We start from the raw sequence: 461,373 nt of genomic DNA, 5'->3' as shown, positions 1-461,373 counted from the left end.
CTCAAGAACGATCCCGCTTTCGCGGCGAGTCCGCGTGCACGACTATCGTTCTTCTTCGAGCGCAGCCCGTGGTACACCGTGCAGAAGGTCGGCGCGTATCCGGTGCTGCGCCTGGACGACGCGGCGGTGAAGACCTTGCCCACCGCCACGTCGGCACACACAGGAAGCTAGGATCTGGCGCCGGTCGCGCGCATCAAGCCACCACCTCGAAAGGACGCATCATCTCGTTGGCCTCGTGCTCGGCGAGATGGCAGTGCCAGGCGTAGCGCCCGGCGTATCCATCGAAGGTGGCGACAATGCGCGTGATCATGCCCGGGTAGACCTGCACCACGTCCTTCCATCCGCGCTCGTGCACGGGCGGCTCCTGTGCCGGCCCCACGTAGCGGATGGTCTTCTTCGCCACGTACTCGTCCACGTCGAAGGGCCGGCGGTCGAGGATCTGGAAGCGCACCAGGTGCAGGTGGACCGGATGCGTGTCCTCGGTGAGGTTCACCAGGTTCCACGACTCCGTCGCGCCCAGCTTCACCGATTCCGTCACCGGATCGTGCCAGCGCTTGCCGTTGAGCAACATCAACATCGGCGTGGCCACGCAGTCACTGTATTCGTCGAGCGTGAGCTCGCGCGACTTCGATGCCGATGCCTCGGTCACGCGTGGCAGGTCGCGGAGCACATCGGGAACGCGGCTGTCGTCGCGTACCTGCCCTTGTCCCACGGCGAAACGCATCAGTGGCAAGGCATCGTTCATCAGTTCCACCGCGCCGCCGCGCAGCGCCGAGAAATCCACGACGACATCCAGCCGTTCACCGGGCGCCATGAAGACCGACGTCATGGTGGCCGGCGCGGCGAGCAAACCCTGGTCGGAACCGATGACCTGGAACGGACGTCCATCGCGGAAGCGCAGGTGATAGAAGCGCCCGTTCGCCGCGTTCAGCACGCGCAACCGATAACGGCGCGGCTGGACGTCCGCGCGAGGAAGGATGGCGCCATTGACCAGCGTCAGGTTGCCGAATACTTCCGGCACCCAGGGCGCGTTGGCGTCCCCCGAATCGGGATAGTAGAGACTGCCGTCGGTACGCAGCAGCCGGTCGGCCAGCACCAGCGGCAACTCCTGTTCGCCGGATGGCAATCCCAGCGAAAGCTCGTGCTCGTCGCGCAGCAGGTACAGACCCATCAACCCGGCGTACATGTTGAGCCGGTTGATACCCATCGCATGGTCGTGATACCAGAGCGTGGCGGCGTCCTGCGTGTTGGGGTAATGGTGCCGGCGCGACTTCCCGGGCACATACCAGTCCTCCGGATAACCATCGTCCTTGCGTGGAACCTTCGCACCGTGGAGATGCACGATGGCGCGTACTTCGGGTTTGTCGGCCTCCGCGCCACAGATGGCGTGGTCCACCGGCAGGAAGTGACGCGCCGGCAGCGCGTTTTCCCACACCACGTCGAAAGGCTGTCCCTTGCGAGCCTCGATGGTGGGTCCCGGATAATGACCTCCATAGGTCCACAGCGTGGTCGGCGGCAAGTCGCGATGCAGTACCTGCGCCGTCTCGGCCATGCGCACCCGCAACGGCCTGGTGGCATCCGCGCGCAACACCGGCGGCATGGGCAACACGTCGACGAAAGGCGCGAGCCGGGCTGGATCGACGAGCCCCGGCATACGCGTGGCATCGCCCATGGCGTGCATGCAAAGGCTGTTGCCCACCTGCCCCGCCGTCGCCTGCATCGCGCGCATGTCGTGCGCGAACAGCCGCGACGGGATCCAACCCGCCGCGGCCATCCATCCCGCCGTCGTCAGGAATCGACGGCGATCAACCATGCCCACCGTTCCCGAAAGGCCAGTATGGCCAGCCACCCGGATGCTTCGGCTGGCCCGTCGACTCGTCGAGAATCAGCTTGCGTTCGAACAGGCGCGGCAGGAAGAAATCGAACATGCCATCGAGACGGCCGGCCTGCGCGTCGGTCGATCCGCCGCCGATGCGCCGGCTGTCGAGCCAGTTGTCCTCGATGAAACGCGTGATCGAGCTCTGGTCGGTCACCGAATGGTCGACCATGTTCTCGCGAGCCCACGGCGAGATCACGAGCAGCGGCAGACGCGGCCCGAAGCCGCAACGGCCCTGCGCCGGCGTTTTACCGTCGAGACCGGGCAAGGTGCCGCGGCCGTTGCACACGCCCGCGCCGTCGAGCGCGTCGGTGCTTCCCTTCGAGCCGTTCATGCGCGGTGGCTGCTGGTGGTCGTACCAGCCATCGGAATCGTCGTACGCGATGACGACCGCCGTGTCGCGCCACTCGCCGCTTTGCTGGAGGGCGTTCATCACGTGGACGACGAAGGCTTGCTCGTCGATGGGATCGGAGTAACCGGCGTGACCGTCCTGGTAGGCGGGCGCCTTGAGGAAGCTCACCGCCGGCAGGTTGCCCGTGTCGAGCGCGTCGTAGAAATCCTCGATGTCGTACTGGTGGTTTGCCTGGTCGGTCTTGCCGATGGCCGCGATGGAGGAAGGACGTTCATGCGTCAGGTTGGCCGTCGAGGGGTAATACTGGAACGGCGCATGGTGCGGGCTGTAATCGTTGGAGCTGGCATGGGTCACGGTCGACAAGGTGCGGCGCGTGCAGCCGGTGCTGCCGTCGGGATTGCTGCGAGTCAGGTCGAAGCCGCCCTGGAACCAGCCCCAGGTGATGTCGCGCTCGTTGAGCAGGTCGCCGATGTTGCGGCCGCCCATGGTCGCCTGGTTGGCCGTGGGCGAGGAGCAGACGTCGCCGAGCGGATCGGGGTCGCCGATCATCGTCAGCCCGCCGTTGCCGTCGTCGGTCTCGGCACCGGTTCCGTTGAGCGTGGCGACGACGCCGTTGGTCTGGCCCGCGATCAGGTTGATCGCGCCCGGCGAGGACGGGCCGAAACCGGTGCCATAGCTGTTGTCGCTCATGGCGAAGTTCTGCGCGTAGTTCCACAACGCGGTCACGGTGTTGCCGTCGTAGTAGCCCATCACCTGGCCCTTGCCTTCCTGCGTGGCGTCACCGCCCGGCAGGGCTTCGCCGCGACCGGTGTACAGCGGGAAGAGATCCATCTTGCCGCCGTCGAAGGCGCGTTGCTCGGAGGTATAGCCGTGGTCCTGGTCGGCCGTGGCGGCCTGGGCGCGGGCGAGGCGGAAGGGGTTGATGGCGGCGTCGCCGTTGCCGGCGTTGGCGGCCGTCGGATTGGCGGTGAGCAAGGCGTGGCTGAGGCCGTTCACCGGCGGTGTGAACGGCCGCGCGTAAAAGGCCGGCTCGCCGGCCGGGTTGGCGGCGAAGGGGTAGGTACCGAAGTAGTGATCGAAAGAAACGTTCTCCTGGAAGATCACCACCAGGTGCTTGATCGGCGTCGCGGTACGCGGATCCTTGTCGCCGTGACCGCCGTGACCGCCGTGACCGCCATGGCCGAAGCCAAGAGCGCTCGACGCGGCCTCGGCGGGCACGTTGACGGCCTGCTGCGCCGCGACGATCGACGCGGCGGAAAGGGTGAGCACGCAGGCGATGCCCGCGGCCAGTGACTTGCGCATGACAGATGCTCCTCGGATGGATCGACCGATTGCTGATCCGCATCCCCTGTCATGCGGTCGCCGCAGCGTAGGAAGCCCGTGTGACAGTCCGGGGACATTCGCCGCGAGTTATTGCGAAATATGGGGAACCATGACTTTCGTCACAGTCGGCCCTGCACCGGGGCCGCAGCGGATATGCTGGGGAGCAACGGTGCCGGGGGCACCGTCATCGACACCATGAAAGAGGGAAATCCATGACCAAGCAGTATCTGAAGCCGCTCGCGCTGGCCCTGGCCGTCGCGCTCGCCGGCACGGCGTGCAGCAAGCACAACGATGCCGACACGGCGGTGCCCGGTGGCAACCAGCCCGCGTCGCCCAGCAGCGCCGCCCCTGCCGCCTCCAGCACCACCGCGGCGGCCAAGCCTGCCGGTCCCACCTTCAACATCGCCGACCTGGACACCGGGATCGACGCCTGCAACGACTTCAACGGCTTCGTCAACGCCAAGTGGGTCGCGGCCAATCCGATTCCCGAGGACCGCACCCGCTGGGGCGCCTTCGACCAGCTCGCCGAGAACAGCCTCAACACGCAGCACGATATCGTCGATGCCATGGACAAGGGCGCGGCCAATGCCAAGGCCGGCTCGATCGAACAGAAGATCGGCCTGCTCTACCGCTCGGGCATGAACGAAGACGCCATCGAGAAGGCCGGCGTCGAGCCGCTGAAGCCGGAACTGGCCAGGATCGACGCCCTGAAGACGTCGCAGGACATCGTCGACTTCCTGGATACCAGCTTCAACGACGGCAATGGCTACGTGTTCGGCTTCGGCGCGGGCGCCGACTTCCAGAACGCGAAGATGCAGATCGGCTACGCCCAGCAGGACGGCCTCGGCCTTCCCACGAAGGATTACTACACCGATCCGAAGCAAGCCGAGAACCGCAAGGCTTACCTCGCCTATATCGCCAAGACCCTGACCCTCGCCGGCGTGCCGGAAGACCAGGCGAAGAAACAAGCCGACGACGTGATGAAGTTCGAGACCCAGCTCGCCGCCGCGTCGCTCGCGCCGGTGGAACTGCGCGCGCCGGAAAACCAGTACCACTTCGTTTCCGTCGCCGAAGCCAACAAGGTGACGCCGCATTTCGACTGGCAGAAGTTCTTCGCCGCCCAGGGCGTGACCGTCGACAAGGGCTTCTCGCTGTCGCAGCCGAAGTTCTTCAAGGAGTTCGACAAGATGCTGGCCAGCACGCCGGTATCGACCTGGCAGGCCTACCTGCGCTTCCACGCCATCGACAGCGCGTCCCCGTACCTGTCCAAGACGTTCCAGGACAACAAGTTCGACTTCTACGGCAAGACCCTCTCCGGCCAGCCTCAGCAGAAGCCTCGCTGGAAGCGCGTGCTGGGCTCGGTCAACTCGTCGATGGGCGAGGCGCTTGGCCAGCTCTACGTGGCCAAGGTGTTCCAGCCGGAAGCCAAGCAGCGTGCGAACGAGCTGGTCGACAACGTGCGCAACGCGCTCAAGGCACGCATCGAGAAGCTCGACTGGATGAGCGACGAGACCAAGCAGAAGGCGATCCAGAAGTGGAACACCTTCCTGCCCAAGATCGGCTATCCGGACAAGTGGCGCGACTGGTCGGGCCTGGACGTGAACGGTGAGAACTACTACGGCAACGTGGAAGCCGCGAGCAAGTTCAACTACCACTACGACATCGCCAAGATCGGCCAGCCGACCGACCGCCTGGAATGGGGCATGACCCCGCAGACGGTCAACGCCTACTACAACCCGACCGACAACACGATCAACTTCCCGGCCGCCATCCTGCAGCCGCCGTTCTTCGACGCCCACGGCGACGACGCGATCAACTACGGCGGCATCGGCGCGGTGATCGGCCACGAGGCCAGCCACGGCTTCGACGACGAAGGCAGCCAGTTCGACGGTGACGGCAACAACAAGAACTGGTGGACCAAGGAAGACCGCGCGAAGTTCGACGAGCGCGCCGGCAAGCTCGTGGCCCAGTTCAACGAGTACGCGCCGATCAAGGACCACCCGGACCTGCACGTCAACGGCAAGCTCACGCTGGGCGAGAACATCGCCGACCTGGGCGGCCTGAACGTGGCGTACGACGCGCTCCAGGAAGCCCTGAAGAAGAACCCGCAGGAAGCCCAGGAAAAGATCGACGGCTACACGCAGGACCAGCGTTTCTTCCTGAACTGGGCACGCGTGTGGCGCAGCAACGTCCGCGAGAAGCAGGCGATGCTCTACCTCAACGTCGACCCGCACGCTCCCGCGTCGCTGCGCGCCATCGGCGCACCGTCGAACATGGAAGCCTTCGCCTCGGCTTTCCAGTGCAAGCCGGACGCGAAGATGATCCGTGCCGCCGACAAGCAAGTGAAGATCTGGTAACGGCGACACACCGTCGCTGATGGTGCCCAAGGCGCCGCACGAAAGTGCGGCGCCTTTTTCTTTGGAGCCGAATCGCTCTGGTGGGAGCCGACCCTGTCGGCGATCCCGCGGCAGCGGGCCGGGTCGAGGCAAGCACCCATCGCCGACAGGGTCGGCTCCCACCACCAAAGGTCCTTCCCACCAGAGCCTGTCGGGTTTGCCCTAATCTAATTGCAAATCGTTCTCATTAAACTTACGATATGCATCCAGACGGGTCCCGTACCCGCGTGCGTCTCGTTCCAGGGAACGACCAGAACCCGACACAGCGCGCCTGTAAGGCCGCGCGAAGTTGGCGCGTGCGCGAACGAAGGCCGTTCCACATTCGTCTTCAGACACGCAAGGGAATCTCATGGCCTTCATCAAGAGCCGCAAGCACGCCGCCCCCGCGGTGCGTACCGTCGGTGCCGCCGTACTGATCAGCCTCGCCCAGGGCGCCGCCGCCAGCGACGTACCCGCCGACATCGCGGCACCGCCACAGCAGGCCAAGGTCAACGATGCGCAGGCCCTGCCCGGCATGCAGGTGGATGCCGACCGCGGAAGCGACTACCGCGTCGACAAGGTCTCCTCGCCGAAATTCACCCAGTCCCTGCTCGATACCACGCAGACCATCCAGGTGATCGGCAAGGCGCTCATCCAGCAGCAAGGCGCCACCACGCTGACCGAGGCGCTGCGCAACAGCCCGGGCGTGGGCACGTTCTTCGTCGGCGAGAACGGCGCGACCAACACCGGCGATTCGATCTACATGCGCGGCTTCGATACCTCCGGCAGTATCTTCGTCGACGGCGTGCGCGACATCGGCACCGTCTCGCGCGACGTGTTCAACATCGAACAGGTGGAAGTGACCAAGGGCCCGGACGGTACCGAATACGGCCGCACCGCGCCCACCGGCGCCGTGAACCTGGTGACCAAGCAACCGCTGCTCGGGAACGGCATTTCCGGCTCGGTACAGGCCGGCAGCGGCCAGCGCCGCCGCGCCACCGCGGACTGGAACCAGTCGATGGGTAACGATGCCGCATTCCGCCTCAACGTGATGGGCCAGGACAGCGGTGTCTACGGCCGCGACCAGGTGGAAACCAATCGCTGGGGCGTGGCGCCGTCGCTGGCCTTTGGCCTGGGCACGCCGACCCGCGTCTACCTCGACTACCTGCACATCAAGCAGAACAACGTGCCGGATGGCGGTGTGCCGACCATCGGCCTTCCCGGCTACAGCAGTCCCGACGGCCGCGCCTTCCTCAACGACGCGGGCAAGGTCGATCCCGACAACTTCTACGGCACTGGCCAGGACCACGACCATGTCACGCAGGACATGTTCACGGTCATCGTCGAGCACGACTTCAACGAGAACCTTGCGCTGCACAACACCGCGCGTTGGGGGCGCACCACGCAGGATTACCTGCTCACCTCGTTCATGGGCTCCGCGGCCAACCTGCGCACGCCCGATCCGACCGACCCGTCCACGTGGACCATCGCGCGCAGCACGCCGACGTTCAAGCACCAGTCCAATCGCATCGTCACCAACCAGACCAATCTCACGGCCACGATCGAATCGGGCGCTGTGACGCAGAACATCAGCACCGGCATCGAACTGACGCAGGAGCAGGCGCGCACGATCGGCCTGGGCGCCCTCGGTGGCAGCACCTGGCCGGCCGCCAATCTCTACCGTCCGTTCTCCGACGTCGGCGGCCTGAATTACGGTGAGACCGGAGCCCACAGCGAAGGCAAGACCAACACCGCCGCGGCGTACTTCTTCGATACGCTGAAGTTCGGCGAGCACTGGCAGGTGAATGCCGGCGTGCGCCTCGATCACTACAAGACCGACTTCGACAGCCTCGTGGTCTGCGGTGCCCGCGGTGGCCCTGTGTGCGGACCGCGCCCTGCCGGAAGCATCGTTCCCGGCGTCAACGCGAGCACCAGCGACAACCTGGTCAACTACAAGATCGGCGTGCTGTACAAGCCGGCGGCGAACGGCAGCATCTACGTGAACTTCGCGCAGTCGCAGGAGCCGCCGGGCGGCAACACGCTCACGCTGTCTTCCTCCGCGAACAGCGCCGACAACCCCAACTTCGATCCGCAGAAAGCCCGCACCGCGGAAATCGGCACGAAGTGGGACCTGCTCGGGGAGAAACTGCTCCTCACCGCCGCCCTGTATCGCACCACGGTCACCAACGAACTGACCCAGGACCCGACCGACCTCCTGTACTACCAGATCGGCAAGAAGCGCGTGCAGGGCATCGAAATCTCCGCGCTCGGCAAGCTCACGGAGGATTGGGCGGTCAGCGCCGGCTTCACCACGATGGATGCCACCGTCGAGAAGGGCATGGGTGTCACGGCCAACGGTTCCGACGACCTCGCCTACACGCCGAAGAGGGCGTTCACCGCCTGGACCACCTATCACCTGCCCTTCAACCTCACTATCGGCGGAGGAGCGCGTTACTCCGGCGAATTGCAGCGCGGTACCGATGGCGCGATCGGCACGCCGGCCTACACCCGCGCTTACTGGGTATTCGACGCGATGGCGAGCTACCCGGTGAACCGCCATCTCGATATCCAGCTCAACGTCTACAACCTCTTCGACAAGGAATACGTCGCGGCAATCAACAAGAGCGGCTACCGTTACACTCCGGGGACACCGCGTTCGGCCATGTTGACCGCCAACGTGCGATTCTGATCGACCGGAGGAAGGCCGCCATGCTGATGCACATCCCCGAAGTCCTGGGCAAGGATCAGGTCGCCGGGATGCGCGCGGCACTGGATGCCGCCGAGTGGACCGACGGACGGCAGACCGTTGGTCCGCAAGGCGCGAAGGTAAAACGCAACCTGCAACTGCCCGACGCGTCGCCACTGCGCCGCGAACTGGGCGAGGTGGTGGTGGCGGCTTTGAACCGCCACCCGCTTTATCACGCCGCCACGCTGCCGTTGCGTACCCTGTCGCCGCGCTTCAACCGCTACGAAGGAGGCGGCGAATACGGCTTCCACATCGATGGTGCCGTCATGTCGACCGGCACCGGCGAAACACACACGCGGAGCGACATCTCCTGCACGCTGTTCCTCAGCGAGCCGGAGGAATACGAGGGCGGCGAACTGATCGTCAGCGACACCTATGGCGAGCACGAGGTGAAGTTGCCCGCGGGCGATGCGATCGTCTATCCGTCGTCCAGCCTGCACCGGGTCGCCGCGGTCACGCGTGGCGCACGTATCGCGTCGTTTTTCTGGGTGCAGAGCATGGTGCGCGACGATGGTGCCCGGCGTCTGCTGCTGGAGATGGACACGGCCATCCGCACGCTCTCCGCCAGCGGCGCCGATCAGGCGTCTATCCTGCAATTGACAGGCGTTTACCACAACTTGTTGCGGCGCTGGGCCGAGACCTGAGCCTCCGTTTCACGACAAGGTAGGCACGAGAGCCTCGCGGGCGGATAATTGGCGCCCCCTCGATGTCTCGGCCTCCCAAACGCATGTTCCAACCCGGTCAACGCTGGATCTCCACCGCCGAGCCTGAGCTCGGCCTCGGCACCATTCTCCGCGTCGAAGGACGCAGCGTGCAGGTGCTTTTCGCCAAGTCGGGCGTCCTGCGCCCTTACGCGGCGGACAGCGCTCCCCTCATCCGCGCGGAGTTCCGGGCCGGCCAACGCGTTTCCGGCAAGGGCATCGCCTTCCTGGTGGAACGCATCGAGGAACGCGAAGGCCTGCTCGTCTACCGCGGCGAAGGCCGGGAACTCGAGGAAGGACAGCTCGACGATGAACAGGCCTTGTCGCAAGCCGACGACCGCCTGATCGGCGGCCGCACCGATCCCAACGACCGCTTCGACCTGCGCCTGGAGGCCCTGCGACGGCGCGCCGATGCCCGCCGTTCCGCGGCATGGGGCCTGGAGTCGGCCCGTATCGGCCTGGTTCCGCACCAGTTGCGGGTGGCCGGCATCGCTTCCGCGCGCCGTCCTCCCCGTGTGCTGCTCGCCGACGAGGTGGGTCTGGGCAAAACGATCGAGGCCGGCATGATCCTGGCCAGGCAGCTCGCCGCCGGCCGCGCCGGCCGCGTGCTCGTACTGCTGCCCGAGACCCTGGTCTACCAGTGGTTCGTGGAACTGCTGCGCCGTTTCAACCTTTCGTTCTCCATCTTCGACGAAGAGCGCTGCGAAGCCATCGAAACGGCCAGCGACGGGCGCAATCCCTTTGAAGACGAACAGCTGGTCATTTCCGACTTCGCCTTCCTCGAATCGTCGCCGCGCCGTGCCGCGCAGCTCGTGGAGGCGGGTTGGGACCTGATCGTGGTCGACGAGGCGCATCACCTGGAATGGACGCCGGAAGGCGCCAGCCCGCGTTATCGCCTCGTCGAAGAGCTGGCTTCGGCCACTCCCGGCGTGATCCTGCTCACCGCCACGCCGGAGCAGCTGGGCCGCGCCGGTCATTTCGCCCGCCTGCGCCTGCTCGATCCGCAACGCTACGCGAACCTCGACGCCTACCTGGCCGAATCGGCGGGCTACGGCCCGTTGTCCGACGCCGCCAGCGCGCTGGCGGAAGGCCAGGCGTTGAACGGCGAACAGCGGGCGCTGCTTGCCACCCGCTTCAAGGGCGACCGCGAACTGCTTGGCCTGCTCGACCGCGCGGATGCGACGGACGAGCTTCTCGCCGCCCTGATCGATCGCCATGGCACGGGCCGCGCGATGTTCCGCAACCGTCGCGCCGGCATCGGTGGCTTTCCCCGGCGCACCCCCGAGTTGCTCGCCATCGATCCGGGCACGCTCGACCCGGGCCGCCGCGACGCCCTGCTCGCGGAGTTCCGCTCCGATATCCAGCAACCGCCCGCGGCCCTGGAATTCGATTACGCCGACGACCCGCGCCTCGCCGCGCTGATCGGCCTGCTCGAAGCCCATCCGGCCGACAAGTTCCTGCTGATCTGCCGAAGCCAGGCCAAGGTGATGGCGATCGAGGATGCGTTGCGCACGAAGAGCGGCGTCGGCGTGGCCCGTTTCCATGAAGGCCTGGGCATCGTCCAGCGGGATCGCAACGCGGCCTTCTTCGCTCAACCCGACGGCGCGCGCCTGCTGCTCTGCTCGGAAATCGGTTCGGAAGGCCGCAATTTCCAGTTCGCGCACCGGCTCGTCATGTGGGACCTGCCTCTGGACCCGGACCTCCTCGAACAGCGCATCGGCCGCCTCGACCGTATCGGCCAGAAACACGACATCGTCATCCACGTTCCCGTCGTGGAGCAGAGCGCGCAGCACGTGCTGGCCCGCTGGTATGACGAAGGCCTGGACGCGTTCCGCAGCAGCCCTGCCGACGGCCGTGAACTGCTCCGCCGCTTCGGCACACTGCTCGCCACCCTTGCCGACGAGCACGCGCGCGAGGATGACGACCGCGACCAGGAACTGGATGCGCTTATCGCCGAGACCCGCGGTGCCCACGAAGAACTGTCGGCCCTGATCCACGCCGGCCGCGACCATCTGCTCGAACTCGCCGCCAGCCGCGATCCGCATGCCGACGACCTCGCCGGCAGTTTCGCCGCCGACGACAGCGATCCCACGCGCGATACCTTCATCCAGCGCCTGTTCGAAACCTACGGCGTCCATACCGAGGAACTGGCACCGGACATCGTGTTGCTCGATCCGCAATACCTCTCCACCGACGGTCTCCCGGGCTTCGCCGACGGCCCGGTTTCGGTGACCTTCTCCCGCGACCTCGCGCTCGCGCGCGAAGAACTTCCCCTGCTGCGCCTGGACCACCCGATGGTGTTGGCTGCGGTGGACCTGCTCGTCTCCGGCGAGGATGGCAACGCCGCCTTCCTCGTCGACGATGCCCTGCCCGTGCGAACCGCGTTGCTGCAAACGGTGTTCGTGCTGGAAATCGTGGCCGAACGCACGCTCGACGCCGGCCGTTTCCTGCCGGCGACACCTCTCATGCTGACCGTGGACACGAAGCTCAGCGAACGCGCGCAGTTCCGCCCCAGCGATGTCGCCCTTCGCCGCGCGTCGGACCGCAACATCGAGGTGCCGCGCTACCGAAAGTTCCTGTCCAAGCTCGTTCCGCCGATGCTCGAACGCGCGCAGGACCTCGCGGAAGCGCGCGCCGAAGTGCTCAAGGCCGAGGCGCTCGGGGCGGCACGGCACGAGCTCGATGCGGAACATGCCCGTCTCGTCGCGCTGCATGCCGTGAACCCGTCGATCAAGGACGAGGAAGTGGATGCCATCGCCGCCGAACGCGACGCGCTGCTCGCCGCCATCCCCGAGGCGAGACTGCGCCTGGACGCCGTCCGCTTCGTGGTCAGCCCTGATTTCCTGGCGCTACGCTGACACCTAGAACCGGGGGCGTGGCGGCGGCCTGACGCCCCACGCCCAGAGCAGTACGAGACCCGCCGCGAGGCCGCCCAGATGGGCGAAATGAGCCACCCCGGACAACGTGCCGGTCACGCCGAACACCAGTTCGGCGACGCCGTAAAGGGTGACGAAAAGCCAGGCGGGAATTCCGATCGGAATCGGGATCAGCATCAGCTTCTCGCGCGGAAACAACATCGCGAACGCGCCGAGCAAGCCGAACACGGCACCGGATGCTCCCACGGTCGGGTACATGCGGTCCGGCTCGAACAGGTACACCACCGCCAGTTGCGCCACCGCGGCGGCGACCAGGCACACGAAGTAGTAGATCGTGAAGCGGCGCGCGCCCATCACCCGTTCGATCAGGCCGCCGAACATGTACAGGGCGTACATGTTCAACACGATGTGCATCACATTGCCGTGCATGAAGCCGTAGGTGACCAGCTGCCACGGGCGAAAACCGATGCCGGCGATGTCGCCCCCGCCGAGGTCCACGGCGATGTCGTGTCCGAACGGCCACAACGCGAACCAGCGCGTCAGTGCCAGGGTGTCCTGGTCCTTCAACAGATATTGCAGGGCGAACACGAGCACGTTCGCGATCAGCAGGTTCCGGGTCACCGGCGGCAGGTTGGTCGGCATCGGCGCGGCGTCAGGCGGCGAACGGCGTGGGCTGGAGGATCTCGATCCAGTACTGGTCGGGATCGCGGATGAAGGCGATATGGCGCATCCTTCCATCGCTCAGGCGTTTCTGGAAGGTGACGCCGAGCGCCTCGAAGCGTGCGCATGCCGCTTCGACATCCGGGACGCTGACGCACAAATGGCCGAACCCACGCGGCTCGCTGTTGCCGTTGTGGTACGCGAAGCCGGGATCGTTCTCGGTGCCATGGTTGTGCGTCAATTCGAGCACGCCCGGCTGTCGAAGCACCCATTCCTTGCGGGCTTCGTCGTCATCGGGGATCGTGCCCTGGTCGGCGACCAGGACGAGGTAGACGATGGTGAACGCCGCCTCCGCGAACACGCTCTTGTACACGGGAGTGAATCCCAGCACGCGCGTGTAGAAGTCCAGCGACACGTCGAGGTCGCGCACGCGGATCATCGTATGGTTGAAGACATAGCCATGGGTCGCCGCATCGGGCGTGGCGGTGACGCCGGGGAGCGACGTGAGGTCGGAGAGCGGCATGGGGCGATTCCTTGGGACAGGTCCCAAGGGTGGCTGCGCCGGCCCCGCAATTCAAGCGTGGAGGCCGCGGTGTCAGGCGTTCCGCTTGGCCTGGCGGTCGAACGACAGCAGGAACAACACCGCCGCGAGGGCGGCATAGGCCGCGACGAACTGCCCCACGAGTGACTGCGACGCCGCATCCAGCGACCACGGCAGGTAGACCGAACCGATCGGCTGCACCGAGTGGATCAGGCCGCACGCCGTCAACACGCCGCCCAGGGCCACGATGCCTGACGCCTTGCGTACGTGCCCGTCGATCATCGCCACGACGAAACTGGCCCAGATCATCGAGGTGATGATGAAGCCATTGCCGAGGATGACGATCACGGCCATGGCCGAGACGCCCTGCGTAGCATCGGCGTACAACGCAGCGAAATGCGCCGGATCCACGATCGAGGGATCGCCCAGCTTGATCGCGACCATGCGCGCGATCGCGGGGAAGAAGCTGAAGACCACGGCGCCGGCATAGCGCAACGGCGTCGCTTCGAAGGCTTGCGTGGTGATGCCGATCGAGACGAAGACGAGGATCGGCGCCAGCACCGCCACGGGCAGCAATTCGACGAGATTGGAGAGATAACCGAACACACCGCCCAGACCGATGACCAGGCCCGTGACCAGCGTGTATCCCGTGCGCGCGCCCATCGCCTTGTATGCGGGCTGTCCGATGTATGGGGTGGTTTGCGCCACACCGCCGCAGATGCCCGCGACCAGCGTGGCGAGCGCTTCGACCAGCAGGATGTCGCGCGTCGGGTAATCGTCACCCGCCGCGCGGGCGCTCTCGGTGACGTTGATGCCACCGACCACCATCAACAGGCCGAACGGCAGGATCAACGGCAGGTATGGCAGCGTCGCTGGAAGACCCTCGACGAAGCCCAGGCTCGGCCATGGGAAACCAAGGCGCCATTGCCACGCCGCCGGCGCGTGGTAGCCCGTCCCGAGCAGGCCCACCGGGCCGAAGCCGTAGTAAAGGAGCACGCCGATCAGGAACGCCGCCAGCACGCCGGGAATGCCGAAGGGCAGTCGCCGCTTCGCGATCAGGCCGTACAACACGATGCCCAGCCCGGCGAAACCCACCACCGGCACGCGCATGATCTCCACCAGCGGCAGGAAGCCCATGAGCACAAGGGCGATACCCGCGATCGATCCGAGCAATCCCGCCCGCGGCACCGTGCGCTGTACCCAGGCGCCGAAGAAGGAGAGGACGAACTTGAGCAGGCCCATGACCACCAGCGACGCCATGCCTAGCCGCCACGTAGCCTCCCCCGCGGCCATCGCGTCCATGCCCGCCTGCCGGTAGCCAGCGAAAGCGGGGCCAAGCACCAGCAAGGCCATGCCTATGCTGGTCGGTGCGTCGATGCCCAGTGGCATCGCGGTGACATCCTGCCGCCCCGTGCGCGCGGCCAGGCGGTGCGCCATCCATGTGTAGGCGAGGTTGCCGAGCAGTACGCCCAGCGCCGTGCCGGGAAACATGCGGCGGAAGACCAGGTCAGCCGGCATGCCGAAGATGCCGATCAGCGCCGTGGCCATGAAAGCCAGCAGCGAGAGATTGTCGACGACCAGCCCCAGGACACCGTTGAGGTCGCCGCCGCCGAAACGGCGCCGGGAAGCCGTGGGCGCGGCCATCAGAACGACACGTCCGCAGGCTGGGTCACACGCAGGACCGACTGATCGCCGGTCTTCGCCTTCCACGCGGCGCGGATCGCATCCACGGCCGCGCGTTGCGCGGGGGTGTCGGCGTGGAGAAGGACGACGATCTTCGAGCGCAGGCGCTCCGTACGCGATTGGTTCACACCCTGCCATTGCCCGTAGGCATCGATGACGGTCAGGCCACTCGGGAAACGCGGCGTCACTTCCTTGTCGAGGAACGCTCGCCACGCAGCTTCGTCCACGCCTTCCTGGCCGCCGGCCGGCCCGAGGCCGAAGTAGAGCTCGGTGCGCACCCATCCCTGCGCGCTTCCGGGGTGCGCCGCATCGCCACTGAGCGTGGCGCTGGCCGCGCTTCGATGCGCCGGCATGGAGCAACCCGCCGATGCGAGCAACGAGGTGGCCAGGAACAACCCTGCGAACAACTTCATGCGAATCCCCAGGAATGACATCGAACGGACGTCCATACGGCCAGGCGTCCGGCTATCGGCACAGCGTACACCAGGCTGGCTCGGCTTCGTCCTTGCGTTGGGCTTGTGCGTCGCAATAGAGCTGGGGTGGGTTGGAGAGGAAGAGCAACGCTCGCCACGGGCGATGTGCCGCATGCCGCTCGCCGTGCCGCTGGTCCCTTGCCGCACCCGGGTGGGAAGCGGGCTGGCCCGCGATGCCGCCATCTTTCCGCTGGCGAAGGAAGCTTTGCGATGGCCGGGCGAGGCTTGTCACCGCTCGCTCGGTTGCGATGCACGGCCTCATTCGCTTGAAACAGGGTGGCGAATCGCGGGCCAGCCCGCTTCCCACCCGGATGAGGGTTTCACACGAAATGGCATTCCATCACGGCGCGATGGGCGCGACGGGGCGCCAGCCATAGAACATGGCCGCGCAGCGGCTTTCCTTTCCCAAGGGACGGCACCGCCTGTCGCGCCGAGGGGGGCGCCCGGTAGCTCCCCCGCCACGCGCACAACGAATGCGAGGGCGAAGCCGAGCCGTGCGTGAAACTGGCCCGCTGCCGCGGGATCGCCGACAGGGTCGGCTCCCACCAGGCGGGCACGGTCGGCTGTTACCGGGAGGACAAAAAAAGAGCCCGGCTTTCGCCGGGCTCCTTTTTTTACAGCTACTACCGATCTTGCAAGGATTACTGCTGAACCTGCAGTTCCGTGCGACGGTTGCGAGCGCGGCCTTCGGCCGTGTCGTTCGTGTCGATCGGGTTGTTCTCGCCGTGGCCGATCGGGCCTTCCAGACGATCCGCACCGATGCCGTGCGAGGTCAGGTAGTCGAACACGATCTTCGCGCGACGCTCGGACAGGCCCTGGTTGTAAGCGTCCTTACCGACGTTATCGGTGTAACCGGCAACCGTGACCTTGACCTGCGGGTAACGCTGCAGGGTATCGACAGCCTGGTCGAGCACGCCCAGCGACTCCGTGGTCGGCTCCTGCAGGGTCGGACCGATGTTCGTCTCGCCCTTCTTCGGACGGTCGAACTTGAAGTTGACGCCGCGCAGGTCGATGACGACCTTCTGCGGGCAACCATCCGGACCGACGATCGTGCCTGCCGGGGTGGCCGGGCACTTGTCGTCGCAATCGTTCACGCCATCGCCATCGCTGTCGAGGGTCGAGCAATCCGGAGCGGCGGGAGCCGGAGCGGCGGCCGGAGCCGGAGCTGCCGGCGGCTCGCCAAAGCGCGAGACGATCGAGAAGCCGAGGAACCAGTCACCGTAGCCGTTCTCGCTGTCGGTGGTCTTGTCGTCCCAGTCGTAGCGATAGCCGGCTTCCACGCGGAAGTCGGAGCTGTCGGTGATGGTCTTGGACACGCCGACGCCGAGCTCGGCAGCCGGGGACCAGCCATTGTCCGACGGGTTGTGGTGGTACGAACCCATCACGCCGGCCAGCAGGTACGGACGCCAGCTGTCCCACGCACCAGCGTAGAAGCGGGCGGCAACGCCGTAGCTGTTGTTCGACCAATGACCAACGCCATCGTTATCGCGCTTGGTGCGATCAGCGAAGATGTCGATCGACGCGTTGTTCGAGATGAACTTGCCGAAGCCCAGGCCGTAGTAAACCTGGCGGCTGTTCGTGTTGCGATCGGTGTCGTTGTAGTAACCGCCTACCGTCGGGGCGATGTACCAGCGGCCGTCATAGCCGTTACCCGCCGTGTCGGCGGATTCCTGCGCGTGAACGGCACCCACGCCGCCCAGGGCCAAGCCGATCAGCAAAAACAAGCCCTTACGTTTCATCGGTGTCTCCTCATTATTGGTATTCGCGTCCGCGCTCCACCCCAGACGGAAATCGCGCGTAGAACTCTGTCGAATCCGGGGACTTCGGCCGTCCCTCGCTTTCATACCCCTTCAACGGGCGGCGGCAGTTTAGCAAAAATCAAACAATTGAGCACCTGCTAAAAACCGCCGTTCATACTTGAGTCACAGCCATTATCAAGCCGTGAAGAGTGTCATGAACTCGTGAATGGGCATGGCGTCGAGTTTTTCGGCCGAGGAAGTGACCGCGAGGATGCGCCCGACCCGTTCCGCCGGTAGCTCCGCACGCAGGGCGGCCTCGAACTTCTTCAGCAGCACGGGAATGCCCTCGGCGCGGCGCTTGCGGTGGCCGATCGGGAAATCGATCGAGACTTTTTCGGTATACGAGCCGTCCTTGAAGAACACCTGGACCGAATTGCCGATATAGCGCTTTTCCGGATCGAAGTAATCCTTGGTGAATTGCGGATTCTCCACCACGGTCATTTTGTCGCGCAGTGCGTCGATACGGGGGTCCGCGGCGACGGCATCGTTGTAATCATCCGCCGTGAGACGGCCAAAGATGAGGGGCACGGCCACCATGTACTGGATGCAATGGTCGCGGTCGGCGTAGTTCGCCAGGGGCCCGGTCTTGTCGATAATCCGACAACCTGCCTCCTGGGTCTCGATCACCACCTTTTCCACCTCGTCCAGGCGGCCGGCCACCTGGGCGTGCAGCGCCATGGCGCACTCGACGGCGGTCTGCGCGTGGAACTCGGCAGGGAAGCTGATCTTGAACAGCACGTTCTCCATCACGTAGCTGCCGAAGGGCCGCTCGAACTCGAACGCGTTGCCTTTGAAGGCCACGTCGTAGAAGCCCCAGGTCTTCGCCGTCAGCGCGGAGGGGTAACCCACCACGTCGCGGTAGACGGCGTTGATCGCGTGGGTGACCGCGCGACGGCAGGCGTCACCGGCGGCCCAGCTCTTGCGCGGGCCCGTGTTCGGGGCGTGGCGGTAGGTGCGCAGCGCGCCGTTGTCGATCCAGCTGTGGGAGACCGCCGTGGTGATCCGCTCCTTGTCGCCGCCGAGCATGGCCGTGGCGACCGCCGTGGAAGCGAGGCGAACCAGGATCACGTGGTCCTGGCCCACGCGGTTGAAGCTGTTCTTGAGCGCGTAGCAGCCCTGGATCTCGTGCGCCTTGATGGCATAGCCGAGCACGTCGCGCACGGTGAGGGGCTTGCCGCCCTCCTTCATCGCCTTGCGGGACAGGTAGTCGGCCACTGACAGGATGGCGCCCAGATTGTCCGAGGGGTGACCCCATTCGGCGGCCAGCCACGTGTCGTTGAAGTCGAGGTAGCGGATCTGGGTGCCGATGGCGAAAGCCGCCTGGACCGGGTCCAGTTCGTGCGAGGTGAACGGAACGCGCGTGCCACCCGGCAACTCGGCGCCCGGGACGACCGGGCCCAGGTGCTTGACGCAATCGGGGAACTTCATCGCGAGAGCCGAGCACGCCAGAGAGTCCAGGAGCATGTAGCGCGCGGTGTCGTAGGCCTCCTGCGAGTCGACCGTGTAGTCGGCCACGTAGTTGGCGATGTCCACCAGCGGCTGGTCCGGATCGGGACGCGTGGCGGAACGGATGTCGTGTGCGCTCATGGACTTCACTCGCGAGGGGTTGGGAAAGCCGGCGATTTTAACCGGTGAGCCCCCATGCATGTCTTGCCGCGCTGCATCCCAACCGCCACAATGCGGCCCACTACAACCCAAAGGGGAGTAGTTCCACGGGGGCGACATGGCTCCGGTGCGCGACGATCGTCAATACGGGCGCCCCACGCGCCCCGGTCTTCGCGGCGGCTTCGCGCCGGGAACGAGACTTTTGCGGTGACGACGGGCGCGCGTACCCGTCGCTGCCGCATTGGTCCACTCAGCGCGCGAAGGGTCTCACCGCATGGATTTCCTCACTCCCGAATTCTTTTCCGGCCTCGCCGCCATCATCTTGCTCGACCTGGTGCTGGCGGGCGACAACGCCATCGTGATCGCACTGGCGGCGCGCAACCTGCCCCGCCACCTCCAGAAGAAGGCCGTGTTCTGGGGCACGTTCGGCGCCATCGCCTTGCGCATCGCCCTTACCTTCGCCGTGATCTGGCTGCTGAAGCTCCCGGGCCTGATGCTGGCGGGCGGCGTCCTGCTTTTGCCCATCGCCTGGAAGCTGCTCAAGCACGAAGAGCACGATCCGAACATCACCCCGGCCTCCAATTTCTGGGCCGCGATACGCACCATCGTCATCGCCGACGCCCTGATGGGCCTCGACAACGTGCTGGCGATCGCCGGCGCGGCCAAGGGCCACATGGGCCTGGTGGTGCTGGGCCTGGCCATCAGCGTGCCGCTGGTGGTCTGGGGCTCGACGCTCATCCTGAAGCTGATCGAGCGCTTCCCGGTCGTCGTCTACATCGGCGCCGGCGCCATCGCCTGGACCGCCGCACGCATGATCGCCCACGACCACCTGGTCGCCCCGTGGTTCGATGCCCGCCCCTGGGCGCCGTGGCTGCTCGACGTGATCCTGGTCGCGGGCATCTGCGGTGGCGGTTGGCTGTGGGCACGCCGCGCCCAACGAAAGGCGCTCGCCTGAGCGGATGGATGGCCCTTCCCACCCTGACGCGGCAAGTGGCGCTCCGCTCGATCACCAAGAAAACAGGCCGCCTTGCGGCGGCCTCAGGATTCCCCCCGGCAAGGCGGCCGGCATCACGCCGGCTCGCCATCCGGATGGTCAGAAGCGGAAACGGACGTAGGCGGCCGGTCCGTTGAGCTTCATGTCGAGATCGAGGTCGTAGTTGCGCTTGTCCTGGTGCAACTTGATCTTCGTGTACGCGTACTCCGCGCCGAAGCCGACGTTCTGCCACGGGAACCACTCCACGCCCAGCGCGGCGTCCCAGATGTGGCCGTTGAGCGATCCGCCGTTCTTCTTCACGCCGGACGCGTTGAAGTACATGCGCCACTGGTCGTTGAACGCGTGCCGCCAGCCGAGCTGGAGGTTCGGTGCCCAGGCGTTGGTGTCGCTCGCGGAACCGTCCTGGAAGGTCTGGCCGGCCACCGTGGCGCTGCCGTAGATGCTCGCGCGCACCTTGTAGTACGCGGCACCGACGCCCACGCCAAAGACGTCGTCGCCCGTACCGAACCACCACTTATAGGCGGCGCTGCCGAAGGTGAACTTCAGGTCGCCCTTCACGCGGGCGCTCGCGGAGATGGGGTTGCCGAGGAAGTTGATCTGCTCGGAAAGCGTCTTCGAATGCGAGCGGTCGACCTCGTAGTAGTCGAAGGCGAAGCCCTGGTGCTCGCCGATCAGGAAGTCCAGGCGGACACGAGGCACGGTCTTGTGCTTCTTGAAATCGAGATCGTCTTCGAGGTTCACGTCGCCGCTGGTGTTGAAGATGCCGGTATTCGCGCCGATCGTCGTGTCGTTGTTGGTGTAGTAGCCGCCCACCCAGACGCTGATGTTGTCCAGCGCCGGCGACTGCGATTTCTTGCTGCTGTCCTGCGCATGCGCAGCGGCACCGAGGACGGCGAACGAAGCGATGGCCAGGCCCGCGGCAGCCTTGGCGTAACGATGTGGACGTGTGCGCATGTAAAAAAACTCCCTGCAAAGTTTGTGTGTTCTAACCCCCGTGAAATCTTAACGATTCATGATGTGTGCGTCGCGTGCACGGGAACCTGCGCGTGTTCGAAACGCGTTCAGGTCGGAGTGAAACCGGTGTGAACCTATAACGTGATCGGGACGCGCACCGTGATCGTCGTGTCAGGCGTGTCGCCCGTCACGCCAACGCCCAGGGTCACGTTCAACGTTTCCCTGTCGTTGAAGCGGTAAGAGCCACCGACCAGGAGGGAACCGAGCGTCACCCGGGCGGAACCCGGCAACGGATGATCGTTCTGCGTGGTCCGAGCCACGAAAGCCTGGTCGTAACCGATGCTGATGGACGCCTTCTCGTTCAGCGACAGGCCCATGCCGATGCTGATATCGGCGATGTCGCCCGCTTTTACGTCACCGAGGAACTGCTTGCCCGCGAGAAGTACGTTACGGCTGACGTTCTTCCGCTCGAAGTTGTGCAGGTAACTCAGGTTACCGAAGAACACCACGGGGTCGGATGGATATAACCACGTGACGCCCAGCTGCGCCGAATAGAAACCGGAGCCTGTCGGATTGCGCAGGGGAAGTCCCGTCCCGGTGAAGTTCTCCACGCAGCGCGTCACGCAGTCGCTGGTGACCTCGAAGGGATCGCGGCCCGTTCGCGACTTGGCGCGGAACCAGCCGACGTAATACGGCTTGTCCGCGCCGCCGTCGTTGATCTGGTAACGCAATGTGGCCTCGATATCGCCCAGGCCCTTACCGCTGGTGGTGAAGAGGCGATCCTGCGCGGTGCCGGTGAAGATCTCGCGACTGATGGTATCCGTATGCGTATCGACGTACGGAATGCGCACTTCCAGTTCCATGCGGTTGGTGAGGCCGTAGCGGAATGCCACGGCGCCCGTCTGTGTCGTGGTCTTCACCTGACGCACGTCGACCAGCCCGATCAGGATCGCGGGAATCACGGTATAGCCCACCAGCGCCACGCGATCGCTCGACGAGTAACCGTACTGATAAGAAGGCTCGACGATCAGCTTGCCCTTGGGCGTGAGCACGCCGGGCTGGTCGAAAATGGGCGCGACCTCGGGCGGGCGCTCGTCCGTTTCCGGCCGACGCCCCACCGGTTGCGTGGCGACCACCTGTCCGGAACCCGCGGCCGGAGGCGCGCCGGGCGGCGGTGCGCCCGGGGTTTCCTGCCCCGGCGCGGCCTGTGCGCGAGGATCGGCGAGCGCGGCCGAACCGCCGCGCGCCGCGTCCAGCGCGTTGAGGCCGACCGCCTTGCGCAGGTCGTTGTAATTCGTTTCCTGGACGGCCAACTCGCGCTTCATCTGCTCGAGCTCGGCGAGCTGCTCCGCCATGCGGGTACGCATGGCGTCGATGCGCCTGCCCTGCGCGTCGATCTTCTCCCGCAAGGCCGGATCGACGGTGGCTTCTTGCGCCAGGCATGCGCCGATCCACATCGGAAGTACCGCGAATGCCAGGGCACCCGCGCACGTTTTTGCCTGCATCACCCTGCCATTGCGATACATGCGTCAGTTCCCCCGGAATTTGATCACCGCGTCATTGACCGACTCCGCCATGCGGATGCTTTCGAGCATCCGCGCACTGTTGACCGACGCGTCGATGGTGGTGGTGGCCGTGATGGCCTGGTTATCGAGCGAGTTCTGCACGACGAGCCCCGGCAGCGCCGAGTTCGGCAATGCGGCCGAGACGGTCGCCAGCGTTGTCGCCGCTGCGTTCGAGGTCGCCGGTGTCGTAGCCGGCGTCGCGGCGGCCGTGGGCGCGGCGGCCGCCGCGTTCTGCGCCGCCGTCGTGGGCACGGCGTCCGCCACGCCTCCGGCGCCGTTGGTGACGACCGTGGTGCGCAAGGCGTCCTGCAAGGCCGCCGCCTGGTCCCGGGTGATGTTCGCGATGTCCGGAACGGTGATGGTCGTGCGCATCGCCTCCATGCCGTTGATCAGCACGGTGCGCTGCAGCGCGAAGGAAGCGCGAAGGTTGTCGCCGAAGTCGAAACCACCGCGGATACGGTCCAGCCGCACGTCGGAAACACTGCGGTCCGCGGGAAACTCGGCCGCGCAGACGGTGGAGCAGGCACCGCCAAGGATGGCGGCGGCGATCAGTGTTCGGGTTTTCATATGTCCCCCGGTCCGCGCTTTGGCATCACCAGTGGCTCCAGCCCGTTGCGCTGTATGCCGTCTCCGATGGGTGCCGCGGGAGCGACCGCCCAGTCGCGTGGACTGTTGAAGATGGCGCGGTCGCGCTGGTTATGGATGACGAAGACGACACCGTTGTTCCACATGGCGTCGAATCGCCGCTTGGACATGGCGCGTGTACCTCGGGCCGGATCGCCCACCAGCACGCGGCCGTTCTTGTAACCCTTCACCACGACGAAGTGGTGATAGCCGCGCTCGTTGATGAGCACGATCGCCGGAACCCCTTCGTTATCGAGCTTCTCCAGTGGCAGCTCGAAGCCATCCGCCTCGAAGCCGCGCGAAGCGAGGAACCGCTTGATGTCCAGCAGCGAAAATCCTTCCCTGCCGATCTTCGTCCGGTCGCCATGGGTGAACATCATGTCGAACGCGGACTGCTCGTCGACGGGGTAACCGTACTGGTAGGTCAGCAAGGTGGCGACGGCGGCGGAGCCGCAACTGAAGTCGTATTTCTGCCGGATCGTGTTGCGGAAGCGGGCTTCCTTCAGACTCGTCATGCGCACGGGATACGACGTGCCGGGGCTTGTCTGCACCTCCGCCTTCATCGCCGGCGCGGCGGGTGCCGCGAGGACGAGCAAGAATGCGAGGGCGCAGGCGGACTTCATGGATTCATCCGCACGTTGACGATGGTGGAATTCTGGATCAGCACGTTGTTGCCGGAGTTCTGGATGACCGTCGGCAATCCCGCGGCGTTGTCGAACGCGCTGCCCGAAATGATGTTGCCGCCGCTGACCGTGTTCTTGGCCTCGGTCTCGCTCATCGTGCCGTTGAGCGTCTGCTGGTTGATGTTGTTCGTGGTTTCGCTGCCGCCGGTCATGGCCTGCAGCCGATCGATCGACGTGGCCTGGCCGAACGTTGCAGGCGGTGGCTGATTCGCGGGTGGCGTCGCGCATGCCGCCCCGACGGTACAGGCCAGGGCCACGCAAGCGAGCGCACGGCGCGCCCGATGTTCGTGTTGCTGCCGCATGGGTGTTCTCCTGAAGGTGCGGGGGCTTCCCTTCGGATGACCACGGAGCGCCGGAGCGCCCCGTGGTTCCCTTTGCTACCGGTCCAACCGTTACGGAGCCGAACCCACGCTGAGGTTGGCCTGGACATTCACGCCCTGCTGGATCAACGACGCCGCACCGCTGTTCTGCGCGAAGTTGGAGATGCCAGCCGCCGCCGCGCCCGCGCTTCCCATGTTGTTGGACATGTCGAACGCACCCGCATCGGCATAGGCCGTGCCGCCCGCGCCACCGGCGCCACCGTCGGCACCCGTGCCCGCGCCACCCGTGCCCGACGCGCCCGCGCCGCCCGCACCGCCTTCGCCACCGGCCGCCATCGCCGTGCCGCCGGCGCCGCCGGTGCCGGTTCCGCCCGTGGCCGTTCCGGTCGCGTCGCCGGAGGTTCCCGCGCCGCCCGTGCTGGCGCTCGCGCCACCCGTGCTGGCCGTGGATCCACCCGTCGCCGTGTCGGCACCCGCGCCGCGCGCGTTTGCCCGGCCGCCGTCGCCGTTGGCGTTGCCGCCATCGCCGGAGCCGTCGCCGCCGGCGGAGGCGGTCAACGCGCCCGCGTCGCCACTGGAAGCGGAACCGTCGCCGCCGACCGCGCCGCGCGCACGCGCATTGCCGCCGTCACCACCGGATCCACCCGTGCCGCCGTAGCCGACCGCGCCGTAGCCGTCGCCACCGCTTCCGCCGCGTCCGCCGTTGGCGTTGCCCAGGTTGCGGGCGACGTTGCCGATGCCGCTCACGCCGACGTTGCTGACGCTTCCATTGAGCGCTGTGTAAGACACGGCGTTGGTGGTGTTGAACGATCCGGACGTGGTGTCGGTCCGGCTGTGGGTCGAGCTGTCCGTATAAGTGGAGCTATCGGAATACTGCACGGCAATCGATCTGCGCTGCGCGCTGGCACCCGAGGATCCGGTCTGGGTGTCGTCGGCCATGGCCGGCAAGGCAAATCCGATGGCGAGGCAGATCGCCGTGGCAATAAGAGTCTTACGCATGGGAGAGTCTCCTGTGAGCGACGCGGAACCCCTGTTTTTTCGGGATGACCGGACGTCCTGCCAACGCACCGGGTGAAAGAAAGGAGCAAGTTGCGTGCCTTCGGCGGGTGCGGTCGCAAGAACCTGCTCCCATGCGGATTTAGCGTCATCCAGACGCTGAACGGACGGCCAGGCGTGTAAAGGCGGCGATACATGCCGTAACGCCATTGCGGCGGCCCGGGGCGCTGCTGCGCCCGCCCTTGCCGTGGGCGCCGGTTACGACGATCATTCGAACGATCGTTTGAACCGGAGCCTCCCGTGGCCTACCCGCATCTGCTCGCCCCGCTGAACCTGGGTTTCACCACCTTGCGCAACCGTGTCCTCATGGGCTCGATGCATACGGGGTTGGAGGACAAGGCCGCGGATTACGAGAAGCTCGCCGCGTTCTTCGCCGAGCGTGCGCGTGGCGGCGTGGGCCTTATCGTCACGGGAGGCATCGCGCCGAACATCGCGGGCTGGGTGAAGCCGATGTCGGGAACGATGTCGATGCCCTGGCATGTCGGACGGCATCGCAAGGTCACGCGCGCGGTGCACGCGGAGGGCGGCAAGATCTGCATGCAGATCCTGCATGCGGGACGCTACGCCTACCACCCCCTCTCGGTGGCGCCGTCGCGGATCAAGTCGCCGATCACCCCGTTCACCCCTCGCGCGCTCTCCTCCCGGGGCGTGGAACGCAGCATCGACGCCTTCGTACGGAGCGCGAAACTGGCGCGCGACGCCGGCTACGATGGCGTCGAGGTGATGGGTTCGGAGGGTTACCTGATCAACCAGTTCCTCGCGCCGCGCACCAACAAGCGCACCGACCAGTGGGGTGGCTCGGCCGAAAACCGCATGCGTTTCCCGATCGAGATCGTGCGCCGCATGCGTGAGGCGGTAGGCAGGGATTTCATCATCGTCTACCGGCTGTCCATGCTCGACCTGGTCGACGAATCGCAGTCGTGGACCGACATCGTCGCCCTGGGCAAGGCGATCGAGGCGGCGGGTGCCACCATCATCAACACAGGCATCGGCTGGCACGAGGCGCGCGTCCCCACCATCGTCACCAGCGTGCCGCGCGGCGCCTTCACCTGGGTGACGCGACGCATGAAGGGCGAAGTCGGTATTCCCCTGGTAACCACCAACCGGATCAACATGCCGGACGTCGCCGAACGGATCCTGGCCAATGGCGACGCCGACATGGTCTCCATGGCGCGTCCGCTGCTAGCCGATCCGGAATGGGTGAACAAGGCGCGCGCGGCGCGGCCCGAAGCCATCAACACCTGCATCGCCTGCAACCAGGCGTGCCTCGACCACGTGTTCGAGAACCGCCATGCATCGTGCCTGGTGAATCCCCGCGCGTGTCACGAGACCGAGCTGAAGATCGTGCCCGCCGCGGCGAAGAAGCGCGTGGCGGTGGTGGGTGCCGGCCCGGCGGGCCTCGCCGCCGCGACCACGCTCGCCGAGCGCGGCCACGCGGTGACGCTCTTCGACCGGGCGAGTGAGATCGGCGGGCAGTTCAACATGGCACGACGCATCCCCGGCAAGGAGGAATTCAGCGAGACGTTGCGCTATTTCGACTACCGGCTCGATGCCACCGGCGTGCAGCGTCGGCTCGGCGCGGCGGCGACCGCGGATGGCCTCGCCGATGGCACCTTCGATGCCGTGATCCTCGCGACGGGCGTGCTGCCACGTGCACTGACGATTCCCGGAGCCGATCATCCGAAGGTGCTGAGCTACCTCGACGTGCTGCAAGGCAACGCGGCCGTCGGCAAAAAGGTCGCGATCATCGGCGCCGGGGGCATCGGCTTCGACGTGGCCGAGTTCCTCAGTGAAGCCGCGCCCTCCCCCACTACCGATATCGGCCGGTGGACGAAGGAGTGGGGCGTGGACATGAGCATGGCGACACCGGGCGGCCTGATGCCCGCGCGGCCGGAAAAACCGGAGCGGCAGATCTGGCTGCTACAACGGACCGCCGGTCGGCCCGGGGGCCGGCTCAACAAGACCTCGGGCTGGGTGCATCGCGCGACACTGAAGAACAAGCGCGTGCAGATGCTCGGCGGGGTGGTATACGAGCGCATCGACGACGAAGGGCTGCATGTCTTGATCGACGGACAGCCACAGGTGCTGGACGTCGATCATGTGATCGTCTGCGCGGGGCAGGAGCCGAACCGCGCGTTGCATGAAGCCCTGCTCGCGCGCGGCGTCGACGTGCACCTGGTCGGCGGCGCGGACGTCGCCGCCGAACTGGACGCGAAGCGGGCCATCGACAAGGCCACGCGCTTGGCCGCGGCGTTGTAACCCTTGTGGAAGCCGGCTCTGGTGAGAGCCCGGCTTTGGTGAGAGCCGGCTTTGGTGAGAGCCGGCTTTGGTGGGAGCCGACCCTGTCGGCGATGGGTGCTTGCGTCGACCTGGCCCGCTGCCGCGGGATCGCCGACAAAGTCGGCTCCCACCAGGTCTCTAGACCGCTAGACCGCGATACACCCTAAGGACCCTAAGGACTCCTGAGGACCCTAGGGCTCTCGGACTCTCGGACCCCAGGGCTCTCGGGATTACCGCTTCTCGATCGGCGTATACGCCAGGTCTTCCGGACCCGTGTAGTTCGCGCTCGGACGGATGATCTTGCCGTCCTGGCGCTGCTCGATCACGTGGGCGCTCCAGCCGGAGGTGCGCGCGATCACGAACAGCGGCGTGAACATCGCCGTCGGCACGCCCATCATGTGATACGCCGATGCCGAGTACCAATCGAGGTTCGGGAACATCTTCTTCAGCTCCCACATCAGCTTCTCGATCTTCTCCGACACTTCGAACAGGCGCGGGTTGCCACCGTCGGTGCAGAGCTTTCGCGCCACTTCCTTGATGATCTCGTTGCGCGGGTCGGAGACGGTATACACCGGATGACCGAAACCGATGATGATCTCCTTGCGCTCGACGCGTGCGCGAATATCCGCTTCCGCCTCGGCCGAGTCGCGATAGCGCGCGATGATCTCCATCGCCACCTCGTTGGCGCCGCCATGCTTCGGACCGCGCAGCGCACCGATCGCGCCGGTGATCGCCGAATAGATGTCCGAGCCGGTACCGGCGATGACGCGCGCCGCGAAGGTGCTGGCGTTGAACTCGTGCTCGGCGTAAAGCACCAGCGAGCGGTCCAGTGCATGCGAATGCAGGTCGCTCGGCTTGCGTCCGTGCAGCAGGTGCAGGAAGTGCGCCGCGATCGATTCGTCCTCGGTCTCGGTCTCGATCCGCTTGCCGTTATGGCTGAAGTGGTACCAGTACAGCAGCATCGAGCCGAAGCTGGCCATCAGGCGATCGGCGATGTCGCGCGCACCGGTGAGGTTATGGTCGTCCTTCTCCGGCAACACCGTGCCGAGCACCGAGGCGCCGGTACGCATCACATCCATCGGGTGCGTCGCCGCGGGCAGGAGTTCGAGGGCGCTCTTGACCGGCGCCGGCAGGCCACGCAGCCGCTTGAGCTTGGCGCGGTAGGCATTCAACTCCATCCAGTTCGGCAGCACGCCGTGCACCAGCAGGTAAGCCACTTCCTCGAACGAGCCCTTCGCCGCGAGATCGTGGATGTCGTAGCCGCGGTAATGCAAGTCGTTGCCGCTGCGGCCGACCGTGCACAGCGCGGTGTTGCCGGCCGGCACGCCGGAGAGGGCGACCGATTTCTTCGCCTTGGGCTGGGTGGTGGTGTCGCTCATTGCGTAACTCCTTAACCCTTCTTGGAGAACAGTTCGTCGAGGTGACGTTCGTAAGCGTGGTAACCGATGCGGTCGTAGAGTTCTTCGCGCGTCTGCATCGTGTCGATGACATTGCGCTGGTGACCGTCGCGGCGGATGGCGTTGTAGACGTTCTCGGCGGCCTTGTTCATGGCGCGGAACGCGGATAGCGGATAGAGCACGATGCCCACGCCGACGCTGCCCAGCTCCTGCGTGCTGAACAGCGGAGTCTGGCCGAACTCGGTGATGTTGGCGAGGATGGGCACCTTCACCGCGTCGACGAAACGCTTGTACGTCGGCAGATCGTAGGCTGCCTCGGCGAAAATCGCATCGGCACCGGCCTCGACGCAGGCAATGGCACGCTCGATCGCGGCATCCACGCCGAGCACGGCGATGGCATCGGTGCGGGCGATCAGGAAGAAGTCGGGATCCGTCCTGGCGTCGGCGGCGGCCTTGACGCGATCGGCCATTTCCTCGGTGGTGACGATTTCCTTGCCCGGCCGGTGACCGCAGCGCTTGGCGCCGACCTGGTCCTCGATATGGCAAGCGGCGGCGCCGAACTTGACCAGGCTTTTCACCGTGCGGGCGATGTTGAACGCGCTGGGACCGAAGCCGGTGTCGATGTCGACCATCAACGGCAGGTCGCAGACATCGGTGATGCGGCGGACATCGGTGAGCACGTCGTCGAGCGTGTTGATGCCCAGGTCCGGCAGGCCCAGCGAGCCCGCGGCGACACCCCCACCGGAGAGGTAGATGGCACGGAACCCGGCACGCTTGGCCAGCAGCGCATGATTGGCGTTGATCGCACCGATCACCTGCAGCGGCTGTTCGGCCGCGAGCGCGGCGCGGAAACGGGCGCCGGCCGAGGGTTGCTGTGCCATGGAACTCTCCGAAGCAAAGAGAGTCATTTTAGCGCACCGCCGCGACGAGGCCTTGCTGCGTCGCGGGAGAAGCGGCGCGGCTGCTCACACGGTGGGAGCCAAGCTGGTGGGAGCCGACCTTGTCGGCGATCCCGCGGCAGCGGGCAAGGTCAAGGCAAGCACCATCGCCTACAGGGTCGGCTCCCACCCTATGGTTTATTCCTAACTATGGCCATTCCTGCCATGGACCATTCCTGCTGGACGTGGCTCCATTCCTCAAGTCCGCTTCTGCCCGCAGTGCGGGCCGCGGGCGATGGCCTGGCGAATTTCCTCCAGGGCGCCCGGGTCATCCAGGGTGGACAGGTCGCCGGGGTCGGTGTCCTGCATCAGCGCCTGCAGCGCACGGCGCAGGAGCTTGCCCGAGCGGGTCTTTGGCAGCGCGCCGACCACGTAGACGCAGGCGGGCCGCGCCACGCCACCCAGCAATTCCACCACGCGCCGCTCCATCGCCTGCGCCACGTCGCGCGGATCGTCCGTGACGCCTTGCTTCAGCGTGGCGAAGACAGCGGGTACCTGCCCTTTCAGTTCGTCGGCGATCCCAACCACCGCCACTTCGGCAACCGCACCGAGGGTCGCCACCGATTCCTCGATCTCGCGCGTGCCCAGGCGATGCCCTGCGACGTTGATCACGTCGTCCGTTCGGCCGAGGATGAAGAAATAGCCATCGGCGTCACGCACCGCCCAATCCAGCGAGCTATACAGCAGCTCCTTGAAATGGCCGAAGTAGCTGCGCCGGTAGCGCTCGTCGTCTCGCCATATCGTCGTGAGGCAGCCCGGTGGCAAAGGCGGTTCGATCACCAGCACGCCTTTTTCGCCTGCCGGCTTTTCTTCGCCGGTGGCCTCGTCGATCACGCGCATGCGATATCCGAACGTCGGAAAGCCGGGCGAACCGGGCTTCACCGGCTTGAGGTCCAGTCCCGGCATCAGGGACAAGGCCGGCCAGCCCGTTTCGGTCTGCCAGTAATTGTCCACCACGGTCTTGCCGGTGCCGGTGGTGAGCCAGTCGTAGGTGGGCTGGTCGAGCGGCTCGCCCGCGAGGAAGATCCATTTCAACGACGAGAGGTCGTATTTCCCCAACCATGCCGCATCCTGCTTCTTCAGCACGCGGATGCCGGTGGGCGAGGAAAACATGGTGCGTGCCTTGTACTTCTCGCAAAGACGCCACCAGATGCCGGGATCGGGGCCGGTGGGAAGTCCTTCGTACAGGATGGCGGTGCATCCACCGATGAGAGGACCGTACACGTTGTACGAGTGCCCCACGGCCCAGCCTACGTCCGAGGTGCACAGGATGGTCTGTCCCGGCTGCAGGTCGAAGATCGCCGTCATCGAGACGGCGAGCGCCACCGCATAGCCCCCCACATCTCGCTGTACGCCTTTCGGCCGGCCCGTGGTGCCCGAGGTGTAGAGCAGGTAGCTGGGCTCGTTCGATTCCAGCCACTCGACGGGAACCTGCGCATGGAGGTGCTTCTCACGCAGCGGCGCATGGTCGACGTCGCGTTCCGTCACCCATGCCATGCCGGGATCGAGCCCACGCCGGACGACGAGCACATGCGCCGGAGGCGCCTTCGCCTCGCGCAGCGCCGCGTCCACCAGGGGTTTGTACGGAATGATCTTGCCGCCACGCATGCCCGCGTCGGCGCAGACCAGAAGTTTCGGTTCCGCATCGTCGATGCGCAGGGCGAGGTTGTGTGCGGCGAAGCCGCCGAAGACGACGGAATGGATCGCGCCGATGCGCGCGCAGGCGAGCATCGCGAACACCGCCTCGGCGATGTTGGGCATGTAAATGACGACGCGGTCGCCCTTGCCCACGCCCAGTTCGACGAGGATGGCCGCGAAGGCATTCACCTCGCGATGCAGTTCCCGATAACTGATTTCCCGGGTGACGCCTGTTTCGGTGGACACCGCGACGATGGCTAGCTGGTCGCCGCGTGCATCGAGATGTCGATCGACCGCGTTATGGCAGAGGTTGGTGGTTCCACCGACGAACCAGTGGCGGAACGGCGGGTTGGACTGGTCGAGGATGCATTGCGGCGGTGTTTGCCAATCGATCAACCGCGCCTGCTCGCCCCAGAACGCCTCCGGTTCGTCGACCGAGCGTCGCCAGGATGCCTCGTAGCCCATGGATGCGCCTCCGGGAAGTGGTTCGTCCTTGAGGGTAGGACAGCGGTCGGGGTGGCGCCTCTGGACCTTGGTCGAAGAGCATCGCCGACAGGGTCGGCTCCCACCAAAGCTGGAAGCCGTGCATGCTTTCCCACCAAAGCCGGCAGCCGTGCATGCTTTCCCACCAGGGCTGGAAGCCGTGCATGCTCTGGTGGGAGCCGACCCTGTCGGCGATTCAATCCCGCGAGGCGTCGCCTACTTGCCCTGCCCCGGCCGCGCCACGCCGTACATCTCCCACGCGATCTTCTTCAACAGCGCCTGACGGTCGTCGCCCTCGGTGTAGAGGTCGAAATGCGTCTTGCCGGGAAGGAAGCGGATATCGCTCTTCGCGTGCAGCCCATCGAGGGTTTCCTTGAGCAATTTCGCAGCGCCATCGAGGTAGAAGGTATCGGCCGTGCCGACGATGACGTGGATCTTGCCGTCGAGGTCCGGCTTCAACGCCGGCCACTGCGTGCGCAGGCGCTGGGCGATGTCGTAATGGTCGCGCCAGTACGCGGCGACGGCGGGGTCCACCGTACCGGTGACGCGGTTGAACAGCTGCTGGGGCCGGCCGTCCTTGCCACGTGGCGAGAACACCCATTCGAACGACGCGAACTGGCCGCCGTAGGCGCCCAGTACCTCTTCCAGCTTGACGAAGGTTTCGAGGGAAGCGATGACCTTCCCCTTGTCGCGCACCAGCGGAATGGGCGTGCCGTCCGGCTTCTTGTAGGCGTTGCCATTCACCGCATAGATGTCGACGCCGGTGAAATCGCGGAAGTCACTGGCATCGGGCGAGGTCGACCAGGTGCCGCCGAATTCCTTGGGGTAACGCGTCTGCAACCACAGCGTCGCCCAGCCACCAGACGAGTGTCCGGTGAGGAAACGCCCGCTGGGCTTGCCATCCATGCGGTAGCGTCCTTCGAGCCACGGGATGTATTCGGTGGTGAGTGCCTGGCCCCACGGCCCGTTGTTCACCGAGTCGGCGAACTCATGCGTGCCGGTGGGGCCCGATTCGTCGAGCAGCACCCAGATCATCGGCGGCATCTCTTTTTTGGACATCGCCAGCCAAAGGTAGGCGATCGTCCCCGCGTAACGGTCGAAGCCTCCCGTGAAGCCGTGGGTGAGGAAGACGGTCGGATAGCGCGTCGTACCTTTGGGATCGTAGCCCGGCGGCGTGACCACCCAGGCGCGGACCGACAAGGGACGGCCCGCGAAGGCTGTCAGCAGGGGGCTCTGCAAGACATCCGCATGGGCATGCTTGCGTGCCTCCGGCAGGGCGTCGCGAACCACCTGCGGCGCCATCGGCGGCAGGACCCAGGGATCCCGCGGCGGCACGGCCTTGCTCAGTTTCAGGGCCGGCAGGCTGCCACCCGGCGTGAGCTTCACCGGCGTCACGTCGCTGATGAGGTCGCCGGCATGGCGGCCGCCGTAGTTGTAGTCGTTATCCACGTCGAGCACGGCCTGGAAGAGGTAATCCCCCGGCGGCAACGTCGAGAACCCGGCGGGGAACGCCTCGCCGTCGGTGTCCAGGTCGACCGACTGGCCTGGCGCGATCCACGTCACCTCACGCGCGGCCACGGACACGGCCTTGGGTTCGAACGGATTGGTATCGACAGCCTCGAGCTTGCCGTCCTTCGCCGCCGAGGCGGGCGCGGCAAACAGGATCAGGCGTCCCGAGGTGCCTTTGTCGCTGGCACCGTCGAGCGTGACGCGGACGATGCGGTGCGCCAATGGCGCGTCGTCGGCATCGGCGGCAAAGCCCGCCGTGGCGAACGCCAGGGCAAGGATGGCGCGGGCGGATAGAGCTTTCATCGAACGACCCCTTCTCGAGCCGCGGGCGCGCGGCGTGGCAACATCGCCGATCCTGACACGAGACGAGGAGCAAACGGAATGGATACCGAGTGGATCAGCCGACATGCCCTGTCGCTTTGGGCGGCCCTGCTCGTTCTTGCCCTGGGCGGTGCGGACGTGGTGTGGCGTCGCGCCATGCGCCGTCGCGAAGGCCACGATGCGGCCGCCCGTGCGTTGCTGCGGCCCGCCACCGCCGTGGCCGTGGTGGTGGCGATGCTGGTGATCGCCACCGCGATCGCGGTCGAGGTGCGTGAGGCGGCGGGCCTGACCGTGTTCGATGCCGAACTCGCGGCGGCCCTGCGCGATAACATGCCTGCGGCCGTGCTGCGTGCGGTGGCCCTGGTCACTCACGCCGGCGACCCCCTCGTGGTCGGCATCGCGACTTTCGTCATCTTCCTCGCGCTGCTGTGGCGCCGTCATTTCCGCCTCGCGGCAAGCTGGATCACGACGCTGGTGGGCACCGCCGTGATCAACAGCGCGCTGAAGGCCTGGTTCCAGCGCGAACGGCCGCTGCACGATCATGGCTTCATCGTCGAACACAGCTATAGCTTCCCCAGCGGACATGCGTCGGGGTCGATGGTGTTCTACGGCATGCTCGCCTACGTGGCGCTCGTGCTTTGCCCGCCCCGCTGGCACCGGACCATCGTGGTGGCCGCGGTGAGCATGATCACCATCGTCGGGATCAGCCGCATCCTCCTGCAGGTGCATTATTTCAGCGACGTGATGGCGGGGTACGCGACCGGGCTGGCGTGGGTGACGTTGTGCGCCGGCAGCGCGGAATATTTCCGGCTCCGCGAGGGGCGCAAGAGCCTGGCGTGATTTCATGCGGTCGTGACGGCGCGAATGGTTGTTTTGGAGCATGAACCCCTGCCCTTACTTCGCCATCGTCATGAACGCCGGATCGGGCAAGCAGGACGCCGGGGCCGCGCGCGCCGAGATCGCCTCGATCCTCGACGCGGCGGGCCGCCCGCATCGCTTCTTCCTCATCGATGGAACCCGCGACATCAAGGACCTCGTCCGTGATGCCGCCGCGCATGCGAAGCGGGAACGCGGAGCCATCGTGGCCGCCGGCGGCGATGGGACGATCAATTGCGTGGCGGGAACGGCCTGGGCCGAGTCGCTGCCCATGGGTGTCCTGCCGCAGGGCACGTTCAACTTCGTCGGCCGTACGCACGGCATTCCCACGGACACCCGCGGCGCCGCGGAAGCACTGCTCAGGGCGACGCCCGCCGATACCCAGATCGGCATGGTCAACGATCATGTGTTCCTGGTGAACGCCAGCCTCGGTCTCTACCCTCAGGTGCTGGAAGACCGGGAAACGTGGAAACAGCGTTTCGGCAGGCATCGCATCGTGGCGTTGTGGTCGGGACTGGCGACGATGATGCGCGGCTACCGTCCCCTGCGCATCGAGGTCAGCGACGGCGAACGCACGCGTCAGTTGCGCACGCCCACGCTGTTCGTGGGCAATAACGCGCTGCAACTCGAAAAGATCGGCCTGCCTGAAGCGGCCGCTGTGATGCGCAACGATGGCACGCTTGCCGGCCTCGTATTGAAACCGATCGGCAGGCTCACCATGCTCGGCCTGATCCTGCATGGCGCGCTCGGCAAACTCGGTGAGGCGGAAAACGCCGTGAGTTTCGGCTTCCGGGAAATCACCGTGACGCCGAAACACCATCGCCATGCGATCAAGGTGGCCATCGACGGGGAGATCGTCAGGCTCATGCCACCACTGGTCTTCCGCGCCGCGCCACGACCGCTGTCCCTGCTCACCGACCGCACGCGCAAGCCGGGCGAGGATCCGGGATGAGCCTGATCGCGCAGATATCCGATCCGCACTTCGGCACGGAACGGCCCGGGGCGGTAGCGGCGCTCCACGAAGCCATCGTCGCGTTGCGGCCGGACCTGGTTATCCTCTCGGGTGACGTGACCCAACGCGCGCGCCGCGCGCAGTTCGCGGCGGCACGACGTTTCGTAGACGGCTACGACCGCCCCACGCTGACGATTCCCGGCAACCACGACGTGCCCTTGTTCAATCTCTTCGCGCGCATCATCGACCCGTTCGGAGCGTTTCGCCGTGCCTTCGGCGACAACCTGGAACCGGAGTTCGAGAACGGCGATGTGCTGGTTGTCGGCGTGAACACCGTTCGTCCGTCACGGCACAAGAATGGCGTGGTGTCCGACGAGCAGATCGAGCGCGTGTGCCGACGGCTGGCGCAGGCGCGCGAGGAACAACTGCGGATCGTGGTCACGCACCAGCCCGTGCACGTGATCCGCGAGAAGGACATCGCCAACCTGCTCATCAACCACGAACGGGCAATCGCCGCCTGGGCCGCCGCGGGCGCCGATCTCATCCTCGGCGGCCATATCCACCTGCCCTACGTGCGTCCGCTTGGTACGGAGACACGTCGCCTCGCCAGCGAATTGTGGTCGGTGCAGGCGGGCACGGCGGTGTCACGGCGCATCCGTGAAGGGATCAGCAATTCGTTCCATGTGATACGCCACGAGGCGTCGCGGGATCGCGGTGCCTGCGTGGTGGAGCAGTGGGATTATGACGAGGGGGAACGACGCTTCACCGCTGGGGTGACGACGCCGATCCGGCTGGGGCGATTTGGCCAGCACCCATCGCCGACGGGGTCGGCTCCCACCTGACCTTCGACCCACCCGGTTCCCTCTATCCGGTGGGAGCCGACCTGTCGGCGATGCTCTTACACATACTGCATCTTCCGCGACATGCCCCCGTCGACAGTGAAGTTCTCCCCCGTGATGAACCCCGCCTGCGACGACAGCAGAAACACCGCGAGCGCCGCGACATCGGGTGGCACGCCCGCCCGGCCCACCGGGTGCTGCGCATGGTCCGCGGCGGACAATTTCGGTTTACGCCGCTGCGACGGCTTCTTCCAGTCGTCCACGACGATCCATCCCGGATTGATCGCGTTCACGCGTACCGGTCCCGCGCTGATCGCCAGCGCATGGGTGAAGGCCACGATGCCACCCTTGCTCGCGGCATAGGCTTCGGTGTCCGGTTCGGATTGATGCGCTCGCGAAGAGGCGATGTTGACGATCGCGCCGTTGCTCTTCTTCAATGCGGGCAGCGCATGCTTGCAGCACAGGAAGACGCCGCCGAGATTGGTGTCGATACGGCGTTTCCACTCGTTCCATGCGAGGTCTTCGACGGGTCCCGTATGCGCCTCGGCGATACCGGCATTGTTCACGAGCCCGTCGATGCGGCCGAAACGTCGCAGCGCGCCGCCGACGAAGCGCTTCACGCTGGCCTCCTTCGACACATCCAGGACGACGAAGGCGGCACGGTCGCCCGCGTTCCACTCCTCGAGGCAGGCCTTGCCCGCTTCCGCGTCGAGATCGCCGATGACGACGCTGCCTCCGGCATCCAGCACCGCCTCGGCGATGCCCTTGCCGATGCCTTGCGCACCACCGGTGACGAGGACCACTCTACCCGGCCACTCGACGGCCGCGGACGCGGGGAACGGAGAGGACGGTCTGGGAGCGGGCATCGCGTTTCTCCTTCACGGTAGGCGCTGATCGTCCGCGCTTCCCCGTGCAGGTGGCGTCATGCGGAGCGGTAGTAATCCATCTCACGGTAGCGCCGCGCATACAAGCCGAACGCCAACGCGGCCACGGCGGCGAACGCGGCGAAGAAGAACATCTGGAACGCGGTGGTGCCGATGCCGGTGCCTGCGATGCCGGCGAGCACCGCCTCGTTGCGCACACCCGCGTTGGCCAGCAGCACCCACAGGTTGCCCACCGTGACGCTGAGCGTCCAGAAGCTCATCAACGTGCCCTTCATCGATGGCGGCGCCTGGCTATAGGCGAATTCCAGTCCTGTCGCGGACACAAGCACTTCGCCCATCGTGAGGAACACGTAGGGGAGGATCTGCCAGGCGACGAAGACCGGATCGCCACCGTCGATCGCGAGCTGGATGGCACCGACGATCACCCACGCGACGGCCGAGAGCGCGATGCCTGTCGTCATGCGGCGCAAGGCGGTCGGTTCGATACCCGCGCGCCTCAGGAAGGGAAACAGGACGAGGTTGTTGAACGGGATCAGCAGCAGCACCAGGGCGGGATTGATCGCCTGCATCTGCGCGGGATGGAGCCAATCCGGCATGGTCATCGCGTCCGCCTGGAGTACCCACGTGGACGCCTTCTGGTCGAACAAGGACCAGAACGGCGTTACGAGCGCGAACACCAGGAGTACGCGCAGCACCGCCCCGACACCGTCGATCGCTTCATCGGGATGGGCACCCCGCGCGCGCTCCAGTTGCATGCGCGTGCCGATGCCGATGCCGCCGAGCAGGCAGACAAAGGCGAGGCACAGGGCGGCGACGATGCCCATCGCGGGCGCGAGCGCCAGCGATACGAGCGCGAGGCAGGCGGCAACCACCGCCATCGCCAATCCCGGCCTTCCCTGCCCTGGCGCACGCGCCAGCAAGGCGGTGCGAACGACCTTGGTGAATCCGTGCGGATCGTTGCCCGTCGGCGGCAACATCACGTAATGACGGCGGCCACGCCAGAAAACCAGCGTGGCGACGAACATCAAGGCGCCGGGAATGCCGAAGGCCACCGCGGCGCCGTACCGGTGCAGAAAGAAAGGCATCAGCAGCGAGGCCAGGAACGACCCCACGTTGATCATCCAGTAGAAGGCGTCGAACACCACCTTGGCCAGATGCCGGTTGCTTTCGTCGAACTGGTCGCCGACGAAGGCGGCCACGCACGGCTTGATACCGCCGGCGCCCAGGGCGATCAGGGCCAGCCCGGTATAGAAACCGGCCACGCTGTGCTCGAACAGCGCAAGGCACAGGTGGCCGACGCAGTACACCAGGCTGAGCCATAACACGGTGTGGTACTTGCCGAGCCAGCGGTCGGCCAGCCAGCCACCGAGCAGCGGAAAGAAGTACACGCCGATCACGAAGGTATGGAACACATCCTTCGCCGCACCCGGCCGATCCGCCTCGGGCAGGTACATGAGCAGCGAGGTGACGAGGAAGGGCGTGAGGATGTTGCGCATCCCGTAGAAGCTGAAGCGCTCGCAGCCTTCGTTGCCGACGATGTACGGGATCTGCCGGGGCAGGCGCGCGCGGGGAGCGGCGTCGATGTCGAGAGTGGTCATGGCGTGGCCCCGGAGCGGTCTGAAACGGTGGAATCCTAAACGAAACGATCAGGACAACCGCGCTAACCTTGCCCCATGAACCCGACCCCAGACCCCACTCGACCGATCCCCACCGGCCTTATCGGCTATGGCACGGCGGGCGCCTACTTCCACGCCCCCTTGATCGCGGCGGCCGAAGGCCTCCGCCTGGCGGCCATCGGCAGCCGCCGTTCCGACGACATCCTGCGCGACTTTCCGGAGGCGAAGGCGTACGAAAATCCTCAAGACCTGATCGCCGATCCGGCGATCGAACTGGTGGTGATCGCCACACCGAATGAAAGCCATGCCTCGCTAGCCCGCGCCGCGCTGGAAGCAGGCAAGCATGTGGTCGTCGATAAGCCGTTCACCCTGAACGCCGCCGAGGCGGAGGCGCTGATCGCCCTCGCCTCGGAGCGTGGCCGCAAACTTTCCGTGTTCCAGAACCGGCGCTGGGACAACGACTTCCTCACCGTGCGCCGCCTCGTCGAGGACGGCCGGCTGGGCGAGGTCGCTTATTACGAAGCGCACTTCGACCGGTTCCGGCCGGAGATCAAGCAGGGCTGGCGCGAGACGGAGGTGCCGGGTTCAGGGCTCCTCTACGACCTCGGCGCCCACCTCATCGACCAGGCCCTGGTGCTGTTCGGATACCCACTTGCGGTCACCGCCGACGTCACGCGGCAACGTGCGGCCGCGCGAGCCGACGACTACTTCCACGTCGTGCTCGATTACGGCCGCCGCCGGGCTGTACTGCACGCGTCCGTGCTCGTGCGCGATCCCGGTCCACGTTATCTCGTGCACGGCGACGGCGGCAGCTTCGTCAAGTACGGCATCGACGGCCAGGAGGCGGCGCTACGCGCGGGCCGGCGGCCGGGCGGCGAAGGCTGGGGCGAGGACGACGCGGCGTCGTTCGGTCGATTCACCGATGCCGACGGCACCGTCATCACCATAGAAACATTGCCCGGACGCTATACGGCGTTCTACGACGGCGTGGCGGCGGCAATCCGCGATGGCTCGTCATTGCCGGTGGAAGCGCGTGAGGCTCGCGATGTGATCCGTGTGATCGAGGCGGCGCAAGTGAGCGCGCGGGAGCGGCGCACGGTGCCGCTATGAGGTGGCTATCCCTCGCCCGTCGCCACCGCGCGCGAAGGATCGCTCACCCACCCGCTCCACGACGGCGCGTACAAGCGTGAGCCGCACAGGCCCGCGTACTCCATCGCCAGCAGGTTATGGCACGCGGTGACGCCGGAGCCGCACATATGCACGACGTCTTCCGCGGGATGAGGTGCGATGGCCGCCCTGAAAGCCCGCGCAAGATCTTCCGGCGAACGGAAGCGGCCGTCGCCGTCGAGGTTCTCTGAGAACGGCCGGTTGCGGGCGCCGGGCACGTGGCCGGCCACCGGGTCCAGCGGCTCTACTTCCCCCCGGTAGCGCGGGGCGGCGCGCGCATCGAGCAACAGCAGGCGGCCACTGGCGATGCCCTCGGCCAACGCTTCCGCGTTCACCGTGCCGGATTCGTCGAACACCGCATGCACCGCCGTCGGCTCGCGCAGCGGCACCACGTTGTCAGTGGGCAACCCCGCCGCCAACCAGGCGGGCCAGCCGCCGTCGAGCACCGCCACGTTGTCGATGCCGGCCAGACGCGCCAGCCACCAGAAGCGCGCCGCCGCGAGGGATCCGCCCGCGGCGTCGTACACGACCACCTGCAGGTCGGGCCGCCATCCGGCACGCGAAAGCCATGCGGAGAAGGACGCGGCCGACGGCAAGGGATGCCGTCCGCGGCCGTTGGACGGGGTCGCCATGTCGGCGAGGTCGCGGTCGAGGTCGGCACGCACCGCATCCGGCACATGCGACAGCGCATAGTCCTGGTCGCCCTTGCCGGGATCACGGCCGCCGGGCTGATTGAGGTCGAAGCGCGCGTCGACGAAGAGCACGTCGTGCGCCGGCAGGTGGGCGGCCGTGGCCGCGTCGATCAGCGTGCGCGAGATCAGCATGGATGACCCATCCGTTTCAGGAGGTTGAGCAGGATGGCCGCCGTGACGCCCCATATGCGGTACCCCGCATGGAGGAACTCGACCATGTCGCGGCGATGGCCGCGGAATTCCATCGTGTAGCGGCGCAGGTTCGCAGGCTCGAGAAAGAAGGCGAACGGCACTTCGAACACTTCGGCGACCTCGCCCGGATCCGGCTTGAGTTCCGCGTTGGCGGCGACACGCGCGACCACGGGCGTGACCGAGTAGCCACTGATCGTCTCGAACGATTCGAGGAAACCCAGCGGCGTGACCATCGCGGCGTCCAGGCCGATTTCCTCGCGGCTCTCGCGCAGCGCGGCGGCCACCACGTCGGCATCGTCCGGTTCGACACGGCCGCCGGGAAAAGCCACCTGCCCCGCATGCTGCTGCAGGGTATCGGTACGCACGGTGAGCAGGACGTTCTGCTCGCGGTCGTCGCGGATGCCGATCAACACCGCCGCCGGCCGCCTTGGCGCATGGCCGATCAACTCGGCCATGTCGTCGTGGTTCCAGCCGCGGGGTCCCGGAGGTGCTTCCAGGGGAAGCAGCGCGCCACGAAGCCTCGCCAGCATGTCGTCCATCATCCGCCCTGCCGGCGAGGCAGGACCTCGTCCATGATCCAGAGCTTCTGCGCGTCGTTCAGGCTCGACCAACGCGCGATCTCGTCGCCCGTGCGCAGGCAGCCCATGCAGAGGCCGCGGGCGTCGAGCCGGCAGACGCCCGTGCAGGGCGTCAAGGGGAGATTGGGAGACGTCGGAGCGATGGCCATACCGTCGGCCATTCTAGCGCGAGCGGCGTGGCGCCGCTGCCAGGGCTTACTGGCGGATATCGACCAGTTCGATCTCGAAGACCAGGGCTTCGTTCGGTCCGATGCGCGGCAGCTCGCCACGTTCACCGTAAGCCAGCGCGGGCGGGATCACGACCTTCCAGCGATCGCCCACGCGCATGCGCGGGATCACGTCCTGCCAGCCGGGAATCACCCGGTTCACGGTGAAGGTGACGGGCTTGCCGTGCGCGTAGGAACTGTCGAACTCCGTGCCATCGATCAAGGCGCCGCGGTAGTTGACCACCACGGTGCTGGTGACCTGGGCCTGCGGACCGCGCCCCTTGGCGAGCACGGCGTACTGGATGCCTGAGGGTAAGGTGACCACGCCCGGGCGCGTGCGGTTGCGGGCCAGGAAATCGGCGCTGCGTTTTGCATTGGCCAGGGCCACGCGGCGGAATTCCACCGCCGAGTCACGTTGCACCTTGGCATCGAAATTCACCAGTTGTTGCTGCATCACATCGATGGACACGCCTGGCGGACGCTTGGCGTAACCATCCTGCAAGGCCTTCACCAGCACGGCGATGTCGACGTCGGGCTGCGCGCTGTTCGCGAACTGCGTGCCGATCTGGTAACCGATGGCATACGACAACTTGGTCTTGTCGATCGCCGGGGCACCCGATGCCGGTGCCGTGGGCGCCGACTGCGCCCACGCCGCCCCGGCGGGTAATGACAGTGCGACGAACATGACCAGGAAACGCAAAGGTGACATCCCGTTCTCCGTGAACCCGGAACCGTGGGCGTGCGTGGAGGATAGTCCATGAGACGCCAATCCGGGGGCAAAGGTTCCCCTGCCTGCTACCATCCGCCTCCTCGTCCCGCCGCCAGGAACCGACATGGCCTTCCGCACCCTCACCACCGCCGACCGCGGCGCCGTCCGCACCATCACCGTCGATCGACCGGACAAGCTCAACGCGTTGAACCGCGAGACCATCGGCGAGCTGACCCTGGCCTTCCGCCAGGCGGCGCAGGACGACGCGGTGCGCGTGGTGGTGCTGGCGGGCGCCGGCGAGAAGGCCTTCGTGGCCGGCGCGGATATTTCCGAGATGACCTCCTGGTCGCCGGTGAAGGCGCAGGCCGCTTCCCGCGCCGGGCAGGAACTCATGCTGACGATCGAGCGCCTCGGCAAGCCCGTGATCGCCCGCATCCAGGGGTACGCGCTGGGCGGTGGCATGGAACTCGCGATGGCATGCCACCTGCGCGTCGCCAGCGACAAGGCGCGGTTCGGCCAGCCCGAGATCGGGCTCGGCCTGATTCCCGGTTTCGGCGGCACGCAGCGACTGACTCGCCTGGCGGGACGCGGCGCGGCACTGGAACTGTGCCTGCTGGGCCAGCAGGTGGATGCCGCGCGCGCCGAACGGCTGGGCATCGTCACTCGTGTCGTCGCCGCCGAGGAACTGGACGCGACGGTGGACGCGATGGCCGATCAATTGGCGATCGCGGCGCCGCTGGCGCTCAAGGGCATCCTCGATGCCGTGATCGAAGGTGGGGAATGCGCCATCGACCAGGGCCTGGCGTTTGAGACGCAAGGCTTCGCCATCGCCTTTTCCACCGAGGACATGCGCGAGGGCACGTCGGCCTTCCTCGAGCGGCGCAAGGCTTCGTTCAAGGGCGTGTAACCGTCGACCTCAGTGCGATGCGCCGCGGTAGTTCAGTTCCCCGGCCGTCACCCGCACGTCCAGACGATTCTCCGGCGGAGCCAGCTGACACGTGGCATACGGCGTGAACACGCAAGGCGGATTGCGCGCCTCGTTGAAATCGATCACCAGCTTGCCGTCTCGTGCCAGCGGGGTGTCGAGGAAGCGTGCCGCGCCGTATGTCTCCTTACCGCTGGTGAGATCGGCGAAGACGAAGAACAACGCGTCCGGCGTTTCCTGGACCGGATACAACTCGAACGTCTTGCCTTCGCGCACGAACACGGCCTTGCCCGGCACCTTCTCCTTCTCGATCGTGCCCAGTACCGTGCCCATCTCCAGTTCCATCGGCGGATCGAACGGCACCCAGTCGGCGACGACCCGCCAGGTCGGATCGATCGGGAAATAGTCCAGCCCCTGGAAGCGCGTGCGCGTTTCCGCGTTCTCGTCCTTGACGCGCAAGGCTTTCCGGCCGTCACGCGCGATCACGAAGAAATGCGCGGAACCAAAGCGTACTTCGGTGGCGGCCTGGCCCGGCGACGCGTCGTCCACCAGAACAGCGCGCTCCACGTCCCTGCCGTCGACAAGGACGCCACTGCCCTCGGCCGGTTCGAACACGGCGGCGCCCTGCCCGTCGAGCGTGACTACACCCAGCCGTTCCGGGCCGACGTTCAGCACGATATCGTTATCCGGCCCGCTGCCGATGCGGTTCGGCCCGGGTTGCAGCCATTCGAGCCCGACAAGGCTGAGCCATCCGCCTGGCGCCGTGAGCAGGGCCAGGCGTTCGGTGCGCGCTCGTTCGACGGATGCGGTTTCGGAAGGAGAAAGCATGCAAGAACCTCGGCGTATGGACGGCTAGCCGTCCGATCGTTGGAAACTACCGGCCGCGCAGGAAGAGACGATCCAACTCGCCCAGCGACAACTGCACCCAGGTCGGACGACCGTGGTTGCACTGGCCGGAGCGCTCGGTGGCTTCCATCTCGCGCAGCAGCGCGTTCATTTCGGGTATGCCGAGACGGCGTCCGGCGCGAACGGAACCGTGGCAAGCCATGGTGGAAAGCAGTTCGTTCTCCAACTCTTCAAGGCGCCGTGAACTGCCGTGCTGGGCCAGCTCGGCCAGTACGTCGCGGGTGAGCTGGCTCACGTCGGCCCCTTCCAGCAGGGAAGGAATGCGACGCACCACGACGCCGGCCGGGCCGCTGCGCGACAACTCCAGACCCCACTCACCGAGTGCATCGGCGTGTTCCTCCGCTGCCGCCGCCTCCTTCGCGCTGACCGCGATCGACAGCGGCACGAGCAGCATCTGCGAACGCAGGTTCGCGGTGACACGCCCGTTCTTGAGCTTTTCGTAAGTGATGCGCTCGTGCGCGGCGTGCATGTCGACCAGCACGAGGCCGTGCTCGTTCTCGGCCAAGACGTAGATGTTCTTCAATTGCGCGATGGCGTAGCCCAGCGGCGGGACGTCCCCACCCTGCTCGGCCTCGTTGCCGGACGGCGGCGTCCATGTGGTCGAGGGACGTGGCGGCGCGATCGATCCGAACAGCGTGGCGTAGTCGGCCAACGGCTCATCGCGCACGCCGAGGCTCAACCGCGATTGGCTCGATGCCTGCGGCCATGCCGGCATCGATGGCGACGGCGGCAACCGGTTTTCGTAGAGCGCGCCGCCGGCCGCCGCCATGAGCGGGACGGACGACTCGGCAACCGGCGCGGACACGCCGGCGCGGGTCTGCGCAAGGGCTTCGTGCAGCGTACGGAAGAGGAAATCGTGGATCAGGCGCTGCTCGCGGAAACGAACCTCGTTCTTGGCGGGATGCACGTTGACGTCGACGCCCGCGGGATCGAGTTCCAGAAACAGCACGAACACGGGATGGCGCCCATGGAACAGCACGTCGGCATAAGCCTGGCGCACCGCGTGCGCGACCACGCGATCGCGCACGAGGCGGCCGTTCACGTAGAAGTATTGCTGGTCGGCCTGCGAGCGCGAGGCGGTGGGCAAGCCGACCCACCCGGACAGGCGCATGCCGGCGGCTTCGTGTTCCACACGCAGCGCCTGTCCCGGGAATTCCGGGCCGAGCACTTCGGCCACGCGTGCCAGCGCGGCGTTCTCGTCGCGCGCGGGCTTGAGCAGGCGCACGGTCTTGCCGTTGTGGCTCAGGCGGATATCCACGCCCTCGCGCGCCAGCGCCAACGACTTCAACAGATCGTCGATATGCGCGAACTCCGTGCGCTCGGCGCGGAGGAACTTGCGCCGAGCGGGCACGTTGTAGAAGAGGTCGCGCACCTCGATGGTCGTGCCAGGTGGGTGCTGCGCGGGGCGAGCGTCCTGCAGGCGCCCACCGTCGACGTCGATGCGCCAGGCGGCGTCTTCGCCATGCAGGCGGGAGGTCAGGGAGAAACGCGCCACCGAGGACACCGACGCCAATGCTTCACCACGGAAGCCCATGCTGGCCACCCGCTCCAGGTCGTCAAAGCTGCCGATCTTGCTGGTGGCGTGCGATGCCACCGCCAACGCCAGTTCGTCGCGTGGAATGCCGCCACCATCATCGCGCACGCGAATCAGCCGGACCCCGCCCTGCTCGATGTCGACCTCGATGCGGCGCGCACCGGCGTCGATGCTGTTCTCGACGAGTTCCTTCACCACCGAAGCGGGCCGCTCGATGACTTCACCCGCCGCGATCTGGTTGATCAGTTCGGGCGGAAGGGGACGGATAGGCATGGGACACGACCTGACGGACTTTCAGGCCGAAAGGATAGCCCAAGCGGGTGCACGGCCGCTTCAGCCCGAAGGAATCACCATCACGGTGCCGATGCGCACGTTGTTGTCCGTCATCTTGTTGGCAAGCTTCAACGCGCCCACCGAGACCCCGTACTGCTGGGCGATGCCGGTCAGCGTCTCGCCACGGTTGACGCGGTGCACGTCGCGGACGTTTTCATCCGCGCGGGCGGTGACTTTCTTCGCCGGCGGGGTCGTATCGGCGGCCGCGAGCTGCCTGTCGTCCGCCTTCGCGGCCGCCTTCTTCGGCGCCGGCGCACGCGTCGCCGACTTCACCGCGCTGGAGGCGATGGCATCGGCGTCGGAGCCGACCGCGGGCGCGGCCGGAGCCGAAGCCGCCGCCGAGGCGACCGACGTGCCGTTGCGGCGGGCCGCCTGAGCGGCGAACCACGTACCCGGCGGGGGCATCGACTCGAAATAGTTGCGTACGCCGCCCAAGACGGCGGTGGCGAGTTCCCGGCGATGCCCATCGTCGCGCAGGCGCCGCTCCTCGGAAGGATTGGTGATGAAGGCGGTCTCGACCAGGATCGAAGGCACGTCCGGCGATCTCAACACCACGAAGTTGGCCCGCTCCACGTAGCCGCGGTGGGTGGGACCGAGGCGGCCCAGCGCCTTGAGGACGTTGCCGGCGATCGATTCGCTGGCCTGCATGGCGTAGCCCTGCTGCAGGTCGAGCAGCACGGCGGCAAGGGTATCGTCCTTGTCGTCGAGCGACACGCCGCCGACCAGGTCGGCCCGGTTTTCGCGATCGGCCAGCCAGCGCGCCGCTTCGGAGGTCTTGCCTCGCGGGGAAAGCACCCAGACCGACGAACCCTTGGCGTCGCTGTTCTTGAATGCGTCCGCGTGGATCGAGACGAACATGTCCGCGTTATGCTCGCGCGCGATCTGGTAGCGCCGCTTCAACGGAATGAAGTAGTCGCCGTTACGCGTGAGGACAGCCTGCATCCCCGGTTGGCGATTGATCTGGTCGGCGAGTTCGCGCGCCACCTGCAAGGTGACATCCTTCTCGCGCAGGCCGGTCGCGCCGCGCGCGCCGGGGTCCTCACCACCGTGCCCGGCATCGATGGCGACCACCACCTTGCGCTCGCTGGCCAGCATCGGCGGCTTGCCGGCGGGAACCGTCTTGCCGCGCGAAGCGCGCGGCGACGTCGCGACGGCCGCTTCCGCCGGCGCATCCGCCACGGAAGGCGCGTCGTCGGTCACCGGGTTGTCGCCGGGATCGCTCTGCCCGCCAGGGTAGAGGTCGAGCACGAGGCGGTACCCGTAATCACCCGCCGGCTTGAGCAGGAAGCTCTTCGGCTTGGCCTTCGGATCGACCGTGGCGACCATGCGCGCACTGCCGCCTTGTTTGCCGGCGGTCATCGACTTGAAGAGGCCTTGCCCACCAGGCGCGGTGAAGTCACCCGCCACGCTGCTCCCGGAGACGTCGAGGACGACACTTCCGGGGGTATCGCCCTGGGACATCTTGTAGGTGGCGGGACCAGACAGGTCGAAGACCACGCGCGTGTATTCCGGACCGGCCCAGACGCGCGCGGCCTTGATATCCGCCGCGATCGAGGCGGCAGGGGCCAGCGTCGCGACAGCGATCACGCACGCAAGGAGGCCAAGTTTGATAGTGATTCCCCTCATACGGCCGGATTGAACTGCAAGCGCCCGCCGAATGCAAGACGTTTTCCCTTGTTAATCCATAACCTGCGAAACCTTCGTCAACGGGCGTACAGGAATGCGGTGCAACCGACGACCGGAGATGCAGGTGGGATCCGCCTTGTGTGCCGATGCAGAAGCTGTTGAAACACAAGGTGTTGCGTGCCCGTCAGGCGCGGAGGGCGCGCAGGATTCGCTGTCCTGCGGAGGATCGCGCCACGACAAGGACGGCTCGCCCCCGCCCTTCATGGCGGAAGCTCATCTCCAGGTCCACGGGAGGCAAGGCACCCGCCCCGCGCTCAGGCCATTCCACGAGCACGATGGCTCCCGGCTCGGCCAGGCTGTCCAGGCCCAGCCATTCCAGTTCGCCTGGATCGGCGATGCGATAGAGGTCCAGGTGGAAAGCGCGGCGTTCGCCGATGTCGTAACCCTCCACCAGGCTGTAGGTCGGGCTCTTCACCCGCTCGCCGACCCCCATGGCGCGGAGGAAGGCGCGCGCGAAGGTGGTTTTGCCGGCACCGAGGTCACCATGGAGATAGGCGACCAGACCATCCGGTACAACCTGGGCGAGGCGACGCCCCAACGCCATCGTTGCCTCCTCGTCGGCGAGGTTCCATTCGAGGGCGCTCATGCGTCGAGTCCGTTGACGAGGCGGCGGAGCGGGTCGAGCAGGTCGCCGGCGAGAAGTCCACGCTCACCCGCCCTCGCCGCCACGTCCGCCGCGCGCGCATGCAGGCCGACGCCAAGGCAGGCCGCCTCGTAGGTATCGCAGCCCTGCCCTATGAGTCCGGCGATGATGCCGGTCAGCGTATCGCCCATGCCGCCGCTGGCCATGCCGGGGTTGCCCCAGGGACAGACCGCCACTTCGCCGTCGGGCGAGACGACCAGGCTGCCGTTGCCCTTCAGGACGACGACCGCGCCGTAGCGCCTCGCGATGTCGCGCGCGGCGGCGAAGCGGTCCGCCTGCACGTCCGCGGTCGAAATCCCGAGCAGGCGACCGGCTTCTCCCGGATGCGGCGTCAGCACGATGCGCTCAGGCAGCCGGCGCGGCTCTGCGTGTAGCAGGTTGAGGCCGTCGGCATCGAGCACCGTGGGCAGGCCGGCATCGAGCGCGGTCGTCCACAGCGCGTGCCCCCACGCGGCCTGCCCCAGCCCAGGGCCGAGCGCGAGCACGGACGCCTTGTCCAGCATCGGCTGCAAGGCCTGCGGTCCGTCGACACCGTGCGCCATCAGTTCCGGGCGCGCGGCATTCATCGCCAGCACATTCTCTTCGCGGGTGGCCACGCTGACCAGGCCCGCACCGGTGCGCAGCGCCGCCTCGGCCGCCATGCGCACGGCACCGCCCGTGCCGTGGTCGCCGCCGATGGCGAGGACGTGGCCGTTGGCGCCCTTGTGCGAATCGCGCGGCCGGCGAGGCAAGGCACCGGGCTCGAGCAGATGCGCATCCGGCGTCTCGAGGACACTCGGGGGCAGGTCGAGGTCGAACAACTCCAGTTCACCGGCCACTTCCGCGCGATAGGTATGCAGCCCGCGCTTGTGCACGATGAAACTCGCCGTCGCGGTGGCATGTACGGCGACGCCCGGGCATGCGCCGGTATCCGCCGAGAGACCGGAGGGCACGTCCAGTGCGAGCACCGGCAGGCCCGACGCATTGATCGCTTCGATAGCGCCGGCCGCGTCGCCAGCGGGAGCTCGATTCAGGCCCGTGCCGTAGATGGCATCCACGATCACGTCGGCGGGCGGAAGCGCGCTCCACCCGGTGAGCGCATGGACGGCGCCACCCAGCGCTTCAAAGGCCTCGCGGGCGTGGGAGGCGTCCCCTGCCCTCGGCGGATCGAGCGCCACGAGATCCACGGACAGGCCGGAAGCCAGCGCGTCCCTGGCGACCAGATAGCCGTCGCCACCATTGTTTCCGGCGCCACACACCACGCGCAGGCGCCGCGCGGCAGGCCAGCGCCGCCGCAGCATGGCGAAGGCGGCAGCCGCCGCGCGCGTCATCAGTTCAAAGCCCGGGATGCCCAGCTCGTCGATCGCGCGTCGGTCGATCGTGCGGGACTGCACGGATGTGAAGAGGGCGATACCGGGATGAGGTGCGGTCATCGGCCGATTATAGGAGCCCCCGGTAGAATGGAGGCATGTCCAACTCCCCATCCATCGACTATGCAAGCCTCGCCGCCCAGATCAAGCGATGGGCGCGCGAGCTTGGCTTCGCGGACGTGGGCGTCGCGGGTATCGACCTGGGCGACGACGAGGCCTATCTGGAACGCTGGCTGGCCGAGGGACACCATGGGGAGATGGATTACATGGCACGCCACGGCACGCGGCGCAGCCGTCCTGCCGAACTGGAGCCGGGCACGCTTCGCGTGATCTCCGTGCGCATGGACTATGTGCCGCCAGGCACGCCGAATGCCTGGGACGTCATCCACGACCGCGAGCAGGCCTATGTCGCGCGTTACGCCCTCGGCCGCGACTATCACAAGGTGATGCGCAACCGCCTGCAGAAGCTCGCCGCGAAGATCGAAGAGTGTGTCGGCGATTTTCGCTATCGCGCGTACGTCGATTCCGCACCGGTGCTGGAAAAAGCGATCGCGCGCAACGCCGGGCTTGGCTGGATCGGCAAGCACACGGTACTGATCAACAAGCGCGCGGGCTCCTACTTCTTCCTCGGCGAACTCTATACCGACCTGCCGCTACCGGTGGACGAGCCGGCCAGCGCCCATTGCGGCAGTTGCCGACGCTGCATCGACGTCTGTCCGACGCAGGCTATCGTCGGTCCGTATCGCCTGGACGCGCGCAGATGCATTTCCTACCTCACCATCGAACTCAAGGGCAGCATTCCCGTCGAGTTGCGCGAGCCCATGGGCAACCGTGTTTTCGGTTGCGACGACTGCCAGTTGGTCTGCCCATGGAACAAGTTCGCCCAGGAAGCGACCGAGCCTGATTTCGCGCCACGCCATAGCCTCGACGGGCCCCGGCTGGTCGATCTGTTCGCATGGAGCGAGCAGGAATTCCTCTCGCGCACCGAAGGCATGGCCATCCGCCGCACGGGTTACGAAGGCTGGTTGCGCAATATCGCCGTGGGGCTTGGCAATTCGCCCACGAGCGACGAGGTCATCGCCGCGCTCGAGGCGCGCGCCGGCGATCCGTCACCGGTCGTGCGCGAGCATGTGGCCTGGGCGCGGGAGCGGCATGGTGGCTGACGCGGATGAATGAACCCGCTTCCTGAGTCATTTCACTGGCCTCATAGCCCGGGACCGGACGGACCCATTGCCCCGACCGGTAGCCGGGTCCGTTCGATCAGACCATCCCGCCGGACTTCCGTACGATCAACATCGCCATTTCGAGCGACTGCTCGTAGTTGAGCCGCGGATCGACCATGGAACGGTAGGCGCGATCGAGGTCGCCTTCGACGAGGTCGCGGGCACCGCCAAGGCACTCCGTGACATCTTCACCCGTGAGCTCGAGATGCACGCCGCCGAGACGCGTGCCGGCCGCGGCGTGGATGTCGAACGCCTGATCGAGCTCGCCGGCGATGTTGGCGAAGCGCCGGGTCTTGTAACCGTTGCTGGTGCTTTCCGTGTTGCCATGCATTGGGTCGGCTACCCACAGCACGCGACGCCCCTCGCGCTTGACCGCCTCGAGCAGCGGCTGCAGGTGCGTGCCGATCTTGTCGTTGCCCATGCGATGGATGAGGGTCAGGCGACCCGGCTCCTCGTTCGGGTTGAGGACATCGATCAGGCGCAGCAGATCGTCCGCCTGGACCGTCGGGCCGACCTTCACCGCGATGGGATTGCGGATGCCACGGAAGTATTCCGTATGTGCGCCATCGAGCGCGGCGGTGCGCATGCCTATCCAGGGGAAATGCGTGGACAGGTTGAACCAGCCATCCTGACGCGGCACCCGGCGAGTGAGCGCTTCCTCGTAATGCAGCAGGAGCGCTTCGTGCGACGTGTAGAAGTCCACGCGCGAGTAGCTGGAGATCGACTGCCCCGCGAGAGTCTCCATGAAACGCAGCGAATCGCCGATGCTGGCGACCATCCGCTTGTATTCCGCCGCGAGCGGCGAATGCTCCACCCAGGCCAGATCCCAGTATTCGGGATGGTGCAGGTCGGCGAAGCCACCATCGATCAACGCGCGAACGAAGTTCATCGTCATCGCGGAACGCGCATGCGCCTTGATGAAACGCTGCGGATCGGCGCGGCGCGCCTCGGGCGTGAATTCCGGGCTGTTGACCAGATCGCCACGGAAAGCCGGCAGCGTCACACCGTCACGGGTCTCGGTATCGGCCGAACGCGGTTTGGCGTACTGGCCGGCGAAACGACCGACACGCAGCACGGGCTTCTTCAAACCGTGCACGAGCACGAGGCTCATCTGCAGCAGCACCTTGAGCCGATTGGAAATGATCGGGCTGTTGCAGTCCGCGAAGCTCTCCGCGCAATCGCCGCCCTGGAGCAGGAAGCGCTCACCGTCCTGCGCTTCGGCGATACGTTCCTTCAGCGCCAGGATCTCCCACGAGGTGACCAGCGGCGGCAATTCGCCGAGCTGGGCCAGTGCGCGGTTGAGCTCGTCGAGGTCTTCGTACGTCGGCTGCTGAAGGGCGGTCCTCGACCGCCACGAGCCCGGCGTCCAGTCGATGGACGGGGGAACTACGGCTTTGAGGGAGTGCTGCATGGGTAATGCCTACGTGGAAGCGCCCCGGGAGGCGCGGAAAGTCAACGAACGCCGCGGCGCAGGGACAGGAGAGCCCAGACGACGAGAACGACGAACCAGAACAGGGTCCATCCCGGCATCGGCAGGCCGAGGATCGGCTCGATCTTCGCGCACTCGCCCGAGCCAGTGAATGCCAGCTTCAGCATCTTCATGAACGGGAACGCGTCGAACAGATAGCCCAGTCCAGGGCCGCAAGCGGGAACCTCGCTGGCAGGAAGGGACTGCAGCCACAGGTGGCGCCCCGCCGTGGCGATGCCCCACAGTCCACCGAGCGTGACGAGGACCGCGTAGGTGGCGCGACCGCCGCGCTTCACCGGCGCATGCAATCCGCCGATGAGGAAGAACAGGCCCATGAAGCACACGGCGATACGCTGGAAGATGCACAGCGGACATGGATCCAGGTGCATCACGTACTGCGAGTACAACGCGAAGCCCATGAGGCCCGCGCAGACGACGAACGCAGCGAGATAACGTATGCGGAACGACCAATTACGAGGGTTCATGTGGGGATGGTGCGATGCGGGACACCCACGTTAACCCTTTGTGTAGGTACTTGTCAGTAGGCGCGCGCAGTTTCATTGGTAACCATGTCAATCACTTGTGTGAGGTACACGGCAGAACCGTCGGCCGCCACCCTCGTCGCTCCGGTTACACCGTCGCTCCGTGTGAGCCGCCCTCACCCGGGTGGGAAGCGGACTGGTCCGCGAGTCCTCGAACTTTCCGCTGGCGAAGGAGGCTTTGCGGTGATCGGGCGAGGCTTTCCACCACCCGCCCAAATGCAATGCATGGCCTCGTTCGCTCGAAACAGGGTGACGGATCGCGGGCCAGCCCGCTTCCCACCCGGGTGCGGCAAGTGGCGAGCGACACGGCGAGCGGCACGCGGCACATCGCACGCGGCGAGCGTTGCTCTTTCCCACCAACCCACCGCAGTGTCGAGAGAGCTGCCGGGCACCACCCTCGACGCGACTTGTGGAACCGAGGAGGGGCGGGCGGAAAAGGCCCGTAGGGGATCGGCCAGGGATGGCCGATCGTTTCCGCTGAGCCAGGGGGTGATCTCAACCGATCGATGCAACACCGTAGTCTGATCAAGACGGAGGTGGGCATCATGAGCAGAGCAGTCAGGCTTTGGCGTCATTTGTCGACGGCGGACCGTGAACGGATCTGGGCGGACTGGCGGGCCGGCGTGTCGCCCGCGGCCATCGGCCGGTCGCTGGATCGGCACCCTGAGACGATTCACTACGTGTTGAAGAAGCACGGCGGATTCGCCCCACCGCCTCGGAAGCGGGCGGCCCAGGCGCTTCAGTTGGCGGATCGCGAAGAGATTTCCCGCGGCTTGTGTCAGGGCCATTCCCTGCGCCGGATCGCCCAGAGCCTGGGGCGAGCCCCCTCCAGCATCAGCCGTGAGGTGAGACGTAACGGAGGCCGTGAGGCCTATCGCGCGGCGAATGCCGACCAGCGAGCCTGGGCGCAGGCCAAACGACCCAAGGCGTGCCTGCTGGCCCGCCACGGCGCCCTTCGTCGCGTGGTCGCCCACAAGCTGGCCCATCGCTGGGCACCCCAGCAGATCAGCGGATGGCTTGCCCGACGCTATCCAGACAACGACAGTATGCGGGTGTCCCACGAAACCATTTATCGAAGCCTGTTCATCCAGGCCCGCGGCGTGCTTAAAAAGCAGCTCCTGGCGCATCTGCGCACCCAGCGATCGGTCCGTTACCCGCAGGCGCAGGGGCGTCACGGCAAGGGCCGCAAGGGCGGCCCTAACCTGATTGCCCAGGCCCTGACGATCAGCCAGCGCCCCGCCGAAGCGAATGACCGGGCGGTACCCGGTCACTGGGAAGGCGACCTGCTAGCCGGCACGATCCACTCGCATATCGTCACGCTCGTGGAGCGGCGATCACGCTTCGTGATGCTGATCAAAATTCCCGCTCGCGACAGTGCGACCGTCGTGGATGCCGTGGCTAAACACATCCGCCGGCTGCCGGCCGAGCTGAAGCGCTCGCTGACCTGGGATCGCGGTCCGGAGATGTACCAGCACCAGCGTTTCAAACTGGCCACCGACCTGCAGATCTATTTCTGCGACCCGCATAGTCCCTGGCAACGCGGATCCAACGAAAACACCAACGGCTTGCTTCGCCAGTACTTCCCCAAGGGCCAGGATCTAAGCCATTACACCCAGGCCCAGCTCAACGCCGTGGCCAAGGAACTTAACCAGCGACCGCGGCAGACGCTGGACTTCCAGACCCCTGCCGAGGTACTCAATCAAACCGTTGCATCGACCGGTTGAGATCGCCGGAGGGCGAATCGGAAACCCCCGCCCGACCGTGCGAGCCCGAAGGGGCGTCAGCCATCAAACACGGCCGCGCAGCGGCATCCTTTCCCAAGGGACGGCACCGCCTGTCGCGCCGAGGGTGGCGCCCGGCAGCTCCCCCGCCAGCGCACAACGAATGCGAGGGCGAAGCCGAGCCGAAAGCTCCCACCATCCCACGGCACAAAGCAAAAAAAACCCCGGCAGGTTTCCCGGCCGGGGTTTCTTTCGATCAAGCCTGGAAGGGCTTAGTCGGCGTCGACTGCTTCGCCCGCGGTCGGGCGGTCCACCAGCTCGACATACGCCATCGGGGCGTTGTCGCCCGGGCGGAAGCCGCACTTGAGGATGCGCAGGTAGCCGCCGGGACGCTCGCGGTAACGAGGACCCAGCTCGACGAAAAGCTTACCGACGGCCTGCTTGTCGCGCAGGCGCGAGAAAGCGAGACGGCGGTTGGCGACACCATCGGTCTTGGCGAGCGTGATGAGCGGCTCGGCGACGCGACGGAGTTCCTTCGCCTTGGGAAGGGTGGTGCGAATAAGCTCGTGCTTGATCAGCGACGAAGCCATGTTCTTGAACATCGCTTCGCGGTGGCTGCTCGTGCGGTTGAGCTTGCGACCGGATTTCTGGTGGCGCATGGCGTTTACTCTCTGAGTCTATTGTTATGAAAAGCCGGTCAGGATGAGCCGACTTTCCGCGGTTACCCGCTGATGCAAGGCAATAGGAACGCCTCGCTATAAGAGCACGGCCTCTTTGGACCGCTTTGGAATCCCGGTGGAAGTGCGCGAGGCATCCGCCGGGTGGTGCAAAGGATCGGGGCGACCGAAAACCGATCGCCCCGTGAAACATCAGCCCAACTGCATACCGTGGGAAAGACCCGGCGGCGGCCAGTTTTCGAGCTTCATGCCGAGAGCGAGACCACGCCCGCCCAGCACGTCCTTGATTTCCGTCAGCGACTTCTTGCCCAGGTTCGGCGTCTTCAGCAGCTCGACCTCGGTCTTCTGGACCAGGTCGCCGATGTAGTAGATGCTTTCGGCCTTGAGGCAGTTCGCGGAGCGGACCGTCAGTTCGAGATCGTCGATCGGACGCAGGAGGAGCGGATCGAACCCGCCCTTCTCCGCCTTGGTCGAATCGCTCTCGCGGCGCGAGAAATCGCCGAAAACCGACAGCTGATCGTTGATGATTTCAGCAGCCTTGCGGACCGCGTCTTCAGCACCGATCGTGCCGTTCGTCTCGATATCGAGCACGAGCTTGTCGAGGTTGGTGCGCTGCTCGACACGAGCCGCGTCCACTTCGTAAGCCACGCGCAGGACCGGCGCGAACGACGCGTCCAGCTGCAGACGGCCGATCGGCCGCGTCTCGTCATCCGGATGCTGGCGCGAGCTGGCCGGCTGGTAGCCGACGCCACGACGCACCTTCAGGCGCATGTTCAGTGCCACGTCCTTGGTGAGGTGGCAGATCACGTGCTCCGGGTTGACGATTTCAACGGAATGATCGACCGCGATATCGCCTGCGGTGACCACGCCCTTGCCCTTCTTCGACAGCGTCAGGGTGACTTCATCACCGCTGTGCTGACGGATGGCGACATCCTTGAGGTTCAGCAGGACTTCGATCACGTCCTCCTGCAGGCCTTCCAAGGTGGTGTACTCGTGCAGCACGCCGTCGATTTCGACCTCGACGATCGCGCTGCCCGGAATCGAAGAGAGCAGCACGCGACGCAGCGCGTTGCCCAGGGTGTGACCGAAGCCACGCTCGAGCGGCTCGACCACTACCTTCGCGCGGTTCGCTCCAAGCTGCTCGACGCTGAGGCCACGAGGCCGCAGCACACTAGTTGACGAAACTGCCATGCAAGGCTCCGGTGGATTACTTCGAGTAAAGCTCGACGATCAGGGCTTCGTTGATATCGGCCGGCAGATCACCACGATCCGGAACGGCCTTGAACGTGCCTGCGAACTTCTTGCTGTCGACCTCGACCCACGACGGACGAAGATCCATCGTGTCGTAGATCGTCGCCGCTTCCTGCACGCGCAACTGCGTGCGGGCCTTCTCCGTCAGCGAGACCTCATCGCCCGGACGGACGTGGTACGAAGGCACATTGACCTTCTTACCGTTGACCGTGACGGACTTGTGGGCCACGAGCTGGCGAGCCTGGGCGCGGGTGACCGCGAAACCCATGCGGTAGACGACATTGTCGAGACGGCTTTCCAGGAGGCGAAGCAGGTTTTCACCCGTATTGCCCTTCTGGGTCGAAGCCTTGGTGTAGTAGTTGCTGAACTGACGCTCAAGCACACCGTAGATGCGCTTGACCTTCTGCTTCTCACGCAACTGAACAGCGTAGTCGGACAGGCGGGCGCGCTTGTTTGCGCCGTGCTGGCCGGGCTTGTTTTCGAGCTTGCACTTGGAATCGAGCGCGCGGGCGGGGCTCTTCAGACCGAGGTCGGCACCCTCACGACGCGCAAGTTTGCAGGTAGCTCCACGATAACGGGCCATGGGTATGCTCCTTAGACGCGACGCTTCTTGGGGGGACGGCAGCCGTTATGCGGAATCGGCGTGACGTCGATAATGTTGAGCACCTTGTAGCCCAACGCGTTCAGAGAGCGCACAGCCGACTCGCGGCCCGGGCCGGGGCCCTTGATGCGCACTTCCACGGTCTTCACACCGTAGTCGCCAGCGGCGCGGCCAGCCTTTTCGGCGGCGACCTGCGCTGCGAACGGGGTCGACTTACGGGAACCGCGGAAACCCGCGCCGCCCGCCGTCGCCCACGACAGGGCATTGCCCTGGCGATCGGTGATCGTGACGATGGTGTTGTTGAAAGAAGCCTGCACGTGGGCCACGGCATCCGTGACGACGCGCTTGATCTTCTTCTTGGTTTTAACCGGCTTAGCCATGATCGGTATCCGTTACTTCTTGATCGGACGACGCGGACCCTTACGGGTACGGGCGTTGGTACGCGTGCGCTGGCCGCGCACCGGCAGGCCACGACGGTGGCGCAGGCCACGGTAGCAACCAAGATCCATGAGGCGCTTGACCGCCATGCCGATTTCGCGACGAAGGTCGCCCTCGACCGTGTACTTGGCGATCTCGGCGCGGATCTTCTCGACCTCGCCTTCGCTGAGCGACTTGATGGGAGTGGTCGCAACCACGCCCGCGTCGACGCAAACCTGCTTCGCCCGCGAACGGCCGATTCCGTAAATGCTCTGCAAACCAACCCAGACATGCTTCTGGACCGGCAAATTGACACCCGCGATGCGCGCCATGATGTACTGTCTCCGATGCGTTTCGTGCGCGGTAAACGCGCAATTCTAACCGTAATTAACCTAAACGGGAAGTCCTGCGGCGCTGGGCGCCAAGGCCTCCCCTACTTGGGGCCTCCGTCGCGTCTCAGCTGCGACGGAGATTGGACTTCTTAAGCAGACTCTCGTACTGGTGACTGACGAGATGGGCCTGGACCTGAGCCGTAAAGTCCATCACCACCACCACCACGATCAGCAGCGAAGTGCCGCCGAAATAGAACGGGACGTGCCAGGCGTTCTGCATGAACGTGGGCACCAGGCAGACCAGCACGATGTAGAGCGCGCCAACACCGGTAAGCCGGGTCATGACGCCATCGATATAGTCCGCCGTGGCACGACCCGGGCGGATGCCCGGAATCAACGCGCCCGAACGCTTGAGGTTATCGGCCGTTTCCTGCGAATTGAACACGATCGCCGTATAGAAGAAGGCGAAACCGATCACCAGCACCGCGAACACGATGTCGTGGACCGGCTCACCCGGGCTCAGCGCCGTGGTCAGCCATTGCAGCCAACGGGACTGGTGGGCAGAGCCGAACCAGGTCGCCGCGGTCGCGGGGAAGAGCAGCAGACTGGTCGCGAAGATCGGCGGAATGACGCCCGCCATGTTGATCTTCAGCGGCAGGTGCGAGGTCTGGCGCTGGAACTGACGCTGACTGCCCTGCTTCGCGTAATTCACGGTGATACGCCGCTGGGCGCGCTCCATGAACACCACGAACGCCGTGACCGCCAGGATCACCACGGTGACCATCAGCAGCTTCAGGACCGACAGCTCGCCGTTGTTCGCCATGGACAGCGTGTGCACGATGGCACCCGGCAGGCCTGCGACGATACCCGCGAAGATCAGCATCGAGATACCGTTACCGATACCGCGCTCCGTGATCTGCTCACCCAGCCACATCAGGAACATCGTGCCGGCGGTGAGGCCGACGACCGAAGCCATGACGAAGCCGGCACCCGGCATGTAGACCACCGGTGCGCCGCCCGTGGCGACCTGCTTCTGCAGGGCCACCGCGATGCCGAACGCCTGGAAGGCCGCGAGACCCACCGTGCCAAAGCGCGTATAGGTGGTCATCTTGCGACGACCCGCCTCGCCTTCCTTGCGCAGTGCCATGAGCGACGGAACGACCGAGCCCATCATCTGCACCACGATCGACGCCGAGATATACGGCACCACACCGAGCGCGAATACCGAGAAGCGGGACAGCGAGCCACCCGAGAACATGTTGACCATGTTCAACAGGCCACCACCACCCTCGACCAGGCTCGTCATCGCCTCGGGGTTCACGCCCGGAACGGGAATGAACGAGCCGAGGCGGAAGACGATCAGCGCACCGATCAGGAAAAAGATGCGCTGACGCAGTTCCGTCAGTTTGCCCAGCGAGCCGAGCGTTGTGCCCTGCGCTGCAGCCACCTGATTACTCCACGCTGCCGCCGGCGGCTTCGATGGCCGCCTTGGCGCCGGCCGTCGCAAGCACACCGGAGAGCTTCACCGCGCGGGTGATTTCGCCCTTCAGGACGATCTTGACCTTCTTCGCGCGGCTGGTCACGAGACCGGCGGCGTGCAGGGCGATCAGATCGATGGTGTCGGACTTGATCGACGCCAGCTGGTACAGCATGACCTGTTCCGTATCGGCCTTCTTCAGCGAACGGAAGCCGACCTTCGGCAAACGACGCTGCAGCGGCATCTGGCCGCCTTCGAAACCGACGCGGTGCGTATTGCCGGCACGGGCGTGCTGACCCTTGTGACCACGGCCGGCGGTCTTGCCGAGGCCGGAGCCGATACCACGCGCTACGCGGGTACGGGTCTTGCGGGCGCCCTTGCCGGGCCTGAGTTCATTAAGACGCATGACGTTTACTCCTCGACCCGGACCAGGTAGTAGACCGTGTTGATAAGGCCACGGACCTGGGGGCTATCCTTCAGTTCGCGCACATCGTTGAGCTTGCTCAGGCCAAGGGCCTTCACGCTCAGACGATGACGACCCTGTACACCGCGAAGACCCTTGACGAGGCGGACGCGGACGGTGCCGGTGTTTTCGATGTTCTTAGCCATTGCCGAGGACCTCTTCGATCGTCTTGCCACGCTTGGCGGCAATGCGCTTCGGCGATGCAACGGCCTGGAGGCCCTTGATCGTGGCGCGGACGAGGTTGATCGGATTGCGCGAGCCGACGGCCTTCGCAAGCACGTCCTTCACACCGACCACTTCGAGGACGGCGCGCATGGCACCGCCGGCGATGACGCCGGTACCCTGCGAGGCGGGCTGCATGTAGACGCGGGCCGCACCGTGGTTCGCCTTGATGGCGTACCAGAGCGTGCCATTGTTCAGTTCGATCGACACCATGTTGCGGCGAGCGCGCTCCATCGCCTTGGAAATGGCGACCGGCACTTCGCGCGCCTTGCCATAACCAAAGCCGACGCGACCTTCGCCATCGCCGACCACGGTCAGCGCGGTGAAGCTCATCTGGCGGCCACCCTTGACGGTCTTGGCCACGCGGTTGACGGCGATAAGCTTTTCAAGCATGCCGTCCGAATTTTCGCGATCTGTCGAGGACATCTCTCTTTCCTGTCTGCCCGGACGCACCGGGACTTCTGTTTACGGCTTGGTCGCCGCTTGGAGTTGTAGTTACAGCGGGCGACACCGGCCCCGGGGAGCCGATGCCGTGGCCTGACGCCTCTTAGAACTTGAGGCCGGCCTCACGCGCCGCGTCGGCGAGAGCCTTGATGCGACCGTGATAACGAAAACCCGAGCGATCGAAGGCAACGGCTTCGATACCGGCGGCCTTGGCGCGCTCGGCAACGACGCGGCCCACCGTGACGGCGGCCTCGATGTTCTTCTTGCTCTTGAGACCTTCGGCGACCGACTTCTGCACGGTCGAGGCGGCTGCCACGACGGTGCCGTTCGGCGCGAAGACCTGGGCATAGATGTGCTGACCAGTGCGGTGCACGCTCAGGCGGGCGACGGCGAGCTCACGGATGTGAGCGCGGGTCGACTTGGCGCGGCGCAGGCGGGATACGTTCTTGTTCATCGTCTTGACTCCAGAAAGCGGATAGGCCGATTAGGCCTTCTTGGCTTCCTTCAGGATGATCGTTTCGCCCGCGTAACGGACGCCCTTGCCCTTGTAGGGTTCCGGCGAACGGAATGCGCGGATCTTCGCGGCCACCTGGCCGACGAGCTGCTTGTCGGCGCCCTTGATCAGGACTTCCGTCTGCGACGGGACTTCGATGGTGATGCCTTCCGGCGCCTCGAAGACCACCGGGTGCGAGTAACCCAGCGAAAGGTTGATCGACTTGCCGGTGAGCTGGGCACGGTAACCCACGCCGACCAGCTCGAGCTTCTTCTCGAAGCCGTTGGCCACGCCGTGGATCATGTTGGCGACGATCGCGCGGGCGGTACCGCCGAACTTGTCGTCGGCACCCTCGGCGAGAACGACGTTCGCGACGCCATTCTCCTGCTGGAACGAAACGCCCGGCAGTTCGTGGGTGGTCAGGGTGCCCTTCGGGCCCTTGACGGTGACGGTGCCGTTGGCGATCGAGAGTTCGACGCCCTTCGGCAGGGTGATGGGCTGCTTGGCTACACGTGACATGTCGGGACTCCTTACGCCACCTGGCCGATGACTTCGCCGCCCAGACCCTTGGCACGGGCCTGCGCGTCGGTCAGGAGACCGGCGGAAGTCGAGATGATCGAGATACCCAGGCCACCGAGGACCTTCGGCAGCTCGTCCTTGCCGCGGTAGACGCGGAGACCGGAACGGCTGACACGGGAGATGGTTTCGATGGCCGGACGGCCTTCAAAGTACTTCAGCTTGATCTCGAGGACCGGCTTGCCAGCTTCGTCAGCGGCACGGGCGTCGAGGATGTAGCCTTCGTTCTGCAGAAGCTTGGCCAGGGCCAGCTTCATCTTCGACGACGGCATACGGACAACCGACTTGCCAGAGGCCTGGCCATTACGGATGCGCGTAAACAGATCGGCGATGGGATCAGTCATGCTCATAAGAAAACCCTTGAGAGTGCACCGATATCCGAATTACCGGAAATCTTTAAATTGTAAAGCCGACAGAGGTCGGTCTGCGTTGCGCAGACCGACGACTATAACAGCTTGTCCCGCCAATGGCGAGTTTTTTACCAGCTAGCCTTGCGCAAGCCCGGCACGTCGCCACGCATGGTGGCTTCGCGGAGCTTGTTGCGGCCCAGGCCGAACTTGCTGTAGACGCCACGCGGGCGGCCGGTCAGGGCGCAGCGGTTACGCTGGCGCACCGGGCTGGCATCGCGCGGAAGCTTCTGCAGCTTGGTCTGGGCTTCCATCTTTTCGTCGTACGACGCAGTGGCGCTCAGGACGATCGCCTTCAGTTCGGCGCGCTTGGCGGCGAACTTCTTCACGATCTTGGTGCGCTTGAGGTCGCGCTCGACCATCGAGGTCTTGGCCATGTTCTACCTGTGATCAGTTGCGGAACGGGAAGCTGAAGGCTTCCAGCAGCGCCTTGGCTTCTTCGTCGGTCTTGGCGGTGGTGGTGATGGAGATATCCATGCCACGCAGCGCGTCGACCTGATCGAAGTCGATTTCCGGGAAAATGATCTGTTCCTTGATGCCGAAGTTGTAGTTACCACGGCCATCGAAGGCACGGCCCGAGACACCACGGAAGTCGCGCGTACGCGGCAGCGAGATGTTGATCAGGCGGTCCAGGAATTCCCACATCTGGGCACGACGAAGCGTGACCTTGCAACCGATCGGCCAACCATCGCGGATCTTGAACGAAGCGACCGACACGCGGGCCTTCGTCGTGATCGGCTTCTGGCCGGCGATCTTGGTCATATCGGCCACGGCGTTCTCGAGGATCTTCTTGTTACCGGCGGCTTCGCCGACGCCCATGTTGAGCGTGATCTTCGTGATGCGGGGCACTTCCATGACGTTCTGGTAACCGAAGCGCTCAGTGAGCTTCTGCATTACCGACTCTTTGTAAAACGATTCAAGGCGGGTCATGACTTCGATTCCTTACGCGTCGACCACTTCGCCCGAACGGAACACGCGCACCTTGCGCCCGTCCTCGAGCGTCTTGGTGCCCACGCGCTCGCCCTTGTTCGTGGCGGAGTTGAAGAGCTGGACGTTAGAGATATGGATCGAGGCCTCACGTTCGACGATACCGCCGGGCTGGTTGGCCTGCGGATTCGGCTTGGTGTGGCGCTTGACCAGGTTCACGTTCGAGACGACCACGCGGTCGCCGTCGACGCGCAGCACGTCGCCGCGCTGTCCCTTGTTCTTGCCGGTGATGACGACGACGTTATCACCCTTGCGGATACGGTTCATGGTCTGGCCTCCGCTCAGAGCACTTCGGGCGCGAGCGAGACGATCTTCATGAACTTCTCGCTGCGCAGCTCGCGGGTAACCGGCCCGAAGATACGGGTTCCGATCGGCTCGAGCTTGTTGTTGAGGATGACGGCCGCGTTACCGTCGAAACGGATAACGGAACCATCGGCGCGGCGCACACCCTTGGCGGTACGAACCACCACGGCGTTGTACACCTCACCCTTCTTGACCTTGCCGCGGGGAATGGCGTCCTTGACGGTCACCTTGATGACATCACCGACGCTGGCATAACGGCGCTTCGAGCCGCCCAGCACCTTGATGCACATCAGTTCCTTCGCGCCGCTGTTATCGGCCGCGGAAAGCATGCTCTGTACCTGAATCATCGCAGCTCTCCTTAGACTTCAGCGCGCGTGACGATTTCGACCACGCGGTGATGTTTGGTCTTCGACAGCGGACGGCATTCCGCGATGCGGACGAGGTCACCCTCGTTCGCGCCCGTTTCGTCGTGCGCATGGAGCTTCGTGGAACGGCGGATGATCTTGCCGAGCAGCGGGTGCTGCACCTGGCGCTCGATCAACACCGTTACCGTGTTAGCCATCTTGTTGCTGATGACACGACCCGTGAGGGTGCGCGCCGTCTTCGTGTTATCGCTCATGTCCGCCGTCCTTACTTCTTCACGCCGAGCACGAACTTCGTGCGGGCGATGTCACGCCGAACGCGGCGCAGCTGGTGCGGCTGGGTGAGCTGTCCGGAGCCCTTCTGCATGCGCAGGTTGAACTGCTCCTTGCGAAGGTCCAGCAGGTGCTGCTTCAGCTCTTCCGCCGACTTCTCTTTGATTTCTTTGCTGGCCATTACATCACCGCCCTGGAGACGAACTGGGTCTGGACGGAGAGCTTGGCTGCCGCCAGACGGAACGCTTCGCGTGCCGTCGTCTCGTCGACACCTTCGATTTCATAAAGCATGCGGCCCGGCTGGATCAGAGCGACCCAGAACTCGACGCCACCCTTACCGGCACCCATTCGAACTTCGATGGGCTTGCGGGTGATCGGCTTGTCCGGGAACACGCGGATCCAGAGCTTGCCGCCACGCTTTACGTAGCGCGTGATGCAACGACGGGCCGCTTCGATCTGACGCGCGGTCAACTGACCATGCGTCGTCGCCTTGAGGCCGTACTCGCCAAAGCTCACGAGGTTGGAATTGAATGCCAGGCCGTCATTACGACCCTTATGCATCTTGCGGTACTTGGTACGCTTCGGTTGCAACATGGCAACGCTCCTTACTTGGCAGCGCGCTCACGCTCGCGGCGGTTTTCACCACCCTCGCGGCGCGACGACTGCTGAGGCTGCTGTTCTTCCTTCGACTCGGCCGTAGCGGCCGCCAGATCGAAGATCTCGCCCTTGTAGACCCAAACCTTGACACCGATGATGCCGTACTGGGTCTTGGCCTCGGCGGTGCCGTAGTCGATGTCCGCGCGCAGGGTATGCAGCGGAACGCGACCTTCGCGAGCCCACTCGGAGCGCGCGATCTCGGCACCGTTCAAACGGCCGGAGACGTTGATCTTGATGCCGAGGGCACCGAGGCGCATCGCGTTGCCGACCGAGCGCTTCATCGCGCGGCGGAACATGATGCGACGCTCGAGCTGCTGGGCGATCGACTCGGCGACAAGCTGGGCGTCGAGTTCCGGCTTACGGACTTCACTGACGTTGATGTGCGTCGGAACGCCCATCATGTCCGTGACTTCCTTGCGCAGCTTCTCGATGTCCTCGCCCTTCTTGCCGATCACCACGCCCGGGCGGGCGGTGTAGATCGTCACGCGGGCGGTCTTGGCCGGGCGCTCGATCTGGATCTTCGAGATGCCGGCGGCGGCGAGCTTCTTGCGCAGCATTTCGCGGACCTTGAGATCGGCCGCGAGATACTGGGCGTACTCACCCTTGTTTGCGTACCACTTCGAGTTCCAGTCCTTGGCAATGCCGAGGCGGATACCGGTGGGATGAACTTTATGACCCATCGTGTCTTACCCCAGTCAGTTGCCGACAACCACAGTGATGTGGCTGGTGCGCTTCAGGATGCGCGAACCGCGACCTTTGGCGCGGGCGTACATACGCTTCATCGCCGGACCTTCGTCGACGAAGATGCGGGCCACCTTCAGCTCGTCCACGTCGGCACCGAGATTGTTCTCGGCGTTGGCGACGGCGGAGAGCAGCACCTTGCGAACAAGGTGTGCGGCTTTCTTGTTGGTGAAGGCGAGCACGTCGCTGGCTCGGCCCACGGGCATACCGCGGACCAGGTCAGCCACCAGGCGTGCCTTCTGCGCCGAGATGCGGGCGCTGCGCAGGATCGCTTTGGCTTCGGTGCTCATCACTTGCCCTTCTTATCGCCTGCGTGGCCCTTGTACGTACGGGTCACCGCGAACTCGCCGAGCTTGTGCCCGACCATGTTCTCGTTGATCAGGACGGGCACGTGCTGGCGGCCGTTGTGGATGGCGATGGTCAGACCGACCATCTCCGGCAGAATCATCGAACGACGCGACCAGGTCTTGATCGGACGCTTGTTGTTGGCGGAAACGGCGGCTTCCACCTTCTTTACGAGGTGCAGGTCAACGAACGGACCTTTCTTTAGAGAGCGCGGCATGATCGTTTCCTATTACTTGCGACGACGCACGATGAACTGCTGGGTGCGCTTGTTGTTGCGCGTCTTGTAACCCTTGGTCGGCGTACCCCACGGGCTGACCGGATGACGGCCGCCGGAGGTCTTGCCTTCACCACCGCCATGCGGATGGTCGACCGGGTTCATCACGACACCGCGAACGGTCGGACGGATACCCGCCCAGCGCTTCTTACCGGCCTTGCCAAGCTTGCGCAGGCTGTGCTCGGAGTTGCCGACTTCACCGATGGTGGCGCGGCATTCGACCGGCACACGGCGCATTTCGCCGGAACGAAGGCGCAGCGTGGCGTAACCCTGCTCGCGGGCGACCAGCTGGACCGAGGCGCCGGCGGAACGCGCGATCTGCGCACCCTTGCCTGGCTTCATCTCGATGCAGTGGACCGTGGAACCGACCGGAATCGAACGAAGCGGCAGGCAGTTGCCCGGCTTGATCGGCGAGTCGGAACCCGACACGAGACGGTCGCCCACCGCCACGCCCTTCGGCGCGATGATGTAGCGGCGCTCGCCGTCGGCGTAGCACAGCAGCGCGATGTGCGCGGTGCGGTTCGGATCGTATTCCAGACGCTCGACGACGGCGGCGATGCCTTCCTTGTCACGCTTGAAATCGATGATGCGGTAAGCCTGCTTGTGACCGCCGCCGCGATGACGCGTGGTGATGCGACCGTAGTGGTTGCGTCCACCCGTCTTCGACTGCGATTCGGTCAGGGGCGCGTAAGGTGCGCCCTTGTGCAGACCTTCGGTCCGCACGCTGACTGCGTCGCGGCGGCCCGGGGAGGTCGGCTTGTGAGTGATCAGTGCCATCTCAATTCAACTCCTGGCTCAGGCCTTGGCCGACACGTCGATCGTGTGACCGTCGGCGAGGCGCACGTAGGCCTTACGCTTGCCCTGGCGGTTGCCAGTGCGAAAGCGGAACGACTTGACCTTGCCCTTGGTGTTCACGAGGTTCACGTCCACGACCTTGACGTCGAAGAGGTGTTCCACGGCTGCACGGACATCGGCCTTGGTCGCCTCGGGCGCCACGACGAAAACGTACTGGTTGTTCTCAGCAAGGCGAGCCGACTTCTCGGAGATGTGCGGCGCGCGAAGCGTGTTGAGCGTGCGTTCGGTGCTCATGCGAGCCACTCCTCGACCTTCTTGACCGCGTCCACCGTCATGACGACGAAGTCGCTGCCGACCATGCTGACCGGATTAAGGGCCAACACGTCGACGACGTGGATGTACGGAATGTTGCGGGCGGACAGGTACAGCGCCTCGGTGGCGTCTTCCGACACCAGCAGCACGCGACCCTTGACTTCGAGCTCGGCGAGCTTGGCGATCATGCCCTTGGTGCTCGGGGCTTCCATCGACAGCTCGGAGACGACCTTCAGGCGACCCTGGCGGTTCAGCTCGGCGACGATCGAACGAATCGCGACGCGGTAAGCCTTGCGGTTGACCTTCTGCTCGAAGCTGCGCGGCTTGGCCGCGAACGTCACACCACCACCGACGAAGATCGGAGCGCGGTAGTCGCCGTGGCGAGCACCGCCACCCTTCTGCTTCTTGAACTTCTTGGTCGTACCGGACATCTGGCCGCGAGACAGCTGGGCCTTCGTACCGGCACGGCCAGCCGCCTGATAGGCGGTGACGACCTGGTGGACGAGGGCCTTCTTGTACTCGCCGCCGAACACATCGTCCGACACGGTGAGCGCCTTGGCGCCAATAACGTTGAGTTCCATGGCGTCTCTCCTCAGCCCTTGGTCGTCGGACGAATCACGACGTCACCGCCCGGCGCGCCGGGGACCGCGCCCTTGACAGCGATCAGGTGGCGCTCGGCATCGACCGTGACAACTTCGAGACCCTGCTGGGTGCGATTGACCGCGCCCATGTGGCCCGACATCTTCTTACCAGGAAACACGCGGCCCGGCGTCTGGCGCTGGCCGATCGAGCCCGGGGCGCGATGCGACAGCGAGTTACCGTGCGTGGCGTCGCCCATCTTGAAGTGGTGACGCTTGATGGTGCCCTGGAAACCCTTACCCTTCGACACGCCGGAGACGTCGACCGTCTGACCGACGGTGAAGACGTCACCCGCCGAGATCTCGGTGCCGATCACGTACTTGCCTGCGTCTTCCGCGCTGACGCGGAACTCCCACAGACCGCGGCCCGGCTCGACCTTGGCGTTGGCGTAATGGCCCTTCAGCGGAGCCGTCAGCAACGAGGCGCGCTTGGCACCCGTCGTGACCTGCACGGCGCTGTAGCCGTCATTTTCTTCGGTCTTCACCTGCGTCACGCGATTCGGGGTCGCTTCAATCAGCGTCACCGGAATCGAGCGGCCGTCTTCGGTGAAGAGCCGGCTCATGCCGCACTTGCGGCCAACCAGTCCGATACTCATCTTCGTATCCTTTTATCCGCTCAGCCGAGCTTGATCTGCACGTCAACGCCAGCCGCGAGATCGAGCTTCATGAGCGCGTCCACGGTCTTGTCGTTGGGGTCGACGATGTCCAGAACGCGCTTGTGAGTACGGGTCTCGTACTGGTCGCGGGCATCTTTGTCGACGTGCGGCGACACCAGAATGGTGTAGCGCTCAATCTTGGTCGGCAGCGGGATCGGGCCGAGGACCGTAGCGCCAGTGCGCTTGGCCGTCTCGACGATTTCGCTGGCCGAACGGTCGATCAGACGATGATCGAACGCCTTGAGCCGGATGCGAATCTTTTGGTTCGCCATAAAACCGTGTCCTGTTATCGAAAGAACGTTCTTGTGATTCGGAGGGGCTTCTCGCCACCCCGCACAACCCTGGTGCTACTTACGGGTACCGCAACGGGCCGCCCTGGAACGGTTCAGAACCGCCCGGAACGACCCGAAAAAGTCAGGCAGGCCGAGTTATCGGCCTGCCTAGACAGAAAAGTATAGAATACGCAACGAGATAGGTCAACAGAGCTTACGCCCCGTGGCCCGTTGGCACCCTACTCGGCATCCCTGCCTGCGAACTCGAAGCACATTCCGTGCGCCTCATTTCGCGGTGTCCGGTCATCCACTGATGGTGACCGGGAGGTATAGCCCAGCGACTATAACCTATCGTCCGACCGATGGGAAGCCCCCAAGGAAGGACCGACATGGGATGGGCCGCTCCTTACCCGGGCGGGATCATGCAGGGCCGCCCCGCCCTACCGTTGCTTGAGCGGCACATAGTCTCCGTAGCGTTTTTCCGTGCGGTCCACCCGGGCGCACAACTGTTTACCGCACAGGCGAACATCGGCCTGGTTGTAAGCCTGGAGCAGCCCGGCCTCCATCTGCTGCTGCGCGATGACCTGCTTGTAGTGCCATCCGAGGTAACCGCCCACCGAGAGCACCGATAGAAGAATCGCCAGCACCCCCGCCACCAGCCAGGTCGCCTTGTTCACGAAGCCCGCCAGCTTACGCTGTATCCGAACCATCGCATCCGTGCTCGCCTGCATGCCGCGCTGATGCTCGGCCGCGTCCCGGGCCACTTCCGCGAGCGGTTCGTTCAAGCCCGTTCGCATGGTCCGCGCGGCATCCGCCGAGATCGCGCCCAGGGTCACATCCGCGGCTTGGCGCATGATACCGGGCAACGCCTGCACGGTCCGTTCTTGTTGCTCGGTGGCATGCCGATGGCGCGTATCCATCGACTCGCTCATGCGCGACAGCCGCTCCACCATCATCGCCATCTGCATGGCGGCGCTCCTTGTGCCTTCTTCGCGCATCGCCATTCCTTACAGTCGCATCACCGGACCGCTGATCTCCCGGACCTGCGAAACCTGCTGCTCCTGCGCCTGCTGCACCTGCGCTTCCAGGGCCGCGATGCGGTCCTCCATGTCCACCTGCCGCGCCGCCTCCATGTGGAATTCCCGTGCGGCATCGGTCTGGCCGATCTGTCGAAGCGCTTCCATGAACCCCTGATCGTCCTGCTCCAGGGCTTTGCATAGATAGTCGAACATTTCGTCCGTATCGGCGGTCGCCGCCAGTGGCGGCATGGCGGCGCACTCCTGCTGCTCACCCAGCATGTGCCAGGGCGCCGACAGATCCAGCGGCACACCGCGGGGCAAATCGTCCAACGGACGATGATGCAGGTCGCGCATGTAGTTATGAGCGAACACCGCCGCCGGCTGGTTGCCCTCCTTGTCCCAGAAGTTGCCGATGCCGTGTGCGCGGCCCACGGCACCGACCTCGCCGACCGGCGACAGGCCTCCCTGCTTGTGGCGCTGGTAATCGGCATGATCCATGTAGTCCAGGCTGCGACCGATCGAGTCGGCGAGCGTCGATACCGGATCGTGGTACATGCGGTGGTTGACGACGCGATCCTCCGCGGCCCGGACATCCAGGCCCAACCCCTCGGCCATGGACCGGGCGCCATAGGTGTTGAAGGTTTCCGCGTGTATGCCCGCCGATTCGGGCATGGCCGCTTGCAGTTGCGCGAGGGCACCGCCGAGGGAGTGGCCGGTGATGCTGATGTCACTTACGGGGATATGACTCTTCTCGGCGTGATGCAAAGCCCAGCGCATCGTTTGAGCCGCTTCAGGCCATTGAGTGGGCGCACCCATCATCCCCATGCCCAGGTCGGCGGTTATGTCATGAATGCTGGAAGGATCGGTGCCTTTGTTCGCGATGATAAGCTGGCCGGTCGTCTCGTCTTGCAACACGGCGCCGCGGTAGTTGGTCGGAGATGGCGGGGAAACGTAGAGCACAGTGTAGAGACGGCTATCGCTCTCGATATCGGTCTTTGCCGTCAGCGGCGCATAAACCGCATGAGAGAGAAATGCATATTGTTCGGAAGGAAGAGACATATCCATTTCCTTGGATAGAAGTTACTGCTAGTCGCCGCTAGAAGCAGTAGGCGGGTTTGGTGCGGCGTCTGTCGTCACGGACTTGACGAAATTGCTCTGGCTGAAGACGCCCCGCACGCGCGGACGCAGCAACGCCGAGTCCTCGGACACATGAACAGTGATGGGGACTCGACTGTAATGGGACACGTTCGGCATCGGCCATCTGCCGTAGCAACTCTGCGGATCATCATCAGCCTGGAACGGGCAAATGGCTTTGTATTCGGTGCCGGGAGCCAAGTCCTCGCGAAGACCCCAGTGCCCTAGCGCGTCCCTCCCCGTAAAGGTGTCACGAACCAGGAAGTAAGGGGCAGCAAGCTCCCAATTGCAGGCGACTTCGTTGTACCTGTCCAGGTAGACGTTGAAACGGGCCTGCTTCGGGTCCCGACTTTCATTCGGAACGTCGAACGTTCCATGGGGATAGACAAAGCTGCCGCCACCCCGAAGCGGATCGAAGTAACCACATCCGCGCTGTTGGTTCTGATAGAGCGCCTTCATGATGACGATGTAGCGCTTGGCATCATCAGGATGATCGAACGTCACCGTGACGTGCAGCGCCTCCTTCGGATGCGGATTCAGAGGCGGCGGGCTGAGATCTTTTTTCTCGGCACGCGCGGCCAAGGCGGGAAACAACAGCAGCGGAAGCAGTGTCCATGCGCGTAGGTTCATGAGGACAGCTTAGCGATACCGCATGAGGACATCTTTAGAAGAATCCTCAAAATCCTGTGCTTTTGTCATGCGCGCCAATCGAAATAGGGCAAACGAACAGTGGCCTTCAACGTGATGACACAGCGCTCGAACCAACTCTCGTCAACGCACGAAAGAGCGGCGAGTGTCGCCCTCGGGGCCGTTAGTGCAGGCGAGTGATCCAGGCGGATCAGGCCCGCAGGGGCCAACCATGGATGGTTGGCCTTCTTCGCGAGACAGGATGTCGAGTCGAAGAGCCCCGACTGGTTCACGACCCGGCCGCAGGCCATTGAAATACGGCCGCGCCAGCGGCCCTTCCTTGAGGGGTCGCCGGAGGCGTGGCCCCGAGGGCGGCACTCGCCGGCTCTTGCCGCGACCACGCACCCCGCGATGCCGAAGGCAGCCCGACCCACCATTCACAAGAACAAAAAAAAGCGGAGGCTTTCGCCTCCGCTTTTCGATAACCGGACGGGTCACCCCGCCCCGGTGATCCTTCTTACTTGTTGATCTTCGAGACGACGCCAGCGCCGACGGTGCGGCCGCCTTCGCGGATCGCGAAGCGCAGGCCTTCGTCCATCGCGATCGGAGCCTGCAGCGCCACGGTGATCTTCACGTTGTCACCCGGCATCACCATCTCCACGCCTTCCGGCAGCGTGATCGAACCGGTCACGTCCGTCGTGCGGAAGTAAAACTGCGGGCGATAGTTGCTGAAGAACGGCGTGTGACGGCCACCCTCGTCCTTCGACAGGATGTACACCTCACCCTCGAAGTCCGTGTGCGGCTTCACCGAACCCGGCTTGGCCAGCACCTGGCCACGCTGGACGTCTTCACGCTTCAGACCGCGAACCAGCACGCCGACGTTGTCACCGGCCTGACCCTGGTCCAGCAGCTTACGGAACATCTCCACGCCCGTCACCACCGTCTTCAGGGTGTCCTTCAGGCCAACCACTTCGGCCTCGTCACCCACCTTCACGATGCCGCGCTCGACGCGACCGGTCAGCACCGTGCCGCGGCCCGAGATCGAGAACACGTCTTCCACCGGCAGCAGGAACGGCTTGTCGATGTCGCGCTCCGGCTCCGGAATCCAGCTGTCCAGCGCATCGACCAGCTTGATGATCGACGGCACGCCGATCTCCGACTGGTCGCCGTCCAGCGCCAGACGCGCCGAACCGTGGACGATCGGCGTATCGTCGCCCGGGAACTCGTACTTCGACAGCAGCTCGCGCACTTCCATCTCGACCAGCTCGAGCAGTTCGGCGTCGTCCACCATGTCGGCCTTGTTCAGGAACACGACGATGTACGGCACGCCCACCTGGCGCGACAGCAGGATGTGCTCGCGCGTCTGCGGCATCGGGCCGTCAGCGGCCGAGCACACCAGGATCGCGCCATCCATCTGCGCCGCACCCGTGATCATGTTCTTCACGTAGTCGGCGTGGCCCGGGCAATCGACGTGGCCGTAGTGGCGCTTCGGCGATTCGTATTCCACGTGCGCGGTCGAGATCGTGATGCCGCGCGCCTTCTCTTCCGGCGCCGCGTCGATCGAACCGTAGTCCTTGAACTCGCCACCGAAACGCTCGGCACCGATCTTCGTCAGCGCGGCCGTCAGCGTGGTCTTGCCGTGATCGACGTGACCGATGGTGCCGACGTTGACGTGCGGCTTCTTGCGCTCGAACTTACCCTTTGCCATGACTCTAAACCTCTAAAAGAACGTTGTATGTTTAAAGAAGAAGTCCTTATCAGGACTTCTTCATGACCTCGTCTGCGATATTCTTCGGTGCCGGCTCGTAATGGTCGAATTCCATCGTGAACATCGCACGGCCCTGGCTCAGCGAGCGGATCGTGGTGGCGTAGCCGAACATCTCGCCGAGCGGAACCATCGCGTCGATGGTCTTGCCCGACGGTGTGTCGTCCTGGCCTCTCAGGACGCCGCGACGGCGGCTCAGGTCGCCCATGATGTCACCGACGTAATCTTCCGGCGTCACGACCTCGACCTTCATGATCGGCTCGAGCAGAACCGGCTGCGCCTTGGCGAAGCCCTGCTTGAACGCCATCGATGCGGCGAGCTTGAACGCCATTTCGGACGAGTCGACGTCGTGGTAGGAACCGAAGACGAGCTTGACCTTCGTATTCACGACCGGGAAGCCAGCCAACGGACCCGAGGTGATCGTCTCGCGCAGGCCCTTCTCGACCGACGGGATGAATTCCTTCGGAATCACGCCACCCGTGATGTCGTTGATGAAGAGGAAGTCGTCCTTGATCTGGGCGGCCAGCTTCTCATCCGCGCGATCCTCCGGCTTGATCGGAGACAGTTCGATCACGACGTGACCGTACTGACCCTTACCACCCGACTGCTTGGCGTGCTTGTAGTCCGACTTGACGTCCGACGCCTGGATCGTTTCGCGGTAAGCCACCTGGGGCTTGCCGACGTTGGCTTCGACGTTGAACTCGCGACGCATGCGGTCCACCAGGATGTCCAGGTGAAGCTCGCCCATGCCCGAGATGATCGTCTGACCCGACTCTTCGTCCGTACGGACACGGAAGGACGGATCTTCCGCAGCCAGACGGCCGAGGGCGATACCCATCTTTTCCTGATCCGACTTGGTCTTCGGTTCGACCGCCATCGAGATCACCGGCTCGGGGAACGACATGCGCTCGAGCGTGATGATGTGATCCTGCGCGCACAGCGTGTCACCCGTCGTGACGTCCTTCAGGCCGACCGCCGCGGCGATATCGCCGGCGCGGACTTCCTTGAGTTCGTGACGCTCGTTGGCGTGCATCTGCAGGATGCGGCCGATGCGCTCTTTCTTCGACTTGACCGGGTTGTACACCTGGTCACCGGCGTTCAGCGTGCCCGAATAGACACGGAAGAACGTCAGCGAGCCGACGAAGGGGTCGGTCATGATCTTGAACGCGAGCGCGGAGAACGGCGCGTCGTCCTTGGCCGGCCGGGTGGCCGACTTCTCGTTTTCGTCGATGCCTTCGACCGCCGGACGGTCCAGGGGCGACGGAAGCAGGTTGACGACGGCATCGAGCATCGCCTGGACGCCCTTGTTCTTGAAGGCGGTACCGCAGTACACCGGGATGATTTCACTGCGAAGCGTACGAGCACGAAGGCAATCGATGATCTCTTCCTCGGTAAGGACACCGTCCTCGAGGTACTTATTCATCATCTCTTCGTTCGACTCAGCAGCGGCCTCAAGCATGAAGGCGCGAGCATCCTCAGCCTTCTTCTGCAGTTCCGCCGGAATCTCGACGTATTCGAACTTCATCCCCTGGGATTCCATGTCCCACTTGATCGCCTTCATCTTGAGGAGATCGACCACGCCTTCGAAATTGTCTTCGGCGCCGATCGGCACCTGCATCGGCACGGGATTGGCACCGAGACGAGCCTTCAACTGGCCAACGACCTTGTCGAAGTTCGCACCCGTGCGGTCCATCTTGTTGACGAACGCCAGACGCGGCACCTTGTACCGGTTGGCCTGACGCCACACGGTTTCCGACTGCGGCTGCACGCCACCCACGGCGCAGAGCACGAACACCGCACCGTCGAGAACGCGGAGCGAACGCTCCACTTCGATGGTGAAGTCGACGTGTCCCGGGGTGTCGATGATGTTGAAGCGATGCTCGGGCAGCGAACGGTCCATGCCCTTCCAGAACGCCGTGGTGGCGGCGGAAGTGATGGTGATGCCGCGCTCCTGCTCCTGCTCCATCCAGTCCATCGTAGCGGCACCGTCATGCACCTCGCCAATCTTATGACTGACACCGGTGTAGAACAGGATGCGCTCCGTGGTCGTGGTCTTGCCGGCATCGATGTGAGCCATGATGCCGAAATTGCGGTAGCGCTCGATGGGCGTAGTGCGTGCCACGGTCTTTCCTCAATCTAAAGCTGTAATTACCAGCGGTAATGCGAGAAGGCCTTGTTGGCCTCCGCCATGCGGTGCGTTTCTTCGCGCTTCTTGACAGCGCCGCCACGGGATTCCGAGGCTTCGAGCAGTTCGGCGGCCAGCTTGCGCGGCATGGACGTTTCGCCGCGCTTGCGCGCCGCGTCGATCACCCAACGCATGGCGAGGGCCATACGACGACCCGGACGGACTTCGACCGGCACCTGGTACGTGGCACCGCCGACTCGGCGGGACTTCACCTCGACGGCCGGGGCGATATTGCCCAGGGCCTTCTCGACGAGCTGCACCGGCTCGGCGTTCTTCTCGCCGATGTGCTGCAGGGCGCCGTAGACGATGGATTCAGCGACGGACTTCTTGCCGGACTTCATCACCATATTGATGAAACGGGCAATCAGCTGGCTTCCGTGCTTCGGGTCCGGGAGGACCACACGGGCGGGATGGGAACCTTTACGCGACATAATTCTTGTCCTCTACTCAGCTCTTCGGGCGCTTGGCGCCGTACTTCGAGCGCGACTTGCGACGCTTGGTCACGCCGGCGCAGTCGAGACTGCCGCGAACCGTGTGGTAACGCACACCGGGGAGATCCTTGACGCGACCGCCGCGGATCAGGACCACCGAGTGCTCCTGCAGATTGTGACCTTCGCCACCGATGTAGCTGATGACTTCGAAACCGTTGGTCAGGCGCACCTTGGCAACCTTACGCAGCGCCGAGTTCGGCTTCTTCGGAGTGGTCGTATAAACGCGCGTGCACACCCCGCGGCGCTGCGGGCTGCTCTGCAGGGCCGGCGAGGCGCTCTTGTACGCCTTCGGGCTGCGGGATTTGCGCACCAACTGGTTGACTGTCGTCATGCGAAGCTATTCCTGAGAAACATAAAGGCAGACCGATAGATCGGCCCGCCAGAGAAGCGTTGTTGACGTGCGCCGCCCGCGAAGCGGGTCAGCGCCCATCGTCCCTGATTCCGAACACGAGGCGCATCCTTGCGCCTCATTTCGTATGTACGAGCAAAACCCGGTTACGGGCCTTACTCGGCGCTATCGTTGGACCCGGCGGGAGCCTCTTCGAACGTGACAGCCGGTGCCGAAGAACCCGAGAGGGTTTCCAGCTCCGAGGCCGTCAGTCCGCCCTGGCTACGACGCGAAGCGTGGTATGCCAGACCCGTACCCGCAGGGATTAGCCGCCCAACAATAACATTTTCCTTCAGGCCACGCAACGTATCCCGGGTGCCACGGACCGCCGCCTCGGTGAGGACGCGGGTGGTTTCCTGGAACGAAGCCGCCGAGATGAACGACTCGGTGGCCAGCGAAGCCTTGGTGATGCCGAGCAGGACCGATTCGAACTCGGACGGACGCTCACCCCGCTTCTCGGCGCGCTCGTTCTCCTCGTTGATGCGGACACGCTCGACCTGCTCACCGCGCAGATAGGTGCTGTCACCCGGCTCGGTGATCTCGACCTTGCGCAGCATCTGGCGAATGATCGCTTCGATGTGCTTGTCGTTGATCTTCACGCCCTGCAGGCGGTAGACGTCCTGAATCTCCTTGACCAGGTACGAGGCCAGCGGCTCGACACCCAGCAGGCGCAGGATGTCATGCGGATTCGGCTCGCCGTCGACGACGGTTTCGCCCTTCTCCACGTGCTCGCCCTCGAACACGATGACCTGGCGCCACTTGGGAATCAGCTCCTCGTGCTCGTTGCCGTCCACGTCCTTGATGATCAGGCGCTGCTTGCCCTTGGTGTCCTTGCCGAAGCTGACGATACCCGAGCGCTCCGCGAGGATCGCCGGCTCCTTCGGCTTGCGGGCTTCGAACAGGTCGGCGACGCGCGGCAGACCACCCGTGATATCGCGGGTCTTCGAGGTTTCCTGCGGGATACGGGCGACGACGTCACCCACGCCCACTTCGGCACCGTTCTGGATCGAGACGATCGCGCCGGCCGGCAGGAAGTACTGGGCCGCGATGTCCGTACCCGGCAGCTTGAGCTCGCGGCCCTTGCTGTCTTCCAGGCGGACGATCGGGCGCAGGTCCTTCGCCTGCGTGCCGCGACGCTTCGGATCCGTGACCACCGCCGACTCGAGGCCGGTCAGTTCGTCGGTCTGCGACTGCACGGTCACGCCATCGATGAAGTCGATGAAACGGACCACGCCGGCCACTTCCGTGACGATCGGGTGGGTATGCGGATCCCAGTTCGCCACCGTCTGGCCGGCCTTGACCGGGTCGCCGTCCTTCACCGCGATGGTCGCGCCGTAAGGCACCTTGTAACGCTCGCGCTCGCGACCGTTGGCGTCGATGACGCTCACTTCGCCCGAACGCGAGACAGCGACCAGGTGACCCTGCGAGTGCTCGACCGACTTCAGGTTGTTGAACTTCAGCGCGCCAGTCGTGCGGACCGTCACGTTGTCCACCGCGGCCGCACGGGACGCCGCACCACCGATGTGGAACGTACGCATCGTCAGCTGGGTACCCGGCTCGCCGATCGACTGAGCGGCGACCACACCCACGGCCTCGCCCATGTTGACCAGGTGACCGCGAGCGAGGTCGCGGCCGTAGCACAGGGCGCACACGCCGTGGCTGGCACGGCAGGTGATCGGCGAACGGACCTTGATCAGCTGCACGCCGGCCTTGTCGAGCTGGTCGACCAGGTACTCGTCCAGCAGCGTGTCGCGGGTCACGATCGGCTGGTCGTCATCGCCAGGGGCGTAGACGTCCTCGACCACGACGCGACCGAGCACGCGCTCGCGCAACGGCTCGACCACGTCACCGCCTTCGACGATCGGCGACATCAGCACGCCATCTTCCGTGCCGCAATCGTGCTCGGTGATGACGACGTCCTGGGCCACGTCGACGAGGCGACGGGTCAGGTAACCGGAGTTCGCGGTCTTCAGCGCGGTATCCGCGAGGCCCTTACGGGCACCGTGGGTCGAGTTGAAGTACTGCAGGACGTTCAGGCCTTCGCGGAAGTTCGCCTTGATGGGCGTCTCGATGATCGAGCCGTCCGGGCGGGCCATCAGGCCGCGCATGCCTGCCAGCTGACGAATCTGCGCCGCGCTACCACGCGCGCCGGAGTCCGCCATGATGTACAGCGAGTTCATCGACTTCTGGTTGACCGTGTTGCCGTCGGCGTCCTGCACCTTCTCGGTGCCGATACCGTCGATCATCGCCTTGGCGACGAGTTCGTTGGTACGCGACCAGATGTCGACCACCTTGTTGTAGCGCTCGCCGGCGGTCACCAGGCCCGACTGGTACTGCTCCTGGATCTCGACGACTTCCTTCTCGGCTTCCTCGAGGATGCCCTTCTTCTCGGCCGGGATCTTCATGTCGTCGATACCGATGGAGATACCGGCGCGCGTCGCGAAACGGAAGCCGGTGTACATCAGCTTGTCGGCGAACACGACAGATTCCTTCAGGCCGAGCAGACGGTAGCTCTGGTTGATCAGGCGCGAGATGTTCTTCTTGGTCAGCTCGGTGTTGACCAGCGCGAAGGGCAAGCCCTCCGGGATGATCTCGGCGAGCAGGGCGCGACCCACCGTGGTGTCGACCAGGACGAGGCGCTCGACGCGCTCGCCATCGACGGTTTCCACGCTGCGCACGCGCACCTTCACCTTCGCGTGCAACTCGACCGCACGGTTGTCGTACGCACGACGCACTTCGCCGACGTTCGCGAACACCATGCCGGTGCCCTTCGCGTTGATCAGCTCGCGGGTCATGTAGTACAGGCCGAGCACGACATCCTGCGACGGCACGATGATCGGCTCGCCGTTCGCCGGCGACAGGATGTTGTTCGAGGACATCATCAGGGCGCGGGCTTCGAGCTGCGCCTCGATCGACAGCGGCACGTGCACGGCCATCTGGTCACCGTCGAAGTCGGCGTTGAACGCCGTACACACGAGCGGATGCAGCTGGATCGCCTTGCCTTCGATGAGGACCGGCTCGAACGCCTGGATACCCAGGCGATGCAGGGTCGGCGCGCGGTTGAGCATGACCGGGTGCTCGCGGATCACGTCCTCGAGGATGTCCCAGACCTGCGCTTCCTCGCGCTCGACGAGCTTCTTCGCGGCCTTGATCGTGGTGGCTTCGCCACGGGCCTGAAGCTTGGCGAAGATGAAGGGCTTGAACAGCTCGAGCGCCATCTTCTTCGGCAGGCCGCACTGGTGCAGGCGCAGCGTCGGGCCGACCACGATGACCGAACGGCCCGAGTAGTCGACGCGCTTGCCGAGCAGGTTCTGGCGGAAGCGGCCCTGCTTGCCCTTGATCATGTCCGCGAGCGACTTCAGCGCGCGCTTGTTCGTGCCGGTGATGGCACGGCCACGGCGGCCGTTGTCGAGCAGCGCATCGACCGATTCCTGCAGCATGCGCTTCTCGTTGCGCACGATGATGTCGGGCGCGGCGAGTTCGAGCAGACGCTTCAGGCGGTTGTTGCGGTTGATGACGCGGCGGTACAGGTCGTTGAGGTCGGAGGTCGCGAAGCGGCCGCCGTCCAGCGGAACGAGCGGACGCAGGTCGGGCGGCAGCACCGGCAGAACGGTCATGACCATCCATTCCGGCTTGTTGCCCGACTCGAGGAACGCCTCGATCAGCTTCACGCGCTTGGTGAGGCGCTTCAGCTTGGTCTCGGAATTCGTCGACGAGATCTCTTCCTTGAGGCGGATGACTTCGCCCGGCAGGTCGAGGCTCTTCAGCAGCTCGTAGACGGCCTCGGCACCCATGCGGGCGTCGAATTCGTCACCGTGCTCCTCGGTGGCTTCCAGGTACTGGTCTTCGCTGAGCAGCTGGCCGCGCTCGAGCGCGGTCAAGCCCGGATCGATCACCACGAAGGCCTCGAAGTACAGGATGCGCTCGATGTCACGCAGGGTCATGTCCAGCATGAGGCCGATGCGCGAAGGCAGCGACTTCAGGAACCAGATGTGCGCGGTCGGGCTGGCCAGCTCGATGTGGCCCATGCGCTCGCGACGGACCTTGGCCAGGGTGACCTCGGTGCCGCACTTCTCGCAGACCACGCCGCGATGCTTCATGCGCTTGTACTTGCCGCACAGGCATTCGTAGTCCTTGATGGGACCGAAAATGGCCGCGCAGAACAGACCGTCACGCTCAGGCTTGAACGTGCGGTAGTTGATGGTTTCCGGCTTCTTCACTTCGCCGTACGACCACGAGCGGATCAACTCCGGCGAAGCCAGAGCGATCTTGATCGCGTCGAAATCCAGCGTCTGTCGCTGCTGGTTGAACAGATTGAGCAGGTCTTTCATGCGTAATCTCCGGTAGCCGCGACGATCACTTGATCTCTTCGAGTTCGATGTCGATGCCGAGCGAGCGGATTTCCTTCACGAGTACGTTGAAGGATTCCGGCATGCCCGCGGCCATTTCGTGGTTGCCGTCCACAATGTTCTTGTACATCTGGTTGCGGCCCTGGACGTCGTCCGACTTGACGGTCAGCATTTCCTGCAGGGTGTACGCGGCGCCATACGCTTCCAGCGCCCAGACTTCCATTTCGCCGAAGCGCTGGCCACCGAACTGCGCCTTGCCGCCCAGCGGTTGCTGAGTAACGAGCGAGTACGGTCCCGTCGAACGCGCGTGCATCTTGTCGTCGACGAGGTGGTTCAGCTTCAGCATGTGCATGTAGCCGACGGTGACCGGGCGATCGAACGCCTCGCCGGTACGGCCGTCGAAGAGCACCGTCTGTCCGGATTCCGGCAGGTCGGCGAGCTTGAGCATGTGCTTGATCTCGGACTCCTCGGCACCGTCGAACACCGGCGTCGCCATCGGCACGCCGTCGCAGAGGTTGTTCGCCAGGGAGACGATCTCGTGGTCGGACATCGACTTGAGGTCGACGTGACGCACCGCGCCTTCCGCACCCGCGTTGCCGTGGTTGTAGACCTCGTCGAGGAACTCGCGCAGCTTGGCGGGCTTCTCGTTGGCCTGGATCATCGCCTCGATCTTGTGGCCGAGACCCTTCGCCGCCCAGCCGAGGTGAACCTCGAGGATCTGGCCGATGTTCATACGCGAAGGCACGCCCAGCGGGTTCAGCACGATGTCGACCGGACGGCCGTCGGCGGAGAACGGCATGTCCTCGACCGGAACGATCATCGACACGACACCCTTGTTACCGTGGCGGCCGGCCATCTTGTCGCCCGGCTGGATGCGGCGCTTGACGGCCAGGTAGACCTTGACCATCTTGAGCACGCCCGGCGCGAGGTCGTCGCCCTGGGTGATCTTGCCCTGCTTCTCCTTGAAGCGCTTGTCGAAGTTCTCCTTGTGGCGCTTGACCTGTTCGGCCGCACGCTCGAGGAACTCGGACACTTCCTCTTCCTTGACGTTGATCTTGAACCAGTCGTCCTTCTTCAGGCCGTCCAGGTAGGCGTCGTCGATCGTGGTACCGCGCTTGAGGCCACCCGGGCCGCTCATCGCGGTCTTGCCGACCAGCTGCGAGCGCATGCGGGCGTAGATCGCGCCCTCGAGGATGCGGAACTGGTCGTCGAGATCCTTGCGGATCCGCTTCAGTTCGGTCTCTTCGATCTGCTTGGCGCGCTTGTCCTTCTCGATACCGTCGCGGGTGAAGACCTGCACGTCGATGACATTGCCGTCCATGCCGGGGGGCACGCGCAGCGAGCTGTCCTTCACGTCCGAGGCCTTCTCGCCGAAGATCGCGCGAAGCAGCTTCTCTTCCGGCGTGAGCTGGCTCTCGCCCTTCGGCGTGACCTTGCCGACGAGGATGTCGCCCGCCTTCACCTCCGCACCGATGTACACGATGCCGGATTCGTCGAGACGCGCGAGCGCCTGCTCACCGACGTTCGGGATGTCCGCGGTGATTTCCTCGGCGCCGAGCTTGGTGTCGCGGGCGATGCACGTCAGTTCCTCGATGTGGATCGAGGTGTAACGGTCTTCCTGCACCACGCGCTCGGAGATCAGGATCGAGTCTTCGAAGTTGTAGCCGTTCCACGGCATGAACGCGACGAGCATGTTCTGGCCGAGCGCGAGTTCGCCGAGGTCGGTCGAGGAACCGTCCGCCAGCGTGTCGCCCACCGCCACCACGTCACCGACGTTCACCAGCGGACGCTGGTTGAGGTTGGTGTTCTGGTTGGAACGGGTGTACTTGGTCAGCGTGTAGATATCGACACCGGCATCGTCGTCGCCGACTTCGGCTTCGTTGACGCGCACGACGATACGGGCCGCGTCGACCTGGTCGATCACGCCACCACGACGGGCCGACACGGTCACGCCCGAGTCACGCGCCACGGCGCGCTCGATGCCCGTGCCGACGAGCGGCTTCTGGCTGCGCAGGGTCGGAACGGCCTGGCGCTGCATGTTCGCGCCCATGAGCGCGCGGTTGGCGTCGTCGTGCTCGAGGAACGGAACGAGCGCCGCGGCGACCGACACGGTCTGCATCGGCGAGACGTCCATGTAGTTGATCTCGGCCGACGGACGCAGCTCGGATTCACCACGGAAACGGCAGGAGACGAAGTCCTCGATGAACTTGCCTTCCTTCGTCAGCGGCGAGTTCGCCTGCGCGATGACGTGATCGCCTTCCTCGATCGCGGAAAGGTAATCGACCTTGTCGGTGACCTTGCCGTTCTCGACCTTGCGGTACGGCGTCTCGAGGAAGCCATAGGCGTTGGTGCGGGCGTACACGGCCAGCGAGTTGATCAGGCCGATGTTCGGGCCTTCCGGCGTTTCGATGGTGCAGACGCGGCCGTAATGGGTCGGGTGCACGTCGCGCACTTCGAAGCCGGCGCGCTCACGGGTCAGGCCGCCCGGTCCGAGCGCCGACACGCGGCGCTTGTGGGTCACTTCGGACAGCGGGTTGTTCTGGTCCATGAACTGCGAGAGCTGCGACGAGCCGAAGAACTCCTTCACCGCCGCCGCGACCGGCTTGGCGTTGATCAGTTCCTGCGGCGTCAGGCCCTCGGATTCGGCCAGCGACAGGCGCTCGCGAACCGCGCGCTCGACGCGGACGAGACCGATGCGGAAAGTGTTCTCCGCCATTTCACCGACCGAACGCACGCGACGGTTACCCAGGTGGTCGATATCGTCGACCGTGCCGGTACCGTTGCGGATGTCGATCAGCACGCGCAGCACGTCGAGGACGTCGGAGGTTTCACCCTGCTCCGCGACCAGGCGCTGGCACTCGTCTTCCTTGCGCTCGGCAAAGTACTTGTGGTCGTAAAGCACGCCCGGGCCGACGACGTCCTTGCGGCCGACGCGACGGTTGAACTTCATGCGGCCGACGGCCGAGAGGTCGTAGCGGTCGAAGGTGAAGAACAGGTTGAAGAACAGGTTCTGCGCGGCGTCCTTGGTCGGCGGCTCGCCCGGACGCATCATCCGGTAGATTTCGACCAGGGCCTCGAGTTGCGTGCGCGTGTTGTCGATGCGCAGCGTGTTCGAGATGTACGCGCCCCGATCGAGATCGTTCACGTACAGCGTCGGCACCGTCTCGATGCCAGCCTTGCGGAAGCGCTCGAGGTGTTCGGCGGTCAGTTCGTCGTTGGCCGCGGCGATGATCTCGCCGGTGTCCTTGTCGACCATGTCGATCGCGACGATGCGGCCGACCGGGTAGTCGTCCGGCACTTCGAGCGTGGTGATCTTTTCGTTGGCGAGCTGGCGAACGTGGCGCGCAGTGATGCGCTTGCCGGCTTCGACCAGCACCTTGCCATCGATCACGAGATCGAACGAGAGCGTTTCACCGCGCAGGCGCTCGGCGACGAGGTCGAGGGTGACACCGCCCTTCTTGCCCAGGTGGAACACGTTGTGCTCGAAGAAGATCTGCAGCATCTCTTCGTTCGTGTAGCCGAGCGCGCGCAGCAGCACGGTCACCGGCAGCTTGCGGCGACGGTCGATACGGGTGAACAGCGCGTCCTTCGGGTCGAACTCGAAGTCGAGCCACGAGCCACGGTAGGGGATCACGCGGGCGGAGAACAGCAACTTGCCCGAGCTGTGCGTCTTGCCGCGATCGTGGTCGAAGAACACGCCCGGCGAACGGTGCAGCTGCGAGACGATGACGCGCTCGGTGCCGTTGATGATGAAGGTGCCGGTCTCGGTCATGAGCGGAATCTCGCCCATGTAGACCTCCTGCTCCTTCACGTACTTCACGGCCTTCTTGGACGCCGGGCTGTCCTTGTCGTAGATGACCAGGCGAACGGTCGTGCGCAGCGGCGCGCCGAACGTCATGCCGCGGTTGCGGCACTCGCGCTCGTCGAACGCCGGCTCGCCGAGCCGGTAATCCACGTATTCGAGGGCGGCGTTGCCGGAATAGCTGGAAATCGGGAACACCGACTTCAGCGCGGCGTGCAGGCCCTTGTCTTCACGCTGCTTGGGGTTGACCTGCTCCTGCAGGAATTCCTTGTACGAGTCGGTCTGGATCGTCAGCAGGTTAGGCACGCCCAGCACGGGCGGACGCTTGCCGAAATCCTTACGGATGCGCTTCTTCTCGGTAAACGAGTAGGTCATGGTGGGTACCGCCTCGGTTCAGTAATGGGTCGATCAAAATCGGATGAATCGAAAATCGGAGATCGAGACTCGTACCGCAGGGCATCGCTGCCCTCGACTCCCGATGTCCCATTTCCGACGGGTCGGACATGGAGCATGGAACGTGTAACCCGGCCTGAGTAACGGCCAAAGCCCGGGGGCTTACGCCCCCAGGCTCACTTGACGCATATCGAACTACTGGCGCGCAAGGCGCCGATTACTTGAGTTCGACCGTGGCGCCAGCAGCTTCGAGATCCTTCTTGAACTTCGCGGCGTCTTCCTTCGAGGCGGCTTCCTTCACGACGCCACCGGCCTCGGTGAGGTCCTTGGCTTCCTTCAGGCCCAGGCCGGTGATGGCGCGGACAGCCTTGATGACGTCGACCTTCTTGTCGCCGGCGGACTTCAGGATCACGTCGAACTCGGTCTGCTCTTCAGCAGCCGGGCCGGCAGCGGCCGGGCCGGCAACGGCAACCGGGGCGGCAGCCGAGACGCCGAAGGTGTCTTCGATCGACTTCACCAGTTCCATGATTTCCATCAGGGACTTGGCCTTGATGGCTTCGACGATCTGTTCGGTGGTCAGGGTGGACATTGTTTCGTACCTTTTAAATGGTTTCGATGAGAAAAGTCGGCGAACTTAGGCGGGCTCGGCTTCGGCCGGGGCTTCTGCGGCGACATCGCCACCACCCTGCTTGTCGGCCACCGCCTTGACGGCGCGTGCGAACATCGCAGCCGGTTCGGACAGGACGCGAGCCAGCATCGACAGAGCTTCTTCGCGGGTCGGCAACGACGCGAGCACGTCGACGTGGGCGGCCGGAAGGAGCTTGCCTTCCACCGACACGACCTTCGCGATCAGCTTGTCGTTGGTCTTCGCGAATTCCTTGATCACGCGCCCGGCAGCACCGGGCTCTTCGAGCGAGAACGCATACAGCAGCGGACCGACCAGGGCGTCCTTGACGACCTCGAATTCGGTACCGGCCACGGCGCGCGCGGCGAGCGTGTTCTTGACAACTTTCAAGAAAACGCCCGACTCGCGAGCCTTCTTACGCATCGCGGTCATCTGAGAGACCGTGGTGCCTGCGTACTCGGCGGCGACCAAGGAGTGAGCCTTCGCGGCGACTTCTGCCAGCTCGGCGACTACTTCTTGCTTCTGGGACAGGTTAAGGGCCACATTGCGCTCCTCTTGTGAACTCCGCTCACGACTCCTGCCGCTTGCGGTCCTGGGCGACATCATCCTGACGTCGGGGACGGGAACGTCCCGGGTGGTGGCCTTTCCAGATTCGAAACGAATGCCAGAAGGGGCTACACCATCTACGCAGGCTGGATCCGGAGAGGCATCCGATTAAGCGAACCCGCTACCGACGACGGCGTTTCCTTGCCAACACGAGCTCCCTGCTCGTCGCCGTCGCGCGCTGTTCGCGCCTACGGTCTTTGACGGCTGCCCCGGTATCACAACCGGGGCCGCCCTCAAAAACGTGCCCCCGCCGGCCTGCCGGCGAGGGTCGTAACACTTACTTGGTCGAGGTGTTCACGGTCGAGGTATCGACCGGCACGCCCACGCCCATGGTGCTCGACAGCGACACCTTCTGGATGTACTGACCCTTCGCCGCGGCCGGCTTGGCCTTCAGCAGATCGGCGATCAGCGCATTCAGGTTGTCCGCCAGCTGGGCGGCTTCGAAGCTCGCCTTGCCGATGGTGGCGTGGATGATGCCGCCCTTGTCGTTGCGGAACTTGACCTGGCCGGCCTTGGCGTTCTTGACGGCCGTGGCGACGTCGGCGGTGACCGAGCCGTCCTTCGGGTTCGGCATCAGGCCACGCGGACCAAGCACCTGGCCCAGCTTACCGACGACGCGCATGGCGTCCGGCGTCGCGATGACGCGGCCATAGTTGAGGTCGCCCGCCTGCATCTTCTCGGCGAGGTCGTCCATACCGACGGCGTCGGCGCCGGCCGCGAGGGCGGCGTCGGCCTTTTCACCGGCCGGAACGAACACGGCGACGCGAACGGTCTTGCCGGTGCCATGCGGCAGCAGCGACGAGCCGCGCACACCCTGGTCCGACTTCTTCGCGTCGATGCCCAGACGGACCGACACATCGACCGACTCGGCGAACTTCGCCTTGGCGTTGTCCTTGACGATCTTCAGCGCCTCGTCGAGACCGTAGGTCTTGCCGGGCTGAACGGCGGCCGTGGCGGCCTTCATACGCTTCGTGAGCTTTGCCATGTCTTAACCCTCCACTACCAGACCCATGGAACGCGCGCTACCGGCGATCGTACGCACGGCGGCATCCAGATCGGCAGCCGTGAGATCCGGCTCCTTCTGCTTCGCGATCTCTTCGAGCTGGGCGCGGGTGACCTTGCCCACCTTGTCGGTGTTCGGCTTCGGCGAACCCTTCGCGACGCCCGTGATCTTCTTGAGGAGGATCGAGGCCGGCGGAGTCTTCGTGATGAAGGTGAAGGTACGGTCCGAGTAGGCCGTGATCACGACCGGGATCGGGAGACCCGGCTCGAGCTTCTGCGTGGCGGCATTGAACGCCTTGCAGAACTCCATGATGTTCAGGCCGCGCTGACCGAGCGCAGGACCCACCGGCGGCGAGGGATTCGCCTGACCTGCCTTCACCTGCAACTTGATGTAACCAATGACTTTCTTTGCCATTTAACTTTCCTCGCGAGTGCTGGCGCCTTGCGGCTCCTCGCTGTAGACCATCCGTGGAAGTGGTAGGGCCGCACCTGCGAACCCCTGAAACACGGACACGCCGGAGCGCAAGGCTCCAGCGTGAACCGGGCATTATAGGCGTCCGGCGCGGGTTAAGCAAACCCCATGCCGAATGGACTGGCCTCGACCAGTCAGAAGACCGTCAGGCCTTCTCCACCTGGCCGAACTCGAGTTCGACCGGGGTAGAACGACCGAAAATGAGCACCGCGACGCGCAGGCGGCTCTTCTCGTAATTGACTTCCTCGACCACGCCGTTGAAGTCGTTGAACGGACCGTCGGTGACGCGGACCATCTCGCCCGGCTCGAAGAGGACCTTCGGACGCGGCTTCTCGACACCCTCGCGAACGCGACTCAGGATGGCCTCGGCCTCGCTGTCGCGGATCGGGTGGGGACGGTCGGCGGTACCGCCAATGAAACCCATGACCTTCGGGGTTTCCTTGACCAGGTGCCAGCACTCGTCATCGATACGCGGCGTCTTGCCGCTGGTATCGGTCTCGATCTGGACCAGGACATAACCGGGGAAGAACTTGCGCTCACTGCGACGCTTCTGGCCGCCGCGCATCTCGATGACTTCCTCGGTCGGAACCAGGATCTCACCGAATTTTTCTTCCATGCCCTCGCGCTTGACGCGCTCATCGAGGGCCTTGCGAACCTGCTGCTCGAATCCCGAATAGGCGTGAACCACGTACCAGCGCTTGCTCATGCCTTACCTCAATGTCCGAGTTTCAACAGCCAATCGAGCACGAGCGACTTCAACAACCAGTCGATCAGCCCCATCAACAGCGAAAGAATGACGACGACCACCATGATGATACCGGTGGTCTTCAGCGTTTCGTCGCGCGACGGCCAGACGACCTTGCGCAACTCGAACTGCGATTCGGCGATAAAGCCGCGCAGCTTACGACCCGGCACCGTGAAGGCACCGATCGCCAGGGCGGCCGCGACAGCGACGAGCACACCGGCGACGCGCGCGATCGACGGCACATTCGGGTTATCGCTGAAATAGTAGAAACCGACGATGCCGGCGGCGAGCACGACCAGCGCAAGCGCCAGCTTGCCGATATCGGCCGGGCTCAAACCCTTGGCTTCTTGTGCCTTCGTATTCATGCGCACTCAAGAGTGGCACGCCAGGAGGGACTCGAACCCCCAACCTGCGGTTTTGGAGACCGCTGCTCTGCCAATTGAGCTACTGGCGTACAAATAAAACAGTGGAACCGCGAAAGCGGGCGGTCTACGACCCACCCGCCCCGCGACCGGGTGCCGGCCCCGAAGGACCGGCATCGCTTGTCTTCTTACTTGTTGATCTTCGAGACGACGCCAGCGCCGACGGTGCGGCCGCCTTCGCGGATCGCGAAGCGCAGGCCTTCGTCCATCGCGATCGGAGCCTGCAGCGCCACGGTGATCTTCACGTTGTCACCCGGCATCACCATCTCCACGCCTTCCGGCAGCGTGATCGAACCGGTCACGTCCGTCGTGCGGAAGTAAAACTGCGGGCGATAGTTGCTGAAGAACGGCGTGTGACGGCCACCCTCGTCCTTCGACAGGATGTACACCTCACCCTCGAAGTCCGTGTGCGGCTTCACCGAACCCGGCTTGGCCAGCACCTGGCCACGCTGGACGTCTTCACGCTTCAGACCGCGAACCAGCACGCCGACGTTGTCACCGGCCTGACCCTGGTCCAGCAGCTTACGGAACATCTCCACGCCCGTCACCACCGTCTTCAGGGTGTCCTTCAGGCCAACCACTTCGGCCTCGTCACCCACCTTCACGATGCCGCGCTCGACGCGACCGGTCAGCACCGTGCCGCGGCCCGAGATCGAGAACACGTCTTCCACCGGCAGCAGGAACGGCTTGTCGATGTCGCGCTCCGGCTCCGGAATCCAGCTGTCCAGCGCATCGACCAGCTTGATGATCGACGGCACGCCGATCTCCGACTGGTCGCCGTCCAGCGCCAGACGCGCCGAACCGTGGACGATCGGCGTATCGTCGCCCGGGAACTCGTACTTCGACAGCAGCTCGCGCACTTCCATCTCGACCAGCTCGAGCAGTTCGGCGTCGTCCACCATGTCGGCCTTGTTCAGGAACACGACGATGTACGGCACGCCCACCTGGCGCGACAGCAGAATGTGCTCGCGCGTCTGCGGCATCGGGCCGTCAGCGGCCGAGCACACCAGGATCGCGCCGTCCATCTGCGCCGCACCCGTGATCATGTTCTTCACGTAGTCGGCGTGGCCCGGGCAATCGACGTGGCCGTAGTGGCGCTTCGGCGATTCGTATTCCACGTGCGCGGTCGAGATCGTGATACCGCGCGCCTTCTCTTCCGGCGCCGCGTCGATCGAACCGTAGTCCTTGAACTCGCCGCCGAAGCGCTCGGCACCGATCTTCGTCAGCGCGGCCGTCAGCGTGGTCTTGCCGTGATCGACGTGACCGATGGTGCCGACGTTGACGTGCGGCTTCTTACGTTCGAACTTACCCTTTGCCATGAGCGCTAAACTCCGCTGGAGCCAATGAGATAGTAAAAAAGGAACCGCCGCGGACGACGAAGATGGTGCTCATGACTGGAATCGAACCAGCGACCTCTTCCTTACCAAGGAAGTGCTCTACCGACTGAGCTACATGAGCACGTGACGCAGCGCGCGTGAGAACAATGGAGCGGGAGACGGGAATCGAACCCGCACAATCAGCTTGGAAGGCTGAAGTTCTACCATTGAACTACTCCCGCACTACGCGGAACTCGTCTGGTGGAGGAAGGTGGATTCGAACCACCGAAGGCGTAAGCCAGCAGATTTACAGTCTGCCCCCGTTGGCCGCTTGGGTATTCCTCCAACAAAGAACGCCTATTGTCGCGAGCGTCCCGGAAACTGTCAACAACTTCCGCACGCTGAAATCACATGCGGCAGCGGCTTCCGAACGCCGCGACACCCCGCTGGACGGGTGCCTGGCGAGGGGGCCGCGCAGTGTAGCGGTGGGTTCGGGGGAAGTGAAGCGTTTGTGCGGAATGAATCGCCGACAGGGTCGGCTCCCACCAGGTTGGCGCCATCTGGTGGGCCGCTCGGACTGCTGTGGTGGGAGCCGATCCTATCGGCGATTCAAGCCTCGCGGGTCGCGCGGACCAGCGGCTCCATCGCGCGCGACATCTCCATCAGTTTCAGCGCGTACTCCTGCAGGCGCCGGTCCTTCTCCTCGACCGGCGTCCACGGCGGTACCGGCGTGGGCCTGCCGCCGTCAGGCTTGTCCAGGGCCACGAAAACCATCACGCAACTGGTGGCGAGGCGCTCTTCCCCGCTGCGGAGGTCGCGCGCGAGCACATCCACCGAGAGATGCATGCTCGAAGTGCCGGTGTGGATCAGCCGAGCCCGTACCGTGACCAGATCACCGATCAGGATGGGCGCGAGGAACTGGATGCCACTGACCGACGCGGTGACGCAGTAGGCGCCACTCCAGCCGACGGCGCAGGCGTAGCCCGCCTGATCGAGCCACTTCATCGCCATGCCGCCATGCACCTTTCCGCCGAAATTCACATCGGTGGGTTGGGCCAGGAAACGGAACTCGACTTCGCGCTGGGTGCCGGACATGCCCTTACCTATCTGGGAAAAGATCACATTATGACGTTCGCGCGGCTTGTAGGCCTGCCCGGGGCAGCATAGATTCCGTGGCATAGCCCACTGGAGCGCTCTATGGTCCTTCGCAGCGTCGCCTCGCGGCTCGCCCTGGGCGTTCTCCTGGGCTCGGCGATCGTCCTGATCGTCACGGGCGGGCTGATGCTGTCGCATACCCGGGAGCAGATCCTCAAGCAGACGGAACGCGAAGCCGCTGCCGTCTCAGGCTGGGCTGCGACGCGGATAAAAGGCCGCATCGATGGCGTGGCAAAGGTCTCCCAGGTGCTCGCCGGCATCCTCGGGACGCGCCGCGACGAGGCACCGGCGCTGATCCGGGACACCCTCGCGGTCAATCCGGAACTGGTCGATATCACTGCCGCCTTCATCCCGCACAACGCCGACGCCCCACGCGACGAGGACGCGCCCGTGGCCCGCCGCGCGGCGGACGGCAAGCTGAGCATGGGCAGCCGCCTCGGCGATCCCGAGTTGTACTGGCGGGCGCCCTGGTTCGTCCGCGGCCTCAATTGCGAACGCGGCTGCTGGCAGGCGCCGTTCCATTCGGTCGACCGAAGCGACCCGCTGGTAGGCTATTCCGTCGCCATCCCCGGCAAGACCCGGTCCGTGATCGGCGTGGCGGACGCCACCATCAGCCTCGGCTGGCTTCAGCAACTGCTGGGGGAGCTGAACAAGCCGGAGCACGCTTCAGCCTTCGTCATCGATGCCAGCGGCGAATTCCTCGCCCATGACTGGACCTCCTACATTGGCACGCGCGGCAGCAAGCCACTGCTCGCGGCCATCGCCGAGCGGCGCAATCCCGCCCGGATCACGCCTGAAATGGGTGGCCGCGTGAGCGAACCGGTGTGGGTCTATTTCGTGCCGATACCCGGCACGAGCTGGACCTTCGGGCTGACCATGCCAGAGCGGCAGGTCCTGGCAGACCTCCGGCAGACCTATTCGGTCGATATCCTCCTGGGCGTGCTCGCGCTGGCCGGCGTGTCCCTCATCGCGCTGATCATCACGCGGCGGCTCATGGCCCCGCTCGTGGTGCTCTCCGATCGCGTCGAGGACGTCGCGCGCGGCGAACTCGACTTCGCCCTGCCCCACGTGCGGCGCAACGACGAGGTGGGCCGGCTCACGCGGGCCTTCGACCAGATGCGCCACCAGCTGGCCGGCCATATCGACTCCGCCAAGCGCATCGCCCGCGAACAGGAGCGCATGACCAGCGAACTGGAGATCGCCCGGCAGATCCAGCTGGCCCTGATCCCCGAACCCCACTGGCTGGCGGCCGACGGCCGGATCGAGCTGCATGCCGCGCTGCGCCCGGCGAGCGCGGTGGGCGGCGACCTGTATACCTATTTCACCCTCGGGGCGCGGCATGTCTGCGTGATGGTGGGCGATGTCTCGGACAAGGGCATCCCAGCCGCGCTGTTCATGGCGCGCACGATCACCCTGGCGCGCACCCTCGCCACCCACGCCCGCTCGCCCAGCGACATCCTGGGCGCGTTGAACCGCGAATTATGCAAGGGCAACGATACCTGCATGTTCGTCACCCTCCTCTGCGGGGTCGTCGAGACCGAAACCGGCTTGCTCAGCCTGGCCAGCGCCGGACATGAACAGCCGGTACTGCATGCCGGGGGCAGCGCCATCCTGGTGGACGTCGAAACCGGGCCGGCGCTCGGCCTGGACCGCGAAGCGCGCTACCCTGTAAGGGTACTAACGCTGCTTGGGGGCGATACCTTGCTCATGTACACCGATGGCGTCAGCGAGGCGCACGCAGGCAACCAGCGCCTTTACGGGACGCATGCCATTCTCGACAGCGTCGCGCGCATCGAGGAAGGCGCGGCGCCGGAAGCCTACATCGAGCGCGTCCTTGGCGATGTCGACGCCTATGTCGACGGCGCACCAGCCTACGACGACATCGCGCTGCTCGCGCTCACCTGGCACGACAGCGGCGCCGAGGGAGTCCGCCTCGATGCGGTTGCGCATTCCTAACCGGCTCGAGGACGTTTTCCACGCCCTGGACCGGGCCGAAGGCACGCTGGACCGCGCCGAGGTGGATCCGGCCTGTCGTGCCGACGTACGGCTGGTGCTCGAGGAACTGCTGGTGAACACCGTTCGCCACGGCTACCCCGATGGCCGGGACGGCAGCATCGAGATCACGCTCCGGATCGAGGCCGATGCGGTCCACCTCGAATTGCGCGACGATGCCATGGCGTTCGACCCGCTGCAGCACGAGCCCCCGCATCTTCCCGGCGACATCGCGCGTCGCGAAATCGGCGGTCTCGGGCTGCACCTCGCGCGCAGCATCGCCAGCGACTTCCACTATGCACGCGACGCACACGGAAACCGTGTCGTCATCCGCTTCGACCCCTTCGACGAGCCCGCCACATGACCCTCATCGTCCGCAGCGAAAGCCCGACCACCGACCGCAGCACGGTGTGGCTGGAAGGCCGCCTCGACGCCGCGACGTTCGCCGCCTTCGACGAGGCGATGCGTGACATCACGCCACTGGTCGACAACGGCGGAACGCTCGTGGTCGACCTCTCCGCGCTGGAATACATCAGCAGCGCAGGGCTACGCAGCCTTGCGCAACTGCGCAAGCAGATGCACGACCGCGATGGCCGCACGCTTCTGCTCAACCCGCAGCCGCAGGTCAAGAAGGTCTTCGAGATCGTGAAAGCGGTACCTGTCGCCGAGGTCTTCGCCAACGTGGCGGAACTCGACCAGTACCTGGACCACATGCAGCGGCAGATGACCGCGCCGGGAGGCTGAAGGCGCCGCCTCAGCCCCTGCTGCCATCGATCAGGCTCGCCCGCAACGTCTCCAGCTGATGCTTGAGTCCGATCAATTCGTCGACCTCGCAGCCGGTCGCGCAGAACACCTCTTCCGGCACGTGGCCGGCCTTCGCGCGCAGCGCCCTGCCTTCGTCCGTCAGGGTGACGATGACCTGCCGCTCGTCCTGTGTGCCGCGCGTACGCTGCACCAACCCCGCCGACTGCAGCCGTTTCAGCAACGGAGTGAGCGTGGCGGAGTCGAGGTACAGGTGCCCGCCCAGTTCCGAGACGGTGATCCCGTCGCGCTCCCATAACACCAGCATGACCAGGTACTGCGGGTAGGTGAGGTCGAGCTTAGCCAGCAACTGCCGGTAGAGCTTGCCCATGGCCAGGTTCGCCGAATACAGCGCGAAGCAGAGCTGCCCGTCGAGGGTGCGCGGGGGTTCGAGGCCTTCTGGCAGGGAATTCTTGCTCATGGTGGGAAAATAGGGGCGCCGATATTAGATTGCAAGCGATTGAATTGCGTTTGCTAAGCAAGGATCACGGGGCGGATATGATCCGTCCATCCCTGGGGAGGCGAGCCGCGATGATTCAGGATGTCTGGAGTGCTCTCTGGAACCCCGTGCTGGATGTCATCTTCATCATCGACGACATCATCAAGCTCATTCCCTATCCCTTGCTGTTCCTGATCGGCGTCCTCTCGGTGCAGGCTTGCTTCGCGATCGATGTCGCGCATGCCACTCGCCAGTTGCTCCACGGCGCCTTTCTCGACCTTCACGGCATTCTGTGGACCATGGGCATCGCTAGCGGCCTCGTCGCCTGGGCGGCCGCTAGCAAGGCACTCGATGCTCGCTCGGAGGGCCAGTCCCGTCGCCGGTCGCACCATGGCCCGCTGCCGCGGGATCGCCGCTGAAGCGGCTCCCACAGGGCTGCCACGGGGCCCCAGCCCTCTAGCGGGAACGCTCGTCAGACGTTGAAGCGGAAGTGCAGGATGTCGCCTTCCTTGACGAGGTATTCCTTGCCTTCCAGGCGCAGGCGGCCGGCTTCCTTCGCGCCCTGCTCGCCCTTGAACTTGATGAAGTCGTCGTAGGCGACCGTTTCGGCACGGATGAAGCCGCGCTCGAAATCGGTGTGAATGACGGCGGCGGCCTGCGGGGCGGTGGAACCGGCGCGGACCTGCCAGGCGCGGACTTCCTTCTCGCCGGCGGTGAAGTAGGTCTGCAAGCCGAGCAGCTTGTAGCCTGCGCGGATCACGCGGTTGAGGCCCGGCTCGTCGAGGCCGAGATCCTTGAGGAACTCGTCTCGGTCGGCATCCTCAAGTTGCGCCAGCTCTTCTTCGATGGCGGCGCAGACGGGCACCACTTCGGCGCCCTCCGCCACGGCGTGGGCGCGCACGGCGTCGAGATGCGGATTGTTCTCGAAACCGTCCTCAGCCACGTTCGCGATGTACATCAGCGGCTTCATCGTGATCAGGAACATGTCGCGGACGAGGGCCTTCTCTTCGGCATCGAGGCCCGCCGTACGCGCCGACTTGCCCTGATCGAGCACCTTGGCGAGCTTCTCGAGCACCGGCTTCCTCGCCAGGGCGTCCTTGTCGTTGGCCTTGGCCGAGCGGGTGGCGCGGTCGAGCGCCTTCAGCACGGCTTCCAGATCGGCCAGCGCCAGCTCCGTGTCGATGGTCTCGATGTCGGCGATGGGATCGACCTTGTTCGCGACGTGGATCACGTTGCCGTCTTCGAAGCAGCGCACGACGTGGGCGATCGCGTCGGTCTCGCGGATGTGGGCCAGGAACTTGTTGCCCAGGCCTTCACCCTTCGACGCGCCGGCGACCAGGCCCGCGATGTCGACGAACTCCATCGTGGTGGGAATCACGCGCTGCGGCTTCACGATCGCGGCCAGTTCGTCCAGGCGCGGGTCGGGCACCGGGACGATGCCGGTGTTCGGCTCGATCGTGCAGAACGGGAAGTTGGCAGCGGCGATGCCGGCCTTGGTCAGCGCGTTGAACAGGGTGGACTTGCCGACGTTGGGAAGGCCGACGATGCCGCATTTGATGCCCATGGCGAATCTGGTGTCCGGTTGGAGTTGAGGGCGGTCAGGCGACCGTGTGCAGGCGTTTCATCGCCTCGTCGAACTTGCCATCGAGCGCCAGCGGCAGCACGTCGAACGCGCGCCCGATGCCGTGCATGATGGCGTCCTCGTCGGCCGCGCTGGGGCGGCCGAGCACCCACGGGGTGACCTTGTCCTTGTGCCCCGGATGGCCGATGCCGATCCGCAAGCGATGGAACTTGCCGTGACCCAGGTGGGCCACGATGTCGCGCAATCCGTTCTGGCCACCGTGGCCACCATCGAATTTCATGCGGACGGTACCGGGCGGGAGGTCCAGTTCGTCGTGGGCGACGAGGCACTCCTCCGGCGCGATCTTGTAGTAGCGCAGCGCCGAGGCGACGGCGATGCCACTCTTGTTCATGAACGTCGCGGGCTTGAGCAGCCAGACGGTGTCGCCGCCGATGCGCAGCTTGCAGGTCTCGCCATGCAGCTTGCCATCGAACGCCCAACGCTCCCCCTGGTCCATCGCCAGGGCGTCGACACACCAGAACCCGGCGTTATGCCGGGTCCTGACGTACTCGGCCCCGGGGTTACCGAGGCCGACAATAAGACGAAGTGTCGCCATTGCTTTCATCGGGAACATGTGGGAGCCGATTCATCGGCGAAAAGCCAACGGAGCGGTGACGCCGTGGCGCCCATCGCCGCTGAAGCGGCTCCCACAGGGTGCCGATTACTTCTTCTCGTCGGCCGGCGGGGTCTCGCCACCCTCGGCGGCAGCCGGATCGACTTCTTCCTGGATCGAGGCCACGGTGACGACGGCGACGTCGTGCTCCTTGCCGAGGCCCAGTTCCGGGATTTCCACGCCAGCCGGCAGCTTGAGATCGGACAGGTGGACGATGTCACCGGCCTTCAGGTTGCCCAGGTCGAGTTCGATGAACTCAGGCAGATCCTTCGGCAGGCACGAGACGGTCACTTCCGTCAGGTTGTGCGAGATCACCAGACCGGCGGTCTTGCCGGCCGGGGACTTCTCCTGGTTCAGGAAGTGCACCGGAACGGCGACCTTGACGGCCTCGTTCTCGTTCACGCGCTGGAAGTCCATGTGCAGCATGAGCTGCTTGAACGGATGCTTCTGCCAGTCCTTGATCAGGACCTTCTGCTTCTTGCCGTCGACGGTCAGTTCGATCACCGACGAGTAGAACGACTCGAAACGCGAGCCGAGCAGCACGTCGTTGTGAAGGACCTGGATCGCCTGCGGGGCTTCGCCCGCGCCGTACACGATCGCCGGCACGTAGCCCGCGATGCGAAGGCGGCGGCTCGCACCCTTCCCTTCCACACTGCGGCTCGTGGCCGTGAGCTGATGATTGGTAGCCATGGTGTTGCCTCAAGTAAACCGCCTCGCGGCGGTGGGTAAAGGGCTCCCCCGCGACCAGGGGAGCCCGAAAAACGGTGGATCAGTCGATGTAGAGCGAGCTCACCGATTCGCCGAAGGCGATGCGGCGGATCGTCTCCGCGAGCAGTTCCGCGACCGACAACTGGCGGATTTTCGCACAGTTACGGGCGTTATCGCGCAACGGCAGCGTATTGGTCACCACCAGCTGGTCGAGCTGGGAGTGTTCCAGGTTGTCGATCGCGGCCCCCGAAAGGACCGGATGCACGCAGTAGGCGACGACCTTGCGGGCGCCCTTTTCCTTCAACGCCGCCGCGGCGGCGCAAAGCGTGCCGGCGGTGTCGACGATGTCGTCCACCAGCACGCAGGTCTTGCCTTCCACGTCGCCGATGATGTTCATGACCGTGGCCACGTTCGCCTTCGGGCGGCGCTTGTCGATGATCGCGAGGTCGGCGTCGTCGAGGCGCTTGGCGAGCGCACGCGCACGCACCACGCCACCGACGTCGGGGCTGACCACGATCAGGTCGTCCATGCTGTGGTGACGCCAGATGTCGGCCAGGAGCACCGGCGAGGCGTACACGTTGTCGACCGGGATATCGAAGAATCCCTGGATCTGGTCCGCGTGCAGGTCGATCGTGAGCACGCGGTCCGCGCCGGCCGTGGCGATCATCTTCGCGGCCAGCTTCGCCGTGATCGGCACGCGCGCCGAACGCGGGCGGCGGTCCTGCCGGGCGTAGCCGAAATACGGCATCACCGCGGTGACGCTGCCGGCCGAGGCGCGCTTGAGCGCGTCCACCAGGACCAGCAGGTCGAACAGGTTCTCCGCGCTGGGCGCGCCCGTCGGCTGGATGACGAAGACTTCCTGCTTGCGCACGTTCTCTTCGATCTCGACCTGCGCCTCGCCATCGCTGAACCGGCCGACGAGGGCCTTGCCCAGCGGAATGCCGAGACGGGCGGCGACATCGTCGGCAAGCGCGCGGTGCGCATTGCCGCTGAACAGCATCGGGGTGGACGTATCCACGGAGGAACTCCTGGCGTGAGAGTGGGTTGGTTCGTCTTTGCCACCGCGAACGGTGGCTGGGGCGGCAGGATTCGAACCTGCGCATGCGGGAATCAAAATCCCGTGCCTTAACCAGCTTGGCGACGCCCCAACAATTCGTTCCAGCGAGCCGATCCGCTCGCCATGGTTTTGCCGCAGCCCGCGGCCCTACCCGTCCTTACGACACGATTCCCCTCGCCTCGATCCGGCCCCGCGTCACGAGCAGCGGTGAAGGATCGACGCCCGCCGCCACATGGGCGGTGAAGCCCCCGGGACAGCGCGAGGCGACGCCAAGCGCCGCCTCGTGGGTTCTCGTTTCCAGGAAGACGCAGCCGCCGCTGCCGGACAGGCGTGCATGGCCGAAGCCTGCCAGCCAGTCGAGCGCCGCGGCCACCCGCGGATGGCGCGCGCGGACCACCGGTTCGAAGGCGTTTTCCGTCGAATCCCCGGAAACAAAGGATGAAATTGTCGCCCGCGGGGCGTTACGTGTCAATTCGGGAGCGGCGAACAGGGCCGCCGTGGGCACGTGTTCATGCGGGTCGACCACCACGTACCAGCGCCGGGGCAGCGGCGTGCGGGTGAGCCGTTCACCCACGCCCTCGGCCCAGGCCGAGCGGCCGCGGATGAAGACCGGCACGTCGGCGCCCAGTTTCAGCCCCAGCGCCGCCAGGGCGTCCTCGTCCAGGCCGGTACCCCAGAGCGTGTTCAGCCCGACCAGGACGGCCGCCGCATCCGAGCTTCCGCCGCCGAGGCCGCCGCCCATCGGGATGCGCTTGGACACGGCTATCTCGGCGCCCAGTGCCGTGCTCGTCTCCACCGCCAGAAGGCGGGCCGCGCGAATCGTGAGGTCGACGTCCTCGGGGACGCCCGCCACGGGCGTGGGGCGGGTGATCGCCCCGTCGGCGCGGACGCGCAGGCGTACCTCGTCGCCCCAGTCCAGCAGGCGGAACACCGTCTGCAATTCGTGGTAGCCATCCTCGCGGCGGCCCACGATACGCAGGAACAGGTTGAGCTTCGCGGGCGCCGGCCAGACGGTCCAGTCGCCCTCGGCCAATGGCTCAAGATCGCGGCTCATGAAGACGCGCAGGTGATCGGGAAAGCCATTCTCACGGTCGCGCGCCAGCGCCAGCGCGAACGCCGGGGCATGTTTATCGACGATCCGGAACCCATGCTTCGCATAAAACGGCGCGTTCCAGGGCACATCGACGAGCGTACCGAGATCCACGCGCGAGTAGCCCGCTTCGCGCGCCCAGGCGCAGGCGTGCTCAAGCAGCGCGGCACCGATGCCCTTGCCACCGAAGGCGGGCATCACGTCGATCTCGGCGATGCCGATGGCATCGGGCGCGCCATCGGAATCCAGGCAGACGAAACCCACGACTTCGTCGTTCACCGAAGCGACCCAGACCAGGCCCCGCGCGATCAACTGGCGGACGATGTCCGGCGGCAAGGCCATCTGCGAATACGACGGCCACGCCTCGTGCCCACGGAACAACTCCACTGCCGCGCGCTCGATCGCGCACAGGTGCTCGGCATCGTCGTCGCGGGCGCGGGTGATGGTGAAATGCATGGAGGGGAAGAGCCGGATCGGAAGGCGCGGAGTATACCCGTGCGCATTCCATGAGCCGTTCGCGGCTACCTGCCGAAGGACCAGTCCTCGATCGACAGGCGCACCTTGTACGGCGCTTTCTCCGCGAACACACGCACCGGCATCGGAGGTTGCCTCGCGGCATCCCATTGCCGGTAATCGACCGTCCAGCCATCCTGCACCAGGCGCGACGGCAGGCGGTCCGCGCCGAAGACGATGTCCGCGGGGCCCGTGTCGGCGCGCAGGCCCAGCACCCAGCGCCTGAGTTCGGTCATCGGAATTTGCCAGCCGACGGCGCTGGCCATGAGTGATTCCGCGTCGGGACCGCGGCGCGTGCCGCCGTCCAGGCCTTCCAGCTCGGCACCTTCCGGACCACCGGTGAGGCGGAAGCTGCGCCCGGTGACCGGGGCTCGCACGGTGAATTCATAGCGCTCGCCGTCCTGGCGCCAAGTGAGGCCGCCGGAACCGGAATCCTTGCCGTCGGAGACGGAGAGCCGGCCTTGCAGGGTCCAGTGATCGCTGTCGGCGAGGCTGCGCTCGCGTTCTTCCTGCATGCCGAGGGTGACGGCATCACCGGCCTGGTGGACTGGCGGGCGTGTGGTGGCGCAGGCGGCGAGCAGGAGGGCGATCGCTGCGAGTGGTAGGTGCCGGATCATCGGTGGGGGTTCGCGAAGGGGGATGAAGGCCGCGCTTCGCGGGAATCGCCGACAGGGTCGGCTCCCACCAAGAGCGGCGTGGCGAGGCCGTGTGGAAGCCAAGCGTGCCGGCGATCCGCGGCCTCCTGCATCGAGGCCTGATTTGGTGGGAGCCGCCCCCGTCGGCGATGGTGCTTGCGGAAACCCATCAAGGATTGAGCTTCCGCTCGGTCTTCTGCAGCGCGGCGTTCTTCGGGTCGATACGGCGCACTTCGTTCAACAGCTTGCGCGCCTCGTCATGCTGGCCACGGCTCCATAGCACCTCGGCGAGGTGCACGCCGATGTCGGCGTCCTTCCGCTGGGACCAGGCCCCTCGCAAGGTGCTTTCCGCCTGGTCGAGCTGGCCCTGGCGAAATTTCAGCCAGCCCCAGGAATCGGCCACGGAGGGATCGTCCGGCCGTGCGGCGCGGGCGGCCTGGATCAGGTTCTGCGCTTCGGCGAGGTCCCGGTCGTTATCCGCCAACGTGTAGCCCAGCGCGTTGCTGGCTTCGACATCGCCCGGCTTCAGTTCGAGCACCTTGCGGAAATCGGCGACGGCCTGGTCGATCCGGCCCGCCTCCGCGTAAGCGAGGCCCCGGCCGTAAAGCATCTCCGTGTCGTCGGGCTTCACGCGCAGTGCCTTGTCGTAGGCGTCCACGGCGGCATCGAACCGCCGGGCGTCCATGTACAGCTCGCCATCCACCGCGTAGGCCTTGCGTAGTTGCTCGGGACGGTCGGCATAGGTCGTTTGCAGTTCGGCCACGATCTCGTGAGCGTCTTCATCCTTGCCTTGCAGGTGAAGGATCACGGCGCTTCGCACCGAGGCGTCGAAGATGCGCGGGTCGTCGTCGCCCACGGCGGCATACCAATCGAGCGCGTCTTCCTGCTTGCCGAGCAGTTCCGCGAGTTGACCGAGGGTGAAGGCGTTGTCGGCCTGGACATCGTCCGGCTGCTTGCGGATCTCCTCGTAGAGCCGGCGGATGCCCGCCTTGTCGTTCCCGCGCGCGGCCAGGGTCATGCGCATGGCGTAGGTGTCGCCGTTCTGGGGACCGGTGGCGAGCAGTTTCGTCGCGCCCTTCTCGTCTCCTCCCTGGATCAGCAAGGTGGCGTAGGCGAGGCGCAGCCTCGGATTTTTCGGGTCCTTCGCCACGGCCTTGGCGAACAGCTTCTTCGCGCCATCCTTGTCGCCCGCGCGAAATTTCTGCTGACCCGCCCAGGCATACGTGGTGCCGTCGTGGAAACGGGCCAGCGCCGCGTCGCCGATGGTCCTGGCGTAGTCGTGGCGGCCAAGGTTCTCGCCCAGTTCGCTCATGGCCAACCAGGCGGTGGAATCATTCGGAAGGCGCTGCGGCGTGGCGATGCGCTCGAGCAGGACGCCAGCCTGGGCAGCGTCGCGGGCCGTCACCAGGATTCGGCCGAACTCCCGCCACGCATCGGGATCGCCCGTGGCGACCAGGGCTTCGAGCTGGCGTTGGGCCTCGGCCGTGTCGCCGCTGTCCAGCGCCATGCGCGCTCGCGCCGCGGCCAGCTCGGCTGGCTTCGCGCCCACCGCCGCCCAGCGGTCGAGCGCCTTGCCGGCACCCGGCTGGTCGTGCACGGCCAGGGCCAGCTCGGTGGCGCGCGCGGCCACCTTGGGGTCGTCGCTGATCTGCGCGGCCCGCCCGTAGGCTTCCGAGGCGCCCTTTAGGTCGCTATTGGCCAGGGCGAAGTCGCCGGCCATCAGCTGGGCCTGGAGGTCCCGCTCGGGCGGAACGATGGCCACCTGCAGGCGATCCAGCGGCTGAACGCCCGTGCGGGTCGCCTTCGGCGCCTCCACCGGGGCCGTGACGCAGCCACCGAGGGCCGCCGCCAGCACGGCCAGGACTACAAGATGCCGCACTTGCTTGAACTTGGACCGACCGCTCAGCACACTACTCTCCGTCATTCCCGATAGGCGTCTGCAAGCGCCAGACGTCTTGTGAGCGCACAATGCGCCCTTAGCTTAGCCGACGCCACTCAAGCCGAACCAAGCCCGTCATGCCACTCATCGCCCTCGGGCTCAATCACCTCACCGCGCCGGTCAGCCTGCGCGAGCAGGTGGCATTCGACGCCACGGTGGCACCGGAGGCGCTGGGCGACCTCACCCGGCAACCCGGGATCGAGGAGGCGATGATCCTCTCGACCTGCAACCGGACCGAGCTCTACTGCAGCGTCGCGGAAGGATTCGAGTCGGTGCCTGGCCAGTGGCTGTCCCGGCAACACAGGTTGACCCCGCAACGCCTCGACGAGTTCCTCTACCGGCACGACGAGCACGACGCCGTTCGTCACATGTTCCGCGTGGCCACGGGGCTCGACTCCATGGTGCTGGGCGAACCGCAGATCCTCGGCCAGGTGAAGGACGCCTACCAGCAGGCGCGCTCGGCGCAGAGCCTGCGCGCACCCATGGAGCGCCTGCTCCAGCACACGTTCGCGGTGGCGAAACGCGTCCGCACGGACACCCGCATCGGCGCGCACACGGTCTCCGTCGCCTACACCGCGGTGCGGCTGGCCGAGCAGGTGTTCACCGACCTCCGCCAGGCCTGCGTGCTGCTGATCGGGGCCGGCGAGACGATCGAGTTGGCCGCGCGACATCTTGCCGACAAGAGCGTGCGCCGCCTGATCGTCGCCAACCGTACCCTCGAGAACGCCCAGGAACTGGCCGGCCGTTACGGCGCGTACGCCATTTCCCTCGCGGACCTGCCGCGCCACCTGGCGGAAGCGGACATCGTCATCACATCCACCGCCTCGCGGCAACCCGTGGTGACCCGCGGCATGGTCGCCGATGCGATCGCCGCCCGCCGCCGCCGGCCGATGTTCATGGTCGACATCGCGGTGCCACGCGACATCGAAGCCGAGGTGGCCCAGCTCGACGACGTCTACCTCTATGGCATCGACGATCTCAAGCAGGTGATCGACGAGAACCGCCGCTCGCGCGAGCTGGCGGCCCGCGAGGCGGACGCCATCATCGACCTCCAGGTAGAGCGCTACATGGCCTGGCGCCGGGCCCTCAGCCTGCGCAACCCAGCCGTGGACATGCGCGTCGCCGCCGAGGCCCAGCGCGACGAGGTCCTGGCCAAGGCACAGGCCATGCTCGCCAAAGGCCGCTCCGCCGACGAAGCCCTCGCCTTCCTCGCCAACACCCTGACCAACAAGATCCTGCACACGCCCAGCGCACGCCTGCGCGACGCGGCCATGGCCGGCGATCTCGACTTGCTCCACGCGGCCGGCCGTCTCTACGGACTGGACCCGGACGACGACGTTTCCGCATGATGTACGGCTACAGCCGGACCTCGTGCCCCGAATGACTCCCTCGATCCGCCGCAAACTCGAAGCCCTCGCCGAACGCCACGAGGAAATCGGCCTACTGCTCGCGCAGCCGGACGTCCTCGCCGACGGCCAGCGCTTCCGCGACCTCTCGCGTGAATACGCCCAGCTCGAACCCGTCGCCTTGTCCCTTAAGGACCACGACCGGGCCGAGCGCGAACTCGCGGAATCCCGGGCGATGCTCGACGATCCCGAGATGCGCGATATGGCGTCCGACGATATCGAGCGCATTGAATCGCATCTGGCCCGGCTCGACAGCGAGTTGCAGATCCTGTTGCTGCCGAAGGACCCGCGCGACGAAGGCAACCTGTTCCTCGAAGTCCGCGCCGGCACCGGTGGCGACGAGGCGGCGATCTTCGCCGGCGACCTCTTCCGCATGTATGCGCGCTACGCCGAGCGCCAGCGTTGGCACGTGGAAATCCTCAACGCCAACGAAGGCGAACACGGCGGCTATAAGGAGATCGTCGCCCGCATCGAGGGACGTGGCGCCTATTCGAAGCTGAAGTTCGAATCGGGTACGCATCGCGTGCAGCGTGTGCCGGAAACGGAATCACAAGGGCGCATCCACACCTCCGCGGCCACGGTGGCGATCCTGCCCGAGCAGGACGAGGTGGACGACATCGAACTGCGCGACGCCGACCTGAAGGTCGATACCTTCCGTGCGTCCGGCGCCGGTGGCCAGCACGTCAACAAGACCGATTCGGCGATCCGCATCACCCATCTGCCAACCGGCACGGTGGTCGAGTGCCAGGACGAGCGCAGCCAGCACAAGAACCGCGCCCGGGCGATGAGCCTGCTGAAGGCGCGCCTGCTGGACGCGGAGCGCAGCAAGCAGAGCGCGGCGCAGGCGGAATCGCGCCGCCTGCAGGTCGGCTCGGGCGACCGCAGCCAGCGTATCCGCACCTACAACTACCCGCAGGGCCGGATCACCGACCACCGCATCAACCTCACGCTATACCGGCTGACGGAAGTGATGCAGGGCGATCTCGACGAGCTGATCGACACCCTCACCCGCGAACACCAGGCGGACGAGCTGCAGACGCTGACGGCGGGCGGGTAAGGGCGCGACGCGCCCTATCGCCGGCAGGGTCGGCTCCCACCACCAGCCTGGGGCCCTCCCCTGGTGGGAGCCGACCCTGTCGGCGATGGGTGCTCGCGCCACGCCAACCTTTCCTGCCCCACAATGCCCCTCACCTCCCCCGCGGAACACATCGATGGGCAAGAAAAGCAAGACTTACGACAAGGCGCTCGAAGACCTGCAAGTCGAACTGGTCGGCCTGACCCGCTGGTTGCGCGCCACCGGCAAGCGCATGGTGGTGATCTTCGAAGGCCGCGACGCCGCCGGCAAGGGTGGGACGATCAAGGCCATCACCGACAAGCTCGACACGCGCGCCGCGCGCGTGGTGGCGCTCGGCAAGCCGTCGCCGGGCGAAGACACGCAGTGGTACTTCCAGCGATACGTGGCGCACTTGCCACAGGAGGGCGAGCTCGTGCTGTTCGACCGCAGCTGGTACAACCGCGCCGTGGTGGAGCCCGCCATGGGCTTCTGCACCGATGAGCAATACGATGCCTTCATGAAAGCCTGCCCCACCTTCGAGAAGCAGCTCACCGACGACGGCATCCTGCTTTTCAAGTACTGGCTTTCCGTGGACCAGGACCAGCAGGAGGAACGCTTCGCCGAGCGCGCCGCCGATCCGCTGAAGCGCTGGAAGCTTTCCCCGGTGGACATGAAAGCGAGAGAAAAGTATGCGGAAATCGGCGACCTGCGCGACGCGATGATCGAGCGCACCGATACCCGCGACGCCCCGTGGTTCGTGGCCGACTTCAACGACCAGAAGACAGGGCGCCTCGACCTCATCCGGCACCTGCTCGATCAGGTGCCCGACAAGCTGTGCCCCGACAAGGAATTCCACCTGCCTCCGTTGAAGGGCAAGCCGAAGAAGGACAAGGTCACCCGCAAGGCCGCACGCGTTCCGAAAGCCTATTGACCCGCGGCGGCGCGCCTCCGCGCGGGCGCCCTGCGTGGCAGGCGCCCGTTGCGTGACAGCCGCAACCACTGGCGCAAGGCCAGCAAGCCGCCGATCGATTCGATCATCGCCGCCGGCACCCACATGATCACGCCGCCGATCAACTGCCCGGTCAACACGTTCAGCGTGAACGCGCGGCCGCAGATCTCGAAGATCGGATAGAGATCGGTCTTCGAGAAGGTGACGATGGCGCCGGCCACGATCTGCGGTGTCATCGTGATGCCCGGCGACAACACGCGCCAGCCGGGTGCCATCCGTCCCGGCGGCTTCGGCCGGTGGTCGAGCACCAGCCACCAGTAGGACAGGCCCGACAGCACCATCGACCAGTTCATGGCGCGATAGATGCGCCAGTCGAGCATCGCGAGGGTCTGCATGTCCGGAATCAACCAGACCAGGATCAGAGCGACGAAGAAGATCGTGACGAAGGCCGGGTTGAAGACGAACGCGGCGAAGGTCCGCCACGGCCAGGATCGTCCCGCGCGGCGCAGGTGAACGCGCCATGCGAACGGCAATCCCGCACGCAACGCGGTGCCCGGGTACGCCGCGATCAGGAGCAGCGGCGCGAGGTGATGCAGCAGCACCTGCTGGATGCGATGCATGAAGAACTCATGCTCGGCGAAATAATCGAAGTAGGTGTGCAAGGCGATGTAGACCATCGCCGTCCCCGCCCAGAACGCCACGCGCCGCTCCATCGGCACCCGCATACGGCGCGATCCACGCAGGTAGAGCCACGCCACCGCGACGAACACGGCCAGGAAGACCCAGGAAAACTCCCAGGGGACGATCCACTTCAGGACGCCGTCCAGCACGCGGGTCAGACCACGCGCCGGCTGCGACGCGTGCGCCGCCAGCCGTAGATGAGACCGATCAGGGCGACCAGCCCGGGCACCAGCACGATATTGATGAACTTCAGGCGCAGGCCCAGCGCGTCGATCTCAGCGTTGAGCTGGTGTTGCACGTCGCGGAGTTCCTTGCCGATCGCCAGCTTCCGTTGCAGGTACTGCTCCACTTCGCGGCGCTGCTCGGCGGTGGCCACCGTGGGCGTCGCGCCATTCTTGGCCGGCTGCAGTTCCGCGAGGCGCCGCTGGGTCTCGTAGAGTTCGTTCTCCAGCTCGCGCTTCTTGACCAGGAACTTGCGATCCGCCGCCGCCTGCAATGCGCGCACGCGGGTGAACGGCCGCTGGGAATTCACCCTGCCACGGATCGACAGCAGCGCCGTCGAGCCACCGAGGTTATCGACCAGGTTGGCCACGAAGTCGCCGTTGTTCGCGAAGGGCGTGAGCTGCTGCTGGCCGAGCAAGGGTTGCACGTCGATCCACAGGCGGTCCGACAACATGTCGGTGTCCGCCACCAGCACCACTTCGCCCGGTGCCGCGGCACGGTCGAGGTGGCCACGGTCGTGGCGTTCCGGGAAGGCGGTGCGGAAGGTGTCGCGCAGGCGTGCCGCGAGCACATAGCGTTCGTGCGTCGGCTCATAGTTCTCCAGCAGGCTCGTGGGATCGCCCGCGGCGTCGCGCACACGCTGCGAGGGCATCACGGCGGCTTCGTCCGAGGTCTGCACCAGGGGAATCAACCGCGCCTTCGTGTCGGTCGCCAGTTCGAAGAAACCCGCGGTGGAGAAATTCACCCGCTGCAGGCTCGCCGTCACCACGTCGTCGTGATTGAGGTCCTGCGTGCCCAGGCCCAGCATCGCGGGATGGCCGATGCTGTTGCCGTTGAGTTCGATGGTCAACGCCTGGGACCGGTCGAGCACCACCCTGGTCGGGTCGTAGACCACGCCCCAAGTCTCGAACAACCGGCGCAGGTCCGAATCGTGGTCGTCCACGATGCCGTGCGCGTCGACCATCGGCGCATTGTCCATTTCCGAGTCGGGATCGACGAACACCACCAGGTGGCCACCGTGCAGCACGTACTGGTCGATCGCGTATTGCGCATCTTCGGAGAGGCGCTTGGGATGGATGAGCAACACCACTTTCAAGGCGGGGTCGATCTGCTTCAGTCCGTCCGGGTCGAGGCTGGTCACGTCGGCCAGTTGATCCAGTTGCCGCACCACCGCCCATGCCGGCTCACCGATGACCAGGTTGCCCTCGACGGGCAGCGAACTGATCACACCCAGCCGCGGCTTCTGTGGCATGCCCAGTTCGTAGAGCAGTTTGGCTATGTCGTACTCGACGAACGGCTCGCGCGCGGGGTCGAAGAACGGAATCGCCTGCGGCGGCACGTCGCCCGTGCCTGCCGTGCCCACCAGCCCGAAAAACACCCGCTCGCCGTTGCTTCCGCCGCTGGCGGGCGAAAGGCCATAACTCTCGGCGGCATCTTCGTCGTCGGAATACGGCACCGGATCGATCACCTTGAGCCGGATGCGCCCATGCGCGCGCACCGCGATCTCGCGCAGCATCTCGTGCACGCGCTGCTCGTAGCTGCGCAGTTGCGGGAGGTCGCGGGTGGCGTGCTCGGAGAAATACAGGGTGAGGGTCAGTGGCTTGCGCAAGCTGTCCACGATGTTCTGCGTGCCTGGCGTCAGCGTGTAGATGCGATCCGCCGTGAGATCCATGCGCGCGGTGCGCAACGACATCGAACTGACCGCGATGACGACCAGGAAGAGACCCGCGATGGCGAACAACGCGAGCCGTAGCAGGAACGATCGTGAGAGGTGGAAGTGGCGCATGGTCAACGCGTCCGCTTCAGGTCGAGCACGACGACGCTCGCGGCCAGCCAGGCGACGATCGTGGCGAAGAAGTACACCAGGTCGCGCAGGTCGAGCACGCCACGCGCGATGGCGTTGGCATGCCGCGCGATGCTCAGTTGCCCCATCGCGCCGATCAGCTTGGGCGGTATGGAGTCCTGGAAGAAATCCAGCACCTGGGGCTGGCCGACGAGCAACAGCACGAAGCACACCGCGGCCGTGAGGATGAAGGCGATGATCTGGCTACGGGTGGCGGTGGACATGCAGGTACCGATCGCGATGAAGGCGCCCGCCATGAGCCAGCTACCGACGTAGCCGGCCAGCACGACGCCGTTGTCCGGATCGCCCAGGTAGTTCACCGTGATCCAGATCGGGAAGGTGAGCACGAGGCAGATGCCGATGAACGCCCACGCGGCCATGAACTTGCCCAGCACCGCCTGGGAGATCGTCACGGGCAGGGAGAACAGCAATTCGAGCGTTCCGGACGCACGCTCCTCGGCCCACATGGACATCGTCACCGCCGGCACCAGCACGAGGTACAACCACGGATGCATGTCGAAGAAGGGCTGAAGGTCGGCCAGGCCGCGATCGTAGAAATCACCCGTGTAGAAGGTGAGCAAGCCCGCGAGCACGAGGAAGATCACCATGAACACATAGGCCACGGGCGTGACGAAGTAGGCCCACAGTTCGCGGCGTGCGATCGCCAGTACGCCGGTCATGCCTGTGCTCCGCGCGGCTGCGTGGTGATCTGCCGGAAGACCTCGTCGAGACGGCCCCGCTCGAGCTGGATTTCGGACACTTCGAGGTTCTGCGTGCGCAGCAAGGCCTGTACCTCGTCCAGGATCGGTTGCCCCGCGCGCGGGAACACCGTCACGCGGCCGTCGAGCGGATCGACTTCCACGTTGGCCACGTTGGGAATGCGCGCCAGCATCTCGCGCGATACCGCGCTGCCCGCGGCGCTGAACGACACCGCGCCGTGGTAGCGCGAGCGTGCCTCGAGTTCCGCCGGCGTGGCATCGGCCAGCAGGCGGCCATTGGCGATGATCGCCACGCGGTTGCACAGCGCATGCACCTCCTCCAGAAGATGCGTGGAGATGAGGATCGTGCGCTCGCGGGCCATCGCGTCGATCAACATGCGGACCGAGTGCTTCTGGTTGGGGTCGAGGCCATCGGTGGGCTCATCGAGCATCAGCACCGGCGGGTCATGGAGGATCGCCTGCGCCAGGCCGACGCGGCGGCGGAGGCCCTTCGACAGCGTGCCGATGGTCTGCTCGAGCACTTCCTCCAGTTCCAGCCGCATCACCACTTCGTCGAAACGCCGGAACGCCACGTCACGCTCAAGGCCGCGCACCCGGATCATGAAGACGAGGAATTCGCGAATCGTCATCTCGCCGTAGCTGGGCGCACCTTCGGGAAGGTAGCCGAGCGCGCGCTTCGCCGCGAGCGGCTCCTTGCGGACGTCGTGGCCGCATACGCGCGCGGTGCCCGAGGTGGGCGTGAGGAAGCCCGCGATCATGCGCATGGCGGTGGACTTGCCCGCGCCGTTCGGTCCGAGCAGGCCGAGCACCTGACCCGGCTCGGCGCGCAGGGTCAGGGAATCGACCGCTGTCAGCGGGCCATAGCAGCGGGTAAGTCGTTCGGTTTCGATCATCGGCTGGCAGTGTAGCTGTAGCTAAGGAATCGCCGACAGGGTCGGCTCCCACAGACCACAAAAAAGCCCCGCCGTTTCCGGCGGGGCTTTCAGGCATCGGGTCAGCGCGATTTACTGCGCCGCGGCCGTGCTGGCCGGGGCCGGTGCGGTACCCGCCGGAGCGGGCGCGCTGCCTGCCGGGGCGGGAGCCGTGGACGAACCGGCCGGAGCCGCTTCTTCCAGGCCCGGCTGCTTCATGCCGGCTTCCTGTTCCGGGGTCTGATCCGGCACATCGCCTTGCAGCGGCAGGTAGATCTCGAACTTCTGTTCGTCGTAACCCTCGATCGTGCCCTTGTTGTTCACCGGCGCCTTCACCTGGATGTCGTAGGCGCGGTAGGTCACGTCGTCGTACTTGTAGCCGTGGGTCTGCGAGTAGGCCGCGAGCATCTGGCGGGTCTGCGGCAGGCCGGCACCGGTGCCGTTCCACTCGGCCTTGAGGGCCTTGCCACCGAAGGCGAGCACGGCCTTGACGTTGCCGTCGACGACGATGCGACCGTACTTGTCCTTGCTGCCCGGCGCAGCCGTATCGGCGGCGGCCGGCGCGGTGGCGGCGGTCGAAGCCTCGGCAGGGGCGGCGGCGTCCAGCGACGGACGCTGGGCGGCGGTGATCTCGACGTCCTGGCCGTTGAGCTTCAACGTGGTCGAATCGATCTCGGCCGCGACGTCGAACGTGTAGTTCTGATCGCCCCAGTTCGTGGTGAAGGTGATGCGGGGGCTGACGATGTTCACGCCCAGCTTCTTCGCCGCGGCCTGGATCTCGGCCATCGCCTTGTCCGACGCGGTGTCGACGTCGTCGAGCGTGCGCGGTGCGGTGGTGGAGACGAACAGGATCGGCTTGGCCGGCTGGTCCGCGATCGACGGCACCATCTTGCTGTAGTCGATGTTCGGGATCGCCGCCATCAGGTTCTGCAGGTTCGACAGGCTGAACTGGATCAGCGCGTCCGGATCGCCGTGGATATACAGGTTGGAGAAGCGGCTGATCAGGTTGAAGCCGTACGAGACGTCATACGACCAGTTCACCTTCACGAGCTTCTGGCTGCGGCCGGTGCGCTCGAGCTTGATGGTGAACTTCTTGTCCTCGCCACGCCAGGCGTTGTCGAGGTTCCAGACGATGGTGCCCTTGCCGGCCTCGGAGATCTGCGCGAAGCCCGGATCGATCGAAGCGATCTCCAGCGAGCCGTCGCCGACCTTCGGGTCGCCCGCCTTCCAGGCGATCTTGGCACCGGGGCCATAGGCCTTGCCGGACAACTCGAACTGCACCTTGGGGTCGAACGACCGCAGTACGGTGTAGTCAGGGAAGCGGCGGAAGTTGCTGAAAACGTCGTAAACCTGACGCAAGTCCTTGCTGATCAGCATTTCGCGCTCGACATGTCCGGTCGAGGGCATAGCTACGCCGACCACGACACCGAGTACGGCGACGATGACGAGGGCGACAATAAATTCTAACAGACGCGTCATTCCACGGTTCTCCGAACGTCTTACGAACAGGTTCCGCGCGCGGCCATGGACGCCGTGCGCTCACCCCTGAAGAATCGGCCCGTGGCAGGGGTTCGCCCGCGCCGAAAGAGCCGATGGTACTTGCTCGCGGCGGCGAACGCCATTGGGTCCCCTGCCCTTTTTCGCAAGCGCGCACAAGCGGATTTTCGGCCGGAGTGACGGGCTTTGCGCCGAACGTGTCGGCGCGGACTCAGACGATTCCAAGTTCCAGGGCCTTCAGGACGGCGCGGGTACGGTCGCGAACCCCCAGCTTGGAAAGGATGTTGGACACGTGATTCTTCACGGTGCCCTCTGCCACGCGCAACGAATTGGCGATTTCCTTGTTGCTGTAGCCGCCCGAGAGCAACCGCAGGATCTCCGTCTCACGCTCGGTGAGCGGGTCGGGCTGCTCCAGGCTGGAGAACTGGTTCTGGATGCGCCCCACCCCGGCCAGAAGGCGCTGGGTCACCATGGGCGCGACCAGCGAGCCGCCCGCGGCCACCGTGCGCACGGCTTCCACCAGCTGGTCGAGCGACACGTCCTTCAGCAGATAGCCGCGCGCGCCCGCCTTCAGGCCGGCCAGCACCAGCTGGTCGTCGTCGAAGGTGGTGAGGATGATGGTCGGCGGCAGTTCGTTGCGCCCGCCCAGTGCCTGGAGCACCTCGAGACCGCTCATGTTCGGCATGCGCAGGTCGAGCAGAACCACGTCCGGGCGCACCTGTGGAATGGTCTGCACCGCCTGCGCACCATCGGCGCATTCCGCGACGACACGGATGTCGCCGGCGAGGTCGAGCAGGGAACGAATGCCCTGGCGCACCAGGTTCTGATCGTCGACTAGGCAGACGGAGATCATCGGAGATCCTCGGAAGGAACGGAGAGTTTGGCACGCGACGGAGCACCGGGCTCGTCGTCGAGCAAGGGGTCGAGGACGGGCCGCGGTGGCGCGTGCGCGAGGGTGGATTCCTCGCCCAGCGGCAGGCGCGCGGTGAGCGCGAAGCCGCCGGCGGGGTCGGTACGGAAGGTGACGCTGCCGCCGAACTCGGCCAGACGCTCGCGCATGCCGGTCAGGCCGTTGCCCGGCCTGAACTCGCCGGTGCCGCGGCCGTCGTCGCGGGCGTCCAGGCAGAGTTCGTCCGGCCCGGTGTGGCGGAAGGTGAGCCACAAATGGCGCGCGTTGGCGTGGCGAACGGTGTTGGTGAGGATTTCCTGCGCGCAGCGCAGCAGCATCTGCGCGCGGCGCGGATCCTCGACCCCGAAGCGCGGCGGCACGCTCAGCCTCACGTCGAGGCCCGGCACGCCTTCGGTGAGGCTGCGCAGGGCCTGGGTCAGGTCGATGGCATCGTCCTGGCGCAGCTCGCTCACCACTTCGCGGACATCGGCCAGCAGCTGCTTGGCCGTGCTCTGCGCCTTCAGCACGTGCTCGCGGGCGGTGTCGTTGGTCAGATGGCTGGCCACCTCCAGGTTCAGGCTGAGCGCCGTGAGGTGGTGGCCGACCAGGTCGTGCAGGTCCCGCGCGATGCGCATGCGCTCGGCGATGCGGGTGGATTCCGCCAGCAGGGCCCGGGTCGCGCGCAGTTCCGAGTTCAGCCGGCGCAGTTCCTCCCGCTCGTCGGCCTGCTGGCTGGCGACCATCGAGGTGATGAAGACGAGGGCCGAGAAACCGAAATACAGGCAGGCCTGCATCAGCGACTGGATGAACGAGAAGCCCGGCACCTCCAGGAACACGGGCACCAGGGCCAGATGGGCCACCACCATCCACGCGATGCCCATCGGCAGGCTCACCAGCCATGGCACCACGGTCGCCACGATGATCAGCAGCAGGGCAGCCACGCCGCTCTTGCTCAACACGCCGATGGCCAGGGCGGTCCCCGTGAGGATCACCAGGACGGCCACCCGGGTCGCGCCATCCACCCGCGAGCCGAGGTTGCGGGTCAGCAGCCAGTACACCAGGCCGAAGACGAGGTAACAGGCGGTCCACGAAAGCAGCGCCACGTCGCCGATCTGCCCCGGCTCGTGACCGGCGCGCTGCATCGACAGCGGCAGGCCCACGCACAGGAAGACGAAGTACGTGGCGTACCTGAGCAGGCGGACGTGATTGAACTGGACCTTGGACATGCCCGCATCATAGGGCTTCACGCGGTCCGCACCACCTGACTGAAGTCACGTGCGCGCTCACGGCAAACACCGGCTTTACAACGGTTTTACATCCAGGCCGCGCTCCCCGGCGGGGCCGGAGCGTGCCATAATGCCGCGCATTCGACGGCCCGGCGGCCGTCTCATTCCAAGAACACTCAAGCGGAGCAACGAATGGCCCTTGCCATCCGCGACGTGTGCGAGCACGACCTGGATGCCGTGCTGGCACTCAACAACGAGGCAGGCACCGGCATCCTCGCCACGGACCTCGCCCGCCTGCGCCACCTTTACGAAATCGCCCACTACTTTCGTGTCGCCGAACAGGACGGCCGCATCCTCGGCTTCCTGATCGCCATGCGTCCCGACGCCGAATACGCCAGCCCGAACTTCCGCTGGTTCCAGGTCCATTACGACAGCTTCGTGTACATCGATCGCATCGTGATCGCGTCCGAATCGCGCGGTCATGGGCTGGGCCGGATTTTTTATTGCGATGTACAAAGCTATGCCGAGGTACGTGTGCCGCTCTTGACCTGCGAGGTCTTCCTCGAACCACGCAACGACCAGACCGTGCTGTTCCACGGCACCATGGGCTTTCAGGAAGTCGGCCAGCAGACGATGGGCGACACCGGCCCGAAGGTGAGCCTGCTCGCCCGCGAACTGCCCAGCTTCCCCTTCGTGCGCGAGCGCTATCTCGAACAGGGTGGACTGCCGCCCGTCGAATGGCTGGCCGAGCGCCATCGCCCCGTCGATCGCCAGGGGGTGGTCGCGTGAACGCCCGCGCCGAATCCCTCGAAGCCGCCTGCGACCTGCGCTTCGGCCAGGTCGGCATCGCCTGCGTGCGGGTGCGACGCGTCGATGCCGCCGCCCTCGTGGAGGAGCTGGAGCGCCGCGTGCGCGCCGCGCCGCAGATGTTCTCCCGCGCCGCGGTGGTACTCGATCTTTCGCACCTTTCGAAGCTGCCGGACGACGGCATGGTCGATGCCCTGCTCGAGGCCATCCGCAGCGCCGGCATGTTGCCCGTGGGCATCGCGTACGGCACCAGCGAGACCGAAGCCCTCGCCGAGCGCATGGGCCTGCCCCTGATCGCCAAGTTCCGTGCGCAGTACGAACCCGGCCAGGGCGACGCGCCTCCGGCAGCACCCGCCAGGGCCCGCGCGGAACCCGCCCGCGGCGCGGCGCCGGACCAACCCGCCGTCGAAAGCGCCGGCACCATCACCGCGCAACACCACGGCGGCAGCACCGTGCGCTCCGGGCAGCAGGTGTACGCCCGCGACCGCGACCTGGTGGTCACCGCCACGGTCGCCAACGGCGCCGAAGTCATCGCCGACGGTTCCATCCACATCTACGGCAGCCTGCGCGGCCGTGCCATGGCCGGCGCACAGGGTGACGAATCGGCACGCATCTATTGCTCGGACTTCCGCGCCGAACTGGTCGCGATCGCCGGGCACTACCGCGTGTTCGAAGACATGCCCAAGGAATTCGAAGGCCAGCCCGTGCAATGCTGGCTCGACAATGGAAAACTCATGATCGCGCGGCTGTGACGCAGCCGCCGTCGCTGGCAACACTCGGAGACATCTCTTGACTGAAATCATCGTCGTCACCTCGGGCAAGGGCGGAGTCGGCAAGACCACCACCAGCGCCTCCCTCGCCACCGGCCTCGCCATGCAGGGCAAGAAGGTGGCCGTCATCGACTTCGACGTCGGCTTGCGCAACCTCGACCTCATCATGGGCTGCGAGCGCCGCGTGGTGTACGACTTCGTCAATGTCGTGCACGGCGAAGCCACCCTCAAGCAGTCGCTGATCAAGGACAAGCGCCACGAGAACCTCTTCGTGCTCGCCGCCTCGCAGACGCGCGACAAGGACGCCCTGACCCAGGAAGGCGTCGAGAAGGTCCTCGACGAACTGACCAAGGAAAACTTCGACTTCGTCGTCTGCGATTCCCCGGCCGGCATCGAGAAGGGCGCGCACCTGGCGATGTACTTCGCCGATCACGCCGTGGTCGTGGTCAATCCGGAAGTCTCCTCCGTGCGCGACTCCGACCGCATCCTCGGCCTGCTCTCGAGCAAGACCCGCCGCGCCGAAAAGGGCGAAGGTCCGGTCAAGCAGCACCTGCTGCTCACGCGCTACAACCCCAATCGCGTCGAAGCCGGCGAGATGCTCAGCGTCAAGGACGTCGAGGAGATCCTCGGCATCTCGGTGGTCGGCGTCATCCCGGAATCTGAAAACGTGCTCGCCGCGTCCAACGCCGGCGTGCCGGTGATCCTCGACGACAACTCGAACGCCGGCGCCGCCTACAAGGACACCGTCGCCCGCATCCTCGGCGAAGAGCGTCCGCTTCGCTTCCTCGAGCCGGTCAAGAAGGGCTTCCTCAAGCGCGTATTCGGAGGTTGAGCATGGGTATCCTCGATTTCCTGAAGCGCAAACCCGAAGCGACCGCGGGCGTGGCCAAGGAGCGCCTGCGCATCATCGTCGCCCAGGAGCGCTCGACGCGCGGTGGCCCGGACTACCTGCCGCTGCTGCGCAACGAGCTGCTCGAAGTCATCCGCAAGTACGTCAACGTCGACGTCGAGGCGGTCAACGTCAGCCTCGAACGCGACAGCGGGCACGAGGTGCTGGAGCTTTCCGTCGCCCTGCCCGATGGCAAGGTCGCGGGCAAGCCGGCCGCTTCGGCAAGCTGATCCACCGATGGTCGAGTATCCGGCCGGGGCCGTCACGCCACCCGGCATCGATCCCGCCGACGCCGTCCTGCGCGTCGGCGAGATCGGTTTCGACGAACCGCGCAGCCTACTCGAACGGCATGGCCTCGCACTCGTGGCCATCGCCGACGGCGAAGCCATTCCCGGCAGTTTCTGGGGCGACACCGAGGCCGGCATCATCGGCACGACCGTCTACGCCCGTGCCGACACGCCGGTGCACTCACTGCTCCACGAAGCGTGTCACCTTCTCGTGCTTCCCGAGGAGAAACGCGCGCTGGTGCACACGGACGCCACCGATTCCATCGAGGAAGAAGACGCCACCTGCTACCTGCAGATCGTCCTCGCCGGTGAGCTACCGTCGGTAGGTTCCGCTCGCCTGATGGAAGACATGGACCGCTGGGGCTACACCTACCGCCTGGGTTCCACCCGGGCCTGGTTCGAACACGACGCCGCCGAAGCACAGGCCTTCCTCCGCGCACGCGGCCTACTCGTCGGCTGAACCGACCAGACAGCTACTTGAGGTGGCAGTCGCCTAAGGTGGGAGCCGACCCTGTCGGCGATGGGTGCTTGCCGAAACCTGGCCCGCTGTCGCGGGATCGCCGACAGGGCTGGTTCCCACCTGGGCCGTTTCCATCCTGGCAGCACGGGCGAGGCCGCGGCGTTCGAGGTGGAGATAGGAAACCCAGGCCGCCAGTCCGAGCAGGCAGAGCGACGTGGTGCCGATGCCCAGGGTCAGCATGCTGCCGGAGAGCGCCGGTGAAAGCACGCCCGCGACCAGGGCCGTGAGGATCAGGCTGCCGAAGGCCTGCACCGAGGACACGCCGCCGCGCTGCTCGGGAAAACGGTCCAGCAGGAGCAGGGTCAGCGTCGGGAAGGCAAGCTGAACCCCGCAGCCGTAGAGCAGCAGCGGTACCGTCGACCATGGCACGCGCGGCGCATCGAGCGTCAAGGCGAAAGCCAGGTTGAGGGCGCACGAAGAGAGCATCGCCGCATAACCCCACGCGACGGTTCGCCCCGGGCTCACCCGCCCCGCCGCGCGGCCGGAGATGAAGGCACCCGTGACCATGCCCGTCACCACCGGCACGAACAGCCAGGGAAATCCGTCGGCGCCAAGGTGCAGCAGGTCGCGGATCACGTGGGGCGCGGAGGCGATATAGAGGAACAAGCCGGCGAAATTGACCGAACTCGCCAACGCCAGCGGCCAGAACGGCATGTCGCGCGCGATACGAAGATACCCGGCAAGCAGCGGACGCGGAAGAAACACGGTGCGCCGCTCCCCGGGATGCGACTCCACGAGAAAATACGCCACGCCGAGGGTCAACGCCGTCGTGAACGCCGACAGGGCCCAGAAGATGCCGCGCCAGCCGTCGATGCCGAGCAACCACGCCCCGACGATGGGAGCGATCGCCGGCGCGATGCCGAAGATCATCATCACCTTGGACATCATCCGCTGCGCTTCCTCGCCGTGCATCGTGTCGCGGACGACCGCGCGTCCGACCACGATGCCCGCGCCACCGCACATGCCCTGCAAGACTCGGCAGGACAGGAGGAAGCTGAAGCTCGGGGCCATCGCGGCGCCCACCGAGGCGACGGTATAGATGGCCATGGCGATGACGATCACGGGCTTGCGTCCGTACGCGTCGGAGAGCGCGCCGTGGAACAGGCTCATCACCGCGTAGGCAAGCAGGTACACGCTGAGCAACTGCTGCAGGGCGACATCGCCCACCGCGAAGTCGCGGCCGATATCGGGGAAGCCCGGAAAAATGGCGTCGATCGAGAACGGCCCGATCATCGACAGGGCCGCGAGCAGCAAAGGCAGGTGGCGACGCGGATCGCGGGTCGCGGAGGACATGGTCCTGCAAGGCCGTGCGGGGGAAGTCTTGCGAGTATAGCGGCTGGCGGCCAGGCGCTCGCCGTGGGGCGGGCGAAGGCTCATAATCGATCCATCGATCTCCATCGGGGGTAACGTGGGTTACACCGGTTTCCTCGCCGTCGGGATAGGCGGCATGCTGGGTTGCTGGCTGCGCTGGTGGCTGGCCGTCGTATTCAACCCCCTGTTCCCCACGCTTCCGTTGGGGACCCTTGCCGCCAACCTGATCGGCGGCTTCCTCATGGGCGTGACGCTCGGCGTCTTCGACCATTTCCAGACGCTGCCCGTCGAGGCGCGGCTGCTGGTCGCCACCGGTTTCCTCGGTGGCCTCACGACTTTTTCGACGTTCTCGGCCGAGACCACGGCCCTGCTGCTGCGCCAGCAGTACGGCTGGTTCGCCGCGCACGTCGGGCTCAACCTGGTCGGATCGATCGCCATGACGATCGCCGGGCTGGGTATCGCACGCGGAGTATTGAAGCACTTCTAACCGGCGCAACGCCGCGCGGGGCGGCGAGAGGGTCACCAGGGAATCAATCGATGAACCACGATTCTTCTTCTCTCAAGACACGTGCACAGGACCTCCTCGAACAGGCGGGGGTCACCATCGGCGGCGACCGCGCCACCGATATCGTCATCCACGACGAGCGCACCTACGCCCGCGTGTTCGCGCACGGCTCGCTCGGACTGGGCGAGTCCTATATGGACGGCTGGTGGGACGTCGTCGACATGCCCGGCTTCTTCACCCGCGTGCTGTCGTCGCACCTGGACGATTCGTTGCGTACGCTCGACACGCTGATCGCCCACCTCAAGGCGCGTTTCCTCAACCTCCAGCGTGGCGAGCACGCCTGGGAGGTGGGCCGCCAGCACTACGACCTGGGCAACGACCTGTTCGAGGCCATGCTCGGCAAGCGCCTGGTGTACTCCTGCGGCTACTGGGCCCAGGCGGACAACCTAGACGACGCGCAGGAGGCCAAGCTCGACCTGATCTGCCGCAAGCTCCGGCTGAAACCGGGCCAGCGCATCCTCGACATCGGCTGCGGCTGGGGCGAGGCCCTGAAGTTCGCCGCGGAGCGTTACGGCGTCAGCGGTGTCGGCGTCACCATATCGAAGGAGCAGGCCGAGTACGCCCGCGCGTTGTGCAAGGATCTGCCGGTGGAGATCCGCCTGCAGGATTACCGCGACCTGGACGAGCGCTTCGACGCCATCCTGTCCGTCGGCATGTTCGAGCATGTGGGCGGCAAGAACTACAGGAACTGGTTCGAGGTGGCCCGGCGCTGCCTGCGACCGGACGGCCTGGCGTTGCTTCACTCCATCGGCAGCAACGGCGCGCCGGGGCGGCCGGACCCGTGGATCGAGAAATACATCTTCCCCAATTCCGTGATCCCCGCCATGAGCCAGGTCGCCTCCGCACTGGAAGGGCTCTTCGTGGTCGAGGACTGGCACAACTTCGGCGCGGACTACGACCGCACCCTGATGGCCTGGACGGCGAATTTCGAAGCGGCGTGGCCACGGCTTTCAGCGAGTTACGACGAACGCTTCCGGCGCATGTGGCGCTTCTACCTGGGTTGTTCGGCCGGCGTGTTCCGTAGCCGCCGCGACCAGTTATGGCAGCTCACCCTGTCGCCCCAGGGCGTGCCGGGCGGCTACCGGGTCCCGCGCTGACGTCTCCATGACTTCCCGCCCCTTAGGGTCGGGGCATGAAGCCACAAAGCGTTGCCCGCGACGAGGTCGTGGAAACCGATGTCCCCGCGCGGCTCGACCGCCTGCGCTGGGGGCGCTTCCATACCCTCGTCGTCGTGGCGTTGGGCATCACCTGGGTGCTGGACGGGCTCGAGGTCACCATCACCGGCTCGATCGCCGGCGCGCTGAAATCGAGTCCGGTGCTCCATCTCACGGATACCCAGGTCGGCCTGGCAGCCAGTCTCTACCTGGTCGGCGCGGTGGCCGGCGCGCTGTTCTTCGGGTGGCTGACCGACCGCCTGGGCCGGAAGAAGCTGTTCACCGTGACATTGGGGCTCTACCTCGCCGCCACCGCGGCCACCGCGCTCTCCCCTGACTTCGTGACCTTCGCCCTCTTTCGCCTGCTCACCGGCGCCGGCATCGGCGGCGAGTACGCCGCGATCAACTCGGCGATCCAGGAGCTGATTCCCGCTCGCTACCGCGGCCACACCGACCTGGTGATCAATGGCAGTTTCTGGCTCGGCGCGGCCGCAGGCGCCCTCGGCGCGGTGGTCCTGCTGGACTCGGGCTGGGTGTCCGCGGAGATCGGTTGGCGCCTGACCTTCGGCTTGGGCGCCGTGCTCGGCCTGGGCATCCTCTTGCTCCGGCACTGGATTCCGGAGAGTCCACGCTGGCTGATGCTGCGCGGACGCATCGCCGAGGCGGAGGCCATCGTCGCCGACATCGAGCGGCGCATGGACGTGGCGCCGCCGGACCGTCCCCTGGCACGGCTTCGATTGCGGCCGCATGGGCTGACCATGGCGGACGTCGCCTCCACCCTGTTCCGCCTGTACCCCCGGCGGACCGTGCTCGGGCTGGTGCTGATGGCCACCCAGGCCTTCTTCTACAACGCGATCTTCTTCACCTACGCGCTGGTGCTCGGCCGTTTCTACGGCGTCGCCGACGCCGACGTCGGCCTCTACCTGTTGCCTTTCGCGGCGGGCAATTTCCTGGGCCCCCTGTTGTTGGGAAGATTGTTCGACAGCGTCGGTCGCCGCCCCATGATCGCCATCACCTATGCGATGTCGGGCCTGCTGCTGTTCGCCACCGCGTGGCTGTTCGTGCACGGCATGCTCGATGCCCGCGGCCAGACCATCGCCTGGAGCGTGGTGTTCTTCTTCGCCTCGGCCGCGGCGAGTTCGGCCTATCTCACGGTGAGCGAAAGCTTTCCACTGGAACTGCGAGCCCTGGCCATCGCCCTGTTCTATGCCTTCGGCACGGCCCTGGGCGGCGTCGTGGGCCCGTGGCTGTTCGGCAGCCTGATCGGCACCGGCGAACGGACAGCCATCGGCTGGGGGTACGCCCTGGGCGCCTTGCTCATGATGGTGGGCGCGGCCGCGGCGGTCCTGCTCGGCATCGCCGCCGAACGCCGCTCACTGGAAGACGTGGCCGCGCCACTGGGGCGTGCCGACTAGGCGGGCGGGCGCGAGGCCACGCCTGAACGTGCCACGGTTCACGCATCACTCGACGCGGACAGCACTTTCGCCGCCGTACCGGTAAAATGCCCACCTAACCCATCCAGTCAGTCCACCAGGGGAATACAGGGCGTGCAGCAGCGTAACTTCGAGGTATCGGTGGTCCAGCCGGGCGGTAAGGTCGCCATCGAGATCGAGTTCAACGAAAAGGTGCACGGGCTTTCCGGCGATACCGTATGGCTATCGCTCGAAGACGACACGAGCCGGGAAGACGCCGAGGCGCTACGCGCCTTGCTCGAGCGGATCGGTCACCGCATCACGGTGACGAACGTACGCTCCTGACCGGCGTGGCGGTGTCCGTCACGGCCACCGCCAGCGGAACCACCTTCGGCGACAGCCGGTGGTTCACGCCGTGCACCTTGCCGCAACCGAGGCAATGCCGGGTCATGCCCAGGCCGTGCCGGGCCGCGCGTGGCACGCCGAGCAGGCATCCGCACACGTAGCACCCGGCGATCGCGCCGCGCTCCCACAGGCGAAGACGCACGGTCTGCACCGCGGCGACGGTCAGCGCTATCGCGAGTCCGCCGGCGAAAGTCCAGCCCGGCAGGTTCGAATAGAGGGAAAGGGTCCCGAAATCGCCTGGTAACTGCTGCGCGGCCTTCAGGCCCGCGGCGGCGAGCGCGCCACCCGCCAGGGCGAGCACGCCCGGCAGGTAGGCCCGAAAATACATGCGTCCCGCGTACGACATGGCACTCCCCTTCCCCAGCCGGATCCTCCCGGCCGGGCCAGAGTGTCGGTACGCGGGTCTACCGATCGTGAACGGCGGGCATCAGGCCTTCGCCGACTCGCCGAACGAGGGCGGGCGGTCGGCCATGGCCTTGCCGAAGGATTCGTTCGGCGTGTCGCCCATGACGAAGCTCAATGTGCCGCCGGCGGCCAATTCCCCGTGTGGAATCCAGCTCTTCGTCCACGGCTTGCCGTTCCAGCTCACCGACTGGATATACGGGCGGCCGGGGCCGTTGTCCTTCGTCTCGATCACCAGGGTACGGCCACCGCCGACCTGCACTTCCGCGCGGTCGAGCAGCGGGCTGCCGAAAACGTAGTTCGTGCTGACCGGGTCGACGGCGTAGAGGCCCATGGCGCTCATCACATACCAGGCGCTCATCTGGCCGCAGTCCTCGTTGCCGGGCAGGCCATCGGGCTCGGGCAGGTACATGGTCTCCAGCAGCATGCGCACGCGCGCCTGCGTCTTGTGGTGCGCGCCCGTGTACGCGTAGAGATAGGGCATGTGGTGCCCTGGCTCGTTGCCGAAGGCGTACTGGCCGACCATGCCGGCGATATCCGGCGGCGCGTTGTCCGGCAGGGTCGGGTCGACGTTGAACAAGGCGTCGAGCTTCTTCTCGAAGCCTTCCTCGCCGCCGAACAGGCCCATGTAGTTGTACACATCGTGCTGATTGAGGAAGGTGGCCTGCCACGCGTTCGATTCGGTGAAGTCGCGCCAGCGGCTGGAGTGACCGATGGCGATCGGATCGAACGGCTGAAGCCAGGTGCCGTCCTCGGCGCGCGGACGCATGAACTGCGTGTCCTTGTCGAACACGTTGCGGTAGTTCTGCGAGCGCTTGCGCAGCAGCGACGCGTCGTCGGCATGGCCGAGCGCTTCGGCCATATGCGCCACCGCCCAGTCGTCATAGGCGTATTCGAGCGTCTTGCTGACCGCCTCGCCTTCCTTCTCGCTGGGGATGTAGCCGAGCTTGCGGTAATACGTCAGGCCGAAGTAGTCGTCCTGCATGGCGCGGCGACGGAACACCGGCCAGGCTTTCATGTAGTCGATGCCGGTGAAGCCCTTCGCCTGTGCCTCGGCCAACACCACGGCGGAGTGGTAGCCGATCATGCAGACCGTCTCCACGCCCTGTAGCGGCCATACCGGCGCGCCACTGGGGCTTTCCACGGCGAGGCGGACGAGTCCGTCGACCAGGTCGGGCACGCGCTCGGACTGGTACAGCGTGAACAGCGGATGCTCGGCGCGATAGGTGTCCCACAGCGAATAGGTGCTGTAGTTGTGCCGGCCTTCGGGCAGCGTGTGCACCGCGCGGTCCATGCCGCGGTAACGGCCGTCGATGTCGCTGAACACGGTGGGCGCGAGCATGGTGTGATACAGCGAACTGTAGAACGTGCGCTTCACCTTGTCCGACGACGAGGCGATGCGGATCTTCGACAGCTCGCGCTCCCACTCCGCTTCGGCCGAGGCACGCACGCCGTCGAAATCCCAGGCCGGAATTTCACCGTCGAGGTTGCGCATCGCGCCATCGATGTCCACGCCGGAAATGCCGACCTTCACCAGCAAGGGCTCGCTCGACGCCTTGTCGAAATGCAGGGCTGCCTTGAGATGGTCGCCCTTGGCGGTGGTGGTGCCCTTCGGCAACGACTTGTCGTTCTCGTAAAGCGTGGCGCTGGCGATCGGGCGCGAGACTTTCATCGCGAAGTAGATGACACGGCCACTCGCCCACTGGTACACACGCCGCCCACCGACGATCGTGTCGTTGCCAACCAGCTTCAGCTCCACGTCGCTGAGACGGGTCGGCTTGTCCATGTCGTCCTGGTAGCCGTGCGTCATGTCCAGCAGCAGATGGGCGTCGCCATCCTTGCCGAAGGTGTAGCGGTGCATGCCCGCGCGCAGCGTGGCCGTGAGCTCGGCGAGGATGTCGTGCTGGGTGAGCTTCACCCGGTAGTAGCCCGGGTGCGCCGCCTCGTTCGAGTAATGCGAACGGTAGCCCTTCACGCCCGTCTTGTAGCCTTTCGCGGGCTTGCCGTCGCCCTGGCGTTTCGCATCGAAGCGGGATGTGTAGTTCACGCCGTCGAAATCGCGGTCACCCGGCTGCAGGCGAACGGGGCCCATCGAAGGCATCACCAGGAAGTCGAGCATGTCGGCGGCGCCGGTGCCGGACAGGTGCGTGTGCGAGAAGCCCATGATCGAGCCGTCGCCCTGGTGGTAGCCGGACGAGGCGTCCCACTGCGCGTTGTACGTGTCCGGGCTCAGCTGGACCATGCCGAACGGCCGCGTCGCACCGGGAAAGGTGTGACCGTGGCCGCCCGTGCCGACGAAGACGTCGACGTAACGCAAGACGCCCCCCGCAGCGGTGCCGCCGCTGGCGGAAGACGCGTCCAGGCCTTCTTGCACGCCACTGGCCAGGGCGGTGAGGGAACCGACCTGACCCAGCGCCGTAAAGGCGGCCATTCCTTGCAGAAAACGTCGACGGGTAACCATGAATCGCTCCAGTTCGGGCGTCGCGTCAGACGCGACGCAGGGAATCGGGTTGCTTGTCGGCGAGATGGACCACCAGCTCGCCGAACAAGGTATTGGCCCAGGCGAACCACGAGCGGGTGAATTGCTTCGGGTCGTCCTGGTCGAACGCTTCGTGCATGAAGCCGGTACCGGCATGGGTCGTCTTCAGCCAGTGCAGGCACTGGCGGATCTCGGCCGTATCGTCGGTGGTGAAGGCTTTCATCATGATCGACATCGGCCAGATCATGCGCAGGCCCTCGTGCGGGCCGCCGACGCCCTCGCCGGCCGTGCCCTTGAAGAAGTACGGATTCGCCGTGCTCCATACCTGCGCGCGCGTACGCTCGTAGCGTGCGTCGCGGCCCGTGCATTCGAGGTACGGCAGCGCGAGCAGGCTCGGCACGTTGGCGTCGTCCATGAACAGCTGGTTGCCATAGCCGTCCACTTCGTAGGCCCAGTAATCGCCGTGCTCGCCCTGGATCGTGCCGTACTTCTCCACCGCGCCGGCGATCTCATCGGCCAGCGCCTGGCATTCGCCTGCGAAGGCCTGGTCGCCGAAGAAGGTGCCGTGCATCTGCGCGAGGCGGCGCAAGGTCACCACGGCGAAGAGGTTGCCGGGGATATTGAACGGATACAGCGTGGCATCGTCCGAGGGGCGGAACATCGCATGGATCATGCCGACCGGACGCGTCGGCTGGCCGTAGCCGTGGAGGAACTGGCTTTCGGTCGGATTGGGCGACGGCCGCTGGAAATGGTAAGGGCCGGTGCCGTCCTTTCGCTGCTGTTCGCGGAAGGTGGTGACGATCAGCCGCGTCGCCGCCCGCCAGGATTCGTCGAACGGCTCGCGATCGCCCGTGGCCTGCCAGTAACCGTGCGCGAGACGCACGGGGTAGCACAGCGAGTCGATCTCCCATTTCCTTTCGGCCACGCCCGGACGCATGTCGGTCTGGTCGGCCTGCGCCCATTCCAGTTTGCTCTTGCCCTTGGGGTCGGGCAGGAAAGCGTTCGCATAGGGGTCGATGGAGATGCAGCGCGACTGGCGGCGGATCAGTCCGCGGAACAGCTTGCGCAGGGCCTCGTCCTTCGCCACCAGCGGCAGGTACGGCCAGACCTGGGCCGAGGAATCGCGCAACCACATCGCATCGATGTCGCCGGTGACGACGAAGGTGTCCTCGTAGCCGTCGAGGCGGCCGACTTCCACCGTGGTATCGAGCGTGTTCGGGAAGCAGTTCTCGAACAGCCAGGCCAGTTCGGGATCGGCGATCTTCTTCTTCGTGGTGGCGATCAGCCGTTCCACCGCCTCGCTGGTGAACTTGCGCTTGCCCACGGGCGGACGCTTGCTCGGGAAGCGCGGGGCGGCGAAGGCCACCGTGCCTACTCCGCCGACCGCCGCCGCGCCAGGCACGAGCGACAGCCACTTGATCAGGTTGCGACGGCTTGGGTTCACGGCTTGGTCTCCTTCAGGGCATCCACGAGCGAACGTATCGTAACCACGCGGCGAAGCGCATCGATGTCGACCTTGCCGTCGACGGCGATCTCGACGCTCTCGCCCGGCAAGAGATCGAAAGCGTTGTTCGACAGGCGCACGTCGAGGTCGCCCGTATCGATCCACACCGCACGGGCGAGGCGCTTCGCGCTCACGCTTAGCAGCGGCCCCTGGGCGCCGGCTCGAACCGCGATCTCGAGTCCGGGCTGCGCCGGCAGGGCCAGCGTGCGTGCGGCGCCGAAGTAAAGCAGGTGATGCGCGGCGACCTTGCCTTGCTCCAGGAGATCGAACGACACCACGGTATGCCGCGGATCGGCCCCCTTGAGCAGCGTGGCGTCGTCGAGGCTGGCGACCGGCGTGCTGGACAACGCGACGGCCTTCACGGGTTTGTTCTCTTCGCGCAGCAGCTTGCCGCCCATGTCGTAGACACGGGTGCGTAGCGTGGCGTCGAACGCCTCGGTGCGGTCGGACACCGCGAAGACATCCGTCTTGCCGTCCCTACGCAGCGGAACGACATCCACCGGCGCATAGAAGCGCTTGGCGCGGAACTGCAAGGCCTTCCAGCGGTTGAAGTAGTCGACGCTGGCCCACGACGCGCCGGGCCACACGTCGTTGAGCTGCCAGTACAACGTGCCCATGTTGCGTGGACGCGCGCTGCGCAGGTGCTCGGCGGCCAGCTCGATGCCTTCCGCCTGCATCACCTGGCTCAGGTAGACGAAGGAGGGAAAATCCTTCGGTTCACCGTATTCCTGGCGGATGTACAGCAGCAGGCGCTGGTTGCCGTCACCGTTCGCGAACTTCTGGTGCGCCCGCATCACCTTCGATTCCGGCTGCATGTCGTCCGCCTGGGCGAAGGCCTTGATCGTGGCCATCACGGGGAACGATTGCAGGCCGTACTCGGATTGGAAGCGCGGCGTGATATCGAGGTAGTGGGAGATCGGCTCGGAACCGGACCAGACCTTCCAGTAGTGGACGTCGCCATCGTTCTCGACGTTGGCGGGGCCTTCGAAATCGGTGCTCGGCGAGCTGGCCCAGTAGGGCGTGCCCGGCGACAGTTCGTTCACCACCTTGCGCAAGGTGCCGCCGAAGAGCTCGCGCATGCCGTCGTCGATCCGCTTGACCTCGTCGGCGTTGACGAACTTGCGGAAGTCCTGGCGATCCGGCCAGTCGTCCCAGCCGGTCTGCACTTCGTTGTTGCCCGCCCACAGCACGATCGACGGATGGTCGCGCAGGCGTGTAACCTGCTCCACGGCCTCGATGCGCGTGTTCTCGCGGAAGGCGTCGTCGTACGGCGTGATCGCGCCGCCGAACATGAAGTCCTGCCAGATCATCAGGCCAAGCCGGTCCGCCATCGCATAGAAGGCATCGTCCTGGTATGTGCCACCGCCCCACATGCGCAACATGTTCATGTTGGCGTCGTGCGCGGACTGCAGGATCGCCTGCATGCGTTCGGGCGTGACGCGCGAGGGGAAACTGTCGAACGGAATGAGGTTGGCACCCTTGGCGAAGACCGGCACGCCGTTGACCACGAAGGCGAAGCCCCTGCCCCACTGGTCCTTCTCGCGGCGCAGTTCCACGCTGCGCAGGCCGGTTTCCCGCTCCGCCTCGGCGACTGTCGCGCCATCGACGGCGACCGCGGCATGGAAACGGTAGAGGTTCGGTTCGCCGTAACCCACCGGCCACCAGCGCTGCGGATGGTCGATGGCCACCGGAACGGCGACGTGGTTCTCGCCGGCTTTCAGCGCGACGTCCCGCGTTTGTTCACCATGGCGGCCATCGGGCGCGGTCCACTCGACCTTCACCGTGGCACGGCCGGGCTTGTCCGCGCGGACATCGAGCTGGGCCTGCAGGTCGGCCTTGCTTTCGTCGACCTTCGCCTGCGCGATATGCAGGTCGGCCACCCGCCAGCCGTCCCAGCTTTCCAGCCGGACCGGACGCCAGATACCCATGGTGACGTAGCGCGGACCCCAGTCCCAGCCGTACTGGTAGTTCGCCTTGCGAACGTAGTTGGAGGTTTGCTTGCCCTTGGGTTCGTCACCGAACGCCGAGTCGAATTCGCCCGGCAACGAGTATGGCTGTTTCATCAGCCAGGGCTGAAGCCGTGCGATGGGGGATTGGAAATGCACCTGCAGCGTATTGGTGCCGGCGTGCAGGCTGCCCTTCACCGGCAGGCGCCAGGTGCGGAACATGTTGTCCGCCGCGAGCAGTTTCTTACCGTTGAGGCTGACCTCGGCGAACGTGTCGAGGCCATCGAAAACGAGATCGACGTGGTCGCGCTTCAGCGCGGCCGCGTCGAGTTGGAATGTCAGCTGGTAGTCCCAGTCGGCGAGGCCGATCCATTGCAGGCCGGCCTCGTTGTCGCGCCAGAACGGATCGCCGATCCGCCCTTGCGCCAGCAGGTCCGTCTGGACGGCACCCGGCACGACGGCCGGCTGCCAGTCCCTGAAACGTTCGCATGATCCATTGCAGGACATGGTTCGCGCGTGCTGGTCCTCCACCCCGGGTGCGAGGCGGAACCGCCAGCCGGCGGAGAGGTCTTTCTCCACCGGCGTGGCCGCGCCGGCGGTGCCGGCGATGAGCCAGGCCGCCAGCGCCAGCGACGCGCGGCGCATCACAGCTTGAAGCCCAGCGTCATCATGTACGTACGGCCGTTCTTGTAGGCGTTGAGCGGCTGGCTCGGCGTGTTGTTGTAGACGAAGTACGTCTCGTCCAGCAGGTTGGTGGCGTCGAGCGACACGCGGATGTGTTCGTTCACCTGGTAACCCACCGAGGCATCGAGTTCACGGAAGATGCCCGTGATCTGCTGCGACTGCAACTGAGCGATCGAGGTGAAGTACGACGAACGCCAGCTATAGGTCACGCGGGCGCTCCACGGGCCCTGCTCGTAGAACGGCGACAGGTTGAACGAGTTCTTCGAGTTGTACGGTAACGGGAAGTCGTTGCTGGTGTCCGCGTCGGAGTAGGTGTAGTTGGCGAGGAGCCCGAAGCCGTAGCGGAAATTCTGCTGGTAGCTGAGCGACGCGCCCTTCACCTTGGCCACGCCGGCGTTGATCGGCACCTGCATCTGGTACACGTCGTCACGCAGGTTGGTCAGGTTGTAGTGCGTCTCGGCGACATTGGTGTTGAGGATGTAGCCGGAGATGCGGCGGAAGAACAGTTCCGCGGCGAGCACGCTGTTCTCCGAGAAGTACCACTCGGCCGACGCGCCGTAATTGGTCGACTTGTACGGGCCCAGGTCGGTGTTGCCACGCGAGCCGGTCAGCGTGCGGTCGTCCAGCGCGACGTACGGCGTCATCTGCTGGTAGCGCGGGCGGGCGATGGTCTTGGCCGCGGCGAAGCGGAGGGTCAGGTTGTCGGCCGCGTCGTAGGCGATATTGAACGAGGGCAGCCAGTCGTGGTACGTGCTGCGCTTGTTCACGGCGCCGTAGACATCCGGACCGATGGCGTTGTACCCGTTCACGGTATCGCGGGTGCGGAAGTAGCGCACGCCGAGGTTGCCGCGATAGTCGTCACCGGCGAAGTCGCCCTGGATGTAGAACGCGCGGTTCTGCTCGGCGACGCTGTAGGTGGCCTTCGGGTCGAGCGACACCGTGCCGTTCTTCAGGCTCTGCACGTAGGCTTTCATCAGGCCCGGATCGATCGTGGTCCAGTTACCCATGTTGCCGGCCGAGCTCAGGCCGTCGAGATAACCGCTGGGCGTGCCGCCGTTGGCGAAGTCGGCCAACGAGACACCGCTGCCGTCCTGGCTGGGCAGGCGCGCCGCGTAGGCGTCCTGGCCGTCCAGATGGTTGGTCGCCTTGATGCCGACCTCGATCTGGTTCAGCGGACCCCAGCTGACGTCGTGGGCGAAGTCGGCCTGGAAGTAGCGCTCGCGGTCGTAGCTCGGCGCGTAGCTGTAGCCAGCGCCATGCGCGAGCATCGCCGAAGCATCGTCCGGGCTGTTGTAGTTGATCTGCGGATGCTGGCCCTTGAGGTTCCAGTCGAAGCCGCCGAAGCCCTGGAACTGCATGTTCCAGATGCCGTCCGAACCACCCGTGGAACCCGTGTAGCCGATCTGGCTCGACGCGGTCCAGCCATCGCCGAACCAGTCCGCGCGCAGCTGGGCGACGCCGGTGTTCACGGTCGAATCGCGCTCGTAGCCGTCGAGGTAGGTGGACGTGTTGGCGTTGTAGCTGCCGCTGGTGGCGACGCCGTTGTTGAAGCCCAGCGCGGTGGCGTTGGCGGCCGAACCCGACCATTCGCCGTAATGGCTCTGGTTGAAGTTGTTGAACTTCTCGGTGACGTACAGGCCGGTGAAGTTCAGTTCGAACGCGTCGTTCGGCTTCCATTGCAGGCCGGTCGACACGCCGTCGCGCGTGCGGCGCTGCTGGAACCACGCGGTATTGATCGCGGTGGGATAGACGCCCTTGGCGTCGGCCGGGACCACGGCCGGGTTGAACTGGTGGTCCGGATTGGTATCGGTGGGATCGTTCACGCGCTGGTAGCCGAAGATCTCGGTGCCCTGGCGATCGATGATCCGGTCGGAATGCATCAGCGAGCCGATCACGCCGAAGGTGCTGTCCTTGTTCTTCCAGCTGTACAGCACGGAAGCGTTCGGCTTGCCCTTGTCGGCGCGGTCGTTATAGCCATAGCTGACGCTGCCGGTCAGCGTGTTCGCCGGCAGGTCGAGCGGGCGGCGCGTGTTGACGATGACGGTGCCGCCGATGCTGCCTTCGTCGATGTTCGCCTGCGGGGTCTTGTAGACCTGGGCGTTACCGATGATTTCCGAGGCGAGCAGGCTGTAGTTGAACGAACGGCTGTCCGGGTTGTTCGGGTCCGAGGTCCAGTTGGTCGAGGCCACGGTCTGGCCATTGAGCATCAGGCGGTTCAGCGCCGGATCGGTACCGAGGATGCTGACCTTGTCACCTTCGCCGAAGTTACGGTCGACGCTGAGGCCCGGCAGGTGGGAAAGCGACTCGGCCACGTTGGTGTCGGGGAACTTGCCCACGTCTTCGGCGGAGATCGCGTCGACGATCGAATCGGCGTTCCGCTTCAGGTCGAGCGACTTCTGCAAGCTGGCGCGGATGCCGGTGACCGTGATGCCGTTGAGGTTGGCGGCATCCTGGACGTTCGCCTCCGAACCCGGCGCGGCGGCCGGCTCGTTCTTCTTCGCCGTCGTGGCGGCGGGGGCGGGGGTGGCCGCATCCTGCGCCATGGCGCTGCCGGTGGCGAACAGGCCAGCCATGATGGCCATGGATAGCGCGCTGATTCGGTGGTTCACATCGATCTCCTGGAAATGATCACAGGCAAGGGGACGACGCTCGCGCATCCGCCCCCTTCCCTGCGTGGTGTCTTCTTCGGAACGAACGGCACCGCGCAGGCTGACACCCGCGTTCGCTACCGTTCGTTCCCTTGGATTTTGTTTTTGCCCTGCGCCCTACCGCGATCGCCGTACATGGCCGGCATGGCCGCTTGCGTCGTCGTCGCTATTGCAGTGGTGTGACTGAGCGGATTTTTAGGGGCCGCTGACAACGTTGTCAACCGATTTTTAACTCGATCTAAAGACCCACTGTTTGACGTAAGTCACGGTTTTTAATCGGAATATGTAATTAGGAAAAATAGTGCAGTGCGGAAATTCGCACGCGCGATTTGGATCGATCCATGACGGCGCCGTGCAAGTGACGGTTAGCCGTAAACCGTTTTGCCACCGTGGATTTTTCCCCTATGGATGCAAACGCCAAGCGCGGTGCCGTGCGAACCAGTGGCTTTGCTGCAACGCAGCGCGAAAATCGAAGGTTCAGCCATTGATTTCCCGTCCTTGGAAGGGACGGTCGTGGGATGGTGGGAGCCGACCTTGTCGGCGATCCCGTGGCAACGGGCCAGGTCTCGGCAAGCACCCATCGCCGACAGGGTCGGCTCCCACCTCACGCTCCCACCTCACGCGGGTACTTCGCGCTATTTCTTGCGCGCGCTTTTACCGCGGGTTGTGGGGGCACGCTTGGCCGGTGCGCGCTTGGCCGCCGTTTTCCTGGCCGCCGTTTTCCTGGCCGCCGCCTTCTTGGCTACCGATTTCGTCGCCGTCGCCTTGCGTGCCGGTGCGGCCTTCTTCACCGCGGTGCTGCGCAAGACCTTCTTCGCGGCGGCGCGTTGCGATGCCTTGCGGCGCTCCGGTGATTTCTGCGCGGGCGAAGGCGCGTCGACCTTGGGCTTCGCCGTGCGCCTGGCGTTGAGCTCGTTCGCCGAGTTAAGCGGACGCCACGACCGTCCACCCAGGGCCAGCAAGGTATCGGCCGAGGCGGGGCCGGCGCTGCCGGACGCGTAGTTGGGGAAATCGGCGGGCGTGCGCTGGGCCCAGTCGTCGAGGATGGGCTGCACCGCGCGCCAGCACGCCTCGACCATGTCCGCCCGCTGGAACAGCGTGGCGTCGCCGGTCATGCAGTCGTACAGCAGGGTCTCGTAGCCCACGTTGGGTTCGGCTCGGAACCAGTCGGCGTACTTGAAATCCATGCGCACGGGTGCGAGCTCGACGCGAGGGCCCGGACGCTTCACGTCGAACTGCAACGAGATGCCTTCGTCGGGCTGGATCTGCAACACCAGCCAGTCCGGACCGAACGCGTCCATGCCCGTACCGCGAAACGGAGCGAACGGCGCCGACTTGAAGCGGATCGCGATCTCCGTGGTGCGCCGGCCCATGTGCTTGCCGGTGCGCAGATAGAACGGCACACCCGACCAGCGCCAGGTGTCGATCGACAGCTTCATCGCGACGAAGGTTTCGGTGACGGAATCCGGCGCCACGTTCGGTTCGTCGCGGTACGAGATGGCCAGTTCGCCATTCACCGCGCCAGGGCCGTACTGGCCGCGCACGGCGTCCTCGGGCTGGATCGGACGGATCGCCTCGATGGTCTCGGCCTTGCGCGTGCGCACGGCCTCCGCGTCGAACGAGGTCGGGGGCTCCATGGCGACCATCGCCAGTAACTGGAACAGGTGGTTCGGCACCATGTCGCGCAGCGCGCCGGTCTGTTCGTAGAACGAACCGCGGCGTTCGACGCCGACCGTCTCGGCCACGGTGATCTGCACATGGTCGATGCGGTCGCGGTTCCAGATGGGTTCGAACAAACCATTGGCGAAGCGGAAGGCCATGATGTTCTGCACCGTTTCCTTGCCCAGGAAATGATCGATGCGGTAGATCTGGTCTTCGCGCAGCACCTTGAGGATGCGCTCGTTGAGCGCATGCGCGGAAGCCAGGTCGTGGCCGAACGGCTTCTCGACGATCACCCTGCGCCAGCACTGGCCGTCCGGGCCGCCATCGTCGACGAGACCGGCTTCGTGCAGCTTCTCGATCACGTCACCGAAGAAACGCTCCGGCGTGGCGAGGTAGAACAACACGTTGCCCTTGGTGCCGCGGCGTCGCTCCGCATCCTTGAGCTTGATCGCGAGGCTCTGGAACGCGGTGAGGTCGTCGAAGTCGCCGGCGTGGTAGGTCATCTGGCCACTCAGCCAGCCCCACGCATCGGCGTCGAGCTTGCCGCCGCTGTTGCCGACGAAGCGCTCGAGCGCGGTGGTCAGGCCCTTCTTCCAGGCGTTGTCGGTCATCTTGCCGTGATTGAAGCCGATCACGGAGAAGTTGTCGGACAACAAGCCGGTGCGGCGCATGTTGTAGAGGGCGGGTACGACGAGGCGGCTGGTGAGGTCACCGGCGGCGCCGAAAATAACGACGGTACACGGGTCGGCCGGGTGAGCGCGTGAGGCGACGCGCTTCGGTTGGGCTTGGCTCATGCACGGACTCCTTGGGGATCGAGGGCTTCGGGGGTGGCGTGGACATCCGCCGTCGCGCTGTAACGATGCGCAAGGCTGAAAGCGGCATTAACCAACGCGACGTGTGAAAAGGCTTGTGGGAAATTACCCAGCAGTCGTTTCGACCGTGGATCGTACTCCTCCGCGAGCAGGCCGAGGTCGTTCGCGAGACCGATAAGACGCTTGAACAGTTCGCGCGCTTCGTCGAAACGGCCGAGCAGGACGTAATTCTCCACCAGCCAGAAGCTGCACGGCAGGAATTCACCTTCGCCCGGTGGCAGGCCGTCCACGCCGCTGCGCGTGTCGTAGCGGCGCACGAAGCCTTCGACCAGGAGATCCTCCTCGATCGCGCGCACGGTGGCGGTGATGCGCGGATCGTCAGGCGGAAGGAAATCGGTGAGGGTCACCAGCAGCAGGCTCGCATCCAGTTCGGTCGACCCGTACGACTGCGTGAAGCAACCGCGCTCCGGATCGACGCCCTTGGCCAGGATGTCGGCCTTGATCTCGTCCGCGATCGCACGCCAGCGCCGGGTGAAGGCGGGATCGCGGCCGTGCCGGTCCTGTTCGGCCGCGCGTTGGAATGCCAGCCAGGCCATCACTTTCGAATGCACGAAGTGGCGTGGTTCGCCGCGGATTTCCCAGATCCCCTCGTCGGGCTGGCGCCAGATGCCCGCGAGATGCTCCAGGAACACCGACTGCACGTCGTCTGCCTCGGGTTGCAAGGTGACGCCGTGGCGGATGGCATGGGCGAACGCGCCGACCAGTTCGCCAAAGATATCCAGCTGGAACTGTGCCGAGGCGGCGTTGCCGATACGCACCGGCTTCGCGCCTTCGTAGCCGGCGAGCCAGGGCACTTCGTATTCCTCGAGGCGGCGCTCGCCGGCGACACCATAGAGCACCTGCAACTGGTCGGGCGATCCGGCGACGGCGCGACGCACCCAGTCGCGCCAGGCGCTGGCCTCGTCGTGATAACCGGCGTTGACCAGGGCAGAGAGCACGAAGGTCGCATCGCGGGCCCAGCAATAGCGGTAGTCCCAGTTGCGCTCGCCACCGAGTTGTTCCGGCAGCGAGGTGGTGGGGGCCGCGACGATGCCGCCAGTCGGCAGGTAGCTCAGGCCTTTCAGTACCACCAGGGAGCGGCGCACGATGTCGCTCCATTCGCCGCTGTCGTTGCAGCGGTTCGACCAGTCTTCCCAGAACGCGAGCGAGTCGCGCAGTTCGGCGTATGGATCGAGCGGCGCGGGTGGCGGCAGGTGCGAAGGCCCCCAGGCCATCATGAAAGGAACCGCATCGCCCTTGCCCACGACGAAACGGGCGACGCTGTGCATGCCCTCGCCCTCGACGGCGACCGGGCTGCGCACCACCAGCATGTCCGGACCGGCGACCGCGGTGAACGTGGTGTCGTCCACGCGGCTCACCCACGGCACGGCGTTGCCGTAGTCGAAGCGGATCGTGAGCACCGCTTCGAAATCCACGCGTCCTTCGATGCCCTCGACGATGCGCGTCACACCCACCTGGTCGCCGGCGAACGGCATGAAGTCGATGACGCGCGCCCTGCCCGTGGCCGTGCGCCATTCCGTTTCGAGGATAAGGCTGCCATCGATATAGCGGCGCGTGCAGACGGCATCGGGATCGGCCGGCGCGACCCGCCACCGGCCGTTGCCTTCATCGCCGATCAGGGCGGCGAAACACGAGGCCGAATCGAAGCGAGGGAGACACAACCAGTCGATCGAACCGTTCCGTGCCACCAGGGCGGCGCTTCGGCAATTGCCGAGCATCGCGTAGTCCTCGATCAGGGATGCCATGCCGTCCTCGTCGTCGCCGTCGCCAATCCCTCGACGATAACCAGGGAGCCGTTAGGCCGGCGTGTCCGGGCTTGTCGATACGTGTCCACGTTTGGCCAGGCCGGGCACGGCGATCAGTGCGCCGGCGTGTCCCGTCGTGGCTGCGCCGCCTCGAACATGCTGTGCGCAAGTTCCTGCTCCCCATAGATCACGTCGCTGGCACCCAGGCCATCGAGATGGGTGACGCATTCGGCCGAATGCGCCCGTGCCACGATGGGAAGATCCGGGCGCAGGGCGCGCGCCGCGCGAACGATCTGTCCGCCTTCGAACGGGTCGGGCACGGCGACGATCAGGGCGCGGGCACCCGCGAGGTTTGCCTCGGCCAACACGGGGGCGGCCGCCGCGTTGCCGATCACGATCTCGGCGGTGTCCTGGCGGCGCAGTTCACGAACCGCATCCTCGTCGGTTTCGATCACGAGCGTGCGCGCCCCCGCGGCATGCAGCTCCGCGAACACGCGGCGGCCGACACGGCCAAAGCCGACCAGCACCGTATGCCCCGCGATGGCGTCGGGATGGTCTTCCGGCGCATCCGAATCGTGCCGCGCGATCCACCGGTCGAGCACCACGAAGAGCAACGGATTGACCAGGATGGACACGATGGCCGCGGCCAGCAGCACGTCGCGCGCCTCCTCGCTCAACAGGCCCAGCGAGACGCCGAGACCGGCGAGGATGAAGGAGAACTCGCCGATTTGCGCGAGGCTGGTGGCGATGGTGAGCGCCGTCTTCGCGGGCCGGCCGAAGGCGCGCACGATGGCGAAGGCGGCCACCGACTTGCCCACGATGATGATGAGGCAGGCCGCCAGCACGATCCACGGATGCTCGAGCAGGATGCCGGGGTTGAACAGCATGCCGATCGAGACGAAGAACAGCACGGCGAAGGCGTCGCGCAGCGGCAGGGTTTCCTCGGCGGCGCGCTGCGACAGTTTCGATTCGCCCATCATCATGCCGGCGAAGAAGGCGCCGAGTTCGAACGAGACGTCGAACAGATGAGCGGCCCCGAAGGCGATGCCCAGGGCGATGGCCAGCACCGCGAGACGGAACAGCTCGCGGGAACCGCTGGCCGAGACCGCCTGAAGCGTCCACGGGATCACGCGCTTGCCGACGATGAGCATCAGCGCGATGAAGACGATCACCTTGCCGATGGTCCAGGCCACCGTCTCCAGCAGGGCGCCCATGTCCGTCGTCGCCCCGCCTTCCTCCGTACCGAGGAAACCGCCGATCGCCGGCAACAGCACCAGTGCCAAGACCATCGCCAGGTCCTCGACGATGAGCCAGCCCACCGCGATGCGGCCGCGATCGCTGTCGAGCAGGCGGCGTTCCTCCATCGCGCGCAGCAGGACCACGGTGCTGGCCACCGAGAGGGCGAGGCCGAACACGAAGCCCTGCGCGAGCGGCCAGTCGAGGAACCAGCCCAACAGCATGCCGAGACCGGTGGCGACACCCATTTGCACCGCCGCGCCGGGCACGGAGATGGCCTTGACCGAGAGGAGGTCTTTCAGGGAGAAGTGCAGGCCCACGCCGAACATGAGCAGGATGACGCCGAGGTCCGCGAGTTCCTGGGCGATATGCGCATCGGCCACCCATCCCGGTGTGAACGGCCCCGCCACCACGCCGGCGACGAGGTAGCCCGCCAGCACGGGCAACTTCAGTCGGTGGGCGATCGCGCCGAATATGAAGGCGAGAACGAGGCCACCGACGATGGTGGCGATAAGCGGCGTGGCGTCGTGCATGGGCGGCTCCCTGAGTCGTCCGAAAAGCAATGGGGGCAAGCGCGGAGCCACGCAAGCGCCACGTGCTTGAGACTTACCTCAGTGGAACCGCTTATGGTGCGAGCCGATTGTGGTGGGAGCCGACCCTGTCGGCGATCCCGCGGCAGCGGGCCAGGTTACGGCAAGCACCCATCGCCGACAGGGTCGGCTCCCACCATAACCGGCTCCCACCAGGGTCGGCTTCCACCCAAAAGCTGGCGTCAGCCTGCCGCGGTGAGCACCGCGAGGAAGTCCTTGCCGTAGCGTTTCAGCTTGTTCTCGCCTACGCCGCTGATCGAGGCCAGTTCCTCTTCGTTTCCGGGCAACGCGCGGAGCATGGCCAGCAAGGTGGCGTCGTGGAAGATCACGTAGGCCGGAACGCCATGTTGCCGGGCCAGTTCGGCGCGTACGCGACGCAATTCTTCCCATAGAGGCTGTTCGATCGCCTCGATGCCGAGCGAGCCGCCCGGCACGGTGGCCGGTGCCCGCGTGCCGCGCCGTCCCTTCGCCGGCCGCGCATCCTCACGCAGCCAAACCCGGCGTTCGCTTTTCAGCACCGGTCCACTGGTGGACGACAGGCGCAAGGTGCCGAAGCCCTCGGGATCCGCCTCGATCAATCCGGCCGCGAGCAACTGGCGGAACACCGAACGCCATTGCGTGGCATCCATGTCGGCACCGACGCCGAACACGGTGAGCTTGTCGTGGCCGAGTTCACGCACGCGTTCGCCCGCTTCACCGCGCAGGATATCGATGAGGTGTCCCGCGCCGTAGCGCTGCCCGCTGCGGTAGATGCAGGACATGGCTTTCTGCGCCGCCAGCGTGGCATCCCACGTCTTCGGCGGCACCAGGCAGTTGTCGCAGTTGCCGCAGGGGTCGGGATAGGTTTCGGCGAACGCTTCCAGCAACAGCTGGCGGCGGCAGCGCGTCGCTTCCGCGTAGCCGAGCAGTGAATCGAGTTTCAGCCGTTCGATGCGCTTGCGATCGTCGCCGGCTTCCGATTGCGAAATCATCTGGCTCATGGTGACGACGTCGCCCAGGCCGTAGACCATCCAGGCCTCCGCGGGGAGGCCATCGCGGCCCGCGCGTCCGGTTTCCTGGTAGTAACCCTCCATGCTGCGCGGGAGGTCGAGGTGCGCCACGAAGCGCACGTCGGGCTTGTCGATGCCCATGCCGAAGGCGACGGTGGCGACCATCACCACGCCTTCCTCGCGGAGGAAGCGCTGCTGGTGCCGGGTTCGTGTCTCCGTGTCGAGACCGGCGTGGTAGGGCAACGACTCGACGCCGGCCTCCATCAGCCACGCGGCGGTTTCGTCCACCTTGCGCCGGCTCAGGCAATAAACGATGCCGGCCTCGCCGCGGTGCCCGTCGAGGAAATCGAGGAGTTGCCGGCGCGCGTTCTGCCGTGGCGCCACGCGATAGCGAATGTTCGGGCGGTCGAAGCTCGACACGAACCGGCGCGCCTCGTGCAGGCCCAGCCGTTCGACGATTTCCTCGCGGGTACGTTCGTCGGCGGTCGCCGTGAGCGCGATGCGCGGCACCTCGGGGAAGCGCTCGTGCAGGATCGCCAGCCCACGGTACTCGGGCCGGAAATCGTGTCCCCACTGGGAAACGCAATGGGCCTCGTCGATGGCGAACAGCGCGATGGGGATGCGGTCCAGCAACGCGAGGAAGCGCCCCGTGAGCAGGCGCTCGGGCGCCACGTAGAGCATGTCGAGTTCGCCCGCCAGGAGCAGGTCCTCGACCTCGCGCTGGGTGGCGGCGTCGAGGCTTGAATTGAGGTATCGCGCCTTCACACCCGCTTCGGTGAGCGCATCGACCTGGTCTTGCATCAGGGCGATCAGCGGCGAGACGACGATACCCGTCCCATGGCGCATGAGCGCCGGAATCTGGAAGCACAGCGACTTGCCGCCGCCCGTGGGCATGAGCACCAGCGCGTCGCCGCCACCCGCGACCTCTTCGACGATGGCTTGTTGTTGACCACGGAATCCGGGATAGCCGAATACGGAGTGAAGAAGATCGAGAGCCTGGGACTGCATCCTCCCATGCTAACAAACCGGCACGACATACCGGCACGGGCTGACAGCTGAACGGGATGTAGGCCTACACCGATTTGAGACGTAAGGTCGTTTTCTTTCCGCGCGCATCGGCAGGTAATGGAGCCGGGCATGCCGCCCCGCGATTCCATAGCGTTTCAACGTCCTCAAGAGGGGGGATGTCATGAAGAAAGCGCTCGTTCCCGTAAGCTTGCTTGCCAGCGCCTTGCTCGCCGGCGCCTTGCCCACGTTCGCCGATGGCGGCCGCATCGGCTTCCATGGCGCCATCCTCGAACCATCCTGTCCGGCCACGGAGGACAAGCTGGATTGTCCAGCCGGCCGCCAGGGCGGCGCTGTCATCCGTTCGCTCGACGCACGCCTGGCGCAAGGCGATCCCAGGCTGTCGCTGTTCGACTACGCCCAGCGCCGCGACCCGTCACGGTCGTGGCGCCTGATCGAGGTCACCTATCGCTGATCCCACTCACGCGTCATCCCCAGATGGCGCGGTCCAGGTCATGATCCAGGCCGAAGGCGCTCATCGGCACGCGGCCACCCTTCACGATCACACCTTCGGCCTTCAACCGCCGGCACTGTTCCTGGTAGCCACGGGTTCCCGGTGGAATCCCGATCTTGCCGTCGGCACGAAGCACGCGGTGCCAGGGCAGATCGAGGCGGTTGGGCGCATCGCCCAGCACCCGTCCTATGAGCCGCGCGCGGCCGGGATATCCGGCGCGTGCCGCGATGGCGCTGTAGCTGGCCACGCGGCCCCGGGGGATGGCGGCGACCGCCTCGATGATCCGCTGCGCCCGCAGCGCGCGGGCCTCGTCATCGTCGAGCACATCATTCATGGTCGTTTCGTGCATGTCCGGAAGCCGGGTTGAGCGTACCATCGGAAGCCCTCGACGACGGACCCACAGGCGCCATGCGGCATTTCGAAGCGATTCGCTCCCATCTGGGCGGCATTCACAAGCTCCGCCAGAACGAGCCCTACATCATCAGCTTCGACCTGGAGCTGCCCGACGGGCGGCACCAGGGCATCTACCTGGCCGAACTCGAGGATGCCGACGGCCAGCGCTTCCTGCGCCTGTCGACACCGATAGGCCCTCTGGCCGGTGTGGATGCGCGGCGCTGCCTGCGTTTCAATTGGGAGCAGCGCACCGGATACCTGGCCGAAGCCGATCTCGATGGCTCGCCCTACCTGCATCTGTGCGAGAACCGCCCGTACGACTACCTGGACGAGCGCGAACTGGCCAGGCTGATCGAGGAACTGGGCGCCATCGGCGACCAGCTCGAGCAAGTCGTCAACGGCGACGCGGACGCGCTGTAGGCATCAGAACAGCAGGTGGCCCAGCTTGACCAGGCCGTAGCCGAGCCCTGCCGTGATGGGCAGGGTGAGGATCCATGCCCAGACCATGCGCTCGACCACCGACCAGCGAATGGCGTTGAAGCGTTTGGCCGCGCCGACGCCCATGATCGACGCGGACACGTTGTGGGTGGTGGAAACCGGCACGCCGAGCATCGAGGCGGTGAGGATCACGGCCGCGGAACTGCCTTCGGCGGCGAAGCCATTGATGGGATGCAGCTTCACCATCTTGTGCCCCAGCGTCTTGATGATGCGCCAACCGCCACCGGCGGTGCCGCCGGCCATGGTCAGCGCGCAGACCACCTTCACCCAGATGGGGATCGGGAAGCCGCCTGCCGCGGCCGGGTCGTGCGGGATGCGCAGGAAATGCAGGAACGCCGGCAAGTGGTCGAACTGGCCGGCCGCCGTCGCGCCGGCCAGGGCCAGGGCGATGATGCCCATGCTCTTCTGCGCGTCGTTCATGCCGTGGGACAGGCCCATGGCGCTGGCCGAGACGATCTGCGCCTTGCCGAAGAAACTGTTCACGAACGGGGTGCGGCCGAAGCGCCGCAGGGGACCCTTGCGGCTGGAGAAGAATCCCAGCAACGCATAGAGGCCGCCCATGATGGCGAATCCGATCACGAAGCCGAGGAAGGGCGAGACGATCATCGGCACGATGACCTTGGGCACCACGCCCTTGCCCAGCCACCAGTGCGCGCCGTCCTGCCACCAGATGATGGAATGGAAGTTGTCGCCGGCCGCGGCCAACGCCGCGCCGCATAGTCCACCGACCAGCGCGTGGCTGGAACTGGAAGGCAGGCCCAGCCACCAGGTGATCAGGTTCCAGATGGTGGCGCCCAGCAGCGCGCTGATCAGCAGGTGCGAACCGACCTCGACCACGCCGGTGTCGATCAGGCCCGACGCGATCGTCGCCGCCACGGCCGTGCCCCAGAGGGCGCCCGCCAGATTGGTGACGGCGGCCAGCAGGACCGCCTGGCCCGGCGTGAGTACCTTGGTCGCGACCACGGTGGCGATGGAGTTCGCCGTATCGTGGAAGCCGTTGATATAGGTGAACGCGAGGGCGATCAGGACGACCGCGATGACCATGCTCATGGGGCGCCCGCCGTCAGGAGTTCTTGAGCACGATCGAATAGACGACGTTGCCGACGTCCCGGCACTTGTCCACGGCTTTCTCGACCAGCTCGAAGAGGTCCTTGGCGAGGATGGCCCGGAGTGGATCGGAGGCTTCGGCGTAGAGGGTACGGTAGGGGTCGAGCAGCAGGCGGTCGGCCTCGGACTCCAACGCCTGGAGCTGGTCGCGCAGCTTCTTCACCGGGTCGATCTTCAGGCCATGGCGAAGCTGGCCGATCATGGCCACGACGACGTCGGCCGACCGCTCCAGCAGCGCCGCGCGCTGGCTGAAATCGATGCCCTGCAGGCGCTCGGCGACGATCACGTAACGCTCGGCGAACTTCTCGATGGTCTTGGGAATCTTGTACAGCGCCGAGTTCAGGGCCTCGATGTCCTCGCGGTCCAGGGCGGTGACGAAGGTGTTCACCAGTTCCTCACCGATCTGGCCGTGCAAGGCCTTTTCGCGGGCCCGCGCCGTGCTGAAGGCGGCCATCACCGGGGTACGGTCGGTCTGGGTGACCAGCTCGTGCATGGCCCGGGCGCTTTCCCGCGCGGCTTCCGCACTGGCTTCGAGCAGCCCATAGAACTTGTCGCCCTTACCGAAGATCGTCTGGAGTGAAAACATGGCGTCGCCTGGGGAACCTTGAGGAGTTTATGACGCTAATGTTACCGGACTGAGCCTGGCGGTGCCGTGGGCTTCCCGCAGGCGAACGTCCACGACCGGGCACGGCCCATCTGCTATATAAGCCCCCGATGCTCTCCGAACTCCTGCTGGTCCTCGTCCTGTCCCTCGGCAACGGCTTCTTCGCCCTGTCCGAGATGTCCGTCGTCGCCTCGCGCAAGAGCCGGCTCAAGCAGCTGGCCAGGGACAGCCGGCGCGCCCGGGTGGCCTTGCAACTTGCCGAGTCGCCCGAACGCTTCCTCTCCACGGTCCAGGTCGGCATGACCCTGATCATCCTGGTCACGGGTGCCGTGGCCGGAGACAGCCTGGGCGAGAAGTTCGCCGAACTGCTGCACGGCGGCGGGCCGCTCTGGCTGGAACCGTACGTGCGCGTCGTCGGCTGGCTGCTCGGTTTCCTGCTGATGTCGCTGGTCCAGATCGTCATCGGCGAACTCGTGCCCAAGCGCGCGGCCCTCTCCGCCCCCGAGCGCATCGCCTGCCAGATCGCCATGCCGATGCTGGTGATTTCACGCATCACCCTGCCGATGGTCTGGATGCTCAACCACTTGTCCACCGGCATCCTCCGCGTGCTTCGCCTGCACCGGACCAGCGCCAGCGCCGCCACGGAAGAGGAGATCCGCCTGCTCGTGGCGGAGAGCGCCGAGCAAGGCATCCTCGACAGCGACGAGCGCAACATGGTCAACCGCGTGCTGCGCCTGGGCGACCGCACGGTGGACTCGGTGATGACGCCGCGCATGAAGATCGCCTGGCTGGATGTCGCGGCCCCGCGAGAGGACAACCTCGAGGTACTGAGGGAAACGCAGTTCTCGCGTTACCCCGTCTACCGTCGCGACGAAAGTGAAGTGGTCGGCACGGTCGAGGTGAAGTCGCTCATCGGCTCACTCGAACGCGGCCAGGTCGACCTTTTCGCCCGCGTCGCCCGGCCGCTGTTCGTGCCGGCCACCGCGCGCGCCCTCGACCTGCTCGAAGCCTTCCGCGACGCCGACACCCAACTCGCGCTGGCGGTGGACGAATACGGCGACATCGAGGGCCTGGTCACGTTGAACGACCTGCTCACCGCCGTCGTCGGCGCCACCGCCCCCACGGCCGACGACGCCGGGCAGGCGGGGCCCATCGTGCGCCGCGACGACGGCAGCTGGCTGGTCGACGGGGCGCTGCCCGCGGACGATTTGCGCGAGCTGCTCCAGCTGGACCGCCTGCCCAACGAGGAAGATCACGACTTCCGTACGGTGGCCGGCATGCTCACCACGCAATTCGGTCATATCCCGCAGGCAGGCGAATCCTTCACCTGGCAAGGCAACCGCTTCGAGGTGGTCGACATGGACGGGGCCCGCATCGACAAAGTGCTGGTCAGCACGGTGGGCGCCGAAGAGCCCGTTGCAGGCGAATGACGAAGGCGCGGTAACGTAAAGCGGCGGTTCAAGCGCCGACCGCGACAGTCGTTGCATGACCCCGACCGAACCGCGCGAAGACAAGACCGCCGCCCTGCTGAGGGCGGCGCTCATGTCCACCCCGGGCGAACGGATCACCATCGAGCAATTGCTCGAGCCGCTCAGGCGCCGCGCCTTCGGCTTCCTCCTGCTCTTGCTCGCGATACCGAATTTCATCCCGGTGCCGCTGGGCATCGGCGGCATCATGGGCGTGCTCGTGGTCGCCCTCGGCCTGGAAATGCTGATCGGGCTCGAGCATCCGTGGATTCCCGGCTTCCTCCGCCGGCGCACGATGTCGCGCGAAGGCCTGCTGCGCTTCCTCGACCGCATCGCGCCCATGACGCGCCGGCTGGAAAAAATCTGCCAGCCACGCCTGCAACGCCTCACGCAGCGCCCGTTCACCTTCGTCTCCGGCGCCATCATGATCCTCATCGGCATCCTGCTGGCCTTGCCGATTCCGTTCACCAACTACGTGTTCGGCGGCATGCTGATCGCCTTCGCCTTCGCGCTGGTGGAACGCGACGGCGTGCTGCTGATCGTGGTCTGGGCGACGACGGTGGCGATCGTGATCGCCTCGGCGACCTTCAGCCGCGCCCTGGCCGATCTTTTCCGCCACATGTTCTAGGCGACGGGCGGCGCGCGGGCTTGCGGGAGCCGTGCCGCGCGGGTGATCCTGCGCGCTTTATCCAGGCGACGACGATCCATGGAAAATCCCGGCTACGCCCGCCGCCTCACCCTCATGGACGCCGCGCTCATCGTCGTGGGCGGGATCATCGGCGGCGGCATCTTCCTCAATCCCGGCATCGTCGCCCAGCGCACGGGCTCCGGCTGGGTCCTGCTGGGACTATGGGTCGCCGGCGGCCTGCTTACGCTGATCGGCTGCCTCTGCTACGCCGAACTCGGCGCGCGGCGGCCGGAGGCGGGGGGCAGCTACGTCTACCTGCGCGAGGCTTTCGGCCGCCTGGCGGGATTCCTGTTCGGCTGGACGATGTTGCTGGTGATCTACAGCGGCAGCAGCGCGGCCGTGGCGACCATCTTCGGCAGCTACGCCACCTCCGTGTTCGGACTGTCGCCGGACCTGATCAAGCCGCTCGCCATCGGCGCCCTCGTCTTCGTCACCGGGCTCAACCTGTTCGGCATCCGCTTCGGTGCCCAGGTGCAGAACGTGTTCGCGATCCTGAAGCTCGCGGCCATCGTCGTGCTGGTGGTCACCGGCGTGGCCTTCGCCGGTGCCGGCACCACGCAGGCGCTGGAGGCGAGCCCGACCCAGGTGACCGGCAGCCTCGCCGGCGCGCTCCTGCCTGTGTTGTTCGCCTTCTCCGGCTTCAGCTATCTCAACAACCTCGCTGGTGAGGTTCGCGATCCGCAACGCACCCTGCCCCGCGCCCTGATCGTGGGCATGCTCGTGGTGATCGCCGCCTACGTGCTCACCAACTATGCGTACCTCGCCGTGCTCGGGCATGAGGGCCTCGCGGCGAGCCAGGCACCGGCGGCCGACGTGATGAGCCGCGTGTTCGGCGCCGCCGGGGCGAAGCTGATCGCCATCGGTATCGCCATCTCGACCCTCGGTTTCTGCAACATCACGCTCGTCGCCGGCGCCCGCGTCCTGCAGGTGATGGGCCAGGACGGCCTGTTCTTTTCCAGCGTGGCCCGGCTCCATCCACGCTATCGCACGCCGAACATCGCCCTGATGATGCTTTCGGCGTGGGCGATCGTGCTCGTATGGATCGCCAATTACGGGCAGTTGCTGGATTTCGCCGCGTTCGGCGACTGGGCCGCCTACGCGGTCACCATCGCCACGTTGTTCTGGTATCGCCGGCATGGCCAGGGCCGGCCCGCGTTCGCCACACCGGCCTATCCCCTGCTGCCGCTGGTCTTCCTCGCCACCGTCATCGGCGTGGTCGTGGCGTACACCTGGGACAAGCCGCTCAGCGCCGGCGTGGTCTGTCTCGTGGTGCTGTCGGGACTGCCCGTGTACGCGGTGTGGCGACGTCTGTTCAGTAAAGTCGCTCGCTGAACCATGGCACGGATGCCACAATGACCCGGTTCAGTTGAGGAAAGCCGATGGCACAGCAAGGTCCGACGTCTCCCGTACCCGTTCCGCCCAAGCAGGACGCCCGTCAGCCGGCGCCCAAGCCGGTACGTGAAGGCATCGACCTCATCGTCAACGACAAGCGCTACCGGCACACGGGCGACAAGACCATGCCCCTGCTCTGGTACCTGCGCGACGTGCTGCGCCTGACCGGCGCGAAGTACGGCTGCGACCAGGGCGATTGCGGCTTCTGCACGGTCATCGTCGATGGCAAGGCCGTGGCGTCGTGCCAGACGAAGATGGAAAAGCTGTCCGGCAAGCGGGTCACCACGGTCGAGGGCCTGGCCGCCGCCGACGGCACGCTGCATCCCGTTCAGCAGGCGTGGATCGACGAGGACGCCATCATGTGCGGATTCTGCCAGCCCGGCCAGATCATGGCCGCGGTGGATCTGCTCTCGCGACAGAAGAATCCCTCCGACGCCGACATCGACAAGATCGGCAACCTCTGCCGTTGCGGCAGCTACGGCCGTATCCGCAAGGCGATAAAGCGCGCCGCCGGCGCCATGAAGGACCCGAAGGCATGAGCGGCGAGGTCCGACTTTCGCGCCGCCGGTTCCTGAAGTACGCCGCCGGCACCGCGGGCGCGCTGGTCATCGGCGTGGGTACGGCGGAGGCCCTCGACCGGCCGCCGCCGCTCGGCCTGCTCGGCGACGCCTGGGCCCAGGTCGGTCCTTACCTGCGCATCGCCGCCGACGGCCGCATCTACATCGGCGTGCGCGATCCCGACAATGGCGAAGGCACGTCCACGTCGCTGGCGCGCATCATCGCCGAGGAACTCGACGCCGACTGGTCCCGCGTGACCGTGGAGCCGCTCGGCCTCGGCGTCACCCAGGGCAACGGCGAACCGAAATTCACCTACGGCCGCCAACGCAGCGGCGACGCCACCAGCATTCCCGCCGCCTGGGCCGACCTGCGCCAGGCCGGCGCGCTCGGCCGCTGGCTGCTCCTGCAGGCGGCCGCGCGCCGCCTCGGTGTCCCGGCGGAACAGCTTCGTGGAGAGAGCGGCATGGTCGTCGCCGCCGACGGCCGGCGCATCTCCTACGCCGACCTTGCCTCGGCCGCGGCCGGGATCGACGCGCCGTCGACACCACCGCCCGTGAAGCAGGCCGAGCGTTACCACCTGATCGGTCAACCCGCCGGTGACGTCGACGCGCGTACCGTCGTCACCGGCACGCTGCGCTATGCCTTCGATGAAAGCATCGGCGATCCCGTGATCGTCGTGCTGGCGCGGTGCCCCTACCCCGGCGGCTCGCTCGACACGGCCGATCGCGATGCGGCAAAGAAGGTCGAGGGTGTCTTCGACGTCATCGAGATCACGCCCGAGCAAGGCCAGCAGCCCGGCCTCGCCGCGCAGGCACCCGCCCTGGCGGTGCTCGCGCGAGACACCTGGTCGGCCTTGTCCGGCCGTGCCGCGTTGAAGGCGACCTGGAAACCGGGAAGCACCACCGAGCCGGCCAGCGCCGCCCTGGAACAGAAAGCGCTCGACCTGTTCGGCGACGATGCCGCCGCGCCGACGACCGTCCGCAACGACGGCGATATCGCCGCCGCGCGCAAGAAGGCCGCGCGTGCGCTCGAAGCCACGTATTTCCAGCCCTGGGTCGCGCACGCCACGGCGGAAACGCCCAATTGCGTGGTCCGCCTCGACCCGGACACCAGCGTGACGGTGATCGCCGCCACGCAGTCGCCGCGCCAGGCATACACCGTCGTGCAACGCATGACGGGCTTCCGCCCGGAGCAGATCGATATCCAGGTGCCGCGTGGCGGTGGTGGCTTCGGCCGCCGCCTGGAACAGGATTACATCGCCGAGGCCATGGCGGTCGCGCTGGCGAAGAAGCCCGACGAGATCCGCAACCGGCCGGTCAAGGTGCTCTGGACCCGCGACGACGACCTGGCGCGCGACTATTACCGCCCGCTGGCCGTGCATCGCCTCAACGCGTCGCTGGACCGCAAGAAGAACATCGTCGGCTGGCACCAGCGCATGGCCAGTCCTTCCGCCATGGCGGGCCGGGCCACGCCGGACAACCGGCTCTGGCAATCGGAACTGGTCGCCGACGCCCTGCCCGCCGGGCTCGTGCCCAACTTCCGCAGCGACTGGTATCCACTGGAGTCGACGCTGGCGCGCGGCGAATGGCGCGGGTCGCCGCACGTCACGCCGACCTTCGCCAGTGAAAGCTTCATCGACGAACTCGCGCACGCGGTGAAGGCCAATCCGCTCGATTTCCGCCTCGCCCTGCTCGGCGAACCACGCCAGTTGCCGTACAACGGCCGTGGCGGCCCCATCGACACGGCACGCATGGCGAACGTGCTGAAGCTCGCCGCCGACAAGCTCGACTGGAGCCGCTGGCTGCGCAGCGAGAACGGCCTCGGCATCGCCTGCGCCTATGTCTTCGGCGCCTACGTGGCACACGCCATCGAAGTGGCGCCGACCACCGATGGCATCGACATCCATCGCGTGGTCTGTGTGGCCGACGTCGGCCGCGCGATCAATCCGCTGGGCCTGGAGGCCCAGTTGCAGGGAGCCACGCTGGATGCGTTATCCACCGCCCTCAACCTCGCCATCACGGTGAAGGACGGTAAGGTGCAACAGACAGGCTTCCGTGATTACCCCATCGCCACGACGCAACCGATGCCCTATGAGGTGGAGACGGTGATCGTTCCGTCCACCGCCGATCCGGCCGGCGCCAGCGTGATCGGCGTACCCTCGGCGGCACCGGCGCTCGCGAACGCCGTCTTCCGCGCCACCGCCGTGCGCGTACGCCGATTGCCCCTGCTGCGCGAACTGGCGCGACTGCGCTAGTCCTTGTATTTCACCGCCCGAGGTACCGCATGACCATCGCATCGTTTACCTCGGGCCCTCCGGCCCAGCGGACGGACGCCGACCTGATCGGCAGCAACAAGCGCTTCTACGACGCCTTGTGGACAGACGCGAAGCTGTTTTCGCCGGAGCAGTTCAACACCTGGCCGCTGGTGGCCGAACTGGCCGCGCAGACCGCGCGACGGCTCGAAGTGGCGCCAGGCCTGCGTCCCCGCCTGCCACTGGCGGACACCCAGTTCGTCGACCTCAGCCGGCCCGCGCTGGCCGAGCTGGGCCGGCACGGCGCACGCGTGGCCAACGCCATGATCGGCGCCCTGCCCTTCCGTGACGCCAGCTTCGACTTCGTCTGCGCCTTCGACATCCTCGAGCACGTGGTGGACGACGAGGGGGCCCTGGGTGAGCTGGCCCGCGTGGCCGAGCCCGGGGCCCGCCTGCTGATCTCGGTGCCCTTGCATCCGGACGCATGGACCGCCTTCGACGATTTCGTGGGCCATTACCGCCGCTACGAGCCCGATGCGATCCGTGCCCTTCTCGGGCGCCACGGATTCACCATCGAACGCAGCGCCGTGTACGGCATGCAGCCGAAATCGTCGAAGCTGCTCGACCTCGGGCAGTGGTTCCTGACCCACCAGCGCGCCCGCGCCATGTGGTGGTACAACCGGGTGTTCATGCCGCTGGGCGTGCGTTTCCAGAAGCCGCTGGCCTTCACGGCCGGCTTCGAACCAGGGCCCGGGGTCGACGAAGTCCTGCTGGTCTGCCGCAAGGCTGGCCTTTAAATCGAGCAAAAACAGGGGCTTTACACATGGCGCGGCGCAACTGGTTATGATGCGCCACCTTCCCCGCCCCGGACGTAAGCTGCATGCTCTATCTCATGCACGAATGGCAACGCTCCATGCTCAGCCCCCTCTCCTACTGGGCCGAGGCGGGCGCGAAGATGTTCGGCGACATTGCCAGCCCGTTCGCCCGGGTGCCGGGCGCGGAACGCGCCGCCGCCGGTTACGAACTCATGTACCGGCTGGGCAAGGCCTACGAAAAGCCTGAATTCGATATCCACAGCGTGCATGCCCACGGCCACGACGTCGCCATCGTCGAACAGGTCGCCATGGCCAAGCCGTTCTGCACGCTCAAGCGGTTCAAGCGCTTCTCCGACGACCAGGCCACCGTCGACAAGATGAAGAACGATCCGGCCGTGCTGGTCGTGGCGCCGCTGTCCGGGCACCACTCCACGTTGCTGCGCGACACCGTCCGCACGCTGCTGCGCGACCACAAGGTGTACATCACAGACTGGGTCGACGCGCGCATGATCCCGCTCGACCAGGGCTCGTTCTCGCTGGCCGACTACGTGTCGTACATCGAGGAATTCATCCGCCACGTCGGCGTGCATCGCGCGCACGTGGTCTCGGTCTGCCAGCCCACGGTGCCGGTGCTCGCGGCGGTATCCCTGATGGCCGCCCGTGGCGAAGCCACGCCGGCCACGCTCACCCTCATGGGCGGCCCGATCGACACGCGCAAGAGCCCCACCAGCGTCGACAACCTGGCCACCACGCGGCCGCTGTCGTGGTTCCGCAACCAGTTGATCCACAAGGTGCCCTACCAGTACCCTGGCGCTGGCCGCGAAGTCTATCCGGGCTTCCTGCAGCACGCGGGGTTCATCGCTATGAATCCGAGCCGCCACGTGATGTCGCACTGGGATTTCTACGAGAACCTGCGCAAGGGCGACCTCGACGACGCCGACCAGCACCGCAAGTTCTACGACGAGTACAACGCGGTGCTCGACATGCCGGCCGAGTACTACCTCGACACCATCGAAACCGTGTTCCAGGAACACCGCCTGCCCAAGGGCACCTGGGAAGTGCACGGCGAGCTGGTGCAGCCGGCGAAGATCAAGGACACCGCGCTGCTCACCATCGAAGGCGAGCTCGACGACATCTCCGGACTCGGCCAGACCGAAGCGGCGCACGGCCTGTGCAAGGGCATCGCGAAGAAACGCCGCAAGCACCTCATCATCGAGGGTGCCGGCCACTACGGCATATTCAGCGGCCGCCGCTGGCGCGACGTGGTCTATCCGGACGTCCGCGATTTCATCAAGACCTTTGACCGCGGCAACAGCAACACCGGCGCCCAAGGCAACCGCAAGGCCTGAAGCAAGCCCCGATGCAAGGATGCCTAGACCTGGTGGGAGCCGACCTTGTCGGCGATCCCGCGGCAGCGGGCCAGATTATGGCAAGCACCCATCGCCGACAGGGTCGGCTCCCACCAGGCGAAAGCTCTCGCCGCTACAGCAGCGCCCAGCCCAATAGTCCGATCACCACGAAGAACGGCACCGACCACGCGTGGAAGCTCGCCCACGCCTTGCGTTCGCCGAGCAGCCGCAGCGCGATCAGGTTCGCCAGCGATCCCAACACGAAGCCGAACCCACCCACGTTCACGCCGAAAGCAATCGTGCGCCAGTCGTGCGAATACTCAGCCAGGAGGATTGCCGCAGGCACGTTGCTGACCACCTGCGAAGCGAGCGCACCGGTGACATAGAGATGCGGCGCGTGCTCCAGGCCCAGTCCCGCCACGAACGAACGGACCGCCTCGAGTCCCGCCAGCATGCGCAGGTCGATGAACATCAGCACGAAGGTCAGCAGTAACCCCCAGTCGATGCTCGCGACGACGCGTCGGCGAAGCGCGAGGAACACCGCCACGACGCCAAGCAGTCCCCAACCCACATGCTGCAGGTCGGCCAGGACGATGAAGGGCATGTAGAGCACGGCCGCCACGACCAGCATGTTCCGGTCGATGGGCTCACCGCCGCGCTCATGCACTTCCAGCGGCGTGGCCGGAAACGCCAGCGCGGTCAGCGCAAGCAAGAGGAACAGGGTGATCGCGACCAGCGGCAGCATCTGCCAGACGAAACCACCGAAGCCATTGTTCCATTGCTGCCAGAGGAACAGGTTTTGCGGATTGCCTATAGGCGTGAGCATCGAACCCGCGTTCACCGCCAGGGCCTCGAACACCACCAGGCGCGTCGCCGGCATGCGCGCGATCCGGCACATGCTCAGGGTGAGCGGGACCATCACGAACAACGACACGTCGTTGGTCAGGAGCATCGACAGCAACGCGGTCGCCGCGACGAGCCCGAGCGCCGCCACGCGACGCGTCGAGGTGCGGTCGATCAGCCAGCGTCCCGCGAAGTCCAGCGCGCCGCTGGACTCGACGCCCTTGGTGAGGATCAGGAGACCGGTAAGGGCCGCGATCGTGGGCCAGTCGACCAGCGACGGCCAGGCGGCGATGCGCGAAGGCCGTGCGATCGCGAGGGCGATCGACACGGCCAGCAATACGAGGAAGAAGACATCGCGGCGCAGTGCGCGCAACGAAGGAGGTAGCCACATCATGAAGGAAGGATCCCGCCGCCAAGGACGGGATCATATCGGCTTCCAGCGCGGATCAGCGATTCTTGTCCGGCACGTCGACCCGGCCGGTGACGCCATGATGGTCGACATCGCCACTGCCCTGTGTACGCACCCGAAGGTCGCCGCGGACGCCGTCGACGTTGAGGTCACCCGAACCGATGGTCCCCACGTCCACGTTGCCGCCGATATCGCTGAGCTTCGCGTCACCCGAACCGACGGTGCCTATACGGACGCCGCCATTCACATGCTTCGCCTCGAAATCGCCCGAACCGACCGTCTCGACTTCCACCGGGCCGGTGCTATCGAGCTTCACTTCGCCGGAGCCGACCGTGGTGCGTACTGGCCCCTTGATGTCGCGTGCTTCCAGTTCGCCCGAACCCGACGAGCTGTCGAGCGATGCGACACCACTCACCTTCGCCTCGCCGGAACCGACGTTGACCATCACGGGGATGCTCGATGGCACGCTCGCCTCGACCTTCAGGTCGCTGTAGTGGCTGCCGAAACCCGACCACCCACTGTTGCGGTTGCTCTTCAGTTCGACCAGGAGGGTGTCGCCGTCCCGTTCCTGGGTGACGACGAGGTTGTCGACGGTTTCCTGGTCGGAGGCGCAGGCCTTGCCACGCACCGTTCCCTTGCCGGCGGGTGCGCCACCGGAAAGGTGCAATTCATAGGCGTGGACGGAGAAACGTACGGCGCGCACGCCCGAGAGATCGAGGTCGAGGTTGCGGTCCGCGTGGAACTTGCACTGGTCGTCGGCCATGGAGACGGCCGGTACGAGCAGCAACGAGGCGAGAAGCAGGTGACGCATGGAAATCCCCTCCAGTGGATGCGGTATGCCGGTGATGGATGCCGGCGGCCCGCAAAAGGTTGTAACCGCGATTTCACACGAAACTGAGCGGTTGGCAACAGGCCCGTCAACCGCCGGGGCGGCGGCACGTTTTTTCCCCTGCAAGTCCAACCGGGAGAATCACCCTATGCAACGCAAGACCCTTCTCGCCAGTGCCGTGTCCCTCCTCCTTGCCGGTTCGGCCGCCTTCGCGTTCGCGCAGGATGCCGCCCCCAAGACTCCCGCCACTCCGGCGGCGCATGCCGCCCAGCCGGCAGGCCCCCAGCAGGGCCCGAAATGGGGCCGCGATGGCGACCGTGACCACGGTCGCGGCGAGCACGGCGGCTGGGGCCGTCACGGTGGTGGCATGGCCCGCTCCGGCGTCATCGGCGACCTTCGCGCCCTGGAACGCCTGTACGTGGTTTCCGGCCGCAGCAAGGAACTGCCGGCGCTCTACAACGACGTGCTGGCCAAGTCGCAGAACCCGATGGTCCGCGATTACGTGTACCGCCACCTGGCGCGTGCGCAGATGCAGCCGCAGAATCCGGACGCCGCCATCGCCACGATGCGCAAGAGCCTCGACGAGAACCTCGCGCAGGACCAGAAGCGTCACCAGGAGATGGAGCAGTTCAAGGCGCGCATGGCGCAGCGAATGGCCGATAAGCAGCCCGCTTCGAAGTAAAGTAAGGGAAAGCGGGGCCGTAGGTCCCGTTTTCTTTTGGGGCTTAGGGGCTAGCACCTATCGCCGACAGGGTCGGCTCCCACAGGTCGGCTCCCCACAGGTCTATCTCTAAGCTGGCCTACTCGATGCTGTTGTGGGAGCCGCTTCAGCGGCGATGGGTGCTTGCCTCATCCTGGCCCGCTGCCGCGGGATCGCCGACAAGGTCGGCTCCCACAGGTCGGCGCTCCACAGGTCGGCTCCCACAGGCTGGTCAGCCTGCCTCGCGCTTCACGCGGCGCCAGAGCATCTCCTGCTCCTGCAGCGAATACGACGCGAGTTCGCGTCCCTCCGCCGCCGCCAGCGCTTCCATCGCGCGGAATCGCCGTTCGAACTTCGCGTTCGCACCACGCAACGCACGTGACACGTCGACCTTCGCATGCCGCGCGAGGTTCGCCGCGACGAACAACACGTCGCCGATCTCATCGGCAAGGCGTTCCTCGTCGGCACCGTTCTCGAACTCGTGGCGGACTTCCTCGATCTCTTCCTCGATCTTGTCGAGCACCGGCCGATGATCCGGCCAGTCGAAGCCCACGTTCGCCGCGCGCTTCTGCAGCTTCACCGCACGCTGCCACTCCGGGAGTCCGCGCGAAATGCCGGCCAGTGCGCTGGTATCGTCGGCGCCCCTAGCCGCGCGTTCCTCCGCCTTCAGGCGGTCCCAGTCGCGCGAGCGCGCACCGTCGCTGGCATGCGTCACGTCGCCGAAGACATGAGGATGGCGGCGCAGCATCTTGTCGCAGATCGCCTCGACGACATCGCCGAAAGCGAAATGCCCGGCCTCTTCCGCCATGCGCGCGTGGAACACGACCTGCAGCAACAAGTCGCCCAGTTCGTCGCGCAGGTCGTGCATGTCCGCACGGTCGATCGCATCGGCCACCTCGTACGCTTCCTCGATCGTGTACGGCGCGATCGTGGAGAAGCTCTGTTTCACGTCCCAGGGGCAGCCGTTCTCGGGATCGCGCAGGCGCGCCATGATGGCGATGAGGTCGTCCACCGGACGCGTCACGCGGCATCCTCCGGATCGACCAGCCGCGCAGCCCAGTCGACCGTCGTATCGCCACAAGCGATGAATTCGGGGTTGATCAGCGAATCGCGCGTGTTGTAGCGGAACGGCCGTCCAGCCAGATCGAGCACGGCACCGCCCGCTTCCTCGAGCACGCACTGCGCGGCGGCCGTGTCCCATTCGGACGTGGCGCCCAGGCGCAGGTAAATGTCCGCGTCGCCCCGCGCGATCACGCAGAACTTCAGCGAGGAACCGAGTACGAAGGTCTCGTGGTCGCCGAGGCGATGAAGCAGTTCAAGGCTACGGCCGCCCGCATGGGAACGGCTGCCGGTGACCCTCAGCAAGCCATCGGCACGGCGCGCATGTATCCGTTCGCGGGCATCGTCGATTGTGGCCTGCCGCCACGCGCCTTGACCGCGAGCGGCCGCGTAGAGATCGCCCGTCACGGGCGCGAGCACGACGCCCAGCACCGTGCAGTGGTCTTCGATGAGCGCGATGTTGACGGTGAATTCGCCGTTACGCTTCACGAACTCACGCGTGCCGTCGAGCGGGTCGACCAGCCAGTAACGGCGCCACGTACGCCGTTCCGCCCAGGGCGCCGCGAGGGCTTCCTCGGAGATCACCGGCACGCCGGGAGCGAGCCGGTGCAGGCCTTCCTCGATCACCCGCTGCGCGGCGAGGTCCGCGGCCGTGACGGGTGAATCGTCGTCCTTGCAGACGACCTCGAAATCCTGCGCATATACCGCGAGGATCGCCTCGGCGGCCTGTCGCGCGATGGCGCAGACCGGATCGAGCCATGCTGCCGGCGATACGCTCATGCGGGGCGGTACCGCCCGGCCAGGTATTCGCGCGCCATGAACAGCGCCGCGATGGAACGGCCTTCGGTCACGTCGTCACGCGCGAGCAGTTCGTGGAGCTTGTCCATCCGCCAGGGCACGACCTCCAGTTCCTCCGGTTCGTCGCCCTGCAAGCGCTCGGGGTAGAGGTCTTCGGCAAGGACGACGTGCGCGAGGTGCGTCATGTACGAAGGCGACAACGACAGCGTGCCGAGGATCTTCAGCTTGCGCGCGCCGTAACCCACCTCTTCCTTCAGTTCGCGATTCGCGCCCTGCTCCGTCGTTTCGTCGCCATCCAGCCGCCCTTTCGGGACGCCCAGCTCGTAGCGGTCCACGCCGACCCCGTATTCGCGCACGAGCAGGACCGTTTCCGGGTCGCGCATCGCGACGATCAGCACGGCGCCGAAGCCGCTTCCCTTGAGGCGTTGGTAGGTGCGCCGCTCACCATTCGAGAACTCGAGGTCGACCTCTTCCGCACGGCGGAGGGGGCTGTCGGGCGCGTCGCGCGTCGCGAGGATCGTCGGGCGTTTATTCATCGGTCGATTGTAGCGCCGGTGAATCGCGCCAGTGCCTCGGCATGGATCGCCGGCGTGCCGGCCAGCACGCTGCGCGTCTCCAGGCCCGGCGCGGCGCCGTGCAGGTCGGTGAACACGCCACCCGCCTCGCGGACGATCACGGCGAGGGCCGCGATGTCGAGGATATTCAGGTCGGACTCGATCACGAGGTCCAGGCCACCACGCGCCAGCAGGTGGTAGTGGCAGAAGTCGCCGTAACCCCGGATACGATTGCAGTCGCGGATCATCGCGCCGAGCGCGTTCCACCGCGCATCCATCGTCAGTGTCTTCACGTTGCCCGTGGAGATCGAGGCCTCGCGCATCGTCGTGGTCTGCGCCACGTGCACGGCATCGCCGTCGAGGAAGGCGCCCCGCCCGCGCACGGCCCACATGCGCTCGCCATACACGGGAGCCGAAGAAACGCCCAGCACGAGTTCGCCACGATGCATCAGCGCGATCTGGGTGGAGAAGAACGGGGTGCGGCGAACGAAGCTCTTGGTGCCGTCGAGCGGGTCCACCAGCCAGAGATATTCACGCGACGTGTCGTCCGCGCCGTATTCCTCGCCATAGATGCCGGCGTCCGGAAGGGCTTTCGCCAGGATGGCCCGGATCGCCATTTCCGCTTCCCGGTCGGCGACGGTGACCGGCGTATCGTCGCCTTTCACGATCACGTCCACGCCGGCGCGCCAGTAGTGCTGGATGATTTCCGCCGCCGCTCCCGCGGCGTCACGCGCGGCGGCGAGCGATTTGTCGAGGATGTCTGTCATGGTGTGATCGAGGGTGCCAGCCCCGCCTTGCGTTGGAGGTTGACGGAACCGTCGCGGCCGACCGGGCCGAAACGTACGATGAGATGCGACAACGCGCTGTCGGCGATGCGAGGGGTGAGCTTGCCTTCCATGCGCCAGCCCAGTGGCGACGCGGCCAACGCGGCGTCCACCGCGAGCGGGCCCTCGCCGTCGTCGGCGACGGTGGCACGCAGCACGCCGCCCTCGCTCGATGCCTTCAACATGATGTCGCCAAGGGTGACATAGCCTTCCGGAGTGCGGACGGCGGCCTTCCGCCATGCGATATCGGCGTCGAGGGCCAGCGGCCAGTTCCCTTGCAATTCGGCCCGCGGCACCCGGCCTTCCACCACGCCGACGGGCACCAGCCCGGGTGACAGCGCCGGGCCGGCCAAGGCGGCGGCATCCATCCGGAAATCGATCCCGGTCCAGGTCGCACGGTCGCCACCCGTGTTTTCCAGGTGACCGTCGAAACGCCCGGAACGGCCGTCCAGGTGGATGTCCAAATGGGTGCGGCCAAGGATCACGTCACGGCCGAGCCGCCAGGTGGCCACGCCCAACTCGCGGCCGTCCGCCATCGCGACGCGTCCCGCGCGGCCGTTCCAGAGGGTGCCGGACAAGTCGTCGAGCACCACGCCGTGGACGCGGCGGGTGGCGAGCGGCACGGCCACGCTGGCCGGCAGGAACCAGTACGACAGCCCCCCAGCCACGGCCAGCAAGGCGACGAGCAGGGCCGTCCAACGCAACCACTTCAAACCATCACCTCACCTCTCGACTTGAGGACCGGGGGGTACGGGGCGATGATGGGCGGATGACCGACGCCCTTTTCACTCCCTCGGCCGCCGACGCGCTCGTCGCCCGCGACCTTTCCGTCCTCTGGCACCCGTGCACCCAGATGCACGACCACGAAACCCTGCCCATGGTACCCGTGGTGCGCGGCGAAGGGGCATGGCTGATCGGCGCGGACGGCAGGCGCTACCTCGACGCCGTGAGTTCGTGGTGGACCAACCTGTTCGGCCACGCGGAACCGCGCATCGCCGGCGCGCTGAAGGACCAGCTCGACCGCCTGGAACACGTGATCTTCGCCGGCTTCACCCACGAGCCCGCGCTGGAACTGGCCGAGGAACTGGTGAGGATCACGCCGGCCGGACTGGACCGGGTGTTCCTCGCCGACAATGGCTCCGCCGCCATCGAAGTGGCGCTGAAGATGAGCTTCCACTACTGGCTCAACCGCGGCCATGGCGAGAAGACCCGCTTCATCGCGCTCACCGGCAGTTATCACGGCGAGACCCTGGGCGCGCTTTCCGTCAGTGACGTGGCGCTTTACCGCAAGACCTACGCCCCCCTGCTGCTGACGCCCGAGCTCGCGCCTTCGCCGGACACGTACGAGGGCGAGCCGGGCGAGACGCCGAAAGACATCGCCGCGCGCCGCCTGGGCGAGATGCGCCGCCTGCTCGAACATCATGCGCACGAAACCTGCGCCGTCATCGTGGAACCGCTGGTGCAATGTGCCGGTGGCATGCGAATGTACGACGCCTCGTACCTCACCGGTTTGCGTGCGCTTTGCGACGAGTTCGACGTGCACTTCATCGCCGACGAGATCGCCGTGGGCTTCGGCAGGACGGGAACCCTGTTCGCCTGCGAGCAAGCCGGCGTCTCGCCCGACTTCATGTGCCTGTCGAAAGGGCTGACCGGCGGTTTCCTGCCGCTTTCCGCCGTGCTCACCACGAACGAGGTCTACCAGGCGTTCTATGCCGAGTACGCCGCCGGGAAGGCCTTCCTGCACTCGCACAGTTACACCGGCAATCCACTCGCCTGCCGCGCGGCGACCGCGACGCTGAAGATCTTCCGCGACGACCCCGTGCTCGAACGCAATCGCGTCCTGGCCGCGCACTTGGCTTCGCGCATCGCACCGCTAGTGGATCATCCGCACGTGGCCGACGTGCGCCAGACCGGCATGATCGCCGCGATCGAACTGGTCGCCGACAAGGCATCGCGCAGACCTTTCGCCGCGCAGGAGCGCCGGGGCCTGCGCGTCTACCGCCACGGCCTGGAGCATGGCGCATTGCTGCGCCCACTAGGCAACGTCGTGTATTTCATGCCGCCCTATGTCGTCAGCGAGGCGGAAATCGACTTCATGGTCGACACCGCGGTCGCAGGCATCGCGAAAGCGGTGGCCTAGACGCGCGACAAACCCACCGGCAGGCGGCCCAGGCGGTCCATCTCGCCCTCCGCGAACAGGTCGGGGTGGGCGAGGTAATCCATCGCGAAAGCATGGGCGTCGGAGCCCCAGAACAGTTCGTCTCCGATCGCCAGCGTCGGCACGCCGAACACCTGCTGCCGCATCGCGTGCTCGAAGTTGTCCTGCAGCCGCGTCTTCACCCCGGGAGCGGCCAGCGCGGCGCGGACATCGGCGATGCCGAGCGATGCGGCCAGGGGTTCGAGCACCTCGGCGGTGTCGGCAGGACGCCCGTGCGCCCATATCCATTCGAAGATCGCGCCCACCGCCTCGACGCTGGTTCCCGCCGCGACGCACAGGCGCAAGGCCGGCAGCGGGTTGAACGGGTGCGTAGGAGGAAACCGCAACGGGATGCCGGTTTCGCGTGCGCGCCATTGCGCGTAGCGGTAGGTGAATTCGCGCTTGCGCGGGATCTCGGCGGGGCCGCGCTGGCCCATCTCCTTGAGCAGGGCACCGAACAGGATCGGCCGCAACGAGACCTCGTTCCGCTCCGCCAGTTCGCGGATCGACTGCCATTGCAGCCAGGAGAACATGGAGACGAAATCGAAATACCAGGCGATCGGCATGGGTGGCTCCCCGGGGCACCCGTGGACGATAGCGGGCCGTGCGGCTGGCTACAATGCGCATTCCGTGACACGAGACACATCATGCGCACCATACGCATCCACGTCGACGTTCCCCTGGCCAGCGGCCACGACATCACCCTCCCCGCCCAGGCCGGCGAACACGTGGCCCGCGTGTTGCGACTGGACGTGGGCGCGCCCGTGGTGCTGTTCTCAGGCGACGATGGCATGGAGTACGAGGCCACGCTCGTCGGTGTCGGCAAGCGCGAGGTGGTCGCCTCGGTCGGGAACGGCCGTATCGTCGCCAATGAGTCCCCCCTGGCGCTCACGCTCGCCCAGGGGGTGGCTCGTGGTGAAAAGATGGACCTCATCGTGCAGAAAGCGACCGAGCTTGGCATTGCCCGCATCGTGCCGGTCCTCACCGAGCGATCGGAGGTGAAGCTTGATGCGGGTCGCGCGGAGAAGCGCCTCGTCCATTGGCGCGCGGTGGCGGCCAGCGCATGCGAACAATCGGGCCGCGCCCGGGTTCCCACGATCGACCCGGCCGTGCCATTGGCGGCATGGCTGGCATCGCTCGGCGGCGATGCGTCTCCACGGCTTGCGTTGCTTCCGGAAGGGAGCAAGCGTCCCGGCGAACTCGGCCTGCGCGATACGGCCATCCTCGCGATCGGGCCGGAAGGCGGCTTCGGCGAGCGCGATCGCACAGCGCTCGCGTCGTCGGGTTTCCTCGGCTTGAAACTGGGCCCGCGTATCCTCCGCACGGAGACCGCCGGCCTGGCGGCGATCGCCGCCCTGCAAGCGCTCTACGGCGACATCTGAGCAAGGCTTGGCCGGAACGGGCACTGGTGCCGACCACTGGTGGGAGCCGACCCTGTCGGCAATGGGTGCTTGCCTCGACCTGGCCCGCTGCCGCGGGATCGCCGACAAGGTCGGCTCCCACCAGGCCTATTCCTACCCAGGTCTACCCGACGCTGTGGTGGGAAGCCGCTTCAGCGGCGATGGGTGCTCGCCATGGCCTGGCCCGCTGCCGCGGGTTCGCCGACAAGGTCGGCTCCCACACGTTGGGCTTCAGGTGGGTGGCAGGACGGCTTCGATGCGGCGCATGACGCTCTCGTCGAGCAGCGGCAGCGCGTCGAGTGCCTTGAGGTTTTCTTCCAGCTGGGACGCCTTGCTCGCGCCGAGGATCACCGTCGAGACATGCGGGTTCTTCAGGCACCACGCCAGCGCGAACCGTGCAAGAGGAATACCCAGGTCGGCCGCGATCGGCGCGAGCGCGCGTACGGTCTTCAGGCGCACGCCGTCGTCTTCCAGCAAGGCTTCGCGCAACCACCCATAGTCGGGATGGCCCAGCCGCGAATCGTCCGGAACACCGTCGTTGTACTTGCCCGTGAGCACCCCTGACGCCAGCGGCGACCAGATCGTCGTGCCCATGCCATGGCGCTCGTACAGCGGCGCGTATTCCCGCTCGAATCGTTCGCGGTGCAGCAGGTTGTACTGGGGCTGCTCCATCGACGGTGCGATGAGGTTTCGCTCGCGTGCCACGCGGTGCGCCTCCTCGATCGCGGTCGCCGGCCACTCGCTGGTACCCCAATACATCACCTTGCCCTGGCGAATCAGGGCATCCATCGCCAGCACCGTCTCTTCCACCGGTGTGTCGGGATCGGCGCGATGGCAGAAGTACATGTCGAGGTAATCCACGCGCAGGCGCTCGAGCGCCTGGTGGCAGGCGTCGAACACATGCTTGCGCGAGAGCCCGCGCTGGGTCGGCTTCGGTTGCTCGCTCGCACCGAAGTACACCTTGCTCGACACCGTGTACGCATCGCGCGGCAGGCGCAGGTCGGCGATCACGTCACCCATGAGGCGCTCGGCCTCTCCGGCGTTATAGGTCTCCGCGTTGTCGAAGAAGTTGACGCCATGGTCGTACGCCAGCGCGATGAGTTCGCGTGCCTGCGAGCGGCCTACCTGCCGGCCGAAGGTGACCCAGGCACCGTAGGAAAGTGCGGAGACCTTGAGGCCGGTCGAGCCGAGGCGGCGGTATTCCATGGTGAGTTCCTAGCGCGTGAAATGAAGGATCGCGAACAACGCGATGGCGGCAACGATACCCGCGATAACGTCGTCGAGCATCACGCCAAGCCCTCCCTTCACGCGCTTGTCGAACCAGGCGATGGGCCAAGGTTTCCACACGTCGAAGACGCGAAACAGGACGAAGGCCGCCGCCACCGCCCACCACGGCGCGAACAACGCGGGCAGCAAGGCGATCCACTGGCCGACGAATTCATCCCAGACCAGGCTGCGATGATCGGCCACGCCGAGGAGGCGGCCGGCGACATCGCAAGCCCATACGCCGATGCCGAAGGCCACCGCGATGACGGCGATCCAGGTGGATAACGGCAGGTCGCGCAGCAACAACCATGGAAGGATCGCCGCCAGCGAACCGGACGTCCCCTGCGCCTTCGGTGTCAGGCCGGAGCCAAAACCGCAGGCGATCCATCCTGCCGGCGAAGCGAGCAGGCGGCGTCGATCGGCGGGATCGAGGACATACTTGGTGCTCATGCGGCGAAATGGTTCCAGCCGGCGCGCGAGGGTTCATGAACATCGCCACGCTCGTCCATCACGCGCACGCCGCTGCCTTCCACGACACGGCCCACGCGTGTGGCGCCACAGCCGAGACGCGCCATCGTGCTCGACAGTTCGCCCGCGCGGTCGGCCGGCACCGTGAAACAGAGTTCGTAGTCGTCCCCGCCACCCAACGCAAAGTCCAGCGCGTCGGCCTCCGCGAAATGAGTGAGCAAGGCGGATGATCGCGGCAGCAGCGCCGCTTCGATGTCGATGCCCACGCCACTGGCCACGCAGATATGGCCGAGGTCGGCAACCAGGCCATCGGAGATATCGATGCAGGCGGTGGCGATGCCGCGCAGCGCCTGCCCCGCCGACACACGCGGTGTCGGGCGGTTGAGCCGGTCGACCAGGAACGCATAGGGCGAGGCGTCCGCCTCGGCAAGGCACCGCAGGCCGGCCGCCGCATCGCCCAGCGTGCCGGTGACCATGACCACGTCGCCCACGCGTGCACCTGACCGAAGCAAGGCTTCGCCCGGCGTCGTGAAACCGTGCACGGCAACCGTCACGGTCAGGGGACCGCGCGTGGTGTCGCCGCCAACGAGGGCAAGCCGGTAAGGCGTGGCCAGTTCCGCGAATCCGCTGGCCAGCCCGTCGAAGAAGGCCTCGTCGCCCCCGGGCGTCGTCAGCGCCAGCAAGGCCCATGCCGGGGTGGCGCCCATGGCGGCGAGATCGGAAAGATTCACCGCCAGCGCCTTCCAGCCAATGTCGGCGGGAGACGTGCCCGGCGGGAAGTGCACCCCTTCGACGAGGGTATCGATGGCGATGGCCAGCTCGCGGCCAGTGGGCACCGCGACGAGCGCGGCATCGTCACCGATACCTTCGATCACGTCGTCGCGATGGACTTCCGTATGCCGGCGGATACGTTCGATCAGGTCGAATTCCATGCGTTTCCCTTCAGGAGCGAATCAGGGCGGACGGTGGGAAGCGCGCTGGCGCGCGAAGGGTGCTCGCCGCTAGATTCCCTTCGCGCGCCAGCGCGCTTCCCACGAGGTGTCGCTAGGATCGCTTTTCCGCCGTACGCCAATGCGTCGCGAGTTTGTCTAGCACGCCGTTCACATAGCTGTGGCCGTGGTCGGCGCCGAAGCGCTTCGTGGCTTCCACCGCTTCGTTGATGACGACGCGATAGGGCACGTCGGGACGGTACTTCAGTTCATAGGCGCCCATGCGCAACGCCGCGCGCTCGATCGGGTCGATCTGCGCGACCTCGCGGTCGACGAAGGGCTTGATGCCGTCGTCGAGTTCCTTAACGTGCTGCTCCACGCCGCGCAGGATGTCCTCGAAGTATTCGAGGTCGGCCACTTCCATGTCCTGCTCGTGACGGAACTGCTCGATGACGCTGGCCATCTTGCTGCCACCGACCTGCCACGCGTAGAGCGCCTGCAGGGCACGGCGGCGGGCACGCGAGCGCGCGGCCAGGTCGATGCCATGCGGAGGGTGGCTGCTCATTTCCCGAGCTTCGTGTAGAGGTTGACCATCTCGATGGCGACCATGGCCGCGTCGGCGCCCTTGTTGCCGGCCTTGGTGCCGGCGCGCTCGATGGCCTGCTCGATGCTGTCGGTGGTCAGCACGCCGAAGCACACGGGCACGCCCGAAGCGTAGGCGGCCTGGCCGAGGCCCTTGGCGGCTTCGCCGGCGACATAGTCGAAGTGCGGGGTGGAACCGCGGATCACGGCGCCCAGGCCCAGCACGGCGGCGTAGTCACCCGACCCGGCGACCTTGTACGCGGCTTGCGCGATTTCCCACGCCCCGGGCACGCGGATCAGGTCGATCGCGTCGTCCTTCACACCATGGCGGACCAGCGTGTCACGCGCGCCCTGGACGAGCGGCTCGACGACGAACGCGTTGAAGCGGCCGGCCACGATGGCGAAACGGCCCTTGGGAGTGGCGAAATCGCCTTCGATGATCTTCATGCAAGGTAATCCTGTGGCGAATCGGCCGCCGCGCGACCGGATATTTTACGGGGTTTTCGGCCTGGGGTGGCCGCTGAAATCGAGCGTGGCGCGTCCGGTGGCGACGGCGAGGCGGCCGGGGGCCCCGAACGGCAAGGTGAGCTTGGCGGGTCCGTGGCCGAACGGCAGCCCGCGGACGACAGGGATGCCCGCCACCGCGGCGATACGTTCCAGGGCCACGTCCAGGTCGTAGCCGTTGTCGTACTCGGAAACGCGGTAGCTGGTGAAGTCGCCCACCAGCAACGCCTTTTGCGCAGACAGCACGCCGGCATGGAGCAAGTGGTAAAGCATGCGTTCCACCCGGTACGGAGGCTCGGCGACGTCCTCGACGAAGAGCAGGCCGCCTTCGATCGCCGGAAAGTAAGGGGAGCCGGCCAGTCCGGCGAGCATGGCCAGGTTGCCGCCCCACAGCGTGCCGGCGGCGTCCATGTCTTCGGTCAGCGGGGCCACCCATTCGGCGTGGACCTCGTCGCTGGCCAGTGTGTTCCAGAAACGATCCCATGTGAGGGCATCGAGTTCGTTCGCGCCGAAATCAGCCCCGAGCATCGGCCCGCCGAGCGTGACGACGCCACTTTTCGCATACAGGGCGCATTGCAGCGCGGTGAAGTCGCTGTGCCCGACCAGGGCAAGCGGCGCACCGCGCAGCCGGGCGCCGATGCCCTCGTAGTCGAGCAACGGCAACAGCGGATGGGCTCCGTAGCCACCACGGATCGCCAGGCCGATGTCCGGCAGCGGGCGACCCGGATCGGCAAACGCGTTCAGATCGGCCGCGCGCTGGGCATCGGTACCGGCGAAACGCAGGTCGCGCCGCGCCAGGACCTCCTTGCCCGTGACCCGATGGCCCGCCGCTTTGAGACGGGCGACACCGCGCTGCATGGCGTCGGGGCTGTGCGGATAGCCGGAGGGAGCGATCAGGCGGATGTCGTAGCTGGGAGGCATGCGTGGCGTCATCGGGGAAAGGGCTAGCAATAAGCGGTGGGGCGGCGTTTCGCAACCCGGCCCCTGCGTCAGCCGGCCTGCTCCACGACTTCCAGGCCGAAACCCGTGATGCCGACGAACTTGCGCGGCGTACCCATCACGCGCAGGCGGGTGACACCGAGTTCACCGAGGATCTGTGCGCCGAGGCCCAGCTGGCGCCATTCCTGGTCGTCCTTCGGCGGCGGCATCGGTGCGTGGTCGCGCTTGAGCCGCGCCAGCAAGGCATCCGGCGTGTCCTCCCCGGAGAGCACCAGCAACACACCGCGCCGTTCCGCGTCGATGCGGCGGAGCGCGTCGGTCACGGTCTGACCGAGGTCGTCGCGCTTCAGGTGCAGCACGTCGGATAAGGTGTTACGCACGTGCACCCGCGTCAGCACCGGCAGGCCGTCGGCCACATCGCCACGGATCAGGGCGAAGTGCAGGCCGTGGCGGATCTGGTCGCGGAAGGCGACCAGGCGGAACGCGCCGAACTCCGTCTCCACGTCTTCCTCGTGGACACGCTCGACGGTCTTCTCCGTCTCCAGGCGATAGCGGATCAGGTCGGCGATGGTGCCGATCTTCAGTCCGTGCTTCGCGGCGAACACCTCCAGCTCGGGACGGCGGGCCATCGAGCCGTCGTCGTGCAGGATCTCGATCAGGACGGATGCGGGTTCGAGGCCCGCCAGCGCCGCCAGGTCGCAGCCGGCCTCGGTGTGTCCTGCGCGGGTCAGCACGCCGCCCGGCTGCGCGGTCAGCGGGAAGATGTGTCCGGGCATGGTGATGTCGGAGGGTTTGGCCTCCTTCGCCACGGCCACCTGAATGGTGTGCGCGCGGTCGTGCGCCGAGATGCCGGTGGTGACGCCTTCGGCCGCTTCGATCGATACGGTGAAGTTGGTGTGGTACGGCGAGCTGTTGTCGCTCACCATCGGCTTGAGGCCGAGCTGTCGCGTGCGCTGCTCGGTCAGGGTGAGGCAGAGCAGCCCGCGCGCCTCGCGGACCATGAAGTTGACGTCTTCCGGCCGCACCTTCTCGGCGGCCATCACGATATCGCCTTCGTTTTCACGGTCTTCGTCGTCGAGGATCACGACCATGCGGCCCTGGCGCAGATCCTCGAGGATCTCAGGAATCGTATTGAATGACATGTCGCTGGTTTCCTCAGGCGAAGCCGTGCTGCTTCAGGAAGGCCTCGTCGAGACGCGGGCTGTCGCCGCTGGAAAGCAGGCGTTCGACGTACCGCGCGACCACGTCCACCTCGATGTTCACGGCATCGCCTGCGCGGCGCGCCGAGAATGCCGTATGTGCCACCGTATGGGGAATAAGGTTGACCCCGAAGCGGTTGCCCGCGACTTCGTTCACGGTGAGGCTCGTGCCGTCGATGCACACCGATCCCTTGTGGGCGATATAGCGCGCCACGTCGGCGGGGACCTCGAACGTCCAGCGCTGCGACCGGCCATCGGGCACGACCGACACCACCTTGCCGGTGCCGTCGACGTGACCGGAGACGAGGTGGCCACCGAGACGGTCGGCCAGGCGGAGCGCCTTCTCCAGGTTCACCGGATCGCCGGCCTTGTGCTTGCCCAGCGTGGTGTGGGAAAGCGTTTCGTTGGAGACATCGGCGGCGAAGCTGGCGGCGTCAAAGTCGATCACGGTGAGGCAGACACCGGAAACGGCGATGCTGTCGCCGAGGGCGACGTCGGCCATGTCGAGTCCGGAAGTGTCGACCGTGAGGCGCACATCGCCGCCACGGGGTTCCAGCCGCGCGATACGGCCGATGGCCTGGATGATGCCGGTGAACATGTCAGTGGCCTCCCTGGAGGGAGACGACGGCGTGACGCTGAATTTTCATGAAACGTTTCCCGCGGTGGTGAGCGAAAAACGCCCCAAGGCGCATGGCGGCATGCGCCCGGCTAGGAGCGCACGACGCCGTCTTCTTTCATCCGGACTGTGACCGTCGGCTCCGGCATCGGACCGGATCTGCTGACCTCCCGGTGACCGGGAGCGCTCGCGGGCTCGTTTCTTTGAGGAAACCTACCGCCGGTGGGGAGTTTCGCCCCGCCCTGAAGACGCTGTGGAAACCGGTGTCCCGAGGGACCTCAGCCGGCGCAGGATAACATGGGGCCGCCCAGGCCAATGACAACCAAGCCGCCAAGAACCCCCAGCGAAGCCGCCCTGGCGGGACTCGCTCTGGTGGGAGCCGACCCTGTCGGCGATGGGTGCTCGCCGTAACCCGGCCCGCTGCCGCGGGATCGCCGACAGGGTCGGCTCCCACAGGTCTGTTCCTACCGGTCTACTCCTACCCGGCCTACCCGATGCTGTTGTGGGAGCCGCTTCAGCGGCGATGGGTGCTTGCCTCGAACTGGCCCGCTGCCGCGGGATCGCCGACAGGGTCGGCTCCCACCAGGCTAGCCTCGCAGCACCTGGTCCATCACCCAGCTGGTGCGCGCACCGGTGCGCGCGGTCGACGGACACGTGCCCCGCCCTGTCAGCTCCGCCACGATGCTTTCGATCAGCGGTTGCTGGATATGTTCGGGATTGGCGATGCGGATGTCCTCGACGCGCCCGGCGGATTCGAGCCGGATCGGTGCGTCGCCGAAGGTGGCGAAGACCAGCCGGCCGCGGTCACCGACGACCTCCACGCGATCCTCCCGCCGGTCGGCGCCGAAGTTCCACAGTCCTGTACCGAGCACGCCGCTAGCGAAACGGAACGCCATCGCCACGGTGTCCTCGGCCGGATAGACGTCCATCTGGTTGGACGTCATGCCACGTGCGTCGACAATGGGACCGAGCAGGAAATCGAGGATGTCGAGCGTATGGCAGCCGATGTCGACGAAGATGCCACCGCCGGAGATCTCCGGGCGCAGTCGCCACGGCAGGTTCGCCGGGTCGCGGTAACGCGGATCGAGCGGCTGGTGGAGCAGGACCTGGACGATGCGTGGCGTGCCGATGGCGCCCTCGCCGAGCAGTTGGGCGATCCGGCGGAAGCGCGGCAGCATGCGGCGGTAGTACGCCACGAACACCGGCACGCCGGCGGCTTCGCCCGCCGCGATGATGTCCTCGCAGTCGGTGTGATCGACGGCCATCGGCTTCTCGACGTAGACCGGCTTGCCCGCGGCGATCGCCATCAACGCGTATTCGCGATGGCTGGATGGCGGCGTGGCGACATACACCGCGTCGACCTCCGCGTCCGCGATCAATGCATGCGCGTCGTCATACCAGCGCGGCACGCCGTGCCGTTGTGCGTAATCGCGCGCCTTGGCGGCATCGCGACGCATGACCGCCACCAGCGACGAATCCGGTACTTTCGAAAAGGCGGGGCCGCTTTTCACCTCGGTGACGGCGCCACAACCGACGATGCCCCAGCGAACGTGCGTCAGCGGCGGCATGGCTATCGGCCAACCTCGGCGGACGGCCGCTGGATCGTCGGGCGCAGCCGAAGACGGGTGTCGTCGCCGACCTGGCGGCGGTCGACGGCATCGAGTTTCCAGCGCGAGGCCATGTCGTCCAGCGGAGGCAGGGTCAACATCGGCCGCGCCGTATGGCCGAGCAGGACGGGCGCGATGTAGACCAGGAGTTCGTCAGCGAGCCCCGCGGCAAGCAAGGCGCCGCACAAGGCCGGCCCGGCTTCCACGTGCACTTCGTTGACATCGCGCTGGGCGAGCCAGTGAAGCGTGGCACGCAGGTCGAGGCCGCCACCATCGTCCTCGCGGATGACGGCGCGCTGGATATCCGCGAGATGCGGAGGCACGTCGGCATTCCCGGCATGGAACAGCACCGTCGGGGCCGCGTCGTCGAGTACATGGGCCGCCGCGGGCGTGCGCAGGCGCGTATCGAGAATCGCACGCAGTGGCGGCACGAAGCGCTCGTCGCCGGGCAGGCGCACGGTGAGATGGGGATCGTCGGCGAGCACCGTGCCGCTGGCGGAAAGGATGGCCGAGGCACGGGCACGCCAGCGCTGCACGTCGGCTCGCGCCGCCTCGCCCGTGATCCACCTGGACGAACCGTCGGCGAGCGCGGTGCGACCGTCGAGGCTCATCGCCAGCTTGACGCGCACCCACGGCCGGCCGCGCTGGATGCGGCTGAAGAATCCGATGTTCAACTCGTGCGCGGCGTCGCGCATGAGACCTACCTGCACACCGATGCCGGCGGCTCGAAGTTTCTCGATGCCCGCGCCCGCCACCTTGTCGAAAGGATCCTCGTGCGCGATCACCACCCGGCCGACACCCGCGGCGATCAAGGCATCCGCGCAGGGTGGCGTGCGCCCGAAATGCGCGCAGGGTTCCAGCGTGACGTAAGCGGTGGCGCCGCGTGCGGCTTCGCTCGCTTCGCGCAACGCGAACACCTCCGCGTGCGGCTCGCCTGCCCGCTGGTGCCACCCGGTACCCAGCACGGTCTCGCCACGCGCGATCACGCAGCCGACCCGGGGATTGGGCTGGGTGGTGTGCAGGCCGCGTTCGGCAAGACGCAAGGCGTGGGCCATGTGGACATGGTCCATGGCCGGGAAGAACGGGCGCGACATCAGGGCTTGCGCCCTCGCCGCGCCGCGTCGAGCAGCGGCAGTTGCAGGCCTTCGAGCGATGGAAGGTCACGCTCCAGCTTCTCGATTTCCTCACGGAAGGCGTGGACATCTTCGAAGCGGCGATAGACCGAGGCGAAACGCACGTAGGCCACCTGGTCGAGCTTCTTCAGCTCGCGCATCACCAGTTCACCGACCTGCCGCGAGGGCACTTCCCGTTCGCCCATGCGGCGCAGGTCGTTGATCACCGCGCGCATCGCGGTATCGACCGCGTCGCTGGCGACCGGACGCTTCTGCAAGGCGCGCTCGAAGCTCACCCGCAGCTTGTGTTCGTCGAAAGGTTCGCGACGGTCGCCCGTTTTCACGATGGCCGGCAATTTCAGCTCGGCCGTCTCGAAGGTATTGAAGCGCTCACCGCACTGCGGGCATTCGCGACGGCGGCGCACCGTGCTCCCGTCTTCGGTGAGACGGGAGTCGATGACGCGCGTGTCTTCATGCTGGCAGAACGGACAGTGCATCGATCAGCCGTACACCGGGAACCGGGCGCACTGTGCCGTGACCTTGTCGCGCACCGAGGCGATCACGGCGGCGTCGGCGGGCGCGTCGAGCACATCGCAGATCCACTGCGTCAGCTCGATGGCGTCGGCTTCCTTGTAGCCACGGGTGGTGATCGCGGGGGTGCCCACGCGCAGGCCCGAAGTGACGAAGGGCGAGCGCGGATCGTTCGGCACCGCGTTCTTGTTCACCGTGATGTGCGCCTTGCCGAGCGCGGCTTCCGCATCTTTGCCGGTGACGTCGCGGCCGATCAGGTCGATCAGCATGAGATGGTTTTCGGTGCCGCCCGAAACGATCTTGTAGCCCCGGTCCATGAAGGTCTTCGCCATCGCCTTGGCGTTCTTGACCACCTGGGCCTGGTATTCCGTGAAGGCGGGTTCCAGCGCTTCCTTGAACGCCACGGCCTTCGCCGCGATCACGTGCATCAGCGGTCCGCCCTGGATGCCCGGGAAGACGATCGACTGCAGCTTCTTTTCGAGCTCTTCGCCAAGGCCCTTGGCGACGATGATGCCGCCGCGCGGACCGCGCAGCGTCTTGTGCGTGGTCGAGGTGACGACGTGCGCGTGATCGAGCGGACTCGGATAGGCACCGGTGGCCACCAGGCCGGCGACGTGCGCCATGTCCACGAACAGGTACGCACCGACCTTGTCGGCGATCGTGCGAAAACGCGCCCAGTCGAGCACCTGCGAGTACGCGGAGAAGCCGGCGACGATCATCTTCGGCTTGTGCTCGACGGCGAGTTTCTCGATCTCGTCGTAGTTCACCAGACCCGTGTCCGGATCGATGCCGTACTGCACGGCGTTGAAGATCTTGCCCGAGAAGTTGACCTTGGCACCGTGGGTGAGATGGCCGCCGTGCGCGAGGCTCATGCCCAGGATGGTGTCGCCCGGCTGCAGCAAGGCGAAGTACACGGCCTGGTTGGCCTGCGAACCGGAATGCGGCTGGACGTTGGCGTAGTCGGCGCCGAAAAGCTTCTTCAGACGGTCGATGGCCAGCTTCTCGGCGATGTCGACGTACTCGCAGCCACCGTAGTAGCGCTTGCCGGGATAACCCTCGGCGTACTTGTTGGTCAGCGAGGAGCCCTGGGCTTCCATCACGCGCGGGCTGGCGTAGTTCTCCGAGGCGATCAACTCGACGTGATCTTCCTGGCGGCGGGTCTCGTCGGCGATGGCCTTGGCGAGTTCGTCGTCGTAGCCGGCGATCGTTGCATCCTTCGGGAACATCTCGACCTCATGGGAACGGGTGGGGAATGAAGACCGAAAGTGTAGCGGTAGCGGGAGTTTGCGGCCACTGCCCGGCGCCACCGGGACGACCGCGAGGTGCCGCGATCCGTGCGCGGGCGTATGCCGACGGATCGCGTAGGCGGCCGCCATCGAAGCGATTTCTTGCGTGGCGGGTCACGGTTTCTGGAATTACGCTAGTCCCGGACGCGCCTTCCCCCTTCGATACCGGCGCGCCACCCCGACAACCGAACGGAAAGGAATCCCCATGGAAATCATGGATCGTGGCCGGCTGCGCCGGTTTTGCCTCGCCCTGGCCCTGGCCGGGTCCACCCCCATCGCTGCCACCGGCGCGTCATCCGGTTCTGGCCTGGATGCCGTGGCACGCTTCGACGCGGCGCTCGCCTCGGGACTGCCGGCGCAGGCCGGGGAACTCACCATACGCGCCCGGCTCGCGGGCGGCGCCACCTATTCGGATGGCCTCGGCGCCGAACTCTACGACGTGCGCTTTCGCGATCGGGAAGCCTTGGCGGTGCGCCATGGGGACAGCCTGCGCATCGCTTCCACCAATGATGGCCGTCTCCACTCCACCGCATACACCGCCGGGCAGGAGCGCGCGGTCGAGACCGATATTCCCTTGGAAGGAGCACCCACGGGCCACCCCGTCGACGAAGAACCGCCGCAGGATGCGGACGAGCCGCAAGCGGACAGCCCGACGGACATGGCCGAACCGCGAGACCTGCATGTCTTCGCGTTCGTTCACGATGACGTGGCACTCGATGACGGCGAACTCTTCGAACGCTTCTTTGCCTGGTGGATCAAGCGGATGGAGTTCGACGTACTGGAAGACCGGCGCATCCATGTCCACCTGCGCCGGGCCATTCCAGGGCTTACCGACGCTTCGTACGGGCACACGGGCTCCCTGCACCGATGGGGCCGGGCCGTAAGGAATTACACGGACCCGTACCTGCCCGAGCCGGTCGCCGCCCCCTATATCCGCCATATCCTGCTCGTGAAAGGAAAGGAGGTGGAACCCAGGGCGGCCGGCGTGGCGAACGGCCAGCCGGGCTCCCTCGCCATGGCGAGCACCTCGGGCAGCGTGGTCGTACCCGCGCATGAGATCGGCCACATGCTGGGGGCATCGCACGGTCACTCGGAACGCCGGTACACCGGCCCGTTTTCCACCTGCGACACCATCATGTACCCCGTCGACCCCACGGTGCCCTGCAAGGCGTACAGCCTGCCGAACGTGAAGGCGATCCGCGACACCATGCGTTACGCGCGTTCCCGCGGGTACGACCGCGACGACGGGGGCATGGGCCTCTAGGACGCGGTACAATTGGGGTTTGCCCACCCGGCATCCAGCCGGGGGCGCGGCTGTGCCTTACGGAGCGTCCATGCAATACATCTACACCATGAACGGGGTGAGCAAGATCGTCCCCCCGAAGCGCCAGATCATCAAGGACATCTCGCTGTCGTTCTTCCCCGGCGCCAAGATCGGCCTGTTGGGCATCAACGGCGCGGGCAAGTCCACGGTCCTGCGGATCATGGCCGGCGTCGACACCGACTTCCAGGGTGAGGCGCGGGCCAATCCGGGCACCAAGATCGGTTATCTCGCCCAGGAACCGGATCTCGACCCGAACAAGACCGTCCGCGAAGCGGTCGAGGAAGGCGTCTCGGAAGTGCTCGACGCGCAGAAGCGCCTCGAGGAGGTCTACGCGGCCTACGCCGAGGAAGGCGCCGATTTCGACAAGCTCGCCAAGGAGCAGGAGGCACTGGAAGGCATCCTTGCCGCCAACGACGCCCACGCCCTGGAACGCCAGCTCGAAGTCGCGGCCGACGCGCTGCGCCTGCCGCCGTGGGACGCGAAGATCGGGCCGCTGTCCGGTGGCGAGAAGCGCCGTGTGGCGCTCTGCCGCCTGCTGCTGTCCAAGCCGGACATGCTCCTGCTCGACGAGCCGACCAACCATCTGGATGCGGAGTCGGTCGACTGGCTGGAAACCTTCCTGCACGACTACCCGGGCACCGTGGTGGCCGTCACCCATGACCGCTACTTCCTCGACAACGCCGCCGAATGGATCCTCGAACTCGATCGCGGTCGCGGCATTCCCTGGAAGGGCAACTACACCGAGTGGCTGGAGCAGAAAGACCAGCGGCTCGCACAGGAAGCCACCCAGGAAAAATCGCGCCAGAAGGCGATCAAGAAGGAACTGGAGTGGGTGCGCTCGGCGGCGAAGGGTCGCCAGTCGAAGGGCAAGGCCCGTCTCAACCGGTTCGAGGAACTGAACTCGGTCGAGTACCAGCGCCGTAACGAAACCAACGAGATCTTCATTCCGCCGGGCGAGCGCCTGGGCCAGGAAGTGATCGAGTTCAAGAACGTCACGAAGTCGTTCGGCGATCGCGTGCTGATCGAGGATCTCTCGTTCAAGATCCCGCCGGGCGCCATTGTCGGCGTGATCGGCCCGAACGGCGCCGGCAAGTCCACCATGATGAAGATGATCATGGGCAAGGAAACGCCGGACAGCGGCGAGGTGAAGCTCGGCCACACGGTGAAGCTCGCCTATGTCGACCAGTCGCGCGACGCCCTCGATCCGAAGAACAACGTGTGGCAGGAGGTTTCCGGCGGTTCGGACATCCTCACCATCGGCAACTTCGAGATCCAGTCGCGCGCCTATATCGGCCGCTTCAACTTCAAGGGCACCGACCAGCAGAAGATCGTCGGCCAGTTGTCCGGCGGTGAGCGCGGCCGCCTGCACATGGCCAAGACCCTGCTCCAGGGCGGCAACGTGCTGCTGCTCGACGAACCGTCCAACGACCTCGACGTCGAGACGCTGCGCGCGCTGGAAGACGCCCTGCTCGAATTCCCGGGCTGCGCGGTGGTCATCTCGCATGACCGCTGGTTCCTCGACCGCATCGCCACGCACATCATCTCGTTCGAAGGCGATTCGCATGTCGAGTTCTTCCCGGGCAACTACAACGAGTACGAGGCCGACAAGAAGCGCCGCATGGGCGACGATGCCGGTCCGAAGCGCGTGAAGTACAAGAAGCTGGTCTGACACGGGGCCGATCGCGGCCCAGGCCGCTTCCACCTGAGCCGATCGCGGCCCAGGCCGCTTCCCACCCTGGGCTGCTTCCCACCGGCAGGTAGCAGTGTTACCCACCTTCGGGTGGGAAGCGGCCTGGGCCGCGATCCAGGTCGACCCGGTCCAACCCACAGGCGGTGCCGCCCATGAATTTCTCCAACGCCCTGAAAGACGCCTGGCGTCGCAACGATTCCCTGGTCTGCGTCGGCCTCGACCCCGAGCCGGGTCGCCTGCCCGCCGGCCTTTCAGGCACCGAGGGCATCTTTACCTTCTGCCGCGACATCATCGATGCGACGGCCGGCCTGGTCTGCGCCTTCAAGCCGCAGATCGCCCACTTCGCGGCGCAACGCGCGGAGGGCGTCCTGGAACGGCTGATCGCCCACATCCACGACAAGCACCCGGGCATCCCGGTGATCCTGGACGCCAAGCGTGGCGACATCGGGTCGACCGCCAGGCACTATGCCGCCGAGGCCTTCGATCGCTACGACGCCGACGCCGTCACGTTGAACCCCTACCTCGGCCAGGACTCCATCGCGCCGTTCCTAGAGCGCGCCGACAAGGGCGTGATCCTGCTTTGCCGCACCTCCAATCCGGGCGGCAAGGATTTCCAGGCACTCGATTGCGGTGGCGAACCACTCTATATCCGGGTGGCCGAAACCATCGCCCGCGACTGGAACGGAAACGGCAATTGCGCCCTGGTCACGGGTGCGACGTGGCCAGAAGAACTCGGCCGCGTTCGCCGGGTGGTGGGCGACATGCCCTTGCTGGTGCCGGGCATCGGCGCCCAGGGTGGCGACGTGGGAGCCGTGATGGCGCACGGCCGGACAGCCGACGGCACGGGCCTGATGATTTCTTCCTCGCGCGCCATCCTTTACGCTAGCGGCGGCCCCGATTTTGCTGAGCTAGCACAACGAGCGACCGATGAAATGAGAAAGTCGGTCAACTCGTTCCGTAATTGAGCAGAAAAACCAAAAGCAGTCGCAAATTGTACGATTCAGCAACTGCAAAAGGCTTACGCTGCCACTCCGCGCTATCGAACAATACCGGGCTAGAAGCGCCACAGCGTTCCACCGGAGTTGTCATGCCCCCTGTTAACCGAGGTTTTTCCCAACGCCTGCATGTCGCGCTGGACATGGCTGGCGTCAAGAAAGGCCGCGGCCGCATCACCCAGCTTGCCGACCTTTTCGACGTCAGTCGGGAAACGGCACGCAAATGGCTCAGCGACCTCGGCCTGCCCGAACTGGAGCGCCAGATCGACATGGCGACGCGGTTCGGCGTCAATTTCGAATGGCTGGCCACGGGCCGCGGCTCCCCGAACGGGGCGACGGGCGTGCGCGAAAGCCCCGCTCTGTACCGCGCCGATTCCCGCGAACAATTGCGATTGGTCGGCCTGGTCAGCCGCCTCCCGAAGGAGCGTCGCAAGGCCTTGCTGGTGATCATCGAAGCGCTGGCCGACGCCGAGTAACTCCGAAAAACCTCAATCGTCCGCGATGTCCATGCCGGGAAACAGCACCTCGGTGTAGCCGAACTTCGTAAAGTCGGTGATACGCGAGGGATACAAGCGCCCGATCAGGTGATCGCATTCGTGCTGCACCACGCGGGCGTGGAAACCCTCGGCCGTTCTGTCGATGGGCAGGCCCTTCGGGTCGATGCCCTGGTAGCGGATCAACGAATAGCGGTTCACCGCGCCTCGCAGGCCGGGAACCGACAGGCAACCCTCCCAGGCCTCTTCCATGTCCTGCGAGAGTGGCGTGATCACCGGATTGAGCAGGATGGTCTGCGGCACCGGCGGCGCGTCGGGGTAGCGCTCACTGCTGTCGAAACCGAAGATCACCAGTTGCAGGTCGACGCCGATCTGCGGCGCGGCGAGTCCGACGCCGCCCGCGTCGTACATGGTGTCGAACATGTCCTGGATGAGGGCATCGAGGTCGGCCGAGCCGATCATGCCGGCGGGTACGGGCGGCGCGATGCGCAGCAGGCGCTCGTCACCCATCTTGAGAATCTCGCGAATCATGGGTTTCCCTGGGGAGTGGGGATACCCGCAGCATGGCGCCGGAAGGCCCCGGGCTCAAGCCTTTTGGCCCGTCCCGGCACGCACGGTGCCCGGTGGCCATTCGACCAATGGCTAATACGCCAGAGGCCCCGTGGCGATTGACCCCCGGAGCGGGCAGGACGACCCTTGTCGCATCCGCAAGGGGAGCACGACATGCAAAGCGCCATTCCCAAACCCAGTCCCGCGGGGAAGATCCTGTGGACCGCCATCGCCATCATCGGCGCCTGGTGCCTCGGCGTCGTCGCCCTGCGGCGCGGCGAGCCCATCAACGCCATTTGGCTGGTCACCGCGTCGATGGCTGTCTTTCTCATCGGCTACCGGTTCTACAGCCGATTGATAGCCACCCGCTTGCTTCAGCTCGACCCGTCGCGTGCGACGCCCGCGGTCCTGCGCAACGATGGACTCGATTACGTACCCACCGATAAATGGGTGGTGTTCGGCCACCATTTCGCCGCCATCGCCGGCGCCGGCCCGCTGGTCGGACCCGTGCTCGCCGCGCAGATGGGCTATCTGCCCGGCACCCTCTGGATCCTGGTCGGCGTGGTTTTCGCCGGTGCCGTACAGGACTTCATGATCCTCGGCCTCTCGCTGCGGCGCGACGGCCGGTCGCTGGGCCACATGCTGCGCGAGGAACTGGGCGAAGTGCCCGGCGTCATCGCCATGGTGGGCGTGCTGGTACTGATGATGATCGTGCTGGCCGTGCTGGCACTGGTCGTGGTCAAGGCGCTGACGCACAGCCCCTGGGGTACCTTCACCGTCGCCGCGACGATCCCCATCGCGCTGCTGATGGGTCTTTACCTGCGCTATATCCGGCCGGGCCGCATCCTCGAGGTGTCCATCATCGGCCTCGTCCTGCTGCTCGCCTCGATCTGGTACGGCAAGACGGTCGCCGACACGCCGGCGCTGTCCGTCCTGTTCGACTTCGATGCGAAAGGCCTCGCCTGGCTGCTCATAGGCTACGGCTTCTTCGCTTCGGTGCTTCCGGTGTGGCTGTTGCTGGCGCCGCGCGACTACCTCTCGACCTTCCTGAAAATCGGCACCATCGTGCTGCTGGCCCTGGCGATCTTCCTCGCCGCGCCGACGCTGCAGATGCCCGCGGTCACGAAGTTCATCGACGGCACGGGCCCGGTCTTCTCGGGCAACCTCTTCCCGTTCCTGTTCATCACCATCGCCTGCGGCGCGGTCTCCGGCTGGCATTCGATCATCGCCTCCGGCACCACGCCGAAGCTGTTGGCCAACGAGGGCGAGGCACGCATCGTCGGCTACGGTGGCATGCTCATGGAGGCCTTCGTCGCCATCATGGCGCTCATCGCGGCGGCTTCGTTGCATCCGGGGGTGTACTTCGCCATGAATTCTCCCGGCGCCCTGGTCGGCACCACGGCGGAACAGGCCGCGCAGACGATCAGCACCTGGGGTTTCCTGGTCACGCCGGCCGAATTGACCGAGACGGCGAAGAACATCGGTGAAAGCACCATCCTCGGCCGTGCCGGTGGCGCGCCGACGCTCGCGGTGGGCATGGCGCAGCTGCTCCACGGGATCATGCCCGGCGAAGGCATGATGGCGCTCTGGTACCACTACGCGATCCTTTTCGAGGCCCTGTTCATCCTCACCACCGTGGATGCCGGTACGCGTGTGGGCCGCTTCATGATCCAGGAGCTGGCCGGCATGGCCTGGGCGCCGCTGAAGCAGACCGAATCGTGGCTCGGCAATGTCGTCGCCACGGTGATCTGCGTGGGCTTGTGGGGATACTTCCTCTACCAGGGCGCGGTCGATCCGCTCGGCGGCATCAACACGCTGTGGCCCTTGTTCGGCATCGCGAACCAGATGCTCGCGGCGATCGCGCTGATGCTCGCCACCGTGGTCACGGTGAAACTCAAGCGCGAGCGTTTCGTGCTGATACCCGCCGTGCCCGCCGCGTGGCTGGTGATCTGCACGCTGACCGCCGGCTGGCAGAAGATCTTCGACGACAAGATCAGCTTCACCGCGGCGGCCCAGAAGTACGCGGACGCGATGGCCAGCGGCAAGCTGCTCGCGCCGGCCAAGTCGATGGACGAAATGCAGCGGATCGTCACCAACAACCGCGTGGACATGGCGCTCACCGCCCTGTTCATGCTGCTGGTACTGACCATGCTGTTCTTCTCGCTCCGCGCCATCGCCCGCGCCTGGCGCGCGAACCATCCGACCGCGCACGAGGAACCTTACGTCGCGCTGTCCAGCGTGGCTCCCTGAGGAATACGCCATGAGCATCGATGCACCCACGGCACCGCGCTCGCTATGGAAGTGGGCGGTCCAGACCGCCCGCCTCTGCTGCGGCGTGCCCGATTACGACGTCTACGTGAAGCACCTCCGCGAGCATCATCCGGAGCGGACGGTGCCCAGCTATGGCGAATTCTTTCGTGAGCGGCAGGAAGCGAGGTACCGCGGTACGGGCGGGCGCTGCTGTTGACGGGCCGCTAGCCCCGGCGCCCCTTGCGCATGTTCGCGCGTGAGTCGGCGATCATCGAATGCATGGCCGCCGCGGCTTCGTTAGGGCGGCGGCGGCGAATCGCCTCGTACACGGCGCGGTGCTGCGGCAACGAGTACTTGAAGTTCTTCGCGGTACGCGCGGACATCACGAAGAACGTGGCCAGGGCCGTCTCGATCACGGCGAACAACGAACTCAACAACTCGTTGTTCGTCGCCGCGAGCACAGCCTCGTGGAAGCGGAGGTCGGCGTCGGCCCAGGCATCCAGGCCATCGGCCTCTTCCATGGCCTCCAGCGCCTCGGCGAGAGTGTCCAGCTGCGCCGGTGTGCGCCGGCGCGCCGCCGCCATCACCGCCGCGGGTTCGATGATCTCGCGCATTTCCACCAGCTTCTCGACGAAATCGTCGGTCGGCATCGCGGCGCAACGCCAGGCGAGTACGTCGCCATCGAGATGGTTCCAGTAGCGCGGGTCGCGCACGCGCATGCCGGTCTTCTGACGTGTCTCGATCAGGCCCTTCGAGGCCAGCACCTTCAGTGCCTCGCGCAACACCGTACGGCTGACCTCCATCTGCCCGGCCAGTTGCGACTCGCCCGGCAAGGCATCGCCTGGCTGCAACACGCCACCCACAATTGAGCCGCCGATATCCTCGATCACCTGCGCGTGCAGGTTACGCGCGCTTGCCGCCTTCAGTGCCATGGCCCCTTCCCGGTGTACTACCCGGCGGACATCGTAGCCGCACCCGGCGGCGCGGCGATGACGCGGCGCAGCTTGTCATTTGTCGGACTAATGTGGTTTCGTCGCCTGACTTTCTCGAAGGGAGTGGACGTGCGATGAAGTTCGTAACGAGCCTGGCCAGCGCGATCCTGCTGGCCACAACCACCGCCGCCGCGATGGCCGGTGAAGCAACGAAGGCATCGTTCGGCAGCACGCCGGACGGCACGGACGTGACGCTGGTCACACTCACCAACGGCCATGGCATGACGGCGAAGATCCTGTCGCTGGGCGCGGCGCTCTATGCGCTGGAGGTGCCCGACCGCCACGGCAAGCCCGGCGACATCGTGCTCGGCTATCCGGACATCAAGGGTACGTTCGCGAAACCGCAGTACTTCGGCGACACCGTGGGCCGCTACGCCAATCGCATCGCCAAGGGACGCTTCACCCTGGATGGAAAGCAGTACACGGTGCCGGTCAACGATGGCCCGAACTCGCTGCATGGCGGCAAGCTCGGCTTCGACAAGGTCGTGTGGACCGTCGACAAGGTGGAATCGGGCGCCCGGCCCAGCGTCACCCTCACCTACGTCAGCCCGGACGGCGACCAGGGCTATCCGGGGAAGCTCACCACGACAGCAACCTATTCGATCGACGACAAGAACGAACTGACCATCGAGTACACCGCGACGACCGACGCGCCGACCATCGTCAACATCACCAACCATGCCTACTGGAACCTCGCCGGCGAAGGTTCGGGGAGCGTCATGGACCAGAAGTTGATGATCGCCGCCGACGCCTACCTGCCGACCGATGCCACCGCCATCCCCACGGGCGAGGTACGCAACGTGGCCGGCAGCGACTTCGACTTCCGCAAGGCCAAGCCGATCGGCCGCGACATCCGCGATGCGAAGGAACAACAGCTGGTCTTCGGCCGCGGTTACGACCACAACTGGGTGGTTTCGCGGAAGGAGGCCGCGCAGCCGCGCGAGGTGGCGCGGGTCAGCGATCCCAAGAGTGGACGCGTGCTTTCCCTGTGGTCGGCGCAACCGGGCCTGCAGTTCTACTCGGGCAATTTCCTCGACGCGACCACGTCGGGCAAGTCAGGCGGGGTCTATCGCCAGGGCGACGCCTTCGCGCTGGAGCCACAGCTCTATCCCGATACGCCGAACCGTCCGGAATTCGGCTCGGCGCGGCTCGAACCGGGGAAGACCTACCGGAACCTCATGATCTACAAGTTCTCGGTGGACAAGGCCGCGAAGTGACCCCGCGATCCGCTCACACTTCGTGATGCAGGGCTTCCGCCGGTTTCTTCCGGCGGAAGCGCGGCGCCAGTTCCACCATGTACATGGCGGCCAGTACGAGGGCGCCGCCGCCGAGCATGCGCGTGGTGAGCGCATCGACCCCCAGCAGCACCGCGAAGCCGGCCGCGAACACGGGCTCGGTCGTCATCACGATCGCCGCCCGCGTGGCCGGCATGTGTGCCTGTGCCCATGTCTGCACGAGCATGGCCAACGCACCCGCGACCAGCGCCATGTAAAGCACCGCGATCCACGCGCTGGCGTCGGGCGGCATGGCGGGCCCACCGTGAGGCAACGTGATCGCGAGACAAACCGTGGCGATGCCGGCCATCTGGATCGCCGACATGCCGAACGCGTCGCCCGGCTTCGACCAATGGCCCAGGCCGACGATGTGCAGGGCGTAAAGCGCCGCGGAGGCCAGCGTGAGCAAGACGCCGATGTCCACAGCGAAACCGTTCAGCGCCAGCACGCCGAGGCCCACGGTCGCGAGCGCTACGGCGGCCCAGGTGCTCAGGGGCATGCGCTGGCGAAAGATGACCAGGGCGAGGATCGGGGTGATCACGACATACATGCCGGTGACGAATCCACTGACGCTGGGCGACGTGCGCGCCAGTCCTTCGGTCTGCAACCATTGCGCGACGCCGTAGAGCAGGCCCAGGCCGAAGCCACGCAGGCACTGCTCGCGACCGAGCCGCCTCAGCGGCAGCGCGAACAGCAACAACATGGTCACCGCGGCGATGACGAATCGCACCGCGAGGAAGTCCGTCACGGACATCCGCCCGACGACGTCCTTGATGAGGACGAACGTGGAACCCCAGATCGCCGTCACCGCCAGCAGGCCGAGGGTGGCGAGGCCACCGCCACGCGCCGTCCCGCTCACCGGCGCTTCCGCAGGAGCTGGCCGGGAATCTTCAGGAGGAAGTGGGCGCGGATGCCCAGCCATACGGCGGCGCGCACGAGCGGGTTACGCGCGGCCGGGTCGTGACGGCGGAACCACAGGTACATGCTGCGATGCTTGTGCCGGGAGACGAAGACGGGCCGGTGCCGGCTCGAACCACCCTTGCCATGCAACACGCGGACGTCGCCGGCGAGCAGCACCTTGTAACCGGCATCGCGGGCGCGGCGGCAGAGGTCCATGTCCTCGCAGTGCAGGAAAAAGGTTTCGTCGAACCCATTCAGGCGCTCGAACACCTGGCGCGGCATGAGGATGATCGCGCCCGAAACGATCTCGACCTCCTCGGCACCGTCCGGCCATGGCCCGGCGATGTCGATGCCCGTGTCGCCGCCTCGCCCCAGCTTCGTGGCGAGTGAACGGCGCAGCAAGGGGTCGCGCCGCCGCGAGGCAGGATCGGGCCGGCCTTCGCTATCGCATACGACCGCGCCCACGATGCCCGTATGGACGTCGACATGCGCGGCCATGCGCGCGATCGTGTCCGGCGCGACGAGGCAATCCGGATTGAGGACGAGCAGGTGGTCGCCACGCGCCTGCGCGGCGCCACGATTCACGGCGGGCCCGAAGCCGAGGTTCGTCCGGGTTGTAGATCACCCGCACCCGCTCGTCGCCGGCGTACGCTCGATCGAGCGATTCGGGCACGCCGTCGGTGGACCCGTTGTCGACGAGTATCACCTCGACCGGCACGCCGCTGGCGAGCGCGTGCTCGACACACTCGCGCGTGAACGGGCCGCTATCCGCGAGCACGATGACGATGCTGGTCAGGCTGGGGCGGTTCACCGGTCGACCCCTGGCCTCAGCCCACCCATACCCGGGCGTTGCGGAACATCCGCATCCACGGCGAATCCTCGCCCCACTGCTCCGGATGCCAGCTGAGTTGGGTGCTACGGAACACGCGCTCGGGGTGCGGCATCATGATGGTGATGCGGCCGTCGCCCGCGGTGAACGCGGCCAGGCCACCCGGGGAGCCGTTCGGATTGAGCGGGTAGCTTTCGGTGGGTTTGCCGCGGTTGTCGACGAAGCGCGCCGCGGCATGACTCTTGGACGGGCTGCACACGTTGGGGAAGTGCACGCGGCCTTCGCCGTGCGCGACCGCGACAGGAATGCGTGCGCCGGCCATGCCGCGGAAGAAGATGCTGCCCGAGTCGAGGATTTCCAGCGTGGCGACGCGCGCCTCGTATTGCTCCGACTGGTTTCGCAGGAACTGCGGCCAATGCTTCGCGTCGGGGATGATGTCCTTTAGGCCGGACATCATCTGGCAGCCGTTGCAGACACCGAGGGCGAAGCGGGAGCCGTCTTCGAAGAAGCGCGCGAACTGTTCGCGCAAGGCATCGTTGTAGAGGATGGACGTGGCCCAGCCACGTCCGGCGCCGAGCACGTCTCCGTAGGAGAATCCGCCGCACGCGGCCAGGCCGACGAAGTCCTTGAGGTGGTGGCGGCCGCTGGCGAGGTCCGTCATATGGACGTCCACGGCGTCGAAACCGGCACGGCTGAACGCCGCGGCCATTTCCACCTGGCCATTGACGCCCTGCTCGCGCAGGATCGCCACGCGCGGGCGAACACCCGTCGCGATGTACGGAGCGGCGACGTCATCGGCCGGGTCGAACACCAGCTTCGGCGTGATACCCGGATCGGCGTCGTCGAGCCGCCACTCGTTTTCCTGGTCCGCGCTGTGCGGGTTGTCGCGCAGGCGCTGCATCGCGTAGCTGGTCTCGTTCCACGCACGGAAGAGCTCGGTCCAGTTCCACTTAAACGCCGGCTCGCCGTTGAGGTGCAGCTTGATGCCGAGCTTGTCCTTGGGCCGGCCCACGTTGTGGGTCATGCCGGCGAGGTTGTGCTTGACCAGCAACTGTTCGAAGGCCTCGCGGTTGGCCGAGGCCACCTGCACCACGGCACCGAGTTCCTCGTTGAACAGCGCGCGCAGCGTGGCGTCGGCCCAACCGTCCAGGCGCAGTTCGAGGCCGCAATGCCCGGCGAAGGCCATTTCCAGCAGCGTCACGATGGCACCGCCGTCCGAACGGTCGTGGTAGGCCAGCAACAGGCCGGCCTGGTTGGCTTCCTGGATCAGTTCGAACATCGCACGCAGGCGCTTCGGATCGTCGAGATCCGGCGGCACGCCGCCACCCCGGTTGAACACCTGGGTGAGCGCCGAGCCGCCGAGGCGGTCGCGCCCCGCGCCGAGGTCGATCAGCCACAGGTCGGTGTCGCCACGATCGAGTTTCAGTTGCGGCGTGAGCGTGCGCCGCACGTCGTCGACGCGGGCGAAGCCCGTGATCACCAGGGACACCGGCGAGACGGTTTTCTGTGCCTTGCCGTTGCCGTCCGTCCAGACGGTCTGCATGGAGAGCGAATCCTTGCCCACCGGAATGGAGATATCGAGCGACGGGCACAGCTCCATGCCGACGGCCTTCACGGCGTCGAACAGGGCGGCATCCTCACCCGGATGGTTCACGGCGGCCATCCAGTTCGCGGACAGGCGCACTTCGTCCATCTTGATGGAAGCGGCGGCGAGGTTGGTGATCGCCTCGCCCACGGCCATGCGCGCGGCATCGGCACTGGACAGCAGCGCCACGGGCGCACGCTCGGCCATGGCCATGGCTTCGCCGGTATAACCTTCGAAGTCGGTCATGGTCACCGCGACGTCGGCGACCGGCACCTGCCACGGGCCGACCATCGGGTCGCGTGCGTTCAGGCCACCCACGGTGCGGTCGCCGATGGTGATCAGGAAGCTCTTGCTACCCACGGCCGGCAGGCGCAGGACGCGCATCAGCGCCTCGTCCATGCCGATGCCGGTCAGGTCGGCGACGAGGTCGACCCGCGGCTTCACGCGCACCGCGTCGCGATGCATGCGCGGCGGCTTGCCGAACAGGACATCCATGCGCAGGTCGATCACGTCGATGTCGCGACGCGTGTCGCGCACGATGAGGCGAGCCTCTTCCGTCGCTTCGCCGACGACGGCGAACGGACAGCGTTCGCGGGCGCAGAAGGCCTCGAACAGCTCGATGTCCTCGACGCCGATGGCGAGCACGTAGCGTTCCTGCGACTCGTTGCTCCACACCTGCATCGGCGAGAGGGTCGGATCGTCGCAAGGCAGCTTCGACAGGTCGATCACACCACCGACGCCGGCATCGTTGAGGATCTCAGGGATGGCGTTGGACACACCACCCGCGCCCACGTCGTGGATGCTCACGATGGGGTTGCGGTCACCGCGCGCCCAGCAGGCATCGATCACCTGCTGGCAACGGCGCTCCATCTCGGCGTTGTCGCGCTGCACGGAAGCGAAATCGAGTTCGGCGCTCGAGGTGCCGGACGCCACCGAAGACGCGGCACCGCCACCGAGGCCGATGAGCATGGCCGGCCCGCCGAGCACGATCACCTTGTCGCCCGGACGAACCTTGCGCTTCTGCACGTGGTCGGGGCGGATCGCGGCGAGGCCGCCGGCGATCATGATCGGCTTGTCGTATCCACGGCGCACACCCTTCTCGCCGGTTTCCTGCTCGAAGGTACGGAAGTAACCGCCGAGGGCGGGACGGCCGAATTCGTTGTTGAAGGCGGCGGCGCCGAGCGGGCCGTCACGCATGATCTCGAATGCGGAGGCCATGCGCGGCGGCAGCGGACGGTCCTTCTCCCACGGACGCGGCAGCCCCGGGATACGCAGGTGCGATACGGAGAAACCGGTGAGGCCGGCCTTCGGCTTGCCGCCGCGGCCGGTCGCGCCCTCGTCGCGGATCTCACCGCCGGCGCCGGTGGCGGCGCCCGGCCACGGCGCGATGGCCGTGGGATGGTTATGCGTCTCGACCTTGATGGCGTAGGGAGCGGCCTCGGCCACGGTACGGAACACGCCGTCTTCCGGGCTCACGAACAGGCGATGGCCCTCGTAGCCTTCGATCACGGCGGCGTTGTCGTGGTACGCGGACAACGTATGCGCCGGCGACTTCTGGTGCGTGTTCTTGATCATGCCGAACAGCGACGATTCCTGCGTCGCGCCGTCCAGTGTCCAGGTGGCGTTGAACACCTTGTGCCGGCAGTGCTCGGAGTTCGCCTGCGCGAACATCATCAGCTCGGCGTCGGTCGGCGCGCGTCCCATTTCGGCGTAGCGGTCCGCGAGGTAGTCGATCTCGTCGTCGGCAAGCGCCAGGCCCAGCTCCTTGTTGGCGGCGGAGAGCGCGGCACGTGCGTCTCCGCCCAGGTCCACGCGGCCGAGCGGGCCCGGCTCGCCGGCAAGGAACAAGCCAGAGGCCTGGCTCAGCTGATCCAGCGGCGATTGCACCATCGGGTCGCAGAACGCGGCCATCACGGCGGCGTAGGCCGGCGTGCCGGCCTCGGGCATGCCGCTGACCCGCCACGCGGTGCCGCGCTCCACGCGGCGCACGTCGAATCCCGCGCCGTGGAGGATGTCGGTGGCCTTGCTCGACCAGGGCGAGATCGTGCCCAGTCGCGGCACCACCCAGAACGTGGCCTCATCGGGCGCGGTGTTCTTCGCTTCCAGGACGGCGAGCAGGCGCGCGCGCGTGCCGCCTTCCGGCGGCACGTCGGCGTCGACGAAGTAAGTGAACCAGGCGGCCTGCACCCGCGTCCCGTGATGCAGGGCATCCAGGTGGGCGTTCAGTCGTTCTAGGCGAAAAGGCGAGAGGGCGCTCTGCCCGTCGAGTGCGATCATGCGGGGGGAATAGGCGCAGCAGGAAAACGCCTATTCTACATGATGTTGCGCGGCAACATTGGGATGCCCCGGGGCCGGGGCACCGTGATTGGCCGCCGCGGTCAGCCGCCGCGGCGGGCAGCGCTTCCCGGCGGGGCGCTGAGCGCCTGCAGCAACTGGGCCGGAGTGACGTAGCCACCGACCACGTCGCCGTTCTCGGTGACGATGGTGGGAGTGCCGTTCACGCCCAGGCGCTCGCCGAGTTCGAACTCGTCCTTCACCGGATTGGCGCAACTGGCCGCCTTCGGCGTGGCGCCCTTCATCGCCTCGTTGAAGGCATTCTTGCGATCGGCGCTGCACCACACCGACACGGCCTTGGTATACGAGGGCGTGTCGTTGCCGGCGGTGGTCTTGACGCCTTCCCGCGGCCAGAACACGTACTCGACGGCGATGCCCTGCTTGTTGAACTCGTCGATATGGGCGTGAAGCTGACGGCAGAAACCGCAATCCACGTCCGTGAACACCGTGACCGTGTGCTTCGGGTTCGCCGGCGCGTACACCAGTCGCTGCGAGGCCGGCAGCTTGGCCAGTTCGGCCTTGCGCAGGCCCGCCCAGCTGGCCGCGCTGAGATCGGTCTTGGCCTTCAGGTCGATGAGGTTGCCGTTGATCATGTAACGGCCGTCGGCGGTCACGTAGACCATGCGGCCGGAGGCGATCACCTGGTAGAAGCCCGGCATCGGCGCGGGGGCGATGCTGTCGACCTTGATGCCGGGCCCGAGGGCCTCGACCGCGTCGCGGGCGGCCTTTTCGTCATCGGCCGCGCAAGCCGTCATGGCGAATGCGCCGGCCAGGAGCGCCGGCAGGATTTTCTTCAACATCGGTTACGACTCCATCGGTGACCGGGGGAAACACGGGAACGTCTTGGATCGCGATCCGCGCATTCGGTTCCCCCGATTGTGGCACGGCTCAGCCGCGCGGGTGGTGTTGGGCGTGAAGCCGCTTCAGGCCTTCCTTCGCCACCAGGGTGTAGATCTGCGTGGTGCTGAGCGCACTGTGGCCCAGCAGCATCTGCAAGGCGCGCAGATCGGCGCCGTGGTTCAGCAGGTGGGTCGCGAACGAATGGCGCAGCACATGCGGCGAGACGCGCTTGGCCGGTATGCCTACCTGCATGGCGTAACGCTTTACCAGCGTCCAGAACATCTGCCGGCTCATCGCGTCGCCACGGCGGGAGAGGAACAGCGCCGTCGGCTGACCGTGGCCCTTGGCCAGCGCCGGCCGGGCTTCGCGCAGGTAGGTTTCCACGTGTGCCAGCGCCTCTTCGCCCACGGGGACGAGGCGGTCCTTGCCACCCTTGCCGGTGACACGAAGCACACCCTGGCGTGGGTTCAGGCCGGACAACGGCAGGTCCACCAGTTCCGATACGCGCAAGCCCGAGGAGTACATCAATTCGAGCATCGCGCGGTCACGCAAGCCAAGAGGCGTGGTGAGGTCCGGAGCGACGATCAACGCCTCGATCTCCCGCTCGGCGAGCGCCTTGGGCAGGCTGCGTGGCATCCGCGGACGTTGCATCAGCAGCGTCGGGTCGTCGCGCTTGCCTTCGTCGCGCGCGAGCTGCGCGTAGAAACGCCGGAACGCCGACTGACGCCGGGCCATGCTGCGCACGGAAACGGGCTGGCTGCCGTGGTATGCGGAAATGTCCTCGCGCGTGGCGTTCGCCAGCGTGCGGCCGCGCGTGCCCAGCCAGCGCGCCAGTTGCTGGAGGTCGCGCCGATAGGCTTCCAGCGTGCGGTCGGCGAGACCATCCTCCGCCCACACGCGTTCGATGAAGCGCTCGATCAGACGGACGTCATCGGCGGCGGGTTCGGCGGAACGGGGGCTATCGACGAGGGACATGCGGGCACATCGGCAAGAGACGCCCGCATGGTCTCACGGCCGCCCTTTGTTGCGACAATGGGCGCCTGACAGCCCGGGGACACCATGACCGATGCATCGATAGCGCCCGCGTGGCGCCGTTTCACCGCCATCGTCTACGACGCGCTCGCCGTCGTGGCCATCGTGATGGTGGTGGGCCTTCTGGCCCAATTCGCGACCGGCGGGCATCTCGTCGACACCACGGGCCACCTGCTCGCATGGTGGTACCAGCCCTTGCAGGGCCTCGTCGTCGGCGCCTATTACCTTGCGTCGTGGATGCGTGGCGGGCAGACGCTCGGCATGCGTCCGTGGCGGATCCGCGTGACCGATCATCGAGGTCAGGCCGTGACCTGGAAGCGAGGGCTGGCGCGTCTCGTCGTCGCTTCCTTGCCATTGACGCTGCTGACGATCTACCCGCTGGTCTCGCTGAAGGCGGCCCTGCTGGCACCGCTCGCGGGCTGGGCCGTCCTGCTGCTTCCCGCCCTCTTCGATCGCCGCCGGCGCGCGATCCACGACATGGTCGCGGGCACGGAAATCCGAAACCTGCCTACTTGAACTGATCGGCGGCGGGGACCCACGAACCGGAGGTGGGTGACGGGGCCGGCACGTTGATCTTGATGGACGCCTCGCACCCGGGCGGCAACGGCCCTCCGGTGATACGCGCGGTGGTGCAAAGCGCGGTGTTGTCCAATGCCATCGGGGCCGCGGCCACGGTCGAGCTATTGGCGGGTGGCAGGTTTTCGGCCAGCGGTTTCGCCGGCGCCATGGTCTGGTTCTTCACCAGCTGGTCCGCGTTGGCCGGTTTCGGTGGTGGATCGCCGCTGCAACCGAGGGTAAACAGTGACAGCGCTTTCATCGTGCCGCCCGCGTTACCCGGTCCGGCGACGCAGTCGATGCGGATGCCGCGCGGCAGCGTGATCGTGCGCCGTACCGTCGCCGCCTCGACGCCCTGGCGAATCGCCGTGTCCACCGACGATTCGCCCTTCGGCGTCCACGCCCCCTCGAAGCGGGTGGCCTTGTAGTCGATGTGCACGCGGGCGCCGGACTGGGGTTCGAGCTTTCCACGTGGCTTGAGTTCCACGTACGCACCGACCTGGCCGGTCTTGTCGCCCTGCCCGCCGGCGACACCGTCGTCGCGCTGGGACGTGCCGTTGGCGCCGGTGAGCCGCGTGCCCTCATCCACGCCCTGCGTGGCACCTGGCTTGCCGCTGTCGGCGGTGGCACCCGGCGTGTTCGAACCGGATTCGCCCGCCGTGGTCTGGCCGGGGACGAAAGCTTGTGCGGGCGCGCTGTCTCCCGTCCTGGCCGTCCGTTCGCTGGCCGCCTTGCCGTCTTCCGCTTGCGTCCTGGCGGTGGACTCGCCCGCGGCATTATCGCCGGGCGCCTGACCCGGAGGCGCAGGCGCGGTGTCCACCCCGGCCACTGGCCGTTGCAGTTCCGCCGGCGCGACCGCCGGTGCCTGCACGGCAGGCTTGTCGGTACTGGCGACCGGTGCGGAAACGGTCGGCTTCGCCGTGACGTCCGGCAAGGGGACGGCGTCCAGTTCGGCGGTGGCCTCGACAGCAGGTGCGCGGACCGTTTCGACGGCCACCTTCGGCGGGACGGGACGGGCATCCATCGTGAGGTCGGGCTTCGGCGCCGCCGGTTCCGGGGACACGTCGGGGAGCGGCGTGTCTTGTGGCGTCGGCGGTGCGGACGACTCCTCGACCTCCGGCCGCGGTACCGTCGCGAGCGTCACCGCGGTGGTCGGCACGGGCGCGGTGTGCTCCGAGGTGATCGTGGGCGGTGTCGGCGTGACCGCCATCTGCGCGGCGGGCGTCTCGGGAATGGCCAGCGATGCCGGCGGCGGCATCGGTGCGAGGCCCTCGGCCTGTGCCTTGCGTACCGGCTCCGGCTGGAAACGTGGCGGGACGACCTGTGGCCGGGGCGTATCGACGGCCAGATCGGGCGGCGCCTGCGCGGGCACGGGTACCTTTTGGAGTTCGGGCTGCGCCGGCGGCGCCTTCGGCTGGGTCAGCGGCCGCTCGATCGTCGCCGCCACGCTCGGCGGCGGCGCGCTGAGTTTCACGTCGGGCCTTGCCTGCGGCGGCGGAGGCGCCACGGGCACGGCGATGGCGGGGAGCGCCTTCGTCGTCGAAGCGACCGACGCGGCGTGCGAACCGCTCGATGCCCGGCTGGCCTTGGATCGCGAGGTGGACCAGCGCGTCTTCACCACCGGTGCCTTCGACGGCGTGCCGCGCACGGGCGGCAGCGGCGGTGGTGGCTTGTCGATCAGCCGCACCTGCAAGGCGTGGGTTTCCTCCGGCTCCGGCGGCGGTGGCAAGAGCTCGTAGGCGGGGCCGAGGATCATGCCGAACAGGAACATCAGGTGGACGAGGATCGTGCCCACCCAGCCGCCGACGCGAAGAAGCCGGTCGCGTGGCCTTTGACGCAAGCGCCGCCGGTAGACGAGCGCGTTCATGGCCGCCTCGCGGGGCGAGACGGGCAAGGAGTTCACGGCGATCTGGCGATCGCTGTCCGGCAGGAAATGCTTCGGCATGGACCGCTAGTGTCCATGCTGCGTTACAAAGGCACAATCGCCGCCTTCGCGCCGCTCACTTGCCGAAGCGGCGTTCGCGCTCGGCGTTCTCCTGGTCCATCGCCTTGATCGGAATATCCGTGGCGCAGCCCTGCGGCAGCGGCTTGTCGGCGCGGAACGCGGCGATGCATTCGGCTTCCGTCGGCGGTACCGGCTGGTCGGGAAGGTCTTTCGCGGCGGGATTGGCCGGTGCCATGTTCAGACGCACGTCGCCATCCTTCTTGGACGCCTTCGACGGGTCTTCGCCGCCACAGCCCACGGGAAGCACGAAAAACACGGTGGCGCACTTGATCCGCGTGCCGTGCCCGAGGTCGATCGTCTTCTTCACCGTGGTGGATTCGATGGCCCGGCGCAGGCCCTGGTTGAGCACGTTCTCGTCGCGCGGCGCCCAGTCCTTCTCGAAACGGGTTTCCTTGTAGGTCACCGTGGTCTTGTGCGACATGATCGCGCTGTCGTCGGTCGGCTTGCGCGCGACGAAATCCGCCTGGGTAGTGGTGCCCGGACCCTGCTGCTTCGGCACGTTGATGGAGCCATCGGCGTTGAAAAGGGCCGGCGCGGGCGCCGGCGCGGCGGCAGGCACCGGCGCGTTGTCCGCGGGCGGCTCCTGGGGCCGGGGCTCTTTCCGCCGCGGTGGTTCCGGCCGGGTCGCCTCCGGCGACCGGACCTTCGGCGGCGGCTCCGTGACCGGTGGTGGTGGCGGTACGTCGGCCACCGGCGGCGCGGGCCGGGCGGGCTCGATGAAGCGCACCTCGAGCACGTCGTCTCGATCGACCGGCGGCACGAACCCCGTGGGCAGCCTTGGCTGCATCTCGTAGCGCACCACCATCACGATGAACACATGCAGGACCAGCGCGACAGCCATCGCCAGCACGCGCCTCGCCCGGTCGCGCGGCGGCGGCCGCTTGCCGATGGCGTGCAGTGCCGACAGCGTCGCGGCGTCGATCGGCTGCAGCCCACGCGGACGCGCGGCATCCTCCGGCTCCAGCCGGTGGGGTTCGAGGAATGGCGGTGGCGCCTTGCCGGGATATTGCACGCGTGCGAGGGTCCCTTTGGCCTCGTGGGAAAGTCGGACAGCTTAGCGGCGATCCGCTAAACGGAGCGTAAGGCCTGGCCCTCAGACCGTCGGCACGACGGAAGATTCCCCGCGCCACTTGATTCCGGCGCGAGGAAGGAGAAGGCTTGAGTGCGGGTTTCACCCGCATCCAACACACCGAAGGAGGGACGCATCGTGTCGCCATCCACGGAACACATCCGCAGCCTCGCCCTTGCCGGCCACGCCGGAGCCGGCAAGACCACCCTGTTCGAAGCGATGCTTCACGCCGGCGGCGCGCTGACCGCGACGGGCAGCGTCGAACGAGGCAACACCGTTTCCGATACCGATCCGATGGAAAAGACGCGCGGTCATTCGATCGACGCCTCGATCGCCTCCATCGAACGCAACGGCTTTCGCATCCATCTCATCGACACGCCCGGCTATGCCGACTTCCGCGGACCCGCCCTGGCCGCGCTCGCCGCCGCCGACACCGTCGCGATCGTGGTCAACGCGGCGAATGGCATCGAACACGGCACGCGCTCGATGATGGCGCAGGCGAAACAGCGCGGCGTCGCCCGCCTCGTCGTCGTCAACCGCATCGACGCGGAGGGCGTGGATCTCGCGGCGCTCGTGGATGAACTTCGCGAAGAATTCGGCAACGAATGCCTACCGCTCAACCTTCCCGCGTCGAGGGGCCACTCCGTCCGCGACGCCTTCTTCCAGACCGCGGGCGATACCGATTTCTCCTCGCCGGGGGAAGCGCACCAGCGGATCATCGACCAGGTGGTCGAGATCGACGACGAGGTGATGGAACACTACCTGGAGGCGGGCGAGTCGGCCTTGTCGGCGGCGGAAATCCGCGGCGCGCTCGAGCACTGCCTGCGCGACGGCCATCTCGTGCCCGTCGTGTTCACCAGCGCGCGCGACGGCGTGGGCGTCGTCGAACTGCTCGATCTCATCGAGCGGATCCTGCCCTGCCCCAGCGAAACCAATCCGCCCCCGTTTCTCGACACGGACGGCAAGCCCTTCGACGTCACCGCCGACGCCGCGCGTCATGTCATCGCCGACGTGTTCAAGATCGTCAACGACCCGTTCGTCGGCAAGCTCGGCGTCTTCCGCGTCTGGCAAGGCACCGTGCGCAAGGATTCGTCGCTGTTCGTCGACGACGGCCGCAAGCCGTTCAAGGTGGCCCACCTGTTCCGCTTGAAAGGCCGCGAACACATCGAGGTGGACGAGGCGTTGCCGGGTGACATCGCCGCGGTGGCGAAGATCGAGGACATCCATTTCGATGCCGTGTTGCACGATGCCGCCGACGAAGGACGCATCCATCTGGAACCCGCCGCGTATCCCGCGCCGATGTATGGACTGGCGGTCGAACCGGCGCACAAGGGGCAGGAACAGAAGCTCTCGCAAGCCCTGGGGAAACTCGCGGAAGAAGATCCATGCTTCCGCGTGGAGCATCACAAGGAGCTCAATGAGACCGTGGTGCGGGGGCTTTCCGACCTGCACCTGAAACTCATGCTCGAAAGGATGAAGGCGCGCTACGACGTGGACGTGATCACGCATCCGCCGCGCATCGCCTACCGGGAGACGGTCGGCGCGGCAGCCGAAGGTCACCACCGCCATAAGAAACAGACCGGCGGCGCTGGCCAGTTCGGCGAGGTGTTCCTGCGCGTGGAACCGCTGGACCGTGGCGAGGGATTCGTGTTCGACGACCAGACCAAGGGAGGCGTGATCCCCGGCCAGTTCATGCCTGCGATCGAGAAAGGCGTACGCCAGGCGCTGGAACAGGGCGCGATCGCGGGCTATCCGATCCAGGACGTGCGCGTGGTCGTCTACGACGGCAAGCACCATCCCGTGGATTCCAAGGAGGTGGCGTTCATCAGCGCGGGCCGCAAGGCGTTCCTGGACGCCGTGTCGCGGGCACGTCCGCTCGTGCTGGAGCCGCTGGTGGACCTGGAGGTGTCGATTCCCGACCACTACGTGGGCGACGTGACCGGTGGGCTGGCGTCGCGACGCGCGCAGATCATGGGTACCGATTCGCTACGCGGCAGCGAAACCCTCATCAAGGCGCGCGTGCCGCTGGCGGAACTCATCGACTATCCGACCCAGCTCAAGGCGATGACCGGCGGCCAGGGGCGCTATGCGATGGCTTTCAGTCACTACGACACCGTTCCGCCGGGCGTGCAGAAGAAGCTGGCCGAGGCGTGGAAGCCGAGGGTGGAGGAGGACTGAGTCTGGCGTGGTGGGGACTGGGGCTGGTGTGATGAGGACTGGGGCTGGTTGGGCTTGAGGCGGGTTGAATCGCCGACAGGGTCGGCTCCCACCAAAGCATTCGGCTCCCACCAAAGCATTCGGCTCCCACCAAAGCATTCGGCTCCCACCAGGGTTCCGCAGATCTGGTGGGAGCAGGTTTCGCTGACCTGGTGGGAGCCGACCCTGTCGGCGATCGGCCGGCAGGCCGCAGGGAATCCGGCAGCCCCCAGGCCGCAAAACCGTCACGCCGTCTTGCGCTTCGGCTTCAACATGGTGCCGATGCACCTGGCCGAGCCGCAGCGGCAGGCCCACACCTTCTTCAGCCGCGCGGTGTGCGGCATGTCGAGCGTGATGCCGTAGTCATAGGTGAGTTCCTCACCCGGCGCGATATCGCGAATGGCCTCGATCAGCACGCGGTCGTTCTTGGACGGCTTGCCTTCCACCGCTTCCTCGATCAGCGCCTGGCAATTCGGATCACAGCTGTGGTTGATCCAGCGCGCGGTATTGCCATGGCTGTTGCCGTCGACGATGAAGCGCTCGTTGAGGGTGAACAGGAACGTGTGCCCGGTTTCACCGCCGTCGCCGTAACGCTTATCGGCCTGCGCGTGGGTGATGCGATCGCCCTTGTATTCGATGATCTCTTCGCCGGCCTTGATCGGGGCCGTGGCGAAAACACCGTTTCCGTGGATGGGCGAACGTCGTGCGGCGATGCGTCGGGTCATGGGGAAATCGAAGTCTCGGAGATAATCGCTGATGATGCCTGCTCGCCACCCGCTTGGGAACCGCGTTTGAAACGCACGGCTCGCGCGCATGGGGCGCGCGGCGCTACCATCGAACAAGTGTTCGACTCCCCTTGCCGGAAGCCCAGGGAATGACCTCGATCGTCCGCCATCCTCTCGTCCGTTCCACCTTGCTCGCCGCCGTGGCCCTGCTGGCCGCCTGCGGGCCCGCGAAGAAAAGCGTCTTTCCCCCGTCGGTCACCTTGCAGGAGGTGACGGCTAAGCCTGGCGGGGTGTGGCACATGACCTTGCGCATCCGCAACAACAGTTACGGCGGCATGTCGTTCGAGACCTTCCAGGGCACATTGCGGGTCGGCGAACTCGGCGGCGTGCTGCTCGACGCGAAGATCGACCAGGATATCCCCTCGTTCGCCGCGGACGTCGCGACGATCGACTTGTTGCCCACGGCCGAGATGTCGAAAGCCCTGGCCGAGCTGGCCGCCAAGGGCAGTGCCGGTGCCCTTCCCTACAGCATCGATGGCCGGGTCAATGCCACTCCGGAGAAGGAAGACGCTTCGCGATCCTTCCCCGTCCACGGCAAGAACTGGCTCTCGCCCGTGCCCGGCATCCCAGATACCTACCGCTCGCCCTGACCCAGGATCCTCCGCATGACGATTTACAAAGCCCCCCTCGACGACATGCGCTTCGCGCTCTACGACGTGCTCGGTGCGGAAGCCGTCCTCGCCCGGCTCGAAGGCGGCGAAGGGCATACGCGCGACCTGTTCGACGCGGTGCTCGATGAAGCGGCCCGCTTCAACGAACAGGTCCTCGCGCCACTGAACGCGACGGGCGACGAGGAAGGCTGCCACTTCGACAAGGCGACTCGTTCGGTCACCACGCCGAAGGGCTTCAAGGAAGCCTACCGGCAGTACGCGGAGGGCGGCTGGGCCGGCCTCACCGCGCACGAAAAGTTCGGCGGCCAGGCCTTGCCAGCGGTGCTCGGCACCCTGACCAAGGAAATGATCGACTCGGCGAACCTCGCCTGGGGCATCTATCCGCTGCTTTCCCACGGCGCCACCAGCGCGCTGGAACACCACGGCGACGAATGGCAGCAGGAGGTCTTCCTCAAGCCCCTCGTGGACGGCCGCTGGACCGGCACCATGTGCCTCACCGAACCACAGGCGGGGTCGGACCTCGGCCTGCTGAAGACGCGCGCCGAACCGAACGCCGACGGAAGCTATCGCGTCACCGGCACCAAGATATTCATCAGCGCCGGCGAGCATGACTTCGCGGAGAACATCATCCACCTGGTACTCGCGCGACTGCCCGGGGCGCCCGAGGGCAGCCGCGGCATCTCGATGCTGGTGGTGCCGAAGTTCAAGGTGAACAAGGATGGCTCGATGGGCGAGCGCAATGCCGTCGCCGCCGGTGCCATCGAGCACAAGATGGGCATCAGGGGTTCGGCCACCTGCGTCATGAATTTCGACGATGCCGAGGGTTGGCTGGTCGGTCCGGCGCACAAAGGCCTCGTGGCGATGTTCACCATGATGAATGCGGCGCGCCTGGCCGTGGGCATCCAGGGCCTGGGCCTGGCGGAACGCGCGCTGCAGAACAGCCTCGCCTACGCGCGCGACCGCCTGCAGATGCGCGCGTTGTCGGGCCCGAAGCTGCCGGAGAAGCCGGCCGATCCGTTGACCGCGCATCCGGACGTGCGCCGCATGCTGCTGACCCAGCGCGCCTTCGTCGAAGCCGGCCGCGTACTCGCCACCTACGCGGCGTTGCAGAGCGACATCGAGGCGCGCGATGCCGATCCGCAAGCACGCAAGACGGCGGGCGAGTTGCTGTCCTTCCTCATCCCCATCGCCAAGGGCCTGCTTACGGAGGCGGCCCAGGAATGCACGAAGGAAGCGCTGCAGATCTTCGGTGGCCACGGCTACATCGCGGAACACGGCATGGAGCAGTTCGTCCGTGACGCCCGCATCATCACGCTCTACGAGGGCACCACGCAGATCCAGGCGCTCGACCTGCTCGGCCGGAAGATCATGCAATTGCAGGGCGCGGGGCTGAAGCATTTCCTCGGCGAGATCTCCGCGTTCTGCCAGGCCAACCAGGCCAACGACAGCGTCAAGGCCTTCGTCGGCCCATTGGCCGTGGCGGCCAAGGCATGGGGCGACCTGACCCAGGCCATCGCGCAGAGCGCCCGGTCCAACCCGGAAGAACTCGGCGCCGCCGCGGTCGACTACTTGTATTTCTCCGGCTACGTGACCCTTGCCTACTTCTGGGCGAAGAGCGTGCTCGCGGCAGGTGGCTCCGCCCTTTCCCCCGACGCGAAACAAGCCAAGCGCGACACCGCGACGTTCTACTTCACCCGAATCCTGCCGCGCATCCATGTGCACAAGGCCGCGATCGAGGCAGGCGTGGCGACACTGCCCGAGGTTCTTTGACCGTAAGGCCCGCTGACGAGTGAGAGCCGACCCTGGTGGGAGCCGACCCTGTCGGCGATCCCGCGGCAGCGGGCCAGATTATGGCAAGCACCCATCGCCGACAGGGTCGGCTCCCACCAGGGTCGGCTCCAACACAGGCTCGGCTCCCACAAAGGCACGCCTACAACCTCGCGGGGCTTTCCCCCGCATCCGTGAAGGTGTAGAAAAAGGCTTCCGCCCGGACCCTTCGCCACGACGGTGCCAGATACGATGAGCGACGCCACGTTCCTGATACGTCTCGCCGAGAGCGAAGACGACGACGAGTTCATCCTTGGCCTGGTCCCCCGTTTCGTCGACGACTTCCCCCTGCCGAACGGGCGTAGCCGCAGCGATTGCCTGAAGGGCATCGAAGCGGACCTGGTGAAGCACCTCGACGAGCAACCGTCGAACAGCTACATCTTCATCGCCGAAAACGAAGACGGCAAACCCGTCGGCTTCGTGCACCTTCAGAAGACCAAAGACTTCTTCACCCACCGCGACAACTGCCATATCTCGGATATCGCGGTGGCCAAGGAGTACGAAGGTGATGGCGTGGGCAAGTTCCTGCTCGACCATGCCTACGTCTGGGCCAAGGAGCATCGCTGCCAGTTCGTGACCCTGGCGGTGTTCCCCGGCAACCAACGCGCCCGCGACATGTACACGAAGCACGGCTTCGACACCGACCTCATGCGCATGGCGAAGCCCGTCCGCTGACGAGAAGCCTCTCCCTTGGAGCCTTCCCGCCATGAAAAAGGCCGCCCGGAGGCGGCCTTTTCGATCGATCCCGACCACAGCCAATCAGGCCTTCGCGGTGGTCTCTTCCAGGCGCTCACGCACGTCCAGCCGAGCCGCCATGCGGTCGATGTTGGCCAGCGACACGAGGTGCGCGTAGATCCAGCCGAGCGCGCCTTCACGAAGGAACTCATGGGCCGTCTTCTCGTCGAGGCCGCGAAGCTTTTCCTCGTTGATCACGAAGAGGCCGTTGAGGTTGATGCCCTTGCCTTCCTTCTGCAGCGTGATGGTGCGCGGCTCGAGCAGGTCGTGCTCGCGCAGCTTGCCCATGAACCACTGCGTGCGGGCGACGTGGTCCTGGAACTCGCCGAGGAAGTTCACGGCGTTGGTCAGGGCCGGTGCATCGGAGCCGTCTTCGTTGAAGAGGCGCTCGCCTTCGCTGTCGTTGAAGCCCTCATAGGCCTCGTCGAGGAACACGGTGAAATCGTCGCCCTCGGTACCGGCCGGCTTCTCGGCCAGCACGAACGGATAGCGGCGGACGAAAGCGGGGACATAGATGCCCTGCTCCCAGAAACCGTTGTCGCCGACCAGCAGGTTCTCGCCCTGGCGCAGGCCGAGCAGGGCCATCGGGCCCGCCTCTTCCATCGTGTTGCCGGCGAACAGGATCGGGAAATCGCGCGCGGCCGGCGCGAACTCGACGCCGGTCAGCGGCACCGAGTGCGCGGTGGCGGCGAAACGGATGTTGTTCACGGCCTTCAGACGCAGGTCGCGGTGGGCGGTACGGTTCAGGGGAACCGGACGCTCGTAGAAAAGCACTTCTGCCACTGTGTAACCCTCATGGACCCGCCGGACCTGGGAAGCCACCCCGGCCCCCCTTCCAAACCCGCCGGGCGCTTGAATGCGAACGCCCACTATAACAGCGGTCAATGACAGGAAAAGCCCCCGCAAGAAGCGTACCGGGGGGTGCTTTTCTGTCGCAATTATCGGCTATGCTCGGGTCGAAGGCCTTGCGAGGCCGAGGATCGGATGGTCGATCCGCACGGAGTTCGGCTTGCTGGAACGCTCTTTCGCTTATGTGAAGGACGAGACACGATGACGATGGAAGTGCTCCAAGAGGACCTGCCGAGGGTGTCCGCGCTGCATGCGACGCGGGTGCTTTCCCTCGATGCGGCGGGTCGCATCCTGGACTGGATCAGTTGGCAGGATGCGGTCTGCCTCTATGTGCGCGGCGTGGTGGCCTGGACCCTGGGCGACCCCTGCGTCACCGTCCATGGCGGCGTCAACCGGGCCAGCGGCCTGCGCAGCAGCCTCGAATTGCACCCCATCGTGGCCAGCACGGGCCATTGCCGCGAACACGCGATCGACCCCGCGCCCGCCCTCACCAACACCGCCCTGTTCGCCCGCGACCGGCACATCTGCCTCTACTGCGGCCATCAGTACACCCGCCACGAACTGACCCGCGACCATGTCGTGCCGCTGTCCAAGAAGGGTGCGGACGAATGGGAGAACGTCGTCAGCGCCTGCCTGGCCTGCAACCTGCGCAAGAGCAACCGGACCCCACAGCAGGCCAACATGCCGCTGCTGGCCGTGCCTTACCGCCCTAGCTGGGTCGAACACCTGATCCTGTCCAACCGCAATATCCTTGCCGACCAGATGGAATTCCTGGTCAGCCACCTGCCGCGGGACCGGCGTCCGGCCTGAGCCGGGCCCAAACCGCCCGCAAGGATTCACGCCTCGTCCCTTGCCCCGGCCCCGCCGGAGGCGAACAATAGGCGGATGAACGACCTCTCCCGCTACCCCTATCTGGCGCAGATCGACTCGCCGGAGGACCTCCGGCGCTTTCCGGTGGACGAACTGCCGGCGATCGCCGATGAATTGCGCCGCTACCTGATCGAGGCCGTGGCCTCGTCGGGCGGCCATTTCGGCGCGGGCCTGGGCGTGGTCGAACTCACCGTCGCCCTGCACCACGTGTTCGAGACCCCGCGCGACCGCCTGGTCTGGGACGTGGGCCACCAGTGCTACCCGCACAAGATCCTCACCGGCCGGCGCGACCGGATCACCACGATCAAGAAGAAGGACGGGCTCGCCCCGTTCCCCCGCCGCGAAGAGAGCGAGTACGACACGTTCGGTGTCGGCCACTCGTCGACGTCCATTTCCGCCGCGCTGGGCATGGCCCTGGCGCTGCAACGCCGCGGCGACCCGCGCAAGGTGGTCGCCGTGATCGGTGACGGCGCGATGACCGCCGGCATGGCCTTCGAGGCGCTCAACCACGGCGGCGACGTCGAACCGAACATGCTGGTGATCCTCAACGACAACGGCATGTCGATCAGCGAAAACGTCGGCGCGATGACCAAGATGATGGCCCGCGCCATGTCCAGCCGCACGCTCAATGCATGGCGCGAGCGAGCCAAGAAGGCGATGCCGCGCGAATCCTTCTTCGGCCGCTTCTTCAAGCGCTGGGAAGAACACGCCAAGGGCATGTTCGTACCATCCACGCTGTTCGAGGAACTGGGCTTCCACTACACCGGTCCCATCGACGGCCATAACATGGCCCAGCTGGTGAACGCGCTGGAGACGGTGAAGGCCCTTCCCGGCCCGCAGCTGATCCATGTGATGACCACCAAGGGCAAGGGCTACGAGCCGGCCGAGAAGGCACAGATCGAATACCACGCGGTGGGACCGTTCGACCCGGTCGCCGGCCTGGTCAAGAAGGGTGCGCCGGCCAAACCGACCTATACCGACATCTTCAGCGACTGGCTCTGCGACATGGCGGCTGCCGACGAGCGCCTGCTCGGCATCACCCCGGCGATGCGCGAGGGCTCCGGACTGGTCCGATTCTCGAAGGAATACCCGCAGCGCTATTTCGACGTGGCGATCGCCGAGCAGCATGCGGTGACGCTGGCGGCGGGCATGGCGGTCGAGGGAGCGAAGCCGGTGGTGGCGATCTACTCCACCTTCCTGCAGCGCGCCTACGACCAGGCCATCCACGACGTGGCCTTGCAGAACCTCGACGTCACCTTCGCCATCGACCGCGCGGGCGTGGTCGGCCCCGACGGCGCCACGCATTCGGGCAGCTTCGATCTCTCGTTCATGCGCTGCCTGCCGAACATGGTGATCATGGCGCCGGCCGACGAGAACGAATGCCGCACCATGCTCAGCACCGGCTTCCACTACGACGGCCCGGCCGCGGTGCGCTATCCCCGCGGTACCGGCCCCGGAACGAAACTGACCCAGACGCTGGAAACCTACCCGATCGGCAAGGCCGAGGTACGCCGCCGCGGCCACCACGGCCTGGCGATCCTGTCGTTCGGCACCATGCTCGCCCCCGCCGCCGTCATCGCCGCGGAAGTCGACGCCACGCTGGTGAACATGCGCTTCGTGAAGCCGCTGGACGAGGAATTGATCCTCGAGCTAGCGCGCTCGCACAAGGCCTTCGTCACCATCGAGGACAACGCCATCGCGGGTGGCGCCGGTGCCGCCGTCGCCGAATGCCTGGCGGCGCATGGCGTCACCCTGCCGATCCAGCACCTGGGCCTTCCGGATATCTATCTGGAACACGGCAGCCGTGAGGAAGTACTGACCATGGCCGGCCTGGACCTGCCGCAGATCCGTCACGCGATCCGCGCACGGTTCCCTCAGTTCGTGGATGCGCCGGTGGCTAGCGCGGGGTGATCCGCGCCTTAGTTTGGAAACGTCGGCAATGCGAGTAGCGGCGTGTCGTCGGTCTTCCAGATATCGACTTCGTAAGGAATCTTGTTTCGATCCACGAACAGTGATGCGAGCACGTGTACACCGTCCAGGTCGGTGAAGTCGACATCAGAAATCAATTGGTCAAAATCGCGATCCGCCTGCCGCAGAAGTACAAAGCCTCCCCTGCAGCCATCGCTATCCAGATTCTCGACGCGAACTTCGTCCAGCCAGGCCTCGCCCGGACGAGCCAACCCTCCTTTCCGCATCAGATACACCAGCAGCGAACGCTCGGCTGGATTAAGTTCCCTCATGGTGAAGCCGTCGTGTCGCATACGAGCTCGTACATCCGCCTGCCATCGTGCTGCTGGATGACGATGTCGCGGATAGTCTCGACCGCCTGAAGTGCGCTGCTCGCCGCGGAGGTGTCCACGATCATGCCGCTATCCGGGACCAGGTCCGTGCCGCGCATGTGAAATCCCTCGACACCCAGCGCACGTACATTACGCTCTACCAAGACATCCAACGCCCGCAGCAGGGACTCATGATCGAGCAGCAGCGTGCCGAACCGATCGAGCCCTTCAATACCCTCTTCGGACAAGAGTTGCTTCAGTCGCATGGTGCGACCCAGGTCAAGTCATTTCGAGGGGGCACTGGATCTAATGACACGATTTACTCCAGATCGACATGACCAACTTCTTTTCCAGCGCTTCGACCGATGCGGGAAGGGAAAACTCCGCGTAAGGAATATTCCCCCGTATCACTTCGCCCGGAGCCATGCGGAAATCGCACAATGACGTGCAAAAACCCAGGTTCCTTTCCGTGATGGGAAAGTTCCGACCATTCGCCTCGACCCATACATCACGGCCATGTGAATCAAGATACCCAACGCTGTTCGGCCATGAACCCTCCTCGATGCACCACGCCTCTGCCGACGTGTTTTCGAGCTCGACATCAAATCTCTTCAATGCCTGGTTGTCGGAGACGCGTACGAGGTGGCTGATATCCTGGCGGCTATTCGACCTGATTGGCGCGCAGGAGGCCACGAATACGAAGCTGCCTACCAGCAACGACAGTCGAAGTAGGGTATTCATTGAGAGATATCCGGCAAACGATTGTAGCGAGCCGGAACTCCTCTCCGCATCAGACACGCCCATGGGGATGATCTTCCTGTCTCAGGGCTCTGATGTTCCTCATTCCCTGCGTTGAAGTAGAGGCAAAGTTACTAGAGGGGAAAAATCAACTTTCCAGAGATCTACCTCACAGGGATGACCGTTCGCATCGACGTATAACGACGCCAGTACCTTGACACCGTCACTATCGTCAAACTCGACCTCACTCGACAAGTGGCCGCGCCCCTGATTCGCTGGCTCGACGATGACGTAACTTCCCATACCCCCATCGTCCAGGTCGTCCACCTTGACTTCTGCCAACCATCGCTCGTCCGGCTGCCTTAAGCCACCTCTTTCCATCAAGTGCCGCAGAAGCGAGCGCTCAGCTGGAGTAAGTTCTCTCATGGTGAAGTCTCCGGTGTCGTTATGCGTCCGACATTTATTGAGCCAGCCGGAGTACGAAAGGCATTATACGTAACCTCCACACCATCCACCTGTACCGTCCCCCTGTACAGTTGACCCGACTGAATTTGCCTTGAAACTTTCGCCAAGTCGGTCATAACAGCATCACTTACACTTTTCCGCGAAAGGCCTGCTTCTTCTATATGTCGAAATGCATGGAACACCTGGTTCTCATTACGCCCAAAGGTCACTGCGACACGCTCGCTAATTCGCAGAGCGCCCGCGACACGGCCCACCAACTTACCCAAGAGGCCGCCAGCCATCATCATCGCGCCCTCTTTCGCACCAAATGCACCTGCTTTCTCCAAAGCATCTGCTTGGTCGCGCATAATATTTGCCCGAGTTTGCCGAACCTCGTCGCATTCAGAAGTGTCACATCCACCGTTCTGCTCTGGCGGCTCGGCGTTGCTAGATAAGGCAAAAGGGGACGACGATGGCATTTCACCTCTAATGCGAGGTTCCGGATAGGCACATCCGGCCGTACTCATGCCACTGCCGCAGCTGACCATGCCGGTTGGATCGGTGAATCGATACGGGTTGCTCGATGCGTATTGATAGCGGCCATATCCATTGATCATTCCAGGTGCATAGACCGCAGGGTCAGTCGACAAGAATCTCGAAATTGATGGATCGTAGTATCGGGCTTGCATGTACAGCAAACCGCTTTCGCTATCTCCGATATGCCCCGTATAGCCGGGACCATCAACGCCGCTATTCGCTACCGATGAGCCATAGGGACTGTAATCTTGCCAGGCGATCACCCCACCACTGGCATCCGTCATAGCCAAGACCGTTCCTTGCTCATCCGTATAAAAATAAGAAATGCTTTTTCCCGCAAACACGTTAAGACTAGTCGAGAGAAAAACAATACATACGAAAATGTTGAAACAACTCTTCAGGCGGCGGAAAAACTCCTTCCGTGGCCGAAAATCAGGTGCCCTATCATCAGAAACTTGCATAGACATACCCGCTCCAAGGAGAACAACCACTGGCATTGCATGCCCTTACGCGCATGCTGATCTGGCCTATCACCTCGCCCGTATCCTCGATAAAAATTGACGAAGGTGTCGCACCGGCGTCCTGATAGTCGGTACCAATTCCTGGAATGTTCCGTTCGATCTGATAGTTCGTGGTGGTGGCAACCGCGTTCCAATGGATCTCGTACTGACGTTTGTAGCCCGGCCCTGTCCGCCCGCCGGATACGCCGGATGGCGTGATCGGAGGTAGCGCCACGGTGACGACGGCCTGACCGCTCCAGGGACCGCATCCCCCCGCGTTGCACGCCTGCACCGCGTAGTAATAAGTGCCATTTTGCTTTCCACCAAGGCTCCAGGCGCCACCTGCCGTATTGCCGATCAGCGTCCAGCCCCCGCCGTTTACATTCTCGAAGATGTTGTACGACGTGGCGCCGGCCACACCGCTCCAGCTGATCGTGTAGGCACCGTTGATACTGGTGCCGCCCCCCGCTATTCCCGGTGCGGCTGTGGGTGGCAAGGTGATGCCCACCGCGTTGCTCAGCCGATAGCCACTGCATCCGCTGCCGTTGCAGGCCTGCACCTGGTACTGGTACGTGCCGCTGACCGGCGTGCCGAAGGCCGCGCTGGTGGCCGCGCCGTCATACACCGTGGTCCAGGCGCCACCATTGACCTGCTGGATGACCACATAACGCGTGGCCGTCGCACTTGCCGCCCAGCTCAACGTCACCGGCCCAGGGATCGGCGCCGAGGCGCTGGCGCTGCCCGGCACCGGTGGCGGCAACAGCACACTGACGTTCCAGGTCGGCCCGAACGGCGCGCAACCGCCCGAGGTGCAGGCCTGCACCTGGTAGCCATAGGTGCCCGTGGCGCGACCGGTGCTCGACCAGCTCGTCGCCGTCGAGGCCGAGACCGTCGTCCACGCGCCACCATTGACGCTTTCCCGTAGCGTGTACGAGGTCGCCCCGGCGATCGGCTGCCAGCTCATCGCGACGCTGCCGTTGGTGCTGCTGCCCGCGCCACTCAGGGAGACGTACGGGCCGGCCACCAGGGGCGTGAAGCCGAAGCTCTGGAACCAGGCGATACCCTCCTGCACCGGTTCGAACTGCAGCCTGCGCCCGCTGCCCAGCAGGAGCGAGGACGGGGTCGCGATCGTTACCGCCGCGTGCTGACCCGGGGCGATTTCCGGGATGCCCTGCCGGGTGACGTCGAATTGCACGGCGTTGCCCGCCGCGTCGATGATGTGGTTGCCCAGGTTCACTGGATGCGGCGCGGCCGAGGCCAGCGTCACCTTGCCGTTGTTGGCGATATCCACCGTGGTCAGCACGCTCTGCCCGTCCGCCGACAGCGACGGCGCGGCGGTGATCGTCAACGTCACGTTGACCTGATCGCGGATCAAGCCGGTGACGTTGTTGCAGAGATTGCCGGTACCGGCCGTGGGACAGGCCGAGTACGGGCCGGCGTCCACGGTCGTGTTGTTCGGCCAGTCCTGGAACCAGCCCACCCCGGCCTGCAGCAGGCTGAAGTGGATGCGCTTGCCGGTGCCCAGTACCGCCGGCGCGGCGACATGCATCGTGATCGTGCCGTGGCCACCGACCGGGATGTCGGCCGTGAGGTTCACCCCCGCTTCCGGCTGGGTCGCGGCACCGGCACTGTCCAGCAGGTGGTAGCCCATCTGCACCGGGTATTGGCTATTGGCCGTGAGCGGCCGGGTGCCGTTGTTGGCGATGTCCAGCGTCACGTCGATGGTCGTGCCATCGAGCGAGAGGCGCGGCACGCCCACGATCGCCAGCGCCGTCCTCACCTGGGCGGGTTTGAGGATGTCGATGTTCTCGGTCGCCTTGGCGACCAGCTTCTTGCCCAGGTAGACGTACTCGCTGCCCAGCCGCGTGGCCGGGTCCAGTTCCCACATCAGTTGGCCGGCGCTGTTGTACGCGTAGTAGGTGGTGCCCGCCGGGGTGACCTTCTTCACCCGCCGACCGGCCGCGTCGTAGGTGTACTCCCCCTTGCCCGGGATCGCGGTCAACCGGTTGGCCAGGTCGAAGGTGAGCGCCTGCCCGTCCTTGTTCACCGTGTTGCCACGCGCGTCGTAGACGAAGGCATGCACCGCGGTGGCCCCGTTGGTGATCGCGGTCAGCCGGTTGCTGCCGTCGTAGGCATAGGTGTTCGTGCCGCTGCCGTTGCTCAGGCTGCGGATGTTGTTCAAGGTGTCGTAGGTGTAGCTCTCCGTGCCCCACAGGTTGCTCGCCGTGGCCGAGAGCAGACGGTTCAGGCCGTCGTAGCCCATCACCTTGCTGCGCTGGCCGTTGACCCGGTCGAGGATCTGGCCGACGTTGCCGTTGGCGTCGTAGGTGAAGTCCTCGCTGACATGGAGCGTGGCGCCCTGGCCGTAGGTGAAGTTGCTCAGCAGATTGCGCGCGTTCTTCTGCGCCACGTAGCTTCGACCGCTGCCCAGCGTGTACGAGCGCACGTCGCCGTCGGCGAAGTAGGCGATGCCGTTGGCGTAGCCGCCCACCGTGCCCGGCCGGCCCAGGGCGTCGGGGTTGTAGGCCACCACCTCGCCGTCCGGGTACAGCACGGTGCTCAACGCACCGTTGGGGTCGTAGCCGTAGCCCAGGGCCCAGCTCCAGCCGTCCACCGCCAGCACCTCGGCGGTGAGCAGGCCCAGCTTATTGCGGCCGAAGGTCCAGCCGACCGTGCCCGCCGTGGCCGTGGCCGGGTTGCCCAGGGCGTCGTAGGTGAAGGTACTCGGCGCGGTGCCGGTGGGGTAGACCACCGAGGTGACCCGGTTCATCGCATCGTAGGCGCGGACCGTCCGGGCCGCCTCGGCGACCTGGTCCTGGCCGCAGCCGGGACCGTTGAAGGAGGCCCCGGACACACTCCAGGCCAGGTTGTCGGCCCCGTCGTAGGCCAGGATCTCGCTGCCGGACTCCGGCTCCCACGTGCGGCACAGGCGATGCGCGCTGTCGTAGGTCATGGTCTTGGTGACCGACTGGCCCGCCCCGCCCTGGGTGATCGACAGCGGGTTGCCGTAGACGTCGCGGGCGATGGTCTGCAGCACGTTCTCCGGCGCCTGCACGGTGACCACGTTGTCGTAGGCGGGCTGGTCGAAGACCTGGTACCAGGTCGTGGTGACGTTGCCCTTCGGATCGGTCACCCGCTTGGCCGCGCCGGACAGGTACTGCGTGGTGGTGGTCAGGTTGCCCAGCTCGGAACTCTGCGTGGTGCTCGTCGGCCGGCCCAGGGCGTCGTAGCCGGTCGCCACGCCGGCGACGAGGTTGGGCAGGTCCACCGCCCCGTCGACCGGATAGGACTCGAACACCTTGCGCCCCTTCCAGTCGTAGTCGGTGCGCGAGGACACGTAGAAGGCCTGGTCGCTGGCCCGCGCCGTGCCGGACATCACCGGGCGCAGCATCGCGTCGAAGTCGGTGCGCTGGAATTTGTTGCCCTGGTAGACGATGCGGACCCAGTGGTTGCCGTTGACCCCGCGTGCGGGGCCCACGTAGCTGTACTGGAAGGTCTTCGGTGCCCAAGCCACGGCGTCGCCGGCGGGGTAGTCGATGCGGGCCAGGCGGCCGATCGCGTCGTAGCCGTAGCTCGTGGTCGCGCCGGCCTGGTTGGTGATCGCGGCGATCTGCCCGAAGTCGTCCACGCTGAGCGTTTGCGCGGTGGCGTCCGGGTAACCGATCGATTGCGGGATGCCGCGCTTGTAGTTGCCCAGCGTGGTGGTCTTGCCGTTACCGTCGGTGAAGCTCGCCAGCTGGCCCTGCGCGTTGAAGCTGTAGCCCATCACCTTGCGGCCGAAGCGGTAGCGCTCGGACAGGGTCAGGCTGGCTGGGTCGTAGACGTTGCGGCTGACTTCCTCGCCCGCTTGATTGTTAGCCGTGTAGTTGTAGGTTCTCAGCGGCAGGCCGAGTACCCAGTGAGCGGTGTCATTCAAGAAATCCGTTCGTTCGTCTACGAGCACCTGCCCTGGTACATCGTTCGAACGCCGGGTACGAACCGCTTGCGCGAAAACGTCGAATTCGGCCACCTCCGACGTGAAGGTATTACCGTCCTGCACGCGCACATGCTTGCGCACCGGCATCCAACGTTCCGTTTGGTCGGTATTGACGCGCTTCTGCAATTCGTTGCCGACAAAGGAAGGGAACGGTCCCTGTGTCGGTTCGGCATATTCGTCCCATTCCGTCAGAACGGACGCACCTCCCGCCGCACCCGCATACAGGGTCGTGCTGAGCAGCCGGCTTTCTGTCTTGTCAGCGCGATTGCTGAAAACTGAACGCGTCGTGTTTCCGTCAGGCGCTATCGTGTCGGTCCACACGGTGGACTGGCAACCCGACGGACAGTCCTGCTCCCAACTTTCGTTGCTCGGGGAGAACTGGAAGTCCCAGCGCCTGGCAGGCATGCCCGCGCCGGTAAATGTCTTGGAGACGATCGAAGTGACGTACCACGCGTTGGGCATCAACGCCGAGCCGCTGTCGGGATCGCCGACCATGCCGCCAAAGCAGTTCTTGGTCACATAAGATCGGCCACGGCGCGTGGGTTTAACAACGAATGTACCTGTCAAACCCGAAGGATGCGTGATTGTCCCGGTGAACTCCTGCACATTCGTCGGCGGACTCAGGACGCTGCATGAACTCGAATTGCTGTTGATGAAATTGGGGCCTGAGCGTGCCGAGATAGCCGCCATATTGAACTGCCACGACGCACCATCAGGTTGAGTAATCGACGTAAGGGTCGGAATGCCGAAATCGCCGATCACATAGTTATACGTCCAGGTTCGCGGACTGGCCGATCCGGCTTGCACGGTTATCGTGTGCACACGTCGCGTATTCGCGTCGTACGCGAAATTCACTTTTCTTCCGTCGCTTGCATCGATGGCGATCAGCTTTCCGGCGTCGTAGCTGTAGTTGACCCAGTTACCGAAGCGATCGGTCACGCGAGTCACCAGCATCGAGGCTTCCTGCCGGTAGAGATCGTCCTGTTCCGCGGCTGCCATGGGGCTAAAAACAGCGCTGGACTCCGAGGTGCGTAGCGACATGCTCGAGGTGTCGATGGGGCGTGACAAGATGGAAGCCCATCGTGTTGCGAGGTAATCGAACCGGTATTGAGTGCCATCCGGGGCCACGACCAGAAAGGCTTCGCGAGTGCTATCGTTCACTGCCTGAGCAAGACAGCCAACTTGCCAGTTCTGCTTGGTAATTGCCGGAAATACGCTACTCCCCACTTGTGGGATCACTGTGTAATAGCTATTCCGCTCCAACAAATCCTGCGACCCCGCACCGGGAACGATCAGTTGGTAGCCATGCCACCAGTCTTGAGGCTGCCATGGGTGACGGTATGCGTCGCCAGGCACTCCATTGACACCGGGAGGCGGACCGAAGCGCGTACAAATCTGCTTAGGATATTGCCCTAGCACCATCCAGCCCTGCACATTCTGCTGGGTCGCCGCGATGGTGGTGATGCGCGGCACCTCCATGTCCCAGTCACCGAACGCATTGTCCTTGAGGCGGTCGAGATCACCGTAGTTTTCGATCTGGAACGTGCGATTTATCTGGATCGAAGGGCCTGTACCGTTAAGCGAAATATCGGTACTGGAGAAACTCAGGCGACCGTCATACAAACTGACGTTTTCGCCGAACGGTGTTTCGCCCAGGGGCTGGATATCCTCGTTGACCCGGATCAGCTTCCGGTATTCCTCTTCGGGCGTGGTGTTGCTTGCCTGCGCTGATGCACCGGCCGCGTACACGGCCGCAACAAGTGCAAGCCACCCCGACCAGTAGGCCATCGACTTCGACATGTTCCATTTTCCCCAGCGCGCGCAAGCGGAGGCGCTGGCCAGCCAATGACCAACGCAACGATAGAATTTCAGAAGGCGGACGCAGGGATACTCGCGGACGAAGTTACCCCCGACATACGCCTCAACTTCGTTGGATCAGTGAGTTACCGGCTTCCGAACGGAACTGGGTATCGAGCGACGACGAAATGAGAAGGCGCCATCCGGCGCGGCGAGATTCTGTCGAACATTCCGTTTCCCCTGAGACATCGCCCCCCCGGTCGATGGGCTCGGAAACGTTACGCAACTTCCTGCGCAACCGTCAATAGGAAATTGCGAACGAACGCATCATGGATGGGTAGGAGGACACGACGCCGCACGGACACGCGGCTCATGTCGCTGGATGAGCGGCGTCGCGAAACCCGAGAACGGCACCGGAGACGCGATCGCGGTTCTCCAGATCCCTTGCCGTGAAATCGTCGGCGAGACCCGCCTCCCGTAAAATCCGCCTGACGGCATCGCCCTGATTCCAGCCATGCTCGACCAAGACAGTCCCGCCCTGCAATAGATGCTTGCCGGCGCCCGAAGCGATGCGCCGGATGTCGTCCAGGCCATCGGCACCGGAAGCCAGCGCCGAGGCCGGTTCGAAACGCAGGTCGCCTTCGCCCAGGTGGTGATCGTCCGCTTCGATATACGGTGGGTTGCTGATGATGAGGTTGAAACGCCGGCCGTTCAGCGGCGCGAACCAGTCGCCCTGCACGAACTCCACGCGCTCAAGTCCAAGCCGTCGCCCGTTCCGTCGCGCGACGTTCAGCGCGGCGGTGCTGACGTCCACCGCGACCACGGCGGCATCCGGCCGCTCCTTGGCAATGGCCAGCGCGATGGCGCCACTGCCCGTACCAAGGTCGACGACGCTGCCACCCATGGGCAATCGATCGAGGGCCAGCTCCACCAGCAACTCGGTTTCCGGGCGGGGGATCAGTGTCGCGGGCGTGACTTCCAGGGTGAGCGACCAGAAGTCGCGCGTCCCCGTGATGTAGGCGATGGGCTCGCCCGTGGCCCGCCGCCGCACGAGGGCATCGAAACGTCGCATGCCCTCTGCATCGGCGACATCCTCCGCATGCGCGAAAAACCACGCGCGATTCACGCCCAGCGCGTGCGCCAGCAACAACTCGGCTTCGAGGCGGTCGCCCAGCACATCGGAGGCCTGGCGCAGGATCGTGCGGATATCGGTCATGCCGCGATTCTAGTGGTTCGCCCCCCCTACAATACCGCCATGCGCTTGCTTCCCCTGCTCTCCGCGGCCCTGCTCCTCGCCGGATGCCATGCCACGTTCTTCGGTGCCGTCAACGCGCGGCAACCGTCGACGGGCGTGGCGGCGCATCGCGATATCGTGTTCGATCCGGCAAACGACCTCGCCCTGGACGTCTATAGCCCCACAAATGCATCGCACGCACCCGTGGTCGTCTATTTCTACGGCGGCAGCTGGATGACCGGAAAGCGCCAATGGTTTCGCTGGATGGGAGAGGCGCTCGCCGCCCAGGGCGTCGTCGCCATCGTCGCCGACGTCCGTCCGTGGCCGAAGGTACGCATGGAAGGATTCCTGCAGGACGGTGCCGAGGCCGTGCGCTGGGCGCATGACCATGCGGCCGGCTTCGGTGGCGATGCGGCACACCTGTTTGTGATGGGACACTCGTCCGGGGGACAGATCGCCGCCATGCTGGCAACCGACAAGCAGTGGCTCGCGGCGGTGGGCATGAAACCGCGCGACCTCGCCGGCTTCATCGGTGTCGCCGGCACCTATGATTTCATTCCCTTCGACGAGCCCGAGTTTTACGAGATCTTCGGTCACGAGCCGGAGGAGCAAGCACTGTCGCAGCCGGTCAATTTCGTCGACGGAGACGAGCCGCCTGCCCTGCTGCTACAGGGGGAGGACGACACCATCGTATCGCCGGCGGAAGCGGTGTCGTTCGAGGGGAGATATCGCTCGCAGGGAGAGCCCGTGGAGTTGAAGCTCTATCCGAACGTGGGGCACGAGGAATTGCTTCTTGCCTTCGGGCCATTGAAGGGCAAGGCGCCGGTCCTGGCCGATACGATGGCGTTCATCCATCGCTATGCGACAGCCGCACCTCACTGATTTCAAGCTCCTTGTGGAACCCGCTCGGTGGGAGCCGCCCCTGTCGGCGATGGGTGCTTGCCGTAACCTGGCCCGCTGGCGCGGAATCGCCGATAGGATCGGCTCCCACCAGGGCGGCTTGGTGAACCGTCTCTAGCGCGCCTTCATCACGTCGCGCCCTTCAGCGTTGCCTCCGCGTGCCGCATCGAGGATTTCGGGGTAGGGATAGTTGAGTCCGAGCAGCTGGCGAATATCCGGACTTGCGCTCTTCACGAACGCCTCGGACAGCGCCGCCGGTATGTTCTCCATGGGCTTCACGAATTTCGGCAGGTATTGCGTGATGATCGCCGAACGGTCGATGCCGCTTCGGTTCGGCATGGCGCAATGCCAGACCGCGCCGAAGAAGATCACGGTGTCGCCCGGTTCGCCAAGCATGCGCTTGCAACGTTCGAAGAAACGATCGCTCTCATCCGGATAGCGCAGCTCGCGCTGCGATCCCGGTACGAACGCGGTCGCGCCGGTCTCCTCCGTGAAGGGATCGAGCATGATCGTCGCCTGCGCATTGAGCGGGAAGCTCGCGTTGATCCGCACCGGATGCGTGGCCGGGGAATGGAAATCCCAGTAGGGATAATCGATATGCGGCTCCTGGCCGGGGCCACCGGGAAGGATGCGGTTGGCTGCGATCGAACCCATGATGAACTCGCTGCCGATGAAGGCACGCATGACCTGCATGATCGCCGGATGCGCCGCCATGTGGGAAAAGATGTCGCCTTTCGCCAGCAGGTTCCAGACGCGGCGTTGCAGGCTGATACGCCCTGCCCGCTCGGCGTCGCCCTGGAAATGTGTCACCTTGCCGCCGTTTTCGTCGGCGTCGGACTCGCGCATGACGATCGCCCGCGCCTCGGCGATTTCCGCAGGCGTGAACAGGCCGCGCAAGACGACGGCGCCCTGGCCATCGAGGAGTTCGTCGACGATGGCGCCGGTGTCCAGGCTCTCGGGGGTGAAGACACGAAGGGGTGCTGAGGGGCGGGGGAGGGTTTGCGCGGAGGCGGCCATTGCATGACTCCTGCCGCTGCACGCGGCGTGGCAAGGGGATGGCGACGATGTATGCCTTTACGCTAGGCCGTTTTGCAAGCGCTTGCAAATTGCGCCGCAACATACGTACAGTCGATGGACCTCGGCCAGGATCCCGCCCATGAAGAGCCAGCTACGCGTCGGCCTGATCGGCGCCGGGTACATGGGGAAAGCGCATACCGTGGCATACCAGAGTGTCGGGGCGCTGTTCGAGCCGGCCCGCCGCCCTGTATGCGAGATGATCGCCACCTCGACCGAGGAAGGCGCCGCAGACGTCGCCAGGCGCTGGGGATGGGCCCGTTCCACGGGGGACTGGCGCGACCTGGTCGACGATCCCCAAGTGGATATCGTGGTCATCGCGACACCGCCACGTACGCACCATCCGATGGTGATGGCCTGCGTCGCGGCGAGGAAGCCGGTGTTCTGTGAAAAGCCGCTGGGCATGAACGTAGACGAATCGCGAGCCATGACCGAAGCCGTGGAACGCGCACGGATGCCCAACATGGTCGGCTTCAACTACATCCGCACGCCCGCCAGCCAACTGGCGCGACAGATCATCGTGTCGGGCGAGATCGGCGAGGTGATCCAGGTCACGGCCGAGCATGTCGAGGACTATCTGCACGACCCTGCCCTTCCCGCTTCATGGCGGACCCGTATCGCGACCGGGTCCGAAGCCGGCGCACTGGGCGACGTCGCCACCCACATCGTCAACGCGTGCCTGCGCCTCGTGGGCCCGATCGAAAGCCTGGTAGCCGATATGACCATCGTGCAGCCACGTCGCGATGGGCCGCACGGAACCGAAACCGTCGAGAACGACGACCAGGGCCAGATGCTGCTCCGCTTCGCCAATGGCGCGACGGGTAGCATCAGCTTCAGCCGCATGGCCGCGGGCAGGAAGATGGGCTACACCTACCGGATCACCGGTACGCGTGGCGCCATCGCGTTCGACCAGGAAGACCAGAATGCCTTATGGCTCTACGACGCCTCACGCGAGCCGGCGCGGCGGGGATTCCAGAAGCTGTTGATGGGACCGGCGCATCCCGACTATCTCGCCTTCAACCAGGGCGTCGGCCACGGCACCGGCTACAACGAACAGATCGCGATCGAAGCGCGCGACTTCCTGCATGCGGTGACCACGGGTGAATCGGTATGGCCGACGTTTCGTGATGGATACGAAGTGGACAAGGTGATCGCCGCGGCGCTGACATCGAACCGCGAAAGGCGTTGGGTCTCACCGTGAGGCCGGTCGTTTACAGAAGGCTTCCCCGCTTCACCAGCTCGCAGGAAAACAGCTTGTTGCGCGGCACCGCCGCCGGATCGTCCATCCACGCCACGATACGTTCGATGGCGTGCAAAACCATCCCACGGATGGGTTGGCGTACCGTCGTCAGGGAGTAAGAAGCCCAGGCAGCCAGCGGCATGTCGTCGAAGCCGACGACGCTCACGTCGTTGGGAACCGCCACGCCGCGCTCGCGGCAGGCATCCATCGCGCCCAGGGCCAATACATCGTCGCCGCAGAACACCCCGTCCAGCGTGTCATCGCGATCGAGCAAGGTGTGCATCGCGAGACGGCCGTGTTCATGCGTGTAATCCCCGGCATGGATAGCCTCCCGCAGTAATTTCCCTGCGATCTCGGCAAATCCCTTGTTCCGGTCGATGGTGGAAGCGTCATGCGCCGAGCCCCCCAGGAAAGCCAACCTGCGCAGGCCGCGCCGGCGCATGGCCTCCGCGACCAGCCGTCCGCCGGCCACGTTGTCGACCGTCACCACGGGCACCGGCGACGACCTCCCTGCCCGGCCGAAGACATGCATCACGGGCAGTCCCGCCGCACGGCAAGACGCGGCGAATCTCGCCGGTGGTGCCGACGTCGCGATGACCACGGCGTCGACGTTGTATTGGCGCAACATGTCCAGGGCGGCGCTGCCGTCTTCATCCTCGCCGAGGTTTGCCAGGAGCGGGCGCAGGCCGCGAGCCTGCAGTTCACGTGTAAAGAGGTCGAAGACCTCCATGAACGCGGGGTTCCCGAAATGATTGGATACCAGCCCGATCAGTTCGGTGCGGCCTGTCATCAGGCTGCGGGCCAGATGGTTAGGCCGATAGCCAAGTGCGGCGGCGGCCTCGAGCACGCGCTCGCGGGTTTTCGCGGAGACGCTCGCTCCTTCGGTAAACGTACGCGACACCGCCGAGATGGACACGCCCGCGGCTTCCGCGACGTCGCGCGCGGTGACGCGCGGTGGAGGATCTGACGAGGTAGACCTAGGACTCATGTTGGCTAGGTTAGCTCAGCCTGATGCTCTGGCGGTGCGCTACCGCACCTCGTTCGCGTAGGTTACCCGGAAGGTCCGCCTCGCTGCCTCCGTTAACCCCAATGATGGCGCATCTATCAATTCAAGGAACCGCCTCACCTCGAAAACCAGATCCGGGTCGGGAATCGACGGGGCAAGCGAGTCTCTCGTTGCTAACACACCAATGGGCTCTGCCGGATCTTCGAACAGGATCCAGTGATCATCCAAGGACGAAGCGACGATCAGGCCATCCCATGCGCCGCTAGGTATGTTCGCACGATAGGCCTTTGCACCCGCACCGCTAAAAGGATGAGCTCCGTGCGAGATCCATGTGGTGACATCGGCATAGAACTCATCGAAGGTGCCATCCCTTTCGTATCCGACCGACACGACAATGTCACTCGACGCCAGAGGCACTAGAAGCCTTTCCAGTTCTTGCGCGAGGTCATGTCGTCCGAGGATGGGAGTTTCAAAAAAATAATGGTGAGATAATCCCTCGCGTGAAAAGACACCTTCCGGAAAGCTGCGCCCCCAGCGGATACATTGCGCAAGACGTCTCTTAAGTTCAGACATGTCCATTAGTCTAGCTTCTCGTTAAAGCGAATCTTAACCACCACCTGCCCATCAACCTGCACCGATGCCGAAGCCCCACCGGTGGATGAGGCCTTGTCGTAGAAAGTGTATTTTGTGCCATCCTTGCTCATCATTACTACGCTTCCATCCTTGCTCGTAGTGCGAGCGAACCCGTTCGCAGTTAGATTTTTTTGTGCGCTCAGCGGCGAAACTGAAGTGCGAACCTGTCCGGGGCTATTGCGCGTCGCCCCGCGTTCGACGAGTACCCGGGTTAGCTGCGCCTCTTCCGCCGGAACTATCGCCCTGGTCACATTGAGAGCCAAGTCGGCCGAACGAACAGCGGCCCTAGCGACCCCGAATTCGAATGGTGTGACGACGGTTTGAACAGCCCCGCTTCCAGGTGGCGGCCTCCAGTCCGGATCACATCCACACAGTGTCGACTCTAGAAAGTAGCTAGACTCTTCTGGCGACATATATTTTCCGTTCGCGACTTCGGCGCTACCGAAAACTTGCCTACCGTCCGGGTCTACATACCTATATGGATTATTGTTGGCATATGACTGGCGGTTGAAATTGAACAGGTCACCCGGACGAGGCTTTACGGGATCCAGACTCGTAAAGCGCGAGATGTCACTGTCGTAATAGCGAGCTTGCATATAAAAAAGGTCGGTTTCACCATCACGATAGTGCCCAGCGAATGAAGCGCCCGCCAGCCCTTGCCCGAGCGCTATCGCCCCAGAAGAATGGTAGTCATCTGCAGTAATCAGACTTCCTGAGGCGTCCGTCGTAGCGAGCACATTGCCATTCGAGTCTGTATAAAAGTACGTAACGGACTTCGCAGCTAATACGGAGTTCGAGAAGAAGAAAAACAAACCAACCAAATGCAGCCATGACACAGTTCTAGCTCGACCGTTCCGCTTCATGTTGATCCCCCCTCGATGCCCTTGAGACAGAATCACCAATTCAAACCTTCACCGTCAAGCGGCCATCACCGGCACCGACCTAACGAAACGGCCAATGCCATTAAAAAAGCCGGGCGATCGCTCGCCCGGCTCGTCGTTACTCGAACATGTGTCGGTTTAGCGCAGGATCGCCTTCGGGTCCTGCTTGGCCTTCTGCGCCGAGCAAAGCAGGATCTGCTCGCTGGTCTGCGCCAGGCCACGCTCCGCGCCGCTCACCTGGCCCAGGCGCGGCTTGAAGAACTCGCTCAGGCGGTCGGCTTCGGCCTTCGAACAACCGCCGCCACCGGCAAGACCCGGCAGCTGGCCACCCGCGAAGCTGCCCGTGCGCGCCACGATCTTGTCGTAGTTGGCCACGAACCACTTCCACAGGTCAGCGCGGGTCGCTTCGGAGCCACGGCCGCCACGCAGCACCATGGCCATCTCGCCGACCTTCACGTCCTTGCCGAGCGCGAAGTCGCGAACCTTGTTGGCCAGTGCCGGATCCTTGGTGGATGCCAGCGCCGACAGCATGGCGTTCCGCTTCGCCGGGTCGGAGGTCTTCGGGATCTCGGCGATGAGCGCGTCGACCGCGGGTGCGCCGCGTTCCTGCACCGCCACGCCCAGGGCGTCGGCGAGCAGATCCGAATCAGCCGCTTCCAGATCGAGATGTCCGTCCTTCATCTTCAGCGCGGCGTCGCCCTGCTTCAGCATTTCCGCGCGGACTTCCGGCTGCGCGATGTCGTCGTCGGCAAGGAAGCCGGCGAGTGCCGTGCGAGTGATGGTGTCGTTGTCCGGCTCGCCCGCCTTCTTCTTGAAGCCCAGGTCCTTGAGCTTGGGCAGGTACGCGTCGGTCGCCCACTTGCGCAGGTGAGCGCGCTGCGCGTCGGTGGTGGCTTCGTTGTTGAGAATCCAGTTGAAGGTCATCAGCGGCGCCGTGAACACCTCGCGGGTCTTCGACGACGTCAGCGGCTTGAACGCGGCCAACACGTCGCCGGCGTCCAGGTCACCATGCTGGAAACCCGCGCGCACGGCGTCGGCATAAGCCAGCTGCTCCGCGTCGCTGAGCGAACCGACCACCTTCGACAGCGCGGCCAGGTCGGCCTTGCTCTGCGCGAAGCGGTAGTAGCCGCGGCCGTCGGCATTCGGCAGCACCCACGTGTTCTTCGCCGCATCGTCCAGCACCATGGTGCCGGTGGCCTTGTCGAGCAGCTCGCACTTCACCTTGTTCGCACCGCCGGTGGTGCCGTAACGCACGCACATCGGCACGCCCCAGACGCGGCTGGAGTCGCCGGTGCTGCCCAGCGGCAGGTAGCGGCTCTGCGACAGGTGCAACACGGTCTTTCCGCCTTCGGTCTTCACTTCGGTGCTGACGTACGGCACGCCCGACTGGTCGAGGAAGCTGCGGAACGCCTTCTTGAACGCGTCGCCCTGACCTGCGGCCTCGGCGATCGAATCGATCAGGTCGTCGGCCGTCGCGTTAGCGAATTTGTGCTTCTGGATATAGGCACGCATGCCCTTCTGGAACACCGGATCGGTGACATAACCCTCGAACATGCCGAGGACGGCGGCGCCCTTCTGATACGTGATGCCGTCGAACGCGGTCTCGATGTCGCCATTGCCCGTGATCGGCTGGCGGATCTTGCGCGCGCTGACCAGGCTGTCGTTGTTCATCGCGCCCTGGGCGCCGCGCACGCGATCGAGGTCGGCGCGGTATTCGGGATGCACCTTGGTGGTGACCTTCTGCTGCATCCAGGTGGCGAAGGCCTCGTTGAGCCAGAGATCGTCCCACCAGGCCATGGTCACGGTGTCGCCGGTCCACTGGTGGGCCAGTTCGTGCGCATTGACGTTGAAGGAGCCACGCACGTACTGCGCGGCCGAATCGGGATCGATCAGCAGCAGCCAGTCACGGAAGGTGACCAGGCCGGCGTTCTCCATCGCACCCGCGCTGAAGTCCGGCGCGGCGAGCAGGTCGAGCTTGTCGTATGGGTAACCGAAACCGTAGTAATCCTCGAGCGTGTGGATGATCGAGTTGGTTTCGCCCAGCACGTGCTGCAAGCGGTGGCCTTCGCCCTTGGCGGCGATACCGCGCAACGGCGTCGGCGTGGAACGGAATTCGGTCGGGATGATGTCCGGCCCCTTCACCACGTCCCACGGCCCCACCGCGAACGCGACGAGGTAGGTCGGCAGCGGCTTCGTGGTCGAGAAGGTCAGCGTCTTCCAGCCCGCACCCGCTTTTTCTTCCTTGACCTGCGCGGTATTGGCCACGCCCTGGTCGTCGGCGGGGATGGTCAGGCTGATGTCGAACGGCACCTTGAACGAGGGCTCGTCGAAACCGGGGAACGCATAGCGCGCCGACACCGGCTCCATCTGCGTCATCGCATAGGGCACGCCCTCATGCGAGACCTTGTAGAGGCCCTGCAACTGCTTGTTCAGCGGCGCGGTGAATTCGATCGCGAGGGTGATCTCACCCTCGAGCTTGGCGCCGAGGTCGACGCGGACGACGCCTTCCTTTTCCGCGGCCACGGTGTACTTGCCGGCGTGCTTCTTGCCCGCGGCATCGGTCACGGTGACCTTGGAGACCTTCAGCTCCTTGCCGTGCAGCCAGATGAAGTCGGACGGCTGGCTGAGCTTGATCTTGATCGTCGAGGAGCCGGCGAAGGTCTCCTGCTTCGGATCGACCTTGAACGACAGCTTGTAGGATTCCGGCTGGGCCCAGGTAGGCAGGTGGCCGAGGGGCGGCGCGTCCGTGGTGGCGGCAAACGCGGCACCACAGCAGGCGGCGAGCGCGGTAAGAACGAGAGGGCGGACGAAACGACGCATGGCGGGTGGGACTCCCCTGTGGGTAATCCATCCATCCTGCGAAGAGGGTGACCTCCGACACAGTGCCAGAAGGCACCCCCTGTTTCGCTGCGCCGCGTCAGAACTCGACGATGGGCTTGAAACCGCCCCAGAACATCCGCTTGCCGTCGAAGGGCAGGGTCTTGGGGTCCATGAACTCCGCAAGCCTCGGATCTTCCATGACTTTCTTCATGATGCGGTCGCGATCCCGGCGGTTGTTGTAGACGACCCACGAGAACACCACGGTCTCCCCGGGCTTCAGCTTGACCGATTGCGGGAAGGACGTGGATTTCCCTGGCTTCACGTCATCCGCGACGCACTCGCTATACGCCAGCGCGCCGTACTCCATCCAGATCTTGCCCGCCTTGCGGGCCATCTTCTTGTAGTCGGCCAGCCGGTCCATCGGAACCGGCAGCACGAAACCATCGACGTAGCTCATTGGAACCCCTCCCCGCGTGTGGATGTGCGGGGAGAGTCCTCCAGAATGGAGAAAGGCCGCGTTAAGACGCGGCCCTTTCGCCCACAGGGTCGGCTTGTGTCTTTCCGAAGGGCTAGGCTTGGAGGTGAGAGCGGAGTGCGGCAAGCCGATGGACGGCAGTGCTGCGAGCACGTGTGGGAGCTAGGGCTGCCGCACTCCCTCCACTACAGCCCGAACAGTTGCTCGAGTCGTACCTCGAATTCACAAGCCGGGGCATGGTGGAGGTGCTCTCACTGCCGATCGTACTCCGGAGTGAAGCCATGAGCATCTTTGTAGGTATCGACGTGGGCAAAGCCACGCTGGACGTGGCCTGCCATCCCCGCGGCCCCGGCGGGCGCTTCGCCAACTCGCCCCAAGGGCACCGCGCGTTGCTTGATGCGCTGGCGCCACAGGCGGTCCAGCACATCGCCATCGAGGCCACGGGCGGTTACGAACGAGGCATTCTCGACGCCTTGGCCCAGGCCGGTTATTGCGTCACGCGCCTGGCCTCGCACCGGGCCACCGCCTACGCACGGGCCCTGGGCCACTTCGCCAAGAGCGATGCCCTGGACGCGCAGGTCCTGGCCCGCATGGCCGCCCATGTGACGCCCCAACCGTATCAAGCGCCCTCGCCCGGGCGAGCGGAACTGGCCGAGTTGCTGCGTTGCCGTCTGCAACTGGTCGGACAGCGCGATGACAACCGCCGCCGCCTGGCGCAGACCCGGCTGGCCGCGGCACGGCATGCCCTGCAGGCCATGATCGAGGCGGCCAAGGTCCAGATCGCCGACCTGGACAAGCGCATCGCCACGGCCACGACGGCGGCGGCGCCCGCGTCACGGTTGCGCGAGGTGCCCGGCGTGGGACCGGTGACGGAAGCGACGTTGCTGGCCTACCTGCCCGAGCTGGGGCGACTGTCGCGACAACAGATCGCGGCGCTGGTCGGTGTCGCGCCGTACGTCGACCAAAGCGGCCGGCGCGACGGGCCTCGACGCGTCCGCGCCGGCCGATGGGTCGTCCGACGTGCGCTCTACATGGCTACCTGGTCCGCCATCCGCGTCAAGGGCAGCGCCCTCGGCGCACGGTATCGCGCCCTACGGGCGCGCGGAAAGCTGGCCAAGGTCGCCCTCGTCGCCTGCATGCGCAGCTTCATCACCGCCATCAACGCCATGGTCCGTGATCAGGTCGGCTGGCGATCTTCCGCACCTTGAGGAGCCAAAGCAAAAAGACAGTTGCTCCCACCGTAGCCGGTGCCGACCCTTATCTGGGCAAATCATGAAACGGTGGGATCAGCCCGCCGCGTCGGCCTGCTCGAGCACCACGGCCACGCCGTGGATCACCGAAGCGATGCGCACGGCGCTCTGGATGGCCTGCACGCTGATGCCGCCATCGCGCAGCACCTTGTCGTGAGAGTCGATGCACATGCCGCAGCCATTGACGGCGGAGACGGCCAGCGAGACGAGCTCGAAGTCGTTCTTCGCGTCGCCCTTGTAGGCACCGATGACGTTCATGCGGAGCTTGGCGGGGATCGTGGCGTATTCCGGGTGGCTGACCAGGTGCTGGAAGCGGTAGTAGATGTTGTTCATGCCCATGATCGCGGCCGAGCCCTTGGCGGCGGTCAGCTGTTCGGCCGACGCATGCTCGGCGGCGAACGCGGCGATCGCTTCGGTCAGCGGCTTATAGCGGGCAGCGTAGGCCGAACCGAGGGCGACCATCGAGATCTGGGCCAGGTTGAGGCCGGGGGCGCCCGCTTCGCTCAACACGGAATCGAGGTTGAGCTTGAGGTCCTTGGCGTATTCGGGAAGCTTGCTGCGCAGATCGGCGACGCTCATGGATGCACCTGTGTCTTGACGAGGAAAAGGGGCGCGGAATGGCTCGGCGCCCAAGGCACCGGTTCACGCGGAACACGCGGAACACGCGGAGGCGTGTCTGAAAAAGAGGCGGTGAAGATCACTTCACCGCCTCCGGGGCTGCCCGCGCCGCAGGGGAGGGAGAGGGTTACGGCGCGGGGCTTACGACCGCTGGGGCTCAGGCGACCTTGAGGGTCTCGTCGCCAGCCTTCCAGTTGCAGGCGCACAGCTCGTCCGTCTGCAGCGCGTCGAGCACACGCAGCACTTCGTCCGGGTTGCGGCCAACCGAGCCGGCCGTCACATAGACGAACTGGATCTCGTTGTTCGGATCGACCAGGAAGGTCGCACGCTGGGCGACGCCTTCGTCAGTCAGGATGCCCAGGGCCGAGCACAGCTCCTTCTTGATGTCCGCCAGCATCGGGAACGACAGATCCTTAAGGTCGGCGTGGTCCATGCGCCAGGCGCGGTGGACGAACTCGGAGTCGGTCGACACGGCCAGGATCTGGCAGTCACGGTCGGCGAACTTCTCGTTCAGGTCGCTGAAGCCCTTGATCTCGGTCGGGCAGACGAAGGTGAAGTCCTTCGGGTAAGAGAAGACCAGCTTCCACTTGCCCTCGTAAGACTTGTCCGTCACGTCGACGAACGCGTCTTCGATCTTGTTGGCGAGCGGGCCGCCGGCCACGGCCTTGAGGTTGAACTGGGGGAACTTATCGCCAATGCTCAGCATCTTTCGACTCTCCATTGAGGGTTGGGTGAACTCTTCGCGCGCTTGGTGACGCGACTGAAACGCAAGCTTAGCCGCCTGCCACACATATTCCAAATCGATTGTAGACATCAATGTGATAGGCTAAGGCTATTGCGAACACCCTGGGCCCGTCGCCATGAACCTGCGTGACTTGTCTTACCTCGTCGCCCTGGCGGAATACCGTCATTTCGGCCGCGCGGCCGAAGCCAGCTTCGTCAGCCAGCCCACGCTGTCGACCCAGATCCGCAAACTCGAGGACGAACTGGGCGTCGCGCTGGTGGAACGTACGCCCCGGAAAGTCCTCCTGACGGAAACGGGACGTGAAATCGCCCGCCGGGCGAGGGGCGTGCTCTCACAGATCGACGAGATCAAGTCGATCGCCCAGCGCACCCGCGATCCGGAATCCGGAACCATTCGCCTGGGCATCTTCCCCACCCTCGGGCCTTACCTGCTGCCTCACGTCGTCCCTCACCTGCGGACGCGTTTCCCGCGCCTGGAGTTGTTGCTGCGCGAGGAAAAAACGGAACAGGTGCTGCACATGTTGCGCGAAGGCACCCTCGACGCCGGCATCCTCGCCCTGCCGGTTCACGACGACTCGCTGCACGTGGAATTTCTTTTCGAGGAACCCTTCGTGCTTGCGGTCCCGAGCGGCCACGAGCTGGCGTCACGCGCCTCGCTGCGCATGGACGATCTGGCCGAACAGAACCTCCTGCTACTGGAGGACGGGCACTGCCTGCGTGACCAGGCGCTGGAGGTCTGCCACCTGGCCGGCGCGGGCGAGAAGTCCGGCTTCCGCGCCACCAGCCTCGAGACGCTGCGGCAGATGGTGTCGGCGAACGTCGGCATCACCCTGTTGCCCGCCCTGGCGGTGAAGCCGCCCGTGGCGCAGTCGCCGAACGTGAGCCTGATCGAATTCGAAGCCCCCGCGCCGAGCCGGCGCATCGCCATGCTCTGGCGCAAGAGCTCGGCCATGACACCGTTTTTCGAGGCCCTGGCGGCGATCATCCGCGACGTTCCCGCCGAGCTGTTCACCACCCATGGCTTCGCCACGGGTCAACCGGAACGCGCGCCGGCCGTTGCCATCCCATCCCCCTGACGGTCCGGTTGAATGCGCGTATGGCTTGTCGTCCTGCTCCTGCTTTGCGGCTGGGGCGCGTACTCCTGGTGGCAGCACCGCCCGGTGCATAACGCGCCCGGCGTGCTGGTCGACGGCGTACCCAGCCAGGAAGACGTCGGTGCCGGTGTCACGCTCACACGCGGGCACTTCACGCTGAAGCCCCGAGCGACCTTCGCCATGACCGGCCGCGTGCTCTCACGCGAGGACTACCAGCTCGACGACCTCTCGCCGATCGCCCCTACCGACCTGGCCATGGGTTGGGGGCGCATGTCGGACAGCACCGTGCTGGACCGTATCCGCATCTCGCAATCGAACCGCTTCTATTACTGGTACACGGACAATTACCCGATCCCGCGCCACGAGATCGAGGATTCCAGCGCGAACATGCACATGATTCCCGCGAACGACACCATCGCGCGGGAACTGCGCGACGTGCGTCCTGGCGAACTGATCCAGTTCGAAGGGTTTCTCGTCGACGTGAAGCGCGACGACGGCTGGCACTGGAACACCTCGCTCACCCGCGAGGACACCGGTGCGGGCGGTTGCGAGATCGTCCTGGTGGAAGACATCCACCAGGCCCGCTGACACGGCCCGGTCAGTAGATCATCAGCGCGTGCAGCGGTAACGGCGACGGCCACCTGGACCGGCCGTTCAGGCCCCCGAGTTCGATCACCACGCTGGCGCCGACCACCTCGGCGCCCAGGCGCTCCACGAGGCGGCGGCCTGCTTCGAGCGTGCCGCCGGTGGCGAGGACATCGTCCACGACGATCACCCGCTCGCCCGGCGCGAGCGCCTGCGAGCCGATTTCCAGGCGGTCCATCCCGTACTCCAGTCCGTAGTCCACGCCCACGACCGGCGGTGGCAGCTTGCCGGACTTGCGCAAGGGGACGAAACCCGCGCTGAGCGCCCGGGCCATGGCCGCGCCGAAAATGAAACCGCGCGACTCGATCCCGCAGACGGCGCCCACGCCCTGCCCACGCCACGGTTCACACAAGGCGTCGATGCAGGCGCCGAAGGCGGAAGCGTCGGCGAGCAGGGGCGTGATGTCCTTGAACATGATGCCCGGGCGTGGAAAGTCCGGCACGTCGCGGACGAGATCGAAAATGGCCTGCATGAAAATCCTGGAGGGTGGCGCGAACGGCTCAGGCGGGAAGGGTAACCGCACCGAAGTCGTCATCGGCGGCCGCGGCACGCGCCTCGGCCAACTGGGCGTCGATCGCGCGAACGATGCCTTCGGCCGCTTCGGCGGCGGCCTCCGGAACCATGACGGCGAGGAAATCGCGGGCCGGCAGCTGGCCGACGGCGCCGGTGAGGAACTCGCCCGCGATGAAGGCCGGAATCTCCGCCCGTTCGAGCGCATCCTTCACCAGGTGGGCATCGATCAGGGATTCGGCGCGGTAAGCGATACGCATGGCTGCAAGCTACCCCGCCGACCGAGTCCACGGCAAGCGCCCGGCGCGCAAGAAAGGTAAACTCGGACGTTTGCCGCGCCCCAGCCTCCGAGTCCCTCGCGATGTCGACTGAAACACCCGTCCTGCAGCAGCATTTCATCCGCCAGATCGTCCGCGACGACCTGGCCTCCGGCAAGCACACGCTCATCCACACCCGGTTCCCGCCCGAACCGAACGGCTACCTGCACCTGGGCCATGCCAAGTCGATCTGCCTGAATTTCGGACTGGCCGCCGAATTCGCCGGTACCTGCAACCTGCGCTTCGACGACACCAACCCCTCGAAGGAAGACGTCGAATACGTCGACGCGATCCAGCGCGACGTGAAATGGCTGGGTTTCGAGTGGGCCGAGCTGCGCCATGCCTCGGATTACTTCGAGGTGTTCTATCGCTCCGCGCTGAAGCTGATCCGCCTGGGCGTGGCCTACGTGGACGATCTCAGCGCCGAGGAAGTGCGCGAGTACCGCGGCACGCTCACCGAGCCGGGCCGCAACTCGCCCTACCGCGACCGTTCGATCGAGGAAAACCTCGACCTGTTCCAGCGCATGCGCTCGGGCGAGTTCGCCGACGGCAGCAAGACCCTTCGCGCGAAGATCGACATGGCCTCGGGCAACATCAACCTGCGCGACCCGGCCCTCTACCGCGTCCGCAAGGTGCACCACCAGAACACCGGCGACGCCTGGCCGATCTACCCGATGTACGACTTCGCACATTCGCTGTCCGACGCGCTGGAAGGCATCACGCATTCGCTGTGCACCCTGGAGTTCGAAGACCACCGGCCGCTGTACGACTGGTGCGTCGACAAGGTCGACCTGGCAAACGATCCGGAGCTATGGGAACCGCTGGTCAAGGCGGGCTTGCCCACGGCGCCGAGCAAGCCGCGCCAGATCGAATTCTCGCGCGGCAACCTCAACTACACGGTGATGAGCAAGCGCAAGCTGATCACGCTGGTGTCGGAGAACCTGGTCGATGGCTGGGACGACCCGCGCATGCCCACCATCGCCGGCGTGCGCCGGCGTGGCTTCACCGCCGCGGGCATCCGCCTGTTCTGGGAACGCATCGGCGTCAGCAAGCAGAACAGCACCATCGACATGAGCGTGCTCGAAGGCGCCGTCCGTGACGATCTCGACGGTACGGCGCCACGCCGGCTCGCCGTGATCGATCCGGTGAAGCTCGTCATCACCAACCTCGGCGAAGCACATGCCGAGTCGCTCACGTTCCCCAACCATCCGAAGGATGAGTCGTTCGGCACGCGCAGCGTGCCGTTCTCGCGCGAACTCTGGATCGAGCGTGACGACTTCGCCGAGGTGCCGCCGAAGGGCTTCCACCGTCTGAGGCCGGAGGGCGAGGTACGCCTGCGCGGCGTCGGCATCGTGCGTTGCGACGAGGTGATCAAGGATGCCACGGGCGAGATCGTCGAATTGCGTTGCACGCTCGACCTCGACACGCGCAGCGGCATGCCCGGCGCCGACCGCAAGGTGAAGGGGACCATCCACTGGGTGAGCGCGCGCGATGCCGTGCCGGCCGTGGTGCGCCTCTACGACCGCCTGTTCGACGTCACCGACCCGGACGACGACAGCGATGGCAAGACGTACAAGGATCACCTCAATCCGCACTCGCGCCGTATCGTCCACGGCTATGTCGAGCCCGCGGCGGCGGCGGCGGCGCGGGAGGACCGCGTGCAGTTCGAACGCCTGGGCTATTTCGTCGCGGACATGCACGACCACACGCACGACGCCCCCGTCTTCAATCGCGTGGTGACCTTGCGCGATTCCTGGGCGAAGCAAGGCTGATGTTGTACGCCCAGGTACATCTCACCCTTCCTGCCTGGGTGCACGAGGCGGTGGATACGTCGCTGGCCTATGCCGGCGACGAGGCGAAGGTGAGCCTCGCCATCGACCTCTCGGCACGCAACGTCGACCTCGCCACGGGCGGCCCGTTCGGCGCAGCCGTGTTCGACGGCAACGACCGCATCGTCGCCGTGGGGGTGAACCGGGTGGTGCCGCATGCCTGTTCCGTGGCCCACGCCGAGATGATGGCGTACATGACCGCGCAACAACGCTTGCAGCGCTTCCGGCTCAACGAAGACGGCAGCCGCTTCGTGCTGGCCACGAGTTCGCAGCCGTGCTGCCAGTGCTACGGCGCCACCGTGTGGGCCGGCATCGATGCGCTGCTGATCGGTGCGCGCGCCGAGGACGTGGAAGAGCTCACGCCGTTCGACGAGGGCCCGCTGCCCTCCGACTGGGTCGGCGAACTCGAGCGGCGTGGCATCGCCGTGCGCCGCGACATCCTCCGTGACGACGCGCGAGAGGTGTTACGCCGTTACGGCGAATCGGGCGCCGCGTATTGAGCCCGAGTCACCCCAGGTGAAGCGCTGGCGAGCCGCACTGCCGCTATGCCTGCTGCTGGTGGCGGGCGTGGTGTTGCTCGCCAGCGGCGTGCTCGACCGCTTCGATCCCCACCACCTGCTCGCCGAAGAAGGCGTACTGCGCGGCACGATCGCGGCGCACCCCCTGACATCCCGCCTTGCCTATACCGGCATCCTGGCCCTGGCGATCGCCACCGGGGTGCCGGGGACGATCGTGATCGTCCTCGCCGGCGGACTTTTCTTCGGTGCGGTGGAAGGCACGGCCCTGTCGTCGGCGGCACTGGTACTCGGCTCGCTCGTGCTCTATCTCGCCAGCCGTTACGCCTTCGGCACCGGGCGGCGTGAACCGCCAGCGTTGGCGAGGCGCCTGCGCGACGGCTTCGCCGCCCACCCCGTCACCTATACGCTCGCCCTGCGCTTCATTCCCGTCGTCCCGCTGGGCGCGATGACCGTGGCGCTGGCGTGGTTGCGCTGCCCGCTGTGGCTGTTCGTGGGCGCGACCTGGCTGGGCGGCACCGTGTCTTTGTTCGTGGAAAGCTCGGTTGGCGCGGGGCTCGGGGAAACCTTCGCCAGCGGTGCGCCGGTGACGGCCGCCAGCTTCCTGAACAGCCGGATACTCCTGCCACTGGCCGCTTTTACACTGCTGACGATCCTGCCCCTGTTCGTGAAGACGATCCGCATCCGGCTAGGCCGGAAGGGCTGAGGCCCCTCCGCGCGAACTGCGCTAGGCTGTAGTCTCGCGCCGCCCGGGACGGGCGGTGCATGGGGAATCGCATGCGTGACGTATCCGCTCCATGGCTTGAAAAGGTCTGGCGCCGCACCTCGCTGGTGCAGCGCCTGACCTGTGTCGCCCTCGTGCCGACGGCGATCAGCGCGATCCTCCTGGTCACCCTGCTCACGCGCCACCAGATGGACACCCTGCACGAGATGGGCCGCTCCACGGCGGATGCGATCGCCCAGCAGGCGGCGACCGTGTCGGGCGAGGCGTTGCGTACCGGGGAGCGCCGCGAGATCGGGCGCATCGCGCAGTCCATCGTGCAGTTGCCGCAGGTGTCGCGCGTGCGCATAAGCGACCGTGACGGCGAGATCATCGCCGACCGCGTGAACGGCTCGATCGGCAGCGACGACGACGGCCTGACCGTGGCGCGCGAGGTGCTCGACCCCGTGACCCATCGCGTGGTCGGCTCGGTGACGGTGGACGTGAGCGTGGAAGACGCCGTCGCCGCGCAACGCGCCAGCGTGCACAACGCCCTGGTCTGGCTGGCGCTGAGCCTGCTGATCGCGGTGGCCATCGGCTGGTCCACGGCCCGGTGGTTGAGCGCGCCGCTACGCAACCTGGCGATCGCGGTGCGCCAGCTCGGCCTCGGCGACCGCACCGTGGTGGTGCCGGTCACCGACGACACCGAGATCGGCGATCTCCAGCGGGGATTCAATGGCGCCGCCTCGAAACTGTTGCACGCGCAGATCGGCATGGAGCGTGAGATCGCCACCGCCACCGAGGAACTCGCGCGGAAGAACGCCGCCCTCGAGGCGGCGAGCGTGGCGAAGGCGCGTTTCCTCGCGGCGGCCTCGCACGACCTTCGCCAGCCGCTCTATGCACTCACGCTGTTCTCGTCCGGCCTGGCGGTGGACGAATACGATCCCGTGCGCCTCAACCGCATCGCGCACATCCAGGAGTGCGTGGAATCGCTCGACCACCTCTTCGGTGAATTGCTCGACCTCTCCCGCCTGGAAACCGGAGCCATGCCGGCCATCATCCGTGACGTGCCGCTGGACGAGGTGTTCGAGGAAGTGAGCGTGAACTTCCGCATGGTGGCCGAGCAGCACGACCTTCGCCTCGTGGTGCGGACCACCGGCCTCTGGGTGCGCACCGACCGCACCATGCTGGCCCGTATCCTCAACAACCTGGTGAGCAACGCGCTGCGCTACACGCGCTGTGGCGGCGTGCTGGTGGGCGCCCGGCGCCAGCTGGACGGGGGCGTGCGCGTGGATGTGTGGGACACCGGCCTGGGTATCGGCCCGGACCACCTGCAACACATCTTCGACGAATTCTACCGGGTGGAAAGCGGCCCTGAAGCCGGCCGTCCCGAGGGTACCCGCCGTGGACTGGGGCTGGGGCTTTCCACCGTGCAGCGACTGGCCGGCCTCCTCGGCACGCGGGCTTCGGTGCGGTCCAAACCCGGCAGGGGCACGGTGTTCTCGATCACCTTGCCGGAAATCCAGCCGGGCACGGTCGAGGCGACGGCGGTGGTCACGCCCGAACCCGGCATCCCGAGGGATATCGTCGGCATGCGTGTCCTGGTGATCGACGACGAACCCAGCATCCTCGCGGGCATCAGCTACCTGCTCGGCAGCTGGGGCTGCGAAGTCATGACCGCCGAGGACGCCCAGCAGGCCATGGAAGCGGTGCACCAGTGGATGCAGCCGCCCGACATCGTGATTTCCGACCTGCGCCTGCGCGAAGGCACCGGCCTGGACGTGATCGCCCTGCTCGACCGCTACTATCGCCGGCGGCCCGGCGACCCGCCGCCGTTCGCCCGGGTGCTGATCACGGGCGAGACGCGGGGCGACTTCCTGCGCAACATCGATCAACAGACTACGCAGGTACTGTTCAAGCCGGTTTCGCCGGAGCGCCTGCACGAGGTAATGGTTTCGGCCTGGACTGTCCATCATGCAGCCGTCTGAGCCGTATGGCCTGCTTGCCGATGGACGCCCGTAGGACTATGGTCCGGACAACGGGGAGCTCGCGATCCAAGCGAGCGGAGGGAGAGGCATGCGTGTTCTGATCGCGGACGATCATCGGCTCATCATCGAGGGCGTGAAGCTCAAGCTTCGCGAGCTCGACACGGACGTGGAGTTCATCGAGGCCGAAACAGTAGCCCAGCTTCGCGACAAGCTTGCACAGAAGCCCGCGCCCGACGTGGCGCTCATCGACATGGCCATGCCCGGCGCGGACGGCGTCGAACACATCAAGGACGCCGTGGCCGCGTTGCGGGAGCCCGACGGCGAGGTGCCGCGGATGCGTCCCGTCATCGTGCTGTCGGGCACCGAGGATCCGTCCTCGATCCGCCATGTGCTCGACCTGGAAGGGGTGCAGGGCTACATCCCGAAATCGTCACCGCCGGATGTGATCCTCAATGCCGTGCGCCTGGTCGTCGGCGGCGGGATCTACGTGCCGCCGGAGGCGATGAAGGCGGCTTCCGCCGGCGGCGTGCCCACCTTCACCCTGTCCAACGGCAACAATAACGACGGACTCTCGACCAAGGAACGCCTGGCGACAGTCCTGACCGACCGTCAGATCGACGTGCTCAAGCTGCTGGCCAAGGGCCGTCCGAACAAGCTGATCGCGCGTGAGCTGGGTATCAGCGAGGGCACCGTCAAGATCCATCTCGCCGCGATCTTCCGCGCGCTGCACGTGCGCAACCGGCTCGAAGCCCTGGTCGCGGCACAGCACCTGGGCGACTGACCGACGCCCATTCGTCATCGGCCCGGCGTAAGCTGGGTGGAACAACGCGGGGCAGGCGCGATGCGGGCAGGCGTGGGGATCGCTGCGAAACGGCGGAAACGCGGATGGCTCGCCGCGATGCTGGCGTGTGCGCTGGGCATCCTGCCAGCCATCGCGAGTCCACCGGGTGGCATCGATCCCGATGCACCGCTGACCTTCGGCATCCTTCCCATCGGCGGTCCCGCCGAGTCGCTGGAAGCATGGCGCCCCATGCTGGACGACCTGCGCAAGGCGATCGCCCGCCCCGTCCGCGCGGTATCGGTCACTACCTACGAAGGCATCGCCCAGGCGATCGCCGAACAGCGCGTCGACATTGCCTTCCTTTCCGGCAGGCTGGCGCTGGACGCCGTGTCCCGGCAGAACATGCAGGTGATCGGGCGGCTCACCCGGGGCGACGGATCGAAGGGATACCACGCCGTGCTCCTGGTGGCATCGGACTCCCGCCTGCGCACGCTGGACGAACTCTTCGCGCGTCCGGGCAAGTGGCGCTTCGCGCGCGGCGAAGCCCTGTCGGTATCGGGCTACCTCGTGCCGGAGACGCAGCTGTTCGCTCCGCGCGGCATCGATTCCGACACCTTTTTCGCCAGCGTGCATATCGACAACCACCAGAACAACGCGCTGGCGGTGGCGAACGGAGAGGTCGACGTGGCCACCAACAACACGGCCGACCTGGAACGTTTCCAGCAACACTTTCCCGAGCAATACGCGCGCCTGCGCATCCTGTGGAAGTCATCGCTGATCCCGCACGCGGTGATCGTCATCCGCAACGACCTGCCCCTGGCCCTGCGGGAAAAAGTCGCGGGTTTCATCACCCGCTATGGCCAGGGCAAGGACGGCGCGCGCGAAGAAGCCAACCTCAAGCTCATCCACGACATCAGTGGCTTCGCCCCCGCGGACGACGCCGACCTGGTTCCCTTCGCCGATATCGAATACGCGCTGGAGAAGCGGCGTGCCACCACCGCCCAGTGGGTGAGCGAAGGCGCGCGGGCCGCACGCTTCAGGAAAATCCAGGCGGATCACGACCACCTGGTCGCGCGTCTGCGCGGCAAGTGATAGACCGAAAGGCCTAGGCCGGCAGGTTTAGCTCCCCTTGTCTATCGCGCGACGAACGCGCGTTTCATAGATTCGTCATGAGACCCCGCGCAACAAGGCCGCTCCATGACCGCGTCGCCGCAACCGTATGGCAGGCCCGCGCCACTGCGACGGCAGCTGATCCTCAAGGGATTGCTGCCGATGACACTCGTCGCCCTGGCGCTGACGGTGAGCCTTGGCGTGCTGCACATCCGCGCCACGGGCGTGGAAAGCTATGCGGTCGCCCGTATCCAGGCGGTACGCATCGCCGCCTCGGTCAAGGGGCTGGCGAGCGATGACGCGACACGCGACGCGCTTGCACGCGCTTTGTCGCGCAGCGCCCCTACCCAGCAAGCCGTGCTCCATCGGCAGGGCGACAACGACCTCGTCGTCGACAGCGGCCGCCGGCTGGGTTCGGGACGTCCGCTGCGCGTCTGGACGAGCACCTCGCAAGGCGAGCTCGAAACGGTGTCCGATTCCACCGCGTTGCATGAGCGCCGCTTCGCCGGGGTGCTCATGACGCTACTGCTATGCACCGGTGTGGTCGCCGTCTTCCTGTTCACCCGGCGCACGCTGGAGCGGGACGTGGTAATGCCCGTGGAACGCGTGCGCGGCCGCATCGATCAATTCCTGCATCCTCGCGGCGCACCAGCCACGGCACCGGACGAGGACACGCTGCACGCGATCGACGCCCTGCTCGATGAGCTGGTGGGGCTTCGCGCCCGGCACGACAAGGCGATGGCGGACGCGTTGCGCCAGCGCCTGCAGGACATCGCCCGGCACACTCATTTCGTGGAGCAGATCGGCGATCACTTCCGACAGCCGTTACAGGCGCTCGCCCTGTTCGTCGCGGGCATGCAGCCTGGCGAGGACCTGCGCCAGCGGGCCGTGCTCGGACAGATGCGCAGCAGCCTCATGCGGCTGAACGAACTCCTGGACGGCCTGCTCGAGATGGCGCGTTTCGATGCGGGCGCGATCGAGCCCACGGCGGCGGACCTGATCGCTTCCGACCTCTTCGTACGGGAGCGTGCCGCCATCGAGGTGGATGCGACACGACTGGGTGTCGACGTGCGCTGGCGCGGTGGCCGTCTGCCCTTGCGTACCGACCCCGCGTTGTTCGGCGACGTGCTGCATCGCCTGGTCGGCAACGCCGTGCTGAGCACGCCGAATGGGCGGGTGCTGGTCGCGATGCGCCGTCGTGGCAGCACGATCCGCCTTGAAGTGCGCGACAACGGCATGGGCCTGGAACCCACGCTGCAGGCCCGTGTCTTCGAGGAGTTCACCCGTTTGCCGGGGCACCCCGGTTACGGGCTCGCCCTGGCCGTCGCCAGGCGCATCGTGGATACGCTGGGCGGACGGATCGGTGTCCGTTCCAGCCCAGGCCGCGGCACCTTGTTCTGGGTGGAACTGGACGGCGCGGCGGCCGGTCCGGCCGCACAGACCTTCGCCTTGCTCGGGCGCCACGCGGCGCACTGAGCGCACGCCGGACCTGTCGTCGTCGAGGCAACCAGCGTATCGTTGCGCGAGCACTGGGACCCTTTCGAGGAACACGGGCGTGACGAGCATCAACTGGTCGGACACGGCGCCCTTCGTGGCGTTCCTCGGCGTGTTCGCCGGCGCGATCGGCCTGCCGGTACCCGCCATGCCCACCCTGATCGTGGTCGGCAGCACGCTGGTCGCCGCGCGCGATCCGATGCTGATCATCGCCACCTTCCTCGGCGCCCTGGCCGGTGCCTTCCTCGGTGACGCAGCCTGGTTCCTGACCGGCCGCCGCTTCGGTTATCGCGTGCTCGACGGCCTCTGCCGCATCTCCCTCTCGCCCGATACCTGCGTCCGTCGCGCCAGCGGCTTCTTCGAGAAGCGCGGCGTGAAATTGCTGCTGATCTCGCGCTTCATTCCCGGCCTGTCACTGGTGGCCATTCCGATCGCCGGCGCCGGGGACACGCGCTTCGTCCGCTTCACCGTGTACGACCTGCTCGGGGCGGCATTATGGGTCTCGGTCGGCCTGTCGGTGGGCATGCTGTTCTACCGCCAGATCGATGCCGTGCTGGCGGCGCTGCGCCAGTTCGGCCTGGGGCTGGCGACCGTCGCCGCCATAGGCCTGCTGCTGTGGATCGGTTTCCGCTACCTGCGCCGCGCGCTGCTGCTCTCGCGCCTGCGCAAGAGCCGCATCAGCGTCGACGAACTCTCGATCCTGCTCGCGAACGAACCGGGCGCCCTGATCGTGGACGTGCGTTCGGCGATGAGCCGCCGCGACGATCCCTACGTGATCCCCGGTTCCCGCCTGTTCGACCTCGCCACCGCCGACCAGGAACTGGCCACACTTCCCCGGCACAGCGCCGTCGTCATTTACTGCTCGTGCCCGAATGAAGTCTCGGCGGCCAAGGTGGCGGAGCGGCTGAGCAAGCTGGGCTTCTCGAACGTCCGGCCCCTCACCGGTGGCCTGGGCGCCTGGCGCGAGGCGGGCCGGGACGTCGAGGCCATCGTGCTCACGACCTGAACCGGTGCACCCTTCGGGTTGTGCCACCCGGGCCCGCCCCGTAAACTTACCGGTTCCCGCGTGTGGGTCGTTAGCTCAGTTGGTAGAGCAGCGGACTTTTAATCCGTAGGTCGCCGGTTCGAATCCGGCACGACCCACCATTCGCTCATGCTCGTCGACGCGCCATGCGTCATTCACTGACGACGATTGGGCTTTTTTCTCAAGTCCTGGCGCAGTTGATTAGGGTAGCCTCCCTCCATCACCGAAGATCGAGGGATACGACGATGAACATGCGCACCGATGCAGACGACCTGCCGGCCATCGCGCCGGAAAACGCCGACCGTTCGCTGCGGGACATGCTGTACATGCTCTCGGAACGCATGAGGCACCTTTCCACGAGGTCGGAAGTACGCGAGTTGGCCTGCCGGGTCGCCGTGCTCGAGGAGCGCATGTCTCACACGGCCACGAAGGCGGGGGTGCTGGGTGGCGCCGTGGCCGTGCTTGTCGCCACGATGGGCGGTTTCTGGTGGATCGTGCAGCAATACCTCTCGCCGCTGCTACGCGCGGCGAGCTGAAAGGATCGCTTACGCGTAGTGCGTGGGGTCCGGCACGCCGGCCTTGGCGAAACCCTCCGCGCGCAGGCGGCAGGCATCGCAGTGTCCACAGGCCCGGCCTTCGGCATCGGCCTGATAGCAGCTCACGGTGGCGGAAAAATCGACGCCCAGGCGCATGCCTTCACGCACGATGTCGCCCTTGCCCATCTGCATCAGGGGTGCGTGGATGCGGATCCCCGCCCCTTCCACGCCGGCCTTGGTAGCGACATTGGCCAGCGACTGGAACGCTTCGATGAACGCCGGACGGCAATCGGGATAGCCTGAGTAATCCACCGCGTTGACGCCACAGAAGATGTCGTTCGATCCCAACACCTCGGCCCAGCCGAGCGCGATCGACAGCATGATCGTGTTGCGCGCCGGCACATAGGTGACCGGGATGCCTTCGCCACCGTCTTCCGGCACGTCGATGTCCGCCGTGAGGGCTGACCCACCGATGCTGCGCAGGTCGACATGCACGGTCTTGTGCACCACCGCGCCGAGCATCGTCGCGACGCGCTCGGATGCTTCCAACTCGGAGCTATGACGCTGGCCGTAGGCGACGCTCAACGCATACACCTCGAAACCCTGCTCGCGCGCCATGGCGATCGTGACGGCCGAGTCCATGCCGCCGGAAACGAGGATGACGGCCTTGCGCGAAACATTCGAAACGTTCATGACATTACCTGGGAGTTCAGTGGCCCGCGGCATCGTTCCAGAGCAGCTTGTGCAACTGCAACTGGAAGCGCACCGGCAGACGTTCGGCGAGTATCCACTCGGCGAGTTCGCGCGGCTCGACCTTCGACCACACGGGTGAGAACAGGACCATCGCCTTGCGGTCGAGCGCGTGCTCACGCACGACATCCCGCGACCACTCGAAGTCGGCACGGCTGGCGATCACGAACTTCACCTGGTCGTGGGCAAGCAGGTGGTCGAGGTTGGACCAGAGGTTACGCGCGCTTTCGCCCGAGTCGGGAGCCTTGAGGTCCATGACCTTGCGTACGCGGGGATCGACCTGGGAGACATCGAGCGCCCCGGATGTCTCCAGGGACACCTCGTAACCTGCGTCGCAAAGCTTGCGCAGCAGGATCAGGCAGCGCTTCTGTGCCAGCGGTTCGCCGCCGGTCACGCAGACGTGGTGCGCACCGTGGCTGGCGACCTCGGCCAGGATGGCATCGATGTCATGCCACTGGCCGCCGTGGAACGAATACTCGGTGTCGCACCAGACGCAGCGAAGGGGGCAACCGGTGAGGCGCACGAAGACGGTGGGCCAACCAATGGCATCGGCCTCGCCTTGCACGGAATGGAAGATCTCGGTGATCCGCAGACGCTCCGCGACGGGCGCGACCGGCGGAACGTCCGCCGGAGTTGCGGTGCTACCGTTCATGGGATCAGTTGGCCGTCTGGCGCTGCAGGCGACGCAGGCGTTCCTGTGCGAGGCCAGCGGCCTTGGTGCCCGGATACTTCGTCGTGACCTGCTTCAGCGTGGCGATCGCGGCATCCTGCTGTTTCAGCTCGATCTGGCAGTAACCGACCTTGAGCAGGCCATCGGAGACCTTGTCGCTCTGCGGATACTGCTTGACCAGGCGCTGGAAGGCCTCGATGGCGACCGGGTAGTTCATGGTCACGTAGTACGACTCGCCCAGCCAGTAGTAGGCGTTCGGCGCGAGCGGACTGTCCGGATACTTCACGAGGAAGTCGCGAAACCCGCGCGATGCGGTGACGTAGTCGCCGGCGCGCAGCGACTTGAACGCGGCGTCGTATGCAGCCTGCTGATCGCTGCTCGCGGGCTGGCCCTGCGGCGCCGCGGAGGCTCCCGGGGCGGCTGCCGCCGCCTGGGTGGCTTGCGCGGCAGCCGGTGCGATCGCCGCCGAAGCGGGCGCGGAAGGCGTGGTGGCCGAGGCGGCGGGCTGCTGGCCCTGCAACGCCCCGCCTTTTTCGAGACGGCCCAGCCGCGAATCGAGATCCGCGTACTGTGCCTTCTGGGATTCCTGGAGTTGCTGGTTCTGGTGCTGCAGTTCCTCGATCTGGCCTTGCAGCTGCGACAGCTGCTGCTGCAGATCGTTGACCTGGTTCACCAGGGACACCGTACCGGCTTGTCCCTGCGACTGCTGCTCGAGCCGCGACACGCGGTCGGCGAGGCTGAGGCGAGTGTCCTGGGCGGTGGCCGGCAGAGCAAAAAGCGTGGCGGACGCGATCGCGCCCGCCACGCCAAGCCTGGCCATGTAACTGGTAGCCAGAGTCTTCTTCATCACTTACTTCGCGGTGTAGACGATCTCGACGCGACGGTTCTTGGCCCAGCAGTCTTCGTTGTGCTCACGGCAGGTCGGCTTTTCCTTGCCGTAGCTGGTCACGTTGACCTGGCCAGCCGAACCGCCAGCCGCCTGGAGGGCGCTGGAGACGGCATTGCCACGACGCTCGCCGAGGCCCAGGTTGTACTCACGCGTACCGCGCTCGTCGGTGTTGCCCTCGAGGGTCATGGCCGACTGCGGACGGTCCTGCAGGTACTTGGCGTGGCAAGCGATGATCTGCTGGAACTCCGGCTTGACGTCGTTCTTGTCGAAGTCGAAGTACACGACGCGCTGACGCAGGCAAGCGTCGGTGTCGAGATCGGACGGCTGGTACTTGCCGTCGCTGGTGGGAGCCGTGCTGGTGGCGACCGGCTGCTGTTCCGGCATCGGAGCCGGCTTGGTGTTCTTCTTGGAGCAGGCAGCCGCGCCCACGCACAGCAGAGCGGCCAGGGTGACGGTAACGGTCTTATTCATGGGACGTTCCTTCAACAGTTGAGTTCCGACAGTCGGTTTTCGGTTTCGGGACAGGCACCGCCGGTTGTCCGGCTGTTTTTCTACTTACATCTACGTCGACGGGGCGCTGTCCCGCGCCCGGCGTCTTCGTTCCAGCGACCGCACGAGGCGGCCGCCGGTAAACCTTCCGTCCGCAGAAAAGGTGCGGCAAGGCCGCACCCCTCCCTGGACGTTGCCGATGTCGCCGCCCGCGAGGGCGCGCCATCAGCGCTGTCGATAGGGTCCCCAGGACGGTTCGCGCACGTCACCGTCCGAAAGGACGAGGCGCTGGCGCACCAGACCGTCTGCCGAAACCGCATACAGGACGCCGCGAGTACCTTGCGACGCCGCATAGAGCAGCATGCTGGCGTTGGGCGCGAAGCTGGGCGAATCGTCCACGTTACCCGGGGAAACGAAACGCACCTGCCCACCCAGGCTACGGTCCATGATGGCGATACGATACACGTTCCCGTTGCCCTGCACCATCGCAATCTGCTTGCCGTCGTAGCTCACCGAAGCGCTGGCGTTGAAGCCACCCTGGAAGGTGACGCGCTGGGCGGCACCGCCCGACGCGGACATCTGGTAGAGCTGCGGCTTGCCCGAGCGGTCGGAGGTGAAAATGATGCTCTGTCCATCGGGGGTGAAGGTCGGCTCGGTATCGATGGCGAAGTTGTTCGTCACACGGGTTTCGGTACGGCTGGCGACATCGATGACGAAGATCTCCGGGTTGCCCACATAGGACAGGCTGACCGCGAGCTTGCTGCCGTCCGGCGACCAGGCCGGGGCGCTGTTGATGCCGCGCGGGTGCGATGCGATCAGGCTACGCGATCCGGTGGAGATGTTTTGCACGTACACGGCCGAATTGCCGCTTTCGAACGAGACGTAGGCGATCTTGCTGCCGTCCGGCGACCAGGCCGGCGAAAGCAGGGACTCGCGCGAACGGGCCACGACCTGCGGGTTGTAGCCGTCGGAATCGGCCACGATCAGCGAATAGGTGGTGTTGTTGCCGGTGCCGACCGCGGTGATATAGGCGATGCGGGTCCAGAAGGCGCCACGGACCCCGGTGATCTTTTCGTAGATCTGGTCGGCGATCTGGTGGGCCACGCCGCGAAGGTCGCCGGCCGGGGCGGTGAACGACTGGGCGAGCAGGCTCTGCTGCTTGTTGACGTCCCACAGCTCGTACTCGACCTTGAGCATGCCGCCGCCGGCGTCGCTGATCCGGCCGATGGTCAGGTAATCCTGCTTGAGCAGGCGCCAGGTCGCGAACTTGATGTCCGACCCCTGCGACGGGGTCTCGACGATGTCGGCCTTGTCCAGCGAGCGGAATTTGCCGGAACGGTTGAAGTCGGCCCGGATGACGTCGGCGATGTCGGTCGGCAGCGGTGCGCCGCCGGCCTGGGCGAAGGGGACGACCGCGATGGGCGTCGCCGTCTTCAGGCCGCCGACGATGTCCACGTTGAGCGACTGGGCGGCGGCCGGACCGGCCACGAAGGCGGTGAGCGCGACCAGGAGGATGGCGAGGCGGGAAATCGTTCTGCGCATGGGCGGGTTCATTGCGACCTGGGAATGAGGGACGGCGGCGAAATGTTAACGCGAAGGTCACTGGCTGCGTGACCGGATTCTGAACCGGCCCGCCCCGGCCTTCGCCGGGACGGGGGCGCGCTACATCATTGCGGCCTGAACGTGAACGTTAGGTTGCGCTGGAATACGTCCTCGAAGCCCTGGTAGGGCAACGGCTGGGCGCGCAGCACGGCGTTTTCGATGGATGCCCTGCCGGCGGCATCGTAGGGACAGCTGGAGTCGACCTTGGCACTCAGCACCTGGCCGCCGGGTACCTGGACGATATGCACCTGACACGAGGCGTTGGGCATGTTGTCCGGGCGCAGCCAGTTGTTCGTCACCGTGTTCTGGATCGCGGCGAGGTACTGGCCGAGCTTGCCGGTGTCACGGCCGTTGGTGCCGGTCTGTTTCTGGTCCGCGGGCGGCAGGTCCGGAAGGCCGTCGTCCTTGGCATTCTGCAAATCCTTCAGTTGCTGCTCGGCCTGCTTCTTCGTGGTGTCGGCCTTCTTGGTCTGCGCCTTGGCCGCGTCGAGCTGCTTGAAGATCTCGTCGATCTCCTTCTGCTTCTCTTTCTTCTTCTGCTCCTGCTCGGCATCCAGTTCCGCCTGGCGTTGGCGCTGCTTTTCCTCCTGCAGGCGCTTGGCGTCCTCGGCCTTCTGGACCGCGTCGTCGACAACCTTTTCCTGGTCCTTCAGGTCGGGTTGCTTCGGCGGCGGCGGCAGGGTCTCTACCTTGGGCTTCTCCGGCTGCGGCGGAGGCGGCGTCGGCACGACCGGCGGGGGCGGCGTCGTATCGGGCGTCGGCTTGACCTTGGTCGCCTTCGGCGGCGGGCTGCCCGTGGGGCCGACGAGGGTGGCCTCGATGATCTGGCCGGGCAGTTCCAGGGGAGCCGGGCATTTCAACGGGTTCCATTCCGCGGGCACGCCCAGGGCCTCGGCCCACTTCTCGTAGTCCGAGCACGGAATGATCGCGAGGCCCAGGAAGGCCACGATGCCGATGTGCAGGAGCGCGGCGAGGAAGACCGCGCGGGGCGTACCGTTACGGTTTTCCATTCTGCGCCGACTGCGGCTGGCTCATCAGGCCGATCTTGGAGACACCGGCCTCCTGGAGGATCGGGAGGATCGAATAGACCTTGCCGTAGCCCACGCGCTGGTCGCCCGCGACCAGGACCTGGAGTTCCGGGTTGGCGTTATGGAAGGCCGTGATCTTGGTCCTGAACTCATCCGCGCTGACCGGCTCGCGCTTGGCGCCGTTGGCGGTGAGGTAGATCTGGCCGGTCTCGTCGACCGACACCACGATCGGGTCTTTCTTGTCCTGCAGGGACTTGGCGTTGGTCTGCGGAAGCTGGATGTCCACGCCGAGGTTCATCATGGGCGTGGTGACCATGAAGATGATCAGCAGCACGAGCATCACGTCGATGTAGGGCACGACGTTGATCTCGGATTTCAGCTTCCGCTTTTGCCGGCGGTAGACGTTGCGCATGGCCATCGTTCCGGCTCAGACCGTTTCGTCGGAGTGGATCTGACGCTGCAGCACGGACGAGAACTCTTCCTGGAATACCTCGTAGCGCGACGCGATGCGTTCCACTTTGTTGGCATAGCGGTTATAGGCCCACACGGCCGGGATCGCGGCGAACAGGCCCATCGCGGTGGCGATCAGCGCCTCGGAAATGTGCGGCGCGACGACCGAGATGGTCACGTCCTTCATCTCGCCGAGGCCCTGGAAGGCGCCCATGATGCCCCACACCGTGCCGAACAGGCCCACGTAGGGGCTGATCGAGCCGACGTTGGCCAGGAACTCGAGGTTCTGCTCCAGCTTGCCGATCTCGCGGGTGCCGGCCACGCGCATGGCGCGCTCGGCGCCTTCCATCACGCGGTTCGAATCGGTCACGCGGCGCTGACGCTGGCGGGCGAATTCGCGGAAGCCGGCCTCGAAGACGTTCTCGATGCCGTGCTGCCCGTCGCGGTTGCCCACCTCACGGAACAGGGCCGCCAAGTCGCCGCCGGACCAGAAACGGTCCTCGAAGGTCTCGGCGTTGTCGTGGGCGGTCTTCAGCTGGCTGTACTTGCGGATGATGATCACCCACGACAGGAACGAGAACACCAGCAAGAGGAGCATCACCAGTTGCACGGGCAGGCTCGCTTCCGAGACCAGCTTGAAAATGTTCAGTCCACCGTTCATCGCTTGAAGGCTCTCCGCCGGGTATCTGGGGCTTAGGTAAAGGGGAAGTCGGGGGGAAACAGACCCGCCGGGATCTGTGCCGGACGCATCGTGTCGAGGTTCACGCACGCGGTGCGCACCGTGGCGCGCACCAGCGGCGTATCCCCCCGCACGATCACCTGATCGAACAGCATACTTGCTGAACGGCGTTCTTTGATCGCTACCGTCACCAGGAGTTCATCATCCAGACGGGCCGGCCGGTGGAAGTCCAGGTGCATGTCGCGGACCACGAAGCCCAGGCCGGTCGTCTCGCGCAGCGCCAGTTGGTCGATGCCCTGCGCGCGCAGCCATTCCGTCCGGGCCCGCTCCATGAAACGGACGTAGTTGGCGTGGTACACCACGCCGCCGGCGTCGGTGTCTTCCCAATAGATGCGGACGGGCCAACCGAACAGGCTCATGCGTCGCCCGGGAACAGGTCCGGAGTGGCAGCCTGGCGCGGCGGCGGGGTCAGCCCGAGGTGACGCCAGGCCTTGGCCGAGGCCATGCGGCCCCGGGCGGTGCGGATCAGGTAACCCTGCTGGATCAGGTAGGGCTCGACCACGTCTTCGAGGGTGCCGCGATCCTCGCTGAGCGCGGCCGCCAGCGACTCCACCCCGACCGGGCCGCCTTCGAAGCTCTCGATGATTGTGCTGAGCAACCGCCGGTCGAGGTCGTCGAAGCCCTCGGCATCCACCTTGAGCATGTCGGTGGCCGCACGGGCCAGCGCATGGGTGATCCGGCCATCGCCGCGCACCTCGGCGAAATCGCGTACCCGGCGCAACAGCCGGTTGGCGATACGCGGGGTTCCCCGCGAACGGCGGGCGATCTCGATGGCACCGTCCAGCTCGCAATCGATATTGAAGATCCGGGCGGCGCGACGGACGATCGCCGTCAACTCGTCGACGCTATAGAACTCCAGGCGCTGGATGATGCCGAAACGGTCACGCAACGGGCCGGTGAGCAAGCCCGCCCGGGTGGTCGCGCCGATCAGCGTGAAAGGCGGCAGGTCGAGCTTGATCGACCGGGCGGCCGGCCCTTCACCGATCATGATGTCGATCTGGAAGTCTTCCATCGCCGGGTAGAGCACTTCCTCCACCACGGGTGAAAGGCGGTGGATCTCGTCCACGAAAAGGACGTCGTTGGCTTCCAGGTTGGTGAGCAGGGCGGCCAGGTCGCCCGCCCGCTCCAAGACCGGACCCGACGTGGCGCGCACGTTGACGCCAAGCTCGTTGGCGATGACGTGCGAGAGCGTGGTCTTGCCCAAACCAGGCGGCCCGAAGATCAGGACGTGGTCCAGCGCCCCGCCCCGTCGCCGCGCGGCCTCGATATAGATGGCCATCTGCTCACGCACCGTCTGCTGGCCGAGATACTCGGCCAGCCGCTTCGGACGGATGCTGGCTTCCAGCGCCTCGTCGTCCATGGCGGCGGCAGTGGAAATGATGCGGTGCTCTGACATGGGCGCATTATGGCAGGTCTTACGAGCGGGACGGCCAGGAAACGCCGCCCCGCCATGCGGAAGGCAATGCCGCGACCGGTCAGTCCCCTAGGGCCCGCGCCATTGCCAGCAGCGCCTCCTGATTCCCCTTCAAGGCATCGCCATCGACTGGTTGCAGATCCAGGCGGAGAACGGTGCTGTCGGTCACCCACCCGAGGGAGACCCGGGTGGCGCCCTCGTCATCGCGGGATGTCTTGATGGTGGCGGGGTGCCCGTTGACGTCCGCGTTCACCCATTCCTTGACCAAAGTGATCGATCCGCCACTCTCACGGTATTCGGATTCACTGAGTTCGACGAAGCCGAGACCGGCAACTTCCCATGATCGCGAGAGCCCGCTCCACCGGCCATCCTTCAAGCCTCCCCCCGCGGTCGCTTCCACCAAAGGCAACCCATCCAGAACCGTGCCGCTCACGGAAATCGGCTCATAGCGAAGATGGGGCCGAATATCGGCAACCGATGCGTATGCCTTGTCGAACACGGTGAACCGATCCACGTGCCCCTTTGCCAGTCGCAGGGCATTTCGCATATCCAGCACCTCGCCGGCGGGCGCAGCGACGACTCCCTTCGCAGAATGCTCGGCTATCTCTTGCTTGATCTGTCCGGCCATGGCTCCGACGAATGGCGACTCGTCGAGCGGAACGATATGAAGACCAGGGGAACCCTGCATACGATTCATGTCGAACCCTTCGGCTCGTGCTCGCTCCAATTCACTCGCTGGTATGCCGACCTTGACCGCCAACGAATCGGGAATAACGTTTTCCATCGCATGCGCCCCCGGAATGAGGTGCCACGTGCAAAGGGCGAGTGCAACGGCACATCTTGCTGTTCGCATGTTCTACCTCCTCCCATGCCCGTGATTCGGACACAGGCAAGGCCAAAGAGGTGCCGCAATTGCAACGACCAGTGCACATCGACAAATGACGAACGAAACCCCCTTGATGAACTGCGGGCACGCCCGACAACCGCGTCGTTCGGAGGGGGAGGCACCGGCTGCCGTTCTCAGAGCGATTCCGCAGGTAGGCGTAAGCCGGCACGAGCGGACGTCGTCCCTGAATGTGCCACACGGTCCCCGTCAGATATTGAGCCACGCCAGCTCGATCAACCGGTTGCCCGGGAGCTGGAGAAGAACACCGTCGCTGGCACTGCGCGCCTACGACTAGTGGCGGGCAGGATCGACTGCACCTCCGCCGGCCGTGCCTCTAATTTGCTGAAGCCCATTCGGGCAGCACCTTGAAGGAGCATGCATGAAGGCTCAGATAGTGACCGCCGCCGTTCTCGCTATCACAGCGACTGACGCGAACGCGCTCATCAAATCGATCAGCCGCGCGAATTGTGTCGCCGGCGTGATCAACGAATCCGTCACATACGATAGGCCAAGCCTAGATAGCCATTGGATGACGACGTTCAGTACGCACGTGGGCTTCGGCGCCTTTGGCGGCCACACGCGCTCGGCACTGAAAATGTACACGTGGCGATCGTACGCTGGCGACCGTTTCGACTCTTCCAAAAACACCGTGACGGGCACACACCTCTTCGTCGACGAATTTGGACTCAGACGCTACCAGCAGACCATCGCAACAGACTGTAACCTGGGAGAGTGGTGAAATGAGCCGTAAAAAAATTCGATGTATCACGCTGCCGCTCGTTTGCATTGCCGGATTTGCGACGATGACGCATGGAACTATCGATAGGTCCCGCGCTGTGGGACTGCCTGCGCTTTCCCGAGCCCAGATTCAGCAGACTCTCGACCAGGGAGTCGACCTCGGCAAGATCAACGCTACTCCTGGACTCCATGTCGTGCCTCTCAACGAATCATGGAGCACACCCGGCCAGGCCGAGGTAGAGCGCAAACAAATCGATCAGCAGAGAAGCCGGGGGTTCTATCTGGCGGAAGCTGGCGAGGTTGTAGACGTACGGGCGCGGATGAAAGCCGCGGCAACTGAACGTGGGAAACTGCCAAGGCACGACAAGGCTTTTCGTTCCTTGAAAGATGTCCGGAAGGATCTCTTAGTCAACCCCGCAGAACTGGGTACATCCGAACTGTCGTCAGCGACACTGATGGAAGTCCGCCTTGGCGGAAGCTACGTCAATGGGAAATGGACTGGCGTTGCCCGGACATTCGAAGTGCCCGGCCTGGGTCTCATCGTGCTCAACGAAACGGATCACGCAGCCGGCAAGGAGTCCGTCACCCTGATCCAGGAATGGATGAACATCGACGTCAACGGACAATCAGGCACAGCCAAGACCGCACGCGATGCGTCGGGACGCACACTGGTGACTGTCGGATGGGTCAACGAGCGCAAGATCTATTCGATGCGGCTGCAACCCCTGCACCCCGAGACCCATGAAGCAAATCAGGCCAGGCTCCTCGAGATTGCACGCAAGCTCGTTGAGGCCTGATTCTTCCCGAATCGATAACGGTTTTTTACAGATAGACGGGGTCGCAATCTTTATACGCAGACCGTCGCCGCGGATTGCAACCTGGGAGAATGGTGATATGACCCATAGGAAAACACTTTGCTTCGTTCTGCCCGTCGCCTGTCTTATCAGCAGCACGGCTTCAGGCCAGAGCACACCCGACTTGCTGCCGGTGACGCCGCCGACGTTCTCGCGCGTACAAATCGATGCGGCGCTCGACGCCGGCGTCGACTTGCGCAAGGTCGACACGACGCCGGGGCTCCACACGGTCCCACTGAGCGAAACGTGGAGCACTCCGGAACAGGCGAGGGAGATACGAAAGCACATCGATGAACAGCGGAGTCGTGGCTATTATTCGGCGGAAAACGACAAGGTTCCCGACCTGCGAGCCGCGATGAGAGCCGCCGCCAACCAGCGCCGACACGTTCCTCGCCACGGCCGGACCTTCCACTCCCTGACTGAAATCCAGGACGACATCCTGGTCAAGCCAATCCATCTCGGAACATCCGCGCTGTCGTCGGCCAGGCTGCTGGAAGTGCGCCTTGGTGGGAACTACCTCAAGGGGAAGTGGACGGGTCTCGCCAGGACGTTCGAAGTCGCCGACCTCGGCCTTGTCATACTCGACGAGAGAGATCATGCCGCAAGTAAGGACTCCGTCACGGTGGTCCAGGAGTGGGTGAACACCGACGTGCACGGGCAGCAGGGCAGCATGAGGACCACACGCAGCGCGTCCGGACGCACCCTCGTCTCCGTCAGCTGGGAGAACCAGCGCAAGCTCTACTCGCTCGAGCTGCAACCTCTTCGCCCTGAGGCAGGCGAGGCCAATCAGGCCCGCCTTCTGGAGATCGCGCGGAAGCTCGTGGAGGCCTGACCACCGCGGTGCATCGCCGCGAAGGACAGCACTTCCGCCAGAGCTAGATTTCCACCTGCGCGCCCAGCTCGATTAGCCGGTTGCCCGGGATCTGGAAGAACGCCGTCGCCGGCATCGCGTTGCGTGCGAGGAAAGCGAACAGCTTGTCGCGCCAGAGGGCCATGCCGGGGCGGCGGACGTCGGCCACGATGGTTTCGCGCGACAGGAAGAACGTGGTGTCCATCATGTCGAAGTCGAGGCCCAGCGTACTCGCGCGAGATAGGGACAGCGGGATGTTCGGGTCCTCGGCGAAGCCGTAGCGCAGCTGCAGGCCGTAGAAGCCGTTGCCGTACTCGATCACTTCCATGCGCTCTTCGTAGTCCGCCACGGGCGTCTCGAGCATTTCCACCGTCAGCAGGACGTTGCGCTCATGCAGCACCTTGTTGTGCTTCAGGTTGTGAAGCATGGCGTGCGGCACGGAGTTCTGGTTCGCCGTGAGGAACACCGCGGTGCCAGGAACGATGAGCGGCGGATGATCGGCGATATTGGCGACGAAGGGCTCCAGGGCGAGACCGGACTGCTTGATCTCGCGGACCACCAGCTCCCTGCCCCGCCGCCACGTCGTCATCATGGTGAAGATCACCACGCCCAGCACCAGCGGGAACCAGCCGCCATGGGCGATCTTCAGCGCGTTCGCGCCGAAGAAGGAAATATCGACGATCAGGAAGATCACGCCCACGGTGATGACCGCCGACCAGTGCCAATGCCACCGGCGGCGTGCGACAACCAGCGCCAACAGGGTCGTCATCGTCATCGTACCGGTCACGGCGATGCCGTATGCCGCGCCGAGGTTGTTCGACGAACGGAAGCCGATCACCGCGAGGAAGACCAGCACCAGCAACAGGCGGTTCACCCAGGGCACGAAGATCTGCCCGGACATCTCGTGCGAGGTATGCACCACCGCCATGCGCGGCGAGTAACCCAGCGACATCGCCTCGCGGGTCATCGAGAACGCACCGGAGATCACGGCCTGCGAGGCGATGATGGCGGACATCGTCGCCAAGGCGACCATGGGATAGAGCCAGTCTTCCGGCACCATCTTGTAGAACGGGTTTTCGATCGCCGTCTGGTCGTGCAGCAGCAGCGCGCCCTGCCCGAAGTAATTGATCAACAGCGCCGGCAGCACGAAGGCGAACCAGGCCAGGCGGATCGGCTTCTTGCCGAAGTGCCCCATGTCGGCATACAGCGCCTCGGCGCCGGTCAGCGCCAGCACCACGCCGCCCAGGGCGATGAAGGCCTGCTTCCCGTGCTCCATGAAGAACGTCACCGCATACCAGGGGTTCAACGCCACCAGCACCTGGGGATGCGCGACGAGCTGGCGCAGGCCAAGGCCGGCAAGCACCAGGAACCAGAGCACCATCACCGGCGCGAAGGCCTTGCCGACGAAGTTCGTGCCGTGCCGCTGCACCGCGAAAAGGATGATGATGATGACCAGGCAGATGGGCAGCACGTAGGCATCGAGTTGTGGCGCGGCGAGCTCCAGGCCTTCGACGGCCGAAAGCACCGAGATGGCGGGCGTGATGACGCCGTCGCCATAGAACAGGGAGGCGCCGAAGATACCGATCGCGGCGAGCACCCAGCGGGCCCTCGGTGAACCGCTGACACTGCGCTGCGCCAGGGCCATGAGCGCCATGATGCCGCCCTCGCCCTTGTTGTCCGCGCGCATCACGAAGGTCACGTACTTCAGCGACACCACCATGATCAGCGACCAGAAGATCAGCGAAAGGACGCCGAGCACCGCCGTGGGATGGGGCGTCATGCCATGCGTTCCCAGCGTCTCCTTCATGGCGTACAGGGGACTGGTGCCGATGTCGCCGAAGACGATGCCGATGGCACCCAGCGCGAGAGCGCCGATGCGGCGGCCATGGGCGTGCTGGATGTCTTCGGCGGGATTTTCTGTTTTCACTCTCAACCTCCGAGCGCCGCTCGCAGCGCCTTGCGGATGATGGCCTCGGCGGAATCGCCTTCGGCGGCGGCTTTCTGAACGAGCCGGGATGCTTCAACCGGCTTGTAGCCGAGTTGTTGCAGGGCGACGGTGGCTTCGCCGACGGGGTCGGCAGGCACGGCTTCGCCCAGCGCGCTGACGGGCAGGCGCACGCCCACCGCGTCCACGCGATCACGCAGTTCCACCACCATGCGTTCGGCGGTCTTCTTGCCGATGCCGGGAATCTTGGTGAGGGCCACGACGTCGCCGGCATGCACCAGCCGCGACAGCTCGTCGGTGGCCACGCCGGAGAGCACGGCCAGCGCGATCTTCGCGCCGATGCCGCTCACCTTGAGCAGGTTGCGGAACATGGCCCGCTCGGCTTCGCGCAGGAAGCCGTAAAGCGCCACGCCGTCTTCCTTCACCGCGTAATGGGTGAGCAGGATCACTTCCTTGCCCGTTCCGGGCAGGTCGTAGATGGTCGACATGGGTGCATCGACTTCGTAGCCGACGCCTCCCACTTCGATGAGGAGGGACGGTGGCTGCTTGCTCACCAGGGTGCCGCGCAGGCGACCGATCATCGGCGACGTCTCCATGCCGTGCGGGGGATGCCCACGCGCTCGATACTGGAACGGGTATGCGCGTGGGCGATGGCGATCGCCAACGCGTCGGCCGCGTCCGCCTGCAGCGGACCCTTGATGCCGAGGATGATCCCGATCATGTGCTGGACCTGGGTCTTGTCGGCGCGGCCGGTACCGACCACCGCCTGCTTTACCTCGGTCGCTGCGTATTCGTGCACGACGATTCCCTGGCTGACCACGGCACACACGGCCGCGCCGCGCGCCTGGCCGAGCTTGAGGGCCGAGTCCGCGTTGCGCGCCATGAACACGCGCTCGATCGCGGCTTCCGCCGGACCGTGCGCGCCGATGATGCCGCAGAGCTCGTCAAATATGCGTTTCAGGCGGAGCGGGAAAGTCGCCTCCCCGCCCACCACCAGGGCACCGTGCCAGACATGGCTGAGGGCGCCGTTGTCCGCCACGTCGATGATACCGACGCCGGTGCGCTGGCTGCCCGGATCGATGCCGAGGATGCGGGTCATGACAGCGAGGCTACGCGCAAGACGGGAAGGGGCCGGTAAGGCCTCAAGCCTCGTCCGCGTCGTGGGCCGGCAGGACGGCGTTGTGGTAGACCTCGTCCACGTCGTCGAGCGAGTTCAGGCGTTCGAGCAGCTTCTCGAACTGCTCCAGCGCCTCTCCGGTGGGCGTGACGAGGGGGCCGTTCGGCCGCATCACCACGTCGGAGCTGTCGACCTCGAAGCCCGCCGCGACCAGCGCCTTGCGCATGGCCTCGACCGCGATCGGGTCGGACGCCAGCAGGACGGTGCCGATGCCGTTGTCGATGACGATGTCTTCGGCGTTGTTCTCGATCGCCGCTTCTTCCAGTTTCGCCTCGACACCGGCGTCGCCGCCGGTATGCACGACGACCTGGCCCACGCGGGTGAACTGGAAGGCCACCGAGTTGGTGGTGCCCATGTTGCCGCCGAGCTTGTTCAGGGCCGCGCGCACGTCGGCCACCGTGCGGACCTGGTTGTCCGTCACGCAATCGATGATCAGCGCGGTACCCGCCGGGCCGTAGCCCTCGTAGCGGATCTCGTGCATGTCGGCGCCACCCTCGGCACCCGAGCCGCGCTTGATCGCGCGCTCGATGGTGTCCTTGGTCATGTTCGCGGCAAGCGCCTTGTCGACCGCCGCGCGCAGGCGCGGGTTCCCGTTGGGGTCGGGGACTCCACCACGCGTGGCGATGGTGATTTCGCGGATCAGCTTGGTGAACACCTTGGCGCGCTTGGCGTCTTCGGCGTTCTTGCGACCTTCGATGGACGGGCCTCTACCCATGTTCGATTCCTGGATTTACCGGACGGACGAGGGCGCGATTCTAGCGGAAGTGCGCTGCGGACGGGTCAATCGTCGAAGCGGCCTTCGCGCAGGAAGAACGCCACCTGACGGGCGACATCGGCTGAAACGAGCATGCCGGTGTGGCTGGTTTCCAGGACGCAGTGGCCGGCGAGGCCGGGTAGCCGGGTCTCCTCGACGCCGACCGAGCCGTCGTGCTCGGCACCCAGCTCGCCTACGAAAGCGCCCAGGCCGACCGGCATCCGCCCGGCGATCATGCCGACCTCGCGGCGGCCGTCCCAGCGGTCCAGCCCATGCTCCAGCAGCTCCTTGGAGCGGCCGAGCAGCATGTCGCCGCCCCAGCGGTGGGTGAGCCCCCGCGCGGCGCCGCTGCCGTTGAGCGGGGAACCGAGGCAGACGATGCGGCCCTCCGGAAGGTCGTCGTCGCGACAGGCGAGCAAGGCGAGGACGCCGCCGAGGCTATGCCCGACGACGTGCACCGGCCCCGGCCCCAGGGCACGGATGCGCTTGCGCAACCGCTCGATCGCCTGCTCCGGCGGCGCGGCCACGCTCATGTACTCGAACTGGTGGACCCGGAAACCTTCCTCGCGCAACCGCCGGTGCAACATCGCCATGGCGAACCCGCGCATCCACAGGCCATGCAACAACAGGACCTCGGGAGGCGTGGGAGTCATCGGCGCGTTCAGGCTCAGGCCTGCAAAGGCTCCGCGGCGGCGACGCGGACGTGCAGTTCCTTCAACTGCGGCTCGGACACCGGCGACGGGGCATCGGTCATCAAGTCTTGCGCACTGGTCGTCTTGGGGAAGGCGATGACGTCGCGGATCGACTCCGTCCCGGCCATGAGCGCGGCGATGCGATCGATGCCGAAGGCCAGGCCGCCGTGGGGCGGCGCGCCCATGCGCAGCGCCTTGAGCAGGAAGCCGAACTTGGCTTCCGCCTCGGCCGCACCGATGCCGAGCAGGTCGAACACCGCGCTCTGCATTTCCGGGCGATGGATACGGATCGATCCGCCACCGATTTCGTTGCCGTTGAGCACCATGTCGTAGCCACGGCTGACGGCGATGGCCGCATTGGCGCGCAAGTCGGCGATGTCGTCGACCTTAGGGGCGGTGAACGGATGATGGAGCGCGACGAAACGTTTTTCTTCCTCGTCGTACTCGAACATCGGGAAATCCGTCACCCACAGCGGCTTCCAGGTGTTCTCGACCAGGCCACGGTCGCGGCCCAGCTTGATGCGCAGCGCGCCCATGAAGTCGGTGACCGTCTTCCAGGCGCCGGCGCCGAAGAAGACGATGTCGCCCGTGGCGGCGGCGGTGAGCTTCAGCACCTGCTCCAGCGCGGCGTCGTCCAGGAACTTCGCCACCGGGGAATTGATGCCCTCGCGGCCCTTGGCGAGGTCGTCGACCTTCAGCCAGGCCAGGCCCTTCGCGCCGTACTTGGCGGCATAGTCGGTGAGCCCGTCGATGTCCTTGCGCGACAGCGCGGCGGCGCCCGGCACGCGCAGCGCGGCGACACGGCCGGCCGGATCGTTGGCCGGGCCGGAGAACACCTTGAACTCCACGTGCTTCACGGCCTCGGCGATGTCGACCAGTTCCAGCGGAATGCGCAGGTCGGGCTTATCGGAACCGAAGCGGCGCATCGCCTCTTCGTAGGTCATGCGCGGGAAGACGGCGTCGAGCTCCACATGACGCACTTCGCGGAACACGTGGCGGATCAGGTTCTCGACGAAATCCTGGACGTCGCGCTCTTCGACGAAGGCGAACTCGAGGTCGAGCTGGGTGAATTCCGGCTGACGGTCGGCGCGCAGATCCTCGTCGCGGAAGCAGCGGGCGATCTGATAGTAGCGGTCGAACCCGGCCATCATCAGGATCTGCTTGAACAGCTGTGGCGACTGCGGCAGCGCATAGAACTGGCCCGGGTGCACGCGGCTGGGCACCAGGTAATCGCGCGCGCCTTCCGGCGTGGCCTTGGTGAGGATCGGCGTCTCGATATCCTGGAAGCCGGCGGCGTCGAGGTAGCGGCGCAACTCGCGCACCAGCGCGGTGCGCGTGCGCATCATCTTCTGCATCTCGGGACGGCGCAGGTCGAGGTAGCGGTAGGTCATCCGCATGTCCTCGTTCGGCGACTCGTGCAGCGCGAACGGCAGGTCGCGCGCGGCATTGAGGATCTCCACCTTGTCGGCGATCAACTCGACCGTGCCGGTCTTCAGCTTGTCGTTGGCCGACAGGCGCTTGCGGACCTGTCCGGTGACGCGAATGACGAACTCGTAACCCAGTTCACCGGCGACGGCGAAGGCGTCGGCGTTATCGCGTTCGATCACCACCTGGGCGATGCCCTCGTGGTCGCGCAGGTCGACGAAGGCCACGTGGCTTTGCAGACGAAGCGTGTCCACCCAGCCGCATAGGGTGACGTCCTGGCCGATCAGCGACTCGTCGATGAGTCCGCAATAATGGGTGCGCATGCGCTTGAAGCTCCGGCTACCGCGAAGGCGGTCAATAGCGTGGGAAAAGACCCCGGATCGTACCACGAGCCGGGCCCTCCCAAGCGCGGCCGGAAGCCTTAGCGGCCGATGTCGAACTTGCCGCGACAGCCGCGATCGGCCCAGATGCCATCGCGGGTAAAGCCGTAGCTATAGCCCTCGCGGCAGTCGGCCTTGGAGGTCTGTTCGACGAGGCGTGCGCCCCGTCCGACCGGCCAGCGACAGAACACGCGCTTGTTGTCTTCGCTGTCGCAGGAAACGATCTGGCCGCCACCGCCGTAGCCCGGACGACCACCGCCACCCCAGCCCGGACGGTCGCCGCCGCCCCAACCCGGACGACCGCCACCCCAGCCACCGGCTTCCTGGAAGATGCCGCGGCAACCGTCATCCACCCAGAGGCCGCCGCGATCCATGTCCCAGGTGCGGCCACGGATGCAGGCGGTCTGGGAATCCTGGCGAACCAGTCGCGCGTCGCGCCAGGGCACCCGGCAGTAGGAACGGCGTCCGTTGTCGCTGTAGCAGTTGACCGTGTCGCCGCCGCGCTGGGCGTGCGCCACGTGCGGAGTCAATGAGAGCCCCGCGCCGAGCGCGAGCATGGCGACCAGTCCAAGGATGCGTTTCATACCTACCTCCGATGTGTGTGACGCAAAATTATCGGAGGGATCCGCAATGATGTTTGAACGGACCGCAAGAAAACGCCGTCGCCGGTAAGAATGTGCCTTGGCGTGGCGCTCGCCGGGGGACGGGCGCCATCCTTCGTTCAACCGCCGGACGGTTTCGCGTCGGCCGACGGGGGCGCGGCGGGAGCCGGCGCGGGTGTCGACGCGGGCGCCGCCTCGGCGGAAGCCCCTGAAGAACCTTCAACGAGGTTCCGCTTCTTGTCGCCGTCCTTCTTGAAGTCGGTCTCGTACCAACCACCCCCGGCGAGGCGGAACTGGGGGGCGCTCAACAGGCGGCCCACCCGGGGTTCGCCACAGCTGGGGCAGGCGGACGGATCGGCATCGGCGATCTTCTGCAAGCGTTCGAAGCGATGGCCGCAGGCCTGACACTGGAATTCATAGATGGGCATGGGGCGGGTATCTCTTGGTATCTGGCCGGCATTATCGGGGTGGGGGACGGTTTTTCAATTCCTGGCCACGGTCGTTGTCCTGCGGCGCCTATCGCCGACAGGGTCGGCTCCCACCGAAAGCTCGCCTGCCTTATATCCGATGGGTCGCTTCATGCTCGGTGTGAGCCGACCCTGTCGGCGATTCGACCCGCGAAAGCGCCCGGACATTTTGCATTGCACCAAAATGGCTGGAAAAGCCAGTTCCGTGCCAAGTCCCTTTAAATGCGGCCTAACACATCATTGTTTCCCCACGATGGCGCATTCATGATGAATGTATTGACGCGTCGCAGCAAGCATGCATAGCGTCATCCCAACGCGGCTTTCCCGCCGCGTCCGCGGGGCACTCCCGCTCCGCGTGCCGTAGCTCGCCTTGGGGACCATCGATGACGACAGGTAAGACCCTACGACGCAAGCCGTCGGCCAGCCTCTGGCTACCCGCCCTCGGTCTCATGATCGTGACGCCCGGTTACGCTCAGGATGCGGCACCACCGCCGGACACCAGGGAGGCCCGGCAACTCGACCAGGTGGTGGTGACCGGCACGCGCAGCACCACGCGCACCGAGGCCAATTCGCTCTCGCCGATCGACGTATTGTCGCCCAAGGATCTCACGTCCACGGGAAGCACCGATCTCGCGACCGCGCTGGGCCGCCTGCTGCCCTCGCTCGATTTCCCGCGCCCGGCGATCAACGACGGTAACGACGCCGTGCGCCCGGCCAGCCTGCGCGGACTCTCGCCCGACGCGACGCTCGTACTCGTGGATGGCAAGCGCTACCACACGTCGGCCCTGGTCAACTACAACAACTCCGTGGGTCGTGGCGCGGCACCGGCCGATCTCAACTCGATCCCGATTTCGGCGATCGATCATATCGAGGTCCTCCGCGACGGCGCCGCCGCGCAATACGGCTCCGATGCCATCGCCGGCGTCATCAACATCGTGCTCAAGCACGGCGCGGGGGCCGGCAAGAATTCCATCAACGCCAACTACGGCATCATGGATAAGGGCGACGGCGAGACCAACGGCATCGACGGCTCGGTCGGCATCGACCTCGGTGGCAAGGGTGCGGACGCGAAGGGTTGGCTGCGCCTGGCCTGGAGCTACCAGAACTCGATGAACACGAACCGCGCCTCGCCGGTGAGCCTGTTCACGCCGGAAGAAGCCGCCGATGGCAATGTCGCCCACCAGCGTTACGGCGACCCGGCGGTGAAGACCTATCAGGCGCTCACCAATTTCCAGTACGAGCTGGCGCGCAATGTCGACCTCTACGGTTACCTCAGCCTGAGCCGCCGCGACGTCACCTCGAACGGCTATTACCGCGGCGCGAGCAATGCACGTAACGTGCCGGAACTCTATCCCGACGGATTCCTCCCGCAGATCGTCAACCACACCAACGACTCCACCGCCGTACTCGGCGTGAAGGGCGTGACGGATGAGGGATGGCGCTGGGATGCATCGGGCAACTACGGCATCAACGATCTCGTCTTCGACGTGCAGAACAGCGTCAACACCAACCTGTTCTATTCCACCGGCGCATCGCCCACGTACTTCAACGCCGGAACGTTCAAGAACTCGCAGGCACTGGCGAACATCGATATCGGCAAGGACTTCAACGTGGGCTGGCTGCCCAATCCACTCACCCTCGCCTTCGGTGCCGAATACCGCAAGGAGAAATATCAGATCGACGCAGGCGATCCCGAGTCCTACTACTTCAACCAGGGCACCTTGATTCCCGGCACCGACACGCCCTATGCGGGTGGCGCGCAGGTTTTCCCCGGACTCTCCCCCGCCGCCGCGGGCAGCTTCACGCGGCATAGCGAAGCAGCCTATGTCGACCTCGAGACCGATGTCACGGACAAATTCTCGGCCGGTGTCGCCGGCCGCTACGAGCACTACAGCGACGCGGGCTCGACGCGCTCGGGCAAGCTATCGGCGCGTTACCAGTTCACGCCCACGTTCGCCTTGCGCGGCACGATCTCGAACGGATTCCGCGCACCATCGCTCGCGCAGCAGAACTACCAGTCGGTGGTGACGATCATCGATCCCAGCACAGGGCAACTCGCACAGACGGGTACCTACCGCACGTCCGATCCCGCGGCCGTCGCACTCGGCTCGAAGCCGTTGAAACCGGAGAAATCGGCTAACTACGGCATCGGTGCCGTATGGGAACCGACGGCCGACTTCAGCGCCACGCTGGATATCTACCAGATCCGCATCTGGAACCAGATCCTCTACTCCGACACCATCAGCCTCACCGATCCGCTGCTCGCGGCGTACTTCAACAGCGTGGTGCCCGGGCAGCAGGTGACGGCGGTGCAGTACTTCGCCAACTCCGCCACCACGCGCACCCGCGGTGCGGACCTCGTGCTGAACTACCGCATTCCGACGACGGGATTCGGACAGTTCAACCTGCTGGCCAGTGGCAACTACAACAAGGTGAAGGTGCTCTCGGTGGGCGAGACGCCGGCCGTGCTCCAGGCCAATTCATCCGGCCCGATCGAACTCTTCGGACGCTCGAGCCAGGGCATCCTGACCAAGGCCACGCCACGCACGAAGTTCCTGTTCGGCGCGGACTGGGCGCTCGACGGGTTCAACGCACATGCGGACCTGACCCGCTATGGCTCCGTCACCCGGGTGAACACCGATCCGGCGACCGACCAGACATTTCCGGCGCGTTGGCTGCTGAACCTCTCCGGCGGGTACACCATCGACCAGTGGAACTTCACCCTCGGCGTGGACAATGTCACCGACCAGTATCCGCAGCGGGTGAAGCCGACCAACAGTGGCGAGGATTACTTCAGCGGGTTGCAGTATTCGGCGCTGTCGCCGTTCGGGTTCAACGGACGGTATTACTACGCGAAGGTGGGATTGCGGTTCTGACGGGCGAAAAGCATCGCCGACAGGGTCGGCTCCCACCAGGTTGCGATAACCTGGTGGGAAGCCGACTTGTCGGCGATTCGGCGATTCAGGTGCCAGGCAGCCTCCCACCAAAGCCGGTGGGAGCCGACCCTGTCGGCGATATCAGTCCGCCGCGAACGTCAGATGGTTTCCATCCGAATCCACCCGCACGGTCTGCCCCGGCGAGAACGCACCCTGCAGGATGCGCTGCGCCAGCGGATTCTCCAGCTGCTGCTGGATCGCCCGCTTGAGTGGACGCGCGCCATACACCGGATCGAAGCCCGCGCTGCCCAGCAGGTCGAGCGCCTTCTCCGTGAGTTCGATCGACAGCTGCCGATCCGCGAGGCGCTTCGCCAGGTAATCCAGCTGTATCCGCGCGATCGAGCGGATCTGCTTTTTGTCCAGCGGTCGGAACACCACGAGGTCGTCCAGGCGGTTGATGAACTCGGGACGGAAATGCGCCTGCACCACGCCCAGCACCGATGCCTTCATCTGCAGGTAGTCCGCCTCGCTGTCGCCGGCCTGTTCCTGGATCAGGTTCGAGCCGAGGTTCGAGGTCATGACGATCACGGTGTTGCGGAAGTCAACCGTGCGGCCCTGCCCATCCGTCAAGCGTCCGTCGTCGAGCACCTGTAGCAGGATGTTGAAGACATCCGGATGCGCCTTCTCCACTTCGTCCAGCAGGATCACGCTGTAAGGACGACGGCGCACCGCCTCGGTGAGATAACCACCCTCTTCGTAACCGACATAACCCGGAGGCGCGCCGACCAGCCGGCTCACGGAGTGCTTCTCCATGAACTCGCTCATGTCGATGCGCACCATCGCGTCCTGCGTGTCGAAGAGGAAATCGGCCAGGGCCTTGCACAACTCCGTCTTGCCCACGCCCGTCGGGCCGAGGAACAGGAACGAGCCGTAGGGACGGTTCGGATCGGACAATCCGGCACGCGCGCGGCGGATCGCGTCGGACACCGCGCGCACCGCCTCGTCCTGCCCGACCACCCGCGCATGCAGCGCATCTTCCATGTGCAGCAGTTTCTCGCGCTCGCCCTCGAGCATCTTCGCCACGGGGATGCCGGTCCAGCGCGCGACCACCTCGGCGATCTCCTCGGCGGTCACGCGGTCCTGCAACAGCGTGAAGTCCTGTTGTTCCGCCTTCTGGGCGGCGGCGAGCTGGGCTTCCAGAGCCGGCAACCGGCCGTACTGGATCTCGCTCATCGCGCCGTAATCTTGGCGGCGTTGCGCGGCTTCCAGTTCGACGCGGGCCTGCTCGATCTGTTCCTTGATCTTGGTGGCGCCCTGCAAGGCGGCCTTCTCCGCCTTCCACACCTCGTTGAGGTCGGAGAACTCACGGTCGAGCTTCTCGATGTCGGCTTCGAGCGTCGCCAGGCGATGCTTCGATTCGTCGTCTTGCTCTTTCTTCAGCATCTCGCGCTGGATCTTGAGCTGGATCAGGCGGCGTTCGAGCCGGTCGAGTTCCTCCGGCTTGGAATCGATCTCCATGCGGATGCGCGAGGCGGCCTCGTCCATCAGGTCGATGGCCTTGTCGGGCAACTGGCGGTCCGGAATGTACCGGGCGGAAAGCGTCGCCGCGGCGACGATCGCCGGATCGGTGATCTCCACGCCGTGGTGCACGGCGTAGCGTTCCTTCAGGCCACGCAGGATCGCGATCGTGTCTTCCACGCTCGGTTCGCCCACGAACACCTTCTGGAAGCGGCGCTCGAGCGCGGCGTCCTTCTCCACGTACTTGCGGTATTCGTCGAGCGTGGTCGCGCCGATGCAGTGCAGTTCGCCACGCGCCAGCGCGGGCTTCAACATGTTGCCCGCGTCCATGGCGCCGTCGGCTTTGCCGGCGCCGACCATGGTGTGCAATTCATCGATGAAGAGGATCACCTGGCCTTCCTGCTTGGACAGGTCGCTGAGCACGGCCTTCAGCCGTTCCTCGAACTCGCCGCGGAATTTCGCGCCGGCGATCAGCGAGCCCATGTCGAGCGAGAGCACGCGCTTGTCGCGCAGCCCTTCGGGCACTTCGCCATTCACGATGCGCTGCGCCAGGCCCTCGACGATGGCGGTCTTGCCCACGCCGGGCTCGCCGATCAGCACCGGATTGTTCTTCGTACGCCGCTGCAATACCTGGATCGTGCGGCGGATCTCCTCGTCGCGGCCGATCACCGGATCGAGCTTGCCCGCCTCCGCCCGCTCGGTGAGGTCGATGGTGTATTTCTCGAGCGCCTGGCGCTGCTCCTCGGCGTTTTCCGACTGCACTTTCTCGCCGCCACGCAGCTTCTCGATGGCGGCCTCGATCCGTTCCCTGGTGGCTCCGGCGGCCTTCAGCGCACCGCCCACGTCACCACGATCCTCCAGCGCCGCCAGTACGAACAGTTCGCTCGCGATGAACTGGTCGCCTCTCTGCTGGGCGAGCTTGTCGGTGAGGTTGAACAGGCGGTTGAGATCGTTGCCCAGGCTGATGTTGCCCTCCTGGCCACTGACTCGCGGCACGCGGTCGAGAATCTCGGCCACGCGCTGGCGCAGCGCGGGCACGTTGACCTGCGCCTGGGTCAGCATGGGCGCGGTGGAACCGCCCTGCTGGTCGAGCAGCGCGGCGAGCACGTGCACCGGCTCGAGGATGTTGTTGTCACGGCCGACGGCCAGCGACTGGGCATCGGCCAGTGCCTGCTGGAACCGCGAAGTGAGTTTGTCCATTCGCATCAGGTTTTCTCCCAAAGGTGTTGGCGCGCCCCGGGCCCTCCCCGCGACCGCCTCTGGCCCTACAGATGCGGGTGAAAGCATGCGCCTTCAACGTCGGCGCGGGAAACCGCGCATCACTTTTTTCACGTCGCGGGAGGCATTCTGGAAGGATCGCTGCCAGATGGAGCCCTCGTGACAGCCGCCCAGGAAACCTTGCCTCCACCGCCCGTCGACCTCGTCACGTCCGACACGGCGCTGTTCCTCGATGCCGATGGCACCCTGCTGGCGTTCGCCGACGACCCCGAGGCCGTGTTCGTGCCGCCCGGGATGCTCGATACCCTGGATGCGCTGAACCTTGCCCTGGGGGGTGCCATGGCCCTGGTCAGCGGCCGCGCCATCCCCGGGCTCGACCGCATCTTCGGCAGGACCGCCTGGGCCGCCGCCGGTCAGCATGGCCTCGAGCGGCGCGACGGTGAGGGACGAACGACCACCGTCCCCGTGGACGAGGACGAACTGGACCGGCTGCGCAAGATCGTGCACGACATCGCCCTTGCCCTCCCGGGCGTACGCGTGGAAGACAAGAGCTGGTCCGTGGCCTTGCATTGCCGCGAGCATCCCGAGCGCGCGGACGAGCTGGACCGGATCGCCCCGGCCATCGCATCGCGTTTCCCCGGGTTCGAGCTGCAGCCGGGCAGCTACGTCTACGAGTTCAAGCCGCGCGGGATGGACAAGGGCGTGGCGGTGGCCGCCTTCCTCGAAGCACCACCCTTCAAAGGCCGCAAGCCGGTCTACCTGGGCGACGACCTCACCGACGAACACGCCTTCGCCGTGGTCAACGAGCGGGGAGGCGCATCGGTTCGCGTCGGTTCCCGCACACCGTCCGACGCGGCGTTCACATTGCCTAGCCCGGCGGCTGTCCATGCTTGGCTCGATTCCGTGAAGGCCACGCTGACGCAAGGAGCCGCAAGGGCACGATGAGCCGACTAGTTGTCATATCGAACCGCGTGGCACTGCCCAAGCAGACGCAAACCGGCGGCCTCGCATCCGCCATGAACGCGGCGCTGCAGGAAATGGGGGGACTGTGGTTCGGGTGGAGCGGCAACCTCGCCGCCGAGACCGGCAAGGAGGTGCACGAAGTCCAGGACGGACACATCAGCTACGCGACCATCGACATGTCCAAGGCGGACCATGACGACTACTACAGCGGCTTCGCCAACCGCGCCTTGTGGCCGCTGTTCCATTACCGGGCCGACCTGGTCGATTACCGGCGCGACCACCTCGAAGGCTACCTGCGGGTCAACCGCGTCTTCGCCAAGCGCGTGGCGAAACTGATCAGGAAAGACGACATCGTCTGGGTTCACGACTACCACCTGATCCCGCTCGCGGCGATGCTTCGCGAACTGGGGGTCGAGAACAAGATCGGCTTCTTCCTGCACACGCCACTCCCCGCGGCGGGGTTGTTGATCACCCTGCCCCGTCATCGCGAATTGCTCGAGCCGCTGGCGTCGTACGACCTCGTGGGCCTGCACACCCAACGCGACCTGCGCGCGCTCGAGGATTACTTCCTGCATGAACTCGGCGCCGCCATGCGCACGGGTGGCCGCATCCGCGCCGCCAACGGACGGATCTTCCGTGCCGGCGTCTTCCCGATCAGCATCGACACCGCGGAGGCCGTGGAACTGGCCCATCGCGCCGAGGACAGTGGAGCGGTGGCCAAGCTCAGGGCATCGATCGACGACCGCGCACTGATCATCGGCGTGGACCGCCTCGATTATTCCAAAGGTCTGCCCGAACGCTTCGAAGGGTTCGCGCGCCTGTTGCGCGACCACAAAGAAATGCGCGGCCGGGTGTCGCTATTGCAGATCGCCCCGCCCTCGCGCTCGGACGTGCCGGAATACCGATCGCTGCGCCGGGAACTCGAACGCAGCGCGGGCCATATCAACGGCCAGTACGCCGAACCGGACTGGGTACCCATCCGTTACGTCAACAAGTCGTTCGCGCACAAGGTGCTGGCGGGTTACTTCCGCGTGGCGAAGGTCGGCCTGGTCACGCCACTCCGCGACGGCATGAACCTCGTCGCGAAGGAGTACGTGGCCTGCCAGGATCCGCAGGACCCCGGCGTGCTCGTGCTGTCCCGCTTCGCGGGCGCGGCGCAGGAGCTGGATGCGGCGCTGCTGGTGAATCCGTCCGACCTGGACGAGGTGTCCGAAGCGCTGAAACGCGCTCTGGAAATGCCGCTGAAGGAGCGGCGCATGCGTTGGCAGTCGATGATGGACGTGCTCGAGCGCAATGACATCACCACGTGGCGCAACGCCTTCCTGCATGCCCTGACCGAGCCGCCACGGGTGAAGCCGGAGATCTACGTGCCTTCGCCGATGACGGCGCCCTGAGCGTGTTCAGCGCGTCCAGATCAACGAGGCGAATCGTCCGCTGACCGCGCCATCGCGACGGTACGAGTAGAGCCGTTCGTCGCGGAAGGTATCGAAACCGCCGCCCGCAACCCGCGTCACCCCGATGGCTGCGAGCCGGCGCTTCGCCAGCATGTACAGATCGCATAGCCAGTGCCCCGGCCGGGTCGGCGTGAACGCCACCTCCGCCCCGGGGTCGCCATCGACGAAGGCCGCGCGGACTTCCTCGCCCACCTCGTAGGAGGGCCCGCCGATGGCGGGGCCCAACCAGGCGAGCATGGACTCCACGGGTTCGCCCATACGGGCCACCGTATTCTCCAGGACGCCCGCCGCGAGGCCGCGCCAGCCGGCGTGCGCCGCGCCGATCGTGCCACCTTCAGCGGCCGCGAACAGAACCGGAAGGCAATCCGCGGTGAGGACCGCCAGTACCTTGCCGGACCCCTTCGCCACTGCGGCATCGGCCACCGGCTCGTCGTCGACCGGCGCGCCGGCCTCGACCACCTCGGTACCGTGCACCTGGCGCAGCCAGAGCGGCGGGGCGGGCAGGTCCAGGGCCACCGTCAGGGCATCGCGGTTCGACACCACGGCGGCGGGATCGTCGCCCGAGCGCAGCCCGAGGTTCAGCCGGTCGTACGGCGGCTGGGAAATACCCGGCCCCTGCCGCGTGGATACGGCCGCGTGGACGTGCGCGGGAGCCTTCCAGTCCGGAACGATCCAGGCGCCATCCATGCTCAGTCCTCGATCGGATGCAGCGCGGTGTCGGCGCGAAGCGCTTCGATCAGCGCCTCCTGGTCGACCGGGCGCGGCGAATCGAATTCGAGGTATTCCCCCGTGACGGGATGCTCGAAAGCCAGTTTCTCGGCGTGCAGGGCCTGCCGGCGGAAACCGCGCAGGGCCTCGATCAACTCCTGGCTGGCGCCGCGCGGCAGGCGCAGGCCGTTGCCGTAGAGCTGGTCGCCGACCAGCGGGTGGCCGAGGTGGGCCATGTGCACGCGGATCTGATGGGTGCGGCCCGTCTCCAGGTTGCACTGGATCAGGCTGTGCGCCCGGAAACGCTCGCGCACGCGGTAATGCGTGACCGCCTCCTTGCCCCCGTCCTCCACGTCGCGCACGCCCTGCTTCAGACGATCGTGCTGGTGCCGCCCGATGGGCTGGTCCACCGTGCCGCCGGCGACCATGGTGCCCAGCACCACGGCCTCGTACTGCCGGTGCACGTCGTGCCGCGACAGCATCGCCACCAGCGCGGTGTGCGCGGCGATGCTCTTGGCCACCACCATCAGGCCCGCGGTGTCCTTGTCCAGGCGATGGACGATCCCGCCTCGCGGCAACTCGGCCTGGGCCGGGTTGTGGTGAAGCAAGGCGTTCAGCATGGTCCCGGCGGCATTGCCCGCCCCCGGGTGGACGACCAGCCCCATGGGCTTGTCGACCACCATGAGGTCGTCGTCCTCGTAGCGGATATCCAGCGCGATGTCCTCGGGCTGGGCGTCCACCTCGGTCTCCAGCTCGGCCTCGAGTTCCACCCGCTCGCCGCCCCGGAGCAGGTGGCGCGGGGCCACCCGGGCCCCGTCCAGCAGCACCTTGCCCTCCTTGATCCAGCCCGTGAGGCGGGATCGGGAGTAATCGGGGAACATCTCGGCCAGGGACTGGTCGAAACGCCGACCCGCCGCCGCCACCGGCACGGTGGCCTCATGTCTGACCGTCGTCATACCGCCCCGCCCGGCCCACGGCCGGTTTCGGCTATCATGCCCTTTCGCTCAAGCATCCGAACTCTCTCAATGCGTGCAACCAAGATCACCATTCTGCTCGTCCTCGCCCTGTCGATGAGCGCCTGCTCGATGTTCCGCAGCAAGAAGGAGACGATCGACACGATGCCGGTCGACCGGCTCTATACGACTGCCCACGACTCGCTGGAGCACGCCGACTACGCCGCCGCGGAGAAGGCGTACGAACGCCTCATCGCACGGTTCCCTTCAGGCGACATCAACGAGCAGTCCCAGATCGAACTCGCGTACGCGCAGTACAAAGACAACAAGCCGGACGACGCTTACTCGACGATCAACCGCTTCATCAAGACGTTTCCGACCCATAAGCATGCTGATTATGCCTATTACCTGCGCGGTCTGATCAATTTCGATCGAACGGGCGGCCTGATCGAGCGTTACCTGCAGCGTGGCAACAGCGCTTCCACCCGCCGCGACCAGGGCTTCAACCTCACCGCGTTCGACGATTTCAGCCAGCTGACCCGTCGTTATCCGAACAGCGCGTACGCCACCGACGCCCGCCAGCGCATGATCTTCCTGCGCAACCAGCTGGCCCGGTTCGAGGTGAACGTGGCCGAGTACTATCTGCGCACCAAGGCCTATATCGCCTCGGCCGACCGCGCCCAGTACGTGATCGAGCACTACCAGCAGTCGCCGGAAACGGCCGATGCCCTCGCCATCCTCACGCGCAGCTACATCGCGCTGGACCGCAAGCCGCTGGCCGACCAGACCCGCCAGGTGCTGGCCCTGAACTACCCGGACCACCCGTACCTCACGGACCCGAACTGGCCGCACCACCCCTCGGTCTGGCGCAAGGCGATCCCGTTCTCGGGTCACCACTGACCTTCGGGGTTCGACGAGAAAGCCGGCGCAAGCCGGCTTTTTTTGTGGGCTTTCTTTCGTGTTCGGATTTCGTCCGGCTCGGCTTCGCCCTCGCATCGGGGTGGTGAGGCAGAGCCGTCGGCCGCCACCCTCGTCGCTCCGAGCTGCACCGTCGCTCGGGAAAGGATGCCGCTGCGCGGCCGTGTTCTATGGCTGACGCCCCGTCGCGCCCGTCGCCCCGGGCGGGGTTTTCGATTCGCCCTCCGTGGCTCAGCGAAAACGGACGGCCGTCCAGGCCGGCCCCCTACGGGCCTTTTCGCCCGGCGCTCCTCGGTTCCACACCTCGCGCCGAGGGTGGCGGCCGACGGCTCTACCGGGCACGGAGGGGTTGTGTGGCAAGAGCAACGCCCGCGACCTGGGGAAAGCGGTTACGTGTGACTCCCCCTCACCCGGGTGGGAAGCGGGCTGGCCCGCGATTCGCCCTATGTCGAGCGAATGAGGCGGTGCATCGCAACTGGGCGAGCGGTAAGGGCCGATCACCGCAAGGCTTCCTTCGCCAGCAGAAAGATTGAGGCATCGCGGGCCAGCCCGCTTCCCACCCGGGTGCGGCAACCGGCGGGGGCACGGCTCTTCCTCACCAACCCACGCCAGTGTCGAGAGAGCTGCCGGGCGCCACCCTCGGCGCGACATGAGGAGCCGAGGGCGGGCGGGCGGACGAGGCCCGAAGGGGATCGGCCAGGACGGCCGATCGTTTTCGCTGAGCCACGGAGGGCGAATCGAAAACCCCCGCCCGACCGTCCGAGCCCGAAGGGGCGCCAGCCATCAAACATGGCCGCGCAGCGGCTTCCCTTCCCAAGGGACGGCGCCGCCTGTCGCGCCGAGGGTGGCGCCCGGCAGCTCCCCCGCCACGCACACAGCGAATGCGAGGGCGAAAGCCGAGCCGGATGCAGGGAATCAGCGCCAGCCGGAGGTGATCGGGTAGCGGCGTTCGCGGCCGAAGGCCTTCGTGGTCACGCGGGGGCCCGGCGCCGCCTGGCGGCGCTTGAACTCGTTGATGAAGACCATGCGGATCACCCGGCGTACCGTCGCGTCGTCGTGACCGGCGGCGATGATGTCCTCCGCCGAGGCCTCACCCTCGATGAAATGCTCCAGGATGGCATCGAGCTCGTCGTAAGGCGGCAGGGAGTCCTGGTCGGTCTGCTCGTGACGCAGTTCGGCGGACGGCGGGCGGTCGATGACCGCCATCGGGATCGCGCCGTCGATGGCCGCACGCCAGCGCGAAAGACTGTAGACGGTGGTCTTGTAGACATCCTTGAGTGGCGCGTAGGCGCCACACATGTCGCCGTACAGGGTGGCGTAACCGACGGCCATCTCGCTCTTGTTGCCCGTGGACAGCAACAGCTTGCCGGTCTTGTTCGACATCGCCATTAGCAGCACGCCGCGCGCACGCGATTGCAGGTTTTCCTCGGTGATGTCGGGCCCGCGCCCTTCGAACACCGGCGCCAGCGTGCCAGTGAAGGTTTCGTAGATCCCCTCGATCGGCAACACGTGGTACTCGACGCCCAGGTGCTCCGCCTGCGCCTTCGCCTCGCGCAACGAGAGATCCGACGTGTACACCGTCGGCATCATTACGGCGGTGACCTTGTCCTTGCCGAGCGCGTCCACGGCGATCGCCAGCGTGAGCGCCGAATCGATGCCGCCGGAAAGGCCCAGCAGCACGCCCGAAAAGCCATTCTTGCCGATGTAGTCGCGCACGCCGCGCACCAGCCCCGCGTACATGATCGCTTCCGGCGAGCGCGTATCCTGCGCCGGCCAGTCGATCGCCGCGAGGCGCTTCGTCTCGGTGTCGTATTCCACCGTGAGCAGCATTTCCTCGAACGAAGGCGCGCGGGCGACCACTTCGCCATCGGATTGCACGAGCAAGGAATGGCCATCGAACAACAGGTCGTCCTGGCCACCGACCAGATTTACGTAGGCGATGGGCACGCCGTTTTCCGTGGCCCGCTGGCGCAGCAATTCCTCGCGCGTGGCCGCCTGGCGGCGGTCATAGGGTGAAGCGTTGATCACCAGGATCAGTTCCGCGCCCGCCTGGGCGGCATGGGCCGCGGGTTCGGCCTCCCAGATGTCCTCGCAGATCAGCATGCCAACGCGCACGCCTTCGATCACGAAGACGCGCGTGGCCTGCCCATGCTGGAAATAGCGTTTTTCGTCGAAGACGGTGTAATTGGGCAAGGCCTGCTTTTGGTAGGTCCACTCGACCTTGCCTTCGCGGATCAGCGAGGCAGCGTTGAAGACTTCACCGCGCGTTTCGGGGTGGCCAACGATGGCCGAGATGCCGCGGATTTCCGGTGCGAGCGCCGCGAGTTCGCGCCCGCAGGCTTCGAGGAAGCTCGGGCGCTGGAGCAGGTCTTCGGGCGGATAGCCAGAGAGGGTCAATTCGGGGAAGGCGACCAGCGAGGCGCCGAGCCGATCCCGCGCTTCCTCGGCCAGTGCCTTCACGCGCTGGACATTCTTGGCGGTGGCGCCTACCGGGAAGTCGTACTGGGCCAGGGCGAAGCGGAACGTGGACATGGGGGATCCGTGCGGTCGCGGGGGACTGCCTATGATAAGACATGGGGGTGAGGGTGGCTGGCCCGCTGCCGCGGGATCGCCGACAAGGTCGGCTCCCACCAGTCATGGATCGCTGATAGGGTCGGCTCCCATCGGTGGTCATTCCAGGCTGCTATCGGACCTTTGCCGCGAGGCTACAGGTAGAGGTTCGCGATGTGCACTACGGTTTTGTAGGGCTCGGGGTCGTTGCGATTGGTCAGGAGGATCACGGTGAGGTGACGTTTCGGGTATCGCACGATCACATTGCGGAAGCCGATCGTCTCGCCCGAGTGCCAGAGCGTCTCGCCGGTGATCCGCCACCCGTAGCCATATTCCACCGAGGGATCGTCGGTGGGCGTCCACGATGTGAAGGCGGCCTTGCGCGAGGTGCCGCTCAGTAGCCGGTCGTCGTAGAGCGCGGCGTCCCAGCGCGCCAGGTCGTCGATCGAGGAATAGATCCCGCCATCGCCGAGCACCGAGCTGGTCATGCTCTGGTCGGTACGAACCCAACGCCCACCCTCGTCGCTGTATCCGAAGGCCCGGTGCGGCACGGGAGGCCCTTCCCGTACATAGGCCAGGGTGTTCGTCATGCCCAGTGGCACGAAGATGCGCTCGCGCAGGAAATCCTGGAACGGCTTGCCCGAGGCCTTTTCCACGATCAGCGCGAGCATCGCGTAGCCCCCGTTGCTATAGCGGTACGACGTGCCGGGGGAGAAATAGAGATGGTCGGTTTTGGCGAGCAGGTCGAGCACATCTTTGTCTCGCAGCGGCACCCGCGTATTGGCGGGCATGATGTCCTCGTAATCGATCAGCCCACCCTGGTGGCTCAGCAACTGGCGGATGGTGATCGCGTCGGCCGCGGCGGGAAGCGTAGGCAGCCAGCGGCGGGCGCGGTCGTCCAGTGAAAGTTTGCCGTCTTGCGCAAGCAGGAGGATCGCGGTCGCCGTGAACTGCTTGCTCACCGAGGCCAGGCGATAGTTCGTCTGCGGCGAGGCCGCCACGTGGTGTTCCAGGTCGGCGAATCCATAACCCCGCCGAACGATGGGTACGCCCTCGCGCACCACCAACAGCGAGGCGCCAGGTCCGTCACCGTCGTAACGCTTCATCAATACATCCAACGCCGCATCACGCGATGGCGATGCGGCGCATCCGGCGAGGAAGGCACAAACGGCCAGCGATACGGCGAAGCGCATGGTCACTCCACGGGAACGTCGTAGATCGTGTCGGCTGACGCGGCCGAAGGCAGCGAGTAATGCCACCACTCCTGCGGATAATTGACGAACCCTTCCGCCGCCATCGCACGCACCAGTCGCTGGCGGTTCGCACGCTGCGCGGCGGAAATGCCCGGATAATCGGTATGCGCACGGGGATCGAAGAAGTCGAAGTCCGTGCCCATGCCCAGCGGCGTGCAGCGCTTTCCGTCGCACCGCATCAAGGTGAGGTCGACGGTGGCGCCACGGCTATGGCCGGAAACCGGAGCGATGTATTCGCCCAGCAGTTTGTCCTTGCCGAGGTTCGGGTAGTGCGCGGGCTTGGTTCGCGTATCGACGGTATCGCCGGCCCAACGTACGAACGCCGCGACCGCGCGGGCCGGCCGATAGCAATCCCATATGCGCAGGCGCAGGCCCTCCCGGCGCAGATGCATCTCCACACGCGCCAACGCCTCGGCGGCAGCCGTGCGCAGGAAGCACTTCGCCGACCGATAGCCATCCACCGGGGCGCCGGTGAAGTTGTCGCTTCCCGCATAGTGGATGTCCTCGGAGATGTCCGGAACCAACGAACGAACATCGGTGAGCCCCACCTCGTGCGGCGTGCGCGCCGGCGGCACCTGTGGCGGGACATCGGCGGCGTGCGCGCTAAGGACAAGCCCGCACGCGAGTGAAAGCCAGATCTTCATAGTCGTTGCTGAAATCGGCATCGGGATCGACCTTGGTCAGGCGCAACTGGTCCGGCGCGGCGAGGTCGAGCCATGGCTCGGCGTCCATCCGCGGGCTGTTCCACTGCACGAGGTAACGCGTACCCACGCGTTCGAGCATACCGGTCATCACGGGCGAACGTGCCGCGGTGAAGCGCACGCCTTCCTTGCCCGGGCAGATGCTGACTTCGCCGAACCAGGGATCGCGCCAGATGCCCAGCATGCTGGCCGCCTCACGGGCGGAGGCAGCCACGCGCGAGGACGTATCCGGCGCCCGCGAGGCACCCGGGGCCGACGCCTCGGCGGCGATACGGTCGGCGTATTCACCCACCGTATGTGCTTCGCCCGGTGCGGTGAACCGCTTGAGCAACGCAGCGGCCAGAGCGTCGCGTGCGTCCTCGCTCCCACCATTCATGAGGATGACGAAGCCGCTGCGCCGCTCGGGCAACAAGCTCACCGTCGAATACATGCCCGAGAGCGTGCCCGTGTGCGAAACGCTCCATTGCCCATCCACGTCGGCCAGCCGCCAGCCATAGCCGTAACCGTAGAGATGCGTGTCGTTCCAGGCTTTCCGGCGCTTTCCCACGGGCATCGGATTCTGGATCGACCACAAGGGTTCGCGATGCGCGGCGTCCAGCCATGCCAGTTGCGCCGCATCGGGCGCCAGCCAGTTTCCGGCCCATCGGAGCATGTCGTCGAGGTCGCAGCGCACGCCGCCCGCGGCGGCGGACGTGATCGCGGGAACCGTTGCCGGATCGCCATTCACCACTTCGTTACCGCGCTCCCCTTGCCGATGCGGTTGGGCGACGTTCCCCACGCCGTCGCGCGACCAGCGGCCGACCTGGCAGCGGGCGAGCCCCAGCGGCTCGAACACCTCGCGGCGCAAAAGCGTTTCGTAGGGAGCGCCGCCAACCGCCGCCGCCACTTCGCCCGCGACGACGTAAAGCAGGTTGTCGTACGCGTAGCGCGAGCGAAAACTGTGCTCCGGCTTCAGGTAAGCGAGACCGGCGAGGATGTCCTTGCGCGTGAAGTCGTTCGGTTCCGGCCACAGCATCAGGTCGCCCGCGCCCTCGCGCAGACCACTGTTGTGGATCACCAGGTCGCGCACCTGGATCTCGCGGGTGACCCACGGGTCGTTCATCCGGAAGTCCGGCAGGTACTCCGTCACCGGATCGTCCCAACGCAGCTTGCCCGCCGCGACCAGGCGCGCCAGCAGGGCCGTCGTCATGGCCTTGCTGTTGGAGGCGATCTTGAACAGGGTGCGCCCGTCCACCTTGTGGCCCGAACCGGCGACGAGTTCGCCGGCCGTGCGCGTATAGGCCACCTTGCCATCCTGGATCAACCCGACCGCGATGCCGGGAACGCGGTAGCGCGACACCGCCTCGTCGACGAGGGCGTCGAGCGATGCGGCGGAAGCGGCCTCATCGGCCGCCCATACGCGCAGCAGGTTGCCGCCCCAGAGTTTGGCGATGTCCTGGTCTGAAAACCCGCGCCGCTTGAGCGCGGCGGTCACATTGCGCGTCTCCGATGCATCCATCCACCCCGTGATCTCTCCGCCGCCGTCGAAGTCCGAGGCGATGCCCACGTGATCGATACCCGCCACCTTCACCATGTGCTGGACGTGGTCCATGAAATCGTCCAGCGTGGCCAGTGGATGTTCGCGCTGGATCGCCTTCATGCCCTCGATGTACGACGGCAAGTAGTCGTGCTTCTCGCTGTCGTATTCCTTGTCGCCCGCCTCACGCGCCACCCGCGTCTGCAAGGCCTTCTCGGCGGCCGCGCGCTCGGGGTCTTTCTTCAGGAACTCCTTGTACGCCACGGCCTGGACGACGCCATCTTTCGCGGCGATGGCTGCCAGCAGGTCGTCGGGCAGGTTACGCGGGTGATCGGTGATCGCCCGGGACGACGAATGCGACGCGATGATCGGCGCCTTCGACAGCGCGAGGACATCGCGGACGCAGGCGTCCGAGGCGTGCGACACGTCCACCATCATCCCCAGCGCATTGGCCCTCTCCACCACCTTCCGGCCGAAATCGGTGAGGCCGAGGTTGCTGTCGACCTTGTCGCCAAGTTCCTTGCGGGGTAGCGAGCTGCCACAGAGATCGTTGTTGCCGACATGCGCCAGCCCGATGTAACGCGCACCCCGTGCATAGGCCGCGTCCAGCCGCTTCAGGTCGTGCCCGAGCGAATAGCCGTTCTCGATGCCGATCATGGCCGACAACCGCCCAGCGGCCTTGTTCGCACGGACTTCGGCGGGCGTGCGCGCCGCCCGGATCCATTCGGGATACCGCTTCAGCATCAGGTCGATGGCGTCATACTTGCGCGCCGCCTGTGCCACCGCCTTCGCGTATCCCGCCGGCGTGAGAGGACCCTGCTCCACGTAGATGACGAAGAAAGCGGCATCGAGGCCGCCACGGCGCATCTTGGGCAGGTCCACCTTGAGCGGGCCGTCCTTCCCGGCGTCGAACTTCGCGTCGTGCATGTACGACAGCGGGATATCGACGTGCGTGTCCAGCGTGAGCGGATGGTCCTGCGCCTGCGCAGCCGCGCAGAACAACAAGCCCAGGCCAAGGATTCGCCTCATTCGTGCCTCCTGTGATGACGCCAGTACACCAGCGGGAAGCCGGGGGTGGAAAGCTGGGATGGGAAGCCTAGGTGGGCAGCGCGCTGGCGCGCGATGGGTGCTTGCCGGAAAGTGAGACAAGTGCCCATCGCGCGCCAGCGCGCTTCCCACCTTATATCCCGATCCTTGCTCCTTCCTGGCCTTGCTTAGAAGTCGATCGAGACGGTCAGCTGGCCGAATCGGGGCGACTGGAAGCGCTGGGGTTGCAGGTACGTGGGATTCAGCCCGCCGACCGAGGTCTGGAGGTCCTGGTCGACGCCGAGCGTGCGCTGCTGGTTGAGGAGGTTATACACCGCGAACTTCACGCGCAGGTTGTTCTTCTCGTCCAGCGGCAACAGGTAGGTGATGCTGGCGTTGAGGTTGAAGGTCCAGGGCGTGCGGTCCTCGCCTCGGGGCGATCGCTGGTACACGCGGTTCTGGGACACGGGGTCGGCACAGTTCTCCACGCAGATGAAGTAGCTGTGGTACACGGTGGCGTCGTACGGATTGCCGACGCCGTAGCCGGTGATCGGGCTGCCGGAAAGAGCCGTCAGGTCGGCGCCCACTTGCCACTGCTTGCTGATCGCATAGGTTCCGCGAACCTTGAACTGGTGGCGGTGATCGTTCGGCAGGTAGCCGCCGGACAGGTTCACCCATGGATCGTCGAAGTTCTCCGTACGGCCCGTGTCATCGAAGTTGGTATCGGAATTCACCGGCCCCTCGGCGTTGCCACGGCTCCACGACAACACGTACGACGCGTTCAACATCCACTTTTCGTCCCACGCACGGTCCACCTGGAACTCCAGCGAGCCGAAGGAGCGCCGGGGCTTCTTCCAGCCACGCTGGCCGAGGTAATTGCCGTCGGCGTCATACATCGCCCAACCCTGCTTGGAGGTGTCGATGTTGATGTAGCCGTCGGGCGTGCCGTCGCAATTGGTATCGCCGTAAACGGTGAGCTTGCGACCCGGATTGCCCATGACGTAGCCGATGTAGCCATCGCCACCGCACTGTGGCGTGGCGCTGATCTCCATGTCGTCGATGGCGTTGTGCAGCTTCCGGTACGTTCCGCTCACGCCCCACGACCACTTGTCCGTGATGGCTTGCTGGAAGCCGAGGATCGCCTCGTCCTGATAGACCGAATCCATGTTCTTGTCGACTTCGGCACGCAAGTCGCCCACGCTGCCGTTGCCCTGCGAATCGTCCACCGGGCCGATCTGCGGCCCGAGAATCGGCAGGGCGTAAGGCGACCCGTTGCGATCGAGTATCTGGTACCCGTCGAAGGCGTAGTACGTGCGCTGGTCGAGCAGGCCACCCGCCTGCTTGATGTTGATCACGTTGGCCACCGGCAGGTAGTACCGGCCGAGGTTACCGAAGATCTTGGTGGTGCCATCGCCCTTCAGATCCCAGGAAAAACCGAGGCGCGGCGCGATCATGTTGTCCATCTTGATATAGCTGGACCCCTCGCCCGTCTTGTTGTCGAAGGCGTCGCGGCGCAGGCCCGCGTTCAACAGGAAGTCCGGCGTGATGTTCCAGTTGTCCTCGAGATAGAAGGCGTTGTTGGTCGTCTCGAACGTGCCCGCGATCTCGTAGCGTCGCGCGCGCACGTACGCGTTGTAGCCCGCCGGCACCACGCCACCGTTCTCGATGGTGGCACCCGGCGTCGTGGAGTAGATGTTGTAGTAGTACGCGCCCGGGCCAGGGTAATGACGCGAATAGTCGGACGTGTCGACCTCGTGGTCGTAGCCGAAACGGACCAGATGGTCACCCAACGTCCATTCGAAGTCGGCGCGGCCTTGCTTGCGCGTGTCGTTGCGCTTGATCACCGCGGTGCTGGTGCTGCACCCCAGCGGCACGCCGGGACCGGGCACGGCCGAGACCTTGGCCACCGGGTTGCAGTCGATGTCGGACTGGGCGCGGGTGAAATCCTCGCGCTCGTTGCGGCCATACATCAGCTTCATCGACAGGTTGTCGACGAGGTAACTGGTGAAGGTGCCGTTCCAGTTGCGGCCACCGGTGTCGCTGTAGATCTCGTCGTTCTTGTCGCTCTTGGTATGCGTGGCGTAATCGTAGTTGTAGACCGATCCGACGTTCTTGTTCTTGTCCGAGAAGGCCATGAACTCGAACAGATTCTTGTCGTTGATATGCCAATCGACCTTGGCGCCCCAGAAGCCGGAGTCGGTATCGTTCTGCGTCAGCACGGTGCCGAGGTTGTCGGTGTTCTGCGGTGTATATCCCCGCGCCTCGTACATCGCGAAGAAGAACAGCTTGTCCTTCACGATCGGCCCGGACGCGTACACGTTCATCTTGGTACGCGAGTAGTGGTCTTCGGACGAGGTGATGTAACGCTCGCCGTCCCAGTAGCGGTTCTTCGTGGTGGCCTGCCAGTCACTGGGCTCGAAGGTCATCTCCGCGCCCGCCTTGAATTCGTTCGTGCCCGAGCGGGTCACGGCGTTGACGACGCCGCCGGTGGTGCGGCCGAACTCGACGGAATAGCCGCCGGTCTTGACCTGGAATTCCTGGTAGAACGCGAACGGCGCTTCGGAGAAACCGTTGCGGTTGTAGAAGTCGGTGACATTGAGGCCGTTCACGTAGAACGAGTTCTCGGCCACGGACGAACCACCGAACGAAATGCCGCCAAAGCCGGCGTTGCCCTTGTTCACGCCCGGCGCCAGCAGGGCCACGGATTGCACACTCTGGTCCACCGGCAGGCGGCGGATTTCCTCGCGACTGATGTTCGTCGCGGTTTCGGTGGAGCTGACGTCCACGGCGGAGATGACGACCGGTGCGCTCACCTGCACACCTTCGAGTTCGGTAGTGCCCGTCGCGCCGCGTTCCACGAGGTTCACCGTGGTGGCGTTACCCAGGCTCACCGTCACCTCGGCGGTGGTCGCCACCGGCTTGCCGTCCTTGCTGCTGTCCACCTGGTAATGGCCGACCGGCAGGTACGGCAGGCGAAAGTTGCCCGCATCGTCCGCGGTCACGGTACGCGTCAGGCCGGTGGCCGGATCACGCGCGGTGACCGTGGCCCCCGCCTTGGTGCGGCCCACGATGGTGCCATCGGTATTCGCGGCGGATGCGCTGCCGGACATCGCCAGGCCAAGGCCGATCGCCATGCATAAGGCGCCGTGGCGCAACGTGCGCCGGTTCGTCTTCATGTCCCCCATCTCCCCACTCCCATAAGATGATGTTTCGGGTTGTCGTTCGTTGCCCGGTCAGGGCGCCGCGTCACCGCCCCCGCGCGGTGTATCGACACGGTGCCACCGGAAGTCGTAATCCCACTGGTCGAAATACAGGTTGCCGCCCTTCCACTCGACCTCACCGCGCTGCGAGTCGACCGTCTCCGACCGGAAGAACGTCTTCGGCGGTGTGAACGGCTGCGAGTAGTCGTCGTTGAAGGCGATGCGATAGGCATCCAGGCCGCCGAGGTAGAACCACTCGAGGGCGTCGTCGCCCGGCTTCGCGTCCGCTCCGGCCAGCAGGCGGCCGAAGGTCACGTCCATCGGTACCCATCCATACGGGGCCAGGTACACCTGTCCCCAGTCGTGGATGTTGTTGTACTTGCCATCGGAGAAGATCCAGCCCGACTGCCAGCGCGCCGGAATGCCGTTGAGGCGCAGCAAGGTCATCAGCAGCAGGGTCTGCTCGCCGCAATCGCCGTGGCCGGCATGCAGCGTGTAGTCACCGATATTCGAGATCGTGGAGTATTCCCGCGCGCCTGCCCAGGGAATCGTATCGACGGCGGCGAACAGCTTCTGCGCGATGCGGTAGGGGTTGGTCTCGTCGCCTACCACGCGCTTCGAATAAGCGCGCATGGCGTCGGTGAAGACGATGTGCGGCGCGCGCTCGGCGACATAGGGCGCCAGCGCCGGCGTGACCGGCGTCCGCGTCACCTTCGCCGGATCGATGTCGACGTAGCGCGCGTGGAGGGTCACCTCATAGGTGATCGAGAATTCGGTGGGCTTGCCCGCTTCGGCCTTCTTTTCGAGGTAGGCCGTGCGCTGCAGGCTCGACTCGGGAGCGATGGTGGCCTTGGCCGGCTCGCTGCCGGTGAGCCGGATGTCTTCCTGCTGGCCCGTGATGGCGCGCGGATAGGGAATCCAGGCGCGGATCGTTTCACCCGCGGGTACCGCGCCGGCTTTCACCGTGAGCACCTGGGTGACGCTCTCGCGGCGCGGCAGCACGCTGCTGGTGTGGTTCGCCAAGGCGGCCGCGCGCACGGCGCGGTGGTGGTCGTTGAGGATTTCGTTCGGGCCGTCGTCGAAGGGCGTCTGTGCCTTGCGCCGCTCCCGAGCCTCGGCGCTGATCCGGAACAGGTTTCCCGGCGAGCGCTTGAAGTACAGCGTGCGGCCGTCGATCACCTGTTTTTCGAGCAGGCCGGCGGCGTCCCACTTCGCGAACTCGGCGTCGGTGAGGTCGGGAATCTGTTTGCGCAGGCGGGTCTTCACCGCGTCGGCGTCGAGGGTGAAGTCGAGCAGGATGCGGCGCATGCGTTCGCGCTGGAACAGCAGGGTGTCGCGTTGTGTGGGGGTGAGGTTGGGTTGGGTGAGCGCTTTGGTTATCAGGGCTTCGGCGGATTTGAAGTGGCCGGCGTCTATCTCGCGGGAAGGAGCATCGCCGACAGGGTCGGCTCCCACCTGGGACGGGGAGGCATGGGGAGCTGGGTGGGCTTCCACCACAGGGGTGGGGCTCAGCGCGGCGAGCAGGCACGCCGCCAGCACCGGGCGAATCATCGCGTTTCGTAAGGCCGCTTTCACCGTTCGGTATCCCCGATGCAACCGTGGTGGATGGACGTGCGTCAGGGCTGTGTAACATGCTTGCAAAGCGCGGTCAATAATTTATGCTTCAGGCTACTTCGTTAGGAATAGATATTCCTGACGACCGTCGCGACACCACCCGGGGAGGGGACGCGTGATCCAGTCGGTTTGGCCTTACCTGGCCGTGATGCTGCTCGCCGCCGGCTTCTGGCCCGCGATCGAACGGCGTTTCGGCTGGAAGGTATTTGAGATCCTTCCGCCCATCGTCCTCACCTACCTCACCGTGACAGCGTTGTCCGTCGCCGGCTTCTGGACCGCCTCGCCGGAGATCCACGCGGCCCAGAACATGCTTGTCGCCCGGCTGGTGCCGGCGCTGCTCTTCCTGCTGATGATCAACTGCGATCTTCGCGCCATCCTCGCGCTGGGGCCGCGCGTGCTGGGCGTCTTCGTCTGCACCTCAATCAGCCTGTTCATCGCCTTCGTGCTGACCTTCCTCATTTATCGTCACTGGATGCCGGGCACGGGGTGGATGCCGCTCGCTTCATTGTCGGGTAGCTGGATGGGCGGCACGGCCAACATGATCGCGGTGAAGCAGGCCATCGGCATGTCCGACACGTCGCTGGCCACCACGCTGCTCACCGACGCGTTGTGCTATTCGATGTGGGTGGTGGTGCTGTTCGCGGTGGCCCGCCTCGCGCCAGCCTTCAATCGCTGGACGCGGGCGCAATCCAGCGCGAGCCTGACCGTGGCGGAAACGGCGGTCCGCGCGCCCGCCACGTCCGACAGCGTACTGCTCTGGCTGGGCCTCGCCCTGCTCGTCGCCGCCGTATCTGCGGTGCTCGGCGCGCGACTGCCGGTAGGCAGCATGGTGTCACCAACGACATGGACGATCCTGATCGCGACGGTGGCCGGCCTCGTGGCCGCACACACACCCCTGGCCCGCATGCCCGGCGCGCAGGCCGTCTCGAGCGCGTTGCTGATTTCAGTCGTCGCCGTGCTCGCCTCGCAAAGCAGTTTCGCCGGCATCGCCGCGGCACCGCTCTATCTGCTCGCGGGCGTCACGGTGATCGCCGTGCATGCGGTCCTTCTCAGCCTGGCGGCACGCGTCTTCCACTTCGACCTGTATCTCTGCGGCATTTCTTCCCTGGCGCACATCGGCGGCGTCGCCGCCACCCCCGTGCTGGCAGCGACGTATTCGCGCTCGCTGGTGCCGGTGGGCGTCCTGCTCGCCCTGCTCGGTTATATCCTCGGCACTGGCTTCGGTCTCGTCGTCGCCGCGGTGCTCTCGGCGCTGGCTTCCTGACCAAGGATCTCGCTATGAACCTGATTCGCCCTATCTTGCTCGCCACCCTCCTCGCGTTCGCGGCGGGCGGCGCCTGTGCGGCTCCGCGCGACATGCCGGTCCCGCCATCGGGCATCCTCGGTGTCACCGATGCACAGCTGTCGCCGGAGTACTGGGTCGCGCGGCTTCCCGACGCCGACATACCGGTGCTCGACACCGCGGCCATCGCCGCGATCAACGAGCGCGTGACGCGGCTGGACCCGTCGATGCACGACATCCGCCACCTGCCGGCCTCGCTGCCTCGGGAACAGGTGAAGGGTTGGATCGAGAAGCTGACGTCGCGACCGAGCAAGCCCTTGTTCGATGTGGAGGGCAAGCCCGTGACCGCCGCGGCGATCGACGCCGTGATGGACAACGCCGCGATCGACACCATTCCCGCGCAGGTGACGCCGCGCTATGGCATGGCCGTGCGCCGTGGTGCCCTGCGTGGCTACCCGACCGAGCTGCGCGTGTTCAGCCATGCCGACGACACCGACATCGACCGCTTCCAGGAAAGCACGCTGTTCCCCGGCGACCCGCTCGTGGTGGTGCATGCGAGCAAGGACGGCAAGTGGGTGTTCGTCGTCGGTCCGCGCTATGCGGCATGGATGCACGCAGACGACGTGGCTTACGGCAATGCCGCGACCGTCTTCGCCCACGCCGACGCCACGCCCTACCGGATCATCACGGGCGCGAAGCCACTCACCGTATATACGCCGGAAGCGCCCGCCGTCTCCGAACTCCAGCTGGACATGGGTACGCGCGTGCCGCTCGACACCTCGGTGCCGCCGGACCAGCCGGTGAACGGACAGAGCCCGTACACGTCGTGGGTACTGAGCCTGCCGGTGCGAGGAAACGATGGCGTGCTCTCGTTCCACCCGGCGTTGCTCCAGCGCAACCAGGATTCCGCCGCCGGCTACCTGCCCTTGACCCGGACGAACATCATCCGCCAGGCGTTCAAGTTCCTCGGTGAGCGTTATGGCTGGGGGCACGCCTACAACGGCCGCGATTGCAGCGGTTTCGTCTCGGACGTCTACCGGAGCATGGGCGTGCAGATGCCGCGCAACACGCGCGACCAGAGCATCAGCCCCGGCCTCACCCACACCGTCTACACCGACAAGGACAGCCACGAGGCACGGGTGAAGGCCGCGAAAGCGCTCGAGGTGGGCGATCTGGTCTACATCCCCGGCCACGTGATGATGGTGATCGGCAAGATCGACGGCGAGCCCTATGTCATCCACGACGTCGGCGGCATGAGCTACAAGCAGGCCGACGGCACATTGCGGCACATCAAGCTCAACGCAGTCTCGGTGACACCTCTCCTGCCCATGATGGCCAGCGGCGACAAGACCTTCGTCGACCGCATGACCAGCATCGTCCGCATCCGCTAATCCTGCCCAGCGAGACTCCATGAAGATCACCGACATCCGCTTCGGCATGCTGCGCGTACCGCTGAAGACCCCCTTCAAGACGGCGCTGCGCACGGTCGACAAGGTCGAAGACATCGTCGTGATGGTGCATACCGACGACGGCCACGTGGGCTATGGCGAAGCGCCGGCCACGGCGGTCATCACCGGCGACACGCACGGCTCCATCGTCGACGCCATCCGTCATTACATCGCGCCACGCCTCATCGGCCAGGACATCGCCGACCTCAACCGGATCACCAAGCTGATCCAGGGCACGATGGAGAAGAACACCAGCGCCAAGGCCGCCGTGGAGATCGCCGTCTACGATCTCTGGGGCCAGCTGTATGGCGCGCCGCTGTACAAGCTGCTCGGCGGTGGCGATCCGGTCATCACCACCGACATCACCATCAGCGTCGACTACATCGACAAGATGGTGGCCGACTCGATCGCCGCGGTGGATCGCGGCTTCGAGTCGTTGAAGATCAAGGTAGGCAAGGACATCGGCGTGGACATCGAGCGCGTCCGCGCGATCTACGCCGCCGTGGAAGACCGCGCTCTGCTCCGTCTCGACGCGAACCAGGGCTGGACCGCCAAGGAAGCGGTCTACGCGTTGCATACGCTGGAAGACGCCGGTGTTCGCCTGGAACTGGTCGAGCAGCCGGTGAAGGCGCGCGACCTTGAGGGCATGCGCTATGTCACTGAGCGCGTGCATACGCCGATCATGGCCGACGAGAGCGTGTTCGGCCCCGCCGAGGTGATGGAGCTGATCCGCATGCGCGCCGCCGACATCATCAACATCAAGCTGATGAAGACCGGCGGCATCTCCAACGCCATCCGCATCGCCGACATCGCCGGCCTCTACGGCATCGAGTGCATGATCGGCTGCATGCTGGAGACCAGCATCAGCGTGGCCGCCGCCGTGCACGTGGCGGTCGCCAAGTCCGACGTGATCACCAAGGTGGACCTGGACGGTCCTTCGCTGTGCGCGTACGACCCCGTGGATGGCGGCGTGAACTTCAACGAATCCGAGATCTCCATCAGCGATGCGCCGGGCCTTGGTATTCGCGAGATCCGCGGCTTAGAGCCGCTCTGAGGGCCGCCGCGATGTCACCGCTGGTGAAGATCCGCTCCGAACGCGACCGCATGTCGGCGGTGGAGCGGCGCATTGCCGACTTCATCCTCGAAAACGCCCAGTTGCTGCGCGACTACTCGTCGCAGCAACTCGCGAATGCGCTCGGCATCAGCCAGTCCAGCGTGGTGAAGTTCACCCAGAAGCTTGGCTTCCGCGGCTACCCCGACCTCAAGTATTCCGTCGGCGAATCCATCGGACGCACCGACGATGGCGACGACGAAGACGAACCGTTCGCCGAACGTCCAGGTGGCGATCCGCTGGGTGCCGCGCTCTGGCAGCGCAAGGCGCGTGCGGAGGAGGCGACGCGGCTCATCAATACACCGGAGACCTTGCATGCCGTGGTCGACGCCATCGACTCCGCGGGCAAGGTGTTCCTCATCGGCCTTGGCGAGGATGACCTGCATGCACGCGGCTTCGCGGTCCGCCTTTCCTTGTTGGGCATCGTCGCCATTCGCCACTTCGACGTGAGCCGCATGGCTGCGCAGGTGGCGATGTCGTCGCCCGGCGACCTGCTGGTCGTATTTTCAGAACAAGGCAAGCATCCCGCACTGGCGAAGATCGCCCGTTATTTCCGTGAGCAACGAGGACGCGTGGTGACCGTCACCCGGCATACGTCGAATCCCGTGCGCGCGCTCGCGGACATCGCGCTGGCCGTGGCGGCGCATGACGACGCGTCTTATGTCCAGTCACTGATCTACCAGTCCACCGTGCAACAGTTGCTCGACACCGTGTTCGTGCACCTGTGCGAGGGCGACGAGGCGCGTCACGCCCGCCTCGTACAGAACCTCGACCGCATCCAGCAGATGCTGGAACCCTGACCGGACCGCCACCATGCCCTTCACTCGATTGCTGCCTCGCCTGTTCGGCCTAGCCGCCCTCGTCCTCACCGCTTCTAGCGTGGCGTTCGAGACGCCCGCCGCGTGGTCGGTGTCCCGGCAGATGATCGTCGTCACCACCGACGGATGGGACGTCGACCACGGGACGCTCCGCGCATTCGTGCGCGAAGGAACGCGCTGGAAACAGGAAGGCCCCGCCGCCGACGTCACCATCGGCAAGCACGGCAGCGCATGGGGCGTCGGGCTCCATCCGCCGGAACGCGACGGGCCGGTGAAGAAGGAAGGCGATGGCCGCAGCCCCGCCGGCGTGTTCCGCATCGGTCAGGCCTTCGGCTATGCGGAGACGAATCCCACCGCCCTTCCCTATCGCGGCCTGGGCGTGTCCGACTATTGCGTGGACGTGGACAGCTCGCCGTACTACAACGAGGTGGTCGATGCGCGGAAGGTCGGCGAGAAGGCCGTGGCCGGCGCGACCGAGCCGATGCGCCGCGACCTGCACTTCAACGGTGACCATGCCTATCGCATCGGCTTCATCATCGAGCACAACCCGGACGGACGCAAAGGTGCGGGCAGCTGCATCTTCGCCCATCTGTGGAAGTCACCGACATCACCGACCGCCGGTTGCACGGCCATGACCGACGAGACGATGGAACGCCTGCTCGGCTGGCTCGACCCGGCGAAGAAGCCGGTCTTCGTGCTGTTGCCGAAGAACGATTACGCGCGACTGCGTGAAGCCTGGAACCTGCCGGCCTTATGACCGCCACCCAACGCATCCTTCTCGGCCTCGCACTCGGTGCGGCAGCCGGCATCGCCCTCGCCACGTGGGCTCCGGGTTCCGCGCTGGGCGTTGCCGATGCCGTGCAACCGATCGGCAAACTCTGGCTGAGCGCGTTGCAGATGACCGTGGTGCCGCTCGTGCTCTCGCTGGTCGTCGTCGGTGCGAATACCGCGACCGACGCGGCCGCCTCGGGCCGCATCGCGCGGCGCGCGATCGTCGTGTTCCTGTTGCTGCTATCGCTCGGCGCCACGGTGGCGGCGGTGGCCGCGCCCGCCTTGTTCGCGCTGTTTCCACGCAGCGGATCGCTCACCCGCGCCCTCGGTGCCGCCGGCGGCCACCTTCCCACCAGCGCGCCCGTCGGCTGGTCCGACTGGCTCGCCGGCATCGTACCCACCAACGCGATCATGGCAGCCGCACAGAGTGCCATGCTGCCGCTGGTGGTGTTCGCCATGTTCCTGGGTTTCGCACTGACGCGTATCGCACCGGAGCGGCGAGCGCTCGCGGTGGAGTTCTTCCGTGCGATCGCGGATGCCATGATCGTGGTCGTGCGCTGGGTGTTGCTCGTGGCGCCGCTGGGTGTCTTCGCGCTGATCCTCTCCGTATGCGCGCGGGCAGGCCTGCATATGCTCGGCGCGTTGGGTGTCTATGTGCTGGTCGAATGCATCGTGTACCTCATCGTGACCGCGCTGATGCTGGTCGTCGCTCGGGTATGGGGCCGTGAACCGTTCGCACGCTTCGCTTCGGCGATCGCACCGGCACAGGTCGTGGCCGCCAGCACGCAATCGTCGCTCGCATCGCTCCCGGCAATGATCGAAAGCGCCGACCGGCGACTGGGCTACCCCACCGCGGTGACGTCGCTGGTCCTGCCCATGGCGGTGTCGCTGTTCCGGCTTACCAGCCCGGTGCAGTACGTGGTCTCGGCGAGTTTCATCGCATGGGCCTTCGGCATCGAACTGGGCGTCGCACAGTTGGCCGCGGGCGCCGCGCTCGCGGTGGTCATCAGCCTGGGCTCCGTCGGATTGCCGGGCCAGGTCACCTTCATCGCGACGAATGTTCCGGTCGCGCAGGCCATGGGCCTTCCCATCGGTCCGCTCGGCATCATGCTGGCGGTGGACACCTTGCCGGACACCCTGGCCACCCTCGGTAACGTCACCGCCGACCTCGCGGCGACCAGTGTCGTCGCCGCGCAATCGTCGAAGGACAAGGCATGAACGAATCATCCGTCGACGTCATCGTGATCGGTGCCGGGATCGCCGGTGCCTCCGTGGCGTGGTTTCTCTCGCCGCATGCACGCGTGGTGATGCTCGAGCGCGAGTCCTTCGCCGGGTTCCACACCACGGGGCGTTCGGCGGCGCATTTCAGCGAAAGCTATGGGTCGCCGCAGGTACGCGCATTGAGCCGCGCGACGCGACCCTTCCTCGAATCACCGCCCGCCGGGTTTGCTGTCCATCCGATCCTGCAGCGGCGTGGCGCGCTCGTGGTAGGCAATCCGGCGCAAGCAGAGCGTGTGCGCGAGGAATACGAAGCAGTGCGTCGCCACACGCCATCGCTGGTGCTACTCGACCGCGAAGCCATCGCCACGCTCGTACCCGTGCTTCGTCCCGAAGCGGCCGAGACCGCGTTCTTCGAGCCCGATTCCGCGGACATCGACGTCAATGAACTGCATCAGGGATTCTTGCGCGGAGCGAAGGCGCGTGGCGTCGCGTTGCATCTAGACACCCGTGTCCACGCCTTGCGGCGCGAGGGTGGCGAGTGGATCGTCAACGAGCGCTGGCGTGCTCCCGTGGTCGTGAATGCGGCAGGCGCCTGGGCCGACGCCGTGGCCGAACTCGCCGGCGTGCATACCATCGGCCTCGAACCCCGCCGCCGGTCGGCTTTCACGTTCGCGGCACCGGAGGGTGTCGAGACATCGGCGTGGCCCTTCGTCGTGGACATCGACGAAACCTTTTATTTCAAGCCCGATGCGGGCCTGTTGCTGGGTTCGGCGGCGAACGCCGATCCGACTCATCCGCACGACGTGCAACCCGAGGAATACGACATCGCCCTCGGCATCCACCGCATCGAGGAAGCCACGACGATGACGATCCGCCGCCCCGCCCGTACCTGGGCCGGCCTGCGCAGTTTCGTCGCCGACGGCGATCTCGTCGGTGGCTTCGCACCGGACGCGCCAGGATTCTTCTGGCTCGCCGCGCAAGGCGGCTACGGCATCCAGACCAGCGCCGCCATGGCCGAAGCTTGCGCGTCGATGATCCTGGGCAAGCCGATGCCCGATCACCTCACTAAAGCAGGCATCACCGCCGACATGCTCAGCCCCAAAAGGCTCCGCAGATAACCTGGTGGGATGCTGCGAGCACCCATCGCCGCTGAAGCGGCTCCCACAACAGCAAGACTCGCTGCCATCGAGGTCGAGTAAACCTGGTGGGAGCCGACCTTGTCGGCGATCCCGCGGCAGCGGGCCAGATCGAGGCAAGCACCCATCGCCGGCAGAGTCGGCTCTCACCAGGCATCGAACACAAGCAGAAAAAGCCGCGACCCCGAGGCCGCAACTCTTCATCCAAACGATGACAGGGCTCAATGAGCCGCCGGGGTGAATGCCTCCTCGTCAAGACGCATCTTGTACGGTGTCGTATCTGTATAAAAATATTCGAAATTGTCTGCATTTCGAACCGCTTGTTCGCGATTCTCCCTTGCCAAGGTCTGCACAGCTTGATAGCCGTACCGATAATCCGCCGTGCCCTGGTAGAACGCGTTGTAGTGAATGTACTCGTGCGCCATCGTTCCGACCTGCGAGTCGGTAACGTCAAATTCGGGAATCCTGAAAAACCGGTCGCAGAAATACATCGTGTACGTCGATTCAGTGTCTACGTGCGCAGTTACTCGCTCATCGGAAATGTCGGGGCATCCGCACCGGATGGTCTGCTCCGTCCCAAAGGCGCGCCTTGACGTCGCCATGATGGTCTCGAATACACGAGCGTTGTTGTTCAAACCCCATCCTTCGCTATAGATTTCGGGCTCAGAGTCGTCGTGTATGCCGAACCAGCGCGTGTATCGAGGATGTGGCTCGAATACATACTTGAGGTGACCGTTTTCGATGATGGGCACATAACGCGCGCGCAAGAAAGATTCGCCAGCGGTAAGGCGATGAATTGTCGCAAGCCGTACGCGCGAGATAGTTTGCGCCTGCTGCGCGTCGCACTTAAGTTCATCACCCCTCGTACTCGAACGGTGAACGTATGCGGTGTCGTCGATCGAAAGCAGAATGTCGTCGGAAGATGCAATCTTCTGAGCAGATGGAAAGAACGATGCCCTTTCGGCACCCGAGACGACGTCGGGATCCGGTTGATGGGTAAGATTCAATACGTATCGAATCCGGTAGGTCGAATGCGGCTTGAAGCGATATTCTCTGCCTATATCGAGATCTTTTTCCAGGACTTGGCCAGGGTACAGCGTAATGAACGAGTCCATGGTGAGGCGTCCGAAATTGGCCCACGAGCCACTGTAGAAGACCTCGTTCCCACGTTCGTCGGTCACTTGGAAAATTGACTTTGCCAGACGGCCACCAAACCGGACAAAGGGCGTATCCCATTTCATGATCGACACAGGTTTGTCGCCCGAGTTTTCGATTCGCACGGCAACCAAGGCCGGATGTGATGGATCGCGAACGGCGGGCGTGCTCAGGCTTACGTCGATGTGCCCATCGGCAAGGGCAGTGCCTGGCGCCGCAAGTGACGATGTCGCCAGGCACAGGGTTGCAAAAACTGTGCGATTTCGGTTCAGCACGGCCGTCTCCTTCTTGTATAGGTGTTCAACAAGTTAGAGGCGAATAACGTTGATGAATACGCGATTATTCTGAATTATGGATCGGGTTTTGTACGGCCCGCTGCCGCGGGATCGCCGACAGGGTCGGCTCCCACCAGGATCTGACATCGGCAAGACTTGGCTGATCCCGCTGCGGCGGGATCGCCGATGGATCGGCTCCCACAAGCCACAAAAAAAAAGCCGCGGCCCCAGGGCCGCGGCTTTTCATCACGTACGGAAGTGCGTGACGTTTACTTCTTCATCAAGCCCGCGAGGGTCTTGCCGAGGTCGGCCGGCGACTTGACCGTGGTCACGCCCGCCTTCTCCAGCGCGGCGAACTTCGCCGCCGCCGTGCCCTTGCCGCCGGAGATGATTGCGCCGGCGTGGCCCATGCGCTTGCCCGGAGGAGCCGAGGCGCCCGCGATGAACGAGACGACCGGCTTCTTCACGTACTGGCCGATGAACTCCGCCGCGTCTTCCTCGGCGCTGCCGCCGATTTCGCCGACCATGATGATGCCTTCGGTCTGCGGATCGTCCTGGAACAGCTTGAGGCAGTCGATGAAGCTTAGGCCGTTGATCGGGTCGCCGCCGATGCCGATGCAGGTGGACTGGCCGAGGCCTTCGTTCGTGGTCTGGAACACCGCTTCATAGGTGAGCGTACCCGAGCGCGAAACGATGCCGACCTTGCCCGGCTTGTGGATGTGACCCGGCATGATGCCGATCTTGCATTCGCCCGGGGTGATGACGCCGGGGCAGTTCGGACCCACCAGGACGACGTCCGGGTGCGACTTCAGCACGTTCTTCACGCGCATCATGTCGAGCACGGGGATGCCTTCCGTGATCGCGACGATGACCTTGATGCCACCGGCGATGGCTTCGAGGATCGAGTCGGCCGCGAACGGCGGCGGCACGAAGATCACCGAGGCATCGGCGCCGGTCTGGTCGACGGCGTCACGCACGGTATTGAAGACCGGCAGGCCGATGTGCTCGGAACCGCCCTTGCCCGGCGTCACGCCACCGACGATCTTGGTGCCGTAGTCGATCGCCTGTTCGGCGTGGAAGGTGCCCTGCTGTCCGGTGAAACCCTGGACGAGGACCTTGGTGTTCTTGTTGATCAGGACGCTCATGTTGCTTTCGCTCCTCAGGCCGCGGCGGCCACGGCCTTTTGGGCCGCATCGTTGAGATCGTCGGCCGGCGTGATCGCCAGGCCCGAGTTGGCCAGCAGTTCGCGGCCCTTCTCTACATTGGTGCCTTGCAGGCGCACGACCACCGGAATCTTCAGGCCCACTTCCTTCACGGCCGCGATGATGCCTTCGGCGATCAGGTCGCAACGCACGATGCCGCCGAAGATGTTGACCAGGATGGCCTTCACCTTGTCGGACGAGAGGATGAGCTTGAACGCCTCGGTGACGCGCTCCTTGGTGGCACCGCCGCCGACGTCGAGGAAGTTGGCCGGCTCACCACCCGCCAGCTTGATCACGTCCATCGTGGCCATCGCCAGGCCGGCGCCGTTGACCATGCAGCCGATCGTGCCGTCCATCGTGACGTAGTTGAGGTTGTGCTGGACGGCGGCCGCTTCGGCGGCGTCTTCCTGCGTGAGGTCGCGCATGGCGGCGAGGTCGGCGTGGCGGAACTCGGCGTTGTCGTCGGAATTGACCTTGCCGTCGAGGGCGGCGAGGTTGCCGTCGGCGAGGATCGCCAGCGGGTTCAGCTCGACGAGGGCGAGGTCCTTCTCGTTGAAGAGCTTGTAGAGGCCCATCATGATCTTGACGAGTTGGGTCACCTGCTTCGGATTCAGGTCCATCTTGAACCCGAGATCGCGGCACTGGTACGGCTGCAGACCTTCGACGAAGTCCACCACGATGGTGTGGATGTCTTCCGGCGTGTCGTGCGCGACCTGCTCGATGTCGACGCCGCCGTGCTTGGAGGCGATGAACGAGATCGACTTGGTGTCGCGATCGGTGAGGATCGACAGGTACAGTTCCTTCGCGATGTCGGTCGCGTCGGTGACCAGGACCAGGTTCACCGGCAGCGCACGGCCGGCGGACTGGTAGGTTTCCATGTTCGTACCGAGCATGCCCTTGGCGGCGGCGCGGACGTCGTCGAGGCTGCGGCAGAACTTCACGCCGCCTGCCTTGCCGCGGCCACCGGCGTGGATCTGGGCCTTGACCATCCACTGGGTACCGCCAAGGTGCTTGGCGGCATCGACGGCGGCGTCGGGAGAGTTGGCAATCTTGCCCGGCGGCACGGCGATACCGTACTTGGCGAACAGTTCTTTAGCCTGGTACTCGTGGAAATTCATTCGATACCTCGAGCGAACGGAGAAAACGTGTGAAAGCGTGCGGGCCGGGAGACTCGCACGGGGAGGGGGGATGAATCGATTGCGCCAGTTTCACGCAATACGGCCGCGTATTTTCCCGGAAGGCGCCCCGGATGGAAAGGGGCGATGCCGCATTTGCCGGTGGACGGCGTCGCCGCCCCCCCTATACTGACAGTCATCCACGGCCCCGGGGGGCCCACGGCGGAGAAGCATCCAGGTGTCCACGCCCGCGTCGACCATCGCCGTCCGAGCCAGCGCGAACCAGTCCACCGCTCGCCACGAACTCTTCTTTTTCAACTACTTCCGGCTGGGCCAGGCCGCGGTCTATACCGCCCTGGCCTTCCGCCCCGAACACATGAACTGGCCGGCCTTGCCGGAACCGGTGTTCGCCCGCCTGTTCGCCCTGGCCTACTTGCTGGCCGCCCTGGTGATGGTGGCCCGCACCCGGCAGACCCTGCACCGGCCGGTGCTGATCGTGTCGATCGGCCTGACCCTGGACGTCATCGCGGCCTTGCTCGCCCTGGTGCTGATGCACGACGTGCGCATGGGCGTGGCCATGATGCTGGCTGTCAACATCGCTACCGGTGCCTTGTTACTGCCCTTCCGGCTATCCATGTTCTTCGCCGCGCTGGCCACCCTGGGCATGCTCGGGCACTCCGTCTTCGACCTGGACTCGGCCGATGGCACCGATCGCGAAATGGTGGAGTACGGCCTGTTCGGCGCCGCTTATTTCGCCTGTGCATCGCTGTGCTACGTGCTCGGACGCAATATCCGGGCCTCCGAGGCCCTCGCCGAGCAACGCGGGATCGACCTGGCCAACCTGTCCCAGGTCAACGAACTGATCATCCGGCGCATGAAGACGGGCGTGTTGCTGGTGGACGAAAGCAACCGCATCCACCAGCTCAACGAGTCGGCATGGATGCTCATGGGCAATCCCTCGGCCGACCAGCGCGACCTCGGCAGCCTTGCCCCGGAATTGTCACGGCGCCTGTACCACTGGCGAACCTCGGGCAAGCTCGACGAGAGCGCCACGATGCTCGCCGACGGCACGCCGGAAGTGGTGCCGCGCTTCTCGCGCCTGGCGCCGAACGACGACTCGCACGTACTGATCTTCCTTGACGATACCTCGCTGGTCTCGCGCCGGGCGGAGGAACTCACCCTCAGCTCGCTCGGCCGGTTATCCGCTTCGATCGCCCACGAAATCCGCAATCCCCTGGCGGCGATCCACTACTCCGCCCAGTTGCTGGCGGAATCCACCGACATGAACGATACCGACCTGCGCATGGTCGAGATCATCAACAACCATTGCTCGCGCCTCAACGAGATCATCGAGAACATCCTGCAACTCTCGCGTCGCGAGCGTTCGCGGCCGGAGACCCTCGACCTGAGCAAGTGGGTGCACCACTTCGTCACGGAATACCGCCAGGGCAACGACCTGGGTTCGGACATCCTGCGCGCGGTATCCGGCAGCGAGCCGGTCGCCGCCGTGGCCGACCCGCAGCACCTGCAGCAGGTGATCTGGAACCTGGTGCAGAACGCGTTGCGCTACGGCCGCCTGCCCGGTGAACCCGCGCGGGTGATGCTGGTGGCCCGTCATTCGGAGGCTGGCATCCCCATCCTCGAGGTAATCGACCGCGGCCCGGGCATCCCGCCCAAGGTGGCCGCGCAAATTTTCGAACCGTTCTTCACGACGCACGAATACGGCACGGGACTGGGCCTGTACCTCGCCCGGCAGATGGCCGAGGCCAACCAGGCGGCCCTGGAATACGTGCGCGTGGCCGGTGGCGGCAGCTGTTTCCGCATCAGCCTGACGCCGCCCGCGCGCACGGCCGCGGCGGCCCCGCTGGCGGCACGCGCGTGAACGCCGCCCTTTGCGTATGCCGCCCGGGCGGTTACATTTGGACAATCCACCGAAACTGTCGGACCTAATGAGCAAGCAGACCGTACTGGTCATCGACGACGAACGGGACATCCGCGAGTTGCTGACCATCACACTCGGTCGAATGGAACTCGACGTCGACGCCGTGGGGAGCGTCAGCGAAGCGCGGAGCGCACTGGCGGCCCGGCGCTACGACCTGTGCTTCACCGACATGCGGCTGCCCGACGGCAGTGGCCAGGAGATCATCGAGTTGATCGCCGCCAACCACCCGGACATGCCGGTGGCGATGATCACGGCGTATGGCAACGTCGACGCGGCGGTCAACGCGCTGAAGGCAGGTGCCTTCGACTTCGTCTCCAAGCCGGTGGACATCCATCTGCTGCGCCGCCTCGTGCGCACCGCGCTTCGCCTTTCGGAAGAGCGCAAGGCAGGGGCTGGCAATAAATCGTCGCCGGGTGCCGATCGCCTGATCGGCGATTCCACCGCGATGACCGAGGTACGAGGCAAGATCGCCAAGCTCGCGCGCAACCAGGCGCCTGTCTACATCGCCGGCGAGTCCGGCGTCGGCAAGGAACTGGTCGCCCGCCTGATCCATGAGATGGGCCCACGCGCGACGGGCGCCTTCGTGCCGGTGAACTGCGGCGCGATTCCGTCCGAACTGATGGAAAGCGAATTCTTCGGTCATCGCAAAGGCAGCTTCACCGGTGCGCATGCCGATAAGGAAGGGCTGTTCCAGGCCGCCCAGGGTGGCACGCTGTTCCTGGACGAGGTGGCGGAGCTTCCCCTGCATATGCAGGTGAAACTGCTACGCGCCATCCAGGAAAAAGCGGTGCGTCCCATCGGCGGTCGCGACGAGATCCCGGTCGATGTGCGCATCCTTTCGGCCACACACAAGAACCTTGCCTCCCTCGTCGAGCAAGGCCTGTTCCGCCAGGATCTGTTCTACCGTATCAACGTCATCGAACTGCGCGTGCCGCCGCTGCGTGAGCGTCGCGGTGACGTACCGAAACTGGCGGACTTCATCCTCCGCCAGCTCGCCATCGAATCGGGTGGCGCACCCGGCCGCCTGCGCCCGGAAGCCCTTGCCGCGCTGGAGGCCTACCAGTTCCCGGGCAATGTCCGCGAACTGGAAAACATCCTTGAACGCGCCATGGCGATGTGCGAAGGCGACACCATCGAAGCCGAAGACCTGATGCTGCCGCAACGCACCGTCACGCCGACACTGGCCGCCGTGACGGAAGCCGCCGCACCGGCCTCCGCCTCCGCCGCACACGCCTTGCGCAGCGCCGCGACCGACGGCTCGCTCGAGGATTACATCTCCAACATCGAGCGCGACACGATCATCAAGGCTCTGGAAGAGTCGCGCTATAACAAGACCGCGACGGCGAAGAAGCTGGGGATCACGTTCAGGGCGTTGCGGTACAAGTTGAAGAAGCTCGGGATCGATTGAGGTTGCTTCAACCACCGGTGGAAATCCTGGTGGGAGCCGACCCTTATATGGGAGCTTTTGAAGCACCAAAACATCCTAGGTAGCCTGACCAGTAATCATGATGTTGTGGCCGGGCGGCGGGGCGAGGGCGAAATCAATCCACCCCTCAAACGCCAGGCTTGCGCACCATGCGACATGAGGGAACGGAAACACGTAGATATGCTGTGGAGCTTCGGCGATCTCAGCGAGATGTGCTGTCACGTCCTTCACGTCACCCGTCACGGCGAGTTCGACGTAATCCCCCACCACGACGACCTGGCCCGTCAGATGCCGGTCAGCAATGAGGCGCTGCATGAATGTGACGAACAGTTGCGGTGCGCCGGAGATACCTAGTCCGCCCGCGCTGATCACTCCGGGGACCTGACTCCAGTCCAATCGATGACGTGGAAAGGGAAATGCGTTCTCGATGGCAACCAAGAACGGATCGATTTCACGCGTGACGGTGAGAATGCCGTCGCGCAACGGGACAGTCAGGCGTTGAAGGAGCAGTCCGTTAAAGTCCGACCCGTCGGTCACGAGTACCCTCACCCCACGGCAATAAATACATGTAGGAACGCGTCTACTGCCGTCATTAGCGCTCCTGACGCGTGGCGAAGCAGGACCTTCCGCCGAACGGAAGCCGATGCGGGCCTCACCGCCACGAATAACCGCAGCGCGCGGCGGCCTCGACTTCGGATAGCACTCTCGTTCAGTGAAACAGTTTAGTCAGCCGGAGGCAGCCCAACCGCCTCTGCCGCTATCATTGCCTTAAGGAGGGCAACACCCTTTAAGTCAAAAGTCCCACTCATGCCCATGCTCTTCACGGTCGTTTGACCACCAGCCTCAATGATGCGTTGTAACCGCAGCTGATCAGACTTTCGCACCGGCCGAAACATAACAATTCCATCCACACAACGACTTTCGAAGACGGCTGACCATTCTCCGACGACAACTACTCTCCGCCCCGTCTTCGTCGCCTCATCACAGGTTAATGAGGACGTTCCCACCGCCACATCGAAAGAGGACGCCGCTCCAGCATCTCTCAAGGCAAGCAATGATATGGACTTATCGTCAACCGCGGGAAGTTTGTATCCTTGTCCCGGCCAGACCAGCCAGGATGAGCGCGGATCATCATCCTTATGTTCTCTGATCTCATGTTCGTACCGATCTAGAGCCTTTATCAGCTCGTCTGCATACGCTTGCTTCCGTGAAGATGCGTGTGGAGCTTGCGGGGCCGAACTTTCCGTCGATACGGCTCCAACAGCTCCGACCCCGGCCGCGCATAGGAAGGCGATAGTGGCTGGCAATGGAATTCTCCTCCACGTTATTTGCATTGCCGCCTCTTACATATCTGGTCAGCGGCCACCTTTGCGTTATCAACAATGGCAGCTCGGACATCGCCGGGACTAGCGTCCGGACTCCACAACCCCCACCTCGAGATGCTACGAGCAGCCTGATTCAAATCAGCTTGAGTTCGAAAGGCGTTAGCCTCATCGAGCACAACTCCTCTCTTGGTAGCAAGATCAAATCTACCAAGGCCGTCGAATACATGCTGTCCTTCGTGAGCAATTGCCGCAGCTGTTTCAATTCGATTGCTATAACCTGGTCCGTCCGGCCCTATAGTTTCGTCAAGCTTTGCGAAATCGAGATTCACATTGACGGACCCATCTTGGTGCAAACTCGTTACCCCAAGTGGACCAGCCTGCGAAAAGGTGACACTCACGCCATTCCCATCCCCCTTCGAACCATAAGCCTTAAGCACTGAAACGAGCCGCCCTTTCGACAGATCTGAGGTTTGAAGTGTGGACACAACACTCTTGATTTCAGCCAAGCCATTTTCAAATCTCTCACACTCGGCCTTGCTTCCTTTACACGTATAAAGCCCCGTTGGATCTTTTAAGATTATCGGATTATTGGATGCATACGCATATTGATTGAATTCCGATGAAAATGGATCGCGCGAGATAAACCTACCTATCTCCGTGTCCATATATCTAGCCTGCATGTATATCAACGACGTCTCTGGCTCTTGCATTGCACCAGAAAAGCCTGGGCCAGGCATCGGATCCAATCCCTTCGATCCGTATGGGCGATAATCGGTCAAGTCAACCACCACTCCCGATGCATCCGTAATCATCAGAACAGAGCCGAGTTCATCCGTGTAGTAATACTGCACGTTTGCCGCACCCGCAGTCGACGTCATGACCAGGGCTGCCGTGAGAAACGCGCGTTGCTTCGCACTTCCATAAGTCACGAGCTTCTCCTTAACCGCCTGATACAAGATTGATGGACACCGTCGGACTCCACGTAGAACAGCCAACATCGTTACAAGCCCGGAATCTGTACTGAAGCGATCCCGTAAAGAATTTGACCGAGCTCCAACTGGTGGCGGAAGTGTCCTGTACGGTCTCGGTATAGCCCGAAGGCAGAATTTCCTGCAGTTCGTATCGCGTCGCGTAAAGGACACTCGCCCACTTCACCAACACGACAGGCTTGTACGATGGTCCGCTCTGCGATACCGAGGGCCAACCGGGTGCAGGCGGAGGCAAGGTCACAGTGACGACGGCTTGGCTGCTCCACGGACCGCATCCGCCAGCATTGCATGCCTGAACCTGGTAGGCATAAGTCCCGTTCACCTGACCGCTCGTAGCCCAACTACCGGCCGCCGTATTCTGGCGCTGTACCCAGCCGCCGCCGTTCACACTTTCGATCAGGTTATAGGTTGCTGCTCCGGCGACGCCCGACCAGCTAATCGTGTACGCACCATTGTGGTTCGCGCCGCCGCCGATGATTCCGGGCGCCGACGCAGGCGGCACCGTGATGCCCACCGCGTTGCTCAGCCGATAGCCACTGCATCCGCTGCCGTTGCAGGCCTGCACCTGGTACTGGTACGTGCCGCTGACCGGCGTGCCGAAGGCCGCGCTGGTGGCCGCGCCGTCATACACCGTGGTCCAGGCGCCACCATTGACCTGCTGGATGACCACATAACGCGTGGCCGTCGCACTTGCCGCCCAGCTCAACGTCACCGGCCCAGGGATCGGCGCCGAGGCGCTGGCGCTGCCCGGCACCGGTGGCGGCAACAGCACACTGACGTTCCAGGTCGGCCCGAACGGCGCGCAACCGCCCGAGGTGCAGGCCTGCACCTGGTAGCCATAGGTGCCCGTGGCGCGACCGGTGCTCGACCAGCTCGTCGCCGTCGAGGCCGAGACCGTCGTCCACGCGCCACCATTGACGCTTTCCCGTAGCGTGTACGAGGTCGCCCCGGCGATCGGCTGCCAGCTCATCGCGACGCTGCCGTTGGTGCTGCTGCCCGCGCCACTCAGGGAGACGTACGGGCCGGCCACCAGGGGCGTGAAGCCGAAGCTCTGGAACCAGGCGATACCCTCCTGCACCGGTTCGAACTGCAGCCTGCGCCCGCTGCCCAGCAGGAGCGAGGACGGGGTCGCGATCGTTACCGCCGCGTGCTGACCCGGGGCGATTTCCGGGATGCCCTGCCGGGTGACGTCGAATTGCACGGCGTTGCCCGCCGCGTCGATGATGTGGTTGCCCAGGTTCACTGGATGCGGCGCGGCCGAGGCCAGCGTCACCTTGCCGTTGTTGGCGATATCCACCGTGGTCAGCACGCTCTGCCCGTCCGCCGACAGCGACGGCGCGGCGGTGATCGTCAACGTCACGTTGACCTGATCGCGGATCAAGCCGGTGACGTTGTTGCAGAGATTGCCGGTACCGGCCGTGGGACAGGCCGAGTACGGGCCGGCGTCCACGGTCGTGTTGTTCGGCCAGTCCTGGAACCAGCCCACCCCGGCCTGCAGCAGGCTGAAGTGGATGCGCTTGCCGGTGCCCAGTACCGCCGGCGCGGCGACATGCATCGTGATCGTGCCGTGGCCACCGACCGGGATGTCGGCCGTGAGGTTCACCCCCGCTTCCGGCTGGGTCGCGGCACCGGCACTGTCCAGCAGGTGGTAGCCCATCTGCACCGGGTATTGGTTATTGGCCGTGAGCGGCCGGGTGCCGTTGTTGGCGATGTCCAGCGTCACGTCGATGGTCGTGCCATCGAGCGAGAGGCGCGGCACGCCCACGATCGCCAGCGCCGTCCTCACCTGGGCGGGTTTGAGGATGTCGATGTTCTCGGTCGCCTTGGCGACCAGCTTCTTGCCCAGGTAGACGTACTCGCTGCCCAGCCGCGTGGCCGGGTCCAGTTCCCACATCAGTTGGCCGGCGCTGTTGTACGCGTAGTAGGTGGTGCCCGCCGGGGTGACCTTCTTCACCCGCCGACCGGCCGCGTCGTAGGTGTACTCCCCCTTGCCCGGGATCGCGGTCAACCGGTTGGCCAGGTCGAAGGTGAGCGCCTGCCCGTCCTTGTTCACCGTGTTGCCACGCGCGTCGTAGACGAAGGCATGCACCGCGGTGGCCCCGTTGGTGATCGCGGTCAGCCGGTTGCTGCCGTCGTAGGCATAGGTGTTCGTGCCGCTGCCGTTGCTCAGGCTGCGGATGTTGTTCAAGGTGTCGTAGGTGTAGCTCTCCGTGCCCCACAGGTTGCTCGCCGTGGCCGAGAGCAGACGGTTCAGGCCGTCGTAGCCCATCACCTTGCTGCGCTGGCCGTTGACCCGGTCGAGGATCTGGCCGACGTTGCCGTTGGCGTCGTAGGTGAAGTCCTCGCTGACATGGAGCGTGGCGCCCTGGCCGTAGGTGAAGTTGCTCAGCAGATTGCGCGCGTTCTTCTGCGCCACGTAGCTTCGACCGCTGCCCAGCGTGTACGAGCGCACGTCGCCGTCGGCGAAGTAGGCGATGCCGTTGGCGTAGCCGCCCACCGTGCCCGGTCGGCCCAGGGCGTCGGGGTTGTAGGCCAACACCTCGCCGTCCGGGTACAGCACGGTGCTCAACGCACCGTTGGGGTCGTAGCCGTAGCCCAGGGCCCAGCTCCAGCCGTCCACCGCCAGCACCTCGGCGGTGAGCAGGCCCAGCTTGTTACGGCCGAAGGTCCAGCCCACCGTGCCCGCGGTGGCCGTGGCCGGGTTGCCCAGGGCGTCGTAGGTGAAGGTGCTGGGCGCGGTGCCGGTGGGGTAGACCACCGAAGTGACCCGGTTCATCGCGTCGTAGGCGCGGACCGTCCGGGCCGCCTCGGCGACCTGGTCCTGGCCGCAGCCCGCGCCGTTGAACGAGGCGCCGGACACACTCCAGGCCAGGTTGTCGGCCCCGTCGTAGGCCAGGATCTCGCTGCCGGACTCCGGCTCCCACGTGCGGCACAGGCGATGCGCGCTGTCGTAGGTCATGGTCTTGGTGACCGACTGGCCCGCCCCGCCCTGGGTGATCGACAGCGGGTTACCGTAGACGTCGCGGGCGATGGTCTGCAGCACGTTCTCCGGCGCCTGCACGGTGACCACGTTGTCGTAGGCGGGCTGGTCGAAGACCTGGTACCAGGTCGTGGTGACGTTGCCCTTCGGATCGGTCACCCGCTTGGCCGCGCCGGACAGGTACTGCGTGGTGGTGGTCAGGTTGCCCAGCTCGGAACTCTGCGTGGTGCTCGTCGGCCGGCCCAGGGCGTCGTAACCGGTCGCGACGCCGGCGACGATGTTGGGCAGGTCCACCGCCCCGTCGACCGGATAGGACGCGAATACCTTGCGCCCCTTCCAGTCGTAGTCGGTGCGCGAGGATACGTAGAAGGCCTGGTCGCTGGCCCGCGCCGTGCCGGACATCACCGGGCGCAGCATCGCATCGAAGTCGGTGCGCTGGAATTTGTTGCCCTGGTAGACGATGCGGACCCAGTGGTTACCGTTGACCCCGCGCGCGGGACCCACGTAGCTGTACTGGAAGGTCTTCGGTGCCCAAGCCACGGCGTCGCCGGCGGGGTAGTCGATGCGGGCCAGGCGGCCGATCGCGTCGTAGCCGTAGCTCGTGGTCGCGCCAGCCTGATTGGTGATCGCGGCGATCTGCCCGAAGTCGTCGACGCTGAGCGTTTGCGCGGTGGCATCCGGGTAACCGATCGACTGCGGAATGCCGCGCTTGTAGTTGCCCAGCGTGGTGGTCTTGCCGTTGCCGTCGGTGAAACTGGCCAGCTGGCCCTGGGCGTTGAAGCTGTAGCCCATCACCTTGCGGCCGAAGCGGTAGCGCTCGGACAAGGTCAGGCTATTGGGGTCATAGACGTTGCGGCCGACGGTCTCGCCCGTGGTCAGGTTGTCGCTTTGCAGCGGCAAGCCGAGAACCCAATGTGCATAGTCGTCTTGCAACGTTGTCCGCTCTTGGACGCTATAGCCTACGCTGCTGTACCGCTGCATCTCACGGGGACGTGCAAAACCATCGAACGACAATGCATTCCACGTGTACTGATCGCCATCTTGCTGGACGACCGTTGAAGCCATCGGTATCTGCTGTTGCATCTGTGCATCATTCATCCGTGTCGACGGCGTGTACCCCCAAGGATGCGCGTATACCCCGGCACGTGCATCCTGTGCCGGGTCGGGATTTACATACCCGTATTGGACGCGTCGGCGCAACGTCGTGGTATCCGCGTCACCGTCGAACACCTCCTCTGAAAGGAGCAGACTCTCCGAGTAGTCATAGCGGTTGCTGAAAGTGCTGCGCTCGGCATGGCCATCGGGAGACACTACCTTCGTCCACACGGTGCTCGCGCAGCCTGTCGAACAATTCACTGACCAGCTTTCGTTGGAGGGTGAATAGGCGTAATTCCAAGTCTGGGTACCGATACCGGCCCCCGACAATTGCCGTTGCGTGATCGCCATGCTGTAGGAAGCGTTTGGGATCGAGGCATAGGTGCCGACGCCATTCGGCGTCGCAGGCATATTCGGTCCAGCCATACAGACCCGGGGGACGTATGACCGCCCTCTTTTAACCGGCTTGATGGTGAAACTGGCGGAAAGCCCGGACGGATGTGTCATGGACGACGTATACGGCGTGCCCACGTTCGAGGGACTGCCGATGGCGTCACAGGTTCCGGCCGCGGAGCTCATGTCGAGCCACGCACTATTGAAGGCAGTCAGGTCGTACGACCAACGGGCGCCATCCGGCTGCGTGACGCTCGAGAGCTGGTATAGCTGCGAGGGTTTGGTATAGGCGTAGGTCCAGGTGCGAGTACCTGCGGCACCACCTTGTACGGTAACACTGGAGATCCGTGGCGAATTCGCCTCATACACAAACGTGACGTGCCGGCCATCGCTGGCCACGATGTCGGAGACCTGATCAGTGTCGCCCCTGTAGGAATATAAGAGGTAGTTTCCGAAACGATCTTCGACCCGCGTCACGAGCATGCGGCCCTCACGTCTCGGAAGAATATCGTCCAAAGCCGCCATCGGTGTCATGACGGCATCCGTGCTCATAGCGGACAGGCTGACCGGCGAAGAGCCGACTGGCCGTGTCATGGTCGGCATGTAGCGGTAGGTGAGATGATCCAGAAAGTACTTCGTGCCGTCCGGCGACACGGCCATGAACCCCTGCCGTGTGGCATCGTTGCTGGCTTGGGCGAGGCAGCCAAGCGACCAGTTTTGTTTGGTCACGATGGGGTAGCTGAGCCCTCCAACGCCGGGTGTGGCAGTGTTGCCGGCAGTCCGAAGGAGCAACTCCTGCGTTCCCTGCCCAGGGATGTGCATCTGGTAGCCCTGCCACCAACTCGCAGGCTCCCAGTCGGCGCGAGAAGAGTCGCCAGCCGGGCCGGGCACGCTTGGAGGCTCCCTGAAACTGGTACAAATCGCCTTCCGGTTGGTCGAGTTCACCAGCCAGCCGATGGGATTGCTGTCATTACCCGGCGTCACCGTCGTGATCTGGGGCAGATCGATGTCCCAGTCACCAAAAGGCCGATATTGCAGGTCCGGGCGATCTTCGGAAGTTTGCAAGGCGAATCGGCGCCCCACCGTGATCATGGGGCCGGTGCCAGCAACGGAGATATCGACCTGTTCGAAGGTCAGGCTACCGTCGTAAAGGCTGATCCGTTCGCCAAAGGGCGTATCGCCGAGCGGCTGGATGTCCTCGCTGACTTTGACCAACTTCTTGTACTCGTCTTCTGGCGTCACGCTCGTCTGGGCATGCACGCCAGAGAGCGGAAAAAGAAGAAGCGCCGTACAGATGATGAAACGGCCAGAAAAGCGCCCACGAAAACGCGCGCAGCCAATGGCCGCGCCATGCACTTCCAACGTCATTCCTTTGTCCCCTGTGCTCCGGCGCTAGCCGGCATGTCCGGAATCTAGCGGTGGACAGGAACTCAAGTCAACACGACAAATTCGCATTCAGGCACTGCGATGGCCGGATGCTCATACCGCGCACGCTGCGTCGGAACAATCCGTGCGCCTACCCCCGATCCAACGCCTCACGCACCTTCCGCAGCAACGCCCGCGACTGCACCGGCTTCTCGATCACGTACAGGTGATCCAGTTGCGGCAGCTCGTCGAGGTTCGGTGGTGCATCGGGCCGCGCCAGCAGCAACACCGCGCCGCCGTAGCCATGGTCGAGCAACGCGGCCAGGGTGCGAACGCCGGTGAACAGGTTCATGTCGGCGTCCATCACCACGAGGTCGGGCACGCCGTGTGCCTCGATCCACTGCAACGCGGCTGTGCCGCTCTGGCTCGCGCCGGCCTGGTAGCCATAAGCGTCGAGGGTGTCGACCAGCAGCGATAGCTGCACCGCCTCCTCCACCACCACGAGCACGCGCTCGGCCTCGCCCTGCAGGCTCGCGTCCATGACCTGCGGTTCGATGTGGTCGCCGTCATCACTGCGCAACGGCAGGTAGAGATGAAATTCCGTGCCCTCGCCGGTCTGGCTGCGCACGCGCATGAGGCCGCCGTGGCTGGCGACGATGCGCTTGCAGGACAACAGGCCCAGACCCGTTCCCGCCTCCTTCGTCGTGAAGAACGGTTCGAACAGACGCTGCAACACCTCCGGCGGCATGCCGTGACCGCTGTCGATGACGGACAAGCGCAGGTAGCGCCCGGGCGCCGACTGCTCGCCGTCGGAGAAGAAGTCCTCCGGCAAGCTGACCAGGTCGGTCTCGATGCGCAGCACGCCACCGTCCGGCATGGCCTGGATGGCGTTGAGGCAGAGGTTGAGCAGGCACTGTTGCAGTTCGGTGTGGTTGCCTTCGAAGGCGACGTCCGGGTCGAAGATGTCCACGTCCATCCGCACCGTACGCGGAACGCTTCCCTGCAGGAGCAGGTTCAGTGCCTCCAGCAAGGCGCCGAGCTTCACCTGTTCCGCGCGGCGCGCGCCGCGCGCGAAGGAAAGCATCGAGGACACCATTTCCAGCCCGCGGCGTCCGCAATCGCGCACCAGCGTGCCCAGCCTCGCGAGGCGCGGATCGTCGGCGTAGTCTTCGAGCGTGTCGCCAGCAAGCAACAGCGGCTGCAACAGGTTGCGCAGATCGTGGCTCAGGCCGCCCGCCAGCAGGGCGAGGCTTTCGAAACGCTGCGCGCGGATCAGCTCCTGTTCCGCCCGCAAGCGTGCACGCTGTTCTTCCGCCTCGCGCAGGGCGCGGCGAACCGCGCTGGCAAGGCGCGCGGTGTTGTGCTTCAGGATGTAATCGGTGGCACCATTACGGAGTGCCTCGATCGCCGCCTCTTCGCCCAGTGTGGCCGAGATGAAGATGAAGGGGACATCGGAACCACGCTCGCGCAGAATCTGCAGCGCGCGTTCGCCGCTGAAGACCGGCATGCTGAGATCGGACAGCACGATGTCCGGATCGAATTCGTCGAGGGCAGCGATATAGGCCTGCTCGTCGTCCACCAGCCGCGTTTCGTACTCGATCCCGTCCTGGTCGAGTTCGGTCAGTACGAGCTCCGCATCGAGGGGGCTGTCCTCGACCTGGAGAATCCTGACCTTCTGGCCTTGCCCGCCCATGTGCCTGTCCCGTTCGTCGTCGCTTGTCTTATTCGCCGTCGGGGCGTTGGTTGAGCACCGCCCAGAAGTGGCCCAGGGTCTGCACCGCCGTGAAGAACTGCTGCACGTCCACCGGCTTCAGCACGTACGCATTGACGCCGAGATCCCAGCTGCGCGCAAGGTCGCTCTCTTCACGCGACGACGAAAGGATGACCACCGGCAGGCGCTTCCAGCGTTCCTCGGTGCGCAGCTGCTTGAGTACCTCGAGGCCATCCATGCGGGGCATCTTGATGTCGAGCAGGATCACGGAGGGATCGCCCTCGGGCCGGCTGGCGTACGCGCCACGGCGGTACAACCAGTCGAGGCAGTCCACGCCATCCTCCACGTGAACGACGGGATTGGCGAGCTTGGCCTCGCGAAGGGCATCGATGGCCATTTCGGCATCGGCCAGGGAGTCTTCGACGAGAAGGATCGTGCGCAGGTCACGCTTGTTCATGTGTCACCCATTCTGGAACCCGGCACATCGGATGCCGGTAGTGAAAAATGGAAAGTGGCGCCGCGATCGATCTCGCCCTCGGCCCACGTGCGGCCGCCATGGCGGGAAATGATGCGCCTGACGTTGGCAAGGCCGATGCCGTTGCCGGGAAACTCCGAAGCGCGGTGAAGGCGCTGGAACACGCCGAACAACTTGCCCGCGTACTGCATGTCGAAGCCCGCGCCGTTGTCACGCACGGAGAACTCGTAGTCGCCCGCGGGCGTACGGTCCAGTCCCACCTCGATCTGCGCGAACTCGCGGTGCGAGGTGTATTTCACCGCATTGCCGAGCAAGTTCTGCCACACGGTACGGAGCATGTTCTCGTCGCCGATGACGATGGGCATCGGTGCGATCTTCCAGTCGATCCGGCGATCCTGCGCATCCGTTTCCACCAGGGCCCGGGCCTCCTCCACCAGCGACTGCATGTCGACCGGTTGCAAGCGCAGCGCACCGCGCCCCAGTCGCGAGAACACCAGAAGGTCGTCGATCAGCTGGGCCATGCGCCGCGACGAGCTGCTGATCACGTCGATGTAATGACGGACACGGTCGTCCGCCTTGTCGCCCAGCTGCATTTCCAGCTTGCCGGCGAAGCCCGAGATATGCCGCAGGGGCGCGCGCAGGTCGTGCGAGACTGAGTAGCTGAAGGCCTCCAGCTCGCGGTTCACATCCGAGATCTGTTCCACCTTGCCTTCGAGCTGCCGGTTCAGTTCGTTGACCTTCTGCTCCACCAGGGCTCGCGCGGTGATGTCGCTCACCGTCAGGAGCAGGGCGGGATGCGCGCTGTCCGGCTGTTCGATGCGACGCGCGTTGATCACGACGAAGCGGTCGATGCCATCCGCCGTGCGCTGGGTGAGCTCGTAATCCCACAGTTCCCGGTCGCGGGCGATCACATCGGAGAGCCGCTGCAACAATGCGGTGTCGCCCCATGCGCCATCCCCGATGCCTTCGAGCGGCAAGTTGTGATCGCTTTCTGAGTCGAGGCCGTAGAGTTCGGCGAAGGCGGTATTCACCAACAAAGTACGAAGGTGGCGATCGAGCATCGCGATCGGTTCGCGTACCGCCTGCACGATGAGCTGCGACCGCTTGACCGCGTCGGCCACGCGGGACTCCGCGGCAAGACGAATGGCGATCTGCCGTTCGGAGACGACGACCACGATGCCGAGCAGGGCGATCTGCGCCAGCGCCGCCACCAACAGCACCACCCGGTTGTTCGCGGCCAGCTTGGCGGCGTCCGCGCGACGAGTGGCGAGCAGCCTCGACTCGTCGGCGAGCACTTCGTCGATGGGGCCCCGGATCGGGAACAGCCTGCGCGCATCCTCCATCGAGGCGAAGGCGCCGGTGCGATCGCCGGCACGCAGGCGCTGCATCGCCTGATCGGTGAGGGCCATGCGTCCGCTGGCGAGCGATTCGAGCGCGCCCAGCCGGGTGAGCTGGGTCGGGTTGTCGCGGGTCATCTCGCGCAGGCCGGCGACGATCCCCGGCACGAGCTTGCGCGGCGCCATGGCGCGCTCGTCCAGCACGTCACCGTCGGGCGCACCGGCGATGCGCGCGTACATCGCGGCCTCGCTGCTGCGCAGGAGGCCGTCCAGTTGGTACACGCTCGCCTTGATCTCGGCGGTATGGGTAACCCAGTCGCGGGAGTTCAGGGCGTCTTCCGAACTCGAGCGCGTCACGACATACGGCAGCGCCACGATCACGAGCACCGCCGCCAGCAGTCCGACCAGCCGCCAACGCAGTCCGATACGTTCGATCATGCCTTCGTCATCCCCACGACGACTCCTGTCCGGAAAGGACATTCATTGTAGACGCGGGACGCGTCGCTTCGGTGGATCCTCATGACATGGCCTCAGGACGCGCGACGGGTGCGCCCTCTTACCCGCCGGCTGGCAAGGAAGAGCGGCGCACCCGTCCGTTTGGAGGCGTGCTTAATGCCGAAGGCGTCGTGAAGAGCCTGTGACGGCGTGTGAAGACGGCTGGCTCAGTTCGCCGGTGCGCTCATGGAATAAGGCTGCGCCCCCTCGCCCGTGCCCCATGCCTTGGCCGGCGTTTCCTGCATGGAGAAATGCAGTTCGCCGCCCGCCACGATCTCCTCGTGGCGGACGAAGGTGCGGTCGAGCGGCTTGCCGTTCAACGTGACCTTGCCGACGTAGGGATGCTTCGCGTCGAGATGATCCGCCGAGACGGTGAAGCGCTTGCCTCCGGCGAGGTTGAGGGTCGCCTTCTCCACGAACGGACGGCCGATCACGTACTGGTTGCTGCCAGGGGCAACCGGGTAGAAGCCCAGCGCCGTAAAGATGTACCACGCCGACATCTGGCCGAGATCGTCGTTGCCGACGAGCCCCGTGGGCGTCGGGGTGTACTGCGTCTGCATGATCTTCACCAGGCGCTCCTGCGTCTTCCAGGGCTGCCCGGCATAGTCGTAGAGGTAGGCCACCTGGTGGCTCGGCTCGTTGCCGTGCGCGTACCAGCCGATCAAGCCGGTGATGTCCTCGACGTGGGCGAAGGACTTCGGATCGACCTTGGCGTCGAACACGGAATCCAGCTTGTCGACGAAGGCCTGCTTGCCGCCCAGCGCCTCGATCAGCCCGGCGACGTCCTGCGGCACATACCAGGAATACTGCCAGGCGTTGCCTTCGGTGTAGTCGCTGCCATAGCCGGCGGACGACGGATCGAACGGCTCGCGGTACGTGCCGTCGCTCTTGCGGGCGCGAAGGAAGCCGGTTTTGGTGTCGAAGCTGTTCTTCCAGTTGCCGGCGCGCTTCATGAAGGTCGCGGCGATATCGTCCTTGCCCATGGCCTTGGCCATCTGCGCCAGCGACCAGTCGTCGAACGCGTATTCCACTGTCTTGGACGCCGCTTCGGGCTGGCGGTCGATCGGCACGTAGCCGAGTTTCATGTAGTCATCGAGGCCGCCGTACGGCCCGTAGGTGGCGCTCGCCACCATCGCGTCCAGCGCGGCGTTGGCGTCGTAGCCGCGGATGCCCTTCATATAGGCATCGGCGATCACCGGCACGGCGTGATAGCCGATCATGCACCAGGTTTCCATGCCCTGGTACGCCCACACCGGGAGGATGCCGAAGGGGCTGGCCTGGCGGGCGGCGATCAATGAACTGACGAAGTCGTTGCTCTTGCCCGGTTCGAGCAGGGTCATCAGGGGCTGCTGCGCGCGGTACACGTCCCACAGCGACCAGGTGGAATAGAAATCGAAACCCTTGGCGGTATGCACCTGGTTGTCGGGGCCGCGGTACTCGCCGTTGACGTCCATCGACAGGCCGGGCGCGATCATCGCGTGGTACAGCGCCGTATAGAACGTCTTGCGGGTCTGCGCGGGCGCCTGCACGTCGACGCTGGAAAGCGCTTTCTCCCAAGCCTGGCGGGCCTCCGCACGGCGCGCATCGAAGTCGAATCCGGCGCCATCCTTGTCCAGGTTGGCCACCGCGTTGTCCTCGCTCACGGACGAGACCGCCACCTTCACGATCAGCGGCTTGCCCAGGTCGCCGAAGTCGAACACGCCCTCGAGGGCGCGGCCGCTGATCGCGTCGACGTCATCCGCCCGGTTGCCCGGGCCGCTGAAGCCACGATAGGGAATGGCCGTCTCGCGGTTCTTGAGGCTGCGCGAGGCCAGGGGCTGGTTGAAGCGCATGGCGAAATACAGCTGGCGGCCGGGCGCCCAGCCCCGCGTGGTGCGGCCACCGGTCACCGTCCCGTCCGCCCGCACGCGCAAGGACGACCACAGCACCTTGCCGTCGTAGTCGTAGATGCTGGGCCGGAGGTCGAGCAGGAGGTGGGCAGGCTTGCCCTTGGGGAAGGTGTAGCGGTGCCAGCCCACGCGGGCACCCGCGGTCAGCTCGGCGCGCACACCGTAGTCGGCCAGCGTGACGGCGTAGTACCCTGCCTCGGCTTTCTCGCTCTTGTGGTCGAAGCGCGAGCGATAGCCGCTGCCAGGCTGGTCGGGGGAACCGGGATCCAGCTTGACGTCGCCGGCGATGGGCATGACGAGCACGTCGCCCAGGTCGGAGTGGCCGCTGCCGGAGAAATGCGTATGGGAGAAACCGAGGATGCTCGAGTCGCCGTACTGGTAGCCGGCGGCCCACTTATAGGCGTGCTTCACGTCCGGCATGGCCGTGTCCGGCGAGAGCTGGATCATGCCGAAGGGCACCGTGGCGCCGGGGAAGGTGTGTCCGTCGCCACCGGTTCCGATCATGGGATCGACCGCCGCGAAGGCGCTGGACGCCTTGTCGCCGGGGGCCGCCAGCGCGAGCGCGGGCAAGGCGAAGGACAGGGCGGCGGCCAACAGGCCGTGGCGCAGACGGGTGGTGCTCGACATCGTGGGTTCCCCTCGGGTGGACGCGTTGCGGGTGGCCTCGATCATTTGGATCGTGACAAACGGACCGAACGTAGCAAAGATAGCGCAGCCGCGCATGTTGCAGTGCGTGATGCATCCCTTAGCCCACCGCGCGATGATCGCCCGGTTTAGATCGTTTGAAGGAGCTCCAATGCCGAGGAATACCCCGCAGCGCCGCAAGGTGACACTCGCCGATATCGCCCAGGGTTGCGACGTATCGCGGGCCACCGTGTCACTGGTGCTGCGTGGCAGCCCCTTGGTCAACTCCGCCACCCGCGCACGGGTGGAGGCGGAACTGAAGCGCCAGGGCTACGTTTATAACCGGGCTGCGGCCAACCTGCGCCGGCGCACCTCCTCGAGCATCGGCCTGGTCATCAACGACCTGGGCAACCCCTTCTTCGCCGAATTCGCCGCCGGCGCCGACGAGGCGCTGGCCAGCGCGGGCTACGTGACCCTGCTGGGCAATACCGGCGAATCGCCGGACCGCCAGCAGGCCGTGCTCAATTCGCTGATCGAGCATGGCCCCGCGGGCATCATCCTCTCCCCGGCCGAAGGCAGCGAGGGCGAGCAGGTATTGGCCGCCGTCGGCATGCACACGCCCTTGCTGGTGTTCAACCGCGAACTGCCCGACGACGACGGCGCGCACCGCTGGGATACGCTCGAGATGGACAACGAGCACGGCGCCCGCCTCGCCACCGAACACCTGATCGGCCTCGGCCACCAGCGCATCGCCTTCTTCGGCGGCCACCGCGATTCCAGTTCGGTGGAACAACGCCGCCGCGGCTACGCCGGCGCCATGCGCGACGCCGGGTTGAAGGTCGATCCGGCCTGGATGATCGAGAGCGCGCCGACGCGCCTCGAAGCCGCCCGGCAAACCGGCGCCCTGTTCGCCCGCGATCCCGCACCGACGGCGGCGGTTTGCTACAACGATGCCGTCGCCCTTGGCCTCATGCTTGGCCTGACCAAGCGGGGCCGCCGCCCGGGCGAGGATTTCGCCCTGACCGGCTTCGACGACGTCGCGGAAGCGTCCGTGTGCGTGCCACCCCTCACCACCATCGCGGTCGATCCGCGTGGCCTCGGACGGCGCAGCGCGGAACTCATCCTGGATAGATTGAGCAATCCCGAGACGGACACTGCATATACGATCGCGCCCGTACGGCTGGTCGTACGCGAAAGCAGCTGCCCGCCGTCCTCCCCCTGAACCAACCAATGGAGCGCCCCATGGCCACCGGTTACACGCCATCGTCCAACTCGTCGTCATCGACGAACTCGGGCGACACCCGCTACACCTATTTCCCCCTCGCGCTCGGCGTGATGACGACGATCTTCTTCATGTGGGGGTTCCTGACCTGCCTGAACGACATCCTCATCCCCCACCTGAAGGCCGTGTTCGAACTGAACTACGCCCAGGCGCTGCTGATCCAGTTCACCTTCTTCGGGGCGTACTTCATCATGTCGCTGCCGGCGGGCAAGATCGTCGCCGCGCTCGGCTACAAGAAGAGCATCGTCGCCGGCCTGATCGTCGCCGGCATCGGCGCGGCCATGTTCTGGCCCGCCGCGGGCATGCGCCTGTACCCGTTCTTCCTCGCCGCGCTGTTCATCCTCGCCACCGGCATCACGGTGCTGCAGGTGGCGGCCAATGCGTACGTCGCCCTCCTCGGTCCCGAGAAGACCAGCTCCAGCCGCCTCACCCTGGCCCAGGCGCTGAACTCCTTCGGCACCTTCCTGGCCCCGTTCTTCGGCGGCTTCCTGATCCTCTCCAGCGCGGTGAAGAGCAGCGCGGACATCGCCAAGCTCTCGGCGGCGGAGCAGATCAGCTACCGCGCGCACGAAGCCTCCACGGTGCAGGGCCCGTACATCGGTCTGGCCATCGTGCTGGTGCTGCTGGCCGTGGGCGTGTACCTGTTCAAGCTGCCCGCGCTGGAAGAAACCACCGAGAAGGCCGACGACAGCCACCACTCGCTGATGGATGCCCTGAAGACCCCGCACGTGTTCTTCGGCGTGCTCGGCATCTTCTTCTACGTCGGCGGCGAAGTGGCCATCGGCAGCTTCATGATCAACTACCTGCAGCTGCCCGAAATCGGCAACATGTCGGGTGAAGTGGCCGCCAGCCACGTGGCGTTCTACTGGGGTGGCGCGATGGTCGGCCGCTTCATCGGCTCGGCCCTGCTGGCCAAGTTCTCGCCGCGCAAGCTGCTTGCCGCTTTCGCCGTGATCAACATGCTGCTTGTCATCACCACCATGATGACGACCGGCACCGTGGCCGTTTACAGCATCGTCGTGATCGGCCTGTTCAACTCGATCATGTTCCCGACGATCTTCTCGCTGGGCATCGAGCGCATGGGCCCGCTGACCGGCAAGGCGTCGAGCCTGCTGATCATGGCCATCGTCGGTGGCGCGCTGATCCCCTGGATCCAGGGTGTCGTTGCCGACCAGATCGGCCTGCAGCACGCCTTCTTCATCCCGCTGATCTGCTACGCGTACATCGTGTTCTACGGCCTCAGCGGTTCGAAGATCCGCGACGTCCCCGTCGCCGCCCGTTAATCCCCCGCCACGACGACGGCCGGCCTCGCAGCCGGCCGTCGCTCTTTCACCTCGCCCCAAGGACAGGCCGTACGCATGTCTTCCATCCTCTGCTTCGGCGAGGCGCTGATCGATTTCCACGCACAGCCCCAGGGCGGCGCCGGTCAGCCTCCCGCCTTTGTTCCCTTTGCCGGCGGTGCGCCGGCCAACGTCGCGGTCGCCGCGGCGCGCCTGGGTGCCCAGGCCCGTTTCGCCGGCATGCTCGCGCGCGACATGTTCGGTGATTTCCTGCTGAAGAGCCTTACCGAGCTCGGTGTCGGTACTGGCGATATCGCGCGTACCGACGAGGCGCGCACGGCGCTCGCGTTCGTCGCCCACGACGACAAGGGCGACCGCAGCTTCAGCTTCTACCGTCCGCCCGCCGCGGACCTGCTCTTTCGTCCCGAGCACTTCCGCAAGGAAGCTTTCGACGATCTCGCCATCTTCCATGTCTGCTCGAATTCGCTGACCGAAGCCGCCATCGCCGCCACCACGGTAGAGGGCATGCGCCGCGCCCGTGCCGCCGGCGCCCTGGTGAGTTTCGACATGAACCTGCGCCCGGCCTTGTGGCCACGCGACGAAGCACCGCTGCCGCGCCTGTGGGAAACCCTGCACGAGGCGGACGTGATCAAGCTGAGCGCGGAGGAATTCGCCTTCATCCACGCGGGCGCGGGTTCCGACGACGCCGTGCTGGAGCGCCTTTGGCGCGGCAAGGCTCGCCTGCTGCTGGTGACCGACGGCGCCGAACCGATGCGCTGGTTCGCGCGCGGTGCGCGCGGCACGCTCGAGGGATACCACGTGGATGCCGTCGACACGACCGCCGCCGGCGATGCCTTCGTCGGCGGCCTGCTCGCGCGCCTCGCCACCGAGGGCGTCACGCCCGAGCGATTCGATGCACTCATCGCCGACGAGCGCCGCCTCGTCGACCTGATCCGATTCGCCGCCGCCTGCGGCGCGATCACCGCCACCCGCAAGGGCTCGTTCACCGCCATCCCCGACCAGGCCGAAGTGAAGGCCTTCATGGAGAAGCACGCATGACGACCGTTCCCCTTCCCGATTTCCATTCCGTCGATGTCCTGCGCGACCACGTCGCCAGGACCATGGCCTTCTACAAGCCGAACGAGCTCGATCCGACCGGCGGCTTCTTCCAGTACTACAAGGACGACGGCACGGTCTACGACAAGACCCACCGTCATCTCGTGTCCAGCACGCGCTTCGTCTTCAACCACGCCATGGCCTACCTCGAGTTCAAGAAGCCCGAGGACAAGGAACTCACGATGCATGGGTTGAAGTACCTGCGCGAGGTACACCTCAATCCGGAAACCGGCGGTTACGCCTGGACCATCGCCGATGGCAAGCGCGACGACCAGATGAACCACTGCTATGGCCTGGCCTTCATGTTGCTCGCGTATTCCTGCGGCGTGAAAGTCGGCTTCGGGGAAGCGAAGGGCTGGCAGAACGAGATCTGGGACCTGCTCGAGAAGCGTTACTGGGAGTCGTCCTACGGCTTGTACCGCGACGAGGCCGACAAGGACTGGAACTTCACCGGTTACCGCGGCCAGAACGCGAACATGCACATGACCGAGGCGATGATCGCCGCGTGGGAAGCCACGAAGGACGACCGCTTCCTCGACCGCGCGCTGCTGCTGGCCGAAAACATGACCCAGCGCCAGGCCGGACTGACGCCGCAGAAGCTCGTGTGGGAGCACTACCACAGCGACTGGACGATCGACTGGGAATACAACCTCGACAATCCCAGGCACCTGTTCCGTCCCTGGGGCTTCCAGCCCGGCCACCAGACCGAATGGGCGAAGCTGCTGATGATGCTCGAGCGCTATACCAAGGGCACGGCGCGGCATAAGCCGTGGCTTGTCCCTACGGCGAAGCACCTGTTCGACGAGGCGCTCGACAAGGCGTGGGACAAGGAATACGGCGGCATCGCCTACGGCTTCTCGCCCGAGGGCGACGTCTGCGACGACGACAAGTATTTCTGGGTGCAGGCCGAGTCGCTGGGTGCGGCGCAGCTGCTGTTCGAGACCACCGGCGAGAAGAAGTACGACGAGTGGTACGAAAAGATCTGGGCCTACAGCTGGCAACACTTCGTCGACCACACGTACGGCGCGTGGTATCGCATTCTCAAGCGCAACAACGAGAAGTACGACGACGAGAAGAGCCCCGCCGGCAAGACCGACTATCACACGATGGGCGCGTGCTACGAGGTGATGGCTTCGCTGCGCCGGATGCAGGGTAGGTAAAAAGCGACAGCCGGGCTCCGCTGGAAGGCAGGAGCCCGGCAGTCCACCAGCGCACGTCTTTCCAATACGCGGACAATCGCTGCATGTGCACCTTGCATGGTGCGTTTCAAGCAACATGGTGACGCGTTCGACGGACCTACTGACGAACTCTCCCGCGGCCTAGGATGCAGGCGCATCCCCCCTGGAGTTCATCATGTCGTCCGTAGCCCCCATCTCGCGTCCCGCCGCGCAGCCCCCTCAAGAACTGGTCCCGTCCCGCTACGCCGTGAAGATCGGTGACATCGACGTACTCGTGATCAGCGACGGTGTCATGCCGATACCGGCGGTGACCATGGCGGCGAACGCCGCGCCCGCCGACCTGTCGGACTGGCTGGGTTACATGTACATGCCGCCGGACACCTTCGACTGGCCGCTGAACGTCATGGTCGTGCGCAGCGGTGAGCAGACGATCCTGATCGACGCCGGGCTGGGCATCCAGTTCCCGGGCTTCCCGCGCACCGGCCATCTCCCGCAGCGACTGACTTCAGCCGGCATCGATCTCGCCTCGATCACCGATATCGTGATCACCCACATGCACATGGACCATGTCGGCGGATTGCTCGTCGACGGCGTGAAGGAAGGCTTGCGTCCGGACGTCCGTATCCACGTGAACTCCGCCGAGGTCGCGTTCTGGGAGGCGCCCGACTTCACCCACACCGCCATGCCGCCGGCGGTACCGCCGGTGCTTCGATCGACCGCGAAGAGCTTTGCGAACGCATACCGCGACCGCATCCAGACCTTCGACGAATCGTACGAAGTGGCACCGGGCGTCGTCGTCCGGCGCACCGGTGGACACACGCCGGGGCACTCCGTGGTCGCGCTGAACTCGCGCGGTGAGCGGCTGACCTTCGCCGGCGACGCCGTCTTCCCTGTTGGCTTCGATCACCCGGAATGGTCCAACGGCTTCGAGCACGATCCCGAGGAAGCGGCGCGCGTACGTCTGAGCCTGTTCCGCGAGATGGCGGAAAGCGGCTCGTTGATGGTGGCCACCCACCTGCCCTTCCCCTCCGTGGGCCGTGTCGCGATCAGCGGAGATAAGTTCCGCTGGGTGCCGGTGATCTGGGATTTCTGATCTCGCATCGCCCGGGTGGGCCGACCTTTTGTGGGAGCCGACCTTTTTGTGGGAGCCGGCCTTCTGTGGGAGCCGACCTTGTCGGCGATCCCGCGGCAGCGGGCCTAGTCGCGGCGAGCACCCATCGCCGACAGGGTCGGCTCCCACCCTAGCCTTCCGGAACTATTCGCGCGCTACGGCAGCGTCTGCTTGAGCGTGGCGATGTCCGCCCACGGATCCGCATCCGCGGATTTCGCCCGTTTCAATGCCTTCTTCAGGTCGAAAGCCCCGCCGCCTTTCAGCCGGGCGATCTCCTCCCAGCGCACGGGCATCGCCACAGGCGCACCGGGCCGGGCACGCAGCGACCAGCCGGTGACGCTCGTCGCTCCCCGCGTGTTGCGCAGCCAGTCGATGAAGATCAGGCCTTCGCGCTTGGCCTTGCTGGCCTGTGCGATGTAACGCTTAGGCTTCTCGGCGACCATCGCATCGGCGACGTCTTCGCAGAATGCTTTCACCGCCTCCCACGACGGTCCGCGACGGAACGGCGCCACCACGTGCAGACCCTTGCCGCCCGACGTGCGCACGAAGCTTTCCAGCTTCACCTCGGCAAGGCGGTCACGGATCTCGCGGGCTGCCGCCACGATGTCTTTCCATGCGACACCGGTGGACGGATCCAGGTCGAAAATCAGACGATCCGGCTGGTCGGGCTTGTCCGCGCGGGCGCCCCAGGGGTGGAATTCGAAGGTGTTCATCTGCACCAGTTCGAGCACCCCGGCGACATCGTCGACATAGATGTACTCGGCTTCGCCGCCGTCCTTTTCCGTCAAGGTGACGGCCTTCACGTGCCCGCCGAGCTTATCGGTATGGTGCTTCTGGAAGAAGCACTGGCCGGAGGTGCCTTGTGGACAACGGACCAGCGAGAGCGGACGTCCCCGCAGTTCCGGCAGCATATGCGAGGCGACCGCTTCGTAATACGCGGCCACGTCTCCCTTGGTCGGGCCCCCTTCGCCGAACACCTCGCGCTCGGGATGGGTGATGGTGACGCCACCGACGTCTTGTCCCGTCATGGTTCACCCCGCCTTCCGGCGCTTCGCCGGGGCCTTGCGCGAAGCCGTCTTCTTCGCCGCGGTCTTTTTCGAGGCGGTTTTCTTCGCCGATGCCTTCTTCGCCGCCGGCTTGCGTTCCGGGGCGTTCTTCGCCGCCGGCGTACGCGTCTTCGCACCGATGCTCTTCTTCAACAGCGCCATGAAATCGACGACGTTGGTCGTGGCGTTCTCCGGCGTGCGGTCCTCTTCCTCCACGGTGGCGGTGACGCCCTTGCTCTTCAGGCGCTTTTCGATGGCCGAGCGAAGCTTCTCGCGGAACTCGTCGCGGTAATCCTCGGGCTTCCACTTGCCCGACATCGATTCGATGAGGTCGGTCGCCATCTCCATCTCACGCGATGAAATGCGATATTCCGCGGTCGATTTTCCGGGTAGCTCGAAGTCGTCCGCGTCCACCACTTCCGACTTGTAGCGAAGCAGGTTGAGGACGAGTGCGTCACCTTGCGGCATGACGGCGGCGAGGTATTCCTTCGTGCGGATGACCACGCGCGCGATGCCCGCCTTGCCGGTTTTCTTCAACGTCTCGCGCAGCAGGACATAGCCCTTCTCGGCTTTCTTCGCCGGCAGCAGGATATAGGGCTTCTCGTAGTACGCCGGCGAGATCTCGCTGGCGTCGACGAAGGTGTCGATCTCCACGGTCTCATGCGCGTCGCTGGCGGCATTGCGTATGTCGTCCTCCTCGAGGACGACATAGTTGCCCTTCTGGTATTCGAAGGCCTTGACGATGTCCTTCCAGGGCACTTCCTCGCCGGTGTCGGCGTTCACGCGTTCATAGCGCACCGGCGTGTTGCTTCGCTGGTCGAGCATGCGGAAATGCAGGTCGTTGCGACGCTCTCCGGACATCAGCCGGATAGGCACGTTGAGCAGACCGAACGACAGCGTACCGGTCCAGATGGGGCGGGCCATGCGGGCGATCCTCGGGCTCGGGTGGAGACCGAGGATCGCGCCGGTGGCGTGCAGGGAACGCAAAAGCCCCGCTGGCGCCCTGTTTCGCCCTTACTTCCCGCCCTGGACCACCGGCAGCTCGATCGCGCTGGCCGTGCCCGGCGCATGCCATACCTGCTGCGTGGCCTTCCGGTAGTCGGCTGGCTTGGCGAAGAAGATATTGGGCACGAAAGTCTGCGGGTTGCGGTCGTACAGCGGGAACCACGACGACTGCACCTGCACCATCACCCGGTGGCCGGGCAGGAAGGTGTGGTTCACCGTCGGCAGGCCGAAGCGATAGGCCAGCGGCGTGTTCGGCGTAAGCGCCTTGGGCTCGGCGAAGCTCTCGCGGTAGCGGCCGCGGAAGATATCCATGGAAACCGCGAGTTCGTACCCTCCCATGGTGGGCGAGCTGGCGTTGGTGTCCGGATAGACGTCGATCAGCTTCACCACCCAGTCGCTGTCCGTACCGCTGGTCGAGGCGTAGAGGTTCACTTGCGGTGCGCCCGCCACCTTCAGCGGCGCGGTGAGCGGCTCGGTCACGTAGGTCAGGACGTCCGGACGTCCATCGACGAATCGCTGGTCCTGCACCAGCCATGTGGTCCACGACTGCCGGTCCGCGAAATGCACGGGACGCGGCACGTACGGCACCGGCTTGGCCGGGTCCGAAACGTACTCGTCATACCTGGATTCGGCGGCGCCAGGGGCCTCAAACGACAACTTGCCATTGGCGTTCAGGTACATCGGGCGGGTCGATCGGGCCTGCGGCCAGCTCTTGAAGCGGTCCCAATGATTCTCGCCCGTGTTGTAGATCAACACCGGCGGCGTGTTCGCCCTGGGCGCGCCATCCACCAGATACTGGTTGAAGAACGGCAAGAGGACGTCGCGGCGGAACTGCAGCGCGGTGTCGCCATCCCACTGGAGCGCACCCAGCGACGACGCATCGTAGTTCACCTGGCTGTGCCGCCAGGGACCCATCACCAGGTAGTTCTTGTCGTTGCCCTTGTCCTTCGGCTCCACCGCCTCGTAGCTGTGGATGGCGCCCCACATGTCTTCCTGGTCCCACAGGCCCTGCACCCACATCGTGGGCACCTTCAACGGCTGGCGCCCCATCTCCTTGTCCAGGGCTTGGCCTTGCCAGTAGGCGTCGTAGGCGGGGTGCTCACTGAGCTTGCGCCAATAGGGCAACTGATCGAGCCCGGCCGACTTCGCGTAATCCCCCGCCGAGCCTGCCGCCAGGAAGTTGCTGTAATCGTCATAGCCTGCGCGCGGAATGGTCGAGCCCTTGCCGCGCTTGGCGTTCTGGCCGGTGATGTAGTCGAAGTTGGTCTGGCGGAAGGCGCCGTAGTGGAACCAGTCGTCACCCATCCAGCCGTCCACCATCGGGCTTTCGGGGGCGGCCACCTTGAGCGCCGGGTGGGGATTCACCAGGGCCATCACCACGGTGAAGCCCTCGTAGGAAGAACCGATCATGCCGACCTTGCCATTGGACTCCGGCAGGTTCCTGGTCAGCCATTCGATCGTGTCGTAAGCATCGGTGGAATGGTCGACCTCGGAGGAATTCAACGGCCCGCGCAGGGGGCGGGTCATCACGTAATCGCCCTCGGAGCCGTATTTCCCGCGGATATCCTGGAAGACCCGGATGTAACCCGCGTCGACGAAAACCTCGTCGCCCATCGGCAGGAGGTTTCGCATGGTCGGTGCGTCGGAACGCTCGGCCCGGCCATCGGCGTTGTAAGGCGTGCGGGTCAGCAGGATCGGGGCGTGCTTCGCGTTCCGGGGGATCACGATGACGGTATGCAGCTTCACCCCGTCACGCATCGGAATCTCGACGACGCGCTTCACGTAGTCGTTGGCGGTGGTGGGCGCTTCGTATTTCGCCGGAATATCCGGCGTCAGCGGCGCGGTCTGCGCGGCGGCGAACGACGAGGCGACGGCCAGGGACAGCGCGAGCATGGGTAACAGCAACGGACGACGGGGCATGGGCATTCCTGTGGCAGTGGGACGGAGGAACCGCCCTAGCCTGCCGCATCCTGAACGGAACGGCTACAGGTATTCAGGTCGGAACGTGTGTGGGAGCCGACCTTGTCGGCGATCCCGCGGCGGCGGGCCCGGTCGAGGCGAGCACCTATCGCCGACAGGGCCGGCTCCCACCGGGGCTTCCGGTAGCGGACAAAAAAAAGCCGCTGCGAAAAGCAGCGGCTTTTTCCCGCGGATCCGCCCGTCCTTCCAGGGAAGGTCGGGCGCTCCCGAGCGTGGCTTACTGACCCGAAGCGGTCGAAGCCGGAGCCGGGGCGGCGGTGCCGGAGGCAGCCGGAGCGGCCGTGCTGGCGGCCGGCGGGGTGCTGTCGGCCGGGGTGGTGGCCGGAGCAGCCTCGGGGGCGGCAGCGGCGGTCGAAGCGGACGACGGCGCGGTGGCCGAGGTGTCGTCGGACTTGTTGCAGCCCGACAGCATGGCAGCGGCGACAAAAGCCAGGGCAGTGATGGAAATGACCTTCATGATTTTGGGCTCCTCATTTGTTATGTATAGGGCAAGCGCTGCGGAGCATACCGCCGAAACGGCGTACCTTCCACGGCAATCGTCGCGCTTGCAGACAAAATAAAACTCGCATCCGGGGCGCACCCGTCAAAAGACGGACCCGCCTAGGGTGCAACGGCTATTGTGAAGCGTGGATGTCCGGCGGCGCATCGCAGACGGCGTTCGCAGACATTTTCAGAATAATCGCGTTCCGCCACCCGAAGCCAGTCCCTACCCTGTCACCTGGAAGTTGCTGTTGGGCACCCTGCCCAGCCGCCTGACAAGGAGCGACGCTTTGACCATACAACACCCCTCTCCCCGCCGATACCTCGCCGCCTTCGTGGCGGCGCTGTGCGCCCCGGCCGCTTCGGCCGAACCACCACCCCTCGTCGCCGATGGCACTTGGCTCGATATCGATGCCGGCACCTATGAAACCAGCGAACCATCCCGCCACGGCATCCTGGCCATCAACGGCGGCAAGGCCGACGGCAAGCAGGTCATCGTGCACACCCTGGGCAAGTCGGCATCCGCCGTCCGGGTTTCCGGTCTCCTGAGTGAAATCACCCTCACCGGCGGCGAACTCGCCACCAAGGGCGATCTCGCCCACGGGCTCCATGTCACGGGCACGCGGCGCACCGTCACCACCCTGCACGACGTGGACATCCGCACCGAAGGCGGCAGCGCCACCGGTGCCACCTTCGCCCTGGACGCCGCCGTCGGCCGCATCGTGGGCGGCAGCGTCCACACACGGGGCAAGGCCGCCGCCGGTGTCGTGGCTGAAGACAGCGGCCAGTTCCTCATCGAGGGAACGAGCGTACGCACGGAGGGTGACAACGCCGCTGGGTTGATCGCCCGCGATGGCAAGTCCTCGCTTTCCGCGCGTAGCGCCAGCGTCGAGACGTGGGGCAAGGAAAGCCATGGCGTCCATACCCAGTATTCGGCCACGGCATCCCTCGAAACCGTCTCGGTGACCACGCATGGCGAGTGGGCGAACGCACTGAACGTCAACACGGGCAGCGGCCTGTTCACCGTCACGCGTGGTGAACTGCTCACCCACGGCGACCATGCCGCCGGCGTCGGCGTATCCGATGGCGGCCCGGTGTCATTGGCCGATTCCCGCATCGAAACCATGGGTGATTTCGCCCTGGGCATGGACAACCGCGGCGGATCGGTTTCCGTCGGAGACGCCGATGTCGTGACCCACGGCCGCCAGAGCCATGGCCTGCTCGCCCAGGGAGGCGACCATCCGGGACAGTTCCCCCAGATCGATCTCCGGGACTCCCGCGTGACCACGTCGGGGGCCGTGGCTTATGGCGTATTCGCCAACAAGGGCGGCGGCCTGCGTCTGCGCGATTCGTCCATCCACACGTCGGGAACCAACGCACACGGCGTGATGGTTTCCGGCGGCACCGTACGTAGCACGGACAGCAGCATCGAGACCTCGGGCGCCGGCGCCTATGGCGCCATCGTGCAGGCGGGCGGCACGTTCCGCATGGACGGTGGTTCCCTACACAGCCGTCACGCCGCCGCGCTGGGTCTCCACGATCCCGGCATCGTCCGCTTCACCGGCGGCACGTCGGTGACAAGCGGTAACGGAGTGTTCGCGGAAGTGGACCCCGCCTCCACCGGGGCGTTCACCGTGGTGCTGGACGATGGAGCCATCGCGGTGGGTGACATCCGCCTCTCCGACGAGCCGGGCGTACCGCCACCCGATCAGACGAAGTTCTCGCTCTCCATCAAGAAGGACGCCGGCTGGTCCGGCGGCACGTCGGTAGTGCGCCATGTGTCGCTGGAGAGCGGCGGCTCCTGGACCGTCACGGGCGACAGCCGCGTCGGCAGCCTGCGCAACGACCATGGCGTCGTCGCCTTCGCGACACCGGCGTCAGGATCGTTCGGTACGCTCACCATCGCTGGCGACTACGAAGGCAACGATGGCCTCCTACGGATGCGCGGCCGGATCAGCGACGACGATTCCCCAGCCGATCTCCTCCATGTCATGGGTAACACGTCCGGTAGCAGTCAGATCGCTGTCGACGTGCTCGACGGCGCCGGTGACCACACCCAGGACGGCATTCCGCTTGTCCGGGTGGACGGCCGCTCCGAAGGCAGCTTCCGTCTCGCCGGTCGCGCGGTTGCCGGGGCGCACGAATACTTCCTTCACCAGGGCTCGCTGAGCCAGCCCGGCGACGGCGACTGGTATCTGCGTTCGAGCATCCGCGACCTCGTGGTCGACCCGGAGACAGCGCCCGATCCCGTCGAGACCGTCGATCCCGGCGAGCCGCCCGCACCCGTGCTGCGTCCGGAGACCGGTACGTACCGGGCCAACCAGACGGCGGCACTCGCGATGTTCCTGTCGGGCCCCGGCGGCGGTGAGGACGACGAAGACGAAGGCACCCGCCGCAGTGCGTGGGCGCGGTTCGAGCGTCAGCACACCACGTTCGAGCTGCGCGACCAGATCACGACGACGACGGCGACGAACGAACTGACCCTGGGTGCGGACCTGCTCCGCGGCGAAGGCGCGGTGACCTCGCACATGGGCGTCATGGCCTCGGCGGGGCAAGCGGACACCCGCGGCCGTTCCCTGCTGACCCGGTATTCGGCCAAGGGCCGTGTGCGCGGCGCGGCGACGGGGCTCTATGCGGGGATACGGACCAAGCACGGTACGTACCTGCGTGGATGGACCCAGTACGCGCACTTCAACCAGCGCGTGGAAGGCGACGCCTTGCAGAGCGAGCGCTACGGTAGCGGCGCCCTCACCGCCAGCATCGAAGCCGGCCACCGCTGGCGCACCACCCTGGGGGCGGCGTCCGACGGCTACCTGGAACCCCAGGCACAGCTGATCGCCACCCGCCTGCGTGGCGGTATGCATGCCGAAGCCAACGGCACCCGCGTGGCGCCGGTACACGCCAGCGGCCTCACCAGCCGGCTGGGCGCTCGTGCGGCGGCGCGGTGGAATACGCCGGGAGGCCACGTCGCCTCACCGTATGTCGCCGCCAACTGGCTTCGGCGCCTTGGCAAGATGGACGCCACTCAACTCGATGGCGAAACGTTTGCGGGTGGCGTGCCGCGCAACAGCTACGCGCTCAAGCTGGGTGTCGCCATTCTTCGGCAAAGCGGCTGGCGTGTATGGGGCGATGTGGAAACACGCTTCGGTGCGCGCCGTTACCGGCGGGTGGCGGGAACGCTGGGCGTTCGCAAGACCTGGTGACGGGAAGGCGGGCCGCGAGCACGTGGCCCGCTACCCTCTGTCCAGCAAGCTCAGCCTGCGACTTCGACCGATGGCGTCACGGGGCGCTTCGCGGTCACCGTGCTCCCGATCGACGCCAGTACGATGAAGCCGATCGCCAGCCACTGCGAGGGAATGAGGTGCTCGCCCAGCAACAACATCGCCAGCAATGACGCGACGGCCGGTTCCAGGCTCACCATGATGCCGAAAGTCTCGCTGGGCAGCCGCTTCAGCGCCATCATCTCCAGCGACATCGGAATCGCGCTCGACACGATGGCGACACCCAGTCCAGCCGCGAGAATGCCGGGGCTCCACAGGCTCGCCCCCGCGTGCGCGATTCCGTAGGGCACGACGACGACGCTGGCCGCGACGAGGCCCAGCGAAACCGAGTGTCCCGCGTGCAAGTGCCCGGCCTTCTTGCCGAAGACGATATAGAGGGCCCAGCACACCGCGGCGGCCAAGGCGAGGATCACACCCACGGGATCGAGCGGGCTGTCGTGCCCCAGGGGCAGGAGCATGACCAGGCCCGCGACGGCACATGTCAGCCAGACGAAATCGACCGGCCGGCGCGAAGACCACATCGCCACGGCGAGGGGCCCGCTGAACTCGATCGCCACGGCGATTCCGAACGGAATGGTGCGCAGCGCGAGGTAAAACAGCAGGTTCATGACGCCAAGGGTGAGCCCGTAACGGATCACGGAGCCCGCGTCGCGGCGGCTCAACGGCCAACGCCACGGGCGCCAGACGATCAGCAACACCAGCGCGGAAAAACCGACGCGCAGCGCGGATGTGCCCTCCGCGCCAATCAGCGGAAACAGCTTCTTGGCGAACGACGTACCGATGCACAACGACGTGACGGAGCCGAGCACGGCAAGGGCCGGCAGCCATAGAGTGGAGCGCGGAGCATTCATGGCGACACTGTATCCGCTGACTTCGGATTTCTATAGGAGCGAACGTCATGTGGCGCCGCTCTGGACATTGTGTTTACATGAGACATATCGTCTATACCACCCGTGGACTTCCTCATGACTTCGCTGCCCGACTTCCGACTCGAAACCTGGTTCTCGCGCTGGGAATTCGCCGCGCGCTATCACCTCACGGCATCCGACGCCCAGAGCATGAGTCTCGCCGAACTGCTTGCCCTGGCGGAGCCGGGCGACAGGGAGGCTTTCGAGTCTTTACACCTTGGCTACACGCAAACCTACGGCGCGCCCGGTTTGCGCGAGGCCATCGCGGCGACCTACGAGCAGCGCGGCGCGGAGGACATTCTCTGTTTCGCCGGTGCGGAGGAAGGCATCTATGTCGCCATGCGCGTGCTGCTCGAGGCCGGCGACCACGCCATCGTCGTCACCCCGAACTACCAGGCCGCCGAGACGGTTCCCCTGTCGATCGGCGAGGTGACGGGCGTCGCGCTCGATCCTGACGACCATTGGTCGCTCGACATCGACGAGGTGGCCGCGGCCATACGACCGAACACGCGTCTCGTCTCGATCAACTTCCCGCACAATCCCACCGGCAAGATCCTCGAACTCGAACGGTTCGACGCACTCGTGGCGCTTTGCAGGAAGCACGGCATCTGGCTTTTCAGCGATGAGGTGTATCACTCGCTCGGCCCGTCGGGCGCGACACATCTGCCTCGCGCCGCCGACGTCTACGAGAGGGGGTTATCGCTCGGCGTGATGTCCAAGGCTTATGGCCTGCCCGGCCTGCGCGTCGGCTGGATCGCCTGCGCGGATCGCGGGGTGTTGCAGCGGATGGAGCGCTACAAGCACTACTTGTCGATCTGCAACGCGGGCCCGTCGGAGCAGTTGGCCCTGATCGCGCTGAAGGCCGGCCCGACGATCCTGCAGCGTCATCGTGAACGCATCGACCGCAACCTGGCGATGCTCGACGATTTCTTCGCCCGCTGGCGCGACCGCTTCCAGTGGTATCGGGCCGATGGCGGTTGCATCGCTTTCCCACGATACCTCGGTGCGGAGGGCGTCGAGACTTTCGCTACCGATCTCGTCGAGCAGGCGGGGGTGCTTCTCCTTCCTGCCTCGAACTACCGGTCGGAACTCACGCCGACACCCACCGATCGTTTCCGCATCGGCTTCGGCCGCGCGGATTGCGCCGAAGCCATCGAGGCGCTGGATCGATACCTGAGGAAGTGAGCGCCGGAGCCGCCGGAGCCCGGGCTGTTTTTCGAGCTGGTTTCGAGATGCTTTTTGGTGGGAGCCGACCCTGTCGGCGATGGGTGCTTACCGCAACCCGGCCCGCTGCCGCGGGATCGCCGACAAGGTCGGCTCCCACAAGGACTGTTCCCAATCCCACCGGTGCGTTCCAAGTCCCACGGGTGTATTCCTGACTTGTCTACCCGATGCTGTGGTGGGAAGCCGCTTCAGCGGCGATGGGTGCTTGCCGCAACCCGGCCCGCTACCGCGGGATCGCCGACAAGGTCGGCTCCCACAAGGACTGTTCCCAATCCCACCGGTGCGTTCCAAGTCCCACGGGTGTATTCCTGACTTGTCTACCCGATGCTGTGGTGGGAAGCCGCTTCAGCGGCGATGGGTGCTTGCCGTAACCCGGCCCGCTGCCGCGGGATCGCCGACAGGGTCGGCTCCCACCAGAGGTTGACGCTGTCTCGCTGTGCGCCGCGGGCTTACTGCCCGGCGGCGTCGTCCTGGGCCATCAGTGCGTTGATCTGCGCCTTGTGCGCTTCGTAAAAGGCGACGTTCTGCTTGTTCACCTTGGACTGATCGACATACGCGGCCAATCTGCGGGTTGTTCTTCGCTTCCGAAGCGATCGCGGCATTGGTGACGGCGAGGTTCGCCAGCAGGAACTCGCGCGGCGTGAAGCCGTACTTTTTGATCAGCGGCTCGATCCGCGGATCGGCGGCGGTCACCTGCGCGGCGAGGTCGTCGAGCGAATGGATCTTCGAGAAATCCGTCTTCGCGTCCTTGGGCTTGATGCCCTGCTTCTTCGCGTCTTGCGAGACCTTCACGATGCGATTGAACACATCCTCGTTGAGGTTGTAGTTCTGGATCGCCTGCTTGTCCGAGGCGGGAATCGCGCTGGCGGGATTCGCGGCCGGGGCGGCGTCTTGCGCGAACGCGGCGACGGGGGCGACGGAGGCGGCGGCCAGCAGGGCGGCGAGGATGTAACGTGACTTCACGGGCAACTCCTGGGTTGTCGGGTCCGTGCGGGACGGTGGGACAGCATAAAACGCCAATTGTTACGTATGCGTCGGCGCGGTCACGTTTTCTTCAGAAATCTTCGGCGCGTTCCAGCCCATGGCGTTATAGAAGTGATAGCGGGCCACGCCGATGTATTCATGGATCGCGAAATCCGCGAACGAAAGATTTTCCGACGTGGGCAGCCAGTCGTAACGGGCGGTGACATAGTCGCCGCGCACCGCTTCTCCACGAATGCCGAAGTGGGCGAAATAAAGCACCGCGCGCTTGAGGTGGACCGCCGAGGACACCAGCACCACCTTGTCCGCGCCATACGCCATCAACAACGGCTTGCTGAACTGGGCGTTCTGGAAAGTGTTCATGCTTCGCGCTTCGAGCATGAGGTCGGCACGCGGCACGCCCAGCCGGTCGAGGGTGACCGCGTAGACATCGGCCTCGGCCTGGTTGAGCTTCATCGCGTCACCGCCGCTCACTTCCACCTTGCAGTCCGCGCCGGTGGCCTTGCACGAGCGATAGAGTTCCGCCGCGCGCAAGATCCGTCCGTTGGCGTAGAGGCTGGGTTCGATGGCCCCGGCGCCGCTGCGCACCGTGCCGGCGCCCAACAGGATGATCGCGTTGCGCTGTCCCCACTGCGCCACGTCCGGCGCGAACCCGGCCTGCAAGCGGCCGAGCAACATGCCGGTCAAGGGGCCGCAACCCGCGAAAAACAGCCATGCCAGCGCGAGGACCGCGATGATTGCGCCGCCACGCGAGCGGCGCCGGACGAGCAACACGAGGCCGATGGCCAGGAGGATGAGGAACACGATGAGAGTCATGGGGCCGGAGCGTAGCAAACCCGGGCGTCGAAAAGACCGGCGCTAACGGCCGACTTCCAGTGCCCGTTCCAGGCAGACCACCAGTTCATCGCCACTGAACGGCTTGCCGATATAGCAGAAGGCACCCTCTTTCATGGCGCGCTCGCGCACGCCATCGTCGGGGAACCCGGTGACGAAGACGATGGGATAGGTGTGGCCACGCTCGCTCAGGTGCCGCTGCAACTCGAGACCGTCCATGCCGGGCATGTTGACGTCGGTCACCAGGCAGTCGATTCCATCGCCGCCGTGGCGAAGGAACTCCGTGGCCGAGCTGAACGCGCGCGCCTCGTGTCCCAGCGACCGAACCAGACTTACCGTAGCCGCGCGCACGGCCTCGTCGTCATCCACGATCGCCACAATCCTGTTAGCGGCCAACCTTCAATCCTCGCCCAGCGCCTGCCGGGCCTGCCGTCCATACAGTGCGCCGCGGGCCCCGGAATGGGAATCATACGGAAGTGTGCGGTGGACGCCTGTTCAGGCGCGGATGCCCAGCGCTTCCGCCTGTTTTACCAGTTCCGCAAGCGATTTCGCGCCCATTTTGCGCATCACGTTGCCACGGTGGATCTTCACAGTGATCTCGGACAGGCCGAGCAGGCCACCCACCTGCTTATTCATCAAGCCGGCGGTGACATGCCCCATCACTTCCCGCTCGCGCGGCGTGAGCGAGGCGTAGGCCTGGCGCAGCGTCGCCAGCGCGTCGGCGTCGCGCCGGGCCGCCGCGTCGCGCTCGATGGCATTGGCCACGGCGTCCAGCATGTCCTGGTCGCGGAAGGGCTTGGCCAGGAAATCCAGGGCGCCGGCCTTCATCGCGCGGACCGACATGGGGATGTCGCCATGCCCGGTCATGAAGATGATCGGCAGGTGGCTATCCATCGACGCCAGCTGCGACTGGAAATCGAGTCCGCTCACCCCCGGCAGGCGTACGTCGAGCACGAGGCAACCCGGTGCATCCGCATGGTCGCGAGCGAGGAAATCGGCAGCGCTGCCAAAGGTGGCCACGCTCAGTCCCACCGAACGGAACAGCGAAGCGAGCGCCTCACGTACCGAGGCATCGTCGTCCACGATGCATACGATCGGCGTCCGCGCCGCATTCGTCATGGGTACCCGTGTCATGCGCGGACCTCCTCGGCCACCGTGACCGGCAGCGTGAAATGGAAGGTCGCTCCCCCTTCCGGACGGTTGGTCGCCCATAGGCGCCCGCCGTGAGATTCGATGGTCGAACGGCAAATGGCAAGGCCCATGCCCATGCCATCGCCCCGCGTGGTGACGAAGGCATCGAAGAGGTGCGGCGCGATGTGTTCCGGGATACCGGTGCCGCTGTCCTCGACTTCCACCAGCAGCCCATTGCCTCCCTCGGGCCGTGCGCGCACCAGCAGTTGCCGGCGCCCGCACACCGCCGACATGGCGCGGATGGCGTTGCCCATGAGGTTCACCACCACTTGCTGCAACTGCACGCGGTCGCCGCGCGGCATCGGTGCGTCGCGGGCGATATCCACGCGCAGGACGATGCGGTGCAAGGCGATTTCGCCATCGAGCAACTGCGCGCATTCCTCGATCAGGGCACCGAGGTCGAACAGCACGTGCTGGCGGGGCTCCTTGCTGGCCAGGCTGCGCACGCGATGCACCACCTCGCTGGCCCGGCGCGCATCGCGCACCACGCGCTCGATGGCGTCGCAGGCTTCGCCCAGGTCCGGTTCGGGCCGGCGTAACCAGCGCAGGGCGGCCTCGCCATGGGTGACGATCGCGGCAAGCGGCTGGTTCACCTCGTGCGCGATGGAGGCGCTCATCTCGCCGAGCGCGGTGACCCGGGCGGCCTGCGCCAGTTCGGCCTGCACGGCGATCAGGGCGCGCTCGGCGCGCTTGCGGTCGGTGATATCCACGACGCTCACCAGCACGCGGTCGTAACGGCTGGGGCCCAGGGGCATGTTCATGCCGAACAGGACGGTGAGCCTTTCGCCACGGAGGTTCACCAGGTGCGCCTCGCCCTCGGCGATGCCGCCACCCTGGATGATGGTGAGGAGCACCTGGGCGAAGGTGCGTTCGGACGCGGGCAGGAACCGGCTGAGCGGCCCGATCAGGTCCTCGCGCCGCTGCGCGCCCAGCATGCGGATGGTGGCCTCGTTCACGTCGGTGACGTAGGTGAGAGCGCAGGCCTCCGACACGAACTCGGGGTGGGCGTCCAGGTAGGCGGCCAGGTCGGTCACCCCCTGCTCGCGCAAGACGGCGACTCGTTCCATCACCCGCGAATAGTCCTCTTCCCAGAAGGAGAACCGGGCGGTTTCGAACATGCTCCGGTAGCGGCGCTCGCTCTCGGCCGTGGCCGCCGCGGCGGCCCGCCGCTCGGTCACGTCGGTACCGGCCTCGAGGATGACCCTGGGCTTGCCCTGCTCGTCGCGCAACAAGGCGCAGCGCGCCTCGACGATCACGATGCGGCCGTCGCGGTGACGCTGGATGACCTCGCCTTCCCAGCGGCCCGTGCCGAACAACTCGGCGTCGGCGACCCTTCGATCGCCGGGAAAGGCGGTGCCCAGCAGGTCGTTGGCGCGGCGCCCTAGCGCCTCGTGCGCCGTCCATCCATAGAGCTGCTCGGCGCCGCCGTTCCACAGCACGATGATGTCGTCCATGTCGCGCACGAAGATGGAGTCGTGCGTGAGTTCGATCAGGCTGGCCTGGCCGGCGATGGTGATCAGGCGCTCCCGGTTGCGCAGCGCCAGCACCGCGGTGATGGCTATCGCGCCGAGGCTCACCGCGCAGCGCATCATGGCCGCGTCCAGAGCGAGCCACCCATGGCCACGGAAATACGCTACGGCGGTGAGCACCATGCAGCCGGCGGCGGCGCCGACGATCGCCCGGCGGCTGCCGCTGGCGGCGACCAGGAGCACCACGACGACGTACACCACCGCCACCGCGCTTTGCAGGGGGGTGAAGGTATCGACCAGGAATACGCCCAGGGCCAGGAGGGCGCCAAACCCCATGAGCAACGCGGCCACCAGCCGGCGCGGGCGCGCGGCAGGGGCGTAGGCACGGCTTTGCATGGGTGTGGATCGGGACATCGGAGGGGTCACGGGGTGTCTTGTAGGAATCCGCCCGGATCGTCATGGATAAATGTCATATCAGTCTTGCACGCCGGTGATGGTTTTTGACCGTTACGGCACAGCTCTTACAAGAATGGCGACATGACGCTCCTATCCTTTGGTATGGACCGCCCCGACCGTATGTAGAATTCAGCCCAACCCGCATCGCGCATACGCTGCCTTCATGGGCAGTCCCGCCCATGAGCCGCCGCCGTGGAGCCGATGCACATGCGATTCGAAACCAACGCTTACGCCGGGACGGGAGCCACGCTGGCTTCCGACGCCATGCATGGCATGGCCCCATCCACCGTCACCCGCCTGCTCGAGCAGGCCCTGACCGCCGCCGAGACCGATCTCGCCACCACCCGTGCCTGCGTGGCCCAGGTGGCCGCCTTGCTGGAGCGCGAACAGGCACCGGCCGTCGCGAAGGAACAGGCGCCGGCACGCCGCCGGGTCGGCGCCGGCCTGGCCCCCTGGCAGGCCCGCCGCGTCGCCGCCCACGTGGACGAGAACCTGGCCTTCCCGATCACCATCGACCACCTGTCGACGATCGCCGGGCTGTCCAGCAGCTACTTCTGCCGGGCTTTCAAGGACACGTTCGGCGAGCCGCCGCACGCGTACATCATGCGCCGCCGCGTGGAACGCGCGCAGTCGCTGATGTTGCAGACCCGCGAGCCGCTCAGCCAGATCGCCCTGGCCTGCGGACTCTCGGACCAGGCACACCTGTGCAACCTTTTCCGCCGCCTGGTGGGACAAAGCCCCAGCCACTGGCGCCGCTCACGCTGGCAGGAGGCCTGAGCCTCAGCCGAAGAGCTTCGCGGCGACTTCGGCGATGTGCCTGCCCTGGAAACGGGCACCGGCGAGTTCGTTCTCGCTGGGCTTGCGGGAACCGTCGCTGGCGGCGATGGTCGTAGCACCGTAAGGGCTGCCACCGGTGATTTCGTCGAGCTTCAACTGGCCCTGGAAACTGTAAGGCAAGCCCACCGGAATCAGGCCCAGATGAAGCAGGTTCGTGATGATCGAGAACAGCGTCGTCTCCTGGCCGCCGTGCTGCGAGGCCGTCGAGGCGAAGGCGCCGCCCACCTTGCCGTTGAGCGCGCCCCGCATCCACAGCGCGCCGGTCTGGTCGAGGAAGTTGGACATCTGCGAGGCCATGCGGCCGTAGCGGGTGCCGGTACCGATGATGAGCGCGTCGTAGTTTTCGAGGTCTTCCACCCGTGCCACCGGCGCAGGCTGGTCGAGCTTGAAGCCGGATTTTTTTGCGACGTCGTCGGAAACCAGTTCGGGAACACGTTTGATGTCGACGCTGGCACCCGCTTCACGGGCGCCCTCGGCGATGGCGTTGGCCATCGTTTCGATGTGACCGTACGCGGAGTAGTACAGAACGAGGACCTTGGCCATGAGCGGAATCTCCGTCGGGAAAGGATCAGGACAGGAAAGGTAGGCACGTTGCCGTCTATGCAACGTGTCGGCGCACCATCGCCGCCGTATAGAGGTTGAGCTGTATGCCGTACGCCCGGATTGTCGATATCCACTCCACCGCCGAAGGCGCCGCACGCAAGTCGCACGCCTGGCAGGTGTTGCGCGAAGCCGCGCGCGTCGAGCCCGACGAGGCCGCCCGCATCGCCTGGTACCGCGACGACCCTATCGCCGTCCTTGGCACGCTGACCGCCGAGTCGCTCGTGGCCGCCGGCCGCTACGAGGACGTCCTGGCCTTCCTGCGCGGGGTGAAGCTGGATCTCGGGCTGGAGCCGGCCCGGGGCTTCGGCAGCTTCTGAGCCTGCCTGGTGGGAGCCGACCTTGTCGGCGATCCCGCGGCAGCGGGCCAGGTGATCGCAAGCACCCATCGCCGCTGAAGCGGCTCCCACACCGAAGCGGTCGCGGTAAAGTCCGGATGGACAGAACCCGGAACCCCTATCGTGTCGATCGAAGAAGCGATCACCCCACAGCGCGACGAACGGCTCACCGCGGAACGCGCCTACGAACTCTACTGGGCCGACCTGCTCGGCCACGATGCCACGTTCACCTGCGTGGGCACGGGTTGTTCCGCGCCCCTGATCTGCGCTTGCCTGGACAAGCCAGAGCAGAACCTGCGCATCCGCCCGTATTTCCGTTCGCGCCGGCTCGAAGACCATGCGGAGAGCTGCGAGGTGGCGCACGGCCGTGGCGAACCCGCCGCCGGCAAACGCCCCGATGTCTTCGAAGCCGAAAGGCCCGCCGATCATTTCCGCCCCACCACCATGGCGGTAAAGGCAGACCCGGCGGCGCTCCCCGCGCGCCGCGTGGCGAGCAGCGCCAGCACCGGCCTGAAGCCACGTCCCAGCCACTACTATCGCCTGTCCTCGCTGGTGCAGAAGTTCCTCGAACACCGGAGGGACAAGGACCTGGCCGAGGCCACCGTCGAGATCGGCGGCGAGACGGTCACCTACGAGGCGCTCTTCCGCAACATCTACCGGCAGAAGGTGGCCGACCTGCTCGGCACCCGTGCCGTCTGGTGGGGTACGGCCTCGCTGCGCGCCACGAAGGAAGGTGGCTACTACCTGCGATTCTCGCGACCGTTCCGCCATGACGAGGCGGAGCTTCGGCCCACCGTCACCCTCACCGCCAAGGACATCGACGCCTACCCCGTACGCAAGCTGCTACGGGCCCGTCTCGACAAGCTCATCGCCGAAGCCGACGGATATTGCGTGGTGTTCGCCTGGGCGAAACCATGGATGCCGAAGGACGCCGAAAAACCCTTCGTGCGGTTCTACGTGAACAACCTGGACCACATCGACGTGCGCGGGCCGGAGATCCTCGAGGAGCTGAAGAACACCTCGCGGGTCGGTACCTGAATGGGTAGCATGACGGGATGCCAGCCAAACGCCGGAAACGCCTGCGCCTGCCTTTCGTCCGCCACCCGCGCGACGCATCGCACGACTACGACGACGCCAGTTACGACGGCGGCGTTTCCGGCGGCGCTTACCTGCGCCACGTGGTGATCGCGGCGGTCCTGCTCGCCGTCGTCGCCGCCATCCTGCGCTGGGTGCTCTAGAGCGACCCGCGGTAGATCCGTGCCTCGTTCGCGCGCAGCTCACCACTCGCGCCACCGTCATGCGTGGATAAGACGCAGGCGCCGGCAGGCTCGGCCACCGGCAACGCGGCGGGCGCATCGGTGAAGTTGAGCACCACCACGAAGCGGTCGTCGCCATCGCGGCGCTCATAGGCGAAGGCCTCGTCGCTCACGCCCAGCACGCGGATCGCTCCACGGCTCAGCGCGGACGACCCACGGCGCAGGCGCAACAGCATCCGGTAGAGCGATAGCAGCGACGCGGGATCGTCCGACTGCGTGGCCACGTTTCGCGAGGCCACGCAGTCGCCGAGCCGCAACCACGGCACGCCCCGCGTAAAGCCGGCGCCCTCGCGCGGAAACCAGCGCATCGGCGTGCGTTGCGGATCACGGCCGAGCCCCTTGCCAGGCTCGTTGCGTTCGAAGGGATCGCGCACTTCGTCGAAAGGAATCGGCACGTCGTGCATGCCGATCTCGTCGCCGTAATACATCGTCGGCGTGCCACGCAGCGTCAGCAACAATACGGCGGCCACGCGCGCCTGCGCGTCACCGACACGCGATGCGATGCGTGGCTTGTCGTGGTTGCCCAGCACCCAGTTCGGCCAGCCCCCCTCCGGAAGCGCCGCTTCATAACGTTCCACCAGCCCGGCGACGAAACGCGCTTCCCATGGCGCGCCGATCAGCAGGAAATTGAACGGCAGGTTGGCACCTTCCAGGCCTTCGCCGTAATACGCCACGATGCGTTCCAGCGGCAGGTACAACTCGCCGATCAACACACGCTCGGGAAACTCGTCCACCACCGAGCGCATGGCGGCGACGATGCCCTGCGTTTCGGGCAGGTCGGCCGTATGCAGCGGCAGCAACCGCTGGGCCTCCGAATCGATGCCTTCGCGATAGTCGGGGTTGGGCGGATTGTCGCGAAACTCCGCGTCTTTCATCACGTGGTAGATCACGTCGACACGGAACCCATCGACACCACGGCGCAACCAGAAGCGCATCGCGTCGTACATCGCCTCGCGCAGCATCGGGTTGCGCCAGTTGAGATCCGGTTGCTTGTCCAGGAACAGGTGCAGGTAATACTGGCCCGTATGCTCGTCGAAGGCCCAGGCGCTGCCCCCGAAGTTGGATAGCCAGTTATTCGGCGGTCCGCCGTCGGGGGCGGGATCGCGCCAGATGTACCAGTCGCGGAACGCGCTGTCGCATGAGCGGCGGCTTTCGCGAAACCACGGATGCTCATCCGAACTATGGTTCGGCACGAAGTCGAGGATCACCTTCAGGCCACGCGCGTGCGCATCGGCCAGCAAGGCGTCCAGCACTTCGACATCGCCGAAGAGCGGATCGATGCCGCGATAGTCGCTCACGTCATAGCCGAAGTCGGCCATGGGCGAGGGGTAGATCGGCGAGATCCACAGCGCGTCCACGCCCAGCGACACGAGGTAATCGAGCTTGCCCCGGATACCTTCCAGATCGCCGATGCCGTCGCCGTTCGCATCGGCGAACGAGCGCGGATACACCTGGTAGACAACGCCGTCGCGCCACCACAGACGTTCTTTCACGAATCCTCCGGTGCTTTCAGCCCCGCCGAGCTTTACGCGTGGCGCGTGTACGAAATGCCTTCACACGCCATCCCCTAGCCTCGATCCACCCCGTGGAACGAGCCGCCATGATCAACGACCTCTGGTACAAGAACGCGATCGTCTACTGCCTGTCCGTCGGCACCTTCCAGGATTCCAACGGTGACGGCATCGGTGATTTCCAGGGCCTCGGCCGCCGCCTGGACTACCTGCAGGGCCTGGGCGTGACCGCGGTATGGCTGATGCCGTTCCAGACCTCGCCCTGCAAGGACGGCGGTTACGACATCGCCGACTACTACAACGTCGACCCCCGTTACGGCACGCTGGGCGACTTCGTCGAGTTCACCCACGCCGCCCACCAGCGCGGCATGCGGGTGATGATCGACCTGGTGGTGAACCATACCTCGAACCGGCACCCCTGGTTCCGTGACGCCTGTCGCGATCCGTCGTCGAAGTACCGCGACTGGTATGTCTGGTCCGATACGCGCCCTGCCAACGCGAACGAAGGCATGGTGTTCCCGGGAGTGCAGAAGAGCACCTGGAGCTACGAGAAAACGGCGAAAGCGTGGTACTTCCATCGATTCTTCGATTTTCAGCCGGACCTCGACACCTCGAACCCGCATGTACAAGCGGAGATCCTGAAGATCATGGGTTTCTGGATCCAGCTCGGCGTGTCCGGCTTTCGCATGGACGCCGTGCCCTTCGTCATCTCGACCAAGGGTGCCGGGGTGACCCGTCCCAAGGAACAGTTCGACATGCTGCGTTCGTTCCGCGAACTGCTGCAGTGGCGGCAAGGCGACGCGATCATCCTCGCCGAGGCGAATGTGTTGCCAAAGGACGACATGCAGTACTTCGGTTCGGACGGCGACCGCCTGCAGATGATGTTCAACTTCCAGGTGAACCAGAACCTGTTCTACGCGCTGGCCTCGGCGGATGCGCGGCCGCTCGCGAAAGCACTGGAAAAGACGAAGTCGCGTCCAGCCACCGCCCAGTGGGCGCAGTTCCTGCGCAACCACGACGAACTGGACCTGGGCCGGCTCACCGCGAGCCAGCGCGAACGCGTGTTCGCCGAGTTCGGGCCGGACAAGAACATGCAGCTTTACGAGCGGGGCATCCGGCGGCGCCTGGCACCGATGCTGCGCAATGACCGCCGCCGCATCGAACTGGCGTACAGCCTGATGCTGACCCTGCCCGGCACGCCGGTGCTTCGCTATGGCGACGAGATCGGCATGGGCGACGACCTGATCCTGCCCGAGCGCGAATGCGCGCGTACGACGATGCAATGGTCCACCGAGCGCTTCGGGGGTTTCACCGCGGCGCGCCGCTCGCACGGCAAGGCCATCTCCGACGGCCCGTTCGGGTATCGCCACGTCAACGTGGCCCAGCAGCGCCGCGACCCGGGCTCCCTGCTCAACTGGATGGAGCGGGTGATCCGCATGCGCAAGGAAATACCCGAGGTGTCATGGGGCGACTTCGAGGTCTTGCCGCTGGACGACAACGCCGTGCTCATGATGCGCTACCGCTGGCGCGGCAACGCCACGCTGTTCCTGCACAACCTGTCGGAAGAACCCTGCGAGGCGGCTTTCACCCTGCCCGACCGGCTGACCAACGTGCTGTCGGAAGACCACAGCCGGCCGGACGACCGCGGCCAGCACCACATCATGCTGGAACCCTATGGGTATCGCTGGTTCCGCGAAGGCGGGCTGGGCTACATCCTCGAGCGCCAGGAGATCGACGAACCGGCAAGCCAAAAGGCCTAATTGCGGACCCTACCTCTTAAGGGTGTAGGCTGCGATCCTTGCATGCGCAATCCTTGGCTCGTCATCCGATACCTCGAGAGGATCGGCCCATGTACCGCGCCGAACCAGCCTGCACCAACCGTCACATCGGCCTGCCCACGGTCATCGTCGACCTCGCCCAGCGTTCGGCCGCCGTGGACCGTGGCGACCGGCAGCAGGGGGTCAATCTCATCGCCGACCTGCGTGGGCGTGCCCAGCTCACCGAGATCCTGCTCGACGACGAAGACGACGCGGAGGACGACCTGCTCCTGATCTACCGCACCGCCTATGCGGCAGAAGCGGCCGGGGCCGGCGCTATCCTGTTCCGCCGGCAGATCGAGGGCGATGTCTGCGCCCAGCACCCACCCGCCGTGCGCACCCTCGCCCAGGTGCTGTTCGACAGCCTGCGTGCCGAGGCGCCGAACGTCCCGTTGCTCGCCCACGTCGCCCTCGCCCTGCGCGCCATCCTGACCTTCCGGCCGTCGCGCGAAGACGCCACGCCGCGGGGAGGCCTCGCCACCTGGCAGGAACGCCGGGCCATCGCCTATATGGACGAACGCCTGGACCAGTCCTTCCCGGTATCCGCCGTGGCCGAGGCCTGCGGGCTGTCCGTCAACCATTTCTCGCGCGCGTTCCGCCGCAGCATGGGCAAGCCGCCGCATCGCTGGCTGCTCGACCGGCGCATCGAGCGCGCCTGCGAAATGCTTCGCGGCACGGAGATGTCCCTGGCCGACATCGCCTTGGGCTGCGGCTTCGCCGAACAGAGCCATTTCACGCGCGTCTTCACTCGCACGATAGGCATGCCCCCGGGCGCCTGGCGTCGCGCGGCCGATTGAGATGACCGGCGACCAGACGACGCCCTCGCCCCTGGGCCTGGGCCGCGACCTGATGCTGGCGGGATCGCGCCTGCGCGATGCCGTGCGCCGGCGTGCCCAACGCGAATTCGGGCTCACCGCCCTGCAAAGCGACATCCTGCTGATGCTCGCCTCGCGCGGCAGCATGATCTCCACCGAACTGGCCAGTGCCTGCGGCGTCAATGCCAGCACGGTGACCCATGCGGTCGATGCCGGCGTGGAGCGCGGCCTGGTGTTGCGCGTGCGCAACGAGGCGGACCGCCGCCTGGCCGACATCGCCCTCACTCCCGCCGGCAAGCGCATGGCCGAACGCGTGCGCGCGCTCATCGCGGACCTCGCACGGTCGGCGCTGGAAGGCGTGGATCACCCTGGCCTGTTGGCTGAAAGCCTCGCCCAGGTGACGCGCAACCTGGAGAAGGGCTAGATCGCCCGCCGGCCGAAGATCAGGTGCAGGCCGAACAAGGTGAAGATCGCGCCGGCGCCGCCGTCGATCCAGCGACTCGCGCGCACGTAACCACGGCGCATCGCCGGCAAGGCGAAGATGCCCGCCACCACGGCGAACCAGAGCAGGGTTTCCAGCGTCACCATGGCCCAGAGGCCCCAGCGCGTCGCGGCGGACATGCCGTCGCCGACGAAGGCCGAGAAGATCGACGCGAAATAGATCGCCGCCTTGGGATTGGCCAGGTTCGTCGCCAGCCCGCGGACCAGCGCGCGCCACGGACTGGAGCCGCGCACGTCGACCACGGGCACGGCGGCGTCGGGCTTCGTCCGCCAGGCCGAGCGCAGCATCTGGAATCCCATCCAGCAGAGATAGGCGCCGCCGGCGATCGCGATGCCGCGCTCCAGCCAGGCCAGCCGGTGCAGCAGGATCTGCAAGCCGAGCAGGGCCAGCGCCGCCCACACCGCCACCCCGAGCGCGATGCCGACCACGCCCGCGAAGGCCTCGCGCCGCGAACGGCTGGCGGCGAGCTGCGAGACGAAGAAGAAGTCAGGGCCAGGGGTGACCAGGGCCACGATCTGGACCAGGGCGATGGTGAGGAAGAGGTTCATGCACCGAGGGTAAGCCCGGAGAGGGGGTGCGCGGAAGACGCTACCTTCGATCGATTCCGCAGCGTGCCTTGCCCCACGGGGCCACCTCCCGTAACCTCGCGTTTTTTAAAGTGGTCACGGGGCTGCCCCCGGCCTTCCAAGGGGTAAGTCACGATGCTGGGTCTGCTAGGCCACGTCCTTTTTGGCCTGTTCGGTTTGGCGGTGCTCGTCGGCATCGCGTTCTGCTTCTCCAACAATAAACGCGTGGTCGACTGGAAACTGGTCGCCACGGGCGTCGCCTTGCAGATCGCCTTCGCGGCCATCGTGCTCAAGGTGCCGCTGGGCCGCGACGTCTTCGACGCTATCGCCACCGGTTTCGTGCGCCTGCTCGACTACGTGGACGTGGGCTCGCGCTTCATCTTCGGCAGCCTGCTCGACAGCAGCAAGTTCGGCGTGATCTTCGCCGTGAAAGTGCTGCCGACCATCGTGTTCTTCGCCGCCCTCACCGGCGTGCTCTACCACCTCGGCGTGATGCAGCAAATCGTGAAGGGCATGGCCTGGGTGATCACCAAGGTGATGCGCGTGTCCGGCGCGGAAACCACCAGTGTCTGCGCCAGCGTGTTCATCGGCCAGACCGAGGCGCCGCTCACCATCAAGCCGTACATCGAGCGGATGACCCAGGCCGAGCTGATGACCGTGATGATCGGCGGCATGGCGCATATCGCCGGCTCCGTGATGGCGGCCTACGTGGCCATGCTCGGCGGCGACGACCCGGCGCAGCGCATGTTCTATGCGAAGCACCTGCTCACCGCGAGCGTGATGGCCGCGCCGGCCACCATGGTGCTGGCAAAGATCCTCGTGCCCGAAACGCAGGAACCGCTCACGCGCGGCACGGTGAAGATCGACGTCGAGAAGACCACCGCCAATGTCATCGACGCCGCGGCCACGGGCGCGGGCGATGGCCTGAAGCTGGCCATGAACGTCGGCGCGATGCTGCTCGCTTTCATCGCGTTGATCGCCCTGATCAACGGCCCGGTGCAGTGGGTGGGCACGATCGGCGGCGAACACAGCCTCAATGCGTGGCTTTCCGCCAGCACGGGCCATCCGGTGGTGCTGAGCCTCGAAACGATCTTCGGCTGGGTACTTTCCCCGGTGGCGTGGCTGATCGGCGTGCCCTGGCGTGACGCCACCCTGGTCGGCAGCTTCATCGGCCAGAAGGTCGTGATCAACGAGTTCGTCGCCTACGCGGACCTCGCCCGCCACCTGCCCGACCTGCTGCCGGAAAGCCGCCTGATCGCGACCTATGCGCTGTGCGGCTTCGCCAACTTCTCCTCGATCGCGATCCAGATCGGCGGCATCGGCGGCCTTGCGCCGAACCGCCGCGGCGATCTCGCCCGCCTCGGCCTGCGCGCCGTACTGGGCGGTTCCATCGCCACCTTCATGACGGCGACCATCGCCGGCGTGCTCGAGCGCTTCTGAGCCGGATGGGCCCGTCTACTTGTGGGACTTGGAGCAGACCTGTGGGAGCCGACCTTGTCGGCGATCCCGCGGCAGCGGGCCAAGTTCGGGCAAGCACCCATCGCCGCTTAAGCGGCTTCCCACCACAGCATCAGGTACACAGGTCAGGAATACACCTGTGGGACTTGGAACTGACCGTGGGACTTGGAACTGACCGTGGGACTTGGAACTGACTTGGTGGGAGCCGACCTTGTCGGCGATCCCGCGGCAGCGGGCCAGGCTGAGGCAAGCGCCCATCGCCGACAGGGTCGGCTCCCACCCCAAAAAAACCCGCCGGTCTTGCGACCGGCGGGGCCATCACTCAAGCGGTGTCGATCAGCCGTTCTTCTTCAGCCACGCATCGATCGCCGGGAGGCGATCCTTGCGGACCATCGCGCGGTAGCGGATGTTCGCGATGCTGGTCTCCGCGTCGCGGCGCGAGGTCGCGGCGATGTACTTGTCGGCGAAGGCCTTGATCTTGTCGATCGTTGCCAGGTCGAGCGAGCCACCCGCAAGCATCGGGTAGTAACGCGCCGACGACGTCGAATCGACGAAATGATCGACCGTGTCCTTATGCGCCACCGCGAAATCGAAGGCCAGCTCCGGATGCGCGCGAGAAACGGCGGAGATCATGCCGGCGCTGTTGGTCGCACCCGGCTCGTCGGTAAGCGCGAGTTCGAGCGCGCGCTTCGCGAGCGCCTCGTCTTCCGTCGTTCCCAGCAAGGCGTACAGGCGATCCTTCACCAACGGGGTCTTCTCCGCCTTGGCTTCCGCGTGCAGCTTGTCCCACGTGGCGGCGTCGGCATGCGAGGCGACCACGGCGAGGATCGACTTGCGTAGCTCGGCCGGCATCGTGTTCGTCTCGTAGCGGCGGCGTGCCTCGGCGATGACCTTCGCGTCGCCCAGGTGGGCCAGCGTGCCGATGAGATGCGCACGCAGGACCGCCACCGGGGCTTCCTCGCCCGGCTTCGCTTCCCAACCCACCTGCGCGAACTTCGGCGAGAGGCGGGAGATCGCGTACTTGCGCAGCGCGGCCTGGCCCTTCGTGTCGCCCTGGTAATAGTCGTCGAGCGTGGAGAAGTCGCCGGCGATGCCGTCCCACAGCAGCGGCGTGGCATCCAGCGGCGCGACCTTGATCAGGTCGAGCACGTCGGACGCTGGCTGCAGGCCGCCCATGCCGAGCGCCCACACATCGGCGGTGAGGCCGAGCTGGTCGATCGGATCGAGCTTCGCGAACGCGCCCTGCAACGCCTTGATCTGCGCCGGCGCGTACAGGGTGCGGTAGTAACCGGTCTGGCCGGCATTCACCAGCACCGGCGTGCAACCAGCGACGGTGAGCGTGCCGGTGCCATCGGAAAGCAACGTCGATGAAGGCGTGCCGCCGACCGTCTTCGCGATCACCGGCACATGCCACGCGAGCGCCTTCTTCTCCGGACGGTCGCGGGTGAACTCACCCTGGGTCAGTTTCAGCGTGGTGGAGCCGTTCGCGCACGACACCGATTCAACACGCACCAGCGGAATACCCGGTTGCAACGTGAAATCGTGGGCGATGGTGCTCACCGGCTTGCCCGCCGCCGCGTCGATTTCCTTCCAGAGATCGTCTGATACCGTGTTCGAATACGCATGCGCCTTGATGTACGCCTGCACGCCCTTCTGCCAGGTGTCCGCGCCCACATAGGCCTCGAGCATGCGGATCACCGACTCGCCCTTGGAATAGGTGATCGAATCGAAGGCCTGGCTGGCCTGTTCCACGGTCGCCACGTGCTGCACCACCGGGTGGGTGGTGGCGACGGCGTCACGCGACATCGCCGCTTCGCGGATGAACACCGCTTCGAGGTTGGTATGCCATTCCGGATGCAGGCGCTCGGTGGTGCGCGAGGCCAACCACGAGGCGAAGCCCTCGTTGAGCCAGAGGTCGTCCCACCAGCGCATGGTCACCAGGTCGCCGAACCACTGGTGCGCCATTTCGTGCGCGGCGGTGTTGAAGACCTCTTGCTTGTCCGACTGCGTGGAGATGGACGGATCGAGCAGCAGCGCGTATTCGAAGGTGTAGATGGCGCCCCAGTTCTCCATCGCGGAGAAGAACTGGCTCGAACCCGGCGAAGCGATGTTGTCGAGCTTGGGCAGCGGATACGGCACGCCGAAATACGCGTTGTATTCCTGCAGCACGGCCTTGCCCGTGTCGAGCGTGAACTGCGCCTGCGAGGTGAGCCCCTTCTGCGTGATGACGCCGATCTCGACACCGTCATTCTTCGTGGTGGCGCGATCGAATTCGCCCAGGCCGAAGAACAACAGGTAGGTGGACATCTTCGGCGACGGCTGGAACGCCACCTTGGTCAGGCCGTTACCCAGGTCCTTCTTCGACGCGGCGGGCATGTTGCTCACCGCCATCTGGTTGCTCGGCACCGTCGCCGAAAGCGTGAAGGTCGCCTTATAGGCGGGCTCGTCCCACGAGGGAACGAAGCGGCGTGCATCGGAGTTTTCGAACTGCGTGTACAGCGCGCGCTTCTTGCCGTCGGACTTGGTGTCGTAGTCGATCGCGAACAGGCCGTTGGCCTGCGTGCCGATCTTGCCGGTGTAATCCATCGACAGCGTATAGCTGCCCGCGGGAACGGCATGGTCGAAGGTGAAGGTCACCGTCTGCGCATCCGCGTCGATCGCGACCTTGGGCGCCGTGAACTTCGCCTTGCCCTTGGCCGGAACCAGGGTCACGTTGGCGAAGGTCATGTCCACCGCGTTGAGCGTGATGGACGCGGTGGGCTCCAGCACGTCGATGCCGATGGCGACCTTGCCGTCGAAGGCCAGCTTGTCGGCATGCGGTACCACGGACACGTCGTAATGCGTCGGGCGCACGCTGCGGGGCAGCTGGGTGGTGGCAAGCTGGCTGGTGTCGTCGGCCGGGGCGGCGACGGCCACGGCGGATAGACCGGCGAGCGCGAAAGCGATCGCGCTGACGAGAGGAGTACGCATTCGGATGGGCCCTTGGGTTCGATCGATTCGCCCGATGGTCATCCGAGTCCGGCGGGAAAGGAAGCGCCGGAAGTCACGGCCGCAGGATGTTGCGGCGCGGGGCGGCTACCAGACGCGCCACCAGGACCGCCGCTCCAGCTTGCGTAACGCCTTCAGGTGCCCGCGCGCGGCCGCCTTGCGGAACCAGGCCCGGGCGATCGCCTGGTTGCGTGGCACCCCGTCACCGCGCCCGTGCAGCACGCCCAGCTCGAACTGGGCGTCGGCATGGCCTGCACCGGCCGCGCAACGCAGCAGGCGCAGCACTTCCTCGATGTTGCGGGGCACGCCGCGACCGGTATCGATCATGCGCGACAGTGCGTACTGGGCGGCCACATGGCCGCGGTCCGCCGCCAGCGCGAGCCAACGCACAGCTTCGCGATCGTTTCGCGCCACCCCATCGCCGGACGCCAGCCGCTGGCCGAGCAGGAATTGTCCCGCCATATCCTGTGGCCCGAGCTGGGCCAGCCGTTCCGGCGACGACGACGCCTCGGCATTCCCATCGGCCGGGGCAGGCTCCGCATCCAGCGTGGCGAGGTGGCGGCGGGCTTCGCCGTCGCCTTGTTCGGCGGCACGGCCGAGCCAGTAGCGCGCCTGCTCGCGGTCCTCGGGCTGCGCGCTCGCGTCGAGGTACAGCTTGCCCAGGGTGAACTGCGCGATACCGCTGCCCCCTTCGGCCGCGCGCCGGTAGTAATGCGTTCCCATGGCCGGATCGCGGGCCACGCCGATACCATCGCAATACATATGCGCGAGGCTGCACAGCGCGTCACTGTAGCCGCGGGCCCCCGGTGCCCCGTGTTCGACGGCCCGGTGGTAGAAGGCGAACGCGAGCTCGGCGTCGCGCGGAACGCCACGGCCGAAATAATGCGAGACACCCAGGTTAACGCATGCCTGCACATGGCCCTGGTCCGCCGCGCGACCCCACCAGCGCAGCGCTTCCCGGCGGTCCTGGGCGACGCCCTGCCCACGCGCGTAAAGCGTGCCCAGGGCGCTCTGCGCATCGGCCGAACCGGCTTCCGCCGCACGCCGGTACCAGCCCGCCGCTTCGAACGGATCGCGCGGCACGCCCAGGCCCTCCGCGTAGTGCGCGGCGAGGCGGCATTGGCTTTCGAGATGACCTTGTTCGGCCGCGCGGCGAAACCAGTGCGCCGCGCGCAGCGGGTCCCGGGCGACGTGGTCGCCCTCGGCATACCTCTGCGCCACCACGAACTGCGACTGGACATCGCCCAGCTGCGCTTCCCGTTCCATCCGGCCGAACTTCTGCAGGGCATCCATCTCGGCGACGAAACGACGGTCACCGAGCACGCTGCCCGTTTTCCCCTCCGACATACCGTTCCCCCTGAAACGCTGTCGATCGTGGGGCGCATCATAGGGGCAGAAGCGGAACCTGGGTATCGGCCTTTTTGGCAGGGTCCTCAGGGATTGCCCGCGCCACCGGAGGCACCGAAGATCTGCCCCGTGTCGTAGCTGGCCTCCGTGGAGGCGAGTTGCACGAAGATCGGGGCGATCTCCGCGGGCTGCCCGGGCCGCCCCATCGGCGTATCGCCGCCGAACTTCTGCAACTTGTCCGGGGTCTGGCCGCCCGAGACCTGCAACGGTGTCCAGAAGGGTCCGGGCGCGACGCCGTTCACGCGGATGCCCTTCTTGATCAGTTGCTTCGCCAGGCTCTTGGTGAAGATCATGATGCCGCCCTTGGTCGTGGCGTAGTCGAGCAGGTTCTCCGACGGGTTGTACGCGTTGACCGAGGTGGTGTTCACGATGGCGCTTCCGGGCGGCATGTGCGGAACGGCGGCCTTGGTGATCCAGAACATGGCGTAGAGGTTGGTCTTCATCGTCCAGTCGAAGTCCTCGGTGGAGATGTCCAGGATCGAATCGAAGCTGTGCTGGCGGGCCGCGTTGTTCACCAGGATGTCGAGGCCGCCCAGCGCCTGCACGGTCTTCTGCACGAGTTGCCCGCACCACGATTCATCACGGATATCGCCCGGCAGGGCCACGCCCTTGCGTCCGGCCTTGCGGATCAGCTCGATCACTTCCTTCGCGTCGTCTTCCTCGGCCGGCAGGTAACTGATCGCCACGTCGGCCCCTTCGCGCGCATAGGCGATGGCCACGGCGCGGCCGATGCCCGAGTCGCCGCCGGTGATGAGGGCCTTGCGGCCAGCGAGGCGACCGCTGCCCTTGTAGCTGGTTTCTCCGTGGTCGGGGCGCGGATTCATCTTGCCGGCCAGTCCCGGCCACGGCTGGCTCTGGTTCGCGAAGGGCGGATGCGGGAAGCCCTGGCGTGGGTCGCTCATGCCGCGCACGCCGCCGGGACCGTTAGCCTTGGTCTCGGCGGCGACGAATGTGGGCGTGCCGGCGAGGGCCGCGGCGGCGACGCCGAGCGAGGCGTTCTGGACGATGCGGCGCCGGGTGGGGGAAAAATCGTTGCTCATCACGGACTCCTCGACAGGGAAACTCCGCCAGGAAGGCTGCGGACAACCGGGTGCACGCCCCGTCGTCGGCGCGCGAATCCGCCGCGATCTTCAACGCAACGATGAAACTGATGGCGCGGCCGGCGGGTTTTTCGTCCCGGCCGAAGGGAGGACGATGGGCCATTCCCAACGGAGAGCCTCCTGTGAAAGCGATCGTCTACACCCAGCACGGCCTGCCCATCGACGACCCGAACGCCCTGGTCGAGATCGATCTGCCGCAACCCGTGCCGGGTCCGCGCGACCTGCTGGTCGCCATCCGCGCCGTGTCCGTCAATCCTGTCGACACCAAGGTCAGGAACAACATGCCGGTCACGGCGCCGCGCGTGCTCGGCTTCGACGCCGTGGGCACCGTGGCCGCGGTCGGCGCCGAGGTCACGCTGTTCAAGGAAGGCGACGAGGTTTTCTACGCAGGCTCGCTGCAACGCCCGGGCAGCAACGCACGCTTCCAGCTCGTCGACGAACGTATCGTGGGACGCAAGCCCCGCAGCCTCGGCGACGCGGACGCGGCCGCCTTGCCGCTGACCGCGATCACGGCATGGGAGATGTTGTTCGACCGCCTGAAGATCGCCGAAGGCGGCAACCACGGCGAGACTATCCTCATCATCGGCGCTGGTGGCGGCGTGGGTTCCATCCTCGTGCAACTCGCTCGCCGCCTGACCGGGCTCAAGGTCATCGGCACCGCCTCGCGCGAGGAAACGGCGAACTGGGTGAGCGAACTCGGCGCGCACCACGTGATCGATCACGGCAAGCCGTTCGCTCCCCAACTGGAAGCGCTCGGCATCGGCCAGGTCGACCACCTCGTCAGCCTCACCCACACCGACGCCTATTACGAGCAGATCGTGGAGATCGTGAAGCCGCAGGGCCAGTTCGGACTCATCGACGATCCCGCGTCGCTCGACGCGACCAGGCTCAAGCGCAAGTCCATCTCGCTGCACTGGGAATCGATGTTCACGCGCTCGACGTACCAGACGCCGGACATGGGCAAGCAACACGACCTGCTCGACCGCGTCGCGGACCTGGTCGATAGCGGTGTGTTGCGCACGACGGTCGGCGAACACTTCGGCGCGATCACGGCGGAGAACCTTCGTCGCGCGCACAAGCTGATCGAAAGCCACAAGGCGAAAGGCAAGATCGTGCTCGAAGGGTTCTGATCGCACCCGGGCTGGCGGTGCCGATTCTTGACATCGCATTCACGCGTCGCGGAGCTATCTGCATTGCAGACCTCCTGCCCGCAAGCGAGCGCCATGGCTACCGCACATCCCCTCGTCGTCCTTCTCGTGGAGGACGACGATCTCATCCGGGAACTCACCGCGATGATCCTCGAAGGAGCGGGTCATCGCGTGCACACCGCCCCCGACGGCGACACCGCCGAACAGTGGCTGCAGACGGAAAAAGCCGACGTCCTGTTCACCGATCTGCGGATGCCCGGCTCGCTGTCCGGACAGGACCTGGCCATGCGCCATGCGGACATGCATGTCGTGGTGACCTCGGGCGAAATGAAGGAACAGCACCCGTGGCTGGGCGACGGCATGGCCTATCTGTCCAAGCCCTACGATCGCAAGTCCTTGCTGGCCGCGGTGGAACGCGCGGTGGCCTGAAGCTTCAGGGCCTTCCCGCTCAGCCCTTGTCGACAACCCGGGATATCTTCCCGTCCGCGAAGCGGAACTCCGACGTTCCACGCATCTCGATGACGGTGCCCGCGCCGGGACCGTCGGGAATATCGTCGGCGATCTCGCCATGGAACTGGATGTCCGCGATCACGGTGTCACCGGCTCCGCCGACCTCGCGCAACCCGGTCACGAACTGCTGGCGCGAGGCGAACATCGCCGCCCCCACCCGAGCCAGCTTCTCGAAGTCGGACTTGCCATCGGTCGCCACGCTCAACTCGCCCCCACTGTGATGTTCGAAGCGCACATCGTCGGACAAGGTGGCAAGCATGCCCTCGATGTCGAAGCGGTTGTATGCGTCGAGGTAAGCCTCGATCAGCGCGATGTGGGCGGGGTCGATCATGCGGGGAGGCTCCGGGGTCTGGAAAAGTGTCGCGTTTCGCCTGGAATAGTACAGGGCGCTGCACTCCAGGTTGAGGCAAGCACCCATCGCCGCTGAAGCGGCTTCCCACCACCGCATCGAGTAGACCGGCCAGGAACAGACCTGGTGGGAGCCGACCCTGTCGGCGATCCCGCGGCAGCGGGCCAGGTCACGGCAAGCACCCATCGCCGCTGAAGCGGCTTCCCACCACAGCATCGAGTAGGCAGGTTGGGGACAGACCCGGTGGGAGCCGACCCTGTCGGCGATCCCGCGACAGTGGGCAACCCGCGACAAGCCCGTGTCCGCGGACATGTCCGCCTACCGCCCGCCACGTACGAAATCCCCCGTCGCCGAAGCAGCCTCCATGCACCACGCCGTGATTTCCCCGGCATCCACTCACCATTGTCCCTAACACCGCGCTGGCCCGCCACTTGCTACATCAACCGGAAGCCCAAGGAGCGACCATGCGCGGCATACGCATCAAAAACACCCTTATCGCAGCGGGAATGCTCGTCCTCACTCCGACAGCCATAGCCACTGACTTGCCGCCGATTCGTTACGACATCACCTTGCATATGAACGGGGAACGGCTCGATACAGCGGAACTACGTGTTACCAAACGAACGCGCGGCAACGAGATTGTCGACCTCATCATTCCACGAGGCCCGATCACGGACGTCGAGGTGCAAAACGGCAGCCTCGACACCTCCGAACCCGGCCACTGGAAACTTCGTCCGGGCCCGGGCGGAGAGATCGCTCTGACTTGGCGCAGCGCGAGGCCTGCCGCGTGGCGCACGTTGGAGCCCACACTCGCGCAATCGGCGATCGTCCGGACTGACGCGCTGGTCGCGCCAGGGCCGGCCCTGCTCGCGCTACCTGACGGCCCGGATGGCCAGCTTGCGGAAGTGCGATGGACGGTTCCCGGCAATTGGGTCGTGTCGACCTCGATCAAGGAGGGCACGCAAAACGTAGGCCGCCTGAAAAACAGCACGTTCCTTACGGCACGCCGTGCCGTCTCTGCGACACAACGGTCCGGCGATGCGACGATCCATGTAACGGCGCTGGATCCAAGGCGTGTAGATGTAGCAAAGGTGGCCGAGGATATTGCCGCGATGATGACGAAATCCGTGGCCCCCGCATTGCGCCAGGACTTCACGCTCAACATCGTCGACCTGGACGGCACCGGCGATGGATTCGCCCTCGCCATGACTCCAACCGGTGGAACCGCATACCTTCCCGCGGCGGCCCCTGAAGAGGCCTGGGCCACCTTTGCGATGTGGACCGCCACCATCCCCGACGACACCCGCATCGATCCAGCCTTTGCTTGGTACACACAAGGTTTCACGGCATTTCGAGTGCTCCATGCGCTGCGCTCTGGCGGCCACGCATCGCCTGCCACACTCGCGTACCTGCTCAATGATGCGACGACGTTCTACGGCAACTCGCCCTTCCGCCGGGTGCCGAACCGGCGCGTGGTCGAAGACTTTGCCGGCATCCGTGAAATGCATGACCTGCCCGCCGCCCGAGGTGAATTGTTCGCCCTGCTGTTGGACGCACGCATACGTTCGGCGACCGGCGGCGCACGATCGCTGGCCGACGCCCTCGATAGGCTCGATGGCGGCACCCTGTCCACAGGCGCAGCAGGCGAGCAAGATCCGGCACCAGCCCTGATCGAAGCCGTCGCCGCCGTGGGCGGCGGCGATATCGCGCCGTTGTACCACCGCTACATAGTCGACGGTCAGTTGCTCCAATTGCCGCCCGACGCTCTTGGCCTTTGCTACACCATCGGCACGGTCGCCGATTGGGCCGGTTGGGAAGTCCAGCACGTGTTCGCCAAGGCGTCGTGTTCCGGCAAGCGATAGCGGGCCCCGGAAAATCCCTCATGCCTTGCCGTCACCCCACCCCTGCCCGTATGGTGCCCGCTTCCGTCCCGAGCCGAGCCGAATGCCGATGAGCCATGTGCCTGAGCAGTCACCCGAGCACCTCAGGCGTAGCCTGTCGAACCGCCACCTGCAGCTGATCGCCATCGGCGGTGCCATCGGCACCGGGTTGTTCATGGGGTCGGGCAAGACGATCAGCCTGGCCGGGCCCTCCATTCTCTTCGTCTACCTCATCATCGGCGTGATGCTGTTCTTCGTCATGCGCGCGATGGGTGAGCTGCTGCTCTCCAACCTCGGCTACAAGTCCTTCATCGACTTCTCCACCGACCTGCTCGGCCCGTGGGCCGGATTCTTCTGCGGCTGGACCTACTGGTTCTGCTGGATCATCACGGCCATCGCCGACGTGATCGCCATCGCCTCCTACGCGCAATTCTGGTTCCCCGGCCTGGCGCCATGGATACCCGCGCTGCTCTGCGTACTCCTGCTGCTGGCGTTGAACCTCACCACGGTGCGGCTGTTCGGCGAGATGGAATTCTGGTTCGCCCTGATCAAAATCATCGCCATCTGCGCGCTCATCGTCACCGGCTTCGGCATGGTCGCCTGGAGCTTCCGCTCACCCGATGGCCACGTGGCTTCGCTGACCAATCTCTGGAGCGACGGCGGCATGTTCCCGATGGGCATCGGTGGATTCTTCGCCGGCTTCCAGATCGCCGTATTCGCCTTCGTCGGCATCGAACTGGTGGGCACCACCGCCGCCGAGACGGCCGACCCGGAACGCAACCTGCCCAAGGCGATCAACTCGATCCCCGTGCGCATCATCCTGTTCTACGTGCTCGCACTCGTGGTGATCATGGCGGTGACGCCGTGGCGCCAGGTGCTGCCGGGCAAGAGCCCCTTCGTGGAACTGTTCGTGCTGGCGGGTATTCCCGCAGCGGCCAGCCTGATCAACTTCGTCGTGCTCACCTCGGCCACCTCGTCGGCCAACAGCGGCATCTTCTCCACCAGCCGTATGCTTTACGGCCTGGCCGAGGAAGACCATGCGCCGTCGACCTTCAAGCACCTGTCGAAGGCGGCCGTGCCCTCGCGCGGACTGTTGTTCTCGTGCATCTGCCTGCTCGGCGGGGCGATGCTGGTCTACGTCATCCCGAACCTGGTCACGGCGTTCACGCTGGTGACGACGCTGGCCGCGATCCTCTTCATGTTCGTCTGGTCGCTGATCCTCATCGCTTACATCGCCTACCGGAAGAACCGGCCGGAACTGCATGCGGTGTCCAGCTACAAGATGCCCGGCGGCGTGGTTATGTGCTGGGTGTGCCTGGTCTTCTTCGCCTTCGTGCTGGTCTTGCTGGCACTGGAAAGCGACACGCGCCAAGCCCTGATCGCCAGCCCGGTGTGGTTCGCCATCCTCGGCATCGGCTACGCCCTGCGCCGTCGCAAGGCCCGATAGAACAGACGCGCCCAGAACGCCTAGTTGATTACGAACGCGCTGGTGGGAGCCGACTCTTGTGGGAGCCGACCTTGTCGGCGATCCCGCGGCAGCGGGCCAGGTTGAGGCAAGCACCCATCGCCGACAGGGTCGGCTCCCACCGGGTTGGGTCAACGTGGGGGCCCACGAGTTCGGTCAGTGCTGTTCCGGCGGCGGAGGTGGCACGATCGACGAGAGCAGCAGCGCGCCGCGTTTCACCGCGATGTACGCCGAAGCGACCGGCTCCAGCTTGCCGTTTTTCAGGCGCCATGCGGACACCAGCCAGTCGTCGTTGATGCGCCAGCCGATATGGCCGTGGCCGATGAAACCCAGCAGCGGTTCACCACGGAAGGTGATCGGGAAGATCGTCGCTTCCGGACCGTAGCCCGTCATCTGGCCGGAGGCGATATCGGTGCCGAAGACCGGCAAATCGGGATAGCTCGACATCTCGCCCTTCGGGACGATTCCGGAAGGTCCCCGCGCCGCGGCGACCATCGCATCGTACGCAGACTTCTCCACACCTTTGAGCGGCCGGTCGAGCGTGCCCTGCACCGGACTGCGCTCGTAGCGCGTGACGACCGCCAAGGCCGCGGTGCCGAAGTCGTCGCAGGGTGACTTCCTGGGCGCGCAGGCACTGCCGACTGGCGCCAATGCATGGTCGAAGCGAAGGGTCAACTGGGCGTCCGGTCCGAACGCACGACCTTCCCAGCGGGCGACTTCGATGTTCATTTCATCCGGTGACGGGTTGGACAGCACGGTAGCAATGACGTCGCCTCCGACGCGAGCCATGCCATGCAGCGACATGCAATCCACTGCCCATGCCCCGGGCGCCTCGACCGTGATGGCTTTTTTCCCCTCGATGCGGAACGGTGCCTCGGTCCAGCAGCCGGCCGTTCCACCGACCGAGAACAGGGAGCTGACCGGCGAACCCTTTAGCTTTCGGTAGCCGGAGGAGGCGTCGAGTGCGGCCAAGGCGTCACGCAAGCCCGCATCCGGTTCATAAGGAAAGGCCTTGGCGTCTTCCACGGGCGCATCGGTCGCGAGGGCGATGTCCACGCCCGCCTTCGCCAGGTCACCGAGCACGTCGCTTGAGCCAGGAGGCAGACGCGACAACGACGCCTGGATCATGTCGAGCGGCTTCGGCGCCTTGCTGTCGAGTCCGCGCAGGAAAGCGATGCGCGACGGATACGACGCCACGTCGGCGGACAAAGGCTTGCCCGTATGATCGACGAGGAAGGAAGCGACCGCTCCGTCGCGCTCGGCGAGCCAATGCCGCTGATCGAGTTTCAGCGCATCCGCCTTGTCCGGATGGTTCGCCAGGGCGGTGCGGAAGGCGTCGCCGAGTTGCCCGTCGAGGGCGGAAAGCCTCGGCGATGCGCAGATCGCCTTTTCCACCGTCGTGGACGCCTTCGCGCAATCGAAGCCCGCCGCATGGGAACCCAGCGGAAGCGCCAGGAGCAGCGCCGCGGAAACCGTTCGAACCGTCATCGTCATGGGCAGACCTTCCATTACGCCGGGTACCGGCTGGCGGGAGGCATTCTAAGAGGCTGTCGACGCGACATGTGGATTTAGATCGATATGTAATCTTTCGCCTACAGGAATCGGCCCGCGGTTTCGCTATATTCGGCCCGGTTCCGACCAGCCAGCCGGGGGGCCGCGCCGCGTCGGACAGGGGATATCCATGGACATGCGGGACACCAGCCGATGAGCGGCTTCAAACCTGTCAGCCATCGTCACGACGACGCGCTGAGCCGCGTCTCGTGGGAAACCTTCGAGCATCTGGTCGCCGGCCACTACCGTGGCGCCGGTTTCCGGGTAGAGCACGTGGGCACCGGCGGCGCCGGCACGAGCCGTACCGATGGCGGCATCGACCTCAAGCTGTTCCGCGACCAGGAGATCATCCTGGTGCAATGCAAGCACTGGAACTGCTGGAAGGTGCCGCACAACGACGTGCATCAACTCATCGGCGTGATGCATACGGCAGGCGCCACCGGCGCCATCGTCGTCACCTCGGGCGAATTCACCACCGCGGCGATCGAAGCCGCGGCGAAGTTCCGGCATATCCGGCTGATCGACGGCAAGGCGATACGCGCCATGCTCGGCCCCGTCGAGGAACCCACCATGCCGCATGCGTCGCTGGATGACATGCCCTCGTGGATTCGCGAGACGCGTCGAGCCCGCGCATCCCGCACGAACCGCTCACCGGTCATCGCCGCCGTGGGCGCCGTCGTCACCATGGCGGTGGCGCTGGCGGTGCTGTACAGCTATTACATCCGCGAGATCCATGTCGCCCAGGTGGAAGCGTTACGCGCGACGATGGGGCGCGCGGTCACATCGCAACGTCCCATGAACACGATCAACGGGCGCCCGGCGATCGTCCACGACACGCCGATGACCAAGACCGACATCGCGGCATGGGAAGCGAAGAACGCCGAGTCGATGCGCATCATCGAGAAGACGACACCTTCGCTTCCGCCGTGATCCTGAAAGCACTCAGGAGATCAGCGCGTGCCGAACAGCCGGCACGCGCTGAACGGAGGGCGCAAGGTCGAGCAGGTCCTTCAGTTGTCGCGTCTCGTCCACCGGGCTACGCCCGAACAGGCGCTTGAACTCGCGACTGAACTGCGAGGCGCTCTCGTAGCCGACACGCTCGGATGCCGTGGCCGCACTGAGGCCGCTGCGCACCATCAGCAGGCGCGCATGGTGCAATCGCATCGCCTTGATGTACTGGATGGGCGACGTGGTGGTCACCGCTTTGAAATGCGTATGGAAGGTAGGCACGCTCATGTTCGCCTCGCTGGCGAGGGTGGCGACATCGAGCGGGCGCGCGTACTCCGTATGAATGCGACGCAACGCCTTCGCGATCCGCCCGAAGTGACCGCCCTGTGTCAGCGCCGCGCGCAACCCGCCACCCTGCTCGCCGGTCAATACGCGATAGGTGATCTCGCGCACGATGCCAGGCGCCAGCAGACGCGCTTCCACGGGATCGGAAAGCACTTCGAGCAGCCGCAACGCGGCATCGCCGAGACGGTCGTCCAGGGGCGTGGCGAACAGGGTGGCCGGCGGAACGTCCGCTTGCGGGCGGAGATCGTCCACGGCGAGCACCAACTCGGCGATCGTCGCAACATCGATGCGAATAGCGACACCCAGCATCGGTTCCTCCACGCTGGCCTCCGTCTCGATCTCGAAGGGCAACGGCACCGCCAATGCGAGGTAATGCTGCGCATCGTAGACGTAGGTCTGCCCGCCATGGAAACCACGCTTGCGGCCTTGCGCCACGATCACGATGCTCGGCTCGTACAAGGCCGGCGTGCGCACCAGGGGCCGGTTGGAACGCATGAAGGCGACACCGTCCACGGCGGACAGCGTATAGCCCTCCGAGGGCGCCAACCGGACGATCAGGTCGGCCATGCGGGCACGGCGGGCTTCGATGGAAACGGGCTGGGACATGACGAGGCGGCAGGGTCGGCGGCGATAGGAATGGGATATACGCCCGCGCCACAAATGCGTCAATCTTTGGCAATCCATAGGAAAAGGCAAGAACAAGCAAGGATCAGGTCTTAGCGCCGGCAGCCCTCCTTCCTAGCATGGCTTCCTCGAAAACCAGAGAGCCACCGCCATGAACACGCAAGCATCCAAGGTCATCCTCATCACCGGCGCCAGCAGCGGCATCGGCGAAGCGACCGCCCGCCACCTGGTCCGCCAGGGACACCGCGTCGTGCTCGGCGCGCGCCGGATCGAGCGCCTGCAAGTGCTCGCCGAAGAACTCGCCGGGGAGCGCGGCCACGTCGCCTACCGTGCCCTGGACGTTACCCGCTTCGACCAGATGCAAGCCTTCGCCGATGCCGCCGAATCGACCTTCGGCCCCGTCGACGTCATCGTTAACAACGCGGGCGTCATGCCGCTCTCGCCGCTCAACGCCCTGAAGCTGGGCGAGTGGAACCGCATGATCGACGTGAACGTGCGTGGCGTGCTGCATGGCATCGCCGCCGTGTTGCCGGGCATGGAAGCACGGCGCCGCGGACACGTGATCAACGTCTCGTCCATCGGCGGCCATGCCGTCTCGCCGACGGCCGCCGTGTACTGCGCCACGAAGTACGCCGTGCGCGCCATCTCCGATGGCCTGCGCCAGGAAACCGACTGCATCCGCGTCACGGTGGTGTCACCCGGCGTCGTCGAGTCCGAACTCGCCGATACGATCTCCGACGAAGCCACGCGCGATTTCGTGAAAGCCTACCGCCGCGTCGCCATCCAGCCTGATGCCATCGCACGGGCGATCGGCTACGCGATCGAACAGCCGGACGACGTGGACGTGAACGAGCTTATCGTGCGGCCGACGGCGAGCCCTCATTGAGGGCTCGCCTAAACGTCAGAACGCCCAGCTCAGACTCAACCGCGCCGACTGGTCCTTCGCATCGCCCGCGAACTGCCCGCTATACGTCGCATCGACCGTAACGCTCGGCGCAGGCCGGAAACGCAGCCCCGCCGTGACCACACCCGCATCGTCGGCGATGGGAGCGCCCTGGATGTCGAAGCTCGTTCCGGTGCCGGCGAAGCGCATGCGTGCGGTGGAGTCGACGTCACCCCAGGCATGGCGCCAGCCCAGGCTGCCGAAGACCGCCGTGCCGGCGTCACCCAGCTTCGCCTCGCCGCGCAGCCCGAGCGTGCCGAAGGTCTGGTGCGAGCGGTCGGCGTCGACGTCGAGGGCGCCGATCGAAGCACGCTCATGGACGGTCGGCGTGCGCAGTTGTTGGTAAGCCACGTTGACGAACGGTGCCCAAGAGCCGCGCGTGCCGTCGATGACGTACGCGCCTTCGACATAGCCTTGCGCGGCGTGCGCATCGTCATCGCTGCCGATGCGGGTGGAGAGATCGCCAATGGTGGCCGTGCGATGAGTACGGATCTTCTGCTGGCCGTACAAGGCGCCCGCCTGCCACTGGAACGCATCCTCACGCCCACCGGCGTACAAACCGGCGGTACGCGTGCGCACGTCGGCGGAAGCATCACGCGCAGGCGTCGAGGCCGAGATCTGCCCCGTGCCGAGCGCGAAGCCGACACGCGTGGTCGCACCGACGACGGTATCCGCACCCACCAGCAAGCCGCCGCCGCTCGCGCTCATGCGTGCGGCATTACCATCGCCGTCGTGGTTGCCCCAGTGCCCCCAGGCGGATGCCCAGGCCGAAACACCCTCGCTTTCGCTGGCGGCACCCGCATTGAGCAGGTGGTTGTTGATCGCCTCGCGCTGATAGCGCTGGTCGTCAGCGATGGCGGTGCGCATGCTCGCGTGGATTTCGCCGGAAAGACCGTCGAACGCAGCCCGTGCGCTGGCCGCGTCGAGACGCAGGATGGCGTCGTAAACAGACGCACCGGCACCAAGCGCTTCCGTCGCGCCCGCCACTGCCCGCTGGTTGCGCGTGATCGCCACATCCGGGAAGGCCACGGCATTCCGACGAAGCGTGAGGTTGACGGCGTTAGCCGTGTACGCCAACGAGGGAGCGAGGAAGGCGAGGTCCGTGGAGACGGCACCGAACGTACCGCTCACGCCGTTGGCGGCGGAGAGGATCGTATACGTGGTGGACGTGCCCCAGTCGCCACCCGTGCCCAGGCTCACCACCGACCCGCCCGCCAGGCTGGCGTGACCCGCGACGTCGATGCGATCGCCCTGCCCCGCATCCGTGACATCCACGGTGTAACGCGTGCCGGCCGCCATGGTGAGATCACCCGTGAACGAGAGCGTCGCAGGCACGCCTGCACCGCCGGGCGATACTTCGGCCCCCGACTGCAATGCGACACTGCCGCCCGTTCCCGTGCCGGTAAGAACGGTGCCACCGGCCATCGACAGAGCACCGCCGAGCTTGCCATCCAACCGCAGCGTGCCGCCGGTGAAGTCGGTGTTGCCCGTGAATGCGCTGCTGTCGCCGGTAAGGTGCAACGCACCCGCGCCAAGCTTGCGGAACGCACCCTCGCCGGACAACGCCCCTGCATATGTGACATCGTCCGACCGATCCAGCAGCAAGGTGCCGTGGTCTACGATGTCACCGACGACCGAGCCGTGCGTGCCGCCATCGCCTACGTGCAACGTGCCGGCATCGATCGTCGTGGTGCCGGTGTAGGTGTTGTCGCCGGTCAGCCGCAATGTGCCCGTGCCGGTCTTGGTGAAGCCACCCGCTGCCGCGGCATCGGCGACGACACCGCCGAGCGTGGCCGTATCCGTTCCACCGACGTCGATCGAGGAAGTCCCGGCCAGACTCATCGCGTTCGTCAGCGCGAGGCCGTCCATCGCGAAGGCCAGCGTGCTGCCGGCGCCCAGCGATAAGGCACCGGAACCGATCGCACTGCTGTCGCCGAGGCGCAAGGTTCCCGCGCTGACCAGTGTGCCGCCCGTATAGGCGTTCGCATGGTCGAGCACGAGCGTGCCCGCGCCGCCCTTCTCCAGCGCACCGGCACCCGTGATGTCACCGTTCCACGTGAACGCGTTCGAGGCGTCGGCGATATCGACAGCACCGCCGCTGGTCAAGGCGAGGTCGCGGCCGGTCGCTACATAGGTGGTGCCCGTCACGCGCAGGGCGCCGCCGTTCAAGACGATGCCGTTCGCGGCATCGCCCAGGTTGCGGTCGTCGCTGACGGACAGCGTGCCGCCGTTGACGGTCGTGTCGCCGGTGTACGTGTTGATGCCGCCGAGCACGAGGGTGCCCGCGTCGTTCTTCGCCAGGCCCTGCGTGCCTTCCAGCACGGCGTCGATGGTGGCGACGTAGCCGGCACTCGTGGCGCTGCCGTCACCCACGCGGATGATGGGCGTGCCGCTGGTGGACGTGAGCAGGATCGGATCGCCACTGAGCCGATAGCCATCGCTGAGGAACTGCATGCCGGTCGTGCTCACGTGGCCCGATCCGCCGTCGACGGCAACCTCGCCCGCCGCACCGCCGAAGACGGCGAAACCCGGCTGAGGCGACATGGCGCCCGTGAGGCTTCCGTCCTGGTCGGTCCACGTCGGCGACGTGCTGGACCAGGTACCGCCGCCACCGCCCATCTGCGTGGGAGTGGCCAGCCCATTGGCGTTCCAGAATTGCAAAGTGGTGTTGGAGACGTCGAGGATATTGATCTGCTTCGCGCCGGTCAGCGTCTGCAACTGCAGCGTGTGCCCCGCCGGCGTCGTGCCGAACAAGAGGCCGCCGTTGGTAGCGGTCAGAGCGCCGGTGTACGAGAAGATGTTGTAGACACCAGGACCCATGCCACCGGCATCGGCCACGTCCACAGTGACGCCGTTCAAGGCGAGATCTCCGTTCACCACCACCTTGTCGCCGTTACCCGCTGCGCCGAGTTCGACGTCCATGTGGGCGCCCTGCGCCATCGTCAGGTCGCCGTCGACGGTAAGCGTGCCGATGGAGTTGCCCGGCGAAAGCACCGACCCGGTGCTCATGGTCACGTCGCCATCGATGCGCCCATGGCCGCCGAGGGTCGCACCATTGGCCACGCTCACGTCGCCCGCCAGCACGGCGTTGCTGCCCGCGACGCTACCGACGACCAGCTTGCCGGCCTGCACCTGGGTGCTGCCGAGGAAGGGCGTGGCGTCGCCGTCGAACAGGAGCGTGCCGCTACCCTGCTGGATCAACTGACCATTACCACCCAACGCGCCGGTGAAGCTGACGGTACCCGAGCGATTGAAGGCCAGCACGCCGTTGTTGGCCACGTCGGACAACAACGTGCCGGTGGCTCCCCCGTTGCCGATGGTGAGCGCGTTTCCGGCGGTGATATCCGTCACCAGATCCGCATCGATCGAGCCGGTGACCACGACGCTCGATGGCGAGTTGAACGCGACGCGCTGGGCGACTATCGCTCCCGTCACGGTCAACGGTGTCGAACTGGTCACGCGGAAGTTGTTCGCGGCCACGTCGCCGATCACGCTGATGGCGTTGCCCGCGGACGAGAGCGTGACGTCGCCGGCGGTGTCCGCCGTCAAGGTGTTGGTCGTGATCGCGCCGGCGATCTGGGCCACGCTACCGAGACCGTTGTTCAGTGACACCGATACGGGCGCGCTGACATCGCTGGTCAAGGTCATCGTGCCCAGGCCGGAGAGGGCGACCGAGCCGGTGGCGTCGACGGTGCCGAGGAGCAGGTTGCCACTGCTGGACAGGCTGATGTCGTGACCCTGCGCGGTGACGGCACCGCCGAATGCGTTACCCGCGTTGTTCAGCGAAACATCGCCGTTCGCGGTGAAGGAACTCGCGCCCGATATGAGGAAGGCGCCCGATTGCGTGATGTCACCCGCGGTCGTGGTCAGGCTGAGCGTCGCGGCTTCGATACTGTTGGCCGTAAACGTGGCCGAGGCCGCGGTGAGGCTCGACAACGCCTGATTGCCGCCGACCTGGCCCAGCAGGGACGCATTGCCCTGCGTGTCGATCGTCAGGTCGTGCGAGCCGTCGACCGCGCCTAGCACGTTGATGTTCGCGGTGGTCGAGCTCTGGAGCGTACTGTCGCCAGCCAACGTGATGGGAGACACGTAGCTCTGCGACCCCGTGGACTGCACGATTCCGTTGAGTGTCGTGCCACCGGCATGACCGAACGTCAGTGAACCGTCGACATCGACGGCGTGCAGGCTCAGCCGGTTGCCACCATTGCTGGTGACGTTACCGGTACCGATGATCGATGCGATGTCGAGCACGCCGTTGCCGGGCGTCAGCGTGATCGATGCATTGCGGGGGGTAGCGCCGTCGAGCTTCACGGCGTCGATGGATACGTTGCCTGCCGCGACTACCTGTGCGCTACCGCCATCGGCCACTTCGAGGGCGCCGTGGGCGGCCGAGCCCGGCTGGAAGGTCAGCAGATTGCCTGTGCCGTTGAAGAGGACCGCCGTCGCATACCCGCCACCTGACGTGATACCACCGGCGATCGTTCCGGAGTTCTGGATGTGCGCATCCTGCTGGGTCACCACGCCAATGCCGGCGGCCCCGTTGCCGATGGCGTTTCCGCCTGCGATGAGTGCGCCGCTGAGGTTGGCAAGCCCGAACCGGACATTCTGGGCACGGATGCCGGCGCCGGAATCACCGTCCAGACCGCTCGTCTGCGCCGTGCCGCCGGCGCCGCCGGCCCCACCGCGGATCGTGCCACTGTTGGATACCAAGGCGTCGGCGCCGAAGAGCAGCGCACCGTCGCCACCGCCGCCACCGCTACCGCCGAACGCGATTCCCGTGGCCTGCGATCCGCCTGCACCGCCAGCGCCGCCCACGATCGACGAACCCGGAACGACCTGGAGCTGGTTGCTGTCCCCGAGCATGACGACGCCGGTACCGCCACCACCGCCGCCACCGCCACCCGCCGCGCTGTTGGCACCGGGGACTCCCCCGGTGCCACCCGCGCCGCCAGTGACCGGAGCATTCAACAGAACCGAGTAATTGGCGTTCGCATAGACGCCCGCGCCACCGCCACCACCGCCGCCGGGAACGTGAATATCGGGGGTGCCGTCTCCACCGCGGCCTCCCACGATGGGCTGCGTCGTGGAAACGGTACCGACCGCGCCCCCGGCACCACCGGGGACGAACACCGAGCCGTTATCGTTACCCGTGCCACCGGCGCCACCCACTCCGCCGCTGGCCATGCCACCGGCGACCGGGAGGATGCCGGAACCGCCCGTGATCCATCGCGCGAAACCTCCCTGGCCGTTACCCGCTCCACCCGCGCCTGCCCGGTCGATGACGGCCGCGCCACCCTGTGCGCTGCATGTCGTCGTATCGGTCGGCTGGCAGGCCTGAGCCATGGCCGGCGACCCCACGGCCCACAGGGCGGTCGCCAGGATGGCGCTCCACAGCGGGTGCAGTCGCGGGGCGGTCGCACCGCCTCCGCCCATGCTGCCGGCACGCGACGACGAAAGCTCGGAAGCGACCTGCACGACACGCAGCGCCCCGTTCCATACGAGATGGTAAATGCGGTTCATCTGGATTCCCCCATGACGCCAGCACCCCCTGCGGGGCTGGCGCGATGGCGCATCTTACCGTCGTTTGGGATGCGGGGTGGCCCGGCGCCTCGGAGCGCGGGGCGGCTTAACCTAGGGGGCGAAGCGCTGCCGCAGGCGTGACACCACCGCATGGTTCGCCGCTGCCATTTCGCGGAAGCCGCCACTTATTTCCACGTGTACCGCCACAGCACTTCTTTACCTTGCCTCACAGCACTTATGTGCGGAACATTTTCGATGGGGCCGCAGCGGGTTAGACATCGGCGACCGCGGGATCTGCATAGACCCCTCGCCTATCCGATTGTCAACACTTCCCGGCCTGGAAGGATCGTATTTCCTCCAGCTCAGATTCTGAAACCACGGGAACCGCTATGGCGCGTGCTCGGAGTACATCAATGAGCGCGTCCAAATTTATAGCAGTCTTCGCGTCCTGGACATCAGCAGTCTGGCTATCTAGTTCACGGGAGACCCACGGATGAAAAGAGATCGCTTGTTTCAACTCGAGGGTGAGCTGTGCATTGTAGCCTGGTGCCGAGTATCGAATGGCGGCATCTCCGGCCGCGTCATATCCGCGCCAAGGTGGCCGCGGCCACAGCAACTCTTCGTTCTGGACGAAGACCGTCAAGAGTCATCAGCTCGCTCTACGGGGCGTGCAGGTCAACCGAAATACCTTCGGGCCTGTCATCTGGTCTACCGGGGTGAACGTAGACTCTGGCACCACTCACACTCGCCTTCGCTGCATTTGTGTGCAAATGAATTATTGCTGGCGCAGAGGTATGGTTTGCATAGAGGGGGCGACTCACAATATCTTCGCGGCGCTCCCTATCCGCGAGCGCGGACGAAGAAAGTGAGTTCCAGATACCAGGTTGGTCGGGCAACGATTGCTCCAGAAAGTACCTGGCGCCTATCCTCCCCCATGGCAAACCGCTCGGCTTATGCGTCAGTCCTGTCTGCGGACGCAGTTGCACGGAAGGAAACCCATTGAGCCTCATGTAGTACATGAGTTCTTCCGCGAATTTTGGCGTGACATCATCCTCCAGAATTCCGTTCGAGAGAGCTCGATGAGGCCTCCAATCGCTGTACTTGTAGTTGTAATAATGGCCGTGTCCTGCCGCGATAACGACTGGCGCCACGTCGATAGGATCAACCGATGATCGACGCGCCCTATCGCTAACCACCGATATGGGATCGTCACCCATGATCTCGTCCAGTGACTTTCCGCCATACGTCCACGTGAACATCCATCGGCCCGTCACCCTAGTCTGCAAGGACTCGATCTCCTCCTCGATAGCCCGATGGAGATCCACCATTTCGGTGAAGCCGGCTTCACCGGCCAAGCGATCCTCCATGTCCAAAGCGATCTTTTTACTCTCTGCATCCAAGGAAATATGAATGATTATCGGGCGGTAATCGTGCTCGAACCACGACTGACCGTTGGCCGTGTCGTTGGCGATCTTCGCGATAGCCTCTCGAAGCTCACTGGACTCGGAGACATCATAAATCCGACTAGCGTCTTCTTTGGCGAATACAGCAGGAACGTTGGCGAGGGCAAATGTTCCGATCAACGGAATGAGAAGACGTAAGCAAGCACTTTGGTTTCGCATGGATATCCTTTGAGCGCCGCACATACGGCTTGCTCATAATGGAAATCCAGAGCGGTATATGATGCCCGCGTCGCGGTCTTTGCTTCGACGGATTTTTCTTACGCTAACGCGGGCGAGCCCTAGCTATAGAACCCAAGCTAGAACCGTTTCGAAGGAGTTACGGTAAGGCTATAGACATTTGCTCATACCACCTCGCGCGCAAACCGCGTAGGCGGCATCCCCACATACCGCGTAAACGCCACACTGAACGTACTCGCCGAGCTGTATCCCACGCGCTCGGCCACCTCCGCGACATTACCTTCCTTGTCGCGCAGTAGCTTTTTCGCCAGGGCCATGCGCCAGGCGAGCAGGTACTCCATCGGGGCGACACCGACCGCGCGGTTGAAACGTTCGAAGAACGCCGAGCGCGAGAGCGCCGCCTCTTTCGCCAGCTGCGCCACCGTCCACGAACGGGTCGGGCTCTCGTGCATTAGCCGGATCGCCGTGGCAAGTCGCGTGTCGGCGAGGCCGCGCAGCAGGCCGGGTGATGCAGAGGTGCCAGCGGACGATCGCAAGGCTTCGATGAAAAGCACTTCGAGAAGCCTTGCGAGAATGACGTCGCGCGCCGGTCGCTGTGCGCGCGACTCCTCACCCAGCAGCCGCACCAGCGTCGCCAGTCTCCACTCGCCGCGCACGAGCACGAGTTCCGGCAGGAGCGAAACCAACAGGGCCGCGTCGGGTGAGCCGAAGACACAATGGCCCACCATCATGCGCACCTCGGCGGGCACGCCCGTGTCGCCGAGCCGATATTCGCCATCATCCCCTTGCACGGGCACGGCCTGGGCGATCCCCGGTTCCGGTGGATCGAGGCTCGTCACCGTGAAGCCGTGTGCCGAAGGAATCAGCACGAAGTCGCCCTCCTGAAGGACGAGCGGTTCACGGCCATCGATGATCAGGCGGCTCGATCCTTCCAGGATCACGCAATAGAAAGGCTGCCCGTGTTCCGCACGGCGCACATGCCAATGCCCTGCCCCGCTGCTTACCTTCGAGAGCCGGGCGTCCGGCTGTAGCAGCGAGACGACTTCGGCGAGCGGATCGGTCATGTCCGGACTCCTGCAAACGTTTCGTGGACTTTACATCGTATCCAGTCCGGCGAGGGAGGCCTATCGTTCCAGCCCTGCCCACCCCACAGGAGTCCTCCATGAAAACCGTCCTCATCACGGGATGCTCGTCCGGCTTCGGCCTGGAGATCGCCCGCTACTTCCTCGACCGCGACTGGAACGTCATCGCCACCATGCGCACGCCACGCGAGGATGTCCTGCCGCGCTCCGAACGCCTGCGCGTCATCGCGCTCGATGTCACCAAGGCGGAAAGCATCCGTCAGGCCGTGGAAACAGCCGGACCGATCGACGTGCTGGTCAACAATGCCGGCATCGGCATGCTCAACGCGCTCGAAGGCACGCCGATGGACACCGCGCGCGAGATCTTCGAGACCAATACGCTCGGGACCTTCGCCACGACGCAGGCGTTCGTGCCGCAGTTCCGCGAGCGGCAGTCCGGCTGTCGCCTCCCCGTAAACTTACTCCAGACATAACTCGAGGTCTCCGGGCAAAATAGCCCCAAGGAGACCCATCATGCGCAAAAGCAAGTTCACCGAGAGCCAGATCGTCGCGACGCTAAAGCAAGTCGAGGGCGGCAGGCAGGTCAAGGACCTGTGCCGTGAGCTCGGCATTTCGGAAGCGACGTATTACGTCTGGAAGTCCAAGTACGGCGGCATGGAGGCATCCGACGTGCATCGGCTGCGCGACCTGGAAGCCGAGCACAACAAGCTCAAGCGCATGTATGCGGATCTGGCGATGGAGAATCACGGACTGAAAGATCTCATCGCAAAAAAGCTGTAGACCCGGCGCACAAGCGCCCGCTCATTACCTGGTTGGTCGAGCACCATGGATGGAGCGAGCGTCGGGCCTGTCAGGCACTGGGCTTTTCGCGATCCACGCGGCGCTATAAAGCGCGTGTCGATCGCGACGAGCCAGTCATCGCGCTATTGGCGGAGCTGGCGGAGCGCTTCCCGGAGCGCGGCTTCGACAAGCTGTTTCAGATCATTCGCCGCCGCGGCTTGCCGTGGAACCACAAACGGGTTTGGCGCGTGTATTGCCTGATGCAACTGAATCGCCGGCGGCGCGGGAAGAAGCGCGTCCCAACGCGTCATCCGCTGCCCTTGGTTGCTGGTGAGTCGATCAACGGGAGCTGGTCGATCGACTTCATGTCCGACGCGCTCTGGGATGGTCGCCGGTTCCGAACCTTCAACGTGATTGACGACTTCACTCGCGAGGCACTGGCCGTGGAAATCGATCTCAACCTGCCTGCTTCACGTGTCATTCGGACACTTGAGCGGGTCGCGGCATGGCGCGGATATCCCTCGAAGCTTCGCCTGGACAACGGCCCGGAGTTCGTGGCCCTCGCGCTAGCCGAATGGGCAGAGCGCAAAGGGATCGCCCTGGACTTCATCGAGCCCGGGAGGCCGATGCAGAACGGCTTCATCGAGCGATTCAACGGCAGCTTCCGGCGAGGCGTACTCGATATGCACGTCTTTCGGAACCTGACGGAAGTGCGTGAGCAGGCCGAACTCTGGCTGGCTGATTACAACCGCGAGATCCCACACGACAGCCTCGACGGGATGACACCTGCCGAGTTCAGGCAACAAAACGATCCGGCTGCCTTGGGTTATGGTTGGCACTAACTAACGGGGGGTCGACACGGCGTGGTCGTGAACGTCACCTCGACCGTCACCTTGCGTTCGCTACCCCTGCTGTCCGTCTACACGGCGAGCAAGGCCGCGGTGAATGCCTTCACGGAATCGCTGGCGTTGGAGCTGGAGCCGTTCAACGTGCGCGTGCGGCTGGTGCTACCGGGACGCGCGCCGGACACTCGCTTCGCCGAGAACGGGCGGACGCGCATGCAGCACGGCTTTCCCGAACCCTATGCCAGCTTCGCGCAGCGCATCTTCGAAGGATGGGCGGAGTCGACGGAGACCACGCAATCCGTGGACGTCGCCAAAGCGGTATGGCGGGCGGCGAACGACCCGTCGAGCCCGATGCGCATCCCGGCGGGCGCGGATGCCGTGCGATGGGCTAACGAGGCTTGATGGCCGTGCTGCACGCCATGGCATCGGTTCGCGGCAGCACCGACAGGCGTTGCAGATGTCCCTCGCCCCACAGGCGCACGGATTCGATGATCGGCAACAGGGTTTGCCCGTAGGGCGTCAGTTGGTAGATCACCGGCGCAGGGACCGCGCCTGTGGGCGTACGCACGACGATGCCGTCGGCTTCGAGCTCGCGAAGTTGCTCGGCCAGCACCTTGTGCGAGATCGGCGTGGCACGCCGTTCCAGTCCGGCGAAGTGCAGCTCGCCATGCGCGAGCCAATAGAGAATCGTCAGCTTCCACTTGCCGCCGATGGCCGCAAAGGCCGCCGACAAGGGACAGCCTTCGATCGGTGCACGGTTACCTGCAGGTGCCTTCTTGTTCATGATCCCCTCGCGCTCGCATCCTTCCCGCATCGCACCGACCGGGAAGAACCATGCAAAACACCCTGCGATTCCGCTTCGGCAGTGCGCTGCTCGTGCTGGCATGGCTGACTATGTACGCGTTGGCGATGCCTGCGCAAGCCGGTTCCAGCGCCACCCCGTCAGACGGTCAGTATGATTTCGACTGGGAAATCGGCACGTGGAAGACTGAATTGCGCCGGCTGGCCAAGCCACTGTCTGGGTCCAGCGAGTGGGTGGAATACAGCGGGACCAGCGTGATCCGCAAGGTACTCGACGGCCGGGCGAATCTGGTCGAGTTGCGAGTGGAAGGACCAGGTGGGCGTATCGAAGGCGTGAGCCTGCGCCTTTACAATCCACAAGCCAGGCAGTGGAGCTTGAATTACGCGAGCGTGCGTAACGGGGCGATGACGCAGCCGGTGTATGGAAGCTTTCGGGAGGGGCGTGGGGAGTTCTTCGGGCAGGACAGCCTCGATGGGCGGGCGATCCTGGTGCGGTTCGTCATATCGAAGGTGTCGGATGATTCGGCGCGGTTCGAGCAGGCGTATTCGGTGGATGGGGGGCGTACGTGGGAGACGAATTGGATGGCGGTGGATACTCGAATTACTTCAGGCCATGCAGATTCGCCGTAAATCCAGATTCGCCGTTCCCGTCCTCCAATACGGCCCAACCTTCGCCATCGAAGACGGAAACGAACGCTGTGATCGGACGCGAATGTATCTCCGGCCCTGCCACAAGCCACGCGACCGAGTAAGCTCCGAGCATGGTGGCCAGGCTGCGGCGAATAAGCTCGGGATCGACTTCGCGTCCCGAGAACCGTACCCATACGCGCCCCTTCAACTCATAGACGCGGTCGCCGAATTTCCCCCGGAGCTTCTCGAGTTCCGATGGGATCGCGAGGGGGAGCGGCACGTGGAGAGACGTCCCGGTATCGATGGCCAGGAAACTGGCCATGGCCATTGCAAGCGCTTTGTCGACTGTAGGCGCCCCCGTGACCGACGGCCTTGGCGGACCTGGCGGAAGTCCATGCGAGAGGTTGTCAGGTATTGCACCGTCAAACTCTTGGCGCACAACGATCACTGCAGCTTCTTCAAATGCTCCATGGCCTACGGCGGAAGAAATGCCCAAGATTTCAGTATCTTCAAGAAGGACCTGTCTGAGAATTTCCTTCTGCGATAGAGAAGGTTGCACGCGCTTCATAAGAACACCTTATGCGGTAGCCTCAACGGCTTACGCAGCCTTACTAGCTAACCAAGAAGTCCTTCACCCGTCGGTTCAGGAAAAAATAAGCGCTCAAAGCTGCAACTTGCAAAGCCACGAAGAGAAGATCAAAGAAATAGTCATCACGAGAGTAACTCACGCCGTTGATCAGTTCGATAAAGTAGCCTGCAATGTAGAGCCCCACGACGCTTAATATGTAGGTCAGTCGACCAAGCCGGTGAGCTTTAAGTAGCAAGATTCCCGCGCTGAAGAAAAGGCAAACAGCTACAGCGAATACTAGCCCGCTGCCGTTGGTCCACCAGTCCTCTAATCCCACCCTCCTCTGGCCGACAACGGCACCGCCTGGGACGATCGTCGCAGCTATAAGCAGCGCTGACATCAGCGAGAACAGTGTTAGGGCCTTGAGAGGCCCTGGCATTCTTCGAAAGTTAGCGACAAGGTCATTCATGTCTAGTCGCCTAAAACCTCAATGCCTGTCGACCATCCAATCCCAAAAGCTTTCGGCGAGGTCAGATTACCGCGGTCATCCGATTTTCGACCGTTGTATCCTTAGCCCCACATTGTGCCCGCCGCCGAGTTGCCTGTCGTGTTGCCATTGGCGTCATATGTGCGGGTAGCCGTCCCATGTTCGTGAGCCAGAGAGTGCCTGCTTTGTACTTGTAGATACCGGTGTAAGCGCCCGGGGCTGCTTTGCTCCGGCGGTTACCCGTCTGGTTGTAGGCGTAGGCTTCAACGGCATGACCTGCTGCATCATTAACAGCCGTGAGGCGGTAATGGGGATCGTAGGTATAACTCGCCGTACCGCCGCCCGACTCGCTCTGGTCCTCGTTCTTCGACACCTTCCAGTAGCCGACCATCCAGGGCTCGATACCTGCAGAGGGCGCGGTCGACCGGGCCGATGCCACTGCATGGCTTGAGCCAAGGACAGAGAGCAGGACAAGACCCGGCAAAGTTGTCAACCGACGCTTCATTTCATCCCTTTGGGAGCTGAAGGCTCCTTACTCTTATTGCTTGACCTAGACGAATCGCCAACGCTACAGAACCCTCGGGCGAAACGAGCCGCCTGATTCGATCACCGATACCTCAAGCGCAGCTTCCGCCTTCAGTGACAACAGGAGGGGAGCCTCAATATCTGGCGGCAAATCCTTGGTCCACGCGATTGCCCGCCCATCCTTGAGAAAGGCAATCCGCCGCATAGGACTTGGAAGCCCCCTCCGACGCAGAAGCACGGACAAAATCGCACGAACTCCGATCGACGTATCGATCATTTGAGGTGTGCCGACGGCCTTACCAAGGAAAGTCCTCGTGAAAGTCACCCGCTTCCCGTCAACTTCGACTCGTTGTCTTTCAAAACATATCCAAATGGCAGCACCGCCCGTAAGCAGGCAAATCCATGGTGTAGCCGGCCACTCGAGAGAGAAAGCCAGACCTGAAACGGCAGCGAGCGAAAAACAGGACGCGATGCGGCCACGATGTGGAATGGAAAAAACAGCCACCTGGCTCTCCCGGATGCAGTCAACTCAGTTCTGTTTCGGCATCGGCGCCGTTGAGGTACCGATACCCAGAGCCGCATGCTCACCCACAATATTGCCCGATACGTGGGTCCAGACGACAGCACCGGTCGAAGACGTAACCGCACGGGGCGAACCGAGGCCGTCCGCCGCAATGAAGCCGAGGGAAGCACCATCAGCCACGGCCAGTGGGATGCCGGCAACGGCGATGTAGTCGCGCCGCGTCGAGCCCGATGCTTCGGAGACCAGTTGGCTCGTCTGGTCATAGACAAAACGCGTGGTCGTCGAGCCATGGTTCTTGGCGACCCGCTCATTCATGGCGTTGTACACGTAGGTTCCAACGGTCGCGCCATTTTGTGTAATCGTCGAGGTGAACACCAATAAACTCATACTTGGCCCTTGCCCCTTGGCAAAGTACGCGCCGGCTTTTTTACAATGTCACGCCCTTCGGCTCGAGCGGTCTACAAATCTCTGGACCGCCCACGCCTGGAGGTAATTGAAAAGCCAATTGCGGTAATGATTACGCCAATCAAAACAGAATTTGCTAGTAGCAAAAGAAAGAGCATTTCCCCGCTCGAATGCGAACCATCACCTTCAACAAGACGAAGAAAATCAAAAATTGGAAAGCCGACAACGTAGTCCGTCCAATTTATCCAGTCAGTGCATGTATTCGACGCCCCGCATCCAATAGCTCTGGAAAGCCAATATAGAGAAAGACCAAAATGCACGAAAGCGGAAATAGAGAATAGAAGCAACAATTTACGGTTTCGAGTCATTCTTCTTCCCAGTAAGCGTTTTTAGACGTGTCGGGGTCCCGGTGCGAGGGATAAAGCCTTCGTGCCTTGTGTCACTCCAGTCGACATGGCTTCCACCAGGATCAAGGATATCGTTCGGAACGGACGGTAGCAGATGCGGCTTGTGCACTGGCACCCCTCCCTGAATCAGGGTGTCGTAGACGAAGTCAGCACAGTTATTCCTTAAAGCGCTATACGAGCGGCAGGTCCCGGATGACCGATAGGTTCATCTTGCTTCCTTCCTTTATTTCGGAACGCGAGCCGTCGAAGTACCGGCTCCAAGCGCCACGTGCTCGCCCAAAATGTTGCCGGACACATGCACATAAACTCCGCATTCCTTCCAACTCACATCCAGTGTGTTGCCGTGACGGCCACCACCACGCACATGATACAAGTGAGAAAAGCCATCCAAACCCTGCGCCGCAAGGAAAGCCCTTCCGCACCCAGGCCCGGCATCAGCATTGCATTGAATGGATCGCTCAAAGGAGCCTGCTTTCTCCCTGCTCTGTCACGAACGTTGATGCGCATGAGCTTTACAGCACCGGTGGCAGCCCAGAAAAAGCTGGCGAAACCGAGAAGCGCGCTGATCAGGAAAAGTGCTTTAAACATTTGGAGTAACGGCGGAGTTGTGACGAGTGCCACGCCATTTCGGCAGGGCCCAACCGGTTGCTTTCGACATGGGCACTCTAGGCCGGAGCAACCTGCGTAGTAAAAAGTCGATGGGCCACGTACCTGCACACTACTCCCGTTATGAGCATCGATGGCACGAGAAACCACCATGTTTTAAGCAGGAACATGGCGTCTGTCGATGAACGTACAAAGGCCAGCAAAACGCCTAACGGAAGGGAGATTACGGCAAGCGTTCCGGCAGGTGCGACTGCAGGTGAAACGAGAAGGATGCCCAATGCAATGAATGCTGCACGCTTACGATGGTTAGGCCAAGAAGATTTTTTCAGTGGATAGAAAACGAATGCCAATAAGCCGACGCCAAGCACTAGCTCCATGATGGAAATAAAAACAAGAATCAACACAACGGAAAGCATCGGCATAGTCCTATGCAGGAGAGCGCTAGTAGCCATCGTTCGAACCGTATGGCACTCATTTGGCCAAGGCCCAATCGATGCCCCCAATGTAGCCCAGCTTCAATAGGAGCATCAGTGTACACAGGCGGCGAAGCTATCCATGGACCAGAAATGTTGCCGTCCACAGTGCTCCACACTCCGTCAGGTGAATCGGTGCGCAGCCCATGCCGAACAGAGTCCGAAGGCAAGGCAACCGGGAACCCCCGACATACCGATCATCGCGATTTACTGGCGGGGATGAGAGTTTATATTGATGTTCCCATAGAGGTCAGCCCGGAAGCTGATCTTCGCGTCCTTCGGATATGCAACATCAAGATGCGTTGCGTCAACCCACGACATATCCACCGTAATTGCCGAGGGATTGTGTTCGGAGGACGACGTCCCCCCGCCTTCAGTAGCGGTCCGATTTTGAGTCCGGGATTAATGTAACTGTTTCGCGTAAGCAGCGGGAGTCAGTCCGCCGAGTGCTTTCTTCGGTCGCTCCTCGTTGTATTCCCGTCGCCAGTTTTCGATCTCGGTTCGGGCATGCAGAAGGCTGGGAAACCAATGTTCGTTGAGGCATTCATCGCGAAGCCTTCCGTTGAACGACTCGATGTAGGCATTCTGGTTCGGCTTGCCAGGCTCGATCAGTCGCAGCTGCACGCCGCGTTCGTGCGCCCATGCGACCATGGCCTTGCCGCAGAACTCTTTTCCGTTGTCGCTGCGAATGATTTTCGGCAGCCCCCGAGTGACGGCCAGGCGATCCATGACACGCGTTACGCCGATACCTGAGATCGCCCGCTCAATCTCGATGGCGACAGCCTCATGCGTGGCGTCATCGACGATCGTCAGGCATTTCAAGACGCGCCCTTCGGCGGTGCGATCGAAGACAAAATCGATGGACCAAACTTCGTTCGCGGCCGCGGGCCGGAGCAGTGGCTGCCTTTCGGCCGGAGGTACCTTTTTCCTTTTGCGCCGACGCACCTGCAGGTTCGCCTCCTGGTACAGGCGCTCAACTCGCTTGTAATTGACCATCTGTCCGGTCTGGCGGAGCTTGAGGTAGATCATGCCGACGCCGTAGCGTTTATGGCGATTCGCCAGCGCGCAGATCATCTCGCGCAGCTCGACATTGGGGTCGGGCCGCGGTTCGTATCGGTAAGCGCTTGCGCTCATGCCGGCGATCGCCAGCGACCGGCGTTCACTCAGTTCCTTGCCGATCAGATAGCGCACCAGCTCGCGCCGGTCCGGTGCGCTCACCATTTTTTTCGCAGAGCTTCCCTGATGACCTCATTTTCCAGAAGCTGCTCGGCCAGCAGCTTTTTAAGGCGTCCGTTCTCCGACTCCAGGTCCTTCAGCCGCTTGGCCTCGGGCACGCTCATGCCGCCGAACTTGCTTCGCCACAGGTAGTACGAGGCCTCGCTGAAGCCGTGTTTGCGGCACAGATCCTTGATCGGCATGCCGGCCTCGGCTTCACGCAGGAAACCAATGATCTGCTCTTCGGAAAAACGCTTCTTCACGTCCAATCTCCTTCTGGTGGGGGATTGAACTCGAAACCGGGGCGCTACTCAAATCTGGGGGGACGTCGAGGAGACTTCAAAGACCAGTATCTGAACCGGCTTACCCTCTCCGTCCGCGCGTGCAACATCCACCGTCGTGAAGACGGCAGCCGTTCCCGGTCCGCTGTACTGGGTTGTCTTTGCCACCACGATACTGCTTCCATCGAGGGAACGGAGATCTTTTCGCCAAACCACGGCGGAGTCGTCACTGCAACCTGCGAGTGAGACACCCAGTGTCAGGGAAAGAAAGGAGAGCTTCAGAAAACCGGCGAGGAGGGCGTCAACTTTCGGAACTGTCAGCGGACGGTGCATAGGTTTCCCATTTTCTCGTCGTTGTAGCCACGAGTAATGTTGTCTACATTCGATTGGGGAATATGGGGATAGTCTTTGCCCATTTGCTTATTCCTTCAGCCCGTGGTTCTCCATCGCCAAATCCGCGTACATGCGTTTGAGCCTGTTGTGCTCCGCTTCCAGATCGCGCAGACGATGAACATCCGACGCCTCCATGCCACCGTACTTCGATTTCCAGGTGTAGTAGGTCGCCTCGGAAATGCCTAGCTCCCGGCACATGTCCTTGACCTGCCTGCCGCCTTCGACCTGCTTAAGCGTCGCGACGATCTGGCTTTCGGTGAATTTGCTCTTGCGCATCGTGGGTCTCCTTGGGGATATTTTGCCCAGAGACCTCGGTTTATGTCTGGAGTAAGTTTACGGGGGGGGGTCGACAAGTCACTCGGAACTCGCCATTTTTCATGCTGCCCCCTTCCTTTCTTTCGGAATCCGAGCGTTACAGCGCATGACGAAACTATGAATAATGGCGCTGCGTCTTCGATGACTAGAGATTGCCGGGCGAATCCTTCTCTACGCGTTTTTCCACCCTTCCCTCCTTGTCGTAGTACTCAACGACCCAGCGTTTTTGCCTCTGGTCAAAGTTTTCCACGAAAAAGATTCGCCCCCATTCAGCAGCCATGGACGTCCCAGCGATTTTGCCATTCCCATCAAGACAGGCTTTGGTGACCCCGGCTTGTCCCCAAGGCCCGTAGGTGGTTTTACCAGGAGGATTGCAGACATACCCGGGCGTGGCGTCTAAAACTGCTCGGTCCTCCTGTCCATGGCAACCTGCGAGAAGAATGGCCAAGGCCAACGTATACCGAAGTGAGAACCTCATTTGTAGGGATCCGACAAGTAGGGGCTGGGTATAGGCATAGGCCGATCAAACGGATCCTGTCCGTTTGACTGGTCCAGCACGTCACGAACAAAAGAATGACAGTAGTTGACTGGCGGTACGAACCGGCCCAGAGGCCTTCCCGGCGAAATCAACCGGTTAACGGATGCTTCGTCTGCACCTGGAACTAGGCGGCATTCCGCGTTTGACCCCCACTACGATTGCCATGGGGCACTGTCTCAACCCGACTTCCGAGAAAATCGTACTGGTTACCAGCGTTCGCACCGGCTTTCGCTGTTCCCATTCCCGCCTCCTGAGTATCGGTTTTCAGCCAATAGTGATCAATGGGGCCGAACTTGCCTTCAAAGGCTGGATCTCTACAAACCCAAACATCCAGTCCGAGCATGTCGGAATGCGCCAGGGGATTGCCCAGGGCATACGCGTAAGTGCTCATTCCTCCCTCGAGTCCAATGGGATCGCTCTGTAGATACCGCCCCGTCCCCGCATCATAGCTGCGATTGAGGTTGTATTTGAGTCCGGCTTCCCCGTCCGCGTACTGGCCTGGCAGCCGGAGGTTCAGTACATAGCCCGTGCTCGAGACCGGCCGGTTCTCGCCAAACGGGTTGGTTGCGTACGGCCAGTTCCAGACGACAGCACCGGCCGACGATGTGACCGCGCGGGGCGAGCCAAGGCCATCCGCCGTGATGAAGCCGAGCGACCCACCATCGGCCACGGCCATCGGGATACCGGCAACGGCAATGTAGTCGCGCCGTGTCGAGCCCGATGCCTCGGAGACCAGTTGGCTCGCCTCGTCGTAGACAAAACGCGTCGTCGTGGCACTCAAGGACTTCGACACTCTCTCGCCAAGCGCATTGTAGACATAAGTGCCAACCGTCGAACCGTTCTGCTGGACAGCCGTCATGCGGTTTCGGCCATTGTAAACGTAGCCCCACACGACACCGGCCGCCGAGTTGCCAGTCGTGTTGCCGTTAGCGTCATACGTGCGGGTAGCCGCTCCCATGTTCGTGAGCCAGTGCGTGCCTGCCTTGTACTTGTAGGTACCGGTGTAAGCACCCGGGGCGGTCTTACTCAGGCGGTCACCCGTCTGGTTGTAGGCGTAGGCTTCAACGGCATGACCTGCTGCATCATTAACAGCCGTGAGGCGGTAAAGGGGATCGTAGGTATAACTCGCCGTACCGCCGCCCGACTCACTCACCCGGTAATGTTGCCCATCTCGTCGAGCGAAAAGTGGAGTTCGAGGGCCGGGGAGACGATGTCGGTAACCCGGTAGTTGCTGTATCCATTGTGGCTCCCGCTCGGTTTTACTGCTGGGGATGCGACCTGATATTGATTTTTCCGTAGATATCCGCCCGGAAGTTGAGCTTTGCGTTCTTTGGATATGCAATATCAAGATGCGTGGCATCAATCCATGACAAAGAGTCGGAGCACTAGGTCAATTCCCTTCGTGGGGCGCGACCGGTCCCGGATGACCGATTGGGCCACTGGGGCAAGGGTTTCCGGGAAGCTTGCTATAGGTGGCATTTCGTTGGGTGCGTGTGGAAGTGAAGGTCAGGTTGCCCTGACCATCGGGCTTGAGGATGAACCCGATGGGCCCCTTTCCAGGCAGGATGAGCCGGGTGAATATCTCACCGTCAAACACATGCGCCCTTCCCCGGACGTCCACCCCGCAGCCGATGCCCTGCATAATGTATGTCCCATCCGCTCCAATGCCGAAGGTATCGGGTGGCAACGGGTCCTCGTTCTTCGACACCTTCCAGTAGCCGACCATCCAGGGCTCGATACCTGCAGAGGGCGCGGTCGACCGGGCCGATGCCACTGCATGGCTTGAGCCAAGGACAGAGAGCAGGACAAGACCCGGCAAAGTTGTCAACCGACGCTTCATTTCATCCCTTTGGGAGCTGAAGGCTCCTTACTCTTATTGCTTGACCTAGACGAATCGCCAACGCTACAGAACCCTCGGGCGAAACGAGCCGCCTGATTCGATCACCGATACCTCAAGCGCAGCTTCCGCCTTCAGTGACAACAGGAGGGGAGCCTCAATATCTGGCGGCAAATCCTTGGTCCACGCGATTGCCCGCCCATCCTTGAGAAAGGCAATCCGCCGCATAGGACTTGGAAGCCCCCTCCGACGCAGAAGCACGGACAAAATCGCACGAACTCCGATCGACGTATCGATCATTTGAGGTGTGCCGACGGCCTTACCAAGGAAAGTCCTCGTGAAAGTCACCCGCTTCCCGTCAACTTCGACTCGTTGTCTTTCAAAACATATCCAAATGGCAGCACCGCCCGTAAGCAGGCAAATCCATGGTGTAGCCGGCCACTCGAGAGAGAAAGCCAGACCTGAAACGGCAGCGAGCGAAAAACAGGACGCGATGCGGCCACGATGTGGAATGGAAAAAACAGCCACCTGGCTCTCCCGGATGCAGTCAACTCAGTTCTGTTTCGGCATCGGCGCCGTCGAGGTACCGATACCCAGAGCCGCATGCTCACCCACAATATTGCCCGATACGTGGATATATGCACCACATTCGCTCTTCGTCTCGTAATATCCCCCACCAACGGACAGACCGCCCCACGGGCCCAGGACGGGTAGTCCGACGTTAAATTCGGCAAGCTTGATTGTCGTCGACTCTTCGCCGAGCATTTTCTCGACACCGACGGCGCCGGCGACATAGTTCTCGTTGGTTCCAACAGCAGTCAGACCCGCACCGATGACGCCTGCAGACCAACCATCGTCCGGGTTGTAACCTACCAGCGCAACGCCCTCAGCGCCGACTCTGGCAGGGCCGTTCGTTTCTCCCTCGATAGAACCAAAGACAAACGGTTTGTTGACCTGATGGACCTGACCGCACCACGCTGGGTTCAGCATGCACTGGGAGTCGTCGAGGCCCAATGGGTCGATGAGCGCCAGCGGGTTGCCTTCGACATATCCATAGGTGCTCGGTCCGGCAGCAAGGCCGACCGGATCGCTCTCAAGATACCGCCCCGTCGCCGCATCGAAGCTGCGATTGAGATTGTATTTCAGTCCGGCTTCCCCGTCCGCGTACTGGCCTGGCAGCCGTAGGTTCAGCACATAGCCCGTGCTTGAAACCGGCCGGTTCTCGCCAAACGGATTGGTCGCATACGGCCAGGTCCAGACAACAGCACCGGTCGACGACGTCACCGCGCGAGGCGAGCCGAGGCCGTCCGCCGTAATGAAGCCGAGGGAAGCACCATCAGCCACGGCCAGCGGGATGTCGGCAACGGCGATGTAGTCGCGCCGCGTCGAGCCCGATGCCTCGGAGACCAGTTGGCTCGCCTGGTCGTACACAAAACGCGTAGTCGTCGAGCCATGGCTCTTGGACACCCGCTCGTTCATGGCGTTGTACACGTAGGTGCCAACGGTCGCGCCATTTTGTGTAATCGCCGTCATCCGATTCCGGCCGTTGTATCCGTAGCCCCACACTGTGCCCGCCGCCGAGTTGCCTGTCGTGTTGCCATTGGCGTCATACGTGCGGGTGGCCGTGCCCATATTGGTCAGCCAGTGCGTGCCAGCCTTGTACTTGTACGTCCCCGTGTAGGCCCCCGGCGCCGTCTTGCTCAGGCGGTCCCCGGTGGGGTTGTACGTGTAGGCCTCGACTGCCGTACCGGTCGCGTTCCTGACGGAAGTCAGCCGGTAGAGCGGGTCGTAGAGGTAGCTCGCCGTGCCGCCACCCGACTCGCTCACCCCCGTGATGTTGCCCATCTCGTCGAGCGAGAAATGGAGCTCGAGAGCCGGGGAGACGATGTCGGTGACTCGGTAGTTGCTGTCGTAGGTGCGGGTGACCGTCTGCCCGTTGCCGAGGGTGTAGGCCTGCATGGGACCAAACGGCAACCAGGTGATGTTCGAGGCAATTGTTTGCGCCGCGCCTGATACCGGCGTCACCGTCACACCGGTGACCTGCCCGAGGCTGTTTCGGATGTAAGCCACCACGGCGCCGCCAGGCCGGGTCTCGCTCTGGACACGGTCAGCAGGGGTGTAGACGTAGTGCATGGTGTCGGTCACCGTGCCTTGCGTCTGGCGCTTGTCTGTCACGTTGCCCCGGGCGTCGTAGCAGTAGCTCGTGGTCACCCCGTTTTCGACGACCCGGGTCAGGTGGCCCACGGGTGACGAGGCAGCACACCCGGTCACCGTGTTGGCCTCGTCGTAGAAGTAGGCCACGTTGAGGCTGGCATCGGCATAGGTCGCCGAGGTCATCCGGTTCAGGGCATCGTACCCATACGTCGTGACGATTCCCTTCGCATCGGTCTTCGTGATGCGGTTGCCTGCCGCATCGACCGTGAACAGCGTCGTTCCCGTATCCGGACTGTGGATGCCGGTCAGATCCCCCAACCCATTGTGATCGTAGACCGTATTGAGACCCGACGGGTCGCTGATACCAGCCACGTTGTCGCTGGCGTCGTACTGGGAAACCGTCTGGGCGTTGGCTGTCGCCGTGTTCGTTCCGTTGTAGTCGTTGATGGTGCTGACCAGACGGCCGAGCGCATCGTATCCCTGCTTCTGCTGCACGCCCTTGGCATCCCGCGCGTGCACCGGCTTGCCTTCTGCGTCATAGCCGTCTGTGGTGTCAAACGACAGCACGGTGCGGTTCAAGGCATCCGTGACCGTCAACAACTGGCTCAGGCTATTGAACGAGCGCGACACCGTTCGGCGGACCGCACCCGAGGCATCGAAGGTCTCTTCCTTGGTCCGGTTGCCTGCCGCGTCCAGGGTGTAGTGGATGCGGTTCCCGGCCCCGTCCGTGATGTCGGTCAGGCGACTGGCGTCATCGAAGGTGTAGTGGAGCACCACGCCATCGGCGTCGGTGGTCTGGACGACATTGCCCACGGCATCGTAGGTCAAGGTCGTCGTGGCGGGCGTGCCGGTTGCGTCACGCACGACCGTCGACAACCAGCCTTCGGGGGTGTAGGTCATGGAAGTGACCACCCCGTTGGCGTCGACCGCTTGCCCCGGATTTCCGTACGTGTCGTAGGCACTGTAAGTCGTCACGTGACCCAGCGCATCGGTCAGGGTGGCCAGACGCCCCTGCGCGTCGTAGGTGTATTTGGTGACGTCGGAAACGTCCGTCCGGGGGCCATCGACACTCGCTACCAGGCCCTGGGTGTTGTAAGTGACGGTGGAGACGCGGTCAGCAGCCGCGGCGTGGCTCATGGCAGCGCACAGGGCGAGGGCGAGCGGGGTCCAGCGCAATCCCTTCATCATGTTCAATCACTCCCTAATCGAATGGAATTGAGTGGAAAGCAGACGACCCTGTGGGTCATAGCTGTAGGTCGTAGCACGGTCGGGCGTCGTTACCGTCTCAGGGCGGAAGCTCGTGCCGTTCCAGGTCGTGGTGATCGTGCGCTCATTGGGCGTGTCCTTCGCCTCGGTGCGGCTGGTTTCCCGGCCGAGGGCATCGTAGGCATAAGTCGTGACATGCCCGAGAGCATCGGTGCGGCTGTCAAGCTGCGCGTTCGCCGTATAGGAAAACGTGGAATTTGAAGCGGGACAGCCTGCGATCGGCTCACCTTCGATGGCGGTGATGCGCTTGGCGCCCTGGACAATGTCGAAGCGGTACACCACTGGATGTCCGAGCGGATTGGTCACGGTCGTCGAACCATCGGTGTTGTAGGTGAATGCAAAAGCACCCTTTCCGCCGGCCATCGCTGCAGATACCGCCCGCCCGCTCGAGTCATACGCCCAAGTACTCGCCCGTATGCCTCGCTCGTCAACGATGCCTGTCAACAACTTGGGGTGGTTCGAGTCCTCGTAAAGGTAGCTGCGGCTCGTCGAGTGCCCCGGCCAAGTCTTCTTGACACCCGTCAATCGGAAGGACGAGTCGACGGTATAGGTGATCGTCAGGTTCCCCACGACGAGCGAGGACGGCCACCCATAATGGGTCGTGTAGACCATCTGGTGTCCAAGTGAGTCCGTCACAGTCATCACCGAATCACCCGACGGCGTCGTGCTGTAGGCGATGGTGAGGGCCCGGCCATCCTCCTTTTGCCACCGAATGAGATTTCCCTGGGCATCAAAGGTCATCTGCTCATTGGATTGTGAGGTGTAGGTCCATCCGGCCGTGTTTATCGTCATCGTGCCGAGCTCCCCGCCATCCGCCACCAGCGCACCGTTTCGCGCCACGAAGAGTGCGGTACGACCATCTTCGAAGAGAATCGTGACCCCTCGCGAGGCGACTTCCGAATCGGCATAAACGTGCGTATTTAGGGTGGTCGACCAGCCGGCATCGCTTCCACTGTTGTAGCTCCGGGAGAAGCGGATTTCGCCATCCTGGTCGGCGTAATCGGTCTCGGTTTCGAAAACATTGCCGTTAGCGGGATTTACTGGGTCACCACAGGAAACAAACCCGACATTGACGGGACTCGTCGGATCACCCAGTTCCTTGCGACCTTGCTCCTCATCCGGCGATTCGCAGTAGCCTGACATCGGGTTGTAGACCTGTGCTGCCGTACAGTTGTCGCCATCCCGAAAGATGCCATGCCCGTACGAATACGTCCCACCGTATTTGGAACTTGTCCACGACACGTTGCATTGCCAAAGCTCTGTCTTTGGGGGAAAAGAAAGAGCGATATACGGGGGCTGGTAAGGTAAGGGCGTATCGGCGAGCACACCTGGCGGCGGGCCAGCCATATCTTTCACGTAGGCGACCTGACACGCCTGGTCCGCCGTGGAATAGTGCGTTGCCGATGGATTCGATCCATCCGTATCAAGCGTGTAGTAATACTCACCTGCCATTGCGCCTGTGCTGAAAACCAAGCTAACCAGGAAAAAGAGAATTCTCATGCGCCACTCCATCGTCTCGCACTTCTAAGTTCCATTACGGCGCCGTGCTACTGCGCCCTCGCGACCACGCTTGTCGAAACGAGCCGCCCCTGCGTGTCGTAGGTGTAGGTCGTTACGCGGTCGGGCGTCGTGACCGTCTTGGGTCTGAAGCTTGTCCCATCCCACGTGGTGGTTGTCACGCGCTCCTGGGCGGTACCCTCGGCTTCGGTTTTTGCCGTGATTCGCCCCTGGGTGTCATAAGCAAACGCCGTCACATGCCCCAGCGCATCGGTCTTCGTCGCGATCTGGCCCCGCGCATCGTATGTGAACGAGGAATTGCTGATGGGACATCCAGGAACCGGTTCACCCTGAACGTGGCTCATGCGCCGGGTGCCGGCGGCCACCGTATAGGTGTAAGTCACGACATGCCCGAGGGCATTGGTCACCTTAGTCGTTGTATCGTCCACATAGGTGATGGCGACCTTGTCCGTTCCACCTGCATGCTCGCTCGAGATGGCCCTTCCCTGGTCGTCATAAGACCACGAGGCAAAACGCACCCCGCGCTCGTCGATGAGTCCGGTCATCAGCGTAGGGTTGTCTGGGACCTCGTAGAGGTAGGTTCGGGTGGCGGTTTTGCTGCCGAAGGTGCGAGCCACGGAGACGAGCTGTCCCAAAGGACCATAGGTGTACGCAACACTAAGCCCGGTGGCCTTGAGGCTAGCCAGGGAGCCCGACATGTCCTCGACCCAGGTCAATACGTGACCCTGGGAGTCCTTGACCGTGACCTGTGGGTTGAAATTGGCGTCGTAACCATGCGTAAGGCTGGTCGTTCGTCCATCAGCCAACTTCACCGCGATAAGTTGACCCGAGCCATCAAATGTCAGCACATGATTGTCGGGGCTGGCATAGGTCCAGCTGGAGCCCGCGCGCGAAAGAATGCCTCGTTCGCTTGGCTCACTCGAGATGGTCGCGCCCTGGATGGCAAAGAGCGATGAGCGGCCGTCGTCGAACGTCAGAGTCGCCGACGAATCACCGACCGTTAGGGTATCGCTGTAAGTGTGTCGCCATGTGCCAAGCAAGCCGTTATAGAAGCGCTCGAATACCAGTTCACCGTTTTCGTCCTTGAAGTCCACCTCACGCTCGAACTTGTTGCCAATGGCCGCGTTGATGGGATTGCCCTGGCAATCATTCGGGTCATTGTTCGGATTGTTGTTGGGATCGCCCAACTGGCGGCGCCGGTTGAACTCGTCCAGTGATTCGCACTGCCCCGCTTGCGGATCGAACACTTCGAGGTTCGGGCAGGAGTCGCCCTGTAGTTGGATAAAGTGAGGGATATGGTCGAACGACCAGGAGCTCCCATCAATGGTGTACGTGAAGTTCTGATAGCAATCGTAGAAAAACTGCGGTCCCGACTGGGGCTCCACCTTCGGAGGCGTATAGGCGAGAAGTATCCGGCTCGGATTACCCGCGAATTGCTCCTTGTCCTTCTCGTAGCCTGCACGGCATGCCGCATCGGCAGTTCCATAGTGGACGGAGTCGTTCGGTGGTGGAAACGTCCGCGGGTCGAGTGCGAACCAGTAATCCTCCGCCGAAGCCGTACCAGCCAAAAGGGCCAGTCCCATCATTCCGAACAAAGTCTTCATATCATTCCATGAAGCGGTATGTTGATACATCCGAGCGACCTCACGCCTGACAGGCGCGTTTCCAAAAGGATGGTGGGGCTAGGCACGCCGCCTGCATCTGGCGTCCGTAGCAGGCCAAAGGGCACTACAAGAGTGCATCTCAAAAGTGCGTGGCGGTGCTGGACTGCCGTCTCCGGAAAGACCCGGCGTCGGAACCGTTGAGAGCGCTCACACGACGACATGGCGGGAGCGTCGAAGCAGACGGTGCCATTGTCCGACAGTGCCGTTGTCCCTAGCGGATGAACCATACCTTCCCTGGCGTCGAATTGTCGGGAGCGAGCTTTGTTCAACTGGAACCTTGAAAACCGTGACGAGAATCACGAATCGATTCATTCATCTAAGCAGTAAGCCCGCGACTTCGATAACCGGCACATATGCGTAACGAAGCAGCGTCGTACGCGTACGTGAGAAGAATGAGAGGCGCCTTCCACTGCGAAGGATCGTAAATTAAGTCACGCGCATGCCCTGTAGGCCTCGCGCTCTAATTTCTGTAGGGGTTCCCCTACAGGCTTTCTTACCCGACGCCGCCAAGTCGAAAAGTGCCGCGAGAGCAGCCATCAGATCAGAATGGCTGAAAAACCGAGCAGATTCTTCCTCGTTATGCCTGTCGTTCACCGTATCCCGGTGTTGCTGGCGATACCTGATTCGATCAGCGAGAAGCGCTTCTACCAACTCGCCGTGGGCGACATGACGAAAGAAACGGACACTATCGATCTCAGGCTGGTTCTCGATTTCCACGTGGCAGTCACCATGGAGGTCCCCACATCGGTTGAAGCAGCCTTGTCATAAGTTTAGGCACATCGCGTCGAATCGTAACAATCGCCTCCGGTGCAGTTCTCTCGGCAATGCGCGGACGCCCAATCAGTCGGCCGGCGTTAGACAGCAGGCGCCGCGGCAACACGCACCGCAGCGCCATGCTTCCGATCAGCGACGACCGCCTGCCGGCTCGGCCTGCGGCTGCGTCTGGGTCGACTGACCCGTCGGCGACGTGCCGCTGGTGCCGCTGGTCGTACCCGACGTTCCGGACGATGAGCCGGATGTTCCCGAAGACGTGCCGGTCGTTCCACCAGATGTACCCGTTGTCCCTGTGGACGAACCGGAGGTGCCCGTGGAAGAGCCGGACGTACCTGTGGACGTATCGGATGTCGATCCGGACGTACCCGAGTTGGAACGGTTACGCCCCTGCGTGCCCATGCTGTTGCCGCTCTGCCCGCTGGTGCCCGTGGACGACTGACCGGACTGTGTCGACCCCCCGTTAGTTAGTGCCAACCATAACCCAAGGCAGCCGGATCGTTTTGTTGCCTGAACTCGGCAGGTGTCATCCCGTCGAGGCTGTCGTGTGGGATCTCGCGGTTGTAATCAGCCAGCCAGAGTTCGGCCTGCTCACGCACTTCCGTCAGGTTCCGAAAGACGTGCATATCGAGTACGCCTCGCCGGAAGCTGCCGTTGAATCGCTCGATGAAGCCGTTCTGCATCGGCCTCCCGGGCTCGATGAAGTCCAGGGCGATCCCTTTGCGCTCTGCCCATTCGGCTAGCGCGAGGGCCACGAACTCCGGGCCGTTGTCCAGGCGAAGCTTCGAGGGATATCCGCGCCATGCCGCGACCCGCTCAAGTGTCCGAATGACACGTGAAGCAGGCAGGTTGAGATCGATTTCCACGGCCAGTGCCTCGCGAGTGAAGTCGTCAATCACGTTGAAGGTTCGGAACCGGCGACCATCCCAGAGCGCGTCGGACATGAAGTCGATCGACCAGCTCCCGTTGATCGACTCACCAGCAACCAAGGGCAGCGGATGACGCGTTGGGACGCGCTTCTTCCCGCGCCGCCGGCGATTCAGTTGCATCAGGCAATACACGCGCCAAACCCGTTTGTGGTTCCACGGCAAGCCGCGGCGGCGAATGATCTGAAACAGCTTGTCGAAGCCGCGCTCCGGGAAGCGCTCCGCCAGCTCCGCCAATAGCGCGATGACTGGCTCGTCGCGATCGACACGCGCTTTATAGCGCCGCGTGGATCGCGAAAAGCCCAGTGCCTGACAGGCCCGACGCTCGCTCCATCCATGGTGCTCGACCAACCAGGTAATGAGCGGGCGCTTGTGCGCCGGGTCTACAGCTTTTTTGCGATGAGATCTTTCAGTCCGTGATTCTCCATCGCCAGATCCGCATACATGCGCTTGAGCTTGTTGTGCTCGGCTTCCAGGTCGCGCAGCCGATGCACGTCGGATGCCTCCATGCCGCCGTACTTGGACTTCCAGACGTAATACGTCGCTTCCGAAATGCCGAGCTCACGGCACAGGTCCTTGACCTGCCTGCCGCCCTCGACTTGCTTTAGCGTCGCGACGATCTGGCTCTCGGTGAACTTGCTTTTGCGCATGATGGGTCTCCTTGGGGCTATTTTGCCCGGAGACCTCGAGTTATGTCTGGAGTAAGTTTACGGGGAGGCGACAGCAAGGCGGCCTACAATAACCGTAGGATCGAGTATCACTGAGTATCTGGCTGCGGCTTCCGTCAGCTGCACGTTCTGGGTTGCCTTGCAGAGCGGAGACGGTGAGCGTGTCCGCCATTGCCTGCGCAGCGCCGGATAACGACCGTCTGACGACCTGGTTGGTGATCGGAGCTGCCGGGACGTCACTTTCCCTACGAAGAATATCTTCTTACGTGACCGGCGCCTTCCACAGTGCCTCACGAATCAACCTAGTGACCTCTCCGAGGTTGCCACGAACCAAAATTTCACTTACGCACAGCAACGGCCTGCCTTCCTTCACGCCGGAAACACGACTGGAATATTGTAGGGACAAAGGATTGACCACGGCGACTGTCAACGACCTGCCTTCAATGTCAGTGACTTGTAGGGGATATGGGTGCTCACCGCCATTGGCGTCGGCGCAAGGCCCAAGCGCAATGAGAGTCAAACCCAATGACTTCTGTCGATGCAAATCTTCCGTGAGTAAGCGGGTAGTCACACCCAATCGATTCTTGTCGAATGGCGAGATCTTCCCAGTTAAAAGGAAGTCAACGAAGGAACGTCCAACGTGCCGATCGAGCAAACTGTGGTCTTGACGGTTACGGAAGTTTCGCAAGCATCGGTAGCACGACGAATCGCAATTCTCAGGGCAGTAAGAAACTGCTTGACGGGCCGCCTCCAAGAGCGCAACCCCCTTTGAGACGGCAGCACGGGAATATCCAGCACCGCCTGATAGGGTGTCATAAAGGAACAGTTCTGTTTCCCAGCCCATGCGCCCCTGCGGCGAATTTGCCGGACGATATTCCGCAGCGATCTCGCCCGGCTCCACTCCCAGAAGCTGGGTTGCCCCTCGCGAGATCGCCTCCGCTAATGTACGCATTGCGATGTGCGTAACGGTGTCACCCGGTGGCAAACGTAACGACGGCGCCAAGTTTATAGAAAAAAGCGATACGTCAGTGATGAACTGTGTGCCGAGAACAACGCCCAGTGCCACGCGACGACCCAGACACATTTCTTCTTTGGCATCAGGAGCGGGGCGACGATGAGCTCCTTCGAGGACGGGGCTCTGTGCAGTAACTGCCTCAATGCGGCCACAACTGACGCAGTAATTGTATCCCTTCCTGCGCGGCCCTGAATTGGACACCAGCAAGTGCGTGCGCATGGGCACAGATTGGACCCGGTCATTGATGTTCTTCCATGGCATATTCTTGTCGAAGGCCATGGTTAGTTTGGCGCGGGTGGCATAGCTCACTTCTGGTACATCTTCCGGAGAGACGAGAGGCGGTAAATTGATCGGGTGGGCAAAGCCTGAAGGTCGGAACCATCGTCTGTCGCGAAGGGCAGATGCGGTGCCACATGTCGGGCAGTCGCTGGCCTTACCTGATTCTCGCTGGTCCGATACGTCGTTAAGCTCCATGTAGCCGCAAACCCGACATTCGGCGTACAACTTATGTTTACGCCATTCACGAATACGATCTCGAGAGTACGGGGTATAGATGGCACCTGATTCATAACACTTTCCACCCACCCAGACTTGCTTTCCAGGGGCATATTGCGTGAGTGCCGTAGCGGCACCCTGTGACGGTGTATACTCGAAAAAAGGTCGGAAAGCGCTTGATCTCGCCTTGTCAAAGATGTGGAAAGTTGTCACATCCGTTGGGAAGGCATATCGAGGAAGAATCCCTTTAAATAGCAACGCATCAAGCAACCCATCCGGTGTACCGTCCTCGAACCCCGCCTGGAGCGTGGCCGCAGAAACGGTCTCCCCGCTCTTCGCCTCTTCGCCAGGTTGTTCAGCCGGGCCACCGACCACGCTCGTGGTGGATGCGGTTGCGTTATCCACTTCTCGCAACAGATCGGCTGAAAAGGTATCCAGGATATTCAACCTATCTTCTGCAGTCAGCTCCGTGGGGAGCCAGGCACCCACTCTTTCTCTGATCTTTGCTTCATTCTCGTCAAGCCACATCCCGAGGTCCATCAGTCCAGGAACGTGACCAGGCGTACGAAAATCGATGACATTACCGAGCACTGAGAACAGTTCGTTACTGAAGGCCGCAACACCCGATGCAATACGATCCTGAAGGTAAGTTTGCAGCAGAAAGGCACGCACGTGGCGACGTGCAATATCGGCGTTCTCCAGACTCAGCGTAGGATCATTGACCTCGCCCGCAATCATTTCTTTCGGCCGACTGAAGAAATGTTCATCGTGAGTATCCGAACCACCAAAAGCGATCACGGTTGCAATGGCATTGCCGCGTCGCCCAGCCCGACCCGCTCGCTGCTGGTAATTGGCACGCCCCGGCGGCATATTTCGAAGCGCGACTCCAGATAGTTGGCCGATGTCGATACCTACTTCCATAGTGGTAGTACTTGAAAGGATATCGATCGCCGTGCGAGGCATGGCTTCGTCTCCCGAGGGAAGCTCAACATCCTGAAAAAGTAACTCGTTTACTTCCGCCTTGGAAAAGGTATCTTCGACTTGGCTGGAGTTAAGTTGCGCAGTGTGCTCGGCGGCGACCAGTGTCATCGGTGCAACAGGATCACTACCGAGAACTTCAAGTACGGCGCGACGGTAATAACCCTTACGGACTCTAAAGAGTTCATCCGACTGCGGATCCATTGGGAACACATTCCTCATGCCGCAATCCCAGCAAAGCGCAATCATTCGCACGGGGCGATGAACGGACTTGCAAGTCGAGCACCGCACCCAGTCTCCATCGAAACGAAGTGAAAGTGCCTTCCCGGACAAGCGGTAATCTACGGTGATGCGCGTCGCGAAGATCTCTAGAAGTTTAGGGATCCACTTATCTTTGAAGATCTTCCTGCTGGCCGCGCTTGGCAGCCGACTCAGGAAACGCTGGAAGCCTCCGACCTTTCTTGTTCCGATACGCAACTTGTCAGTGCGAAGCGCCTCTTTCCATCTCTCCGGCATGTAGCTTAGCCAGAATCCGGTATGTTGCCACTCACGAATCCACGCACGAGCGAGCTCGATCTTATCTTGGTCCGTTTCCGTGGCGCCGGGGACATGTGGAAGATCGAGAATTTTTTCGCGCTTATCTTTCCGTTCGACAATCGATGCGATGGCCAGCGCCTCAAGGCCAAATGCGCGATTGCGCAACGCAATAATGAGATCCGCGACGAAAGCCTCTGGCGGCGCATCAGCCGAGCGCAACTCAATACACATCGTTTTGAGGTCTTGGTCCGACTCAAAAACGCCGGCGGCTATTTTTTGGGCTACGTCCTCGTGGGACCTAAACTCATCGCCTGGCCGTAGTTCCGGCCTTAAGCGCACGCCCAATTTGCTCGCGGCGATAAGCACAGCAGCATTCAAATCGCGGAGGTCGAGATCCAATCCATCGATAGCGCTCAGTCGGCGCCATCCAAAGGACACTAGGGAACGCAAGGAATCCCTGGAAGACAATGTTTGAATGTTAGGCGCTAGTCGTGCAGCGACTTGACGCGAATCGGAAAACACCAGCACCTTGCGACCGCGAAGAGGCGCAAATGACGTCGCGGCAATCGGCGAGGGAGGCTGGAGCTGAATCTGCTTAGATACCAATACCTGAAACGGTTGATCGCCCTTTGTCTCATGATCTTGGATTGGAGAATACTCCTGGGCCCCATGTCGGCACGACGGGCATTTAGCAAAACGCCCCGGCTCCACGTCAGTCAGCCCATGAACATCGTCGTCCTCATCGGTCTGCGACGTCATACGGGCGGGCGTTGCGCCCTCACGCGCTATGTAAACCGTACGTGTCCGTGCTGTGCGCTCCTTTGCTCCAACTAAACCTGTGACGATATCAAAGTAGATCTCATCAGTAAGCTCTGGGCTCGCTGGAGGGGAGAACAAGATGTCAAGTGCGTGTAATTCGGGCGTGTCTTCGCTATCGACCCGCAGGGCAGCACCTGACTCCCGCCAAAGTACCTTTGGATCGGCGGGATTCTCGCAATAGGCCCGAGCGAATGGGGTACCGCAATGCCGACACGTGAACAGTTCAAGCACACGTGCGCCACAATTACATAGCTCTCGCGGCTGCGAATAAAGCTTCCCCATGATGCCGCGACTGTCGTCCGTGAGCTCACTACACCCGGGATCCAAACATACCCATAGGCCACGCAATCCGCGGAAGAACGTGTGGACGCGACAGGGTAAGAGGCTGGCGTCGTGCTCACTCAGGCGGGCGTTGGTAGCGAAGGCCGATAGCGTCGTCACCGCCCCGTCCGCCGTCCGCTGATCGTTATCGGGGAATATGTGGGCACCTAGACCGTCGACCGGCTGAGCCCTCTTCATCGTGAAGTTGATCAGTTCTGAGAGAGGGCCAAACCCTTCAAGAGCCCTGTGCAGATCAATTTCGGGGTGTCCCGAGCTGGCAATGCCCCGAGCGGCAAGGAACGGCTCAATCGCTAAGCTGCGATGACGCGGATCCTCATCGTAAAATGCCGACATGTCTATTCCATTCAACAATTTCCCCTCGTCGACAGTCCCCTGCCTAGGATTTTGTTGATAACGATAATCACCGGGGATCACATCGAAGACATCGCTCGGCAGCCCTGAGAGCTTGCTGGCAAAGATGGGAGCGGTTTTTTCGTCGGAAAAGCTAGCCGTAGCACAGATTACCTGAAACCGATCGGTGGAAATATTGAGCCGGTCTCGTAAGCGACGCAAGAGCAGCCCAACCTCCGCGCCAGCCGAGCCTCGATAAAGATGCGCCTCGTCAAGAATCAGTAGAAAGTTTTTGTCCGGGTTGTCTGCGAGCCAAGCCTTCGTCTGATCAAAGATCGTTGCCTCAACCGGTCGCATCAACATGTATTCGAGCATCGAATAGTTTGTGACGACGAGGTCTGGCGCCGCCATTTGAGCCTCATGTCGCGTTAGTAGCTCGGCGTCGTCGGGCAGTGTCACTGCGCGCAGGAATCGGCCCTCGGCGTCTTGCCACGGACTATTGTCGTTGCCGTACCATGCTCGGAGGTCTTTCTTTGAAGGCCATTTTCCGCGCGTCTTCAGCTCATGGACGAGTGCTCTTGCTTTAACGCCCCGTCGCCCTTCTTGAGCCGCAGTTTCTATGGCATCAATGTAGAACTTTCGAAACGGCTTAAGTACGCGTTGATCTTTTTTTGGATCACGAACACCCGCATAAGGCGTTCGGCTGGTGTAGCGTGCAAAACGTGGCGGCCGACCGGCCCAATCGATGAACTGATCATTCACTCTGTCGTCGCCAAACAATGCGCGAAGTCTAGTCAGCTGGTCGTTGACTAGGGCGTTCATGGGATAAAGAATCATTGCTCGCATCCCAGGCGTCGCGAACGATCCTCGCTCAGATGCTGCCTCGGTGGCCAGTCGTGCCAGAACGGGCATCAAGAACGACTCCGTTTTACCCGAACCGGTGCCAGTCATGATGACGGCACTTCGCCGGCCTACCTCGATAGCCTCAATTGCTGCGCTTTGGTGTGTGTAAGGCGGATTGTAGAGCGCTTGCGTGTTATCGGACCTTGGTTCCGCCAGCCGCTCTAAGACGTCAATCGCGGCCTGACTCAGGCCGTCGATCTGATTAAATCTGCGGCCCGTCTGATAACGCGGAGTGGATTCAATGAACGGCGATTGATGTACTACGCCTTCCGCTTCAAGGAGCACACGACGTTGCCGTGCGAGTGCAGCGTCGCCGATGTGGTAAGTGGCTTCAATGTATTCAATCAGTGCCGTGCGGAGCTCGCTGCTGACACCATGAATTGTTTTGTTCTTCATGTCATTCCAGATCGTGATTGAATGCATCAAAGTCGAACGAACCAGCAAGACTCTTGCAGAAAGGCCTCCGCCTCATTGACGGTTCCTGATGAAAACGACAAGACGCCTTGAGGAGATACGTCCGAGGGAATACGACCCGAAAGAACGATCAGTTGTCGATGCGCCTGAGTTGGAAGAGGGAACCCAGGACGAATGACCGTGCGGCAGCCGTCGGCCTCCAGTGTATAAGTATTAGGTCGGCCATTAGTTGCGTCGACTGCAAGCTGTATCAACCAAGCGGCGTCACATGCTCGCCCGCCGACCTCCAATGGATCGATGGCTAGATAGCGCGTACAACGACCGGCGCTGAATAATCCTACGAACCATGCCGCTGCGCCATACGTACGTTCAACGCGAAACACGTGGTACCCGCTCTCGTCCGCAGGTGAACGCCACCGTTCTTTATATTTCGCCTGACCCCCAGCATGCGATAATAGACGAATATCACCTGGGTCACCAACGGTGCCACGAATGCGAAGCCTTTCTTCGATGTCACTTCGGAGATCTTCGGCACTTCCATAAGAAAACTTGCGCGTCCAATCTTTGTAGTTAATCTCTGGCAACCTCAATCGCTCCACGACAGTTGCAGCTGTCGCGGATGGTAGGTACCGAACAGCTCCTTCGTGGATAAGAGCCGAACTGATGTCCTCGGGCAAGAGTACGGCGTCGTCGCTGGCAACACCAAGTAGATAATGCCGATCGCCGAGCGGCATGAAGCGAGGCGCACATAGGTACAGTGCCGTATGAATCTTGCCGTTCGTAGGGTCATCGGTCACTTCGACCAGATCCCCGGCAACAATAAGAGCCTCGATCGTCTCATGAACAAGTTCTTTGAGCTGCGGTTGCGTAACCTCTAATGCCACGTCGAGGGATTGAATAGCGCATTCAATAACTAATTCTCTTGGAACCGGGCACATCAGTCCACAAAGCCGTCGCAACGACTGTGCCAAAATCATGTCTGTCGACGCCACCCTTGAACGAATGCCCAGATCGCTGGCGATTTGGGCACGCATCTCCATTGGATTTATCAATCGCGTTCCTGTGGCGTTCACGGGGCTCCCGTACGGCGGAAAGAGGCGTACAAATTTAGGAGGCGCGCGCCGCGGACCAGAACACCGCGAGTCGCTGCATCCACCCTATTCAAAACTTCGCTGTCGTAGGTGGATAAGGCCTCTGCCCTCGTTGCTGCCTTCCAGCACACACGTATACATTCTTCGTTGACCAACGCACCGTAATAGGCCATGGAAGTCTTGGCGTGCCATTGGCGGATATCACCTACCCCTATGTTGCCTTTGCACCAGGCGTGACTAAGACTAATGCCATAGGAGTTTGACGCGTGTGGCTCAACCGCACCTTCGATAGCATCCCAGAGCTGCTTATCCGCCGCCTTGTGGATGGAATCTTCAGATTTAATCCATGGTTTGCCGCAAAGGATCTCCAATAGACTAATACTAAACGCGTGGACAACGCGGGATTGGCGCAACCGAGCCGTGGCATTCACTGGCCTTGCTCTTGCCCATCGACCGCAGCATTCGATCAATTCGTTAATAGGCAATTCGGAGTCGATCGGTGGCAGGGCCAGTGCGTTCAAGCCTCCACTGATGCGAGACAAGGAGGTAACGACGGACTGCTCGCACCCGCCTCCCCTCGCTACAAGTAGCCCTGACATCTCGGCAACAGCTAAGCCTTCGATGGCGCTAGAGGCAACTACAGCTACGCGCCTGGCTGGTGTGACAAACGCGTAATAATCGATGGCGATATCTTCGGAGTCCACTCCATCATTGACGAGTCGAGCGAATCCCTTCTGCTTAAGGCGAGCGACCACCCACCGAATAGGCTTGGGATCGGCTCTCAGACGTATAGCCTGACTACCCATGTCACGTGTTTTGATACTTAAGCTACCGCTTCGGGCAGCCAGAAATTCTTCGTCGTCACATTCGTCCAGGAAGTCCTGCAGGCATTGGTTCCACCTCGTCACCGAAAGAGGTAACGGGCGTGAAAGAAGCTCGCGCTCAAGAACCGGTTGGCCGTCATCCTTGAGTAGCGTCGCTACCACTTTCACGTGCCCGGCGGCCCCTTGTGCCTGAAGTGACAGCTTGCCGGTAAGAAAATCGTCGATCGTGGGCGCTGCAGGATCCACCAGCGCGATCATCCCATCGTCCGCCAAGCGGTCGGGTATCCACACGGTAGGTCGGCGGACGAGGAAACTGAAAGCCACGCTGGTCCGATGAGGCCCAGCATGCGCCGACGTGGGATTATGCTGAATGGACTGAATGACAAGGTCATGGCGTCCTTCTGGCAATCGACCTAACGCGATCAGCAGATGGCGCTCGGACGTCGAGACTGGCATCTGGGACAGCTGTCCATCCAACGTTACGTCAATACTGTCGATTTCGTGATCCCTATCCAGTACGAAAGCTACTGATTCCGTCGTCAGCCACTCTCCACCGATTCCGGAGGCGGCGTTGCGAGGGAATAGCCCTGCCGCCCTGACGGTCAAGGAGCGGCGGACCGATATGCCCACAGACTTCAAAGCCGAGATCAGTTCGTTAGGCACAATGTTCGGCAACGTCAACTCAACCGCCGCGACGTTAGCGCACTCTAACGTCAACGGTGCTCCAAACGACTCTACGACGCTACTCGCTCGTGCGATCAAATAATACTGACCGCCGGGCCTGACGACCAGATCATTGCATTGATCCGCACGACCACCCACGAATGACTCGAAGAGCCAGATGGGTCCGGGCGCTGACATCATTGGACCTGCATACAGCTCTAGTGCCTCAGGCAGAGTCGGTGAGAGAACGACATGTGCGGCATCAGTGACTGGCCAGGCGGTCAACTGCCACCCAGACGGGCAATCAGACATCAATGAAGTCGCCGGCTTAGCCCTGTCAGTCACGTTGCAAATGATGTCGCGCTCAGCAAGCGCCTGCTTGAACTCGGGCCTTTGAGCACACAGTCCAACAAATGATGGCGGAAGCAGGAAGACCTGCACGGTTCCGCTCAGTGAACGACGTAGCTGGAATGTCGTCCGGAGCATCCGATATGGCGCTGCGCGTATTTCATCGTGATCGTCGCCTCTCCTCTGCTCCCCTTGATCCGCATCATTGGCGCAAGACCAAATTCTTGCGAGCCGGCCGCCGATGCGAGCTACGGGACCAGCATATTTTTCGCGCGCCGCTCGAATCCATTCTCTCTCTTGTGCCCGTGAGGCAATATCGCCGCTGATGCGCTGGAGTGTGGGAGCAAAGATTGCGGAAGGTTGATCACCATGGTCGCGCAAAAGTGTGTGTACGATTTGGCCTACAAGCGCTTCGTTTTGAAGAAAGTGCCTATAACGAGGGGTCGGAAAGTGCGCGTGTGCCCGAATCAATCGACCCAAGTCCTCGTCCTGTAGTTCGGCCCCGGCTGCTAAGTCCCCGCGACCATAGTGCAAGGTCTCAGCGAGTTGAAGCTGCAGATCTTTGGGCAAAAGCGCGTGCGTAATAGGCCAGCTTATTAATCGGAAACGCTCGGCCCAACTACCGCTAGGCTTAGCGCCCCGGTACTTCGTGGCGAATCGCTTAAACCATTCGCGAAGCAGTTCGCGATTGCCCTGGTATTGCCACCATGACGAACTGGGAACGAACGAATCCCAGAACTCAAGACCTGCGAAGTCGTAGCCGTGTTCAGCTGCGCTGACGACCGTACACAACCAAAAATCTTCTGAGAGGAATCCACGCTCCCGCAGGTGTTCTTCTAGGAGTTTCGATAGCTGCCGCGTCCATCCCTCATCATACGGATGCTCTAGCGCAAACACGGGCGCGCCAACGCGCTGTTTTTCAAGTTTTAGGGCCTTGAAGTGCGCATCAAGCTCGTGCTCTATGCGAGAAAGTGCTGTCGCCGTCACGTTGGACAAGACACTACCGAGCCTCAGGCTCGGGTGGTAGCGCCGGTGCGCCTTCGGAGTGCCAACCTGTCATTCCGCCCCTCCTTCCTTGTATTTTCTACCGACCACGAGTCCCCGGGCTCGGTCATTTCGTACTGTTCAACTATAACTTACGGCTGACTCTCGTCAAACTTGAGCTACAGAGGACGGATAATCCGATCCGGTGCCAGCGCACCATCCGCGAAGACATGAATCAATGATCCCTAACAACCTACTTCCGAATGTTCAAAGCGCAACGAAGGAGGCCGGGAGCGTCAAATTCGTGCCATTCGGGGTTCCTCTCCACTCGTGGCAGGGCCCATCTGTCGAGCCAGTATTGGCCCCAAACTTCATCGTCGAAGGCTATAGGGTCTGGTGTGGCGCCCTCGCGGCACACGTCGAGCAGATTATTGACAAGTTCGAATAGAAACACTTCTCGCTTAATGCCATGCGAAAGATGGGCCATTGGCAAACGCAACCCCACCAATGCGTTACAGATGTTTTGCCAACGAACTTTCGGGCCATTACCAAAGCCTGCCGGCACATACTTATTTGCCTGGCGTAGCCACTGGACCATCATCGGATAGACCTCCTCAAGATGAAGACTGCCAAATCCCTGCGTGAATCCCAGCGGTTTTGCCAATACCCCCTCTGCATTTCGCAGCCGGTTATAGATAGAGCTTCGCCCAAAGGCACTGGAAGTTGTAATCGCTAGGAGAGGCTGAGGTATTCGTTGTTTTAGTTGAGTTGTTTCGCGGTGTCCGTATGTTCGCCAGTACTCTTGACGAATTCGCGGGGAGCACAAGAAACCCGCAACTAGCTTTCCCGCTAGTAGGGGCGCGTACGTCGGCGTGGCTCCCACCGTGTACGCATCCAGCGTATTGTTCACTACCGAAAGTTTTTGCGCGCGGGGTACATCCAGATATTGATCCCTGCAAGCAAGGTCTGCAGACGGTGATTGCAGCCCTATAATCCCAATCAATGCTTCGTGATGGGCATCCATCACCAAGAATCGCATCCGTCGGCCATATCCCTTTGAATAGGGCATTGACCAATAACCACGCGCCACTTTAAAGAGCTTTTCCTCCAAAGAGTCTGGAGCAACCGGTATCAAATAGGGGGCAATTCGGGAAGGCTCAATTCGTGCAGACTGGGGGAAATATTTACGTAGTTTGGAAAACAATCGCCTCAGATTCTCGTAGTCGGTCAGCGGGTCGGCGACCTTTGCGCGCAGATGCAATGTCTTGAGCACATCTTTGTCATTGCTCTTGACGGCTTTTCGGACGCGGTTAGTGGCAGCCTTGATTGCGCGCTTGAGCTTCTCGTCATCGACTTTGACAGGAATCGCTTCACAATGACTCAGATCATTGATTTTATTGGTTTTTTTATGATTTTTAATCGATGAGGCGGCCATAGATATGTATAGTAGCTAATAGTGGCTTCTGTTGGTCATCAGAACTGTTCGGCGGGGGGCATGCGTAACTTATGGCAGACAAGGGACACTGGTACTTCGTCACGGATCCGGGATGTGTACAGGGTCGTACCACTTCTGCTGTCGAGGTGCCCATGGCACCTAATATTGTTTCGGAGACACCCCTCGTGCGTGGCAGACTTCGAGTCGCCGAGTACGTACGTATGTCGACTGATCGCCAAAAAAAGTACTCGACCGCCAATCAAGCGACTGCGGTCCGCGAGTATGCCTTCAAACATGACATGGACGTTGTCCGGATCTTCCAGGGCGACGGCAAAAATGGACTCGAAATCGACGGACGTCGGGGTCTCAAGCGATGTTGGCGATACCACGACCGGACGCGTCGATTTCTCAGCAATCCTCGTCTTTGATGTCAGTCGCTGGGGCCATTTCCAGGATTCGGACGACGCTGCACGCTACGAGTGCTTATGCACCAAAGCAGACGTTCGAGCCACCTACTGGCCGAACCTATGAAGAACGACGGCATGCCGCTGAGACCCAGCAACAGCCCTACCGGCGACGAGCGCCGTCGGCACCGGGGCAAATCCTGCTACAACTAAGCCTGGAGATCCTATCTTTGGGTCATTAGATATTAAATCCATGGTTATTCATCGTCGGCTTGCACGAGTCGATCAACGGCTATCTGCTGGGGCTTAAGGTTGCCTGACTTATCACGGCGATAAACAATGCGGACATCCGCGCGAACAGTAGCGTATTTGGCTAGTTCCTCAGCATCAACGGAGTCCGATAGTTTCAATGGCACCCGGCGATCCACTAGTCCCGGAATGAGGCCCTTCCATCCTTGCCTGACCTTATCCCGATCTATAGCGCGGATCTGAAGGTCCACGTCAGGGTAGGTTTCTTCCAGCGGCCGTTCGTCGAACTCGACCTTTGCAGGAACTTCCTTCACGGCCGCCGACGTAATTGAGAGCTTTTGGTTACCGTCCAGAATGATGGCTGCGGCCTCGTTTTTTGCGGGTGCCAATACTCTTGCCGAATCTTGAGCAATTTTCTTTCTATCTGCACCGACGGCTGCCGTCAACACTCTCGCAAATGCCTGAGGATCCATTTTGTAGGACTCTGCGCCGATAATATTAATCACGTTATTATTGGCTTGAATTGCGGACGACTGTTGACCATCGTTCATGGCGCTATAAGCTTGAGCGGCACCGTATGCCAGCAACGCAAGCACCGCCACAGAAATGATCGGGTGCTTTACAATTATTTCCCTGGCTTCTGCCACAACACTCTCGTTCGCCTTCTTAAGGAACGCGTCCAGTTTCTCCTGCGACCCGAAGACCAGCTTTACGAGGACATCCTCGACGAATGAGCCTTGCTCGAAACCCTCGACAAACAGGTCGGCGCTCAGTACTTCCACTCCCGTCAGTGCGGATAGTGTTCGGGGTAGAAAATGGGCCGAGATCCGCTGAAGCCCCTGAAGCGAGGCGATGACATCTTTGACTGGGACAGGATGTTCCGTGGTGTATCTGATCTCATGCCGAGCAAAAAGTGCTGTCTCGAACGTCATTCCCTTGCTTCCCTTGCGCCGTGGCGGAGTGCCACCTTCATATTAGTCTGCCATAGGCGCAATGGGGGCCAGTCTTGCGCGAGCAACCAGGTAGGAAGCGGAGATCGATGCAATGGTCAGGACGACCGAGGCAACCTCATTGTTCGATCGAGGGCTACCGGGAGCCGCATAACCAGCTGCGGGCTAGTTGCGAGGCTTACCGAGGTGCGAACGCGCCCCGCGAAGTCTCCGTCCACGCCCGGCGCGGCGTCAGTTTCGCTAAAGCAGCGTCCTCAAGACAGAGGGCCACCCACCGGCGACCCTCTGTCTTGCTATTCAGTCACTTGGCTATGGGAGCTTTTGCTACCAAATCGCGGTAGTAGCAGTTTTCTCCAGGTGCCCCACAGCCACCCCGACAGTTAGCTGATGCGGGGTTACATCACCCGCACTTCGAATACCCACAATTCAAACAAGTCTGGCACCCATCCATCAACACCAGCGCCTGCGTATTGCACTTCACGCACAGCGTGGCGCCAGGCGGAAAGCCGGAGGCTTCGGTGGATGCTGAGGCAGCCTTGTTATCGCCGACAGGGTCGGCTCCCACCGGGGTAGTGGCGGACGTGGTGGCGGGCTTGGCGTTCGCGTTTTCATAGGCGGCGCGCTTTTCCGCGATGAGCTGGCGGGTGGCGTCGCTCATTTCGGGGTCGTGGATCAGGCCGATCGACTTCATGTGCTGTTCGATCACGCCGCCGATCTCGGCCACGATGCTGGGCATGTAGATGCCGCCGGCCTTGAAGTAGCCGCCGCGCGGGTCGAAGACGGCCTTGAGCTCTTCGACGATGAAGGTCACGTCGCCACCCTTGCGGAAGACGGCGGACAGGATTCGGGTGAGCGCCACGATCCACTGGAAGTGGTCCATGTTCTTCGAGTTGATGAAGAGCTCGAAGGGTCGGCGCTGCTCGTGCTGGGTGCCGGCGTTCAGGACGATGTCGTTGATCGTCACGTACAGCGCGTGCTCGAAGAGCGGCGACTTGATCTTGTACGTGTTGCCGACGAGGGTCTCCGGTCGCTCCAGGCTTTCGTGCATCTGGATGACTTCGGCCACCGGCGCGGCTTCTTTCACCGGCGACGGGGCGGGGACCGGAGCGGCCTTGTCTTCGGGCTTAACGACGTTGTAGCCCTTGATCTTCTTTTCGATCTTGATCGCCATGACTTTTCTCTCTTGGATATCCGGCCCGGCGCGTACGCCGGGCCGGATGGGTACTACTTACTTACGACGGCCACGGCCGGCGCTCTTGCGCGCCGACGTCCGGCCGGTCTTGCTGGCAGTGGACCTCTTTACCGCCTTGGAGGCGGCTTTCTTACCGACAGCCTTGCGGGCGGTCGTCTTGCCGGCGGCCTTGCGGACCGTCTTCTTGGTAGCACCGCGGCCCGCCGTACGGCGGCCGCTCTTCGTCGCGGCCTTCCGGGGCGACGTAGCCTTCTTGGCGACGCGGCCGGCGGTCTTGCGACCGGCTGCCTTCTTCGCCACGCCCTTGCGGGCTGTCTTCTTGACGGCGACCTTGCGGCCGGCCGACTTCTTCACTGCGGCCTTGCGGCCCGCCTTCTTGGCGGCGACCTTGCGGGCCGGTGCCTTCTTGACGGCCTTCTTGACGGCTTTCTTGGCAGCCTTCTTCGCGGCAACCTTCTTGGCCGGTGCCTTCTTGGCAGCCTTCTTAGCCGCGACCTTCTTCGCCGGCGCCTTCTTGGCCGAAGCCTTCTTGGCAGCCGACTTCTTCACCGTGGCCTTCTTAGCCGCCGACTTCTTGGCGACCGACTTCTTCGCGGCTGCCTTCTTGCCGACGGCCTTCTTGGCCGAAGTCTTCTTCGTCGAAGCCTTCTTCGCAGCCGCCTTCTTGGCCGGGGCCTTCTTGGCGGCGGCTTTCTTGGTGGCCTTCTTCGCAGCCTTCTTCGCCGGAGCCGAAGCGGCCGGCTCTTCAGCCACGGCCTTCTTCGCCGGTGCCTTGCGGACGGCCTTCGTGGTCTTGGCCGCGGGCTTGCTGGTGGCGTCGGTGGACGGGGTCTCGCTGGTCGGGGCCGGGGCCTCGATCACCTTCTTGGCGACTGGCTTGCGCTTGACGACTTTCTTGGCGACGACCGGTGCAGCTGGCGTCACGGGAGCGGCGACTTCCGTCTCCGCTGCCGGCGTGCTGTCGGTATCGATGGTGTCGATCGAGGGCAGTTCACCCTCGACGATCTGGTTTTCACTCGACATACGTATTCCCTCTCCGCGGGGTCAGAACTTGCCGTAATAGCCTTCCTTCAAGGCATCGAAGAGGTTCGCGGCGGTGTGCATTTCACCGTCGTACTCGACCTCGTCGTTGCCTTTCAGTTCGACAACGCTACCGTCTTCCAATTCGAAGCGATAGAGGGTGTTCTCGAGGTCGGTTTCCTTGACCAGCACACCCTGGAACGCGGCGGGGTTGAACCGGAAGGTGGTGCAGCCCTTCAGACCCTGCTTGTACGCGTAGAAATAGATGTCCTTGAAGTCTTCGTACGGGTAGTCCGTGGGGACATTGGCGGTCTTGGAAATGGAAGAGTCGATCCACTTCTGCGAGGCCGCCTGGATGTCCACGTGCTCCTTCGGGCTGATGTCGTCGGCCGAGACGAAGTAATCCGGCAGGCGGGTCTTCGGGTCCTCGGAGAACGGCAGGGCGTCGCCGTTGATGAAGGCGCGGTAGGCCAGCAGCTCGTAGCTGAAGACCTCGACCTTCTCCTTCGACTTCTTGCCCTCGCGGATCACGTTGCGCGAGTAATGGTGCGCGAAGCTGGGCTCGATGCCGTTGGAGGCATTGTTGGCCAGGCTCAGCGAGATCGTGCCGGTGGGCGCGATGGACGAGTGGTGGGTGAAGCGCGCGCCGGTCTCGGCCAGGGCCTCGACCAGGTTCGGGGCCACCTCGGCCACGCGCTGCATGTAGCGCGAGTACTTCGCGTGCAGCACGCTGCCCTTGATGGCCTGGCCGACCTTCCAGCCGTCCTTCACCATCTCCGGGCGCTTGCGCAGCATGTCGCCGGTGACTTCGTAGTCGCGGGCCAGGACGGGCGCCGGGCCCTTTTCCTTGGCCAGTTCCAGCGCCACTTCCCAGCCGGCCACGGCCATCTCACGGGAGACTTCTTCCGTGAAGGCCACGGCATCGGACGCGCCGTAGCGCATCTTCAGCATGGTGAGGGTGGAACCCAGGCCGAGGAAGCCCATGCCGTGGCGGCGCTTGGACATGATCTCTTCGCGCTGCTGCGGCAACGGCAGGCCGTTGATCTCCACCACGTTGTCGAGCATGCGGGTGAACACGCGCACCACTTCGCGGTACTCGTCCCAGTCGAAGCGGGCCTTCGGGCCGAACGGGTCGCGCACGAAGGTGGTGAGGTTCACCGAGCCCAGCAGGCACGAACCGTACGGCGGCAGGGGTTGCTCGCCGCAGGGGTTGGTGGCGCGGATGTGCTCGCACCACCAGTTGTTGTTCATCTCGTTGACGCGGTCGATGAGGATAAAACCCGGCTCGGCGTAGTCGTACGTCGAGACCATGATCATGTCCCACAGGTGCCGCGCGCGGATGTGGCCGTAGATCTTGCAGGCCACCAGGCCGTCGTCACGGGTGACGTAGTTTTCCTTGGTGGGCCACTCGCGCCAGATGACCTTGGCCGGATCGGTCAGGTCGATCTCGTGCTGTTCCTTCACGTGCACCGGGAAAACCGTGGGCCAGTCCTGGTCGTTCTCCACCGCGTCCATGAATCCGTCGGTGATCAGCAGCGACAGGTTGAACTGGCGCAGGCGGCCATCCTCGCGCTTGGCGCGGATGAATTCCTTGGCGTCCGGGTGGGCGATGTCGAAGGTACCCATCTGCGCGCCGCGGCGGCCGCCGGCGGACGAGACGGTGAAGCACATCTTGTCGTAGATATCCATGAACGAGAGCGGGCCCGAGGTGTGGGCACCGGCGCCGGACACGTAGGCGCCGCGCGGACGCAGCGTCGAGAATTCATAGCCGATGCCGCAGCCGGCCTTCAGCGTGAGGCCCGCCTCGTGCACCTTCTCCAGGATGTCGTCCATCGAATCGAGGATGGTGCCCGACACGGTGCAGTTGATCGTCGAGGTGGCGGGCTTGTGCTCCAGCGCACCGGCATTGGACGTGATGCGGCCAGCGGGGATCGCACCGCGGCGCAGGGCCCAGAGGAATCGCTCGTACCAGTGATGGCGCAGTTCGTCGGTGGCTTCCACGTCCGACAGCGCGCGCGCGACGCGCTTGTAGGTCTCGTCCACCGAGCCGTCGACGGGATCGCCCGACTTGGCCTTCAGGCGGTACTTCTTGTCCCAGATGTCGTACGAGGCGGGCTGAAGCGGAATCGCCGCGGTCTCAAGCCCCATGGCTTGCGCACGTGCAGTGCTCATGTATGTCGTCCTCGAGTCTTGGCCCTTGTAGGCCTTCTTATAGGTATGCGATGGCGCAACCTGTCGGTGCCCCTCCCCCCGGAGGTCTCACCGACCATCCTTGCTACCCTCGCCGGCTCCGAAAAGCCTTTGCCGACGCTGGTTTGAAGCTTGTACCTGATGATCCGCAGCACCAGCACTTGGTAGATAGCGAACTTCGGAACACAAGATGTTGTGGTTGCGGCCGGAGTGAACCTTAAACCCGGAGGGGGGCGATGTAAAGTGTCGGCGAAGGCATTCTCAAGGATTGAAACCCGGGGCCCGGGTTGTGGTCGAATGCCCCCAGAACGTGCCCGGAGCACACCAGACAAGGAGCTTTTCAATGCCTGCCAGCAGTTACCGGCGAACCACTTTGTTCACCCTCGGCGCCACCCTGGCCCTGAGCCTGGCGTCGCCGACGTTCGCCGCCTTGCCGCCGTCCGTCGACGGTCAGCCGATACCTTCGCTGGCGCCGATGCTGGCCAAGGTGACGCCCGCGGTGGTGAACATCTCGACAAAGACGCACGTACGTGCGCGCGATCCCTACTTCGATGATCCGCTGTTTCGCCAGTTGTTCGGCAACCAGGGCTTTCAGCGCGAGCGCGTGGAACAGAGCCTGGGCTCGGGCGTGGTCATCGACGCGGCCAAGGGCTACGTGCTGACCAATAACCATGTCGTGGGCGGCGCGGACGACATCACGGTGACCCTGCAGGACGGCCGAGACTTCAAAGCGAAGCTGCTCGGCAGCGATCCGGATACCGACGTCGCGGTGCTGCAGATTCCGGCCGACCGCTTGCAGGCGCTGCCCATCGCCGATTCATCGCAACTGCGCGTGGGCGATTTCGTGGTGGCCGTGGGCGACCCGTTCGGGCTCGGGCAGACGGCCACCTCGGGCATGGTCTCGGCGCTGGGCCGCTCGGGCCTGGGCAAGGGCTTCCAGAACTTCATCCAGACCGATGCCTCGATCAACCCCGGCAATTCCGGCGGCGCGCTGGTGAACCTGCGCGGCGAGCTGGTCGGCATCAACTCGATGATCTTCACGCCCTCGGGCGGCAACGTGGGCATCGGCTTCGCCATCCCCACCGATCTCGCCACGGGCGTGATGAAGCAGCTGCTGACCTACGGCAAGGTGCGCCGCGGCAACCTCGGCCTGGAAGTGCAGGACATCACGCCGCGCATCGCCCAGGCGCTGAACCTGAAGGACACCAACGGCGCGGTGGTCACGCGGATCAACGATGGTTCGCCGGCCGAGGGCGCGGGTGTGCAGGTCGGCGACGTGCTCACCGCGGTCGACGGCAAGCCCGTGCGCGCGGCGCAGGATGTGCGCAATGCGGAGGGCCTGCTGCCTCTGGGCGCGAAGGTGAAGCTCACGGTGAAGCGAGACGGCGCCACGCAGGATGTGCAGGCGACCATTGCGGCGGTGAAGCTCGCGACGCTGGACGGCGCGAAGGTGGATGCGCGGCTGGCGGGGGTCACGCTGAGCGACCTGACGCCTGAGCAGAAGGCGCAGGGCTTGTATGGCGTGGCGTTGAGCGGCGTGCGGCGCGGGTCGCCGGCGGCTTCGGCGGGGTTGCAGGATGGGGACATCGTGATCGGCATCGCGCAGCGGCGGGTTGCCGGGGTGAAGAGCCTGCCGACCACGGGGTCGTTGGGTGGAAGGCAGTTGTTGCTGACTGTCGTGCGGGATGATGCGGTGTATTACGTGGTGCTGTGACTTTCCTGGAGCGGGGCCATCGGTGGTCCTTTAGCTCATTGGGGCGTTGTAGCCATGCGGCGGTCCTGTGGCCATGCGGTGGTCCTGTGGCCATGTGGTGGTCCTGTGGCCATGCGGTGGTCCTGCGGCACCAATCGCTGCTTAAGCAGCTTCCCACCCGGTTGCGGCTGACGGGTGGGAAGCCGCTTAAGCGGCGATCCCGCGATCCCGGGAAGCCCATCGCCGACAGGGTCGGCTCCCACCAGGCAGCCGCAACCGGGTGGGAAGCCGCTTAAGCGGCGATTGGCCCGACAGCCTACGTTCCGTTTACCAACGGCAGGATGCTGAACGACGTCAATGGTGCGCGCGGGCCCCCGATGGCCCACAATTGCGGCCTTGTTTGCCTACCCCGTCCCATCCCGAGGTTCTTGCCGTCCATGTCTCTTCGTTTCGCGCGACTGTTCACCGCCACGCTGATCGGCCTTAGCGCCTCCGCCACCGTTCTTGCCGCGGGACCGCAACTGGTCTGGCGCGGAGACATCACCACTGCCCGCGGCGTGGTCACCGACGTCGCCAAGGCGTGGGAAAAGGCAGGCAAGGGCAAGATCGAACTGCAACCCTTCAACACCGCCTCCGGCATCGACGCGGTCGCCAAGGGCTCCGCCGACCTCGCCGGTTCGGCCCGCCCCGGCATCGGTGGCGCCGAGCAGTCGCTCACCTTCACCCCGGTCGCATGGGATGCGCTGGTGATGGTGACCTACCCGTCGAACCCGGTCAGCAACATCACGCTCAAGCAGCTCCATGAGATCTACATGGGGCACATCACCAACTGGAAGGAACTCGGTGGCAACGACGCCCCGATCAACCTCTACGCGGTGGCCAGCCCGGGCGATGGCGTGGAATACAGCCTGCGCAAGCTGCTGTTCGGCCGCGGCAACCAGCCGGTGGCCGCGCCGCGCCTCTACGTGAACGTGGCCAAGCTCGAAGAGGGTGTCACCCTCGACAAGCAAGGCCTCGGCGCCACCACGCTCGCCGGCGCATCGTCGAACAAGAAGGTGAAGATCCTCTCCATCGACGGCGTCGCGCCCTCGGTGTCGACGGTCGGCAGCGGTACCTACCCGCTGTACACCGAGCTCTATCTGGTCAGCAACGAAGCCGGCCCGAAGGCCGCGGAAGTGAAGGAGTTCATCACCTTCCTCACCTCGAGCCAGGGCAGCTCGCTGCTGCGCTCGCACAGCCTCATCCCGTACGCCGATGGCATGGCCCTCGCCTCGAAGGATGCCGCCCGCCGTGCCGCCATCGCTTCCACCGTCGGCACGCGTGCCAACGTGGGTCAGGCGATGACCACGCCGACCGCCGTCGCCGCCGCGCCGGCCGCCGTTGCCGCGAAGGAAACCGCGCTGGCCAAGGCCCAGGTCGCCGGCAAGGGCGCCAAGGCCGCGAAGGAGACCAAGGCATCGGTCGCCACCACGGCCGAGCCGTCGCAGTTCGCCAAGGTGGTCGCCAGTGTCAGCACCACGGCGCACATGGGCTTCGCGGGCGTGCGCTCGGATGCCTTCACCGCTTCGGACAACGCCAAGGTCGGCGGCAAGTTCGCCAAGGTACTGGCCGACGCGGTCACCGTGAAGGGCAAGCCGGTGGCGAAGCCCGTCGTCGCCGCGCCGGCCGACGCCTCGGAGAAGTCCACGGCCGTCACCACGCCGAAGGTCGCCGAGGCCAAGCCCGCCGCGAAGGCCGCGAAGCCGGTGGCGAAGGCCGCGGAAGAGAAGAAGCCGGCCGCCGCGTCGCGCACCTACAAGGTGGCGCCGGGCGACACGCTCTACTCCATCGCCAGGAAGAACTCGGTCGACGTGAACAAGCTGCGCGCCATGAACGGCCTGAAGGACAACAACGTCCGCCTTGGCCAGGTGCTCAAAGTGGGCGCCCGCTAAGCAGTGCCCGTCCGCGCCGTATCGCTCGATCTCGACGACACCCTGTGGCCGGTGCTTCCGGCCCTGATCGAAGCCGAGCACTGCGTCGACCGCTGGCTCCGTCAGCACCACCCCGATGTCGCAAACGCATGGCCGATCGAGGCCATGCGTGAGCTTCGCGAGAAGATCGCACGGGAACACACCCATCTCTCCCACGATTTCAGCGAACAGCGCCGGTTGACCATCCGCCACGCCTTCGCCGCCTGCGGTATCGACGACGCGCCGGTCGACGAGTTGTGGCGCATCTATTTCGCCGCCCGCAACAACGTGGAGTTGTACCCCGACACCTTGTCCGCGCTCGAACGCATCGCGGGGCACGTGCCGCTGGTGAGCATCTCCAACGGCAACGCCGACCTCGAAGTGATCGGCCTTCACCACTTCTTCCATACCCGCCTCAACGCCAGCGGCGTCGGCGTGGCCAAGCCGCACCCGCAGATTTTCCTGGCCGCGGCGGAAGCGCTGGGCGTCCCGCCGGCCGACATTCTTCACGTAGGTGACGATCCGTTGCTCGACGTGGTGGGTGCGCGCGAAGCGGGAATGCGTACGGTTTGGCTCAACCGCACGGGCGAGCGCTGGTCGCACGGACCCACGCCGGATCTCGAATTCCCCGACATGACATCGCTTGCGGACTGGATTGAAGCGTCGGCCTCGACGGACGGCTAGAATGGGCGTTCACCGATAGAGGTACGGGAGTCCTGATGGCGCCGCTGATCGAACGCAAATCCGGAAAACGTACGGCCATTCCCATCGAGATGGTCGATGTCGCCGGCATGCTCGCCACCGAAGCGCGCCTGGACGATGTGCAACGCCAATGGCTGGCGACCACCGCGTTCCGCCCGATGCCTGGCGCGCTCACCGTGCTGCCGGACGCTCGTGGCGGCATCACGCGCGTGCTGGTCGGCGTGGATCGCGGCAACCCGCTGGCCGCCCTCGGCGCCCTGCCCTATCGCCTGCCGCAAGGCACGTACGAGTTGGCACCGGAAGGCGTGATCGACGATCGCGACCTCGTCGCCCTCGGCTGGGCGCTCGGCGCCTATCGCTTCGACCGTTATCGCGCCAGCGACCGGCCACCCGCGCAACTGGTGGTCGACGCCGCCACACTGCGTACGCTGCAGCCGGTGATCGATGCCACCTGGCAGGTGCGCGATCTGGTGAACACGCCTACCGAGGACATGGGCCCGGAGGATCTCGCCAAGGCCATCCACGCGCACGCCGCCGAGCACAAGGCGAAGGTGCGCGAATGGGTGGGCGACGAGTTGCTCGAAGCGAACTTCCCCACGATCCATGCGGTGGGCCGCGCGAGCCATCGTCCGCCGCGCCTCATCGAACTCACCTGGGGCAAGAATTCCAACCCGAAACTCGTGCTGATCGGCAAGGGCGTGTGCTTCGACACGGGCGGCCTGGACATCAAGCCGTCCGACGGCATGCGCTGGATGAAGAAGGACATGGGTGGCGCGGCGCATGCCATCGCGCTGGCCGGCCTGGTCATGAGGGCGAAGCTGCCGGTGCGGCTCACGCTGCTGGTGCCCGCCGTGGAAAACGCGATCGCCGGCAACGCCATGCGTCCGGGCGAAGTCATCCGCACGCGCGCCGGCCACACGGTGGAGGTGGACAACACCGACGCCGAGGGCCGTCTGGTGCTATGCGATGCCATCGCCTATGCCGCCGAACAGGCGCCCGACCTGATCGTCGATTTCGCGACGCTGACCGGGGCGGCCCGCGTGGCGCTGGGGCCTGAATTGCCCGCACTGTTCACCAACCGCGACCAGCTCGCCGATCACGTGATCGGCGCCGCCGAATTCACGCAGGACCCGCTGTGGCGCCTGCCGCTGTGGCGGCCATACCGGCGCATGCTCGAATCCTACGTGGCCGATTTCGCCAACGCGGGGCCGTCGCGCCATGCAGGCGCGATCACGGCCGCGCTATACCTCGAGCGCTTCCTGCCGGACAGCCAGAACTGGATGCACCTGGACACCTATTCGTGGAACGACGGGGATCGCCCCGCGCATCCGCGTGGTGGCGAGGCGCAGGGCCTGCGCGCGTTCTTCCGTTTCCTGTCCGAACGCTATTCCTGATGCCCTTGCGGGAGAGATGCGATGCGTCGTTTCGTGTTCGCCAGCCTGCTGCTCGCGCTCAGCGCGCCCGCCGTTGCGGAGGACACGCCGAAGGTGGAAGCCTTAGGCGCGCGGCTGGAGCGCGCGACGTATCCCTACCCCGTCACGATGTTCCCCGTGAAGAGCCAGGGCCGCTCGCTGGAGATGGCCTACATGGACGTGAAGCCGGACCACGCGAACGGCCGCACCGCCGTGCTGCTGCACGGCAAGAACTTCTGCGGGCCGTATTGGCGGGCGACGGCGGAGCACCTGCGCGCGCAGGGTTATCGCGTGGTCATTCCCGATCAGGTCGGCTTCTGTAAATCGTCCAAGCCGCGCGACTATCAGTACAGCTTCCACCAGCTCGCCGCCAATACGCATGCCTTGCTCGCCAGCCTCGGCGTCGACAAGGTAACCGTGATCGCGCATTCCATGGGCGGCATGGTGGGCACGCGCTACGCGCTGATGTATCCGCAGGGCGTGGAGAAGCTGGTACTCGTCGACCCGATCGGCCTGGAAGACTGGAAGGCCAAAGGCGTGCCGTGGCGTAGCGTGGACGACTGGTATGCGAGCGAACTGAAGACCTCGTACGCGACGATCAAGGCGTACCAATTGAAGGTCTACTACGGCGGCACCTGGAAGCCGGACTACGACCCGTGGGTGCTGATGCAGGCGGGCATGTACGAGGGCGACGGACGCGAGACCTCCGCGTGGGCCGGCGCGCTCACTTACGACATGATCTATACGCAACCGGTGGTCTACGAGTTTCCGGACATCCGCGTGCCTACGGTGTTGATCATCGGCCAGCGCGATCGCACCGCGATCGGCAAGGACGCCGCACCCGCCGACGTGGCGGCGAAGCTGGGCGATTATCCGGCGTTGGGAAAAGAAGCCGCGTCGCGCATCCCCGGGGCGAAGCTGATCCCGCTGGAAGGCCTGGGCCACTCACCGATGATCGAGGCACCGGAGCGCTTCTACAAAGCGCTGGACGAGGCGCTGCACTAGCCCTCCCGATGCCACCCGGCGACTATTAAGAAACCGGGTGGGAAGCGCGCTAGCGCGCGACAGCTCTCCCCCACACCTTGCAAAAGCATCGCGGCCAAGGCCGCTTCCCACCACCCCCGCCGAATCTCACCCCAACCAAAACCGGGTGGGAAGCGCGCTAGCGCGCGATAGCTCTTCCCTACACCTTACAAAAGCATCGCGGCCAAGGCCGCTTCCCACCACCCCGCCGAGTCTCACCCCGAACCAAAAACCGGGTGGGAAGCGCGCTAGCGCGCGACAGCTCTTCCCCACACCTTGCAAAAGCATCGCGGCCTAGGCCGCTTCCCACCCTCTTCGTGGCACTCTCTAAAGGTGGATCGACCTTCGACTACTGCACGAACGGGATCTCCCGCTGCACCGGGCGGATGACATAACCGACCGGTAGCCATCCCGTGCCACCGGGCGCAAGAGACACCGTTTCGAACAGCACCGCGCGGGTGTAGTGGGCCACGAAGATCACGTTGAGGTAATCGCCGGCCGGTAGCCCCACCGGATCGCGCACCCGCGTCACCTCGAACCATTCACGGCCGACGAGCAAACCGCGATCCACGCGGATCTTGCGCAGATAACGCACCCATTCGGGACGCGAGACGAGCTTCTGCATCATGGCGCCGGCTTCGAGCCACATGGCGTCCGCGCGACGTCCGTCGGACATGCGGACCCAATGGGTGGCGCAACTGACCGCGTTGTCGAGCGAGTTCGGCTGCGGGCCGAGGCGCGGCGCGTTGCTGATGCTCAGCAGCGAGGCGAAAGCCTTCGTGCCGGGAATGCCGGCCGCGGGAATTTTTCGTGCGGGTGCCGGCACCGAGGACATGGCGCGTTCTCCGTCATGGGGTCTCAGCTTCCGGCGCCAGGCGGCCGGTGCCAAGTCGGCCGGAAGGGATACGCGGTTGGTGGGGGGGCGGCGGGGTTGCCGCGCTGGCGCGCGGATCGCCGACAAGGTCGGCTCCCACCAGCGTGAGGGAGCTTGGTGGGAGCCGACCTTGTCGGCGATAGCTGGCTTGTGTGGGAGCCGACTTTGTCGACGATCAGCGCCGCCCGAAGGCGAGGACTTCGGACGTATAGGTCTCCACCACGAGGCTAAACGGCTGGTTCGCCTCCGTATACAGCACCGCCCTGTGCCGCAGCACCTCATGCGGAATGGCCAACGCCCCCTTATGCGGCGGCGGCAGCGGCGCATCCATCTCCCAACCCGCGGGCAACGGCGACCACAACAAGTCGGCGCTGATCGTCTGCCGGCGGAAGTGCAGCGCCTGCACCACCTTGCCGAACGGCTGATCGGTGGTGTCGAGGATCTGGTTCATTTCCGGGGTGAGCCGCGCGGGCACGTACCAGTTGTCCGCTTCGGACAGCACGTGCTCGCCGCAGGCCAACTGCACGCGGCGATAGCGCACCGGCTCGTCCGGACCGATGCCCAGCGCTGCCCGCTCGTCGTCGGGCAGCGGTTTGTCCTGCCCCTTCACGCGCCGCGCGACGATCTTCACGTCCGGCGCCAGCGCATGCGCGCCGCACCAGCGTTCCAGCGTCAGCGTGGCACTGGGATGGCTGAGCAGATCGGCGTTGAGCGACTGCAACAGCGCCAGCGCCTGCGTGCGCGAAGTGACATCGTCCGTCCACGGCTCGCGCGCTTGCGCGGTGGCCGCCATGACGGCGAGGGAGGTGGCGGCGATGATCGTTCGGGTGTTCATGGATTAGGGACCTTGGAGGGAAGGCATCGCCGCTGAAGCGGCTCCCACATGACCGGGGGCTAGCTCATGATGAGACTAGCTTCCTCATGATTGGGCTGCCTGCTGCATGAATGAGTTAGCTTCGCGCTGGCGCATCACGTCAGAGGCCCTTGGCGGCCTGTGCGACGGCGCGGAAAAGGGCGCGGCCCTTGTTCATGGTCTCTTCCCACTCAGCGGCCGGATCGGAGTCGTAGACGACGCCGCCGCCGGCCTGCACGTGCAGACGGCCGTCCTGGATCACCGCGGTGCGGATCGCGATCGCGGTGTCCGCGTCGCCCCACCAGCCGAGGTAGCCGATGGCGCCCGCGTAAATGTTGCGCTTGAACGGTTCGAGCTCCTGGATGATCTCCAGCGCGCGGATCTTGGGCGCGCCGCTGACCGTGCCCGCCGGGAACGCTGCCTTCAGGACATCCATATACGAGAGATCGTCTCGGATATCGCCTTCCACCTGGGAGACGATGTGCATCACGTGCGAGTAGCGCTCGACCACGAAGGAATCGGTGAGCTCCACCGTGCCGGTCTTGCTCACGCGGCCCACGTCGTTGCGGCCGAGGTCGATCAGCATGAGGTGCTCGGCGCGCTCCTTCGCATCGGCGAGCAGTTCAGTCTCGAGCGCCACGTCTTCCGCTTCGTCCTTCCCACGACGGCGCGTGCCGGCGATCGGACGCAGCACCACGCGGCCGTTCTTCAGGCGCACGAGGATCTCCGGCGACGAACCGACGATCTGCGTCGAGCCGATGTCGATGAAGTACATGTACGGCGACGGGTTCATCGCGCGCAACGCGCGATAGACATCCACGGGGCGCGCATTGAAACCGATGCTCAGGCGCTGCGAGGGCACCACCTGGAAGATGTCGCCGGCGCGGATGTATTCCTGCGCCTTGCGCACCGTTTCTTCGTATTCCTCGCGCGTGAAGGATGATTTGAAATCGGATTCGTCGAGCGCTTCCGGCTGCAGCATCTGCGGGTACGAGACGCCGCTCTGGCGCAGGCGGAAGGCCAGCGCGTCGAGGCGGCGCGATGCCTCGGCATAGGCTTGCGGCTTCGCGGGATCGGCGTGGACGATGAGGTAGAGACGTCCCTTCAGGTTGTCGAAGACGGCCACTTCGTCCGCGAGCATCAGCAGCACGTCGGGCGTGCCCAGCTCGTCCTTCTTGTCCCACTGGGCGAGGCGCTTCTCGATGTAGCCGATGGTTTCGAAACCGAAGTAACCCACGAGTCCGCCGGTGAAGTCCGGCAGGCCGGGCAGCTTGGGTACGTCGTACTGCTTGCGCAGGATCTCGATCTCGGCGAGCGGATCGTCGAGGTGGCGGCGCTCGACCACTTCGCCGTTGTCCTCGACTTCCAGTTCATGCCCGCGCAGGCGATACACGCGGCGCGCCGGCAGGCCGATGATCGAATGACGTCCCCAGGTGGCCCCACCTTCCACGGATTCGAACAGGAAGGTGTACGGGCCATCGGCGAGCTTGAGGTACACCGACAGCGGCGTGTCGAGGTCGGAGAAGACCTCGCGCACCAGCGGAATCCGGGTATGGCCCTGTGCGGCGTAGGCGTCGAACTGTTCGCGGGAGATCATCGGGCGATGGGGGCGTTGGGGTGATCGCCGATTGTAGCCGCTCTGATGGGAGCCGACTCGGGAGAAAGCCGCTTCGCTGGGAGCCGCTTCGGTGGGAGCCGACCCTGTCGGCGATGGGTGCTTGCCGTAACCCGGCCCGCTGCCGCGGGATCGCCGACAAGGTCGGCTCCCACCAGAGCAGCTCCACCCTCGCACCAGAGCAGCTCCACCCTCCCACCAGAGCAGCTCCACCCTCGCAGCAGAGCGGCTCTAACCCTCAGCCGAGGCGTTGGCGGGGGAGTCCTTTCAGGTGGAGGGTGAAGGCGACGCCGTCGTCGAGATTCCGGGCGCTGGCACTGCCCTGATGACGCTCGGCGACGAGGCGCACCACGTACAGACCCAGGCCCAGGTGCGGCGCGTCGCCGGGCGTGGCCTTGTCGCGCAGGCTGACCAGAGAGTCGAACAGGCGCCCCTGCATCGCCGCGGGCAGCGGCGGGCCCTGGTTCGATAGTTCGATGTCGGCGCCTTCCGCCGTGGGGCGCAAGGCGATGCGTAGCCAGCCACCGGGGGGCGTGAACGACAGCGCGTTATCGAAGAGCTTGTCCAGCGCCTGCGCGATCAACTCTGGCGACACATGCATGAAGACCGGCGCGGCGGGCAGCTCGGCCTCCAGGCGGCGGTCGCCGGCCAGCCCGCGATACCCCTCGGCGCATCCACGCACGATGTCGGCGAGATCCACGTCCTCGGCCTCCGCCGAGGCGATGGCGCGCTCCATGCGGCTGGCTTCGCTCATCGCGCGGACCAGTGCGCCGAGCCGCGCCACGCCATCGCGTGCGCGGGCCAGGTAGGGCTCCGCCTCGGCCGGCAGGCCCGCGTGGTCGAGGTTGTCCAGCGAGGATTTCACGATGGCCAGCGGCGTGTTCAGTTCGTGCGAGAGCTTCGACGCCAGCGTGCGCAGGTAATCGGTGTACCCGCCCACCACTTCGAACAGGCGCGCGAAGCTGCGCGCGAGATCGCCCAGTTCGTCGGTGGCATCGGTCAGCGGGAACGGCCCGTCGAGGCGGCCATCGTTGTCCTGCGCGCGCTCGGCGGCGTTGCGCAGACGGCGAAGCCGGAAGGTGAGCCGCGTGGCGAACAGCAACAGCACGCCGCCAGCGATGAGCAACACGGCGAAGCTGGTGAGCAACAGCCCGAACAAGGCGCGATTGGCGAGCAGCGGCACCGCGCGGCTGGGCTGTTCGAGCAGCACCACGCCGTGCAACGCGCCGCGCATCTGGATCGGCATCGCGGCGGCGAGCACCACGCTGCCGCGCGCCTCGCCCGCGCGCCACGCCGTGGCCGGCTTGCCTTGCAGCGCTTCGCGCACTTCGGGGAGGTCGATGCGCGGGGCATCTTCAGCCCAGGCGCTTTCGTCATCGAGACGCGTCGCCAGCAGCGAGCGGTACACCAGCGACGCGAACCAGCCCGGACGTTCCGCCGCGGGCAGGTCGGGCAATTCGAGCTTGCCACTCTGCGCCACCAGCCAGGCATCCGCGGACAGCACACGCACGCGCACACCATCCGGCGCGAGCCTCGCCACTTCCTGCGAGAGCGATGGAGAGAAGTCCAGCAATGGCCGGCTCTCGGCGGTGAGCGGTTCGTTGTCGCCGTCCGCGATGACGTGCACGCCCAGGCCGAAGCGGTCGAGGCGCAGGCCCTTCGGCAGGCGGAACTCCACGCGGAAACCACTGCCGTCTTCCTGCCATTGCGCGTTGATGCGGTCAGGCAAGACGCCGGCTTCCGCGTCGAGCGCGATGGCGGTGGTGGGGCCGGGGGCGGCGCTGGCCATGAGGTAGCGCTGCACGTCTTCGCCGCTGGCGATCGACACAATGAGGTGATCGGCGTTGAGGACGAGGCGATCGCCGGCATCGGCGCGTCGACGGTGCGTGGCGCGTACGTCGACGTAAAAGTAGAGCCAGTGGTCGTCCTCGGCGAGCATCACGCGCGCGTTCTTGCCGAAGCCTTGCGCCCATGGGCTGAGGGATGCCCAGTCGTCGGCGTAGCCGTCCACGGTGATCGGCACGGGGGTGTGCTGGAGATACCAGGCGGCGCCGGCGGGCGGCAGTGGCGCGTCGACCACCACGAGGCTGCGTGCCATGGCGCGCGCGGAGGCGACGAGGGCCTGCGCCTGGCCTTCGCGCAGGAGCGTTTCCATCTGGCGCACGTAGAGCCACCCGGCGATGGGCAACGCCAGGGTGCAGAGGGCGACGAGGAGGAGTTTCTGGCGGAGGGTCATGGGGAGAGCATCGCCGACAGGGTCGGCTCCCACCGGATGGCCCGCCGCTGGGAGGAGAGCTTCGCCGACAAGGTCGGCTCCCACCGGATGGCCCGCCGCTGGGAGGAGAGCATCGCCGACAGGGTCGGCTCCCACCAGGCTCCGCCTGCTGGTGGACTCGCGGTTGTTTGGTGGGAGCCGACCCTGTCGGCGATACGGTGTATCACGGCGTCCAGCGATACCCCACGCCGTGCACCGTTTCGATCGCGTCGAAATCCGGCGCCAGCGCCACGAACTTCTTGCGGATGCGCTTGATGTGCGACGTGATCGTCGCGTCGTCCACCACCAGTTCCGCCTCGCGCATCAGCTGGTCGCGATTCTTCACATGGCCGGGAAAACGCACCAGCGTGTGCACCATCCAGAATTCCGTGACGGTGAGCGGAATCTCGATGCCATTCCACTGCACACGCATGCGCTCCGATTCCAGCTTCAACGGCCCGTGCTCGATCACCGTCTCGCTCGCGGTCGGCGCCTTCAGCGATTCGATGCGGCGGAACAGCGCCGCGATGCGCGCGGCCAGCTGGTGCAGGCTGGTGTCCTTGGACAGGTAATCGTCCGCGCCCAGGCGCAGCCCCGAGATCACGTCGAAGTCCGAGTCGCGCGCGGTCAGGAAGATGATCGGCAGCGTGGCCGACTTCGCGCGCAGTTCGCGGCACAGGTCGAAACCGCCCTCGGGCTCGTCGCCCAGGCCGATATCGATGATCACCAGTTCGGGCAGGCGCATGGCGAAGGCCAGCGAGGCCTCCGCGCGCGAGCCATAACCACGCGTTTCGTAACCGAAGCGGTTCAGCGCCTCCACGTAGTTGGCGCGGATGAGCGGTTCGTCTTCGACGATGGCGATGCTGCGGGCCATGGGGCATTCCGTTGGAGTGTGGATCGGCGTGCGCAGGGTGCTATGGGGGGCGCCCGCTCCGCAAGGGCGCGGGCGCGATTGCCCGCGTTTCGCCCCTTCTTGCGCCGGTGGCGAGCCGGAATGGGACCCCGTAGGCGTGCCCGGCCATTATTCCACCCAGTGAAATGATGAAGTGTCAAACCAGGTGATTCTCATCAAGAGCAGGGTAACGCACTCTGGCCACGCGGTACGGGAATGGGCCCGGCCGGACTCACTCAGGACACCGACATGAAGCTTTATCACCATCCGCTGTCAGGCCACTCGCACCGCGCACGGCTATTCGTCTCCCTGCTGGGCCTTCCCCATGAACTGGTCGAAGTCGACCTCATGGCCGGTGCGCACAAGACCCCGGAATACCTGAAGCTCAACCCGTTCGGCCAGGTGCCGCTGCTGGACGACGATGGCGTGGTCGTCGCCGATTCCAACGCGATCCTCGTGTACCTGGCCAAGAAGGCCGGCCGCACCGACTGGTTGCCGGAAGATCCGGCGGGTGCCTCGGCCGTCCAGCGCTGGCTGTCCGTGGCCGCGGGTGACGTCGCCTACGGTCCCGCCGCGGCACGACTCATCACGGTGTTCGGGGCGAAGTACGACGCTAACGAAGTGATCGCCCGCGCCCATGTCCTCCTGAAGCGACTGGAAAGCCGTCTGTCGGAGCAGGACTGGCTGGCGAGCGAGCGTCCGACCATCGCCGACGTCGCCCTCTACAGCTATATCGCGCGGGCGCCGGAAGGAAATGTCGACCTCTCCGACTACCCAGCCGTCAAAGACTTCCTGCGCCGGATCGAGAACCTGCCCGGTTTCGTCCCCTTCGCCCGGACCCCGGTCGGCCTCGCCGCCTGACAGCGCCCCCCGCGCCCGCACAGGACATCGCCATGACCGCGTCATTGAAAAAGCTGCCGACATGGCACGAGGGCGAGACCTTCATCCAGGAGAAGGTGGGCGTGGCCGAGCGCATGGCCGCCGTCGGCCAGCGCGCGGTGCGCGACTTCATGCCCGACCAGCACCGCGCGTTCTACGAACAGCTTCCCTTCGTGGTGCTGGGCAGCGTGGACGCCCACGGCGACCCCTGGGCCACGCTACTCGCGGGCACGCTGGGTTTCATGTCCTCGCCGAACCCCACGACGCTGGACATCGCCCTCCGGCCTGACCCGACCGATCCCGCGTCGGAAGGTGTGCGCGAGGGCGAGGCCATCGGCCTGCTCGGCATCGAGATGCATACGCGTCGCCGCAACCGCATGAACGGCTTCGTCGCGGTGCCCCCGGCCGGATCGGGATTCCGGGTCGATGTCGACCAGAGCTTCGGAAAAATTGCCCCCGCTACATCCAGCTCCGCGACGCCAGCTACGTGCGTGACCCTGCACTGCCATACAACGGCACCGTGGAAGAGTCGACGCAACTGGATGCCGGGGCGCGCGACATGATCGAGGCGGCGGACGCGTTCTTCGTCGCAACCTACGCGGATCGTGAGGACCGCCGCCAGGTCGACGTGTCGCATCGCGGCGGCAAGGCGGGTTTCGTCCGTATCGGCGAAGACGGCACGCTGACCGTTCCCGACTTCAATGGCAACCTTTTCTTCTCGACCCTCGGCAACATCGTGCTCAACGGCAAGGCGGGCCTCGTCTTCGTCGACGACAAAAAAGGCGACCTGCTGCAGATGACCGGCGATGCCGAAGTGATCCTCGACTCACCGGAGATCGCCGCGTTTCAGGGCGCGGAACGGCTGTGGACGTTCCGGCCGCGTCGTATCGTGCGGCGCGCTGGTGCCCTGCCGCTGCGCTGGACGTTCCGCGAGGACGGCTGGTCGCCGAGTTCCCTCATGACCGGCGATTGGAAACAGGCGGACGCCCGCTTGCACGCGGCGGCCCTCGTCACGCGGTGGCGCTCTTATAAAGTGACGCGGATCGTCGAGGAAAGCGCGTCGATCCGCTCGTTCCATTTGCAGCCGGATGACGGCGCGGGTCTGCTTTCCCACGCGGCCGGACAACACTTGCCCGTGCGCTTGACCGTGACAGGCACGGACAAGCCCGTCATCCGTACCTATACGCTATCCGTCGCGCCATCGGACGGCGTGTACCGCATCAGCGTGAAGCGTGACGGCGCGGTGTCGCGCCACCTGCACGACACGGTGAAGGTCGGCGACATCATCGAGGCGCGTGCACCCGATGGTGGCTTCACCATCGATCCGTACGAGACGAGGCCGGCGGTGCTTCTGGCGGCCGGCATAGGCGTCACGCCGTTGCTCGCGATGCTGCGTCACATCGTCTACGAAGGGCTGCGCAAGCAGCGCATGCGCCCGGTCTTCCTCTTCCAGGCCGCCCGCTCGAAGGCAGATCGGCCGTTCGACAAGGAGATCGCGACGCTCGTCGAAGCCGCGCAAGGCGCGGTGAAATGGATCCGCGTGCTGAGCGATACCTACGGCGCCGAAGAAGGCGTCGACTACGACGTGGCCGGGCGCATCGACATGGCCCTGCTGACACGCGTGCTGCCATTCAACGACCACGACTTCTACCTTTGCGGTCCGCCCGCTTTCACGCAGTCGCTCTACGATGGCTTGCGCAAGTTCGGCGTCGGCGACATGCGAATCCATGCGGAGGCGTTCGGCCCTTCGTCGTTGAAGCGAGCGGTGGATGCGGCCATCGCGGCACCGGTGCGACCTGCCGTATCGACGCAGCCCGTGCATGTCGCCTTCATGGATTCAATGAAGGAAGCGCGCTGGACGCCCGAGTCCGGCAGCCTGCTGGCCCTGGCGGAAGCGCGTGGCCTGGAGCCGGACTTCAGCTGCCGCGAAGGTACCTGCGGCACCTGCCGGACCAAGCTGCTCAAGGGATCGGTCACGTACCTCAAGGAACCAGCCGCACGCATCGCGGACGACGAGGTACTGATCTGCTGCGCGGTGCCCGCGGCGAGCGAGGGTGACGAGGAAAACCGCATCCAGCTGGCGCTCTGATGCCTCAGGCACGGGTGCTATCATCCCCGCGCAACGGCCGGGGGGAACGGATGGATCGCTGGCAAGCCATGCGCATCTTCGTAAAAGTGGCGGAGACGGAGAGCTTTTCCGAATCCGCGCGCCAGCTACGGATGAGCGCGCCGGCGGTGACACGCGCCATCGCCTCCCTCGAAGAACTCATCGGCGCACGTCTCTTCATACGCACCACGCGTTCGGTGAAGCTGACCGAACCGGGCAGCCGCTATCTCGACGATTGCCGCCGCATCCTGGCCGACATCGACGAGGCGGAAGCCGCCGCCGCGGGCTCGTACGCCACGCCCACGGGCACGCTTTCCATCACGGCATCGTTGTTGTTCGGGCAGATGTACGTGCTGCCGATCATGCACGAGTACCTCGAGACCTATCCCACGGCGTCCGGCAGTCTTCTGTTCGTGGACCGTCCCGTGAACATCGTCGAGGAAGGCATCGACGTGGCGGTGCGCATCGGCCATCTTCCGGATTCGGGGTTCTCCGCGGTCCAGGTCGGCTCGGTGCGGCGCGTGGTGTGTGGATCGCCGGAGTATTTCGAACGACACGGCGTTCCCCAGGCACCGGCGGATCTCAAGGATCACCGCATCGCCGTGTCGACCGGCGCGTGGACATCGCCGCACTGGCGCTTCGCGAACGACCACCGGGTGACGATCGACGCCTGGCTCCAGTGCAACACCAACGATGCCGCGATCGCGACCGCCACGGCGGGCCTCGCCCTGACCCGGGTGCTTCATTACCAGGTCGGTCCGGCCCTGCTCGACGACAGGCTCAGGGTGGTGCTCGCCGATTACGAAGAGCCGCCGTTGCCGATCCACGTGCTTCATCCGGAAGGGCGCCATGCGCCGGCCAAGGTACGCGCCTTCGTGGACCTGGCCGTGTCGCGTCTTCGCGGGAACCCGCTGCTCAACTGAGCACGGGGTTCGTCCCTGCACGAACTCTTTGCCTGCGATTTGCCATAAACGATCCGCGGATTGCCCCACCCGGGACGCTTCGCCCGCCGCGCGTGCCCTTCAAATGGCCATGACGGCGCGCCACCCGGCGCCGGAGGAGAACCCATGAATACCAAGCCCGACGCCGACAACACCGAACTGGACCGCGACTTCGAGCCGCTGCGCGTCGCCCTTGCCCTGGGCGCGCTGGTCCTGGGCCTGCTGTTCGGCCTGCACTGACGGGAGACGCACGCATGGATCTCTTCGACGACTTCGTGGAACCGGCCATGGAAGGCCTTGGGGCGATCGGCACGCATGGAAGCGCGCCGATCGCCGGGCCGGTGGAACCCGACCCGAACTGGCAACCCGTGTGATCGATTGAGGCTCCTTCACTCCCCCGGCCTGCTGGCCGGGGGAGCTTTTTCGTGCGTCTTTCAGTTGGACGACGAGGTGCGCGAAGCCACCTGGCTGACCGGCACCAGTTCCGCGTCGCCAACGAAGACGTGGCTGGCATAGCCATAGAAGTACATGGCTTTCTGCGTCTGCAGCATGCGGCCGAGCGAGAAGCCGGTCTGCAGCGGCGTATCGCCGGCAAGCCCCGCGAGGCCGTAAGGCACGGTCACGCCGTCGATGAACACACTGCCGCCGAAGTTGGTGGCCCAGGCGATCTGCTGGTATTCCCGGTCGAACCGGCGTTCCGCGCGGGGAGCGGCCACATCGTCCGCGTAGGTGCCCTTGAGTTCCTTCCAATAGGCGTTGGCCTGCGCCAGTTCTTCCGGCGTGACCTGCTTGTACGCGGAGATGAAGGTCGGCTCGTACGACGGGTCGTGGCGTTCGGCAGCCAGCGCCAGCCAGGCCAGGCCCAGCGGGCGGTTCTTCTCGGCATGATCGCCATTGAAGTACATGACCCCCAGCGCGTACTGCGCGGGTTTGCTGGCCCAGCGGGCGGCGTTCTTCAGGCTTTCGCGGGCCAGGCCTTCATTGCCGCTCCAGTAATTCCGGGCGGCGGAGCAGAAGTAATAGTCGCCGGGCAGGAAGCGCTCCAGGCCCCCGGGGCACGGCATCAGCGACTTGGACACGACGCTTTGCTGGTCCGGCAGGGGCTGTGGGCGTTCGCCCGCGGTGGCGGCGAGGGGCGCGGCGAGCGCCAGGGATAAGGCAACTACGGACAACGTCTTCATGAGCGCATCCTCCGAAAATCCCCCCGAGCGTACCAACGCTACCACGGTACTCTCTTTGCCGCCGTGAAACCTTCCTTAAGTTGACGCGGCATGATTGCCGTCGATCGCCGCGTGCATCCGGCGGATCACGTCGGCATAGTCCGGGGCGTTGAAGATGGCCGAACCCGCCACGAAGGTGTCCGCGCCCGCTGCCGCTATTTGGCCGATGTTGTCGGCGTTGACGCCGCCATCCACCTCGAGGCGGATCTTCCGGCCGCTGGCGTCGATGCGCTCGCGCACGTGGCGGATCTTGTCCAGCGCGCCGGGGATGAACTTCTGCCCGCCGAAACCCGGGTTCACCGACATGATCAGCACCATATCGATCTTGTCCATCACGTAGTCGAGCCAGTTCAGCGGCGTGGCCGGATTGAACACGAGGCCGGCCTCGCAGCCCTCACCCTGGATCAGCTGGATGGTGCGGTCGACGTGCTCGCTCGCCTCGGGGTGGAAGCTGATGCTGCGCGCGCCGGCCTTGGCGAAGTCGGGCACGATGCGGTCCACCGGCTTGACCATCAGGTGCACGTCGATGTGCTCGGTGATGCCGTAATCGCGCAGCGCCTTGAGCACCATCGGGCCGATGGTAAGGTTGGGCACGTAATGGTTGTCCATCACGTCGAAGTGCACCCATTGCGCGCCAGCGTCGAGGACCTTGCGCGTGTCCTCGCCGAGGCGGGCGAAGTCGGCCGAGAGGATGGACGGTGCGATGACGGGAGACTGCTTGGCCATGATGGGTACCGTGGTGTGACGGAAGGAGATCAGGGTATACGGTAGTCGTTAAAGCGGGCGTGGATGAAATTGTCCTTGTCGCTGCCGCGACATCGCCAACAGGGTCGGCTCCCACCAGAGCAAGGGCCGGTTTCCGCGGCTAGATGGTTTCACGGGTACCGGACTCTGGTGGGAGCCGAACCTGTCGGCGATGCTCTTACTTGAAACCCCGCTCCGCCTTGATCCGCTCATACGCCGCGTTGATCTCGCTGGCCCGCGCTTCCGCGCGCCGGCGCATGTCATCCGGAAGATCGCCCAGCCGATCGGGGTGGTGCTCGGAAATCAGCTTGCGATACGCCCGCTTGATCGCCCGGTCGTCCGCGTCGCGCTGGATGCCGAGGATCGCGTAAGGATCCGGCCCCTGCGTGTTCCGCTGCGGCGGCGTGTAACCGCCACCGCCGCCGTACGAACGGCCGCTGGCGCCGGCGTTCCAGGCGTAGCCCTTCATCGCCATGAGCGCCATCAGTTCCATGTCGCTGACGCGAAGGGCGAAGGCGAGTTGGCGCAGGATGGCCATCTTCTCCGGCGACGGGTTGCCCTCGGCGAGCACCGTCTCGATCACCACGTCGATCACCGGGAAGGCGTGGTCGCGGCGGTGGCCGACCCATTGGCGCAGTTCGTCGATGACCGCGGTGGCGTTGAACTCCGGCTGCTTGCCTTCGTTGAACGCGTCGATGGCGACGCGGCGGGCTTCCTGGTCCAGGCCCATCCGCGCCATCAGGCGCTCGGCGATGGCGATTTCCCTTTCGGAAACGCGGCCATCGGCCTTGGCCACGGCGCCGATCAGAGCGAACAAGGGGGCAACGTAACCGCCTTGCGTAGGCGTGCGCCGGCGTTGCTGCTGGCGGCTGGCGTCGAACATGAAGCCGAGCGCGCCGCCGACGAGGGCGCCGAACAGGTTGTGCGTCAGCCACATGCCGAGCACGGCGCCGATGAGAGTGCCGGTGAAATTCATTGAACGGCCCTTGGAGGGTGCGGGGCAGTGGGATTCTGCGCGGAGAACCACTGCGCGAGCTGGTCGAGTTCGGCATCGGAAAGCGGGCCGGTGGCGGCGCGCATCACGGGAATGTCGCGGCGGCCGTCGCGGTACTGGCGCAAGGCCTCGCGCAGGTAGTCGAGCTTTTGCCCGGCGAGGTTGGGCGCGCCCGGAATCCGCGCCATGCCATCTTCGCCGTGGCAGGCCGCGCACAGGCCCAGTCGCGCCGGCTTCGCGGGCGGCGCGGCGAGGACAGGGGCGGTGAAGGCCAGGGCTAATGCCGCGGTCGTGAGGATTCGCATGGCGTGGCTATGGGGGCGGTAACCTAAAATTCTAGCAGGCCGACCCGGCCACCACCGCTACAATGGGTGGATCGATCGCCTACCGGAGTCCCCGCCGTGCCGACCACCCTCTCGCAATCCGACCTGCCCGGCCTGGAGCTCATCCATCGCGGCAAGGTCCGCGACGTCTACGCCCTGCCCGGCAACCGCCTGCTGATGGTGGCGACCGACCGGCTGTCGGCCTTCGACGTGGTGCTGCCCGACCCGATTCCCGGCAAGGGCGAGATGCTCACCCAGATCTCCAACTTCTGGTTCGCCCGCACCGCGCACATCATTCCGAATCATCTCACCGGCGAAGACGTCGCCTCGGTATTGCCCGCCGGCGTCGACCCGGCGCTGTACGCGAAACGCGCCGTGGTCACCAAGCGCCTGAAGCCGGTGCCGGTGGAGGCGATCGCGCGCGGTTACCTGATTGGTTCGGGCTGGAAGGATTACCAGGCCACGGGCGCACTCTGCGGCATCACCCTGCCGCCTGGCCTGCAACAAGCACAGAAGCTGCCGGAGCCGATCTTCACCCCGTCGACCAAGGCCGCCGTGGGCGATCACGACGAGAACGTGAGTTTCGACGCCGTGGTGGCCGCCGTGGGCGAAGACCTCGCCAATGCCGTGCGCAAGGCCACGCTGGAAATCTACGCTTTCGCCGCCGCCTTCGCCGCGGAGCGCGGCATCATCGTCGCGGATACCAAGCTGGAATTCGGTACCGACGAGAACGGCGTGCTGCACGTGATGGACGAGATGCTTACCCCCGATTCCTCGCGCTTCTGGCCCGCGGACGAATACGAGGTCGGCATCAGCCCGCCCAGCTACGACAAGCAGTTCGTCCGCGACTATCTCGTGGACATCGGCTGGAACAAATCGCCGCCCGCCCCGAAGGTGCCGGAAAACGTCATCGCCGGCACCGCCGCGAAGTACGCCGAGGCGCTCGACAAGCTGGCCGGCATCCGACTGGACTAAGTAGGGGAACGCCATGCGCGACGCAGCCACCTGGTTCGACAACTACAGCCGCGACCACCAGAACCCGACCAACCAGCTGATCCACTGGATCTGCGTGCCGGCGATCACCTGGACCGTCGTCGCCCTGGTCTGGCTGATTCCGGTGCCCGGCTGGCTCGGCCGTCCGGGGCTTTGGGCCGTGCTGGCGATGTTCCTGGCCTTCTGCTTCTACTACTACCGGCTCTCGCGCAAGATCGGCCTGGCCATGGCGGGCGCGTTCGTCGTGCTGGCCCTGGTCACCGACACCATCTACAACGCCATCGGCTCCACCGGCCTGGTGCGGCTGGCCATCGGCGTCTTCGTGGTGGCCTGGATCGGCCAGTTCATCGGCCACAAGATCGAAGGCCGCCGCCCCTCCTTCTTCACCGATATCCAGTACCTGCTGATCGGCCCCGCCTGGCTGATGAGCAAGGCCCTCGGCCGCTTCGGCGCGTCGTACTGACGGACACCCCGTGACCCAACCGCTCCTGACCTTTCTCTCCGCCGCCATCTGGTGGGTGATCTACTCCAGCGCCGTCGCCGTCGTTCCCGCCCTGATCGTATGGCTCACCCTGCGCTGGCTGGAGAAGACGCCGGTGGTTTTCAACCGGGCCTATCTGGCGAGCCTGGTCTGGTCGCTCGCCGCCGTGTTGATGGGGGGCCTGGCGATCGCCGCGCAGCACGGCCAGGCGCCCGGGCAGTCGATCTTCGTGCTGCCGTGGATGCGGGCCTCCCTGGTGGCCGACATGCTGCTCGGCGCCTGGCTGATCTGGTGGCTGGTGCCGCGGATCGACGCCCGCCGTGTAAAGCCGACCAGCGCGTGCATGGCGGTGGCCCTGGTGATGGTGGTGGCGATGGTCGTCGGCACGGCCATTCGTCGATAGAAACCCCCTATGGGTTTCATTCAAACGATCACTTGGACTCATGGTTTCGCGCCCCCATAATGAGATGCATTCCCATTGGAGAGTCCGGCCATGGCCAGAAAGATCAAATACGCCGCGACGCACTTCAGCATCGCGTTTTCCATGAGTTACGCCGTGAACCAGAACGTGGCGCTCAGCACGATCGTCGGCATCGCCGAGCCGATCGCCTTCGCCATGGGCCGCGGCGCGTCGCGCGAGGCCCGGCGCGGCCTTCCCCTAGCGCGCGCCGCCTGATCCACCGCCTGTGCGGGCGTTGGCGTCGGTGACGGCGCGAGTGAATCCTTCGAACGGGACGTCGGTGATGCCGACCAGCCCGATATGCGCGTTTTCCCCGTCGAGAATACGGCCGGTGACCGGCTGGTCCACGTACTGGAACCAGTGCGTTCCGACGATGACCCCCGAGGCCACCGCGGCATCCACGAAACGCGCATAGGCCTTGCCGCGTTCCTCCTCGCTGGCGACCGCGGCGACGCCGTTGCCGAAGGGACCGCGATCGGCCGAACCGAAATGGAACTCCGTGATCAGCACGGGCTTGTCCATCTTGCGGAAGGCGGCCACGTCGAAACCGTGTTCGGGCAGATCCGTATACGTATTGATGCTGGTGACGTCGGCATAGGCCGCACTGGCTTCTTCCACCTCGGGCGTTCGGACGGCCAGACGGCCACCGAGAAACAGGTGATGCGGGTCGGCTTTCTTCAGCGTCTGCGCGACGGTGCGGAAGTATTGGTTCGCATAGAGTTTCAGGAACGCGATGTAGTCCGCGGCGATCGCCGGGTGCGCTTCGTTGGGATCGGGCGCTTTGAAGGCTTTGGCGGCCACCTGCTCCCAATTCGTCGCTGGCACGCCCCACGCTTTCGCGAACGTGGGGGCGTCGCCGTGGGTCTTCTTCAGGTAGTCGAGGAAGGCCTGCTTGGCGGGACTTTCCGGACCTTGCGCGAGGGTGCCCGTGGCGAGCGCCCAGCGGCCTTGCGGCCCCTGTCCCGCCCACGACAGTTCGTTGTCGGCGAAATAGCCCAGCAGCCAGGGGTCGTCGCGGATGCCCTTGGTCGCGTTGGCGACGGCGGCCTCGGTAGCCTTGGCGAAACGTGGGTCGAAAGGATCCGGCATGCGGCCCCAATAATCGAACCCGGTGCCGACGGTATTGAAGTCGCCACGGATCAGGATGGGCACGGTATAGGCGATGCGGTGGTCGCCCGCGAAGGCGGGATCGCTCCAGTTGCCCAGCGTGTTGAACCGCCAGGCCTTGAGCCGATCGACCGTGCGCTTGCGCCACGCGGATTCGTCCTTGTCGCCGCCGAGCGACCGCGCCACGTTATTCGCATAGACGTCCCACCAACGGCCGTGATTCATGCCGTTGTCGCGCTGCGAGCCCTGGTCGCTGCGGCTGTCGCCGCTGCCACCGAACGGTCCGTTGGCGGCTTCCGGTGCGGCGAACATGTACTCGCGGCCTTGCACGTAAGTGCGTCCGTCGGTGAGGTTCACGGCGTTGACACCGAGCGAGAAGAAAGCGTGACCTTCGGGCGTCACCAGCCACCAGCGGCCGCCTTGCTTCTGTGCATGGAACCAGCCTGTGGCTTGCATCGCGGGCAGGTCGGTGCGGCCGCCGTACCGGTCGAGGCCTTTCGAGTCGGTGACTTTCGGGGCGGCGTTGGTACGTGCTTTCAGGTCCGCGTCGCTGGCGATCTTTTCAGGCCAGGTGGCGCGCGTGTACTGGCCGTAGCGGTCGACGATCGCGGTATAGGCGTGGCGCAGGTCGTCACCGCCGGCGACGTCGTCGAGCTTGCCGAACAGCAGGGTCTGCGGCGCGCCGGGCTGCGGTATCGAGAGCGTGACCGAGGTGATGGCACGCGCGTCGATCGCGCCGTCGACCGACGTGGCGACGATGCTGTCCTCGAATGGCATCGGTGGACCCACTTGCATGCCGAACGCACGAGGCGAGGTGGCCTGCAACGGTAGCGACAGCGTCTGCGGCGGACCCGGGGGAACGCCCACCGTCGCCGTGAGGTGCTTCGAGGACGAGGCGACGTCGATCATGAGCGTCACCGGCCACGGCATGCCGTTCTGCACGCGCAGACGCAGGGTGCCATCGGCGGGCCACGACCAGGCGCCCTTCGCGGGAGTGAGCACGAGCGACGGCTTCGCCGCCGGCTTGAACGTCACCGCTACCAGCTCCTCCCCTTCAGCGCTCTTGCGCACCGTCGGGTCGAGCGCGGCGTCCTGCGCCACGATGCGCACCTCACCGGTCGGATGGACGAGATCGACGGCCGTCGCGGCGGCGACGCCCGCCGTGAGAACCGACGAGGTAATCAGCACGAAAAGGATGATTGGGCGCATCGCCCCAATCTGCCACGCCAGACGTGAACATGTCCCGATCTACTTACACGTCGGCACTCCAAGCCGCCCCCCGCTCGGTGGGAGCCGATCCTATCGGCGATAGCCAGGCCGCCGCACCACCCATCGCGGACAGGGTCCGCTCCCACCAGAGCGGGTTTCGTTCAAGCCCCCGCCCGGCGACGCCACAGGTAATACACCGGCACGCCGATGGCGATGATCACCAGGCTCATCCCCGCGTCCGCGGGCGCCGTCACCGCCGTGGCGGCGATCACGCAAAGCACCGTGGTGGTGAATACCAGCGGCAGCCACGGATACCCCGGCACCAGATAAGGCGACGGCTCCGACAGCAATTTCTTGCGATACCAGAAGATCGTCGCGATGCCGAACGCATGCGACAGCCACTCGCCCACGGTCGTGTAGTTGAGCAAGGCGTTGAAGCTGCCTGAAAGGATCAGCACGATCGCCCACGCGCCGAGCGCCACCAGCGCGAATTGCGGCGCACCGGTGCGTGCATCGATGCGGGCGATGGGACGGAAGAACATGCCGTCTGCGCTCATCACCTGCAGCACGCGCGCGCCACCCGCGACGGCGATGCTGCAATAGCCGAAGGTGGAACAGGCGATGCCGACGGCGATGATCGTGGCGCCGGATTCCCCGAACACGCGGCGCATCAGGTCCGCGGCGGGCGCGGTGCTCGCGGCGAGACCGTCATGGCCCAGGCCCGCCATGTAGGCGATATTCACCAACACATAGCAGACCACCACGCTGGCCATGCCCAGCCCCAACGCGCGGGGCAACGTCCGTTGCGGATCGCGTACTTCGCCGGCCAGGTCGTTGAGGTAATGGAAGCCGCCATACGCGAACAGCGCCGGCAATAAGGCGCCGATCACCGTGCCTGGTGGCACGTCGTGCGTGGGATCGGCGGCGAAGGCCAGGCCGAGATGACCACGGGCGAGGAACAGGCCGACCACGATCAGCAGCGCGACGGCGGCGAGCTTCAGCACAGTGAAGGTGTTCTGCACCCAGGCGCCAGCGCGGATGCCGAACAGATTTACCGCCACGATGAAGGCGATCGCGCCCACCGCCAGCGGCTTCACCCACTCATGCGGAAGCCCCATGGCGCGGCATGCGTAGTCGGCAAAGGTCGTGGCGACGGCCGCGACGCTGCCCGGGTAGTTGATCAACGCCATCGTCCAGCCGAACAGGAAGGCCGGCAATTGGCCGAATGCTTCCCGCAGGTAGACGTAAGTGCCTCCGGCTTGCGGCCGTCGCGCACCGAGTTCCGCGTAGCACAGCACCCCGGCGAGGGTGAGCAGGCCACCCAGCGTCCAGAGCACGATGACCTCGGTGCCGGAACTGGTGAGCTGGGCGACGGTGGCCGGCGTGCGGAAGATGCCCGCGCCGATGACACCGCCAATGACGATCATCGCGGCATCCCAGATGCCGAGGCGACGGAGGTAATGGGCTGGCTGAGGGGCTGGCATCCGCCGACGATGCCATAACCGGCGATGCAGGGCGATATGGCCGTGGCCACGGTGGCCTGCGGCGCGGTTTTTGGCGTACTGCCTTTGGTGGACCGGCTTTGGTGGACTGGCTTTGGTGGACTGGCTTTGGTGGGAGCCGACCCTGTCGGCGATTCCAGGTTGCCGCAAGCCCCAATCGCCGACAGGGTCGGCTCCCACCAGAGCAGGCTCTCACCGAGCCATGGCTATAGCCAGACCGCGTTCCAGTACGGGTAGTCGCCGACGCATTGCGCCAGGCCGGCGCGAACGGGATTCGCGACGAGGTAACGCGCCGCCGCCCTGACGTCGTCGTCCCTTCGCAGCCCCGTATCGTGAAAGGTCTTTTGCCAGACCGGATACTGGCGATGGCGGTGTTTCTTCATCGCCTTGGTGGCCAGCGACTTGAACCGGCCCACCACCTTCGAAAGATCGCCGTCATGCAACTCGACGAGGCCATGCCAATGGTCGGGCATCACGACCCAGGCGAGGCATTCAGCCCCTGCCCATGTCGCCGGTGAATGGGCGATGCGGGAAACCGCACGCGCGTAGCCGTGGTCGCGGAATAACGGAGCGCGATTCCACGTCGTGGTCGTAACGAAGTAGATGCGGCCGGGTTCCGATACCCGGCCGTGGCGAAGATCGCGGGAATGGGGTCGAGAAAGCATCCACCGACCATGCCCGGCCGCGACGGCCCGCGATGCCGTATGGCACCGCGGGCGTCGGTAGGTTATTTCTTCTTCGGGATGTACAGGTCGGTGATCGTGCCTTCGTACACCTCGGCCGCCATGCCGACGGATTCGCCGAGCGTGGGATGCGGGTGAACCGTGCGGCCGATATCGCCGGCTTCGGCGCCCATCTCGATCGCGAGGGCGAGCTCGGAGATGAGGTCGCCCGCGTGCGGACCGACGATGCCGGCGCCGACGATGCGGTGGGTTTCCTCGTCGAACAGGAGCTTGGTGAAGCCTTCGGTGCGGTCGATGCCGATGGCGCGGCCGGACGCCGCCCAGGGGAATTTGCCCACGCCGATCTTCAGGCCCTTTTCCTTCGCCTCGCGTTCGGTCACGCCGACCCAGGCGATTTCCGGATCGGTGTAGGCCACCGACGGAATCACGCGTGCGTCGAAGAAGCTCTTCTGGCCGGCGGCCGCTTCCGCGGCGACCTTGGCCTCGTGCGTGGCCTTGTGCGCCAGCATCGGCTGGCCCACGAGGTCGCCGATGGCGAAGATGTGCTTCACGTTCGTGCGCATCTGGCGGTCGACGGGGATGAAGCCACGCTCGCTGACTTCCACGCCGGCCTTGTCCGCGCCGATCTTGTTGCCGTTCGGCGAGCGGCCCACGGACACCAACACGCGATCGTAGACGGTGGTCTCGGGAATGCTCTCGCCGTCGAACGTGACTTCGATGCCCTTTTTCGTTGCCTTCGCCTCGACGACCTTGGTCTTGAGGTGGATGCCCTTGTAGCGCTTGGCGATGCGGCCCTGCAACGGCTTCACCAGGTCGAGGTCGGCACCCGGCATGAGCTGGTCGGCCAGTTCCACCACGGTGACTTCCGAGCCAAGGCCCGCGTACACCGTGGCCATTTCCAGGCCGATGATGCCGCCGCCCACGACGAGCAGCTTCTTCGGCACGTCGCGCAGTTCGAGCGCGCCGGTGGAGTCGATGACGCGTTCGTCGTCCCATGGAAACGAGGGCAGCTTCACCGACTGCGAACCGGCGGCGATGATGGCGTTCTGGAAGCGGATGAGCTTCGTGCCTTCGGCCGTCTGGACTTCCATTTCGTTCGGCGAGATGAACATGCCCACGCCGGTGACGGTACGCACCTTGCGCGCCTTCGCCATCTGGGCGAGGCCGCCGGTGAGCTTGCCGACCACCTTTTCCTTGAACGAGCGCAGCTTGTCCAGATCGATCGTCGGCTTGCCGAACGTGATGCCGTGCGCTTCGATCGAGGCGGCCTCGTCGATCACGGCGGCCGCGTGCAGCAGCGCCTTCGACGGGATGCAGCCCACGTTGAGGCAAACGCCGCCCAGCGATTCGTAGCGTTCGACCAGTACGGTATCGAGACCGATGTCGGCGCCACGGAACGCCGCGGTATAGCCGCCCGGGCCCGAGCCGAGGACGACCAGCTGGCACTCGATGTCCGCCTTGCGTCCGGAGTCGCCCGCCGCTTTCACGCTGGCGGTGGGCACGGGGGCCGGCGCCGCGACGGCCTGCTTCGGCGGGGCCGGAGCGGGCGACGGCACGGCGGGCGCGGGAGCGTCCTTCGTCACGGCCTGGCCGACGACCTTGTCGGCCTCCGGCTTGCCGGCGTCACCCGCGGCCTCGATCAGGGCGATGACACTGCCGTCGTTCACCTCGTCGCCGACCTTGACCTTCAGTTCGACAATGGTGCCCGCCTGCGTGGCCGGCACGTCCATCGTGGCCTTGTCGGATTCGAGGGTGATGAGGCTCTGGTCTTTCTCGACGGCGTCGCCGACCTTGACCAGGATCTCGATGACCGGCACGTCGTGCGAGCCGCCGAGGTCGGGAACCTTCAGTTCGATAGTGTTAGCCATGGTGCACCCCCGTCAGAGCAACAGCCGGCGGATGTCGCCGAGCTGGTTGGCGAGGTAGACCGCGAAGCGCGCGGCGAGCGCACCGTCGATCACGCGGTGGTCGTACGACAGCGACAGCGGCAGCATCAGGCGCGGCGCGAATTCCTTGCCGTTCCAGACCGGCTTCATCTGCGCCTTCGACACGCCGAGGATCGCCACCTCCGGCGCGTTGATGATCGGCGTGAACGCCGTGCCACCGATGCCGCCGAGCGAGGAAATGGAGAAGCAACCGCCGGACATATCGTTCGCGGTGAGCTTCTTGTCCCGCGCCTTCTTCGATATCTCGCCCAGTTCCGCGGCGAGTTCGAGCAGGCCCTTCTTGTCGGCGTCGCGGATGACCGGCACGACGAGGCCGTCGGGCGTGTCCACGGCGATGCCGATGTGGAAATACTTCTTCAGCGTGAGCTTTTCGCCGGAGGCGTCGAGCGAAGCGTTGAAGGTGGGGAATTTCTTCAGCGCCGCGACCACCGCCTTGATCTGGAACACCAGCGGGGTGATCTTCAGATCCTTGTTCTCTTCGCCCAGCTTCTTGCGGAAGGCTTCCAGCTCGGTGATGTCGGCGTCTTCGTACTGCGTGACGTGCGGGATCATCGCCCAGTTGCGGGCGAGGTTCGCGCCGGAGATCTTCTGGATGCGCGACAGCGGCTTCTCGTCCACTTCGCCGAACTTCGAGAAATCGACCTTCGGCCACGGCAGCAGGTTGAGCCCGCCACCCGCGGCGACGGTGCCGCCCGTGGCCGCGGGTGCGCCGGCGGTCATCACCTGCTTCACGTAGGCGGACACGTCTTCACGCTGGATGCGCCCACCGCGGCCGCTGCCCTTCACCTGGGCGACGTCGACACCGAGTTCGCGCGCGAAAGCGCGCACGGCGGGGCTCGCATAGGGCACGGCGTCGGGCATGACCACCGACGCGTCGAACGACACCGGCGGCGTGCGCGGCGCACCACCCACCGGCACGTCGGCCGACGGCGCGGGCGCGGCGGCGGCTTCGCGTCGAGGTGCTTCGGCGGGGGCTTCGGAGACACCCGGCTTCTCGCTGGACGGAGCGGGCTGCTCGTCGGCGGCAGCGGCTTCGCCGCCCTCGCCTTCGAGGATGGCGATGACGTGGCCGTCGTTGACCTCGTCGCCGACCTTGACCTTGAGTTCCTTGATCACGCCGGCCGAGGGCGCGGGAATGTCCATCGTGGCCTTGTCGGATTCGAGCGTCATGAGGCTCTGGTCTTTTTCGACGCGATCACCCGCCTTGACCATGATCTCGATGATCGGCACCGGCTTGCCGCCGATGTCGGGAACCTTCACCTCGACCGGGCCGGAGGACTTCGACGCCGACGGCGCCTTGGCCGCGATGGGCGCGGGCGCCGGAGCGGCCGCCTTCGGGGCCTCGGCCTTCGGTGCTTCTGCCTTGGGCGCCTCGGCTTTCGGCTGCGCGGCCGGGGCGTCGCCCTCGGCTTCCACCAGGGCGATGACGTGGCCTTCGTCGACTTCGTCGCCGACCTTGACCTTGAGTTCCTTGATCACGCCGGCGAACGGCGCCGGGACTTCCATCGTGGCCTTGTCGGACTCGAGCGTCACCAGGCTCTGGTCTTTCTCGACGCGATCGCCGACCTTGACCATGATTTCGATGACGGGGACCGCGCTACCACCGATATCGGGGACGCGGGCTTCTTTGACGTCGGCCATGGAACCTCCTAAAAACAGGCGCTTGCGGGCGGACGAACCCGCTGGCGGGGGAATGACGGGCGCCGTGCTGCGGCGCAACCGGTCGATTGTAATCCCTAGGACCCGCCGGATGACCCGTTTTCGCTCGATTCAAACGGTCGTTCGGGACGATTTCTGCTTTGCGAGGCGGTTCTGATTGGCCGGCCGCGCTCCGGTGGGAGCAACTGTCTTTTTGCTTTGGCTCCTCAAGGTGCGGAAGATCGCCAGCCGACCTGATCACGGACCATGGCGTTGATGGCGGTGATGAAGCTGCGCATGCAGGCGACGAGGGCGACCTTGGCCAGCTTTCCGCGCGCCCGTAGGGCGCGATACCGTGCGCCGAGGGCGCTGCCCTTGACGCGGATGGCGGACCAGGTAGCCATGTAGAGCGCACGTCGGACGACCCATCGGCCGGCGCGGACGCGTCGAGGCCCGTCGCGCCGGCCGCTTTGGTCGACGTACGGCGCGACACCGACCAGCGCCGCGATCTGTTGTCGCGACAGTCGCCCCAGCTCGGGCAGGTAGGCCAGCAACGTCGCTTCCGTCACCGGTCCCACGCCGGGCACCTCGCGCAACCGTGACGCGGGCGCCGCCGCCGTCGTGGCCGTGGCGATGCGCTTGTCCAGGTCGGCGATCTGGACCTTGGCCGCCTCGATCATGGCCTGCAGGGCATGCCGTGCCGCGGCCAGCCGGGTCTGCGCCAGGCGGCGGCGGTTGTCATCGCGCTGTCCGACCAGTTGCAGACGGCAACGCAGCAACTCGGCCAGTTCCGCTCGCCCGGGCGAGGGCGCTTGATACGGTTGGGGCGTCACATGGGCGGCCATGCGGGCCAGGACCTGCGCGTCCAGGGCATCGCTCTTGGCGAAGTGGCCCAGGGCCCGTGCGTAGGCGGTGGCCCGGTGCGAGGCCAGGCGCGTGACGCAATAACCGGCCTGGGCCAAGGCGTCGAGAATGCCTCGTTCGTAACCGCCCGTGGCCTCGATGGCGATGTGCTGGACCGCCTGTGGCGCCAGCGCATCAAGCAACGCGCGGTGCCCTTGGGGCGAGTTGGCGAAGCGCCCGCCGGGGCCGCGGGGATGGCAGGCCACGTCCAGCGTGGCTTTGCCCACGTCGATACCTACAAAGATGCTCATGGCTTCACTCCGGAGTACGATCGGCAGTGAGAGCACCTCCACCATGCCCCGGCTTGTGAATTCGAGGTACGACTCGAGCAACTGTTCGGGCTGTAGTGGAGGGAGTGCGGCAGCCCTAGCTCCCACACGTGCTCGCAGCACTGCCGTCCATCGGCTTGCCGCACTCCGCTCTCACCTCCAAGCCTAGCCCTTCGGAAAGACACAAGCCGACCCTGTCGGCGATGGGTGCTCGCCGTAACCTGGCCCGCTGCCGCGGGATCGCCGACAAGGTCGGCTCCCACCAGGTCTATTCCTGCCCCATCTACTCGATGCTGTGGTGGGAAGGCTGTGGTGGGAAGCCGCTTCAGCGGCGATGGGTGCTCGCCGTGACCTGGCCCGCTGCCGCGGGATCGCCGACAGGGTCGGCTCCCACCCTTTATCTTGTTGGCTGTAGCGGGTTGCGCTCACCCTCGGACGGCGGAGGCCCGACGAACCGGATCTCACTCTGTGGATAGGGAATGGTGATGCCTGCCTGGTCGAACTCCTCCTTCACCCTGCGCAGAAGCGTCGTCTGCGCTTCCCACATGTCGGCGGTGGCGGTCCAACCACGAATGATCAGGTTCACGCTGGAATCGCCCAAGGCTTCGGTCCACACGCCGGGCGCCGGGTCCTTGAGGATGCGGGGGTCCGCGGCGAAGAGATCCTGCACCACCTGCATGGCCCTGCCGATGTCGTCGCCGTAGCCGATGCCCACTTTCAACTCGAAGCGGCGCGTGCCGCGGACGTTGTAGTTGATGATCGCGTCGCCACCCACCTTTGCATTGGGCACCACCGCCTGACGGTTGTCCGGCGTGACCAGGTAGGTATGCATGAGGTTCACGCTTTCCACCGTGCCGTCGATGCCGCCCACGCTGACGAAATCGCCCACGCGGAAAGGACGGAACAGGATCAGCAGCACGCCCCAGGCGATGTTCGACAGCGAGCTGTTGAGCGCGAGACCGATGGCGAGGCCGGCGGCACCCAGCGCGGCGATGAACGAGGTGGTCGGCACGCCGACCGTGCCGAGCACGTTGATGAAGAGCAGCGCCAGCAGCACGCCGTAGATGAGGTTGCGCAGGAACAAGGCGAGTGTCAGGTCGACACGCGCGCGTTCGAGGGCGCGGCGTCCGAAGTTGGCGATGCGAGCGGCGAGCCAGAAGCCCGCGACCAGGAGCAGCAACGCCAGCCCGATGCGGATGGCGTAAGCGACGATGAGTACGCTCATGGCGTGCTCGACGCCGAGTCGATCGAGGAGATCCGTCATTTCCCTGCCCTTATGCGATGAAAAAGCGCATCGAGGCTATCAGGAAAAGGATGAATGCGAACTCTGGTGGGAAGGCTGTGGTGGGAAGGCTGTGGTGGAAGCCGCTTCAGCGGCGATGGGTGCTTGCCGCAGACTGGCCCGTTGCCGCGGGATCGCCGACAAGGTCGGCTCCCACCAGGTCTATTCCTGCCCCATCTACTCGAAGGCTGTGGTGGGAAGGCTGTGGTGGGAAGCCGCTTCAGCGGCGATGGGTGCTTGCCGCAGACTGGCCCGCTGCCGCGGGATCGCCGACAAGGTCGGCTCCCACCAGGTCTATTCCTGCCCCATCTACTCGATGCTGTGGTGGAAGGCTGTGGTGGAAGGCTGTGGTGGAGGCGGTGGTGGGAAGCCGCTTCAGCGGCGATGGGTGCTTGCCGCAGCCTGGCCCGCTGCCGCGGGATCGCCGACAGGGTCGGCTCCCACCAAAAAAAGAGAGGGTGGGGCTTCCCATAAAAAAGGCGCCTTGCGGCGCCTTCTTGTTACGGGGTGCTGTCTGCCGGGGATTTTGCCGGGACCTGCGCCGTTTGCGGGGCGTCGATCTTGCGGCCGCCGTACGGAAGCACTTCCGCGGCGATCTTCGGATCGGCCTTGATCATCGCGACCTCGTCGCCGACGATGTGGGCGGCTTCGTCCAGCGGCGTGTCCTTGGCCTTCTTCGCTTCGGCTTCCTGCTTGATCTCGGACTTGATGCTGCGCTCGTTGGCGTTGAGGCCGTCGTCGGCGGTGTTGCCGTCGTCACCCAGTTCAGCCGGGCTGCCATCGCCGCCGAAGATCGCCTTGCGGCGGTTGCGGAAGTCGGTCTGGATGGCGTCGTACTGCTTGCGCTCGGCCTGGCGCGCCGCGAAGTTCAGCGAGATGTCGGTCTTGTCGCGCAGCTTCTGGTACTGCGCCAGCTCGTCGAGCATCAGCTTCCACGCGGGCGAGGTAGCCACGCGCGCCTGGTGCTTCTGGTTGAGCGGACCAATGATCGGCTTGAGATCGGCCACCGGCTTGTAGTCGGCGGGATCGATGTGACGCCACGGCAGCGCGTTGTCGTAGGTGGATTCGCCGAATTCCTTGGCGTCGCCGTTCTGCGGGAACTGCACGTCGGGCGTGACACCGCGCAACTGCGTGCTGTCGCCGTTGATGCGGATGAACTCGGCGATGGTCATCTTGAGTTCGCCGTACTTGGCGTCCTCGCCGGTGGTGGCCTTGCCGAAGCGGTCGAGGTCGACCAGGTTCTGCACGGTGCCCTTGCCGAAGGTGGGCTCGCCGATGATGATGCCGCGGCCGTAATCCTGGATGGCGGCGGCGAAGATCTCCGACGCCGAGGCCGAACCGCGATTGACCAGCACGGCCATCGGGCCGTCCCACGCCATGCCCGGCGCGTCGTCGCCCTGGGCGTCGACCTGGCCGCGCGCGTCGCGCACCTGCACCACCGGGCCGGTGTCGATGAACAGGCCGGTGAGTTCGGTGGCTTCGTTGAGCGAACCGCCGCCATTGTTGCGCAGGTCCATGATCACGCCTTCCACCTTCTGCGCCTTCAGCTCGGTGAGCAGCTTGGAGACGTCGCGGGTGGCGCTCTTGAAATTGGTGTCGCCGTTACGGCGCGCGCCGAAGTCCTGGTAGAACGTGGGCAGTTCGATCACGCCGATCTTGCGCGTGACATCGCCGTCCTTCACGTCGATGACCTTCGACTTGGCGGCCTGCTCTTCCATCGTGACCTTCTTGCGCACGAGGGTGACGACCTCGTGCTTACCGTCCACGCCGGCGTCGGACGGAAGGATCTCGATGCGGACGGTGGTGTCCTTCTTGCCGCGGATGAGCTTGACGACGTCGTCCTGGCGCCAGCCGACGACGTCGACCATCGGACCGGTCTCGCCCTGGCCGATGGCGACGATGCGATCGCCCGGCTTCATCTTGCCGGACTTGATCGCAGGGCCGCCCGGGACGAGTTCGCGGATGGTGGTGTAGTCGTCGCGCGCCTGCAGCACCGCGCCGATGCCTTCCAGCGACAGGCGCATGGCGATGTCGAAGGCGTCGGCGGCGCGGGGGCCGAGGTAATCGGTGTGCGGATCGGTGGAGTTCGCGTACGCGGTCATGAAGGCCTGCGTCGCGTCCTCGTCGTCGAGCTGGCGCACGCGCGAGATGTACGTGGCGTAGCGCTTGTCGAGCGTCTTGCGGATGTCGTCGTCGTTCTTGCCGGCCAGCTTCAGGCGCAGCCAGTCGTTCATCGTGCGCTTGCGCCACACGTCGTCGAGCTCGGCCTGGTTCTTCGGCGCGGCGGCCTTCTTGCGATCGAAGTTGAAGCTCTCGTTGCCGCTGAAGTCGAAGCCCTGCTTGAGCAGGCTGCGCGCGTAGTTCATGCGGTCGACGGCGCGCGTGATGTACAGGTTGAACACCGAGAACGGACCGGAGAGATCCTGGTTCCAGATGGCGTCGTCGAACTGTGTCTTCAGCGGGTCGAACTTCGCCAGGTCTTCCTGCGTGAAGAAGACCTTCTCACTATCGAGCGACTCGATGTAGGCCTTGTAGATCTTGGCCGACATGGCATCGTCGAGCGGTTGGGCCTGGTAGTGGAAACGGGTGAGGAAGCGCGCGGAGAGCTGCGACGCCTGCGCCTCGGCCTGGGTCGGCTTCAGCGGGAGGCTGGACTCCTTGCGCTGCGGCTCGGGCGAGGTCGCCGCTTCCGAGGCGTCCTTGGGTTGCGGCGCCGACTTGCCCGCCGGCGCGGTCGTGCCGGGCTGCTGCTGCGGCGCGGCGGCCTGTGCCTGGACGCCCGCGGCCGACAAGGCCAGCAGGAGAGCGATCGCGGGGCGAAGAGTCATGTAATCGGAGCCTCGGAATGCGTTGGGGCGTTTATTCGACGACGCCGGCGGCGTGAGCCATCAGGTCGGCATGGTAGGAGGATCGCACCAACGGGCCGGAAGCGACATGGGAGAAGCCCATTTCCTCGCCAGCGACGCGCAGCGCCTCGAATTCGTCCGGCGTCCAGTAACGGACCACCGGGTGGTGATGCGCCGTCGGCTGCAGGTACTGGCCGATGGTGATCATGTCGACGTCATGGGCGCGTAGATCCCGCATGGTCTCGAGCACCTGCTCGAGCGTCTCGCCCAGGCCCAGCATGATGCCGGACTTGGTCGGCACCGTCGGGTGCTGCGCCTTGAAGTTCTTCAGCAGGTCGAGCGACCACTGGTAATCGGCGCCCGGACGAACCTCGCGGTAGAGGTGCGGGACCGTTTCCAGGTTGTGGTTGAAGACGTCCGGCGGGAAGTCCTTGAGGACGTCCAGCGCGCGCTCCATGCGGCCCTTGCCGCGGAAATCCGGGGTCAGTATCTCGATACGGATATCCGGGCTCGCATGGCGCACCGCGCGGATGCAGGCCGCGAAGTGGGCGGCACCGCCGTCGCGCAGGTCGTCGCGATCCACCGAGGTGATCACCACGTACTTCAGGCGCATGTCGCGGATGGTCTCGGCCAGGCGCGCCGGCTCGAGCGGATCGGGCGCCAGCGGACGGCCGTGGGCCACGTCGCAGAACGAGCAACGGCGGGTGCAGACCTCGCCGAGGATCATGAAGGTGGCGGTGCCCTTGGAGAAACATTCGTGGATGTTCGGGCAGCTCGCTTCCTCGCATACCGTGACCAGCGAGTTCTCGCGCAGGCGAGCCTTCAGCTGTTGCACGGCGTTGCCCTGGGGCAGGCGCACCCGGATCCAGCTCGGCTTGCGCAGCACGGGCTGGTCGGCGTCGAAGCTCGCGCGGTTGAGCGCGATCTTGTCGTTGCCGAGCATCTTCTCGCCGGGTTTGTCGACGACGGCGATGGGGATGCTGCGGGAGGGGGAAAGGGAGGATTGGCTCATAGGGCTACTGCCTCAGACCGCAAGGCGGGCGGGGAGTTCGGGGAGGATGGGCGCGGCGTCGACGGCGTGGAAACCGAACTGCTTGCAGAATTCCTGTACCAGGACGTCTTCCACGTCCGCCAACCGCGACGGACCGCCCAAGTCTAGCACCTGGGTGACTTCCAAACCCTTGTACCCGCAGGGATTGATCCGGTGGTACGGCTCCAGGTCCATGTCCACGTTGAAGGCCAGCCCGTGGAAGCTGCAGCCACGGCGGATGCGCAGGCCCAGCGCGGCCACCTTGGCTCCCGCGACGTAGACGCCGGGGGCACCCTCGACGCGCTCGGCGCCGATGTTCCATTCGCCGAGGGTGTCGATGATGGCCTGCTCGATGCGGTTGACCAGCTCACGCACCCCCACGCCCACGCGGCGCAGGTCGATCATGGGGTAGGCCACGATCTGGCCTGGGCCGTGATAGGTGACCTGGCCGCCGCGATCGACGCGGACCACGGGGATGTCGCCCGCCGCCAGCACGTGCTCCGGCAGACCCGCCTGGCCCAGCGTGAACACCGGGTCGTGCTCCAGCAGCCACAGCTCGTCGACGGTGTCGTCGGTGCGGTTGTCGGTGAAGGCGCTCATGGCCTTCCAGGTGGACTCGTAGGGCACGCGCCCCAGCCGGCGGACGTTGAGCGGGAGGGTCATGGGAGCGGAGGTCGGAGGGGATTCGGGGGAGTTGTGGGCGGGGGCCTGGGGTTACAAGAGTAAACCTGCGGCGCCATCGCCGGCATAGCCGGTTCCCACAAGGCTAGAGGGGGACCTGCCGGGCTTCGCCCGGATCGCCGACAGGGTCGGCTCCCACCAGGGTGATGGCCGGCACCTTGCGCCAGCCTGGTGGGAGCCGGTTATACCGGCGATCCCGCGGCAGCGGGCCAGCCCGCCGCCAGCCAGTTCTTGCCCGGTGGGAGCCGACCCTGTCGGCGATAGACCCCGCGACGATCTACATCGTGAAGCGAATATCCCGGTCCGCCCGCAACGTGCTGTGGGCTTCAAGGTACTTCTCGCGTGACGGCGCGACGAAACTCACCGTCACCGACTGATAGTTGCCCGCCGGCGTCAGCTTCGTGGAAAGCGTCTCGTGGAGCACTTCCAGCCCGATGCCGTGCAGCAACGCCGGCACGTGCTTGTCGAGGCCCGCGTTGGCGTTGCCGATCGCGGTGATTTCGAATTCGCCGGGAAACTGGAAACCCTTCCCTTCCTTCTGCGCATCGCTGAAGTCGATTTCACGCATCGTCTCGCCCTCTTACTTCTTGTCGCCGTCGCTGTGGAACCACAGCATGATCGTGTCCCACAGGCGCGAGAAGAAGCCGCCTTCCGGCGCATCCGACAGGGCCACCAACGGCGCGGTAAGCACCGGCTGGCCGTCGAGCGTGACGCGCAGCGTGCCTACCTGCTGGCCCTTCTTGAACGGGGCGATCAGGGTGGCCGGGATATCGAGGTTGGCCTTGAGCTTGTCGTAGTCGCCGCGCTTGACCGAGACGAGCGCGTCTTCGGTAAGACCCAGCGGGACGGTGTTCTCGGCGCCCTTCCACAGCTTCGGCGTGGCCAGCGGCTTGTTGGCTTCGTAGAGCTTGTGCGACTCGTAGAAACGGAAGCCGTAGTTGAGCAGCGCCAGCGCGGCGTCGGCGCGGCCCTTCTCGCTACTGGCGCCCATGACGATGGCGATCATGCGCGCATCGCCCTGCTTCGCCGACGCGGCAAGGCAGTAGCCGGCCGCGGCGGTATGGCCGGTCTTGATGCCGTCGACGGTGTTGTCGCGCCACAGCAGCAGGTTACGGTTGTGCTGCTTGATGCCGTTCCACTCGAACTCCTTCACGGCCGAGATCGCATAGTCCTCGGGGAAGTCGTGGATCAGCGCGCGCGACAGGATCGCGATGTCGCGGGCCGTCGTGTAGTGGTTGGATACCGGATAGCCGGACGCGTTCTGGAAATTCGAATGCGTCATGCCCAGCTGCTTGGCGTACGCGTTCATGAGGTTGGCGAAGGCGGGCTCGGAGCCCGCGGTGTGCTCGGCCAGCGCGATGGCGGCATCGTTGCCCGACTGGATGATCATGCCGTAGAGCAGGTCCTTCAGCGGCACCTGACTGTTGAGCTTGAGGAAGCTGGTGGAGCCATCGGTGCCCGCACCACCGCCACGCCAGGCGTTCTCGCTGATCGTGACCGGATCGGTCATGTGGATCTTGCCATTGCCGACCTCGGCCGAGACCACGTAGTCGGTCATCACTTTCGTGATCGACGCGGGCTCGACCTGGAGGTCCGGGTCCTTCGACGCGATGATCTGCCCGGTGTTGTAGTCCATCAGCACCCAGCTCTTGCCCTCGACATCCGGCGGCGGCGGTACCGGCGCCTCGGGAACCACCGGGCGCGGCACGGACGGACGGGGCGGGGTCTGCTGCGCCACGGTCACGCCGGCGATGAGCGCGGCGGCGGCGAAAGCGAACAGGGAACGGGGCAAGAGCTTCATCGTTTCAACGGTCCAGTTCAAAGCAGGAAAAAGAAGGTCAGTCTACCGCGACCTGCGGCCTGGGCAGGCCCATGCCGGCAATCTGGTCGGTGACGCGGTCGGCCGTGTCCACGTCGGCCAGCGGTCCCACGCGCACACGGCGCACGCTGCGGCCGCCGATGTTGGTCTCCACCACACTGACCGGCCCGAGGCCCGCGCGGTTCAATTGGTCGGCCACGCGATTCGCGTTCACGACGTCGGAGAAGGCACCGACCTGGAGATAAATGCTGGGTTTGCCGGCCACCGATGCGGTGGCGGGGGCCTGGGCAGGGACGGAGCCTTGGGTACTGACGGCGACCGGCCTGGCGGCGGAACTCCGGGTACCGACGGGGCTCGGGCCGGCGGCAGCCGGCACGCTTGCCGCCGCGGCCAACGGCGGCAAAGCCTCGCTCGGCGAAACCCCCGTCATGCCGGGCACATGGCCATCCTCGTCGGCCACGACATCCTGGTGGGAGCCAACCCTGTTGGCGATGGGAGCTTGCCGCACGCTGGCATCGCCAACAGGGTTGGCTCCCACCGAGCCGGTTCCTGTCGGGTTGGTTGGCACCGGGTTGGCCCCCATCGGCTTGGTTGGCACCGGGGTGGCTGCCACCGAAGCCGTGACCGCGCGCTGCGGCGACGGAGGCGGTGCGGTGATGGGCGCCGGCTTCGGCGCGGTGTTCACATACGGGGCGCCGCGATCGCTGCCGGGGTCGTTGGGATCGATGGCGCGCACTTCCACAAGTCCCGTGCCCTTGGGCCACACGCCGATCTTCACGGCCGCGGCGAAGGAGAGGTCGATGATGCGGTTTTCATGGAACGGGCCGCGGTCGTTGATGCGCACGATGACGCTCTTGCCGTTCTCGAGGTTGGTGACGCGCGCGTAGCTCGGCAGCGGCAAGGTCTTGTGCGCCGCCGAGAACTGATACATGTCGTATTCCTCGAGGCTCGAGGTCTTGTAGCCGTGGAACTTGTTCCCGTAGAACGACGCGATGCCGCGTTCCACGTAGCCACGCGGGCTCGGCAGCACGTTGTAGGTCTGGCCGAGCACCGAGTACGGCGACTTGTTGCCGTAGAGGGAGCGCGGTTCCACCTTCGGCACCGGCTCCGGAAGCTTGTTCACGTCCGGGATGTCCGTGGGAACGCTGTCCGAGCTGGAGCGATAGCGCGAGCCTTGCGACTTGCGGATGTCGTCGTAGCGGCCGCCGCTGGGGGCGGGCGAGCTGCCGCCGCGCGAGGAAGGCCGCGCGTTACGGGAGCCGCCGCAGGCGGTGAGGAGCATGGCGACCAACAGGATCGCGAGAATGGAGGCGTGGCGCTTGGATGGGGCGAGCACCCTTCGCCGCTGAAGCGGCTCCCACAGGGCGTTCGGCCGCAGGGACTGCTCGGTGGGAGCCGACCCTGTCGGCGATTCAAGGTTATCGCGAGCTGCCATCGCCGACAGGGTCGGCTCCCACCAGAGCTCGCACCGGTGCGGGATCGGCTTCGGCCAAGCCGCGTGGGTCATCGTTCGCCGGGTCCGTGCGTGCGGGCGCGGATCTCGCGCGCCAACTGGTCCACGGCCATGGCGTACATGGGGCTGCGGTTGTACGTGGTGATCACGTAGAAGTTCTGGAACACGAACCAGTATTCGTCACCCGCCGGCCCATCCAGGCGCACCAGTTGCGCGTCGCGGCCGGGGTTGAGGTGTTGCAGCGGCGCGAAGCCGTCGGCAACGAACGATTCCACCGGCGCCACGGGCTTCCAGTCCTTGGGCACGGCCGGCGCCACGGCGCGGGTGTCGGGCTGGGCGCGCGCGGCGACCGGGCCACCCGCTTCCCAACCATGCTGGGCGAAGTAATTGGCGACGCTGGCGAAGATGTCGCCCATCGATCCCTTCATGTCGATGCGGCCGTCGTGGTCGTAATCCACGCCCCAGTCGCGGATCGACGAAGGCATGAACTGCCCCCAGCCCTGCGCGCCGGCATAGGAGCCGGTCAACGTGTCGAGCGGACCGCCCAGGTGGTTCTGTGGCAGTTCGAGCAAGGCCTTCAGCTGCTCGCGGAAGAACGGCGCGCGCTTGGGGTAGTAGAACGCCAGCGTGGTCAGCGCATCCAACACCTTCCACTTGCCGGTGTTGCGGCCGTAGAAGGTCTCCACGCCGACGATCGCGACGATGTATTCGGGCGGCACGCCGTACTTGCGGCCGATGCCGTCGAGCAACTGCCGGTGCTGGCGATAGAAATCCGCCCCGGCCTGGATACGCTGCTCGGTGAGAAAAATCGGACGGTAATCGCGCCAGGGCTTGCCTTCAGCCGGGCGGCTGATCGCGTCGAGAATGGCCTGCTGTTTCTTCGCGCCGTCGAGCAGCGCGTTCAGCGAGGCCTTGCTCTTGCCGGTGTCCCTGGCGACTTCGCGCACCAGTTGTTCCTGCCCCGGATGGGTTTCCGCGAAGGCCACGGAGGCGAACATCAAGGGGAAGGCGATCATCGCGCCGACGAGGCGCGGGAGGTGACGTGCGGGTCGTGCGCGGCGCGCGGCGAGAACTTCATCCATGCGTGGAAGCGTAGCACGCGCCTGTGGCGCATCAGGGGCGATCCTGGGCGAACGTTCAGGCCGCGGAGGCCTAGTCGTGGAGCTTCCGGTTCGCATGGATCGACATGAGCACGCCGAAGCCGGTGAGCAACGAAACCGCCGAGGTGCCGCCGTAGCTCACCAGTGGCATCGGCACGCCCACCACGGGCAGGATGCCCGCCACCATGCCGCCGTTCACCGCCACGTAGACGAAGAAGCTCATGCCGATCGCGCCGGCGAGCAGGCGCGAGTACGTGTCGCGCGCGTTCATCGCGATCCACAGGCAGCGGCCGATGATGAAGGCGTACAGCAGCATGATCGCGATGACACCCACCAGGCCGAACTCCTCGGAGAAGACGGCGAAGATGAAATCGGTCGTGTGCTCGGGCAGGAATTCCAGGCGTGACTGGGTGCCCTGCTGCCAGCCCTTGCCGAACATGCCACCGGAGCCGACCGCGATCTTCGACTGGATGATGTGCCAGCCGTTGCCGAGGGGGTCGGATTCGGGATCGAGCAGCGTGCGCACGCGGTTGCGCTGGTATTCGTGCAGGAACTGCCACGCCACGGGGATCACCGCGCCTACGCCGCCCACCAGCAGGCCGATGCGCCACCACGCCATGCCGGAAAGGAACAGCGCGAACGCGCCCGCGCCCGCCACGAGCAAGGCGGTGCCGAGGTCGGGCTGCTCGGCGATGAGGCCGGCCGGCACCGCGATCAGCAAGCCGACCACGATGATGTCCTTCCAGCTCGGCGGCAACTGCCGGGGATGCAGGTACCAGGCGACCATCATCGGCATGGTCAGCTTGAGCAGTTCGGAGGGCTGGAAGCGCATGAAGCCGAGGTCGAGCCAGCGGTACGCGCCACGGCCTTCGCCGAGCACCGCGACCATCACCAGCAACGCGGTGCTGCCGAGGTAGAGCCATGGCGTCCACGAGCGCAGTACCGGCGGCGGGATGCGCGAGATGACCAGCAGCAACACGGTACCGAGGACGAAGCGCGCGGCCTGCCCGGTGACCAGCGAGAAATTGCCGTTGCCCGCGCTGTAGAGCGTGGCGAGGCCCGCGCAGCCGAGCACGAACAAGGCCAGCAGGAGCGGCAGGTCCAGCCGTGGCCGCGTGAGCAGGCGAAGGCCGAATCGCTTCATGCGCACGGTGAGTTTCTGGAACATGGCTACTGGTCCTCCCCGTCGTCCTGGGGCGGCAGGTCGGTGCTGCCGGCGCCGGCGGGCTGGGCGTCCTGCACGGACGAGGCTTCGGCGGGCGAAGGCTCCGGTACCGCGTCGGAGGTGACGATCTGGCCCGGCGGCAAGTCTTCCGGCCGCTGTCCACCTTCGTCCACCACCCACTGGTCGAGGATCTTGCGCGCGATCGGACCGGAATCCTGCGCGCCCCACGCTCCGGCTTCCAGCACGACGGCCACGGCGATCTTCGGGTCGTCGGCGGGCGTGTACGCGATGAACAGCGCGCGGTGACGGCTGGCGAGGTAAGCGGTGTTCTTGTTGGTGTCGTAGGCGTCGGTCTTGCGCGAGAAGCGCTCGGCCGTGCCGCTCTTGCCCGCGATGATGTACGGGAAGCCATTGCCCAGACGCTTGCCGGTACCCTTGCCCGAGTTGATGACGGCCTCCATGCCTTCGTTCACGGCATCCCAGTCGGCCGACTTGCGGATCACCGACGGCCCGGACGGCGGGAACGATTGCGCCACGCGCGGGCTGTCGACGCCCGTCCTGCGTATCGAGCAGGAAATGCGGCGTATAGGGGATGCCACGGCCGGCGAAGGTCGCCGTGGCATGCGCAAGCTGGAGCGGCGTGACCGCCCAGTAACCCTGGCCGATACCCGAGATGATGGTTTCGCCGGGGTACCAGCCCGCCTTGCTCCGCGTCGCCTTCCACTCGCGCGAGGGCAGCACGCCCTCCATCTCGCCGACGAGGTCGATACCGGTCTTCTTGCCGAAGCCCAGCTTGCCCATCCAGTCGGAGAGCCGGTCGATGCCCATGTCGAGAGCGAGCCGGTAAAAATAGGTGTTGGTCGAGAGTTCGATCGCCCGGATCATGTTCACCGTGCCGTCGCCTCCGCGCTTGTCGTCGCGATAGCAGCGCGACTGCCCGGGGATGCAGAACTCACCCGTGGACAGCACCGTGTCGGACGGCCGGCGAAGCCCCATGGTGAGTCCACCCAGGGCGAGGAACGGCTTCACTGTCGAGCCCGGCGGATAGACGCCGCGCAGCGCGCGGTTGTACAGCGGCTTGTCGGGGGCGGTGGTGAGGGCCTTGTAGTCGGCGGAGCTGATGCCGTTGACGAACAGGTTGGGATCGAAGCTCGGCACGCTGGCAAACGCCAGTACCTGGCCGTTGCGCGGATCGATAGCGATGGCCGCGCCGGAGCGGCCGTTCATCGCTTCCTCGGCCGCCTTCTGCAGGCGCACGTCGATGGAGAGATAGATGTTCTTGCCGGGCGTGGGCGGTGTCGTGTCGAGCACGGCCTGCGTCCGGCCGTCGGCGTTCACTTCGACCAGCTCGTAGCCCGGCGCGCCGTGCAACAGCTTCTCGTAATAGCGCTCGATGCCGATGCGGCCGATGTGCGTGGTGCCCTTGTAACTGGCCTCCTCGTCGTCGTCCATGCGATCGAGATCGTCGACGTCGATGCGGCTGACGTAACCGATCACGTGGGCCAGCAACGAGCCCATCGGGTAGCGCCGCGTGAGGTACGGCACCACGTCCACGCCGGGGAATCGCCAGCGGTTCACGGCGAAGCGGCCGATCTCGTCCTCGGTGAGCTTCAGCTTCAACGGAATCCCTTCGAACCGCCGCCCCTGCTTCACCTGCTTCTTGAAGGTGGTGATGTCCTCGTCGCTGAGCGGCACCACGGTGCCGAGCTTGCCGAGCATGTCGTCCATGTCGCCGACCTGCTCGGGGATCACTTCCAGGCGGAACGCCGGGACGTTATCCGCCAGCAGCACGCCATTGCGGTCGTAGATGAGGCCGCGCGCCGGCGGGATCGCGCGCGGCTTCACGCGGTTCTGGTCCGAACGCGCCACGAACTCGTCGTGGTGCAGCACCTGCAGGTACACGTAGCGCGCGCACACCGCGGCGAGGCCGAGCAGGATCAGCGCGAAGCCCGCCATGGCGCGGCGGCGGAACAGCGCCACCTCGCCACGGACTTCCTTGATCGAGGCGCGCCGCCGGCTCATGCCTCGTGGATGCGCAGGCGCGCGCGAAGGTCGTCGAGGATGAGGAACACGAACGGCCACAGCGCCGCGCCCACCAGGGGCGAGATCCAGTACTCCGGCGGTGGCAGCGGATCGCCGCCGAACACACGCACCAGCAGGAGCAGGATGCGGTCGTTCACCAGCAGGCCGAGCACGGCGAGCGACTGCTGCCACATCGGGAAGAAGCGCAGCCGCGAGCGGAAGCGCAGCGCGATGAAGACCATCGCGGTGAGGCGCAAGGCCTGCTCGCCGAGCAGGATGCCGTCGAACAGGTCGGCGGCCACGCCGATGCAGAAGGCCAGGCCGAGGGTGACCCTGTCGCCCGATTGCAGGCACCAGTAGAGCAGGATCAGCGCCGGCCAGTACGGCTTGAACGGCGTGAGCGGGCCCGGCAACGGGACCAGCATCAGGAACAGCGACATCAGCAACGTCGCCGCGAACCACAGCTGGCGAACGCGAACCTTGTTCATGGCGTGGTCCCCGTCGACGGCGCGGTCGTGGACGGGCGCGCCGGTGCCGGCGTCGCGGCCGGCGAGGTCACGGAGGGCAGGGTCTGCGCCGGCGGCGCACCCGGAGGGGGCGCGAGATCGGCGGGTGGCCCGACATTCGGCGCGGGTGCCGGTGGGCCGGCGGGTTCGGCCAGGTCGTGCAACAGCAGGACGTCCTCGCTGCGATCCAGATCGGCGGCGGGTTTCGCCTGCGCGGAAAGGAAGGTGCCCGAGGGCGTCTGTGCCACGTCACGGACCTCGCCCACGGGGAAACCCGGCGGGAAGCGGCCGCCCAGCCCGGAAGTGACCAGCTTGTCGCCGGCCTGCACATCTGCCGAGACGGGGATGTTCGGCAAGGTGAGCGAATCGCCCGTGCGCGAGCCGTAGGCGATGGTCCGCAGGCCCGTGCGCTCGATGGTCACGGGAATGGCGTGATTGGGATCGGTGATCAGCATGGCGACCGACGTCGTCGGCATCACCTCGACGATCTGCCCCATCACGCCGCGCGCGTCGATCACGACCTGGCCCGGCTGGACCTTGTCGCGGGCGCCCACGTTGAGCACGATCCGGTGACGGAAGCTGCCCAGGTCCACGCCGATGAGGCGCGCGAGCTGCACGTTGAGCGAAAGGCTGTGCTGGGTGTCCAGCAGTTCCTTCAGGCGCTGGTTCTGTTCGGCCACGGACGCCATGCGGTTGAGCTTGGCGTTGGCCAGGAGCAGGTCCTCACGCAGGCGCTGGTTCTGCTCGGTGAGGCGCTGGCGGTCGGCGAACGCCACCGTCGCCGCCTGGAATCCCTGCGACGGCAGGCCCGCGATGCGATAGACGGGTTCGACCACCAGCGACAGGCCATAGCGGACGTTGCCCAGCCAGCCACCGCGGTGGTCGAGCACCATCAGCACGCAAGCGAGCGCGAGGTAGACGATGAGGCGCAGTGTTCCCGCCACGCCGGGCGCGAACAGCGGCGAGGTGTCGTCGCGATTCAGGGCCATGGATCAGCGCGCTCCGGCCAAAGCGCCGCGCGCGCGGCCATCATTCGAAAGCGAAGAAGTCGCTGCCGTGCTGGTCGATCATCTCCAGGGCCTTGCCGCCACCACGCGCCACGCAAGTGAGCGGGTCGTCGGCCACCTGCACGTGCAGGCCGGTTTCCTCGGAGATCAGGCGATCCAGATCGCGCAGCAGGGCACCACCGCCGGTGAGCACGATGCCGCGCTCGGCCACGTCGGAGCAGAGCTCCGGCGGGGTCTGTTCCAGCGCCGCCTTCACCGCCGCCACGATGCCGGAGAGCGGCTCGTGCAGGGCTTCCAGCACCTCGTTGGAGTTGATCGTGAACATGCGCGGCACGCCCTCGGCCAGGTTGCGGCCGGAGATCTCGATTTCGCGGACCTCGCTCTGCGGGAAGGCGCAGCCGATCTCGAGCTTGATCCGCTCGGCGGTGGATTCGCCGATCAGGGTGCCATGGTTGCGGCGCACGTAGTTGATGATGGCTTCGTCGAAGCGGTCGCCGCCGACGCGGACCGACTGCGAGTAGACGATGCCGTTCAGGGAGATCACGGCCACTTCCGAGGTGCCGCCGCCGATATCCAGGACCATCGAACCGCGGGCCTCGTGCACCGGGATGCCCGCGCCGATCGCGGCAGCCATGGGCTCCTCGATCAGGAAGACGTCACGGGCGCCGGCGCCTTCGGCCGATTCCTTGATGGCGCGGCGTTCGACCTGGGTGGAGCCGCAGGGCACGCAGACCAGCACGCGCGGGCTGGGCCGCAGCATGCGCGAGCGATGCACCTGCTTGATGAAGTGCTGGAGCATCGCCTCGGTCATGGTGAAGTCGGCGATGACGCCGTCCTTCATCGGGCGCACGGTGGCGATATTGCCCGGCGTGCGGCCGAGCATGCGCTTGGCGTCGCCACCCACGGCCGCGACGGCACGGGGGCCGCCGGGGCCACGGTCCTGGCGGATCGCCACGACCGAGGGTTCGTTGAGGACAATGCCCTGCCCACGCACATAAATAAGCGTATTCGCCGTGCCGAGATCGATGGAGATGTCGTTCGAGAAAAGTCCGCGGAACTTCTTAAACATGATGCGGCGGGCGCCCATAGCGGGAAAAAGTAAGCGTGCGAGTCTAGATTGGCGCCATCCCCCACGCAAGGGCGCATACGTTAAGAAAGCCTTGTAACTCCGGGTGATGCGTGCGGAACCCCACCCCGGGGGGTGTGGGCGCCGGCTCGGCGGAGGTCGCCTCGGGGCCCGATTTTGGGTACGATCCGCAGGTTTGCCGGACCCGTCGCGGGCGGCGTTCGCGGCGGCCCTTCATGGCCGCGCCACTTACCATCCTCCAGGGTCACCCAACGCATGACTGCCGTTATCTGCGGATCGCTCGCCTACGACACGATCATGGTCTTCCAGGACCAGTTCAAGAACCACATCATCCCGGATCAGGTGCACATCCTGAACGTGTCGTTCCTGGTGCCGGCCATGCGCCGCGAGTTCGGCGGTTGCGCGGGCAACATCGCCTACAACCTGAAGTTGCTCGGTGGCGAACCGATGCCGGTGGCGACGGTCGGCCAGGATTTCGCGCCGTACCGCGCGCACCTGGAGAAGTTCGGCATCCGCCTCGACGGCGTGCGCCAGTTCGACGACCAGTTCACCCCGCAGTGCTTCATCACCACCGACCTGGACAACAACCAGATCACCGCCTTCCACCCGGGCGCGATGTCGAGTGCGCACGAAAACCACGTGCGCGACATCAAGCAGTGCGAGTTCGGCATCGTCGCGCCGGACGGCCGCGACGCGATGCTGCAACACGTGGATGAGTTCGCCGCGCGCGGCGTTCCCTTCATCTTCGATCCGGGCCAGGCGATGCCGCTGTTCAACGGCGACGAATTCCGCTCGATGATCGAGAAATCCACGTACGTCATCGTCAATGACTACGAGTCGCAGCTGTTGCAGCAGCGCACTGGCTGGAGCGCGGCGGACATCGCCTCCAGGGTCGATGCCTACATCGTGACGCTGGGCCCGCGTGGTTCGCTGATCCACGTGAAGGGCGAAACGCTCGAAGTGCCGCCGGCACGCGAGCACAAGGTGGTCGACCCCACCGGCTGTGGCGACGCTTACCGCGCCGGCCTCATCTTCGGCATCATGAAGGGCTACGACTGGCCGACGGTCGGCAAGATGGCATCGCTGATGGGTGCGCTGAAGGTCGAGCATCCGGGCACGCAGAACCAGTACTTCACGTACGAACAGTTCGCCACGGAGTTCAAGGACCAGTTCGGCTACGCCCTGGCCTGATCCTCCCGCAGAGTGCAATGAAAAAAGGGCGGCGCATCACTGCGCCGCCCTTTTTTCGTTGTCACCGATTTCATTGAACCGACTGCCCCGGTGGGAGCCGATGCTGTGGTGGGAAGCCGATGCTGTGGTGGGAAGCCGCTTCAGCGGCGATGGGTGCTCGCCGTAACCTGGCCCGCTGCCGCGGGATCGCCGACAAGGTCGGCTCCCACAGGCCTGTTCCTAATCCCACAGGCCTGTTCCTAATCCCACAGGCCTGTTCCTAATCCCACAGGTCCGTTCCTAATCCTACAGGTCTGTTCCTAATCCTACAGGTCTGTTCCAAGTCGCACAGGTGTATTCCTGACTTGTCTGTCTACCCGATGCTGTGGTGGGAAGCCGCTTCAGCGGCGATGGGTGCTTGCCTCGACACCGGCCTCGGGTTAATTACGTGGCTTGAACCCCATCGTCGCGCTCACCGCCTGCTGCCAACCTTCATACAAGTCGTCGCGACGCTCCTTCGTCATCTGCGGCTTGAATTCACGGTCCACCGCCCAGCGCGTGGCGATCTCTTTCTTGTCCTTCCAGAAACCCACCGCCAGGCCAGCGAGATAAGCCGCACCTTGCGCCGTGGTCTCCTGCACCTTCGGACGCAACAGCGTCACGTCGAGGATATCGGCCTGGAACTGCGCCATGAAGTCGTTGGCGATGGCACCACCATCCGCACGCAGTTCTTTGAGCTGGATCCCGGAGTCCTTCTGCATCGCCTCGAGCACGTCGCGCGTCTGGTACGCCATCGATTCCAGCGCAGCGCGGATGAACTGCTCTTTCGTCGTACCGCGCGACAAGCCGAACACGGCACCACGCACGTCGCTTCTCCAATACGGCGCACCGAGACCCACGAACGCAGGAACGAAGTACACACCGTCGTTGTCCTTGGCGCGCTCCGCATAGGCTTGCGAATCGGACGCCTTGCCGAGCATGCGCAGGCCATCGCGCAGCCACTGGATCACCGACCCGGCGACGAAGATGCTGCCTTCCAGCGCGTATTCCACCTTGCCGTCGACGCCCCAGGCGATCGTCGTGAGCAGGCCGGTTTTCGAACGGACGGCTTTCTCACCCGTGTTCATCAGCATGAAGCAGCCGGTGCCGTAGGTGTTCTTCGCCATACCCTGTTCGAAGCAGGCCTGGCCGAACAACGCTGCCTGCTGGTCGCCCGCGATGCCCGCGATCGGTACTTCGCGGCCGAAGAACTGCTTCGCCTGCGTGTTGCCGTAGATCTCGCTGGACGACTTCACCTCCGGCAACATCGCACGCGGCACGTTGAGCATCTTCAGCAGTTCGTCGTCCCACTCACGCTTGTAGATGTCGTACATCAGCGTTCGCGAGGCGTTGGTGTAGTCGGTGACGTGCACCTTGCCGCCGGTGAGGTTCCAGATCACCCAGGTATCGATGGTGCCGAACAGCAGGTCGCCCGCTTCGGCCTTCGCCTGCGCGCCTTCCACATGATCGAGGATCCAGCGCACCTTGGTGCCGGCGAAATACGCGTCGATCAGCAGACCGGTCTTTTCACGGACCATCTCGTCGTAGCCGTCCGCCTTGAGCTTGTCGCAGATGTCGGCGGTCTGTCGCGACTGCCAGACGATCGCGTTGTAGATCGGCTGACCCGTATGCTTGTCCCATACCACCGCGGTCTCGCGCTGGTTGGTGATGCCGATGCCTTCGATGCAGGCGGGATCGATCTGCGAGCTGCTGATCACCTCGGTCATGGTCGACAGCACGCTGGTCATGATTTCGCGTGGGTTGTGCTCCACCCAGCCCGGCTGCGGGAAGATCTGCGGGAACTCACGCTGCGCGGTGCCGGCGATGTTGCCGTCGTGGTCGAACAGGATCGTGCGCGAGCTGGTCGTACCCTGGTCGATGGCGAGAATGTATTTCTTCTTGGCGTTCACGATGAATCCTCGAGTCAGGCCGCGAGGGCGGTATAGGCGAATGCGGCAAGCAGGGCGCCGATGATCGAGCCCACGATGGGAACAGGCGCGTAGGCGAAGTCGGAACCGCCCTTGCCGGGGATGGGCAACAACGCGTGCGCGAGGCGGGGGCCGAAGTCGCGCGCGGGATTGATCGCGTAGCCCGTGGGACCACCCAGGCACATGCCGATCACCACAACGAGCAGCGCGACGGCGATCGGGGCCAGGCCCTTGGAAAGGTCGTTGCTGCCGATGGCGAGCACGCAATACACCAACACGAACGTGCCGATGACCTCGGTGACCAGGTTGGCCGGGATCGAGCGGATCGCCGGGATCGTGCAGAAAATGCCGAGCTTTTTCGCCGGGTCGGCGGTGCCCCGCCAGTGGGCGAGGTAGGCGAGATAGACCAGCACCGCGCCCGTGAAGGCACCCGCCATCTGCGCGGCGATGTACCCCGGGACGAGCGACCACGACAGCTTGCCGATAGAGGCCATCGCCAGGGTGATCGCGGGATTCATATGGGCGCCGCTTTTGGCGGCGACGAAGATGCCCATGAGGACGGCGAGGCCCCAGGCCCAGGTGATCACGCCCCAACCGGCGCCTTCCGCTTTCGAGTCCTTGAGCAGCACGCCGGCGACCACTCCGTCGCCTAGCAGGATCATCACCATGGTTCCGAGGAACTCACTCAGGTAGACCGACATGCTGAGTACTCCTATGTGTTGTGGGGCGCGGGCCGGTCAGCAGTACGGCACGCGTCTTGGGGAATGCCCCTCGGCGCCTCAGCGCTTCGTGGACAGGTATTCGGAAAGACGTTGCACGTCGGGTGGCGTGACGCGCAGGCCGAGCTTGCTTCGCCGCCAGAGGATGTCCTCGGCCTCGGTGACCCATTCATGGCGTACGAGGTAATCGACCTCCGCCTGATAGAGGTCCGCGCCAAAATGCTCGCCCAACGCGTTCAGGCCGTCGGCCTCGCCCAGCAGATCGCGGGCACGCGTGCCGTAGCTGTGTACGAGCCGCCAGGCGAAGGTTTCGGGAAGCCATGGGCGCGAGGCGCGGATGTCGGCCAGCAGTTCGTCGATGTCGCGCTCGCCACCGCCGGGCAAGGGGCGCGCGTCGGCGGTCCACGCCGGCTGGTGATTGCCAAGCAAGGGCGCAAGCTTGTCGACCGCCTCTTCGGAGAGCTTCCGGTAGGTGGTCAGCTTGCCGCCGAAGACGTTCAATAGAGGCGGACCGTTCTGGTCGATGTCCAGCAGGTAGTCGCGCGTGACTTCGGAGGCGCTGCCCGCTTCGTCCTGTAGGAGTGGGCGCACTCCGCTATAGCTCCAGACTACGTCGTTCGGCGTCAGCTGCTTCTTGAAGTAGCGGTTCGCGGCATCGCAGAGATAGCTCGTTTCCTCTGCCGTGATCGTCGGACGCGACGGGTCGTCCTTGTACTCGATGTCCGTCGTGCCGATCAGGGTGAAGTCGCGCTCGTAAGGAATGGCGAAGACGATGCGGCGGTCTGGCTGCTGGAAGATATAGGCGTAGCGATGCTCGAAGATCTTCGGCACCACGATATGGCTGCCCTTGATCAGGCGCAGCGAGTGCTGGTGCTTCACGTGGGCCACGTCGTCGAGGAAGCTCGCGGCCCACGGGCCAGCAGCGTTCACGAGGGCTCGCGCCTTCACGAAGTGGCGGCTGCCGTCCCGGGCCTCGAGTTCCGCGGTCCAGCCCTCGCCGTCGCGCCGGGCGCTGACGCAGCGCGTGTGGGTCTCGATGTGCACGCCACGCCGCGCAGCGTCCATCGCATTGAGGACGACCAGGCGTGCGTCCTGGACCCACGCGTCCGAGTAGACGAAACCGACGCTGAAGTCGTCGCGCAGTGGCTCGCCGGTGACGTGCTTGCCGAAACGCACGCGACGCGAACCTGGCAGGGTCCGACGGCCGCGGCCGAGATGGTCGTAGAGGAAGAGGCCGACGCGAATCATCCACGCCGGACGCAGGTGCGGCTGATGCGGCAGAACGAAACGCAGCGGCCAGATGATGTGCGGCGCCGCGCGCAGCAGCACCTCGCGCTCGGCGAGCGCCTTGCCCACCAGGGCGAACTCGAACTGCTCCAGGTAGCGCAAGCCGCCATGGATCAGCTTGGTGCTGGCGCTGGAAGTATGGGCAGCGAGGTCGTCGCGCTCGCAAAGCCAGACGCTCAACCCGCGCCCTGCGGCGTCACGGGCGATACCGACGCCGTTGACGCCACCACCGATCACCAGAACATCGACCTGCTCGACCATCGCGAACTCCGCTTAGCTGGAGGCGAGGCCTGCTGAAGGGTGAAACCCTACGCTCGGGTATGTTCGTTTTTACTTGCGATGCGCGGAATCCGTTTGCGCTTACGAACATTTCACAGATCAGTCAGGCATCGCCTGCGTGGAAATGAGCATATTCGAACACAAACGAACATCGCACGCTGCAGTGCAGCGTAGACGGACCGGAAGAGCGAACCTCGCGCAACGTGCGACGTGCGACGTGCCGCATGTCGCATGGCATGCCGCATGCTGCATGCTCGCCGCACCCAGGTGGGAAGCGGGCTGGCCCGCGAGTCCGTGATCTCCATGCTTGCGAAGGAGCCTTCGCGACAATCGGCCAAGGCTCTCCACCGCTCGCTCGAATGCGATGCCCACCCTCATTCGCTCGCCCCCGATTTCACTAAGCAAATATATGCGCCGGATACGCCCGATCCTGCTCCATATGCCCATTTCGAGCAGCCCCCTTACCCCCTACGACGAACGCTCTATTGTCTGGCCCGTCAGCCAGCGCACGCTCCATGCAGGGGCGTCGCCGGAGAAAGGAACGCCGCAACGCTACGGATGCAAAGCAACCAACGAGGCAAACGGACATGCCGCACAATGCGATGGGTTTCGATCCCTGCGACAACCAGAACCACGCGATCTTCAACAGCATGACGGAGAAGCGCAACAACGTGCAGTTGCGCACCGGGCTTTTTGAAGCGTGCGTCCCGCTCCCCAGGGTCGTCGGCAACCTCGGCTTCGGCCCCGAGGTGGACCTGAGCCTGCTCTACACCCCCGTGGTCAACAACCATGCGGGGCTGGGGGATGGCTGGTCCTTTGCCTTTACGACGTACCACGAAAAGAGCGGGCAACTGACCCTGCATACCGGGGAGGTGCTTAAGGTCGAGAAGGGAGAGGAACTGACGACACCCTCGGTGATCGCGCGTTGGATAGCCGGCCCCACGCTGGTAGTGGAGCGCAAGGACGGCCGCGTGGAGACGCTGAAGAAGCAGGGTGACAGTGCGATATGGGTGCCAGAAAAGCTGACGACCGACGGGTATCGTCATGTGGCATTGAGCTGGGCCGTCATCGCACAGGTGATCGGCAGCACGACCCATTACCAGGTGCGCCTGACCGGAATACGCAATGACACCCCGAGTGCCATTGGCGATCCGGCAGCCGTCAAGGCCGAGGCGGAGCGAACGCTTGTCAGTGTCGTGTACGAACCGGCGAAAGAACCGTCAAGCGTCACCATCACGTTCTGGCCTGGCAGCGACGAGGCACTGCGGTACGTGCTGGCGATCGACGATGTCGCGCTCCGCTCGGTGACTCCGCCGGAGGGAGCGGACGGGAAGAGCGTCTTCGACTACCAGGACGATGCGGTCTGTGGTTGGCTCCTGACGTCGATCGTCACGTTCGACGGCCTGACCGAAACAGTGGAGTACGTACCGGAATCGCGGAAATTTCCGGACGACGCCAAGCTGGAAAAGCTGCCTTGCGTGAGCAGGCACACGATAAAACCCCGCGGCGGTGGGCCAGATGTAGTCACCGAATACATCTATAGCCAGGACACGGCCAACGCGGACGCCGCGTATACGACAACGGTGACTGAAAAAGCCGAGTCAGGCGGTCGTAAGACCGCCTATGTCTATGACAGCGGTCACTCGATGGTCAGTGAAACGACCATCCGGGGAGATTGCACGATCGAGAGGTCTTTCCGTCAGGAGGTCGACGACAATGACAATGACTATGAATATAACTATGACGATGACTATGACGACTCAAAAGGAATTCACAGAACAATCGAAACCCGGTTCACTCGTAACTCGGCTTACCGCATTGAACGCGATGTTAGCCGTTTCCGCGCCAACGGCACGTTAGCAAGCATTTCGTCGAGGGGTCTGGATACATCCTTCGTATTTGAACGCGAAGGAGCATTCACCGATGCCTACCTTATCGTGGAGGACACCGACACTCTTTTGAAACACATTACCCTTGAGGCTATTAGCGGATTGAACCGCAAGAGGCCGGTCCGGACTTTCATCAGCCAATCCTTTCGCAGGCAAGAAATCCGACAGGAGATCGGTTATTTCAAGGACGGATATCGGATCGGCCTCAGGGAGCGTGTTCGGCAAGGTGTAACCGAAGGTCATTGGGGTGATCTTCCAGCGAGCGGCATCGCCTCGACGACATACGACTACGCACTGAACGGAACGGGCATGACGATCACCACGACTGATAGGCGGGGTGTGGAAGCACAGGCCACCTCGCGTACCGTCAGCATCCTCAGTGGCCGACTGATCCGCGAGGTCGATGCCGCGAATAACACTACCGAATACACCTATGACAACGCCGGCCGCCTGGCGAGCAGCACGGCTTGCAAGGGAAGCACCTACGAAGAAGTCACCGGCTATGCGTATCCCTGCATGGGTCGCATGGAAATCACCGAGCCCGACGGTCGCAAACGAGCTGTCGAATCGGATGGCCGCGACAATGTGATCAAGGAGGCCATCGCGAGCGTGGCATCCAACGTCTGGACGCCCCTGTTCGACGTGACGTTCGACGATCTGGGACGGAAGAGCGTCGTAACGAAATACGATACGGCAGGAAACGTGTCGATCAGTGAGACCTGTACATTCGCCTACGACAATTGGGGACAGGAATGCCGCGTGACGTACAGCGACGGGCGTTCGCTGTTCAATGAGTTCGATCCCATCCTCCTCCAGCGCGACGAGTGGGAGGGTAAGGCAACAGACAAGCATCGGACGCGTACCTTCTATAACGTCGATGACAGTGTCTGCTTCGTAAGGTGGCTGGACGCTGAGGGCAAGGCCTATAAAGCGCAGGCCGTGTCGTACTTTAACGGGCGTCCTGAGCACGTGAAGACGACCGATGGGACCTTTATCGAGAGGTGTACGTACAAGTATGACCTGCTCGGGCGGCCGCACCGTCAGATTCGTTCGGTTGGCAATCGCTCGATAACGCTCCAGGCAGCGCCACGAGTGTCTCCAGCGAATGGGCAAATAACGATCGATGCGGAAGATTCGGATTTAGAGGTAGATTTCTGGGGAGACTTGTATCGTCTCGATTACGTCCTCGCCTATGCGTACCGACCCCACGATTGCCTGGACCATGAACCGATCGAGATTGCGTTCTTCGACGGGGCGGCTTACCGAGCGTCGACTGGGAACGAGATATGGAACATGCCCGCAGCGGACGACACCGGGGGCCAGAAGTTCGTCCGCACACTCGGCAAGCGCGACTTCGACGCGTGGGGGCGCGTCACCTCGATAACCCGCGCCGGCATCACAGAGACGATGACTTACGAAGGTCTCGTGCCGGTGCCGAAGATGGTCACGGCGGCGGATAGCACCACCCTGACCTACGAATACATTCCGCAGCTGGGCTATCGGCCCAGCAAGGTCAGCGGACCGGGCGGCAAAACCAAGACCTTCGGCTACACGCACGGCACGACGCGGCAATCCACGGCAATGGAGGGAGCTGCCGGACTGACCTTCGACCACGACCTTAATGAAGAGGTGACGGACTCAACGGCGACGGTGGCCACCGGCGTGTCGAGGAGCACCGCGAGAAGCTGGTCCGAAGCCGGTCGCCTGCTCAGCGAGACGGACGCCACGGGCGGCACGACGACCTACACGTACAACACGAAGGGACAGCGCACCCGAACGCTGCGCGGCACGAACGTACAGACCGACCACGTTTATGACGCGCGCGGATCCCTGGCCTCGGAAGACGTCGCCCTGGGCTCTGACAAGGCCAATGTCGTCTACACCTACGACGCGATGTATCGCGAGACCAGTCGTACATTCACCCTGCCCGACAAGACCGTCTTGACGCTTTCCCGGGACTACTACCCCGACAGCCGGGTGAAATCAGCTTGCCTCAAGAATGGCGCGACCACGCTCGGTTCCAAAGCCTATGCCTATGATCGAAACGGTCGGCTCGAGACCTGCACGACGACCGGCGACTGGCGCCCGAATAATCCCAAGGGCAAAGCGATCGACAGCCAGGTGTTCACTTATGACACGCTCGGCAACATCACCAAGTGTGCCAGCACGTTCGGGACGGAGACCTGCAACAGCATCTACACCTACGACAGCAGCGGGTGCCGGTTGTCGAAGGTCGAGCATGATCACGCCGACTACAAGCCATCGGCGACGCTGCAGTACGACGCCAATGGCCGGCTGACGAAAGATGCCTCGGGCAAGACCTACGCCTACGACTGGCTGGGCCGGTTGATCCAGGCGGGGTCGCGGTACTACACCTATGACGGCATGGACCGGCTGATGACCTGTGGCACCGCGACCGCGAGGCACCAACTGGTGCATGACGGCATGGACGTGCGGGGCGAGCACGGCACCGGCGACGAGGGGCGCTATTTCTATCCGGGCAGCGCGGCGTGCTCGATCCAAAGGGTAAAACGGTCGAACGTGGATCGCACCTTGTTCGAGTTGTCCGACGCGGACGGCACGCTGTTGGTGAGCTACGACCTGACAGCGAAAACATTCAAGCACCATGCCTACACTGCCTACGGGGAACATGCCTCGGCCGAACCGGATTCCCTGCTGGGCTTCCAGGGCGCGTACCGCGATACGGAGGCGGGGTCGAGCACGGAGCCCGCGATCGACCGTTATCCATTGGGGCAAGGCTATCGCTGGTATGTTCCCGGCGCAGCACAGTTCCAGGCGCCCGACAGCGAAAGCCCCTTCGGCGCCGGCGGTTGGCATGCCTATGGCTATTGCGACGGCGATCCTGCGAACTTCAATGATCCCAGCGGGCACTTTCTCAATTTTCTATTCGCTATATTCGGCGGGGCATTCATCCAGGGCAGCGATAGCCCAAAGTGGATAAAGGACACCGTCAGGATCGGCACCGCCGTTGTCTTTGGTATAGCGGCTATCGTCGGAGCCGTCTTCACCGGGGGAACATCGCTGGTGTTGCTTGGCATCGCGGTGACGCTCGCCACAGTCTCGGCGGTCACAGGTATCGTCGCTGCCGTGCTGGAGGAGTCCGATCCGGAAACGGCAGCTACCCTGAACTGGGTGTCGTTCGGCACAGGCCTGGCCGCCGGTTTTGCCGCGGCCGGGGCGATTAGCCGGCTCGGCTCGCTCGCCAGACAAGGTGGCAAGTGGATGCAAGGTGTCGCCCGAGGCGGACTGCGGGCTGCCGGCAGGACCACCGTGCAGGGTGCAGGGAAGGCTGTGGGCAGGAGCGCCCGACAGATCGTGGACGACGCCCTCGGGGCCCTGCCGAAGCGGAGTGGCCGACAAATTGTGGATGACGCCCTGGGAGCCCTACCGACGCGGAGTGGCCGACAAATTGTGGACGATGCCTTGGGTGCCCTACCGAAGCCGCAGAGCTCCAAGGCAATCCAGCTCTACGAACGCGCCATCAAGCCACTGAAGCCCTATGCGCGAGATGCGGTACTTCTCACCGTCGAAGGCACCACCGGTGCGCTCGGCAATGCGGGGGTATTCGAGAAAGAATCGACGAGCGAAGTGGCGAACGAGAATCTGTCCAGGATGAACGATGGAATAGGCTTTATCGCAGCAATCATCGGCCGGGCGCGGAACGTGAAGGCCCCCAACAGACCGAGGCTACGGTTCCGCTAGTACGGTCGACGCTACTAGTCGGCAATATGCAACGCCGTGCCAGCAGCCTCCAGAACGGGCAACAAGGCATCCGGTGGCTGCCGATCGGTGAACCACGCATCCACGCGGGAAAAGTCGCCGAGGCGAACCATCGCGTTGCGGCCGATCTTGCTGTGGTCGGCGCCGAGGAAGACCTGGCGCGAGTGCTCGATGATCGCCTGGGCCACGCGGACTTCGTGGAAATCGAAGTCCAACAGTGTGCCGTCGAGCTCTATGCCGGAGATACCGATGATGCCGAAGTCGACCTTGAACTGGCGGATCAACTCGATCGTGGCTTCGCCGGTCACGCCATGGTCGCGTCCACGGACGACACCGCCGGCGACGATCACCTCGAACGTGGGATTGTCGCTGAGCAGGATGGCGATGTTGAGATTGTTGGTGATGACGCGCAGGTCGCGATGCTCGAGCAACGCGCGGCCGACGCCTTCGTTGGTCGTGCCCAGGTTGATGAAGAGCGAGGAGCCGTCCGGGATCGACTTTGCTATCGCCGTGGCGATCCGATGCTTCTCGGCAGTCTGTAGCGACTGACGCGCTGAATAGGCGACATTCTCGACACTGGAAGAAGGCGCACTCACGCCGCCGTGGTAGCGACGGATGAGGCCTCCATCGGCCAGGAGGTTGAGATCGCGACGGATCGTCTGCGGGGCAACGTCGAAATGCGTGGCCAGTTCGTCGACGCCGACGAAGCCTTCCCGCTGGACGATGGCGATCAGTTCTTCCTGTCGCCGATTGAGCCGTGGATCCATCGATCTTTCCCGCTGCTGCCTATCGCTTGGGCATGATGACGCGTTGCCGCGCGAGTGTCATGCCGCATGCGCGAATACAGCTCCCTGGCGGGAACCGCTAGCTGTGGTGGGAACCGCCTTAGCTGTGGTGGGAGCCGACCTAGCTTCGGTGGGAGCCGCCTTAGCGGTGGTGGGAGCCGACCTTGTCGGCGATCCCGCGGCAGCGGGCCAGGTCACGGCCAGCACCCATCGCCGACAAGGTCGGCTCCCACCGGGCAAAGAAAAAACCCGGTCTCAAATGAGACCGGGTTTCCGGGATAAAGCCCCCGGCGGTGACCTGTTGCGGGTCGCGCTGCGCGCAACGGCGACGCCATAAAGACGAAGGCCTCCCCGGGTGGGGAGGCCTTCTAGGATAAAGCCCCTGGCGGTGACCTGTTGCGGGTCGCGCTGCGCGCAACGGCAACGCCATAAAGACGAAGGCCTCCCCGGGTGGGGAGGCCTTCTAGGATAAAGCCCCTGGCGGTGACCTACTCTTGCATGGCTTGAGCCACACTACCATCGGCGCATGCGCGTTTCACTTCTGAGTTCGGGATGGGATCAGGTGGTACCACGCCGCTATAGCCGCCAGGGAAGGGGTGGGAGCAGCGCATTAAGCGCCGGCTCCACAGAGGGTGTAAACGAGTGACAAGCGTCCGGGTTTAGTCGAACCGCGAGTAAGAGATAAGACGGTGAAGCGTCTTGGGGTTATATGGTCAAGCCTCACGGCTCATTAGTACGCGTAAGCTCAATGCATTGCTGCACTTCCACACCGCGCCTATCAACCACCTAGTCTTGATGGTGCCTTAAGGAGAGTCAAGCTCTCGGGAGATCTCATCTTGGGGCGTGCTTCCCGCTTAGATGCTTTCAGCGGTTATCACTTCCGTTCGTAGCTACCGGGCAATGCCATGGGCATGACAACCCGAACACCAGCGGAACGTCCACTCCGGTCCTCTCGTACTAGGAGCAGCCCCCCTCAAATCTCCAACGCCCACGACAGATAGGGACCGAACTGTCTCACGACGTTCTGAACCCAGCTCGCGTACCACTTTAAATGGCGAACAGCCATACCCTTGGGACCGGCTACAGCCCCAGGATGTGATGAGCCGACATCGAGGTGCCAAACACCGCCGTCGATATGAACTCTTGGGCGGTATCAGCCTGTTATCCCCGGAGTACCTTTTATCCGTTGAGCGATGGCCCTTCCATACAGAACCACCGGATCACTAAGACCTACTTTCGTACCTGCTTGATCCGTCGATCTCGCAGTCAAGCACGCTTATGCCTTTGCACACAGTGCGCGATGTCCGACCGCGCTGAGCGTACCTTCGTGCTCCTCCGTTACTCTTTGGGAGGAGACCGCCCCAGTCAAACTACCCACCATACACGGTCCCCGATCCGGATTACGGACCTAGGTTAGAACGTCAAGCACTTCAGGGTGGTATTTCAAGGATGGCTCCACCAGAACTAGCGTCCTGGTTTCATAGCCTCCCACCTATCCTACACAGAAGAACTCAACGTTCAGTGTAAAGCTATAGTAAAGGTTCACGGGGTCTTTCCGTCTTGCCGCGGGAACGCTGCATCTTCACAGCGATTTCAATTTCACTGAGTCTCGGGTGGAGACAGCGCCGCTGTCGTTACGCCATTCGTGCAGGTCGGAACTTACCCGACAAGGAATTTCGCTACCTTAGGACCGTTATAGTTACGGCCGCCGTTTACTGGGGCTTCGATCAAGAGCTTCGCCTTGCGGCTGACCCCATCAATTAACCTTCCAGCACCGGGCAGGCGTCACACCCTATACGTCCACTTTCGTGTTTGCAGAGTGCTGTGTTTTTGATAAACAGTCGCAGCGGCCAGGTTACTGCGACCCCTCGATGCTCAGTCACGCACGTGACCACACCAAGAGGCGCACCTTCTCCCGAAGTTACGGTGCCATTTTGCCTAGTTCCTTCACCCGAGTTCTCTCAAGCGCCTTGGGATTCTCACCCTGCCTACCAGTGTCGGTTTACGGTACGGTTTTTCTACAGCTGAAGCTTAGTGGCTTTTCCTGGAAGCGTGGTGTCAGTCACTTCGTCCTCATAGGACTCGTCTCGGTGCTCGGCATAAAGATTCCCGGATTTGCCTAAGAATCATGCCTACCGCCTTTCCCCAGGACAACCAACGCCTGGTAGACCTAACCTTCTCCGTCCCCACATCGCACTGTAGAAAAGTGCAGGAATATTAACCTGCTTCCCATCGACTACGCATTTCTGCCTCGCCTTAGGGGCCGACTCACCCTGCGCCGATGAACGTTGCGCGAGGAAACCTTGGGCTTTCGGCGGGGAGGCTTTTCACCCCCCTTATCGTTACTCATGTCAGCATTCGCACTTCCGATACCTCCAGCAAGCCTTACGACTCACCTTCACAGGCCTACGGAACGCTCCTCTACCGCGCACACCTCAAAAGGTGGGCACCCCGAGCTTCGGTGCATAGCTTAGCCCCGTTAAATCTTCCGCGCAGACCGACTCGACCAGTGAGCTATTACGCTTTCTTTAAAGGGTGGCTGCTTCTAAGCCAACCTCCTGGCTGTCTATGCCTTTCCACATCGTTTTCCACTTAGCTATGACTTTGGGACCTTAGCTGCGGGTC

391 protein-coding genes, 6 tRNA genes, 2 rRNA genes, 6 pseudogenes and 1 riboswitch (2 of these 406 only partly in view) are annotated in these 461,373 nt (G+C 65.0%); of the genes and pseudogenes, 131 read left to right on the top strand and 274 right to left on the bottom strand.

The features are described from left to right. On the top strand, window positions 1-171 hold the end of the coding sequence (locus QFZ41_RS14690) for a M14 family metallopeptidase (RefSeq protein ID WP_429200251.1). It extends 1,638 nt beyond the left edge of the window; 171 of the gene's 1,809 nt are visible here — the last part of the coding sequence; the start codon falls outside the window, past its left edge; its stop codon occupies window positions 169-171. Between the two features lie 22 nt (window positions 172-193). On the opposite strand, the gene QFZ41_RS14685 is transcribed toward QFZ41_RS14690, so the two are convergent. After that, entirely contained in the window at window positions 194-1,813 is a 1,620-nt protein-coding gene (locus tag QFZ41_RS14685) for a multicopper oxidase family protein (protein WP_429199425.1), read from the bottom strand. Next, complete coding sequence (locus tag QFZ41_RS14680) at window positions 1,806-3,530, bottom strand: phospholipase C (protein WP_429199424.1); 1,725 nt, start codon at window positions 3,528-3,530, stop codon at window positions 1,806-1,808. Before QFZ41_RS14680 ends, QFZ41_RS14685 begins: the two co-directional genes overlap by 8 nt. Before the next feature lie 233 nt (window positions 3,531-3,763). Between QFZ41_RS14680 and QFZ41_RS14675 the strand changes: the two genes are divergently transcribed. From QFZ41_RS14675 to rapA, 4 genes are all read left to right on the top strand, one after another. Further along, complete coding sequence (locus tag QFZ41_RS14675) at window positions 3,764-5,908, top strand: M13 family metallopeptidase (RefSeq protein ID WP_429199423.1); 2,145 nt, start codon at window positions 3,764-3,766, stop codon at window positions 5,906-5,908. Window positions 5,909-6,296: 388 nt separating this feature from the next. Continuing rightward, on the top strand, window positions 6,297-8,615 hold the full coding sequence (locus QFZ41_RS14670) for a catecholate siderophore receptor Fiu (protein WP_429199422.1): 2,319 nt from the start codon (window positions 6,297-6,299) through the stop codon (window positions 8,613-8,615). A gap of 20 nt (window positions 8,616-8,635) precedes the next feature. Then, window positions 8,636-9,316 carry a Fe2+-dependent dioxygenase gene (locus QFZ41_RS14665; RefSeq protein ID WP_429199421.1) on the top strand — a complete coding sequence of 227 codons (681 nt, stop codon included), beginning with the start codon at window positions 8,636-8,638 and terminating at the stop codon, window positions 9,314-9,316. Window positions 9,317-9,399: 83 nt separating this feature from the next. Then, window positions 9,400-12,231 (top strand): RNA polymerase-associated protein RapA, encoded by a 2,832-nt coding sequence (gene rapA, locus QFZ41_RS14660; RefSeq protein ID WP_429199420.1) that lies wholly within the window; start codon window positions 9,400-9,402, stop codon window positions 12,229-12,231. 3 nt (window positions 12,232-12,234) lie between these two features. Here the strand turns inward: rapA and QFZ41_RS14655 are convergent, their stop codons facing one another. The 6 genes from QFZ41_RS14655 to QFZ41_RS14630 form a co-directional block, all read right to left on the bottom strand. Next, on the bottom strand, window positions 12,235-12,891 hold the full coding sequence (locus QFZ41_RS14655; RefSeq protein WP_429199419.1) for a rhomboid family intramembrane serine protease: 657 nt from the start codon (window positions 12,889-12,891) through the stop codon (window positions 12,235-12,237). Between the two features lie 10 nt (window positions 12,892-12,901). Next, complete coding sequence (gene gloA, locus QFZ41_RS14650; protein ID WP_429199418.1) at window positions 12,902-13,432, bottom strand: lactoylglutathione lyase; 531 nt, start codon at window positions 13,430-13,432, stop codon at window positions 12,902-12,904. Window positions 13,433-13,504: 72 nt separating this feature from the next. Next, on the bottom strand, window positions 13,505-15,094 hold the full coding sequence (locus QFZ41_RS14645) for a hypothetical protein (RefSeq protein ID WP_429199417.1): 1,590 nt from the start codon (window positions 15,092-15,094) through the stop codon (window positions 13,505-13,507). Beyond that, window positions 15,094-15,546, bottom strand: coding sequence for a DUF3574 domain-containing protein (locus QFZ41_RS14640; protein ID WP_429199416.1), 453 nt, complete (start codon window positions 15,544-15,546; stop codon window positions 15,094-15,096). The genes QFZ41_RS14645 and QFZ41_RS14640 overlap by 1 nt, the downstream gene beginning before the upstream one ends. Before the next feature lie 701 nt (window positions 15,547-16,247). Beyond that, window positions 16,248-17,345, bottom strand: coding sequence for an OmpA family protein (locus QFZ41_RS14635; protein WP_429199415.1), 1,098 nt, complete (start codon window positions 17,343-17,345; stop codon window positions 16,248-16,250). Between the two features lie 195 nt (window positions 17,346-17,540). Continuing rightward, window positions 17,541-18,992 (bottom strand): bifunctional 2-methylcitrate dehydratase/aconitate hydratase, encoded by a 1,452-nt coding sequence (locus tag QFZ41_RS14630; RefSeq protein ID WP_429199414.1) that lies wholly within the window; start codon window positions 18,990-18,992, stop codon window positions 17,541-17,543. Between the two features lie 292 nt (window positions 18,993-19,284). On the opposite strand from QFZ41_RS14630, the gene QFZ41_RS14625 reads away from it, so the two are divergent. Further along, on the top strand, window positions 19,285-19,965 hold the full coding sequence (locus QFZ41_RS14625) for a TerC family protein (protein ID WP_429199413.1): 681 nt from the start codon (window positions 19,285-19,287) through the stop codon (window positions 19,963-19,965). Between the two features lie 138 nt (window positions 19,966-20,103). Here the strand turns inward: QFZ41_RS14625 and QFZ41_RS14620 are convergent, their stop codons facing one another. The 6 genes from QFZ41_RS14620 to QFZ41_RS14595 all read right to left on the bottom strand — a co-directional run bounded on the left by QFZ41_RS14620 (window position 20,104) and on the right by QFZ41_RS14595 (window position 25,149). Next, a complete protein-coding gene (locus QFZ41_RS14620; RefSeq protein WP_429199412.1) occupies window positions 20,104-20,958 on the bottom strand; it encodes a hypothetical protein in 855 nt (284 codons plus the stop codon). A gap of 134 nt (window positions 20,959-21,092) precedes the next feature. Then, entirely contained in the window at window positions 21,093-22,484 is a 1,392-nt protein-coding gene (locus tag QFZ41_RS14615; RefSeq protein WP_429199411.1) for an acetate kinase, read from the bottom strand. 3 nt (window positions 22,485-22,487) lie between these two features. Then, a complete protein-coding gene (locus QFZ41_RS14610) occupies window positions 22,488-23,090 on the bottom strand; it encodes a hypothetical protein (protein ID WP_429199410.1) in 603 nt (200 codons plus the stop codon). Beyond that, entirely contained in the window at window positions 23,087-23,770 is a 684-nt protein-coding gene (locus QFZ41_RS14605) for a C39 family peptidase (protein ID WP_429199409.1), read from the bottom strand. Before QFZ41_RS14605 ends, QFZ41_RS14610 begins: the two co-directional genes overlap by 4 nt. Then, a complete protein-coding gene (locus QFZ41_RS14600) occupies window positions 23,767-24,132 on the bottom strand; it encodes a hypothetical protein (protein ID WP_429199408.1) in 366 nt (121 codons plus the stop codon). The genes QFZ41_RS14605 and QFZ41_RS14600 overlap by 4 nt, the downstream gene beginning before the upstream one ends. A gap of 90 nt (window positions 24,133-24,222) precedes the next feature. Then, on the bottom strand, window positions 24,223-25,149 hold the full coding sequence (locus QFZ41_RS14595) for a hypothetical protein (RefSeq protein WP_429199407.1): 927 nt from the start codon (window positions 25,147-25,149) through the stop codon (window positions 24,223-24,225). Window positions 25,150-25,446: 297 nt separating this feature from the next. Here QFZ41_RS14595 and QFZ41_RS14590 point away from each other — a divergent pair, with 297 nt between their 5' ends. Next, window positions 25,447-27,465 (top strand): FAD-dependent oxidoreductase, encoded by a 2,019-nt coding sequence (locus QFZ41_RS14590; protein ID WP_429199406.1) that lies wholly within the window; start codon window positions 25,447-25,449, stop codon window positions 27,463-27,465. 251 nt (window positions 27,466-27,716) lie between these two features. Here the strand turns inward: QFZ41_RS14590 and prpC are convergent, their stop codons facing one another. Next, window positions 27,717-28,865, bottom strand: coding sequence for a bifunctional 2-methylcitrate synthase/citrate synthase (gene prpC / locus QFZ41_RS14585; protein WP_429199405.1), 1,149 nt, complete (start codon window positions 28,863-28,865; stop codon window positions 27,717-27,719). Window positions 28,866-28,876: 11 nt separating this feature from the next. Continuing rightward, window positions 28,877-29,764 carry a methylisocitrate lyase gene (gene prpB / locus QFZ41_RS14580; protein ID WP_429199404.1) on the bottom strand — a complete coding sequence of 296 codons (888 nt, stop codon included), beginning with the start codon at window positions 29,762-29,764 and terminating at the stop codon, window positions 28,877-28,879. Here prpB and QFZ41_RS14575 point away from each other — a divergent pair. After that, the gene (locus QFZ41_RS14575) at window positions 29,763-29,969 is read left to right on the top strand and encodes a hypothetical protein (protein ID WP_429199403.1); all 207 of its coding nucleotides are present in this window, start codon (window positions 29,763-29,765) and stop codon (window positions 29,967-29,969) included. The genes prpB and QFZ41_RS14575 overlap by 2 nt on opposite strands. A gap of 50 nt (window positions 29,970-30,019) precedes the next feature. Here QFZ41_RS14575 and prpE read toward each other — a convergent pair whose 3' ends face one another. Then, window positions 30,020-31,924: a propionate--CoA ligase gene (gene prpE / locus QFZ41_RS14570; protein ID WP_429199402.1), complete on the bottom strand. Its 1,905-nt coding sequence runs from the start codon at window positions 31,922-31,924 to the stop codon at window positions 30,020-30,022. A gap of 234 nt (window positions 31,925-32,158) precedes the next feature. Beyond that, a complete protein-coding gene (locus QFZ41_RS14565; RefSeq protein WP_429199401.1) occupies window positions 32,159-33,754 on the bottom strand; it encodes an alpha/beta hydrolase in 1,596 nt (531 codons plus the stop codon). A gap of 78 nt (window positions 33,755-33,832) precedes the next feature. On the opposite strand from QFZ41_RS14565, the gene QFZ41_RS14560 reads away from it, so the two are divergent. Genes QFZ41_RS14560 through QFZ41_RS14550 form a run of 3 tightly spaced genes read left to right on the top strand, consistent with a single transcriptional unit; the run spans window position 33,833 to window position 36,442 of the window. Further along, window positions 33,833-34,612, top strand: a complete 780-nt coding sequence (locus QFZ41_RS14560) for a phosphatase PAP2 family protein (protein ID WP_429199400.1) — start codon at window positions 33,833-33,835, stop codon at window positions 34,610-34,612. Window positions 34,613-34,652: 40 nt separating this feature from the next. Then, a complete protein-coding gene (locus QFZ41_RS14555) occupies window positions 34,653-35,600 on the top strand; it encodes a diacylglycerol/lipid kinase family protein (RefSeq protein ID WP_429199399.1) in 948 nt (315 codons plus the stop codon). Then, the gene (locus QFZ41_RS14550) at window positions 35,597-36,442 is read left to right on the top strand and encodes a metallophosphoesterase family protein (protein ID WP_429199398.1); all 846 of its coding nucleotides are present in this window, start codon (window positions 35,597-35,599) and stop codon (window positions 36,440-36,442) included. The genes QFZ41_RS14555 and QFZ41_RS14550 overlap by 4 nt, the downstream gene beginning before the upstream one ends. 56 nt (window positions 36,443-36,498) lie before the next feature. On the opposite strand, the gene QFZ41_RS14545 is transcribed toward QFZ41_RS14550, so the two are convergent. Next, a complete protein-coding gene (locus QFZ41_RS14545; RefSeq protein ID WP_429199397.1) occupies window positions 36,499-37,305 on the bottom strand; it encodes an SDR family oxidoreductase in 807 nt (268 codons plus the stop codon). A 56-nt stretch (window positions 37,306-37,361) separates the two neighbouring features. Next, a complete protein-coding gene (locus QFZ41_RS14540) occupies window positions 37,362-38,921 on the bottom strand; it encodes an oligopeptide:H+ symporter (protein ID WP_429199396.1) in 1,560 nt (519 codons plus the stop codon). Between the two features lie 75 nt (window positions 38,922-38,996). Here QFZ41_RS14540 and QFZ41_RS14535 point away from each other — a divergent pair, with 75 nt between their 5' ends. After that, window positions 38,997-40,049, top strand: a complete 1,053-nt coding sequence (locus QFZ41_RS14535; RefSeq protein ID WP_429199395.1) for an oxidoreductase — start codon at window positions 38,997-38,999, stop codon at window positions 40,047-40,049. Window positions 40,050-40,054: 5 nt separating this feature from the next. On the opposite strand, the gene QFZ41_RS14530 is transcribed toward QFZ41_RS14535, so the two are convergent. The 3 genes and pseudogenes from QFZ41_RS14530 to QFZ41_RS14520 all read right to left on the bottom strand — a co-directional run bounded on the left by QFZ41_RS14530 (window position 40,055) and on the right by QFZ41_RS14520 (window position 42,483). After that, window positions 40,055-40,930, bottom strand: coding sequence for a sulfurtransferase (locus tag QFZ41_RS14530; RefSeq protein ID WP_429199394.1), 876 nt, complete (start codon window positions 40,928-40,930; stop codon window positions 40,055-40,057). After that, a pseudogene (locus QFZ41_RS14525) lies at window positions 40,924-41,729 on the bottom strand (CoA pyrophosphatase). Before QFZ41_RS14525 ends, QFZ41_RS14530 begins: the two are co-directional and overlap by 7 nt. Window positions 41,730-41,763: 34 nt before the next feature. Beyond that, the gene (locus tag QFZ41_RS14520) at window positions 41,764-42,483 is read right to left on the bottom strand and encodes an FKBP-type peptidyl-prolyl cis-trans isomerase (protein ID WP_429199393.1); all 720 of its coding nucleotides are present in this window, start codon (window positions 42,481-42,483) and stop codon (window positions 41,764-41,766) included. Window positions 42,484-42,607: 124 nt separating this feature from the next. On the opposite strand from QFZ41_RS14520, the gene QFZ41_RS14515 reads away from it, so the two are divergent. Next, on the top strand, window positions 42,608-43,390 hold the full coding sequence (locus tag QFZ41_RS14515) for an enoyl-CoA hydratase/isomerase family protein (protein WP_429199392.1): 783 nt from the start codon (window positions 42,608-42,610) through the stop codon (window positions 43,388-43,390). 9 nt (window positions 43,391-43,399) lie between these two features. On the opposite strand, the gene QFZ41_RS14510 is transcribed toward QFZ41_RS14515, so the two are convergent. The 5 genes from QFZ41_RS14510 to QFZ41_RS14490 form a co-directional block, all read right to left on the bottom strand. Continuing rightward, window positions 43,400-44,236 carry a DUF1684 domain-containing protein gene (locus QFZ41_RS14510; protein ID WP_429199391.1) on the bottom strand — a complete coding sequence of 279 codons (837 nt, stop codon included), beginning with the start codon at window positions 44,234-44,236 and terminating at the stop codon, window positions 43,400-43,402. 46 nt (window positions 44,237-44,282) lie between these two features. After that, entirely contained in the window at window positions 44,283-46,121 is a 1,839-nt protein-coding gene (gene mutL / locus QFZ41_RS14505) for a DNA mismatch repair endonuclease MutL (RefSeq protein ID WP_429199390.1), read from the bottom strand. Window positions 46,122-46,181: 60 nt separating this feature from the next. Next, window positions 46,182-47,807 (bottom strand): N-acetylmuramoyl-L-alanine amidase, encoded by a 1,626-nt coding sequence (locus QFZ41_RS14500; protein WP_429199389.1) that lies wholly within the window; start codon window positions 47,805-47,807, stop codon window positions 46,182-46,184. A 184-nt stretch (window positions 47,808-47,991) separates the two neighbouring features. Next, on the bottom strand, window positions 47,992-48,453 hold the full coding sequence (gene tsaE, locus QFZ41_RS14495) for a tRNA (adenosine(37)-N6)-threonylcarbamoyltransferase complex ATPase subunit type 1 TsaE (RefSeq protein WP_429199388.1): 462 nt from the start codon (window positions 48,451-48,453) through the stop codon (window positions 47,992-47,994). Next, entirely contained in the window at window positions 48,450-49,922 is a 1,473-nt protein-coding gene (locus tag QFZ41_RS14490; protein ID WP_429199387.1) for an NAD(P)H-hydrate dehydratase, read from the bottom strand. The genes tsaE and QFZ41_RS14490 overlap by 4 nt, the downstream gene beginning before the upstream one ends. 35 nt (window positions 49,923-49,957) lie before the next feature. Here QFZ41_RS14490 and queG point away from each other — a divergent pair, with 35 nt between their 5' ends. Beyond that, window positions 49,958-51,022 carry a tRNA epoxyqueuosine(34) reductase QueG gene (queG, locus tag QFZ41_RS14485; RefSeq protein ID WP_429199386.1) on the top strand — a complete coding sequence of 355 codons (1,065 nt, stop codon included), beginning with the start codon at window positions 49,958-49,960 and terminating at the stop codon, window positions 51,020-51,022. Between the two features lie 97 nt (window positions 51,023-51,119). Here the strand turns inward: queG and QFZ41_RS14480 are convergent, their stop codons facing one another. Both QFZ41_RS14480 and QFZ41_RS14475 read right to left on the bottom strand, forming a co-directional pair. Continuing rightward, on the bottom strand, window positions 51,120-52,493 hold the full coding sequence (locus QFZ41_RS14480; RefSeq protein WP_371023347.1) for a class II 3-deoxy-7-phosphoheptulonate synthase: 1,374 nt from the start codon (window positions 52,491-52,493) through the stop codon (window positions 51,120-51,122). A gap of 41 nt (window positions 52,494-52,534) precedes the next feature. After that, complete coding sequence (locus tag QFZ41_RS14475; protein ID WP_429199385.1) at window positions 52,535-53,035, bottom strand: disulfide bond formation protein B; 501 nt, start codon at window positions 53,033-53,035, stop codon at window positions 52,535-52,537. Window positions 53,036-53,637: 602 nt separating this feature from the next. Here QFZ41_RS14475 and QFZ41_RS14470 point away from each other — a divergent pair. Then, window positions 53,638-54,816 carry an IS30 family transposase gene (locus QFZ41_RS14470; protein ID WP_429197367.1) on the top strand — a complete coding sequence of 393 codons (1,179 nt, stop codon included), beginning with the start codon at window positions 53,638-53,640 and terminating at the stop codon, window positions 54,814-54,816. A gap of 269 nt (window positions 54,817-55,085) precedes the next feature. Here QFZ41_RS14470 and rplQ read toward each other — a convergent pair whose 3' ends face one another. The 48 genes from rplQ to QFZ41_RS14230 all read right to left on the bottom strand — a co-directional run bounded on the left by rplQ (window position 55,086) and on the right by QFZ41_RS14230 (window position 91,224). Then, window positions 55,086-55,472, bottom strand: coding sequence for a 50S ribosomal protein L17 (gene rplQ, locus QFZ41_RS14465; RefSeq protein WP_306849943.1), 387 nt, complete (start codon window positions 55,470-55,472; stop codon window positions 55,086-55,088). Between the two features lie 210 nt (window positions 55,473-55,682). Continuing rightward, entirely contained in the window at window positions 55,683-56,681 is a 999-nt protein-coding gene (locus tag QFZ41_RS14460; RefSeq protein ID WP_371023349.1) for a DNA-directed RNA polymerase subunit alpha, read from the bottom strand. 16 nt (window positions 56,682-56,697) lie between these two features. After that, the gene (rpsD, locus tag QFZ41_RS14455) at window positions 56,698-57,324 is read right to left on the bottom strand and encodes a 30S ribosomal protein S4 (protein WP_029213873.1); all 627 of its coding nucleotides are present in this window, start codon (window positions 57,322-57,324) and stop codon (window positions 56,698-56,700) included. Between the two features lie 11 nt (window positions 57,325-57,335). Continuing rightward, the gene (gene rpsK / locus QFZ41_RS14450) at window positions 57,336-57,722 is read right to left on the bottom strand and encodes a 30S ribosomal protein S11 (RefSeq protein WP_007513384.1); all 387 of its coding nucleotides are present in this window, start codon (window positions 57,720-57,722) and stop codon (window positions 57,336-57,338) included. 12 nt (window positions 57,723-57,734) lie between these two features. Continuing rightward, a complete protein-coding gene (gene rpsM, locus QFZ41_RS14445; RefSeq protein ID WP_029213875.1) occupies window positions 57,735-58,091 on the bottom strand; it encodes a 30S ribosomal protein S13 in 357 nt (118 codons plus the stop codon). Window positions 58,092-58,215: 124 nt separating this feature from the next. Next, complete coding sequence (gene secY / locus QFZ41_RS14440; RefSeq protein WP_306849899.1) at window positions 58,216-59,538, bottom strand: preprotein translocase subunit SecY; 1,323 nt, start codon at window positions 59,536-59,538, stop codon at window positions 58,216-58,218. Between the two features lie 4 nt (window positions 59,539-59,542). Beyond that, a complete protein-coding gene (gene rplO, locus QFZ41_RS14435) occupies window positions 59,543-59,974 on the bottom strand; it encodes a 50S ribosomal protein L15 (protein WP_429199384.1) in 432 nt (143 codons plus the stop codon). A 5-nt stretch (window positions 59,975-59,979) separates the two neighbouring features. Then, entirely contained in the window at window positions 59,980-60,177 is a 198-nt protein-coding gene (gene rpmD, locus QFZ41_RS14430) for a 50S ribosomal protein L30 (protein ID WP_429199383.1), read from the bottom strand. Continuing rightward, window positions 60,170-60,679: a 30S ribosomal protein S5 gene (rpsE, locus tag QFZ41_RS14425; RefSeq protein ID WP_029213879.1), complete on the bottom strand. Its 510-nt coding sequence runs from the start codon at window positions 60,677-60,679 to the stop codon at window positions 60,170-60,172. Before rpsE ends, rpmD begins: the two co-directional genes overlap by 8 nt. Before the next feature lie 121 nt (window positions 60,680-60,800). Continuing rightward, window positions 60,801-61,151 (bottom strand): 50S ribosomal protein L18, encoded by a 351-nt coding sequence (gene rplR / locus QFZ41_RS14420; protein WP_371023351.1) that lies wholly within the window; start codon window positions 61,149-61,151, stop codon window positions 60,801-60,803. Window positions 61,152-61,181: 30 nt separating this feature from the next. Next, window positions 61,182-61,709, bottom strand: coding sequence for a 50S ribosomal protein L6 (gene rplF / locus QFZ41_RS14415; RefSeq protein WP_429199382.1), 528 nt, complete (start codon window positions 61,707-61,709; stop codon window positions 61,182-61,184). A gap of 11 nt (window positions 61,710-61,720) precedes the next feature. Then, on the bottom strand, window positions 61,721-62,116 hold the full coding sequence (rpsH, locus tag QFZ41_RS14410) for a 30S ribosomal protein S8 (RefSeq protein ID WP_072322781.1): 396 nt from the start codon (window positions 62,114-62,116) through the stop codon (window positions 61,721-61,723). Window positions 62,117-62,244: 128 nt separating this feature from the next. Beyond that, the gene (rpsN, locus tag QFZ41_RS14405) at window positions 62,245-62,550 is read right to left on the bottom strand and encodes a 30S ribosomal protein S14 (protein ID WP_306849888.1); all 306 of its coding nucleotides are present in this window, start codon (window positions 62,548-62,550) and stop codon (window positions 62,245-62,247) included. Window positions 62,551-62,563: 13 nt separating this feature from the next. Then, window positions 62,564-63,103: a 50S ribosomal protein L5 gene (rplE, locus tag QFZ41_RS14400; RefSeq protein WP_306849886.1), complete on the bottom strand. Its 540-nt coding sequence runs from the start codon at window positions 63,101-63,103 to the stop codon at window positions 62,564-62,566. Window positions 63,104-63,115: 12 nt separating this feature from the next. Continuing rightward, on the bottom strand, window positions 63,116-63,427 hold the full coding sequence (rplX, locus tag QFZ41_RS14395) for a 50S ribosomal protein L24 (protein WP_090054986.1): 312 nt from the start codon (window positions 63,425-63,427) through the stop codon (window positions 63,116-63,118). A 14-nt stretch (window positions 63,428-63,441) separates the two neighbouring features. Further along, window positions 63,442-63,810 (bottom strand): 50S ribosomal protein L14, encoded by a 369-nt coding sequence (rplN, locus tag QFZ41_RS14390; RefSeq protein WP_306849882.1) that lies wholly within the window; start codon window positions 63,808-63,810, stop codon window positions 63,442-63,444. Between the two features lie 11 nt (window positions 63,811-63,821). Beyond that, window positions 63,822-64,082 (bottom strand): 30S ribosomal protein S17, encoded by a 261-nt coding sequence (rpsQ, locus tag QFZ41_RS14385; protein WP_029213887.1) that lies wholly within the window; start codon window positions 64,080-64,082, stop codon window positions 63,822-63,824. An 11-nt stretch (window positions 64,083-64,093) separates the two neighbouring features. Continuing rightward, the gene (rpmC, locus tag QFZ41_RS14380; RefSeq protein ID WP_029213888.1) at window positions 64,094-64,279 is read right to left on the bottom strand and encodes a 50S ribosomal protein L29; all 186 of its coding nucleotides are present in this window, start codon (window positions 64,277-64,279) and stop codon (window positions 64,094-64,096) included. Beyond that, a complete protein-coding gene (rplP, locus tag QFZ41_RS14375) occupies window positions 64,279-64,692 on the bottom strand; it encodes a 50S ribosomal protein L16 (protein WP_306849879.1) in 414 nt (137 codons plus the stop codon). Before rplP ends, rpmC begins: the two co-directional genes overlap by 1 nt. A gap of 11 nt (window positions 64,693-64,703) precedes the next feature. Next, window positions 64,704-65,435, bottom strand: a complete 732-nt coding sequence (gene rpsC, locus QFZ41_RS14370; protein WP_429199381.1) for a 30S ribosomal protein S3 — start codon at window positions 65,433-65,435, stop codon at window positions 64,704-64,706. Between the two features lie 15 nt (window positions 65,436-65,450). Continuing rightward, window positions 65,451-65,786, bottom strand: a complete 336-nt coding sequence (gene rplV, locus QFZ41_RS14365; RefSeq protein WP_029213891.1) for a 50S ribosomal protein L22 — start codon at window positions 65,784-65,786, stop codon at window positions 65,451-65,453. Then, window positions 65,786-66,058 carry a 30S ribosomal protein S19 gene (gene rpsS, locus QFZ41_RS14360; RefSeq protein WP_029213892.1) on the bottom strand — a complete coding sequence of 91 codons (273 nt, stop codon included), beginning with the start codon at window positions 66,056-66,058 and terminating at the stop codon, window positions 65,786-65,788. Before rpsS ends, rplV begins: the two co-directional genes overlap by 1 nt. Window positions 66,059-66,070: 12 nt before the next feature. Continuing rightward, on the bottom strand, window positions 66,071-66,892 hold the full coding sequence (rplB, locus tag QFZ41_RS14355; protein WP_306849874.1) for a 50S ribosomal protein L2: 822 nt from the start codon (window positions 66,890-66,892) through the stop codon (window positions 66,071-66,073). A gap of 18 nt (window positions 66,893-66,910) precedes the next feature. Continuing rightward, complete coding sequence (gene rplW / locus QFZ41_RS14350) at window positions 66,911-67,204, bottom strand: 50S ribosomal protein L23 (RefSeq protein ID WP_046967254.1); 294 nt, start codon at window positions 67,202-67,204, stop codon at window positions 66,911-66,913. Then, entirely contained in the window at window positions 67,201-67,803 is a 603-nt protein-coding gene (gene rplD / locus QFZ41_RS14345; protein ID WP_429199380.1) for a 50S ribosomal protein L4, read from the bottom strand. Before rplD ends, rplW begins: the two co-directional genes overlap by 4 nt. A gap of 11 nt (window positions 67,804-67,814) precedes the next feature. Further along, a complete protein-coding gene (rplC, locus tag QFZ41_RS14340; protein ID WP_429199379.1) occupies window positions 67,815-68,456 on the bottom strand; it encodes a 50S ribosomal protein L3 in 642 nt (213 codons plus the stop codon). A 20-nt stretch (window positions 68,457-68,476) separates the two neighbouring features. After that, window positions 68,477-68,788: a 30S ribosomal protein S10 gene (rpsJ, locus tag QFZ41_RS14335; protein ID WP_014402136.1), complete on the bottom strand. Its 312-nt coding sequence runs from the start codon at window positions 68,786-68,788 to the stop codon at window positions 68,477-68,479. 440 nt (window positions 68,789-69,228) lie between these two features. Next, window positions 69,229-69,786 carry a hypothetical protein gene (locus QFZ41_RS14330; RefSeq protein WP_429199378.1) on the bottom strand — a complete coding sequence of 186 codons (558 nt, stop codon included), beginning with the start codon at window positions 69,784-69,786 and terminating at the stop codon, window positions 69,229-69,231. A gap of 9 nt (window positions 69,787-69,795) precedes the next feature. Then, window positions 69,796-70,866, bottom strand: coding sequence for a lipase family protein (locus tag QFZ41_RS14325; protein ID WP_429199377.1), 1,071 nt, complete (start codon window positions 70,864-70,866; stop codon window positions 69,796-69,798). A gap of 27 nt (window positions 70,867-70,893) precedes the next feature. Continuing rightward, a complete protein-coding gene (locus QFZ41_RS14320) occupies window positions 70,894-71,571 on the bottom strand; it encodes a hypothetical protein (RefSeq protein ID WP_429199376.1) in 678 nt (225 codons plus the stop codon). A gap of 514 nt (window positions 71,572-72,085) precedes the next feature. Beyond that, the gene (tuf, locus tag QFZ41_RS14315) at window positions 72,086-73,276 is read right to left on the bottom strand and encodes an elongation factor Tu (RefSeq protein ID WP_429199368.1); all 1,191 of its coding nucleotides are present in this window, start codon (window positions 73,274-73,276) and stop codon (window positions 72,086-72,088) included. 49 nt (window positions 73,277-73,325) lie between these two features. Further along, window positions 73,326-75,455: an elongation factor G gene (gene fusA / locus QFZ41_RS14310; protein WP_429199375.1), complete on the bottom strand. Its 2,130-nt coding sequence runs from the start codon at window positions 75,453-75,455 to the stop codon at window positions 73,326-73,328. A 26-nt stretch (window positions 75,456-75,481) separates the two neighbouring features. Beyond that, entirely contained in the window at window positions 75,482-75,949 is a 468-nt protein-coding gene (gene rpsG, locus QFZ41_RS14305; RefSeq protein WP_429199374.1) for a 30S ribosomal protein S7, read from the bottom strand. 16 nt (window positions 75,950-75,965) lie between these two features. Beyond that, window positions 75,966-76,340: a 30S ribosomal protein S12 gene (gene rpsL / locus QFZ41_RS14300; protein ID WP_036115505.1), complete on the bottom strand. Its 375-nt coding sequence runs from the start codon at window positions 76,338-76,340 to the stop codon at window positions 75,966-75,968. Between the two features lie 173 nt (window positions 76,341-76,513). Continuing rightward, window positions 76,514-80,728 carry a DNA-directed RNA polymerase subunit beta' gene (rpoC, locus tag QFZ41_RS14295; protein ID WP_429199373.1) on the bottom strand — a complete coding sequence of 1,405 codons (4,215 nt, stop codon included), beginning with the start codon at window positions 80,726-80,728 and terminating at the stop codon, window positions 76,514-76,516. A 25-nt stretch (window positions 80,729-80,753) separates the two neighbouring features. Then, the gene (rpoB, locus tag QFZ41_RS14290; protein ID WP_429199372.1) at window positions 80,754-84,923 is read right to left on the bottom strand and encodes a DNA-directed RNA polymerase subunit beta; all 4,170 of its coding nucleotides are present in this window, start codon (window positions 84,921-84,923) and stop codon (window positions 80,754-80,756) included. A gap of 235 nt (window positions 84,924-85,158) precedes the next feature. Beyond that, window positions 85,159-85,530, bottom strand: coding sequence for a 50S ribosomal protein L7/L12 (rplL, locus tag QFZ41_RS14285; RefSeq protein ID WP_429199371.1), 372 nt, complete (start codon window positions 85,528-85,530; stop codon window positions 85,159-85,161). 45 nt (window positions 85,531-85,575) lie between these two features. After that, window positions 85,576-86,109, bottom strand: coding sequence for a 50S ribosomal protein L10 (gene rplJ / locus QFZ41_RS14280; protein ID WP_429199370.1), 534 nt, complete (start codon window positions 86,107-86,109; stop codon window positions 85,576-85,578). A 340-nt stretch (window positions 86,110-86,449) separates the two neighbouring features. Beyond that, window positions 86,450-87,157, bottom strand: a complete 708-nt coding sequence (gene rplA / locus QFZ41_RS14275) for a 50S ribosomal protein L1 (RefSeq protein WP_306849831.1) — start codon at window positions 87,155-87,157, stop codon at window positions 86,450-86,452. A 3-nt stretch (window positions 87,158-87,160) separates the two neighbouring features. Beyond that, entirely contained in the window at window positions 87,161-87,589 is a 429-nt protein-coding gene (rplK, locus tag QFZ41_RS14270) for a 50S ribosomal protein L11 (RefSeq protein ID WP_046969514.1), read from the bottom strand. Window positions 87,590-87,791: 202 nt separating this feature from the next. Continuing rightward, window positions 87,792-88,352, bottom strand: a complete 561-nt coding sequence (gene nusG, locus QFZ41_RS14265) for a transcription termination/antitermination protein NusG (protein WP_306849827.1) — start codon at window positions 88,350-88,352, stop codon at window positions 87,792-87,794. 8 nt (window positions 88,353-88,360) lie between these two features. Further along, entirely contained in the window at window positions 88,361-88,756 is a 396-nt protein-coding gene (gene secE, locus QFZ41_RS14260; protein ID WP_429199369.1) for a preprotein translocase subunit SecE, read from the bottom strand. Window positions 88,757-88,769: 13 nt separating this feature from the next. Then, a tRNA-Trp gene (locus QFZ41_RS14255) sits at window positions 88,770-88,845 on the bottom strand. A gap of 96 nt (window positions 88,846-88,941) precedes the next feature. Further along, complete coding sequence (tuf, locus tag QFZ41_RS14250; protein ID WP_429199368.1) at window positions 88,942-90,132, bottom strand: elongation factor Tu; 1,191 nt, start codon at window positions 90,130-90,132, stop codon at window positions 88,942-88,944. A 63-nt stretch (window positions 90,133-90,195) separates the two neighbouring features. Further along, window positions 90,196-90,271 (bottom strand) — tRNA-Thr (locus QFZ41_RS14245). A 26-nt stretch (window positions 90,272-90,297) separates the two neighbouring features. Beyond that, window positions 90,298-90,371: transfer RNA gene (locus QFZ41_RS14240), tRNA-Gly, on the bottom strand. A gap of 17 nt (window positions 90,372-90,388) precedes the next feature. Beyond that, a tRNA-Tyr gene (locus QFZ41_RS14235) sits at window positions 90,389-90,474 on the bottom strand. A gap of 264 nt (window positions 90,475-90,738) precedes the next feature. Continuing rightward, the gene (locus tag QFZ41_RS14230) at window positions 90,739-91,224 is read right to left on the bottom strand and encodes an acyl-CoA thioesterase (RefSeq protein ID WP_429199367.1); all 486 of its coding nucleotides are present in this window, start codon (window positions 91,222-91,224) and stop codon (window positions 90,739-90,741) included. 102 nt (window positions 91,225-91,326) lie between these two features. On the opposite strand from QFZ41_RS14230, the gene QFZ41_RS14225 reads away from it, so the two are divergent. Genes QFZ41_RS14225 through QFZ41_RS14215 form a run of 3 tightly spaced genes read left to right on the top strand, consistent with a single transcriptional unit; the run spans window position 91,327 to window position 94,020 of the window. Then, window positions 91,327-93,240: a SpoIIE family protein phosphatase gene (locus tag QFZ41_RS14225; protein ID WP_429199366.1), complete on the top strand. Its 1,914-nt coding sequence runs from the start codon at window positions 91,327-91,329 to the stop codon at window positions 93,238-93,240. After that, entirely contained in the window at window positions 93,221-93,640 is a 420-nt protein-coding gene (locus QFZ41_RS14220; protein WP_429199365.1) for an ATP-binding protein, read from the top strand. Before QFZ41_RS14225 ends, QFZ41_RS14220 begins: the two co-directional genes overlap by 20 nt. Continuing rightward, window positions 93,637-94,020 (top strand): STAS domain-containing protein, encoded by a 384-nt coding sequence (locus tag QFZ41_RS14215; protein WP_429199364.1) that lies wholly within the window; start codon window positions 93,637-93,639, stop codon window positions 94,018-94,020. The genes QFZ41_RS14220 and QFZ41_RS14215 overlap by 4 nt, the downstream gene beginning before the upstream one ends. 10 nt (window positions 94,021-94,030) lie before the next feature. On the opposite strand, the gene QFZ41_RS14210 is transcribed toward QFZ41_RS14215, so the two are convergent. Further along, on the bottom strand, window positions 94,031-94,498 hold the full coding sequence (locus QFZ41_RS14210) for a MarR family winged helix-turn-helix transcriptional regulator (protein ID WP_429199363.1): 468 nt from the start codon (window positions 94,496-94,498) through the stop codon (window positions 94,031-94,033). A gap of 29 nt (window positions 94,499-94,527) precedes the next feature. Here QFZ41_RS14210 and QFZ41_RS14205 point away from each other — a divergent pair, with 29 nt between their 5' ends. Further along, a complete protein-coding gene (locus tag QFZ41_RS14205; RefSeq protein WP_429199362.1) occupies window positions 94,528-94,935 on the top strand; it encodes a hypothetical protein in 408 nt (135 codons plus the stop codon). Between the two features lie 53 nt (window positions 94,936-94,988). On the opposite strand, the gene ychF is transcribed toward QFZ41_RS14205, so the two are convergent. From ychF to QFZ41_RS14165, 8 genes are all read right to left on the bottom strand, one after another. Beyond that, a complete protein-coding gene (gene ychF / locus QFZ41_RS14200; protein WP_429199361.1) occupies window positions 94,989-96,080 on the bottom strand; it encodes a redox-regulated ATPase YchF in 1,092 nt (363 codons plus the stop codon). A 34-nt stretch (window positions 96,081-96,114) separates the two neighbouring features. Next, on the bottom strand, window positions 96,115-96,693 hold the full coding sequence (pth, locus tag QFZ41_RS14195; RefSeq protein ID WP_429199360.1) for an aminoacyl-tRNA hydrolase: 579 nt from the start codon (window positions 96,691-96,693) through the stop codon (window positions 96,115-96,117). Between the two features lie 105 nt (window positions 96,694-96,798). Further along, window positions 96,799-97,440, bottom strand: a complete 642-nt coding sequence (locus QFZ41_RS14190) for a 50S ribosomal protein L25/general stress protein Ctc (protein WP_429199359.1) — start codon at window positions 97,438-97,440, stop codon at window positions 96,799-96,801. Between the two features lie 79 nt (window positions 97,441-97,519). Beyond that, window positions 97,520-98,458, bottom strand: coding sequence for a ribose-phosphate diphosphokinase (locus tag QFZ41_RS14185; protein WP_306850676.1), 939 nt, complete (start codon window positions 98,456-98,458; stop codon window positions 97,520-97,522). A 71-nt stretch (window positions 98,459-98,529) separates the two neighbouring features. Then, window positions 98,530-98,606, bottom strand: a tRNA-Gln gene (locus tag QFZ41_RS14180). 66 nt (window positions 98,607-98,672) lie between these two features. Continuing rightward, a complete protein-coding gene (ispE, locus tag QFZ41_RS14175; protein WP_429199358.1) occupies window positions 98,673-100,061 on the bottom strand; it encodes a 4-(cytidine 5'-diphospho)-2-C-methyl-D-erythritol kinase in 1,389 nt (462 codons plus the stop codon). Window positions 100,062-100,126: 65 nt separating this feature from the next. Further along, on the bottom strand, window positions 100,127-100,735 hold the full coding sequence (gene lolB / locus QFZ41_RS14170; protein WP_429199357.1) for a lipoprotein insertase outer membrane protein LolB: 609 nt from the start codon (window positions 100,733-100,735) through the stop codon (window positions 100,127-100,129). Between the two features lie 187 nt (window positions 100,736-100,922). Next, window positions 100,923-102,662, bottom strand: coding sequence for a tetratricopeptide repeat protein (locus QFZ41_RS14165; RefSeq protein ID WP_429199356.1), 1,740 nt, complete (start codon window positions 102,660-102,662; stop codon window positions 100,923-100,925). A 107-nt stretch (window positions 102,663-102,769) separates the two neighbouring features. Here QFZ41_RS14165 and hemA point away from each other — a divergent pair, with 107 nt between their 5' ends. From hemA to ppk2, 3 genes are all read left to right on the top strand, one after another. Then, window positions 102,770-104,041 (top strand): glutamyl-tRNA reductase, encoded by a 1,272-nt coding sequence (gene hemA / locus QFZ41_RS14160; protein WP_429199355.1) that lies wholly within the window; start codon window positions 102,770-102,772, stop codon window positions 104,039-104,041. A gap of 31 nt (window positions 104,042-104,072) precedes the next feature. After that, window positions 104,073-105,155, top strand: coding sequence for a peptide chain release factor 1 (prfA, locus tag QFZ41_RS14155; RefSeq protein WP_371023377.1), 1,083 nt, complete (start codon window positions 104,073-104,075; stop codon window positions 105,153-105,155). A gap of 154 nt (window positions 105,156-105,309) precedes the next feature. Then, window positions 105,310-106,083 (top strand): polyphosphate kinase 2, encoded by a 774-nt coding sequence (gene ppk2, locus QFZ41_RS14150; RefSeq protein WP_429199354.1) that lies wholly within the window; start codon window positions 105,310-105,312, stop codon window positions 106,081-106,083. Here ppk2 and QFZ41_RS14145 read toward each other — a convergent pair. The 7 genes from QFZ41_RS14145 to QFZ41_RS14115 form a co-directional block, all read right to left on the bottom strand. Continuing rightward, on the bottom strand, window positions 106,077-106,931 hold the full coding sequence (locus QFZ41_RS14145; protein ID WP_429199353.1) for a cytochrome c oxidase assembly protein: 855 nt from the start codon (window positions 106,929-106,931) through the stop codon (window positions 106,077-106,079). The genes ppk2 and QFZ41_RS14145 overlap by 7 nt on opposite strands. 5 nt (window positions 106,932-106,936) lie before the next feature. Beyond that, a complete protein-coding gene (locus tag QFZ41_RS14140; protein WP_429199352.1) occupies window positions 106,937-108,790 on the bottom strand; it encodes a GldG family protein in 1,854 nt (617 codons plus the stop codon). A 2-nt stretch (window positions 108,791-108,792) separates the two neighbouring features. Beyond that, window positions 108,793-109,527, bottom strand: coding sequence for an ABC transporter permease subunit (locus QFZ41_RS14135; RefSeq protein ID WP_429199351.1), 735 nt, complete (start codon window positions 109,525-109,527; stop codon window positions 108,793-108,795). After that, window positions 109,524-110,459 (bottom strand): ABC transporter ATP-binding protein, encoded by a 936-nt coding sequence (locus QFZ41_RS14130; protein WP_429199350.1) that lies wholly within the window; start codon window positions 110,457-110,459, stop codon window positions 109,524-109,526. Before QFZ41_RS14130 ends, QFZ41_RS14135 begins: the two co-directional genes overlap by 4 nt. Window positions 110,460-110,570: 111 nt before the next feature. Next, on the bottom strand, window positions 110,571-111,956 hold the full coding sequence (locus QFZ41_RS14125) for a polyketide cyclase (RefSeq protein WP_429199349.1): 1,386 nt from the start codon (window positions 111,954-111,956) through the stop codon (window positions 110,571-110,573). Window positions 111,957-112,185: 229 nt separating this feature from the next. After that, entirely contained in the window at window positions 112,186-112,827 is a 642-nt protein-coding gene (locus QFZ41_RS14120; protein ID WP_306849782.1) for a response regulator, read from the bottom strand. Continuing rightward, the gene (locus QFZ41_RS14115) at window positions 112,824-114,089 is read right to left on the bottom strand and encodes a sensor histidine kinase (RefSeq protein WP_429200249.1); all 1,266 of its coding nucleotides are present in this window, start codon (window positions 114,087-114,089) and stop codon (window positions 112,824-112,826) included. The genes QFZ41_RS14120 and QFZ41_RS14115 overlap by 4 nt, the downstream gene beginning before the upstream one ends. A gap of 192 nt (window positions 114,090-114,281) precedes the next feature. Between QFZ41_RS14115 and QFZ41_RS14110 the strand changes: the two genes are divergently transcribed. Genes QFZ41_RS14110 through QFZ41_RS14090 form a run of 5 tightly spaced genes read left to right on the top strand, consistent with a single transcriptional unit; the run spans window position 114,282 to window position 117,302 of the window. Further along, window positions 114,282-114,878, top strand: a complete 597-nt coding sequence (locus QFZ41_RS14110; protein WP_429199348.1) for a GNAT family N-acetyltransferase — start codon at window positions 114,282-114,284, stop codon at window positions 114,876-114,878. Beyond that, window positions 114,875-115,648 (top strand): septum site-determining protein MinC, encoded by a 774-nt coding sequence (gene minC / locus QFZ41_RS14105; protein ID WP_429199347.1) that lies wholly within the window; start codon window positions 114,875-114,877, stop codon window positions 115,646-115,648. The genes QFZ41_RS14110 and minC overlap by 4 nt, the downstream gene beginning before the upstream one ends. Window positions 115,649-115,685: 37 nt before the next feature. After that, window positions 115,686-116,498 (top strand): septum site-determining protein MinD, encoded by an 813-nt coding sequence (gene minD, locus QFZ41_RS14100; RefSeq protein WP_429199346.1) that lies wholly within the window; start codon window positions 115,686-115,688, stop codon window positions 116,496-116,498. Between the two features lie 2 nt (window positions 116,499-116,500). Then, a complete protein-coding gene (gene minE / locus QFZ41_RS14095; protein WP_429199345.1) occupies window positions 116,501-116,785 on the top strand; it encodes a cell division topological specificity factor MinE in 285 nt (94 codons plus the stop codon). Window positions 116,786-116,792: 7 nt separating this feature from the next. Further along, window positions 116,793-117,302, top strand: a complete 510-nt coding sequence (locus tag QFZ41_RS14090; RefSeq protein ID WP_429199344.1) for a hypothetical protein — start codon at window positions 116,793-116,795, stop codon at window positions 117,300-117,302. A gap of 33 nt (window positions 117,303-117,335) precedes the next feature. On the opposite strand, the gene QFZ41_RS14085 is transcribed toward QFZ41_RS14090, so the two are convergent. After that, on the bottom strand, window positions 117,336-118,655 hold the full coding sequence (locus QFZ41_RS14085; protein ID WP_429199343.1) for a multidrug effflux MFS transporter: 1,320 nt from the start codon (window positions 118,653-118,655) through the stop codon (window positions 117,336-117,338). 115 nt (window positions 118,656-118,770) lie between these two features. On the opposite strand from QFZ41_RS14085, the gene crcB reads away from it, so the two are divergent. The 4 genes from crcB (at window position 118,771) to QFZ41_RS14065 (ending at window position 122,149) form a co-directional block, all read left to right on the top strand. Further along, window positions 118,771-119,160, top strand: coding sequence for a fluoride efflux transporter CrcB (crcB, locus tag QFZ41_RS14080; RefSeq protein WP_429199342.1), 390 nt, complete (start codon window positions 118,771-118,773; stop codon window positions 119,158-119,160). 50 nt (window positions 119,161-119,210) lie between these two features. Continuing rightward, window positions 119,211-120,335 (top strand): cyclopropane fatty acyl phospholipid synthase, encoded by a 1,125-nt coding sequence (gene cfa / locus QFZ41_RS14075; protein WP_429199341.1) that lies wholly within the window; start codon window positions 119,211-119,213, stop codon window positions 120,333-120,335. Window positions 120,336-120,370: 35 nt separating this feature from the next. Continuing rightward, complete coding sequence (locus QFZ41_RS14070; protein ID WP_429199340.1) at window positions 120,371-121,807, top strand: MFS transporter; 1,437 nt, start codon at window positions 120,371-120,373, stop codon at window positions 121,805-121,807. Between the two features lie 132 nt (window positions 121,808-121,939). After that, window positions 121,940-122,149, top strand: a complete 210-nt coding sequence (locus tag QFZ41_RS14065; RefSeq protein WP_429199339.1) for a hypothetical protein — start codon at window positions 121,940-121,942, stop codon at window positions 122,147-122,149. Here the strand turns inward: QFZ41_RS14065 and QFZ41_RS14060 are convergent. From QFZ41_RS14060 to recQ, 9 genes are all read right to left on the bottom strand, one after another. After that, window positions 122,124-122,555 carry a hypothetical protein gene (locus QFZ41_RS14060; protein WP_429199338.1) on the bottom strand — a complete coding sequence of 144 codons (432 nt, stop codon included), beginning with the start codon at window positions 122,553-122,555 and terminating at the stop codon, window positions 122,124-122,126. The two genes, QFZ41_RS14065 and QFZ41_RS14060, sit on opposite strands and share 26 nt — an antisense overlap. 81 nt (window positions 122,556-122,636) lie before the next feature. Then, window positions 122,637-125,072, bottom strand: a complete 2,436-nt coding sequence (locus tag QFZ41_RS14055) for a GH92 family glycosyl hydrolase (protein WP_429199337.1) — start codon at window positions 125,070-125,072, stop codon at window positions 122,637-122,639. A gap of 25 nt (window positions 125,073-125,097) precedes the next feature. Then, the gene (locus tag QFZ41_RS14050) at window positions 125,098-126,534 is read right to left on the bottom strand and encodes a glycoside hydrolase family 125 protein (protein ID WP_429199336.1); all 1,437 of its coding nucleotides are present in this window, start codon (window positions 126,532-126,534) and stop codon (window positions 125,098-125,100) included. Beyond that, window positions 126,531-129,185: a beta-mannosidase gene (locus tag QFZ41_RS14045; RefSeq protein WP_429199335.1), complete on the bottom strand. Its 2,655-nt coding sequence runs from the start codon at window positions 129,183-129,185 to the stop codon at window positions 126,531-126,533. Before QFZ41_RS14045 ends, QFZ41_RS14050 begins: the two co-directional genes overlap by 4 nt. Continuing rightward, complete coding sequence (locus QFZ41_RS14040) at window positions 129,185-131,767, bottom strand: TonB-dependent receptor (RefSeq protein ID WP_429200247.1); 2,583 nt, start codon at window positions 131,765-131,767, stop codon at window positions 129,185-129,187. Before QFZ41_RS14040 ends, QFZ41_RS14045 begins: the two co-directional genes overlap by 1 nt. A 740-nt stretch (window positions 131,768-132,507) precedes the next feature. After that, window positions 132,508-134,328, bottom strand: coding sequence for a glucose-6-phosphate dehydrogenase (gene zwf / locus QFZ41_RS14035; protein WP_429199334.1), 1,821 nt, complete (start codon window positions 134,326-134,328; stop codon window positions 132,508-132,510). Then, window positions 134,325-136,151: a glycoside hydrolase family 15 protein gene (locus QFZ41_RS14030; protein WP_429199333.1), complete on the bottom strand. Its 1,827-nt coding sequence runs from the start codon at window positions 136,149-136,151 to the stop codon at window positions 134,325-134,327. Before QFZ41_RS14030 ends, zwf begins: the two co-directional genes overlap by 4 nt. 113 nt (window positions 136,152-136,264) lie before the next feature. Next, on the bottom strand, window positions 136,265-137,920 hold the full coding sequence (ybaL, locus tag QFZ41_RS14025) for a YbaL family putative K(+) efflux transporter (RefSeq protein WP_429199332.1): 1,656 nt from the start codon (window positions 137,918-137,920) through the stop codon (window positions 136,265-136,267). 239 nt (window positions 137,921-138,159) lie between these two features. Further along, on the bottom strand, window positions 138,160-139,974 hold the full coding sequence (recQ, locus tag QFZ41_RS14020) for a DNA helicase RecQ (RefSeq protein ID WP_429199331.1): 1,815 nt from the start codon (window positions 139,972-139,974) through the stop codon (window positions 138,160-138,162). A gap of 181 nt (window positions 139,975-140,155) precedes the next feature. On the opposite strand from recQ, the gene QFZ41_RS14015 reads away from it, so the two are divergent. After that, window positions 140,156-140,446, top strand: a complete 291-nt coding sequence (locus QFZ41_RS14015) for a hypothetical protein (protein ID WP_429199330.1) — start codon at window positions 140,156-140,158, stop codon at window positions 140,444-140,446. A gap of 13 nt (window positions 140,447-140,459) precedes the next feature. Here QFZ41_RS14015 and QFZ41_RS14010 read toward each other — a convergent pair whose 3' ends face one another. Then, the gene (locus QFZ41_RS14010; RefSeq protein WP_429199329.1) at window positions 140,460-140,819 is read right to left on the bottom strand and encodes an MGMT family protein; all 360 of its coding nucleotides are present in this window, start codon (window positions 140,817-140,819) and stop codon (window positions 140,460-140,462) included. Between the two features lie 74 nt (window positions 140,820-140,893). Between QFZ41_RS14010 and QFZ41_RS14005 the strand changes: the two genes are divergently transcribed. Continuing rightward, window positions 140,894-141,298, top strand: coding sequence for a hypothetical protein (locus QFZ41_RS14005; protein ID WP_429200245.1), 405 nt, complete (start codon window positions 140,894-140,896; stop codon window positions 141,296-141,298). Between the two features lie 3 nt (window positions 141,299-141,301). Here the strand turns inward: QFZ41_RS14005 and QFZ41_RS14000 are convergent, their stop codons facing one another. Together QFZ41_RS14000 and QFZ41_RS13995 are read right to left on the bottom strand one after the other, a co-directional pair. Then, complete coding sequence (locus tag QFZ41_RS14000) at window positions 141,302-142,426, bottom strand: inorganic phosphate transporter (protein ID WP_429199328.1); 1,125 nt, start codon at window positions 142,424-142,426, stop codon at window positions 141,302-141,304. A 13-nt stretch (window positions 142,427-142,439) separates the two neighbouring features. Next, entirely contained in the window at window positions 142,440-143,069 is a 630-nt protein-coding gene (locus tag QFZ41_RS13995; protein ID WP_306849739.1) for a DUF47 domain-containing protein, read from the bottom strand. A gap of 128 nt (window positions 143,070-143,197) precedes the next feature. On the opposite strand from QFZ41_RS13995, the gene QFZ41_RS13990 reads away from it, so the two are divergent. The 7 genes from QFZ41_RS13990 (at window position 143,198) to QFZ41_RS13960 (ending at window position 151,606) form a co-directional block, all read left to right on the top strand. Then, a complete protein-coding gene (locus tag QFZ41_RS13990) occupies window positions 143,198-144,517 on the top strand; it encodes a hemolysin family protein (protein ID WP_429199327.1) in 1,320 nt (439 codons plus the stop codon). A 55-nt stretch (window positions 144,518-144,572) separates the two neighbouring features. Then, complete coding sequence (locus QFZ41_RS13985; protein ID WP_426285446.1) at window positions 144,573-145,181, top strand: exopolysaccharide biosynthesis protein; 609 nt, start codon at window positions 144,573-144,575, stop codon at window positions 145,179-145,181. A 78-nt stretch (window positions 145,182-145,259) separates the two neighbouring features. Beyond that, window positions 145,260-146,573: an APC family permease gene (locus QFZ41_RS13980; protein ID WP_429199326.1), complete on the top strand. Its 1,314-nt coding sequence runs from the start codon at window positions 145,260-145,262 to the stop codon at window positions 146,571-146,573. Between the two features lie 47 nt (window positions 146,574-146,620). Further along, a complete protein-coding gene (locus tag QFZ41_RS13975; RefSeq protein WP_429199325.1) occupies window positions 146,621-147,172 on the top strand; it encodes a (2Fe-2S)-binding protein in 552 nt (183 codons plus the stop codon). Beyond that, complete coding sequence (locus tag QFZ41_RS13970; protein ID WP_429199324.1) at window positions 147,169-149,445, top strand: molybdopterin cofactor-binding domain-containing protein; 2,277 nt, start codon at window positions 147,169-147,171, stop codon at window positions 149,443-149,445. Before QFZ41_RS13975 ends, QFZ41_RS13970 begins: the two co-directional genes overlap by 4 nt. A 29-nt stretch (window positions 149,446-149,474) precedes the next feature. Beyond that, window positions 149,475-150,239, top strand: a complete 765-nt coding sequence (locus tag QFZ41_RS13965) for a class I SAM-dependent methyltransferase (protein ID WP_429199323.1) — start codon at window positions 149,475-149,477, stop codon at window positions 150,237-150,239. Between the two features lie 83 nt (window positions 150,240-150,322). Beyond that, window positions 150,323-151,606 carry a polyhydroxyalkanoate depolymerase gene (locus QFZ41_RS13960; RefSeq protein WP_429199322.1) on the top strand — a complete coding sequence of 428 codons (1,284 nt, stop codon included), beginning with the start codon at window positions 150,323-150,325 and terminating at the stop codon, window positions 151,604-151,606. 133 nt (window positions 151,607-151,739) lie between these two features. On the opposite strand, the gene QFZ41_RS13955 is transcribed toward QFZ41_RS13960, so the two are convergent. Together QFZ41_RS13955 and QFZ41_RS13950 are read right to left on the bottom strand one after the other, a co-directional pair. After that, window positions 151,740-152,843, bottom strand: coding sequence for an SLC13 family permease (locus tag QFZ41_RS13955; protein ID WP_429199321.1), 1,104 nt, complete (start codon window positions 152,841-152,843; stop codon window positions 151,740-151,742). Window positions 152,844-152,895: 52 nt separating this feature from the next. Beyond that, window positions 152,896-153,669 (bottom strand): DUF4097 family beta strand repeat-containing protein, encoded by a 774-nt coding sequence (locus QFZ41_RS13950; protein WP_429199320.1) that lies wholly within the window; start codon window positions 153,667-153,669, stop codon window positions 152,896-152,898. Between the two features lie 166 nt (window positions 153,670-153,835). Between QFZ41_RS13950 and QFZ41_RS13945 the strand changes: the two genes are divergently transcribed. Next, window positions 153,836-154,369, top strand: a complete 534-nt coding sequence (locus QFZ41_RS13945) for a hypothetical protein (protein ID WP_429199319.1) — start codon at window positions 153,836-153,838, stop codon at window positions 154,367-154,369. 250 nt (window positions 154,370-154,619) lie between these two features. Here the strand turns inward: QFZ41_RS13945 and mazG are convergent, their stop codons facing one another. From mazG to gspN, 5 genes are read right to left on the bottom strand one after another with little or no spacing between them, the layout of a single operon-like run. Then, window positions 154,620-155,411 carry a nucleoside triphosphate pyrophosphohydrolase gene (mazG, locus tag QFZ41_RS13940; RefSeq protein WP_429199318.1) on the bottom strand — a complete coding sequence of 264 codons (792 nt, stop codon included), beginning with the start codon at window positions 155,409-155,411 and terminating at the stop codon, window positions 154,620-154,622. After that, complete coding sequence (gene cysQ, locus QFZ41_RS13935; protein WP_429199317.1) at window positions 155,408-156,226, bottom strand: 3'(2'),5'-bisphosphate nucleotidase CysQ; 819 nt, start codon at window positions 156,224-156,226, stop codon at window positions 155,408-155,410. The genes mazG and cysQ overlap by 4 nt, the downstream gene beginning before the upstream one ends. Beyond that, window positions 156,223-156,780, bottom strand: a complete 558-nt coding sequence (gene nudE / locus QFZ41_RS13930) for an ADP compounds hydrolase NudE (protein WP_426285456.1) — start codon at window positions 156,778-156,780, stop codon at window positions 156,223-156,225. Before nudE ends, cysQ begins: the two co-directional genes overlap by 4 nt. After that, complete coding sequence (locus tag QFZ41_RS13925; protein ID WP_429199316.1) at window positions 156,777-157,565, bottom strand: inositol monophosphatase family protein; 789 nt, start codon at window positions 157,563-157,565, stop codon at window positions 156,777-156,779. The genes nudE and QFZ41_RS13925 overlap by 4 nt, the downstream gene beginning before the upstream one ends. Next, window positions 157,562-158,335, bottom strand: coding sequence for a type II secretion system protein N (gspN, locus tag QFZ41_RS13920; RefSeq protein ID WP_429199315.1), 774 nt, complete (start codon window positions 158,333-158,335; stop codon window positions 157,562-157,564). Before gspN ends, QFZ41_RS13925 begins: the two co-directional genes overlap by 4 nt. Before the next feature lie 56 nt (window positions 158,336-158,391). On the opposite strand from gspN, the gene QFZ41_RS13915 reads away from it, so the two are divergent. After that, the gene (locus QFZ41_RS13915) at window positions 158,392-159,762 is read left to right on the top strand and encodes an adenosylmethionine--8-amino-7-oxononanoate transaminase (protein ID WP_429199314.1); all 1,371 of its coding nucleotides are present in this window, start codon (window positions 158,392-158,394) and stop codon (window positions 159,760-159,762) included. Here QFZ41_RS13915 and QFZ41_RS13910 read toward each other — a convergent pair. After that, window positions 159,759-160,385, bottom strand: coding sequence for a 2-hydroxychromene-2-carboxylate isomerase (locus QFZ41_RS13910; protein ID WP_429199313.1), 627 nt, complete (start codon window positions 160,383-160,385; stop codon window positions 159,759-159,761). The two genes, QFZ41_RS13915 and QFZ41_RS13910, sit on opposite strands and share 4 nt — an antisense overlap. Window positions 160,386-160,466: 81 nt before the next feature. On the opposite strand from QFZ41_RS13910, the gene QFZ41_RS13905 reads away from it, so the two are divergent. Then, entirely contained in the window at window positions 160,467-161,201 is a 735-nt protein-coding gene (locus QFZ41_RS13905) for a 16S rRNA (uracil(1498)-N(3))-methyltransferase (RefSeq protein WP_429199312.1), read from the top strand. A gap of 249 nt (window positions 161,202-161,450) precedes the next feature. On the opposite strand, the gene QFZ41_RS13900 is transcribed toward QFZ41_RS13905, so the two are convergent. From QFZ41_RS13900 to glyA, 12 genes are all read right to left on the bottom strand, one after another. Continuing rightward, on the bottom strand, window positions 161,451-162,425 hold the full coding sequence (locus QFZ41_RS13900) for a potassium channel beta subunit family protein (protein WP_429199311.1): 975 nt from the start codon (window positions 162,423-162,425) through the stop codon (window positions 161,451-161,453). A 9-nt stretch (window positions 162,426-162,434) separates the two neighbouring features. Further along, window positions 162,435-162,935, bottom strand: a complete 501-nt coding sequence (locus QFZ41_RS13895; protein WP_429199310.1) for a phosphatidylglycerophosphatase A family protein — start codon at window positions 162,933-162,935, stop codon at window positions 162,435-162,437. Then, complete coding sequence (thiL, locus tag QFZ41_RS13890; RefSeq protein WP_429199309.1) at window positions 162,932-163,885, bottom strand: thiamine-phosphate kinase; 954 nt, start codon at window positions 163,883-163,885, stop codon at window positions 162,932-162,934. The genes QFZ41_RS13895 and thiL overlap by 4 nt, the downstream gene beginning before the upstream one ends. A 112-nt stretch (window positions 163,886-163,997) precedes the next feature. After that, window positions 163,998-164,447: a transcription antitermination factor NusB gene (gene nusB / locus QFZ41_RS13885; protein ID WP_429199308.1), complete on the bottom strand. Its 450-nt coding sequence runs from the start codon at window positions 164,445-164,447 to the stop codon at window positions 163,998-164,000. Beyond that, window positions 164,444-164,911, bottom strand: a complete 468-nt coding sequence (gene ribH, locus QFZ41_RS13880; protein ID WP_429199307.1) for a 6,7-dimethyl-8-ribityllumazine synthase — start codon at window positions 164,909-164,911, stop codon at window positions 164,444-164,446. The genes nusB and ribH overlap by 4 nt, the downstream gene beginning before the upstream one ends. Before the next feature lie 45 nt (window positions 164,912-164,956). Beyond that, the gene (gene ldcA / locus QFZ41_RS13875) at window positions 164,957-165,889 is read right to left on the bottom strand and encodes a muramoyltetrapeptide carboxypeptidase (protein WP_429199306.1); all 933 of its coding nucleotides are present in this window, start codon (window positions 165,887-165,889) and stop codon (window positions 164,957-164,959) included. 68 nt (window positions 165,890-165,957) lie between these two features. Continuing rightward, the gene (gene ribBA, locus QFZ41_RS13870; protein WP_429199305.1) at window positions 165,958-167,049 is read right to left on the bottom strand and encodes a bifunctional 3,4-dihydroxy-2-butanone-4-phosphate synthase/GTP cyclohydrolase II; all 1,092 of its coding nucleotides are present in this window, start codon (window positions 167,047-167,049) and stop codon (window positions 165,958-165,960) included. A gap of 13 nt (window positions 167,050-167,062) precedes the next feature. Then, complete coding sequence (locus tag QFZ41_RS13865; RefSeq protein WP_429199304.1) at window positions 167,063-167,704, bottom strand: riboflavin synthase; 642 nt, start codon at window positions 167,702-167,704, stop codon at window positions 167,063-167,065. A gap of 124 nt (window positions 167,705-167,828) precedes the next feature. Continuing rightward, window positions 167,829-167,976: riboswitch (FMN riboswitch) on the bottom strand. A gap of 333 nt (window positions 167,977-168,309) precedes the next feature. Further along, entirely contained in the window at window positions 168,310-169,290 is a 981-nt protein-coding gene (locus QFZ41_RS13860; RefSeq protein WP_429199303.1) for a Gfo/Idh/MocA family protein, read from the bottom strand. Between the two features lie 2 nt (window positions 169,291-169,292). Next, complete coding sequence (ribD, locus tag QFZ41_RS13855; protein ID WP_429200243.1) at window positions 169,293-170,384, bottom strand: bifunctional diaminohydroxyphosphoribosylaminopyrimidine deaminase/5-amino-6-(5-phosphoribosylamino)uracil reductase RibD; 1,092 nt, start codon at window positions 170,382-170,384, stop codon at window positions 169,293-169,295. A 38-nt stretch (window positions 170,385-170,422) separates the two neighbouring features. Then, entirely contained in the window at window positions 170,423-170,938 is a 516-nt protein-coding gene (gene nrdR, locus QFZ41_RS13850; RefSeq protein WP_429199302.1) for a transcriptional regulator NrdR, read from the bottom strand. 3 nt (window positions 170,939-170,941) lie between these two features. Then, window positions 170,942-172,198, bottom strand: a complete 1,257-nt coding sequence (gene glyA, locus QFZ41_RS13845; RefSeq protein WP_429199301.1) for a serine hydroxymethyltransferase — start codon at window positions 172,196-172,198, stop codon at window positions 170,942-170,944. A gap of 265 nt (window positions 172,199-172,463) precedes the next feature. Here glyA and QFZ41_RS13840 point away from each other — a divergent pair, with 265 nt between their 5' ends. The 4 genes from QFZ41_RS13840 (at window position 172,464) to QFZ41_RS13825 (ending at window position 176,743) form a co-directional block, all read left to right on the top strand. Continuing rightward, window positions 172,464-173,522 (top strand): hypothetical protein, encoded by a 1,059-nt coding sequence (locus QFZ41_RS13840; protein WP_429199300.1) that lies wholly within the window; start codon window positions 172,464-172,466, stop codon window positions 173,520-173,522. Window positions 173,523-173,592: 70 nt separating this feature from the next. After that, the gene (gene ettA / locus QFZ41_RS13835; RefSeq protein ID WP_429199299.1) at window positions 173,593-175,251 is read left to right on the top strand and encodes an energy-dependent translational throttle protein EttA; all 1,659 of its coding nucleotides are present in this window, start codon (window positions 173,593-173,595) and stop codon (window positions 175,249-175,251) included. 173 nt (window positions 175,252-175,424) lie between these two features. Beyond that, complete coding sequence (gene pyrF, locus QFZ41_RS13830; RefSeq protein ID WP_429199298.1) at window positions 175,425-176,237, top strand: orotidine-5'-phosphate decarboxylase; 813 nt, start codon at window positions 175,425-175,427, stop codon at window positions 176,235-176,237. Window positions 176,238-176,359: 122 nt separating this feature from the next. Beyond that, window positions 176,360-176,743, top strand: coding sequence for a helix-turn-helix domain-containing protein (locus QFZ41_RS13825; RefSeq protein ID WP_429199297.1), 384 nt, complete (start codon window positions 176,360-176,362; stop codon window positions 176,741-176,743). Window positions 176,744-176,755: 12 nt separating this feature from the next. On the opposite strand, the gene def is transcribed toward QFZ41_RS13825, so the two are convergent. Beyond that, on the bottom strand, window positions 176,756-177,292 hold the full coding sequence (gene def / locus QFZ41_RS13820; protein WP_429199296.1) for a peptide deformylase: 537 nt from the start codon (window positions 177,290-177,292) through the stop codon (window positions 176,756-176,758). A gap of 192 nt (window positions 177,293-177,484) precedes the next feature. Between def and QFZ41_RS13815 the strand changes: the two genes are divergently transcribed. Both QFZ41_RS13815 and QFZ41_RS13810 read left to right on the top strand, forming a co-directional pair. Continuing rightward, entirely contained in the window at window positions 177,485-179,560 is a 2,076-nt protein-coding gene (locus tag QFZ41_RS13815) for a carbon starvation CstA family protein (protein ID WP_429199295.1), read from the top strand. Between the two features lie 10 nt (window positions 179,561-179,570). After that, window positions 179,571-179,777 carry a YbdD/YjiX family protein gene (locus QFZ41_RS13810; protein WP_429199294.1) on the top strand — a complete coding sequence of 69 codons (207 nt, stop codon included), beginning with the start codon at window positions 179,571-179,573 and terminating at the stop codon, window positions 179,775-179,777. A 7-nt stretch (window positions 179,778-179,784) separates the two neighbouring features. Here QFZ41_RS13810 and QFZ41_RS13805 read toward each other — a convergent pair whose 3' ends face one another. Then, a complete protein-coding gene (locus tag QFZ41_RS13805) occupies window positions 179,785-180,492 on the bottom strand; it encodes a FadR/GntR family transcriptional regulator (protein WP_429199293.1) in 708 nt (235 codons plus the stop codon). A gap of 134 nt (window positions 180,493-180,626) precedes the next feature. Here QFZ41_RS13805 and QFZ41_RS13800 point away from each other — a divergent pair, with 134 nt between their 5' ends. Continuing rightward, window positions 180,627-181,769, top strand: a complete 1,143-nt coding sequence (locus tag QFZ41_RS13800) for an aldose epimerase family protein (RefSeq protein ID WP_429199292.1) — start codon at window positions 180,627-180,629, stop codon at window positions 181,767-181,769. A 13-nt stretch (window positions 181,770-181,782) separates the two neighbouring features. Here the strand turns inward: QFZ41_RS13800 and QFZ41_RS13795 are convergent, their stop codons facing one another. The 6 genes and pseudogenes from QFZ41_RS13795 to xerD form a co-directional block, all read right to left on the bottom strand. Continuing rightward, window positions 181,783-182,685 carry a DMT family transporter gene (locus QFZ41_RS13795; RefSeq protein WP_429199291.1) on the bottom strand — a complete coding sequence of 301 codons (903 nt, stop codon included), beginning with the start codon at window positions 182,683-182,685 and terminating at the stop codon, window positions 181,783-181,785. Next, complete coding sequence (locus QFZ41_RS13790) at window positions 182,682-183,311, bottom strand: glycosyltransferase family 2 protein (protein ID WP_429199290.1); 630 nt, start codon at window positions 183,309-183,311, stop codon at window positions 182,682-182,684. Before QFZ41_RS13790 ends, QFZ41_RS13795 begins: the two co-directional genes overlap by 4 nt. An 88-nt stretch (window positions 183,312-183,399) precedes the next feature. Continuing rightward, window positions 183,400-183,504, bottom strand: a pseudogene (locus QFZ41_RS13785) (glycosyltransferase family 2 protein); the annotation flags it as partial. A gap of 49 nt (window positions 183,505-183,553) precedes the next feature. Further along, a complete protein-coding gene (gene purL / locus QFZ41_RS13780) occupies window positions 183,554-187,417 on the bottom strand; it encodes a phosphoribosylformylglycinamidine synthase (protein ID WP_429199289.1) in 3,864 nt (1,287 codons plus the stop codon). A gap of 101 nt (window positions 187,418-187,518) precedes the next feature. Then, on the bottom strand, window positions 187,519-188,274 hold the full coding sequence (locus QFZ41_RS13775; RefSeq protein WP_371023444.1) for a DsbC family protein: 756 nt from the start codon (window positions 188,272-188,274) through the stop codon (window positions 187,519-187,521). An 88-nt stretch (window positions 188,275-188,362) separates the two neighbouring features. Beyond that, complete coding sequence (gene xerD, locus QFZ41_RS13770; protein ID WP_429199288.1) at window positions 188,363-189,289, bottom strand: site-specific tyrosine recombinase XerD; 927 nt, start codon at window positions 189,287-189,289, stop codon at window positions 188,363-188,365. Window positions 189,290-189,373: 84 nt separating this feature from the next. Here xerD and QFZ41_RS13765 point away from each other — a divergent pair, with 84 nt between their 5' ends. Continuing rightward, on the top strand, window positions 189,374-189,862 hold the full coding sequence (locus tag QFZ41_RS13765) for an RDD family protein (RefSeq protein ID WP_429199287.1): 489 nt from the start codon (window positions 189,374-189,376) through the stop codon (window positions 189,860-189,862). Here the strand turns inward: QFZ41_RS13765 and QFZ41_RS13760 are convergent. Together QFZ41_RS13760 and QFZ41_RS13755 are read right to left on the bottom strand one after the other, a co-directional pair. Then, window positions 189,855-191,846, bottom strand: coding sequence for a hypothetical protein (locus QFZ41_RS13760; protein ID WP_429199286.1), 1,992 nt, complete (start codon window positions 191,844-191,846; stop codon window positions 189,855-189,857). The genes QFZ41_RS13765 and QFZ41_RS13760 overlap by 8 nt on opposite strands. Window positions 191,847-191,901: 55 nt before the next feature. After that, entirely contained in the window at window positions 191,902-192,918 is a 1,017-nt protein-coding gene (locus QFZ41_RS13755) for a hypothetical protein (RefSeq protein WP_429199285.1), read from the bottom strand. 195 nt (window positions 192,919-193,113) lie between these two features. Between QFZ41_RS13755 and fusA (QFZ41_RS13750) the strand changes: the two genes are divergently transcribed. Then, the gene (gene fusA, locus QFZ41_RS13750; RefSeq protein ID WP_429199284.1) at window positions 193,114-195,153 is read left to right on the top strand and encodes an elongation factor G; all 2,040 of its coding nucleotides are present in this window, start codon (window positions 193,114-193,116) and stop codon (window positions 195,151-195,153) included. Between the two features lie 263 nt (window positions 195,154-195,416). Here the strand turns inward: fusA (QFZ41_RS13750) and QFZ41_RS13745 are convergent, their stop codons facing one another. Next, the gene (locus tag QFZ41_RS13745; protein ID WP_429199283.1) at window positions 195,417-195,896 is read right to left on the bottom strand and encodes an SET domain-containing protein; all 480 of its coding nucleotides are present in this window, start codon (window positions 195,894-195,896) and stop codon (window positions 195,417-195,419) included. Between the two features lie 149 nt (window positions 195,897-196,045). Here QFZ41_RS13745 and QFZ41_RS13740 point away from each other — a divergent pair, with 149 nt between their 5' ends. From QFZ41_RS13740 to QFZ41_RS13730, 3 genes are all read left to right on the top strand, one after another. After that, window positions 196,046-196,546 carry a hypothetical protein gene (locus QFZ41_RS13740; RefSeq protein WP_429199282.1) on the top strand — a complete coding sequence of 167 codons (501 nt, stop codon included), beginning with the start codon at window positions 196,046-196,048 and terminating at the stop codon, window positions 196,544-196,546. Between the two features lie 15 nt (window positions 196,547-196,561). Next, complete coding sequence (locus tag QFZ41_RS13735; RefSeq protein ID WP_429199281.1) at window positions 196,562-198,337, top strand: acyl-CoA dehydrogenase C-terminal domain-containing protein; 1,776 nt, start codon at window positions 196,562-196,564, stop codon at window positions 198,335-198,337. 249 nt (window positions 198,338-198,586) lie between these two features. Continuing rightward, the gene (locus tag QFZ41_RS13730) at window positions 198,587-199,069 is read left to right on the top strand and encodes a GNAT family N-acetyltransferase (protein ID WP_429199280.1); all 483 of its coding nucleotides are present in this window, start codon (window positions 198,587-198,589) and stop codon (window positions 199,067-199,069) included. 84 nt (window positions 199,070-199,153) lie between these two features. Here the strand turns inward: QFZ41_RS13730 and QFZ41_RS13725 are convergent, their stop codons facing one another. Beyond that, on the bottom strand, window positions 199,154-199,912 hold the full coding sequence (locus QFZ41_RS13725) for a SapC family protein (RefSeq protein ID WP_429199279.1): 759 nt from the start codon (window positions 199,910-199,912) through the stop codon (window positions 199,154-199,156). Window positions 199,913-200,185: 273 nt separating this feature from the next. Here QFZ41_RS13725 and QFZ41_RS13720 point away from each other — a divergent pair, with 273 nt between their 5' ends. Both QFZ41_RS13720 and dxs read left to right on the top strand, forming a co-directional pair. Continuing rightward, window positions 200,186-200,788, top strand: coding sequence for an HNH endonuclease (locus QFZ41_RS13720; RefSeq protein ID WP_306849631.1), 603 nt, complete (start codon window positions 200,186-200,188; stop codon window positions 200,786-200,788). Between the two features lie 75 nt (window positions 200,789-200,863). Continuing rightward, complete coding sequence (dxs, locus tag QFZ41_RS13715) at window positions 200,864-202,759, top strand: 1-deoxy-D-xylulose-5-phosphate synthase (RefSeq protein ID WP_429199278.1); 1,896 nt, start codon at window positions 200,864-200,866, stop codon at window positions 202,757-202,759. An 8-nt stretch (window positions 202,760-202,767) separates the two neighbouring features. Here dxs and QFZ41_RS13710 read toward each other — a convergent pair whose 3' ends face one another. The 7 genes from QFZ41_RS13710 to prmC form a co-directional block, all read right to left on the bottom strand. After that, entirely contained in the window at window positions 202,768-203,109 is a 342-nt protein-coding gene (locus QFZ41_RS13710) for a DUF6984 family protein (RefSeq protein ID WP_429199277.1), read from the bottom strand. After that, window positions 203,085-203,393, bottom strand: coding sequence for a hypothetical protein (locus tag QFZ41_RS13705; RefSeq protein WP_429199276.1), 309 nt, complete (start codon window positions 203,391-203,393; stop codon window positions 203,085-203,087). The genes QFZ41_RS13710 and QFZ41_RS13705 overlap by 25 nt, the downstream gene beginning before the upstream one ends. Window positions 203,394-203,433: 40 nt before the next feature. Further along, window positions 203,434-203,868, bottom strand: a complete 435-nt coding sequence (locus QFZ41_RS13700) for a hypothetical protein (RefSeq protein WP_429199275.1) — start codon at window positions 203,866-203,868, stop codon at window positions 203,434-203,436. Window positions 203,869-203,967: 99 nt separating this feature from the next. Next, the gene (locus QFZ41_RS13695) at window positions 203,968-204,246 is read right to left on the bottom strand and encodes a DUF6984 family protein (RefSeq protein ID WP_429200241.1); all 279 of its coding nucleotides are present in this window, start codon (window positions 204,244-204,246) and stop codon (window positions 203,968-203,970) included. A 41-nt stretch (window positions 204,247-204,287) separates the two neighbouring features. Continuing rightward, complete coding sequence (locus QFZ41_RS13690) at window positions 204,288-205,313, bottom strand: RHS repeat domain-containing protein (protein WP_429199274.1); 1,026 nt, start codon at window positions 205,311-205,313, stop codon at window positions 204,288-204,290. After that, window positions 205,294-210,321 (bottom strand): hypothetical protein, encoded by a 5,028-nt coding sequence (locus QFZ41_RS13685; protein WP_429199273.1) that lies wholly within the window; start codon window positions 210,319-210,321, stop codon window positions 205,294-205,296. Before QFZ41_RS13685 ends, QFZ41_RS13690 begins: the two co-directional genes overlap by 20 nt. A 1,168-nt stretch (window positions 210,322-211,489) precedes the next feature. Then, complete coding sequence (prmC, locus tag QFZ41_RS13680) at window positions 211,490-212,335, bottom strand: peptide chain release factor N(5)-glutamine methyltransferase (RefSeq protein ID WP_429199272.1); 846 nt, start codon at window positions 212,333-212,335, stop codon at window positions 211,490-211,492. 39 nt (window positions 212,336-212,374) lie between these two features. Here prmC and QFZ41_RS13675 point away from each other — a divergent pair, with 39 nt between their 5' ends. Continuing rightward, window positions 212,375-213,235: an alpha/beta hydrolase gene (locus tag QFZ41_RS13675; RefSeq protein ID WP_429199271.1), complete on the top strand. Its 861-nt coding sequence runs from the start codon at window positions 212,375-212,377 to the stop codon at window positions 213,233-213,235. Between the two features lie 132 nt (window positions 213,236-213,367). On the opposite strand, the gene QFZ41_RS13670 is transcribed toward QFZ41_RS13675, so the two are convergent. Continuing rightward, the gene (locus tag QFZ41_RS13670) at window positions 213,368-214,270 is read right to left on the bottom strand and encodes a phytanoyl-CoA dioxygenase family protein (protein ID WP_429199270.1); all 903 of its coding nucleotides are present in this window, start codon (window positions 214,268-214,270) and stop codon (window positions 213,368-213,370) included. A 139-nt stretch (window positions 214,271-214,409) separates the two neighbouring features. Between QFZ41_RS13670 and QFZ41_RS13665 the strand changes: the two genes are divergently transcribed. Continuing rightward, a complete protein-coding gene (locus QFZ41_RS13665; RefSeq protein WP_429199269.1) occupies window positions 214,410-215,528 on the top strand; it encodes a Gfo/Idh/MocA family protein in 1,119 nt (372 codons plus the stop codon). A gap of 10 nt (window positions 215,529-215,538) precedes the next feature. On the opposite strand, the gene QFZ41_RS13660 is transcribed toward QFZ41_RS13665, so the two are convergent. The 5 genes from QFZ41_RS13660 to QFZ41_RS13640 form a co-directional block, all read right to left on the bottom strand. Beyond that, a complete protein-coding gene (locus QFZ41_RS13660; protein WP_429199268.1) occupies window positions 215,539-216,555 on the bottom strand; it encodes a LacI family DNA-binding transcriptional regulator in 1,017 nt (338 codons plus the stop codon). 39 nt (window positions 216,556-216,594) lie between these two features. Continuing rightward, window positions 216,595-217,146 (bottom strand): hypothetical protein, encoded by a 552-nt coding sequence (locus QFZ41_RS13655; protein ID WP_429199267.1) that lies wholly within the window; start codon window positions 217,144-217,146, stop codon window positions 216,595-216,597. A gap of 5 nt (window positions 217,147-217,151) precedes the next feature. After that, window positions 217,152-218,069 (bottom strand): RHS repeat-associated core domain-containing protein, encoded by a 918-nt coding sequence (locus QFZ41_RS13650; RefSeq protein WP_429199266.1) that lies wholly within the window; start codon window positions 218,067-218,069, stop codon window positions 217,152-217,154. 156 nt (window positions 218,070-218,225) lie between these two features. Next, window positions 218,226-220,907 carry a M1 family metallopeptidase gene (locus QFZ41_RS13645; RefSeq protein WP_429199265.1) on the bottom strand — a complete coding sequence of 894 codons (2,682 nt, stop codon included), beginning with the start codon at window positions 220,905-220,907 and terminating at the stop codon, window positions 218,226-218,228. Window positions 220,908-221,004: 97 nt separating this feature from the next. After that, entirely contained in the window at window positions 221,005-221,364 is a 360-nt protein-coding gene (locus QFZ41_RS13640; protein WP_429199264.1) for a DUF1428 domain-containing protein, read from the bottom strand. Window positions 221,365-221,663: 299 nt separating this feature from the next. On the opposite strand from QFZ41_RS13640, the gene QFZ41_RS13635 reads away from it, so the two are divergent. Next, on the top strand, window positions 221,664-222,590 hold the full coding sequence (locus QFZ41_RS13635) for an IS110 family transposase (RefSeq protein ID WP_429197486.1): 927 nt from the start codon (window positions 221,664-221,666) through the stop codon (window positions 222,588-222,590). Window positions 222,591-222,668: 78 nt separating this feature from the next. Here QFZ41_RS13635 and QFZ41_RS13630 read toward each other — a convergent pair whose 3' ends face one another. Both QFZ41_RS13630 and QFZ41_RS13625 read right to left on the bottom strand, forming a co-directional pair. Beyond that, entirely contained in the window at window positions 222,669-223,211 is a 543-nt protein-coding gene (locus QFZ41_RS13630) for a carboxymuconolactone decarboxylase family protein (protein WP_426285503.1), read from the bottom strand. A gap of 196 nt (window positions 223,212-223,407) precedes the next feature. Beyond that, complete coding sequence (locus QFZ41_RS13625; RefSeq protein WP_429199263.1) at window positions 223,408-223,956, bottom strand: peroxiredoxin; 549 nt, start codon at window positions 223,954-223,956, stop codon at window positions 223,408-223,410. Between the two features lie 154 nt (window positions 223,957-224,110). Between QFZ41_RS13625 and oxyR the strand changes: the two genes are divergently transcribed. Together oxyR and QFZ41_RS13615 are read left to right on the top strand one after the other, a co-directional pair. After that, window positions 224,111-225,070, top strand: a complete 960-nt coding sequence (oxyR, locus tag QFZ41_RS13620; RefSeq protein ID WP_429199262.1) for a DNA-binding transcriptional regulator OxyR — start codon at window positions 224,111-224,113, stop codon at window positions 225,068-225,070. Window positions 225,071-225,082: 12 nt separating this feature from the next. Beyond that, complete coding sequence (locus QFZ41_RS13615) at window positions 225,083-225,676, top strand: hypothetical protein (protein ID WP_429199261.1); 594 nt, start codon at window positions 225,083-225,085, stop codon at window positions 225,674-225,676. A gap of 10 nt (window positions 225,677-225,686) precedes the next feature. Here the strand turns inward: QFZ41_RS13615 and QFZ41_RS13610 are convergent, their stop codons facing one another. Together QFZ41_RS13610 and QFZ41_RS13605 are read right to left on the bottom strand one after the other, a co-directional pair. After that, a complete protein-coding gene (locus QFZ41_RS13610) occupies window positions 225,687-226,205 on the bottom strand; it encodes an adenine phosphoribosyltransferase (protein WP_429199260.1) in 519 nt (172 codons plus the stop codon). 28 nt (window positions 226,206-226,233) lie between these two features. Beyond that, on the bottom strand, window positions 226,234-226,503 hold the full coding sequence (locus QFZ41_RS13605; RefSeq protein WP_429199259.1) for a putative signal transducing protein: 270 nt from the start codon (window positions 226,501-226,503) through the stop codon (window positions 226,234-226,236). A gap of 101 nt (window positions 226,504-226,604) precedes the next feature. Here QFZ41_RS13605 and QFZ41_RS13600 point away from each other — a divergent pair, with 101 nt between their 5' ends. The 10 genes from QFZ41_RS13600 to QFZ41_RS13555 all read left to right on the top strand — a co-directional run bounded on the left by QFZ41_RS13600 (window position 226,605) and on the right by QFZ41_RS13555 (window position 236,537). Continuing rightward, complete coding sequence (locus QFZ41_RS13600) at window positions 226,605-228,332, top strand: glutamine--tRNA ligase/YqeY domain fusion protein (protein WP_429199258.1); 1,728 nt, start codon at window positions 226,605-226,607, stop codon at window positions 228,330-228,332. After that, on the top strand, window positions 228,332-228,889 hold the full coding sequence (locus QFZ41_RS13595) for a nucleoside deaminase (RefSeq protein WP_429199257.1): 558 nt from the start codon (window positions 228,332-228,334) through the stop codon (window positions 228,887-228,889). The genes QFZ41_RS13600 and QFZ41_RS13595 overlap by 1 nt, the downstream gene beginning before the upstream one ends. A 16-nt stretch (window positions 228,890-228,905) precedes the next feature. Then, a complete protein-coding gene (locus tag QFZ41_RS13590) occupies window positions 228,906-229,610 on the top strand; it encodes a TVP38/TMEM64 family protein (protein ID WP_429199256.1) in 705 nt (234 codons plus the stop codon). A 71-nt stretch (window positions 229,611-229,681) separates the two neighbouring features. Continuing rightward, window positions 229,682-231,592 carry an ATP-binding protein gene (locus QFZ41_RS13585; protein ID WP_429199255.1) on the top strand — a complete coding sequence of 637 codons (1,911 nt, stop codon included), beginning with the start codon at window positions 229,682-229,684 and terminating at the stop codon, window positions 231,590-231,592. A gap of 88 nt (window positions 231,593-231,680) precedes the next feature. Next, on the top strand, window positions 231,681-232,373 hold the full coding sequence (locus QFZ41_RS13580) for a LuxR C-terminal-related transcriptional regulator (protein ID WP_429199254.1): 693 nt from the start codon (window positions 231,681-231,683) through the stop codon (window positions 232,371-232,373). A 117-nt stretch (window positions 232,374-232,490) separates the two neighbouring features. Next, window positions 232,491-233,465 (top strand): phosphate/phosphite/phosphonate ABC transporter substrate-binding protein, encoded by a 975-nt coding sequence (phnD, locus tag QFZ41_RS13575; protein WP_429199253.1) that lies wholly within the window; start codon window positions 232,491-232,493, stop codon window positions 233,463-233,465. Between the two features lie 105 nt (window positions 233,466-233,570). Then, a complete protein-coding gene (locus QFZ41_RS13570; RefSeq protein ID WP_429199252.1) occupies window positions 233,571-234,959 on the top strand; it encodes a sensor histidine kinase in 1,389 nt (462 codons plus the stop codon). 79 nt (window positions 234,960-235,038) lie between these two features. Next, window positions 235,039-235,983, top strand: a complete 945-nt coding sequence (locus QFZ41_RS13565) for a DedA family protein/thiosulfate sulfurtransferase GlpE (RefSeq protein WP_429199251.1) — start codon at window positions 235,039-235,041, stop codon at window positions 235,981-235,983. 64 nt (window positions 235,984-236,047) lie between these two features. Continuing rightward, window positions 236,048-236,123, top strand: a tRNA-Lys gene (locus QFZ41_RS13560). 123 nt (window positions 236,124-236,246) lie between these two features. Beyond that, window positions 236,247-236,537, top strand: coding sequence for a hypothetical protein (locus QFZ41_RS13555; RefSeq protein ID WP_429199250.1), 291 nt, complete (start codon window positions 236,247-236,249; stop codon window positions 236,535-236,537). A gap of 9 nt (window positions 236,538-236,546) precedes the next feature. Here QFZ41_RS13555 and queC read toward each other — a convergent pair whose 3' ends face one another. The 11 genes from queC to QFZ41_RS13500 form a co-directional block, all read right to left on the bottom strand. After that, the gene (queC, locus tag QFZ41_RS13550; protein WP_429199249.1) at window positions 236,547-237,230 is read right to left on the bottom strand and encodes a 7-cyano-7-deazaguanine synthase QueC; all 684 of its coding nucleotides are present in this window, start codon (window positions 237,228-237,230) and stop codon (window positions 236,547-236,549) included. A 16-nt stretch (window positions 237,231-237,246) separates the two neighbouring features. Beyond that, window positions 237,247-237,939: a 7-carboxy-7-deazaguanine synthase QueE gene (gene queE, locus QFZ41_RS13545; protein WP_371023482.1), complete on the bottom strand. Its 693-nt coding sequence runs from the start codon at window positions 237,937-237,939 to the stop codon at window positions 237,247-237,249. Window positions 237,940-237,943: 4 nt separating this feature from the next. Beyond that, window positions 237,944-238,804 carry a tol-pal system protein YbgF gene (gene ybgF, locus QFZ41_RS13540; RefSeq protein WP_429199248.1) on the bottom strand — a complete coding sequence of 287 codons (861 nt, stop codon included), beginning with the start codon at window positions 238,802-238,804 and terminating at the stop codon, window positions 237,944-237,946. 3 nt (window positions 238,805-238,807) lie between these two features. After that, window positions 238,808-239,317, bottom strand: a complete 510-nt coding sequence (gene pal / locus QFZ41_RS13535) for a peptidoglycan-associated lipoprotein Pal (RefSeq protein WP_306849584.1) — start codon at window positions 239,315-239,317, stop codon at window positions 238,808-238,810. A gap of 243 nt (window positions 239,318-239,560) precedes the next feature. Continuing rightward, entirely contained in the window at window positions 239,561-240,889 is a 1,329-nt protein-coding gene (gene tolB / locus QFZ41_RS13530) for a Tol-Pal system beta propeller repeat protein TolB (RefSeq protein ID WP_429199247.1), read from the bottom strand. A gap of 113 nt (window positions 240,890-241,002) precedes the next feature. Next, window positions 241,003-241,947, bottom strand: coding sequence for a cell envelope integrity protein TolA (locus QFZ41_RS13525; RefSeq protein WP_429199246.1), 945 nt, complete (start codon window positions 241,945-241,947; stop codon window positions 241,003-241,005). Continuing rightward, entirely contained in the window at window positions 241,934-242,377 is a 444-nt protein-coding gene (tolR, locus tag QFZ41_RS13520; protein WP_429199245.1) for a protein TolR, read from the bottom strand. The genes QFZ41_RS13525 and tolR overlap by 14 nt, the downstream gene beginning before the upstream one ends. Window positions 242,378-242,392: 15 nt before the next feature. Then, the gene (tolQ, locus tag QFZ41_RS13515) at window positions 242,393-243,076 is read right to left on the bottom strand and encodes a protein TolQ (protein ID WP_429199244.1); all 684 of its coding nucleotides are present in this window, start codon (window positions 243,074-243,076) and stop codon (window positions 242,393-242,395) included. A gap of 32 nt (window positions 243,077-243,108) precedes the next feature. Further along, on the bottom strand, window positions 243,109-243,513 hold the full coding sequence (gene ybgC / locus QFZ41_RS13510) for a tol-pal system-associated acyl-CoA thioesterase (protein ID WP_429199243.1): 405 nt from the start codon (window positions 243,511-243,513) through the stop codon (window positions 243,109-243,111). Continuing rightward, the gene (gene ruvB / locus QFZ41_RS13505) at window positions 243,510-244,550 is read right to left on the bottom strand and encodes a Holliday junction branch migration DNA helicase RuvB (protein ID WP_429199242.1); all 1,041 of its coding nucleotides are present in this window, start codon (window positions 244,548-244,550) and stop codon (window positions 243,510-243,512) included. The genes ybgC and ruvB overlap by 4 nt, the downstream gene beginning before the upstream one ends. Before the next feature lie 79 nt (window positions 244,551-244,629). Next, window positions 244,630-245,352, bottom strand: a complete 723-nt coding sequence (locus QFZ41_RS13500) for a hypothetical protein (protein ID WP_429199241.1) — start codon at window positions 245,350-245,352, stop codon at window positions 244,630-244,632. A gap of 481 nt (window positions 245,353-245,833) precedes the next feature. Between QFZ41_RS13500 and QFZ41_RS13495 the strand changes: the two genes are divergently transcribed. The 3 genes from QFZ41_RS13495 (at window position 245,834) to QFZ41_RS13485 (ending at window position 247,878) form a co-directional block, all read left to right on the top strand. Beyond that, window positions 245,834-246,193, top strand: coding sequence for a hypothetical protein (locus QFZ41_RS13495; RefSeq protein WP_429199240.1), 360 nt, complete (start codon window positions 245,834-245,836; stop codon window positions 246,191-246,193). A 1-nt stretch (window position 246,194) separates the two neighbouring features. Continuing rightward, the gene (locus QFZ41_RS13490) at window positions 246,195-246,989 is read left to right on the top strand and encodes a hypothetical protein (protein ID WP_429199239.1); all 795 of its coding nucleotides are present in this window, start codon (window positions 246,195-246,197) and stop codon (window positions 246,987-246,989) included. 181 nt (window positions 246,990-247,170) lie between these two features. Then, window positions 247,171-247,878 (top strand): hypothetical protein, encoded by a 708-nt coding sequence (locus QFZ41_RS13485; RefSeq protein WP_429199238.1) that lies wholly within the window; start codon window positions 247,171-247,173, stop codon window positions 247,876-247,878. A 43-nt stretch (window positions 247,879-247,921) separates the two neighbouring features. Here the strand turns inward: QFZ41_RS13485 and QFZ41_RS13480 are convergent, their stop codons facing one another. The 8 genes from QFZ41_RS13480 to QFZ41_RS13445 form a co-directional block, all read right to left on the bottom strand. After that, window positions 247,922-249,823: a potassium transporter Kup gene (locus QFZ41_RS13480; RefSeq protein ID WP_429199237.1), complete on the bottom strand. Its 1,902-nt coding sequence runs from the start codon at window positions 249,821-249,823 to the stop codon at window positions 247,922-247,924. Between the two features lie 2 nt (window positions 249,824-249,825). Continuing rightward, a complete protein-coding gene (ruvA, locus tag QFZ41_RS13475; RefSeq protein WP_426285525.1) occupies window positions 249,826-250,422 on the bottom strand; it encodes a Holliday junction branch migration protein RuvA in 597 nt (198 codons plus the stop codon). Then, window positions 250,419-250,940 (bottom strand): crossover junction endodeoxyribonuclease RuvC, encoded by a 522-nt coding sequence (gene ruvC / locus QFZ41_RS13470; protein WP_429199236.1) that lies wholly within the window; start codon window positions 250,938-250,940, stop codon window positions 250,419-250,421. The genes ruvA and ruvC overlap by 4 nt, the downstream gene beginning before the upstream one ends. Window positions 250,941-250,983: 43 nt before the next feature. Continuing rightward, the gene (locus QFZ41_RS13465; protein WP_429199235.1) at window positions 250,984-251,733 is read right to left on the bottom strand and encodes a YebC/PmpR family DNA-binding transcriptional regulator; all 750 of its coding nucleotides are present in this window, start codon (window positions 251,731-251,733) and stop codon (window positions 250,984-250,986) included. Between the two features lie 65 nt (window positions 251,734-251,798). After that, window positions 251,799-252,425, bottom strand: coding sequence for an esterase/lipase family protein (locus QFZ41_RS13460; protein WP_429199234.1), 627 nt, complete (start codon window positions 252,423-252,425; stop codon window positions 251,799-251,801). Window positions 252,426-252,439: 14 nt separating this feature from the next. After that, window positions 252,440-254,212, bottom strand: coding sequence for an aspartate--tRNA ligase (gene aspS / locus QFZ41_RS13455; RefSeq protein ID WP_429199233.1), 1,773 nt, complete (start codon window positions 254,210-254,212; stop codon window positions 252,440-252,442). A 98-nt stretch (window positions 254,213-254,310) separates the two neighbouring features. Then, window positions 254,311-254,853 carry a DUF3011 domain-containing protein gene (locus QFZ41_RS13450; RefSeq protein ID WP_429199232.1) on the bottom strand — a complete coding sequence of 181 codons (543 nt, stop codon included), beginning with the start codon at window positions 254,851-254,853 and terminating at the stop codon, window positions 254,311-254,313. 137 nt (window positions 254,854-254,990) lie between these two features. Then, window positions 254,991-255,299, bottom strand: a complete 309-nt coding sequence (locus tag QFZ41_RS13445) for an FmdB family zinc ribbon protein (RefSeq protein ID WP_429199231.1) — start codon at window positions 255,297-255,299, stop codon at window positions 254,991-254,993. 488 nt (window positions 255,300-255,787) lie between these two features. Here QFZ41_RS13445 and QFZ41_RS13440 point away from each other — a divergent pair, with 488 nt between their 5' ends. Next, on the top strand, window positions 255,788-258,214 hold the full coding sequence (locus QFZ41_RS13440; RefSeq protein WP_429200239.1) for a TonB-dependent receptor plug domain-containing protein: 2,427 nt from the start codon (window positions 255,788-255,790) through the stop codon (window positions 258,212-258,214). Window positions 258,215-258,355: 141 nt separating this feature from the next. Here the strand turns inward: QFZ41_RS13440 and clpB are convergent, their stop codons facing one another. Further along, the gene (clpB, locus tag QFZ41_RS13435) at window positions 258,356-260,938 is read right to left on the bottom strand and encodes an ATP-dependent chaperone ClpB (RefSeq protein ID WP_429199230.1); all 2,583 of its coding nucleotides are present in this window, start codon (window positions 260,936-260,938) and stop codon (window positions 258,356-258,358) included. Window positions 260,939-261,109: 171 nt separating this feature from the next. On the opposite strand from clpB, the gene otsB reads away from it, so the two are divergent. After that, window positions 261,110-261,895, top strand: coding sequence for a trehalose-phosphatase (gene otsB / locus QFZ41_RS13430; RefSeq protein ID WP_429199229.1), 786 nt, complete (start codon window positions 261,110-261,112; stop codon window positions 261,893-261,895). After that, window positions 261,892-263,307 (top strand): alpha,alpha-trehalose-phosphate synthase (UDP-forming), encoded by a 1,416-nt coding sequence (gene otsA / locus QFZ41_RS13425; protein WP_429199228.1) that lies wholly within the window; start codon window positions 261,892-261,894, stop codon window positions 263,305-263,307. Before otsB ends, otsA begins: the two co-directional genes overlap by 4 nt. A 6-nt stretch (window positions 263,308-263,313) precedes the next feature. On the opposite strand, the gene pgeF is transcribed toward otsA, so the two are convergent. Both pgeF and rluD read right to left on the bottom strand, forming a co-directional pair. After that, window positions 263,314-264,054 carry a peptidoglycan editing factor PgeF gene (pgeF, locus tag QFZ41_RS13420; RefSeq protein WP_429199227.1) on the bottom strand — a complete coding sequence of 247 codons (741 nt, stop codon included), beginning with the start codon at window positions 264,052-264,054 and terminating at the stop codon, window positions 263,314-263,316. Between the two features lie 2 nt (window positions 264,055-264,056). After that, complete coding sequence (gene rluD / locus QFZ41_RS13415; RefSeq protein ID WP_429199226.1) at window positions 264,057-265,031, bottom strand: 23S rRNA pseudouridine(1911/1915/1917) synthase RluD; 975 nt, start codon at window positions 265,029-265,031, stop codon at window positions 264,057-264,059. A gap of 69 nt (window positions 265,032-265,100) precedes the next feature. On the opposite strand from rluD, the gene QFZ41_RS13410 reads away from it, so the two are divergent. Then, on the top strand, window positions 265,101-265,928 hold the full coding sequence (locus QFZ41_RS13410; RefSeq protein ID WP_429199225.1) for an outer membrane protein assembly factor BamD: 828 nt from the start codon (window positions 265,101-265,103) through the stop codon (window positions 265,926-265,928). A 933-nt stretch (window positions 265,929-266,861) separates the two neighbouring features. Here the strand turns inward: QFZ41_RS13410 and QFZ41_RS13405 are convergent. The 6 genes from QFZ41_RS13405 to QFZ41_RS13380 form a co-directional block, all read right to left on the bottom strand. Continuing rightward, window positions 266,862-268,478 carry an NAD+ synthase gene (locus tag QFZ41_RS13405; RefSeq protein WP_429199224.1) on the bottom strand — a complete coding sequence of 539 codons (1,617 nt, stop codon included), beginning with the start codon at window positions 268,476-268,478 and terminating at the stop codon, window positions 266,862-266,864. A gap of 173 nt (window positions 268,479-268,651) precedes the next feature. Beyond that, complete coding sequence (locus QFZ41_RS13400) at window positions 268,652-269,689, bottom strand: serine hydrolase domain-containing protein (protein ID WP_429199223.1); 1,038 nt, start codon at window positions 269,687-269,689, stop codon at window positions 268,652-268,654. 2 nt (window positions 269,690-269,691) lie between these two features. Then, window positions 269,692-270,393, bottom strand: coding sequence for a M15 family metallopeptidase (locus QFZ41_RS13395; RefSeq protein ID WP_429199222.1), 702 nt, complete (start codon window positions 270,391-270,393; stop codon window positions 269,692-269,694). Beyond that, window positions 270,353-272,995 (bottom strand): membrane dipeptidase, encoded by a 2,643-nt coding sequence (locus QFZ41_RS13390; protein WP_429199221.1) that lies wholly within the window; start codon window positions 272,993-272,995, stop codon window positions 270,353-270,355. Before QFZ41_RS13390 ends, QFZ41_RS13395 begins: the two co-directional genes overlap by 41 nt. 185 nt (window positions 272,996-273,180) lie before the next feature. Continuing rightward, window positions 273,181-276,168 carry a TonB-dependent receptor gene (locus tag QFZ41_RS13385; RefSeq protein WP_429199220.1) on the bottom strand — a complete coding sequence of 996 codons (2,988 nt, stop codon included), beginning with the start codon at window positions 276,166-276,168 and terminating at the stop codon, window positions 273,181-273,183. Between the two features lie 57 nt (window positions 276,169-276,225). Beyond that, a complete protein-coding gene (locus QFZ41_RS13380) occupies window positions 276,226-277,743 on the bottom strand; it encodes a transglutaminase-like domain-containing protein (RefSeq protein WP_429199219.1) in 1,518 nt (505 codons plus the stop codon). A 178-nt stretch (window positions 277,744-277,921) separates the two neighbouring features. Here QFZ41_RS13380 and QFZ41_RS13375 point away from each other — a divergent pair, with 178 nt between their 5' ends. The 7 genes from QFZ41_RS13375 to QFZ41_RS13345 are packed head-to-tail and all read left to right on the top strand — an operon-like array spanning window position 277,922 to window position 285,575. Beyond that, entirely contained in the window at window positions 277,922-279,070 is a 1,149-nt protein-coding gene (locus tag QFZ41_RS13375) for a DUF819 domain-containing protein (protein WP_429199218.1), read from the top strand. Between the two features lie 14 nt (window positions 279,071-279,084). Further along, window positions 279,085-280,479 carry an SH3 domain-containing protein gene (locus QFZ41_RS13370; RefSeq protein ID WP_429199217.1) on the top strand — a complete coding sequence of 465 codons (1,395 nt, stop codon included), beginning with the start codon at window positions 279,085-279,087 and terminating at the stop codon, window positions 280,477-280,479. 19 nt (window positions 280,480-280,498) lie between these two features. Continuing rightward, a complete protein-coding gene (locus tag QFZ41_RS13365) occupies window positions 280,499-281,590 on the top strand; it encodes a dipeptide epimerase (protein WP_429199216.1) in 1,092 nt (363 codons plus the stop codon). Between the two features lie 11 nt (window positions 281,591-281,601). Continuing rightward, complete coding sequence (locus tag QFZ41_RS13360) at window positions 281,602-282,447, top strand: MurR/RpiR family transcriptional regulator (protein WP_429199215.1); 846 nt, start codon at window positions 281,602-281,604, stop codon at window positions 282,445-282,447. Between the two features lie 13 nt (window positions 282,448-282,460). After that, a complete protein-coding gene (locus QFZ41_RS13355; protein ID WP_429199214.1) occupies window positions 282,461-283,222 on the top strand; it encodes a L,D-transpeptidase family protein in 762 nt (253 codons plus the stop codon). Then, window positions 283,219-284,454, top strand: coding sequence for a dicarboxylate/amino acid:cation symporter (locus tag QFZ41_RS13350; RefSeq protein WP_429199213.1), 1,236 nt, complete (start codon window positions 283,219-283,221; stop codon window positions 284,452-284,454). Before QFZ41_RS13355 ends, QFZ41_RS13350 begins: the two co-directional genes overlap by 4 nt. Next, window positions 284,451-285,575 (top strand): NAD(P)/FAD-dependent oxidoreductase, encoded by a 1,125-nt coding sequence (locus tag QFZ41_RS13345; protein ID WP_429199212.1) that lies wholly within the window; start codon window positions 284,451-284,453, stop codon window positions 285,573-285,575. The genes QFZ41_RS13350 and QFZ41_RS13345 overlap by 4 nt, the downstream gene beginning before the upstream one ends. Window positions 285,576-285,814: 239 nt before the next feature. Here the strand turns inward: QFZ41_RS13345 and QFZ41_RS13340 are convergent, their stop codons facing one another. From QFZ41_RS13340 to sucC, 3 genes are all read right to left on the bottom strand, one after another. Further along, window positions 285,815-287,023: a M35 family metallo-endopeptidase gene (locus tag QFZ41_RS13340; protein ID WP_429199211.1), complete on the bottom strand. Its 1,209-nt coding sequence runs from the start codon at window positions 287,021-287,023 to the stop codon at window positions 285,815-285,817. Window positions 287,024-287,292: 269 nt separating this feature from the next. Beyond that, window positions 287,293-288,168 (bottom strand): succinate--CoA ligase subunit alpha, encoded by an 876-nt coding sequence (gene sucD / locus QFZ41_RS13335; protein ID WP_429199210.1) that lies wholly within the window; start codon window positions 288,166-288,168, stop codon window positions 287,293-287,295. Window positions 288,169-288,182: 14 nt separating this feature from the next. Continuing rightward, on the bottom strand, window positions 288,183-289,415 hold the full coding sequence (sucC, locus tag QFZ41_RS13330; RefSeq protein ID WP_429200237.1) for an ADP-forming succinate--CoA ligase subunit beta: 1,233 nt from the start codon (window positions 289,413-289,415) through the stop codon (window positions 288,183-288,185). A gap of 163 nt (window positions 289,416-289,578) precedes the next feature. Between sucC and QFZ41_RS13325 the strand changes: the two genes are divergently transcribed. Then, window positions 289,579-291,222, top strand: a complete 1,644-nt coding sequence (locus QFZ41_RS13325) for a sensor histidine kinase (RefSeq protein ID WP_429199209.1) — start codon at window positions 289,579-289,581, stop codon at window positions 291,220-291,222. 67 nt (window positions 291,223-291,289) lie between these two features. Beyond that, window positions 291,290-292,690, top strand: coding sequence for a sigma-54-dependent transcriptional regulator (locus QFZ41_RS13320; RefSeq protein WP_429199208.1), 1,401 nt, complete (start codon window positions 291,290-291,292; stop codon window positions 292,688-292,690). A gap of 75 nt (window positions 292,691-292,765) precedes the next feature. Here QFZ41_RS13320 and QFZ41_RS13315 read toward each other — a convergent pair whose 3' ends face one another. From QFZ41_RS13315 to QFZ41_RS13285, 7 genes are all read right to left on the bottom strand, one after another. Beyond that, complete coding sequence (locus QFZ41_RS13315) at window positions 292,766-293,245, bottom strand: hypothetical protein (RefSeq protein WP_429199207.1); 480 nt, start codon at window positions 293,243-293,245, stop codon at window positions 292,766-292,768. A 787-nt stretch (window positions 293,246-294,032) separates the two neighbouring features. Further along, a complete protein-coding gene (locus QFZ41_RS13310) occupies window positions 294,033-294,962 on the bottom strand; it encodes an RHS repeat-associated core domain-containing protein (RefSeq protein ID WP_429199206.1) in 930 nt (309 codons plus the stop codon). 10 nt (window positions 294,963-294,972) lie between these two features. Further along, window positions 294,973-300,732, bottom strand: a complete 5,760-nt coding sequence (locus tag QFZ41_RS13305; protein ID WP_429199205.1) for a hypothetical protein — start codon at window positions 300,730-300,732, stop codon at window positions 294,973-294,975. Window positions 300,733-301,006: 274 nt separating this feature from the next. Further along, window positions 301,007-302,548 (bottom strand): response regulator, encoded by a 1,542-nt coding sequence (locus tag QFZ41_RS13300; protein ID WP_429199204.1) that lies wholly within the window; start codon window positions 302,546-302,548, stop codon window positions 301,007-301,009. A gap of 28 nt (window positions 302,549-302,576) precedes the next feature. Next, on the bottom strand, window positions 302,577-303,023 hold the full coding sequence (locus tag QFZ41_RS13295; RefSeq protein ID WP_429199203.1) for a response regulator: 447 nt from the start codon (window positions 303,021-303,023) through the stop codon (window positions 302,577-302,579). Continuing rightward, the gene (locus tag QFZ41_RS13290) at window positions 303,020-304,816 is read right to left on the bottom strand and encodes an ATP-binding protein (RefSeq protein WP_429199202.1); all 1,797 of its coding nucleotides are present in this window, start codon (window positions 304,814-304,816) and stop codon (window positions 303,020-303,022) included. Before QFZ41_RS13290 ends, QFZ41_RS13295 begins: the two co-directional genes overlap by 4 nt. Window positions 304,817-305,040: 224 nt before the next feature. After that, on the bottom strand, window positions 305,041-307,389 hold the full coding sequence (locus QFZ41_RS13285; protein WP_429199201.1) for a GH92 family glycosyl hydrolase: 2,349 nt from the start codon (window positions 307,387-307,389) through the stop codon (window positions 305,041-305,043). 169 nt (window positions 307,390-307,558) lie between these two features. Between QFZ41_RS13285 and QFZ41_RS13280 the strand changes: the two genes are divergently transcribed. The 5 genes from QFZ41_RS13280 (at window position 307,559) to QFZ41_RS13260 (ending at window position 313,335) form a co-directional block, all read left to right on the top strand. Next, window positions 307,559-308,608, top strand: coding sequence for a LacI family DNA-binding transcriptional regulator (locus tag QFZ41_RS13280; protein WP_426285558.1), 1,050 nt, complete (start codon window positions 307,559-307,561; stop codon window positions 308,606-308,608). A gap of 113 nt (window positions 308,609-308,721) precedes the next feature. Continuing rightward, a complete protein-coding gene (gene fucP / locus QFZ41_RS13275; protein ID WP_429200235.1) occupies window positions 308,722-309,951 on the top strand; it encodes an L-fucose:H+ symporter permease in 1,230 nt (409 codons plus the stop codon). A gap of 75 nt (window positions 309,952-310,026) precedes the next feature. Continuing rightward, entirely contained in the window at window positions 310,027-311,007 is a 981-nt protein-coding gene (locus QFZ41_RS13270) for a carbohydrate kinase family protein (RefSeq protein ID WP_429199200.1), read from the top strand. Beyond that, window positions 311,004-312,224: an AGE family epimerase/isomerase gene (locus QFZ41_RS13265; protein ID WP_429199199.1), complete on the top strand. Its 1,221-nt coding sequence runs from the start codon at window positions 311,004-311,006 to the stop codon at window positions 312,222-312,224. The genes QFZ41_RS13270 and QFZ41_RS13265 overlap by 4 nt, the downstream gene beginning before the upstream one ends. A gap of 193 nt (window positions 312,225-312,417) precedes the next feature. Then, on the top strand, window positions 312,418-313,335 hold the full coding sequence (locus tag QFZ41_RS13260) for an MBL fold metallo-hydrolase (RefSeq protein ID WP_429199198.1): 918 nt from the start codon (window positions 312,418-312,420) through the stop codon (window positions 313,333-313,335). 173 nt (window positions 313,336-313,508) lie between these two features. On the opposite strand, the gene ligD is transcribed toward QFZ41_RS13260, so the two are convergent. The 4 genes from ligD to QFZ41_RS13240 all read right to left on the bottom strand — a co-directional run bounded on the left by ligD (window position 313,509) and on the right by QFZ41_RS13240 (window position 317,841). Then, a complete protein-coding gene (gene ligD, locus QFZ41_RS13255) occupies window positions 313,509-314,381 on the bottom strand; it encodes a non-homologous end-joining DNA ligase (RefSeq protein ID WP_429199197.1) in 873 nt (290 codons plus the stop codon). A 3-nt stretch (window positions 314,382-314,384) separates the two neighbouring features. Continuing rightward, the gene (locus tag QFZ41_RS13250; RefSeq protein WP_429199196.1) at window positions 314,385-315,323 is read right to left on the bottom strand and encodes a Ku protein; all 939 of its coding nucleotides are present in this window, start codon (window positions 315,321-315,323) and stop codon (window positions 314,385-314,387) included. 90 nt (window positions 315,324-315,413) lie between these two features. Next, a complete protein-coding gene (locus QFZ41_RS13245; protein ID WP_429199195.1) occupies window positions 315,414-317,324 on the bottom strand; it encodes a CocE/NonD family hydrolase in 1,911 nt (636 codons plus the stop codon). A 277-nt stretch (window positions 317,325-317,601) separates the two neighbouring features. Continuing rightward, window positions 317,602-317,841, bottom strand: coding sequence for a hypothetical protein (locus tag QFZ41_RS13240; RefSeq protein WP_429199194.1), 240 nt, complete (start codon window positions 317,839-317,841; stop codon window positions 317,602-317,604). A 313-nt stretch (window positions 317,842-318,154) separates the two neighbouring features. On the opposite strand from QFZ41_RS13240, the gene QFZ41_RS13235 reads away from it, so the two are divergent. Beyond that, a complete protein-coding gene (locus QFZ41_RS13235) occupies window positions 318,155-321,067 on the top strand; it encodes an autotransporter outer membrane beta-barrel domain-containing protein (protein WP_429199193.1) in 2,913 nt (970 codons plus the stop codon). 50 nt (window positions 321,068-321,117) lie between these two features. Here QFZ41_RS13235 and QFZ41_RS13230 read toward each other — a convergent pair whose 3' ends face one another. Beyond that, window positions 321,118-321,996: an EamA family transporter gene (locus QFZ41_RS13230; RefSeq protein ID WP_429199192.1), complete on the bottom strand. Its 879-nt coding sequence runs from the start codon at window positions 321,994-321,996 to the stop codon at window positions 321,118-321,120. 114 nt (window positions 321,997-322,110) lie between these two features. Here QFZ41_RS13230 and QFZ41_RS13225 point away from each other — a divergent pair, with 114 nt between their 5' ends. After that, window positions 322,111-323,238 (top strand): aminotransferase class I/II-fold pyridoxal phosphate-dependent enzyme, encoded by a 1,128-nt coding sequence (locus QFZ41_RS13225; RefSeq protein WP_429199191.1) that lies wholly within the window; start codon window positions 322,111-322,113, stop codon window positions 323,236-323,238. Window positions 323,239-323,622: 384 nt separating this feature from the next. On the opposite strand, the gene QFZ41_RS13220 is transcribed toward QFZ41_RS13225, so the two are convergent. The 5 genes from QFZ41_RS13220 to QFZ41_RS13200 form a co-directional block, all read right to left on the bottom strand. Then, the gene (locus tag QFZ41_RS13220) at window positions 323,623-324,240 is read right to left on the bottom strand and encodes a hypothetical protein (RefSeq protein WP_429199190.1); all 618 of its coding nucleotides are present in this window, start codon (window positions 324,238-324,240) and stop codon (window positions 323,623-323,625) included. 60 nt (window positions 324,241-324,300) lie between these two features. Then, complete coding sequence (locus QFZ41_RS13215; RefSeq protein ID WP_429199189.1) at window positions 324,301-325,074, bottom strand: YdcF family protein; 774 nt, start codon at window positions 325,072-325,074, stop codon at window positions 324,301-324,303. A 42-nt stretch (window positions 325,075-325,116) separates the two neighbouring features. Beyond that, window positions 325,117-325,461, bottom strand: coding sequence for a response regulator transcription factor (locus QFZ41_RS13210; RefSeq protein WP_429199188.1), 345 nt, complete (start codon window positions 325,459-325,461; stop codon window positions 325,117-325,119). A 126-nt stretch (window positions 325,462-325,587) separates the two neighbouring features. Then, entirely contained in the window at window positions 325,588-326,226 is a 639-nt protein-coding gene (locus tag QFZ41_RS13205; protein ID WP_429199187.1) for a response regulator transcription factor, read from the bottom strand. After that, entirely contained in the window at window positions 326,223-328,148 is a 1,926-nt protein-coding gene (locus QFZ41_RS13200; RefSeq protein ID WP_429199186.1) for a PAS domain-containing sensor histidine kinase, read from the bottom strand. The genes QFZ41_RS13205 and QFZ41_RS13200 overlap by 4 nt, the downstream gene beginning before the upstream one ends. A 267-nt stretch (window positions 328,149-328,415) precedes the next feature. Here QFZ41_RS13200 and QFZ41_RS13195 point away from each other — a divergent pair, with 267 nt between their 5' ends. After that, window positions 328,416-328,985 (top strand): helix-turn-helix transcriptional regulator, encoded by a 570-nt coding sequence (locus QFZ41_RS13195; RefSeq protein ID WP_429199185.1) that lies wholly within the window; start codon window positions 328,416-328,418, stop codon window positions 328,983-328,985. A 3-nt stretch (window positions 328,986-328,988) separates the two neighbouring features. Here QFZ41_RS13195 and wrbA read toward each other — a convergent pair whose 3' ends face one another. Next, window positions 328,989-329,588 (bottom strand): NAD(P)H:quinone oxidoreductase, encoded by a 600-nt coding sequence (wrbA, locus tag QFZ41_RS13190; protein WP_429199184.1) that lies wholly within the window; start codon window positions 329,586-329,588, stop codon window positions 328,989-328,991. Between the two features lie 104 nt (window positions 329,589-329,692). Here wrbA and QFZ41_RS13185 point away from each other — a divergent pair, with 104 nt between their 5' ends. The 3 genes from QFZ41_RS13185 (at window position 329,693) to QFZ41_RS13175 (ending at window position 331,221) form a co-directional block, all read left to right on the top strand. After that, window positions 329,693-329,965, top strand: coding sequence for a hypothetical protein (locus QFZ41_RS13185; protein WP_429199183.1), 273 nt, complete (start codon window positions 329,693-329,695; stop codon window positions 329,963-329,965). Between the two features lie 141 nt (window positions 329,966-330,106). Beyond that, window positions 330,107-331,021, top strand: a complete 915-nt coding sequence (locus QFZ41_RS13180; protein WP_429199182.1) for a hypothetical protein — start codon at window positions 330,107-330,109, stop codon at window positions 331,019-331,021. 17 nt (window positions 331,022-331,038) lie between these two features. Continuing rightward, entirely contained in the window at window positions 331,039-331,221 is a 183-nt protein-coding gene (locus tag QFZ41_RS13175) for a hypothetical protein (protein WP_429199181.1), read from the top strand. Here QFZ41_RS13175 and QFZ41_RS13170 read toward each other — a convergent pair. Then, entirely contained in the window at window positions 331,218-332,792 is a 1,575-nt protein-coding gene (locus tag QFZ41_RS13170; RefSeq protein ID WP_429199180.1) for an alpha-amylase family glycosyl hydrolase, read from the bottom strand. The genes QFZ41_RS13175 and QFZ41_RS13170 overlap by 4 nt on opposite strands. Window positions 332,793-332,899: 107 nt before the next feature. On the opposite strand from QFZ41_RS13170, the gene QFZ41_RS13165 reads away from it, so the two are divergent. The 3 genes from QFZ41_RS13165 (at window position 332,900) to QFZ41_RS13155 (ending at window position 335,866) form a co-directional block, all read left to right on the top strand. Next, a complete protein-coding gene (locus QFZ41_RS13165; protein ID WP_429199179.1) occupies window positions 332,900-334,570 on the top strand; it encodes an alpha-amylase family protein in 1,671 nt (556 codons plus the stop codon). Window positions 334,571-334,659: 89 nt separating this feature from the next. Next, the gene (locus QFZ41_RS13160) at window positions 334,660-335,424 is read left to right on the top strand and encodes a helix-turn-helix domain-containing protein (protein WP_429199178.1); all 765 of its coding nucleotides are present in this window, start codon (window positions 334,660-334,662) and stop codon (window positions 335,422-335,424) included. 1 nt (window position 335,425) lies between these two features. Further along, complete coding sequence (locus QFZ41_RS13155) at window positions 335,426-335,866, top strand: MarR family winged helix-turn-helix transcriptional regulator (RefSeq protein WP_429199177.1); 441 nt, start codon at window positions 335,426-335,428, stop codon at window positions 335,864-335,866. Here the strand turns inward: QFZ41_RS13155 and QFZ41_RS13150 are convergent. After that, the gene (locus tag QFZ41_RS13150; protein ID WP_429199176.1) at window positions 335,863-336,492 is read right to left on the bottom strand and encodes a homoserine/threonine efflux transporter; all 630 of its coding nucleotides are present in this window, start codon (window positions 336,490-336,492) and stop codon (window positions 335,863-335,865) included. The genes QFZ41_RS13155 and QFZ41_RS13150 overlap by 4 nt on opposite strands. A 153-nt stretch (window positions 336,493-336,645) precedes the next feature. Between QFZ41_RS13150 and QFZ41_RS13145 the strand changes: the two genes are divergently transcribed. After that, the gene (locus QFZ41_RS13145) at window positions 336,646-337,950 is read left to right on the top strand and encodes a NupC/NupG family nucleoside CNT transporter (protein ID WP_429199175.1); all 1,305 of its coding nucleotides are present in this window, start codon (window positions 336,646-336,648) and stop codon (window positions 337,948-337,950) included. A gap of 354 nt (window positions 337,951-338,304) precedes the next feature. Here QFZ41_RS13145 and QFZ41_RS13140 read toward each other — a convergent pair whose 3' ends face one another. The 3 genes from QFZ41_RS13140 to QFZ41_RS13130 form a co-directional block, all read right to left on the bottom strand. Further along, window positions 338,305-340,938 (bottom strand): M1 family metallopeptidase, encoded by a 2,634-nt coding sequence (locus QFZ41_RS13140; RefSeq protein WP_429199174.1) that lies wholly within the window; start codon window positions 340,936-340,938, stop codon window positions 338,305-338,307. 105 nt (window positions 340,939-341,043) lie between these two features. Further along, window positions 341,044-342,303 (bottom strand): tetratricopeptide repeat protein, encoded by a 1,260-nt coding sequence (locus tag QFZ41_RS13135; protein ID WP_429199173.1) that lies wholly within the window; start codon window positions 342,301-342,303, stop codon window positions 341,044-341,046. An 86-nt stretch (window positions 342,304-342,389) separates the two neighbouring features. After that, window positions 342,390-343,265: an SDR family oxidoreductase gene (locus QFZ41_RS13130; protein ID WP_429200234.1), complete on the bottom strand. Its 876-nt coding sequence runs from the start codon at window positions 343,263-343,265 to the stop codon at window positions 342,390-342,392. Window positions 343,266-343,585: 320 nt separating this feature from the next. On the opposite strand from QFZ41_RS13130, the gene QFZ41_RS13125 reads away from it, so the two are divergent. Both QFZ41_RS13125 and QFZ41_RS13120 read left to right on the top strand, forming a co-directional pair. Then, window positions 343,586-344,593: a zinc-binding alcohol dehydrogenase family protein gene (locus QFZ41_RS13125; protein WP_429199172.1), complete on the top strand. Its 1,008-nt coding sequence runs from the start codon at window positions 343,586-343,588 to the stop codon at window positions 344,591-344,593. Between the two features lie 93 nt (window positions 344,594-344,686). Beyond that, window positions 344,687-345,040, top strand: a complete 354-nt coding sequence (locus QFZ41_RS13120) for a response regulator (RefSeq protein ID WP_429199171.1) — start codon at window positions 344,687-344,689, stop codon at window positions 345,038-345,040. A 19-nt stretch (window positions 345,041-345,059) separates the two neighbouring features. On the opposite strand, the gene QFZ41_RS13115 is transcribed toward QFZ41_RS13120, so the two are convergent. After that, window positions 345,060-345,452: a nuclear transport factor 2 family protein gene (locus QFZ41_RS13115; protein ID WP_429199170.1), complete on the bottom strand. Its 393-nt coding sequence runs from the start codon at window positions 345,450-345,452 to the stop codon at window positions 345,060-345,062. A 482-nt stretch (window positions 345,453-345,934) separates the two neighbouring features. Between QFZ41_RS13115 and QFZ41_RS13110 the strand changes: the two genes are divergently transcribed. Together QFZ41_RS13110 and cycA are read left to right on the top strand one after the other, a co-directional pair. Continuing rightward, window positions 345,935-347,332: a hypothetical protein gene (locus QFZ41_RS13110; RefSeq protein WP_429199169.1), complete on the top strand. Its 1,398-nt coding sequence runs from the start codon at window positions 345,935-345,937 to the stop codon at window positions 347,330-347,332. Between the two features lie 82 nt (window positions 347,333-347,414). Beyond that, the gene (gene cycA / locus QFZ41_RS13105) at window positions 347,415-348,797 is read left to right on the top strand and encodes a D-serine/D-alanine/glycine transporter (RefSeq protein ID WP_429199168.1); all 1,383 of its coding nucleotides are present in this window, start codon (window positions 347,415-347,417) and stop codon (window positions 348,795-348,797) included. Between the two features lie 174 nt (window positions 348,798-348,971). On the opposite strand, the gene QFZ41_RS13100 is transcribed toward cycA, so the two are convergent. Then, window positions 348,972-350,309 (bottom strand): lysozyme inhibitor LprI family protein, encoded by a 1,338-nt coding sequence (locus QFZ41_RS13100; protein ID WP_429199167.1) that lies wholly within the window; start codon window positions 350,307-350,309, stop codon window positions 348,972-348,974. Between the two features lie 210 nt (window positions 350,310-350,519). Between QFZ41_RS13100 and QFZ41_RS13095 the strand changes: the two genes are divergently transcribed. After that, on the top strand, window positions 350,520-351,296 hold the full coding sequence (locus QFZ41_RS13095; protein ID WP_429199166.1) for a restriction endonuclease: 777 nt from the start codon (window positions 350,520-350,522) through the stop codon (window positions 351,294-351,296). Window positions 351,297-351,308: 12 nt separating this feature from the next. Here QFZ41_RS13095 and QFZ41_RS13090 read toward each other — a convergent pair whose 3' ends face one another. Then, window positions 351,309-352,265 (bottom strand): AraC family transcriptional regulator, encoded by a 957-nt coding sequence (locus QFZ41_RS13090; protein ID WP_429199165.1) that lies wholly within the window; start codon window positions 352,263-352,265, stop codon window positions 351,309-351,311. Between the two features lie 169 nt (window positions 352,266-352,434). Here QFZ41_RS13090 and QFZ41_RS13085 point away from each other — a divergent pair, with 169 nt between their 5' ends. Beyond that, window positions 352,435-353,169: an SDR family oxidoreductase gene (locus QFZ41_RS13085; RefSeq protein WP_429199164.1), complete on the top strand. Its 735-nt coding sequence runs from the start codon at window positions 352,435-352,437 to the stop codon at window positions 353,167-353,169. Window positions 353,170-353,184: 15 nt separating this feature from the next. Here the strand turns inward: QFZ41_RS13085 and QFZ41_RS13080 are convergent, their stop codons facing one another. The 3 genes from QFZ41_RS13080 to QFZ41_RS13070 form a co-directional block, all read right to left on the bottom strand. Then, a complete protein-coding gene (locus QFZ41_RS13080) occupies window positions 353,185-358,746 on the bottom strand; it encodes an autotransporter domain-containing protein (protein ID WP_429199163.1) in 5,562 nt (1,853 codons plus the stop codon). Window positions 358,747-359,405: 659 nt separating this feature from the next. Next, a complete protein-coding gene (locus QFZ41_RS13075; RefSeq protein ID WP_429199162.1) occupies window positions 359,406-360,368 on the bottom strand; it encodes a hypothetical protein in 963 nt (320 codons plus the stop codon). Between the two features lie 182 nt (window positions 360,369-360,550). Further along, window positions 360,551-361,450: an AraC family transcriptional regulator gene (locus tag QFZ41_RS13070; protein WP_429199161.1), complete on the bottom strand. Its 900-nt coding sequence runs from the start codon at window positions 361,448-361,450 to the stop codon at window positions 360,551-360,553. 98 nt (window positions 361,451-361,548) lie between these two features. Here QFZ41_RS13070 and QFZ41_RS13065 point away from each other — a divergent pair. The 3 genes and pseudogenes from QFZ41_RS13065 to QFZ41_RS13055 all read left to right on the top strand — a co-directional run. Continuing rightward, window positions 361,549-361,908, top strand: a pseudogene (locus QFZ41_RS13065) (SDR family NAD(P)-dependent oxidoreductase); the annotation flags it as partial. 73 nt (window positions 361,909-361,981) lie between these two features. After that, window positions 361,982-363,090 (top strand): IS3 family transposase gene (locus QFZ41_RS13060; RefSeq protein WP_429198854.1). Its coding sequence is split into 2 segments (ribosomal slippage): window positions 361,982-362,243 and window positions 362,243-363,090, totalling 1,110 coding nucleotides; the frame shifts between segments, so codons are not numbered across the junction. A gap of 18 nt (window positions 363,091-363,108) precedes the next feature. Continuing rightward, window positions 363,109-363,495, top strand: a pseudogene (locus QFZ41_RS13055) (SDR family NAD(P)-dependent oxidoreductase); the annotation flags it as partial. On the opposite strand, the gene QFZ41_RS13050 reads toward QFZ41_RS13055, so the two are convergent. After that, a complete protein-coding gene (locus QFZ41_RS13050; RefSeq protein ID WP_429199160.1) occupies window positions 363,482-363,877 on the bottom strand; it encodes a winged helix-turn-helix transcriptional regulator in 396 nt (131 codons plus the stop codon). The pseudogene QFZ41_RS13055 and the gene QFZ41_RS13050 sit on opposite strands and share 14 nt — an antisense overlap. A 50-nt stretch (window positions 363,878-363,927) precedes the next feature. On the opposite strand from QFZ41_RS13050, the gene QFZ41_RS13045 reads away from it, so the two are divergent. Then, window positions 363,928-364,524 (top strand): hypothetical protein, encoded by a 597-nt coding sequence (locus QFZ41_RS13045; protein ID WP_429199159.1) that lies wholly within the window; start codon window positions 363,928-363,930, stop codon window positions 364,522-364,524. On the opposite strand, the gene QFZ41_RS13040 is transcribed toward QFZ41_RS13045, so the two are convergent. From QFZ41_RS13040 to QFZ41_RS12980, 13 genes and pseudogenes are all read right to left on the bottom strand, one after another. Next, the gene (locus QFZ41_RS13040; RefSeq protein ID WP_429199158.1) at window positions 364,496-365,092 is read right to left on the bottom strand and encodes a hypothetical protein; all 597 of its coding nucleotides are present in this window, start codon (window positions 365,090-365,092) and stop codon (window positions 364,496-364,498) included. The genes QFZ41_RS13045 and QFZ41_RS13040 overlap by 29 nt on opposite strands. Window positions 365,093-365,135: 43 nt before the next feature. Next, window positions 365,136-365,561 (bottom strand): hypothetical protein, encoded by a 426-nt coding sequence (locus tag QFZ41_RS13035; protein WP_429199157.1) that lies wholly within the window; start codon window positions 365,559-365,561, stop codon window positions 365,136-365,138. 61 nt (window positions 365,562-365,622) lie between these two features. Continuing rightward, entirely contained in the window at window positions 365,623-366,084 is a 462-nt protein-coding gene (locus tag QFZ41_RS13030; RefSeq protein ID WP_429199156.1) for a hypothetical protein, read from the bottom strand. 549 nt (window positions 366,085-366,633) lie between these two features. After that, window positions 366,634-367,014: a hypothetical protein gene (locus QFZ41_RS13025; RefSeq protein ID WP_429199155.1), complete on the bottom strand. Its 381-nt coding sequence runs from the start codon at window positions 367,012-367,014 to the stop codon at window positions 366,634-366,636. Between the two features lie 749 nt (window positions 367,015-367,763). Next, the gene (locus QFZ41_RS13020) at window positions 367,764-368,060 is read right to left on the bottom strand and encodes a hypothetical protein (RefSeq protein WP_426285603.1); all 297 of its coding nucleotides are present in this window, start codon (window positions 368,058-368,060) and stop codon (window positions 367,764-367,766) included. A 44-nt stretch (window positions 368,061-368,104) separates the two neighbouring features. Further along, window positions 368,105-368,461 (bottom strand): hypothetical protein, encoded by a 357-nt coding sequence (locus QFZ41_RS13015; protein ID WP_426285604.1) that lies wholly within the window; start codon window positions 368,459-368,461, stop codon window positions 368,105-368,107. A gap of 459 nt (window positions 368,462-368,920) precedes the next feature. Further along, window positions 368,921-369,996 (bottom strand): IS3 family transposase gene (locus tag QFZ41_RS13010; RefSeq protein WP_429198855.1). Its coding sequence is split into 2 segments (ribosomal slippage): window positions 368,921-369,738 and window positions 369,738-369,996, totalling 1,077 coding nucleotides; the frame shifts between segments, so codons are not numbered across the junction. A gap of 441 nt (window positions 369,997-370,437) precedes the next feature. Beyond that, window positions 370,438-370,683, bottom strand: a pseudogene (locus QFZ41_RS13005) (transposase); the annotation flags it as partial. A 701-nt stretch (window positions 370,684-371,384) separates the two neighbouring features. Next, complete coding sequence (locus QFZ41_RS13000) at window positions 371,385-372,413, bottom strand: RHS repeat-associated core domain-containing protein (protein WP_429199154.1); 1,029 nt, start codon at window positions 372,411-372,413, stop codon at window positions 371,385-371,387. Window positions 372,414-372,650: 237 nt separating this feature from the next. Then, the gene (locus QFZ41_RS12995) at window positions 372,651-373,100 is read right to left on the bottom strand and encodes a hypothetical protein (protein WP_429199153.1); all 450 of its coding nucleotides are present in this window, start codon (window positions 373,098-373,100) and stop codon (window positions 372,651-372,653) included. A gap of 549 nt (window positions 373,101-373,649) precedes the next feature. Further along, a complete protein-coding gene (locus QFZ41_RS12990; RefSeq protein WP_429199152.1) occupies window positions 373,650-376,439 on the bottom strand; it encodes an RHS repeat-associated core domain-containing protein in 2,790 nt (929 codons plus the stop codon). Window positions 376,440-376,445: 6 nt separating this feature from the next. Beyond that, complete coding sequence (locus tag QFZ41_RS12985) at window positions 376,446-378,017, bottom strand: RHS repeat domain-containing protein (RefSeq protein WP_429199151.1); 1,572 nt, start codon at window positions 378,015-378,017, stop codon at window positions 376,446-376,448. Between the two features lie 47 nt (window positions 378,018-378,064). Continuing rightward, window positions 378,065-379,639 (bottom strand): DUF6531 domain-containing protein, encoded by a 1,575-nt coding sequence (locus tag QFZ41_RS12980; protein WP_429199150.1) that lies wholly within the window; start codon window positions 379,637-379,639, stop codon window positions 378,065-378,067. A gap of 606 nt (window positions 379,640-380,245) precedes the next feature. On the opposite strand from QFZ41_RS12980, the gene QFZ41_RS12975 reads away from it, so the two are divergent. Then, a complete protein-coding gene (locus QFZ41_RS12975) occupies window positions 380,246-380,467 on the top strand; it encodes a hypothetical protein (RefSeq protein ID WP_429199149.1) in 222 nt (73 codons plus the stop codon). Between the two features lie 208 nt (window positions 380,468-380,675). Further along, complete coding sequence (locus QFZ41_RS12970; RefSeq protein ID WP_429199148.1) at window positions 380,676-380,912, top strand: hypothetical protein; 237 nt, start codon at window positions 380,676-380,678, stop codon at window positions 380,910-380,912. Between the two features lie 25 nt (window positions 380,913-380,937). Here QFZ41_RS12970 and QFZ41_RS12965 read toward each other — a convergent pair. The 5 genes from QFZ41_RS12965 to QFZ41_RS12945 all read right to left on the bottom strand — a co-directional run bounded on the left by QFZ41_RS12965 (window position 380,938) and on the right by QFZ41_RS12945 (window position 393,242). After that, window positions 380,938-382,046 (bottom strand): IS3 family transposase gene (locus QFZ41_RS12965; protein WP_429198854.1). Its coding sequence is split into 2 segments (ribosomal slippage): window positions 380,938-381,785 and window positions 381,785-382,046, totalling 1,110 coding nucleotides; the frame shifts between segments, so codons are not numbered across the junction. Between the two features lie 280 nt (window positions 382,047-382,326). Beyond that, window positions 382,327-387,879 (bottom strand): DEAD/DEAH box helicase, encoded by a 5,553-nt coding sequence (locus tag QFZ41_RS12960; RefSeq protein ID WP_429199147.1) that lies wholly within the window; start codon window positions 387,877-387,879, stop codon window positions 382,327-382,329. 26 nt (window positions 387,880-387,905) lie between these two features. Further along, a complete protein-coding gene (locus QFZ41_RS12955) occupies window positions 387,906-388,970 on the bottom strand; it encodes a hypothetical protein (protein WP_429199146.1) in 1,065 nt (354 codons plus the stop codon). Further along, window positions 388,967-391,819: a hypothetical protein gene (locus QFZ41_RS12950; protein WP_429199145.1), complete on the bottom strand. Its 2,853-nt coding sequence runs from the start codon at window positions 391,817-391,819 to the stop codon at window positions 388,967-388,969. Before QFZ41_RS12950 ends, QFZ41_RS12955 begins: the two co-directional genes overlap by 4 nt. A 241-nt stretch (window positions 391,820-392,060) precedes the next feature. Then, window positions 392,061-393,242, bottom strand: a complete 1,182-nt coding sequence (locus QFZ41_RS12945) for a Druantia anti-phage system protein DruA (protein ID WP_429199144.1) — start codon at window positions 393,240-393,242, stop codon at window positions 392,061-392,063. A gap of 71 nt (window positions 393,243-393,313) precedes the next feature. Here QFZ41_RS12945 and QFZ41_RS12940 point away from each other — a divergent pair, with 71 nt between their 5' ends. Beyond that, entirely contained in the window at window positions 393,314-393,670 is a 357-nt protein-coding gene (locus QFZ41_RS12940; RefSeq protein ID WP_429199143.1) for a recombinase family protein, read from the top strand. A gap of 233 nt (window positions 393,671-393,903) precedes the next feature. On the opposite strand, the gene QFZ41_RS12935 is transcribed toward QFZ41_RS12940, so the two are convergent. The 4 genes from QFZ41_RS12935 to QFZ41_RS12920 all read right to left on the bottom strand — a co-directional run bounded on the left by QFZ41_RS12935 (window position 393,904) and on the right by QFZ41_RS12920 (window position 399,229). Beyond that, on the bottom strand, window positions 393,904-394,827 hold the full coding sequence (locus tag QFZ41_RS12935; RefSeq protein ID WP_429199142.1) for a hypothetical protein: 924 nt from the start codon (window positions 394,825-394,827) through the stop codon (window positions 393,904-393,906). 418 nt (window positions 394,828-395,245) lie between these two features. Then, window positions 395,246-396,016 carry an NrdJb gene (locus tag QFZ41_RS12930; protein ID WP_429199141.1) on the bottom strand — a complete coding sequence of 257 codons (771 nt, stop codon included), beginning with the start codon at window positions 396,014-396,016 and terminating at the stop codon, window positions 395,246-395,248. A 57-nt stretch (window positions 396,017-396,073) separates the two neighbouring features. After that, entirely contained in the window at window positions 396,074-397,060 is a 987-nt protein-coding gene (locus QFZ41_RS12925; RefSeq protein WP_429199140.1) for a histone, read from the bottom strand. Between the two features lie 21 nt (window positions 397,061-397,081). Next, on the bottom strand, window positions 397,082-399,229 hold the full coding sequence (locus tag QFZ41_RS12920; protein WP_371024461.1) for an adenosylcobalamin-dependent ribonucleoside-diphosphate reductase: 2,148 nt from the start codon (window positions 399,227-399,229) through the stop codon (window positions 397,082-397,084). A 361-nt stretch (window positions 399,230-399,590) separates the two neighbouring features. Here QFZ41_RS12920 and QFZ41_RS12915 point away from each other — a divergent pair, with 361 nt between their 5' ends. The 5 genes from QFZ41_RS12915 to QFZ41_RS12895 all read left to right on the top strand — a co-directional run bounded on the left by QFZ41_RS12915 (window position 399,591) and on the right by QFZ41_RS12895 (window position 406,008). Next, window positions 399,591-400,961 carry a DegQ family serine endoprotease gene (locus QFZ41_RS12915; protein ID WP_429199139.1) on the top strand — a complete coding sequence of 457 codons (1,371 nt, stop codon included), beginning with the start codon at window positions 399,591-399,593 and terminating at the stop codon, window positions 400,959-400,961. Between the two features lie 416 nt (window positions 400,962-401,377). Then, window positions 401,378-402,871 (top strand): LysM peptidoglycan-binding domain-containing protein, encoded by a 1,494-nt coding sequence (locus QFZ41_RS12910; protein WP_429199138.1) that lies wholly within the window; start codon window positions 401,378-401,380, stop codon window positions 402,869-402,871. Between the two features lie 3 nt (window positions 402,872-402,874). Then, on the top strand, window positions 402,875-403,573 hold the full coding sequence (locus QFZ41_RS12905) for an HAD family hydrolase (RefSeq protein WP_429199137.1): 699 nt from the start codon (window positions 402,875-402,877) through the stop codon (window positions 403,571-403,573). Between the two features lie 35 nt (window positions 403,574-403,608). After that, entirely contained in the window at window positions 403,609-404,985 is a 1,377-nt protein-coding gene (locus QFZ41_RS12900) for a leucyl aminopeptidase family protein (protein ID WP_429199136.1), read from the top strand. 21 nt (window positions 404,986-405,006) lie between these two features. Beyond that, window positions 405,007-406,008 carry an alpha/beta fold hydrolase gene (locus QFZ41_RS12895; protein ID WP_429199135.1) on the top strand — a complete coding sequence of 334 codons (1,002 nt, stop codon included), beginning with the start codon at window positions 405,007-405,009 and terminating at the stop codon, window positions 406,006-406,008. 367 nt (window positions 406,009-406,375) lie between these two features. On the opposite strand, the gene QFZ41_RS12890 is transcribed toward QFZ41_RS12895, so the two are convergent. From QFZ41_RS12890 to pdsR, 5 genes are all read right to left on the bottom strand, one after another. Continuing rightward, a complete protein-coding gene (locus QFZ41_RS12890; protein ID WP_429199134.1) occupies window positions 406,376-406,861 on the bottom strand; it encodes a DUF4019 domain-containing protein in 486 nt (161 codons plus the stop codon). Between the two features lie 214 nt (window positions 406,862-407,075). Next, window positions 407,076-407,735 (bottom strand): chorismate--pyruvate lyase family protein, encoded by a 660-nt coding sequence (locus QFZ41_RS12885; protein WP_429199133.1) that lies wholly within the window; start codon window positions 407,733-407,735, stop codon window positions 407,076-407,078. Window positions 407,736-407,874: 139 nt separating this feature from the next. After that, window positions 407,875-409,350 carry an anthranilate synthase component I gene (gene trpE / locus QFZ41_RS12880; protein WP_429199132.1) on the bottom strand — a complete coding sequence of 492 codons (1,476 nt, stop codon included), beginning with the start codon at window positions 409,348-409,350 and terminating at the stop codon, window positions 407,875-407,877. Between the two features lie 256 nt (window positions 409,351-409,606). Continuing rightward, window positions 409,607-411,604 carry an ATP-binding protein gene (locus tag QFZ41_RS12875; protein WP_429199131.1) on the bottom strand — a complete coding sequence of 666 codons (1,998 nt, stop codon included), beginning with the start codon at window positions 411,602-411,604 and terminating at the stop codon, window positions 409,607-409,609. 202 nt (window positions 411,605-411,806) lie between these two features. Continuing rightward, window positions 411,807-412,496, bottom strand: a complete 690-nt coding sequence (gene pdsR / locus QFZ41_RS12870; protein WP_429199130.1) for a proteobacterial dedicated sortase system response regulator — start codon at window positions 412,494-412,496, stop codon at window positions 411,807-411,809. Between the two features lie 267 nt (window positions 412,497-412,763). Here pdsR and QFZ41_RS12865 point away from each other — a divergent pair, with 267 nt between their 5' ends. The 4 genes from QFZ41_RS12865 (at window position 412,764) to QFZ41_RS12850 (ending at window position 416,423) form a co-directional block, all read left to right on the top strand. Next, window positions 412,764-413,375, top strand: a complete 612-nt coding sequence (locus tag QFZ41_RS12865; RefSeq protein ID WP_429199129.1) for a glutathione S-transferase family protein — start codon at window positions 412,764-412,766, stop codon at window positions 413,373-413,375. 32 nt (window positions 413,376-413,407) lie between these two features. Further along, window positions 413,408-413,956, top strand: a complete 549-nt coding sequence (locus tag QFZ41_RS12860) for a pyridoxamine 5'-phosphate oxidase family protein (RefSeq protein ID WP_429199128.1) — start codon at window positions 413,408-413,410, stop codon at window positions 413,954-413,956. Continuing rightward, on the top strand, window positions 413,881-415,482 hold the full coding sequence (locus tag QFZ41_RS12855) for a pyridoxamine 5'-phosphate oxidase family protein (RefSeq protein ID WP_429199127.1): 1,602 nt from the start codon (window positions 413,881-413,883) through the stop codon (window positions 415,480-415,482). Before QFZ41_RS12860 ends, QFZ41_RS12855 begins: the two co-directional genes overlap by 76 nt. 68 nt (window positions 415,483-415,550) lie before the next feature. Beyond that, window positions 415,551-416,423, top strand: a complete 873-nt coding sequence (locus QFZ41_RS12850; RefSeq protein WP_429199126.1) for a LysR family transcriptional regulator — start codon at window positions 415,551-415,553, stop codon at window positions 416,421-416,423. 452 nt (window positions 416,424-416,875) lie between these two features. On the opposite strand, the gene QFZ41_RS12845 is transcribed toward QFZ41_RS12850, so the two are convergent. The 4 genes from QFZ41_RS12845 to QFZ41_RS12830 form a co-directional block, all read right to left on the bottom strand. After that, the gene (locus QFZ41_RS12845) at window positions 416,876-417,622 is read right to left on the bottom strand and encodes a hypothetical protein (protein WP_429199125.1); all 747 of its coding nucleotides are present in this window, start codon (window positions 417,620-417,622) and stop codon (window positions 416,876-416,878) included. 75 nt (window positions 417,623-417,697) lie between these two features. Then, on the bottom strand, window positions 417,698-418,387 hold the full coding sequence (rpe, locus tag QFZ41_RS12840) for a ribulose-phosphate 3-epimerase (protein ID WP_429199124.1): 690 nt from the start codon (window positions 418,385-418,387) through the stop codon (window positions 417,698-417,700). A 196-nt stretch (window positions 418,388-418,583) separates the two neighbouring features. Continuing rightward, window positions 418,584-419,381, bottom strand: coding sequence for a co-chaperone DjlA (djlA, locus tag QFZ41_RS12835; RefSeq protein WP_429199123.1), 798 nt, complete (start codon window positions 419,379-419,381; stop codon window positions 418,584-418,586). Next, window positions 419,378-419,704 (bottom strand): c-type cytochrome, encoded by a 327-nt coding sequence (locus QFZ41_RS12830; protein WP_429199122.1) that lies wholly within the window; start codon window positions 419,702-419,704, stop codon window positions 419,378-419,380. The genes djlA and QFZ41_RS12830 overlap by 4 nt, the downstream gene beginning before the upstream one ends. A gap of 96 nt (window positions 419,705-419,800) precedes the next feature. Between QFZ41_RS12830 and QFZ41_RS12825 the strand changes: the two genes are divergently transcribed. From QFZ41_RS12825 to QFZ41_RS12810, 4 genes are all read left to right on the top strand, one after another. Further along, a complete protein-coding gene (locus QFZ41_RS12825) occupies window positions 419,801-420,697 on the top strand; it encodes a phosphoribosylaminoimidazolesuccinocarboxamide synthase (protein ID WP_429199121.1) in 897 nt (298 codons plus the stop codon). A gap of 13 nt (window positions 420,698-420,710) precedes the next feature. Further along, entirely contained in the window at window positions 420,711-421,178 is a 468-nt protein-coding gene (locus QFZ41_RS12820) for a DUF962 domain-containing protein (RefSeq protein ID WP_429199120.1), read from the top strand. A 10-nt stretch (window positions 421,179-421,188) separates the two neighbouring features. Next, window positions 421,189-421,599: a hypothetical protein gene (locus tag QFZ41_RS12815; RefSeq protein WP_429199119.1), complete on the top strand. Its 411-nt coding sequence runs from the start codon at window positions 421,189-421,191 to the stop codon at window positions 421,597-421,599. Between the two features lie 90 nt (window positions 421,600-421,689). Beyond that, a complete protein-coding gene (locus QFZ41_RS12810; protein ID WP_426285645.1) occupies window positions 421,690-421,872 on the top strand; it encodes a DUF2061 domain-containing protein in 183 nt (60 codons plus the stop codon). Here QFZ41_RS12810 and QFZ41_RS12805 read toward each other — a convergent pair. The 20 genes and pseudogenes from QFZ41_RS12805 to QFZ41_RS12710 form a co-directional block, all read right to left on the bottom strand. After that, window positions 421,855-423,972 carry a beta-agarase gene (locus tag QFZ41_RS12805; RefSeq protein WP_429199118.1) on the bottom strand — a complete coding sequence of 706 codons (2,118 nt, stop codon included), beginning with the start codon at window positions 423,970-423,972 and terminating at the stop codon, window positions 421,855-421,857. The genes QFZ41_RS12810 and QFZ41_RS12805 overlap by 18 nt on opposite strands. Window positions 423,973-424,133: 161 nt before the next feature. Continuing rightward, window positions 424,134-425,456 (bottom strand): APC family permease, encoded by a 1,323-nt coding sequence (locus tag QFZ41_RS12800; RefSeq protein ID WP_429199117.1) that lies wholly within the window; start codon window positions 425,454-425,456, stop codon window positions 424,134-424,136. A gap of 224 nt (window positions 425,457-425,680) precedes the next feature. Then, a complete protein-coding gene (locus QFZ41_RS12795) occupies window positions 425,681-426,139 on the bottom strand; it encodes an REP-associated tyrosine transposase (protein ID WP_429199116.1) in 459 nt (152 codons plus the stop codon). 62 nt (window positions 426,140-426,201) lie between these two features. After that, window positions 426,202-428,025, bottom strand: a complete 1,824-nt coding sequence (lpdA, locus tag QFZ41_RS12790; RefSeq protein WP_429199115.1) for a dihydrolipoyl dehydrogenase — start codon at window positions 428,023-428,025, stop codon at window positions 426,202-426,204. 12 nt (window positions 428,026-428,037) lie between these two features. Next, a complete protein-coding gene (aceF, locus tag QFZ41_RS12785; protein WP_429199114.1) occupies window positions 428,038-429,744 on the bottom strand; it encodes a dihydrolipoyllysine-residue acetyltransferase in 1,707 nt (568 codons plus the stop codon). Between the two features lie 224 nt (window positions 429,745-429,968). Beyond that, the gene (locus QFZ41_RS12780) at window positions 429,969-430,895 is read right to left on the bottom strand and encodes an IS110 family transposase (protein WP_429197486.1); all 927 of its coding nucleotides are present in this window, start codon (window positions 430,893-430,895) and stop codon (window positions 429,969-429,971) included. A gap of 415 nt (window positions 430,896-431,310) precedes the next feature. Further along, window positions 431,311-432,177, bottom strand: coding sequence for a mechanosensitive ion channel family protein (locus QFZ41_RS12775; RefSeq protein ID WP_429199113.1), 867 nt, complete (start codon window positions 432,175-432,177; stop codon window positions 431,311-431,313). A 518-nt stretch (window positions 432,178-432,695) separates the two neighbouring features. After that, a complete protein-coding gene (locus QFZ41_RS12770; protein WP_429199112.1) occupies window positions 432,696-435,023 on the bottom strand; it encodes a carboxy terminal-processing peptidase in 2,328 nt (775 codons plus the stop codon). A 31-nt stretch (window positions 435,024-435,054) separates the two neighbouring features. After that, complete coding sequence (gene lipA, locus QFZ41_RS12765; RefSeq protein ID WP_429199111.1) at window positions 435,055-436,053, bottom strand: lipoyl synthase; 999 nt, start codon at window positions 436,051-436,053, stop codon at window positions 435,055-435,057. Window positions 436,054-436,065: 12 nt separating this feature from the next. After that, the gene (gene lipB, locus QFZ41_RS12760) at window positions 436,066-436,734 is read right to left on the bottom strand and encodes a lipoyl(octanoyl) transferase LipB (RefSeq protein WP_429199110.1); all 669 of its coding nucleotides are present in this window, start codon (window positions 436,732-436,734) and stop codon (window positions 436,066-436,068) included. Window positions 436,735-437,029: 295 nt separating this feature from the next. Continuing rightward, entirely contained in the window at window positions 437,030-437,320 is a 291-nt protein-coding gene (locus QFZ41_RS12755; RefSeq protein ID WP_306849434.1) for a DUF493 family protein, read from the bottom strand. Window positions 437,321-437,332: 12 nt separating this feature from the next. After that, window positions 437,333-438,553: a D-alanyl-D-alanine carboxypeptidase family protein gene (locus QFZ41_RS12750; protein WP_429199109.1), complete on the bottom strand. Its 1,221-nt coding sequence runs from the start codon at window positions 438,551-438,553 to the stop codon at window positions 437,333-437,335. Between the two features lie 37 nt (window positions 438,554-438,590). Continuing rightward, window positions 438,591-439,907, bottom strand: a complete 1,317-nt coding sequence (locus QFZ41_RS12745; protein WP_429199108.1) for a septal ring lytic transglycosylase RlpA family protein — start codon at window positions 439,905-439,907, stop codon at window positions 438,591-438,593. Window positions 439,908-440,074: 167 nt separating this feature from the next. After that, window positions 440,075-441,106: a lytic murein transglycosylase B gene (gene mltB, locus QFZ41_RS12740; RefSeq protein WP_429199107.1), complete on the bottom strand. Its 1,032-nt coding sequence runs from the start codon at window positions 441,104-441,106 to the stop codon at window positions 440,075-440,077. A gap of 70 nt (window positions 441,107-441,176) precedes the next feature. Beyond that, window positions 441,177-442,292 carry a rod shape-determining protein RodA gene (gene rodA, locus QFZ41_RS12735; protein WP_429200232.1) on the bottom strand — a complete coding sequence of 372 codons (1,116 nt, stop codon included), beginning with the start codon at window positions 442,290-442,292 and terminating at the stop codon, window positions 441,177-441,179. A gap of 2 nt (window positions 442,293-442,294) precedes the next feature. Next, window positions 442,295-442,750 (bottom strand): penicillin-binding transpeptidase domain-containing protein, encoded by a 456-nt coding sequence (locus QFZ41_RS12730; RefSeq protein ID WP_429200230.1) that lies wholly within the window; start codon window positions 442,748-442,750, stop codon window positions 442,295-442,297. 148 nt (window positions 442,751-442,898) lie between these two features. After that, window positions 442,899-444,245: pseudogene (mrdA, locus tag QFZ41_RS12725) on the bottom strand (penicillin-binding protein 2); the annotation flags it as partial. 62 nt (window positions 444,246-444,307) lie between these two features. Then, window positions 444,308-444,799 carry a rod shape-determining protein MreD gene (gene mreD, locus QFZ41_RS12720; protein ID WP_429199106.1) on the bottom strand — a complete coding sequence of 164 codons (492 nt, stop codon included), beginning with the start codon at window positions 444,797-444,799 and terminating at the stop codon, window positions 444,308-444,310. Beyond that, window positions 444,796-445,806 (bottom strand): rod shape-determining protein MreC, encoded by a 1,011-nt coding sequence (mreC, locus tag QFZ41_RS12715; RefSeq protein ID WP_429199105.1) that lies wholly within the window; start codon window positions 445,804-445,806, stop codon window positions 444,796-444,798. Before mreC ends, mreD begins: the two co-directional genes overlap by 4 nt. A gap of 40 nt (window positions 445,807-445,846) precedes the next feature. Further along, window positions 445,847-446,893: a rod shape-determining protein gene (locus tag QFZ41_RS12710; RefSeq protein WP_072322142.1), complete on the bottom strand. Its 1,047-nt coding sequence runs from the start codon at window positions 446,891-446,893 to the stop codon at window positions 445,847-445,849. Between the two features lie 273 nt (window positions 446,894-447,166). On the opposite strand from QFZ41_RS12710, the gene QFZ41_RS12705 reads away from it, so the two are divergent. Then, on the top strand, window positions 447,167-448,102 hold the full coding sequence (locus QFZ41_RS12705; RefSeq protein WP_429199104.1) for a carbohydrate kinase family protein: 936 nt from the start codon (window positions 447,167-447,169) through the stop codon (window positions 448,100-448,102). A 419-nt stretch (window positions 448,103-448,521) separates the two neighbouring features. On the opposite strand, the gene glpK is transcribed toward QFZ41_RS12705, so the two are convergent. From glpK to glpD, 3 genes are all read right to left on the bottom strand, one after another. Continuing rightward, window positions 448,522-450,030 carry a glycerol kinase GlpK gene (gene glpK / locus QFZ41_RS12700; RefSeq protein WP_429199103.1) on the bottom strand — a complete coding sequence of 503 codons (1,509 nt, stop codon included), beginning with the start codon at window positions 450,028-450,030 and terminating at the stop codon, window positions 448,522-448,524. Between the two features lie 14 nt (window positions 450,031-450,044). Next, window positions 450,045-450,749, bottom strand: coding sequence for an MIP/aquaporin family protein (locus QFZ41_RS12695; protein WP_426285663.1), 705 nt, complete (start codon window positions 450,747-450,749; stop codon window positions 450,045-450,047). Window positions 450,750-450,827: 78 nt separating this feature from the next. After that, window positions 450,828-452,315: a glycerol-3-phosphate dehydrogenase gene (gene glpD / locus QFZ41_RS12690; RefSeq protein ID WP_429199102.1), complete on the bottom strand. Its 1,488-nt coding sequence runs from the start codon at window positions 452,313-452,315 to the stop codon at window positions 450,828-450,830. A gap of 605 nt (window positions 452,316-452,920) precedes the next feature. Between glpD and QFZ41_RS12685 the strand changes: the two genes are divergently transcribed. Further along, on the top strand, window positions 452,921-457,945 hold the full coding sequence (locus tag QFZ41_RS12685; protein WP_429199101.1) for an RHS repeat-associated core domain-containing protein: 5,025 nt from the start codon (window positions 452,921-452,923) through the stop codon (window positions 457,943-457,945). Between the two features lie 14 nt (window positions 457,946-457,959). Here QFZ41_RS12685 and QFZ41_RS12680 read toward each other — a convergent pair whose 3' ends face one another. The 3 genes from QFZ41_RS12680 to QFZ41_RS12670 all read right to left on the bottom strand — a co-directional run. Continuing rightward, complete coding sequence (locus QFZ41_RS12680) at window positions 457,960-458,730, bottom strand: DeoR family transcriptional regulator (protein WP_429199100.1); 771 nt, start codon at window positions 458,728-458,730, stop codon at window positions 457,960-457,962. 493 nt (window positions 458,731-459,223) lie between these two features. Continuing rightward, a 5S ribosomal RNA gene (rrf, locus tag QFZ41_RS12675) occupies window positions 459,224-459,338 on the bottom strand. A 119-nt stretch (window positions 459,339-459,457) separates the two neighbouring features. Further along, window positions 459,458-461,373 (bottom strand): 23S ribosomal RNA (locus tag QFZ41_RS12670); it runs 969 nt beyond the window's last position.

This window comes from Luteibacter sp. W1I16 (assembly GCF_050434905.1).
In the GTDB taxonomy this organism is placed as follows: domain Bacteria; phylum Pseudomonadota; class Gammaproteobacteria; order Xanthomonadales; family Rhodanobacteraceae; genus Luteibacter.
Note: the sequence above shows the minus strand (reverse complement) of the source record. Positions and strands in the feature narration are given on the sequence as shown.

What these genes read in the sequence shown, in the direction of transcription:
- nudE (WP_426285456.1), bottom strand. Translation starts at nt 156,780, where the DNA reads ATGAATAAACGCCCGACGATCCTCGCGACGCGCGACGCGCCCGACAGC.
- QFZ41_RS14575 (WP_429199403.1), top strand. Translation starts at nt 29,763, where the DNA reads ATGGAACTCTCCGAAGCAAAGAGAGTCATTTTAGCGCACCGCCGCGAC.
- queE (WP_371023482.1), bottom strand. Translation starts at nt 237,939, where the DNA reads ATGAACGGTAGCACCGCAACTCCGGCGGACGTTCCGCCGGTCGCGCCC.
- prpC (WP_429199405.1), bottom strand. Translation starts at nt 28,865, where the DNA reads ATGAGCGACACCACCACCCAGCCCAAGGCGAAGAAATCGGTCGCCCTC.
- QFZ41_RS13635 (WP_429197486.1), top strand. Translation starts at nt 221,664, where the DNA reads ATGAGCATCTTTGTAGGTATCGACGTGGGCAAAGCCACGCTGGACGTG.
- minE (WP_429199345.1), top strand. Translation starts at nt 116,501, where the DNA reads ATGGGTATCCTCGATTTCCTGAAGCGCAAACCCGAAGCGACCGCGGGC.
- QFZ41_RS13555 (WP_429199250.1), top strand. Translation starts at nt 236,247, where the DNA reads ATGAACATGCGCACCGATGCAGACGACCTGCCGGCCATCGCGCCGGAA.
- QFZ41_RS13140 (WP_429199174.1), bottom strand. Translation starts at nt 340,938, where the DNA reads ATGCGTACTCCTCTCGTCAGCGCGATCGCTTTCGCGCTCGCCGGTCTA.
- rpsL (WP_036115505.1), bottom strand. Translation starts at nt 76,340, where the DNA reads ATGACGACAGTCAACCAGTTGGTGCGCAAATCCCGCAGCCCGAAGGCG.
- QFZ41_RS14140 (WP_429199352.1), bottom strand. Translation starts at nt 108,790, where the DNA reads ATGCGCCACTTCCACCTCTCACGATCGTTCCTGCTACGGCTCGCGTTG.
- QFZ41_RS12685 (WP_429199101.1), top strand. Translation starts at nt 452,921, where the DNA reads ATGCCGCACAATGCGATGGGTTTCGATCCCTGCGACAACCAGAACCAC.
- pth (WP_429199360.1), bottom strand. Translation starts at nt 96,693, where the DNA reads ATGGCGACACTTCGTCTTATTGTCGGCCTCGGTAACCCCGGGGCCGAG.
- QFZ41_RS13985 (WP_426285446.1), top strand. Translation starts at nt 144,573, where the DNA reads ATGACCCCGACCGAACCGCGCGAAGACAAGACCGCCGCCCTGCTGAGG.
- trpE (WP_429199132.1), bottom strand. Translation starts at nt 409,350, where the DNA reads ATGATCTCCCGCGAACAGTTCGACGCCTACGCCGCACAGGGCCATACC.
- QFZ41_RS14070 (WP_429199340.1), top strand. Translation starts at nt 120,371, where the DNA reads ATGAAGCCACAAAGCGTTGCCCGCGACGAGGTCGTGGAAACCGATGTC.
- nusG (WP_306849827.1), bottom strand. Translation starts at nt 88,352, where the DNA reads ATGAGCAAGCGCTGGTACGTGGTTCACGCCTATTCGGGATTCGAGCAG.
- QFZ41_RS14330 (WP_429199378.1), bottom strand. Translation starts at nt 69,786, where the DNA reads ATGCGCGAAGAAGGCACAAGGAGCGCCGCCATGCAGATGGCGATGATG.
- ruvB (WP_429199242.1), bottom strand. Translation starts at nt 244,550, where the DNA reads ATGTCAGAGCACCGCATCATTTCCACTGCCGCCGCCATGGACGACGAG.
- QFZ41_RS12925 (WP_429199140.1), bottom strand. Translation starts at nt 397,060, where the DNA reads ATGTCGAGTGAAAACCAGATCGTCGAGGGTGAACTGCCCTCGATCGAC.
- thiL (WP_429199309.1), bottom strand. Translation starts at nt 163,885, where the DNA reads ATGGAATTCGACCTGATCGAACGTATCCGCCGGCATACGGAAGTCCAT.
- QFZ41_RS13225 (WP_429199191.1), top strand. Translation starts at nt 322,111, where the DNA reads ATGACTTCGCTGCCCGACTTCCGACTCGAAACCTGGTTCTCGCGCTGG.
- QFZ41_RS13585 (WP_429199255.1), top strand. Translation starts at nt 229,682, where the DNA reads ATGCGTGACGTATCCGCTCCATGGCTTGAAAAGGTCTGGCGCCGCACC.
- QFZ41_RS13135 (WP_429199173.1), bottom strand. Translation starts at nt 342,303, where the DNA reads ATGTCGGAGGGGAAAACGGGCAGCGTGCTCGGTGACCGTCGTTTCGTC.
- QFZ41_RS13955 (WP_429199321.1), bottom strand. Translation starts at nt 152,843, where the DNA reads ATGATGTGGCTACCTCCTTCGTTGCGCGCACTGCGCCGCGATGTCTTC.
- QFZ41_RS12845 (WP_429199125.1), bottom strand. Translation starts at nt 417,622, where the DNA reads ATGAAGACGTTGTCCGTAGTTGCCTTATCCCTGGCGCTCGCCGCGCCC.
- QFZ41_RS14055 (WP_429199337.1), bottom strand. Translation starts at nt 125,072, where the DNA reads ATGGTTACCCGTCGACGTTTTCTGCAAGGAATGGCCGCCTTTACGGCG.
- QFZ41_RS13720 (WP_306849631.1), top strand. Translation starts at nt 200,186, where the DNA reads ATGGAAGTGCTCCAAGAGGACCTGCCGAGGGTGTCCGCGCTGCATGCG.
- QFZ41_RS13695 (WP_429200241.1), bottom strand. Translation starts at nt 204,246, where the DNA reads ATGGAAAGAGGTGGCTTAAGGCAGCCGGACGAGCGATGGTTGGCAGAA.
- QFZ41_RS14230 (WP_429199367.1), bottom strand. Translation starts at nt 91,224, where the DNA reads ATGTCCGGCACCCAGCGCGAAGTCGAGTTCCGTTTCCTGGCCCAACCC.
- QFZ41_RS13355 (WP_429199214.1), top strand. Translation starts at nt 282,461, where the DNA reads ATGCCCTTCACTCGATTGCTGCCTCGCCTGTTCGGCCTAGCCGCCCTC.
- rpsN (WP_306849888.1), bottom strand. Translation starts at nt 62,550, where the DNA reads ATGGCCAAGACCTCGATGGTCGAGCGCGACCTCAAGCGCACCAAGATC.
- QFZ41_RS13195 (WP_429199185.1), top strand. Translation starts at nt 328,416, where the DNA reads ATGCGATTCGAAACCAACGCTTACGCCGGGACGGGAGCCACGCTGGCT.
- recQ (WP_429199331.1), bottom strand. Translation starts at nt 139,974, where the DNA reads ATGCAGTCCCAGGCTCTCGATCTTCTTCACTCCGTATTCGGCTATCCC.
- QFZ41_RS14630 (WP_429199414.1), bottom strand. Translation starts at nt 18,992, where the DNA reads ATGAGCGCACACGACATCCGTTCCGCCACGCGTCCCGATCCGGACCAG.
- QFZ41_RS14635 (WP_429199415.1), bottom strand. Translation starts at nt 17,345, where the DNA reads ATGAAACGTAAGGGCTTGTTTTTGCTGATCGGCTTGGCCCTGGGCGGC.
- QFZ41_RS13900 (WP_429199311.1), bottom strand. Translation starts at nt 162,425, where the DNA reads ATGGAATACCGCCGCCTCGGCTCGACCGGCCTCAAGGTCTCCGCACTT.
- QFZ41_RS14490 (WP_429199387.1), bottom strand. Translation starts at nt 49,922, where the DNA reads ATGACCGCACCTCATCCCGGTATCGCCCTCTTCACATCCGTGCAGTCC.
- QFZ41_RS14320 (WP_429199376.1), bottom strand. Translation starts at nt 71,571, where the DNA reads ATGAACCTACGCGCATGGACACTGCTTCCGCTGCTGTTGTTTCCCGCC.
- QFZ41_RS13130 (WP_429200234.1), bottom strand. Translation starts at nt 343,265, where the DNA reads ATGAGCGACCCACGCCAGGGCTTCCCGCATCCGCCCTTCGCGAACCAG.
- QFZ41_RS13405 (WP_429199224.1), bottom strand. Translation starts at nt 268,478, where the DNA reads ATGTCCACGTTCCGCTTCGCCCTGGCCCAGTACGACTTCCCGGTAGGC.
- QFZ41_RS13945 (WP_429199319.1), top strand. Translation starts at nt 153,836, where the DNA reads ATGCAACGCAAGACCCTTCTCGCCAGTGCCGTGTCCCTCCTCCTTGCC.
- QFZ41_RS12805 (WP_429199118.1), bottom strand. Translation starts at nt 423,972, where the DNA reads ATGCGCCCAATCATCCTTTTCGTGCTGATTACCTCGTCGGTTCTCACG.
- QFZ41_RS14640 (WP_429199416.1), bottom strand. Translation starts at nt 15,546, where the DNA reads ATGAAGTTGTTCGCAGGGTTGTTCCTGGCCACCTCGTTGCTCGCATCG.
- def (WP_429199296.1), bottom strand. Translation starts at nt 177,292, where the DNA reads ATGATTCGCGAGATTCTCAAGATGGGTGACGAGCGCCTGCTGCGCATC.
- QFZ41_RS13265 (WP_429199199.1), top strand. Translation starts at nt 311,004, where the DNA reads ATGACGACCGTTCCCCTTCCCGATTTCCATTCCGTCGATGTCCTGCGC.
- QFZ41_RS13150 (WP_429199176.1), bottom strand. Translation starts at nt 336,492, where the DNA reads ATGAACCTCTTCCTCACCATCGCCCTGGTCCAGATCGTGGCCCTGGTC.
- aceF (WP_429199114.1), bottom strand. Translation starts at nt 429,744, where the DNA reads ATGGCCGACGTCAAAGAAGCCCGCGTCCCCGATATCGGTGGTAGCGCG.
- tuf (WP_429199368.1), bottom strand. Translation starts at nt 90,132, where the DNA reads ATGGCAAAGGGTAAGTTCGAACGTAAGAAGCCGCACGTCAACGTCGGC.
- QFZ41_RS13395 (WP_429199222.1), bottom strand. Translation starts at nt 270,393, where the DNA reads ATGAAGATCTGGCTTTCACTCGCGTGCGGGCTTGTCCTTAGCGCGCAC.
- QFZ41_RS14185 (WP_306850676.1), bottom strand. Translation starts at nt 98,458, where the DNA reads ATGCTGTTCAGCGGCAATGCGCACCGCGCGCTTGCCGACGATGTCGCC.
- QFZ41_RS14225 (WP_429199366.1), top strand. Translation starts at nt 91,327, where the DNA reads ATGGTCCTTCGCAGCGTCGCCTCGCGGCTCGCCCTGGGCGTTCTCCTG.
- djlA (WP_429199123.1), bottom strand. Translation starts at nt 419,381, where the DNA reads ATGAATTTCACCGGCACTCTCATCGGCGCCGTGCTCGGCATGTGGCTG.
- QFZ41_RS12890 (WP_429199134.1), bottom strand. Translation starts at nt 406,861, where the DNA reads ATGTCCTCGGTGCCGGCACCCGCACGAAAAATTCCCGCGGCCGGCATT.
- QFZ41_RS13080 (WP_429199163.1), bottom strand. Translation starts at nt 358,746, where the DNA reads ATGAACCGCATTTACCATCTCGTATGGAACGGGGCGCTGCGTGTCGTG.
- ybaL (WP_429199332.1), bottom strand. Translation starts at nt 137,920, where the DNA reads ATGCACGACGCCACGCCGCTTATCGCCACCATCGTCGGTGGCCTCGTT.
- QFZ41_RS13735 (WP_429199281.1), top strand. Translation starts at nt 196,562, where the DNA reads ATGACGATTTACAAAGCCCCCCTCGACGACATGCGCTTCGCGCTCTAC.
- QFZ41_RS13970 (WP_429199324.1), top strand. Translation starts at nt 147,169, where the DNA reads ATGAGCGGCGAGGTCCGACTTTCGCGCCGCCGGTTCCTGAAGTACGCC.
- QFZ41_RS14215 (WP_429199364.1), top strand. Translation starts at nt 93,637, where the DNA reads ATGACCCTCATCGTCCGCAGCGAAAGCCCGACCACCGACCGCAGCACG.
- glpD (WP_429199102.1), bottom strand. Translation starts at nt 452,315, where the DNA reads ATGGTCGAGCAGGTCGATGTTCTGGTGATCGGTGGTGGCGTCAACGGC.
- rplB (WP_306849874.1), bottom strand. Translation starts at nt 66,892, where the DNA reads ATGGCACTGATCACTCACAAGCCGACCTCCCCGGGCCGCCGCGACGCA.
- QFZ41_RS14675 (WP_429199423.1), top strand. Translation starts at nt 3,764, where the DNA reads ATGACCAAGCAGTATCTGAAGCCGCTCGCGCTGGCCCTGGCCGTCGCG.
- QFZ41_RS14555 (WP_429199399.1), top strand. Translation starts at nt 34,653, where the DNA reads ATGAACCCCTGCCCTTACTTCGCCATCGTCATGAACGCCGGATCGGGC.
- QFZ41_RS12990 (WP_429199152.1), bottom strand. Translation starts at nt 376,439, where the DNA reads ATGATGAAGGGATTGCGCTGGACCCCGCTCGCCCTCGCCCTGTGCGCT.
- QFZ41_RS14030 (WP_429199333.1), bottom strand. Translation starts at nt 136,151, where the DNA reads ATGGCATCCCTGATCGAGGACTACGCGATGCTCGGCAATTGCCGAAGC.
- QFZ41_RS12810 (WP_426285645.1), top strand. Translation starts at nt 421,690, where the DNA reads ATGGCCAGAAAGATCAAATACGCCGCGACGCACTTCAGCATCGCGTTT.
- rplQ (WP_306849943.1), bottom strand. Translation starts at nt 55,472, where the DNA reads ATGCGCCACCAGAAATCCGGTCGCAAGCTCAACCGCACGAGCAGCCAC.
- QFZ41_RS13175 (WP_429199181.1), top strand. Translation starts at nt 331,039, where the DNA reads ATGCCAGCCAAACGCCGGAAACGCCTGCGCCTGCCTTTCGTCCGCCAC.
- QFZ41_RS14470 (WP_429197367.1), top strand. Translation starts at nt 53,638, where the DNA reads ATGAGCAGAGCAGTCAGGCTTTGGCGTCATTTGTCGACGGCGGACCGT.
- rplP (WP_306849879.1), bottom strand. Translation starts at nt 64,692, where the DNA reads ATGTTGCAACCGAAGCGTACCAAGTACCGCAAGATGCATAAGGGTCGT.
- QFZ41_RS13805 (WP_429199293.1), bottom strand. Translation starts at nt 180,492, where the DNA reads ATGGCACTGAAGGCGGCAAGCGCGCGTAACCTGCACGCGCAGGTGATC.
- tolQ (WP_429199244.1), bottom strand. Translation starts at nt 243,076, where the DNA reads ATGAACGGTGGACTGAACATTTTCAAGCTGGTCTCGGAAGCGAGCCTG.
- QFZ41_RS12995 (WP_429199153.1), bottom strand. Translation starts at nt 373,100, where the DNA reads ATGAAGCGTCGGTTGACAACTTTGCCGGGTCTTGTCCTGCTCTCTGTC.
- QFZ41_RS14620 (WP_429199412.1), bottom strand. Translation starts at nt 20,958, where the DNA reads ATGCGCACACGTCCACATCGTTACGCCAAGGCTGCCGCGGGCCTGGCC.
- rluD (WP_429199226.1), bottom strand. Translation starts at nt 265,031, where the DNA reads ATGACGACGGTCAGACATGAGGCCACCGTGCCGGTGGCGGCGGCGGGT.
- QFZ41_RS13090 (WP_429199165.1), bottom strand. Translation starts at nt 352,265, where the DNA reads ATGTCCCAGCCCGTTTCCATCGAAGCCCGCCGTGCCCGCATGGCCGAC.
- cfa (WP_429199341.1), top strand. Translation starts at nt 119,211, where the DNA reads ATGAACCACGATTCTTCTTCTCTCAAGACACGTGCACAGGACCTCCTC.
- QFZ41_RS13285 (WP_429199201.1), bottom strand. Translation starts at nt 307,389, where the DNA reads ATGTCGAGCACCACCCGTCTGCGCCACGGCCTGTTGGCCGCCGCCCTG.
- cysQ (WP_429199317.1), bottom strand. Translation starts at nt 156,226, where the DNA reads ATGAGCGTATCGCCGGCAGCATGGCTCGATCCGGTCTGCGCCATCGCG.
- QFZ41_RS13155 (WP_429199177.1), top strand. Translation starts at nt 335,426, where the DNA reads ATGACCGGCGACCAGACGACGCCCTCGCCCCTGGGCCTGGGCCGCGAC.
- ligD (WP_429199197.1), bottom strand. Translation starts at nt 314,381, where the DNA reads ATGACGGGACAAGACGTCGGTGGCGTCACCATCACCCATCCCGAGCGC.
- QFZ41_RS12780 (WP_429197486.1), bottom strand. Translation starts at nt 430,895, where the DNA reads ATGAGCATCTTTGTAGGTATCGACGTGGGCAAAGCCACGCTGGACGTG.
- QFZ41_RS13700 (WP_429199275.1), bottom strand. Translation starts at nt 203,868, where the DNA reads ATGAATACCCTACTTCGACTGTCGTTGCTGGTAGGCAGCTTCGTATTC.
- QFZ41_RS13100 (WP_429199167.1), bottom strand. Translation starts at nt 350,309, where the DNA reads ATGACGATGACGGTTCGAACGGTTTCCGCGGCGCTGCTCCTGGCGCTT.
- rplF (WP_429199382.1), bottom strand. Translation starts at nt 61,709, where the DNA reads ATGTCACGTGTAGCCAAGCAGCCCATCACCCTGCCGAAGGGCGTCGAA.
- QFZ41_RS12830 (WP_429199122.1), bottom strand. Translation starts at nt 419,704, where the DNA reads ATGCGAATCCTCACGACCGCGGCATTAGCCCTGGCCTTCACCGCCCCT.
- QFZ41_RS14605 (WP_429199409.1), bottom strand. Translation starts at nt 23,770, where the DNA reads ATGAAGTCCGCCTGCGCCCTCGCATTCTTGCTCGTCCTCGCGGCACCC.
- QFZ41_RS12920 (WP_371024461.1), bottom strand. Translation starts at nt 399,229, where the DNA reads ATGAGCACTGCACGTGCGCAAGCCATGGGGCTTGAGACCGCGGCGATT.
- QFZ41_RS14000 (WP_429199328.1), bottom strand. Translation starts at nt 142,426, where the DNA reads ATGAGCATGGTCATCGCGGTCGTCCTGATCGCCCTCGCGTTCACCTAT.
- QFZ41_RS13965 (WP_429199323.1), top strand. Translation starts at nt 149,475, where the DNA reads ATGACCATCGCATCGTTTACCTCGGGCCCTCCGGCCCAGCGGACGGAC.
- rplN (WP_306849882.1), bottom strand. Translation starts at nt 63,810, where the DNA reads ATGATTCAGGTACAGAGCATGCTTTCCGCGGCCGATAACAGCGGCGCG.
- QFZ41_RS14120 (WP_306849782.1), bottom strand. Translation starts at nt 112,827, where the DNA reads ATGATCTCCGTCTGCCTAGTCGACGATCAGAACCTGGTGCGCCAGGGC.
- QFZ41_RS13320 (WP_429199208.1), top strand. Translation starts at nt 291,290, where the DNA reads ATGAGCAAGCAGACCGTACTGGTCATCGACGACGAACGGGACATCCGC.
- QFZ41_RS13350 (WP_429199213.1), top strand. Translation starts at nt 283,219, where the DNA reads ATGACCGCCACCCAACGCATCCTTCTCGGCCTCGCACTCGGTGCGGCA.
- QFZ41_RS14560 (WP_429199400.1), top strand. Translation starts at nt 33,833, where the DNA reads ATGGATACCGAGTGGATCAGCCGACATGCCCTGTCGCTTTGGGCGGCC.
- ispE (WP_429199358.1), bottom strand. Translation starts at nt 100,061, where the DNA reads ATGCATTTCACCATCACCCGCGCCCGCGACGACGATGCCGAGCACCTG.
- QFZ41_RS12795 (WP_429199116.1), bottom strand. Translation starts at nt 426,139, where the DNA reads ATGCTTTCTCGACCCCATTCCCGCGATCTTCGCCACGGCCGGGTATCG.
- otsA (WP_429199228.1), top strand. Translation starts at nt 261,892, where the DNA reads ATGAGCCGACTAGTTGTCATATCGAACCGCGTGGCACTGCCCAAGCAG.
- QFZ41_RS13525 (WP_429199246.1), bottom strand. Translation starts at nt 241,947, where the DNA reads ATGGAAAACCGTAACGGTACGCCCCGCGCGGTCTTCCTCGCCGCGCTC.
- QFZ41_RS12885 (WP_429199133.1), bottom strand. Translation starts at nt 407,735, where the DNA reads ATGAACACCCGAACGATCATCGCCGCCACCTCCCTCGCCGTCATGGCG.
- QFZ41_RS13450 (WP_429199232.1), bottom strand. Translation starts at nt 254,853, where the DNA reads ATGAAACGCATCCTTGGACTGGTCGCCATGCTCGCGCTCGGCGCGGGG.
- QFZ41_RS13675 (WP_429199271.1), top strand. Translation starts at nt 212,375, where the DNA reads ATGCGCTTGCTTCCCCTGCTCTCCGCGGCCCTGCTCCTCGCCGGATGC.
- queG (WP_429199386.1), top strand. Translation starts at nt 49,958, where the DNA reads ATGTCCAACTCCCCATCCATCGACTATGCAAGCCTCGCCGCCCAGATC.
- ldcA (WP_429199306.1), bottom strand. Translation starts at nt 165,889, where the DNA reads ATGCCTCCCAGCTACGACATCCGCCTGATCGCTCCCTCCGGCTATCCG.
- QFZ41_RS12755 (WP_306849434.1), bottom strand. Translation starts at nt 437,320, where the DNA reads ATGCGTGAAATCGACTTCAGCGATGCGCAGAAGGAAGGGAAGGGTTTC.
- QFZ41_RS12750 (WP_429199109.1), bottom strand. Translation starts at nt 438,553, where the DNA reads ATGAAGCTCTTGCCCCGTTCCCTGTTCGCTTTCGCCGCCGCCGCGCTC.
- pyrF (WP_429199298.1), top strand. Translation starts at nt 175,425, where the DNA reads ATGAATTTCTCCAACGCCCTGAAAGACGCCTGGCGTCGCAACGATTCC.
- QFZ41_RS12960 (WP_429199147.1), bottom strand. Translation starts at nt 387,879, where the DNA reads ATGAAGAACAAAACAATTCATGGTGTCAGCAGCGAGCTCCGCACGGCA.
- QFZ41_RS14085 (WP_429199343.1), bottom strand. Translation starts at nt 118,655, where the DNA reads ATGTCCTCCGCGACCCGCGATCCGCGTCGCCACCTGCCTTTGCTGCTC.
- QFZ41_RS13245 (WP_429199195.1), bottom strand. Translation starts at nt 317,324, where the DNA reads ATGCCCCGTCGTCCGTTGCTGTTACCCATGCTCGCGCTGTCCCTGGCC.
- QFZ41_RS14010 (WP_429199329.1), bottom strand. Translation starts at nt 140,819, where the DNA reads ATGAATGATGTGCTCGACGATGACGAGGCCCGCGCGCTGCGGGCGCAG.
- rpsE (WP_029213879.1), bottom strand. Translation starts at nt 60,679, where the DNA reads ATGTCCTCGACAGATCGCGAAAATTCGGACGGCATGCTTGAAAAGCTT.
- QFZ41_RS14645 (WP_429199417.1), bottom strand. Translation starts at nt 15,094, where the DNA reads ATGGCCGCGCCCACGGCTTCCCGGCGCCGTTTCGGCGGCGGCGACCTC.
- QFZ41_RS13760 (WP_429199286.1), bottom strand. Translation starts at nt 191,846, where the DNA reads ATGCCGAAGCATTTCCTGCCGGACAGCGATCGCCAGATCGCCGTGAAC.
- QFZ41_RS14325 (WP_429199377.1), bottom strand. Translation starts at nt 70,866, where the DNA reads ATGTCTCTTCCTTCCGAACAATATGCATTTCTCTCTCATGCGGTTTAT.
- QFZ41_RS13915 (WP_429199314.1), top strand. Translation starts at nt 158,392, where the DNA reads ATGACCGACGCCCTTTTCACTCCCTCGGCCGCCGACGCGCTCGTCGCC.
- rplX (WP_090054986.1), bottom strand. Translation starts at nt 63,427, where the DNA reads ATGAACCGTATCCGCAAGGGTGATAACGTCGTCGTCATCACCGGCAAG.
- queC (WP_429199249.1), bottom strand. Translation starts at nt 237,230, where the DNA reads ATGAACGTTTCGAATGTTTCGCGCAAGGCCGTCATCCTCGTTTCCGGC.
- QFZ41_RS13040 (WP_429199158.1), bottom strand. Translation starts at nt 365,092, where the DNA reads ATGAAGCGCGTGCAACCTTCTCTATCGCAGAAGGAAATTCTCAGACAG.
- QFZ41_RS13980 (WP_429199326.1), top strand. Translation starts at nt 145,260, where the DNA reads ATGGAAAATCCCGGCTACGCCCGCCGCCTCACCCTCATGGACGCCGCG.
- QFZ41_RS12910 (WP_429199138.1), top strand. Translation starts at nt 401,378, where the DNA reads ATGTCTCTTCGTTTCGCGCGACTGTTCACCGCCACGCTGATCGGCCTT.
- QFZ41_RS14670 (WP_429199422.1), top strand. Translation starts at nt 6,297, where the DNA reads ATGGCCTTCATCAAGAGCCGCAAGCACGCCGCCCCCGCGGTGCGTACC.
- QFZ41_RS13610 (WP_429199260.1), bottom strand. Translation starts at nt 226,205, where the DNA reads ATGCAGGCCATTTTCGATCTCGTCCGCGACGTGCCGGACTTTCCACGC.
- QFZ41_RS12850 (WP_429199126.1), top strand. Translation starts at nt 415,551, where the DNA reads ATGCGCATCTTCGTAAAAGTGGCGGAGACGGAGAGCTTTTCCGAATCC.
- QFZ41_RS13445 (WP_429199231.1), bottom strand. Translation starts at nt 255,299, where the DNA reads ATGCCCATCTATGAATTCCAGTGTCAGGCCTGCGGCCATCGCTTCGAA.
- glyA (WP_429199301.1), bottom strand. Translation starts at nt 172,198, where the DNA reads ATGTTCCCGAAGGATGCAACGATCGCCGGCTACGACGACGAACTCGCC.
- QFZ41_RS13230 (WP_429199192.1), bottom strand. Translation starts at nt 321,996, where the DNA reads ATGAATGCTCCGCGCTCCACTCTATGGCTGCCGGCCCTTGCCGTGCTC.
- QFZ41_RS13815 (WP_429199295.1), top strand. Translation starts at nt 177,485, where the DNA reads ATGCAAAGCGCCATTCCCAAACCCAGTCCCGCGGGGAAGATCCTGTGG.
- QFZ41_RS14520 (WP_429199393.1), bottom strand. Translation starts at nt 42,483, where the DNA reads ATGTCACCTTTGCGTTTCCTGGTCATGTTCGTCGCACTGTCATTACCC.
- rplC (WP_429199379.1), bottom strand. Translation starts at nt 68,456, where the DNA reads ATGAGTATCGGACTGGTTGGCCGCAAGTGCGGCATGAGCCGGCTCTTC.
- oxyR (WP_429199262.1), top strand. Translation starts at nt 224,111, where the DNA reads ATGAACCTGCGTGACTTGTCTTACCTCGTCGCCCTGGCGGAATACCGT.
- QFZ41_RS13650 (WP_429199266.1), bottom strand. Translation starts at nt 218,069, where the DNA reads ATGAAGCGGAACGGTCGAGCTAGAACTGTGTCATGGCTGCATTTGGTT.
- QFZ41_RS13645 (WP_429199265.1), bottom strand. Translation starts at nt 220,907, where the DNA reads ATGCGTCGTTTCGTCCGCCCTCTCGTTCTTACCGCGCTCGCCGCCTGC.
- ybgC (WP_429199243.1), bottom strand. Translation starts at nt 243,513, where the DNA reads ATGAGCCTGTTCGGTTGGCCCGTCCGCATCTATTGGGAAGACACCGAC.
- QFZ41_RS13495 (WP_429199240.1), top strand. Translation starts at nt 245,834, where the DNA reads ATGAAGGCTCAGATAGTGACCGCCGCCGTTCTCGCTATCACAGCGACT.
- rpsJ (WP_014402136.1), bottom strand. Translation starts at nt 68,788, where the DNA reads ATGGCGAACCAAAAGATTCGCATCCGGCTCAAGGCGTTCGATCATCGT.
- QFZ41_RS13655 (WP_429199267.1), bottom strand. Translation starts at nt 217,146, where the DNA reads ATGTCTGAACTTAAGAGACGTCTTGCGCAATGTATCCGCTGGGGGCGC.
- rpsH (WP_072322781.1), bottom strand. Translation starts at nt 62,116, where the DNA reads ATGAGCATGACTGATCCCATCGCCGATCTGTTTACGCGCATCCGTAAT.
- QFZ41_RS13030 (WP_429199156.1), bottom strand. Translation starts at nt 366,084, where the DNA reads ATGAAGCGTCGGTTGACAACTTTGCCGGGTCTTGTCCTGCTCTCTGTC.
- QFZ41_RS12770 (WP_429199112.1), bottom strand. Translation starts at nt 435,023, where the DNA reads ATGACTCTTCGCCCCGCGATCGCTCTCCTGCTGGCCTTGTCGGCCGCG.
- QFZ41_RS13045 (WP_429199159.1), top strand. Translation starts at nt 363,928, where the DNA reads ATGCAAAACACCCTGCGATTCCGCTTCGGCAGTGCGCTGCTCGTGCTG.
- ribD (WP_429200243.1), bottom strand. Translation starts at nt 170,384, where the DNA reads ATGGCCCACGCCTTGCGTCTTGCCGAACGCGGCCTGCACACCACCCAG.
- pgeF (WP_429199227.1), bottom strand. Translation starts at nt 264,054, where the DNA reads ATGGATGGCGCCTGGATCGTTCCGGACTGGAAGGCTCCCGCGCACGTC.
- prpE (WP_429199402.1), bottom strand. Translation starts at nt 31,924, where the DNA reads ATGGGCTACGAGGCATCCTGGCGACGCTCGGTCGACGAACCGGAGGCG.
- rplA (WP_306849831.1), bottom strand. Translation starts at nt 87,157, where the DNA reads ATGGCAAAGCTCACGAAGCGTATGAAGGCCGCCACGGCCGCCGTTCAG.
- rpsD (WP_029213873.1), bottom strand. Translation starts at nt 57,324, where the DNA reads ATGGCCCGTTATCGTGGAGCTACCTGCAAACTTGCGCGTCGTGAGGGT.
- QFZ41_RS14110 (WP_429199348.1), top strand. Translation starts at nt 114,282, where the DNA reads ATGGCCCTTGCCATCCGCGACGTGTGCGAGCACGACCTGGATGCCGTG.
- QFZ41_RS13295 (WP_429199203.1), bottom strand. Translation starts at nt 303,023, where the DNA reads ATGAACAAGCGTGACCTGCGCACGATCCTTCTCGTCGAAGACTCCCTG.
- QFZ41_RS14510 (WP_429199391.1), bottom strand. Translation starts at nt 44,236, where the DNA reads ATGCTTTCTCCTTCCGAAACCGCATCCGTCGAACGAGCGCGCACCGAA.
- rplR (WP_371023351.1), bottom strand. Translation starts at nt 61,151, where the DNA reads ATGAACAAGAACGTATCCCGCCTGCGCCGCGCCAAGTCGACCCGCGCT.
- rpe (WP_429199124.1), bottom strand. Translation starts at nt 418,387, where the DNA reads ATGGCCAAGCAGTCTCCCGTCATCGCACCGTCCATCCTCTCGGCCGAC.
- QFZ41_RS13615 (WP_429199261.1), top strand. Translation starts at nt 225,083, where the DNA reads ATGCGCGTATGGCTTGTCGTCCTGCTCCTGCTTTGCGGCTGGGGCGCG.
- QFZ41_RS13595 (WP_429199257.1), top strand. Translation starts at nt 228,332, where the DNA reads ATGTTGTACGCCCAGGTACATCTCACCCTTCCTGCCTGGGTGCACGAG.
- QFZ41_RS13860 (WP_429199303.1), bottom strand. Translation starts at nt 169,290, where the DNA reads ATGCCGCCGCTGACGCACGTTCGCTGGGGCATCGTCGGTTGTGGCGCC.
- QFZ41_RS12940 (WP_429199143.1), top strand. Translation starts at nt 393,314, where the DNA reads ATGGCAGACAAGGGACACTGGTACTTCGTCACGGATCCGGGATGTGTA.
- QFZ41_RS13280 (WP_426285558.1), top strand. Translation starts at nt 307,559, where the DNA reads ATGCCGAGGAATACCCCGCAGCGCCGCAAGGTGACACTCGCCGATATC.
- QFZ41_RS14125 (WP_429199349.1), bottom strand. Translation starts at nt 111,956, where the DNA reads ATGACGCGTCTGTTAGAATTTATTGTCGCCCTCGTCATCGTCGCCGTA.
- QFZ41_RS13705 (WP_429199276.1), bottom strand. Translation starts at nt 203,393, where the DNA reads ATGCGACTGAAGCAACTCTTGTCCGAAGAGGGTATTGAAGGGCTCGAT.
- aspS (WP_429199233.1), bottom strand. Translation starts at nt 254,212, where the DNA reads ATGCGCACCCATTATTGCGGACTCATCGACGAGTCGCTGATCGGCCAG.
- rpoC (WP_429199373.1), bottom strand. Translation starts at nt 80,728, where the DNA reads ATGAAAGACCTGCTCAATCTGTTCAACCAGCAGCGACAGACGCTGGAT.
- QFZ41_RS13500 (WP_429199241.1), bottom strand. Translation starts at nt 245,352, where the DNA reads ATGGAAAACGTTATTCCCGATTCGTTGGCGGTCAAGGTCGGCATACCA.
- QFZ41_RS14135 (WP_429199351.1), bottom strand. Translation starts at nt 109,527, where the DNA reads ATGACCGGCGTACTGGCGATCGCACGCCGCGAACTGTGGGCCTACTTC.
- QFZ41_RS13740 (WP_429199282.1), top strand. Translation starts at nt 196,046, where the DNA reads ATGACCTCGATCGTCCGCCATCCTCTCGTCCGTTCCACCTTGCTCGCC.
- QFZ41_RS13240 (WP_429199194.1), bottom strand. Translation starts at nt 317,841, where the DNA reads ATGAAGGTCATTTCCATCACTGCCCTGGCTTTTGTCGCCGCTGCCATG.
- QFZ41_RS14655 (WP_429199419.1), bottom strand. Translation starts at nt 12,891, where the DNA reads ATGCCGACCAACCTGCCGCCGGTGACCCGGAACCTGCTGATCGCGAAC.
- QFZ41_RS13205 (WP_429199187.1), bottom strand. Translation starts at nt 326,226, where the DNA reads ATGACACGGGTACCCATGACGAATGCGGCGCGGACGCCGATCGTATGC.
- QFZ41_RS12680 (WP_429199100.1), bottom strand. Translation starts at nt 458,730, where the DNA reads ATGGATCCACGGCTCAATCGGCGACAGGAAGAACTGATCGCCATCGTC.
- QFZ41_RS12705 (WP_429199104.1), top strand. Translation starts at nt 447,167, where the DNA reads ATGACTGCCGTTATCTGCGGATCGCTCGCCTACGACACGATCATGGTC.
- wrbA (WP_429199184.1), bottom strand. Translation starts at nt 329,588, where the DNA reads ATGGCCAAGGTCCTCGTTCTGTACTACTCCGCGTACGGTCACATCGAA.
- phnD (WP_429199253.1), top strand. Translation starts at nt 232,491, where the DNA reads ATGCTGGCGTGTGCGCTGGGCATCCTGCCAGCCATCGCGAGTCCACCG.
- rapA (WP_429199420.1), top strand. Translation starts at nt 9,400, where the DNA reads ATGTTCCAACCCGGTCAACGCTGGATCTCCACCGCCGAGCCTGAGCTC.
- QFZ41_RS14005 (WP_429200245.1), top strand. Translation starts at nt 140,894, where the DNA reads ATGCGGCATTTCGAAGCGATTCGCTCCCATCTGGGCGGCATTCACAAG.
- pdsR (WP_429199130.1), bottom strand. Translation starts at nt 412,496, where the DNA reads ATGGCCCGCAGCATCGCCATCGTCGAAGACGAACCGCTCATCCGCGCC.
- mreC (WP_429199105.1), bottom strand. Translation starts at nt 445,806, where the DNA reads ATGGCCCTGAATCGCGACGACACCTCGCCGCTGTTCGCGCCCGGCGTG.
- QFZ41_RS14480 (WP_371023347.1), bottom strand. Translation starts at nt 52,493, where the DNA reads ATGCAGCACTCCCTCAAAGCCGTAGTTCCCCCGTCCATCGACTGGACG.
- rpoB (WP_429199372.1), bottom strand. Translation starts at nt 84,923, where the DNA reads ATGACCTACTCGTTTACCGAGAAGAAGCGCATCCGTAAGGATTTCGGC.
- QFZ41_RS12865 (WP_429199129.1), top strand. Translation starts at nt 412,764, where the DNA reads ATGAAGCTTTATCACCATCCGCTGTCAGGCCACTCGCACCGCGCACGG.
- QFZ41_RS13300 (WP_429199204.1), bottom strand. Translation starts at nt 302,548, where the DNA reads ATGGGCGGGCAAGGCCAGAAGGTCAGGATTCTCCAGGTCGAGGACAGC.
- tolR (WP_429199245.1), bottom strand. Translation starts at nt 242,377, where the DNA reads ATGCGCAACGTCTACCGCCGGCAAAAGCGGAAGCTGAAATCCGAGATC.
- QFZ41_RS14220 (WP_429199365.1), top strand. Translation starts at nt 93,221, where the DNA reads ATGCGGTTGCGCATTCCTAACCGGCTCGAGGACGTTTTCCACGCCCTG.
- QFZ41_RS13095 (WP_429199166.1), top strand. Translation starts at nt 350,520, where the DNA reads ATGAGCGGCTTCAAACCTGTCAGCCATCGTCACGACGACGCGCTGAGC.
- QFZ41_RS12730 (WP_429200230.1), bottom strand. Translation starts at nt 442,750, where the DNA reads ATGGAGGCCGTCATCAACTCGGGCAAGGGTACCGGCAAGCGTCTGGGC.
- QFZ41_RS13085 (WP_429199164.1), top strand. Translation starts at nt 352,435, where the DNA reads ATGAACACGCAAGCATCCAAGGTCATCCTCATCACCGGCGCCAGCAGC.
- QFZ41_RS13070 (WP_429199161.1), bottom strand. Translation starts at nt 361,450, where the DNA reads ATGACCGATCCGCTCGCCGAAGTCGTCTCGCTGCTACAGCCGGACGCC.
- QFZ41_RS12695 (WP_426285663.1), bottom strand. Translation starts at nt 450,749, where the DNA reads ATGTCGGTCTACCTGAGTGAGTTCCTCGGAACCATGGTGATGATCCTG.
- rplK (WP_046969514.1), bottom strand. Translation starts at nt 87,589, where the DNA reads ATGGCAAAGAAAGTCATTGGTTACATCAAGTTGCAGGTGAAGGCAGGT.
- QFZ41_RS13640 (WP_429199264.1), bottom strand. Translation starts at nt 221,364, where the DNA reads ATGAGCTACGTCGATGGTTTCGTGCTGCCGGTTCCGATGGACCGGCTG.
- QFZ41_RS13975 (WP_429199325.1), top strand. Translation starts at nt 146,621, where the DNA reads ATGGCACAGCAAGGTCCGACGTCTCCCGTACCCGTTCCGCCCAAGCAG.
- prmC (WP_429199272.1), bottom strand. Translation starts at nt 212,335, where the DNA reads ATGACCGATATCCGCACGATCCTGCGCCAGGCCTCCGATGTGCTGGGC.
- QFZ41_RS12800 (WP_429199117.1), bottom strand. Translation starts at nt 425,456, where the DNA reads ATGCCAGCCCCTCAGCCAGCCCATTACCTCCGTCGCCTCGGCATCTGG.
- ruvA (WP_426285525.1), bottom strand. Translation starts at nt 250,422, where the DNA reads ATGATCGGTCGCCTGCGCGGCACCCTGGTGAGCAAGCAGCCACCGTCC.
- QFZ41_RS13035 (WP_429199157.1), bottom strand. Translation starts at nt 365,561, where the DNA reads ATGAATGACCTTGTCGCTAACTTTCGAAGAATGCCAGGGCCTCTCAAG.
- QFZ41_RS13745 (WP_429199283.1), bottom strand. Translation starts at nt 195,896, where the DNA reads ATGACCCGACGCATCGCCGCACGACGTTCGCCCATCCACGGAAACGGT.
- QFZ41_RS14210 (WP_429199363.1), bottom strand. Translation starts at nt 94,498, where the DNA reads ATGAGCAAGAATTCCCTGCCAGAAGGCCTCGAACCCCCGCGCACCCTC.
- QFZ41_RS13605 (WP_429199259.1), bottom strand. Translation starts at nt 226,503, where the DNA reads ATGCGTATCGCTTACCGCGCCGAATCCCTGATCGATGCCCACCTGGTG.
- QFZ41_RS13380 (WP_429199219.1), bottom strand. Translation starts at nt 277,743, where the DNA reads ATGATTCGCCCGGTGCTGGCGGCGTGCCTGCTCGCCGCGCTGAGCCCC.
- QFZ41_RS13365 (WP_429199216.1), top strand. Translation starts at nt 280,499, where the DNA reads ATGAAGATCACCGACATCCGCTTCGGCATGCTGCGCGTACCGCTGAAG.
- mreD (WP_429199106.1), bottom strand. Translation starts at nt 444,799, where the DNA reads ATGAACAAGGTTCGCGTTCGCCAGCTGTGGTTCGCGGCGACGTTGCTG.
- QFZ41_RS14600 (WP_429199408.1), bottom strand. Translation starts at nt 24,132, where the DNA reads ATGCGGCAGCAACACGAACATCGGGCGCGCCGTGCGCTCGCTTGCGTG.
- QFZ41_RS13160 (WP_429199178.1), top strand. Translation starts at nt 334,660, where the DNA reads ATGTACCGCGCCGAACCAGCCTGCACCAACCGTCACATCGGCCTGCCC.
- QFZ41_RS13670 (WP_429199270.1), bottom strand. Translation starts at nt 214,270, where the DNA reads ATGGCCGCCTCCGCGCAAACCCTCCCCCGCCCCTCAGCACCCCTTCGT.
- lipA (WP_429199111.1), bottom strand. Translation starts at nt 436,053, where the DNA reads ATGAGCCAATCCTCCCTTTCCCCCTCCCGCAGCATCCCCATCGCCGTC.
- QFZ41_RS13390 (WP_429199221.1), bottom strand. Translation starts at nt 272,995, where the DNA reads ATGAGGCGAATCCTTGGCCTGGGCTTGTTGTTCTGCGCGGCTGCGCAG.
- QFZ41_RS12860 (WP_429199128.1), top strand. Translation starts at nt 413,408, where the DNA reads ATGACCGCGTCATTGAAAAAGCTGCCGACATGGCACGAGGGCGAGACC.
- QFZ41_RS13165 (WP_429199179.1), top strand. Translation starts at nt 332,900, where the DNA reads ATGATCAACGACCTCTGGTACAAGAACGCGATCGTCTACTGCCTGTCC.
- QFZ41_RS13960 (WP_429199322.1), top strand. Translation starts at nt 150,323, where the DNA reads ATGCTCTATCTCATGCACGAATGGCAACGCTCCATGCTCAGCCCCCTC.
- QFZ41_RS12900 (WP_429199136.1), top strand. Translation starts at nt 403,609, where the DNA reads ATGGCGCCGCTGATCGAACGCAAATCCGGAAAACGTACGGCCATTCCC.
- QFZ41_RS12930 (WP_429199141.1), bottom strand. Translation starts at nt 396,016, where the DNA reads ATGGCGATCAAGATCGAAAAGAAGATCAAGGGCTACAACGTCGTTAAG.
- gloA (WP_429199418.1), bottom strand. Translation starts at nt 13,432, where the DNA reads ATGCCGCTCTCCGACCTCACGTCGCTCCCCGGCGTCACCGCCACGCCC.
- ychF (WP_429199361.1), bottom strand. Translation starts at nt 96,080, where the DNA reads ATGGGCATCAAATGCGGCATCGTCGGCCTTCCCAACGTCGGCAAGTCC.
- ybgF (WP_429199248.1), bottom strand. Translation starts at nt 238,804, where the DNA reads ATGAAGAAGACTCTGGCTACCAGTTACATGGCCAGGCTTGGCGTGGCG.
- QFZ41_RS14550 (WP_429199398.1), top strand. Translation starts at nt 35,597, where the DNA reads ATGAGCCTGATCGCGCAGATATCCGATCCGCACTTCGGCACGGAACGG.
- QFZ41_RS13460 (WP_429199234.1), bottom strand. Translation starts at nt 252,425, where the DNA reads ATGACTCCCACGCCTCCCGAGGTCCTGTTGTTGCATGGCCTGTGGATG.
- fucP (WP_429200235.1), top strand. Translation starts at nt 308,722, where the DNA reads ATGACGACGATCTTCTTCATGTGGGGGTTCCTGACCTGCCTGAACGAC.
- QFZ41_RS13685 (WP_429199273.1), bottom strand. Translation starts at nt 210,321, where the DNA reads ATGGCAGCCGCGGAACAGGACGATCTCTACCGGCAGGAAGCCTCGATG.
- QFZ41_RS13600 (WP_429199258.1), top strand. Translation starts at nt 226,605, where the DNA reads ATGTCGACTGAAACACCCGTCCTGCAGCAGCATTTCATCCGCCAGATC.
- QFZ41_RS13895 (WP_429199310.1), bottom strand. Translation starts at nt 162,935, where the DNA reads ATGAGCACCAAGTATGTCCTCGATCCCGCCGATCGACGCCGCCTGCTC.
- QFZ41_RS13290 (WP_429199202.1), bottom strand. Translation starts at nt 304,816, where the DNA reads ATGATCGAACGTATCGGACTGCGTTGGCGGCTGGTCGGACTGCTGGCG.
- QFZ41_RS14060 (WP_429199338.1), bottom strand. Translation starts at nt 122,555, where the DNA reads ATGTCGTACGCGGGACGCATGTATTTTCGGGCCTACCTGCCGGGCGTG.
- ettA (WP_429199299.1), top strand. Translation starts at nt 173,593, where the DNA reads ATGCAATACATCTACACCATGAACGGGGTGAGCAAGATCGTCCCCCCG.
- prpB (WP_429199404.1), bottom strand. Translation starts at nt 29,764, where the DNA reads ATGGCACAGCAACCCTCGGCCGGCGCCCGTTTCCGCGCCGCGCTCGCG.
- rplE (WP_306849886.1), bottom strand. Translation starts at nt 63,103, where the DNA reads ATGACCCGCCTTGAATCGTTTTACAAAGAGTCGGTAATGCAGAAGCTC.
- QFZ41_RS14115 (WP_429200249.1), bottom strand. Translation starts at nt 114,089, where the DNA reads ATGTCCAAGGTCCAGTTCAATCACGTCCGCCTGCTCAGGTACGCCACG.
- QFZ41_RS13015 (WP_426285604.1), bottom strand. Translation starts at nt 368,461, where the DNA reads ATGCTTTCCGTTGTGTTGATTCTTGTTTTTATTTCCATCATGGAGCTA.
- QFZ41_RS13660 (WP_429199268.1), bottom strand. Translation starts at nt 216,555, where the DNA reads ATGAGTCCTAGGTCTACCTCGTCAGATCCTCCACCGCGCGTCACCGCG.
- prfA (WP_371023377.1), top strand. Translation starts at nt 104,073, where the DNA reads ATGACTCCCTCGATCCGCCGCAAACTCGAAGCCCTCGCCGAACGCCAC.
- QFZ41_RS14610 (WP_429199410.1), bottom strand. Translation starts at nt 23,090, where the DNA reads ATGAAAACCCGAACACTGATCGCCGCCGCCATCCTTGGCGGTGCCTGC.
- QFZ41_RS13370 (WP_429199217.1), top strand. Translation starts at nt 279,085, where the DNA reads ATGAACCTGATTCGCCCTATCTTGCTCGCCACCCTCCTCGCGTTCGCG.
- hemA (WP_429199355.1), top strand. Translation starts at nt 102,770, where the DNA reads ATGCCACTCATCGCCCTCGGGCTCAATCACCTCACCGCGCCGGTCAGC.
- tuf (WP_429199368.1), bottom strand. Translation starts at nt 73,276, where the DNA reads ATGGCAAAGGGTAAGTTCGAGCGCAAGAAGCCGCACGTCAACGTCGGC.
- ribH (WP_429199307.1), bottom strand. Translation starts at nt 164,911, where the DNA reads ATGAAGATCATCGAAGGCGATTTCGCCACTCCCAAGGGCCGTTTCGCC.
- QFZ41_RS14680 (WP_429199424.1), bottom strand. Translation starts at nt 3,530, where the DNA reads ATGCGCAAGTCACTGGCCGCGGGCATCGCCTGCGTGCTCACCCTTTCC.
- QFZ41_RS13215 (WP_429199189.1), bottom strand. Translation starts at nt 325,074, where the DNA reads ATGACTCTCATCGTGTTCCTCATCCTCCTGGCCATCGGCCTCGTGTTG.
- QFZ41_RS14500 (WP_429199389.1), bottom strand. Translation starts at nt 47,807, where the DNA reads ATGAGGGGAATCACTATCAAACTTGGCCTCCTTGCGTGCGTGATCGCT.
- rplV (WP_029213891.1), bottom strand. Translation starts at nt 65,786, where the DNA reads ATGAGCACCGAAGCCAAAGCGATCCTGCGCAGCGCCCGCATCTCGGCG.
- QFZ41_RS13865 (WP_429199304.1), bottom strand. Translation starts at nt 167,704, where the DNA reads ATGTTCACCGGCATCATCCAGGCCATCGGCCGTATCGCGCGGCTGGAA.
- QFZ41_RS12895 (WP_429199135.1), top strand. Translation starts at nt 405,007, where the DNA reads ATGCGTCGTTTCGTGTTCGCCAGCCTGCTGCTCGCGCTCAGCGCGCCC.
- QFZ41_RS12985 (WP_429199151.1), bottom strand. Translation starts at nt 378,017, where the DNA reads ATGAGAATTCTCTTTTTCCTGGTTAGCTTGGTTTTCAGCACAGGCGCA.
- QFZ41_RS14595 (WP_429199407.1), bottom strand. Translation starts at nt 25,149, where the DNA reads ATGCGTAAGACTCTTATTGCCACGGCGATCTGCCTCGCCATCGGATTT.
- QFZ41_RS14545 (WP_429199397.1), bottom strand. Translation starts at nt 37,305, where the DNA reads ATGCCCGCTCCCAGACCGTCCTCTCCGTTCCCCGCGTCCGCGGCCGTC.
- QFZ41_RS12775 (WP_429199113.1), bottom strand. Translation starts at nt 432,177, where the DNA reads ATGACGGATCTCCTCGATCGACTCGGCGTCGAGCACGCCATGAGCGTA.
- QFZ41_RS13665 (WP_429199269.1), top strand. Translation starts at nt 214,410, where the DNA reads ATGAAGAGCCAGCTACGCGTCGGCCTGATCGGCGCCGGGTACATGGGG.
- QFZ41_RS14530 (WP_429199394.1), bottom strand. Translation starts at nt 40,930, where the DNA reads ATGCTGATCTCGCGCACGCTGATCGACGCGGCCACGGCCGCCCACCTG.
- QFZ41_RS13995 (WP_306849739.1), bottom strand. Translation starts at nt 143,069, where the DNA reads ATGTTTTCACTCCAGACGATCTTCGGTAAGGGCGACAAGTTCTATGGG.
- QFZ41_RS13115 (WP_429199170.1), bottom strand. Translation starts at nt 345,452, where the DNA reads ATGATCGACCCCGCCCACATCGCGCTGATCGAGGCTTACCTCGACGCA.
- QFZ41_RS13905 (WP_429199312.1), top strand. Translation starts at nt 160,467, where the DNA reads ATGCGCACCATACGCATCCACGTCGACGTTCCCCTGGCCAGCGGCCAC.
- QFZ41_RS14685 (WP_429199425.1), bottom strand. Translation starts at nt 1,813, where the DNA reads ATGGTTGATCGCCGTCGATTCCTGACGACGGCGGGATGGATGGCCGCG.
- QFZ41_RS13145 (WP_429199175.1), top strand. Translation starts at nt 336,646, where the DNA reads ATGCTGGGTCTGCTAGGCCACGTCCTTTTTGGCCTGTTCGGTTTGGCG.
- rpsG (WP_429199374.1), bottom strand. Translation starts at nt 75,949, where the DNA reads ATGTCGCGTAAAGGTTCCCATCCCGCCCGTGTGGTCCTCCCGGACCCG.
- rodA (WP_429200232.1), bottom strand. Translation starts at nt 442,292, where the DNA reads ATGTTCCAGAAACTCACCGTGCGCATGAAGCGATTCGGCCTTCGCCTG.
- QFZ41_RS13710 (WP_429199277.1), bottom strand. Translation starts at nt 203,109, where the DNA reads ATGCGACACGACGGCTTCACCATGAGGGAACTTAATCCAGCCGAGCGT.
- QFZ41_RS13765 (WP_429199287.1), top strand. Translation starts at nt 189,374, where the DNA reads ATGACCGATGCATCGATAGCGCCCGCGTGGCGCCGTTTCACCGCCATC.
- zwf (WP_429199334.1), bottom strand. Translation starts at nt 134,328, where the DNA reads ATGAGCCAAGCCCAACCGAAGCGCGTCGCCTCACGCGCTCACCCGGCC.
- QFZ41_RS12875 (WP_429199131.1), bottom strand. Translation starts at nt 411,604, where the DNA reads ATGACCCTCCGCCAGAAACTCCTCCTCGTCGCCCTCTGCACCCTGGCG.
- QFZ41_RS14535 (WP_429199395.1), top strand. Translation starts at nt 38,997, where the DNA reads ATGAACCCGACCCCAGACCCCACTCGACCGATCCCCACCGGCCTTATC.
- rplL (WP_429199371.1), bottom strand. Translation starts at nt 85,530, where the DNA reads ATGTCCACCCTGACCACCGAACAGATCGTCGAAGCCATCAAGGCCAAG.
- QFZ41_RS13050 (WP_429199160.1), bottom strand. Translation starts at nt 363,877, where the DNA reads ATGAACAAGAAGGCACCTGCAGGTAACCGTGCACCGATCGAAGGCTGT.
- QFZ41_RS13120 (WP_429199171.1), top strand. Translation starts at nt 344,687, where the DNA reads ATGGCTACCGCACATCCCCTCGTCGTCCTTCTCGTGGAGGACGACGAT.
- QFZ41_RS13075 (WP_429199162.1), bottom strand. Translation starts at nt 360,368, where the DNA reads ATGCGAAACCAAAGTGCTTGCTTACGTCTTCTCATTCCGTTGATCGGA.
- QFZ41_RS13625 (WP_429199263.1), bottom strand. Translation starts at nt 223,956, where the DNA reads ATGCTGAGCATTGGCGATAAGTTCCCCCAGTTCAACCTCAAGGCCGTG.
- QFZ41_RS13730 (WP_429199280.1), top strand. Translation starts at nt 198,587, where the DNA reads ATGAGCGACGCCACGTTCCTGATACGTCTCGCCGAGAGCGAAGACGAC.
- secE (WP_429199369.1), bottom strand. Translation starts at nt 88,756, where the DNA reads ATGAATACGAAGGCACAAGAAGCCAAGGGTTTGAGCCCGGCCGATATC.
- QFZ41_RS13360 (WP_429199215.1), top strand. Translation starts at nt 281,602, where the DNA reads ATGTCACCGCTGGTGAAGATCCGCTCCGAACGCGACCGCATGTCGGCG.
- rpmD (WP_429199383.1), bottom strand. Translation starts at nt 60,177, where the DNA reads ATGGCTAAGAACATCGAAAACACCGGCACCGTCCGCGTCCGCCTCGTC.
- rplO (WP_429199384.1), bottom strand. Translation starts at nt 59,974, where the DNA reads ATGCGTCTTAATGAACTCAGGCCCGGCAAGGGCGCCCGCAAGACCCGT.
- tsaE (WP_429199388.1), bottom strand. Translation starts at nt 48,453, where the DNA reads ATGAGCGCCCTCGAATGGAACCTCGCCGACGAGGAGGCAACGATGGCG.
- QFZ41_RS14540 (WP_429199396.1), bottom strand. Translation starts at nt 38,921, where the DNA reads ATGACCACTCTCGACATCGACGCCGCTCCCCGCGCGCGCCTGCCCCGG.
- QFZ41_RS13490 (WP_429199239.1), top strand. Translation starts at nt 246,195, where the DNA reads ATGAGCCGTAAAAAAATTCGATGTATCACGCTGCCGCTCGTTTGCATT.
- QFZ41_RS14015 (WP_429199330.1), top strand. Translation starts at nt 140,156, where the DNA reads ATGAAGAAAGCGCTCGTTCCCGTAAGCTTGCTTGCCAGCGCCTTGCTC.
- QFZ41_RS14475 (WP_429199385.1), bottom strand. Translation starts at nt 53,035, where the DNA reads ATGAACCCTCGTAATTGGTCGTTCCGCATACGTTATCTCGCTGCGTTC.
- nrdR (WP_429199302.1), bottom strand. Translation starts at nt 170,938, where the DNA reads ATGCACTGTCCGTTCTGCCAGCATGAAGACACGCGCGTCATCGACTCC.
- sucD (WP_429199210.1), bottom strand. Translation starts at nt 288,168, where the DNA reads ATGAGCGTCCTGATCAACAAGAACACCAAGGTCCTCGTCCAGGGTTTC.
- QFZ41_RS13400 (WP_429199223.1), bottom strand. Translation starts at nt 269,689, where the DNA reads ATGCGCTTCGCCGTATCGCTGGCCGTTTGTGCCTTCCTCGCCGGATGC.
- QFZ41_RS13810 (WP_429199294.1), top strand. Translation starts at nt 179,571, where the DNA reads ATGAGCATCGATGCACCCACGGCACCGCGCTCGCTATGGAAGTGGGCG.
- QFZ41_RS14040 (WP_429200247.1), bottom strand. Translation starts at nt 131,767, where the DNA reads ATGGCGCAGGATGCGGCCACCCCCGCCCCCGCCGCCACGACGGCGAAG.
- QFZ41_RS12710 (WP_072322142.1), bottom strand. Translation starts at nt 446,893, where the DNA reads ATGTTTAAGAAGTTCCGCGGACTTTTCTCGAACGACATCTCCATCGAT.
- QFZ41_RS13110 (WP_429199169.1), top strand. Translation starts at nt 345,935, where the DNA reads ATGCGCGGCATACGCATCAAAAACACCCTTATCGCAGCGGGAATGCTC.
- ruvC (WP_429199236.1), bottom strand. Translation starts at nt 250,940, where the DNA reads ATGACCCGCATCCTCGGCATCGATCCGGGCAGCCAGCGCACCGGCGTC.
- QFZ41_RS13250 (WP_429199196.1), bottom strand. Translation starts at nt 315,323, where the DNA reads ATGGCCCGCCCCATCTGGACCGGTACGCTGTCGTTCGGTCTGCTCAAC.
- QFZ41_RS13580 (WP_429199254.1), top strand. Translation starts at nt 231,681, where the DNA reads ATGCGTGTTCTGATCGCGGACGATCATCGGCTCATCATCGAGGGCGTG.
- rpsS (WP_029213892.1), bottom strand. Translation starts at nt 66,058, where the DNA reads ATGCCGCGCTCTCTAAAGAAAGGTCCGTTCGTTGACCTGCACCTCGTA.
- QFZ41_RS12915 (WP_429199139.1), top strand. Translation starts at nt 399,591, where the DNA reads ATGCCTGCCAGCAGTTACCGGCGAACCACTTTGTTCACCCTCGGCGCC.
- QFZ41_RS14090 (WP_429199344.1), top strand. Translation starts at nt 116,793, where the DNA reads ATGGTCGAGTATCCGGCCGGGGCCGTCACGCCACCCGGCATCGATCCC.
- QFZ41_RS12935 (WP_429199142.1), bottom strand. Translation starts at nt 394,827, where the DNA reads ATGACGTTCGAGACAGCACTTTTTGCTCGGCATGAGATCAGATACACC.
- QFZ41_RS13925 (WP_429199316.1), bottom strand. Translation starts at nt 157,565, where the DNA reads ATGACAGACATCCTCGACAAATCGCTCGCCGCCGCGCGTGACGCCGCG.
- rpsQ (WP_029213887.1), bottom strand. Translation starts at nt 64,082, where the DNA reads ATGAGCGATAACACGAAGACGGCGCGCACCCTCACGGGTCGTGTCATC.
- QFZ41_RS13800 (WP_429199292.1), top strand. Translation starts at nt 180,627, where the DNA reads ATGAAGTTCGTAACGAGCCTGGCCAGCGCGATCCTGCTGGCCACAACC.
- tolB (WP_429199247.1), bottom strand. Translation starts at nt 240,889, where the DNA reads ATGAACCCGCCCATGCGCAGAACGATTTCCCGCCTCGCCATCCTCCTG.
- rpmC (WP_029213888.1), bottom strand. Translation starts at nt 64,279, where the DNA reads ATGGCCAGCAAAGAAATCAAAGAGAAGTCGGCGGAAGAGCTGAAGCAG.
- QFZ41_RS14565 (WP_429199401.1), bottom strand. Translation starts at nt 33,754, where the DNA reads ATGAAAGCTCTATCCGCCCGCGCCATCCTTGCCCTGGCGTTCGCCACG.
- lpdA (WP_429199115.1), bottom strand. Translation starts at nt 428,025, where the DNA reads ATGGCTAACACTATCGAACTGAAGGTTCCCGACCTCGGCGGCTCGCAC.
- QFZ41_RS13465 (WP_429199235.1), bottom strand. Translation starts at nt 251,733, where the DNA reads ATGGGTAGAGGCCCGTCCATCGAAGGTCGCAAGAACGCCGAAGACGCC.
- clpB (WP_429199230.1), bottom strand. Translation starts at nt 260,938, where the DNA reads ATGCGAATGGACAAACTCACTTCGCGGTTCCAGCAGGCACTGGCCGAT.
- lolB (WP_429199357.1), bottom strand. Translation starts at nt 100,735, where the DNA reads ATGATCCGGCACCTACCACTCGCAGCGATCGCCCTCCTGCTCGCCGCC.
- QFZ41_RS14190 (WP_429199359.1), bottom strand. Translation starts at nt 97,440, where the DNA reads ATGGCTACCAATCATCAGCTCACGGCCACGAGCCGCAGTGTGGAAGGG.
- QFZ41_RS13345 (WP_429199212.1), top strand. Translation starts at nt 284,451, where the DNA reads ATGAACGAATCATCCGTCGACGTCATCGTGATCGGTGCCGGGATCGCC.
- QFZ41_RS13200 (WP_429199186.1), bottom strand. Translation starts at nt 328,148, where the DNA reads ATGCAAAGCCGTGCCTACGCCCCTGCCGCGCGCCCGCGCCGGCTGGTG.
- QFZ41_RS13690 (WP_429199274.1), bottom strand. Translation starts at nt 205,313, where the DNA reads ATGTCTATGCAAGTTTCTGATGATAGGGCACCTGATTTTCGGCCACGG.
- QFZ41_RS12980 (WP_429199150.1), bottom strand. Translation starts at nt 379,639, where the DNA reads ATGAAGACTTTGTTCGGAATGATGGGACTGGCCCTTTTGGCTGGTACG.
- QFZ41_RS13950 (WP_429199320.1), bottom strand. Translation starts at nt 153,669, where the DNA reads ATGCGTCACCTGCTTCTCGCCTCGTTGCTGCTCGTACCGGCCGTCTCC.
- rplD (WP_429199380.1), bottom strand. Translation starts at nt 67,803, where the DNA reads ATGGAACTCAACGTTATTGGCGCCAAGGCGCTCACCGTGTCGGACGAT.
- QFZ41_RS13410 (WP_429199225.1), top strand. Translation starts at nt 265,101, where the DNA reads ATGCGTGCAACCAAGATCACCATTCTGCTCGTCCTCGCCCTGTCGATG.
- QFZ41_RS13260 (WP_429199198.1), top strand. Translation starts at nt 312,418, where the DNA reads ATGTCGTCCGTAGCCCCCATCTCGCGTCCCGCCGCGCAGCCCCCTCAA.
- lipB (WP_429199110.1), bottom strand. Translation starts at nt 436,734, where the DNA reads ATGACCCTCCCGCTCAACGTCCGCCGGCTGGGGCGCGTGCCCTACGAG.
- QFZ41_RS13570 (WP_429199252.1), top strand. Translation starts at nt 233,571, where the DNA reads ATGACCGCGTCGCCGCAACCGTATGGCAGGCCCGCGCCACTGCGACGG.
- purL (WP_429199289.1), bottom strand. Translation starts at nt 187,417, where the DNA reads ATGATCGCACTCGACGGGCAGAGCGCCCTCTCGCCTTTTCGCCTAGAA.
- QFZ41_RS14130 (WP_429199350.1), bottom strand. Translation starts at nt 110,459, where the DNA reads ATGATCGAAACCGAACGACTTACCCGCTGCTATGGCCCGCTGACAGCG.
- QFZ41_RS12975 (WP_429199149.1), top strand. Translation starts at nt 380,246, where the DNA reads ATGGCTGAAAAACCGAGCAGATTCTTCCTCGTTATGCCTGTCGTTCAC.
- cycA (WP_429199168.1), top strand. Translation starts at nt 347,415, where the DNA reads ATGCCGATGAGCCATGTGCCTGAGCAGTCACCCGAGCACCTCAGGCGT.
- ppk2 (WP_429199354.1), top strand. Translation starts at nt 105,310, where the DNA reads ATGGGCAAGAAAAGCAAGACTTACGACAAGGCGCTCGAAGACCTGCAA.
- QFZ41_RS13630 (WP_426285503.1), bottom strand. Translation starts at nt 223,211, where the DNA reads ATGAGCGTCGCCGATCTGCGCAGCAAGCTTCCCGAATACGCCAAGGAC.
- rpsK (WP_007513384.1), bottom strand. Translation starts at nt 57,722, where the DNA reads ATGGCTAAGCCGGTTAAAACCAAGAAGAAGATCAAGCGCGTCGTCACG.
- QFZ41_RS14625 (WP_429199413.1), top strand. Translation starts at nt 19,285, where the DNA reads ATGGATTTCCTCACTCCCGAATTCTTTTCCGGCCTCGCCGCCATCATC.
- QFZ41_RS14045 (WP_429199335.1), bottom strand. Translation starts at nt 129,185, where the DNA reads ATGCGCCGCGCGTCGCTGGCGCTGGCGGCCTGGCTCATCGCCGGCACC.
- xerD (WP_429199288.1), bottom strand. Translation starts at nt 189,289, where the DNA reads ATGTCCCTCGTCGATAGCCCCCGTTCCGCCGAACCCGCCGCCGATGAC.
- QFZ41_RS14460 (WP_371023349.1), bottom strand. Translation starts at nt 56,681, where the DNA reads ATGGCAGTTTCGTCAACTAGTGTGCTGCGGCCTCGTGGCCTCAGCGTC.
- QFZ41_RS13185 (WP_429199183.1), top strand. Translation starts at nt 329,693, where the DNA reads ATGCCGTACGCCCGGATTGTCGATATCCACTCCACCGCCGAAGGCGCC.
- dxs (WP_429199278.1), top strand. Translation starts at nt 200,864, where the DNA reads ATGAACGACCTCTCCCGCTACCCCTATCTGGCGCAGATCGACTCGCCG.
- rplW (WP_046967254.1), bottom strand. Translation starts at nt 67,204, where the DNA reads ATGAGCACCGAACGCACGCTCAACACGCTTCGCGCGCCGCACATCTCC.
- mltB (WP_429199107.1), bottom strand. Translation starts at nt 441,106, where the DNA reads ATGGATGAAGTTCTCGCCGCGCGCCGCGCACGACCCGCACGTCACCTC.
- mutL (WP_429199390.1), bottom strand. Translation starts at nt 46,121, where the DNA reads ATGCCTATCCGTCCCCTTCCGCCCGAACTGATCAACCAGATCGCGGCG.
- QFZ41_RS13025 (WP_429199155.1), bottom strand. Translation starts at nt 367,014, where the DNA reads ATGAGTTTATTGGTGTTCACCTCGACGATTACACAAAATGGCGCGACC.
- QFZ41_RS13385 (WP_429199220.1), bottom strand. Translation starts at nt 276,168, where the DNA reads ATGAAGACGAACCGGCGCACGTTGCGCCACGGCGCCTTATGCATGGCG.
- QFZ41_RS13270 (WP_429199200.1), top strand. Translation starts at nt 310,027, where the DNA reads ATGTCTTCCATCCTCTGCTTCGGCGAGGCGCTGATCGATTTCCACGCA.
- ribBA (WP_429199305.1), bottom strand. Translation starts at nt 167,049, where the DNA reads ATGTCATTCAATACGATTCCTGAGATCCTCGAGGATCTGCGCCAGGGC.
- pal (WP_306849584.1), bottom strand. Translation starts at nt 239,317, where the DNA reads ATGAATAAGACCGTTACCGTCACCCTGGCCGCTCTGCTGTGCGTGGGC.
- rpsM (WP_029213875.1), bottom strand. Translation starts at nt 58,091, where the DNA reads ATGGCGCGCATCGCGGGTGTCAATTTGCCGGTCCAGAAGCATGTCTGG.
- QFZ41_RS12945 (WP_429199144.1), bottom strand. Translation starts at nt 393,242, where the DNA reads ATGGCCGCCTCATCGATTAAAAATCATAAAAAAACCAATAAAATCAAT.
- rpsC (WP_429199381.1), bottom strand. Translation starts at nt 65,435, where the DNA reads ATGGGTCATAAAGTTCATCCCACCGGTATCCGCCTCGGCATTGCCAAG.
- QFZ41_RS13825 (WP_429199297.1), top strand. Translation starts at nt 176,360, where the DNA reads ATGCCCCCTGTTAACCGAGGTTTTTCCCAACGCCTGCATGTCGCGCTG.
- QFZ41_RS13440 (WP_429200239.1), top strand. Translation starts at nt 255,788, where the DNA reads ATGATCGTGACGCCCGGTTACGCTCAGGATGCGGCACCACCGCCGGAC.
- QFZ41_RS13840 (WP_429199300.1), top strand. Translation starts at nt 172,464, where the DNA reads ATGGAAATCATGGATCGTGGCCGGCTGCGCCGGTTTTGCCTCGCCCTG.
- QFZ41_RS13910 (WP_429199313.1), bottom strand. Translation starts at nt 160,385, where the DNA reads ATGCCGATCGCCTGGTATTTCGATTTCGTCTCCATGTTCTCCTGGCTG.
- QFZ41_RS14515 (WP_429199392.1), top strand. Translation starts at nt 42,608, where the DNA reads ATGGCCTTCCGCACCCTCACCACCGCCGACCGCGGCGCCGTCCGCACC.
- QFZ41_RS13775 (WP_371023444.1), bottom strand. Translation starts at nt 188,274, where the DNA reads ATGTTGAAGAAAATCCTGCCGGCGCTCCTGGCCGGCGCATTCGCCATG.
- QFZ41_RS12820 (WP_429199120.1), top strand. Translation starts at nt 420,711, where the DNA reads ATGCGCGACGCAGCCACCTGGTTCGACAACTACAGCCGCGACCACCAG.
- nusB (WP_429199308.1), bottom strand. Translation starts at nt 164,447, where the DNA reads ATGAGCAGCCACCCTCCGCATGGCATCGACCTGGCCGCGCGCTCGCGT.
- QFZ41_RS14615 (WP_429199411.1), bottom strand. Translation starts at nt 22,484, where the DNA reads ATGTATCGCAATGGCAGGGTGATGCAGGCAAAAACGTGCGCGGGTGCC.
- QFZ41_RS14665 (WP_429199421.1), top strand. Translation starts at nt 8,636, where the DNA reads ATGCTGATGCACATCCCCGAAGTCCTGGGCAAGGATCAGGTCGCCGGG.
- QFZ41_RS13990 (WP_429199327.1), top strand. Translation starts at nt 143,198, where the DNA reads ATGCTCTCCGAACTCCTGCTGGTCCTCGTCCTGTCCCTCGGCAACGGC.